This is a genomic window from Paenibacillus sp. J31R120 (genome assembly GCF_056269225.1).
In genome coordinates this window covers 805,379-1,266,751 of sequence record NZ_JBWDNN010000002.1, presented here as the reverse complement: position 1 = coordinate 1,266,751, position 461,373 = coordinate 805,379, and the positions used below count along the sequence as shown (strand labels likewise).

Annotated in this window: 350 protein-coding genes, 6 pseudogenes and 2 riboswitches (2 of these 358 only partly in view); of the genes and pseudogenes, 85 read left to right on the top strand and 271 right to left on the bottom strand. The window is 50.4% G+C overall.

The features are described 5' to 3' along the window. From AC0YNW_RS11925 to AC0YNW_RS11915, 3 genes are all read left to right on the top strand, one after another. On the top strand, positions 1–197 hold the 3' portion of the coding sequence (locus tag AC0YNW_RS11925) for a LytTR family transcriptional regulator DNA-binding domain-containing protein (RefSeq protein WP_387469176.1). It extends 136 nt beyond the left edge of the window; only the last 197 of its 333 coding nucleotides appear in the window; its start codon lies beyond the left edge, outside the window; the stop codon is at positions 195–197. A gap of 125 nt (positions 198–322) precedes the next feature. Further along, positions 323–1,330, top strand: a complete 1,008-nt coding sequence (locus AC0YNW_RS11920) for an aldose epimerase family protein (RefSeq protein ID WP_475832128.1) — start codon at positions 323–325, stop codon at positions 1,328–1,330. Positions 1,331–1,529: 199 nt separating this feature from the next. Beyond that, complete coding sequence (locus AC0YNW_RS11915) at positions 1,530–2,057, top strand: NAD(P)H-dependent oxidoreductase (RefSeq protein WP_475832127.1); 528 nt, start codon at positions 1,530–1,532, stop codon at positions 2,055–2,057. Here AC0YNW_RS11915 and AC0YNW_RS11910 read toward each other — a convergent pair. The 17 genes from AC0YNW_RS11910 to AC0YNW_RS11830 form a co-directional block, all read right to left on the bottom strand. Beyond that, on the bottom strand, positions 2,048–2,407 hold the full coding sequence (locus AC0YNW_RS11910; protein ID WP_475832126.1) for a winged helix-turn-helix transcriptional regulator: 360 nt from the start codon (positions 2,405–2,407) through the stop codon (positions 2,048–2,050). The genes AC0YNW_RS11915 and AC0YNW_RS11910 overlap by 10 nt on opposite strands. A gap of 255 nt (positions 2,408–2,662) precedes the next feature. Beyond that, entirely contained in the window at positions 2,663–4,462 is a 1,800-nt protein-coding gene (locus AC0YNW_RS11905) for an ABC transporter ATP-binding protein (protein ID WP_475832125.1), read from the bottom strand. A gap of 134 nt (positions 4,463–4,596) precedes the next feature. Then, positions 4,597–5,703 carry a substrate-binding domain-containing protein gene (locus AC0YNW_RS11900; protein WP_475832124.1) on the bottom strand — a complete coding sequence of 369 codons (1,107 nt, stop codon included), beginning with the start codon at positions 5,701–5,703 and terminating at the stop codon, positions 4,597–4,599. Positions 5,704–5,773: 70 nt separating this feature from the next. Beyond that, positions 5,774–6,535, bottom strand: coding sequence for an SDR family NAD(P)-dependent oxidoreductase (locus tag AC0YNW_RS11895; protein ID WP_475832123.1), 762 nt, complete (start codon positions 6,533–6,535; stop codon positions 5,774–5,776). Between the two features lie 180 nt (positions 6,536–6,715). Next, positions 6,716–7,588, bottom strand: a complete 873-nt coding sequence (locus AC0YNW_RS11890) for an ABC transporter ATP-binding protein (RefSeq protein ID WP_120108980.1) — start codon at positions 7,586–7,588, stop codon at positions 6,716–6,718. A gap of 3 nt (positions 7,589–7,591) precedes the next feature. Further along, positions 7,592–10,465: an ABC transporter permease gene (locus tag AC0YNW_RS11885; protein ID WP_475832122.1), complete on the bottom strand. Its 2,874-nt coding sequence runs from the start codon at positions 10,463–10,465 to the stop codon at positions 7,592–7,594. Between the two features lie 78 nt (positions 10,466–10,543). Next, the gene (locus tag AC0YNW_RS11880) at positions 10,544–11,572 is read right to left on the bottom strand and encodes an efflux RND transporter periplasmic adaptor subunit (RefSeq protein ID WP_387469195.1); all 1,029 of its coding nucleotides are present in this window, start codon (positions 11,570–11,572) and stop codon (positions 10,544–10,546) included. Continuing rightward, on the bottom strand, positions 11,547–12,239 hold the full coding sequence (locus AC0YNW_RS11875) for an ABC transporter ATP-binding protein (RefSeq protein ID WP_475832121.1): 693 nt from the start codon (positions 12,237–12,239) through the stop codon (positions 11,547–11,549). Before AC0YNW_RS11875 ends, AC0YNW_RS11880 begins: the two co-directional genes overlap by 26 nt. Before the next feature lie 400 nt (positions 12,240–12,639). Next, on the bottom strand, positions 12,640–14,472 hold the full coding sequence (locus AC0YNW_RS11870; RefSeq protein ID WP_475832120.1) for an ABC transporter ATP-binding protein: 1,833 nt from the start codon (positions 14,470–14,472) through the stop codon (positions 12,640–12,642). Positions 14,473–14,474: 2 nt separating this feature from the next. Next, positions 14,475–15,266, bottom strand: a complete 792-nt coding sequence (locus tag AC0YNW_RS11865) for a PadR family transcriptional regulator (protein WP_475832119.1) — start codon at positions 15,264–15,266, stop codon at positions 14,475–14,477. Positions 15,267–15,679: 413 nt separating this feature from the next. After that, complete coding sequence (locus AC0YNW_RS11860; RefSeq protein WP_475832118.1) at positions 15,680–16,612, bottom strand: AEC family transporter; 933 nt, start codon at positions 16,610–16,612, stop codon at positions 15,680–15,682. Positions 16,613–16,801: 189 nt separating this feature from the next. Beyond that, positions 16,802–16,984 (bottom strand): YezD family protein, encoded by a 183-nt coding sequence (locus tag AC0YNW_RS11855; protein WP_475832117.1) that lies wholly within the window; start codon positions 16,982–16,984, stop codon positions 16,802–16,804. Between the two features lie 332 nt (positions 16,985–17,316). Further along, positions 17,317–18,807 carry a methyl-accepting chemotaxis protein gene (locus tag AC0YNW_RS11850; RefSeq protein WP_475832116.1) on the bottom strand — a complete coding sequence of 497 codons (1,491 nt, stop codon included), beginning with the start codon at positions 18,805–18,807 and terminating at the stop codon, positions 17,317–17,319. Beyond that, complete coding sequence (locus AC0YNW_RS11845; protein ID WP_475832115.1) at positions 18,804–19,376, bottom strand: GNAT family N-acetyltransferase; 573 nt, start codon at positions 19,374–19,376, stop codon at positions 18,804–18,806. Before AC0YNW_RS11845 ends, AC0YNW_RS11850 begins: the two co-directional genes overlap by 4 nt. A gap of 573 nt (positions 19,377–19,949) precedes the next feature. Continuing rightward, a complete protein-coding gene (locus AC0YNW_RS11840; RefSeq protein ID WP_475832114.1) occupies positions 19,950–21,836 on the bottom strand; it encodes an ABC transporter ATP-binding protein in 1,887 nt (628 codons plus the stop codon). Further along, on the bottom strand, positions 21,833–23,563 hold the full coding sequence (locus AC0YNW_RS11835) for an ABC transporter ATP-binding protein (RefSeq protein WP_475832113.1): 1,731 nt from the start codon (positions 23,561–23,563) through the stop codon (positions 21,833–21,835). Before AC0YNW_RS11835 ends, AC0YNW_RS11840 begins: the two co-directional genes overlap by 4 nt. A gap of 101 nt (positions 23,564–23,664) precedes the next feature. Next, on the bottom strand, positions 23,665–24,597 hold the full coding sequence (locus tag AC0YNW_RS11830; protein WP_475832112.1) for an EamA family transporter: 933 nt from the start codon (positions 24,595–24,597) through the stop codon (positions 23,665–23,667). Positions 24,598–24,795: 198 nt separating this feature from the next. Between AC0YNW_RS11830 and AC0YNW_RS11825 the strand changes: the two genes are divergently transcribed. Both AC0YNW_RS11825 and AC0YNW_RS11820 read left to right on the top strand, forming a co-directional pair. Continuing rightward, positions 24,796–25,752, top strand: a complete 957-nt coding sequence (locus AC0YNW_RS11825; RefSeq protein WP_475832111.1) for an ABC transporter ATP-binding protein — start codon at positions 24,796–24,798, stop codon at positions 25,750–25,752. 4 nt (positions 25,753–25,756) lie between these two features. Continuing rightward, a complete protein-coding gene (locus AC0YNW_RS11820; RefSeq protein ID WP_475832110.1) occupies positions 25,757–26,878 on the top strand; it encodes an ABC transporter permease in 1,122 nt (373 codons plus the stop codon). Between the two features lie 365 nt (positions 26,879–27,243). Here the strand turns inward: AC0YNW_RS11820 and AC0YNW_RS11815 are convergent, their stop codons facing one another. Continuing rightward, entirely contained in the window at positions 27,244–28,320 is a 1,077-nt protein-coding gene (locus AC0YNW_RS11815; protein WP_475832109.1) for a cation diffusion facilitator family transporter, read from the bottom strand. Between the two features lie 290 nt (positions 28,321–28,610). Then, on the bottom strand, positions 28,611–28,979 hold the full coding sequence (locus tag AC0YNW_RS11810) for an ArsR/SmtB family transcription factor (protein WP_475832108.1): 369 nt from the start codon (positions 28,977–28,979) through the stop codon (positions 28,611–28,613). A 194-nt stretch (positions 28,980–29,173) separates the two neighbouring features. Here AC0YNW_RS11810 and AC0YNW_RS11805 point away from each other — a divergent pair, with 194 nt between their 5' ends. Further along, complete coding sequence (locus AC0YNW_RS11805) at positions 29,174–29,335, top strand: hypothetical protein (RefSeq protein ID WP_475832107.1); 162 nt, start codon at positions 29,174–29,176, stop codon at positions 29,333–29,335. Positions 29,336–29,476: 141 nt separating this feature from the next. After that, on the top strand, positions 29,477–30,121 hold the full coding sequence (locus tag AC0YNW_RS11800; RefSeq protein WP_475832106.1) for a metal-dependent hydrolase: 645 nt from the start codon (positions 29,477–29,479) through the stop codon (positions 30,119–30,121). Here the strand turns inward: AC0YNW_RS11800 and pruA are convergent. The 7 genes from pruA to AC0YNW_RS11765 all read right to left on the bottom strand — a co-directional run bounded on the left by pruA (position 30,118) and on the right by AC0YNW_RS11765 (position 38,079). Further along, a complete protein-coding gene (gene pruA / locus AC0YNW_RS11795) occupies positions 30,118–31,665 on the bottom strand; it encodes an L-glutamate gamma-semialdehyde dehydrogenase (protein WP_475832105.1) in 1,548 nt (515 codons plus the stop codon). The genes AC0YNW_RS11800 and pruA overlap by 4 nt on opposite strands. Before the next feature lie 106 nt (positions 31,666–31,771). After that, positions 31,772–32,071, bottom strand: a complete 300-nt coding sequence (locus tag AC0YNW_RS11790) for a DUF6509 family protein (RefSeq protein WP_475832104.1) — start codon at positions 32,069–32,071, stop codon at positions 31,772–31,774. A gap of 124 nt (positions 32,072–32,195) precedes the next feature. Continuing rightward, complete coding sequence (locus AC0YNW_RS11785; RefSeq protein WP_475832103.1) at positions 32,196–33,128, bottom strand: manganese-dependent inorganic pyrophosphatase; 933 nt, start codon at positions 33,126–33,128, stop codon at positions 32,196–32,198. Positions 33,129–33,318: 190 nt separating this feature from the next. Further along, a complete protein-coding gene (locus AC0YNW_RS11780; protein ID WP_475832102.1) occupies positions 33,319–35,040 on the bottom strand; it encodes a methyl-accepting chemotaxis protein in 1,722 nt (573 codons plus the stop codon). 115 nt (positions 35,041–35,155) lie between these two features. After that, positions 35,156–36,046 carry a sugar phosphate isomerase/epimerase family protein gene (locus tag AC0YNW_RS11775; protein WP_387469241.1) on the bottom strand — a complete coding sequence of 297 codons (891 nt, stop codon included), beginning with the start codon at positions 36,044–36,046 and terminating at the stop codon, positions 35,156–35,158. Between the two features lie 120 nt (positions 36,047–36,166). Then, positions 36,167–37,024: a sugar phosphate isomerase/epimerase family protein gene (locus AC0YNW_RS11770; protein WP_475832101.1), complete on the bottom strand. Its 858-nt coding sequence runs from the start codon at positions 37,022–37,024 to the stop codon at positions 36,167–36,169. Next, positions 37,021–38,079: a Gfo/Idh/MocA family protein gene (locus AC0YNW_RS11765; RefSeq protein WP_475832100.1), complete on the bottom strand. Its 1,059-nt coding sequence runs from the start codon at positions 38,077–38,079 to the stop codon at positions 37,021–37,023. The genes AC0YNW_RS11770 and AC0YNW_RS11765 overlap by 4 nt, the downstream gene beginning before the upstream one ends. 154 nt (positions 38,080–38,233) lie before the next feature. Here AC0YNW_RS11765 and AC0YNW_RS11760 point away from each other — a divergent pair, with 154 nt between their 5' ends. Continuing rightward, entirely contained in the window at positions 38,234–39,106 is an 873-nt protein-coding gene (locus AC0YNW_RS11760; protein WP_387469249.1) for an AraC family transcriptional regulator, read from the top strand. Further along, entirely contained in the window at positions 39,106–39,471 is a 366-nt protein-coding gene (locus AC0YNW_RS11755) for a hypothetical protein (protein ID WP_475832099.1), read from the top strand. Before AC0YNW_RS11760 ends, AC0YNW_RS11755 begins: the two co-directional genes overlap by 1 nt. 50 nt (positions 39,472–39,521) lie before the next feature. Here the strand turns inward: AC0YNW_RS11755 and thrC are convergent, their stop codons facing one another. Continuing rightward, positions 39,522–40,922 (bottom strand): threonine synthase, encoded by a 1,401-nt coding sequence (thrC, locus tag AC0YNW_RS11750; RefSeq protein WP_475832098.1) that lies wholly within the window; start codon positions 40,920–40,922, stop codon positions 39,522–39,524. 264 nt (positions 40,923–41,186) lie between these two features. Here thrC and AC0YNW_RS11745 point away from each other — a divergent pair, with 264 nt between their 5' ends. Genes AC0YNW_RS11745 through AC0YNW_RS11735 form a run of 3 tightly spaced genes read left to right on the top strand, consistent with a single transcriptional unit; the run spans position 41,187 to position 44,384 of the window. Next, positions 41,187–41,798 (top strand): DUF4358 domain-containing protein, encoded by a 612-nt coding sequence (locus tag AC0YNW_RS11745; RefSeq protein WP_475832097.1) that lies wholly within the window; start codon positions 41,187–41,189, stop codon positions 41,796–41,798. Between the two features lie 15 nt (positions 41,799–41,813). Further along, positions 41,814–43,208 (top strand): MBOAT family O-acyltransferase, encoded by a 1,395-nt coding sequence (locus AC0YNW_RS11740; RefSeq protein WP_475832096.1) that lies wholly within the window; start codon positions 41,814–41,816, stop codon positions 43,206–43,208. A 21-nt stretch (positions 43,209–43,229) separates the two neighbouring features. Next, positions 43,230–44,384, top strand: coding sequence for a DHHW family protein (locus AC0YNW_RS11735; protein ID WP_475832095.1), 1,155 nt, complete (start codon positions 43,230–43,232; stop codon positions 44,382–44,384). A 644-nt stretch (positions 44,385–45,028) separates the two neighbouring features. Here AC0YNW_RS11735 and AC0YNW_RS11730 read toward each other — a convergent pair. The 10 genes from AC0YNW_RS11730 to AC0YNW_RS11685 form a co-directional block, all read right to left on the bottom strand. Next, a complete protein-coding gene (locus tag AC0YNW_RS11730) occupies positions 45,029–45,907 on the bottom strand; it encodes a DUF72 domain-containing protein (RefSeq protein ID WP_475832094.1) in 879 nt (292 codons plus the stop codon). Positions 45,908–45,916: 9 nt separating this feature from the next. Beyond that, positions 45,917–46,378: an MEKHLA domain-containing protein gene (locus tag AC0YNW_RS11725; protein WP_387469266.1), complete on the bottom strand. Its 462-nt coding sequence runs from the start codon at positions 46,376–46,378 to the stop codon at positions 45,917–45,919. Positions 46,379–46,437: 59 nt separating this feature from the next. Further along, positions 46,438–48,195: a sensor histidine kinase gene (locus AC0YNW_RS11720; protein ID WP_475832093.1), complete on the bottom strand. Its 1,758-nt coding sequence runs from the start codon at positions 48,193–48,195 to the stop codon at positions 46,438–46,440. A gap of 26 nt (positions 48,196–48,221) precedes the next feature. After that, complete coding sequence (locus AC0YNW_RS11715; RefSeq protein ID WP_475832092.1) at positions 48,222–49,781, bottom strand: response regulator; 1,560 nt, start codon at positions 49,779–49,781, stop codon at positions 48,222–48,224. A gap of 93 nt (positions 49,782–49,874) precedes the next feature. Then, on the bottom strand, positions 49,875–51,533 hold the full coding sequence (locus AC0YNW_RS11710; RefSeq protein WP_387469273.1) for an extracellular solute-binding protein: 1,659 nt from the start codon (positions 51,531–51,533) through the stop codon (positions 49,875–49,877). A gap of 76 nt (positions 51,534–51,609) precedes the next feature. Then, on the bottom strand, positions 51,610–52,512 hold the full coding sequence (locus AC0YNW_RS11705) for a carbohydrate ABC transporter permease (protein ID WP_387469275.1): 903 nt from the start codon (positions 52,510–52,512) through the stop codon (positions 51,610–51,612). Positions 52,513–52,549: 37 nt separating this feature from the next. Beyond that, positions 52,550–53,515 (bottom strand): ABC transporter permease, encoded by a 966-nt coding sequence (locus AC0YNW_RS11700; RefSeq protein ID WP_475832091.1) that lies wholly within the window; start codon positions 53,513–53,515, stop codon positions 52,550–52,552. A 215-nt stretch (positions 53,516–53,730) separates the two neighbouring features. Beyond that, entirely contained in the window at positions 53,731–54,549 is an 819-nt protein-coding gene (locus AC0YNW_RS11695) for a carbohydrate ABC transporter permease (protein WP_387469279.1), read from the bottom strand. Positions 54,550–54,566: 17 nt separating this feature from the next. Then, positions 54,567–55,451 (bottom strand): carbohydrate ABC transporter permease, encoded by an 885-nt coding sequence (locus AC0YNW_RS11690; protein ID WP_387469281.1) that lies wholly within the window; start codon positions 55,449–55,451, stop codon positions 54,567–54,569. Positions 55,452–55,554: 103 nt separating this feature from the next. After that, complete coding sequence (locus tag AC0YNW_RS11685; protein ID WP_475832090.1) at positions 55,555–56,910, bottom strand: extracellular solute-binding protein; 1,356 nt, start codon at positions 56,908–56,910, stop codon at positions 55,555–55,557. A 248-nt stretch (positions 56,911–57,158) separates the two neighbouring features. On the opposite strand from AC0YNW_RS11685, the gene AC0YNW_RS11680 reads away from it, so the two are divergent. Both AC0YNW_RS11680 and AC0YNW_RS11675 read left to right on the top strand, forming a co-directional pair. After that, a complete protein-coding gene (locus tag AC0YNW_RS11680) occupies positions 57,159–58,976 on the top strand; it encodes a sensor histidine kinase (protein ID WP_475832089.1) in 1,818 nt (605 codons plus the stop codon). Continuing rightward, entirely contained in the window at positions 58,966–60,603 is a 1,638-nt protein-coding gene (locus tag AC0YNW_RS11675) for a helix-turn-helix domain-containing protein (RefSeq protein ID WP_475832088.1), read from the top strand. Before AC0YNW_RS11680 ends, AC0YNW_RS11675 begins: the two co-directional genes overlap by 11 nt. A gap of 69 nt (positions 60,604–60,672) precedes the next feature. Here the strand turns inward: AC0YNW_RS11675 and AC0YNW_RS11670 are convergent, their stop codons facing one another. The 9 genes from AC0YNW_RS11670 to AC0YNW_RS11630 form a co-directional block, all read right to left on the bottom strand. Then, positions 60,673–62,364, bottom strand: a complete 1,692-nt coding sequence (locus AC0YNW_RS11670) for a glycoside hydrolase family 5 protein (RefSeq protein ID WP_475832087.1) — start codon at positions 62,362–62,364, stop codon at positions 60,673–60,675. Positions 62,365–62,439: 75 nt separating this feature from the next. Next, entirely contained in the window at positions 62,440–63,267 is an 828-nt protein-coding gene (locus AC0YNW_RS11665) for a carbohydrate ABC transporter permease (protein WP_475832217.1), read from the bottom strand. Positions 63,268–63,374: 107 nt separating this feature from the next. After that, on the bottom strand, positions 63,375–64,256 hold the full coding sequence (locus AC0YNW_RS11660; RefSeq protein WP_475832086.1) for a carbohydrate ABC transporter permease: 882 nt from the start codon (positions 64,254–64,256) through the stop codon (positions 63,375–63,377). Positions 64,257–64,299: 43 nt separating this feature from the next. Continuing rightward, positions 64,300–65,604, bottom strand: a complete 1,305-nt coding sequence (locus AC0YNW_RS11655) for an ABC transporter substrate-binding protein (protein ID WP_475832085.1) — start codon at positions 65,602–65,604, stop codon at positions 64,300–64,302. 110 nt (positions 65,605–65,714) lie between these two features. Then, on the bottom strand, positions 65,715–66,788 hold the full coding sequence (locus AC0YNW_RS11650) for a response regulator (protein ID WP_475832084.1): 1,074 nt from the start codon (positions 66,786–66,788) through the stop codon (positions 65,715–65,717). Between the two features lie 15 nt (positions 66,789–66,803). Continuing rightward, entirely contained in the window at positions 66,804–68,585 is a 1,782-nt protein-coding gene (locus AC0YNW_RS11645) for a sensor histidine kinase (protein ID WP_475832083.1), read from the bottom strand. A 304-nt stretch (positions 68,586–68,889) separates the two neighbouring features. After that, on the bottom strand, positions 68,890–76,344 hold the full coding sequence (locus tag AC0YNW_RS11640) for a glycoside hydrolase family 3 N-terminal domain-containing protein (protein ID WP_475832082.1): 7,455 nt from the start codon (positions 76,342–76,344) through the stop codon (positions 68,890–68,892). Positions 76,345–76,499: 155 nt separating this feature from the next. Beyond that, entirely contained in the window at positions 76,500–77,090 is a 591-nt protein-coding gene (locus AC0YNW_RS11635) for a thymidine kinase (RefSeq protein WP_475832081.1), read from the bottom strand. A 36-nt stretch (positions 77,091–77,126) separates the two neighbouring features. Next, the gene (locus AC0YNW_RS11630) at positions 77,127–77,909 is read right to left on the bottom strand and encodes a TerC family protein (RefSeq protein ID WP_387469305.1); all 783 of its coding nucleotides are present in this window, start codon (positions 77,907–77,909) and stop codon (positions 77,127–77,129) included. A 288-nt stretch (positions 77,910–78,197) separates the two neighbouring features. Here AC0YNW_RS11630 and AC0YNW_RS11625 point away from each other — a divergent pair, with 288 nt between their 5' ends. Beyond that, positions 78,198–78,554 carry a thioredoxin family protein gene (locus tag AC0YNW_RS11625; protein ID WP_475832080.1) on the top strand — a complete coding sequence of 119 codons (357 nt, stop codon included), beginning with the start codon at positions 78,198–78,200 and terminating at the stop codon, positions 78,552–78,554. 20 nt (positions 78,555–78,574) lie between these two features. Here the strand turns inward: AC0YNW_RS11625 and abc-f are convergent, their stop codons facing one another. The 3 genes from abc-f to AC0YNW_RS11610 form a co-directional block, all read right to left on the bottom strand. After that, positions 78,575–80,404: a ribosomal protection-like ABC-F family protein gene (gene abc-f, locus AC0YNW_RS11620; RefSeq protein WP_475832079.1), complete on the bottom strand. Its 1,830-nt coding sequence runs from the start codon at positions 80,402–80,404 to the stop codon at positions 78,575–78,577. 794 nt (positions 80,405–81,198) lie between these two features. Beyond that, positions 81,199–82,191, bottom strand: a complete 993-nt coding sequence (locus AC0YNW_RS11615) for a ring-cleaving dioxygenase (RefSeq protein ID WP_475832078.1) — start codon at positions 82,189–82,191, stop codon at positions 81,199–81,201. A gap of 10 nt (positions 82,192–82,201) precedes the next feature. Further along, the gene (locus AC0YNW_RS11610; RefSeq protein WP_475832077.1) at positions 82,202–82,654 is read right to left on the bottom strand and encodes a MarR family winged helix-turn-helix transcriptional regulator; all 453 of its coding nucleotides are present in this window, start codon (positions 82,652–82,654) and stop codon (positions 82,202–82,204) included. Between the two features lie 252 nt (positions 82,655–82,906). Here AC0YNW_RS11610 and AC0YNW_RS11605 point away from each other — a divergent pair, with 252 nt between their 5' ends. Further along, positions 82,907–83,437, top strand: a complete 531-nt coding sequence (locus AC0YNW_RS11605; RefSeq protein WP_475832216.1) for a M15 family metallopeptidase — start codon at positions 82,907–82,909, stop codon at positions 83,435–83,437. A 584-nt stretch (positions 83,438–84,021) separates the two neighbouring features. Here the strand turns inward: AC0YNW_RS11605 and AC0YNW_RS11600 are convergent. The 5 genes from AC0YNW_RS11600 to AC0YNW_RS11580 form a co-directional block, all read right to left on the bottom strand. Next, positions 84,022–85,053 (bottom strand): LLM class flavin-dependent oxidoreductase, encoded by a 1,032-nt coding sequence (locus AC0YNW_RS11600; protein ID WP_475832076.1) that lies wholly within the window; start codon positions 85,051–85,053, stop codon positions 84,022–84,024. Continuing rightward, on the bottom strand, positions 85,040–85,495 hold the full coding sequence (locus tag AC0YNW_RS11595; protein ID WP_475832075.1) for an RrF2 family transcriptional regulator: 456 nt from the start codon (positions 85,493–85,495) through the stop codon (positions 85,040–85,042). Before AC0YNW_RS11595 ends, AC0YNW_RS11600 begins: the two co-directional genes overlap by 14 nt. A gap of 148 nt (positions 85,496–85,643) precedes the next feature. Then, complete coding sequence (locus AC0YNW_RS11590) at positions 85,644–86,396, bottom strand: DUF4184 family protein (RefSeq protein ID WP_475832074.1); 753 nt, start codon at positions 86,394–86,396, stop codon at positions 85,644–85,646. Between the two features lie 103 nt (positions 86,397–86,499). After that, positions 86,500–86,826, bottom strand: a complete 327-nt coding sequence (locus tag AC0YNW_RS11585; protein WP_475832073.1) for a hypothetical protein — start codon at positions 86,824–86,826, stop codon at positions 86,500–86,502. Continuing rightward, positions 86,817–86,957 carry a hypothetical protein gene (locus AC0YNW_RS11580; protein WP_475832072.1) on the bottom strand — a complete coding sequence of 47 codons (141 nt, stop codon included), beginning with the start codon at positions 86,955–86,957 and terminating at the stop codon, positions 86,817–86,819. Before AC0YNW_RS11580 ends, AC0YNW_RS11585 begins: the two co-directional genes overlap by 10 nt. A gap of 223 nt (positions 86,958–87,180) precedes the next feature. Here AC0YNW_RS11580 and AC0YNW_RS11575 point away from each other — a divergent pair, with 223 nt between their 5' ends. From AC0YNW_RS11575 to AC0YNW_RS11565, 3 genes are all read left to right on the top strand, one after another. Continuing rightward, complete coding sequence (locus AC0YNW_RS11575; RefSeq protein ID WP_475832071.1) at positions 87,181–90,540, top strand: DEAD/DEAH box helicase; 3,360 nt, start codon at positions 87,181–87,183, stop codon at positions 90,538–90,540. Positions 90,541–90,604: 64 nt separating this feature from the next. Further along, positions 90,605–92,146, top strand: a complete 1,542-nt coding sequence (gene gntK, locus AC0YNW_RS11570) for a gluconokinase (RefSeq protein ID WP_475832070.1) — start codon at positions 90,605–90,607, stop codon at positions 92,144–92,146. A 50-nt stretch (positions 92,147–92,196) separates the two neighbouring features. Next, a complete protein-coding gene (locus AC0YNW_RS11565) occupies positions 92,197–93,114 on the top strand; it encodes a helix-turn-helix transcriptional regulator (protein ID WP_475832069.1) in 918 nt (305 codons plus the stop codon). Positions 93,115–93,182: 68 nt separating this feature from the next. Here AC0YNW_RS11565 and AC0YNW_RS11560 read toward each other — a convergent pair whose 3' ends face one another. Continuing rightward, complete coding sequence (locus AC0YNW_RS11560; RefSeq protein WP_387469329.1) at positions 93,183–93,905, bottom strand: RNA polymerase sigma factor; 723 nt, start codon at positions 93,903–93,905, stop codon at positions 93,183–93,185. A gap of 176 nt (positions 93,906–94,081) precedes the next feature. Between AC0YNW_RS11560 and clpP the strand changes: the two genes are divergently transcribed. Then, the gene (gene clpP, locus AC0YNW_RS11555; protein WP_475832068.1) at positions 94,082–94,666 is read left to right on the top strand and encodes an ATP-dependent Clp endopeptidase proteolytic subunit ClpP; all 585 of its coding nucleotides are present in this window, start codon (positions 94,082–94,084) and stop codon (positions 94,664–94,666) included. A gap of 110 nt (positions 94,667–94,776) precedes the next feature. Continuing rightward, positions 94,777–95,364 (top strand): hypothetical protein, encoded by a 588-nt coding sequence (locus tag AC0YNW_RS11550; RefSeq protein WP_475832067.1) that lies wholly within the window; start codon positions 94,777–94,779, stop codon positions 95,362–95,364. 123 nt (positions 95,365–95,487) lie between these two features. Here the strand turns inward: AC0YNW_RS11550 and AC0YNW_RS11545 are convergent, their stop codons facing one another. From AC0YNW_RS11545 to htpG, 8 genes and pseudogenes are all read right to left on the bottom strand, one after another. Beyond that, positions 95,488–96,312 (bottom strand): cupin-like domain-containing protein, encoded by an 825-nt coding sequence (locus AC0YNW_RS11545; protein WP_475832066.1) that lies wholly within the window; start codon positions 96,310–96,312, stop codon positions 95,488–95,490. 4 nt (positions 96,313–96,316) lie between these two features. Then, the gene (locus AC0YNW_RS11540; RefSeq protein ID WP_475832215.1) at positions 96,317–104,515 is read right to left on the bottom strand and encodes an amino acid adenylation domain-containing protein; all 8,199 of its coding nucleotides are present in this window, start codon (positions 104,513–104,515) and stop codon (positions 96,317–96,319) included. Then, positions 104,504–105,682: pseudogene (locus AC0YNW_RS11535) on the bottom strand (amino acid adenylation domain-containing protein); the annotation flags it as partial. The pseudogene AC0YNW_RS11535 and the gene AC0YNW_RS11540, both read right to left, overlap by 12 nt. Before the next feature lie 144 nt (positions 105,683–105,826). Beyond that, positions 105,827–108,172 (bottom strand): annotated as a pseudogene (locus tag AC0YNW_RS11530) (condensation domain-containing protein); the annotation flags it as partial. Positions 108,173–108,193: 21 nt separating this feature from the next. After that, positions 108,194–119,278, bottom strand: coding sequence for a non-ribosomal peptide synthetase (locus AC0YNW_RS11525; RefSeq protein WP_475832065.1), 11,085 nt, complete (start codon positions 119,276–119,278; stop codon positions 108,194–108,196). Between the two features lie 16 nt (positions 119,279–119,294). Continuing rightward, complete coding sequence (locus AC0YNW_RS11520) at positions 119,295–123,824, bottom strand: amino acid adenylation domain-containing protein (protein WP_475832214.1); 4,530 nt, start codon at positions 123,822–123,824, stop codon at positions 119,295–119,297. 193 nt (positions 123,825–124,017) lie between these two features. Then, positions 124,018–125,085, bottom strand: a complete 1,068-nt coding sequence (locus AC0YNW_RS11515; protein ID WP_475832064.1) for a hypothetical protein — start codon at positions 125,083–125,085, stop codon at positions 124,018–124,020. Positions 125,086–125,331: 246 nt separating this feature from the next. Continuing rightward, entirely contained in the window at positions 125,332–127,212 is a 1,881-nt protein-coding gene (gene htpG / locus AC0YNW_RS11510) for a molecular chaperone HtpG (protein WP_475832063.1), read from the bottom strand. 237 nt (positions 127,213–127,449) lie between these two features. Between htpG and AC0YNW_RS11505 the strand changes: the two genes are divergently transcribed. Further along, a complete protein-coding gene (locus tag AC0YNW_RS11505; RefSeq protein ID WP_475832062.1) occupies positions 127,450–129,036 on the top strand; it encodes a histidine kinase N-terminal 7TM domain-containing diguanylate cyclase in 1,587 nt (528 codons plus the stop codon). A gap of 18 nt (positions 129,037–129,054) precedes the next feature. Here AC0YNW_RS11505 and AC0YNW_RS11500 read toward each other — a convergent pair whose 3' ends face one another. The 4 genes from AC0YNW_RS11500 to AC0YNW_RS11485 form a co-directional block, all read right to left on the bottom strand. After that, on the bottom strand, positions 129,055–129,984 hold the full coding sequence (locus tag AC0YNW_RS11500; protein ID WP_475832061.1) for an alpha/beta hydrolase: 930 nt from the start codon (positions 129,982–129,984) through the stop codon (positions 129,055–129,057). Positions 129,985–130,112: 128 nt separating this feature from the next. After that, a complete protein-coding gene (locus tag AC0YNW_RS11495; protein WP_475832060.1) occupies positions 130,113–130,898 on the bottom strand; it encodes a sporulation protein in 786 nt (261 codons plus the stop codon). Positions 130,899–131,014: 116 nt separating this feature from the next. After that, complete coding sequence (locus AC0YNW_RS11490) at positions 131,015–131,269, bottom strand: DUF7667 family protein (RefSeq protein ID WP_387469352.1); 255 nt, start codon at positions 131,267–131,269, stop codon at positions 131,015–131,017. A 128-nt stretch (positions 131,270–131,397) separates the two neighbouring features. Beyond that, positions 131,398–132,582 carry a bis-aminopropyl spermidine synthase family protein gene (locus AC0YNW_RS11485; protein WP_475832059.1) on the bottom strand — a complete coding sequence of 395 codons (1,185 nt, stop codon included), beginning with the start codon at positions 132,580–132,582 and terminating at the stop codon, positions 131,398–131,400. Positions 132,583–133,168: 586 nt separating this feature from the next. Between AC0YNW_RS11485 and AC0YNW_RS11480 the strand changes: the two genes are divergently transcribed. After that, positions 133,169–133,621: a hypothetical protein gene (locus AC0YNW_RS11480; protein ID WP_475832058.1), complete on the top strand. Its 453-nt coding sequence runs from the start codon at positions 133,169–133,171 to the stop codon at positions 133,619–133,621. Positions 133,622–133,723: 102 nt separating this feature from the next. On the opposite strand, the gene AC0YNW_RS11475 is transcribed toward AC0YNW_RS11480, so the two are convergent. The 13 genes from AC0YNW_RS11475 to AC0YNW_RS11415 all read right to left on the bottom strand — a co-directional run bounded on the left by AC0YNW_RS11475 (position 133,724) and on the right by AC0YNW_RS11415 (position 149,902). Beyond that, the gene (locus tag AC0YNW_RS11475; RefSeq protein ID WP_475832057.1) at positions 133,724–134,170 is read right to left on the bottom strand and encodes a hypothetical protein; all 447 of its coding nucleotides are present in this window, start codon (positions 134,168–134,170) and stop codon (positions 133,724–133,726) included. 135 nt (positions 134,171–134,305) lie between these two features. Next, positions 134,306–135,466, bottom strand: coding sequence for a leucine-rich repeat domain-containing protein (locus AC0YNW_RS11470; RefSeq protein ID WP_475832056.1), 1,161 nt, complete (start codon positions 135,464–135,466; stop codon positions 134,306–134,308). Between the two features lie 113 nt (positions 135,467–135,579). Beyond that, the gene (locus AC0YNW_RS11465; RefSeq protein ID WP_475832213.1) at positions 135,580–136,389 is read right to left on the bottom strand and encodes a DNA alkylation repair protein; all 810 of its coding nucleotides are present in this window, start codon (positions 136,387–136,389) and stop codon (positions 135,580–135,582) included. Positions 136,390–136,504: 115 nt separating this feature from the next. After that, positions 136,505–137,179: a Crp/Fnr family transcriptional regulator gene (locus tag AC0YNW_RS11460; protein ID WP_475832212.1), complete on the bottom strand. Its 675-nt coding sequence runs from the start codon at positions 137,177–137,179 to the stop codon at positions 136,505–136,507. 513 nt (positions 137,180–137,692) lie between these two features. Then, complete coding sequence (locus AC0YNW_RS11455; protein ID WP_475832055.1) at positions 137,693–139,267, bottom strand: FAD-dependent oxidoreductase; 1,575 nt, start codon at positions 139,265–139,267, stop codon at positions 137,693–137,695. A gap of 23 nt (positions 139,268–139,290) precedes the next feature. Continuing rightward, positions 139,291–140,148, bottom strand: coding sequence for a Gfo/Idh/MocA family oxidoreductase (locus AC0YNW_RS11450; protein ID WP_475832054.1), 858 nt, complete (start codon positions 140,146–140,148; stop codon positions 139,291–139,293). Between the two features lie 17 nt (positions 140,149–140,165). Continuing rightward, on the bottom strand, positions 140,166–141,224 hold the full coding sequence (locus AC0YNW_RS11445; protein WP_475832053.1) for a Gfo/Idh/MocA family protein: 1,059 nt from the start codon (positions 141,222–141,224) through the stop codon (positions 140,166–140,168). 16 nt (positions 141,225–141,240) lie between these two features. Further along, positions 141,241–142,845, bottom strand: a complete 1,605-nt coding sequence (locus tag AC0YNW_RS11440; RefSeq protein WP_475832052.1) for a response regulator — start codon at positions 142,843–142,845, stop codon at positions 141,241–141,243. A 140-nt stretch (positions 142,846–142,985) separates the two neighbouring features. Next, entirely contained in the window at positions 142,986–144,530 is a 1,545-nt protein-coding gene (locus AC0YNW_RS11435; protein ID WP_475832051.1) for an extracellular solute-binding protein, read from the bottom strand. Positions 144,531–144,594: 64 nt separating this feature from the next. Then, positions 144,595–145,479, bottom strand: a complete 885-nt coding sequence (locus AC0YNW_RS11430) for a carbohydrate ABC transporter permease (protein WP_387469375.1) — start codon at positions 145,477–145,479, stop codon at positions 144,595–144,597. A gap of 14 nt (positions 145,480–145,493) precedes the next feature. Continuing rightward, the gene (locus AC0YNW_RS11425) at positions 145,494–146,414 is read right to left on the bottom strand and encodes an ABC transporter permease (RefSeq protein ID WP_387469377.1); all 921 of its coding nucleotides are present in this window, start codon (positions 146,412–146,414) and stop codon (positions 145,494–145,496) included. Between the two features lie 142 nt (positions 146,415–146,556). Continuing rightward, a complete protein-coding gene (locus tag AC0YNW_RS11420) occupies positions 146,557–148,353 on the bottom strand; it encodes a cache domain-containing sensor histidine kinase (protein WP_475832050.1) in 1,797 nt (598 codons plus the stop codon). A gap of 4 nt (positions 148,354–148,357) precedes the next feature. Further along, positions 148,358–149,902 carry an extracellular solute-binding protein gene (locus AC0YNW_RS11415; protein ID WP_475832049.1) on the bottom strand — a complete coding sequence of 515 codons (1,545 nt, stop codon included), beginning with the start codon at positions 149,900–149,902 and terminating at the stop codon, positions 148,358–148,360. A 258-nt stretch (positions 149,903–150,160) separates the two neighbouring features. Here AC0YNW_RS11415 and AC0YNW_RS11410 point away from each other — a divergent pair, with 258 nt between their 5' ends. Beyond that, on the top strand, positions 150,161–154,558 hold the full coding sequence (locus tag AC0YNW_RS11410) for an S-layer homology domain-containing protein (protein WP_475832048.1): 4,398 nt from the start codon (positions 150,161–150,163) through the stop codon (positions 154,556–154,558). Positions 154,559–154,646: 88 nt separating this feature from the next. Here the strand turns inward: AC0YNW_RS11410 and AC0YNW_RS11405 are convergent, their stop codons facing one another. The 5 genes from AC0YNW_RS11405 to lpdA form a co-directional block, all read right to left on the bottom strand. Then, positions 154,647–155,444 (bottom strand): TatD family hydrolase, encoded by a 798-nt coding sequence (locus tag AC0YNW_RS11405; RefSeq protein ID WP_475832047.1) that lies wholly within the window; start codon positions 155,442–155,444, stop codon positions 154,647–154,649. 4 nt (positions 155,445–155,448) lie between these two features. Further along, entirely contained in the window at positions 155,449–156,018 is a 570-nt protein-coding gene (locus AC0YNW_RS11400; RefSeq protein ID WP_475832046.1) for an RNA 2'-phosphotransferase, read from the bottom strand. A 186-nt stretch (positions 156,019–156,204) separates the two neighbouring features. Further along, positions 156,205–157,377, bottom strand: coding sequence for an ABC transporter permease (locus AC0YNW_RS11395; protein ID WP_475832045.1), 1,173 nt, complete (start codon positions 157,375–157,377; stop codon positions 156,205–156,207). After that, complete coding sequence (locus tag AC0YNW_RS11390) at positions 157,361–157,993, bottom strand: HlyD family efflux transporter periplasmic adaptor subunit (protein ID WP_475832044.1); 633 nt, start codon at positions 157,991–157,993, stop codon at positions 157,361–157,363. The genes AC0YNW_RS11395 and AC0YNW_RS11390 overlap by 17 nt, the downstream gene beginning before the upstream one ends. Positions 157,994–158,032: 39 nt before the next feature. Beyond that, positions 158,033–159,424 (bottom strand): dihydrolipoyl dehydrogenase, encoded by a 1,392-nt coding sequence (lpdA, locus tag AC0YNW_RS11385; RefSeq protein WP_475832043.1) that lies wholly within the window; start codon positions 159,422–159,424, stop codon positions 158,033–158,035. Between the two features lie 170 nt (positions 159,425–159,594). Between lpdA and AC0YNW_RS11380 the strand changes: the two genes are divergently transcribed. Beyond that, a complete protein-coding gene (locus tag AC0YNW_RS11380; RefSeq protein WP_475832042.1) occupies positions 159,595–160,173 on the top strand; it encodes a TetR/AcrR family transcriptional regulator in 579 nt (192 codons plus the stop codon). 96 nt (positions 160,174–160,269) lie between these two features. Here AC0YNW_RS11380 and AC0YNW_RS11375 read toward each other — a convergent pair whose 3' ends face one another. Then, on the bottom strand, positions 160,270–161,367 hold the full coding sequence (locus tag AC0YNW_RS11375; protein WP_475832041.1) for an MBL fold metallo-hydrolase: 1,098 nt from the start codon (positions 161,365–161,367) through the stop codon (positions 160,270–160,272). Positions 161,368–161,633: 266 nt separating this feature from the next. On the opposite strand from AC0YNW_RS11375, the gene AC0YNW_RS11370 reads away from it, so the two are divergent. Further along, positions 161,634–162,668, top strand: a complete 1,035-nt coding sequence (locus AC0YNW_RS11370; RefSeq protein WP_475832040.1) for an ABC transporter substrate-binding protein — start codon at positions 161,634–161,636, stop codon at positions 162,666–162,668. A gap of 12 nt (positions 162,669–162,680) precedes the next feature. Continuing rightward, on the top strand, positions 162,681–164,342 hold the full coding sequence (locus AC0YNW_RS11365; protein WP_475832039.1) for a helix-turn-helix domain-containing protein: 1,662 nt from the start codon (positions 162,681–162,683) through the stop codon (positions 164,340–164,342). 188 nt (positions 164,343–164,530) lie between these two features. On the opposite strand, the gene AC0YNW_RS11360 is transcribed toward AC0YNW_RS11365, so the two are convergent. From AC0YNW_RS11360 to AC0YNW_RS11225, 28 genes are all read right to left on the bottom strand, one after another. Continuing rightward, positions 164,531–164,947, bottom strand: a complete 417-nt coding sequence (locus AC0YNW_RS11360; RefSeq protein ID WP_475832038.1) for a hypothetical protein — start codon at positions 164,945–164,947, stop codon at positions 164,531–164,533. Positions 164,948–165,183: 236 nt separating this feature from the next. Next, positions 165,184–166,491, bottom strand: coding sequence for an NtaA/DmoA family FMN-dependent monooxygenase (locus tag AC0YNW_RS11355; protein WP_475832211.1), 1,308 nt, complete (start codon positions 166,489–166,491; stop codon positions 165,184–165,186). A 266-nt stretch (positions 166,492–166,757) separates the two neighbouring features. Next, a complete protein-coding gene (locus AC0YNW_RS11350) occupies positions 166,758–167,588 on the bottom strand; it encodes a helix-turn-helix domain-containing protein (protein ID WP_475832210.1) in 831 nt (276 codons plus the stop codon). A gap of 47 nt (positions 167,589–167,635) precedes the next feature. Further along, complete coding sequence (locus tag AC0YNW_RS11345) at positions 167,636–168,625, bottom strand: FecCD family ABC transporter permease (RefSeq protein WP_475832037.1); 990 nt, start codon at positions 168,623–168,625, stop codon at positions 167,636–167,638. After that, the gene (locus tag AC0YNW_RS11340) at positions 168,622–169,656 is read right to left on the bottom strand and encodes a FecCD family ABC transporter permease (RefSeq protein ID WP_475832209.1); all 1,035 of its coding nucleotides are present in this window, start codon (positions 169,654–169,656) and stop codon (positions 168,622–168,624) included. The genes AC0YNW_RS11345 and AC0YNW_RS11340 overlap by 4 nt, the downstream gene beginning before the upstream one ends. 76 nt (positions 169,657–169,732) lie before the next feature. Next, positions 169,733–170,554, bottom strand: coding sequence for an alpha/beta hydrolase (locus AC0YNW_RS11335; protein WP_475832036.1), 822 nt, complete (start codon positions 170,552–170,554; stop codon positions 169,733–169,735). Then, positions 170,551–171,561 carry an ABC transporter substrate-binding protein gene (locus tag AC0YNW_RS11330; protein WP_475832035.1) on the bottom strand — a complete coding sequence of 337 codons (1,011 nt, stop codon included), beginning with the start codon at positions 171,559–171,561 and terminating at the stop codon, positions 170,551–170,553. The genes AC0YNW_RS11335 and AC0YNW_RS11330 overlap by 4 nt, the downstream gene beginning before the upstream one ends. A 112-nt stretch (positions 171,562–171,673) precedes the next feature. Then, positions 171,674–172,786 (bottom strand): helix-turn-helix domain-containing protein, encoded by a 1,113-nt coding sequence (locus tag AC0YNW_RS11325; RefSeq protein ID WP_475832034.1) that lies wholly within the window; start codon positions 172,784–172,786, stop codon positions 171,674–171,676. Positions 172,787–173,030: 244 nt separating this feature from the next. After that, positions 173,031–174,038 carry an ABC transporter substrate-binding protein gene (locus AC0YNW_RS11320; RefSeq protein ID WP_475832033.1) on the bottom strand — a complete coding sequence of 336 codons (1,008 nt, stop codon included), beginning with the start codon at positions 174,036–174,038 and terminating at the stop codon, positions 173,031–173,033. Continuing rightward, entirely contained in the window at positions 174,035–177,751 is a 3,717-nt protein-coding gene (locus AC0YNW_RS11315; RefSeq protein ID WP_475832032.1) for an ABC transporter ATP-binding protein, read from the bottom strand. Before AC0YNW_RS11315 ends, AC0YNW_RS11320 begins: the two co-directional genes overlap by 4 nt. A gap of 68 nt (positions 177,752–177,819) precedes the next feature. Further along, complete coding sequence (locus AC0YNW_RS11310) at positions 177,820–179,205, bottom strand: helix-turn-helix domain-containing protein (RefSeq protein WP_475832031.1); 1,386 nt, start codon at positions 179,203–179,205, stop codon at positions 177,820–177,822. Between the two features lie 240 nt (positions 179,206–179,445). Continuing rightward, on the bottom strand, positions 179,446–180,342 hold the full coding sequence (locus AC0YNW_RS11305; RefSeq protein WP_475832030.1) for a nicotianamine synthase family protein: 897 nt from the start codon (positions 180,340–180,342) through the stop codon (positions 179,446–179,448). A 144-nt stretch (positions 180,343–180,486) separates the two neighbouring features. Then, positions 180,487–184,215, bottom strand: a complete 3,729-nt coding sequence (locus AC0YNW_RS11300; protein WP_475832029.1) for an ABC transporter ATP-binding protein — start codon at positions 184,213–184,215, stop codon at positions 180,487–180,489. Between the two features lie 82 nt (positions 184,216–184,297). Beyond that, positions 184,298–185,176, bottom strand: a complete 879-nt coding sequence (locus AC0YNW_RS11295; protein WP_475832028.1) for a haloalkane dehalogenase — start codon at positions 185,174–185,176, stop codon at positions 184,298–184,300. 202 nt (positions 185,177–185,378) lie between these two features. Beyond that, positions 185,379–185,846 (bottom strand): MarR family winged helix-turn-helix transcriptional regulator, encoded by a 468-nt coding sequence (locus AC0YNW_RS11290; protein ID WP_475832027.1) that lies wholly within the window; start codon positions 185,844–185,846, stop codon positions 185,379–185,381. A 192-nt stretch (positions 185,847–186,038) separates the two neighbouring features. Beyond that, positions 186,039–186,662 carry a hypothetical protein gene (locus AC0YNW_RS11285; protein ID WP_475832026.1) on the bottom strand — a complete coding sequence of 208 codons (624 nt, stop codon included), beginning with the start codon at positions 186,660–186,662 and terminating at the stop codon, positions 186,039–186,041. A 51-nt stretch (positions 186,663–186,713) separates the two neighbouring features. Further along, the gene (locus AC0YNW_RS11280; protein ID WP_475832208.1) at positions 186,714–187,667 is read right to left on the bottom strand and encodes a tRNA dihydrouridine synthase; all 954 of its coding nucleotides are present in this window, start codon (positions 187,665–187,667) and stop codon (positions 186,714–186,716) included. 274 nt (positions 187,668–187,941) lie between these two features. Beyond that, a complete protein-coding gene (locus tag AC0YNW_RS11275) occupies positions 187,942–188,796 on the bottom strand; it encodes a VOC family protein (protein WP_475832025.1) in 855 nt (284 codons plus the stop codon). Beyond that, on the bottom strand, positions 188,774–189,430 hold the full coding sequence (locus tag AC0YNW_RS11270) for a TetR/AcrR family transcriptional regulator (protein WP_475832024.1): 657 nt from the start codon (positions 189,428–189,430) through the stop codon (positions 188,774–188,776). The genes AC0YNW_RS11275 and AC0YNW_RS11270 overlap by 23 nt, the downstream gene beginning before the upstream one ends. A gap of 217 nt (positions 189,431–189,647) precedes the next feature. Further along, positions 189,648–190,709, bottom strand: a complete 1,062-nt coding sequence (locus AC0YNW_RS11265; RefSeq protein ID WP_475832023.1) for a suppressor of fused domain protein — start codon at positions 190,707–190,709, stop codon at positions 189,648–189,650. Positions 190,710–190,908: 199 nt separating this feature from the next. Next, a complete protein-coding gene (locus AC0YNW_RS11260; RefSeq protein ID WP_387469432.1) occupies positions 190,909–191,160 on the bottom strand; it encodes a hypothetical protein in 252 nt (83 codons plus the stop codon). 200 nt (positions 191,161–191,360) lie between these two features. After that, a complete protein-coding gene (locus AC0YNW_RS11255) occupies positions 191,361–192,590 on the bottom strand; it encodes a hypothetical protein (protein ID WP_475832022.1) in 1,230 nt (409 codons plus the stop codon). Positions 192,591–192,618: 28 nt separating this feature from the next. Further along, the gene (locus AC0YNW_RS11250; RefSeq protein ID WP_475832021.1) at positions 192,619–193,236 is read right to left on the bottom strand and encodes a hypothetical protein; all 618 of its coding nucleotides are present in this window, start codon (positions 193,234–193,236) and stop codon (positions 192,619–192,621) included. Positions 193,237–193,708: 472 nt separating this feature from the next. Beyond that, a complete protein-coding gene (locus AC0YNW_RS11245; protein ID WP_475832020.1) occupies positions 193,709–194,767 on the bottom strand; it encodes an AI-2E family transporter in 1,059 nt (352 codons plus the stop codon). A gap of 173 nt (positions 194,768–194,940) precedes the next feature. After that, the gene (locus AC0YNW_RS11240; protein ID WP_475832019.1) at positions 194,941–195,657 is read right to left on the bottom strand and encodes a M24 family metallopeptidase; all 717 of its coding nucleotides are present in this window, start codon (positions 195,655–195,657) and stop codon (positions 194,941–194,943) included. Positions 195,658–195,945: 288 nt separating this feature from the next. Further along, the gene (locus AC0YNW_RS11235; RefSeq protein WP_475832018.1) at positions 195,946–197,997 is read right to left on the bottom strand and encodes a serine hydrolase domain-containing protein; all 2,052 of its coding nucleotides are present in this window, start codon (positions 197,995–197,997) and stop codon (positions 195,946–195,948) included. Positions 197,998–198,308: 311 nt separating this feature from the next. Further along, positions 198,309–198,608 (bottom strand): hypothetical protein, encoded by a 300-nt coding sequence (locus AC0YNW_RS11230; RefSeq protein WP_387469439.1) that lies wholly within the window; start codon positions 198,606–198,608, stop codon positions 198,309–198,311. A gap of 167 nt (positions 198,609–198,775) precedes the next feature. Next, on the bottom strand, positions 198,776–199,291 hold the full coding sequence (locus tag AC0YNW_RS11225; protein WP_475832017.1) for a hypothetical protein: 516 nt from the start codon (positions 199,289–199,291) through the stop codon (positions 198,776–198,778). 296 nt (positions 199,292–199,587) lie between these two features. Here AC0YNW_RS11225 and AC0YNW_RS11220 point away from each other — a divergent pair, with 296 nt between their 5' ends. Further along, positions 199,588–201,036: a serine hydrolase domain-containing protein gene (locus AC0YNW_RS11220; RefSeq protein WP_475832016.1), complete on the top strand. Its 1,449-nt coding sequence runs from the start codon at positions 199,588–199,590 to the stop codon at positions 201,034–201,036. Positions 201,037–201,237: 201 nt separating this feature from the next. On the opposite strand, the gene trxA is transcribed toward AC0YNW_RS11220, so the two are convergent. From trxA to AC0YNW_RS11195, 5 genes are all read right to left on the bottom strand, one after another. Further along, positions 201,238–201,555 carry a thioredoxin gene (trxA, locus tag AC0YNW_RS11215; RefSeq protein WP_475832015.1) on the bottom strand — a complete coding sequence of 106 codons (318 nt, stop codon included), beginning with the start codon at positions 201,553–201,555 and terminating at the stop codon, positions 201,238–201,240. Positions 201,556–201,557: 2 nt separating this feature from the next. Beyond that, a complete protein-coding gene (locus AC0YNW_RS11210) occupies positions 201,558–201,929 on the bottom strand; it encodes a MerR family DNA-binding transcriptional regulator (protein ID WP_475832014.1) in 372 nt (123 codons plus the stop codon). A gap of 94 nt (positions 201,930–202,023) precedes the next feature. After that, positions 202,024–204,333 carry a glycoside hydrolase family 95 protein gene (locus tag AC0YNW_RS11205; protein ID WP_475832013.1) on the bottom strand — a complete coding sequence of 770 codons (2,310 nt, stop codon included), beginning with the start codon at positions 204,331–204,333 and terminating at the stop codon, positions 202,024–202,026. Beyond that, on the bottom strand, positions 204,330–205,301 hold the full coding sequence (locus AC0YNW_RS11200) for an aldose epimerase family protein (RefSeq protein ID WP_475832012.1): 972 nt from the start codon (positions 205,299–205,301) through the stop codon (positions 204,330–204,332). Before AC0YNW_RS11200 ends, AC0YNW_RS11205 begins: the two co-directional genes overlap by 4 nt. A gap of 271 nt (positions 205,302–205,572) precedes the next feature. Continuing rightward, positions 205,573–208,923, bottom strand: a complete 3,351-nt coding sequence (locus AC0YNW_RS11195) for a tetratricopeptide repeat protein (protein WP_475832011.1) — start codon at positions 208,921–208,923, stop codon at positions 205,573–205,575. 184 nt (positions 208,924–209,107) lie between these two features. On the opposite strand from AC0YNW_RS11195, the gene AC0YNW_RS11190 reads away from it, so the two are divergent. After that, complete coding sequence (locus AC0YNW_RS11190; protein ID WP_475832010.1) at positions 209,108–209,971, top strand: AraC family transcriptional regulator; 864 nt, start codon at positions 209,108–209,110, stop codon at positions 209,969–209,971. Between the two features lie 36 nt (positions 209,972–210,007). On the opposite strand, the gene AC0YNW_RS11185 is transcribed toward AC0YNW_RS11190, so the two are convergent. The 5 genes from AC0YNW_RS11185 to AC0YNW_RS11165 all read right to left on the bottom strand — a co-directional run bounded on the left by AC0YNW_RS11185 (position 210,008) and on the right by AC0YNW_RS11165 (position 218,522). Then, a complete protein-coding gene (locus tag AC0YNW_RS11185) occupies positions 210,008–212,560 on the bottom strand; it encodes a glycoside hydrolase family 97 N-terminal domain-containing protein (RefSeq protein WP_475832009.1) in 2,553 nt (850 codons plus the stop codon). Positions 212,561–212,590: 30 nt separating this feature from the next. Beyond that, positions 212,591–214,687, bottom strand: a complete 2,097-nt coding sequence (locus tag AC0YNW_RS11180) for an alpha-galactosidase (RefSeq protein ID WP_475832008.1) — start codon at positions 214,685–214,687, stop codon at positions 212,591–212,593. A gap of 139 nt (positions 214,688–214,826) precedes the next feature. Next, entirely contained in the window at positions 214,827–216,440 is a 1,614-nt protein-coding gene (locus AC0YNW_RS11175; protein WP_475832007.1) for an extracellular solute-binding protein, read from the bottom strand. Positions 216,441–216,585: 145 nt separating this feature from the next. Continuing rightward, positions 216,586–217,518, bottom strand: coding sequence for a carbohydrate ABC transporter permease (locus AC0YNW_RS11170; protein WP_120109180.1), 933 nt, complete (start codon positions 217,516–217,518; stop codon positions 216,586–216,588). Between the two features lie 35 nt (positions 217,519–217,553). After that, a complete protein-coding gene (locus tag AC0YNW_RS11165) occupies positions 217,554–218,522 on the bottom strand; it encodes an ABC transporter permease (RefSeq protein WP_475832006.1) in 969 nt (322 codons plus the stop codon). A 240-nt stretch (positions 218,523–218,762) separates the two neighbouring features. Between AC0YNW_RS11165 and AC0YNW_RS11160 the strand changes: the two genes are divergently transcribed. The 3 genes from AC0YNW_RS11160 to AC0YNW_RS11150 all read left to right on the top strand — a co-directional run bounded on the left by AC0YNW_RS11160 (position 218,763) and on the right by AC0YNW_RS11150 (position 222,667). Further along, positions 218,763–220,346 carry a response regulator gene (locus AC0YNW_RS11160; RefSeq protein WP_475832005.1) on the top strand — a complete coding sequence of 528 codons (1,584 nt, stop codon included), beginning with the start codon at positions 218,763–218,765 and terminating at the stop codon, positions 220,344–220,346. Next, positions 220,343–222,085, top strand: a complete 1,743-nt coding sequence (locus AC0YNW_RS11155) for a sensor histidine kinase (RefSeq protein WP_475832004.1) — start codon at positions 220,343–220,345, stop codon at positions 222,083–222,085. The genes AC0YNW_RS11160 and AC0YNW_RS11155 overlap by 4 nt, the downstream gene beginning before the upstream one ends. A 129-nt stretch (positions 222,086–222,214) precedes the next feature. Next, positions 222,215–222,667: a HEAT repeat domain-containing protein gene (locus AC0YNW_RS11150; protein WP_475832003.1), complete on the top strand. Its 453-nt coding sequence runs from the start codon at positions 222,215–222,217 to the stop codon at positions 222,665–222,667. Positions 222,668–222,737: 70 nt separating this feature from the next. Here AC0YNW_RS11150 and AC0YNW_RS11145 read toward each other — a convergent pair whose 3' ends face one another. The 11 genes from AC0YNW_RS11145 to AC0YNW_RS11095 all read right to left on the bottom strand — a co-directional run bounded on the left by AC0YNW_RS11145 (position 222,738) and on the right by AC0YNW_RS11095 (position 235,236). After that, positions 222,738–225,038: a glycoside hydrolase family 97 N-terminal domain-containing protein gene (locus tag AC0YNW_RS11145; RefSeq protein ID WP_475832002.1), complete on the bottom strand. Its 2,301-nt coding sequence runs from the start codon at positions 225,036–225,038 to the stop codon at positions 222,738–222,740. Positions 225,039–226,111: 1,073 nt separating this feature from the next. Then, on the bottom strand, positions 226,112–226,759 hold the full coding sequence (locus tag AC0YNW_RS11140) for an alpha/beta fold hydrolase (protein ID WP_475832001.1): 648 nt from the start codon (positions 226,757–226,759) through the stop codon (positions 226,112–226,114). A gap of 145 nt (positions 226,760–226,904) precedes the next feature. Then, positions 226,905–227,303 (bottom strand): alpha/beta fold hydrolase, encoded by a 399-nt coding sequence (locus AC0YNW_RS11135; RefSeq protein WP_475832000.1) that lies wholly within the window; start codon positions 227,301–227,303, stop codon positions 226,905–226,907. After that, positions 227,275–227,661, bottom strand: coding sequence for an alpha/beta fold hydrolase (locus tag AC0YNW_RS11130; protein WP_475831999.1), 387 nt, complete (start codon positions 227,659–227,661; stop codon positions 227,275–227,277). Before AC0YNW_RS11130 ends, AC0YNW_RS11135 begins: the two co-directional genes overlap by 29 nt. Before the next feature lie 16 nt (positions 227,662–227,677). Continuing rightward, a complete protein-coding gene (locus AC0YNW_RS11125; RefSeq protein ID WP_475831998.1) occupies positions 227,678–228,697 on the bottom strand; it encodes a hypothetical protein in 1,020 nt (339 codons plus the stop codon). Positions 228,698–228,750: 53 nt separating this feature from the next. Next, on the bottom strand, positions 228,751–229,221 hold the full coding sequence (locus AC0YNW_RS11120) for a pyridoxamine 5'-phosphate oxidase family protein (RefSeq protein WP_475831997.1): 471 nt from the start codon (positions 229,219–229,221) through the stop codon (positions 228,751–228,753). Positions 229,222–229,231: 10 nt separating this feature from the next. Then, complete coding sequence (locus tag AC0YNW_RS11115) at positions 229,232–229,672, bottom strand: MarR family transcriptional regulator (RefSeq protein WP_475831996.1); 441 nt, start codon at positions 229,670–229,672, stop codon at positions 229,232–229,234. 263 nt (positions 229,673–229,935) lie between these two features. Then, entirely contained in the window at positions 229,936–230,562 is a 627-nt protein-coding gene (locus AC0YNW_RS11110) for a type 1 glutamine amidotransferase family protein (protein ID WP_475831995.1), read from the bottom strand. A gap of 109 nt (positions 230,563–230,671) precedes the next feature. Next, on the bottom strand, positions 230,672–231,634 hold the full coding sequence (locus tag AC0YNW_RS11105) for a helix-turn-helix transcriptional regulator (RefSeq protein ID WP_475831994.1): 963 nt from the start codon (positions 231,632–231,634) through the stop codon (positions 230,672–230,674). Positions 231,635–231,984: 350 nt separating this feature from the next. After that, on the bottom strand, positions 231,985–232,476 hold the full coding sequence (locus AC0YNW_RS11100; RefSeq protein WP_475831993.1) for a DUF6985 domain-containing protein: 492 nt from the start codon (positions 232,474–232,476) through the stop codon (positions 231,985–231,987). A 159-nt stretch (positions 232,477–232,635) separates the two neighbouring features. Then, a complete protein-coding gene (locus AC0YNW_RS11095; RefSeq protein ID WP_475831992.1) occupies positions 232,636–235,236 on the bottom strand; it encodes an outer membrane protein assembly factor BamB family protein in 2,601 nt (866 codons plus the stop codon). A 426-nt stretch (positions 235,237–235,662) separates the two neighbouring features. On the opposite strand from AC0YNW_RS11095, the gene AC0YNW_RS11090 reads away from it, so the two are divergent. Continuing rightward, positions 235,663–235,842 carry a S26 family signal peptidase gene (locus AC0YNW_RS11090; RefSeq protein WP_475831991.1) on the top strand — a complete coding sequence of 60 codons (180 nt, stop codon included), beginning with the start codon at positions 235,663–235,665 and terminating at the stop codon, positions 235,840–235,842. 126 nt (positions 235,843–235,968) lie between these two features. Here AC0YNW_RS11090 and AC0YNW_RS11085 read toward each other — a convergent pair. From AC0YNW_RS11085 to AC0YNW_RS11075, 3 genes and pseudogenes are all read right to left on the bottom strand, one after another. Beyond that, a pseudogene (locus tag AC0YNW_RS11085) lies at positions 235,969–236,122 on the bottom strand (23S rRNA (uracil(1939)-C(5))-methyltransferase RlmD); the annotation flags it as partial. A gap of 285 nt (positions 236,123–236,407) precedes the next feature. Continuing rightward, a complete protein-coding gene (locus tag AC0YNW_RS11080; protein ID WP_475831990.1) occupies positions 236,408–236,710 on the bottom strand; it encodes a hypothetical protein in 303 nt (100 codons plus the stop codon). After that, positions 236,707–236,910, bottom strand: coding sequence for a hypothetical protein (locus AC0YNW_RS11075; RefSeq protein ID WP_475831989.1), 204 nt, complete (start codon positions 236,908–236,910; stop codon positions 236,707–236,709). Before AC0YNW_RS11075 ends, AC0YNW_RS11080 begins: the two co-directional genes overlap by 4 nt. A 166-nt stretch (positions 236,911–237,076) precedes the next feature. Here AC0YNW_RS11075 and AC0YNW_RS11070 point away from each other — a divergent pair, with 166 nt between their 5' ends. After that, entirely contained in the window at positions 237,077–237,328 is a 252-nt protein-coding gene (locus AC0YNW_RS11070) for a helix-turn-helix domain-containing protein (protein WP_475831988.1), read from the top strand. A gap of 615 nt (positions 237,329–237,943) precedes the next feature. On the opposite strand, the gene AC0YNW_RS11065 is transcribed toward AC0YNW_RS11070, so the two are convergent. The 3 genes from AC0YNW_RS11065 to AC0YNW_RS11055 all read right to left on the bottom strand — a co-directional run bounded on the left by AC0YNW_RS11065 (position 237,944) and on the right by AC0YNW_RS11055 (position 241,810). Continuing rightward, the gene (locus tag AC0YNW_RS11065; RefSeq protein WP_475831987.1) at positions 237,944–239,077 is read right to left on the bottom strand and encodes an HNH endonuclease; all 1,134 of its coding nucleotides are present in this window, start codon (positions 239,075–239,077) and stop codon (positions 237,944–237,946) included. A gap of 307 nt (positions 239,078–239,384) precedes the next feature. After that, complete coding sequence (locus tag AC0YNW_RS11060) at positions 239,385–240,326, bottom strand: BsuBI/PstI family type II restriction endonuclease (RefSeq protein ID WP_475831986.1); 942 nt, start codon at positions 240,324–240,326, stop codon at positions 239,385–239,387. Further along, a complete protein-coding gene (locus tag AC0YNW_RS11055; protein WP_475831985.1) occupies positions 240,323–241,810 on the bottom strand; it encodes an Eco57I restriction-modification methylase domain-containing protein in 1,488 nt (495 codons plus the stop codon). Before AC0YNW_RS11055 ends, AC0YNW_RS11060 begins: the two co-directional genes overlap by 4 nt. Before the next feature lie 722 nt (positions 241,811–242,532). Here AC0YNW_RS11055 and AC0YNW_RS11050 point away from each other — a divergent pair. Together AC0YNW_RS11050 and AC0YNW_RS11045 are read left to right on the top strand one after the other, a co-directional pair. Beyond that, entirely contained in the window at positions 242,533–242,832 is a 300-nt protein-coding gene (locus AC0YNW_RS11050; protein ID WP_475831984.1) for a MazG-like family protein, read from the top strand. Positions 242,833–242,916: 84 nt separating this feature from the next. Continuing rightward, complete coding sequence (locus tag AC0YNW_RS11045; RefSeq protein WP_475831983.1) at positions 242,917–243,855, top strand: BsuBI/PstI family type II restriction endonuclease; 939 nt, start codon at positions 242,917–242,919, stop codon at positions 243,853–243,855. Between the two features lie 1,796 nt (positions 243,856–245,651). Here the strand turns inward: AC0YNW_RS11045 and AC0YNW_RS11040 are convergent. The 6 genes from AC0YNW_RS11040 to AC0YNW_RS11015 form a co-directional block, all read right to left on the bottom strand. Continuing rightward, a complete protein-coding gene (locus AC0YNW_RS11040; protein WP_475831982.1) occupies positions 245,652–246,203 on the bottom strand; it encodes a hypothetical protein in 552 nt (183 codons plus the stop codon). Positions 246,204–246,218: 15 nt separating this feature from the next. Then, positions 246,219–248,780, bottom strand: coding sequence for a lipase/acyltransferase domain-containing protein (locus tag AC0YNW_RS11035; protein WP_475831981.1), 2,562 nt, complete (start codon positions 248,778–248,780; stop codon positions 246,219–246,221). A 606-nt stretch (positions 248,781–249,386) separates the two neighbouring features. Continuing rightward, entirely contained in the window at positions 249,387–250,847 is a 1,461-nt protein-coding gene (rlmD, locus tag AC0YNW_RS11030; RefSeq protein WP_475831980.1) for a 23S rRNA (uracil(1939)-C(5))-methyltransferase RlmD, read from the bottom strand. A gap of 40 nt (positions 250,848–250,887) precedes the next feature. After that, complete coding sequence (locus AC0YNW_RS11025; protein WP_387469510.1) at positions 250,888–251,796, bottom strand: diacylglycerol kinase; 909 nt, start codon at positions 251,794–251,796, stop codon at positions 250,888–250,890. Between the two features lie 30 nt (positions 251,797–251,826). Continuing rightward, positions 251,827–252,600 carry a sirohydrochlorin chelatase gene (locus AC0YNW_RS11020; protein WP_475831979.1) on the bottom strand — a complete coding sequence of 258 codons (774 nt, stop codon included), beginning with the start codon at positions 252,598–252,600 and terminating at the stop codon, positions 251,827–251,829. A gap of 15 nt (positions 252,601–252,615) precedes the next feature. Then, entirely contained in the window at positions 252,616–252,906 is a 291-nt protein-coding gene (locus tag AC0YNW_RS11015) for a YerC/YecD family TrpR-related protein (RefSeq protein ID WP_116046509.1), read from the bottom strand. A gap of 230 nt (positions 252,907–253,136) precedes the next feature. On the opposite strand from AC0YNW_RS11015, the gene AC0YNW_RS11010 reads away from it, so the two are divergent. Beyond that, positions 253,137–253,700 (top strand): tyrosine protein kinase, encoded by a 564-nt coding sequence (locus AC0YNW_RS11010; RefSeq protein WP_387469515.1) that lies wholly within the window; start codon positions 253,137–253,139, stop codon positions 253,698–253,700. Between the two features lie 82 nt (positions 253,701–253,782). Here the strand turns inward: AC0YNW_RS11010 and AC0YNW_RS11005 are convergent, their stop codons facing one another. From AC0YNW_RS11005 to AC0YNW_RS10995, 3 genes are all read right to left on the bottom strand, one after another. Then, positions 253,783–254,778: an inorganic phosphate transporter gene (locus AC0YNW_RS11005; protein ID WP_475831978.1), complete on the bottom strand. Its 996-nt coding sequence runs from the start codon at positions 254,776–254,778 to the stop codon at positions 253,783–253,785. A 24-nt stretch (positions 254,779–254,802) separates the two neighbouring features. Next, positions 254,803–255,414, bottom strand: coding sequence for a DUF47 domain-containing protein (locus AC0YNW_RS11000; RefSeq protein WP_387469519.1), 612 nt, complete (start codon positions 255,412–255,414; stop codon positions 254,803–254,805). 261 nt (positions 255,415–255,675) lie between these two features. Continuing rightward, positions 255,676–256,755 (bottom strand): DUF3048 domain-containing protein, encoded by a 1,080-nt coding sequence (locus tag AC0YNW_RS10995; protein WP_475831977.1) that lies wholly within the window; start codon positions 256,753–256,755, stop codon positions 255,676–255,678. A gap of 183 nt (positions 256,756–256,938) precedes the next feature. Between AC0YNW_RS10995 and AC0YNW_RS10990 the strand changes: the two genes are divergently transcribed. The 3 genes from AC0YNW_RS10990 to AC0YNW_RS10980 are packed head-to-tail and all read left to right on the top strand — an operon-like array spanning position 256,939 to position 260,745. Beyond that, positions 256,939–258,054: a GerAB/ArcD/ProY family transporter gene (locus AC0YNW_RS10990; RefSeq protein ID WP_475831976.1), complete on the top strand. Its 1,116-nt coding sequence runs from the start codon at positions 256,939–256,941 to the stop codon at positions 258,052–258,054. Beyond that, positions 258,029–259,534: a spore germination protein gene (locus AC0YNW_RS10985; RefSeq protein ID WP_475831975.1), complete on the top strand. Its 1,506-nt coding sequence runs from the start codon at positions 258,029–258,031 to the stop codon at positions 259,532–259,534. Before AC0YNW_RS10990 ends, AC0YNW_RS10985 begins: the two co-directional genes overlap by 26 nt. Continuing rightward, the gene (locus AC0YNW_RS10980) at positions 259,531–260,745 is read left to right on the top strand and encodes a Ger(x)C family spore germination protein (RefSeq protein ID WP_475831974.1); all 1,215 of its coding nucleotides are present in this window, start codon (positions 259,531–259,533) and stop codon (positions 260,743–260,745) included. The genes AC0YNW_RS10985 and AC0YNW_RS10980 overlap by 4 nt, the downstream gene beginning before the upstream one ends. 7 nt (positions 260,746–260,752) lie before the next feature. On the opposite strand, the gene AC0YNW_RS10975 is transcribed toward AC0YNW_RS10980, so the two are convergent. The 17 genes from AC0YNW_RS10975 to purE form a co-directional block, all read right to left on the bottom strand. Next, entirely contained in the window at positions 260,753–261,586 is an 834-nt protein-coding gene (locus AC0YNW_RS10975; RefSeq protein ID WP_387469530.1) for an alpha/beta hydrolase, read from the bottom strand. A 490-nt stretch (positions 261,587–262,076) separates the two neighbouring features. Continuing rightward, positions 262,077–263,480 (bottom strand): sensor histidine kinase, encoded by a 1,404-nt coding sequence (locus tag AC0YNW_RS10970; protein ID WP_475831973.1) that lies wholly within the window; start codon positions 263,478–263,480, stop codon positions 262,077–262,079. Beyond that, positions 263,477–264,286 (bottom strand): response regulator transcription factor, encoded by an 810-nt coding sequence (locus AC0YNW_RS10965; protein WP_475832207.1) that lies wholly within the window; start codon positions 264,284–264,286, stop codon positions 263,477–263,479. The genes AC0YNW_RS10970 and AC0YNW_RS10965 overlap by 4 nt, the downstream gene beginning before the upstream one ends. 4 nt (positions 264,287–264,290) lie before the next feature. Next, positions 264,291–265,760: a hypothetical protein gene (locus AC0YNW_RS10960; protein ID WP_475831972.1), complete on the bottom strand. Its 1,470-nt coding sequence runs from the start codon at positions 265,758–265,760 to the stop codon at positions 264,291–264,293. Positions 265,761–265,783: 23 nt separating this feature from the next. Further along, positions 265,784–266,869 (bottom strand): polysaccharide deacetylase family protein, encoded by a 1,086-nt coding sequence (locus AC0YNW_RS10955; RefSeq protein WP_475831971.1) that lies wholly within the window; start codon positions 266,867–266,869, stop codon positions 265,784–265,786. Positions 266,870–267,068: 199 nt separating this feature from the next. Next, entirely contained in the window at positions 267,069–268,334 is a 1,266-nt protein-coding gene (gene purD, locus AC0YNW_RS10950; RefSeq protein WP_475831970.1) for a phosphoribosylamine--glycine ligase, read from the bottom strand. 144 nt (positions 268,335–268,478) lie between these two features. After that, the gene (purH, locus tag AC0YNW_RS10945) at positions 268,479–270,026 is read right to left on the bottom strand and encodes a bifunctional phosphoribosylaminoimidazolecarboxamide formyltransferase/IMP cyclohydrolase (protein WP_475831969.1); all 1,548 of its coding nucleotides are present in this window, start codon (positions 270,024–270,026) and stop codon (positions 268,479–268,481) included. Between the two features lie 190 nt (positions 270,027–270,216). Continuing rightward, complete coding sequence (gene purN / locus AC0YNW_RS10940; RefSeq protein ID WP_475831968.1) at positions 270,217–270,834, bottom strand: phosphoribosylglycinamide formyltransferase; 618 nt, start codon at positions 270,832–270,834, stop codon at positions 270,217–270,219. Beyond that, a complete protein-coding gene (gene purM / locus AC0YNW_RS10935; RefSeq protein WP_475831967.1) occupies positions 270,834–271,877 on the bottom strand; it encodes a phosphoribosylformylglycinamidine cyclo-ligase in 1,044 nt (347 codons plus the stop codon). Before purM ends, purN begins: the two co-directional genes overlap by 1 nt. 612 nt (positions 271,878–272,489) lie before the next feature. Further along, a complete protein-coding gene (gene purF / locus AC0YNW_RS10930; protein ID WP_387469547.1) occupies positions 272,490–273,971 on the bottom strand; it encodes an amidophosphoribosyltransferase in 1,482 nt (493 codons plus the stop codon). Beyond that, positions 273,956–276,199 carry a phosphoribosylformylglycinamidine synthase subunit PurL gene (purL, locus tag AC0YNW_RS10925; RefSeq protein WP_387469549.1) on the bottom strand — a complete coding sequence of 748 codons (2,244 nt, stop codon included), beginning with the start codon at positions 276,197–276,199 and terminating at the stop codon, positions 273,956–273,958. Before purL ends, purF begins: the two co-directional genes overlap by 16 nt. After that, positions 276,177–276,872, bottom strand: coding sequence for a phosphoribosylformylglycinamidine synthase subunit PurQ (gene purQ / locus AC0YNW_RS10920; protein WP_475831966.1), 696 nt, complete (start codon positions 276,870–276,872; stop codon positions 276,177–276,179). Before purQ ends, purL begins: the two co-directional genes overlap by 23 nt. 5 nt (positions 276,873–276,877) lie before the next feature. Continuing rightward, the gene (purS, locus tag AC0YNW_RS10915) at positions 276,878–277,123 is read right to left on the bottom strand and encodes a phosphoribosylformylglycinamidine synthase subunit PurS (RefSeq protein ID WP_206098834.1); all 246 of its coding nucleotides are present in this window, start codon (positions 277,121–277,123) and stop codon (positions 276,878–276,880) included. Between the two features lie 823 nt (positions 277,124–277,946). Beyond that, positions 277,947–278,846 (bottom strand): phosphoribosylaminoimidazolesuccinocarboxamide synthase, encoded by a 900-nt coding sequence (locus AC0YNW_RS10910; protein ID WP_475831965.1) that lies wholly within the window; start codon positions 278,844–278,846, stop codon positions 277,947–277,949. A 16-nt stretch (positions 278,847–278,862) separates the two neighbouring features. Further along, entirely contained in the window at positions 278,863–280,158 is a 1,296-nt protein-coding gene (gene purB / locus AC0YNW_RS10905) for an adenylosuccinate lyase (RefSeq protein WP_119800434.1), read from the bottom strand. 6 nt (positions 280,159–280,164) lie between these two features. Next, entirely contained in the window at positions 280,165–281,358 is a 1,194-nt protein-coding gene (purK, locus tag AC0YNW_RS10900) for a 5-(carboxyamino)imidazole ribonucleotide synthase (RefSeq protein WP_475831964.1), read from the bottom strand. Continuing rightward, positions 281,355–281,840 carry a 5-(carboxyamino)imidazole ribonucleotide mutase gene (gene purE / locus AC0YNW_RS10895; RefSeq protein WP_475831963.1) on the bottom strand — a complete coding sequence of 162 codons (486 nt, stop codon included), beginning with the start codon at positions 281,838–281,840 and terminating at the stop codon, positions 281,355–281,357. Before purE ends, purK begins: the two co-directional genes overlap by 4 nt. Before the next feature lie 290 nt (positions 281,841–282,130). Then, a riboswitch (purine riboswitch) is annotated at positions 282,131–282,229 on the bottom strand. A gap of 246 nt (positions 282,230–282,475) precedes the next feature. On the opposite strand from purE, the gene AC0YNW_RS10890 reads away from it, so the two are divergent. Next, positions 282,476–283,759: a glycoside hydrolase family 18 protein gene (locus tag AC0YNW_RS10890; protein ID WP_475831962.1), complete on the top strand. Its 1,284-nt coding sequence runs from the start codon at positions 282,476–282,478 to the stop codon at positions 283,757–283,759. Positions 283,760–283,906: 147 nt separating this feature from the next. Here the strand turns inward: AC0YNW_RS10890 and AC0YNW_RS10885 are convergent, their stop codons facing one another. From AC0YNW_RS10885 to AC0YNW_RS10870, 4 genes are all read right to left on the bottom strand, one after another. After that, positions 283,907–285,154, bottom strand: coding sequence for a TraB/GumN family protein (locus AC0YNW_RS10885; RefSeq protein ID WP_475831961.1), 1,248 nt, complete (start codon positions 285,152–285,154; stop codon positions 283,907–283,909). A 173-nt stretch (positions 285,155–285,327) separates the two neighbouring features. Continuing rightward, entirely contained in the window at positions 285,328–285,948 is a 621-nt protein-coding gene (locus tag AC0YNW_RS10880) for a nitroreductase family protein (protein WP_475831960.1), read from the bottom strand. 14 nt (positions 285,949–285,962) lie between these two features. Continuing rightward, positions 285,963–286,922: a peptide-methionine (S)-S-oxide reductase MsrA gene (msrA, locus tag AC0YNW_RS10875; protein WP_387469565.1), complete on the bottom strand. Its 960-nt coding sequence runs from the start codon at positions 286,920–286,922 to the stop codon at positions 285,963–285,965. Positions 286,923–287,069: 147 nt separating this feature from the next. Beyond that, on the bottom strand, positions 287,070–287,195 hold the full coding sequence (locus tag AC0YNW_RS10870; RefSeq protein ID WP_475831959.1) for a hypothetical protein: 126 nt from the start codon (positions 287,193–287,195) through the stop codon (positions 287,070–287,072). 58 nt (positions 287,196–287,253) lie between these two features. Here AC0YNW_RS10870 and AC0YNW_RS10865 point away from each other — a divergent pair, with 58 nt between their 5' ends. Together AC0YNW_RS10865 and AC0YNW_RS10860 are read left to right on the top strand one after the other, a co-directional pair. Continuing rightward, positions 287,254–287,685, top strand: coding sequence for a hypothetical protein (locus tag AC0YNW_RS10865; RefSeq protein WP_475831958.1), 432 nt, complete (start codon positions 287,254–287,256; stop codon positions 287,683–287,685). Next, the gene (locus tag AC0YNW_RS10860; RefSeq protein ID WP_475831957.1) at positions 287,682–288,758 is read left to right on the top strand and encodes a phosphodiester glycosidase family protein; all 1,077 of its coding nucleotides are present in this window, start codon (positions 287,682–287,684) and stop codon (positions 288,756–288,758) included. The genes AC0YNW_RS10865 and AC0YNW_RS10860 overlap by 4 nt, the downstream gene beginning before the upstream one ends. A 58-nt stretch (positions 288,759–288,816) precedes the next feature. Here AC0YNW_RS10860 and AC0YNW_RS10855 read toward each other — a convergent pair whose 3' ends face one another. The 21 genes and pseudogenes from AC0YNW_RS10855 to AC0YNW_RS10755 form a co-directional block, all read right to left on the bottom strand. After that, positions 288,817–289,830 carry a 5-oxoprolinase subunit C family protein gene (locus tag AC0YNW_RS10855; protein ID WP_475831956.1) on the bottom strand — a complete coding sequence of 338 codons (1,014 nt, stop codon included), beginning with the start codon at positions 289,828–289,830 and terminating at the stop codon, positions 288,817–288,819. After that, entirely contained in the window at positions 289,827–290,609 is a 783-nt protein-coding gene (gene pxpB / locus AC0YNW_RS10850; protein WP_475831955.1) for a 5-oxoprolinase subunit PxpB, read from the bottom strand. The genes AC0YNW_RS10855 and pxpB overlap by 4 nt, the downstream gene beginning before the upstream one ends. Positions 290,610–290,624: 15 nt before the next feature. Next, positions 290,625–291,392 (bottom strand): LamB/YcsF family protein, encoded by a 768-nt coding sequence (locus tag AC0YNW_RS10845; protein WP_475832206.1) that lies wholly within the window; start codon positions 291,390–291,392, stop codon positions 290,625–290,627. Positions 291,393–291,764: 372 nt separating this feature from the next. Further along, positions 291,765–293,111: an NCS2 family permease gene (locus AC0YNW_RS10840; RefSeq protein ID WP_475831954.1), complete on the bottom strand. Its 1,347-nt coding sequence runs from the start codon at positions 293,109–293,111 to the stop codon at positions 291,765–291,767. A gap of 118 nt (positions 293,112–293,229) precedes the next feature. Beyond that, a riboswitch (purine riboswitch) is annotated at positions 293,230–293,330 on the bottom strand. Positions 293,331–293,439: 109 nt separating this feature from the next. Continuing rightward, positions 293,440–294,267 carry a PIG-L deacetylase family protein gene (locus tag AC0YNW_RS10835; protein ID WP_475831953.1) on the bottom strand — a complete coding sequence of 276 codons (828 nt, stop codon included), beginning with the start codon at positions 294,265–294,267 and terminating at the stop codon, positions 293,440–293,442. 41 nt (positions 294,268–294,308) lie between these two features. Beyond that, on the bottom strand, positions 294,309–295,154 hold the full coding sequence (locus tag AC0YNW_RS10830; protein ID WP_475831952.1) for a carbohydrate ABC transporter permease: 846 nt from the start codon (positions 295,152–295,154) through the stop codon (positions 294,309–294,311). 39 nt (positions 295,155–295,193) lie between these two features. Continuing rightward, positions 295,194–296,063, bottom strand: coding sequence for a carbohydrate ABC transporter permease (locus AC0YNW_RS10825; protein WP_475831951.1), 870 nt, complete (start codon positions 296,061–296,063; stop codon positions 295,194–295,196). 81 nt (positions 296,064–296,144) lie between these two features. Next, positions 296,145–297,419, bottom strand: a complete 1,275-nt coding sequence (locus AC0YNW_RS10820) for an ABC transporter substrate-binding protein (RefSeq protein WP_475831950.1) — start codon at positions 297,417–297,419, stop codon at positions 296,145–296,147. 153 nt (positions 297,420–297,572) lie between these two features. After that, positions 297,573–298,763, bottom strand: coding sequence for an ROK family transcriptional regulator (locus AC0YNW_RS10815; RefSeq protein WP_475831949.1), 1,191 nt, complete (start codon positions 298,761–298,763; stop codon positions 297,573–297,575). A 269-nt stretch (positions 298,764–299,032) separates the two neighbouring features. Next, complete coding sequence (locus AC0YNW_RS10810) at positions 299,033–300,142, bottom strand: DUF1648 domain-containing protein (RefSeq protein ID WP_475831948.1); 1,110 nt, start codon at positions 300,140–300,142, stop codon at positions 299,033–299,035. Positions 300,143–300,144: 2 nt separating this feature from the next. Further along, positions 300,145–300,543 (bottom strand): GntR family transcriptional regulator, encoded by a 399-nt coding sequence (locus AC0YNW_RS10805; protein ID WP_475831947.1) that lies wholly within the window; start codon positions 300,541–300,543, stop codon positions 300,145–300,147. 150 nt (positions 300,544–300,693) lie between these two features. Beyond that, complete coding sequence (locus AC0YNW_RS10800) at positions 300,694–302,001, bottom strand: 6-phospho-beta-glucosidase (protein WP_475831946.1); 1,308 nt, start codon at positions 301,999–302,001, stop codon at positions 300,694–300,696. 63 nt (positions 302,002–302,064) lie between these two features. Beyond that, positions 302,065–303,036 (bottom strand): N-acetylglucosamine kinase, encoded by a 972-nt coding sequence (locus AC0YNW_RS10795; RefSeq protein ID WP_475831945.1) that lies wholly within the window; start codon positions 303,034–303,036, stop codon positions 302,065–302,067. A gap of 121 nt (positions 303,037–303,157) precedes the next feature. Continuing rightward, a complete protein-coding gene (locus AC0YNW_RS10790; RefSeq protein ID WP_387469598.1) occupies positions 303,158–304,009 on the bottom strand; it encodes a helix-turn-helix transcriptional regulator in 852 nt (283 codons plus the stop codon). 233 nt (positions 304,010–304,242) lie between these two features. Further along, the gene (locus AC0YNW_RS10785) at positions 304,243–304,524 is read right to left on the bottom strand and encodes a hypothetical protein (RefSeq protein WP_475831944.1); all 282 of its coding nucleotides are present in this window, start codon (positions 304,522–304,524) and stop codon (positions 304,243–304,245) included. 219 nt (positions 304,525–304,743) lie between these two features. Next, positions 304,744–304,848 (bottom strand): annotated as a pseudogene (locus AC0YNW_RS10780) (GMP synthase (glutamine-hydrolyzing)); the annotation flags it as partial. Between the two features lie 507 nt (positions 304,849–305,355). After that, on the bottom strand, positions 305,356–312,021 hold the full coding sequence (locus AC0YNW_RS10775) for a polysaccharide lyase family 8 super-sandwich domain-containing protein (RefSeq protein ID WP_475831943.1): 6,666 nt from the start codon (positions 312,019–312,021) through the stop codon (positions 305,356–305,358). A 201-nt stretch (positions 312,022–312,222) separates the two neighbouring features. Then, positions 312,223–313,659: a sulfatase family protein gene (locus AC0YNW_RS10770; RefSeq protein WP_475831942.1), complete on the bottom strand. Its 1,437-nt coding sequence runs from the start codon at positions 313,657–313,659 to the stop codon at positions 312,223–312,225. 11 nt (positions 313,660–313,670) lie between these two features. Beyond that, positions 313,671–314,531, bottom strand: coding sequence for a carbohydrate ABC transporter permease (locus tag AC0YNW_RS10765; RefSeq protein WP_475831941.1), 861 nt, complete (start codon positions 314,529–314,531; stop codon positions 313,671–313,673). 36 nt (positions 314,532–314,567) lie between these two features. Further along, complete coding sequence (locus tag AC0YNW_RS10760; protein ID WP_475831940.1) at positions 314,568–315,461, bottom strand: carbohydrate ABC transporter permease; 894 nt, start codon at positions 315,459–315,461, stop codon at positions 314,568–314,570. Positions 315,462–315,569: 108 nt separating this feature from the next. Then, entirely contained in the window at positions 315,570–316,901 is a 1,332-nt protein-coding gene (locus AC0YNW_RS10755; RefSeq protein ID WP_475831939.1) for an ABC transporter substrate-binding protein, read from the bottom strand. A 291-nt stretch (positions 316,902–317,192) separates the two neighbouring features. On the opposite strand from AC0YNW_RS10755, the gene AC0YNW_RS10750 reads away from it, so the two are divergent. Next, positions 317,193–318,695 (top strand): ATP-binding protein, encoded by a 1,503-nt coding sequence (locus AC0YNW_RS10750; protein ID WP_475831938.1) that lies wholly within the window; start codon positions 317,193–317,195, stop codon positions 318,693–318,695. A 22-nt stretch (positions 318,696–318,717) separates the two neighbouring features. Further along, complete coding sequence (locus AC0YNW_RS10745; RefSeq protein WP_387469617.1) at positions 318,718–319,401, top strand: response regulator; 684 nt, start codon at positions 318,718–318,720, stop codon at positions 319,399–319,401. Positions 319,402–319,461: 60 nt separating this feature from the next. On the opposite strand, the gene AC0YNW_RS10740 is transcribed toward AC0YNW_RS10745, so the two are convergent. The 5 genes and pseudogenes from AC0YNW_RS10740 to AC0YNW_RS10720 all read right to left on the bottom strand — a co-directional run. Continuing rightward, complete coding sequence (locus AC0YNW_RS10740) at positions 319,462–320,673, bottom strand: glycoside hydrolase family 88 protein (RefSeq protein WP_475831937.1); 1,212 nt, start codon at positions 320,671–320,673, stop codon at positions 319,462–319,464. Between the two features lie 200 nt (positions 320,674–320,873). Further along, the gene (gene kduD / locus AC0YNW_RS10735; protein WP_475831936.1) at positions 320,874–321,629 is read right to left on the bottom strand and encodes a 2-dehydro-3-deoxy-D-gluconate 5-dehydrogenase KduD; all 756 of its coding nucleotides are present in this window, start codon (positions 321,627–321,629) and stop codon (positions 320,874–320,876) included. A 22-nt stretch (positions 321,630–321,651) separates the two neighbouring features. After that, positions 321,652–322,407 (bottom strand): DeoR/GlpR family DNA-binding transcription regulator, encoded by a 756-nt coding sequence (locus tag AC0YNW_RS10730; protein ID WP_475831935.1) that lies wholly within the window; start codon positions 322,405–322,407, stop codon positions 321,652–321,654. Between the two features lie 6 nt (positions 322,408–322,413). Then, positions 322,414–323,247, bottom strand: coding sequence for a 5-dehydro-4-deoxy-D-glucuronate isomerase (gene kduI / locus AC0YNW_RS10725; RefSeq protein ID WP_475831934.1), 834 nt, complete (start codon positions 323,245–323,247; stop codon positions 322,414–322,416). Positions 323,248–323,599: 352 nt separating this feature from the next. Further along, positions 323,600–323,671 (bottom strand): annotated as a pseudogene (locus AC0YNW_RS10720) (GMP synthase (glutamine-hydrolyzing)); the annotation flags it as partial. A 170-nt stretch (positions 323,672–323,841) separates the two neighbouring features. On the opposite strand from AC0YNW_RS10720, the gene AC0YNW_RS10715 reads away from it, so the two are divergent. Next, a complete protein-coding gene (locus AC0YNW_RS10715) occupies positions 323,842–324,270 on the top strand; it encodes a hypothetical protein (protein WP_475831933.1) in 429 nt (142 codons plus the stop codon). A gap of 697 nt (positions 324,271–324,967) precedes the next feature. Here AC0YNW_RS10715 and guaA read toward each other — a convergent pair. The 10 genes and pseudogenes from guaA to AC0YNW_RS10665 form a co-directional block, all read right to left on the bottom strand. Then, entirely contained in the window at positions 324,968–326,506 is a 1,539-nt protein-coding gene (gene guaA / locus AC0YNW_RS10710; protein WP_387469630.1) for a glutamine-hydrolyzing GMP synthase, read from the bottom strand. Between the two features lie 378 nt (positions 326,507–326,884). After that, positions 326,885–328,074: pseudogene (locus AC0YNW_RS10705) on the bottom strand (IS256 family transposase). 412 nt (positions 328,075–328,486) lie between these two features. Beyond that, on the bottom strand, positions 328,487–331,300 hold the full coding sequence (locus tag AC0YNW_RS10700; protein WP_475831932.1) for a transglutaminase-like domain-containing protein: 2,814 nt from the start codon (positions 331,298–331,300) through the stop codon (positions 328,487–328,489). After that, positions 331,287–332,606: a DUF58 domain-containing protein gene (locus AC0YNW_RS10695; RefSeq protein ID WP_475831931.1), complete on the bottom strand. Its 1,320-nt coding sequence runs from the start codon at positions 332,604–332,606 to the stop codon at positions 331,287–331,289. Before AC0YNW_RS10695 ends, AC0YNW_RS10700 begins: the two co-directional genes overlap by 14 nt. Then, the gene (locus AC0YNW_RS10690) at positions 332,603–333,643 is read right to left on the bottom strand and encodes an AAA family ATPase (protein WP_475831930.1); all 1,041 of its coding nucleotides are present in this window, start codon (positions 333,641–333,643) and stop codon (positions 332,603–332,605) included. The genes AC0YNW_RS10695 and AC0YNW_RS10690 overlap by 4 nt, the downstream gene beginning before the upstream one ends. A 118-nt stretch (positions 333,644–333,761) precedes the next feature. Next, positions 333,762–335,366 carry a polysaccharide deacetylase family protein gene (locus AC0YNW_RS10685; RefSeq protein WP_475831929.1) on the bottom strand — a complete coding sequence of 535 codons (1,605 nt, stop codon included), beginning with the start codon at positions 335,364–335,366 and terminating at the stop codon, positions 333,762–333,764. Between the two features lie 884 nt (positions 335,367–336,250). Continuing rightward, the gene (gene bcp, locus AC0YNW_RS10680) at positions 336,251–336,721 is read right to left on the bottom strand and encodes a thioredoxin-dependent thiol peroxidase (RefSeq protein WP_475831928.1); all 471 of its coding nucleotides are present in this window, start codon (positions 336,719–336,721) and stop codon (positions 336,251–336,253) included. Between the two features lie 22 nt (positions 336,722–336,743). Then, positions 336,744–337,535, bottom strand: coding sequence for an ABC transporter permease (locus AC0YNW_RS10675; RefSeq protein ID WP_475831927.1), 792 nt, complete (start codon positions 337,533–337,535; stop codon positions 336,744–336,746). An 8-nt stretch (positions 337,536–337,543) separates the two neighbouring features. Beyond that, the gene (locus tag AC0YNW_RS10670) at positions 337,544–338,338 is read right to left on the bottom strand and encodes an ABC transporter permease (protein ID WP_475831926.1); all 795 of its coding nucleotides are present in this window, start codon (positions 338,336–338,338) and stop codon (positions 337,544–337,546) included. Then, positions 338,335–339,363 (bottom strand): ABC transporter ATP-binding protein, encoded by a 1,029-nt coding sequence (locus AC0YNW_RS10665; RefSeq protein ID WP_475831925.1) that lies wholly within the window; start codon positions 339,361–339,363, stop codon positions 338,335–338,337. The genes AC0YNW_RS10670 and AC0YNW_RS10665 overlap by 4 nt, the downstream gene beginning before the upstream one ends. A 267-nt stretch (positions 339,364–339,630) precedes the next feature. On the opposite strand from AC0YNW_RS10665, the gene AC0YNW_RS10660 reads away from it, so the two are divergent. The 3 genes from AC0YNW_RS10660 (at position 339,631) to AC0YNW_RS10650 (ending at position 342,739) form a co-directional block, all read left to right on the top strand. Then, complete coding sequence (locus AC0YNW_RS10660) at positions 339,631–340,713, top strand: LCP family protein (RefSeq protein WP_475831924.1); 1,083 nt, start codon at positions 339,631–339,633, stop codon at positions 340,711–340,713. A 186-nt stretch (positions 340,714–340,899) separates the two neighbouring features. Next, entirely contained in the window at positions 340,900–342,210 is a 1,311-nt protein-coding gene (locus tag AC0YNW_RS10655) for a glutamate-1-semialdehyde 2,1-aminomutase (RefSeq protein WP_475831923.1), read from the top strand. 43 nt (positions 342,211–342,253) lie between these two features. Then, positions 342,254–342,739, top strand: a complete 486-nt coding sequence (locus tag AC0YNW_RS10650) for an N-acetyltransferase family protein (RefSeq protein ID WP_475831922.1) — start codon at positions 342,254–342,256, stop codon at positions 342,737–342,739. 72 nt (positions 342,740–342,811) lie between these two features. Here AC0YNW_RS10650 and AC0YNW_RS10645 read toward each other — a convergent pair whose 3' ends face one another. From AC0YNW_RS10645 to AC0YNW_RS10615, 7 genes are all read right to left on the bottom strand, one after another. Next, positions 342,812–343,978: a PQQ-dependent sugar dehydrogenase gene (locus tag AC0YNW_RS10645; RefSeq protein ID WP_475831921.1), complete on the bottom strand. Its 1,167-nt coding sequence runs from the start codon at positions 343,976–343,978 to the stop codon at positions 342,812–342,814. Between the two features lie 34 nt (positions 343,979–344,012). Then, a complete protein-coding gene (locus AC0YNW_RS10640) occupies positions 344,013–344,867 on the bottom strand; it encodes an inositol monophosphatase family protein (protein ID WP_387469664.1) in 855 nt (284 codons plus the stop codon). A 129-nt stretch (positions 344,868–344,996) separates the two neighbouring features. Continuing rightward, entirely contained in the window at positions 344,997–345,815 is an 819-nt protein-coding gene (locus AC0YNW_RS10635) for a sulfite exporter TauE/SafE family protein (RefSeq protein WP_475831920.1), read from the bottom strand. Between the two features lie 2 nt (positions 345,816–345,817). Further along, positions 345,818–346,840, bottom strand: coding sequence for a UV DNA damage repair endonuclease UvsE (uvsE, locus tag AC0YNW_RS10630; RefSeq protein WP_475831919.1), 1,023 nt, complete (start codon positions 346,838–346,840; stop codon positions 345,818–345,820). Between the two features lie 3 nt (positions 346,841–346,843). After that, the gene (locus tag AC0YNW_RS10625) at positions 346,844–347,161 is read right to left on the bottom strand and encodes a hypothetical protein (protein WP_387469671.1); all 318 of its coding nucleotides are present in this window, start codon (positions 347,159–347,161) and stop codon (positions 346,844–346,846) included. Positions 347,162–347,258: 97 nt separating this feature from the next. Continuing rightward, entirely contained in the window at positions 347,259–348,428 is a 1,170-nt protein-coding gene (locus AC0YNW_RS10620) for a D-alanine--D-alanine ligase (RefSeq protein WP_475831918.1), read from the bottom strand. 48 nt (positions 348,429–348,476) lie between these two features. Next, the gene (locus AC0YNW_RS10615) at positions 348,477–349,520 is read right to left on the bottom strand and encodes an amidase domain-containing protein (RefSeq protein WP_387470533.1); all 1,044 of its coding nucleotides are present in this window, start codon (positions 349,518–349,520) and stop codon (positions 348,477–348,479) included. Between the two features lie 495 nt (positions 349,521–350,015). On the opposite strand from AC0YNW_RS10615, the gene acnA reads away from it, so the two are divergent. After that, positions 350,016–352,733, top strand: a complete 2,718-nt coding sequence (acnA, locus tag AC0YNW_RS10610; RefSeq protein WP_387469676.1) for an aconitate hydratase AcnA — start codon at positions 350,016–350,018, stop codon at positions 352,731–352,733. 119 nt (positions 352,734–352,852) lie between these two features. On the opposite strand, the gene AC0YNW_RS10605 is transcribed toward acnA, so the two are convergent. Beyond that, on the bottom strand, positions 352,853–353,596 hold the full coding sequence (locus AC0YNW_RS10605) for an IclR family transcriptional regulator (protein WP_387469678.1): 744 nt from the start codon (positions 353,594–353,596) through the stop codon (positions 352,853–352,855). A gap of 300 nt (positions 353,597–353,896) precedes the next feature. Here AC0YNW_RS10605 and AC0YNW_RS10600 point away from each other — a divergent pair, with 300 nt between their 5' ends. Next, positions 353,897–354,955 carry an alpha/beta hydrolase gene (locus AC0YNW_RS10600; RefSeq protein WP_475831917.1) on the top strand — a complete coding sequence of 353 codons (1,059 nt, stop codon included), beginning with the start codon at positions 353,897–353,899 and terminating at the stop codon, positions 354,953–354,955. Positions 354,956–355,041: 86 nt separating this feature from the next. On the opposite strand, the gene folE is transcribed toward AC0YNW_RS10600, so the two are convergent. From folE to AC0YNW_RS10565, 7 genes are all read right to left on the bottom strand, one after another. Then, positions 355,042–355,635 (bottom strand): GTP cyclohydrolase I FolE, encoded by a 594-nt coding sequence (gene folE / locus AC0YNW_RS10595; protein ID WP_387469682.1) that lies wholly within the window; start codon positions 355,633–355,635, stop codon positions 355,042–355,044. Positions 355,636–355,671: 36 nt separating this feature from the next. After that, positions 355,672–355,893 (bottom strand): YneF family protein, encoded by a 222-nt coding sequence (locus tag AC0YNW_RS10590; protein ID WP_387469684.1) that lies wholly within the window; start codon positions 355,891–355,893, stop codon positions 355,672–355,674. Between the two features lie 177 nt (positions 355,894–356,070). Beyond that, complete coding sequence (gene queG, locus AC0YNW_RS10585; RefSeq protein ID WP_475831916.1) at positions 356,071–357,219, bottom strand: tRNA epoxyqueuosine(34) reductase QueG; 1,149 nt, start codon at positions 357,217–357,219, stop codon at positions 356,071–356,073. A 3-nt stretch (positions 357,220–357,222) separates the two neighbouring features. Beyond that, the gene (rnhA, locus tag AC0YNW_RS10580) at positions 357,223–357,657 is read right to left on the bottom strand and encodes a ribonuclease HI (RefSeq protein ID WP_387469688.1); all 435 of its coding nucleotides are present in this window, start codon (positions 357,655–357,657) and stop codon (positions 357,223–357,225) included. A gap of 15 nt (positions 357,658–357,672) precedes the next feature. Next, positions 357,673–358,200, bottom strand: coding sequence for a signal peptidase I (lepB, locus tag AC0YNW_RS10575; protein WP_475831915.1), 528 nt, complete (start codon positions 358,198–358,200; stop codon positions 357,673–357,675). Beyond that, positions 358,197–358,754 carry a DUF402 domain-containing protein gene (locus AC0YNW_RS10570; protein ID WP_475831914.1) on the bottom strand — a complete coding sequence of 186 codons (558 nt, stop codon included), beginning with the start codon at positions 358,752–358,754 and terminating at the stop codon, positions 358,197–358,199. The genes lepB and AC0YNW_RS10570 overlap by 4 nt, the downstream gene beginning before the upstream one ends. A 139-nt stretch (positions 358,755–358,893) precedes the next feature. Further along, the gene (locus AC0YNW_RS10565; RefSeq protein ID WP_387469694.1) at positions 358,894–359,316 is read right to left on the bottom strand and encodes a GNAT family N-acetyltransferase; all 423 of its coding nucleotides are present in this window, start codon (positions 359,314–359,316) and stop codon (positions 358,894–358,896) included. Between the two features lie 439 nt (positions 359,317–359,755). Here AC0YNW_RS10565 and AC0YNW_RS10560 point away from each other — a divergent pair, with 439 nt between their 5' ends. Further along, positions 359,756–360,367 (top strand): superoxide dismutase, encoded by a 612-nt coding sequence (locus AC0YNW_RS10560; RefSeq protein ID WP_475831913.1) that lies wholly within the window; start codon positions 359,756–359,758, stop codon positions 360,365–360,367. Positions 360,368–360,437: 70 nt separating this feature from the next. On the opposite strand, the gene AC0YNW_RS10555 is transcribed toward AC0YNW_RS10560, so the two are convergent. The 5 genes from AC0YNW_RS10555 to AC0YNW_RS10535 all read right to left on the bottom strand — a co-directional run bounded on the left by AC0YNW_RS10555 (position 360,438) and on the right by AC0YNW_RS10535 (position 366,647). Further along, complete coding sequence (locus tag AC0YNW_RS10555; RefSeq protein WP_475831912.1) at positions 360,438–361,613, bottom strand: response regulator transcription factor; 1,176 nt, start codon at positions 361,611–361,613, stop codon at positions 360,438–360,440. Between the two features lie 31 nt (positions 361,614–361,644). Then, on the bottom strand, positions 361,645–363,486 hold the full coding sequence (locus AC0YNW_RS10550; RefSeq protein WP_475831911.1) for a cache domain-containing sensor histidine kinase: 1,842 nt from the start codon (positions 363,484–363,486) through the stop codon (positions 361,645–361,647). Positions 363,487–363,513: 27 nt separating this feature from the next. Then, entirely contained in the window at positions 363,514–364,344 is an 831-nt protein-coding gene (locus AC0YNW_RS10545) for a carbohydrate ABC transporter permease (protein ID WP_475831910.1), read from the bottom strand. Between the two features lie 19 nt (positions 364,345–364,363). Then, positions 364,364–365,257, bottom strand: coding sequence for a carbohydrate ABC transporter permease (locus tag AC0YNW_RS10540; RefSeq protein WP_475831909.1), 894 nt, complete (start codon positions 365,255–365,257; stop codon positions 364,364–364,366). 67 nt (positions 365,258–365,324) lie between these two features. Further along, positions 365,325–366,647 (bottom strand): extracellular solute-binding protein, encoded by a 1,323-nt coding sequence (locus AC0YNW_RS10535; RefSeq protein ID WP_475831908.1) that lies wholly within the window; start codon positions 366,645–366,647, stop codon positions 365,325–365,327. A 211-nt stretch (positions 366,648–366,858) separates the two neighbouring features. On the opposite strand from AC0YNW_RS10535, the gene AC0YNW_RS10530 reads away from it, so the two are divergent. Beyond that, positions 366,859–367,914 (top strand): hypothetical protein, encoded by a 1,056-nt coding sequence (locus AC0YNW_RS10530; protein WP_475831907.1) that lies wholly within the window; start codon positions 366,859–366,861, stop codon positions 367,912–367,914. Between the two features lie 50 nt (positions 367,915–367,964). Here AC0YNW_RS10530 and AC0YNW_RS10525 read toward each other — a convergent pair whose 3' ends face one another. The 3 genes from AC0YNW_RS10525 to galU all read right to left on the bottom strand — a co-directional run bounded on the left by AC0YNW_RS10525 (position 367,965) and on the right by galU (position 371,376). Beyond that, positions 367,965–369,077 (bottom strand): S1C family serine protease, encoded by a 1,113-nt coding sequence (locus tag AC0YNW_RS10525; RefSeq protein ID WP_475831906.1) that lies wholly within the window; start codon positions 369,075–369,077, stop codon positions 367,965–367,967. Between the two features lie 16 nt (positions 369,078–369,093). Beyond that, positions 369,094–370,341 carry an FxLYD domain-containing protein gene (locus AC0YNW_RS10520; protein WP_475831905.1) on the bottom strand — a complete coding sequence of 416 codons (1,248 nt, stop codon included), beginning with the start codon at positions 370,339–370,341 and terminating at the stop codon, positions 369,094–369,096. Between the two features lie 150 nt (positions 370,342–370,491). Beyond that, a complete protein-coding gene (gene galU, locus AC0YNW_RS10515; RefSeq protein WP_475831904.1) occupies positions 370,492–371,376 on the bottom strand; it encodes a UTP--glucose-1-phosphate uridylyltransferase GalU in 885 nt (294 codons plus the stop codon). A gap of 246 nt (positions 371,377–371,622) precedes the next feature. Here galU and trxB point away from each other — a divergent pair, with 246 nt between their 5' ends. From trxB to AC0YNW_RS10495, 4 genes are all read left to right on the top strand, one after another. Continuing rightward, positions 371,623–372,564, top strand: a complete 942-nt coding sequence (gene trxB / locus AC0YNW_RS10510; protein ID WP_475831903.1) for a thioredoxin-disulfide reductase — start codon at positions 371,623–371,625, stop codon at positions 372,562–372,564. 223 nt (positions 372,565–372,787) lie between these two features. Beyond that, on the top strand, positions 372,788–374,716 hold the full coding sequence (locus tag AC0YNW_RS10505; protein ID WP_475831902.1) for a glycoside hydrolase family 13 protein: 1,929 nt from the start codon (positions 372,788–372,790) through the stop codon (positions 374,714–374,716). Positions 374,717–374,808: 92 nt separating this feature from the next. After that, complete coding sequence (locus AC0YNW_RS10500) at positions 374,809–375,741, top strand: LacI family DNA-binding transcriptional regulator (RefSeq protein ID WP_475831901.1); 933 nt, start codon at positions 374,809–374,811, stop codon at positions 375,739–375,741. 186 nt (positions 375,742–375,927) lie between these two features. Beyond that, a complete protein-coding gene (locus AC0YNW_RS10495; protein ID WP_475831900.1) occupies positions 375,928–377,199 on the top strand; it encodes an MFS transporter in 1,272 nt (423 codons plus the stop codon). 225 nt (positions 377,200–377,424) lie between these two features. On the opposite strand, the gene AC0YNW_RS10490 is transcribed toward AC0YNW_RS10495, so the two are convergent. From AC0YNW_RS10490 to AC0YNW_RS10475, 4 genes are all read right to left on the bottom strand, one after another. After that, positions 377,425–379,080 carry an alpha-amylase family glycosyl hydrolase gene (locus tag AC0YNW_RS10490; RefSeq protein WP_475831899.1) on the bottom strand — a complete coding sequence of 552 codons (1,656 nt, stop codon included), beginning with the start codon at positions 379,078–379,080 and terminating at the stop codon, positions 377,425–377,427. Further along, positions 379,077–379,913, bottom strand: coding sequence for a sugar ABC transporter permease (locus AC0YNW_RS10485; RefSeq protein ID WP_475831898.1), 837 nt, complete (start codon positions 379,911–379,913; stop codon positions 379,077–379,079). The genes AC0YNW_RS10490 and AC0YNW_RS10485 overlap by 4 nt, the downstream gene beginning before the upstream one ends. Next, positions 379,910–381,223, bottom strand: a complete 1,314-nt coding sequence (locus tag AC0YNW_RS10480) for a sugar ABC transporter permease (RefSeq protein WP_475832205.1) — start codon at positions 381,221–381,223, stop codon at positions 379,910–379,912. Before AC0YNW_RS10480 ends, AC0YNW_RS10485 begins: the two co-directional genes overlap by 4 nt. Before the next feature lie 95 nt (positions 381,224–381,318). Then, on the bottom strand, positions 381,319–382,623 hold the full coding sequence (locus AC0YNW_RS10475) for a sugar ABC transporter substrate-binding protein (protein ID WP_475831897.1): 1,305 nt from the start codon (positions 382,621–382,623) through the stop codon (positions 381,319–381,321). A 526-nt stretch (positions 382,624–383,149) separates the two neighbouring features. Between AC0YNW_RS10475 and AC0YNW_RS10470 the strand changes: the two genes are divergently transcribed. The 3 genes from AC0YNW_RS10470 (at position 383,150) to AC0YNW_RS10460 (ending at position 387,493) form a co-directional block, all read left to right on the top strand. Then, positions 383,150–384,181 (top strand): LacI family DNA-binding transcriptional regulator, encoded by a 1,032-nt coding sequence (locus tag AC0YNW_RS10470; protein ID WP_387469733.1) that lies wholly within the window; start codon positions 383,150–383,152, stop codon positions 384,179–384,181. Between the two features lie 4 nt (positions 384,182–384,185). After that, the gene (locus AC0YNW_RS10465; protein WP_475831896.1) at positions 384,186–386,150 is read left to right on the top strand and encodes a glycoside hydrolase family 15 protein; all 1,965 of its coding nucleotides are present in this window, start codon (positions 384,186–384,188) and stop codon (positions 386,148–386,150) included. Positions 386,151–387,055: 905 nt separating this feature from the next. After that, positions 387,056–387,493, top strand: a complete 438-nt coding sequence (locus tag AC0YNW_RS10460; protein WP_475831895.1) for a Dps family protein — start codon at positions 387,056–387,058, stop codon at positions 387,491–387,493. 125 nt (positions 387,494–387,618) lie between these two features. Here the strand turns inward: AC0YNW_RS10460 and AC0YNW_RS10455 are convergent, their stop codons facing one another. The 4 genes from AC0YNW_RS10455 to AC0YNW_RS10440 form a co-directional block, all read right to left on the bottom strand. Then, positions 387,619–388,254, bottom strand: coding sequence for a fumarylacetoacetate hydrolase family protein (locus AC0YNW_RS10455; RefSeq protein WP_475831894.1), 636 nt, complete (start codon positions 388,252–388,254; stop codon positions 387,619–387,621). Positions 388,255–388,341: 87 nt separating this feature from the next. Further along, positions 388,342–390,276, bottom strand: a complete 1,935-nt coding sequence (locus AC0YNW_RS10450) for an ABC-F family ATP-binding cassette domain-containing protein (protein ID WP_475831893.1) — start codon at positions 390,274–390,276, stop codon at positions 388,342–388,344. 185 nt (positions 390,277–390,461) lie between these two features. Continuing rightward, entirely contained in the window at positions 390,462–391,847 is a 1,386-nt protein-coding gene (gene fumC / locus AC0YNW_RS10445) for a class II fumarate hydratase (RefSeq protein WP_387469745.1), read from the bottom strand. Positions 391,848–391,965: 118 nt separating this feature from the next. After that, positions 391,966–392,634 (bottom strand): bifunctional 2-keto-4-hydroxyglutarate aldolase/2-keto-3-deoxy-6-phosphogluconate aldolase, encoded by a 669-nt coding sequence (locus AC0YNW_RS10440; RefSeq protein WP_475831892.1) that lies wholly within the window; start codon positions 392,632–392,634, stop codon positions 391,966–391,968. A gap of 148 nt (positions 392,635–392,782) precedes the next feature. On the opposite strand from AC0YNW_RS10440, the gene AC0YNW_RS10435 reads away from it, so the two are divergent. Both AC0YNW_RS10435 and AC0YNW_RS10430 read left to right on the top strand, forming a co-directional pair. After that, positions 392,783–393,985, top strand: a complete 1,203-nt coding sequence (locus AC0YNW_RS10435) for a winged helix DNA-binding domain-containing protein (RefSeq protein WP_475831891.1) — start codon at positions 392,783–392,785, stop codon at positions 393,983–393,985. Positions 393,986–394,257: 272 nt separating this feature from the next. Then, positions 394,258–394,932: a class I SAM-dependent methyltransferase gene (locus AC0YNW_RS10430; RefSeq protein ID WP_475831890.1), complete on the top strand. Its 675-nt coding sequence runs from the start codon at positions 394,258–394,260 to the stop codon at positions 394,930–394,932. A gap of 876 nt (positions 394,933–395,808) precedes the next feature. Here the strand turns inward: AC0YNW_RS10430 and AC0YNW_RS10425 are convergent. Beyond that, positions 395,809–397,032 (bottom strand): multidrug effflux MFS transporter, encoded by a 1,224-nt coding sequence (locus AC0YNW_RS10425; protein WP_475831889.1) that lies wholly within the window; start codon positions 397,030–397,032, stop codon positions 395,809–395,811. A gap of 122 nt (positions 397,033–397,154) precedes the next feature. On the opposite strand from AC0YNW_RS10425, the gene AC0YNW_RS10420 reads away from it, so the two are divergent. Next, the gene (locus AC0YNW_RS10420; protein ID WP_475831888.1) at positions 397,155–397,646 is read left to right on the top strand and encodes a DUF1648 domain-containing protein; all 492 of its coding nucleotides are present in this window, start codon (positions 397,155–397,157) and stop codon (positions 397,644–397,646) included. 118 nt (positions 397,647–397,764) lie between these two features. On the opposite strand, the gene AC0YNW_RS10415 is transcribed toward AC0YNW_RS10420, so the two are convergent. Both AC0YNW_RS10415 and AC0YNW_RS10410 read right to left on the bottom strand, forming a co-directional pair. Next, positions 397,765–398,946 carry an MFS transporter gene (locus AC0YNW_RS10415; protein ID WP_475831887.1) on the bottom strand — a complete coding sequence of 394 codons (1,182 nt, stop codon included), beginning with the start codon at positions 398,944–398,946 and terminating at the stop codon, positions 397,765–397,767. Next, the gene (locus AC0YNW_RS10410) at positions 398,946–399,758 is read right to left on the bottom strand and encodes an undecaprenyl-diphosphate phosphatase (RefSeq protein WP_387470537.1); all 813 of its coding nucleotides are present in this window, start codon (positions 399,756–399,758) and stop codon (positions 398,946–398,948) included. The genes AC0YNW_RS10415 and AC0YNW_RS10410 overlap by 1 nt, the downstream gene beginning before the upstream one ends. A 175-nt stretch (positions 399,759–399,933) precedes the next feature. On the opposite strand from AC0YNW_RS10410, the gene AC0YNW_RS10405 reads away from it, so the two are divergent. From AC0YNW_RS10405 to AC0YNW_RS10375, 7 genes are all read left to right on the top strand, one after another. Next, a complete protein-coding gene (locus AC0YNW_RS10405) occupies positions 399,934–400,845 on the top strand; it encodes a 3'-5' exonuclease (RefSeq protein WP_475831886.1) in 912 nt (303 codons plus the stop codon). A gap of 363 nt (positions 400,846–401,208) precedes the next feature. After that, the gene (locus tag AC0YNW_RS10400; protein WP_475831885.1) at positions 401,209–402,129 is read left to right on the top strand and encodes a DMT family transporter; all 921 of its coding nucleotides are present in this window, start codon (positions 401,209–401,211) and stop codon (positions 402,127–402,129) included. A 145-nt stretch (positions 402,130–402,274) separates the two neighbouring features. Continuing rightward, positions 402,275–403,807 carry a PTS transporter subunit EIIC gene (locus tag AC0YNW_RS10395; RefSeq protein WP_475831884.1) on the top strand — a complete coding sequence of 511 codons (1,533 nt, stop codon included), beginning with the start codon at positions 402,275–402,277 and terminating at the stop codon, positions 403,805–403,807. A 17-nt stretch (positions 403,808–403,824) separates the two neighbouring features. After that, positions 403,825–404,664 carry a PRD domain-containing protein gene (locus AC0YNW_RS10390; protein ID WP_475831883.1) on the top strand — a complete coding sequence of 280 codons (840 nt, stop codon included), beginning with the start codon at positions 403,825–403,827 and terminating at the stop codon, positions 404,662–404,664. Between the two features lie 254 nt (positions 404,665–404,918). Continuing rightward, complete coding sequence (locus tag AC0YNW_RS10385; protein WP_475831882.1) at positions 404,919–406,280, top strand: extracellular solute-binding protein; 1,362 nt, start codon at positions 404,919–404,921, stop codon at positions 406,278–406,280. Positions 406,281–406,357: 77 nt separating this feature from the next. After that, complete coding sequence (locus AC0YNW_RS10380) at positions 406,358–407,266, top strand: carbohydrate ABC transporter permease (protein ID WP_387469771.1); 909 nt, start codon at positions 406,358–406,360, stop codon at positions 407,264–407,266. Positions 407,267–407,278: 12 nt separating this feature from the next. Continuing rightward, positions 407,279–408,130, top strand: a complete 852-nt coding sequence (locus AC0YNW_RS10375) for a carbohydrate ABC transporter permease (protein ID WP_387469773.1) — start codon at positions 407,279–407,281, stop codon at positions 408,128–408,130. Positions 408,131–408,210: 80 nt separating this feature from the next. On the opposite strand, the gene AC0YNW_RS10370 is transcribed toward AC0YNW_RS10375, so the two are convergent. The 10 genes from AC0YNW_RS10370 to AC0YNW_RS10325 form a co-directional block, all read right to left on the bottom strand. After that, complete coding sequence (locus tag AC0YNW_RS10370; RefSeq protein WP_475831881.1) at positions 408,211–409,983, bottom strand: sensor histidine kinase; 1,773 nt, start codon at positions 409,981–409,983, stop codon at positions 408,211–408,213. Continuing rightward, positions 409,980–411,548 carry a response regulator gene (locus AC0YNW_RS10365; protein ID WP_475831880.1) on the bottom strand — a complete coding sequence of 523 codons (1,569 nt, stop codon included), beginning with the start codon at positions 411,546–411,548 and terminating at the stop codon, positions 409,980–409,982. Before AC0YNW_RS10365 ends, AC0YNW_RS10370 begins: the two co-directional genes overlap by 4 nt. Positions 411,549–411,665: 117 nt before the next feature. Continuing rightward, on the bottom strand, positions 411,666–413,342 hold the full coding sequence (locus AC0YNW_RS10360) for an extracellular solute-binding protein (RefSeq protein WP_475831879.1): 1,677 nt from the start codon (positions 413,340–413,342) through the stop codon (positions 411,666–411,668). Between the two features lie 68 nt (positions 413,343–413,410). Beyond that, positions 413,411–414,307 (bottom strand): carbohydrate ABC transporter permease, encoded by an 897-nt coding sequence (locus AC0YNW_RS10355; protein WP_475831878.1) that lies wholly within the window; start codon positions 414,305–414,307, stop codon positions 413,411–413,413. A gap of 32 nt (positions 414,308–414,339) precedes the next feature. Beyond that, on the bottom strand, positions 414,340–415,311 hold the full coding sequence (locus tag AC0YNW_RS10350) for an ABC transporter permease (protein ID WP_475831877.1): 972 nt from the start codon (positions 415,309–415,311) through the stop codon (positions 414,340–414,342). 283 nt (positions 415,312–415,594) lie between these two features. Then, positions 415,595–416,515 carry a proline dehydrogenase family protein gene (locus tag AC0YNW_RS10345; RefSeq protein WP_475831876.1) on the bottom strand — a complete coding sequence of 307 codons (921 nt, stop codon included), beginning with the start codon at positions 416,513–416,515 and terminating at the stop codon, positions 415,595–415,597. Between the two features lie 611 nt (positions 416,516–417,126). After that, positions 417,127–417,786, bottom strand: a complete 660-nt coding sequence (locus AC0YNW_RS10340; protein WP_475831875.1) for a hypothetical protein — start codon at positions 417,784–417,786, stop codon at positions 417,127–417,129. Between the two features lie 301 nt (positions 417,787–418,087). After that, complete coding sequence (locus tag AC0YNW_RS10335) at positions 418,088–419,488, bottom strand: aldehyde dehydrogenase (protein ID WP_475831874.1); 1,401 nt, start codon at positions 419,486–419,488, stop codon at positions 418,088–418,090. Between the two features lie 89 nt (positions 419,489–419,577). Further along, positions 419,578–420,939 (bottom strand): MATE family efflux transporter, encoded by a 1,362-nt coding sequence (locus AC0YNW_RS10330; RefSeq protein ID WP_475831873.1) that lies wholly within the window; start codon positions 420,937–420,939, stop codon positions 419,578–419,580. A gap of 205 nt (positions 420,940–421,144) precedes the next feature. Continuing rightward, entirely contained in the window at positions 421,145–423,028 is a 1,884-nt protein-coding gene (locus AC0YNW_RS10325) for an LTA synthase family protein (protein WP_475831872.1), read from the bottom strand. Positions 423,029–423,153: 125 nt separating this feature from the next. Here AC0YNW_RS10325 and AC0YNW_RS10320 point away from each other — a divergent pair, with 125 nt between their 5' ends. The 4 genes from AC0YNW_RS10320 to AC0YNW_RS10305 all read left to right on the top strand — a co-directional run bounded on the left by AC0YNW_RS10320 (position 423,154) and on the right by AC0YNW_RS10305 (position 427,985). Next, positions 423,154–423,834, top strand: coding sequence for a response regulator transcription factor (locus AC0YNW_RS10320; protein ID WP_475831871.1), 681 nt, complete (start codon positions 423,154–423,156; stop codon positions 423,832–423,834). Beyond that, on the top strand, positions 423,831–425,207 hold the full coding sequence (locus AC0YNW_RS10315; protein WP_475831870.1) for a sensor histidine kinase: 1,377 nt from the start codon (positions 423,831–423,833) through the stop codon (positions 425,205–425,207). The genes AC0YNW_RS10320 and AC0YNW_RS10315 overlap by 4 nt, the downstream gene beginning before the upstream one ends. A gap of 77 nt (positions 425,208–425,284) precedes the next feature. Next, a complete protein-coding gene (locus AC0YNW_RS10310) occupies positions 425,285–427,522 on the top strand; it encodes an MMPL family transporter (RefSeq protein ID WP_475831869.1) in 2,238 nt (745 codons plus the stop codon). A gap of 25 nt (positions 427,523–427,547) precedes the next feature. Continuing rightward, entirely contained in the window at positions 427,548–427,985 is a 438-nt protein-coding gene (locus AC0YNW_RS10305; RefSeq protein ID WP_475831868.1) for a hypothetical protein, read from the top strand. Positions 427,986–428,218: 233 nt separating this feature from the next. Here AC0YNW_RS10305 and AC0YNW_RS10300 read toward each other — a convergent pair whose 3' ends face one another. After that, positions 428,219–429,988 (bottom strand): ABC transporter ATP-binding protein, encoded by a 1,770-nt coding sequence (locus tag AC0YNW_RS10300; RefSeq protein ID WP_475831867.1) that lies wholly within the window; start codon positions 429,986–429,988, stop codon positions 428,219–428,221. Then, positions 429,985–431,742, bottom strand: a complete 1,758-nt coding sequence (locus tag AC0YNW_RS10295) for an ABC transporter ATP-binding protein (RefSeq protein ID WP_475831866.1) — start codon at positions 431,740–431,742, stop codon at positions 429,985–429,987. Before AC0YNW_RS10295 ends, AC0YNW_RS10300 begins: the two co-directional genes overlap by 4 nt. 119 nt (positions 431,743–431,861) lie before the next feature. On the opposite strand from AC0YNW_RS10295, the gene AC0YNW_RS10290 reads away from it, so the two are divergent. Both AC0YNW_RS10290 and AC0YNW_RS10285 read left to right on the top strand, forming a co-directional pair. Further along, positions 431,862–432,257, top strand: coding sequence for a DUF4190 domain-containing protein (locus AC0YNW_RS10290; protein ID WP_387469807.1), 396 nt, complete (start codon positions 431,862–431,864; stop codon positions 432,255–432,257). Positions 432,258–432,285: 28 nt separating this feature from the next. Next, on the top strand, positions 432,286–433,041 hold the full coding sequence (locus AC0YNW_RS10285) for an exodeoxyribonuclease III (RefSeq protein ID WP_475831865.1): 756 nt from the start codon (positions 432,286–432,288) through the stop codon (positions 433,039–433,041). A 74-nt stretch (positions 433,042–433,115) separates the two neighbouring features. Here the strand turns inward: AC0YNW_RS10285 and AC0YNW_RS10280 are convergent, their stop codons facing one another. Then, complete coding sequence (locus AC0YNW_RS10280; RefSeq protein ID WP_475831864.1) at positions 433,116–433,799, bottom strand: TIGR00266 family protein; 684 nt, start codon at positions 433,797–433,799, stop codon at positions 433,116–433,118. Between the two features lie 252 nt (positions 433,800–434,051). On the opposite strand from AC0YNW_RS10280, the gene AC0YNW_RS10275 reads away from it, so the two are divergent. From AC0YNW_RS10275 to AC0YNW_RS10265, 3 genes are all read left to right on the top strand, one after another. Beyond that, positions 434,052–434,885, top strand: a complete 834-nt coding sequence (locus AC0YNW_RS10275) for an aminoglycoside adenylyltransferase domain-containing protein (protein ID WP_475831863.1) — start codon at positions 434,052–434,054, stop codon at positions 434,883–434,885. 476 nt (positions 434,886–435,361) lie between these two features. Continuing rightward, positions 435,362–437,143: an ABC transporter ATP-binding protein gene (locus tag AC0YNW_RS10270; RefSeq protein ID WP_475831862.1), complete on the top strand. Its 1,782-nt coding sequence runs from the start codon at positions 435,362–435,364 to the stop codon at positions 437,141–437,143. Continuing rightward, the gene (locus AC0YNW_RS10265; RefSeq protein ID WP_475831861.1) at positions 437,143–438,984 is read left to right on the top strand and encodes an ABC transporter ATP-binding protein; all 1,842 of its coding nucleotides are present in this window, start codon (positions 437,143–437,145) and stop codon (positions 438,982–438,984) included. The genes AC0YNW_RS10270 and AC0YNW_RS10265 overlap by 1 nt, the downstream gene beginning before the upstream one ends. An 85-nt stretch (positions 438,985–439,069) precedes the next feature. On the opposite strand, the gene AC0YNW_RS10260 is transcribed toward AC0YNW_RS10265, so the two are convergent. Beyond that, complete coding sequence (locus tag AC0YNW_RS10260) at positions 439,070–440,218, bottom strand: saccharopine dehydrogenase family protein (RefSeq protein ID WP_475831860.1); 1,149 nt, start codon at positions 440,216–440,218, stop codon at positions 439,070–439,072. Between the two features lie 133 nt (positions 440,219–440,351). Here AC0YNW_RS10260 and AC0YNW_RS10255 point away from each other — a divergent pair, with 133 nt between their 5' ends. Then, a complete protein-coding gene (locus AC0YNW_RS10255) occupies positions 440,352–441,410 on the top strand; it encodes a helix-turn-helix transcriptional regulator (RefSeq protein ID WP_475831859.1) in 1,059 nt (352 codons plus the stop codon). Between the two features lie 84 nt (positions 441,411–441,494). Here the strand turns inward: AC0YNW_RS10255 and AC0YNW_RS10250 are convergent, their stop codons facing one another. From AC0YNW_RS10250 to AC0YNW_RS10225, 6 genes are all read right to left on the bottom strand, one after another. Further along, the gene (locus tag AC0YNW_RS10250) at positions 441,495–443,069 is read right to left on the bottom strand and encodes an alpha/beta hydrolase (protein WP_475831858.1); all 1,575 of its coding nucleotides are present in this window, start codon (positions 443,067–443,069) and stop codon (positions 441,495–441,497) included. A 21-nt stretch (positions 443,070–443,090) separates the two neighbouring features. Next, positions 443,091–444,119 carry a FecCD family ABC transporter permease gene (locus AC0YNW_RS10245; RefSeq protein WP_475831857.1) on the bottom strand — a complete coding sequence of 343 codons (1,029 nt, stop codon included), beginning with the start codon at positions 444,117–444,119 and terminating at the stop codon, positions 443,091–443,093. Further along, entirely contained in the window at positions 444,112–445,119 is a 1,008-nt protein-coding gene (locus tag AC0YNW_RS10240; protein ID WP_475831856.1) for a FecCD family ABC transporter permease, read from the bottom strand. The genes AC0YNW_RS10245 and AC0YNW_RS10240 overlap by 8 nt, the downstream gene beginning before the upstream one ends. Positions 445,120–445,156: 37 nt before the next feature. Further along, entirely contained in the window at positions 445,157–446,185 is a 1,029-nt protein-coding gene (locus AC0YNW_RS10235) for an ABC transporter substrate-binding protein (protein WP_475831855.1), read from the bottom strand. Between the two features lie 103 nt (positions 446,186–446,288). Then, positions 446,289–447,950: a helix-turn-helix domain-containing protein gene (locus tag AC0YNW_RS10230; protein WP_475831854.1), complete on the bottom strand. Its 1,662-nt coding sequence runs from the start codon at positions 447,948–447,950 to the stop codon at positions 446,289–446,291. Between the two features lie 254 nt (positions 447,951–448,204). After that, positions 448,205–450,136, bottom strand: coding sequence for an FAD-dependent oxidoreductase (locus tag AC0YNW_RS10225; protein WP_475831853.1), 1,932 nt, complete (start codon positions 450,134–450,136; stop codon positions 448,205–448,207). Between the two features lie 102 nt (positions 450,137–450,238). Between AC0YNW_RS10225 and AC0YNW_RS10220 the strand changes: the two genes are divergently transcribed. Beyond that, the gene (locus AC0YNW_RS10220) at positions 450,239–451,435 is read left to right on the top strand and encodes an acyltransferase (RefSeq protein ID WP_475831852.1); all 1,197 of its coding nucleotides are present in this window, start codon (positions 450,239–450,241) and stop codon (positions 451,433–451,435) included. Between the two features lie 70 nt (positions 451,436–451,505). On the opposite strand, the gene AC0YNW_RS10215 is transcribed toward AC0YNW_RS10220, so the two are convergent. The 3 genes from AC0YNW_RS10215 to AC0YNW_RS10205 form a co-directional block, all read right to left on the bottom strand. After that, positions 451,506–451,634, bottom strand: coding sequence for a hypothetical protein (locus AC0YNW_RS10215; protein ID WP_475831851.1), 129 nt, complete (start codon positions 451,632–451,634; stop codon positions 451,506–451,508). Between the two features lie 111 nt (positions 451,635–451,745). Continuing rightward, positions 451,746–452,105 carry a Lin0512 family protein gene (locus AC0YNW_RS10210; RefSeq protein ID WP_475832204.1) on the bottom strand — a complete coding sequence of 120 codons (360 nt, stop codon included), beginning with the start codon at positions 452,103–452,105 and terminating at the stop codon, positions 451,746–451,748. 19 nt (positions 452,106–452,124) lie between these two features. Further along, on the bottom strand, positions 452,125–452,889 hold the full coding sequence (locus AC0YNW_RS10205; protein ID WP_475831850.1) for an SDR family NAD(P)-dependent oxidoreductase: 765 nt from the start codon (positions 452,887–452,889) through the stop codon (positions 452,125–452,127). A gap of 188 nt (positions 452,890–453,077) precedes the next feature. Between AC0YNW_RS10205 and AC0YNW_RS10200 the strand changes: the two genes are divergently transcribed. The 3 genes from AC0YNW_RS10200 to AC0YNW_RS10190 are packed head-to-tail and all read left to right on the top strand — an operon-like array spanning position 453,078 to position 455,194. Next, the gene (locus tag AC0YNW_RS10200) at positions 453,078–453,602 is read left to right on the top strand and encodes a PadR family transcriptional regulator (RefSeq protein ID WP_475831849.1); all 525 of its coding nucleotides are present in this window, start codon (positions 453,078–453,080) and stop codon (positions 453,600–453,602) included. Next, positions 453,602–454,369 carry a lysostaphin resistance A-like protein gene (locus tag AC0YNW_RS10195; protein WP_475831848.1) on the top strand — a complete coding sequence of 256 codons (768 nt, stop codon included), beginning with the start codon at positions 453,602–453,604 and terminating at the stop codon, positions 454,367–454,369. The genes AC0YNW_RS10200 and AC0YNW_RS10195 overlap by 1 nt, the downstream gene beginning before the upstream one ends. Before the next feature lie 51 nt (positions 454,370–454,420). Continuing rightward, entirely contained in the window at positions 454,421–455,194 is a 774-nt protein-coding gene (locus tag AC0YNW_RS10190; protein ID WP_475831847.1) for a MerR family transcriptional regulator, read from the top strand. 136 nt (positions 455,195–455,330) lie between these two features. Here AC0YNW_RS10190 and AC0YNW_RS10185 read toward each other — a convergent pair whose 3' ends face one another. Further along, positions 455,331–455,798: a hypothetical protein gene (locus tag AC0YNW_RS10185; RefSeq protein ID WP_387469845.1), complete on the bottom strand. Its 468-nt coding sequence runs from the start codon at positions 455,796–455,798 to the stop codon at positions 455,331–455,333. A 587-nt stretch (positions 455,799–456,385) separates the two neighbouring features. Here AC0YNW_RS10185 and tlp point away from each other — a divergent pair. Continuing rightward, positions 456,386–456,601 (top strand): small acid-soluble spore protein Tlp, encoded by a 216-nt coding sequence (gene tlp / locus AC0YNW_RS10180; protein WP_387469847.1) that lies wholly within the window; start codon positions 456,386–456,388, stop codon positions 456,599–456,601. Positions 456,602–456,685: 84 nt separating this feature from the next. Here tlp and AC0YNW_RS10175 read toward each other — a convergent pair whose 3' ends face one another. The 6 genes from AC0YNW_RS10175 to AC0YNW_RS10150 form a co-directional block, all read right to left on the bottom strand. Beyond that, on the bottom strand, positions 456,686–457,240 hold the full coding sequence (locus AC0YNW_RS10175) for an NADPH-dependent FMN reductase (protein WP_475831846.1): 555 nt from the start codon (positions 457,238–457,240) through the stop codon (positions 456,686–456,688). Positions 457,241–457,298: 58 nt separating this feature from the next. Then, positions 457,299–457,748, bottom strand: coding sequence for a MarR family winged helix-turn-helix transcriptional regulator (locus AC0YNW_RS10170; protein WP_387469851.1), 450 nt, complete (start codon positions 457,746–457,748; stop codon positions 457,299–457,301). 92 nt (positions 457,749–457,840) lie between these two features. After that, positions 457,841–458,110: a hypothetical protein gene (locus tag AC0YNW_RS10165; protein ID WP_475831845.1), complete on the bottom strand. Its 270-nt coding sequence runs from the start codon at positions 458,108–458,110 to the stop codon at positions 457,841–457,843. A gap of 56 nt (positions 458,111–458,166) precedes the next feature. Then, positions 458,167–459,237 carry a hypothetical protein gene (locus AC0YNW_RS10160; RefSeq protein WP_475831844.1) on the bottom strand — a complete coding sequence of 357 codons (1,071 nt, stop codon included), beginning with the start codon at positions 459,235–459,237 and terminating at the stop codon, positions 458,167–458,169. A 12-nt stretch (positions 459,238–459,249) separates the two neighbouring features. Continuing rightward, positions 459,250–460,746: an ABC transporter permease gene (locus tag AC0YNW_RS10155; protein WP_475831843.1), complete on the bottom strand. Its 1,497-nt coding sequence runs from the start codon at positions 460,744–460,746 to the stop codon at positions 459,250–459,252. Continuing rightward, positions 460,743–461,373 carry the 3' portion of an ABC transporter ATP-binding protein gene (locus AC0YNW_RS10150; RefSeq protein ID WP_475831842.1) on the bottom strand. It continues 107 nt past the right edge of the window, so 631 of the gene's 738 nt are visible here — the last part of the coding sequence; the start codon falls outside the window, past its right edge — the gene reads right to left on this strand; the stop codon is at positions 460,743–460,745. Before AC0YNW_RS10150 ends, AC0YNW_RS10155 begins: the two co-directional genes overlap by 4 nt.

Below are 461,373 nucleotides of genomic sequence, written 5' to 3'. Positions count from 1 at the left end.
CCGACGAATTGAAGAATCTGATTTCCAAACAGAACTTTGTGCAAATCAGCTCTTCCTGCTACATAAACACCGTAAAGATTGCCTCGGTGGTCAGCGGGACGGTCTACTTCGGCCCGGAGCATTCCGACGCGAAGCAACTGCCGGTCAACCGCAGGAAGCAGCAAGAAATTAAACAGCTCATCTCCAAGCGTCAATAGCAGAAGGCCAATTGAATTCGTGCGACAGCCAACCGTCCGATTCCTCTGAATCGGACGGTTGTTCAATTTCCCGGCTCCTGCTATTCTAGCAATAACCGCTACTTAATCGAGGAGGACTACTGACCATGACAGCACATAGCAAAGCCTACGAGCAATCCTACTACGACGAACCCGCCGTTTGGCTGGAATGGGGGCCTTACCAGGCGGCCGTACTGCCGCGCATGGGCGCTAATCTGATCGCCTTCCGCGATACGGAGAGACACTACACCGTCTTAAGAGAACCGGCCGCTAATGAGATGGACCTCTTCCGGTCCAATCCCGTCATTTACGGCATACCGGTATTATTTCCTCCCAACCGTTATAAGGATGGTACATTCACATGGAATGGCCGCACCTATACTTTTCCTATCAATGAAGAGCGTACTGGCAACCATCTCCATGGCTTCTTCCTGGATTCCGTCTGGAACGTAGACAGCTACGGCACGACCGATCAAGAGAGCTTCGTGAGCCTCAGCATTACGGTTGAAGAAGGCCACCCGATCTATGCCTACCTCCCTCACCGGTTCACCATTTCGCTGCGTTATTCGCTTAGCGAACACGGCTTGCTGCAGCATGTTATCGTCAACAATAACGGTGAAGAGGCCATGCCATGCATGCTCGCTTTCCATACGACGATCAATGCGCCTTTCGCGCCAGAGAGCGCGCCGGAAGATTATCGCTACACGATGACGATAGACAAGCGCTGGGAGCTGGATGATCGTATGCTTCCTACAGGCAAGCACCAGCCGCTTCTTCCGGAAGAGGAGCTCATGAAGACAACCGGTCTGTCTCCGTTCTGGGAGCCTATGGACAATCATTATACAAGCACCGCGAACGCAAGCGGCCGCCATGCAATGGAGCTGACCGATACGCGCGAAGGCGTCACGCTTGTCTATGACGTTGGGGCTGCGTACAAGCATTGGATGATTTGGAACAACAAAGCAACCCCGGGCTTCTTCTGTCCCGAGCCGCAAATTAATCTGGTCAATGCGCCTAATGTCGATCTGCCGCCTGAGCAGACGGCGCTCCTGGCGCTTGAGCCGGGGGGCATATGGGAAGCGACCAGCCGCTTTTATTTCCGATCCGCTAAGTAATTTATAGTTAGAATGGTTCATCCGAATCCAACAAAGCGCCCTTTTCCGGGGCGTTTTTTTGTGCAGAAATATAGAGATCAAGATGAAAACCATCTAACACTAACCTTTAGGTAAGTAGATGAAAAAAATGTGCGTACTTACGAAGCTATCATGGAAGCTATATACTCATCATGCACGAACCAATTAGGAGGAACACGTTATGAAAACACTCGTAATCGTCACACATCCGCATATGGAAAACTCGGCCATTAACAAGAAATGGGTAGAGGAGCTTACTAAATATCCAGACAAGTACACAGTTCATGAGCTTTACAAGGTGTACCCGGATGGAGATATAGATGTGGAGCAGGAACAGAAACAGATTGAAGAACATGGCAACCTCATTTTACAATTCCCTGTTTACTGGTTTAACTGTCCGCCTCTTCTGAAAAAGTGGCTGGATGAAGTATTTCTCTACGGGTGGGCATATGGTTCGAAGGGTGACAAGCTTAAGAACCGAAAAATAGCCCTTGCTGTCTCTGCCGGGATCAAACAAGAAGATTACAGCAAGAGCGGAAAATATAAATTTACACTAGAAGAAGTTTTGGTGCCCTTCGAAACAACCGCAATGTATTGCGAGGCCGACTATCGTTCGTTCTTTGCCATATATGGTACTGAACACGGAACTTCCCCCGAAGATCTGGCAAGAAGCGCACGAGATTACCTGAGCTTTATTGATCAATTGTAAGTTGCAGCAACTTCCAGCAATTTGTTGTTTTCTCCCCACTCGCACATCAGATTAAGCAAAGGAATAAGGGAGAGACCGCGATCAGACAAAGAATACTCCACCTTCGGCGGCACCTGAGGATATTCTTTTCTAATAATAAGCTTATCCGCCTCAAGTTCCTTCAGCATCAGGCTTAGCGTCTTAAATGAAATGGTGCCTATGCTCCGTTTTAGTTCGTTATGCCGCATGACCTTATTTTCAGCTAACCAGTACAAAATAATCATTTTATATTTGCCGCCAATCAGGGACAGCGTATGCCCAAAGCCGGTCGCTTTCATATCGATACCTGTTGGTACGCAGGTTTTATCCATTATTGCACTCTCCTTTTTTTCTATATACGTACTTTGTAATCATACGATATATGATAACACTTAAGCCTCCTTTTTGAGATGGATTCTATGAAATACCAAGTCGGCTTCTATCAGAGTGTCATTCGGTTTCTGAACGACATCGATCGCGGACTCCTGGCTGATTGATGGCGGAAGAAGCTTATGCAGTCCCCATAATAAAAGGACGGGCCAATGCCCCGTCCTTTCCCCGTTTATTATGCTTCAGGTTAATAATAGCTATAGCTGAAGCTTCTTCAATTGATAGAATTCGCCTTCCGCCGCCATCAGCTCTTCGAATGTCCCCACTTCCGCAATCCGCCCTTGCTTCATCACTACGATGCGATCGGCATCGCGGATTGTAGAGAGACGGTGAGCCACGATAAATGTCGTCCTGCCTTTGATCAATTGCTGCATGGCCTTCTGGACATGGAATTCGGATTCATTGTCGAGAGCGGAGGTCGCCTCGTCGAGTATGATCACCTGCGGATCACGGATAAGCGCCCGCGCGATCGCAATACGCTGCCGCTGGCCGCCGGACAGCTTGCCGCCATGCTCGCCGACAAGCGTATCCAGACCATCCGGCAGACGGTCGATGAAATCTCTCAAATTCGCCATCTCGACAACGCGCTGAATCTGTTCCTCTGTAATCTCGTTCAGGCCATATGTAATGTTGTCGCGGATCGTACCTGAGAACAAGATGTTCGTCTGCGGAACGACGGCAAGATGCTTCCGGTAGCTCCGCAAATCAATGGAGGACAGATCGATGCCGTCGACGAGCACCCTTCCCGCTGTTGGCTGCAGAAAACCGATAACCAGATTGAGAATCGTCGATTTCCCTGCGCCCGAAGCGCCTACGAATGCGATGCACTCGCCGGGCTTAACAACAAGCGAAACCTGCTCCAGCACATGATGCTCGCTGCCAGGATACGACAGCTCCACATCCTCGAACCGGAACTCGCCCCGCACATCAGACAGCTTCATCTTGCCTTTATTGTCCTCAATATCCTGTGACATCAGAATTTCGCGTATCGATGAGATCGATTCCAATCCCTTCGCGAGCTGCGGGTAAATCGTAATAAGGCCCGTAATGGATGTCAGAATCATGCCGAAGTAGCCTTGATAGAGCACGACATCGCCGACAGGAATTTGTCCCGAATAGGCCAAATACGCGGTGAACATTAAGCAGAATACCTGAAAGATTTGGAACGATACCCAGTTCGACGCGCCGAAGTACGCTTCCACGATATCCAGCTGATAGCCTTTGCCTTGAATGACGCGCAGCGTGGAATCAATCTTGCGGATTTCGACCTTTTCAAGTCCATGCGCCTTCGTAACGGGAATCATCTCAACCATCTCCGATACGCGCGAGGACATTTGCTCGATCTCTTGCCGGAATTCCTTGTTCTTTTGCTTGATCTTGCGTCTGAATATCGTAACAAGAAACACAGACATCGGAATCGTCAATATAAAAAATGCCGATACAAGCCAGCTGTATGTTGCCGTAATTGCAAAAGCGATTATGATATTAAGAATCGCGGGCATCAGCGCGATCATAATTTGCTTCGACATCATCTCGACTGCCTCTACGTCGCGTAGCACCTTCGATTGAAGCTTGCCCGCCGGCAGCTCTCGGTGCGAGTTGATGGACAGCTGCTGCAGCTTGCGCACCAATGCGCTTCGCAGTCCCGCTTCCACGAATCGGATGGCCCGGCTGAGAAATGAAATATATGCCGCATGGGTAGGTATATTTTGCAAAATAACGACCATCACAACCGCAAAGTTGATCCATAATCCGCTAACGGGATGATTCACAGGATCCGTCGCGATATTGATAATATTGGCCGTAACGATGGGCAACACATAGACCGGCGAACTCTTGATCACAAGGAATAAGAGCGATATCGCCAAATTTAAAAAATTCCCCTTGTAAATGGACAGCAAAAACTTGAGGGGAGTGGCTTCCCTCTCGAGCGCCGCCTGCTCCAGCGTGCTTCCCAGTGAAGCGCCCGGCCTTGTTCCGGCTATGCTTTCAGCCATACATCTCATCCTTCCGCAGCTTGCCTATTCCGTCAATCGCTCTTAACAGTAGGCTACGGCAACCATCATACGCCCAAAAGGATGAGGTGTAAATGTGTGATTGTGCGATGCTTTTATTCAATTGTGCTCTATTGTTATGGCTTGCCCGGCAAGCGGTGTCGTTCGGCAGTCTTATCCTCGTTCACTGGATAAGTCGTCCCGCGGTACAGCAAATCGCAGGTTAGCATAATTTTTTCCAGTGGTTCGTTTTTGTTTGCAATTCGGCCGAACAGCCGCTCTACCGCTTTTTTCCCCAACGCTTCCTTGGGCACATGCGCAGTCGTCAGCGGCGGATCGCTACGATAGGCATCCTCAATATTATCGTAGCCTGTGACCGAGATGTTCTCTGGCACAGATAGACCAAGCTCCGCAAGCGCTTGTATCGCCCCGATGGCAATCCGGTCATTAGCGCATACCAGTGCTGTCGGCAAGTCATTCCGGCTCATGCTTTCAATAGCCCATTGCTTGATGGCTTCTACCAATTCAGCTTGCTCCAGCCCATCTAGAGACAGCAACAGATCATCCTTGGCCAGCTTCCTCGCCTCTGGCAGACGTTCCTCCAGCGCGGAGCGGAAGCCAAGGAAGCGATCCAGAAAGCTGCGTGAATACGTCACGTTTCCAATGAAGATCATTCTCCGATGTCCCATGCCAATTAGATGCTTCGTAAGCCGGTAGACGCTTTCGTAGTTGTTGGCAAACACCGTATCCGTCGGAATTAGCGCATCTTCATGATCCACCAGCACCATCGGCAGGCCGATCCGATGCACTTCCAGCAGCAGGGAGGTCGATATCTCGCCTACGCCGATTAAGCCCAAGATTCCGCTTGGATTGAGTATATCGACGAAATGCTCCACGCTCTGCTCCGACACGATAATCATACCGTAACCGTCCTGTTCCAGTCTGGACGAGATACCATCCATGACTCGTCCCCAATATAGCGATTCTTTCGTCTGGAACCGGATATTCGGCATCAGCAGCAGTACCGACTGGCGGTTTTTGGACGGATCTGCTGTCGGCTCCGTCTTCGCAGCAAGCATATACGCATGCTTCTGTGTGAAATATCCCAGTTGGGCAGCCGCCGCAATAACGCGCTCTCTCGTAGCCTCGCTTACGCCTCCCTTGCCAGAAAGCGTCTTCGATACGACGAATTTCGATACGCCCACCGAATCGGCAATCTGCTGCATCGTAATTTTGTTGGACACGGCTTGTTCACCCCACTTTCGACTTTGTTACGCTTTGTTCAAGTGCCGTAATTCGACTTCTCATCAAAGATTAGATCGCAGGCATCACATTGCCGCCATTTACTGGAATGTACGCCCCTGTAATAAAACTGGACAAGTCCGATGCCAGGAAGGCTACTGCATTCGCAATTTCCTGATCTGTCCCTCTCCGCTTCAGCGGCACGCTGCTGCTGTACGCCTCGTTAATCTCGCTATGGTTATCCCTGTCCCGATCGCTAATCGTCCAGCCGGGCGCAATTTGGTTAACAGTAATTTGGTGCTCTCCTACTTCCTTCGCAAGTACTCGATAAAGTCCGTCCATTCCCCGCTTGCCGGCTGTGTACGCGGACTGTGTCGCGAAGTTCTGCATCGCACATTCGGTATTGATGCCGATCAGCCTACCATATCCGGATTCCTTCATCGCCGGGAGGAATGCTTTTGCCAGAAAGACGCTTTGGAGCACGCAGGATTCGAATTGGCTGATGTAATCGGCAGCAGGCTGCTCCAGAACGGTCGTCCATTGATATTGAACAACTGCATTGGCTACTACAATATCGATTGCGCCAAGGTTTGCGGTTATGTCTTCTTTCATACGGAGCACATCGTCTTCACGAGTGACGTCCGCTTGCACCGCAATCGCGCGTCTGCCCTTTATCTCGATCTCTGCCTTTAGCTCGACAGCTTTCCGTTCATTCGAGTGGTAATGAATGGCGATATTCGCTCCGCAGTCAGCCAGCGTGCGAGCCATAACTCGCCCAAGATCCCCCGTTGCACCTGTTATCAGCACATTTTTGCCGCCCAATTCGATCTTCATATCCGATGCTCTCCTCGTCTTAACGTATTGGTTAGATTTGTTATATAGCTTATTATCGATCACACTAACAAATTGTCAATAAGTTATCACCGAAGGAACGGAGAAAAAAAAGCTTATTCGCCGCAGAATGCCAGCTCTGCATGCAGCCTGACTTCTAATGTCGAATAAGCTTCGTTGATATTACTCCTTGTCTTCAGGAGGAAGAATGACGATCTTGCCTTCATTCATCTCCACTCTTACTTTATTGCTATTCTTCAGACCGATCGTCTCCAGATAAGCTGCCGGTACCTGAAGTCTTCCCGCCTTGTCCAGAATCGCATATTCGACATGCGAGCTTCCTTCCAGCTCCAGCTCTGCAAGCTCCTCCGCATATGATCGCTTGCGCAGCATTTCCGAGGAAATCTTCCCGTCCCGAATCGCAGCTACCCGATCTACCTTCTTCGCCAGCTCCGGATCATGCGTGACAATAACAATCGTAATGCCGATGGACCGGTTCAACTCACGGAACAAATCCAGAATTTGATTCGACATCTTCGAATCGACGGAGCCCGTCGGCTCATCCGCAAGCAGCAGCTTGGGATGATTCGCAAGAGCGATCGCAATCGCTACGCGCTGCTGCTCGCCGCCGGAGAGCTGGTACAGCTTGTTGTTCGCCCGATGGCTCAGCCCTACCGCCTCCAGCAGCTCCTTCGCCCGATAGCGCTTGCGGCTGCCTGTCAGAAGAATGGGCAGCTCGACATTCTCTTGCGCGGTCAGATACGGAATCAGGTTGCGCGCGTTATTCTGCCAGACGAACCCTACGCTCTGGCGCTTGTAGCGCACCAAATCCCGCTCCTTGAACTTCAGCATATCCTTGCCGTCGACAATCAGCTTGCCTGCGGTCGGCCGGTCCAAGCCTCCAAGCATATTCAGCAGCGTCGACTTGCCGCTTCCGCTATTGCCGATAATCGCCATCAGCTCGCCGGATTCGATCTGGAGATCCAGGCCCTGCAGCGCAAACACTTCCAGGTCCGCCGTTTTATATATTTTCACAAGTCCTTCGCAATGGATCATCGCTTAATCCTCCCCGAGTTTCAGAGCCTGATGGATGCGGAGTCTGGACAGCATGTATGCCAGAATGCCGATGCCTATAGTGAGCATCATGCCTACCATCCAATAGATGCGCACCATGTCGCCCGGATCAATCTGCACGAGGAACGGCGGCACGAGGCTGCTTGGATTAAATACGATCTGGAAGTTCGGCACATATAGCATGCTCGCCAGGTTGCCGACGACGATGCCGAGCAAGACGGCAACGCCGGATGTAAGCACCTGCTCGACTGCCAGCATAGCGATCAGATTGCCTACCGATAATCCAATGGCTCTCAATATGCCGTTCTGCAGCGTCCGGCCGCGCAGCGACAATACCCAGTAAAGCAGGAAGCCGATAAAGCTGACCAGCAAAGAAATGACGAAGCCAAGCGTCAGAATACCGTTAAGCGCCAGCAGGAACGGATCATTTTTGGCAAGAATCAAATCCTCTTTTGTATTGGTAATTTTGCTGACTGCCAGCTTGCTCTCTTCAATGCCCTTGTACAGCTCCGCAGTCGTAGCGTCAGGCTTCAGCTTAAGCCATACTTGATACGGCTCCATTGCCAGCTGCAGCTGAATGCGGGACAGGTGGCCGACAATCAGCATCGGAGCTCTATTCGTGCCTACAGGAACAATGCTTGCTGTCGGCATAGGATTAAAGGTCGGGAAGTAATCGATGACTCCGAATACACGGAAAGGCTGCTGGGTTACGCCCTCCCAGCCAATCCAGATCGTATCCCCCGCCTTGACTTTCTTCTGCTCGGCAAGCGTGCTTGAAATGAGGACCGCGTCCGATTCAGCCGCCATCAGATTCAAATAATCATTAAGCGGATAATCCATCAGTGAGTCACGGAACCAGGTGGTCATGCCGAATTGATCCGTCTCGATTCCCATTAGCGTCACTTCAGCCGTATCTTTGTTGAACGTATAAAAAGCCTTTTCTTTTGTAAATACCTTCGCTCCATTCTCCACGCCAGGCAAATTCAGGAACGGCTCGAATGGCGGCTCCAGGTAGTTGACGCGCTTAGGCACCGAGGTGGTGTCTCCGCCGCCACCCGGACCGCCGCCAATCGTCGGAGGAGGCGGCGCGTCATTGATCCAGTTCACGTTCAGTATCATATCTGCCCCGTTGCCATATTGAATCCGATCCTCGGAGTTCAAGTTGATTGTTCTTGCCGCTGAAGCGCTGAATACGCCCGTTGCAATCGTCATGATCAAGAAGATCATCAGAAATTGATATTGGCTGCTGGAGCGGCCTACCTGAATCAAAGTGGCATAGATCGACGGAGGCCACCATTTCTTGCCGATCCAGTAAACCAGCCTAAGCACCCATGGGTACAGTCGCAATAGCAGTAAGCCGCTGCCCATTATGAACAAGGCAGGCACAATGAATTGAAGCGGATCAATATTCAGATCCGTGGTGCTGAGTCCCAGCGATTGCAAGTCCTTCAACCGGGTCTTGAAGGTATACAGACCATATATCGCAAGTCCCAGTGCGATCACATCCAGAAACAGCTTATGCCAGATCGGCGTCTTCACAAGCCTTGCCATCTGCTGCTTATGATCGACAATGGAGACCCGTGTCGCAAGAATAATGGGAATAAGGATAATAATCAGACATGCCCCTGCTGCAATAGCGCCGTACAAGTAGGATTGTTCCGTAATCCGGATCGGCAGATTGACACGCTGAACAAATTCCATAAAGCCGTTGGACGCCCCCAATATTCGGGTGAGCCCTCCTCCCAGGAACGGGCCGACCAGAAGCGCAATGCCGCATAACATAAGCCCCTCTACGAAGTAAGCCGCAATGACCTGCCATCTTGCTGCGCCCCGGCTTCGCAGGACGGCGATTTCGCTCTTCTGCCTGCTCGCGATCAGGTTGGATACCATGAACATATAGAATGCTAGCATGATAAGTACAGGGACGTTCAGCGCCCACATGAGCAAATTCAAATTAGCAGCCCGGTACAGGTAATAATCGATCGTATCATGCGCGACCGCGTCCACCTTCATCTGATAAAGCGAGACGTTTCGCAGAAGCGCCTGACGCATCTTTTCATACGTGTCCAGATAGGCGTTTACATGCATAAACTCCATTTTGGTATAATCCATAACGAGATACCAGCCGGCGCTCGTAATCGGTATGCTCTGGTCACGCAGCATAAGCTGCTTGCCCGTCTCGAACGGTAGAATCAAGCTGGTGCTCATATCGCTCAGGTTGCCGTAGCGGAAGTAAGGATCATCGTCCTCCAGCTTCTCGAAGACGCCAACGGGCTTGAACTTGATAGGAGCCGGCATCTTGTCGCTATGTACCATGAACTCGGTATTCAGCACCGTCTTGAACTGAACGAGCGCGCGCTCGGTTACCAGCACCTCGTATACGCCGTCAACGGGGGTTGCCGAAGGCATCTTGCCGTCCTTCAGCTTAATATGCTTCTCCAGATCGCTGAATCCTTTGACCGTGACCGCCTGCGAATTCCGGTCGGTGATCTCCTCGGGATCATCCGCCCGCTTCATTCGGAGCGAGGTAGACGCCACATCGTTCACCAATTCCTGCACAGGGAGCTGGAAGCCAGGCGCTCCTTCCGTCTTGATGAAGGTGTCGTAGCGCTCGAACATCCCGTTGAAGCGATCCGGCTTGTCTGTGAAGCTCATCGTGGAATAGACGGCGCCCGGGTATTGATTGGACACTTCCTGCCAGCGCTCCAAATCCTTCTTAAGCATGCGAGACAATATGCCTTCCGAATAGATCGGCATGCTGCTGACAAGCGCCACGGACATGAGAATGCCGATGAGCAAGCTGAAAACAAGCCATTTGTTCTGTACCATTTTGCGGATAATCATAACAAACAAAGCCATGCAACTAACCTCCCAGGTCCAAAGGCATTACAACAAACAGCTGAACGAGTCCGTCGTCCCGCGCATCATTCCTATCTATTACTGGAGCACGATCAACTGGCCTTCCTCAAGACCCTTCGTAATTTCTACTTCGGTCGAACCCACAATTCCCTGCTCGACATCGACCTCGCGTATTTTGTCCCCTTCTTCCAGAATGCGCACGAAGGTTCGGCCCAAGTAATTGCGCAAGCCGCTGCGAGGGATAAGCAGCACGCCCTCCTTCTCCTGAAGACGAATCGTCACATCCGATTTCGTGCCGATTGTAGCCGACTCCGGAAGCGCGTCTGTCTCGACGTACACATGCGTGCTATAACGGGATCGCAGAATCTCATCATCCGTCTGCGGTGCGCTGCTTGGCGTCTGCGTAACTTTGCCCTCAACAAGCTCCGTTCCGAATTTCAACGAAGCATTGAAGCCCACGGTAACCTTCATCGCATCGGAAGACGTATCGATCTGGAATGATACGCGGAGCTTGGAAGGATCGGATATCATGACGATGGTCTCGTAAGGCTTGACGACATCGCCTTCCACGATCGGCGCGACAAATGTAACCCTTCCGTTCATTGTCGCAACCAATTGCTTGTTGCTATACGACTCTTGCAGCCGGTTGTATTTGATCTGGTCAATCTCGTATTGAAGCTGCGCAATGCGCAGTCCTTCTTCGTCCTCCGCAAGCTTGGCTTCCCGAAGCTTCTTCCGGGATACGAGCATATTCATCTCAAGCGTACGCAAATTGACATCCATATCGCCCACGTCCAACTGGACAAGCGGATCGCCCTTCTTCACATCGTCCCCGGCCCTGACGAACACTTCCTTGACGCGGCCGCCTTCGGCTGTAAATTCAACGGCGTCGGAGAAATAAGATTCCAGCGTGCCGTTGCCCTTCACTTCTTGAGCGATCGCTCCCTTTACGACAGGCGTCGTACGGTAGTTCTCTTGCGGCGGTTTAACAAGCGGCGGCTTAAGCGGCTCCTCCTCCGCAGGAAGCAACGAACAGCCGGATAACGCGATTACGATTATAAGTGCCAGGAATGCTTTGGATTTAAGTCGGAACCACAATTTGTCCATCCTCCAATTCATACACATGATCAACAATCTCCATAATAGCAGGATCGTGGGTGGTCATGATGATCGTCATCCCCGCTGTCTCCACCAGGTTGCGGAATACTTTCATAATTTGCAGCCCTGTTCGGCTGTCGAGCTCGGCAGTCGGCTCATCTGCCAGAAGCAGGCTTGGCTTATGCGCAATAGCCCGGGCAATAGCTGTCCGCTGCTGCTCGCCCCCCGACATCTCGAATGGGCGATGGTGCATCCGTGGAGTCAGTCCCACATGGTCTAGCGCCGCTATGGCAGCCGACTTCCTCTCCGAGGCGGGATAACCCGATACCCGGAGGACAAATTCTACGTTTTCATAAGCCGACATTAAGGGAATTAATGCAAAGGATTGAAAGATTAGCCCCATTCTCGTACGCCTAATAGTATCCCGTTCCCGATTCGATAGAGAAGACAGCTCCTTTCCCTCGAACAATATGGAGCCGTCGCTTGGACGGTCCAGTGCGCTTAGCAGATTAATCAGCGTTGTTTTGCCAGAGCCCGATCTCCCTTTAAATGCGATAAGACTCCCTGAGGGAATCTGCAGATTGACACCCTTTAGCACATGAACAGCTCCTGAGCCTCTCCCGAAAGTTCGTTTGATACCGCTAGCTGCAATGATGTCCGATGATGCTGGCTCCATCGCTTTCGCCTCCATCTCTCGTTAAAAACGTTTACATTAACCTTTTCCTACCATTCTACCTTTCCATACTTGGGAGTACAAGTGATTTTATAGCAACTTATTAGCATAAATACACTAACAGGAAAACCTCCATAAGTATAAAAAATCGTCCAAAATTATCAATTTCCAATCCCTTCTTTTTCGCTTTTTGAACGCCGCTTTTATATTCGTCTACCCTGCGCCATATTTGTGTGTCATTTTCCTTCTTTCAGGAGCTAATCACAATACGTTCGTTATTGCCTGAGAGCTAACAGGCTAACGGTTTTGATCCTACGATACTGTCATTGCATAAAAAAGAGACTCCCAGCCTGCCTGTTCGCATGGTCTGAAAGCCTCTATTTCCTACATTAAAGAGAAATGATTATGGCATATTCGCTACCGGAAACTGCATGTCATAGAGCTCGCTGTATCTGCCGCCTCTCTCCAGCAGAGAGGCATGGGTGCCATGCTCCTCGATGCGACCATTCTCCAGCACATAGATCCTGTCGGCTTGTTGAATGGTGGACAGACGATGGGCAATGACGAGGCATGTTCGATCTCGGAGCAGCTCCGCCAGCGCGGTCTGGATCATTTGCTCCGATTCCGTATCCAGGGAGGCTGTTGCTTCGTCTAAAATAATCATTTTCGGATTTTTTAGCAGAGCTCTCGCAATAGACAATCGCTGCTTCTGGCCGCCGGACAGCTTCACGCCTCGTTCGCCTATTTGCGTATCGTAGCCATCCTTGAAGCTCTCGATAAATTCAGCAGCATGGGCAGCCCTGGCAGCAGCCATTACCGCTTCTTCCGTCGCATTCTGATTGCCGTAGCGGATATTTTCTCCTATCGATCCGTTGAACAGTACGATATCCTGCGTGACGATACCGATCTGCTCCCTTAAGGAGTCCAGCGACACATCGCGTACATCGTGTCCGTCGATCGTAATACTCCCCTCGCCTACCTCATAGAATCTGGTGATCAGATGAGCGATCGTCGTTTTGCCCGAACCGGATGAGCCTACCAGTGCTGTCACTTCGCCCGGCTTCAGCTCCAAATCGAAGCCGCTCAGTACCTCGTCCTCCTGGTTGCCCGAATAGGAAAAGGTCACATCATGGAACTGAATATGGCCTTTCATGGAAGGCAGCACGACTGCGCCGGGTTTGTCTGTAATCTCCGGCTCCGTGTTCATAACTTCAACGATACGTTCATATGCGGCAGCCGCTTGCTGAATGGAATTGAGAATACGGCTGAAATGGCGAATAGGGTTTTGCAGCAGACGAAGATACGCAATAAAAGCAACGATCGTACCGACAGTCATCGATCCTCTCATCGCCAGCCACGCGCCGAATACGAGCACGATAGCGAGGCCTACAAAATTAATAAAATCAATGATAGGCTCATATGCCGCACGCAAGCGGGTCACTTGCACGTTCGCATCCATATTGCGCTTTGTCCGCTCGGAGAAACGCTCCGACTCATAGTCTTCGGCCGTGAAGGATTTGATCATGCGAATGCCCGTCAGCGTATTTTGGAGATGATCGCTTACATCCGCGAGCGACTCCTGAACCTTGCGGAACGACGAACGGATGCGCTTGCCGAATACGCGGGTCGTCAAAATCATGAATGGAAACGTCGCAAGCAGCATTAAGGTTAGCTTCCAATCGATCAACATCATATAGACGGCAATAGCGGTAAAGGTAAACACGTCTGTAAACAATTGCATCATGCTAGATGAAATCAGCTGCTGCAGCACGCTGACATCATTCGTTACTCTCGACATAAGATCGCCGGTCCGATTACGGTCATAGTAGGCCACATCCAGCTTCTGCAAATGCCGATACAGATCGTTGCGCAGACGGTACAGCACTTTTTGACCAATTGCAGCCATAACCGATGTGCTCAAGTAACGCAGAATGCCGAGCGAGATCGCCGCTACGATAATACCGGCACCGATATAAAACAATTGGCTGAACAGCTTCTGATCAATGACTGTATCAATCGTATATTTGGTCAGCTGCGGCACGACGAACTCAAGCAGCGATATGAGTATGATGCATGTCAGTGCGGTAACTAGCGCCTTCCATTCGGTGCGGGCATGCTCGAAAACCCGCATAAACATCGCAAAAATGCTCGCCGGTTTCACCTTTTCCCCAGTGCCGAACTTACGAGCCACCATGCCTCCTCTGGCAGGACTTTGGTAACCTTTTTCTCCCATCATGCTCACTTGCCCTCCGTCAGTCCGCGTAAAGCGTCCCTTAATTCGCTCAATATCTCGCGAAGCCGTTCCGCTTTAGCCTGATCGCCCATCGCCGCCCGCTCTGCCGCCTTCAGCTGATGAAACAGCTCTTTCCCGGCGGGAGTCAGCCTGCGATTGCGGCCTTTGCCTTGCTCCACATCATGCTCACCCCGCGAAAATTCCGAAGCCGCGTAACCGCGATCTCCCCGCTCGAATCCGCGCCTGTCGTGCCTGCCGTGTCCGGCATAATCATGGTGCCTTCCCCGCGGATGATATACGTCCCCGCCACGGTTATAGCGACCACCCCCTCGGCCACGCCTGGACCATTCATCTTCTGTGGATGCAGGGCTGGTTGTTGTTTCTGAACATTGCTCATCATCCGATGAGGGATGAGGGAACGTTCTTAGGCGATGATCGTTGTCCGCAGATGCGTCCATACGTTCTTCACGTTCCTGTTGCAGGAACGATCTTCCGTCTTCCGTTATTTCAAATATCTTTTTCCCCGCCTCCTTCTTGGAGGAGACAAGTCCTTGATCGCTTAACAGTTGGAGCGTTGGATATATGGTGCCTGCTGACGGTTTATACGTGCCCGCTGATTGCTCCTCCAAATGTTTGATCATTTGATAACCATGCATAGGCTCAATCATCAACAGTTCCAGCAGCGCGTATTTCACACCGCCTCTCGAAAAAAACCTTCTGCCGGATGAGCTCCACTCTCTACCTTCTTCACGGTGTAAAAACAGTTGCTCGTTTTCGTTCCATCCCTTTTCCGTCACGTACATCATCCTTTTACGATATATCGTATTGTCTTATCGATATTCTATACGATATATCGTTAACTAGCAATATTACAGTTGAACGACACATTTGATGGTACGACTGCCCTTTCAAGAAGGCGAAAAAAAGAGCACGTATCCGGTAAGATACGCGCTGTTTGGGTGTGTCTATAAGAGAAGCTCTTAAGCCGAGTTTCTCGGCTTAGAGCTTCGTTTCGGACGCAGCAGGCTCTTCCAAGCCGATTTTCTCGGCTTAGAGCTTCATTGCGGACGCCGCAGGCTCTTCCAAGCCGAGTTTCTCGGCTTAGAGCTTCGTTTCGGACGACGCGGGCTCTTCCAAGCCGATTTTCTCGGCTTAGAGCTTCATTTCGGACGACGCGGGCTCTTCTAAGCCGAGTTTCTCGGCTTAGAAACTACACCTCAATCCGCAGGAAGAAGATGACCGCTGTAACCGTGAAGATGCTGATGAGGGTGGAGACAAATATCGTTTGGGAAGCAAATTCCTTCTCATTGTCGAACTCCACCGCGAGCAGTACGCTGCTAAGTGAGGTCGGCACTGCAGAGGAGACGATTAGAGCGGCAGCCGTCAGCTTGTCCAATCCCATGAGCCATACGATCAGCCACGCAAGGGCCGGCCCCGCGATAAGCCTGAGAAAACCGGACAAGCCGACATCGATCATATGCGGGCGGCTAATTCGCCACTTCATGCTGCCAAGCTGAACGCCAAGCGTAATGAGTGCCGTTCCGATAAAGGCATCTGCCAAGTAACCGATTGGCGTCGCAATCGGCTGCGGAATAGGTACGTCAAAGCCGCGCAGCAGAAAGGCGAGCGGTATGACGTAAATGACTGGCATCGACAGAATGGTCTTCCATACCTGCCGAATATCCATCTTATGAGCATTGACGCTGTATACGCCATATGTATTAGGTACCAGCGATTGCGTCATCATGATCAGCACTTGGATCGCCAGCGTCTCCTTGCTGCCCGCGAAAGCCAATTGGTTCAGCGGCACACCATAGTTGGCGCTATTATAGAACAATACGCTGTTGCGCATCGCACTCTTCATACTCGGCTCATATCTCCTCGCCCGAACAACCGTCTCTACCAATAGGTATTGCCCAGCCATAAAGATGACGAAAAACAGCATCACCTGGCCAATTACACTAACCGAAATAGACGTCCGATAGATAAGATCGAACATAATAGCAGGTGAAAACAAATAGAAATTAAGCTTCGAAAGCGTCTTGATATCCAATGAAAAAGCCCGCTGCAACACCATACCAAGCGCGACCATGATCCCCATTGGCAACACGTTTGTCACTAAGATGTGTAAAAAAATGCTCATGGCTGAATCCTGCTACTTTCCGATTGAAGTTACGCAAATAATACGCTGGTTCTTATTCTAAACCCGACCAGCTCTCTCGTAAAGGAGCAGATGTCTCACATGCAGACATGATCCTGCCTATCAAACCTTGATTCGCCTATGTCCTCAGCACGAATAACCTATATTCCTTAACAGTCGTTCCCCTCCTGTCTACCTCTTCCTCTGAGCGCCCTCTCTCGATTTCAGAACATCGAATCGACTCCGCTCTGTCCGGTCAATTTGTACGATCTGTCCGTCATGAACCGTAATCTGCACCGTGCCATAAGCCAGCCCTTGCACCTGTCCGATAATTCGTTTCAACCATATGTCATTCACTTCCACCGTACGTCCCATCCCCATCATCCTCTCACAACATGTATACTTACTTGAAACTAAATGACTGTACCGTGAGCCCAACCTCCTGCTAGCTCGATAAATGCAATATCCGATGGCGCTCTTACTCTGCAAATGAACCAGTCGCTGCCACAACAAAAAAGATGCATATCCTCCTTGCCAGATGATGCGCGCTGCACATTCATCTAAGCAAAAAAAACATACATCTCCATTGGAATGGTCAACGCTTTTATATAACCCATAAAACCAAGTGTTTTAGTTCGATTTATTGGCTTTATCTTAGCATCGCCACTATTCATTGTCAACAAATTGGTCAGGAACTGGTCCTTCGTTTAACGCGATGGATTACCTTCAGACAGATGCTTCAGGCCGGACACCAGCTCGTCCAACCGGATATATTCCTGCACCATCTTGGCAATCTTGATATGCTGTGTCTCCATACTCGCCATCACTTCTTCGACCGAAGCCATGTTCTGCTGCGTCGTCGCCGCGATGCTGTTGATTTCCTGCGCCATCGTTCCGTACCGCTCGTTCAGCTTTTCGGCAAATTCACCGACATGCATCGCCTGCTCGCCCGTACGTTTCGCATTATCGTTCATGCCTTCGAACAGCTCGCGCGCCTGACGCGTCACTTCACTGCTCTTGATGACTGTCGTCTGTTCCTGCTCCACATGCATATACACATCATTGATCTGCTTGCGGATAGAGGAGAGAATGCCGCTGATTTCATTGGTCGATCTTCGGGAATGATCCGCCAGCTTGCGCACCTCACCGGAAACGACCGCAAAACCTCTGCCGTGCTCTCCCGCTCTGGCCGCCTCAATTGCAGCATTCAGCGCCAGCAAATTCGTCTGCTCCGCAATATCGCTGATCGTGTCTACGATGCTTGTGACCTGCTCGTTCTGGTGCTGGAGCGATTGCATCATGGCGACGGTTCCCGCAATCATGTTGCGAAGCTCTTCCATCTCCGTTGCCAGGACATCCATCTGCTCCTTATTTTCTTCTGCAAGATGAACATTTTCCTTCGAATAAGTGCGAAGAAGAGTCGCGCCTTCCAGCATACGCCGTATACCTTGTTCGATCTGCTGCGCGGAGTCATTAATCGTAAGCACGCTTCCGGTCTGCTTTTCGATAGCCGTCGTCATTTCACCGAAGGTGCCTGTTACTTCGCGGGAAATCACACCGGTAGAATGAGCATGCTCCTGCTGCTCGCGGCTGAATTCCGTAAGCACACCGATAGAATTGCGCAGCTGTACAAGAAGTTCCTCGGCAAGCTCCTTCGACGTCAGCGCTTCACGCTGGCGCTCCGTCACTTCCCGTTGCAGACGCTGGCTGAAGTGTGCAGAGAAAGCAAGGCCGATCGTTGCGAAAGCCAAATACAAATAGAGATAAGCCAGCGACTCTCCCGGGAATAGACGCTCCTGATATTCAGGAACGATGAACAAATATGTACTTAACCCCGCCCCTAGAATTCCGGTGAAAATAATCGGTTTATAATCCGAATAAAGTGTCATAATCGCCAAGTTGACGTATACAAGAAAATACGTGCTCACGATCGGTGCAGGATCGGATACGATAAGCAGCGTTACGATGATTGTCAAATTACAAGGCACTAAATATTTTACATACTGGCTGCCAATCTTCTTATAAGTCATAAGCGTAGCCGCGCCGCACAGCACTGCGCCTACACCTGCAAGCAACAAAATTAGCTCCAAGCTCAAACCTATGACGATGTCGGTCAATATGCCAAGTCCGAGCAATCCCCATACGACTTTGACCAGGAGCCTGTTCCTCTTGTCCAACTCCGTTAACCCCTCAATCATCTAACATTCACCCGTTCCTCAAAAGTTAATAGCGTAGGATAACTTAGCCAATCATAATTTTCCTTATGGCGGTATATTTCCTCCATATGAAACAATACAGGAATGACATGGTCGCCTTTATAAAATACTTTCTCTCCTACTTTCTCTAGCGGCACCTTAAATGTAATTCTAAGCGCACGAAGAAAAACCGGCTCCAGCAAGGAGACGAAATATTTCATCCCTCTCTTCTCTGCACAGTATACGGCGGCCGACAGGATGTCCGACAGCATCGTTCCTTTGCTTCTGCACATCTTCAGCAATGCGATCTTGTCAATCTCCGCCACTGCTCCAGCTGCTGATTGCACCTTTGGATGGTCATGGAAAGGCGCGACTTCATTAATGGGACTTAGAGTGATGTCGTACGGTTTAATTTCAGCCGTACCTCCTCCGTATCCTTCTGTTGTCAGAATCAGATACCTGTCCAGAACGTGATCCGCAAATTCCAAATCATAGCCTTTTTCTCTCCATACGGTTGTCCATATGCCGTTAAACATAGCCAGTTCCAGCTCATTCTCCACTTCCTTAAACATGAATCCCTTAACATGCTCCTTTCCTTATTAATTCATAAATTATTGATGTAAAACAGGAATGATCTGTATATTTATCGGATTTATAGCTCCTGTTTTGAATAATTTAAAAATTAATGTTAGTAAATTCTCCAATTTCGACTTATTTACTCCCCATTGTTTTTACAGGTTCTTAATATCGGATATGACCATCCATATTGTGCGTTCGCCAGATTGCGATTAACAGGAGGCTCGGGTTGTACATAACGATAACAATCTCGTGATTTTGTGGTCAATTGTTATTTTCCGAAAGTCCGCTTGCGGGCCGCAAATATAAACGAACCAACCGAATCAGCTTCTCCTCTTAAAACCAACCTGCTTATCAGACGTATGGGTGATGCAAGGGCATTATCGCCGCTCTGGATCAATTAACGTAACGTCAATCATGACGGATGGAGTACGACTCATCATGTGAAATATCTGCTCTGGCTTGTAGTGCAATAGCAAAAGCTGCGCCGCTACGATTAGACGCAAAGAGGCCATCTTAAGCAAGCGGCATCATGCCGACAGCCAAGATGGCCTCCCGTTTCTATTCAATTAACCTGCGGTTAACTTGTTTGTCGCTGTGAACTGACTGTTGTACAGGTCGGCATAAAAGCCGCCTTGCGACAGCAGCGATTCATGCGTGCCCTGTTCGATGACAGAACCTTTGTTCATCACCAGGATGAGATCGGCGTCACGAATGGTCGACAGCCTATGCGCAATGACGAAGCTGGTCCGTCCCGCCATCAGATGCTGCATCGCTTGCTGGATTTGCAGCTCTGTACGCGTATCAACGCTGCTGGTCGCCTCATCCAGAATGAGAATCGGAGGATCTGCCAGGATTGCCCGCGCAATCGTCAGAAGCTGCTTCTGCCCTTGTGATATATTGGAGGCTTCCTCATTCAGCACGGTATCGTAACCGTCCGGCAGCGTACGGATGAAGTGGTCGGCATGGGCGGCCATTGCCGCATCGACAACCTCGGATTCCGTAGCCGAAGCGCGTCCGTACGCAATGTTGTCCCTAATCGTGCCGTTGAACAACCACGTATCCTGAAGCACCATCCCGAACAAGCTGCGGAGACTGCCCCGCTCCATCTCGCGTATATTCCGCCCATCGATCGTGATCTCGCCGCCATTCAATTCATAGAAGCGCATCAGCAGGTTGACAAGCGTCGTCTTGCCGGCGCCAGTCGGCCCCACAATAGCGACCGTCTGTCCGCTCTTAACGGCAATATCCATGTTCTCGATTAGCAAAGCGTCTTCCTTGTAGCCGAACTGAACGCCTCGGAATGCTACATCGCCTTTTGGAGAAGACAATACGACAGGTTTGGCCGGCTCCGGCAACTCCTCCTCTTCGTCGAGGAGCTCGAAGACGCGCTCAGCGGAAGCGATCGTCGATTGAATGATGTTCGCGATATTCGCCGTCTGCGTAATCGGCATCGTGAACTGGCGGGCATACTGGATGAACGCCTGAATATCGCCGACCGTAATCGTCTGGCGCGTCACCAGAATACCGCCGACTACACAGATGAACACATAACCGATATTGCCGATCAGATTCATAAGCGGCATAATGATGCCGGATATGAACTGCGCGCGCCAGCTTGATTGATAGAGACGATCATTAATGCTTTCAAATTGCTCGATCGATTGGCGCTCGCGGCCGAACGCTTTCACGATCGTATGGCCCGTATACATTTCTTCTACGTGACCGTTAAGCTCGCCCAGCTCAGCCTGCTGGCTCTTGAAATAGACCTGCGAGCGCTTGGCTACCATCGCAATCACGATAAAACTGAGCGGCAGGGTCAGCACCAGAATGAGCGTCAGCAGGGGACTGATCGTCAGCATCATAATGATGACGCCGACCAGCGTCACGACAGAAGTAATGATTTGCGTCAAGCTCTGCTGAAGAGTGTTGCTAATGTTGTCTACGTCATTGACGACGCGGCTTAATATATCTCCGTTCGACCGGGCATCAAAAAACTTGAGCGGAAGCCTTCCCAGCTTCTCGTTCACTTCATTCCGCAGCCGGTATACCACCTTTTGAGCCACGCCAGCCATCAGATATTGCTGGAAAAAAGCAAAGATCGCGCTGACGACGTAAAGTCCCGCCAATAGAGCCAGGATGAAGGCGATGGTCTCAAAATTAATCTCCGCTCCCGGAACCCCTTTCATCTTGTCCATTAGCCCGTTGAACAGCTCATCGGTCGCTTGACCCAATATTTTCGGACTGAATATCGAGAAGACCGTACTGAGGATAGCGGCGGACAAAACGAGAATCAGCTGCATCCGGAAAGGCTTCAGATATCCCGCCAGCCGCTTGAATGACGTCTTGAACTGCTTGGGCTTCTGGCCGGGCATCATACCGGGGCCGCCGGGACCGAATCCCATCGGCTTCGGTCCGCCACCGGAGCCGCCTTTGTTCTGCTTATGCTCGCTCATGCGCTCTCCTCCTCTGACAGCTGCGATGCCACGATCTCGCGGTATACCTCGCTGCTCTCCATCAGCTCCCGGTGAGTGCCGCTGCCTGTAATCCGGCCTTCGTCAAGGACGATAATCCGGTCGGCATCCATGACAGTGCTGACCCGCTGGGCGACGATCAGGACAGCCGCATCTGTCGTGACTTCCTTAAGCGCCGCCCGCAGCTTGGCATCGGTCTTGTAATCAAGCGCGGAGAAGCTGTCATCGAACAGATAGATGCTTGGCTTGCGCACCAGAGCACGAGCGATGGACAAGCGCTGTTTTTGCCCGCCGGACAGATTCGTCCCGCCCTGCGAGAGGATGGATTCGAAGCCCTCTGGCATCGACTCCACAAATTCAAGCGCCTGCGCCGTCTCCGCAGCTTGGCGGATTTCCTCATCCGTTGCATCCTCTTTGCCGTAGCGAATATTGTCCTGCACCGAACCGGAGAACAAGACTGCCTTCTGCGGTACGAGAGCGATATGCTTCCTTAACTGGTCCTGAGACAAGCTCTTAACGTCCGTTCCCCCAATTCGAACCGAACCCGCTGCCGCATCAAAAAATCTCGGAATGAGATGAATCAGCGTGCTCTTGCCCGAGCCCGTCCCGCCAATAATGGCCGTTACTTCCCCTGGCAATGCGCGAAAGCTGATATCCGACAGCGCCGAACGCTCCGCTCCCGGGTAGCTGAACGAGACGTTGTCGAATTCCACTACGCCCGAAGAATGACGAAGGGCTGTTACAGCTCCGCTTGCGTCAGTCACGGACGGCTGTAAGTCTAGCACTTCACCGATCCGGACAGCGGATGCGGATGCTCTCGGCACCATAACGAACATCATGGAGAACATCAGAAGGGAGAACATGATTTGCATCGCATATTGAATGAATGCCATAAGATCGCCCACACCCATGGCGCCGCTATCGATACGCCAGCCGCCGAACCAGACGATCGCAATCGTCGACAGATTCATAATGAGCATCATGACCGGCATCATAACCGCCATAATCTGATTCACCTTTACTGCGGTATTCATCAGATCGCGGTTCGCGTCCTCGAATCGGCCTCTTTCATGCTCCGTACGGTTGAAGGAACGGATAACGCGAATGCCCGTCAAGCCTTCGCGCAGCACCAGATTAAGCCGATCGAGCTTCTTCTGGATCGCCTTGAAATACGGCAGGCCCTTAGCCACAATGAGCCAGATTGCCCCTGCCAGCACCGGCAGGGCGACGAGCAGCACCAGCGTCAGCTGTGCATCCTTGTACAGTGCCATAATAATGCCGCCAATACACATCATTGGAGCCATGACCATCAAGCGGAGCATCATCATCAACACTTGCTGCACCTGATTAATGTCATTGGTCGTGCGCGTAATAAGCGACGCCGTCCCGATCTTGTCAAACTCATGCATAGAGAACTTCTCGACATGGGAGAACACTTTCCCCCTGACAATACGGCCAAATCCCGATGAAATGCGCGATGCATAAAGGCTCGCCAACACCGAGACGACCGTACCGATGATCGTCACTCCCATCATATAGCCGCCCATACGCCAGATGTAGGCGGTATCCCCTTCCACCACGCCGAGATTGACGATATCCGCCATCAAGGTTGGCAGGTACAGCTCCGCAAGCGACTGCAGCAGGATGAGCGCCATGACCAGTACAATGACCATGCGATAGGGCTTTAGAAAACGAAACAGCTTCAACATGCTTCCGGCTCATCTCCCTACAAAACTTTAGTTGTAAACTATTCAATAGTTTAATTATACAGATTAAGAGACCGGTTTCAATTTTTCAGCTTTGGCTTAAATCAAGCACCAAATAATCGCATCAGAAGAATGCCGAGGAATGACAACACAATGCCAGCAACTTCGGTGCGTGTAAACTTATCTTTGACGATAAATCGGGTATATAAAAGCACAATGAGCACATTTAGCGCCACAACAGCCGATACCAGGCCCGCCTTGCCTAATCCGAATGCCGTAATAATGAGCATCATGCCAAGCGTATTCGTCGTGCCGACCGCCATGCCGATCAGGAACGTCCGTCTATCGCTCCAACGATTGACTTTGGTCGGAGCAGCCATGCCGGCATTCGCTTGAACAACGGGCATGGCGGACGCTGCAGCAATCTGTGCTTTCGCCGCCGTCGCTTCCGTCCGGCGGTCCTTCAGCCACCACAGGCCGAAGCAGATCGCTCCCGTGGTGAACAGCATGAACATGCTGGGATACAGCTCCGCTCCCATCATCGTCGACCATTTGCCGGACAGGTCGTTGCACGCGAATAGAAGCGTCGCCAATATGCCCCACTGCGCCCCCTTCAAATCTTTAAACGACAAATCATTGGAATACCGGACAAGCAGCACACCGCCTACAATAATGAGAAAGGCGATCAGTTGCATGAGGTGAAGCCTTTCATTCCATAGGAAAAAAGCCACAATGACGACAACAACTGAAGGAAGCGAAGTCAACACCGCCACCAATGAGGCTTTCCCTACTGCAAAACCTTTGAACATACTGGCATTGCCGCCAAAAGAGAACAGTCCCATTTGGATACCGATCAGACAGGCCAGCGACCATGTTGAGGAGATAGCAAGCGAGATAACGAGATTAACCAGCGCCCCCATTGCGAACGTACCGCATAGCAGGGCATTGCGATTAAGCGACTTCTGGCTGGTCCAGTGATAGAGAATGCCTCGAAGACCAAAGCTGATTGCCGCGAAGATGGAAAAGGTGATCCACATAGATGATTGCTGCTCCTTCCACTAAGAAGACCATGAAATTGTAATATGTATGACAGAACACTCCTAATCATAGCATTGATACGAGCAGGATTCCTACTGTCTCGCATGCCGTATCCGTCTAGAGACCGAGAGAAAAGCAGGCTCTGGACGCTAGGCGCAAGCTTTATGACAGCCCTACAATAAAGAGAAGTACACAATATGCTGAACAAAGGAGCGATTGAAGACATGCCCGTATTGGAAGTCCAGAACCTGCGCAAGTCATTTGGTGACGCCAGGGCCGTGGAGAGCATCAGCTTCTCCGTCCAGCCCGGAGAGATTTTCACCATTATCGGACCGAACGGCGCTGGCAAAACGACCACTTTGGAAATGATTGAAGGCTTGCTGCCTCCAGATGCCGGCGTAATCAAATTCGGAGACAAGAACTGGGATAGAGATGCCGAGCAAATTAAATACAACATCGGTGTTCAGCCGCAATCCAGCGCCATATTCGACTTGCTTACCGTTGAGGAAAACCTGGAGCTGTTCGCCACTTTCTACCCGAAATCCCGTTCTGCCGCTGAAGTCATGGAAATGATTAACCTGACCGACCAACGGAACCGGCACGTCAAGAAGCTGTCCGGCGGCCAACAGCAGCGGCTGGCAATCGGGCTCGCTATGGTGAACGACCCGCAGATTATATTTCTTGATGAACCGACAACCGGGCTTGATCCTCAGGCGCGTCGCAACATTTGGGATATTATCCTCAAGCTGAAGAAGCTCGGCAAAACGACGATTCTTACCACCCATTATATGGAGGAAGCCGAAAAGCTAAGCGATCGAGTCTGTATCGTCGATCAGGGCAAAATTGTGGCGCTCGACACGCCTTCCGCCTTAATCGACAGTCTGACCAAGGAACGCGAAGTGCGGCTGTCCTTTCTGGACGGCGCTGCAGCGGCTGCCGCTGCAGATGAAGTAGCGCGCACGCAAGATGCAGTCGTTCGCACTCAGTTGGAGGGCGACTCCCTGCAAATATGGACTACCAAGCCGGAAGAAACACTATATGAATTGTTCGGGTTTACAAAAGACCGCGGTTACCGCGTCGAGCAAATCTCAATCCGGGAAATGAGCCTGGAGGATGTATTCATCGCCTTCACCGGCAAGGAATGGAGGGATTAAGGCTATGGCTGCCAAGCAATTCGCCAGTATGTTCACCGCACAGTTGAAAATGATGTTCAGGGAGAAGCAGGTATGGTTTTGGAATATCTTTTTCCCCATTATCCTAATGGTCTTATTCATGATTATATTCGGAGGCAGCGGCTCCAGCAGCAGCTTCAAGGCTACGATTGCCGTCGCCGATCCCGTACCTAATGCCTCTTCGGGCATGCTGCTCTCTCAATTACAGCAAATCCCGGTATTTGAGATGAAAGAAGAAACTCCCATTACGCTGGAGCAAGGCCGAGAATGGGTCGAAAACAAAGATATTGACGCCTTAATCGTTCTCCCGGAGACAGAAGGAGTGTCCGAGGTCGGACTCATCGTCAACCGCGAGCGTGAAGGCAGCGCAACGACACAAGCGATATCCGGTATTCTGGACCGGTTCATCCAGCAGGCGAATCTTGCCGCTGTCGGCGCTACAGCTACATATACGATCAGCATGGACTCCATCACCTCGGCATCCGACGATACAAATTATCAAGACTTTCTAATGACAGGCATGATCGGCTTGTCCCTTGCTCAAGGCGGCCTATTCGGCATGGTCGAGCTGGTCGATATGCGCAAGCGCGGTCTGCTGAAGCGTCTGCGGATGACGCCTGCCAAGATGGGACTGTTCGGGCTTGCGGGAATGATTGTCCGATTAATGCTGGGCATTATACAGGTAGTCATTCTAGGTCTGATCGGCGTGTTCGCCTTTGGCGCGAATCTGCATATTAATTTCGCCAGCCTGGCAATCGCCTTTTTCGTCGGCGCGCTCGTCTTCAATGCGATGGGCTACCTGTTCTCATCTTTCAGCAAAACGATGGAGGCTTACATGGGCGTCGCCAATATTTCCAGTATGCTGATGATGTTCTTAAGCGGCGTCTTCTTCCCTCTGGAGTCGTTGCCGGAATGGCTGCAGCCCGTTCCAAAGATGCTGCCGCTCACCTACTTTGTAGACGGTCTGCGCGACGGACTCATCTATGCGAACGGTGTATTATCCAGCAGCTTCTGGCTGGGCATGGGCATCATGGCCATCTGGGGAGTCGTCTGCTTCCTCCTCGGCTCGCAAATCTACCGCTCCAAATCGATTGCGGCTACAAGGTAGCCGTATAATGACTGATGATTGTCTGACGAGTGCAGCCGGTTGGCTGGTGAAATGAACAAAGGGCAGTTCCAAGTCGCTAACGACTTGGAACTGCCCTTTTCTCTTTGTTCATTACTCCGCATGTGCTCTCTGATGCGCGCCCCTGTTGTTGCGTTTAGTGGTGTGTGGCAACACTAGTTCTCCTTTTCGTGTACTTTCGTACTTTTAACGTTTCTCGGCAACACTATTTCCGGGTTTCCGTCCGCATGGCGCGATTAGTGGTGTATGGCAACGCTATACCGGGTCATCAGAAATGCCATACCATCAGGTTGCTTTTATGCAATTTTCATCTCTATTTTCTGTCCCCTCGATCAGCTCACAAGCAGCTATACTTTTAACTCAGCATGCTGGAGATGTGATTTTTCTACCTGGATGGTTGTGTGTTGAATTTGGAATTCCTGCTCGATACGCCGGACAGCTTCTTGCAATACCAATTGGCTGCTTGCGCTATCCTCAATCAGCACATGGCAGGAGAGTGAATCCAGTCCGGATGTAATGGTCCAGATATGGAGATCATGAACATCCTTAACCCCGCTGATGCCAAGGAGCACTTCCTTCACTCTCTCCGCATCAATCGTAATCGGCGTTCCCTCCATAAGAATATGGATGGTGGATTTGATGATACCCCAAGCACTCTTCAGAATGAGCAAAGCGACAATGACGCTGATGATTGGATCAGCGATATACCAATTGAACAGCATCATCAGCAACCCTGCTATAATCGCGCCTACCGAACCAAGCGCGTCACCCAATACATGCAAATATGCGCTTCTTACGTTCAAATTGCCGTGTACGTCGCCTTTGCGCATCAAGGTCCATGCGCTGGCCAGGTTGGCGAGCAATCCAATACTCGCAATAATCATCATGGAGCCGCTGGCGACAGTCGGCGGGTCCTGGAACCGCTCGATCGCTTCCGCTACGATAAATCCGGCTATAACGAACAAGGTTACGCCATTCAACAAAGCAGCGAGTATCTCAAACCGGTAAAAGCCGTATGTTTTGTTGGGCGAAGCAGGCTTGGCCGCAAACCACATGGCGATCAGACTAAGCGCAAGCGCTCCTGCATCGCTCAGCATATGGCCCGAATCCGAAAGCAGCGCCAAGGAATTGGTAACAAGGCCGCCGACAAATTCCAGAACCATTATGGTACTTGTAATGATAAGCGCAATCAGCAATCCCGCTTTATTGTTCGGGCCATGATGATGGTGGCCGTGCCCATGGGAATGGCTGTGCGAATGCGAATGATTGTGAGAATGAGCATGCTTCTGCGAATGTGAATCCTTAGGTGCATGTGATTGATCGTGCGTATGGTTATGCGAATGACCCTCGTGATGGTTGTGCTTCGAATGGGCAGCTCCCCCTTTGCCCTTTCTGGAGCCGCCCCTTGAGTTTGTCGTGCTCATACCGAATTCCTCCCCTGTGACCGTACATTAAGTTAATATATGAACATATGCTCATATGTATTATATGTTACACATTTCCTCTTGGCAACTGTTGTTTTAAAGCTCCTGGTTCGAGTCTAATGCTAAGCATGTATACAGATTTTTTCACTATTCACCTAAGAGCACCCTACTATCAGCTTTGCCATCAGGCATACAAAAAACCACGCGCCGCCGTTTCCTTGGAAGGAACGGGCGAAACGCGTGGTATTCATACTTCAACCAGAACGCTTTTCATTGCATATCAATCTCACTTACCCATGCTTCAAGTGCTGAAGCGTTAGTACAATCAATTGCTCCACATGATCGTCATCGAGTGAATAGAAGACCGTCTTGCCGACCTTGCGGCGCTTCACGATGCGCATATTGCGCAGGAGCCGCAGCTGATGGGAGATAGCGGATTGCCCCATCCCGAGCACCTCTGTCAAATCATGCACGCATAGCTCTGACTGAAGCAGCGCATGAATAATCCGTATTCGCGTCGGATCGCCGAGCGCCTTGAATAGATCGGCCAATTCTATCGCCGTCGAATCGTCAACCAGCTTCTCCTTGACGATACCAATATCCGCTTCCGTGCCAGCGCATGTATCATCGCATGCTGCTGACGCAATTCCATTTTCCATCCGGCATCCCACCACATCTGATCTAAATGATGCCCCCATTATAGCATTAGGTTTTCAAGACTGCCACTATAAGCGCAACCAGAACGCTGCTTGAACAGCTCGAACATTTCATCGGAGGCCGGAATCAACTATAATAAAGCAAGGTTAACCTGTGAGCGAACATACAGATACGACGAGAGGAGGCTGGCCTTATTATGTTCACGCTTAAGGAAAAACAGTATTTGCTAACACTGCTGCAAGCAGAGAAACGAAAATCATTTTGGGGCATTCGCAAAAGAGATCCCCTCCACGACAAGCTCGTCGAGAAGCTTGAGCAGATGGTCCGCAACGAGCAGGTGAATAAGGAGCATCTCTAACGGGCTGTAAAACCCCGGAACTCTATTGTTTCAGCATACCGGCAGGAATCATTCAATCTATCCCTGTCCACTGGATGCACATCCAACCCGCTTAAGACATCATTTTTGCCTATCATCAAGAAAGCAACTACTGGAGGTTTCATGAGAGGAAAAACCCATCTGGCAATCGGAGCGGTTGTCGGCGCAGGAGCCGCGGCCTTCTATTCGTCCGACCTGTCGGAAAGTCATATGTATATCGGCATTGCGGCATTCTCCGCGCTTTGTCCCGACCTTGACGGACCGAGCATCCTAAGCAGCAAAATTACGAAAGCTAGCAAAAAGATCAGGGAACTCGCGCTTTGGGGCGGTGTTCTGTATATGGGCATCATTCTTTACCTATGGTTGACCGGCAAGCCTATCTCGCCTTTGGCAGCAGGCGGCAGCCTCGCCGCCGTGCTTATCGGACTGACGATGAAGCAAGGCGCGATTCGTAACGCGCTCGTCAGCGCCGTCGGTCTGTATCTTATATCGCTTGGCACCACAATGGAAGAACTATGGCTGATTGGACTTGGCGTATTTGTCATTATCGCGCCATGGCTGAAGCACCGCGGCATGACTCATACGATCTGGATGCTGCCCATATGGTGGTGGCTTGGCCTCGGTCTCGAGCAATACTTGCGCTTGGACGGGATAGCTGTCACTGCCATGCTGGGCTACTTGTCCCATCTTGCAGCGGACACCCTCACGCCAAGCGGCGTGAAGTGGCTGTATCCGCTGATGAAGAAATCCATCAAGCTGAAGCTTTAGAATCGTTCTGCTATGACCTTGGCTTGCGTCAGCAGCAGCAAGTAATCCCTTCCGCCTGCTTTGGAATCGGTACCCGACATATTGAAGCCGCCGAAGGGATGAACGCCAACAAGGGCGCCTGTACATTTGCGGTTGAAGTACAGGTTGCCGACATGGAATTGCTCCCGGGCCTGCTCCAGCTTGGCTCGGTCCCGTGCGATGACCGCACCTGTCAGACCATATTCCGTATTGTTCGCAATATCAAGCGCCGCATCGAAATTCGCGGCCTTGATGAAGGCGAGCACCGGTCCGAATATCTCCTCCTGCGCAATCTGCGCATAAGGCATAACATCCCTAATGATGGTCGGCTCAATATAATAACCGGAGCTGCTTCCCTTTTGCCCGCCAAGCACGAGCGTCCCTTCCGATTTTCCGATACTAATGTATTTCAATATATTCATATAGGCCCTCTCGTCGATGACAGGCCCGATCATCGTAGACAACTCTGCCGGATTCCCCATGACAAGCGCTTGCGTGCGCTCCACCACTTTTTCCAAAACCGCCTCATAGACCGATTCCTCCACGACAGCTCGCGAGCATGCGGAGCACTTCTGCCCGGAGTAGCCGAAGGCAGATGCCGTGATCGCTTCCGCAGCCAGATCCAGATCCGCATCTTCGGAGACGATAATCGTGTCCTTGCCGCCCATCTCCGCTATGACACGCTTGATCCATCGCTGGTCTCCTTTGGCAGCGGCCGCTCGCTCATTGATGCGGACTCCGACCTCCCTGGAGCCGGTGAAACAGATAAATCTCGTTAACGAATGCTCCACCAGAAAGTCACCGATCTCTCCTCCCGCACCAGGCAAATAATTCACCACGCCATCGGGCAAGCCTGCCTCCTCCAGCAGCCCCACGAACTTCGCCGCAATAACAGCGGTAGGACTTGCCGGCTTCAGCACCACTGTATTGCCAGCTGCCACAGCAGCCATCGTCATGCCGGCCATAATGGCCAGCGGGAAATTCCATGGCGGTATGACAATGCCCACCCCAAGCGGAATATAGAGGAGCTCGTTATCCTCACCCGAAAGCGGAATAAGCGGTTGCCGCTCGGACAATCGCTCCATCTCTCTCCCGTAATATTCCATGAAATCGATCGCTTCCGCCGTGTCTCCGTCCGCCTCCGCCCAGGTCTTGCCTGCCTCAAAGACAAGCCAAGCAGAAAACTCGTGTTTTCTGCGTCTTAGAATGGCTGCAGCCTTGTACAGCACGCGCGCCCTTGCCGACGGATCAACCCGTTTCCATTGTTCGAATGCGGCAGCGGCAGCCAGCATAGCTCGATGCGCATGCTCCGCGTCGGCTTGCGAGACCGTCCCGATCGTCTGTTTAATTTCAGCAGGGTTGATCGACTTCCGTTTCGTCGTAGTTTCCACGAAATCGGAGCCAATCTTCAGATGATATTCACGGCCAAGCTGGGATTCAACAGTCCGCAGCGCAGCCTGAAACTCGGCAATGGCATCGCTTTGGGTGAAATCGGTAAACGGCTCGTTCCGAAACGGCTCCCGCACAGTCATCTCCCCCTATGCATCAGGTTCACTTCACACCCGGTGTAAAGTTGCTCTTCTTGAACTTTATGCAGGAGAGACGCGGCTCATAACAAACTCCGGCGCAATCCTAGTCCTCGATCGGTAGAGCAACCTGCTCCTTGCAGAATGCATCGACGAATTGTTCTTCTTCCTCCGTCATTTCCATATCGATATACGAGCCTTTAGCCCCATTCAGAAATTCATATTTGACGATACGCGAAGCCTCGTTATCTTTCACATAGACAACCCGCAGCCTTACGCCCTCTTCCGAATACAGCTCGTCCTCTTCATCAACGTCAAGCTCCAGCAGCAGCTCATAGCGCTCCCCGGACAAGATGCCGAACGGGTCTTTCATCCGTTCAATTGTATATTCTCTAATTTCAAACATATCATATCCTCCTGATCTTGCCTCTGCATCAACTGGCACATACCAGTATAACGCAAAAGGCAGTCCAAAGCTTCATAAAAGAAGCTCTGGACTGCCTCGTATAATCGAAGAATGCGCGTAAAATTTACAGCGCGCTCAGCGTTTCCGTCAGAACCGGAACGATCTGCGATTTGCGCGATACAACGCCTTTCAGCAGCGCTTTATTGTTTTCGAGCGATACGTTATAGGCTTTCTCTACCGCATCCGCTTTGCTTCCAAGCGCCAGCGCGATGGAGTCATTGTTCAGGATGTCCGTTACGACCAGCACGAACAGGTCAAGGCCTTTCGCCGCGATGATGCCGTTCAGCGCGCTCTCAAGCTCCGCTTGGCGATTCAGCACATCGTTCGTGTCCACCGCATTTACTTGAGCGATTTCAACTTTGTAGCTGCCCATGGAGAATTCCTTCGCATCCAGGGAGATCAATTGCTCGATTGTTTTGTCGCTAAGATCAGCGCCTGCCTTAAGCATGTCCAATCCGTAAGCATCCGCATCCACGCCAGCGATCTCTGCCAGCTCACGAGCTGCCGCAACATCTTGCTCCGTGCAAGTCGGGGATTTGAACAAAAGGGAATCCGAGATAATAGCAGAAAGCATCAGGCCTGCGATTTCCTTGCGGATCGCTACGCCGTTTTCTTTGTACAGCTTGTTCAGGATGGTAGCTGTGCAGCCCACAGGCTCAGCGCGGAAGTAAAGCGGGCCTGCCGTCTCAAAGTTCGCGATGCGGTGATGGTCGATGACTTCAACCACACGTACTTTATCGATGTCGTTCGCGCTCTGCTGGCGCTCGTTATGATCGACAAGAATAACGTCCTTCACTTCGTCCGCTACGTTCTCTACCAGGCGCGGTGCCGCAATGCCGAAATAGTTCAGCGCATATTGCGTCTCGCCGTTCACTTCGCCGAGGCGAACCGCTTCAACGTCCGCGCCAAGCTTGCTCTTCAGCTCCGCGTAAGCGATTGCCGAAGTAATTGTGTCGGTGTCCGGGTTTTTGTGCCCGAAAATAAGCGTTTTTGCCATGATCCATACTCCTTAACGAATAGATTTGGCCCCTCGCGACCATTCGCTCGCGTCAGCCCATTTGATTTGATTATACACTATTACCGATTATAACCTTAAGTCCACCTTATTCCTATACCTTTACACCGAATTAAATGCAAAAAAATTGCAGCGGCCTCCAAGAGGCCACCGCATGGCATTATTTTTCAGCCTACACAATAAATCGCTTATTCAAAGAAGTCAGCTCATTAGACATCAGCTTGAGCGATTCTGCCGAAGCGGCCACTTCGTCCATCGATACAATCTGCGTAGTGGAATTGCTCGCAATGCCCTGGAAGTGCTGCGCCGCTTGCCGCGAGATTTGCTCCATCTCCTCCACGGATGCCGCAACCTCCTCCGATTCCGCCGACACTTCCTGCGACGCCGATGATACCTCCAGCAGCTGTGCATGAACCTGCTCCAATCCATATACGATGGAGCCGAACGTTTTGCCCGCCTCCTGCACGCTGATCATTCCCGTATGCACCTTATCCGCATTGCTCTCCATACCGGAGGAGAGACGTGCTGTCTGCTCCTGCGTCTTCGAGATCAGCTCTGCGATTTGAACCGCGAACGCTTGGGACTGCGACGCAAGCTTGCGCACCTGCTCTGCCACCACCGCAAAGCCTCGCCCATTCTCTCCGGCATGTGCAGCCTCAATCGCCGCATTCAGCGCAAGCAGATTCGTCTGCTCCGCAATATCGGACATCATCGTCGTAATCTCGCCGATCTCATCCGACCGGCTCTCCAGCTCCTTCGTCGCGGCCAGCATCGCTTCCGCCGCTTCACCGATCGCCTCCATCTCCGACATCGCTTGACCAATAAGCGCATGACCTCTGTCAGAGTGGTCCTTCGTCTCCTGAGCCACATCCGACACGATGGAAGCCGACTCGGTAATGCGAAGCATGCTTCGGGTCATTCCTTCGACCGCCTTGGTCATATCAGCCGCACGGTTCACCTGAATATGAGCACCGCCGGACGCCTCCTGAATGCTCACAGCAATATGACGGCTCGCCTCCGTCGTGGACCGGGCGTGCTGCGAGACATCCTCCGACGCGGAGAGCAGTCGCTCCGAATTGTCTCTCATGCTTCGGATAACAGACCTCGTATTGGAGACAAGCTGCTGGAACGTATGCGCCAGATTCCCGATCTCATCCTTGCGATGAATCGCAATGTCTACCGTCATATCGCCTTCCCGCACTTTGGCCACCTGATTCGTCAGTTGATTCAGCGGTCTGGTCAAATAACTGGCCAATGCAACCACTAGCGCGATTCCGGCTAGTACGATGCCAAGCGCTACCCATAGCGTTGTTTTCGTATTCTGGGACATAAGCGCATAGACATTAGTTGCGTCAAAGTCCGCTCCCATGACACCTATCATGTCGCCAGCGCTATTCTTAAGCGGCACATATGCTGTAATTGTGGCCCCGTATTCGGAATCATTCGTCAACTCGCCTACGACTGACTTGCCCTCTGCGAAAGCCTGGATCATTCCTTCGTAGCCATTCTCCTCCCGCGTACCCAAGGGAGAGAAGTCATCCTCTGCTACATCCTGGGGAGCCCCGTCTACCATATAGTAATAATAAGTCTCACCGTTCTCCTCGCCCTGTGCAAGCGTATACAAATATTTCAAACCATTCGTTTCTCTGAGCCCATTCATCTCTGCCCGAAGCTCCTGATAATAGGGCGTCTCTCCTGCCTCGACGGTTAATTCCGCATATCTCTCTCTATCAATAAGCGACGCAGCGCTCTCCGCCACGATCTGTGCCTGTGCGCCAAGCGAATTCTCCACAAGGCTCATCGACGAGCGGTAAATGGTAATGCCCAGCACCGCGACCGCCGCGATAATCAAGCACGAGAAAAACAACACCATTCTGGTCAACAATCGATTCAAGCGAAATACCCCTTCCCGAAAATGGAAAAAATCACATGACACTATCTTACAGGATTCGAGCTGTTTCGCGCTATAGCAAATAATAAAGGAGCGCCTGTAAGACGCTCCTCCTCTATTACCCTCTGAACTTCTTCAAAAAATCAACGGCCAGCTGGATATCAACCTCCGGATTGGTGCCTACCTCGCGCTCGATTGTAAGATAGCCTTTGTAGCCGATATCGTTCAGCGCCTGCAAATATCCGTTCCAATCAACGCCGCCTTCGCCTAGCGGCACTTCGCGGAAGGCCGATCCCGTCTCCGCCATCTGGGCAATCTTCTCATGGTCGAGCTCTACCTCGTAGCCATAATCGCCATAGACATCGCGCGGGTCGATATGGCCGAGCTTAATGCCGTCTTTCGCATGCGTATGCACAATATAATCCTTCAGATTGTGGACGCCTTGCACAGGATCGTCACCCGTCACCATGACCATGTTCGCCGGGTCGAAGTTGACAGATACACCCTTCGTGCCAAGGCCGTCCAGGAACGACTTCAGGTGAGCGGATGTCTCCGGCCCTGTCTCAATCGCGAAGAAGGCGTTGTTCTCGCTGGCAAAGCGGCTGAGCTCCTCGCATGCCACATGCATCGTCTCGTACACGCGGCTGTTGCGGTCAGCCGGCACAATGCCGATATGCGTCGTCACGATGTTAGTGCCAAGCTCCAGACCAAGCTCCATAATGCGCTTGGACTTCTCGATCTTCTCCCGGTTTTGCGCTGGGTCCTGGAAGCCATGTCCGCCCAGATCGCCTACAAGGGCCGATATCTCCAACCCTAGTGATTCGATATAAGACTTCCATTCCTTCCTCGCCGCCGGAGAGAGGTTCGCCGGGTCCATCTCGCCTTTCACCGCGTAGATCTGCACGCCGTCCGCACCGACCTTGCTCGCCTTTACCAGACCTTCCTTCACGCCTACATGAAAGCTGTCCACGATAACACCGATTTTATTCGTTATGATTGGCGCTGCCACATCTATCAACTCCTCACAATTTAATGGATCCCAGTTCACTTCATGGATGCCAAATCCAACATGCTGCTCCAAAATGCTATTCCATTCAGCTATGCGCCTTAGAGAACCCGCTTAGCTATGCTAAATTTCAGCCCAAAGCTTCTTTACATAGTTAAAGCCCAACTTCGTGCCTTCGAAGCAGTCTTCCATGCCTTCAAATTCGATCGAAATGTAGCCGTCGTAGCCGCTTTCCTTCACGATGCGCAGCACATGCGGCATGTCGATATCTCCTTGGCCGACGATCGCGCCGCGCAGCCAATTGCCCGAGGAGGACTTGAACCAGCCCTCGCCCGGATAACGGTAGGAAGGGCGCTTATAGAAGTCCTTCACATGCACCATGGAAGCCAGCTTCACATTATTGGCGACCGCCGTTGCCGAATCCTCATCCGCGCACAGGAAGTTGCCGACGTCCAGCGTCGTACGGTAGTTGTCGCGTCCGACCGCTTGTACAAGAGCTTGTACACGGTCGCTGTGTTGGATGAAAAAGCCGTGATTTTCTACGCTTGTCGTAATGCCATGCGGCTTAGCATAATCCGCAATCTCACGGCATGCATCCGCCAAGCGCGGCAGTTGAGACAGGAAGTTGCCGATGGACAGATCCTGGGAGGAGGCCACATCGTGACGCATCAGCTTGATGCCAAGCGCTGCGCAGACGTCCACCTCGCGCTTCACGCGTTCAATCTCCTTCTCATAGGCTTCGCCTTCAAGGCCGGCGAAGTTCGCCCCGATTGCATAATTGGACAATTCGACGCCATGTTGTTTCGCGGCATTGCGAATATCGTCAATTAACTCCGGATTCTCAATCATGGAGAAGCCCAGCGGCACAATCTCCGCATGCTCCGCGCCGATGCTAGCAATATGCTCGATCATGCCGGTCAGGCTAATCTTTCCTGCTGCGAATGCCTTATACAAGCTGTATGTGCTGATGCCGAGTTTCATAGCTTCACCTCTTGGCCGCTAGCCGCGGACTCGTAGATGCCGCACAGAATCTTCATGATCTCGACGCCGTCCTCTACAGGACTGAGCGGCTTCGTGCCGTTTTGCACATTTTCGATGAAGTGGTTGATCTCGTTTTGGAACGCGCTTTGGAAGTGGAAGCCCGCATGATCCGTCTGCGGCAGTATGTTCACAATGGTGTTGTTCTTCTCCGTGACAATCACCGTCTCCGGATCAATCTCCATACCGCCCTTGTCGCCGTACAGGCGAACGAACATCTCATCCTTCTTGGCATGCAGCGTGAAGCTCGCATCGACCAGCAGGGATGCTCCGTTCTCGAAGCGAATCATCGCATTGGCCATATCTTCAATCGTATTTTTGGCAGCGTCGTAATCCGCCGCTTGGTAGAAGGACAGATGCTCCACGTTGGAGCGGTTGCCGAGCTTGCGGTACGTATTGGCGCTGACGGAAACCGGCTTCGGACGGCCCATCATGTACCAGCACAGGTCGATCACATGGACGCCGATATCGATCAGCGGACCGCCGCCGGAGCGCTCGATATCCGCGAACCATCCGCCCGGGTTGCCGAGGCGGCGAATCGCCGTTGCTTTCGCATAATAGATTTCGCCGAACTCGCCTTCGTTCGCAAGCGATTTCAAGAGTTGTGCATTTGTGTCATAGCGGCGAACAAAGCCGACTTGCAGAATCTTGCCCGACGCTTCCACCGCGCGTTGTACGTTAAGCGCTTCCTCAACGGTCCGGCAAAGCGGCTTCTCGACCAGCACATGCTTGCCCGCTTCCACAGCTGCGATGCTGATCTCCGCATGCGTATTGTTCCACGTACAGATGCTTACCGCCTGAACGACAAGATCAGCCAGCAGCTCCCTGTAATCCGTATATACTTTCTCTGCGCCGTACTTCTCCGCGGCTGCCCGCGCGCGTTCCTCGTTCAGATCGCATACAGCGTAAATATTGGCTTCCTTGTTGTTTTTGTAAGCATCAAGATGCAGTGACGAGATTGAACCGGTACCGATGACTCCGATTTGGACAGTAGACATGACCCATCTCTCCTTTAGTAGAATAATAGCGAACACGATGCTGCAACCTTTGTAAGGTATATACTTTCGTATTATAATGAATAAAGGTTCGAAGGCCATGCAAAGGCGTGCGGTTTGTTTGTACAAATGTGCTATTTGGAGGGAATCATCACCTATGAAGCTCAATAAAAATGAATCGCTGCGAGAGCAGATGAGCATGCCCAATCCGCATTTTCCAATTAAAATGCATCGCTCCCGCTATAGCCAAGGAGGAATGGTACTATTCCACCATCATTGGCACAAGCATCTGGAATTCCTTTACTTCGAGTCGGGCGAGGCCTTAATTGAATGCGGCTCGACAACGATTCACGCGAAGCCTGGCGACTTGATTGTCGTGAACAGCAACGAGCTTCACTACGGATTCAGTCTAGCGCCGAATCTGGTCTATTACGTACTCATTGCTGATATATCGCTGCTCCAGAGCGGCTCAGTAGACGCGGCGGAAACCAAATTCATCGCCCCTATCTCCCAGAACCAGCTGCTGCTGCGCAATCATATTCGAGGGGATCAAGTGACCATTGCCTGCATGCATAATCTCATCCGGGAGCTGGAGAACCGTGAGTTCGGCTACGAACTGGCCATCAAGTCCGAGCTGTACCGCTTGTTGGCGCTGCTGCTGCGGGGGCATGTCACCACCGTGCTGACGAAGGATGAATATGCCGAGCGGATGAAAAATGTAGAGCGCTTCGAGCCCGTCTTCCGCTTTATCGCCGAGCATTACCGGGAAGAGCTGACGGTGGAGGAATTGTCCGGCATCGCAGGATTAAGCCGCTACCACTTCAGCCGGCTGTTCAAGGAGCTTACCGGGCGCACCGTTACGGAATACGTCACTGCAGCGCGTCTCGACAAGGCGGATTATCTGCTGCGCAATACGCCCCTTACTGTATCAGAGGTTGCCGCGGCTTCCGGCTTTAACGATATCTATTATTTCAGCCGTACGTTCAAGAAACATAAGAAAGTGTCCCCCTCCAAAATACGGGAGGATTGATGGGAGCTGTCTTGCGAATCGCAGGGCAGCTTCTTCGTTTACATACAAGCTTCTGCCCGCCACCCCCCTCTCCGCATTTTATCCATCCGCTTCCAGAATTCATGAAGCTGACCGTCTGCCTGTATGCATGCTCCGAGCTCGTATCCCATACGTTGGGCATCAGCACGATCCGGACAGCAACCTTCCCCGTTGGCATTGCAGCAGTCATACTATCCATCTCCGTATATGAAAGCGCGGCGGAATTTGTAGAGTTTACACCAAAGACAAGGTCCGTCTTCTCCTTCATCTTCACCATCATCCCAATAGCCATCGCGCTTATCTGTCTGATGCGGCCGTCCAAATCGGCGATCAGGACGTCAGCATAAAGAGCCGCCGACCAGCACAGGTCGACGGCTCTTCATTGAGTTTGTTGCGATTATGCGTTATAGAACTTCTCCAATTGCTCCACGATTTCTTCCAGCTTGCCGTCCACCTGAATTTGCTTCTGCGGCTTGTCGAACAACGAAGAAATCTCTTGCGGGAAGGATTGCTCGATGCCGCACAGTCGGATCGCTTCATCGAACTTTGCCGGGTGAGCTGTCGCAAGCGAGATGCTGATCTCGCCTTCCTCCGCGCATTTCTGAACGGCTGCGACGCCGCAAGCGGAATGCGGATCAAGCAGATAGTCGTATTTGGTCTTGTAATCGGTAATCGTGTCCAGACACTCCTGGCCCAGTACGCCATGCGCGGCGAACTCGGACTGCACCTTGCGCAGCGCTTCTTCGGAGATGGAGATTTCTCCTTCCGCCTTGAATTGCGCCATCAGTCGCTCGATTTGCTCCGGATCTTCGCCAAGCACATAATACAAGTAACGCTCAAAGTTGCTTGCTACTTGAATATCCATAGACGGGCTATATGTCACACGGAAATCGCCTGGCATATAGACGCCTTCCTGAATGAAGCGCTCCAGAATGTTGTTTTCGTTGGTCGCCAGAATCAGCTTGCCGACCGGCAGGCCCATACGCTTCGCAAGATAACCAGCGAAGATGTCGCCGAAGTTGCCTGTCGGTACGCTGAAGTTTACCTTGCCAATTTCTCCGTCTTGCGCCTTCGCCACTTGGAAGTACGCATAGAAGTAATATACGGTCTGCGCCATAATGCGCACAAAGTTGATGGAGTTGATCGCTGCCAGATGGTTGGCCGACTTGTAGTCCAGATCGGCGAACAGCTCCTTAATCATCCGCTGGCAGTCGTCGAAGTTGCCTTCAACCGACAGGTTAAGCACATTGTCGTCCTGAACCGTCGTCATCTGAAGCTCCTGCACCTTGCTCACTTTGCCGTTCGGATGCAGGATGCAGATCTTGATGCCTTCCTTGCCGCGCACCCCTTGGATCGCTGAAGCCCCGGTATCTCCGGAGGTTGCGCCCAGAATATGAATTTTCTTGCCTTGCTTCGCTGCGACATAGGAATAGAACTGGCCCATAAATTGCAGCGCGATATCTTTGAACGCGAAGGTCGGACCGTGGAACAGCTCCAGCAGGTACAAGCCGTCATGAAGGCGGCGCACCGGCGTTACTTCAGGATCGCGAAACGTAGAGTAGCTTGCCTCTACCATCGCCTTCAGGTCCGCTTCCGGAATTTCGTTGTTCGTGTAATACGAGAAAATCTCCAGGACAAGCTCCTGATAGCTCAGCTCCTGCCATGCCTTCAGCGTCTCCGCAGAAATCTGCGGGATTTCGCTTGGCACCAGCAAGCCTCCGTCATCAGCAAGTCCCATCATAAAAGCATCAATGAATCCGATTTTGCCTACCTTGCCTCTTGTACTGATGTACTCCATTTGTCGTTCCTCCTACATGCCGTCGCTTTAACGCGTGGAATAGCTCTTTTATGCATTTTATCATCGTTTGCTCTGAAAATCGAATACCTATTTTCATTTGGGCGAATTTTTTTGCCGCTGGCTGCCGGATGCGCCATTACTATGAAGCGGCATTCAGCAGTTATTCCCAAGCAGCATACGGAGTGCAACATTATTATGACGCCTACCGTTTGTACCAATGTGAGTTCACAAACAAACGAGATACACACCAAGGAGATGGATAACATGAAAAAAAGAGTACTTCAACTATTGATGGTCGTAGCTATGGGCGTTGCCCTGACTGCATGCAGCGGAAACAATACCGATAAAAACGTCAATGCCGGCAACGGATCAAATACGTCGCAAGACGGCAGCAACGCAGGTTCCAATTCGGGCGGAGAGACCGATCCGGGAGACGATGCGGATAAAGGCAAGGAAGAAGGAGACGGCACTGGCGCGGGCAGCGCGGAAGCGGATTCCGCCAAAGGAATCGTAGATGCGATCTTGAACAAAGTGGAACAGCCTGCTCTGGCCCCAATCGAAGGCGACATGGTGAAGGATCTGTATCACCTGGACCCGTCGATCCTTGCGGATTATGCCATTATGTCGCCGCTTATGAACGTGAAGACGAATGAGGTAGCCGTACTGAAAGTAAAGGATGCCAAAGATGTCGCGACAGTGGAAGAAGCGGTTAAGAAGCGTGCTGCCGACGTGCAGAAGCAATTCGAGACGTACCTGCAGGACCAATACGAGAACGCCAAGAACTTTCAAGTTGTGAAAAAAGGCGACTACGTGCTGTTCGTCATTTCGGAATCGGCTGATGATATCGTATCCGAATTCAATTCACTCGTGAAGTAATAACCGGACAAGAAGATGGTATTCAGCAGCCTGTTATTTCTATTTATCTTTTTGCCAGCTGTATTGCTCGTCTATCATCTCTCCCCTAAGCGAATCCGCAATGTCATTCTGCTCGTCGCAAGCCTGATCTTCTACGCTTGGGGCGAGCCGATCTACATTGCGCTCATGCTGTTCTCGACATGTACGGATTATATCTTCGGCTTGTTGCTGGACGGAGAGAAGAAGAGCGAAGCGGCAAGAAAGTGGATTCTGACGGCATCCATTATTGTGAACCTGGGCGTACTCGGATTTTTCAAATATGCCGATTTCCTGATCGGGAACGTGAACGCACTTCTCGGCACAAGCATCCCGCCGACCGATCTTCCGCTTCCGATCGGCATCTCGTTCTATACGTTCCAGTCTATGTCCTACATCATTGACGTTTATCGACGCACCTCGAAGGCGCAGCGCAACTGGCTGGACTTCGCCACCTTCGTCGCCCTGTTCCCGCAGCTGGTAGCCGGACCGATCGTCCGCTACAACACCATTGCGGAGCAGCTGCGCGAGCGGTTCGTGAACAACGAGATGTTCGCGGAGGGCGTGCGCCGGTTCACGATCGGCCTGGCGAAGAAGGTGCTGCTGGCGAACAATATCGGCATGCTGTGGAATGAGATTTCGGCCGGACATCTGAATACGATGCCCGTGCTCACGGCATGGCTTGGCATGATCGCCTTTGCATTCCAGATCTATTTCGACTTTAGCGGTTATTCCGATATGGCGATCGGCCTTGGACTGATGTTCGGCTTTCGGTTCAACGAAAACTTCAACAAGCCGTACACAGCGCAAAGCATTACGGATTTCTGGCGGAGATGGCATATCTCGCTCGGCACCTGGTTCCGGGAATATGTCTATATTCCGCTCGGCGGCAACAGGCGCGGCCTGTCGATCCAGCTTCGCAACATCCTGATCGTATGGGCGCTGACAGGCATCTGGCATGGCGCCAGCTGGAACTTCCTGTTCTGGGGATTGTATTTCGGCTTGGTGCTGATGATCGAGAAATGGTTTGCGCTGGAGCTGCTGTCGAAGCTGCCTCGTTGGATACGTCACAGTTACGCGCTGTTTTTGATTTTGATCGGCTGGGTATTTTTCGCCTTTGACAAGCTGCCGGACATGACCGCTTACTTCGGCGCGATGTTTGGTGCGAATGGCAGTCCGCTCTGGGACCAGCAAACGATCTATTTGTTCTACACAAACGCTATTCTGCTGCTATTGCTAATCGTGGCATCGATGCAGAGGCCGCGAGGCATCCGGGCAGGCGGTACGCTGCTTCATCCCGCAGTTGCACTGGTCTGGCATGGCATATTGTTCCTGATATCAGTCGCTTATTTGGTAGACGCAACCTTTAACCCGTTTCTGTATTTCCGGTTCTAACCGAGAGGGAGTTCGCTGTTTATGAAGAAAGTTATGGACCGGGTTTATACCTGGGGATTTGTATCGCTGCTGGGCATCATGTCCGCGTTATTTTTCCTTCTGCCGAAGTCGGTGTTCTCCGAGACGGAGAACCGGAATTTGCAGGAAGCGCCGAAGCTGAATTGGGAGCGGCTCTGGTCGAAGCAATTCGCGGATGACGCCGAGCTGTTCGTGACCGACCACTTCCCGTTCCGCTCCGACTGGGTAAAGACCAAGTCGATGATGGAGCAGCTGAGGCTTCAGAAAGAAAACAACGGTATTTACTTGGGAAAAGACGGTTATTTGTTCGAAAAATTTGGCGAGCCGGACTTCGAGATGCTTGGCGACTATGCCGACGCAATCAAGCAGTTCGCAGCCAATCATCCCGATGCCGCCGTGAAGCTGTTGCTGTCGCCGAACTCAGTAGGCGTATACCCGGAGCGCTTGCCGTGGCAGGCTGCCGCATACCCGCAAGGCATTGTGCATGACTTTATTGCGGACCGGATCGGGAATGGGGTGACGTTCCTGAATGGATTCGACTTCTTTAAGGGGGAGAATCGTTCGGAGGATAGCCGCGAGCTCTTTTATAAAACGGATCATCACTGGACTTCGTACGGCGCCTATCTGGCTTACAAAGCGTATGCCTCAGACATGGGCTGGACGCCTATGACGGAAGACGAGTTCCATATTCGCACGGTGACGGATTCGTTCCTCGGCAGCTATCACACGCGCGGGCAATTCGGATCGGCCAAGCCGGACTCTATTGAGGTGTACGAACCGAAAAACAAGGTGCATTCGGAGATGTATATTGCCGATACGGACACGACGAAGGACAGCCTTTACGATGAGAGCTACCTGGCGAAGAAAGACAAATACGGCTACTTCCAAGGCGGCGTTCATGCCCTCATAACCGTAACTTCTGACCTCGCACCTGAGCAGGTCGATCTGGATAAGCTGCTGATCGTGAAAGACTCTTATGCGCACAGCATGCTGCCGTTCCTGACGAACCATGTGAAGGAAATCCATATGATCGATATCCGGTTCTACAACGGCAATATTGGCGACTATATGGAGCAAAACGGAATCGACGATGCGCTGATGTTGTTTAATACCTCTACCTTTGTAGGAGAGAGAGGATTGCTGAAGCTGAAGTATTGATTGCTAGACTGCTAAATTGATAGATTGCTGATCGCTATGGCCGCTGCGCGCGGGATTGTTCTTCCGATCGCTGTTGTAGACGGATTCTTTTGATTTCCTTAACCCTCATAGGGTAAGAATCCGTCTACAAAGGCGAACACTCCGTTTCTCCAGAACATTCCCGCGCTCCGCTAGTCTTCGACAGTACAGATTAGTAACAGATACGCTAGGTCAAGCTCTGATGTGACATTTCAAGCCAATTCATTCAAACAGCTACTGCGTCAGAACAGTTTCAACTGCTCGCGACCGGGCGAAGGGGAGTCATATGGCTCACTTCCGCCCGGTTTTTTTGGTCCAACAGCGCCATCATCGTCTTGGAGTGGACTGCAGCCTGGCTGCCCAACGTATGAATGGATGGCTAGTCGCCACAGCCGCTGCGCGCGGGAATGTTCTTCCGATCGCTGTTGTAGACGGGTTCTTTTGATTTCCTTAACCCTCACAGGGTAAGAATCCGTCTACAAAGGCGAACACTCCATTTCTCCAGAACATTCCCGCGCTCCGCTTGTCTGCGACTGCACAGTTCAGTAACAAGATACGCTACAGTTACGATAATTCAAGCTCTGATGCAATATTTCAAAAACCATTTCATTTAAACAGATATTGCGTCAAAAAAGTTCCAACTGCTCCGGCCCGGGCGGAGGGGAGTAGAATGGCTCCCTTCCGTCCGGTCTCTTCTGTCCCAGCATGGTCATCATGGTTTTGGCGTTGCCTGCGGCATGTCCGCCGGAGTTGTTGTTGAAGATGACCGCGATGTCACGGCTCTGCGCAAGCAGGCTCTCCAGCTTGTCCCGCCACTCCGACAGCTCCGCGTCAGAATAGTTGTACAGATAGCGCACTTCCCGCCAGTTGGGGCCGCCGCCATTGTTCCAGTTCGCCGCGTTGCGGCCATGGAATCGGACGATAGACGTGTCCTTATCCGTCGCCTCCAGTATGGTCGGGATGCTGCCAATGCCTGCCTGAGGCTCGTCGCAGATGCTGTGAATCCAGCCTTCCTCCCGCATGAATTCAAGCGTCCGCTCCTTAATCCCCGCCTCGAACCAGCTCTGATGCCGAAACTCCAGCGCACATGGAATGCCCTCCATTCTGCGCTTCATCTCCCTTAATTGCTTCACGTTAGCGCTGATGCAATCGAACCAAGGCGGATACTGGAACAGCGCCGCTGTCAGCCTGCCACTATCCAGCGCCGGCACAAGCATCCGGCGGAAGGCTTCGGCCATCTCGTCGGGATCATCCTTCGCAGCCGCCGGCCCGCGCTGATGGCCTGTCATGCCTTGGTACGCCTTGACCACGAACCGAAGAGTCTCGGGCGTCCCGTTTACCCATGCAGTGAAGCGCTCCTGCGGCTGTATGGCATAGAAGGTGCTGTCTACCTCTACAACCGGAAAGTGGCTGCCGTATACATTCAGCTTCTCACCCGGCTTCGTGCCTTCCGGGTACAGGGAGTCATGATCTCCCCAGCCTGCAAGTCCAATCTGTATGCTCATCGCAGCCTCCTACAACCGCCGGTAATCGGAGAATGCGGCAGCTTGTCCTCTATATGTACCGTCTCCGTCTATCAAGTTCCATACGGTAGCACTCACGATATAGAACCGCTTGCCGGTGCTGGATATCCGAACGCCCGTGTATTCGTCTACATAACCATCAGCCGTCACCCGACTCATGAACCGCGCCCGCTCTTCCCGCTCCAACGGCTCGGCGGTCAAGCGGGACGGCGTGCTGGTGAACGTCTCCCAATCCATCTCCCATAGCTGCAAGGCCATGCAGTTGCCATAGTTCAGCACAGGGTCCGCCTCCGTACCATGGGACAGAATAACGATCGACGATTCCTCGATGGCTTTCGCCTCATCTTCTCCCGGACTAAGCTGAAGCAGCTCTTTCCCCGTCATGCGCCAATAACTGTCCAGAATTAACCGCGCATGCTCTTCCCGCGTGCCCAATCCTCTAATTTCATCCATTGCGCCTTCCTCCATTTCCCGATATCTTTCTTTCATCATGAAGGAAGGTCGGACGTATTTCAAGCCGTCTCGTCTTGCCTGCTCAGCGGAACCGTAATACGGACCGACGTGCCTCCGCCGTATACACTTCCAATCGTAACGCCGTATTGCTGTCCGTAATGCAGCTTGATCCGGTCGTCGACGTTGCGGATGCCGTATCCAATACGGGTATCGTCATCGGACCAAATGCTGCTTACCTTCTCCGGCTTCATTCCGATGCCATCATCGACGACCAGGAATACCAGACGGCCCTGCTCCACATAGGCGCATACCTTGATATGGATACGAGGCTGGTAGAGAGCGTGCTCCAACACATTTTCGATAAAGGGCTGCAAGATCAGCTTCACGGTTCGATAGCCGTACACTTCAGCGCTAATGTCGAACAACACGTCCAGACGGCTGCCATATTTGATCTGCTGGATCGCAATATAAGCTTGTGCCTGCTCAATCTCCAGCTGAGCCGGAATAATAAATTTGCCGTTATTCAGTGTCAGTCGATAGAACTTCGCAAGACCCATCACCATCTGGTCAAGCTTGCCGATCTCGCCTAACTTGCCTAGCCTGCTGATGGAGGACAACGTGTTGTACAGGAAGTGCGGATTAATCTGCGCCTGAAGCGCCTTCAGCTCCGCACCTTTCTTTTCCATTTGCACCACATACACTTCCTTAATCAGCGTATTGATATAACCGCCCATCTCGTTGAATGCCTCGGCGATATAATAGAATTCGTCGTTGCCGCTATATTGGATCCGCTTGTTGAAGCGGCCTTCCCGGAACGCGTTAAGCGATTGAATGATTTTGGATATGCGCACGGTGAGAAACTTCGACACTACCAGACTGATCACCGCTAACATGATGAAACTGCCAATGCAGATCAGAATCGTCATCAGCTTTACTTTGCCGATCTGCTTCTCCAATTGCTCGTCCGGGACGAGAGCGACCAGCGTCCATTCAATATCCGGGAGCTGCTGGCGGATGGACAGGTTGCCTCTCTCCCAATCCGAGTTCCACTTATTCAGTAGCGGATAGTCTTGCTTGGTAGGCGCCGAGGCATAGATCACTTCGTTCCACTCGTCGAGCACAATGACGGCGCTATTCTCGCCAAGCTTCTCGTAATGGACGCCGCTCAGCAGCTGATTGATTTTGGTCACTACCCGGATGAAGCCAATCTGATTGCGATTTTGATAGTCATATACGCGTCTCATCAACGATAGATTGCCTACGATGCGATCCTCTTCTACCTGCATCCAATATTGGGACTGATCAATCTCTCCATCATCTACGCTTGGCAGCGTCTTGTACCAATATTTGTCCTTAATCCGGTTCAAATGGAGCAGCTCGAACGTTTCCATACGTTGCAGCGGATCGGCGCCCGGCATATGCAGCGCATACATTTCCGGGAACTCTTCATTGCTGATATAGAACCGCAGCAGCGCTTGATGCGGCGTCAGATTGACCGCATTTTGCAGCTTTGGCTCGATGGATTTAATCGTCGTGTTGTAGATGGCCCAGCCATTGTTTCTTAATCTCAAATCCTCTTGCAGCGCGTAGTCCCAATAGATTTGATCCGATGTGCGGCTGAGCAGCTGGAACCGATACAGCACATTTTCCTTTGTCTGCTGCAGCGTGCCCTCTATGGAGGAAGCCGCCTGCTCCCTAATCGACTTCACTGAAGTCGTATAGGCATAATACCCGATGATCATGACGGGGATCAGCGCCATCATCAAGTAGGAGACCATTAGTTTATATCCGAACGGCAGCATCGGCTTCTTCTTCACGGCATATGCCTCCTCGCGCATAGATGTTAGAGATGCTTCCGGTATTCGCCTGGCGTCATGCCGGTATAGTCCTTGAATTGCTTGCCGAAGTGGGCCAACGTGCCGGAGCCTACCTGGTCGGCCACTTCATACACCTTCATCCCGGTATCAGCCAGCAGCCGCTTGGCAAGCTCCATGCGTCCCCGCATCAAATAATCGCTGAACAGCTCTCCAGTCTCCTCCTTGAATAAGTGGCCCAAATAATTCGGAGAAAACGAAAAGGCCTGCGCGACCTCCTTTAGCGAGATGCTCTCTCCTAGCCGCTGGTCGATATAGCTCTGGATTTGACCGATCAGCTTGACGTTTTTTCGCTGCCTTTTATTGTGAAGCTGCTCCGACAGCTCGAAGATTTTGCGCCGCAGCCAGGAGTGGATATCATCGATTGTCTCGAAGTCGAACAGCTTGTCGAGCGCAAAGCCGTTTTGTCCGGTCATGGATAATAAGCTTTCATTCAAGCTGTTCAAATAAGCATCCAGACGGCTGATGACAAAAAAGGAATAGTTGCGGACTGCCGACGGGTTTTTAATATTTTTGACCTGCTGGAACAGCTCTTCCATGCAATCGACGATCCGGACCAGCTCATATTGCGTCATCGCGGCGAACAAGTCGTCCACCGTCGCCTCAATATTGAGCGCGCTATCCTGCGCTTCTTCCTTGGTCGAAGAATACGCAATGATCTTCCCTTTCCCCTGGAACATCTTCATGGCAAGCGCCTTGCTTGCTTCTTCATAAGACAGATGAAGCCGCTCCAGCTCGTCTACTGCCTGGCCTAATCCAATCGTCAAGGTCGCATGGTGACTGGCTGACAGCTCCTCCATCATCCGTTCCAAGGTAGCGAAGGTATGCGACTCCTCCATCACGACAGCAAGCCGCCGCGAAGACAGGCGGCAGAACATCTCCATCCCGTTCCTTGAGCATAGCGAGGTGAGCGCGCCCAGCAGCTCCCCATGAGCCGCTTCCGAAGATTGTCTCTCCGTACGCCAATCCATATCCTCAATCTCAATAATCGCCGCTCTCAGAGGCCCAACCTGCACGCCGAGACGGAACTGGGCCATCAGCTCAATGACTGCGTCCCGGTCCGGCGTCCCTTCCAGGCATCGCTCCAGCAGCTCGTTTTTCAAATACACCATTGACTGCTGAATGGACTGCTCCCGCTGCTGCTGCCGATTCGCCCCGTCCAGATCGGAGCGGACCGATTGGAGCGCACCCATCAGCTCGTCATCATTTATCGGCTTGAGGACATAACCGCTCGCCTTCATCGATAACGCTTGCTTGGCGTACTGAAAGTCTTCGTATCCGCTGATGAACAGAATCCTCAGATGGGGATGCAGCCGCTGAGCCTTGCTCGCCAGCTCCAGGCCCGACATGATCGGCATACGAATATCCGACACCAGAATATCGGCTTCGTTCTCCTCCAAGTAATGCAAAGCGGAGAAGCCGTCCGGACAGGCCGCTTTCACTTCCATATGGAGCTCCTTCCACGGCACCAGCTTCTGAATGCCGGTCAGCTCCAGCTCCTCATCATCTACCAGCACAACTCTGTACATGCACGCCCCCCCTTTCGGTCTGAAATGGGACAGAAAAGCCCAAGAAGAGGATATACGTCGCCGTATATCCTCTTGCTATGGGCCGAACTGTCTTTATTTGCCGCTCATCTTGGCAAGGTTCTCTTGCCATACGTTCGTTCTGAAGTCGAGCACCTTGTCGTAGCCAAGGCTGTTCGTTTCCTTCTTCGCGGATTCAATCAGGCTCAGCACCTCGCTGTCGTTTTTGGCGAACAGCATCTTGCCGAAGTATTCCTTCGCAATATCGTTGACCTGCTGCAGGATAACGCCTTCATCCGTATCCGGAGCCGGATCAATATTGTTGAATTGCGTATTGTTATGCGATGTCTTCCAAGCGACGTTGAGCTGGGCAACCGCACCCCAGTTGCGCTGCTCTTCCGGCAGGTTCGCTTCGATCTTGGACTTGGTCGTATCGACATATGTCGCATTGCCAGCCCATACGTAAGCTTCCAGCTTCTCCTTGTCCTTCTCTTCCTGCGGCGTGGAGAACCACTTATCGTTCGGAACCGGCGCGCCTTCTCCATCCACTTCATCCCAGTACGATCCCGGAGGTCCAAAGAACATGATTCGCTGTCCTTCTTCACCCGTCATCCAATCCAGATAAGCGAAGATCGCCTCCGGATTTTCTGCGTTTGTCGTGATAACGTTGACGTTCCAGCCGAGCGCATTATAACCGTTCGGATAGATTTTGTTTTTGTCTACGCCCGGCTTCGCCAGCGGCCAGATAAACTCATAGCCTGCTGTCGGATCGGAGCTTCTAAGCGCATTATGGCCTTCACGCCCGAGATTCGTTGCGTTGCCGCCGACAAATACGGCCACTCTGCCTGTTGCCAGCTTTTCCTTGACTTGATCTTCCTTCTGCGTAAGCGCATCTTGCGTAATTAATCCCTCGCGGAACAGCTGGCTTGCGAAGGTCATTGTTTCCTTGTAAGCATCATTGTCGTAGATTGTGACCAGCTTATCGCCTTGTGTAAAAGCTTTCATATAACTGAATTGGCTTGGGTGGTCATTCGCGAACCCGGCGAACATGACCTCAACGCCTTGGCCTTCTCGTCCGACTTCCAACGGAATCAAATCAGGATGCGTCTCCTGGACTTTTTTCAGATAGGCATGGAGATCGTCGAACGTCTCCAGCTTCGGTCTGCCAAGCTCCTCGTAAATCTTCTTATTGACGAACCAGCCGTCATTGCCTGTCGGCGCAGCTGTAAACCAATTCGGGAACTGATAGATTTTGCCGTCTGGCGATCTCAGCATGTTCAATGTCTCTTCGCCAGCCCATTTCTTCAAATTCGGGTACTTGTCGATAAAGTCATCAAGCGGCACAAGCGCGCCTGCCTGGCGAAGCCGCTCCACATCGGGACCGCGGTCCATCATCATAGCGTCAGGCAATTCTTTGGATGCGATCATCGTGCTAAGCTTCTGGGCAGCAGCTCCGCCGGACTGAATTGGCTCGACCGTCACATGCAGATTATCCTGCACCCACTTGCTGTTCGGGCTGGCGCCCCAAGGCTCAGTTGTCCACCAATCGTAATTGACATAATACGTAAAGTTGAATGGTGTGTCGCCGAATTGGAAGCCGTCGCTCTTCTGATCTGTTTGATTCCCTTTATCCCCGCCCGTGTTGGTTCCGGGTGTCGCAGCCGGCGCATTCTTACCCGCGCAGCCGCTCAGGGCTAACGCTCCTGCCAGCGCCAGCGTGAATACGCCGGACAGCAGTTTCTTTGACTTCTTCATCCAGATAAGCCTCCCCTAATGATTTTCAATCTATATTCATCTCCGCCTCGCGGCTGAGTCGAATAACGCTCTCAGGCTATTCTTTCAACGAACCGATCAGCACACCTTTGACGAAGAAGCGCTGGACGAAAGGATACACCAGGATGATCGGCAGCGTCGCTACCATCATCGTCGCCATCGTAAGCGACTTGGTCGTTACGCTCTGCATACGGCTCATGGCATCCGCCGCTGCAGCATTGCCTTTGGTTGCCATCGACAACTGCTCCGTCATAATGTTGGAGTTCAATATCTGCTGAAGCATCGTCTGGATCGGGAACAGCTCCGTCTTGTTAATAAAGATCGTAGCCGTAAACCAATCGTTCCAATGATAGACCGCTGTGAACAAGGATAGCGTTGCGATAACAGGCCCTGAGAGCGGCAATACGATTCGGAAGTAAACCCCAAAGGTGCTGCAGCCGTCTATGCGAGCCGACTCTTCGAGTCCGTTCGGCAATCCCATAAAGAACGTTCTGAAGATGATCATGTTATACACGCTGATGACCGTTGGAATGACCATGACCCAGAAGGTATTCATCAGCCCCAGCTCGCGATTGACGAGATAGAAGGGAATGAGCCCTCCGCTGAAGTACATCGTAATGACGGCGAACACCATATAGAACTTTTTGAACACGATGCCCTTGATCGACATGCCGTACGCGAACACCGATGTGAACAGGATGGACAGGAAGGTGCCTGCCAGCGTCCTTAGGACCGATACGTAGAAGGCTTGCACGATCCGCGTGTCCTGGAAGACGATCAAGTAGTTATCGAACGTAAATTGTCTCGGCCAGAACGTAATGCCGCCCTTGGCTGTATCCAGCCCCAGATTGAAGGAGATAACTGCCGAGTTCCAGAACGGATACAGCGTCAGAAAACCCAGAATGACCAGAAAGATATAGATCCCGACATGCAGCGTCTTGTCCCCTGCGCTAAGCTTCATGCTGTCTTCACCGCTTTCCCTCTAAGTGTCGCCCGCATTACCATAAGCTTGTGCCCGCCCTTCTGGCTAGGAAATTGGCTAAGGTCAGAAGCCCTACGCTAATGACGGCCTTGAACAATCCGACCGCTGCCGCATAAGAGAAGCGGTTATTGATGATGCCGACCCGGTACGCGTAGGTGTCGATAACATCCGCGACATCCCTAAGCATCGCACTGTTGCCTAGCAGGAGCAGGTCATCGAATCCCGCATTCAGCAGGCTGCCGATATTCAAGATCAAGAAGATGATAATGACCGGCATGATCGATGGAAAAGTGATCAGAAAGATTTGCTTCAGCTTGCTTGCGCCGTCGATTGAAGCGGCCTCGTACATGCTTTGATCAACGCCGGCGATCGCCGCCAGATAGACGATGGTCGCAAAGCCAACTTCCTTCCACACATTCGTCGTAACGATGATCGCCCAGAAGTATTCCGGCAAGGAGAGAAAATTGATCGGCTTGTCTATCAATCCAAGCTTGCCAAGCAGCATATTCAGGCTTCCGTTATCAACCGACAGCAACGAAATAACGAACCCGGAGACAATGACCCATGACAGAAAGTGGGGCAAATAACTGATCGTCTGGATCACCCGCTTGAACACCATATTCCTGACCTCATTGAGCATAAGGGCGAGGAGAATAGGAGCAGGAAATCCGATACATAGCTTGAGCAAGCTGATAACAATCGTATTGCGCATAACCCGGAAGAAATCCGGCGAGTTGAAGAAGGCTTCAAAATGCTTCATCCCCGCCCACTTGCTGCCGAAAAATCCTCCGAACAGGTTGTAATCCTGGAAAGCCATAAGCACGCCGTACATCGGAAAATAGTTGAAAATCAATATAAGGATTAACGCCGGAAAAATCATGACATGCACTTGCCACTGCATAATGAAGCGCTTCCATAAAGGCTTCTCCTTGTGGGAGACGGCAGCGCTTGTCGCCGCCGAAGCTATCGTCTCTCTTTGCATCCTGCACTTCCTCCCGCCAGCTAAGTTACCTTTATTGTAAAAGGATGAAATAGGCGAAACTACTCCCGGTTTCAACGAAAAGTATCGTAAATCAACGCTCTTGTTCACCCTGATTTTTTAGATAAAAAATGGCATTAAATTGTCGGTTAACAATTTAATGCCATAGATTTATGAGTTCGATATACAAGCACTTTTTATTGCTTGCAAAGCAGCTATTAGCCCTTCACCGCGCCTGCCGTAATGCCGCGCGACATTTGTTCTGTGAACATCAGGTAGATAATGACAGTAGGCAAAGCAATCATCGTCATAACGGCGAACTGCGCGCCGTAGTTGGATGAATATTGCCCGGCAAACTTCATGATGGAGAACGGCAGCGTCTTGAACTTCTCTGAAGTCAGGAACGTGTTCGCCATAATGAATTCATTCCACCAGCTGATGAAGTTCATAATGCAGGCAGTTGCCAGCGCAGGCTTCGTCATCGGCATAATAATGCGGAAGATGACGCCGTAGACGGAACAGCCGTCCATCACCGCCGATTCCTCGATGCTCTTCGGAATCGTCTCCAGGAAGCCCGAAATAATCAGCATGCTGATCGGCAAGGAGAATGCGATATATGGCAGGATGAGCGACAGCGGATTGTCGAGCAGATCGATCCAGTTGAACAGGATAAAGTTAGGCAGCAGCGTCGCATGAATCGGTACGATCATGCCCAGCATGATGAACGCCATCGTGACTCCCCGCAGCTTCCACTCCATGCGCGTGAACGCATAGCTGAGCATCAGGGACAATACGGCAGCCACAAGGATAGCCGCTGTCGTAATAAACGCGCTGTTCCACAGAAACTTCGGTACGCTTCCGTATGTGAACGCATTGATATAATTGGACCATTCCAGCTTCTCCGGCCACTTCAGAATGCTGCTGCCGAAGAAGTCTCCGCTTTTCAGAAACGAATAGTTAATAAGCCAGATGAGCGGGAATAGCTGGAGCAGCGCAACGACCCACAACAGCGTATGCAGAGTTATTTTTCTTACCATGGTTACGATCTCCTCCCTTAAAATTCGCCTACGTCTTTTTTGAATGCGCGGTTCATAACGACAGTAATGATCAGACAGACGATGACGAAGATAACCGAGATCGCATTGCCATAGCCGTACAGGGAAGATGTAAACGCCGTTTTATAGAGATAGTTGCCGACGAATTGCGTCGTATTGATCGGTCCGCCGTTCGTCATGAGGAAGATGGTCTCCATCTGCTTAAGACAGGCCGTCACCGCAATAACGACTGCTACGCGAACCATTGGTCTCAGAAGCGGAATGACTACCTTCGTATACAGCTTGAACCGGCCAGCGCCGTCCAGCTCCGCGGCTTCATAGAGATCCTTCGGAATACCTTGAAGACCGGCATAGTAGAGCAGAAGCGCATAACCGAAGCCTTGCCACATAATGACGAAGATCACGCACCAAATCGCAATGTTGGGATCGCCAAGCCAATCCTGCTTCCAGCTTTCAAGTCCGACGGCAGTCAGTAATTTATTCAGCACGCCATAGTTGGGATGGAATACACTGACCCACATCTTGGACGTAACGACGATGGAGATAACCGCTGGAATAAAGAAGATCGTGCGGAACAGCTTCTCGTACCTGCCCGCATTCGTGACGAATATCGAGAATAACAGAGCAATCGGATGTTGCAGCAGCAGCGTCGCCGCGAGCAGCAGCAGCGCATTCATGAGCGACCGCCAGAATACGGGGTCATCGAACAGAATCTTCATATAATTATCAAGGCCTACGAATTGGTAAGAGCCAATCCCCCGCCAATCCGTCATGCCGTAATAGGCACTCATTATAATAGGAAAGCACACCATGAATAAAAACAGGAATAATCCCGGCGCAACCAGCGCGAAGATCGTTCTTCGATTACTTAACAGCTTATGCATGTTCTCTCCGCCTCCCGGCTTCGCTTTTTCTTTACTTGACCCTTGTGTTTGAAAAACGGGAGCAGCGAAAGAATTCCACTGCTCCCGGTTGCTTCATTGAACGTTATGGCAATAGCGCAACCGCTGCATCAAGCTCTTTCAAGAAGTCTTCTGGAGAAATCGACTTGCCGAACAGCTTCTGATGAGCTTCCATCACCTTTGTTTTGTATTCGTCCGTGCCAAGATCATGGAACGGCGTATTGGATGCGGAGGTTGTCGAGCCGAATACGTCTACCAGACCTTTTTGGAGTGCAGACTCTTCGCCAGTCAGGAACTCATCGAATTTCTGTGCAGGCGTGCCGGAGCCAGTCTGCCACAGCTGCTTCGCCCAGTTCTCAGGCTTGAAGAAGTATTGCATGAACTTAACCGCTTCCTCCGGATGCTTCGTGCTCTTCGAGATCGAATAACCGCCGCCGAACCATGCTGCCAGATCGCTGGCTTTGCCTTTGTCGGATGTCGGGTAGGAGATCGCGCCTACATTGTCGCGGAATTCAGCAGGGAAGTTCTCGTCTGTCGCCAAACCTGCTTCCCAGTTGCCCATCACATACATAGCCGCTTGGCCTTGGCCGAACAGGTTGCGGGAAGTGCCGTAGTCAGCTGTCAGGAAGCCGTCTGCGAATGCTTTCGCATCAGCCAGATCAAGGATGGACTGCGTCGCAGCCAGGAAGTCTGCATCGCCAGAGAATGTGCCTTCGCCGTTCAGAACTGCGTCAATTTTGTTGAAGTCGCCGCTAGTACGCTGTTGAGCGTATTCGAACCAGATTGGAAGGGACCAGCCCTCCATCGCATTCGTCGTAATCGGGTTAATGCCTTTCGCGCGGAATTGCTTGGATACTTCTACGAGATCGGTTACCGTAGTCGGTACGGCAATGCCGTTGTCATCGAACATTTTTTTGTTGTAGTAAAGCACCAGGAAGTCGGTATTGCGCGGCAGGCCATACAGCTTGCCGTCTTGCGAGAAGCCGTCCGTCGAGCCGGCGATGAAGCCGCTGGATTCGAAGTCAGCCGGGTTCAGCTCAAGCAGCATTCCGCTGTCGATCAGCGGTTTGATGAAGGAAGGCTGTCCCCATGCCTGAATGATGTCAGGCAGCGACTCTGTGGACGCGTATACTTTCGCCTTTGCTTTGTAAGGCTCGTCTTGGAGCGCTTCTACTTCGATCTTCACATTCGGATTTTCTTGCATATAAGAATCAATGATCGCTTGCTCGATTTTGCCCATGCCGTTGGAACGGTCAGCAAGCGCCGAGAAGAACTTCAGCGTAATAGGCTCCGTAGTCCCGTTATCTGCGGACGGAGTCGTCTCAGGCGCATTCGAAGGCGAATTCGTCGGGTTATTCCCGTTATTCGTATTTTTGTTGCCGCATGCCGCCATCGTGAAGACTAGAATGATAGCCGCACAAATCGTAAGCCATTTTTTCATGGATACCCCACCTTTTCTATTGTTGAACAAGCTGTTGTCCTGTTCTGCACTCATTATAGCCCGAATGAATTCGACAAAAATATGCTTCATATTTTAGAAGAACTGCGTCATTTTTTTGATCATAAGTGAAAACATGCCTCTGGTCACCCAATTCTTGCTATACTGATTGTACGAATTATCCAATCGATTGCGCGATCTACACAAAGCCACTTTCTATTCCTAATTATGATGACAGCAGGTGATCCCGGTTGAGCAAGCTCGCCCCTTTCTTTCGCCATATGCCCCTGCAGCGGAAGCTGCTGGCGCTCGTCGTTCCGCTGCTGATTGTAACGGTCGGCGTGACGGGTTATTATTCGTATTCCATTGCTTCCCGAGAGGTTGTCGACAAGATTCGCCAAGCCCAGCTGAACATGGCGGTGAAGACAAAGGATCAACTGGACCATTTTGCCCAAAATTCCGTCAGCTTCACGAACTATCTCTTCCTGAACGCATCCGTGCAGGAGATGGTCTTGAATGGAGACACGCCTTACCGGCGCGATCTGGTGTTCAAGAGCCTGCTCCCGCTTATGGTAACGGGCGAGACGATTCAGTCGCTCATCCTGTATGCGGTGAAGAACGACAGCTCGGCAAGCAGCCCCTTCGTCATTACACAGACGGGAATTGCAAGCGCTATCAGTTATGACCGGTTCAAAGAAACGCCTTATTATGAGAGGCTGCGTTCCTCCCCCGGCAACCAGCTCTGGGATATGCTTCGCCCCGAGGATAACGTATTGCCTGGCGATTATCATCATAAGCTTGTCTACATTAAACCGTACAAAAACTATCGCTATCAGCCTAGCGGCTTGCTGGTCGTCGGCATGGACGCCGACAAGCTCAGCCGCAGCCTGTTCCACGAGGCCAAGGATGCGACCCAGTTCATCATGAATGACGACGGCACCGTGCTCGCCGCCACCAATGTAGCGTGGATCGGCTTATCTGTCAACGAACTTCCGATCTATGCGCTGGAGGGTACGATCGAATTGTCCACCCCCGCGGAGACGCTGGATAAGCTGAAGCAAAGGGAGGATCTGATCGTCTCGGATGCCGTCTCCAGCATCACCGGCTGGCATTCCGTGGTTATACAGGACCGCAGCAAGCTGGTCGCAGAATTGAAAAACATCGGTTCCGCAACGATTTCCATCACGATTGCCGTCTGCCTTATCGCCATCTTAATGTCATGGATCATCGCCAAAATCATTACGAATCCGATGAAAAAACTGATGCACTCCATGAAGGCCCTCCAGATTGGCGACTTCTCGCAGCGGGTCGACATCGAGGGCAACGACGAATTCGGAAGGCTCGGCTACTTGTATAACTCCATGGTCGGGCGGATCAAAGTACTCATTGACGATGTCTATGCATCCAGCCTGAAGCAGCGGGAAGCAGAGCTGAAGGCGCTGCAATCCCAAATCAATCCGCATTTCTTGTACAACACCTTGAATATGATCAACTGGAGCGCCTTGCAGAAGGGCGATAAGGAAATATCCGAGATGGTCGTCTCGCTCTCCCAGGTATTCCGCCTCAGCCTGAACAGCGGCAATGAATTTGTCGAGCTGGAGCAAGAGGTAGAGCTCGTGCGTCATTACCTGTATCTCCAGAAAAAACGCTACCCGACCAGACTGTACTTCGAGATTGAGATGGAGCCGTCGCTGAGGCATTTCCGCATGCCGAAGCTGCTGCTACAGCCGCTGGTGGAAAATGCGATCATCTATTCCATCGAACAGGCGGAGGGTACGGGCAATATCTTCATTCGGGCCAGCCGGGAGGAAGGCTGGATCGTGCTGGAGGTAACGGACAACGGTCCAGGCATGCCAAGCGAGCTGGTTCAGCGGCTGAACGCCTCCGGCGCTCCTCTGTCTGCCAAGCTGCCAAGCGAAGGATCAAGGTCCGGCATGGCAATCGCCAATATCCGGGAGAGGCTGGCCTTGTTCTATAAGGAAGCCATCTTCGAGATCGAGAGCAGGGAAGGCATCGGCACTCGCATCCAAGTTCGAATCAAAGAGGGGGATTCTGGCCATGACGCTTAAAATGATCGTTGCCGAGGATGAGCAGTTTTTCCGCGAGGGCATTGTCGGATCTATTGATTGGAAATTATATGATATTGAAATTGTCGGCGAAGCCGAAAACGGCCGGCAGGCGCTTGACTTGATGCACGAGGCAGGAGCAGACCTGCTGCTGACCGATATCCGCATGCCGTTCATGAACGGGCTTGACCTCATACGCGCAGCCAAGGATGCGGGCATGTCCTTCCACTCCATTCTGCTGACCGGCTACAACGAATTCGACTACGCGAAGGAGGCGATCACTCTCGGCGTATCCGATTATTTGGTAAAGCCCTGCATGCCGCATGACATCCTGCGCGTCGTTCTGGACGTGAAAAAGAAGATCGAGACGGCTGAACATAGAGGCCGCAAGTTCTCTGAGCTCAGCCGTACCTGGAACCGCAGTATCCAGCTGCTGAAGAACGGGATCCTGTCTCAATGGATTCAGCAGCCGCTCATGCCGCTGGAGGAGCGTGGTGTGTCCATGCGCGAGCTTAATCTGTCGCTTCAGCCCGAGCCGATCATCGTCGGGCGTATTGAGATTGACGCGGGCGAGAGAGGTACGGGTATTCGAAGCAACCGGGATCTGGAGCTGATGCGCTACGCCATTCTAAATATTACCGACGAGACGCTTCGTCCCCACTTTGACGGCAAGCTTGAAGTGTTTCGTCACGGCGATGAGCTGCTCTGGATGGCGAACGGCTCCGGCAATCATACGGATGCCTCCCATATGGAGGGATTACGGCTGCTGAAGCAAAATCTGGAGAGCTATCTCAGCCTGACAGTCAGCCTCTCGCTCAGCTCCGTCCAGCCCTCCGTCAACGATGCCAAATCAGCCTACGAGGAAGCAAGCAAAGCGATGGAGGCAAGATTTTATCAGGGCAAGGGCGGCATCTTCCTCTTCAATGATCTGAAGGGCGAGCGCTCCGGCGAGATATCCATTATGGAAGATCCATTCCTGGAGCGAATTCAGAGAGAGCTGCTTTCCCATCTTCAGGTTAGCCAGTACGGAGGCGCTGTTGACGCCATTGACGCGGCAATCGCTTATCTCAAGGAAAGAACAACCTACTCCCGTCCGGAAATTATATGGCGCGTCAGCGGCATCGTCATGGACTTGCAGCGCATCGCGAAGGAACGTCTTGCCGGAACGATCGAGTGGCATAATCATCCCATCAATTGGATCGAAAGCGTACCGAATATGGAGACACTGGATGACTGCTCCGTTATTTTACAAAAAATCGTACAGAATATCGCTCAGACATCATCGAACCAGAAGCAGCTTCACCGTACCGTCCAAGCAACGCTGGAGCTGATAAAAGCCAAATACGATACGAACCTGACCCTGGAGCTGGCCGCGAAGGAAACGTTCGTCAGCAACTCCTACTTAAGCTCCCTGTTCAAGCAGGAGCTTGGCGTCAACTTCCTCGATTACCTGCATCAGTACAGAGTAGAGCGGGCTAAGGAGCTGCTTCGCGAGCATTACAAGATTTATGCGGTCGCCAAGCTGGTCGGCTACGGGGAGGAGCGGCACTTCAGCTCCACCTTTAAGAAGTGGACCGGCATGACGCCAAGCCAATATCAGAAAGGGAACGCACAAGAGGGCAGCCAATAGGCTGCCCTCTTGTATCGTGTCGTCATAAGCCGGACGTTGCATCCTGGCTGCAATGCTTCATACCCGCTCTTATTGCCCCTTCTTCTCCAGCAGCAGCCACTTCACCCGCAGCGATCCGCCAATGCATCGCAACGTGATCGTATGCTCGCCGGGCCTTACAGCGCCCAAAGCGTTTAGGTCCGAAGCATGCCAGTCACCCGCCGTCACCTTCAGATGACCAGCCGGCTGACCATCCAGTGCTAGCTCCAGCTCCCCGTCTTCGCCCGCTGCCTGCAGCTTCAACAGCAGGGTCAACTCAGCGCCCGGATCGTTGTCATCGCCGATGAAGTCATAGCTGAACCAATCGCCCTCCGCGAGCTCCAGGCATAACCACTGATCCGGCTCCCATTCCTCGCCGCCTCCATGCGCGAAGGTAGCGGCCTTACGCGCGCTGTCTACAAACCGGATATTCGTACGGTCTCCCGCACGGAACCCTGTAGGAGATGCAGTATCCTGCGCCCTGTTCGTACCGGGATGACCGAATCCATAGCTGACGCCTTCGCCCTTGTAGCCGTAGAAAACAGCCGGAATTCGAACCGGAGCGCGGCGCAAGAGCGCCTGGACCACTTCCGGAAGATAATCGCAATGGACCAGCTTCATCAAATTCAGATAGTCCCATAAGATGCGTTCCGCCGTAATCGCATCCGGCTGCTTGCCACCCTGCAAATAATCGACCAGCAGCTCCCAGCCCTCCGGCTTGGGGATGGAGCAAGGCGAGTTCGTCGTGTCCAGCTTCTTCCATGTCCAGAAATTCCATGAGATATGGTGATCCTCGAACAGTTGGAACGCGCCTGTATACCAATCCTTGTTGTTCTCGCCGCCTTCGCCCATGAAGATCGGCACATTCCACTTGCTGCGAAGCTCCAGGTACTGGGCGATGCTCTCCGTATCGGGATTGTTCCAATACTTGTGGAATTGCAGAAGTACATTGTCGTCAATCGGGTTATCCCCGAACGCATCCTCGAAGATGGACCAATCCGTCGACCAATGCACGCCCTCCAATATAATCATATGCCGCTGGTCCACCTCGCGGATCGCCCGTACAATCTCACGGTAGAGCGGCATTACTTTATCGTTGTAAGTAGAGAACCATTCCGGAAGCGGCTCATTGAGCAGATCGTAGCCGGCAATGATCCAGTCGTCCCGATACCTGCTTGCCAGCATGCGCCACATATCTACCGTTTGCCGCCAATGACGCTCATCTGTGAACAGATCAGGACGGTCAAATTCTGAATCATCGATATTAGCCCCGGTCTGTCCGCCGGGAGCGCCGTGCAGATCCAAGATGACATACAAGCCGTACATTCTGCACCAGTCGATCATACGATCCAACAGAACCAGCCGATCCTCCCGGTAAGCGGTCAAGCCGCCAGACGTTACCACCGAATCGTCAGCCAATAGGAACCGGCTATTGATCGGAAGCCGAACGGAGTTAAAGCCTTCGTCCGCAATTCTCGCAATATCCTCTTCGGCGATATAGCGATAATAGTAGGAAGACCAGAACTGCTCCGCCTTCTCCTTGCCTACCAGCCGCTCGATCATGCCTTCAATCCGGCGGGGACGATCCCACTCCTTAGGGAACTTCCACATATACCCCTCCGGCAGCAGCCAGCTGCCGAATCCAACACCGCGAAAAATAAACTCTTCCCCAGCCCCGTTGCGAAGCACCTGTCCGTCAGCTCGCACAAATCCCGTTACTTCCCGAGTTTGATTACGTGTCAATCTGTTTCCCTCCTGTCGTCATGAGCCCTCTTGAAGCTTCTCTATCTATCTTTGCGAATCGATTCCTATGACCAACTAAGCTTTGATCGCCCCTTCGGCAATGCCGTGCAAGATATACTTCTGGAGCGCAAGATATAAGACAATGACCGGCAGCATAGCCAGCACCAGCGACGCTAATATTGCGGACCAGTCATTATTGTACTCGCCGAACAGCATGTTCGTAGACAGCAGCAGCGTATAGCTCTTGTAATCTGTCAGCACCAACAGCGGAAGCAGAAAGTCGTTCCACATCCATAGCGTGTTGAGTATCGCAATCGTCGCCGTAATCGGCATAAGCAGAGGCAGAATGACGGTGAAAAACAGCCGAAACTCCCCGCAGCCGTCCATAACGGCCGCTTCATCCAGCTCTCTAGGCACCGACTTGACGAAGCCGTGGTACAGAAAGATAGCCATCGCAACGCCAAGGCCGATGTACAACAGGCCGAGACCCGCTGTCGAGCCTTGGAGACGAAGCTCCTTGCTGATCGTCACAAGCGTGATCATAATGGAGTGAAACGGAATTAAGGTCGACATAATGAACAACCCGAACAGAAAGCCGCTCAGCTTCCCCGGCGTCCGCGACAGCTTGTAGCCCGCCATTGAGGAGAACAGCACGATGCCCGTCAGCCCTACTACTACGACCACGAAGGTATTACCCAAACTGCGCCAATAACGGGTTTTATGAAAAGCGTCTGCGTAGTTGCCGAACTCCGGCAGCGCGGGCCAGGCCAATATATTCGTCAGCATCTCTCCTTGCGTCTTCACCGAATTCAGCAGCGCCATATAGATCGGAAACAACGTAATCACGGAGGCAACTATGAGAAACAACCACACCGTTGCTTTACCCAGCCGTCGTCTGCCAATTTGCCGAGTATCCTCCGTTCCGGGAGACGTTGACGGCTTGCTGCCATGCAGCGCTCCCATCGCTTCCCCGCTCCTCTTAACGGCTGCCGCATGAGATTGACCACTCTTCATGCTCTCACCTCCCGCCGCTTCATAATTGCAAGCTGAGTAATGGTGATAACAAGTACAATGCCGAACAGAATCATCGCCTTGGCGCTGGCATAGCCGTAGCGATTGCTGAAGCTGAAGGCTTCCTCATATATATTGATGGCGATAACCTGTGTAGTACGTCCAGGGCCGCCGCCCGTCAATGCATATACCGAATCGAACACCTTGAACGAGTTGTTCAGCGTCAGGAAGACGCCGATCGTCAGCGCCGGGTAGATCATCGGCAGCGTCACATGGCGAAAGATATGAAAAGCGCCCGCTCCGTCGATCGAAGCCGCTTCCTTGAGCGGCTTCGGCACGCCCTGAAGCGCCGCAATATAGATGACCATCAAGTAGCCGACGCCGCCCCATAGGGATAAGGCCAGTATCGCAAAGAAGGAATACTGAGGATCGCCGATCCACGACTGATCCAGCAGCATCCACCCCGACTTTTCCGCCAAATAGGGAAAGACTCTTGTGAAGATGAACATCCACATAAATCCGCCAATAATGAGGCTAAGCATGTTCGGCATAAAAAAGATCGTACGGAACCACACTTTGCCTCTGCCCAGCGACTCCACCAGCACAGCAAGCAATATAGCCAGCAGGTTCTGAAGCACGAGCATATACACGACGAATTTCACCGTAAACCAAAGCGATTTCAAAAAATACCGGTCGCCCATCGCCTCTTCATAATTGGACAAGCCGACGAACTCATAGGACGGATTCAGCCCGTTCCAATCCGTCAAGCTGTACCACAGGCCCCCGAATGCGGGGGCAAGGGTAAAGGCAGCATAGAAAACAAGCGCCGGCAGCACGAATACGAGCAGCATCACGTGTTTCTTCCATATTCTTGATGTCATAAGGCTCTCTCCAATCTGGCCACTCTGCTTAGCGATTCATTCATCACTTGGTCTTCACGGCCGTCTGCCACACTTTGTCGAGCGCAGCTATGACATCATCCTGCGTAGCATCCTTCACATAATAGCTTTGCAGCTGCTTCGCCGTCTCGTCCGTCACGCCATTAGGCAGCTTGAGATCGAGATAAGCTTTGCCTTGGGAGACATATTCGCTTGCTTCGTTCACCCACGGGAACACCTCGTACGTATGAACCGTTGAGATCGGATTGAACTTGAGCTCCTCGAACAGTGCCGAGGAATCCTTGTCGTCAAGCATGTAGTTCAGCAGGTCCTGTGCGACCTCTTTGTTCGCGCTTGTCGGAGACAAGGCAAGAGAAGTCGAAGTCGCCAAATTAATCATTGTATCAGAAGCTTCGTTGCTGACCGGCAGAGGAGCTACCCCAAATTCCATATCCGGATTCACTTTCAGAATAGTCTCTGCATTCCATGGCCCTTGCACCCACATCGCCGCCTTGCCATTCGCAAAATCAGCGGAGCCCGCTTCATTACCCGTCTCGAAGGGCTTGTCGGAGCCGTTCGCCATGATAAGATCGATGATATCGAATACCGAGCGGACATCGGCATAGGATGCTTCGCCCCCATTCATCTTCTCAATCCAGTCAGGATGTGACGCGGACACCGTGCCGCCAAGGGAGAGCGCCATCATCAGCTGCGGAATCCAGGATTCCTGGAACGCCAGCAGGAATGGCTTGACGCCTGCCGCTTGCAGCTTCTCGGCAGCAGCCTTCATCTCATCCAGCGTCTGCGGAGGTGTAATTCCGTTGTCTCTGAAGATCGTCTTATTATACAAATACCCCCACGACAGGCTTTCCATCGGAAGCGCTGCGACCTTGCCGTCATACTTCACCGTCTCGGCAACTGCTTCATACAGCTTGCCCACGAACGGCTGCCCCGTCAAATCTGCAATATAGCCGGCATCATAATACGTCGGAATGTCGTTGGCATGGAGCGTGAACAAATCCGGCGCATCGCCTGAGGACAACCGGGATTGCAGGATTTGCTTCGCCTGATCGGCGTTCGGCATCTCCAATTGAATTGTGACGTCGATATTTTTTTCCGCCAGCTGCTTCTCCTTGAACTGGTCGAAATATTGTTCGAATTGATCCTTGAACCGCGGAAAGGTCATAAATACTTTCAGCTCCACCTTTTTCGGAGCCGCAGTCACTTCATCATTGCCGGCGGTTTGGGTCGGCGCAGGCTTCTCGCCAATTCCTTTATTCCCCGAGCTGCAAGCGGAGATCAGTGTGATGACCATGGTTAGCGCAAGCAGCAAGAAAAGCGCTCTTTTCATTGTTCATTCCCCCTATTGGTAAGTTGCAGCTTCAGTATAACGAAGGAATAAAGCGCTTTCTTTTGAGGAAATTAACGTTTGCTTTTGTACGATATTGATTCGGTCTCTCGCTAGTCCCGGCGAAGCTGTCCGGGGGGCATGCCAAAATGCTTCTTGAATACCCGGTAGAAATAGGAGATATCCTCGTAGCCGGCCAGCTGTGCAGCGTGCTTGATCGACATGCCCTCATCGGCAATCAGACCTCTAGCCTTCTCCATTCGCCGCCGGACGATATAGTCTGTCAGATTCTCTCCAACGGATGTCTTAAACATCCGGCTGAGATGCTCCTTGCTGACCAGAAACTGTCCGGCAACGGATTCCAGCGAGATCGGGTTCGGGTAATGGGCATCGACATATTGCTTCACATCGGCCATGTCCAGCCGATTCCGCGATTGTCTGAGCTGAAGCAGCGCAGCGATCGCCTTCCCGTACAACACGCCAACCTCCTTCAGCGCTCCTCCGGGCTCCTGATCTTGGCCGATACGCGCGTCCTCCCCTGGCAGCAGCGCCGCAAGCGACAGCTCCTGCTCCGACAGAAATTGCTCCAGCATCAGCATAAGATCGTTGGCAATGCGAAGCACGCTGCCCGCTCCCAGCTCTGTGCCATTCTCGCCTATGTCCTTAAGCAGCTTGTCGCAAGTCGCCGCAGCCGCTTCTTTATTCAGCTCCATCAGATACGTATAGATACGCTCCCGCATATCCCCGTATCGCTGCATGTCGGCACCGCTTGCGAATAAGGGCGCAAGCTCCCTCCACACAGGCTTCTCTGACCGCACAAGCTCCGCCTTGCTCTGCGCAAGAGCAGCGTCCAGCTCCTCCGGCTTGATCGGCTTCAGCAAATATTCCACCGCTTTGGAGCGGATCGCTTGCTTCAAGTAGACAAAGTCATCATATCCGCTCATGACGATGATTTTCAGCTTCGGATAACGTTCATGCATCGCCTGAAGCAGCTCCGCCCCGTCCGTACCGGGCATGCGCATGTCCGTTATGACAATGTCGGGCTGAAGCTCCGCAATCTTGCGCAGCCCTTCGTTGCCATCCTCCGCCTCGCCGATGATGCGAAGCTCCAGACGGGACCACTGGCCGAGCGCCTTCACCACTTCTCTGGACCATGGCTCGTCATCGATGATTAGCACCTTATGCATGTCTCTTCCCCCTTTCTATGGATTGTTCCGCATCCGGCTGCTTCGGGTGACGGGCATGGTCAGCACAACCATCGTCCCTTGTCCGCTGTGACTGAACAACCGTACGCCGTAGGGCTTGCCATACCGCAGCTGCAGGCGTGCATGAACATTCTGAAGGCCGATTCCTTTCCTCTCTGCCGGATCTCCTGCCGGTGAATATGGCTCACGCTCCCTTCCATCCAGCTCTGCTCTCAGCTCCGCCAGCTTGGTTGGGCTCATGCCGAGTCCCTCATCCTTCACGATGATCATGAGCCGTTCTCCAATTATGCGAATACGCACATCCAGACGCCACTTCCCTTCTTTTCGCTGAAGCCCGTGCTCAAATGCATTTTCTACTATCGGCTGCAGCGTGAACTTGGGGATACGCACATCTCCGGCTTCCTCCTGGGCAGCCAGCTCAACCGTACACCGGCCGATAAACCGCTGTTCCTGAATGAACAAGTAGTTGGCGGTATGCGCAAGCTCCTCGCTAAGGTTCACCGTCTGGTCGTCATCTGAGCGGATGGAGTAACGAAGCAGGTCGCCGATTACATGCGTAATGCGATATATCTCCGGCGCTCCCTTGGCAAGCGCCATTCCTCCAATCATATGAAGCGTATTGTTCAGGAAATGAGGATTGATCTGGGCTTGCAGAGCAATCAATTGCGCATTTTTCACTTCGATTTCATGCTGGTATTCATTTTCGATCAGCGCCTTGATGCGGCCCATCATAAAGTTGTACCCCGCCTCAAGCAAGCCGATTTCATCCTTGCTTTGCACGGATTTCATCTCGAAATCGTGAATATGCGACTTGCGCATCGTCTTGGCGAGACTCACGATCGGCCTGCTGATCCGCAGCGATACAATAATAGACAATAGAATCGATACGGCTGTGAACAAAGCTCCTGTCCATAGACCGACTGTCATCGTTTTTTGAGCGCTTTGGTTCACGGTCGCTGCCGGAATCGCTTTGATCACATCCAGTTGGCCGTTACCGACACGTTTGGCAAATAAATAATAGTTCGCCGTCCTTGTGAAGGACACAGAAGCCGGCTCGATCTCCATCGCAAGCAGGCTTTCTTTCAGTTCCTCCGTTAAAGCAGTCATAGAGGACCCGGGCAGCAGCTCCCCTTCGTCATTGATGAGATAGATTAAGCTTTCGGGCTCCGATTGCAAAATGATAGACGCCTGCTCCCACACCCGGTCGTTGATTCGTACAGCTATCCCCCCTACAAGCGCTTGCCCCAAAAATTCATTCATAGAATGATAGGCGCTGAGTGAATCGCCTGATGACTTGAAATAAATGCCGACCGGCTCTGTCAGCATCCGGCTCCAAGGCCCCTGCCCGATATCGAGCGAATGAACCATTCCACTGGTAGCGAAGTGAACCGTATAGGCTCTCCCCGTAGCATGGAGGTATAAGGTCAGTTGATCGATTTTGCGGGAAAACGAATAAAAGGCGGTATTCAAGGTGCCGAACAGCCCATTCTGCAGCTGATACCGCTCCCCTGCCTCCAGCTCGTCTGCGGCGGACAAGCCCTCGATTAATTCCGTCTGAATATGAAGGGAATAGAACAGCGTATCCACCTGCTGAATGAGCTCGGTCAAGTATTGGCTGGCCCACATCATGCGGGATTCGTTGGCGTCGAGCATCTCCTTCTCTACCGAATCTCTTGTATTGTTCGTCGCTTGCCATGTGACCGTTATGACAGGCAGCGTCGTCAAGCAAATCATCAGCAGCATGAGACGGAAGCGAATGCTGATTCCTTTGAGCGGCATAGTCTCCTCCTGCTCCCGGTTCGCGGGTATAATCGGTTGCCTCTTTCTTCGACTGGAAGAAAGCGTTTTCCTGCTGATGCAAGGCGGACCGTGTCATGTACTTTCTGACAATCATTCGTTCAGCAGCGTTTTCGATCTGAGATACTATACCCGATCTGGACGCGGAGTGCATTGCACTTTATTAACCCCCTTTTTGCATCCTATTGATGTTGATTGATGAGAGTGTCCCTATCAGAAACCGTACCTAATGAAAAGCCGCCGCGGAGGTTGTCCTCACACGGCGGATGTTCATGATAAAAGAAGCTTATTTGTTATAAATGCGGTACACGATGACAGCGGCTTCGGCGCGGGTCGTATGGCCCAGCGGATTCAGCTTGCCATCGCTGCCCTTTACAATATCATTCGCCAGCAGGATCGATGCGCTTTCCTTCGCATACGAGGCCAACTTGCCCAGGTCGGAGAAGCCCTCCAGCAGGGAAGCATCCCCGCCCTTAAGCGACTTGCCGGATACTGCAAGCGCTCTGGCTGTCATCGCCATCATCTCTTGTCTCGTAATGGACGCGCCCGGATCGAACGTCCCGTCCGCACGGCCGGTTACGATGCCAAGAGCCCTGGCAGCAAGCACAGCATCATAGTAGTAATCTTCTTCGGAAACGTCGGAGAAGCCGATCATTCCCTCCACATTGGCTTTCGCTTCCCATCCAAGCGCTCTGGCAAGCAGCAGCAGGAAGTCTGCGCGCTTCACTTGGCGTTCAGGTGCATAAGCTTGCTCCGAGATGCCGTTAATGACGCCCTTGGCCGCCATCACTTCGATCTCATGCTTCGCCCATACATAACGCTGCAGATCGCTGAAGCTCTTCTCGACATAGACAACTCCGAATGAGCTGAAATGCGATGTTGTGAATGTGACTGCCTTCGAGGCGGCCGCGTATTTGCCGCTTGGGACGGCATGCGCTGCGCTCTCGTTGTCGATGTACCAGACCGTCAGCCATTCGCTATTTCCGCTCTCTTGCTCGGTCAGCTGATAAGGTACCGATACATAAACCGGTGCATCCGGGTTGCTCCAAGGAACCGGAACGCCATCGATAGCCAGATGCAGCTCTACGACTGGACGCGAGCCGATTTGCGCTTTCAACTCGTCACTCAAGCCTGTTCTATCAGCTTCCCGAATAATAATAGATAGCTTCTTCGCTTCGGCAACGGCAGCTTGGCCCACCATATGGCTAGGCAATTCAATCGTTCCCGTCGGCGTCACGATAATCAGATAGTAATTCAGTCCGCTGTGCGAGATGCTGTCCTTCGGCAATTCCACTTCATAGCCCTTCGCTCCATCGGCCTCTGGCACACGAATCGTAATGCGCTGTACAATGCCGGATGTTCCGTCAGACAAAGCGTCTTCCAGCGCCGCTGCTGTAATTGCAGTCGTCGCGATGCCGGTAGCCTCATCCACTACAGGCGCAGGAGCTGTAATTTCTTTGCCGTCCACCACTTCCGGCTCTTCCGTTACGGGCGGCGTGATAACTTCTCCACCGCTTGTACTTGGCGATATTTGATACGTGAACGGTGCGATAAAGCTGTCTTGCATGCCATCCTTCACCGCGATTGCGCGGATAACGGTTAGCCCGCTCATCGCGATCGCTCTGCTGTATTTCTCGCCATTGTCCTTGCTTGGCAGGCTGCCATCCAGCGTGTAGTAGATCGCAGCTCCTTCAGTGGCGGAGCTCAGCGTTACGCTGCGCGAACCGTTGTAGGCGCCAACCTTAAGCGATGCTTTCGGCAAGGCAACGGTGCCGCCGATTTCCTGGACCGGCTCAGACGGCTCAAGGGAGAACCAATCCAGGTTCGCTCCTTCACCGACAAAGTTCAGTCTAAGCGTCTGCACGCCTGAAGGAAGCTGTACCACATGGGAGACTTCCTGATAGCTGTCCCATCCGCCCGTTCCTCCGAACGGTACGGTTCCGTACGATGCACCCCCCGCGTTGCCGATCGTCATTCTGACGCCCGACTGCGGAGTGGCGTAACGGTAGACGACTTTGTAGTAGCCGCCTTCTCCAATATTTACAGCATAATCGACATGGCCGCCAGCTACGGTAAAGCCGATATTCCGGAATTCGTTCGCCTCTCCGGCATTATTCGTCTGAACCGCTGCGCTGCTTGCGCTTATATACGTCTCTGCTTCTACCTTCAACGTTCCGTTCTCTGCATCTGTCACCGGCACGGCAAGCTTCTCGAACTTGATGCCTCTCAGCTCATAGTTTCCTGCTCCCGCAGCCAGTCGGATGCGCTGCTCACCTTTCGTCAGCTGCAGCTCCGTACGCATTTGCACAACCTGGTTGTACAGATTCGGCACAGTTACAGCGGTTTTGTCCGCTCCGCCATTCGTCTGCCATACGATTCCGTTATAGGCTTGGGAGTTGGACGTTACAGTCAGTTCCGCAATGTAGCGGCCGCTCTCAGGCACGTCAACCAGATACTCCGCGTAGTCTCCTCCATCAATGCCGGTGAATCGGCTCGTTGCTCCGGAACCGGATACCGTAAGTCCCTTCATGCTATGGAAGTGATCAAGCGCGTTCAGATCAAGCAAGCCGATCGGATCTGTCACGTTGACCGTTCCTGTTAGAACAGTGCGGGCAGTCAGTTCGCTGCCTCCCGAAGAATCGCCATACGCCAAGACCGGAACATGAACGTTCAACTGAAGATCATCATAATAAGTCGTGCCGTTCCATGCCAGCTTCAGCTTCACCTGCGTTGCCGATACCCACTCGGCGGAAGCAAGGGATACGCCGCCGCGGTCAACAGCAGGGCCCGATACGGTGATCGCATCTACATGATCGGCCAGCAGCTTGCCGCCGCTAATCGTTAGTACGATTTCTTTGCCGTCCGCATCATAACCCACTTGTGCAGGAGTTACGGAGATGGACTCCGGATCATTCACAGCTGTGAACAGAATGGACGCTGTTAGCGATGTTCCCGCTGCTCCGTCCACTTCATCCGAAGCTGCGGAAAGCAAGGCCGTACGGTCGGAATCGTAATCTTCTACGGCTGCGCCTGCAAACCTAACGACCGCAGTCGTATCATCCTCTCTCTCTACACTCGCTACTGTAATGCCATCCAGGCCGATGATGGACCAGTTGTCTTTATTCAAATCTGCCGCATAGACACCGTTAAGCAGATGTACGGTAATTTTACCCCCCGCTTCGCTGCCTTCTGTGATCGGCTGCTGCTCTGGTACAAGTGCCGCTCCGATTGCCACGAAGTCAAGGCGGCTAACCGTACCCGAGACATCCAGGCGAATCTTGTTGATTCCATCTTCAAGCGTAACCGTGCCTGCAGCCCGGCCAGAAGCGCCGGTTGTCGCTGGCAGCGCAACAACAGATTGCTCTTCCTCATTGACGGTAACCTTAAGCTCGCCCCCATCCTCTGGAGCAGCGTACTGATAGGTTACGCCATAGTCGCCTGCACCCGAAGCGAAGACAGTGTATTCCACCCAGTCGTCCTGGTCGGCGCCTGCTAACGAAGTTCCTTGCGTGACTACTCCGCAAGCATGGCTATAGCGGCTGCCTTCGATCAATCCTGGCAGCGTAGTCATGCCTGAATCCGCTCCGCTCAACGAGATGCTGCGGATGATGTAGCCGCTGCCTCCGGCATTCAGCGTCAGCAACTGCTTGCCAGCCTGAAGATCGATCAGACTGCGAACCTTCGCGGGATTGCCGCCTGTATCCTGCACAAGCGCAATCGCTTCGCCCGTGCCGATCTGAAGCCCCGCTTCTTTCGGCGAGCCGATATATTCAATATCCGCGTAGTATGTTCCGCCTTCCTTCACTTCCGTTACATAATGGAAAGCTGCTTGATCCGTCTCGGAGAAGCCGCCGATGGCATCCTCTTGAACGACGTATTGGCCTTCTGCCGATGCGAATGCGCTGGCCGCAACTTCAGTCTTCGGCTGAAGCCCTTGAGCGCGGTCGAAGCGGTATGTGGCCACGGACTTAGCCGGAAGCGTCGCGTTCATCTGCAGACCATCCACCAGAATCTTGAACGGCTGCGGATCGGCCGTACGGTTGATGACTACCGTTACGATCTCCTTGCCGTCCGGACTTGCAAAAGCCACGTTCGTCACCGTCGATGCGGAGCCGTAGTTGCTGTCAATACGGACGTAACCCGGCTTCACGAACTTGGTGTAGTGACCCATCAGATAGTACTCCGGCAAGATCCAGTAATGATCCGGATTCGAGGAATCCTGAATGACTGGCGTCGGATCAGGGATGCCTACCCACTGGTGGGTCGCGATATCGCTGTCGAGCATCGTTACCCAGCTGTTATAGCTTCTTGCATAGTTGCGGAAGTATTGCGCGATCCGGTCTGCGCCTGTTGTTCCCCATACCGCTCTCTCTGTCAGGTATACGCTTTTCTCAGGGAACATCTCTTGCAGCACGCTCATCATGGACAGCTCGCCGCCATAGTCATGGAACGCCGTTCCTTCCACTGCGTCGTACGCGCCTTCCAGCTCGTCACCAAGCACCAGCGCAGGGAATGCCATTGTGTCGCCCGGGTTGTGATCGAACATCCAGAGCTTCACGGATTGAATGCGCGGATTGCTGTTCGCATCCAGTCTCTCTCTCAGCAGCTTGGCGAGTCTGGACGTCTGCTGCCAGGACATCGCCGTACTTGGATAATCAATTTCCAGCAGCGGCTCGTTCTGAAGCGTCATGCCTTCGAAGTAAATGCCTTGCTCCGCGTAAGCCACCAGGAACTTCTCATAGTATTTGGCTACAAGCGGCAAGTACTCTTCCTTCACTTGACCTCTGATCATGCTGTCCGTCGTCTTCATCCAGCCTGGCGGACTCCATGGAGACGCAAAAAATTTGATATCCGGATTAATCTGCTGAATCTTCTTAACCGTCGGGATAATACCCAAATCGATATCCTTCTGAATCGAGAAATGTTCCAGATCCTCATCCGTTTGTCCCGGCGGCATATCATTGTAGGAATAGAACTTCTGCGCCGTAAAGTCGGATGTGCCGATCGTCAGACGGATCAGGCTCATGCCGATGCCTTCCTCTGGATGCACAAGCTTTCTGAGCAGCTCATCTTGCTTGCTCGGGGACATTTTCATCAAATTATAAATGGTCGACTCTTCCATGGACGATCCGATGCCCATCATCGATTGATACGTCTTATCCGGGTTAAGAGCAATCTCTGTCACAGCTCCGCCATCCGGCAGTCTAAGATCCAGATTAGCACCCGGCTCCAGCTTCTTGTCGCCCGGCTGGTAGCGGTCACCGTAATACCATTTCCGGTCCGCAGCATCGCGCTCTGTGGAGATCCACGACTCCACGCCGTTAGCGACGATAAGGTCGCCAGTTCCTTCGTTGCCTACCGGATCGGTTCCGCCGCCACCGCCAGCAGGAACATCTCCTGTACGTGTGAACTCTACCCAGTTGAAGTTGATATCGCCTGCGACGAACTCCAGACGCAGCGTCTGCACGCCGCCCTTCGGCAGCACGATATCCTGCACTTCAGTCGTTGCCCAGTTCTGCCAGCCGCCTGTTGAACCGACATTCAGCGTACCTGCTGTCGCGCCATCTTCTGTCTTGACGCGGATGCCCGTTGCGCCGCCATTGCCCGCATAGCGGAATGCCGCCTTGTACGTGCCCGGCTCCTCGACGTTCACCCGGTAATCCAGCCAAGCGCCTGCGGATGTCCAGCCGACATTCAGTCCGCCGCCTTCATCCTGCGTCGTCTCGGTATTCAGCCCGTTGCTCTTCGCCGAGAAAGCTTCCGCTTCGATCTTGCCCGGAATGCTCTCCGATTGCGGCATAGGCAATGCAGGCGCCTCCGGCAGCTCCGGCGTTTCTTCACCGCGCTTAAGACCGTATCCGACATCGAACAGCAAGTTGTCGCTGTCCTTAGTAAGCGGATAGCTCGCGCTTACGTAGAATGGCCATTCAATCGGATTCGTTCCCTTGAAGTCCTTGCTGCCAAGCAGCACATCCGCTACGCCGCGGCCTTCCGTACCCGGAAGCCATGCCGCCACAAGGCCTTGCCAATCGCCAAGCTGCTCGCTGATCGTCATCGGACGACCGCTTACGAGCACAACGACAATCGGAATGTTCGGATCGGATTCGCGAATGTTGCGCAGCGTCTCTCGATCAACTTCATCCAGATCCAGCGCTGTACGGTCGCCGTCAGATTCCGCATACGGCGTCTCGCCAATGACGACAATCGCGACGTCATGGCCTGCTGCGCCGCGTCCGTGCTTGTTGTACGTCACCGTCTTCGAAGTGCCAGCCGCATCGCGGATGCCTTTCAGAATCGTCGTGCCTTCTGTAATCTTGCCCGGCGCGCCCTGCCATGTAATCGACCAGCCGCCAGACTGAATGCCGATGTCATCCGCGCTCTTGCCCGCAACATAAAGCTTGTTCATGTTCGGTAGCTGCGCCAGTATCGGCGTTCCGTTCACCTTGTCGTTTTTCAGCAGAACCAGCGATTCTGCAACAGCCTGACGCGCGATGTTGCGATGCGCCGCTGCCCCCACACTGCCTGCCAAATCCTTGTCCGCCTTCGGATACTCGAACAGACCCGAAGCCATCTTAACCTTCAGAATGCGAAGGACGGCATCGTCCAGCCGTTCCTCCGTGATAGCGCCTTCATTCACCAGCGCGATCAGATGATTCAACGCGTTCTTCCAGTCACCCGTCAGCATGAACATATCCACGCCCGCGTTCACAGACACGCGAACCTGATTTTTGAGACCGCTTACAGCATTGCCATCCTGATCTCTGGAAATTTGCTGAATAGCGTTGTAATCAGATATGACAAACCCTTTGAAGCCGAGCTCGCCCTTCAGCACATCCGTCAGCAATCGCTGGTTGGCATGCATCTTGAGTCCTGCAATGCTGTGGTAGGAAGCCATGACCGTCTGTACGCCAGCCGCAATGGCTTCTTTGTACATGTTCAGATCATGGGCCAAAATTTCTTCCTCTGTATATTTCGTTGTGTCGCCTTGGTTTTTGCCGTTATCCGTGAAGCCCTCGCCGATAAAATGTTTCGCCGTGCCCACGGCTCTAAGAGGGTTTCGTCTCTCGGCATCTGTCTTGCCCTGAAGCCCCTCAATAAACGCCGCGCCAAGCGCGCCTGTTCTGTCCGGGTCCGAGCTGAAGCCTTCATACGTTCTGCCCCAGCGAATGTCTTGCGGCGCTGCGATTGTCGGCGCAAAATCCCAGTTCGTGCCTGTCGCGCGCATCTCCTTCGCGGTAGCCTGTCCGATTTGCTGCATCAAAGCAGGATTGTTGGCCGCTCCGAGGCCAATATTGTGCGGGAACAGCGTTGCGCCCAGCACATTGTTATGCCCGTGGACCGCATCCACGCCATACAACAGCGGAATGCCAAGTCTTGTCGACAGCGCTCCGTCCTGAAGGCTGTCTGTCAGCTCACGCCACTTTGCCTCCGTGCTGTCAGCTTGTCTTCCGTTCGGGAACGATCCGCCGCCGCTTAGCACCGAACCGATAAAATATTGCTTAACCTCTTGCGGAGTAATATTTGATTTCTCCGGCTGGATCATTTGACCCGCCTTTTCTTCCATTGTCATCCTGCCGAGCAGATCCGCCGCTCTCTCATCCACGCTCTTCGCCGGATTCAGATAAACAGGCAGACCAGCTGCAGCCGCTTCCGCAGATGGTGCTCCTGCGGCGGCGAACAGCCCCGTTACCAGCGTGAGTGCCAGAAAGGATGATAGCAGTCTCCTAACCTTTCTTCCCATTGCAAAAACCCTCCTCAACCCTTGTAGGTTCTCCCAAGCTTGTCCAGTTGTAGATGGGCAAGGACAAAATTCGGGATTCTCTACAAGTATAAAATTGAAAGGAGGGTGTTTATAGGCTTCATTTTTATGATGACCTGTGCCATTTTTGCGAAATGCTATTGATTTGGATTTTGGAATGCCTGATTATAGCATCTTCGGCAAACCGGCTTATAATCCTCGTTCCCGCCGATCTGAATCTGCTCGCCGGAATTGACGGGCTGTCCGTCGCGGAACCGGATCACCATTGTCGCCTTGCGGTCGCAATACCAGCAGATCGTCTTGATCTCCTCGATTTTGTCCGCATGAACCAGCAGATTGTAGCTGCCTTCAAACAGCTCGTTCCGGAAGTCATTCTTGAGGCCAAAGGCCATCACCGGAATGTTGAGCTCATCGACAACGCGCGTCAGCTCCAAAATATGATGCCGCATCAGAAATTGCGCTTCGTCGATCAGTATGCAATAAATCCTTCCGGAAGCGGCAACTTGCTCCTTCACATTGTCGAACAGATTGGTCGACTCCCCTACAGGAATCGCCTCACGCTCGAAGCCGACTCGCGAGCCGACGCGATAGACGCTTTCTCTGGCACCGACAGCGGGCGAATAAATAAGCACCGGCTTGCCCTGCTCCTCGTAGTTATGCGCTACCTTAATAATCTCGAACGATTTGCCGCTGTTCATCGTCCCGTATTTGTAATATAACTGTGCCAACCGAAATCTCCTCCACTAACCTTTAAGTGGATACCATTATACCGCTTTGACCGATTCCTTGTCTTTACTTCCGGACAAAAACCAGCCCACAACTGCGATTAGAATCAGAACCGCATAGAACGTCAGCTTCCAGCCCGTAGACTCTGCGAAGTCATGTGAGATCACATGGATGGACGGATGCGCGAGCGTGTGGACTGCCAGCTTGACACCAACCCAGCCGACAATACAGAATGCCGCGATCTCGAGTCCAGGTCTGCTTTCCAGGAGCTTGACGAACAAGGTTGCCGCAAAACGCATAATAAGAAGTCCGATAAACCCGCCAAGGAAGATGACGATGAAATGTCCGCCGTCCATGCCGCCGATCTTCGGCAAATTCGTCGTAGGCAATGCAACTGCCAGCGCAACGGCTGCCAGAATAGAGTCAATCGCAAATGCGATATCCGCAACCTCGACCTTGAATACGGTCATCCAAAAACCGCTTTTCTTCGTTTCCTTGCCCGCATTCTTATCCGCTGAATCTTCGCCTTTCTTGACAATAAGCTTTCGGAAAATATGATTGAGTGCAATAAATAACAGGTACAACGCGCCAATCGCTTGCACTTGCCATACGTCTACGAGGAACGAAATGGCGAACAACGAGGCGAATCGGAATACAAAGGCGCCCGCGAGTCCGTAGAACAGAGCTTTCTTCCGCTCCTTCTCCGGCAAGTGCTTCACCATAATCGCCAGCACCAGCGCATTATCCGCTGCAAGCAAGCCTTCCAGCGCGATGAGTACGAGCAGCACCCATCCATACTCCAATAATAATCCTAAATCCATTACCATTCCTCCTACAATTAGTTATTCCCTAACCTCACGAGTCCATGAACACAAAAAGACCTTTGCCTAAGTGTAAATAAACACTAGACAAAGGTCTCGCAAACAGCGCATGCTTCGCGCGCTGCCAATAAAGCCGGAGAAGGTTATTCTCGTCATGACGACTTTACTGTATGAGCTACTCCCCTTTGGAGTATAAAGTTCATGGATATTCGGTTTACATGTGATCTATACGGGACAGCGTTTCAAAAGGTTCCACTTTTTTTTTCGAAAAAAAATAAAAAATTTGTTATGATGGGAAAACATGAACCGCATGACGGAAAGGAGCAGAATGAATTGCCTCTTCAAGAGCTTGCCGAAAAAGAACTGCTACTATTGAATCACGCCGATATCGCTCGCGCAGCTATTCTGTTCACAACACCAATGTGCGGCACCTGCAAGGTCGCGGAACGTATGCTGGAGATTGCCGAGGCGGTCGGCCTAGACTACCCGCTCTATAAAACCAACATCAACTTTACGCCGCGCTTAAGAGAAGAATGGCGTATCAGCAGCGTTCCTTGCCTAATCGTGCTTCGCAACGGCAAACTGGTCAGACAGGAATATGCTATGCGCTCTGTGGACCATTTATACCGTCTGTTGAAGGATTAGATCGTTCGCCGCCATACCGATTAGTTATCCAATTGCTCCAATTGCAGCTTGACGCTGCGAATCTCCTGCATAAGTGCGCGATCTTCTTCCTCCGACTCCAGACGCTCCATCCCCATCAGCTGCGCGAGCCGCAGCTTCAGCCTGTCGCATTCATACTCCCTCTGCAATTGCTCGGCGGACATGGCTCTGAGCCGCTGACTTGCCTCATATTCATCGAAGGTCCCGGCGAATACATAGGGCAGGGCGTTACCCTCCATCACAACGAGCGATGTGGCCAGCCTTTTCGTCAAATACCGGTCATGCGTAATGAGCAGCACCGTGCCCGGATATTGCTCCAGCGCTTCCTCTACCCTCTCCCTTGTGTCAATGTCCAAATAGTTCGTTGGCTCATCCAGCACCAGCAAATTGCATTTGCCGAAAAACAATCGCAGAAATGCGACTCGGCATTTCTCACCCATACTCAAATCGCCAATACGTTTGAATACTTCCTCCTTACGGAATAGGAAGCATGCCAATATCGTTCGCGCATGCGACTGGGTCATGCCTGGCAGCTCCAGCAGACTGCCGAGCAGCGTCTGATCGGCATTCATTCGGCTAAGCTCCTGCTCGAAATAGCCGATCTGCGCCTGAGGATGTCGGGTTACCGAACCTTCGGAAGGACTCAGGGTACCGATCGCCAGCTTGGCAAGCGTAGACTTGCCAGCTCCATTCGGGCCAATGACCGCTACACGCTCGCCTCTTCCTACATTCATATTGAACTGCTTCAGGAGTGGCTTGCGCTCCGCATAAGCGAAGCTGACCCCTTCCATACGGATCAGATGGGATGCTTCGAACGCTTCGGCTTCCAGCTTCATATGGAGCTGCGCTTCCTCGCGCGGCAAATGAACGCCTTTCTCCTCCAGCCGGTGAAGAGCCGACTCCTTGGCATGGAGCCTGGAGACGTTCTTTTTGGATTTGGATCGCAGGAAGTCGTTTTGTCCCGCCGATTTGTGCGCTTGCTGGAACCACTGCGCGTACATGCGAATGCTCTCCAGCAGCTTCTCCCGCTCCAGCTCTTGCTTTCTGTGCTGTGCCTCAATCGTTCGCAGCTCCACATCTTTGGCACTTCGATAATCCGAATAGCCGCCCTCATATTTCTTGGCGCCTTCTCTAGTCAATTCGATCACCGCAGTAGCGGTACGATCTATGAACATCCGGTCATGCGACACGTAGAGAATCGTCCCTTTATACGAGACGATCCATTCCTCCAGCCATAGCAGAGATGCTGAATCCAAATGGTTGGTCGGCTCATCGAGCAGCAGCAGCTTCGGCTCCCTTAGCAGCAGGGCGGCAAGCTGAGCTTTCGTCTTCTGCCCTCCGCTCAGGCTGGCATACGGCTGAGTCCACAGCTCCGGTCCGAGCTGAAGCTGTCGAAGCGCAAGCTCCGCACCCCGCTCCCACTCATAGCCGTTGCATACTGTATACCGATCCATCAGCAAGCTGTAAGTGGCAAGCTCCTCAGCATTCGACTCGCTCACCCCCATCCTGTTCATGGACGCTTCAAGCTCTTGCTTAAGCTGGTAGCGCTCCGGATAGGAGCAGTAGAGCACTGTGCCTAGAAGAGATAGATGGTTTGCTTGCTCCTGCTGCTGATCCAGCCATCCCCATTGCTCTAGGGGAAGGGGCCGCTGAATCTGTCCTTCATCCAGAGCGATTCGTCCTGTGATGGCTTGCAATAAGGTCGTTTTGCCGACACCGTTCCTGCCGAATAAGGCAAGTCGTTCTCCCTGTCGTATATCAAAGCTGACGTTTTTGAACACCGTCTCGCCGTTCCAATCCTTTGCTGCTTGCTGTATTTTAACCAATAGCATATATACATCCCTCCGCATCTGCAAAAACATAAAAAAAACCGTGGCTCGCGGCACACGGTCTGAAATACGCGGGGGATATCAGGCTCGCACAAAACAACCGTTCAACACTTATCTGCATTTCTGCTCAAATAAATGTTCGCGATTAATTCATACAGCCCATCTAACTCGCAGCTCCCCAAAATGACACACGTATCCCCTGACCGACTCTCGCCTATATGCGAGCTAGCCGCTTGTTGACTTCAACAAGTTGTTCTTCAGGTTATCACGTGTCATTACTTCATCGGCGGAGGTCCTCCTGCAGTCGTTAGAATTAGGTTCCATTATATAGGGGAGCTGCGATAGAAGCAATGGGCGAATTCTTTTTAAATGAATTATTACATCACTTTGCGGCTAGACGTTAAGACGAAATGTCGACCGATTATCAGATTATAATTAGGTAGAGCTGCTCCGCAAACTTTCGCTGCATCTAAGTCGGTTTAATCGATCTATTGAGCTGTTACACACACTTTCGCTGCATCTAAGTCGGTTTAATCGACCTATTGAGCTGCTACACTCACTTTCGCTGCATTTAAGTCGGTTTAACCGACCTATTGAGCTGCTACACTCACTTTCGCTGCATCTAAGTCGGTTTAATCGACCTATTGAGCTGCTACACACACTTTCGCTGCATCTAAGTCGGTTTAATCGACCTATTGAGCTGCTACACTCACTTTCGCTGCATTTAAGTCGGTTTAACCGATCCCCTGATCTCTAATCAAGAAAATGTACATTAATCACAAAAATAACCTATTCACTTATCTACTCGCAGTATCAATCGGCTTAAGCCCCGCTTCAATCCGTTCGCGATTCGGCTCCAGGAACGGCGGGAGCGACAGCGATTCGCCCAGATGCTCCAGTTCCTCATCCGTGGCGAAGCCAGGGCCGTCAGTGGCAAGCTCGAACAGGATGCCGTTCGGCTCGCGGAAGTAGAGGGACTGGAAGTAGTAGCGTTCCACAAAGCCTGAGTTGCCAATGCGGGTCTTGTTCAAATGCTCCGTCCATTCGCGAAGCTCCTTCTCGTCCGCTACCCGGAATGCAACATGGTGGACGCCTCCGCTGCCCTGACGCTCACGAGGCAGATCCGTTCTCGTCTCCAGATGAATCTCTGCTCCCGTACCGCCTTCACCCGTCTCATAAACGAGAATGTCCGGCTGTCCTGCCACATGCGCCGGATAACGTCCTCTTCTTCGGAAACCGAGTACGCTCGTCAGGATCAGATCGGTCGGTTCCGGGTTCGCAACTGTCAGATGAACGGGACCAAGACCGATAATCGCGTGTCCCGCTGGCACAGGGCTCTTCGCCCATGGCGTTCCTCCCGCCACACCGCTATTCCGCTCATCCGAGACGAGAATGAACCGTTGTCCCTCTTTATCCCGGAATGCTAGTGTGTGACGTCCGGCTCTAACCAAAATGTCGTCATGCTCTACTCCAAAGGTAACCAGCCTTTCCTTCCAGTAATGGATCGATTGATCCGAAGGGACCCGAAGAGAAATAGCTGATATACTGCTTACTCCTTCGCGGTTCGGTGCCGCCATCGGAATTTCGAAGAAGGTAAGCTCCGTGCCCGGGCTTCCTGACTCATCACCATAAAACAAGTGATACATCGACGTATCATCCTGATTCACCGTTTTCTTCACCAATCGAAGGCCTAGCACTTCAGTATAAAATTTGTAGTTTTCCGGACCGCTTGCCGTAATGGCCGAGACATGATGAATGCCTTTTAACACATTCCTTTGCTCTTGCATCATAATTCCTCCCTTATTCTATTGTTTTAGCACTTAGCTTCTTAAGCAAATGAAGGAACTGCTCCTTTTCCTCCTGATCGAGCGCTTCAAAATGCGAAGCCTGAAACCTTTCCTGTACCGGCACCACCTGCTCATATATGGCCTTGCCTTTATCCGTTAACGACACATGCTTAACCTTCCACTCTTGCTCCCGCTGAATGTATCCTGCCTGTTCAAGCCTGGATAGCAGCTGTGTAATGTTCCCTTTTGTTACGAGAAGCTTCTCCGCCAGCTGGCCTTGCGTCAGCCGTTTGTTCAATCCAATCTGTGCGATGACATCGAATTGCGCCACCGTCAAATCCCAGCGCTTCAAATGCTGCTCCGATTCGCGAACGCTTTGATTATAAATGCGAGAGAAGCGGTACCATATGAGGAGCGCCAGCCGCTCATCGCGTTTGTCCGTTCTTGCTTCAAGCTCATGCTCCATAGGTTCACCTCGATTGTATTTGATATCATCAGTTTATACCTAAACTGATGATTCGTCAATCCCCGACCTCCGTACGTTGCGTTCGGCTCCGGCGTCCATTACGATAGAATCAACTATACTTTTAAAAGGAGACCGTGAATGGCTCATATGCAACAAGGCCCGCCTCCTCCTCTGCAGCCACATTGGCAGCAGCAGCGCATTCCTTCGCGCGGGAAGCGGCTTCGAAACTGGATTCTTCTATTGTTTCTTCTGATGCTCGTCGTCTCCATATTCAAGAGTTGGAACGACCGTGTCGAGCGCACTATTCCGTTCATCACCAAAGAAGCGCCGCCCATTACAGCGCTACACCCCTATGTCTTGTTGAAAAAAGACGAGCTGGTGGCCGAAGCAGCCAAGCTTGGCATCTCCATACTCATAACCGACGACCATCGCAGCCATGAGGAGCAGGACGCCCTCTACGAGCAAGGCCGTTCGACCAAAGGACCAATCGTCACTCATGTGAAGGGTGGGGGCTCATACCATAACTACGGGCTGGCGATCGATTTCGCGTTGCTAACGCCAAAAGGAAAAGCCATATGGGACCTGGAATACGACGGGAACCGTAACGGAAAAGCCGATTGGATGGAGGTTGTAGCCATTGCCAAAGGACTCGGCTTTAGCTGGGGAGGCGACTGGGAGGGCTTCAAGGACTATCCGCATCTGCAGATGGATTTTGGATTTACGATATCTGAATTAAGAAGGGGCTTTCGCCCGCCGGAGGAACCCGCTATCGAAGCGGATTAACTTAAGCTAGGAACAATAATCGGTTACCACGGGGTTTCGTAAGGTTAGTATGTGATTTGGATTCGATTGGAACGGGATAATTGTGCTTGGCAATGCTAAATGAGCTAACTCGTGCGGATGGAATGAAATAGTGGTATGGGGCACAACTAATGGTGCTGAATCAGCGAATTGAGCGATTTAGTGGTGTGTGACACAACTAAAGGTGCTGAGTCGGCGAATTGAGCGATTTAGTGGTGTGTGGCACGACTAAATGCGCGAAATCGGTAGATAGAACGAAAGAGTGGTGTGTGACACAACAAATGGTGCTGAATCAGCGAATTGATCGATTTAGTGGTGTGTGACACAACTAAATGCGCGAAATCAGCGGATGGAACGAAATAGTAGTGCGTGATACAACTAAAGATGCTGAAGCGGCGAATAGAGCGAAATAGTGGTATCGGCACAACTAAAGATTCAATGTGATACGAATGGAGCAATTTGCATTATGTAGCCGACACAACAAACCTTCAACTCAAAGAGGCTGTCACAGGAGGTCAATTCCATTGACCAATGAGACAGCCTCTTTTATTTAAATGTCTCTGCCGTTACAATCCCGCAATAATCTCATACGAGCGCCGACGCGCTGCGTGGTTATGGATATGTGCGGCAATCATAATTTCGTCGGCGCCGGTCGCTTCCATATATTGCTCAAGCTTCGCCTTTACTGTCTCTGGACCGCCAGCAATGGAGGAGCCAAGCTGCTGCTGCAGCATGTATTTCTCTTGCGCAGTCCAGATCTGGTCCATATCCCGCACTGGAGGCGGCAGCGGACCCGGACGATTGCGGATGAAGCCAAGGAACAACTGCTGCATCGATGTAGCCAGATATGTCGCTTCTTCGTCGCTATCGGCAGCTACCACATTAACGGCAACCATGCCGTACGGTTTGTCCAGCACGCCCGGCTGGAAGTTGTTGCGGTACAGATTCATGGCAGGAACCGTATACGTAGGCGAGAAGTGGCCCGCGAAAGCAAACGGCAGACCGAGCTGTGCCGCCAGCATGGCGCTGAAGTCGCTGGAGCCCAGCAGCCAGATCGGCAGGTTCGCTCCTTCGCCTGGAATCGCTCTGACCGGCATCGCCACTTCAGCTCCGCTCGGATCAAGATAGGCCCGAAGCTGCTCCAACTGCTCAGGGAAATTGCCTCCGTTGCTGCCCCTTACGCCACGCAGCGCTGTAGCCGTCAATTGATCTGTGCCCGGCGCGCGGCCCAGCCCCAGATCGATCCGGCCCGGGAACAGCGCTTCAAGCGTACCGAATTGCTCCGCAATGACAAGCGGTGAATGGTTCGGCAGCATAATGCCGCCCGATCCGACCCGAATGCTCGAAGTGCCCGCAGCGACATGGCCGATCACGACCGATGTCGCCGAGCTTGCGATGCTCGGAGAGTTGTGATGCTCGGCTAACCAGTAGCGGTTATAATTCCAGCGCTCTGCATGCTGCGCCAGATCCAGTGTATTGCGCAACGATTCCGCGACCGTGCCGCCTTGAACGATTGGCGATACGTCAAGGACGGACAACGGTATACGGAAGGACGGACCTGCTTTAGCGCCATCCTTGATTTCATTATTCATGGACATGGGTCTCACCCCTTGCTGTTTTCTGTTGGCATTGTCTGAGGCGTTCCAATACCGTCTGAAGCGTATTGCGCTCCAGATATTCCTCATAATGAAGCTCTGCTTCCCGGAAAAAACCGTCCATCACCAGCGACATGTTGGCGGATACGAGACACTTTTCCTCCGGGTTGCCTGACGACCAATGCGGCTTCAAGGTGCCTCCGCAAATCGCCCGATAGACCTCAGCCAGCGTCACCTCAGCCGGCTGACAATTTAACTCGTAGCCCCCGCCGATCCCTTCTTTGGTTTTCACAAAGCTGGACTTTTTGAGCGTGCTCATAATTTTCCGAATACGCGTCGGATTCGTGGACACATTATGGGCAAGAAGCTCGCTGCTGGCCCGATGATCTGGCAAATAAGCAAGCAGCGCCAGACAATGGACCGCCACCGTAAATTCGCTTCGCATCGTACCGCGGCCTCCTTTCGAACTATACTGTAATAATATTTCATACAGTTAACAAAGTCAAACCCGCGAATGGCACCATCCTGCCCATGAGGCGATCTTGCGGATGGAGCGCGCGGATTTTTCATCTAATCTGATTCATAACATCCCGTTATCTTCTCAATACGCGGGAACCGATGGATGCCAAAGCCAGTCCCAGCAAGAAGCCGCTTATGGGTGACACCACAAGTATGCCAATATAATTGCCGGAGGTAGAAAACAGCAGCTTGCAAGCAACGGTTACCGCGGCAGTAATCCCGACGATCGACCAGTAAAGCCATTTGGCCCAAATAGATACTGTGCTTTTGTTCCGAGCAGCTTCGGATGCCGGCCATCTCAGCCAGATCAGCGCCATGATGCCGAACACCGCCAAGCCCGTCAACGATAAACCATGCTGCAGCAGCTTATAAACTGGAAAGCCGAATACCTTCTCATTTAACGCCGCCCATCGTACAACAAAGTATCCGCTTAAGTGGGTAAAGGCGTCCAAAAACACATGAGACGAAAAGCCAATCACAACTGATACAAGGAAGACCAGCCAGTCTCTCCATCCCCTCATGCGCCACGGATAACGATCCATTAGTCCTTTTGCTTTTCCCGAAATTCCGAAAATGCCGGGAAGATGTTCAGCTAACGGTAATTTGATCACATAATGGAACAGAAATGCAAATAACAAGCTTAACGGGATAGCTTGCAGAAGCAAGCCAAGCCCGCTATGACCGAATGTCTGATAGGGCTCCAGCGCGATGAAATATTCAAAGTCAGGCGACATGCTGCCCAAGATCAGCCCCGTCAGGCTGAACCAGCCGGGCTTCGCCAGCTTAAGAGGCGCGGCATACAACGGATGTGCGAATGTAAAAGGCATAACGACGCCTCCCTTTATTTCTTTACTTGTCTACTGCCGATGAATGATCCTATCGATGTCTAGCTCCTCTATTAATTGATCCACGTCTCGGAATAATATTCTTTCATAAAATAGAACAGGGCTTCGAGTGCTCCACGCCTTTCGTCTCCGCAGCTTTTACTTCCTGCAGCAGCTTGATCGCGCGATCCGCAGCTTCCGAATCCTTCGGCGTTCCGCCATGCGGGAATGGGAACATCTCTCTTAATTGACCAAGAGCAATCGCGGCAATCTCATAATGCTTGGCCGCTTCGCCCATCCGGGAGCGTACGGTGCGCTCCACGATGTTGCTGCCGTCCCAGCGGAAGGCCTGCTCCTTCAAGAAACGGACAGCGAATTCCCTCGCAATCCGCCACAACCTCCATATTAAAGCCGTCGCCACCTTCATCCGCATTGTGGCGCTCTATGACGAGCCAGATGAGCCTCCTTCGTCATTGAGCCGGCAATGCCAAGCGCCTTCGCCCGATGCATGCGCACCAGCTCGCCGAACGCTTCCTGATCCCCTTCCCGGGCGCGGGTACCCATTACCGCTCAAGCTCCGCTCGTCCTCTTTTCCTTCCATCCACGTTGCCTTCACCGCTGCAAGAAGATCCACTTCCATCCCTCCATATGACATAGATGCCGTGGCATGCTGAAATCTATCGCTTCACATTCGAAATTTTTTTCAAAAATGATTTATAATGAAGATTGATTGTATTGTATCCTGACTAAGGACTCTGTTCAAACATTTTCCATAAAGGAGATCGCAATGGGTTTTCATATCAATCAAGCTCTCATTTTGCAGCTATGCGGTCCCGATCATTACGCGGTCGGAGCCGCGATAGAGCGGAACGGCCAAGTCATCTCCATGCGCCAGGAGGGCAAGGATCGTTATCTTGCCGTTGTCTCAAGCGGCAAACGCAATTATGAAGTAAGCATATGGCAGAGGGCTGATTCCACTATTCAGGCGGAGTGCACATGTCTCGCCTTTTATACCGATGATGATTACTGCAAGCATACAGCTGCAGCTTTCATCCATCTCTCGGAATCTATGACAGCAAACCGGCCAAATACAAGACGCCTGAACGAGCCAAAGGGGAAAGTATATCTAAGCAGCGATTCCGATCATGACGTCGTTGAAAATTTGCTGGGACTGTTCCAGGAGGAGCGCATCTCGCGGACAGCTGCGGCAGGCAAGCTTCGCGATGACCGCGATCTATTGACGGTCGAATTCGTCTGCAGGCTTGTGCCCATAGGCAACGGAAAGCACCGGATTGGCATCGAAGTGAAAATGGGCGCCGGACGCCTCTATGTCGTTCAGCGCGTTGAGGAGCTGCTGGAGCGGATACGCGACGGCCAATCCTATTCGTTCACCAAGCTGTTCGCGTATAATCCGCAGATCCATCGCTTCACAGCCGAGGATCATGCCGTGCTGGACAAGCTGCTTCGACTTATCGAGCAGGAGAAGCAAGATGCGAGTGCAGGAACGTCTCCAAGGAGAACAGCTGACAGCGAGCGGCTGCTGTATATCCCTCCTTTTGCCTGGAATGAGCTGATGAACGCGCTTATGCGGGTCAGCCATATCCGAATCAGTCTGCCGTCGGACCGGAGCGGCGGTCATCGAGAGTATTCAGGCCTGACGCTAGCCGGGGAGCAGGAGAAGGCGCCGCTGCGCTTTCATCTGGGGCTAGCCTCTGATGAAGAAGGCTATGAGCTTGCCGCCGAGGGGCTAAGCGAGCTCACTGTGCTGGACGCTTATGGCATGCTGTTCGCCGATGGCATCTTCTATCGCGTGCGGCATCAGCAGTTGGTTCAGCTTGCCAGACTGAACGCCATTATTTACTCCGACACACGTGAATCGGAGAAGATGAACCGAGTCACGATCGAGCATAGACAAATTGAGCCCTTCATGCAGCGTGTATTGCCCGGACTTAGAAAGCTGGGCTACGTTCAAGTATCCGAATCGATTGCCAATCTGATTCTGTATCAGCCTCTTCAAGCACGCATGTACCTGGACCGGCTGCGCGGCAAGCTTCTTGCGGGGCTGGAGTTTCAATACGGCGATATCATGCTGAATCCGCTGGAGCCCGACAAGCCAAGAGGAGCCGACCGCATCCTCATGCGGGAGCAAGAGAAGGAACATGACATTCTTGCCTTAATGGAGGATGAACGCTTCGGGAAGACGGAAGGCGGATATTTGATCGAGGGGGACGATGCGGAGTTTCACTTTCTGCATGAGATAGTGCCGCTGCTGGAGCAGCATCTGGCTGTATACGCCACCTCCGCTGTCAGACTGCGGCTTGCCACGGATGTTCCGCCGCCCAAGCTGCATATTACATGGCAAGAACGCACCGACTGGCTTCACTTCCGTTTCCAAATGGACGGCATCAGCGAACAGGAGATCAAGGCGATCGTACGTGCCGTGGAAGAGAAGAAGCCTTACTACAAACTGGCGCGCGGAGCACTCCTGCCCTTAAACAACGGACAATTCGATGCGCTCCTGCGGGTGATGAACGGAGTAGGCTTGCATCACCCGACGCTGTTCGGCGAAGGTACAGGCATTCCTGTGGGTCGTGCAATGGCGCTGCTGGATACGCCGATCGAGCATGCCTCCATCAAGCTAGGACGTTCGCTTCGCGAGCTGCTGGATGATATGCGCCATCCGGATCAGCTCGACTTCCCGATCCCGGAGAAGCTGGAGCCGGTTCTGCGCGACTACCAGCGATACGGCTATCAGTGGATGAGGACGCTCGCGCATTACCGTTTCGGCGGCATATTAGCCGACGAGATGGGACTAGGCAAGACCGTTCAAAGCATTGCCTATCTGCTCTCTGTTGCGCCAGCCATCCGGGCATCCGGTCAGCCTGCATTAATCGCTGCTCCAGCGTCGCTCATCTACAATTGGCGCAATGAGCTGGAGCGATTCGCACCGGAGCTGCATGTCATCGTAGCCGACGGCAGCAGAGAAGAACGTCATGATGCGTTGAATGATAGGCATGCCGTCAGCCTTGCGAACGGCCATGGCAATCTTGGGCATGTATCAGCGACTAAGCCCGATATTATTATTACCTCCTATCCATTGCTGCGAAGGGATATCGAGCAATATGCCAAACATCCTTTCCATACGGTGATCTTCGATGAAGCTCAAGCGTTCAAGAACGACACTACCCAAACCGCAAGCGCCGTTAGAGCGATTAAGGCAACCTATCGCTTTGCGCTGACCGGCACGCCGATCGAGAACAGACTGGACGAGCTATGGTCCATCTTCCGCGTCGTCTTCCCGGAACTGTTCCCATCCAAAAAGGCGTTCGGCGAGCTGACAAGGGAGATAGTGGCGAAACGCAGCAAGCCCTTCCTTCTGCGCAGGCTGAAGGCCGATGTGCTGAAGGAGCTGCCGGAGAAGATCGAGACGCGAATATCGTCAGAGCTGCTGCCGGAGCAGAAGAAGCTCTACACCGCTTATCTGGCGAAGCTGCGCCAGGACTCGCTGAAGCATCTGGACAGCGGAGATTACGGGCGAAATCGCATTCGAATATTGGCCGGCATTACGAGACTGCGCCAGCTATGCTGCCACCCTGCCTTGTTCGTAGAAGGGTACAATGGCAGCTCGGCCAAGTTCGAGCAATTAATGGAGCTGGTGGAGGAATGCCGCAATTCCGGCAAGCGGGCGCTGATCTTCTCCCAATTCACCGAGATGCTGGACATCATCAAGCGCGAGCTCGGTTATCGGGGCATCAACTTCTTCTATCTGGACGGAAGCACGCCGGCCAAGGAGCGTGTAGAGCTATGCACCAGATTTAACGAAGGCGAGCGCGAGCTGTTCCTGCTGTCGCTTAAAGCAGGAGGTACCGGGCTTAATCTGACAGGCGCGGATACCGTCATTCTGTACGATCTATGGTGGAATCCCGCCGTTGAGCAGCAAGCCGCCGACCGGGCCCACCGCATCGGGCAGAAGAACGTCGTCCAGATCATCCGTCTGGTCGCAGAAGGAACCGTAGAAGACAAAATGGTTGAGCTGCAGCTGCGCAAGAAAGGGCTCATCGACGATGTCCTTGAAGCCGGCAATGAATCTATCTCTTCCTTATCCGAACAGGATCTCCGCGAGATTCTGTCGTTGCAAGAATCATAGACCCGTCACACCAAGACAACAAAATGCTGCTACTCATTCTTTGCTCCAACATGCAGGAGGTATAATGACGATGAAACCCTATCGGATGGGCGTCGATATAGGCACAACAAGCACCAAAGCGGTATTGTTCGATATGAAAGGCAACGCATTAAGCCGCCACGGCATAGAGTATCCGCTTCTGACTCCTGCGCCGGGAGTCGCCGAACAAGACCCCGAGCTCATCTTCCAATCCGTGCTCCTCTCGATTCGCGGCTGTCTGGAACAAGCGGGAGCATCCGGCGAGGAAGTGGGCTTCGTCGCATTCAGCTCCGCCATGCACAGCCTGATTGTGGTGGATGGAAGCGGACGTCCACTCACGCCATCCATTACATGGGCGGATAACCGCAGTGCGGCCTATGCCGAAATGATCAAGACCAATCATAACGGTCATGAGATTTATAGACGAACAGGCACACCGATTCATCCCATGTCGCCGCTCGTCAAGCTTGTATGGCTGCGGAACGAACGTCCGGAACTGTTCATACCGAACCATAAGTTTATCTCCATTAAGGAATATGTCTTCTATCGCCTCCTTGGTCAATATGTAATCGATCACTCTATTGCATCCGCAACTGGTTTGTTGAATCTGGAGACCTTGGACTGGGATGAAGAAGCACTACAGCTTGCCGGCATTACCCGAGGGCAATTGTCCACGCCCGTTGCAACTACGTGTGCTCTGACGGGCTTGAAGCCGGAATATGCAGAAGCATCGGGTCTGCCTGCCGACATGACTTTTATAATAGGAGCCAATGACGGCGTCCTCTCTAATCTTGGAGTAGCCGCTATCGATCCCGGTGTCGTGGCGGTTACCATCGGCACAAGCGGCGCGGTCAGGACTGTAACGGATAAGCCAGTAACCGATCCGGAGGGCCGTGTCTTCTGTTATGCGCTAACCGAGAACCATTGGGTCATCGGCGGCCCCGTGAACAATGGAGGCATGATCCTGCGCTGGGTCCGGGATGAGCTGGCGAGCACCGAGGTTGAGACGGCGAATCGGCTAGGCATTGATGCGTACGAGCTGCTGACCGGCATCGCGGCTAAGGTGCCGCCTGGATCAAACGGCCTTCTCTTCCATCCCTATCTGGCAGGCGAGCGTGCGCCGATCTGGAATTCGAACGCACGCGGCTCTTACTTCGGACTTGGTATGCACCATAAGAAGGAGCATATGATTCGTGCGGCTATGGAAGGCGTCATTATGAATTTATATACGGTATTATCGGCACTGCAAGAGCTGATCGGTCCGCCCGCCCATGTGCTCGCAACAGGCGGCTTTGCCCGCTCGGAGCTATGGCGGCAGATACTGGCGGATGTGTTCGGCCAGGAGGTCACCGTACCGGAAAGCTTCGAAAGCTCCTGTCTTGGCGCTGTTGTGCTTGGGATGTACGGACAAGGTGAAATCGCTTCGCTAAGCGAAGTAAAGAATATGGTCGGCGGCATTCATACGCATAAGCCGGATGAAGCCGCGTCAGAGGCGTACCGCAAGCTGCTTCCTCTCTTCGCACAGCTGCCCCGGTTGCTGGAAGAGCCCTATGCTGCCATCACGGCCTTTCAGAAGGAGCATGGATAACACTACTATCCTCATTCCCAAGTTATCCCTATACGAATGGAGCGATTCCCGTGAAGCTGGAGAGACTGATCTCCATGGTCTACATGCTGCTGAATAATGAAATTCTGTCCGCATCCGAGCTGGCAGACAAGTACAACGTATCGCAGCGAACCATCTACCGCGATATTGAGACCATCTGCGCGGCTGGCATTCCTGTCGTGTCCTATCAGGGCGTCAATGGCGGCTACGGCATTATGGAGGAATACAAGATGGACCGCAGCCTCCTTGGCAGCTATGACGTAGACTCGCTTGTGACTGTGCTCCAATCGATGTCGACCGTATTCCAGGATGAGCGCGCCGCCGAGACGATTCGCAGGCTCAAGACGATACAGAACGGACAGCAAAGCTCCTCCCTGTCCCTGGATATCGGCGGACGAACCATCTACCGCAAATCACTCCAATTGCTTCGCGACAGCATCGCCGAGCTTAGAGTCGTCCGCTTTCAATACATCAGCTTGAAAAACGAGCGGCTGGTGCGGACGGTGGAGCCGGTGCAGCTGCTATACCGCAACGATTCCTGGTATCTGTACGGCTATTGCCGAAGCCGGCTGGATTACCGCGAGTTCAAGCTGTCCCGGATGGAAGAGCTGAAGTCAATCGGCCAGCACTTCACAGATCGGCATCAGCCGCAAGCTAATCGAGATGAATGGAATGGTTACCAATTGCAGGAAAGCAATGTTGTAACGGTCGTAATCCATTTCTCCGCCACATCTCTGGCAAGAGCGCTCGACCGCCTTCATCTGGCGGAAAAGGAGTATCATGAAGACGGCTCCTTGACCGTTCGCTTCCAATCGGATGAGCGATCGCTGACAGGATGGCTGCCGCATCTCATACTTGGCTTCGGCGAAGACGCGGAAGTCATCGAGCCGCCGGCGCTTAGGGTACATCTGGCACAGAAGCTGCACCAAATGCTGGGCAAATATCAATAAATAAGACTAGATGCGGGGCTGCTATCTTCACATTAGCCCAAGCATCTAGTCTTTTTTGTTCGATCAGCTTACGCGCACATCCGCATGGATGTTGTAGAATACGAATGGCTCGACGTATGACTCGCACGGAATTGACCTTGGTTGCCCTGCACAGCATGCACCGTCCAATAAGGCTCTCCATAAAGCAGGTAGACCAGATCAGCCACTCGCCCTTCTTCCAGCGCTTCGACCGAACGGTTCGCCGCCTCTCGTTCCTCCGCGTCCAGCGGTACGTCAGACTCTTCTCTCTCGATCTCTTCCCGGACGGCTCCAAGCGATTGCCGCGCGCGATAGAGCGCCGCCTTAACTGCGCCTTCCGTAGTATCCAGCCAGCCGGCCGTTTCCGCGATGGAATAACCAAGCGCTTCTCTTAATACAAAGACTGTCCGCTGGATCGGAGAGAGATGCCGGAAGAGCGCCTGCATCGCCAAATCAGAATTCTGTGATTTCGGCATGGGGACGTCCTGCCGATACGTATGCACCATTCCGCCCAGCAGCTCCTTGAACGCCGCTTTCCTGCGGCAATCGTCAATCCAGCTGTTTTTGGCCGTGCGCAGCAAGAAAGCTTCCGGGTTGTCATGTCCCTGCTCCTGCAGGCGGCGAATGGCCTTGTTCCAGGTCGTCTGCGACAAATCCGCCGCATCCCACTCCGAGCCTGTCAGCACTAGACAGTAGCGGTATAAGGAGGTTTGCAAGCTCTCCCAATCCGCGTCCTGCCGCTCCGTCCTATCCTTCGTGATCATCTTCCTCATTGCATAGCCTCCTCGCGCGAAGATACGCCTCTCCTTTATGTGATAAACGAATGAAGCATCCCAAAAGATACGCCGTTTCTTCTTTTATTTTAATTAATTTACCGCGTATCTTTCAAGCACCCTGAATCGTTTACCAATCGCTTTAACACTTTCACCATTCGAACGGAGGACCAATCATGAACATTCCTATTCCTTATGTCGTGGAGCAAACCAATCGCGGAGAGCGTTCCTACGACATCTATTCCCGTCTGCTCAAGGACCGGATCGTATTCATCGGCTCGGAGATTAACGATGCTGTCGCCAACAGCATCATTGCCCAGCTCCTGTTCCTGACCGCTGATGATCCCGAGAAGGACATTCACATGTACATTAACAGTCCGGGAGGCTCCGTGACAGCAGGTCTAGCCATCTATGACACGATGCAATATATTCAGCCTCAAATCCAAACGATCTGCACTGGCTTCGCTGCTTCCTTCGGAGCGATTCTGCTCCTGGCCGGAGAAAAGGGCAAGCGATTCGCGCTGCCAAACAGCGAAATTATGATCCATCAGCCGCATGGCGGCGCTCAAGGCCAGGCTGCCGATATCGCAATCAGCGCGAAGCGAATACTTGCTAATCGGGAGAAACTGAACCGAATTACAGCCGAACGCACCGGGCAGCCGCTGGTGCGGGTAGAGAAAGATATGGACCGCGACTATTTCATGACGGCGGAGGAAGCGCAGGCTTACGGAATCATCGATAAGGTGATTGCCAGAAGCTAGCTAACGGGACGATCCTTCTAAGGTTGTGACATTCACCTTTAGTCAAGAGTACAAGCAATTGCTAAGGCGCGCTCATAGCATGTAGTACTTTAGAAGAAGAAGGTGTATAAATGTCAAATAACAGATTATTGTTCACAACCCCCCGAAGAGGAGTTTTCCTGCGTCCTGGCCAAACCAGATTGTTGACTCGCCGCCGCCGTCATGACCATGACCATGACCATCACGACCATGATCATCATGACCATGATCACCATCATCACCATCACCACCATCATCACCGTGACCGCGATAGAGATCGTGATAGAGATCGTGACCGTGACAGAGACCGTGACAGAGATCGTGACCGTGACCGTGACCGTGACAGAGATCGCGACAGAGACCGCGATAGAGACCGCGACCGTAATCGCCGCCGTCGTCGTGAAGGCATTGATGTCCGCAACTTCGAGACAATTCGGGTTAATGCGGACAATCGCTTTGAGTCCGATTCCTGCGTAATCATCACAATCTTCTCCAGCTCGGAGCGCGGCCGCGCTATTGGGCGTCTGAGAAGAATCAAGCTGGCTCCAGGCGAATCGTTCTCCGAGACATTCCGCGTGCCTGGCGAAGTGCTTCACATCACAGCGCGTGCGCTGTGCAAACGGAACCGCAGACTGAGAGGCTTCGACGTAATCGACGTTTCCGTATTCGGACACCGTTAAGATGTAAAGGAAAGCAAGAAGCTATCTCCGAGCCATTATTCCGGCCTGGAGATAGCTTCTATTTATATCTTTATCCTAAAAGATAACTTCGTATGGGCAGAAAGACATAATTTTCGCTCCGGCTCATTTCGCCCTCAGCAGCATCCTCGTATGGTAATACAGGATCGTCATTTTTGTTCTGAGTCCAAGCGGTGTCATGTATTGTTTCTTTGGCGGGTCCCACCAGAAATTCACCGATATGGTATAGTCCATCGTAACCGTCTCCACCGAATGCCACCAGAATGCCGGAAGGAACAGCATCTCTCCTGCCTTAAGCGTACATTCAATGGCCCTCGCATTCTTGTACTTCGGGTACTTGCCCAAATCCGGGTTCAATACATCGACGCGGCTAAGATTTCCGTTAGAGGAATGGAACGGGAACGGGTATAGCCTGGACGTCTGACTCGGCGCATACAGCATCAGTTTTTTCTCGCCCTTGACCTGTGCCAGAAAGTTCGAAGCAGGGTCAAAGTGCGTCGGCGTAATATTCCCTCCCGATCCAAGCCAAAGGTTAACCTTTATCTCCTTCCCGCGAATGAATTCAGGCACATGGAAATCCCCTTCAAGCTCCGGGAACGTGGAGATCGGAATTTGCTGCAAATAATAGAATACATCCGGTTCACGTTCGCTTGCCGTAATCGTATCCATAAAGGAGTGAAAATCCATTTGATTAACTTTGATCGTCTGGTACCCTTTCTCCAAATCGCCGAGCGTCAGCCTCTTCTCCGATCTGGCTACAGGCAGCATCTTATTTCCGATCCTCTCTTTCAGATAGTCCGGGTTGCTCCATTTGCTCACCGCCTCCCATTCGTCCATCCAATCTGTAATGACTACAGGATGATAGGGAGAATAGTAGTTTTGAAAAAAAGCCTCGGCAGACAACCTCTGAACACGCGTAATCTCTTCCATATCGTCACTCCTCCTCTAATTGCGGTTCTTCAATCGAATGATGAATAGAAACGGCATATGTGTTTTCTTGCCCGTCATGAACCTTGTACAGAAACCTTGCCATTTCCCTAATTGTGCGATGCTTGTAAATATTCAGTCCTTCAGTATCGAAGCCTTCCTTCTCCAATTCAATCTCCAGCCTTATCGCGAGTAGCGAATGCCCGCCTAAGTCGAAGAAATCTTCGGAAGTTCCAATTCCTTCTCTCTTCAGCACTTTCTCCCATAGATCCAGAATCCGGATTTCCTCTGCCGTTGCGTCCGTTTTGTCCATTGTTCCCGTTTCATTCTTCTGCATGGCAAGCGGATCTGGCAGTGCTTGACGGTCCACCTTCCCATTTCTGGTCAAAGGAAGTTGATCTAGCTGTATATAATGGGCAGGCACCATGTAGTCCGGGAGCAAGTCCTTCAGCCCTTCTCTGACCCCAGAGGCATCAGACGGCGACTCCGCAGCATAATAAGCAGCAAGCTGCCGGTCGCCATCGCCTTCCCCGGTGATAAGAATGAAAGCTTCAGATACGCCCGGCAAGCTCATGAGCGCCGCTTCCACTTCGCCAAGCTCCACGCGATAGCCGCGGATTTTCACCTGATCATCTCTTCGTCCCAGAAATTCAAGCGTTCCATCATTCAGCCAGCGCGCCACATCTCCCGTCCGGTATAGACGCTCACCCGGAACGGAATCGGTCAATGCAAACCGCTCTTCCGTAAGCTCTGGCAGCCGGTGATAGCCGCGAGCCACACCCGGTCCGGAGACATACAGCTCTCCGGGAACCCCCACAGGCTGCCACTGACCGCCTCGGCTCAGCAAGTGGATACGCGTATTCGCAATCGGCCTTCCGATGCCCGGGGTTGCGGTCAATGCATCTCCTTGCTTCACTGTCAGATTGGTAATGACATGCGACTCCGTTGGCCCATATTGATTATGCAGACGAACATCGCTGCGCTGCAGCGCCTCGATAAAGGAAGGAGCAAGCGCAAGCTGCTCGCCCGCAACCCCAATATGCCTTACCGTTGCCAGCAGCGGTTCATAGAAGGAAGCTGGCATGGTCTTGAATAATGCCGTCGGGAAAAACACAGTCTGCAAGCCGTGTCTCTCTATAAAAGAAAGGATGGCAGGCCATTTCTTCTTCTTGTCCTCCTCCAGCATATACAGCGTGCCTCCGGAGCCTAACGTATGGAAGATTTCCAGATAACACATATCAAAGCTTAATGAAGCGTATTGCATCACTCTGGCAGCGTCCACCTTCAATGTATCACGGTGGTAGCGCATCAAATTAACGAGCGAACGATGCTCCTGCTGGACTCCCTTCGGCTTGCCGGTCGTGCCGGATGTGTACAGAACATGCTGCAAGTGATCCGCTCTCGCGGCGCTCTGCGGATTCATTGCCGATGACAACCCAAGCGTTTCTTCTGAATTGACTACATCAGCCACATAAGAAGTACCCCAGCTCTTGGCCCGCTCAGCCTGATCGTGCTCGATAATTCGAATGCGGGCCCCGCTATCCTCCAGCATGTAGCGGATGCGCTCATCCGGGTAAGCGGGATCGATTGGCACGTAGGCGCCTCCCGCCTTCAATACGCCCAGAAGGCTAATGATGAACTCAGCCGACCGTGTCATGACAATTGCAACAAGATCATCCGGCTGGACGCCCCGGTCTTGCAGGAAATAAGCAAGACCGTTGGCCCGCACATTCAGCTCATGGTAGGTCATCCGTTTCCCATCGAAGACTACAGCCTCTCTGTCCGGATGTTCCGCAGCCTGCATCTCAAACCATTCATGCACGGTCTGCCTCTCCGGTTCGCTCAGACAGCTCGTATCGTTAAAGGCCTGGATTTGCTTGCGCTCTGCAAAGGTTAGCAGGCTGACTGCATCCAGCAACATAGTCGGCTGGCTTGCAAATTGCTCCAAAACCTCGATGTAATGCCCCATCATCCGCTCAATCATCGCTTCGTTAAAAACCTGGCCGTTGTAATCCATCTGTACGCGGTACACCGAATCCGGAATGATCATAACGTTCAGATCATAATGGGTCGGTTGGTAGAGCTCGGCCTCTTGAATACGGAATCCAAGCCCTTCATGGAACTCCTCCGCCGACTGATCGACGGGATAATTCTCGAAGATGAACAAATGGCTGATCAGGTTTTCCTTCAGCGCCGTCATGGACTGAATCGTATACAGCGGGCACTGGTCATAGGGTTGGGAGGCTGCGTTGCTCTGCTGCATCCCCATAATAGCCTCCCTTACCGTCTGATTCGGCCAGCCCTTCATTCTGACTGGTATTGTATTAATGAATAATCCAGCCATATTCTCTACGCCTATCAAATCGGCAGGACGCCCCGATACGACACTGCCGAATACGATGTCGCGCGAATCGTTATACCGTTGCAAGACCGTGCCCCAAGCCGCTTGCATCAAGCTGTTCACGGTCACGCCCAGCTTTCTTGCCGTCTTGTCGATTCTCTCCGTTAAGGATTGGCTGAGAGAGCAGCCCGATTGCTGCGGCATAGCCTTCCGCTCCATGCGGTCCTGGGTGGTCTGAGGAAATACGGTTGCCTGCTCCAATCCCTGCAGATAGTCCGACCAATAAGCGGTTGATTCGGGAAGCCCATCCGATGCGAATCGGTTAAGATAGCCAGTATACCGCTCTGGATGCGGAAGGCGCGGCTGTTCTTTTTTCAGCAAAGAGCGATACATATGCAGCCATTCCCTGAGCACGAGATGCATACTCCAGCCGTCCATCATGATGTGATGGAAGCTCCATATGACGCGATGCTCGTTCCAGCTTGTCTGGATGAGCGTCACCCTCATCAGGTCGCCAGACTCCAGATGGAAGCCCTCCGCCCGGTCTGCCTGCTTGTACTGCTCCAGTCGTTCCCGTACGACCGCTTCCTCCTCACCACACCAATCCAAGCGGCGAATACCCATCTCCCTATCCCGGAATATGAGCTGGTAGGGACGATGTCCATCGCCCTTGCAATAGCTCACTCGAAGCGCCTGGTGCCTGCGAATTACTTCGTTCAAGCTTGCTTCCAATAAATGCGGATCCAGAGTGCCTTTCAGTACAAAAGAGCTTTGCACAAAATAAGCTTCGGACTGGGGATGGTTGGCGCTATGGAATAACAAGCCCTCCTGCATGGGAGACAGCAGACTAATATCCTCCAGCTCTCCCTGATGCTCGCAGCGATCCGCCAGCTCCCTCAATTGTTCAATCGACCACTGGCTATACGACAAGTCGCTTGGCGTCAGCTCCGGCTTCGACTTGGTATGGCAATGGCGAATGATGTTCATCAGGCTGCTTTGCAAGGCCTCGCATAAACGCTTGATCGTATCCGGTGCATACTGAGCACGGCTATAGCCGATTGTCATCGCTAATCTTCCATCACGAACCGCACCATTAAGCTCCAGCTTATACATCCTTCTCTCCTCTGACGCCAGGGAAGGGCCGCTGGAATACGGCGACCAGACGAATGCAGAATCGTTCTGACTCCGGCTGTCATCGAACTGTCCCAGATAGTTGAAGCAAATGTCCGCATGTACCGGCTCCGTCCCGTCATCCGTCAAATAGTGCAGAACGCCGTAGCCTATCCCCTTATTCGGGACGGCTCTAAGCCGCTCTTTGGTCTCCTTAATTAAGGAAGACAAGTCTGCATGCCGTGGGAGGACTAACTCGAATGGGAATACACTCGTAAACCAGCCGACCGTTCGCGTCACATTCACATCCGCCAGCACTTCCTCACGTCCATGGCCTTCCAGATGAACGAGGAATCGTTCTCCGCCTGACCATTCAGACAACGCGACTGTCAAAGCCGCAAGCAAAATATCATTCGCTTCCGTACGATAAGCTTGATGCGTGCCTGTCAGCAGCAGCTTCGTATCTTCCTCGCTCCAAAGTACAATCTGCTGATCGCTTTCCATATGACTTTCATCAAGCGAATCGAAGTCCACTGGCAATCCTTGAACCTGCTGATCTTGAAGACTACGCCAATAGTCTCGTTCCGAGGCAAGCCGATCGCTATGGGCATAGTCGGATAGAGAGCGGGCCCACTTCAAATACGAATCCGCTTTGGCGTCAAAGCAAACCTCTTCCTGCCCCAGCAACTGAGCATAACCGCGATTGAAATCTTCAAGCAGGATGCGCCACGACACTCCATCCACAACAGCATGATGGATCGAAATCATCAGATGATCGCCGGATGGAGACTGGAACAGTCCTGCGCTAAGCAGCGGACCATCCTCCAGCCGCAGCCGTCCGTGGATATCGGGCGCCTTCCGCTCGATCGTTTGCTCAACATCGGAATCGTCCATGCAGCTATAGGTCTCCAGGACAACCGGCGCAGTCTCCTCTATGCTCCGATTCCAAGCATACATCGCTCCGTTGGCATCTTTCAGGAAGATTATGCGCAATGCGTCGTGATGTTCGAGAAGCTTCTGCAACACCCCTCCCGTTATCGCAGGGTCGAACCCTTCTGAACGAAACAAGACAACTGCTTGATGGAAATAATCGGGCTGTACCAGTGTCATATCGAAAAACCGGTGCAGAATAGGCGTCAGCTTCGCCTTTCCGACAATCTCGCCTTGGGACTCCTGAACGCGAAGCGGCTTCACACGAGGTCCAAGCTGCTCAATGGTGGCATAAGCGAATAAATCGCGAATTTCCAGCTTATATCCGGCCTGATAAAGCCGTGACGAAACCTGAATCGCTTTGATGGAGTCTCCGCCCCTATCGAAGAACTTGTCTGTTCTGCCCACCTTGGACACACCCAATACCGCTTGCCAGACCTCCGCCAGCTTCTCCTCCAGCTCATTTTCTGGCGGCATGTAGGTATGAGCGCTCTCCCCTCCATCCTCCGGCTTCGGCAGCGCTTTCCGGTCAAGCTTGCCGTTCGCTGTGAGCGGAAGGGTCTCTACCCGTATAAAGTATTGGGGAATCATGTAATCCGGCAGTCTGCGCGCCAGACTTATGCGCCATTCGGACTGCGGTCTGGCTTCTTCTGATTCATAATAAACGGCGAGCGATTGTTGTCCCGATGCATCCAGGATCGCGATAACTACCGCTCCGCGAATGCCCGGCTCTTGCTGTACATGCGCCGCCACCTCGCTCAGTTCAATCCGGTGTCCCCGGATTTTCACCTGGTCGTCTATCCGTCCTCCGTATTCCAATGTTCCGTCCGCCAGCCATCTTGCCAGATCGCCTGTCCGGTACATCCGCTCGCCGGGCCTGTGTGGATCAGGCAGGAAACGCTCTGCTGTCAGCTCCGGCCGATTCAGATATCCTCTCGCGACTCCTTCACCCGCGACGTACAGCTCGCCTGTGACTCCGATCGGAGCCAGCTGTCCCGCCTCCGACGACCAGACATAAGCGCGCAGCGTCGGCAGCGGCTTGCCGATCAGGCTGGCCGTTCCTTCCAGATCCGCTCCCTTCAGCTCACAATACGTCACATGGACCGTCGTCTCCGTAATGCCGTACATGTTCACCAGCTTGACGTCTGGATAGCTTGACCGCCACGGCTTCAGCCTGGATGGCGCAAGCGCTTCGCCGCCGAAGATGACGTATCTGAGCGATAGGTTCCTGTGCGCAAGCCCGCTTATCGCCCCAGCAAGGGGATAGAACGCGGTCGGTGTCTGGTTCAGCACCGTGATGCCCTCTCGCACCAGCAGCTCCGTCATCGCTTGCGGGTCTTGCGCCACCTGCTTCGGCACGATATGCAGGCTGCCTCCGTAGAGTAACGCCCCGTACATCTCCCAGACGGAGAAGTCAAAGCAATACGAATGGAACATCGTCCAGCGGTCGGTATCGCGGAAGTCAAAGCGATTCTCGCTGTTCATGAGCAAGCGCACCACGTTCCGGTGCTCGATCATGACGCCCTTCGGCTTGCCGGTCGTACCCGATGTATAGATCACATAAGCGACATCATGAGGCCCGGAGGAGTCGGATAAGTCCTCTTGCAGCTGTATGTTCACATCGTCAGCTACTGATTCTATTGCAGCGGCTTGCAGCAGTATGGTTTCATCAGCACAGAGGGACTTCGATCCCCAAACCAATTCCCCGCTCCGACCATCTTCGCCAAGCTCTAGCGCTTTGCAGCCGGCCGGCAATACATGTTGCAGATCATATCCGCTGCTCGCCAGCAATAAGCCAGCCCCGCTGTCCTCCAGCATGTAATGAACCCGCTCTTCGGGATAATCCGGGTCGATCGGCACGTAGGCGCCTCCCGCCTTCAGGATCGCTAGCAGCCCGACGATCATCCCGAACGATCGGTCAGCCAGCACGCCCACAAGCGTTCCGCGCGTGACTCCGCACTTTCGGAGCTCCGCCGCCAGGCTCATGACACGAGCATGCAATTCCGCGTAGCGCAGCTTCTCCTCACCGTGTACGACCGCGATATGGTCTGGCGTTCGCATTGCCTGTTCCTCGAATAACGCATGCAGCGTCTTCTCCTGTGGGTACGAAGCCTCCGTCTCGTTGAACGTCTCCAACAATTGCCTTCTCTCATCCTCGCCAAGCATTTCAAGATCAGCCAGCTTGATGTCAGGATTCTGTACCGCCGACTCCAGCAGCCTCATGAGATGACCGCTCCATCGTTCCATCGTCGTCCGCTCGAACAGCGACGTGCTGTATTCCAGCGTAAACCGGATTTCTCCCTCCGACTCCCATGCCTCAAGCGTGAGGTCCGCTTTCGCTATGTTCATCTCGACGGGGTACGGCGAGACCTTCAAACCTTCAAGACGGAATGGCGGCAGCGTCATGTTCTGCACGACCAGCATGACATCATACAGCGCATGACGGCTCATATCCCGTTGGGGCTGCACCCTCTCGACCAACTTCTCGAACGGGTAGTGCTGATGCTCGTACGCTTCCAGCGCATGTCGCTTTACTTTCTCCACGAAGGCGCGGAACGTCTGGTCAGGCTCCGGTGCGTTGCGCAGCGCCAGCGTATTGACGAACATCCCGATCAGCCCTTCCGTCTCCGGCGCATCCCTGCCCGCGACGGGCGTCCCGACGACAATGTCCGTCTGGCCTGTGTAGCGCGACAACTGCACGTTATACGCCGCGAGCAGCAGCATATGCAGCGTCGCTCCGGTCTCCTCCGCCATCCGCTTCACCCGGCTAGCCAGCACCGTACCTGAGCCAAACGTGATTCGGTCGCCCGCGAAGCTGCGAACAGGCGGCCGAGGCTTGTCTGTCGGCAGTTGCAGCACCGGCAGCTCCCCGGCGAATTGTGACAGCCAATACGTCTCCTGCGCCTGCATCGCTTCGCTGCCGAGCTGCTCCTGCTGCCATACGGCATAATCCTTGTACTGAATGCGCGGCTTTGCCCGCTCCGGCCCGCGGTCGTATAGCCGCATCAGTTCCTCGGCCCATATGCCCATGGAGACCCCGTCCGCAATGCTGTGGTGCATATCCATCAAGAGCAAACTTCGATTACGACCGAGATGAACGAGAGCTGCCCGTGCAAGTGGTGCCTTCGACAGATCGAACGGCCGCAGGAAATGCCGGATATGATCCGCCTCGCTCTGCCCTTCACCAGCTATTTCCTCCAGTACCAGCTCTGCATCATCTTGAATGACCTGCACAAGCTCCCCCTCGTGCATGACAAACGCCGTACGCAATATGTCATGACGCCGAACAAGCGACGCCAGCGCCTCCTTCAGCCGCTCGCTCTCCACTGGTCCTTCAAGGGAAAGAGCGTTCGGGATGTTGTAGACTGTTGAGCTTCCTTCCAGCCCGCTCAGCACATAAAGCCGCTTTTGGGCGGAAGTAACCGGATAATACGCCAGTTCCCTCGCCAGTGGTATAGGCTGACTCTTCCACACTGACTGCTGCTCATGCCCGGCTGCTGATAGCCGATGTTGCTCCCTCTCCTCCATATGCTTGGCCAGCCTGCGAATTGTACTGTGCTCGAATAGGGCCGAGATCGGAAGTGAACAATTCATGGCCTGATGAATGCGGCTGACGACACGCATAGCCTTCAGCGAATGTCCGCCACAATCGAAGAAATTATGATCGATGCCCAGCGGCCACACTTGCAGCACTTGTTGCCAAATAGATGCAAGCTGCTCTTCCGTCTCCGTCTGCGGCGCAGCATAGTCTACAGCTTGTTGACCGTTGCCGTCCGGACCGGGCAGCGCCTTCCGGTCCAGCTTGCCGCTTACGGTTGTAGGCATGGCATCCAGCCTGACAAAGTGAGCCGGAATCATATAGTCCGGCAGCTCCTTCCGCAGCTTCTCACGCCAATCTGACGGTTGCCAATCTCCCTTTGCTACTACATAAGCGTACAGCTCCGTCTCGCCCGCTTCATCCTTCCGCCCAAGCACTGCAGCCTCTTGCAGCTCGGCAAGCTTTCTCAGCTTGGCCTCAATCTCGTCAAGCTCGATCCGGTATCCGCGCACCTTGACCTGATGATCCTTCCTCCCTAGACATTCCAGCAGCCCGTCCTCGCGCCAGCGTGCAAGATCTCCTGTTGCATATACCCGCTCGCCTGCGGCGGGAAGCCAAATAAATTTGTCGGCAGTCAGCTCAGGCAAATGGACATAACCCCGGGCAAGCCCCGCTCCTCCTATATAGAGCTCGCCGATTATGCCAGGCGGCTGCAGATTACCGTTTGAATCCACGATATAAGCGGTCTCTCCCGCAAGCGGACGTCCGATGCTTATATATCTTTGTTCCGTCTCCTCATCAAGCAAGTGGAAGGTCGACCATATGGTCGTCTCCGTAGGGCCATACATGTTGTAGACGATCGCCCTCGTATGCTGGCGAATGGCTTGGAGAAGCGAAGGCGGGAACGACTCGCCGCCGATGCACAGCAGCTTAAGATTAGTCATCCACTCATTAGCCCCCTCCTGCAATAAAGCATGAATGCGCGTAGGGGTCATTTGAGCCATCGTGACCGGATGTGCTTGCAGCAGCCGATTAAGCGCATGGGCATCATACCGTTCCTCCTGATTCGCTATTAGGACCGTCATGCCAAGCGACAGCGGAAGCAGCGACTCCACGGTGAAAATATCGAATGCAGGCGTCGTCAGGCATAAGACGACTTCCTGTTCGCGGAGCGGCATCGCTTGCACCATGCCTCCAAGAAATTGGCTCAGCGACTGCTGCTCGATCATTACCCCTTTCGGCTTGCCGGTAGAGCCTGATGTATAGATGATATAGGCTAGCCGGTCTGATGTAATAGAACGGTTCACCCTCTCGGATGAATAGGAAGCGAGTGCATGACGATCATACTGCCGCTTATGCCTGATTCCGCTAACATGCGTGTTCGTCTTGCGGCGGTCGATTTCCAGCACAGCGTCATATCGGAATCGGGTCAGCTCGTTTTCAATTGAATACATTTTGTTCGAAAAGCGCACGGAGCGGATATCGGCTACGCTATGGGCCAAATCCTCGAAATAGGCGCGCGGGAGGAATAGCTCCTCGTTATATTCGAGCTTCGTACGGGCCTCAGGATGCTTTTGCTTGTAATCGCGTAAAGAAGCAAGCAGCTCTGGCTTTATGTCCAAATCCATGACGTCGCCAACGAGAATAACGCCTTCTTCCTTCATGAATCCGATCGCCTGCTCCAGTACTTGCCTGAAGTATTGGTGGCCATGGAAATATTGAATCACGCTATTTAATATGACTATGTCGAAGCGGCGCCCTTCCAATTGGCTGAGCTCGTGAGCCGGCAGAGCATGCAGCTCAATTTGAGATAGATTTAGGCCATTTGCCTTGCGCCGCGTTCTCTCGATTGTCGCGTGAGACATGTCCGTTCCTACATAGAGACCGACTTGAGGGGCAATCCGGAACATCGTCAGTCCCGTCGCACAGCCGATCTCCAGCACGCAAGAGTCCTTGTTCAAGTACGGCTGCAGCTTCTGAAAGGCGTTGTCTGCAAACTCCGCCATCTCCGCCTCTTCAAGCGGCTCGCCCGTATAGCTACTCAGCCAGCCTCCGCCCGCAATCTCGTCGGCAGCCTCAGCCCCGACATGCTCCCATAGCTCCTGATCCATCAGTTCGTTGCGCTCCCGTTCCTGTTCCCCATAGATATCATAGGAATCCAGACACAGATAGCTATGTAAGGAAGGACATTGCCATTGGAGCCGGTTCAACGATCGGATATTGGACTTGCCCGACAGCAGCACACCCATTCCGGAGTCATCGACAATAGCAGCTACTCTCTCCTCCGGGAACAAAGGATCGATCGGAATATAAGGGACGCCTGCCTTCAGGCAGCCAAGCATCGCAGTCAGCACATGAGCCGAGCCCTCCAGCCATAGGCCGACCGGCCTCTCCTCGCCCTCTCTCCTCTGTTCCATCAGAAAAGCCGCGAGTCGATTAGACTCCTCGTCAAGCTGCCGGTAGGTCACGCGATTTCCTTCATATATAATCGCCGTTTTGTCCGGGTCCCGATCTGCAGCAGCTTCGAATTGCTCATGCATGAGAGTGGTCAGCCTTATATCTGTCAGCGCACCAGTCTTCCAGCCATTCAGCATTTCGCTGTCTTCTGTGGTCAACAGCCCCATTCGCTCCACGGCGATAGTCGGATTGGCAATAACCTGTTTCATGATAGTTGTCATATGATCTTCAATCGCCTTCATCTGGCGCTCTTCATAGACGTTCTGATTATAAATAAGCCTAATTGTAATTTCTTTATGAAGTGCAATCATCATGTTGAGGTTGTAGTTGGTTTGCTCGTAGGTTTGAATATCGTCTATGGTGAAGGGAAGTCCGGAGAAGGCAGATTGCTCTGCCGTGTCCAGCTCTAGCGGATAGTTTTGAAAGATATAAATATGATCCATCAGTTGCTGCTTGAGTGCTGACAAGTCCTGAATCTCTGCTAGCGAAGCGTAGTCGTAGCGTTCCGAAGCGACACCGCCCTCCCGTACCCGGCTTAACAGCTCCAGAAAAGTCATTCCTGGATCGGTGGTTACCCGTACAGGAATCGTATTAATGAATAAGCCGACCATGTTCTCAATGCCCGGTATATCGGTTGGACGTCCCGATACGACAGAGCCGAATACCACGTCGCCGGTATCGTTGTACTTTTGAAGCAGCACCCCCCATATCGCTTGAAGGACATGGTTGACCGTGATCTGATGGTCTTTTGCCAGCTGCGCCAATCCTTCGCGATATTGCTCGATCCAAGTAAATTGCCAATGCCGCTGCTCATACTCACGGTGATGAAGCGGGCGGAGCTCCAGCTTCGGGATACCGGACGACTGGTCGTATCCGCTCAGATAGCCGTCCCAGTAATCGAGCGCCTCATCCATCGGCCTTGCGCCCAGCCAATGAATATACTCGCTGAAAGGAACCGATGGAGCGATCGCAACCGGCCTGCCCGCTGCAAGCTCCCGGTAGAAGCCGAATAGATCGTCCAGAATCAACTGGATACACCAGCCATCCATGACAATATGGTGATGAGTAAGAACGATTCGGTAACGACCCGCTTCCAGCCGCAGCAGCGCGGCGCGGATCAGTATATCCTTTGCCAGGTCAAAGCCGCGTTCCCGGTCCTCGTGTGCGTATTGCTCAGCTTGCGCTTCGGCGATTTCGGAAGGAAGCGAGTGCAAATCCATAAACGGGACGACAGCTGTCCTCTCCTTGAGCAATACTTGCCTTGGCTTTTGCACGCGATCATGAACAAACGAGGTCCTCAAAATATCATGCTTCCTGACGAGCAGATGGAGACTTTCCTCCAGCAGGCGGCTATCGCATTCGCCTTTTATATGGAAGATCATTTGCTGGATGTAGACTTGGGAGTCCGGCTCCATGACCGCATGGAACAACATGCCTTCCTGAGTTGGGGTCAGGGAATAAATGCTCTCTATCGCATTTGTCTTCATCATCTTTCACCTCACGGTTCGTTAGTCCAACACATCCAGAATGGCCGCCAGATCATCCATAGACAGCTCTTCGTCACTTATTGGCCTGATGGCAGTGTCTGCCTGCTGCATGCAATGTTCGATGATCTTAAGCAGCGCCGACCTGTAGCAGGCGGCAAGACGCTGCATCGACTCTTCCGAATGCTGACTGAAATCGCAGCCGATATGGAATTGAAGCTGCTTGTTCAGGACTGCTCCGTTCAGGTCGATCTCATGCGTCCGCTTATTGAGAGGCCCAATCATATGCCCCATCGGGAGTGCGGAGGGCTCGAACCATTCCGAACGCATATCCTGATCCAGCTGTCCGAGATAATTAAAGCTGATAGGCGGCACACGGCTTCCCATAACTATCTCATCCGATGCACGCTCCCCTCTGACAGCCAAATATTTCAGTATGCCGTAACCGATGCCCTTGTAGGGCACCTGCCTCAGCATCTCCTTCGTTCCCGGAACGGATTTCTGCGGCTTCCCTGCCTGCAAGACGACTGGGTAAGACGCCGTAAACCATCCAACTGTACGCGATACATCAACATCAGGTATCCCAAGCTCGCGCCCATGGCCCTCAAGTTCAATGGCTACCGTCTCCACGCCCGACCAATCTGCTATTGCCGTACCTAATGCGGCCAGCAGCAAATCTTGAATGACAGTACCATAGGCATGATGAGCCTTCCTGAGCAGCATGTCGGTCTCCTCTGGGGAGAAAACAATCGATACGCGCTCCGCTTCCCTAGATTGTGACTGACTCTGATCAATCGCCGTTCTCGGCAAGCGCGGCGTCCCTCTCACCAAGCGATCAACCTGCTCCCAATAATACGTCTCTCTAGCAAGCCGTCTGCCAGCTCCCATATGTTGAAGCTGTCTTGCCCAATACAGGTATGAATGCGTCTTGGCGGGAAGGCGGATGCTCTGCCCGCTCATTGCCTGTCCATAGCCAGTGGCGAAATCCTCCAATAGAATTTGCCATGACACAAGGTCGACGACCAAATGATGAATAACGATAAGCAGATGATCTCCTTCATCCGTCTGAAATAATGCCAATCTGACAAGTGGCCCCCTTGCCAGGTCGAAGCTTGCTTGCCATACATTGACGTCCGCTTCCATTCGCTCAGCCTGCCAGCCCAGTCCCTTATAATCATAGACAGCCAGCGTATGCCCCTGCTCATCGGCAGCGCGGTTCCATTGCGTTCTTCTTCCCTCCGTCCACGGATAAGTCATGCGCAGCGCGTCATGATGCTCAGTGAGCAGGCGGAACACGGCATCCACCTGATCTGGATCGAAGCCTTCTCTGCTGCGCAGTGCCATCGACTGATTCCAATGCTCTTCCCGCGCGAAGCCATGCCGGAAAAACCAATGTTGAATCGGAGTCAGCGGAACTTCGCCTGTGACAGCCTGTTGATCAATATCTGCTTGTGCGGTTGTAAGATGGTTCACCAGATCACGAATGACAGGACGAAGGAAGAGATCCCTGACTTCCAGCTTGAAGCCTTTTGTTTTTAAGCGTGACGAGATTTGAATGGCCTTAATGGAGTCTCCTCCAAGCTCAAAGAAGTTTTCGTCCGCATGAATGTCCTCGTGACCAAGCACATCCTCCCACACGGAGGCCAATAAGCGCTCCTGTTCATTCATGTCCTCCGATGATCGTGCAACTGGCCGGCCAGCGTCTGGCCTTGGCAACGCCTGATGATCAAGCTTGCCATTCGGCGTTAACGGAATCCGATCCAGCTTCATCAGATGAGCAGGAATCATGTAGAATGGCAGCCTGCTGGTCAGATGATGCTTCACTTCCTCGACGGCCAGTGTTTCCTCGGACACATAATACGCGCATAACATTCCCTTATCCGCTTCTTCCACCACGGTCACTGCCGCGTTCTGAATGGGCGGGCAGCTCAGCAAAGCCTGTACAATCTCAGCCGTTTCAATCCGATAGCCCCGTACCTTGACCTGTTCATCCAACCGGGCGATAAATTCCAGTTCACCCTTGGCGTTCCACCTGCCGAGGTCGCCCGTTCGATATAACCGATCCCCTTCCGAATAGAGATGAGGACCGAATTTCTCTTCCGTAATCCCGGGAAGATGATGATATCCTCTTGCAAGCCCTACACCGCTTATGCACAGCTGCCCAATGACGCCGATGGGCGCAAGTCTGTCGCCTGCATCCAAAATATAGACGCGCGTATTGGCAATCGGCTTGCCGATCGTCATCTTCTCCGCAGACGGGTCAATCGGCGCACAAGTTGTGACGGCGCTGTTTTCCGTAGGTCCGTATTCGTTGTAGCATTTGATCCCTGTTCTAGCCAAACGGGCAACCCGCTCCGGTCGAATCGCTTCGCCGCCCAGCACAATGGTATCCAGAGAGGTATCGCTGACGTCGAGATCACGCAGCATGGCATCGAACAGGCTTGGCGTCGCGGTCATATGGGTGATCGCTTCCTGTTGGATGTGTGATGCAATGGCATTCTGATCCCGCGATTGCTCTTGCGACAGTAGCACCACCTTCCCTCCCGATAGCAGAGGGGCGAACAGCTCTGCGGCAAAGGCATCGAATGCAACAGACAACAGCGGCATCACCGCGCTGTCCACACCGAATGTGTAGCGGCTTATTCGCCACCAAACCGTATTGACGATGCCTCGGTGCTCGATCATGACACCTTTTGGCTTTCCTGTCGTACCCGACGTATAAATGACATAGGCAAGGTCGTTTCCTTCGAAAGCGACAGACGGTACCAATTGTATGGCCGTATCTGCATCTGCCTCAGCGTCTATGGCATCCCGTGCAGCCGCTTGCAGGCTGACCACATCATCCCAAATAGGCGCGTTTTCCAACAATAGCTCCCCGCCTTGTCCATCCTCTTGCAGCTCGAGCATCCTGCAGCCAGAGGGCAGCGCATCCTTCAGATGATGCCCGCTTCGCGCAAGCAACAGGCTAGTTCCGCTATCCTCCAGCATGTATCGAATCCGCTCCGCCGGATAATCGGGATCAATAGGCACGTAAGCGGCTCCCGCCTTCAAGATCGCCAGGAATGCGACGATCAGGCCTGCCGAGCGCTCCGCGAGCACACCAACCATTGCACCCCGACTTACGCCCTGCCGCCTCAGCTCCCAAGAGAGCCGGCTGGATCTCGCATTCAGCTCCGCATAGTTGATCCGATCCGACTCGAAGACCACTGCCGTACGTAAAGGCGTTCGCATCGCCTGTTCCTCGAACAGAGCATGCAGCGTCTTCTCCTTCGGAAACGACGCCTCCGTCTCGTTGAATGTCTCCAACAATTTCCTTCTCTCGTCCTCGCCGAGCATTTCAAGATCGGCAAGCTTGGTGTCAGGATTCTGTACCGCAGACTCCAGCAGCCTCAAGAGATGACCGCTCCATCGTTCCATCGTCGCCTGCTCGAATAGTGCCGTGCTGTATTCCAGCGCAAACCGGATTTCTCCGTCCGACTCCCATGCCTCCAGCGTGAGATCCGCTTTCGCCACGTTCATCTCGACCGGATACGGCGAGACCTTAAGGCCTTCAAGACGGATTGGCGGCAGCGTCATGTTCTGCACGACCAGCATGACATCATACAGCGCATGGCGGCTCATATCCCTCTGCGGTTGAACTCTCTCCACCAGCTTCTCGAACGGGTAATGCTGATGCTCGTACGCTTCCAGCGCATGGCGCTTCACCTTCTCCACAAAGGCGCGGAACGTCTGGTTCGGCTCCGGTGCGTTGCGCAGCGCCAGCGTATTGACGAACATCCCGATCAGCCCTTCGATCTCCGGCGCATCCCTGCCCGCGACCGGCGTGCCGACGACGATATCCGTCTGGCCTGTGTAGCGCGACAGCTGGACGTTGTACGCCGCGAGCAGCAGCATATGCAGCGTCGCTCCGGTCGCCTCCGCCAGCCGCTTCACCTGTCCCGCCAGCTCTGTGCCCGAGCCGAACATAATCCGGTCGCCTGCGAAGCTGCGAACTGGCGGCCTTGGCTTGTCCGTCGGCAATTGCAGCACCGGCAGCTCTCCGGCGAACTGCGACAGCCAATACGTCTCCTGCGCCTGCATCGCTTCGCTGCCGAGCTGCTCCTGCTGCCAGACGGCATAATCCTTGTACTGGATGCGCGGCTTTGCCCGCTCCGGCCCGCCGTCGTACAGCTGCATCAGCTCCTCGGCCCAAATACCCATGGAGACGCCATCGGCAATGCTATGATGCATGTCCGTCAGGAGCAGGCTCCGCGCATCACCCATACGGACAAGGGCCACCCGCACAAGCGGCGCCTTCGACAGATCGAACGGTTGCAGGAATTGCTGGATATGTTCCGCCTCGCTCCGTCCTTCTCCGGTTATTTCCTCCAACGCCAGCTCTACGTCATCATGAATGAACTGCACCGGCTCCCCTTCATGCATGACAAGTGCCGTACGCAAACTATCATGGCGCCGAACGAGCGCATGCAATGCCTTCGACAGCCGCCCGCTCTCTACTTCCCCTTCGAGCAGCAGAGCGCCGGGAATGTTGTACAAGATGCTGTCCTTCTCCAACTGGCTAAGCACGAATATGCGTTTCTGTGCGGATGACTGCGGATAATACGCCAGCGATGGCGCTAATGGAATCGGCTTCCTCTCCCTGCTCTCCACTTCCTCCAAATAACCGGCCAGTTCCCTGATCGTAGGCATCCTGAACAGTTGCTGTAAGGGAATCGTTTTGCCGAAAATATCCTGTATCCGGGAGACAGCTCCCATGGCTTTCAGCGAATGGCCTCCTAGCTCGAAGAAATGATCATCCATGCCAATTCGGTTCATGCCCAAAACATCCTGCCAAATAAGCGTCAACTGCTTCTCCGTCTCATTGCCAGGCGGCGCATAGCCCCCTTCCTGATCGGCTGCATCCTCCGGCTTTGGCAGCGCCTTTTGATCTACCTTTCCATTAGAGGTCAGAGGAATACAGTCTATTCGCACAAAGTAGCTCGGGATCAAATGCTCCGGCAATTTCCGTGATAAGCTCTGCCGCCATTCGCCTTTGGGCTTCGTCTGCTCCGCCTCGTAATAGACACACAGGGACTGCTGGCCCGTTGCATCCGAGATGGCGATTACTGCCGCACCGCGAATGCCTGGCTCCCGCTGCACATGCAGCGCCACCTCGCCCAGTTCAATCCGGTGTCCCCGGATTTTCACCTGGTCGTCTATCCGTCCCCCGTATTCCAATGTCCCGTCTGCCAGCCATCTCGCCAAATCGCCCGTCCGGTACATCCGCTCGCCGGTCCTGTACGGATCGTGCAGGAAGCGCTCCGCTGTCAGCTCCGGCCGATTCAGATATCCTCTCGCGACTCCTTCTCCCGCGACGTATAGTTCGCCTGCGACTCCGATCGGAGCCAGTTGACCCGCTTCCGACGACCAGACATAAGCTCGTAGCGTTGGCAGCGGCTTGCCAATCGGGCTTACCGTTCCCTCCATATCGGCTTCATCCAGTTCACGGTACGTAACATGGACCGTCGTCTCCGTTATGCCATACATGTTCACCAGCTTGACGTCTGGATAGCTTGTCCGCCACGGCTTCAACCTGGATGGCGCAAGCGCTTCGCCGCCGAAGATAACGTATCTCAGCGACAGATTCCTGGCCGCAGGCCCGCTTATCGCCCCAGCGAGGGGATAGAACGCGGTCGGTGTCTGGTTCAGCACCGTGATGCCCTCTCGGACCAGCAGCTCCGTCATCGCTTGCGGGTCTTGCGCCACCGGCTTCGGCACGATATGCAGGCTGCCTCCGTAGAGCAACGCCCCGTACATCTCCCAGACGGAGAAGTCAAAGCAATACGAATGGAACATCGTCCAGCGGTCGGTGTCGCGGAAGTCAAAGCGATTCTCGCTATTCATGAGCAGGCGCACCACGTTCCGGTGCTCGATCATGACGCCCTTCGGTTTGCCTGTCGTACCCGATGTATAGATCACATAAGCGAGATCGTATGGACAAGACAGCACATCAACTTCACTACTTACGCTGAATCCATCCCCTTGATTGGAATGCAGATTTTTCCCGCTATCCGAATTCCTTCCCTGCCTAACACCATCAGGCCAAGGGGCATTCCCATCGTCTTTTATTCCTTCCGCCCTATCATCCCACTCAACCGTTCGGCCATCTTCTCGCAGCTCCAGCATTTTAATGCTGATAGGTAGTTCATTCTTCAAATCATGTTCTTGTCCGCTTTGTGCCAGCAGTACACAAGCCCCGCTGTCTTCCAGCAAGTAGCGAATCCGATCAGCGGGATACTCAGGATCAATAGGCACATAAGCGCCTCCCGCCTTCAATATCGCCAGCAGCCCGACGATCATCCCAATGGACCGGTCTGCCAGTACGCCCACAAGCGTTCCGCGTGTGACTCCACACTTTCGGAGCTCCGCCGCCAGACCAATAACACGAGCATGCAATTCCGCATAGCGCAGCTTCTCCTCGCCGTGTACGACCGCAATATGGTCTGGCGTCCGCATCGCCTGTTCCTCGAACAACGCATGCAGCGTCTTCTCCTGCGGATACGTCGCCTCTGTCTCGTTGAACGTCTCCAGCAGCAGCCTTCTCTCGTCCTCGCCGAGCATCTCCAGATCTGCCAGCTTAGTGTCAGGACTCTGTGCCGCCGACTCCAGCAGCTGCAAGAGATGACCGCTCCAGCGTTCCATTGTCGTCCGCTCGAACAACGCCGTGCTGTATTCCAGCGTAAACCGGATTTCTCCATCCGACTCCCATGCCTCCAGCGTGAGGTCCGCTTTCGCCATATTCATCTCGACCGGATACGGCGAGACCTTGAGACCTTCAAGTCGGAATGGCGGCAGCGTCATGTTCTGCACGACCAGCATGACATCATACAGCGCATGACGGCTCATATCCCGCTGCGGTTGAACCCTCTCGACCAGCTTCTCGAACGGGTAGTGCTGATGCTCGTACGCCTCCAGCGCATGACGTTTCACCTTCTCCACGAAGGCACGGAACGTCTGGTTCGGCTCCGGCGCGTTGCGCAGCGCCAGCGTATTGACGAACATTCCGATCAGCCCTTCCGTCTCCGGCGCATCCCTGCCCGCGACCGGCGTGCCGACGACAATGTCCGTCTGGCCTGTGTAGCGCGACAGCTGCACGTTATACGCCGCGAGCAGCAGCATATGCAGCGTCGCACCGGTCTCCTCCGCCAGCCGCTTCACCCGGCTGGCCAGCTCGACGCCCGAGCCAAACGTAATCCGGTCGCCTGCGAAGCTGCGGATTGGCGGCCTTGGCTTATCCGTCGGCAGCTGCAGTACCGGCAGCTCTCCGGCGAACTGTGACAGCCAATACGTCTCCTGTGCCTTCAGCGCCTCGCTGTCGAGCTGCTCCTGCTGCCATACGGCATAATCCTTGTACTGAATGCGCGGTCTTGCCCGCTCCGGCCCGCCGTCGTACAGCCGCATCAGCTCCTCGGCCCATATGCCCATCGAGACGCCATCGGCAATGCTATGGTGCATGTCCGTCAGAAGCAGGCTTCTCTCATCCCTCAGACGGACGAGCGCTACCCGCGCAAGCGGCGCCTTCGACAAATCAAACGGTCGAAGGAAATCTCGAATATGCTCCCCTTCACTCTGTCCTTCTCCGACTATTTCCTCCAGCACCAGCTCCGCATCATCCTGGATAACCTGCACAAGCTCCCCCTCGTGCATGACAAGCGCCGTGCGCAAAATATCATGACGACGGACAAGCGACGCCAGCGCCTTCGTAAGCCGCCCAATCTCTATCTCCCCTTCGAGCAGCAGAGCGCTGGGGATGTTGTACAACGTTGAATGTTCTTCCATCCCGCTCAGCACATAAAGCCGTTGCTGACCTGAGGCAGCGGGATAATGGTCACGCTCCGGCACTTCCCGGATCGGTTGACTGGACGGCTTCTGACCCTCTTCAGTATCTGTAATCGCTTGCAAGGAAGAAGCCCTCTCTCCCCTTACCTTATCCATGTAAGAGGCGAGCTTCCGAATGGTCGCATACTCGAACACGGCGGAGATCGGAATCGAACCATTCATCGATTGCTGGATTCGGCTGACGACACGCATTGCTTTCAGTGAATGTCCTCCGCAGTCAAAGAAATGATCGTCAATGCCAATGGTTTCAATCCCCAGTACATGCTGCCAGATCTGAACAAGGCTCCTCTCCGTTTCATTCGACGGAGGGATATAGGCGATCGAACGCTCCGCCTGTTCCTCCGGCTTCGGTAGCGCCTTGCGGTCGATTTTGCCATTCAGCGTAACCGGAATGCTCTCCACCTTTAAGAAATAAGCCGGAATCATATAGTCGGGCAAGGTTAGGGATAGACTGGCTCTCCAATCGCTGACCGAAATCGCGGACTCTGACAGGTAATAGGCGCAAAGAGAGCGCTCACCTGACGCATCTGGACTCATATGCACAGTAGCGGCGCTGACACCCTCTACGCTCAGCACCGCGCGCTCAACCTCGCTCAGCTCTACACGGAATCCCCGGATTTTAACTTGATCATCCCTCCGCCCCATATACTCCAGCGTACCATCGGGCAACCAGCGGGCAAGGTCCCCCGTCCGGTACATGCGAGTGCCTGGCGCGAATGGATCGGGAAAAAAGCGCAGACTGGTCAAATCCGGACGATTCATATAACCTCTGGCTACACTATCGCCCGCAATCCACAGCTCCCCGGGCACACCGACTGGCCGCAGCTTATAATCCGAATCCATAATATAGATTCTCGTATTATGGATTGGCTTGCCTATCGGCGGCAATTCGGCCATATCCTGCTTCGGATCAAGCGTGAACATCGTGACCACATGCGTCTCCGAGGGACCATAATGGTTGTGCAGCCGCGCGTCATTGCGCCCAAGCCACTGCTGAAGCAGCTTTCCTGCCATAAGCTGCTCTCCGGCAGCCACAATATGATTGATGCAAGCTGGCAGCAGCTCCAGCGCTGCGCTGTCCTGACCTAGAAACTTCACAAGAGACGAAGGAAGAAACAGGGTTTCAATCTCTTCCCGCGCCACCATTGCGAATAAGCGAGGCAGATCCTTCTTCATATCATCCGGCACGATATGCAGTTCGCCGCCTGCCGTAAGCGTCGAAAATAGTTCCTGATAGCATACATCAAAGCTGCCGGCCGCATATTGCGCCACTTTGGCGCTAAAATCGATTCCGGCAATGTCATTCTGAGACTGCAACAAATTAAGCATCGTGCGATGCTCCAGCATAACGCCCTTCGGCTGCCCCGTTGTGCCTGATGTATAGATCACATTGAACAAATTGGAGGCTGAATGCTCAGAGACCTCCCGCTCGGCCCATGAGCAGTCCTCGATCAAGCCGGGACTATGCTTCTGAACGAGCAGTACGCTGCGATCGTCCAGAATCGACAACCCTTCTGCCGGAGGATTCGATAGAAGCACGAGTCCGCAAGCGGAATCCTCCAGCATATGGCGAATTCGCTCATGGGGAAGATTAACGTCAATGGGAAGAAAAGCGCCTCCGGTCTTCAGCGCAGCCATAATGCCGATAACAAATTCAATGGACCGATCCATCATAATGCCCACTACACTGCCGGTTTGTATACCTTGACGACGCAGCTCGGTAGCCAATGAAGAGGCGCGCCTGTTCAGTTCGCCGTAAGTTATGCGGCGTTCGTCCTGGACGACTGCGGTTCGTTCAGGAGCAAGCTGAGCCTGAATCTCCACTTGACCGTGTACGGAACTGCCCGATTCTACTGGCGACCGCAAGCCTTGAAAGCCGTCCAGCCGTTGCTTGTCGGTCATAGATAACAAATCCAGCTCTTCTATCCCAATAGCCGGATCGGCTATAATCCGCTTGGCCGTATGAAGCCAGTGCTCGCCTATCCATGCCATCATTGCAGGATCATAGACATTGGCGTTATAGGTCATTTGAATCGCTGTCTCTTCCTCCGCCCGCACCATGACATGCAAGTCGTAATTCGTCTGCTCGAACACTTCCATACCGGTGATTCGGAAGCCCGTCTCATTCGGATCTCCAGATAATCCGGCCATATCGAGCGGATAGTTTTGAAATATAAATAGATGGTCAATCAAGCTCTGTCTGGAGCCCGTACGCTGCTGAATATCCGCCAGAGAAACGTGATGATGGCGTTGCGATCCGCTAAGCTGTTGATGGACGGCAGCAGCCAGTTCGGAGAACCGCATACCAGGCTCGTTATGTACCCGAACGGGAATCGTATTAATAAAAAGTCCGACCATCCTCTCGATGCCTTCGATCTCCGGCGGTCTGCCGGAGACGACCGTGCCGAACACAACATCGTCCGTACCGGCATACCGCTGCAGCAGCACTCCCCATAACGCTTGCATGATATGATTGACCGTCACGCGATGCCGCATCGCCGTTTCCTTAAGTCCGGCTGTGACTTCCCGATCCCATGTTAGATCCAGTCGTTCCTGCCGATATGCCCCGTCCCGCTTCAACCGTCTAGGGAGCGTTGCATGTTGCCCGTAACCGCTTAAGAACCGTTCCCAGTAGTCCAGCGATTCCTCCACTGGCTGCTTGCCGAGCCACTTCATATAATCGCTAAAAGGATACGACCTCTCGTCTGACTGGGGCTGTCCCAGACGCAGCTTGCGGTAATAACCGAACAGATCACCAAGTACAAGCTGGATGCACCAGCCGTCCATCAAGATATGATGATGGCTTAGAAGAAGTTGGTAGGCTCTATCCCCTGTACGAATCAATGCGGCCCGAAGCAGCATATCGCTGGACAGGTCGAAACCTCGAAGCCGGTCACGCTCCTGAACATGCTTCACATGCTCATCCGCTTCTTCGGGAGATAGATGCGACACGTCCTCATAGACTACTGAGCCATTCCTCTTATGGAGCACTACCTGCAAGGGCTGCTCGATCCCCTCATGCAGGAATACGGTGCGGAACATATCATATTTCTCTATCAATGCCTGAAAACTTAGTTGAAGCCTATCCAAATTTATCGTGCCTTCCAGTGCTATCGTCATTTGCTCAAAATAAGCAAGCGACTGCCTGTCCCTTAAGTAATGATAAAAAATTCCTTTCTGCATCGGTGTCAAATGGTACATGTCCTTCACATTGCCTCGACTCAGTTCCATCGTTTCACATCACATCCTATTTCCAGATTCCGCCTTGCTCCAGCATAAGAAATACATGCTCCATGTCGCTTGTGGACAAGCCTTCCGCCGAAAAATCGCTTGGCGTATGCACGGCTTCCTTCAAGCTCAGACAATGATTCAGAACATGCCTCAGCATCCTTTCGAAGCTCTCCGCCAATCTCTCCATCTCTTCCGCATCATGCAGCTTGCGATTGTAGCCAATATGGAAGGTCAGCTTCTCATCCGCGACCATCCCGATCACTTCAACAGGCTCAGTGCGCCTGTTGCCGCCCCCTATTGCAGCACCCGCTCCATACGGAGAAGGCCCCAATATTCCATTGCTGAACTCCTGATCGAATTGTCCCAAATAGTTAAAGCCGATCGCCGGTTGAACCGTCAGCGCGCTCTTCATAGCAGCATCCTTTGCCAAATAACATAATGCGCTGTACCCGATGCCTTTGTTAGGCACGCTGCGCAGCATCTCCTTGGTTGCCCGAATTTGGCGCGATACTTCATCCTTCGCGTGGGCTTCAAGCCTAATCGGATAGATGGAGGTAAACCAGCCTACCGTTCGCGACACATCCGCATGGCGGCCTATATGCTCCCTTCCATGTCCCTCCATCAGAACGATGCGCTCCTGAATTCCCTTCCATTCTCTCAGCGCCAGACCAAGCGCTGACAGCATCAGCTCTACAGCTTCTGTCCGGTATGCCTGATTCGCCCTCCGCAGCAGCAGACTGGTCTCTTCTTCCGACAGACGCACTGCAATTGTGCTTGCATCCTGCTGCAAATCGTCTGCCAGCGGCTGAACGAGCGGCTTTTCTTCCTTGCAGATGCTGCTTAATTCCTCCCAATAAGGCAGTTGCATATGAAGCTCGCTGCTATCGGCATATTGCTGCAGCCAGGATGTCCATTGACTGAACGATAGCGTCTTGGCTGGCAGCTCTATGGTCCTTTGCTGAAGAGCATGCTCATATCCCTCGAAGAAATCCTCCATAAGAATGCGCCATGATACCCCGTCAATGAGCAGATGGTGAACCACCAGCAGCAGATGGTCCCCATCGTCTGTCTGGAAGATCGCGGCGCGGGCAAGCGGTCCTTTGGCAATATCCAATGATCCTTGCAGGTTGCCTGCTTCTTGCTCAATTAACGCCGGAATGTTCTGCCTTCCCCTCAGATTCATAATTGCAAGCTCAATCGCTTCACTATCGGGACTTCGGCTAATTTGCCGCCTAATAGGATCGCCACTGTCCGGATAGACCATTCTTAACGAATCATGATGTTCGGCTAGCTTCCTCAAGACCCTTCCTACAAGCTCCGGCTGCAGAGCTTCCTTGCTATGGAACATAAAGGACTGGTTCCAATGATGACGGTCGCGAAATGGCTTCTCAAAAAACCATCTCTGAATCGGCGACAATGCAACCTCCCCGACAACGGGCTCTTGATCGGCCCATGCGTCCATCGGCTTGGCGTAAGGGGCTGCGGCTGCAATCGTCGGGTATTGGAGCAGATCCTTCATCTCCAATTTGTAGCCGGTTCTGTACAAGCGAGACGCGATCTGCATTCCCTTGATGGAATCCCCGCCCCACTCAAAGAAGTGATGATCCGTACCGATTCCCTCAATCCCCAGCACTTCGCTCCAGATTCGAGCAAGCTGCTTCTCCACCTCCGTTACCGGCTCCCGGTACATATGGCCGCTCTCCCGGTTGTCCTTGGATGGCACGGGCAGCTGCTTCTGAGCGACCTTTCCGTTAGGGGACAGCGGGAACTGCTCCATGATCATGATGAATGACGGCAGCATATAACCGGGAAGCACCTTCGCAAGGCGACTTCTGATGTCTTGCTCATCAAGCGGTTCTGCCAATCTCACATAGGCGCATATCTGACGCTGACCGCCTGTTTCGGGCGCTGTCACAATCGCATCCCGAATCTCTGTCATGTCCAGCAGCTTGCTCTGGATCGCCTGCAGCTCGATGCGGTAACCTCTCACTTTCACTTGATCGTCTTCTCTTCCGATATATTCGAGGTTGCCATCAGACAGCCATCTGGCCAGGTCCCCTGTCCTGTACATTCTCTCTCCGGGGCGAAACGGCGAGGGAATAAACTTCTCCTCCGTCAGGTCAGGGCGGGCCTGATAGCCTCGTGCCAGCCCCGGACCCTCCAGAGCGATCTCGCCAACGGCGCCGACCGGAAGCAAGCGGCAATCCTGATCAATAATGCGTACAATGGAGCCAGTAATCGGCTTGCCAATCGGCAGCATGCCGCCGGACTTCAACTGTCGGTAACACGTAGTAACAACACTATTCTCTGTTGGACCATATTCATTGGTCAGCTCGATCATAGAATTTATTTGCTGGCTTTTGGCGATAAGGGCGGCCGTAGTCTTCTCACCTGCCAAGGTAATAACCTGCAAGGTTGCCATATCTTCTGGCGAGCAGTCTTCTAGCAAAGTAAGGTATAAGGAGGGAGTCGTGATGAGGTGCGTGATAGTATCCGCTCGTATCGATTCGCGTATGGACAGTACATCCTTGGCAGCATCCTGCTGCAATATAACTGCAGCTGCGCCCGACAGAAGCGGTGTCCATAAGCTGGCGACAAAACCGTCAAAGGCATATGAAAACAATTGAAGCGCTCTGGCTTCGGAAGACAACTTGTATTCTTCCACTCGCCATGTCAAAGCGTTGCAGATCGAGCCATGCTCGATCATGACCCCTTTGGGCTGTCCGGTAGAGCCCGAGGTATAGATGATATATGCCAAATGCCCGGGAGTGGCCCACTGTGGCAGTTCCGAGGCGTCACGATCATACGTGTAAGGCTCCTCCACATTAAGGCAGGACGGGTATTCGTCTGTTATGGAACCGATATTCGCTTTGTCCGTGATGAGCACTTGCGGCTCACATTCCCTCAATATAAAACGGATATGCTCGTCCGGATATTCAGGATCAATTGGTACGTAGCAGCCCCCCGCTTTCATGACAGCCAGCAAAGCGGCGATCATGAGGGGAGACCGGTTCATCAGCACTGCCGCGCTCCGGTCGGGAGTCATGGCATAATGTTTCCGCAGCGTCCTGGCCAATCGATTCGCCGTTTCGTTTAATTCCCTGAATGTCCATCGCTCGTTGCCACAGATAACCGCTTCGTATTCCGGCGTCAATGCCGCTTGCTTCTCGAACAGCCCGTGGAGCGTTGCCGATTGGATGCCCGGTTGGGAGATATGATGAAATTCCGCGATCTTCGCCTCGTCTTGAGGCAGACCTATGCTCATGGCTTCTAGGGGCTGATTCGGGTTATTGAAGGTCTGGTCCACCAGATACAAGAGCTGATCGTGCAGGCGTTCGATGTCACTCTCGGTGAATAGTCCGGTTTTATAATCCACATCCATGCATAACCGATTTTTGTCCCGATGATGATTTACCCGAACAAGCAGGTCATTCTCTTCTTCGTCTGGGAAAATATGCGTCAGCTCGTACTTAATGCTATCCGTTTGATAGACACTGCTGGCGCGGTATTCCATGGACACCCGAAACATCGGATCAGGATTAGCGGTTACCCCTCTGACTTCCTGATAGAGAAGATTAAACGGATACCTTTGATGCTTCGCGATGGTTTTCTTTTTCTCGTCGACCTGCTGCATGAATGAAAGAATCGGCATATGGCGGTCTAAGCGCATACGAAACGGAATGGTGCCTACGAGCATGCCAATAACCGATTTGTCTTCATCGCGCGTGCGATTGGCATATGGCGTTCCGATTACGAGGTCATTTGTTCTCCATAATTTGGACTGCAATAGAAATAGGAGTGAGATAAACATGGTATAGGGGGTAATCTTATGGTTGCTGCAAAACGCCAATATCTCGTTGCTTCTCTCGCTCGACAGCAGTCTGGTGAATCGTGTGCCTGCCGTTGCACCGGAGGATGGCCAATAATGCGGAACTTGCGGAAGGTCCGCGCATTCCTCCAGCCAAAACTGTCGATCCTGCTGAAACGTGTCCGATTGCTCATACTGGGCTTCCGCTTCCAGAAACTCGCTGTAGGAAGCTCCGCCGTCCGATATTGCTCTCCCTTCGGTTAATGCCAGATAAATCTCAATCCAGCGCCTGGCCAACAAGTCAAGGGTGTAACCGTCGCATAGCAAGTGATGCAAGAGCATAAAGACGATGCATTCCCGCTCGCTCAGCTTAATGAGTGTGAATGCGTACAGGTCGGCATGCTCGGCATATAGACGCTTGCGCGATTGCTCTTGCATCCAGGCCTCCATATCAAGCTGTGCTCCATCCAGCACAGCCAGTGTCGAACCATTGAACGGAACCGCATACTGCTCCGGCTCGTCCTCTCCGTGCTCCGCAATACGAATGCGCAAGCTCGGCGTTTGCTCCATCAGCAGCCGGTACGTCTCTTCCATTCGCGAATAATCAATGTCGCAATCGTTCCATTTCAATTTGATAATGGCGGGCACCGTGCAGATCGGCGTGCCAGGGTGGAGCTTCTCGGTGTACCATACTCTCTTCTGCGCATGCGACAAAGGGTATCGTTTCCATTCCAGCATCGAATTCAAGTCCTCGCTTCCTGTTCTTGAATATTCGTCTGTCAGCTCATGGGGAGGAGCGTGTTGAGGATAAAAAAATAGCAAAGCAAACATTCCAATAATGTTTACTTTGCTAATGCCTCCTGACGGAGTAACACGCAGATTATTATCTTGTATAATTTAGTATACAATTGCCAATTATCGGAATCAATCCTTAAGTTGCCAGACTGCTGACCGAATACTCGTTCAATTCCTGGAGCAGCCGTTCCATTGCATGGCCCTCCCGCTCCTCAATCTCAGCCATCAGCGGGTCGAACTTCTTCTCGATGAGTGTGAAGTCCTCCAGCATAAGCGATTTCAATTGGGCTTGCTTAAGCAGCTCGGAGAGGTGCTTGATGTCCTCGTATTCTTTTTTGCACCATTCATAGCCTTGGCCGCTCAAATACCCTCTCTCATGCAACACCTCCATTCGCTGAAGCATGCATTTCTTATGCTCCCAGAGCGCGTACATCGGCCGGATATCACCCCAATACTCCCCGGTTCCATAGTTCTTTCTCAAATACGAGTAAGTTTCCATGCCATAGACGAGGTCCCTGTGCTCGAACTCTACCATTGCGAACTGCCTGCTGATATTCCGGCTGCCCAGGTAGCTCTCCAGCGAATCTCTGATCAAGGGCACATCCAGCCCCTCACGGCTTCTTCTTGCATCCGGCATCGGCTTGTAGGAATACAAGTAGAACACGGAGTACCAGCGCTCAACAGGACAATTCCGGTACGCCTGATCCAATTGTTCGAATGATACGGTCTCTGCCCTGAAGAAAGGAGTATAGCCAAGAATATCAAATGTTCTTTGCTCCCTGTCATAACCGAAAATCAAGGTGTCGTGGTAAAAGTGTACCGGTTCGGCGCCGTATTCATCATCTTTCGGCAAGTAGTATTGGTCCAGATGAATGTCGACGTAGTATCCCAAATCAATGCATTGAATGATAAACTCCGTTATGTTGTTCGTCATGCCATTAATCAGATCTTTCTTGATCACCTGCGAGAAGAGCCAAGGATGGATCGGATAAAACGTAAAATCTTTGGCCGGACCCATATAAAAATCGAGGTGGATGCCATTGCCAGACTTGAAATCCTTCGGACAGCACATATGGATGTAATTGCTGTGAAACCAGCCTTTGAAGCAATTATCGGTAGCAAGGATGGACAATATTTTGGCATGCGAGGAGTAGCTGACGATATCAGGCTTGAGGTGGATAGGCAGTTGTTTTTTCATAGACAAGCAATTCCCTCCTATTCGCGAATGACGGATGCTAGGACTGAGCTGTCTGGCTGAAGCCGCATATTTCGGTCAGAACAAAAAGGGCATCAGAAATGAAACCCCGTTTCATCACTGATGCCCTTTCGGTAACACGTTTAAAAGCAAGCGGTGTGCAAACTATTCAATTTACTTATCTTTACCATAACTAACAAACATAGAGCGCGTCAACCTTGATTTTTAGTAGCACTCTGTTACTGCAGGTTGTTTTTATACCATCACTTTGCAAATATCGTTCGTAAATTCAACCGGATCCTGAATCGGCAGTCCTTCGATCAGCAGGGCCTGGTTATACAGCAGCTGAGTGTACAGATTGAACTTCTCCGTGTCCGTTCCGTATGCATTTTTCAGGGATTGGAACACTTCGTGGTTCACATTGATCTCCAGCACTTTGTCGGCCTTCATGTTGCCGCTGTCCGGCATTGCCTTCAGGATCTTCTCCATCTCGATAGACAGCTCGCCTTCGGAGGACAAGCATACCGGATGGCTCTTCAGACGCTTCGATGCCTTGACGGAGACAACCTTACCGCCAAGCTGCGCCAGCATGCCTTCGAACAGCTCTTTGTTATCGTTCTGTTCCGCTTCGGATTTGTCTTCCTCCGACTCCGAATCGATACCTAAGTCGCCGCTGGATACCGACTTGAATTCCTTCTCCTTATAATTCGCAATGATCTTAATTGCGAACTCGTCGATATCGTCCGTGAAATACAGAATTTCATAGCCTTTATCCAGTACAAGCTCGATTTGCGGAAGTTTCTCAATCCGATCAATGGAATCCCCTGCTGCATAATAAATGTACTTCTGATCTTCCGGCATGCGAGAGATGTATTCGTCCAGGCTAACCAGCTTCTTCTCCTTCGAGGAGGTGAAGAGCAGCAGGTCCTGCAGATCGCCTTTGTTCATACCATAATCGTTGTACACGCCGAACTTCAATTGGCGGCCGAACGCCTGGTAGAACTTCTCGTAGTTGTCGCGCTCATCCTTCAGCATGCTTTGGAGCATACCTTTAATTTTGTTTTTGATGTTCTTCGCAATCAGCTTAAGCTGTCGGTCATGCTGGAGCAGCTCTCTGGAGATGTTCAGCGAGAGATCCTCGGAATCGACCATCCCTTTCACAAAGCTGAAGTAATCCGGCAGCAGGTCCGCACACTTGTCCATAATGAGCACGCCGTTGGAGTACAGCTCCAGACCCTTCGCATATTCCTTCGTGTAATAATCAAAAGGCGTGTTCTCCGGAATGTAGAGGATTGCGTTGTAGACAACCGCTCCGTCCGCGCTAATATGAATATGCTTTAGCGGCTTGTCGAAGCCGTAACGCTTCTCGTTGTAGAAAGCGGAGTAGTCTTCCTCTGTCAGCTCGTTTTTGTTGCGGCGCCAGATTGGCACCATGCTGTTCAGCGTCTGCTCCTCAATCACTTCCTCCAGCTCGTCCTCGCTGCCTTCCTTCGGACGCTGGTTCGTAATGTCCATCTTAATTGGATAACGGATAAAGTCAGAGTATTTCTTGATAATCGCGCGCAGGCGATAAGGCTCAAGATACTCGTCATACTGCTCATCTTCCGTATTCTCCTTGATCTTCAGTACGATTTCGGTGCCGACGCTATCCTTCTCTGCTGGGACGATGGTATAGCCGTCTGCTCCCTTCGACGTCCAGCGGTACGCTTCCTCGCTGCCAAGCGCCTTGGACGTAACGATCACCTCGTCGGCGACCATGAACGCGGAATAAAACCCGACTCCGAACTGGCCAATAATGTTATGGCCTTCCTTCGCTTCGTTCTCCTGCTTGAATGCCAGAGATCCGCTCTTGGCGATAACGCCCAGATTGTTCTCCAGATCGGCCTGCGTCATGCCGATGCCTGTGTCGGTAAGCGTCAGGGTGCGGTTCGACGAATCGACCGCGACCTTGATGTAGTAATCTTCCTTGTTGAATACGAGGCTGTCATCGGACAACGCCTTGTAATATATTTTGTCGATCGCATCGCTGGCGTTGGAGATCAACTCCCGCATGAAAATTTCCTTTTGCGTATAAATCGAATTGATCATCATTTCCAACAAGCGTTTGGATTCCGCTTTGAATTGCTTTTTAGCCATAGATAACTTGCTCCTTTCAATCTGTTTGTTAGCACTCCTAATGTCAGAGTGCTAATTCTACCTTTTTATATACCATAACCGGAAAAAAGATGTCAACTTCTCCTACGTTATTCGTGTTATTTCCTGCAAGCTTTGACAGCCTGTACATAGCATATGATACGATAGAGAAGCCGACAAATTGCAACTCGGTTCGACAATCACTAGGCGGCGATCCTACCAAAGACATGGAGTCCGATCATGATAGAATCTTCTATTACCGTTTATATTACGCTCGTCGCCATATCCGGAGTGCTCAGCATCTTTCTATGCCTATATTCGGTGTATAAAAGAAAGGACATCCCGGGCTCCCATTATCTGATTCTGCTGACTGCTTTGCAAGCGGTTTATATTTTCGCCTTTGCCTTCGAGCTTGCCAGCGATACGCTTGAGGAGATCAAGCGCTGGATCATGTTCGAATATATCGGCATCGGCTTTGCCCCCGTTCTTGGGCTGCTGCTCGTATTCCGTTATATCGGTGCGGTGCTGCCCCGTCTTCTGACCTATTCCTTGTTCGTCATACCTGCTGTCACGCTATTCATGATTCCAACCAATGACCGTCACCATCTCTTCTACAAGCTCATCTACCTTCGCGAAAATACGCCAACTCCGATGGCCGATGTTGTAATTGGCGAATGGTATATCGTTCAAGGCGCCTACACCTTCGGCTGCTTGCTTGCAGGCGGACTGCTGCTAATCCGGCAATGGAGGAAAACAAACCGGGCTTATCGCCTTCAGCTCTTCACGCTAATCAGCGGACAATTCGTGCCGATGATAGCTTCTTTCTTGTATTTGATGGGCGTCACGCCGAATGGGATGGACCCTGTTCCGTTCGTGCTTTGCATCACCTCCACCATGTATATCTGGGCGATGATGTCCACCCATATGCTCCGTATCACCCCCATTGCAAAGGAAAGCTTGTTCGAAAGCATGGCGGAAGGCGTTCTTGTGCTTGACCTGTCGGAAAAGCTGATCGATTACAACGGTGCGGCGCAGCGGATGCTGCCTCAATTGAAAGCCTCGATGATCGGGGATACCCTAGATGCACTGTGGGAGAAAATGTGCGGGAACAAATTCCCGGTTGCACGGGAAGGCGGCGGCATCCAGGGGCATGTGAAATGGCAGCTCCAGCATGCCAGCTCAGACTACGAGGTTCGCTCATCCGTGATCAAAGGGAAACGGGGCGATAGCGTCGGCAGCCTGCTGATGCTAATCGACGCCACTGAACGATACCGGCTGCAAGAGCAGCTCAAGCAACAAGCTTATTATGACGGACTAACGGGTATCTATAATCGTGCTCAGTTCATTCGGCGCGCAAGAACAATGCTGGAAACGGCCTATTCTGGGCAACAGCCCATGTCGCTGATCTTGTTCGATATCGATCATTTCAAGCAATTCAACGATACGTACGGACACGATACCGGTGATGCCGTCCTGATCCATGCGGTTACGGCATGCCGCAGCCTGCTGCCCGGGGATGCCTTATTCGGCCGGTACGGCGGAGAAGAATTTGTAGTGGCCGTGCCGGGGTATAAAGGTGAAGCAGCGGCACAGCTGGCAAATCAACTGCGAGAAGCGTTGCCGGCTGCGCCGCTAGCCTCTGTACATGGGCCACTGACCGTTACGGCCAGCTTCGGCGTCACATCGGCGGGTCACGGCCAATACGTCCTGGAGGCGATGCTCAGAGAAGCGGATGAAGCGTTGTATGAAGCCAAGCGGAGCGGCAGAAATACAGTTCGTACAGCCATTCGCTCCCTTGCGCCTAAATCCCGGCCTATCTCTTCTTAAAGGCAGCACGGTCTCGCTTTAATGAATATGCTTCTGTATAAAACCAATTACCGTGCGGTCATAGGTTTCTGGATCGGTATGTCTCGCCAGCCCATGACCTGCTCCCGGAATAATAAGCAGCTCCTTCTGCTCCGGGCCTTGTTCGTACAGCTCATTCACCATAGCTGTCGGTACGAACAGGTCCGTATCTCCGTGGATGAACAGAATGGGGGTCTTCGACTTCTTCACTTGCATGAGCGCAGACGCTTCGCTGAAGCTGTAGCCTGCTCTCCATTTGGTCACCAGACTCGTCGTCTGAAGCAGCGGGAAGGACGGGAGCTTGTACATTCTTTTTAGCTGATAGGCGAGCTGCTCCTTCGCTGATGTATACCCGCAATCCTCAATAATCGCTTTCACCTGGGGAGGCAAAGACTCGCCGCTTGTCATCATGACCGTCGCCCCTCCCATGGACACGCCATGCAAAATGATCTGCGATTGCCCGCCGTTCTTCTCGATAACCTTCCTGATCCAGCCCACATAATCCCTGCGCTCCGGCCAGCCAAAGCCGATATACCGGCCACCGCTGCGCCCATGCCCTCTGGCATCCGGCAACAATACATTGTAGCCCAGCTTCTCGCTGTACATTTGCGCAAAATTGGTCATCAAAGCCGCATGACCCGAATAGCCGTGAGCGATAATGACCGTTATGTCTGAGGGCTGATTCGCCTCCAAATAATAGGCATGCAAGCGCAGGCCATCCTCCGAGTCCATGCTCCAGTCTTCGAACGGTTGAGCTTCCCACCATTGATCGTTGCGTTCGTAAGGATTCTCAGTGCTTGCCCCGACTTCGAGATCAGGATTGCCGTTCAAGAAGCTTTTGTCGGCACGCGCGATGGCTACGTTATAGAAATAAAAGCTGGCCCCAATGATGCCAGCAGCCAATACAAATAAGATAATTGTGATGAACATCTGCAACACCTTTCTGGACAAGGTAGTCGATATGCTTGCCAACATTATCATAAAGAAAAAACGGACCGCATAGCAAGCTGAGTAAGCATGCCATACAGTCCGACGAAAGGTACCTGTCGTGTGCTGCGTTAGTGTGAGTATCTGGAAATGACTTGATCCAGCAGCGATGCGACATACTGCGGACCGCGCTGAGCATCAGCATTCGTAACGGTTACCCGCACGAAGCTTTCATCCCTGTCCATAGCTTCTGCGAACATGCCGAACAAGCTTGTCGCTCTCCGGTCGATCTGAAGCAGCAGCTCCAGCTCTGACGGCTGATTGCGCAGGAATACGACTTCCAGCTCATCCAACCTACCCCGATAAGCGCCGGAATAAGGCACCCATTCGAACTCTTGAACGAACGGCGAATGTGGGCCGCCAAGCCGAGGGGCATACAGTGTCTCCGCTTCACGCATACGGAATCCGAGCAGCTCAATCGCCTGCATGACCGCACGCATAGCGGGAGTAGGCACGACCTCAATCCGGTCATTGTCCGTCGGATCTACCGACGAGCGGATATCCGCCGTGGTCTTGATCCACACCGACGATCTGCCGATCGTAAGCGGCGTATTCGGGGCCAGATAAAATGAAAACGGCAGCTCAAGCGCCGCGTTCGGCTGCACATCAATCGGCGGCGTCACACGCACCGTTCCGAGCTGAACGTTTTGCGGAATCTTGCTGTCGTTTACTTCTTTTAAATACGTGGTCATAATGGTCAAGTCGATGCCTTCGATCCGTTGTACCACTGCGCCTCCCTGAATTCGAACAACTCCCCGGATTTCTTCTCCAGGATAATAAGCCGTCTTCTCCAGAAGCGTATCCAGCTTTGCAGAACCGATCCCTAAACTTGCCATCATTCGATTAAACAACGACATTCCGCACACCCCATCATTCATCATTATGATATCGATGTCAGAGCTTCCCCCAACTTCTCTATCATAGCAAATTTTATGAGGAATGGAATGCTTTGAGACTACTGGATTGGAGTCCGTTAGAGCAAGCCCGCTTCCATCTCGTCAAGCTTCTCGCATATTTCGTTATGCCATACCATATCGCCTTGCTCATACGCTACGAATGCCAGTGATTTCAAGGAATCGAGCTTCCGTACCAGCTCCAGATTGACCGTTAGACAATGGGCTAATTCCTGCTTCTCCACAGCTGAAAGCCGATCATAATTTCCCCCTATCGACTTCGCCTTCATGGTTAATTCCGCAAGCCTGCGGTGTGCCGAGTGAATACCAATCATATTTCACACCCTACCTTCATACCGGATTACCTGCCAATACTATCAGGATAGCCCGTCTTGCGATGTTCATTCATGGTTAGGCATATATTCTGGAACATTTTTATAGAATCTAGCATCATCGCCGGACACTAGCCGGGATCGCCCGAGCCGGAAACCGCCCTCTTCTCCACCATATTAAACGTATCGTTCGCACAAGAAGGGCAGCCCTCATTCTTCAACTGCTCAATCGTCGCGATCTCTCCTTTGATGCCTACGAAGATATGCCGCGAGCATTGCTTGCATCGATAGGTGCGCAGTGTCTGCCTGACTTCACCAGTATATAAGGCATCGGTGAAAGCCCCGCTATGCTCCGGCTCCGTCTGGTCTGTCGTGCGAAGTATGAACATTTGGCTGCGATTCGCAATCATCTCAGCAGCTTCATATTCGTTGAAGTGAGGAAAGCTCGCGCTTACCGTCAGTCCCATCCGGACAAATTCCCGCTGCATCGCCAGCATGAAAGCAGGTGATTTATGCGCAAAAGACAGGAAGATCGGCAGCCCCTTCAATCGCTTCATCGCTTGAATACCGCGCGATACGAACAAGCTCATGCCCTGCAATGTATAGGGAGGATCAGTAAAGAATCCGTCGTATTGACCGCATAGCGTGAGCGGAAGCGGCTCCCTGAAATCGATGCGATGACAGCGAATGGGCAAATCATATTCCTTCGCTATATCTTCAATATATCGGATAAATCGCTCATCGATGTCCATCACATCTATTCGCGTCGCCGTATGCCCGCCGTACGGAAACAGCTTCTTAAGCAGCAAACCGATCGACACACTCACCAGATCATCATCCCCCACGCATAGTATCCGCTTGCCGATCAGCGCATGCTGCTGGAGACAAAGAATGGCCCGGCGCAGACTGGTCTCCGGCGTACACTTGGACTGATCAATGCGCACATCAACGGACGGACGCAGCGGGAACAGGGTCTTCAGCTTGTTCAGAATAACGTTCAGATCCTCATCCCATTCGTTGGATTGAAACAAAGCTTGATGGAATGAGCGGTCGAGACCGCGGTATCCCCACTCTTCCTCGATCCAAGCAGCACCCTCAGACGTACATCGAACGCCCCGCTCCTGAATCAGCGCTCCCGCTTTGATCAGCTCCCGCTTAACGGCGGCAGCAACCGGGACGGGAAGCAGCGTCCTTCTCGCCAGCTCCTTGGTCGATATACCGGGCTGCAAATAGGATTCAAGCAGCAACTGTTCAATAACCTGCATCCCTTCTTGCAATGTCATCTGCTCGTTCACTTGTTCCACGTAGTTCTTCAATCACTTCATCCTCCTGACTCGTATATAAAGATGGTTGTTCTCCGCTTCGGTCTTATCCGCACAATTAACACTGACATGTCATCACTCCTAATTTTTTTGTGTGAAACGCAAAAAGGGCAGAGATGAACATACGTCATCCCTGCCCTATCTTGCAGATGCCTAATAACTCGCCATAGACGCAAAAAATCCGCACTGAACACAGTACGGATAAAGGCGCAATGGTATAGGCGTCCCCTAAGGTTAGATTAATCCGTTGTTCTTAACTAATTCCGAAGCATCCGATTGGCCATCAAGAAACAAACCACCCTCAACTGAGCGCATGGTCTATAGCCTGCCGAATACCTCTAATATGGAATTTGATTAGTTAAGAACGACCTGATTCATAAACTCTCTCCTTAATGGGAATTAGCTTCATGTTATCTTATTTGGGTTGGCGGAGTCAAATTCGAACAAATGAGGTTAACCAATTTGATTCTGACGAATGTTGTCATTTTTTGTTCGAAAATATCAAATATTCTATTTCAACCATCTAGGCACTTACTTGGTTCTATGGTACTATATAGAAAAATATTGAGGAGGATTACAAATGTTGATAGCTATTATTATTTTGGCAGCTATTATTTTCCTTATTGTTTCACTAGTCAATACGAGGAAAAAGGCAAAAAAACGCAGCGAAGAACTCGGAGTAAAGGTCTCCGTAGCACTTCAGCATGTTGAGGGACTTCCCATTGCACTTGGAACACTATCCAATTTGCTTGCTTGCCAAGATAAATTGGTTATCGACTCCAAGAAGCTATCGTTCGATGTACCTTACGATAGAGTCATTAAGTACAGCACCCAGAATGTTTCCGGTGGTGCCTCAAAAATTAAGTCTCCTCTGTTTGTCGTTCACTATTATGATAAGAGCGGCGCACAACAGTCAATTACATTCACAAGTACCATGTTTGATTTGAATAAATTCGTCATTGATTTTACAAAAGCATTGAATCGCCCGGAGAATAGCCTTGAGGTAGGAGAGAGCGGAACCGTTTCTTTGTAAGACGACATCACTAATTCTACATAAATATAGAAGTAAGCCTCCTATAATCAGGGGGCTTACTTTCTTTAGTAATAGAATATTGGTGTTGTTTCAATCATTAAATTAAGGCATTATGACATCGCGTGGTCTTTTGCTGTATGAGATGTAGGCCAGCCCTAACACTTGGGCAAAGAATACGTAGATCGAAGCATCTATCCGATTAATAACAAATATAAGTACAGGTGAAAAAACAATAAGTGCAATGGCAGACCAGCGTATCGCTCCTTGCTTGCCTAACTCTCGTTTTACCATAAAGGACACTATACTTACAGCAATCGTTGCAGCAATAAATATCGTAACGCCCAATAACACCAAATTCAACTTAAGCCATAGAGTTGATCCCATTTGTACAAGGCTGAAGACCATAAAGATGAACATAATCATTATAGCTAACAAAATGATGGGCCAGATTGGCGCATACAATCTCTGAATATAATGCAGCCATTCGCTATTGTCCTTGTTCTCATTAAATTTCTCCAGTTGCCTCGTCAGCTTATCTACCTCAGTCATGACTAAAGCGTGCAAGGAATATAGCTTTGTTAATATTCTCCTCCTTTAGCCATCTCAATAGCTTATTTACTCGCATAAAAAACCTCCCTTGTTAAGAGAGGTTCATCCGTTTACCTTATCATGTCACCGAAATAACTAATACGTCTCATACACAAGAGTACTGTCTAATTCCAACGCCGCTGAAAAAAGCGCGTATATATAAAGCTGACCAGCTGGCGTCTCTCCCGCATCGTAACCTAACCGAAAGGCTCCGTCCCTATCAAATTCGAGTGCCGACAGCACCAGCTCATTCACATCCTCGTCCGGATGCGTTCGGGCAATCAGTTCCAATGCTTGCTCGATCAGTTCGTCCTTGCGCTCCCATGCCTCCCTAATCATCTGCGACAGCTGCTCCATATCAGCGTGGGTTGAAGCATCGACAGAGGCGGCAAGCTCGTTGTCCCTGTATACCAATGTGGCAGAATAAGAGGAGAAGGAGTTGTTGTAGATAAACATCCCCACTTCCTCTATCGAATAGTCCGGTTCGATCATCAAATTATTAGAGGAATCCACTTTCACAAGCTTAGCGTTATCACTCGTATCCAGCATCGATAATTTATTTTCTGAGCAATACAGCTCTATTAACTGGGTATTCTGGCTGATGTCCAGGCTCGCAATATGATTGTTGAAGCATCTAAGACTCTCTAATGCGATAAGCAGCGCAACATCTAATTGTGCGAGATGATTGTGGTTGCATCGTAACTCCCTCAGAACCTGGCAATTCCCTATATTCAATGTGCTCAAATAATTATTTCCGCAATCGAGTCGGGCAAGCCCTTTGTTCTGATCCAGATCCAGCGCGAACAAAGAATTATAGCCGCAATTAAGCTCCTTCAACTGTTCGTTCCGGTCTAGCTTCAGCTCCGACAGGATGTTCCAGTAGCAATGCAGCTTCGTAAGCTTGGGATTATCGCTGACATTCAATTCACGAATTCGGTTAAAGCCGCAATCCAGCACTTCCAGCTCTGGAAGATTGGTGAGATCCAATTCATGAATTTCATTGTTGTTGCAATTGAGTTCCTTCAGCAATCCATTATGGCTTAGATCAAGTTCCCTCAGCAGATTATATGAACAATCCAATTGCTCCAGCGACACAAAATGCTCGATCCCTCGTAAACTGGAGAACTTGTGATTCTGAATCTGGAGCGACAAGATATCCTCTACATCTCCACGGTCAATGCGACCTCGACCTCCCGAGAAATTGTCCAGGACGTAGCTTCTAAACCCTTCATCTATGAAATCCTGCGTAATGTCCATTTCCACGCCTCCCTTAGCAAGCAGTTGCTATGTTAGGCTTATTATAGCTTCCATCCCCGTCAGGGTCAGCGGTCTTATGACCTTATTGCATGGTGAAAGATGGGAAAATAGACTTAGTTTTCACGTTTTATGCTTCTTTGCGCCCGCGCTGCAATTCGCTTGGTCGATGTCCCATCAGATATCGTCAGCCATGTCTCGCATAGGCCAGCCACCCATTCTGGTCTGGACTTCGCGGCATCATTCAACCAATTGGCAACGGAATCCTGAACATACTTGGACGGGTCAGATTTCAGCGGTTCAAGCAAGGGCAGCCCCAATTCAGGATTCTCCTTCAGCTTCGTAATATGCTTGGCCCACACACCTCGCGGTCTAGTCGCTTCCACAGCAAAACGTCGCACATTGGCATCTTCTTCATCGACCCATTCACTCAATACTTGTATAGACAGCAACAGTTCTTGCGAGACATCTTCTCGGATCGCCATCCATGCTATTTCGCGCACGCCAAAATGGCCGTCGGCAGCAAAGCGGCGAATAAGCGCCAGCTTTTGTTCCAGCCCCAGTTCCTCTAGTCCAATGATGTATGCTGCCCAGCAACGCACACTGTCTGACGGATGCGCAGCCAATCGTTCGAATATCTCATTTTGCCCATATCCCTTCTGCTGACGGACCATACCAAGCCATTCGCCCGCTACTGCGGGGATAACTTTCATAATAGGCTGTCCCTCTATTCGTTCAAGAGCGGATATCATGTCATCTGTATGTTGTTGTAAACCAAGCTCCACCAAAACGGCTCTTAGCAGCTTTATATGATCAACAGCCAGCCATTCGGTCAAATTAACAGTTTCGATTCGTCCGCTGTCCAATAAATCGCGCACCTCAGGCATAATTTCACTGACTCTGCGCGGCCCTTTTCGGTTGGCAATAGCCTCCGGTATTAAGTTTGCTTTCACCTATTCGCAACCTCCATTATGACTTTCCTTCATCATAGGGTCTGTGCGAAGAGAAAAGCTGTAATGCAGGTTACAAATCGAATCCATTCTATTCTGTGAGAATATCGCGGTGAACGGCTATCGACCGGAATCCAACTTGCAGCATACCGGAATCAGCAAGCTCCTTTAATGCGACAGAAACGGCTTCTCTGGATGCCCCCACAAGCTGGGCAATCTCCGCATGCGAAAGAGGCATATCAATCTTGCCGTACTCGCAGCCCTTATTCCAAACGCCAAAACGCCCGAACAGCTCGTTTAGGACATGAATGATTTTATCGTGCAGCTTGCCAAGCGCCAGATTTTGCGCGAGACTGCTCATATTGGACAAGCGCTCACTGATGGCTTTCATCATGTTCATTATGAATTTCGGATGCTGAATCAGATAGTTTTGGAATCGTTCCTTGTCCATCATACAAATATCGCTCTCCACGACCGTCTCGATAAACAGCCCTTGCGTGCCTAACGAGATCTCATCCATCTCGCCAAATACATTCCCTGCACCCAATATGTCCAGCGTAAATTGTTTCCCTTCCTCACTGAGCCGATAGAGGCGCACCTTTCCCCTCTTTATAAAATACAACGTTTCAACAAAGGTATCGGGTGTTTGAATAAATGTGCGCTTTGGGATGGTTGTAATGATGGTCAGCTTATCCATCTCGACCAAATCATTCTCCGAAAGTGAGCGCATCAAATGAAATTGTGATAAAAACTGAATACGATCCATCGTTCTCCTCCCCTGCTTATAGAGATCATCGCTTATTTTGGCGGACAATGCAAAGAGATTGGCAAGGGCAAGTGCTCCTTTCACTACTGGCCATACTCCCCTTCAAAATGAAGAGAAGGGGTTGTCCGAATGACTAAAAAATACAAAATACGCTCAGGATTCTATCGACTTATACGAGACGGTCGATACAGATTCGCCGATTTGGTCGATCTAATCGACTTATTCAGGTCAGACGAGGCTGCTTCGGGCATATAAGTCGATTCTATCGACTTATTCAGGTCAGACGAGGCTGCTACGAGTATTTAAGTCGATCTGATCGACTTATACGAGACGGTCGAGGCGGGGGCGCGGGTCATGAGCGAGCAATGCTCCACAGTTCGTACGCACAATAACAATAACTACAACAATTACGAGATTTTCGACTCAAAAAGAGAGCTGCCCCTATGTCACTTCAGACATTCGGGACAGCTCCTTCTCAACAATCGGAGTCTCGCTATAAGATTCTTATTGCATCTATACCGAATGAATAGATGGCCAATCCAGCTCAATGCCCTCCGCTACTAGCAGCTTTTGGAATTGCGCAAGCTGCGCAGCATTGTTGCGAACATCACGCGGCTTGAGGCCATTCTCTACGCAGTAAGCAGCTAAGTAACCTGCCGCTTCCCCTATATTCCACTCCACAGGATGCAGCCGGTAGCATCCATTGGTAATATGGGTCGTTCCGATATTTTTGCAGGCTGCCAGCAAATTGTCCATACGTACAGGAATCAATGCGCCTAACGGGATATAGAACGGCAAAGAAGGTACATCTATATAAGTGCGAAGCGATGTGCTTGGATGCAGGTCAATCCGGTAAGACCCAATCCCTACGCTGTCCGGATAACGCTCCGCCTTCCCATCCTCCCGGCAATCCGGGCTCAAATGCTGCTCAAGCACCGTACATTCCGCTTTGATCCGGCGCGATTCACGAATATACGGCATCTTCGCCAAACCATCTATCGTACCGGTTGCATCGCCGCGAAGACGAAGTCCAGGATAACCGTTGCCTCCATCATGACGCGGAGCCTCTGTCTGCATCCAGTAAAGCAGTGACAAGCTCAGCTCCCTCGCATTGTTCAGATGCTTCGCTCTCTCCTCGGCGCTTACATCAATGATCGGCCCCAGCCAGTAATCATTTTGCGGCCAGTTGACAACCGTCAGGTCGCTTTCAAAAGTACCCGGCGAGAACTGCTGACGATCGATCAAGCGTCTATATTGCCATAAGGAGAAGTGCTTTCCATCCGGGAATAAGCTGTACGTTGTCGGCTCAAGAGTAGACGGCACCACTCCCGCCCAACTCAGCTGCTTATCAGGCCAGAAGTCCGCGCGATAGCTTCGCCAGAAGTCATACTGGTCCGGCTTCTTTATCGTAAAGTCCTCGCCCTCGATATGGTCCATGGCGAAGCACCATGTCAGGGCTTGCATATCCATAGGATCAGCCTTGCCCGGCAGCGCATGAGGCTCACCCGTATCCTCCACCGACTCTGCCCCTGTTACGTACTCTACGTTCGCTAGAGGCAATACATCTCCTTCATCGGTTGCATCCAGGAAATAAGCTCCGGTCAACACCACTTTTTCACCCGTCAGCACATGCCGCAATTTCGCCGAAAGGATCCGATCGCCATCCGTCTCTACCTGCTGCACCTTGAAATATTCTAAAACCGTCAGGCGGCCGCTGTGCACATAAGGAGCAAGCATATCGCGCAACACTGCAAGAGCTGTTCTTGGCTCATGCGATATTTTGCTGACGGATGCATTTCCGGGATTAAAGACCAGTCGCATACGAGCTTCCGGCGTTACAGGAAAGTTGTTCATGTAATAATTCCGCACTCTATTCCGAAATTGCCGATAGCTTGCCGTACAGCCAAATTGCTCAATCCATTTATTCTCGTCCGGGGGAACGGCCTGGCTGGTCAGTTGCCCGCCAATCCAATCGCTTTCCTCTGTCATAATAACGCGCTTGCCCGCTTTGGCTGCTGCTAATGCTGCTGCAACTCCGCCGGTACTGCCTCCGATAATGATGATGTCTGCATTCAAGTGTTGTACCATAGTAAAAAGCCACACCTCTTCCGCTAATGTCTACTCCCATCAATTGAAGGCAATTGCACCCATTGATGAGGCTTCTCCATAGCCTTGATTCCATATTCAATAATCGTAATGACGGACAGCGTCTCAGACGACGCTACTGCAGGGATAGATGTTCTAAAAAAGGACACCATGCTTTCGATAAACAGCTCAAAAAATGGGGACTCGACCTTCTTCACGACAGTGGGGCCTTCTTTATATTTTACGGCCATCATAAACGGGCACTCCCAGCCCAATTGATTCAATGAGGCTTGTCTTCCGTTGCCAAAATCAATCAGCAATGCGGGCGACTCAGCTGTACCCGTATACATTAATCTACTCGCTCCAATTCCCATTAATGACACAATTGGTTCAATTTGGTGAATGGCGTAAGAATGAAAGAGGCCTGGTCCCCAGCTGCTAATCGTCTCCGTCTCTAATTGTGAATCTGCCGTATATTCAGCCGCATAACGAAGCGCAGACGTAGAGTACATCGGCGTTCCATATTGCTCGGCAAGCTGGAACATTCTCTCTGCCGCTGCCCGGTCTGGAGCGAAGGTCTTATCAATGTAAGTCGGCTTGCCAGACCGCAGCGGAAGATCGGACAGCTCCTCATGAAATTCTGGGTTATCTGGCGACAATACGATCAAATAATCGCTGCGCTTCACCACATCTTCTATCGTGTCCAGCAACTCTACTCCATGGTTGCGGCACCACTCCGCATTGCTGATGCCGTTTGGGCTGTCTATTTTCCCATAAGCATAAGCAACCTTCATGGTCTCGCCCGACGCCTCTTCAATCCATTTCGGATACTTGTTCGCATGGAATTCATCCAAGTAATAATCGATGAAGCCTATCTTTTTCATATCGCGCTCTCCTCTCGCTAGAAAGAGATTTCCCGGCTGTTGTCAGATGAATCATAAATCGCTTGAATAATTTTAGAAGAAAGAATGACTGTATCAATATGAGACGGCAGCTTTTCGCCCGTTTGAATACACTGGATGAAGCTGTCGATTTCATTCTGAAAATGATTGCCTTCCTTAAATTGAGGGATGGTCTCCAGCAAAGCGCCATTCTGAGCGCTGTAAAGTTTAAAGTCGGCGCCATACTGCAAGCGAATACCCGCTTTATCGCCTAGAAAATCGATATACGTCTCGCCAACCCCAATATTTTGTGCCCAAGCGCCGTTCAGGGAAATCGTTGGGCCGGAGGTACGGATCAGCCCGGTAACAAAATCGTCAACATCATACGTGCCTTCAAGTTTCGGCGGACCAGCCCACATGCTTAGATACGAGTAATTTTTCATATCCTTGCCCAGCTTGGAGAATGCTTGACCGGACACGGTGTGCGGCTCCGGATCGCCGGCGCAATACATCACAATATCCAGATAGTGTACTCCCCAGTCGATAAGAACGCCGCCGCCCGACACCGCTTTCGTTGTGAAGTCCCCGCCCAGACCTGGAATGCTGCGCTGCGCGCGGAAGCTGACATAGACATGATACAGCTCGCCCAGCTCACCGTTTTGGATCATATCTTTAATCCTATTTACGCTTGTATTGAACCGGTTGACGACGCCGATATTTAAGGTCACTCCTGTATCATGCTGAACCTTTTGCATCTCCAGCGCTTCCGCATAGGTTCTTGCCGCAGGCTTCTCGCACAGCACATGCTTGCCTGCTTTCATACACTCTATGGCAATGGATGCATGGACATTATTCGGCGTACAGATCGATACCGCATCGACTTCAGGATCATTTAATAGTTCGCGATAATCCGTAATGGCCGTTCCACAACCGTATTCCTTCACCGCTTTTTCGGCTCGCTCCCCGTCAATATCGCAAAAATATTTAATTTCCGCAGCCTCATTTTTCATATAAGACGGAATATGAGCATGATTGGCAATGGTACCGCAACCGATAATCGCAACTATTATTTTAGACATCTCCTATATTCCTCCCTTAATTCGCTTCTAGTTTTGAAAACTCGCCAGGTGTAACTCCCCAATACTTACGAAATACCTTTGTAAAATAGCTTAAATCCCGATAACCTACTGCGCTTGCCGTATCGTACACCTTCGCTCCCTTTAGCAGGATCGATTTGGCGCGCTCCATCTTATGCTCCAATACGTAGGCTGAAAAGGATTTGCCCGTCTCTTGCTTGAACAGCCGGCTCAAATACGAGGAATTGATAAATAGCCGCTCCGCCACATTGTATAGCGTCAAATCCTCTTGAATGCCGTCATCGATAATTTGAAGTGCCGCCTCTACCATGCGATGCCCTGCGCTTCCTCTTCTCGCATGCTGATAGGCTATGAAACTATGGATAATCCGCTGCAAGCATTCATAGACCTGTTCCTTGGTGGCAAAGGACTGCAAATGAAGCAAATAAGGAAAATCGCTTCCCGCTACCTCCTTCACCGAGCAGCCGCGCTGCTGAATCAGCCGTACGATCAAGCTGCCGAAGTAAAGGATAATCTCGTTGACCTTATCCATTGTATCCGCTGTAAGCATCGACGAATTCCACTGTTTATCAAAAGCTTCCAGTGCCTTGGCCAAATTCCCTGTTTCAATTCCAATCTCAAGCTCACGCTCGCTATTCGGCTGGCCAAGGTCCAGCATATCCTGCTCGAACCTTGCTTGATACGAAATCGCGATATGCTTCCCATAAACAATGCGCCGCTGCAGAGCTTGACGCGCTTGCTCATAAAGCTTGTTCATGTCGATCACTTGATCGGTATATTCACTAATTCCCGCGCTAGCGGTTAGTTTTAGACTTTCCTTGACAATGTTAAGCAGCTTGCCTACCGTCGCATTCACATAAAGAATAAAGGGTTCCGGGTCTTCAACGGAACAGGTATGAAAGACAATGACCGTCGAACCGTTCGAATCCAGAAACATCCATTCCGGCTCCAGATCTTGGCTTGCAATATACTTTAACGAAACTTGCAGCAGCGAGGTGTCGTCTGCTCGGAATCTGGTTTCAGCCGCTTGCAAGGGGTCCATATCTACAATAGCTACGCAATAAAGTCTTGGCGTGTCCAAGTCCATCATCATATCCGAGCTATGCTTTTCAATCTCCCAAAGCGAATATTTGCCTTGCAGCCAGTTCATCAGAAACAGCTCGCGAAGATGCGGAAGATGCTGCGTCCACTTTTGAGTTAATAGAGTCTGATTATGCAGCGTATCGAGCTGTTCACGCAATTCGGCGGCGCTCTCCAGAACAGCATTCAAAATCTCACTGTCTCCAGCAGGCTTCAATAAATATTTACTGATCCCGGTCTCCATGGCAATCTGGGCAAATTCAAAGTTGTCATGGCCGCTTAAGACGATCATTTTGATATAAGGATTTTTGAGACGCACAAGCTTGGCAAGCTCAAGCCCGCTCATACCAGGCATCTGCACGTCCAGCAGCATGATATCTGGCTTCTTGCGGTCGAACAGCTTAAGCGCTTCCTCGCCGCTCTCCGCCAGCCCGATGACCTCAATCCCATGATCCTCCCAGGGAATCTCTAGCGCCAAATTGTTGCGTAGCCTTGGTTCATCCTCGACGATCATTAAATACATAAGCAGCCCTCCCAAGCGAAATGGCATGCGACATGGATGTCCGCATTTCCTTCATCATACCAGAAGAATCTTTGCCAACCATCCCTAAAGCGATGGCAAAGATCCTTCTTCGATTGCTAAAAGAGGTTGTTCAAAATGAATTACTTTTGCGTACTAAACCATGCATTGGCATCCTTATTCATAGCTTCGCCGCCGTCTGCTTTCCACTTCGCCAAGTAACTATCAAATGTATCCAGTGACGCTGTGCCGGCGATGAATTGCAAATACGTATCGTTCGAGAACTTGGTCAGCTTCTGCGAATGCTCGGAGATGCTCGCAATCGGCGGCGCATTGGACAAACGATCAATGACAAACAGTCCGTCTGCCAGCTGCTGCAACTCTTCAAAATAGTTGAACAAGATTGGATCCTTTCTTACCCTTGCCTGCCAATAAGTCGAATAGACGCTTTCATCAACGCCAGTCAGATAGTAGCTTGCATTATTCAGATCATCGAAAGCCGGAAGAATAGGGAAGTATTTGCCGTCTTCGAATTTGTGATGAACGCCTTCTTGGCCGATAACAATCTCTTTGAATAGATCCTTTTCCAATTTAATATTCATATAATTCATTGCATGCTCTTTATTTTCGGACCATTTCGGAATGGCCATAAAGTACGTAATGCCCGTGTTGACGCCAATCGTCGATAAGCCTTGCTCATCCTTCAAGAATGGCAGCGTGACGAAGTCCGCATCTGGGAAGTTCTTCTTCAAAGCGTTAACGACCGATGGCGCGCTCCACCAAGCTAAGCTCATCATGGCAGACTGGCCGCTTGTGAATCTCTCGATTGCGACAGAGCTTGTATTAATAGGCCACTCCGAGTCAAGGAGTCCTTCTTTGTATAATTTATTCATAAAGGACAAATATTCTTTCATCCTTGGATGCTCGGCCTGATGAATCACCCCTCCGTCCACTTCCAGCCAGGCATTGTTCGTAAGGGTGTTGGCAATGCCAAATGTGGAGGCAATCTCCGGAATGACGCTCACTTGCCCCGTTCCAGTAAAGGGAATAACCCCCTTCTTATCTTTGATAGCCTTCAGCACATTGTACAGCTCGTCACGATTCGTAGGCACTTCCAATTGAAGCTCTTCGAGCCAATCCTTGCGAATGACAAGGCTGGAGCTGGCATAGATACCGGTTCCGCCTTGCGGAATGGCGTAAATTTTTCCATCTATCGTAGCAGCCGACCATGTCGTATCTTCAATGCCTGCTTTCAGATTTGAACCATATTTATCAATCAAATCGTTCAAAGGCTCCAAAGCGCCCGCTTCTGCCAAAGTGAAAAATTGTTCTTTGGTCAGCCGCATAATGTCGTACTTTTCACGATTGGACATCAGCAGATTTAATTTTTCATTGGGGAGCTCTTCTGGCAGCATATCGTAGGTCGTCTTATAGCCCGTTTTCTCTTCTAGGAACCCTGCAGTAAAGTAGGCATTAGGATCGAATCGGTCGAACGGCTGAAGCTGTCTGAGCTGCGGCTTTGTGCCGCTCAGGACATCCTCTATGGCTTCTGGCGTATTCGTTGTGTTTCCAGCGCTAGTCGGCGATGCCGTTTCCTTATTCGTGTTCTTTCCTCCATCGCCTGAGCTAGAGCATGCAGATACAATCATAACTGCGATCAACATCAGCAGAGTAATCGTTTTTTTCATATGGTCGTAACCTCCCTTTGAATTGAACCAGCCTTCGTGCAATACCGTTGCCAATTAGATCCTTTTATCCTTTTACAGAGCCAAGCATGACCCCCTTTACAAAATACTTTTGCAAGAAAGGATAAACTAGCAATATGGGTATGGTCGCGACGATGATGGACGCCGATTGAATCGCCTGCGGCGAAACATTCATCGCCATATTGACGTCGATCGTATCCAGCTTCAAAAAGATATTGTTAGCGGAAGCCAGCAGTTCCTTTAGATAAAGCTGCAACGGTTTAAGATCGGGACTATTGATGTAAATCATTGCGGTAAAAAAGTCATTCCAGAAGGCTACCGCATAGAACAAGGAAATCGTCGCAAGGACAGGCATCGATAGGGGCAGCACGACCTGGAAAAGCGTTCGAATATTGCTGGCTCCGTCAATCTTGGCCGATTCTTCTAATGCTTCCGGTATGTTCTCAAAGTAGCTTTTAATAACCAGCATATTGAAAACACTGATCATGCCCGGCAGGAATAGCACCGGCAGCGTATTCACGAGACCTAATTCTCTTATTAACAAGTACGTCGGGATTAACCCTCCGCTGAACAGCATCGTGAACACGAACATGAGAATAAAAATTTTGCGTCCGCGCAGCTTCGGCTTTGACAACGGATAAGCAGACAGCGATGTCATAATGAGACTGAGCAGCGTGCCGACTACCGTTACGATAATCGAATTAATGAAAGCGCTTTGAAACAATTTGTCGCTCATAACATAGACGTACGTTCCGAACTGCAAATCGACAGGAAGCAGATTGACTTGCCCCGATATAACCGCAGCCTCGCTGCTCAGGGACTTGGCTATCAAATTAAGAAACGGGAATATGGTGATAACGCCCATAAGGATAAAGAATGTATAGTTTGAAGCCACAAATACCTTGTCTAGAATCGATGTTTTTTGCCGCATAAGAAGCCCCCTTTCTACCAAATGCCCCGTTTAAGAAACTTCCGGCTTAAATAATTTCCTGTAATGATTAGAATAAAGCCGATTACGGAATCAAATAGTCCGACCGCTGTCGAAAAGCTGTAATCCTGCTGGCCAAGACCGATTCGATAGACGTAAGTGCCAATGACATCCGCAACCTCGTATACAATAGAGTTGTACATGACGAGAATTTGCTCTGTGCCTGCCTCCAATATGTTACCGAGGCGAAGGATAAACATAAGGATAATGATCGGCACCAAGCCGGGGAGTGTAATATGCCAGATCTGTCTGAATCTGCTGGCTCCATCGATTTTGGCCGCTTCATACAACTGAGGATCGATGGTGGCAATAGATGCCAGATAAATGATCATCCCCCAGCCTACTTCCTTCCAGCCCGCGGAAGAGATAAGCACCGATCGGAATACCTCCGTATTCATGAAGAACGCTATGGAATCTCCGCCTAATCCGACAATCATCTTATTAATCAATCCGCCATTAGTGGACAGGAGCTGCAGGAATAAACCGCTTACAATTACCCATGATAAAAAATGAGGCAAGTATACAATCGTTTGGATTCCGCGTTTAAAAACCATATTTTTAATCTCATTCATAAGAACAGCCAATATAATCGGCAAAGGAAATAAAAAGAAGATCTTGTAGATGCTAATAATCAATGTGTTTCGGAACACTCTCGCAAAATCCTCGGATAAGAACAGTTTCTCAAAATGCTCCAAGCCGACCCATGGACTTGCCGCCAATCCGTCATAAATGTTGAAGTCCTTGAACGCAATAACAATCCCATACATCGGCGTGTACTTGAACAGAAGTAAAAAGAGTATTCCTGGAATGAGCATTAGATACAAATCCCATTCTTTCACTACATCAAGCCGAAGCCTTTTAAAGTAGGATGGGGTCATTGAATCCCTCCTTTGCCTGTTGTTATCCCTCATTTTAGGGAGTAAAGGCATGAATGAATAGGGGAGGATGTTGCGGTGTTTTGGTAATTTGATGACTATGAGACAAAAAGAAAGACCTGGACAGAGCGTATATTCGCTCCGTTCAGGCCGGCTTCTCCATCAATCTTTCAAGTGGGATTTGTAAGGTTATCGTCGTTCCTTCCTGCCAGACGCTATCCATGAACAGTATCGCGTCTATGCCATAATAAAGCTTCATTCGTCCAACTACGTTTCGGATGCCGAATAAATCCTTCACTGAATTTTCCGTAATCGTCACTAAATTTTCCTGGCGGTTAAGCTTTTCAATTTCGCTTCGAATAAAGTCGAGCCGCTCCTCGCTGATGCCCATTCCATTATCCTTAACCGTCAGACAGAGGTTACCCTCCTTCAAGCTGCTCGAAATGACTAATTCCCCGCCCGCTCCTCGCTTCTCGAGGCCATGCAATATCGCATTTTCTACAATGGGCTGAAGGAGCAGCTTTAAGACTCTCAGCTCTTTCGTGTCCTCAGCTATATCAAAAGTGACCGTGAACTGGTCCATAAAGCGGAACTGCTGCACCCGCAAATAGTATTCAAGATGCGTAACCGTCTCCGCTACTGTAAATACCTCCCGTCCCTTGCTTAAGCTTAAACGGAAAAACTTCGATAGATTCAGCACCATCTCGCTAATTTCATTCACATCATAGTTTTTGGCGGTCCAGTAGATGGAGTCCAGCGTATTGTATAGAAAATGAGGATTAATTTGCGAATGCAGAAATTTCAATTCGGTTTTGCTTGATTGCAGCTGATGCTCATAGACATCACGAATAAGCAGCTGCTGCTCGGCGATCATCTGATTGAACGCATCCGTCAGCGCGCCGAATTCATCGGTTCGTTTACGAGTTAGCCGGATGTTCAGCTTCCCCATCCTCATTTGCTTCATTCCGAAGATTAGCTCTCTTAGTGGCGATGAAATCCACTTGTAGACCCCGTAAGAAATAAACAGGGCAAGCATGATGCTTATTCCAATAATAAGCATCGTAATTTGCGAGAGCTGCCTCGATTTCTGATACACCTCCTGCTCGGGCTGGATCATCACGATCGACCATCCGGAGCTCTCGGACTGCATCCGCCATACAAGCATTTCTTGCTCTTGGCCTGCTCGCCTTTCTTCGCCGCCGGGCCCCGCCCACTCATCCTTCAGATGATTCTGGTCGGTTCCCGCAACGAGATCACCATCAGCTGAATATAAGTAGATGGAAGAGCCTGCCGATGGCTGCACGCTTTGAATCCTCTCCTGAAGCAGCCCTCTATCAACCGTCAGCACCAGAACATTAGAACCGTCCTCTTTATTTTGCAAATCCATCAATCTCATAAATGAAATCGTCTCGGGGCCGAAAATGTTCTCTTCACCCGGGAGGGGGTTGTACAGCACCGTCTTGCCATTGGCCTCCGTGACGGCTTGATACCACGATTCGTTCTCGTGCTGGAGCATTCTCGCGCCATATTGCGTAGAGATCAGCATGCCCGATTCGGAATGCAGGATCGAAACCTCCCGGATATGTCCATTAATGGCTACCACATTCGTGAGGCGATCCATGATCGAATATAAGCCGTACAGGTCTGATGTTAAAAGAATAGCGTTCGCTTCATGCAAGGTCAGCTTTATACTATAATCCACCGACAACAGCACTAATAAATTTTCCAGATCCTGAAGAGAGATATCGATATTGTCGAGCACTGACTGCAACCCCGTCTCTGTCCGCTCATCCGTCTGCTTCTTTAAAATATCCATCGAACTAATGTTTGAAAACAAGCTGATGCCCACCAAAGGGATCAATATGAGCAAAAAATAAAGGGTTAGCCGGATTTGGATTCGCTGGCGGTAAGCATTCGAAAGGGTAGTCCATACGTTTTGCAAGCTCTTAATCCGCCCCTTTCGTCTGAAGTCTATACCAAGCATTCACTTCATTTGTAATTTCCCAGCCGCCATTCGTATTCCACTGCTTCGCAAACCTTTCGAACTCCTGATCAACGCTTAAGCCCATAATGATTTTCAAATAAGTTTCCTCTTCCAGCTTCAGAAGCTGTGAACCGTATTTTCTCATGGAGACGGTTTGGGGTCCGCGATAATCGCTGTGAAGCACATTTTGGACGATAAACTCCACATTTTCATTCAAATCATATTGCTCACCGAGAGAGTTCAGCCGATCCCTGCGAACAGCCCCATCGTTCGGATCAGCCAATGCATGCAACGTGCCTCGATAGATATGCTTTTCGTGCTCCTCGAAATGGGTCACCATGATACCATTCTGCTTCGTCCATACTTCACCCTCGAACCCCAGCTTTAATTCTCTATATCCTTCGCCTGCAATGAAATGGAGCACTTCAATCACTTCCTTCGCATGAAGGCTCCCCTTCGGAATGACACTATAGGTTTGAATCAGGTCATACTGGGCGGTCCCGTATTGTCCATCGTAGCCGACCGGGTATTCCAATCGAATCCACTCCGCCTTCGGATCCTTTTTCATATTTTCAAGAATAGGACCCCGCGTATCATACCAGGCAGCCGAAAACAATCCAACTCTGCCCTCAATAATTTTGTCCTTGAAGCTGCTCAATTTGTTCAGAATAAACTCCCGATCGAGTATCCCGTCACCGTACAGCTTCGCCAAATAAGCAAGCGCGCTCTTCGCTTCCGGTAAAATCCCGCTGTATACAAGCTTTCCGTCCTTTTCCTTCCACATGCTTATTTGACTTAGCCCGCGCGGAACTCCGAAAGCGCCGAAGAATGGAGCTGTCCGCGATAACCCCGATGGAATAATGGTGAGCCCATAGGTATCATTCACACCGTTTTGATCAGGATCTCCATATGTAAACGCATACATCACATCGTAATATTGCTCCAATGTGCGCGGCGGCTCTAAGCCTAACGCATCCAGCCAGTCTTTGCGCGCATAGATCACTTCATTGCCGGATACTTCATTCAGGCTGGGGATCGCATAGATTTGTCCGTTAAAGGTAACAGCCTCCCACGCTTCCTTGGGGAAGATCTGGAACAGCTCTGGAGCATGGGCCTCAATAAGATCATCAAGCGGCAGCAGCGCTTGTTCGGTCACATATTTGTATACCCACATCGGATCTGCTGTCTGGATGAGATCCGGCTGATCCGATGAATTCATGATCGTATTTAATGTTTCTTGATAACCATTGAACTGCGGAACCATCAAAGAAAGGTTAACTCCAGTGGCATTCTCAATGTAACTCAAGTAGGGATTATGATTTTCATCCATTCCTTCTGGAAATTTACGATCTGAATTATTGACAACCATTCTGATTGCTGGCCTGTTGCTTTCGGATAATCCCTCCCCGCTTTCGTCTGCAGATAGGGAATGAGAATCACAACCAGCCAAGAGACTAATGGCCATGATAACGCTTAGCTTGATGATCGTCATCGGATGAATACTCACAGCGATGCCTCCTTCCATTCTGTTGTATATGGAGTATAGCAGTTTTCTTAGTCATTTTGACATCGCTTTCACATTCTCATCTTTTAGAGATTGTATCTCGTTGTTGAAAACCGGACTTTTTGAACACGTCCTTTTGGGTGCCTCCATTACAAATGTCATCGATGTTCTATAAGTTGTCATCATCGCCCCTATAATCCGGAAAGCGCCCGCACCTATAATGAAAGCGTATCCAAACAACTGCAAAGGGAAGGTGGATTTATGAGAAAGTATGGTAGAAATGCAATTACTTTTCTTATCGTCTGCTTGATTGCTTCGGTTTTTTCGAACGGGGCGGCCATGGCGCAAGCTGAAGATGAAGCCGCTTCTGTCGACGATTCGGTGTATGCCGTCACTGCGGACGGCAGCACAAAGCTGGAGCTCAGTTACATCAATACGAATGTGGATAGCCCGCAGCGGCAGGATTACTTAGCCTTGTTCACAAGCGGGACGAGTGTTACCAATGTCACTGGCAATAGCAACGAGGTTTTCGTCAAAAGCACCAATGTTGCCATCCAAGTCGATGCGAATGGCTCCATTCTTAAGTGGATCGGCCCGCAAGGAGGCATTGATCCCGTGACGAATAAACCAATAGCTTGGGATGCTGCACAGCAAGTCACGATTCCGCCCGGCGGCTACGTAATTCTTGCCAACGACAACAATTGGCTGGACAAAGACTTTCGCAAGGGATTATATAATACCTTTCATGCAGAAGACACCATTAGTCTCGAAAAAGGCGGTGCCATCGTGACAGCGGAGGATTTCATACAGAAGGAGGAAAACGGCGGTGATCTGATCGAGATTGAAGCGCCTCCTGCGGATGTAACCGTCATTGTGGAGGGGCCAAAGAAACCCATTGATTATATCGACACCGATGTCTCATCCATTCCTAATATCATTGCATTATTTACGACCGAATACGGAACAAAGGTCTCCGTCAGAAATACCAATGTCGCGATTCAAGTTGATGCTACTGGCAAAGTGACAGCGATGTTCAACGCGGCAAGCGGCAACTCCGCTCCATCATGGACGCAGGGCGGCGACCTCGACATTCCGCCAGGCGGATATGTCGTCATGGCACAAGACAATAGTTATACGACCTATGATATCAAAAAGTATCTGGCGACCAAGTTTAAGGTTGGCGATACGGTTAAGCTGCGGAAGAACGGGAATGTCGTAGCGGTAACGGAATTGATGAAAGGCACTGGCGCTCTTCCGCGTATGGAGCTTGATGGAATGAACATGTATACAACTCCAGAGGCAACCGCGACCGTATCCGGCAAAGTGACCAATCAGACCGGCGCATCCGTTGCGATCGGTGAACAATCGGCTGTGCTGCAAGAAGACGGCACTTTCAGCCTGCAAATTCCGCTTGCCGAAGGACCGAACTATCTCGATGTCGTGTTGTCCAAGGATGGCTCCGCCCTGGACACAAAATCTATCATTGTGTATAGCAGGCCTTCCCTGAATGATGACAAACAAATCATGCTTTGGGTGGATCAAGCATCGAACGCCAAGAAGCTCCAATCAAGTGAGAGCGTCCTTCAATTTCTGAACAAAGCGAAAGACGCCGGGGTCACAGACGTTATGTTTGACGTTAAAGGGGTGGAAGGCTACGTTTCCTACAAGAAAAATGACTTGACGGGCCGTCCGTATGTCAGTGAGATGGTTGCCGGCGACCGAAAAGGCTCCAATCCCGATCTGGACTTGCTTGAATTGTTTCTGGAACACGGCCATGCGCTTGGACTGAAGGTTCATGCTGCCTTTAATGTATTCGCAGAAGGTTCTATTGCCGTGAACGACTTCGCTATCATTGATGAGCATCCGGAGTGGGAGGAGCATGTATTCCGTCCGGAAGACAACGGGCAAATATTAGCATTAAGAGAAAGCGAATATGGCAAAAAAGGCTTGTCGGGCGCTTCTGGAGGTGCCGCTGTACTCTTCGTTAATCCAGCGAACGATGATACGCGCCAGTTCCAATTGAAGACCTTCGAGGAAGTGCTGAAGAACTATGACGTAGACGGCATTGTCCTTGACCGGGCACGCTACGATAACGAAACAGCCGATTTCAGCGATGTTACGAAGGCCAAATTCGAGGCGTTTTTGGAACAGCGCGAGAAATCATTAGTCAACTGGCCGAATGATATTTTCCAATATGTGAATGGCAGTCGGGTTAATGGTCCGCTTATTCAAGACTGGTGGGAGTTCCGGTCTGCTACGATTACAAGCTTTGTAGAGGAGACGAGAGCGCTTGTTGACCGCTACTCTGCAGAGAAAGAGAGGAAGATTGAAACCTCCGCCTATGTTGGCGCATGGTTCGAATCCTATTATTTGAATGGCGTCCACTGGGGAAGCAAAGACTTCCGCTATGACGACCGTCTCAAATTCCCGAACGATACGATTTATACTGAGGAGTATTACAATACCGGTTATATTAGCCAACTGGACTTTCTAATGGTGGGAACCTACTATAGCACGACGCAAGAAATTCAACGTTATATTACACTGGATTCGATTGTAACTAATGGCGAGGTCCCGCTTTATTCGGGGATGGCCTTGTCTAATCTGCAGGACCCTGCTCTTCAGCGGCAAATCTTCCAAGCTGCGCTTGGCAGCTCGAATGGCTTAATGTTGTTCGATGCATCTCTTGCCAATTGGCCGATCATTAAAGCCTCCATTCAGGACAAGGAATACGTAAAGGACTACCAGCTGGGAATGAGTGTTCCGGGTGCTCCTTCATCCTTTATCGAGGGCAGCTTCTACAATACAAGCCGTAATCTTGGCGACCTGAACGTAATGGATGAAGAATTCGGGACCTCAACCGGCACCAACAAGTTTGGCGTTGAGGTTGTCGTGGATGACTCCGGTAAGGTTACGAAGGTAGTCAACAAAAAGCAAGCCATCGACTGGAATTGGGGCGTGCCTGAGGACAACAACAGTGCTATTCCGTCTGGGGGCATGGTCATATCGGCACTCGACGAGAACGGTGTTCGTACAAAGCGGCAGCTTGTCGCTAACACCTATAATATAGGTGACAATATCAGAGCAGCTGCGCTTACGGGCTACATGGACTATGACGGTAAGACTGTGTCGACCGCAAATGCCACGCTGAAAGGAAATGTTAAGGTATTAGGCCCAGGCTCGAAGGTTGAGGTCTTCTTAAATGATAAAAAGGCGACGGTTGCTTCCGGCGGGGACTTCACAGGCATCGTTAATCTGAAGCAGGGCGCCAATACCGTAACCATTTCTGTTTATGTGGATGAATTAAAGACGAATGAGCTATCGATACAAATGACGTATACCCCTTCTGTTACACCTCCCGGCGGCGGGAGTGACGGCGGCACGGTAACAGAGCCGGAACCAACAATGACGAATACTGGCGTAGTGATTACGGCTGACGAAGTCCAAACAACGGACGAAAACGGTAATCCTGCTGCAGGAGTTACTCTGAATCAAGCTATGATCAACAAAGCCATTACGGCGCTTCAAAAGGATGGAGGGAATAAGAAAGAACTGATTGTCGATTTTACGACAGATGGGCCTATCTCCATCGTTAATGTTCCTGTGCAATCGCTGCTGCAAGCTGCCGATTCAGTCGAAGGCGCTATTCTGACCATCAAGTCAGGCGGGGCTTCCTACTGGCTACCGGCGAATTTGATTGACACTGCTACGTTATCGGCTCTGCTAGGCAACCAGGCGAGCAATGCTCAAGCGATCATCACAGTAGAAAGGAAATCTGGAGCTGACGCCAAAGGCGTGTCAGACGCCATTGAAGCTCAAGGCGGCTTATTAATCGGCGATGCTTACGATTTCCGCATCTCATTGAAAGCTGGAGATACATCGGTATCCTTCAATGATTTCGGCAACCGTTATGTTGAACGCTCCTTTACGCTGCCAAGCAACTTGGTAAGCAAAGTAACTGCGGTTGCGATTGATCCAACAACTGGGGAACTGTCCTTTATTCCTGCCCGCTTCACTACGGCAGACGGAGTGACGGCCGTAACGATCAAGCATGCTGGCAACGGCGTATATGCGGTCATCTCCTATTCCAAATCTTTTAATGATTTAGAGAATCATTGGGCTAGAGCCGATGTCGAATGGCTTGCATCGAAGCTGCTTGTGAAAGGGATGTCCGAGAGCCATTTCGCGCCGGATGCATCCATTACCCGCGCTGAGTTTGTGGCCTTGCTCATTCGTGCGCTTGGACTGAAGGAACTGGCCAGTTCATCGTTCAGCGATGTTGATACGTCTAATTGGTTTGCCGGCTATGCTGCAGCGGCAGCTGAGGCTGGGCTAATCGAGGGCTACGAGGATGGCACATTCCGTCCGTCACAAACGATAAGCCGCGAAGAGATGGCTGTTCTTGCCTTGCGTGCAGCTAACTTCGTAGAGAAACAAAATGATTCCACATCTTTATCTGCCTTGGAGGCATTCTCCGATGGCGGTGCAATCAGCAACTGGGCGCGCCGTGCGGCGGCATTTGCTGTACACGAAGGCCTAATGAATGGCGTAACGAGCACCTCCTTCGCTCCGAAGGAGCAAACGACCAGGGCGCAAGCTGTTGTCATCCTGAAACGGCTCTTAATCCAGCTTGGCTTGATCGACAACAATTCACACTAGCTTAAAAAGAGTAATGGCGGTGCTCAGGGGTTCATTCCTGGCACCGCCATTTTATGTTTAGTCGTTACAGAAGGGCAAAAATCAGATATTAGATACGGAAAAACGCCTTGGCCGTCTCTGTCGTTGCTTTCGCAACTTCTTCTGCTGATTTCCCGATGCAACGGGCGACAGTATGGAGGACATGAGGTAGAATCGAAGGTTCGTTCCGTCCATCCGCTACCTTCTCTTTCAAGTCGCGCGGTGTCAGGAACGGCGCATCCGTCTCAATCATGAGACGATCCAGCGGAATCGTACGGACAAGCTCCTTCAGATGCTTGCCTCTTCTCTCGTCGCAGATCCAGCCGGTAATTCCGATATGAAAGCCCATATCGAGATAGGTTCTGAGCTCGTAAGCCGTACCTGTAAAACAATGAACAACCGCTCTGGAGACGGCATGTTCTTTCAGAATGGCTACAAAGTCGGGGAACGCTTCCCGGTCATGCAGGAACAGCGGCATATCCAGCTCCTGCGCCAGCCCAATCTGTTCTTCGAACCACTTGCGCTGGACATCCCTCGGCGAGAAATCCCGGTTGTAGTCCAGGCCGCATTCTCCAATTGCTACAACCTGAGGCGACGACGCTAGTTCTCTTAGCTTCGCAATCGTCTCGCTTGTGCAGCTCTTGGCATCATGGGGATGTACGCCTGCTGTGGCATACAGCTTTCCAGGGTATTGTGCCGCATAGCGCGATGCCTCTATACTGCTTCTTACGCTCGTACCTGTAATAATGAGCGGCGAAACTTGCGCATCTATCGCTCTCTGTACAACTTGTTCGCGATCCTGATGAAACGATCGGTGCATCAGGTTTACGCCGATATCTATGATGGGATATGGGTTGGATTGATTCATTTATCTATTTCTCCTTATTTTCCGGATTCGTTAGTTTAATGCTGGCTGCCGGAACATGATCCGCTAACCACACTTCATTCCCGGCATAGTAGAACGTTACTCCCGATTGCTTGGCGCTGCATGAATCCACCTCAAGAATAACAAGCTCTCCCCGCCTGCTCCCTGCCAAGGCTGCAAAGTCTGTCCCTTCGGACAAATGGACGTATTGCCTGCTCATCGGTTTCAAGCCATCGTTCATAATTAACGTTAGTGCTTTCTTATTGGTGCCGTGATATAGGATGGCTGGAGGCTCTGCCGGTAAATAACTGACCCGATCATGGCTATGTCCGTATCTGGCTCGTATACGTGCATTTATGATTTCAAAGCGCTGCTTCTCCGACTGGCGCACGACTAGCTCAATATGCTCCTTTGCAATCCATCTCCACTTAGGCTGGGCTTGTATCGATGCCAGCAGCGCGTCTAGCGTACACGATCCATCCTCGGGAGCTAATACAAGTCTGAACGCCTCTGGCGTATGCCGCAGCATTTTGCTTATCAGCTTGCTTAGCGATTTTTCTTTGGCTTGATCTAACATGTCATCACTTCACTTTCTAACCTTATTCCGATTTGCTGTTAATTGCATTATAGCCTCTCGTAACGGAGAAGGAACGGGAATGTTTGGTTAGATATAAATAATACACCCCCAAGTTTATATCCCTGCAATAGGGAGACTTCACTTGAAGGTGATTGATTTAATCGTATTATATGGATTTCCTTATCCTTAACGAATAACCGGCAAAGCTCCTGAATCGGCATGCTGCTCGGCCACCGAATGGAATGTTCTCGCTTCCTTCATGACCATAAGCCCGATGAGCAACGTTGCGGCACCAATAATAATAAGCAATGCTCCGAGCTCCAAGCTATAGGCCGTTAAGTCTCCATTCCTGAACGCCATGCCGCGAATCAGTCGGTTCAGCCAGTTCATCGGCAATGCCCATGCCGTAACTTGAAAGAAAGCCGGTAGCGCAAGCGGAGTCAGCTGAATACCGGTAATAAGGAACGACGGGTACAATAGAATACTCATCCGTGAGCCGACTTTGGACACCTCCTTAGCTGAGTATCCCAGCAGCATCGCCAGCAGACACAAGGCAAAGGAGTACAGCAGCAAAGGGATAATAAAGAGATACGGCTCTGCCTCAAATCGCATGCCTCCTACTTGCTTCAGTAGTCCATAGCTTAAGAGCAAGGATACCGTACTGAGCAAAGCATAGGGAACAACGCGAATCCACAGCTGGGCAGGCGATGTGCCCTTCGCAAACAGCCTTCCTTCCTTACGAAGCCTAGGCGCTATGGCCCCGGCAGCGCCAGTCGTGATCATCAATACGACGATATTAACAAATCCAATGACCATCGAGCCGATAAAGGATGTCGTCGGGTTATACAGCATTCGCTGAACGAGGGTTAGGGGAGAGATTATCCCCTTAGCCGTTTCTGCATCTATCCCTTGCCCAGCTAACCCGGTCATGGATAATGTCATATTTTCGGTCGTCATAATCTCCTGAATAGCGGTTCGGATACCGGTTAGCCCTGAGGGCATCGTATTGTCCATTAAAACTCCGATAGTCGTGGATTTCCCTTGTTCTCTTCTCAGCTCTAATTCAGCAGGAAGGATAATGACAGCTACAGCCTGCTCATTAGCCAGCAATGTATCTGGATTCATCCGACTAGGAAACACCTCAGTGACCTTCATGTATGGGGACGCATTTATTTTCGTGATTAACTGCCGAGAATAAGAGCTATGATCCTCATCTACGACAACAACGGGAGATTCATTAATTTGATTCTTCGAAAACATCAATCCAAAGAATAAGGCCGCAATTAACGGGGCGACAAAAATAACGATCAAAAACTTGCTGCCCGCTACGTACTTCCACTCCTCAGTCAGCGATTTCATTAAAGTCCACCTCCGCCGTCATACCCGGAAGCAGTCCGGCTTTCGAAGGCACGGATAGACGTACTGCAAACATGCTCACATCCGCTTGGCCTTTCTCTCTCGTCATGCGCATGCTCGCAAACTGAGGGGCGGCTGCAATCGAAGTGACAATGCCATCCACCTCAATTGGCTGGTCCAAATACGGAAAACGGACCTTTACACTCTGATTCAGCTTAAGTTTATGAATTTGCCCTTCCTGTACGAAGAGGTCCGTAAAGTATTCGTTCTTTTGCACAACGGCTGCCGGCATTCCTGGCATAATCTCTTCTCCCAGCTTTACAGCGATTCGCTTAACCAGCCCGTCTTCTGGTGCAAATACCTCCTCCTCGCTTCCTTCCTCCAACTTGATTTTGAATAGCAGATCTCCCTTTTGGACGAAATCGCCTAGCCCCGCATTTATCTGATAAATGGTGCCTGGCTTCTTGTCATATAGGATCGTTTTCGACTCGGCGTCAAGCACGCCTTGCTTTCGATTCTCGGCCTGACTCACTGCATCTGTCCCTTTTGCCGCGAGAAGTGATCCTCCTACTATCAGCACAAGCGCAATTCCCATATACAATACCCATCTCTGCTTCATGTTTAATATCTCTCCCTATCCTGTTTCGATCTTCTTTGTTTAGTTTTTCTTGCCCATTATCATTTTTCTAACTGCATTTTCGGCGGCCTCCATGATCACTTCACCCAAAGTGGGATGAGGATGAATGGTCATCGCCAGATCCTCGACTGTCGCTCCCATCTCGATAGCCAAAGCCAGCTCCGATATAAGCGTTGACGCTTCTACGCCAACGATTTGCGCACCCCATATCATTCCTGATGTCTGATCCACTACAATTTTTACAAATCCGTCTATTTCTTTCAGCGCAAGCGCTCTTCCGTTAATGCCGAATGTAGATTTACCCGTTATCACGGAATAACCTTTTTCCTTGCTCTCTGTCTCCGTCAGGCCGACACTCGCAAGCTCTGGTTCGGAGAAAACAACAAGCGGCATAGCTTTATAGTCAATAATGGAAGGCTTTCCTGCTATAGCCTCCGCTACAACTTTCGCTTCATAGGAAGCTTTATGGGCAAGGGCCGGACCCGTTCGAATATCCCCGATCGCATACACATGCGGAACCTTCGTTCTGCACTGTTCATCCGTCTCAATGAGTCCTCTGGCTCCTGCCTGCAGGCCGATACGTTCAAGCCCTAACTTCCCATCTGTATTCGGTCTTCTCCCCACCGTCACTAGCACATATTCGGCTCGAACAAGATGCTGTTCGCTCCCTTTCATGTAATGGAGAGTCAGCCCATCCGCATCCTCTTGGGCTTTTACTGCCTTTGCATCCGTAATGATGGTTACACCGTCGTTATTCAACTGCCGGACTACAGGCGCAACCAAATCCGCCTCAAACCCAGGAAGCACTCCTCCGCCCCCTTCGAGAATCGTTACGTTGGTGCCGAATTTGGCATACATCTGCCCTAATTCCACGCCGATATAACCGCCGCCGATCACTACCAGACTTGCCGGGAGCGTGGAAAGCGATAAAGCCTCCGTGGATGACAAGATGCGCCCGCCATACGGAAGGGCCTCCAGCTCAATGGGACGGGAGCCCGTGGCCAAAACGACGTTTTTGAACGATATCTGTTGCTCTGTTCCCTCGCTCCTAATGGCAACCTTATGCTCATCCATGAAGCTTGCTTCTCCTTGGAGGAATGCAACTCCAGCTGTTTTCAACAGAAACTGAACCCCGCCAGCCTGCTTATTCACAACCGCTTGTTTGAATGACTGTGCCCCCTCAAATGAAGCTGTCCCAATATCGCTACTCCGCTCGCTGTGCAGCTGAAAGCGATGGCTTTCCGCAATCAAAGCTTTGGAAGGAATGCAGCCTACATGGGTACACACGCCGCCGACCTTGCCGCGCTCCACAACCGCTGTCTTCATGCCAAGCTGTGCGGATCGCAACGCCGCCGCATATCCCCCCGGTCCTGAACCTATCACTAAAGTATCTACTGCCTCTAAGTGGAACATGTTTGTACCTCCTGATTTAAAATATGATGATCGTAATATATTATAATCATCATATTTTAAAAGCGTCAATCCCCCTCTCTTGTACCTTGCAGGCTGCTTAACAAATTGACACTATTATTTATGATGACTATAATATTTTAAGGCTAGAGTTGTATAAAGGAGTGTTGAAGGTGCCTTATCCTGAAGGACATAAGTTAAAGGTGCGCGGCCGAATTATTGAAAGTGCCGCCAAAGCTTTTCGCACGAACGGCATTCGCGAGATTAGCGTCCCGGTCATCATGAAGGGCGCGGGCCTTACGCATGGAGGATTCTATTCACACTTTGACAATAAAGAGCAGCTGGTCTTGGAAACTTGCCAGTATGCCATTGGTGATACGATAGCATTGCTGCAAAAGGCAGCAGATCAAGCGGGTGAAGATGCGAGGATTGAAGCCGTTATTGATTTTTACCTAAGCTCGTATCATCGCGATCAGAAGGAGCTCGGCTGTATTCTCCCTGCCCTCTCCGCTGAAATTTCCCAGTCTTCAGAAGAAGTGGGACAAGTCTTTACCCAAGAGCTGCAACGAATGATTGGTTTTATCTCCAATCTGGCGAAAATCGATCCTTCTACGGGTAATGCCATCATGAGCCTCATGGTCGGCACCATTGTACTGGCGAGGTCGGTGAGCGACTCCAAGCTGAGTGACCAGCTGCTATCAGCGGGCAAGCAGAACGCAAAAGAGCTTATTAGGACTAGCATGCACGTCTAATCAAGTGTCGTTGGCATGACGGCGTTCGAGCATACAAAAAGGCAGCATAGAACTCATTAATTGAATTCTGTGCTGCCTCTTCTGTACGTTATGACTTTATTCCCACCAGCTATCAGATGGGTATTCCGATGCTCCTATGGTTACGGTTTCGCCTATTTTAGGTGCCACCAAAACCGTGTTCTGAAGCTGGGCTGCCCGTGTTGCCCGCTCTATAGGGTCTGTCCAGCTATGCAGAGCTAATGTAAAAGCTCCCCAATGTATAGGAATCATTAATTTGCCTTGCACATCCTGATGAGCTTGCAATGACTCTTCAGGAGACATATGAATATTCCCCCACTTCTCATCATATTGCCCCGTCTCGATGAGAGTAAGGTCAAACGGTCCGTATTTATCTCCAATCTCCTTGAAATGCGGTCCGTATCCGCTGTCCCCGCTGTAGTATATTCTCGTTTGATCACTAACAATAACCCAGGAGCTCCACAGGGTAGACCCAGCGCCGCCGCCCCGGCCTGAGAAATGTCTTGCCGGTGTGCTGGTTAACGTCAGTCCATGAAGCTGCAGCTCCTCCCACCAATCCAGCTCTACAATTCGATCAGGATCGACTCCCCACTTCGTCAGATGCCCCGCAACTCCTAACGGAACAATAAATTTCTTCACTTTCCCCCTCAGCTTGCGAATCGACGCATAGTCCAGATGATCATAATGATCATGCGATATCACTACGGCGTCCAGTTCAGGCAGGTCCTCTATCTCTGCCGGCAGCTTGTCGCTGTAACGCTTGGGACCGAAGAAGCGGACAGGGGAAGCATAGCCACTGAACACGGGGTCTATCAATAGCTTCACCCCATCAACTTTCAGCAGCAGCGTGGAATGTCCGAACCAGATCACTTGATCTTCCTTATTCTCCATGAAAGCCTTCGAATCAAACGGCTCGACCGGTATGCTCCCTTTCGGCCTGCTGTTTGGAGTTCCCTTAATCATTCTGACTAAAGCATCGGTGCTATCTCTTAGGCTATAATTCATTGGCGTTGATGTTTGATTGCGGAACTTCCCGTCGCTAAATTGCGGGGAGGCTTGAATTCGTTTTTGACTTTCTGCCGAACTTTTGCCGCCAAGCGGAGGATAATATTTCAGGATCAAAAAAATGACCCATGCGACAAAAGCGATTACAGCGAGTAGAATTATTAATTTCATTCCCTTGACCCCAACTTTCTATGTGCATCCACCTGAACACCATCAGCGTCATTCACTTTTAGATTTTGCAATTATATCATACGCATACTTCTAGCTGTTACCTTAATAAAAATACGCTTTTTACACCACTGAACTGTCCCTTCTGTGCAAAAAGTCGTTACTTCCATCCATTGCTGCTCCTGATCGTACAGTGTAATCTATTTATAGAGAATGATAATCATCCTCAAATCATGTATAATACAGATTGAATAGGAGAATGACACACCATGAACAGATTATTGTCCCGTTTATCCCAGACCACCTTATTCCTCTCATTGCTCATTTTGCTCGCGGCCTGCAGCTCTTCAAGCACGCCAACGCCAGCAAAAACGCCTGAGGAAAGTACGAATACAAGCATCGAATGGGAAGCGCCAGCGACGACCAAAATGTACAAAGATTATGAAGGCAGGGAGACAGAAATTCCGGTTAATCCGCAAAAAATTGCTGTGGTTGCCGGATCGGGAGCTATTATCGACGTCAAAGAATTAGGATTCGAGCCTATTGCCTACCCGCACCGCTATATGAGCAACTCTAATATTTTGAAATCCACACACGAAAGCTTAAGCGCCAAGGCTCCTGACATCGGAATGCCTACTAACTTGGAAGTATTGGTCGATCTCAATCCCGATCTCATGATTATGGGCTATGAAACTCAAGATAATGAGTATGCTATGCTGCAAAAAATTGGACCCATCGCCGGCTTCGATGAATCGGTCACGCTGCCGCAGCGACTCACTGCTATTGGTGAAATCTTAGGCAAGCCGGATGAGGCTAAGGTAATTCTCTCTGATCTGGAACAAAAAACCCAATCGATGTGGCAGCAACTGCGCGATCAAGGAAAAATAGCCGAGGGAGAGACTGCCGCAGTTATCGTCTATTATTGGAACAAGAAAATGTATCTCATGAAAAACTTCGGCGTATTTGACCTGATCAACCACCCAATGGGATTTAAAATGTCGGACAAGGTGGCTGGTCTAGCGTCCTCATCCCCTTCCCCGTATATCGAAGTTACGGAAGAGGCACTGCATGACACATTAATCGCCGACCGTCTGTTCCTGCTGTATGATAATAATGCGGAAGCCAAAGAAGGCTTCAAACAATTGAAGGAAAGCAAGGTATTCCAGAGCCTTCCTCCAGTCAAAAATGGAAAGACTCACTATATTCCGCTCGAGTATAACGATAACGATCTGATTACTACACGCAAACTCATCGACGTCTTCCCGCAAATTATAGAAAGCGAGATGTTCGAAGAAGCCAAATAGGAGTAAATGCCAATGTTTCAGCCTTCTATCGGTGGCAAGTCAGCACTTCCACTCACGTTCGCCCTGACTTCCACCCAGCGTATAACCTGCGACAACCAAGAATACTGCCCTATTGGGTTCGCTGACGAATATCGCCTCCTTCTGGTGCTTCAGGGAAAACTGGAGGTGAAGGATATACACCGCAAGCAATCCGCTGTACCGGGAGCCTGTCTCTTGATTACTCCCGGCAGTGAGGTCTTGCTAACCAGCCAAGGAGCTGAATCTCTCTTCTATCTGCTCTCCTTTACCGCTGTGAATGCCTATGCCAACGGGCCAGCGCTGAAGCGCATCTTAAAGCTGCTGGCTGACGGGATGAAGCTCCCGGCAGCGGTCCTTCATACATTTGCGGCTAACTTTGAGGACGATGGGTTTCAGGATGAGCTGCTCCAAATCGGTAAGCAAAGCTCTTTCCTCTCCCTGCTTTCTATGCTCCTGGAGCAGGGCGTTAAAGAGGAGAATCGCATACGCGAACCGAGGAACGCTGTATGTCGAACTATCGAATTTGTGCAGAGCAATTATCAACTTAATCTCACGGTGCAGCAACTGGCTGATATGGCGCAGCTCCCGCGTTGGCAATACCTCCGGGTGTTCAAAAAAATGACCGGAAGCAATCCAAGCAACTATATCACCCAGTTAAGAATCGAGCAGGCCAAAGCCTTACTGAGTCACTCCGATGAACAAGTATGGAAGGTTGCGCATCAGGTAGGTTATAACGACGAGCACTATTTCAATCGCAGATTTAAGCTCGAAACAGGGATATCTCCGGGCCAATATGCGCGAATCTATAGTCGTAAGACGAATATGAGCGAACAGCATGAGGCTGTTCAATATCCCCCTGTATCGGCTGAGCGTATTATATACGATGATGCCGGCACTTTAGGCGATTTGCTCGCACTGGACATTGAGCCAGTGGGAGCAAATTTGCGCTTTTGCAACAGCGACTCGTTTGCAGACAAAATCCAGTACACACAAGAAATCGGCTTTCCGCTTATTCCAGACAAGATCCGTACGCTCAACCCTGATCTCGTATTGCTCAGCCGCCATGGAAGTGAGCGTCATCCGGAGCTGTCCGCTATCGCACCAACTGTCGGAGTGAACGAATATGCCTCCATGCACCGTCGAATACAGAGGCTAGGGGAAGTGCTTGGCATTCGCGAGCGGACCAAGCAATGGCTCGATGCTTACGACATCCGATGTGAGGAAATGTGGCAGCGGCTCCAATCCTGCAAATCTTCGGACGAATCAGCTACGGTCCTGTACTATCATCATGATGGACAGCTTTACTTGCTTCATCGACTTCGCGGCTTAGCCAAACTGCTGTATCATCCTCTTGGGTTCCGCATGGATGAGCGCATTCAACAAATGCGTCCAGCCCGCGGCCATTACTATATCTCCATTGCCCCAGATCGCCTGCGTGAATTTGCAGTGGGAGACCGGCTGTTCGTTTTTATTCATTCGAATCAGCACATCTCAGCCGCAATGTCAGAGCTTAACCGATGGCCGGACTGGGCTCGGCTTCCCGCCGTCCAGTCCGGCAAAGTGCATGTTTTGGACTCGTTCTGGAATTCTGACGACGCTCTAACGAGCCGGTTGGCGCTGGAACAGTTCCCTGCTCTGTGGGCAGGCTCTATATAGTTGGAGTTCAAGATGAGAGGATAGTTTTTCTTTGAAGGTTTATGTATCAAACAAAAAGACATCCGTTCCCTTTTGGGGAGAGATGTCTTCTTTTTTGGTCCACTAGGGCCGCATCATTCGATCATTCTTATTCCACTTTAACAGTATTGCTTGAAGTCACTGTTTAATATTTTCTTCCATTTAATATCTCATTCTACAAGAGATTTCATATCCTCAAAAACCATTTCAATTCGTTCATCTTCAGGATCACCCCTGGAACTATAGAACATCAAGACATTTGCCACTTCATATCTTCTATGTGGTACCACATTCGCTGTCGCTGTTTTATACTCAAAATCCTTTATTCCTTCCTTAACTCCTTCACTGGACGCATATACATATATACTGATTATTTCTTTATCATTAATCATATAAGATTCAGGCTCGACACCATTTAAAGTCATTTGAAATACACTATTCTTATTTATATCTACTTGTTCTCCTAAAAGAAATCCGCGCTTCTCAAACGATTCTTTTATCTGTACTAAGTTGATTACTTTCCCGTTAGTTGTACACCCTGTCATCATAGAGCACAGCACGAACAGTATCATAATTGTCTTTTTCATGGTTTATCCCCTTTACAACTGTTCTGAAATGAAGAGATTTCGTCATTGCATTCTTTGTTGTAAAAAAGATAACTACGAATTGACTAACCCTTATACGGATAGTCTAACACAGAATAGCTCAAATTCCATAAATCCCATAAATATCCTGTGTAGTAATATGCATGAGTTCCCTGTCGAGTGGAGCCTACTTTGCAGCCTTTTCGATCACGCGGAACTTGAAGCTCATGGATAACGGATTACGTAATCTCTAAATGTTCACGCAAAGTGCTCCCGCTATATTCGCTTCTGAACAAGCCTCTTTCAACCAGCTCCGGCATCAGCTTTTCAAAAAATATTGCCATCGATTTTTCTGATCCGCCTGGGAGGGCTATAAATCCGTCCATAGCTCCAGCCTCAAACCGCTCCATAATATCATTCAGCACATCCTCCACCGTCCCAACCGATACCCAGTGGGCAGATCCGACAACCTCCGGTCTTGCCAGCACCTCTTTCACTGTAGGCTGAGCCTTTGTAATATACCGGCGCAGCAGCTCGGCATGAGTCCGGCTGCGAACAGGCTGATTGGAATCAGGGATCATATCGGCAGTTACGCGTTGATCCAGAGAAAAGCCGCTTAAATCAAGACCCAGCACCGATATGAGAGAGCTAAGTCGTCGCTCCGTACTTAAATGTGCATGCGCAGCCTTATGCAATTCAAGCGCTTCTTCCCGTGTATCGGCCAGGAAAAAATATAAGCCCGGCAACACTCTGATGGTGTTCGGATCACGTCCCTGCTCTGCGGCTCTTCTTCTCAAATCACTTCGTAATTCCACTCCCGATTCCATATCCGGCATTGCCGCAAATATAGCATCCGCGACGGAAGAGGCAAAATTGCGGCCAACATCCGAAGCGCCGGCTTGAAACAAAGGAATAGGTCCCGATGGATGAGAAGGGATAGAAAGAGGCCCCTTCACACTGAAATATTCACCGGAATGATGAATTGCTGTCACTTTATCCTTATCAGCAAATATGCCCGACTCGCGGTCAATAACAATGGCTTCATTCGGAAAGCTCTCCCACAGCTTACGTACAACATCTGTAAATTCCATTGCCTTTGCGTATCTTTCTTCCGGTGAAGGCATCGGGGAATCACTGAAATTTTCTGCGCCTTCAATAGAGGTGACAATATTCCAGCCTGCCCGTCCATTACTTAGCCAATGCAAAGACTGAAGCTGCCTTGCTACTACATACGGCGGATTAAAAGTCGTAGATACGGTCGTAACCAGTCCGATTCGCTCGGTTTCACGGGCAATTGCAGCAAATATCATCGTTGGGTCAGGACTGCCGAAGCTAGCAGAATCACCAATCATCTGCGAGCTAACATACAGATAATCCGCCATGAACAGAAAATCGAGCTTTGACTTCTCCGCCATCTTTGCCCATTCAATGTAATAATGAATGGAACCCGTTTTTTCTACTTCACTATCTGGCCGCCGCCAGCTATTTCCTTTCATCCAGGTTTTATTTAAGGACAACCCAATACATAATTGTCTATCTACTGTCAATTCCATCAACCTTTCTTATCCTTATAGATTTGCCTCTAGAAAAACGCTCTGAGCAAGCACAAGCTCTAGTAGACGATTTAGTGATAATGATTCTCATTATTAAGGTATAGTTTAGCAGGGACTTAAGCAAATTCAAATACACAAATCACAAATGGGATATGCATCATTATCTAATCCGGGCTTAATGATTAGTCAAAAAGCAAAAAAGCCTGCACCACCTCAGGCTCATCACCAGTCGTTGCAAGCGTCATTCACCTATCCGTAACTCAATAGATATGATGATCTAATTGGTCTGTGTATGCGGAAGGAGACACACCGAATTTCCTCTTAAATAGTCTGCTGAAATAGAGCGGATTGGCATAACCGACACTGACCGCAATATCGCGGATCGGGAAATTGCCTGCTTTCAGCAAGTCAATGGCTCTTTCCATACGATAATGAATCACATAGTCGATTGGACGGAACCCCGTATGCTTGTGAAACAAGTAAGAGAAGCGTTTGGCACTCATGGCATGCAGACCAGCTAACTCGTCGAGAGTAAGAGGATTCATATAATGCCCGTGAATATAGGCAATAGCTTCCTCTATGACCCTTTCGCTTGGAGAAAGGCCGCTCTCTCGGTGGCTGCAGCCAATCAGAACTTGATACATAATGCTTAAAAATAATTCCTTAACCCGCAGCTTTCCAATTCCTTCAGATGTATAGGCATTCTGATGGAGCATGGTCAATAATTCGATTACTCTCGGATTTGCACCCGGTTCCAGCTTAAAATGCGAGTCGCATTCATGCGTACAATTGACGTCGTCTACCTTGTCCAATCTATAGAAAAGAGAATAATACTCGAGCTCAGATTGTCCTATCACTTGCGAGCCCAACTGCATGCCTGGAGCCGCGTGAAATACGGCCCCTGGATTTAACTCGTAGACTGTTCCATTCACATCTATTCGAGCTTCTCCGCGAATAATAAATAGAAATCCATGCTTTAAGGTCGTAAATTCACGCCATATACTTTTCGGCTGGATGACTAAGCGGTAGACATCTTCAATTTCATAACTGCCGCCAGCAAACACCTCTGCTAATCTATCCAAATGTATCAATATTCCACACTCGCTCCCTGTTGTAAAAGCTGGTTTAGTTGGGATGGTCATCTATCGCTCTTAATTAATAGGTATAAAAAGTAAGGAGCGCCAATCAAGGCGACGATCACGCCTGCCGGTATTTCCGTATTGGCTACGGCCATCTTGCCAAGAGCGTCCGCGATTACTACTAATCCGCCTCCGATTAATAAGCATCCGGGAATCATTAATTTATGCCCGCGAAATAGCCGTCTGACCAAATGAGGGACGACTAGTCCTACAAATCCAATGCTTCCACTGACCGCAACCGCTGGCGCTGCCAATAATACACTGCATACTAAAAACCAAACGCGATATTTGTTTACAGACACGCCTACACTGATGGCTACCGGATCGTGGAACTTCAGCACATCTAATATACGATGATGACGATAAATTAAAGGGACAATAATAAGGAGCCAAGGCAGCATAGCATAGACATGATTCCAATTACTATTCCCTATATTCCCTGCCAGCCACACCTTAATCATTTGATATTGCGAAGGGTCCAGCACATAGGTCAGCACAATCATACATGCGCTAATCGCAGCCGCAATAGCAACGCCTGTGTAAATGAGTCGAATGGGAATAATCCCATGATGGCGATCATAAGAAAGCAAAAATAATAAGGCTACCACGATAAAACCGCCAATAAGAGCATAGAACGGCTGAACATTCGTATGCAAGCCGGTAGAGCTATTTTGCAGGAGTAAAAATAGCATCATTGATAGTCCCGCTCCAGCATTGATCCCCAATATTCCGGGGTCCGCCAATGCATTGCGGCTTATGGCTTGCAGCAGCATGCCTGCCAGCGCCAACGCTCCGCCAACTAGAAAAGCTAGCAACATACGAGGAATTCGGAACTGAAAGAGGACAAGCTCCTGCCTTGAAGTGCCATTCCCCCATATGGTCTGCCATAGATCAGGCAAGCTTAAGCTGCTTTGACCGGTAGATATGCTAAAGATAAAACCCAGAAGTATGAATACGGCAATAATGATAAACTTCCATCTTAACTTCACGATAGCTCCCGCCTTTCTTTGCGTGCCAAAAAAAGAAAGAACGGAATGCCGATAACCGCAATGACAGCACCGACTGGAATTTCATAAGGGGCATTGACGATTCGGGCTGCCAAATCAGCAAGCACAACAAGGATAGCTCCCATAATGGCGGATAGCGGAATGATATAGCGATAATCCACGCCGACGAAGTAACGCACCAAGTGAGGGGCCATTAACCCGATAAAGCTTACCGATCCGGCTAGCGCACATGAAATCCCGGCCAACAGGAAGGCGGCTACCAGGGAGAGATTCTTTATCAGCTTAGTACGAACACCAAGTCCTTCCGCTGTCTCGTCTCCTACGGAAAGGATAGTAATCGATCTTGAAATGACGATGGCAAGCAGTAGAGCCAGGAGCATCCATGGCAGCATTTGCTGTAAATGCGCCATCTTAATGCCGCTTAACCCTCCTCCGTACCAAAAAGCCACCTGCTGCGCCACTGAAAAGAAGATGCTTATTCCTTCACTTAAGGCAGTCAGCATGGCTGATATTGCAGCGCCAGCCAATACAAGCCGAATAGGCGTCAACCCCCGTCTGCTTAATAAGCCGACACTAAATACTAAACCTGCGCCTAATGCTGCCCCTAAAACACAGAGCCAAAGCGTGCCGGTAAATGAAATCGCCGGCAGGAAAACCATGGCAATGACGAGCATGACGCCTGCCCCGGCATTTAATCCCAGAATACCCGAATCCGCTAATGGATTGCGGCTAATGCCTTGCATAATAGCCCCGCTAACGGCGAATCCGGCTCCTGTAGCCATAGCCGCAAGCACACGAGGCAAGCGAATGGTCTGGATCACATGGTGGGTAGTGGACGTATGATCATAAGCAAAGATCGACGTGAGCACATCTGAGAATGGGATTCTTTTTGCGCCTAACGCCATAGCAAGGACTAATGCTCCCATTAATAGCAAAAGCATGAATAGAAGCAATAGTATAAAGGAGAGCTTTTTTGTGCTTGTTATTGATGATTCTTGAACATTTGAGGCCAATGTTTCCAACCCTTCCCCTCCGCTTTGCAAAAAGAGCCAGCCAAGGGCCAGCTCCAATGCAGAACGAATATGCTGTCTAACTCATTTCCGATGTTGTGGCGAGCAAAAATTTCACAGCACGGCTAATCGCACCGGGTATGACGCTCACATGCTCCTCTTGCTCAAGCAGCGCCCAGCTAGCTTCAAAGCCTGGAACGCGCAGCGACATCATATCAGCGCATAAATCCAGACTATCCTTGACCATATGATCAAGCTCATCTCCACCGGCAATCATAAGCGCCTTGGGCAATTGGTTTAGCGCATTGCTTTTCATAGCTGCTTGGAACGCTTCATACTCGTCTAATACTGCGCAATCATTCCACCAGATGGAAGCACTGCTCGCGATGTAATGAGAGAACAATGCGGGTTGTGTGAATAAAGCATGCAGAACGAACAAACCTCCGAAGGAATGACCAAACAATGCCTGCTTCCGCTTATTGATGGCGAACCGCTGTGCCATAGCCGGCATTAACTCCTTTTCAAAAAAGGCAAGCAGCTCATCTGCCCCGCCAAATTTAGGCCAAGGCTCCCCATTCGGACGCTGAGGTAAATTGGCTGGATCGGCCGGCATTGTTAAATCATAGGTTCGACGCACGGTATCAAAGGCTTCGCCGCCAGGGTATCCGATGCCGACTACAATAGCGGGCTGGTATCCTTTGGGCTTGCGCGTCAACAATCGCGTGATTTCGGCAGCGGTTTCGAATAGTCCATTGCCATCTAGTACATAGATGACCCCGTATCCGCCCTCTGCAGGCTCATCAAAAGGTTTTGCGATAAAAATTTCATAGTCCAAATGATTGCTTGTACTCGTCATCAACATCGTTTCATAATTGCGCTTGACGTACGGCTGAATCATCATGGCTGCAAGAACGCCACAATATCATCCATCGTTTTCTGGTAAGCAATTAATCCGCTTGATCTCCAGTGATCGCCTTTGACGTCGAACACTTGACCAGCTTGAACAGCTGGCAGCGCAGTCCATAACGGGCTTGCTTTAATGTCTGCCAGGAATGCATCTCCCAGACCGTCATTGTTGTTAATAAATATATAATCAGCGTCTATGTCAGACAGCATCTCAAGCGAAATATCCGCAGACATTTCTCCTTCTACAAGAGCACTCTGAGCAAATCCCAGCTCACTGAGCACATAACCCCCGTAATGGAAGTTGCCGACCAAGAAGATCGCACGGGCATTCGCATTAATATAAATCGCTTTTTTACCGGCGGAAAGGCCGGCCAGCTGCGCTTTCGTTTCTTCCAGCTTAGTATTATAAGCAGCAATAGCTTCTGTCGCTTTATCCTCTAGCCCCAGCAGCTTCGCAATCGTTTCCGTTGCTTCCACTACATTGCCAAGCGCATTCTTGAACACGTAAGTTGGAGCGATTTGCGAATAGTTTTCATGAACGCCATTTTGCGCATAGAAAGCGGTTGGGAATATAATTAATTCCGGCTCCAAATCTACAACAGATTCCGGAGATGGAACGCCATTGGCAAAGCTGATTTCTTTCACGCCGCTAAGCGTATCCTGCAAGTATTGCTGCGGCTTCTCGCCTGTGGACCATTGGGCGACTGGAGTTACGCCGAGTGTAACCAAGTAATCCTCCAAACCAGGCGCGTACACCTTTTGTACCGTTCCAGGAATGTTTACGGTATTGCCTACCTGGTCCGTTACGTCAAACGCTTCTCTGGCTGCCGAATTCGATCCGTTTGCACCTGATTCATCCGTTGAGCTGGATTCGCTTGTTGGTGTAGGATCAGCCGGGGACCCAGGATCAGCTTCCTTATTGCTGCCGCAAGCTGCTAGTGCTACGGATAATAGACCCGCCATCACAACATAACTTATTTTTTTTGCATGAAACCACTTCATAATTGACTTTCCCTCTCTCCTAAATTCTCAATAATAATCATTCTCATTATTGAGTATATAAGAGATAAAGCATGTTGACCATGCAACATATTACGATCGGCCATGTACATTTTCAAGGTAGCATCATCACGGCCACTTCCTCTAGCATTCGCCTTAAAGCAACTGGAGAATATTCAAACCACGGATCGGAATGAATGACATAGATTTGTTGATGCTTCATAGCCCCTAGTTGTTTGAATCCAGCATCTCTTTGCAAATAATGCCAGGTTGCTCGAGACTCATCATCAGGGCATATAATGGTAAATAGCTTATCTACCTTCAATTGGGCTAGCTGCTCAAACGTAATTTCGGTGTTATATAGGCCAGCATACTCATAGCTGGGGACCGCTCCCAGGTCATGAAATAAAAGATGTTGAATACCTGAATTGCAATAGGCAAATATTCGCTGCTGATAGATACGGATAACCATAATCTTAGGCGGTTGAGCCGCCCAGTCTAACCCTTGACGAATTTCACTCAATCTTGCCTGATACTGCGTAATCCACTGATTCGCTTCTTCTCGTTTGTTCAACCGGGCAGCAAGCTCCGTTAAGGCGATGAAGCAATCTTGTCTATCATCCAGCCAATAGACTGGAAAATGATCCTCCATCCGTGTGACCAGCTCTGGCGGCATATCCTTGGGAGAGATGAGAAGATCCATTTGCAAATGGTATAGCTCACTCGGAATGCAATAATTTTTGTTTTTGGTTAAGGATACCTTATGCTCGATTTGATCCGGCCACAGATTATAGTAATAGGGAGTCCATTTTGCGCTTAACGGTGCAGCAAAAGGCACGATGCCTGCTGCGTGTAAATAACCCATCATATTACCGGTTACCACGCCGATATGGGATTTCTGCTGGCTGGTGTACATCGTCGGCGATATACCTTCAACCTTTTTGAACACTCGGCTAAAATAAAATTCATCGCTATACCCAACAGCCTCCGCTATTGGCTTCAATCGGGCGTCTTCCTGTTGCAAGAGCTGTTTAGCCTTTTGAATACGCAGCTGTGTCACAAACTCCATGGGACTTTGGATGAATTGCTGTTTGAACGCCGAGGAAAAGTAGCTGGGACTAAGACCCGTAAGACCCGCCAGATGGTCTAAAGTGAGCTGCTTCGTGAAATTCTCTTCTATATAAAGCCTGACCTCGCTTAAATCTGTTTTTTGCATTGGTTTTTGCATGCTTTCACCTTTACCTATCCATGAACTGATAATTATTATCAATTATACTTTGCTTTCATGAACCAAGCAATGAAGGAACAGATTATCCAGGCAATATTTATTCTGTAATTCTTCTAGAACAAAAGTAAAATCATTCATTTGACATTACAGAACACCTTTCCACGAAAAATAGTGTAAAGGTGTCCTGTTTATAAGATAAAGACTTTTTCAATAGCCTCGTTCAGTACGAAGTCATCTTTATCGCTTATTTGTTCATCGCTTTGTCGATGACATCGATTCCGTACAAAATATTGACAGGAGACATAATGGCCATGGAGAAGTTTGCTAGAAAAACACGGTCGTTTTGGACAGCATCCAGCTGATTCCAAATGACATCATTTTCTATCTCCCCAAGCTCTTTAGCAACCGTGCCATCCGTTTCAAAAATAAAAATATAATCAGGGTTTAACTCTATCAAGCCCTCCATGGATATGGTTTGAACCTCCTCATTCTGAAGGGCCGGCGTCAAGCCAAGCTCTTCATAATAAACTTTAAGCGCCGTGTAGGACTGCGACGTAAAGCCGCTGCGGCTCTTCGAGTACAGGAAGAAGGCAACTGTCTTGTCTTTGTGTGCGGCGAAATCCGCTTTCTTCTCTGCCATAATCCGCTCGGTCGAAGCGATTACTTCCTCCGCCTTGTCCTCCTGCGCGATCACCTTGGCAATCTCCCGCACTCCCCACTTCCAGTCCGTTTCCGAATTGCCCATTTTGACCGGATCGTAAAACAGAACCGGAGCGATTGCGTTCAACTGCTCGTATACTTTGTCTGCGTCGGAGCTGCTCGACAAGATCAGATCCGGCTGCAGCGATACCACTTTTTCCAGATTGATGGCATCCCATTCTCCCAGGTCTTCAATCTGTTTGTCTGCCAACGCGGGCTTCATCGACTCCATGATTGAAATATAAGAATCATACATATTTGCCGCGAAGGCAAAGTAATCAAGCGATACCAAATGGCTGAATATGACGTAGTCAGTTACAGCTATGCGCTCTGGCTCCGCCTTCAGCTCGACGCTCTTATTTTTGAAGTCCGTAATTGTTCTTGGATACAAGCCGCCCTCCGACGGTTGTTCAGCTGCTGCACTTTTCTCCGGCTGTGTGGTCGCAGCGCTCTCTGACGGGGAGACGTTATTCCCGTTATTTCCGCAAGCGGCGGCGAAAGCCGCCAATAGTAGGATGACTAGCGCGACCGAAAGAAATTTCATTGCTCTCATGATGGTATGGACTCCTTAGTCAATTTTGTTTTTTCTTGTTCGTTCCAGACCCGTGTCTCGGCCTGTAATCGTTCATTCCAGAATCGAAGATATAGACTGCAGCGCTGCATCAGTTCCTCATGATTTCCCGTATCGACTATTCGTCCCTGTTCCATCACGACAATCTGATCCGAATTGCGAATGGTATGAAGCCGATGAGCAATGACAACCACCGTCTTGCCCAGCGCAAGCTGCTGCAAAGCCTGGGTTACCATCAGTTCGTTGTCCGGGTCCATGCTTGCTGTTGCTTCGTCCAGAAGCAGAATCGGGGCGTCCTTCAGCAGTGCGCGTGCAATGGCGATTCTCTGTTTCTCCCCACCCGAAAGCCTTCCGCCGCCTTCACCGGCCATAGTATCGTAGCCATCCGGAAGCTTTTGAATAAATTCGTCGCACCTCGCTGCCCGGGCAGCGGCTCGGACCTGATCTTCCGTTGCATCGGGACATCCGAACCGGATATTATTCATTAGAGTATCGTCAAATAAATATACGTCTTGGAACACCATAGACATCTGTGACATCAGAACATCCGAACGCATTCGACGCACATCGGCGCCGCCAACGGTCACGCTGCCATGCTGTACGTCCCAGAAACGGGCGATCAAATTAAGCAGCGTCGTCTTGCCGCTTCCTGAAGGACCGACCAGCGCCGTCGTCTTCCGTTCGGGAATATGCAAGGAAACATCTTGCAGAATCTGCCGCTCCTCCACGTACGAGAACGAGACACGCTCGAATCCAATCTCGCAACCGCGTGGAGAGAGTTCCTCCTCTGGCGTCGGCTCCATAAGCGGCTCCTTGCCGAATATTTCACGCAAATTCCATAAGGCGCGCTGGAGCAAGCGTCTAAAGCCTGCCAACTCTAGCAAAGGCAACGGCTCGTACAGCCCAAGAGTAAGCAGAAGCACGAGTCCGAGCGTAACGGGATCGACAGCCCCCTGTACATACAAGCCCGTCCCCGCCGCCAGCACCGCAGCGAATCCCAGTTCGAATACGACACTGTCCAGCGCAATATAGCCAGCCAGCTTTCGATTATAGATAATGCTCCGGTCACGGTAAGCTCCCATCGCCTCCATGAAAGGATTAAGCTGGGCGCTCTTCAGTCCGAATGCCTGAATAAGTGGAACGCCGCGAATATATTCCGTAATTCGTCTGTTTGCTTCCTTACGCGGCTCATCCTGACTTTCCAGTAAGTCCGCAAATTTGTGATTGGCCGCGGCTGTCACTGCCAGTGAGAGAGGAACCCCGGCTAGTGCGATGCATGCGAGCCGCCAATCCAATGCGAATAGCAGCCCGGATGTCAGCAGAGCGGCAATCAGTCCGCGAACGGATGAAATGGCAATCGTATGGAATAACGCGCTGTTGTGTATATCTACACGCATCCGACTTTCAATAGTCGAAGCCGGGTATCCGTCGTGAAAGCCAAGCGGCAGCTTACGCAAATGAATGCCGAGCATCCTGCGCAACCTGATGCGAATACTGCCTTCAAGCTTCAATGCATGTCGTTGACCGAGAAAAAATAGTACGCCTTGCCCTATCAATGCTGCAAGAAGCAGACCGATACCCAGCCAGGCAAGCGGGTTGTTCCCCGACCACAGGCCATAGACAGCCAAGGCAGCGGATAACGGAGCCGCCGCAATAAAGGGGCTTTCCAGCACAGCGCATCCTACACTCCTGAGAAATTGCGGAAATGAGTCGGCTGTAAGCTGCTTTATAGCTCTCCATAGCATACCTGGACGCCATCCGATCAGAAGATCGCCAGGGTCCAAGTTGTCTTCCGGGTCGGCAAGCTTTGCCCTGACAGACGGCTCAGGAGCTTTATGAACTGACCGAGACGCAGACGCAGGTCCCGTAGGTTCTTCTTTCAAACTAGATGAACTGATCGCCGGACTCGTATTGTACGCCTGCCACATCTGCCGGTACAACTCGCAGCCATGCAGCAGCTGTGCATGAGTACCGGACGCACAGACCGTTCCTTCGTTCATGACGATAATCTGATCGGCATGAACGATGCTTGAGAGCCGGTGTGCGATCATCAGCATCGTCTTGCCGGAGCCGTCCCGTTTGTTCATCAGTGCGGATAAGCCAAAGCGAAGTCTTCCTTCGTTTTCTGGATCGATATAGGCGGTCGCCTCGTCCATGATCACGATAGGGGCATCCTTGACCATCGCACGTGCGATCGCAATCATTTGCCGCTGCCCGCCGCTAAGCGTACTCCCCTGTTGCTTGACTACGGTGTCGTACCGTTCGGGCAGCTGCATAATAAATTCGTGACACCCGGCTTGTTTCGACGATTCAATCACATCGGCATCACTAGCGCCCTCACGGCCCTTGCGAATATTTTCCATGATCGATTCCTCGAATAGAAATTCATCCTGGAGCACAAAAGAAAGCTTGGCCATTCGCATGTCTGCTGTCATTTCCCTGACATCCGTTCCTCCAATGGCGACCGTCCCCTCGTCTACATCCCAGAAGCGTGCGATTAGCTTGGCAACCGTTGTTTTGCCCGCTCCGGAAGGACCGACTAACGCGGTCAGCTTCCCCTCCGGCACATGAAGACGCACATTCTTCAGCACCTCCCTGTCGCCGTAGCTGAACGACACCCCGTCCAATTGGATGGAGTAGCCGTCTGGAGACTTCGGATTCAGCGGTTCAGGCAATTCCTCCTCCTCCAACAGTTCGCTGACCTCGCGAACGGCGGCTGCTATACGGAAGGAAACCATTCCGCCCATTCCCATTAGCTTGAGCAACGGCCTTCCAATCCCCATTGTGACGAACGTGAAGAACATAAGCGTTGCCAGAGAAAGCGTTCCTTCTGCATATAGCAGAGCACCAAGCGGAAGGATCAGCAACAACGGAGCACGTGACAGAATAATCGTTGCCGACTTTAGAGGCAAACTGCGCAGATGCAGCTCTGCCGTCATCCTTTCGCTTTGTGCCACCGCTTCGGCGAATTGCTCGTAGGCGCGCTCTGAGCGGGCGAAGGCTTTAATAACCTTCATGCCGTGCACGTAACGAAGCAAAGACGATGAAAGCTGCGCCTGCGCTTCTCCATACTGATGGCGATAGCCGCCCACCTTGCGCTGCACAGTCCGATACATCACAAACAAGAGAGGTGCTGCGGCCAACGCAGCCAACGCCAATCGCCAATCCAGCGCAAACATAACCACGTATGCAACAAGAGGGACTGCCAACGAAGACGCGATATCGGGAATCAGGTGAGCGACACCCTCCTCAATCCGCTCTACCTGCTCATGCATCGTATGCTTCAACTTTCCTGTATCCCGCTTCTGAGAATAACCGAGCGGCAGCCGGGCGAGCTTGCGGGCCAGCGCCAGTCTGAGATCATACAATAGCTCGTATGCCGTGCGGTGCGCCAAATTATGTGCGCCCATCATCGTCAACGCCTTAAGCAAAATAGCAGCTACTGCAGCTCCGCCGAGCCATGCAACCGTGGCAGCTCCGCTGGATGCAGGCTGCTCCAACATCATGCGAACCAATGCGTAGACCAGTAGAAACGGCGCCACACCAAGCGCAGCAGACATTGTGGCGAGCGCTGCCGAGCCTGCGATCAGAAACCGTCTGTGCTGTAGAAACTTCGAGATCTGCCGAACCGCATAAAGCCCGCCGCTATACGGATCAGTCGGAGGGCGGGATTTGTTGTCAAGAATATGTGCCACCTCCTTAGAAAATGAGATTCATTCTCAGTAGAAGTGTAACAAAGTTTTACCTCAATAGGAGTACACAATTATTCAATAAAAGGTGGACGATTATCTACATCGGCGATCGCTCTTGACAGCAAGCGCGCTTCACTTGGCGACATGCCTGTATGCCGCCTAAAGACGCGGCTGAAATATTGGGGATCGTCATAGCCTACGAGCATGGCGATTTCTCCAATCGGGCTTTCGCTCATCCCGAGCATCTCGCGCGCCCGGCTGATGCGGTATTGAAGCACATAATCAATAGGCCTTATTCCGATATTTTTATAAAACAGGTAAGAGAACTGCCTGGTGCTCATTCCCTGTAATTGGGCGAGATGTTCAAGCGTCAGCGGTTCTGCATAGTGAGCATGAATGTATTGGATCGTACGCTCAATTGCCTCCAAATGGCGCGGATTAAGCTCTGCGAGGTGACAGGCGGTGAATACTTCGCCGAGAATGGACATGAACAGCTCCTTCTTGCGAAAATTCGTCAGTTTCCCAGGGATAACCGCCGTTTGATGCAGTCGCTCAAGCAGTTCTACGATGCGCGGCTGCAAGCCGGGCCTCAAGGCAAAGTCCTTGGGAATCCCTTCTGCATACACCTCATCCTGCCCGCAGAGTCGATAATGGATCAGATAATATTCGAATTCCTCCCCATTGCACGGCGACAAACTCATTTGCTCCCCTTCAGAACCATGGCAGACGACACCTGGCATCAGCATATATTCCTTCCCGTAGAAGGACATTATGGCTTGTCCCTGAACTGCGAACAGAAAACCATTTTTCGGCAACGAATAGCCTTCAAGCTTTTGGCCTGGCGTTATTGCCATACGTATAACGTCTTCCACCAAAAAAGCCATTCTGTTAAATCTGTCGGCAAGCTCTTCGATCAATGCGTTCGCATGATGCCCCTTCTCGTTCCTCCTTGAATCCGGCCTCTGCTCCATCCGAGACAGTCGGAGAGTTTCCTTCAGTATGCGCTCATATAGTTTTTTGATCTTGATTGTGGAAGTAGGCATCGGTTGTCTGGAGATAAGGCACAGCTTCCGCAGAAGCTCGAACAGCCCTTCGTCCTCGCCTGTCTCCAATTCGAAAGCGGTCGACAAATACCGCAGATTGGACAGTGCTTGTACCCCTTTGTCCGGGAGGTACTGTACAAGCACCCCTTCAAACTCTTCCGCACCTACAATGATCTCCAAGTTTTGTCCATATGCGCAATGTATCGCCTTCCCGGGCTTCAGCTCATACCAGGCGTCATCGATCCGAATTTGCGCTTCTCCCCGCAACCCATAGAGCAGACCGCAGTGCTGAGTCGGCCGCTCCCTATGCTCTTTCGTCACGATTCCAGCTTGCAGAATCAGCAGGTGCACACCATATATCGTCATCGGAACCCGGTTAAATTCCTCCGCAATTCCGCTCACATCCGTCCTCAAATCTATCCCTCTCCTTGATTTCCGTCGGCGTTATCCGGATCCATTCTCATTTCATATCGAACATTTTCCAAACGATAACACTTCTCATTTAGCCTGTCAACGTAATACTCGAGCTTCAAATCCGCAGGCGTGAACGACTACTTCAAGTTGCCGATTCGTTCTGTCAAGCATCACCTTACCGGGATACATAACGTTGCTTGTGTCATCACAAAATAAAAACAGTCTTGCGACAAAATACATCTATCGTATACTGCAAGAACAATTTCTCATACGTTCAAGAAACAAAGTCGAATTGATGACCAGATTTTCTTGTGGACATGTTCGTCCCAGAATAAGCCACCCCTGCTTGTTCAACTGCGCTTCATCAATCGCTTCATACATAATTTGCCTCATCCCCTCTGCTGTGCGAACAGCTACTAGAGGATCAGAAGCAGTTTGATTAATTCGTTCAAGCACTTCCATCTTATTGCGAACAAGACTAGCGACAAAGATTTGGCTATAGGAGCTGTAGTCGAATTCTGATCCATTCCCCATCACAACCGTAACTTTATCCGCTAAGCCGAGGCGCTCAAGTAATAAACATGATGCCTCATAGGCAACAGAATCCATTTCCAGACAGATCACATTGGCATCACTTAATTGGTGTAGAATAATCGCACTTAGCGGCATCGGCCCACTGCCTACAAAGATCATTGGCAACTTCTCTGCGTGACCTTCCTGGCGAATGAACGGTCGAAGCGTGGACAGTTCCTGACTTACTAGAGCCCTGTAAATAGTCCAGGCAGATAGCCTTGTTAAGGGATCTAAGTCAGAACTCTCAGAATGGCAAATAGCGCGAGAATCATTCAGCTCTGCCAGAAATTCGGCTTCTGACAGCTTATCCTGCAATTTACGGTGGTTGCTTTGAATATACTCGTTGCTTAGAACGGATTGTATCTCCTCAGGTGAATAGCGGGGGCGTAACTGAAGGGAAAGATGACTCATGATGTTCTTGACTACATGATTAGCAGGAGACAGATCTAATTCCTTCTGAAGAAGCTCATTGGCTACACGGATAAAATCGATAAAATGGTCAACCATTTGTGTTCTTGGGACGTTAACTGTATGTATTGTAGAACTAGTTGAATAACCTTTCATTTCCCCAGTTCCTCCCTCACTCTACAACCTTTCTTACTACCAGCTATATTCATATGGTCAAAGATTTAGAAGAATATTGGGGAGATATACAGTCACCGGCGGGGATCACCAAAAAGCGGAAATCCCGAGCCGGATTTGCAAAAATTAAGCTTTCACTTCTTCAATCGTTCTGCGCATCACCCAGCCTTGGGCACGGCGGCGCTCCTCCCAGAAGCGGCGGTAAATGCCGCCGTTCGCGAGCAGTTCCTTATGCGTGCCCGACTGCGCAACCCTGCCGTCGTCGATTACGACGATATGGTCGGCACGGCGAACGGTATGCAGTCGATGGGCAATAATGACGACCGTTTTGTCGCGGGCCAGCTCCTCGAACGCCTCCTGAATATAACGTTCGTTGTCCGGATCGACGCTAGCCGTCGCTTCATCCAACAATATAATCGGTGCGTCCTTCAATATCGCCCTCGCAATCGAGATGCGCTGCCGCTGGCCGCCCGACAGCAGCCCGCCGCCTTCGCCCACAGCCGTATCGTAACCGTCCGGCAGCTTCATAATAAAATCGTGACAGCGGGCTTTCCTGGCCGCTTCCTCCACCTGCTCCATACTAGCGTCCGGGTTGCCGTATCGGATATTGTTCGCCACCGTGTCATTGAACAGATACACGTCTTGGAACACAAAGGCCAGCTGCCGCATCAATTCATCAGAGCTCATGCTGCGCACATCCGCGCCGCCGATCGTCACCGCGCCCCCTTGAACATCCCAGAAGCGCGCAATCAAATGCAGCATCGTCGTCTTGCCTCCGCCCGAAGGGCCGACAATCGCCGTCGTCCCCTTCTCCGGGATGACCAGATTGAGGCCGTTCAGCACCCGCTTATCTCCGTAGCCGAAGGTGACGTCGCGGAACGCAATCTCGGCGCCTTGTATCGGTCGGCGTTCCGATGTCAGAACTGGCATGTCCCTGGCCTGGATAATATCGTTCATATGATGTACCGTTGTCGCGAACATGCGCTTGAACAGGGCATAATCCATCAGCGGCAGCGGCTCATAGAAACAAATTGCCAAGACAAGAAACACCATGAAGGTTGCCGGTTCCAGCGTTCCTTGCCCGACGAACACACCGCCAACGATCAAGACTAGCGCCAAGCCCAGCTCGAAGGAAATATGATAGACGGCCGTATACGGCGTTAGCCTCCGATTGATCGCAATACTGGCATCTCTATAGTTGTCGATCGTTTCCTCATAGCTTTGCATCCGGCTGCCCGTCAGTCCGAAGGAACGGATGACAGCTATGCCGCGAATATATTCCAAAATTCGGCTGTTGGCTGCCTGCCGTGCAGCCGACAGCTTCTGCATAATCTCCTTCAGCTTCCGTTCCGCAAGCCATGCCGAGACAACGCTGAGCGGGACGCCTGCCAACGACACGAGCGCTAGCCGCCAATCCAGCCACATCATCGCTATCAGAATCAATGGCGGAATGACGCATGCTTTAATAAGACCGATGACGATGGAAGGCACATAGATGTAGGTGGACGCGTCCGTTTTCACCCGCGATTCCAGGACAGAGGCATCCTTTTGAAGGAAAAAGCCGTACGGAACCTTGCGCAGCCGGTCGCCCAAATACAGACGAATATGCGTCAGGAAATGGCCGAACAATGGAAACGACCATTTATTCGTCAGGAAATAAAACACCGATTGGCCAGCAAACATCAACGCCATCCAACCGGCCGCTTGCCACGCCTCGTCGGGTCGACCGGCAAGTAATTGATACAAGACGGCGACCACGGCAATGGAACCAAGCGCAGTAAACACGTTTTCCATAAAGCTGAAGATGAGTGCGCCTCGCAGCCGATTAGCCTTCTCGCCCGCCAGCAGCAGCGACTGCCGAAACTCCGACATCTCCGCCAAATGCCGGTGAGGATCGTCCGGCACCGGAGTGCCTCCACCCAGCTTGCCGAACGCCTGTGAATCCTCTGTGAACGGTTCGCCTGCCTGCGTCTCTAACGACAAATCCGGGGCCGCCACCGCCGCAGTCACCGAGTCCAGAACGGGCTGATCCCCTTCCAAATCCTCCGTCCCGGCCTCATACGCCTCCCACAGGCGGCGATATAGTTCGCTCTTCTGCAGCAGTTCTCCATGCGTCCCGACAGCTGCGACGCTCCCCTCGTCAATGACGGCAATCTGGTCGGCGTATACCACAGTGCCAAGCCGATGGGCGATTGCCACAATCGTTTTGGGCTCGCCATTGGCAGGATGAAGCAACCCCGCGATCGCATCCTGAATGTGGGCTTCGTTCTCCGGATCGACAAGCGACGTCGCCTCGTCCAGCATGATAATAGGCGCATCCTTCAATATGGCGCGAACGAGACTGATCCGCTGCCGCTGACCGCCGCTAAGTGTCATACCGCCTTCACCGACAGCGGTATGATAGCCATGCGGTAACTGTTCAATGAATGTATGACAGCCAGCCCGGAGAGCGGCAGCCATAACCTCCTCATCCGTAGCACCAGGCTTGCCTAGCCGGATATTGTCCATGACGGTTCCCTGGAACAAGTAAGCATCCTGGAAAACAAACGACACGAGCGACATCAACCGCTCCTCGCTCATCTCTCGTACATCGACACCGCCAATCGTCACACTGCCGCCATCCGTATCCCAGAAACGAGGCAGCAGGCGAGCTATTGTCGTTTTCCCAGCTCCTGACGGTCCTACCAGCGCAGTCATCGTTCCTGCGGGAATCGTAAGCGATACATCACGGAGCACAGCTTGCTTGTTATAAGCAAAGGTCACGTGTTGGAATTGGATGGTCGCATCCTTTGGCTTCTGCGGCTGATCTGCCGATGCCATTTCCTGTTCCTCCAGCATCTTGCTTACATTCTTGAGTGATGCAGCCAAACGAAAGGCCGTCATGCCGCTTGAGCGGAGCATTTTGAATAAAGCCGCCCCTACCCCTAATGACATCAGAATGAAAAAGATAAGCACGGGAACGGTAAGCTGCTCCTGAGCGATCAACCAGATCCCTGCCGGGATAACAATCAGCAGCGCTGACCGGGAGAGCAGCACGGCAATCGTTTTGGCTGGCATGCCTTTGCGCTCGATTAAGGAGGAAGTCTCCGAAAAATCACGAACCGCTTTGGAATACGTCTCGAACGCCAGCTCCGTGCGGGAGAAGACGCGAATGACCTTCATTCCGTATACATAATTAAGAATAGCGCTGCTGACCGCCGCCCCCGCTTTGCCGTACCCGGCTTGAAGCGGTTTTAGATAGGTCATAACTAGTGCGTAGCCACCCACCGTCACACCTATGAAAGCAAGCACCGCCAGCCCCATCCGCCAATCCATGGTGAACATGATGGCAAAGGAGAGAATCGGCAAAGCTGTGCTTGCTGTAATATCCGGCAGCAGATGGGCAATGCCTTCCTCCAGCTGCTCTACGTCCTCATTCAAGGTGTGCTTGATCTTGCCGCTGTCCGTCCGGTCGAAGTAGCCGAGCGGCAGCTTCGCCAGCTTATCCGCCAAGGCCATGCGAACCTCGTACACCACGTCATAGGCGACGCGGTGCGTCCAATTCGTCGATAATGACGTCAGCAGCCCTTTGAGTGCAATCGCAAGCAAAGCTGTCCCGGCAAGCGCGAGCAGCTGCGCTTGATCGCCAAGCAGCCCGCCGTCCGTCAAGCCCTTGCAGATCTGATAGATAACCCAGTAAGGAATAAGCCCCATCAGGGTAGCAACAACGCCCGTTGCAATCGAGCCGGTGAGCGCCGCCTTCCGCTTAAGCAGGAACGGCTTTAAACGAGATACGGGGGAAGGCGGCTTCGTTTTTTGTCCTTTCGGCGCTGCTGTTGGTTTAGTTTGTATCGCTTTGGATTCCGTATGAATCACCCCTTGATATTTCGATAATGATAATCATTTTCAATTATAACAAGGAGATATTGGGATTTCAATACGAAATAATAGCGCGTTCTTACGCCAATTTTTCCAACCATACGGCAAGCGCTTCGCCGACTGCTTCGGGCGCGTCTTCTTGCGGATAGTGAAGACCCGGTACCGTAACTTCCGTCTGCGATGGCCAAGTACGGCAGAAATGGACGTGGGCTTGCTGCAATCTGCCGGGTTCGCAATGAACGAACAGCTTGGGAACGGAACTCTTCGCCAGAAATTCGCCGTATTCAGTGACAATCGCGATTACATCGGCCGGATCGCCGCCGATCGGAAGCTGGCGTGCCCAGCTGAGCATAGGACGGCGGCTTTCACCCGGCTCCAAGAATGGACGGCGGTACTGGGCGATCTCTTCATCCGTCAACTTGCGCAGGATGTTAACCGGCAGATTGAACTCGATGAACGAATTTTGCTCCAGCACCATTCGTTCCCCTTCTGGCGACCGAAGTGCTTGGAACACCTGGCGCCCTTCCTTCGACATATCATTCCAGTTGCCGGGCATAATGATCGCCTCCATATAAGCGATGCCTTTGACCGCACCGGGATGACGCTTCGCCCAATCAAATCCCAGTGCCGATCCCCAGTCGTGCACGACGAACGTCACACGCTCGCTGACTCCCAGCTGTTCAAGCAGCTTGTCGAGATAGCGGCGGTGTTCGACGAAGGTATATGCGTGAGGACCGCCGTTCGGGAGTTTATCGGAATCGCCCATGCCGACGAGATCAGGCGCGATACAGCGGCCAAGCTTCCCGGCGTAGGGCATAATGTTGCGCCACAGATAGGAGGATGCCGGATTCCCATGCAAGAAGACGATCGGGTCGCCGCTTCCCTCCTCTACATAAGCCATCTCCACTCCGAATACTTGCATGCACTTTTTCTCGTACGGAAATGTTGTATTCATCATTGCACATCTCACCCTCCATTTTTTTGTCTCTCTTGCATACGCTCAAATTGATATCGTACGATCTAGACGGCATGCGTTAGCAGCCTGCTCGAAGTTCAAATAAACGGATACCCAATTCGAATCGGGGACATATGATGCGGGTGCTTCGTTACACCGTTCCACGTCAACAGCACTTCCGCGAGAGTCGCTCCTCCACTTCCTGTCATCCTTCTGTCTCTTCCTTCTCGGTCAAATTGCGAAGCACGGTTTTCAGCATGCACAGCAACTGGTCATACTCCTCGTCGCCGATGCCCTTCCGTGTCTTGTTCTTCACACGGGCTAGCGCTTCTTGAACCTTCGGCACGACATCCTGCCCTGCATCGGTCAAATAAAGCAGCTGATAGCGATTGTCGGCGGGATTGGCTTCTCTCCGCACATACCCTTCCGCTTCCAGCTTCGCAATCGCCTTGGCGGTCGTCGTCTTGTCGATGAGCAGCGTCTCGCTTAGCTCTTTCTGTGTGACGGGCTGCCGAAACGCAACAGCCATCAGAAAAATATACTGCCCGCTTCCGATTCGGAATGGTGCCAATTCCGCCGAGATCAATACTTGCATGTGACGGTATATGGCCGAGATATATGGACCATGCGATTCCCCTCCGCCTTTGTCATGTTGCCGCCAATTTTCGTTCAAAACTTCACCACCTCAAATAGGATGTTATTGCAACTAATTTCAATATATGCGATATAGGATGGTATTGCAACTATTATTTATGTGGCTCGTCACAAAAATACACCCCCTAGAATTTCATTGGAGGTTCCAATGTGTATTCTAAGGGGTGCACTTCTTCTTATTTGTGAGTATGCTAGCTCCGGTTCGATTTAATCAACTGCATTTCTTTATCACTTTCTCCACTCGTTTTCGTTTTGTTTCTTTTTCAATATCGCCGAGTCGTGAGAAAAGCGTCTTAATGAAAAGGGTTTTGTTTTGATCGTTGACGATGGAAACGGCATTCTCCGCATACATGGGAAGTTGATTTGTGGGACATCTCTTAAGCTGTTCGATGAGTAAGGTGAATGCATGATTCGCATAGGGTTCCACAGAACAAAGTTTAATCAGGATATTTACTCCGTGATCCTTGGTGATGACTGATCCTTTGTCCGTACTGTCAACAATTTTTTCAAGCGATGCATAGATGACTTCCGGATTTTCCAGAGTTATCGCGTCTAGCGCTGTCATAGCTCCCCAAACCAATCGATTGTTCCTATGATCAAGCAAGGTTAAGAACTCTTTGCTGTATTCAGCGATCAAAGCCGGCTTAAGATACCCAATCTCATAGAGAACTTTCATACAATCGCTTTGAATGTTCTTGTCTTTGTTAGATAAGTTAGCAATAAGCTCTTTCACAGCTTCGCAATCTTCTCTTTCGGCAATATCTCGCGCCAGTTCCTGGTTAGGACCTTCGTCTTTGCGGTTGAGTGACGTTGCTAATTTGTCGATTATGGTCATCTGTTTATCTCCTGGTCTAGGTATCTCACTTTATTGGAAGCGTACCTATAGTTAACTATTCCTATCCTCATGACTATTCTCTTCAATCACAGCATCCACATTCTTTTCAAAGGTATGAAGAAGCTCACGCACTTCATCCGTTGACTTCGTGCTCATCAATTGATTTCGCAGTTCACTTGCCCCTCGAAATCCTTTGACATAGATCTTAAAAAATCTTAAAAGTGTTTTAAATGGACGTAGCGTTAATTCTGTTGCATATTGATCATGAAGATCAAGATGCAATCTTAACAGATCCAGCAATTCGTCACTGCTATGTTCTCTCGGCTCTTTTTCAAAGGCAAAAGGATTATGGAAGATACCTCTCCCAATCATGATCCCATCCACACCATATTGCTCAGCAAGCTCCAGGCCCTTTTGCCGATCAGGAATATCTCCATTGATGGTCAACAGAGTATCTGGTGCTATACGATCACGAAGCTGCTTAATTGCCGGAATCAGTTCCCAATGGGCATCTACCAGGCTCATTTCCTTTCTTGTACGGAGATGAATAGAGAGGTTGGCAATATCTTGTTTCAAAATATGGGTTAGCCAATCCTGCCATTCCTCTATATCGTTGTAGCCAAGCCTCGTTTTCACACTAACCGGTAATCCTCCCGCTTTTGCTGCTTGAATAATATCTGCCGCAAGCTCTGGATGCAGAATAAGGCCGCTTCCCTTACCTTTCGTTGCAACATTGTGTACGGGACATCCCATATTGAGATCCACACCTTTGAAGCCAAGCTTAGCCATTCCCATACTCATTTCCTTAAAATATTCAGGCTTATCCCCCCAAATATGGGCAACCATCGGTTGTTCATCCTCAGTGAACGTTAAACGTCCCCGTACGCCATAAGTCCCCACAGGATGACAATAGCTCTCCGTGTTTGTAAACTCTGTAAAAAACACATCGGGTCTGCCTGCTTTACTTACGACATGACGAAAAACAACATCCGTCACATCTTCCATTGGTGCTAGTATAAAAAACGGGCGAGGTAAATCACGCCAAAAATTATTATTCACTACGTGCTCAAATCCTCTCACTATAGATACAACGCGATTAGCATTGACGCTTCAACTACAACTAGTCGTAGAGACATAGTATCACATCTTAGCTATTTTAACCCGGTTGTTGTAGCCATAACACGATCAAATTCCCTGGTAAATTTCTCACCGTACGAAAAAAGAAGAGCGCTTTGCCGCTCTCGACAGCACTCTTCTTTGAATCAAATGTATGGACTGCTTAAGTAAGTTTACATGATGGCTGTTGCTTTAGGACAAGGGTCGCTCCATGGCTCTCGTGAGGTTGAATGGCCAAGTCTTCGTCAAGCGAAGCCGACGTTAGCAAATGAATTTCCGCCAATCGGTATTCATCTGACTTGCGAAGTATGATTTTATGTTGTTTTTCAAATATCAGCTCGCATTGTTTTCCTTGTTGGGAGTAATTGACCCTGGGCCCAAGCGGTTCATATTTCAATATCCATGCCTCAAGATCCGGCACATCGATCACTAGACAGTCGATGCCCAGAACACCATTGCGATGATCAAGCTCATGCTCGAGGCAAGCAATCGGAGGATGGTAGGCGCTCATCAAAAAGGGCATCGTATATTCTTCGAACACCGCAATCCACCACGTTTGCTTGATGCCATCGGGCAGCTTTTTGCTTAACTTGATTTTATTGCCCACACGCGCACCGGCTTGCTTCATTCCTTCGAGATTAGCCTCTGCCTGTTCAACGGGTACGCTATCCATGGCATAGTCCGTAATCCCTTCCTTGCTTGCGATGTAGTGCATATATCGCTTAATCATAGCCGGATTAATAGGTCGAAGAAGCTTAAGCAGCGCGAGAATCAGCTTGTCGGCCACATTCATCGGCTTTGGATTAAACAATTCAAGAAAAGAGCCGTCCCGAAAATAAATAAACGCATTGTGAGCTTTCTCGGGCGACACTCGATAAGTTACCGTAAAACCCAGTTCTTCATAACGGCTTGCGGTTTGCTTTAAGCGGTTGGTTTTAATTAATACATGCCCTATTGCAAAGGTGCTCATGTTGTATTCTCCCTTCGGTTTTTGCTCATTGGCGCAATTCCCTTTCATTCTGGGCTGTTCCTCCCCCTTCTTCCAGCAAGGTTTTCCAGCCCGCTTGCATAAAGGGAATAAGATAGCGCATATAGTCCATCGCTTCCTCGTAGGTCATCCTGGACGCAACGGCTTCCAATATGCCCCAATAGCCCTGTTTGACAAAAATAGCGATAACACGCATAGAAGGATAATTTCGCAGCTGTCCCATAGCCACGAGTTTGTCCATATAAAGCCGCGTTGCTTCAATGTCGGCTTCGATCCATTTATCCGCGAAATTCTCCAAGGACGAACCTGCCGAGCCGTTCACCAGCATATTGAATTCATCAAACCATCGGTACATATATTCGACGAATCCCAGCAGCATACGCGATGCAACAGGCATTCTCGACTCCAGCTCGTTGTGGTCCAATAACTCGGATTGAACGCTTGAGGTGTGCTGGATCACAACATTGAATTCATCCAGCACGGGCTTCGTTATGGCTTCGAACATCGCGTTTTTATCCTCGTAATAACGATAAATGGCGCCTGTCGTCATTCCGGCCCTTTGGGCTATGGACCGCATATTCGCCCCCAAGAAGCCTTTTTCCAGAAACTCGTCTTTTGCGCATTGCAGCAGCTTTTTTTCCGTCTGTTCGGCTTTCTTGCTCATAGTTCGCAGCTCCATTCAAAAAATAACAATGTTATTTTATCATACCATACTAACCTGTCGATATTCCAATCTGTTTACAAACAGCTCTTCTCGCGATCATCCTTGCGGGTCCAGAAAATGACAAAAGAGTCTTCGTTCCGCTAAACAGGCGGCTCAAAGACTCTTCATTTCGCTGGAGGTCTACTTCTCTGTGAAGGTTACTGCATAACACTTTCCTCTAGCCAATCGCGGATACGATTTGGCCGTCTTGATCTCTAATGTAGGTTTTCACAATTTGCACGTTCAGCCCTTTGAAGGAGGACAATGCCAGCACGCCTTCCTTGGGCTGAAGCTTACGGGATAATTCGGCGGCACTCGCCTCGTCGAGTCGGACGCGAACCTCATCCTCGCCTTCCTCGTAGCCCACGGCCTCTCCAGGCTCCAAGACGATCTGAATATCAGGGCCTGACAACCGGAGCGATTTCCCTTTCATAATACGTCCTGAAAGCATCTTTCCTACAACTTCGGCTTGCTTGGCCCCTAGACTAAGCACGGCCGGCGTTTTGCCAAATAGACGCTTCTTGGCCGATTCCCAATCCAATTGATCCACATATAAAAAGCCCGTGTTGGACCCATCCCGTTCAATCCCTCTCTGCACCGCTTCGGCTATCTCAGATATCTGCATGAAAGAATCACGTGCTAGATCCGTGATATAACCCGGCATAAGCTCCTCACAAGCTCTCAGCAGGCCCAGCGTATTCCAAGTCTGCATCGCTTCAAGCTCGCTGCCCGTGATACCTACCATTTGCAAAAACTGTACCCGTCCGTTCGGCGTGTCTGCTTCGGGAAGCTCAGAGTCCGCGATAAAAGCCAGCGCCGTCAGCTGTGTATCTGCCCCCTCACAGATCGGACCGTTGGCATCCAAGTAATCGCCCGACCGAAAGATATTGCCACTGTTGAACACATATCTGGCCATATTTTGCAGCAGGTTGAGCGCCCAGGCTGGAGGCTCCTCCTCTGTGTCCTCCCGTACCAGCCGAAAGGTCAGCTCAAATCCGTAACCGCTGTGCTCGGCATCATCTGATTCCTTGTCGTACAGCTCTGAAAACCCAAACGTCACAATATGCCAATGCGGCAAGGGATGCTCCGCCTTGTATGCGCTTAGACCGTCAAGCGGATCTGGACCTCCCAGCATGTAAGAAATTAGCGTGCCGTAATGCTTTGGCTCCTGATCTCCGTAGAGCTTGGACATCGCTTGTTCAATGGCGTCCCATCCGACTGTAGTTGCTTCTTCGTTCATTATCTTTCCTCCACATACAGGACTTTATTTCCAGAAAAAAGGATGTTATATATATCGTCCGTCGCGGCTTCAATTTCAATAGGACGTTGAGCGGAGTTCAAGCTAGCTTTAAAATCAATCAAAAAAAGTCTATGCAATATAACTGCGTAGACTTTTTTCAGAAGGAAATCAGCATAGTAAGTGAATCTCTTAGTGCTGCTTAAATGTCCTTGGCAATATGCGGTTTACTATAATGGCTAGTTCCTCCAGAGCCAACTAGTACGGTACCGCCTTTTTTGAAGATGAGCAATTTACTTGCCCCGGTGGTAAGCAGAGCCGTTACTTTGGCATGATTGCTGGTTGCGGTGTAGATGACATAGCCGCTCTTACTCACCTTAGTTTTCCAGTTCTCATCAAACTCAGACCTCGCGACCCGATTCGAATAGACTTGGTTTTCAACTCTTTTGGCCATAATCCTCGCCCCTTCCCCCATCACCTCGATTTGTTCCATATATCTTATGCGAGAATGGTCATTTGGAATGGACAGGTCCCTGCCAATCGCAACAACAAAACAAAAAAGCCGTTGTTTTGTTGCACGAAGCAACAGAACAACGGCTATTTCGGTGTGCACTCCTTTAAGGAAAAACCTGATTTCCCTTTTTAAAAATTTGATTACTTCAAGCTTGATAATGATGATCGGATTTCATTGAGTTCTATAAGGTTTTTCTCATCTGCCTGATTCGCACTTTCTAGAATGTCTCGCAAAATGTTGATTTGATTTTCATGTTTTTCGATCATTTTTTGTTCTTCTGCTGTCTTTTCGTCATATCTCAAGTATGCATCACTGATGATTTCACTTCTTTCCAGTTTTCCTTCGATATCCTGAATTAAACTTTCTTTGAGGGACAGATTTTCGGGCTCAGGAATATAAGATACCGTTACTGGAAATTTGGTTGCATGATAGAATACTTCCTCGTTCGATTCTTTTAAACTCTCAACAACAAATGGAGCAATATTGAGCTCACTTGCTCGTTTATCTATTTCATCTCTTGGTATTTCTATGATTCCATATTTCGTTTTCTCCTCAGGACTCATCATTCCCGGGTTCCAGTCTTTGTCCAATGTTGCTGCATTTTTAGAAGCACTACCTGCTGCTCCTGTTGTAAGAGTATAAATACATTTCCCCGATGATACCAATTCATATCCCGTTCCTAGAAGAAAATATTCAGTAGAAAATTTGGTCGATGCTACATTCGCAGGGACATTCGCATTAAACCAAAAAAATTGACCGGTGTCAGAAATATTAGATGTCCAGTTCCATTGGCGAGTCATGGATGAAGCAGTAGTGGTGTTGCTATCAACCACTGGTCTAAGAGACGCTAGTAAAGTTGCTGTAGTATAAACATAAGAAGATATGAGTTTAAGGTGAAGGGAAGCATAATTAACAACTGCCCATGCCCAGGTGGTATAACCGGGGTTAGTTCCTGTTGTTTCAGGAGCGGAGCCTATAGCTGCGGTGTGTGAATAATCATTCAGCGACATTTTGGATGGATTTTCTGTATTTCTGACTTCCATTCTCGCTATTTGTATCCTATTAGACGTAGTGTCTGTGGAAGTTCTGCTGGAGCCTGTACCTGCGAGCCTGAAAACGAATGACCACTGATTAACTCCAGGAAGCCAAGATGAGCCGAAATATCCAATGGATTGAGCAGCAGCGATTTTATCTTTACCCGTTGAACCCGTATAAGGCCATAAAACAGATCCATTATTCTCCAGGTGGCTGACAGGCGTGTCATTCGCGTAGGCACTACCAGCGAATAGTGATGTTACCATAGTTAAAATAAGCAATATACTAATAGATTTGCGCATGGACGGAAATTTTTTAAATGATTCTATTTTCATTTTTCAAACTCCTTCTATGTGTTTTAACCTAGCTCTCAGCGTTCACACGGATTGGAATTTTAATCCAGTCTACGCCTACTGACCTCACGCCTTCTTTCGTATCGGAGCCTATCGTAACCATAACGTTGAAAGCTTCCGATGGCACAATATCTTTTTGATCAGAAACCAAATCAATCATTATCGTTCCAGTTCCTCCACCGGAGGGTGTTCCTAATAAATTTTCACCAACCACAACGATATTTCTCCATTCATCACCCAGGCTTTTATCTCCTTCGGAAACATAAGGCTGCAATGATGTCTGTTGATTCTCGGGTTGACTGCTTAGAATGTTGGAAATATACCATTTCTTTGGAATGTAAACAGACATTCCTCCGAAATCTAGTGGATCAATCTCAAAAGATGCAACAATGCGCATACGCTCAGCTAATCCCTTATCGCCCCATACAAAGATTGTTCCTTCTACCGATGAGTTTTGATCTGCTGTATTGGACTCAACGTTAAATTCCTTGGTGAGCATAATACGATCATTAACTACTGTGTAATCAGAAAGCTTCTCCTGAAAATAATAGCGTTGCGCGATTAGAACAGTCACTGCAACTAGAACAACAGCACAAGCAGACAAGATGTATTTGACAGACGGCTTCATATTCATTCCTCCAATAAATTTTCCGCATTTTCACCACCTCAATTATATCAAATATATGAAATAAAAGTAATTATTTGATCAGAAGGGAGATCTTGATCAAAGGACGGCCCTTCCTTTCACATGTAATTATTACATATTATTGGAAATTTATATATGGTGCTAACCTCCCATTAGTTTTACATTAAATCCTAAATTAAGACATATTTCATATTATTGGTTCACTCTCTTATATAGACTCTGAACTTCTCACTGTATCTATGTCACTAGCGTTCCCAATGTGGGTGGCAGTACAACAAAGGACGACTGTCTTTAGCCGCCCCTAATCAAACTTATGGTCAAAAAAAAGCAGGATTTTACCCGCTCGGTTGTTGTATCCCCCAGTACACCTCAACTATTAGTCTATTCATTAATAAGTGAGTTCGACAATTATAGAAAACCTGCTCCCTATTGGAGAGCAGGCCTGTTCCATATTTTATTTGGAGCTTGAGTTCTCTCCTGATAGCTGTGCCGCTTCTTTTTCTGAACCTTTACTGTTGCTTTGATCCACTTCAAAAATATCAAGCAGGAACATAAAAATCGGAATCCCAATAATAAGTCCCCAGATCCCCATGAAATGCTGGGAGAAAATAAGAATAATAAAGGTGTAGAACATCGGCAGCTTTGTTTTGTGAGCGTACAACCTAGGATTTAAGAAGTATGTCTCCACTGCATGGATAAGCAAAATCATAATAGTCGCCCAAATGACAGTTGTGATACCGCCTATCTGGTAACCGATAATACTGATCGGAATGAAGGAGATCATAACACCGACTACCGGCACAAGGCTCAGTAAAAATACCGTAATCATGAGAGCGAACAAGTATGGGTAGCCCATAATCCACAACCCGGCAATCGTTAGAATCGTGTTGAATACGGCAATCATCAGTTGAACCTCAATCACTTTACCGAAAGAAGAGGTGAATTTTTGGCCAAAGTATTTAAACTCATTGTAAGCCCAACTAATTTTGCTTTTGCTCAACTTTTCCGTAAAATGATTGACGGTATGCTTCTGGATTAAGTAGAAGTAGCTCAATACGATAACAAAAACGATAACCTCTGCCCATTTGCCGAGTTTCACAATATAATTTAACGCATAGCCCCCGTATTGCTCTAATTCCAGTTTGTTAAGCGTGGAGGAGACAAACTCAGCAAATTCATCCGACTGAGGTGTGTCCAGGAATTTGATCATGGATACATATAATTCGGAAATTTGACTAATGAGCTTCGGAATATAATTGATAATTCCATATACGAGCCCAAATATTAATACAGCGTACAATACCGTATTAACGACAATGGGCGATATGGGGAACAGCTTAGATATTTTCTTCGTAATAAAGCCCTCTAGGCGTCCCATGACGAAGGTAACAAGAAACAGCAGCAACATCAAATTGAGCATATCTCTCAAGCTGTACAGCAACAAAACGACCAGTAAGAGGAACAGGATTCTTCTTACTATACTATTGGCAAAAAACTCCCGCAAAAAATTCATTCGCTTCCCTCAATTTTAGTTTAGTCATTTGAAGCTTTATGGATGAGCGGAGCGTCACAATACAAAAGCTCGACTTCTGGCCCGTTGCCAACATAATAATACTTCAATATTAAGTTATTATATATGAAAATTACTGCATTTAAAACTTTTACCGTAGTCCTTAGCCCGACAAGCTATAAAACAAGTAATTCTCCATTACGGAAGTAATAAATATTCTCCCGTTTAAAGCCATACTCTCCATAGCTGCACTTTATATGTGGCTCAAATGTAAACAGTGATCCTTCACTAAGCTTCATCTTATTCCCTGACTCAAAATATCTTCTTTGATCTTTATTGAATTCGATTGTGTGCCCCAAGTTCCCAGCAAAATCAAGATTCATGTAACCAAGTTGTTGTATAACCTCATTCATATGTAAGTAAACTTCTTCAAAAGTCAGGTCAGGTCTTACAAAATCAATAAATTTTTTATGGAGTTCCTTTTCGGCGTTAATTCCATGTGAGAATTCTACTGCAGATTCATTTTGGGTATTTGCGAGTGCGTCTTCGGCAATAACATTTCCATCGATCACGATTAGTGTTCGTGCATAGTCTCCCCAATAGGTGTTAATCTCTGGACTAAGATCGATGGTCACGATATCATTTCTGCCGACAAATGTATCTGAAGGCTTATATTCCTTACCCGACTCAGAAATGATTGTTCTCTTGCCAACGTGAACAAATGCCCCTATACCGTGATACCAAAAACTTTGAATTCCCTTATTTCTCATGATCTCTTCGGCTCTAATCACGATTTCCTTTTCCGTTATGCCCTCTTTAATGATCTCCTGTAATTCGCTTATGGTAGCTTTAGCAATAGATTGGACGTAAGTATACTGTGACAAATGTTCCATAATAAAACCTCTTTTCTGCATTCATCATAATAAAAATTCTTCCTTTTGCTTAAAATATCCTCCCCGTTTCTCTCAAACAGATAAGCGATCTGATTGTTCAAATCTAAAGCCTCGGTATAGAAAGCCGGTTGCGCTGCGACTAATGGCTAGAAGCTCTTCATGTTCAGACAGTGGAAAATGGTAATTTGGAATAGACAAGTCTCTTTATAGCAAGAAACAAAGATCTAGCAAAAAAGCCAGCTATAATAGCTGGCCAATTTGGAATCTAGTCTAAGTTTTATTTACTCTCTATTTCACTAGCGTAATACCAAAGGAAGATCCGGCATTTCCAGCAAATACGATATATCCATTCGCAGGCAGCACGACTTCGTTCTTACCGCTAATGACCGTATTATTCACCAGTGCTCCCATTTCATCGTAGACCATAAAAGCACCTATAGCTGGCATCGTGACTACCATTTTCTTGCCAGCCACTGTTTCTGGAATGCTGAACCATCTAGCATAACCATCAGCTTGTACCGTAGCTTTCGACGATTTGCCTGTATAGAGCGGCTTTACTCCGTCCTCGCTCATATACAAGGCTCCAGCCGCCTTCAAGTACTCTATACCGTCTTTTTCATAGAAGAGAATACTCAGTGTATCTCGTCCTGCCATGCCAGGAATGTGGTGCTGGCTCTCAGCTGTATGGGGACCTGTAATCTTCAAATCATTGAAATAACCACCGCTTGTCTGTATCGTTGGACGAATCAAGCTCATATAGGCGATGGCACTGAATTTCTCGCTAATGGAATAGAAGGACTTGCCTTCTCTTGCTGCCCACGTATCTGCTGTTTCTTTATTCAGTGCTGCACCTTCCAATTTCTCCGCCTTGTATTCGGAAAAAGCAAGCTGGCCTAATCCAGGAACCGAAATATACTGGCTCATCCACAAATAAGTACGTCCGTTGCTCTCCTTTACAAAACTAACCTTTGTACTGCCATCCTCATCGACAAAGGTTCCATCCGTGGTGTACATCAATTGCTGTTCCGGGGCAGTCAATCCTGTTAAAACAAGTTCCCCGTCTTCGATAGCTGCATTCCACTGATCGCCTTGAGTAGTGTAATCACCCTCGTACTTCTCAATATCTTGGGGCATATCAGCCTTAACCGGCTTGCCGAATGATTTTTCCGGTTTAATCTCTTTAATGGCGCCCTTCTCTTCCATCGCCTGAAGGAGCAGCTCACTCGCCAGCAGTTGATTAATAGACGAGCTCCCGCCTGAGGTAATGACTGCTGCAGCCATGTTCTGTTCTGGAAGCACGATAAGGGAGGAATGATACATCTGTGTGTCTCCTCCTTTGACAAGGGCTTTCATACCATAGTCGTTAAACGGGAATAATCGTACGCTGTCCCAGCCAAGTCCGTAGTCAATCGAACTATCCGCATCTTTGGGCCATAATCCCCTTTTATACTCTTCTTGCTCCATGGCCTTTGCTGATTCAACAGAAAGTACATCTGGTCTCTGCCCCGTAAAGAGTTGCGAGAATCGGACCAAATCCTCCGCAGTAGAATAAATTCCGCCTGTTCCAATCGCATTGGTCGTTTCAATTGGGAGCTGACCTTCGTATGCGTAAGAGTAAAGTCCAGCAAATTGGCTTGATTCTACTTTATTTTGTGGCGTCATGGTATGTTTCATACCCAAAGGTGCAGCAAAATTGTCATGAATGAATGCCGTGAATGTCTTATTGCTGACTCTCTCAACAAGTATCTCCGCCAGCGTGAATCCATCGTTGCTATAAACCGAGAAAGCTCCAGGCTCTGCCTTTAATTTCTGTGTAGACAATTGCTCAAGCAGCGTATCATGTACGTATGTATCTGGATCATTGAATAGAAATGCATTACTTAAACTCGAACCAAGAAAACCTGATGAATGATTCAACAACATACGAGGGGTAATCTGTTTATATCGATCATCTTCCATCTTGAAATCCGTAATATATTGTACAACCGGAGTATCTAGATTGATCTTGCCTTCATCCACTAATTTCATGACTGCTGCCGCAGTAAACACTTTGCTCGTTGAGCCAATACCATAAATGGTTTCCTTCGTTAAAGGGAATCTTCCTTCTATATCGTTAAATCCTGATTGTCCCGATACTTTGATCACTCCATTGTCGATCAAGGCATACTGCACGCTGGGTATCCCATATTGTTCAGTTAGAAGCGCTGCTTTCTCGGAAGCGAACTGCTCTAGTGTCTTTACAGAAACCGAAGCTGTACTGCTGGAGGCCATTGCTCCTGTAGGAATAAGCGGGGTCAGAGCTAAAGCTGCTGCGAGTGTCCATATGATTCGTTTTTTCATGTCATACACATCCTTCTGTCTCTTATTTTGAATGATTACGAATGTTCATGATTCATTGCCAGCCTGTACGGTTTCTCCTCTCCTACCGTCATTCTAGCATTCCAGTCTTACGTGCTATTAAACTTAATCTTAATTCCATCTGCCATGTGGATAAGACAGTTAAGCTTCTGTTAAGACTGCTCCATACACATCCATAAACAGCTCTACAATGAATTTTTCGTGTACGCTGGCATTCCGAGTGTATACAAATAAGACCCCTGCCAACAGCAGGAGCCTGATCAATCCATTGATGAAATAGACAGCAGTGACGATTATTCCACGCCGTCCTTGAAGTTATTATGGTAGTGCTTGTCACCTTTATGCTCGAGATCATCAAGCGTTTTTTCAAGTGTTGCAACGATCGTTTCCTTGACTTGTGTCAGTGTCTCATAAAATAATGCCTCTTCTGAGCCTACAATTTTCACGCCGCTGATCGCTTGCATGGACTGAAAACGACGGTGTTCATCAGCAAGGACATCAATCGCAGCCAAAGTATGTTTCGTTTGCAGGAACAAATCCTTATGATGTTGTTCGACCAGCCTACGTTCCAGTTGTTCCATTCTTAAGTTCATAGGTATTATCTCCTTCATAATGAGATTTTTGCAAGCAACATCTTGGATTCAATTGTACAATTATTTGCTCCCGAAAAACAACTGAGGTAAAAGCTGCTCAAACGTGGCTTATCAATCAATTCCGCCATTATTTCAAGATCTCTAGTTCCATATTCTCGATCTGCTAGTTACCAGATGTACACGGCAAGGATCGGATACCGAACAACACCGTGTACAGCCCTGTCTTTGCGTCGAAACCCGAATAACAGCAGATGATACACGCCAATCACCAGCAAGCTTGCGGTTATGAACATTTCAGCGGCGATTCTCAGATTGGTCTTGACCGCTAACACATCATTGCCGCCCCAACTCGATATACTTGGTGATGCCGCCTCGCTTATGATGGAGTTGGCTACTTGCATAACCAGCTCCACCCTGTCATTCTCAGGCTGAAAGAACACCAGCTTCGTTGCCAGATGCGGGGTCATGCCACTCTTGTCCTGACCAACTACACCAACTTCTGCCAACAGCTCACCATTAACCCATAATTTCGAACGAATCTGTATGCCTTCAGGCGATAGCAGCTCTTGCCAGTAGAACGCCCACTCCCCTTGTAACTTTAGCGGATTCTTACTGACATGAACCTGCGTTGTATCCAGATAAAGCAAGATAGTACGAGAACTGAATCGGAGAATCCCCCTCATATAAAAAAACGTCCCCTCTATAAAGCGAACTTAACTCCTATTAAAAAAACTCGTCCAGTCAACATCAACACAATTGGAATCTTCTGAGCTATTCAAGTTTGACTAAATGCAGTGTTTCTATCTGACTGTAGCAGTAAATAAGTGCATCGCAAAGAGATCGAACTAACCTTTGATGAGAAGATTCAGGATAGTTCGTAGTAAGTAGAAGATTATGGTAGCAATCAAATTTTTTATAGCGTATGATTCTTCACATACAATAAGATTTGCAATAATAAGCTTCATGGAATGGAGAGACTATGAAAAAAATTATTGTCTTTATGATTGCATTCCTTATACTGTTCACTGGATTCGCAACACCAAGGTATGCATTATCAGATTCGCAATCTGATTCAATACAAACATTGTTGGATGATGCAAGCCGTATATCAGGTGTACCCGGAATATCAATCTCAATACTTGCGAACAATGAAGTGCTCTACTTTTCTTCCGGGTACGCAGATCGCGAAAAGGGACTGTCGGCAAGTGAAAATACGCTATATGAGCTGGCTTCGGTAAGTAAAGCCTTTACCGGCATGGGTATTCTGCTGATGGAAGAACAAGGACTGCTGTCAATGTCAGACTCTATTCAGAAATATTTGCCTTGGTTTACGTTAAAGTATCAGGGGAAGCACGTTGATATGCAAAGTATGACACTCCATAACTTTTTATACCATACTAGCGGCTTAACAAATGGCCGTCACAGTCAAAACATTCCACAAGGCAATACACCGGATATGTTGCAAAAAACCGTAGAAATGCTTGTAGATTCTGAATTGTCGTTCTATCCTGGTGAGCAGTATCATTACGGAACTGTTAATTATGACGTATTAGGTCTGGTTATGGAGATTGTGTCGGGACAAAGCTATGAAGACTTTATGAGGGAACAGATATTTCAGCCGCTTAGTCTTCACCAGACGTATGTTTATAAAGAAGATGCTCAAGCCACCGGACAGTTGGCACAGGGCTACCGTTCTTCCTTTTTCATGACAACTCCATATAACGCGCCGGATTATTCCGGGAATAAACCCGCAGCCTACATCATTTCTAGTACAAAAGATATGGCGCGTTGGATGGGCATACAGATGGGTATTGTGCAGGACATACCCGAAATATTCCATACGGTTATCGAAAAATCACATCAGGGTGATAGGTCTGTTCCGGCTGTCAACGAAATGTATTATGCGGCGGGCTGGTCGGTAAACGCCAACCAAACGATTATAGAGCACCCAGGGGGCAATCCCAATTTCGGAACCGAAATGGTCATACTGCTAAATGAACGAACAGCCATCTGCTTGCTGACCAACGGCGCAAATATCAATAGAAGCATGGTACTAAAAGTTAAAGATATATTAGACGGCAATCTGACGCAGTCATATGGAATAAGCAGCACACAGCTTTTGGACATCATTTTGTCGTCTACCACAATTATTCTTTGCCTATTGGCTGTTCTGTTCTTTCTCTTAGGATTACGCAGAAGGAAAACGAATGAGCGGCAGCCAATGACAAAAAAGCGAATAATCGTAACAGCTATTTTGCTGATTGCTACGATTGCCCAGTGTATAATATGCTTTGCATTAGATTGGTCAGCGATACTTATTTGGCAAACATATAGTGTTCTTACAGCTTTGATTTCGTCGGCATTATTAACAGCAAGCATTACATGGTTTGTATACACTCACCGATATAATGCCTCGCTCCGAAAATAAGCATTTCATTCGTTCGCCTTATTGAAAATACGCGAAGATTTCTTTTAATGAGAAAACAATATCAGCAAAAAGGGAGTGCCTGGCACTCCCTTTTTTTCGCCCAGATCCGTCTCCTTTCATGATTTTATGCATTGTCGTCCCACCACCACAAACTGAACAACGCGATGCTTGATAGACAAAGTAAGTACAATTCTTTACGTGTTACACATACCGCTCAAGTGCTGCTTGATACACTCCCTTGGGCCTGAGTCCAATAAATTTATCTACCGGTTCACCGTTATGAAACACGATAACGGTCGGCATGGACATGACGCCGTATTCAGTCGCAATCTCTGGTGATTCATCGCAATCTACTTGCAAGATCGACAGGCGACTCCTTTCCTCACGTTCCAACTCTTCCAGAATTGGAAGCAGCACTTTGCAGGGCGGGCACCATTTCGCACCGAAATCGACAAACGTCACTTCATTCTGGCTAATCGCGCTCCGAAAATTCGTTGAGTTGATGGTTTGTAAGCTCATTTTCATTCCTCCGCTTCACTAGTTTGCCGTTCATCTAAAATCGAACTTATGCGTTCCTCCAGATTCAACTTGATGTTTTGCAGCAGATGTATTTGTGCCTCGATCTCCGTGAGTTTTTGGCGGTAAATCGGGAGCACTTCTTGGCAGAATGCTTCTTTATTTTTCAAGACGCAGTGCAGAAAACCGGCGATTTGCTCCGTCGACAATCCGAGATTGAGGTACAACTGTATTGTCCGCACTTGCTCTTCCGCAAGCGGTGAATATTCTCGGTAGCCATTCTCGCGCCGAATCGGCGTGAGCAATCCTAACTGGTCGTAATAACGCAGCGAACGGATGCTGACCCCTGTACGGGCTGCAATTTCTCCAATTTTCAAGCTTCAACGCCTCCTGAATGATTGATTCGATTTCATTATAAACCCTGACATTAATGTCAGGGTCAAGAGTTAATTTCACTTTTCACTTAAATCTCTAGACCATATCCAATTGGTTATTGAAGCGATACGTACCACCCGCTTCCAGATCGACAAATATCCTATCCTTCCCAAAACGTACGAATATACTGCCTTTGGTATGCGAATAAATAGTCGCTTCTACCAATTGGCGATTCTCCCAAGACATATCCACTTCCATATTGCCTTTCGCTCGCAATCCCTTGATGGACCCCCTCGACCAAGCCTCTGGCAGTGCAGGCAATAAATGAATTTCTCCATTATGACTCTGCAGCAACATCTCTGCGATCGCCGCAGTCCCGCCATAGTTGCCATCAATAACAAAGATGTTCGTCTCCGCACCTGCGATTCCAGGTTTGGAGTAAGTGAATAAATTATCAAAACATAATTCACCGATTAAATGTCCAATATGCTTGTGCGCACGATCCCCGTCATGCAATCTGGCAAAATTAAGACCAAATAGAGCGGCTGTAAATTCAATATCCTCCAGTTCATCTTGAAGCATTCTGTTCTCTAACGTAACTCTTGAGGCAGCGCTTAATTCCGGCGTCCCTTGTGGAGTGATTTGATTACTAGGGTATAATGCGAACAAATGCGACAAATGCCTGTGCTCTGGCTGTGCTTCCTCATAATCCTCCAACCACTCTTGCAGCTGACCCTTCTTGCCTATTTGTAATGGAGGCAAAATCGCTATGGCATCCGTTAACTGCTTCTGCAGCTCCACATCTCTGTCTAATAATTGTGCCGATCGCAAACAAAAGGTAAACAAATCACGAACCAGCACTTGATCCAGGGTAGATCCCATCGATAATTGCTGAGCGCCCTGACTCTTATGACTTGGATAGAAATGATTTTCAGGCGAAGTTGATGGCCCTGTAACCAACCAGCCGCAGGACGGATGAATCGTCATATAATCCAGGAAGAAAGCAGCTGCCTCTTTTAACACCGGGTAAGCTTGCCCTTCCAAAAATGTACGATCTAGCGTATAGTCGTAATGCTCCATCAGATGTGTAGCAATCCATAGCCCGCCAGTCACATTAAGTCCCCAGGACGTGTCCCAGCCTGGCGCTGTGAATCCCCATGCATTCGAGAATACATGCGCTACCCAGCCCTCGCTGCCATAGAAGTCACGCGCAGTAGAACGTCCTGCATGCGAAAGCTCCCTAATGTAACGCATTAATGGCAAATGACACTCGCTCAAATTGGCTATTTCGGTCGGATAATAATTCATTTCCGTATTCACATCCAAATGATAATCACAGCTCCACCCCATACGGCAAGCTTCACCATCATTCCATATTCCCTGTAAGTTCAACGGCAATGGAGAGTCCACTCGCGAGCCTGCAATCGTCAAATATCTGCCATATTGAAAAAATAATGCAAACAGTTCAGGATCATCGACTTGCCCCTTTTTAAACAACTGTATCCTTTCATTCGTAGGCAGAGCGGATGGTGCGGACGTACCTAAATCCAGATCAACTCGTGCAAAAAGTCTACTATAGTCCAATATATGATCCTCTCTAAGCTGCGAATATCCCTTGGCAAGCGCTCCTTCTACTTGGCGCTTGGCATCCTCTTCCCAACCATCTTCTCTTCGGTAATCCGTATTTACTGCAAAATACACCCAGGCTTCATCGGCTCCCGATACAACCAGCTTACCCGCTTCACTGTGGAGAGTACCGCCGGACACCGCCACCTTCATAAGACCTTCACTCCATACGCCGCATGTACCATCACTGTGTACTTGCTCCGTAGCCTGGCCTCTGAATGTTAGGGTGTCGTTGTTCAATGTCTCGGTTTGGAAGGTTTCTGTACGCCCCTCGATACCCAGCGTGAAGGAAACCGAACCCGGAATATCCCCCCATAAACGGGAAGCAACGAGATCATCCGCATGTGTAGCGAAGACTTCACGTCGGATGGTATGGCCATTCACCATGTAGGATGTATGTGAAATAGCCTCATCCAGATCCAGCTCGCGAATGAAGCTATCGGAATCAACAACGGTTTCGAAATGAAACTTTACATCACATAGGGGCAGGTTGGATCCAAAATTCACTTTTTGCGGCTGCAACACTTGTTTGGCAAGTCTATCTCCTGTTGGATAGTCTCCTGCAAAAAAATGCTTTCTCATCTCTTCAAGGTCAGCCTTCCCCTTAGACGGGGTATCTGTTACTTCCGATTTTCCCGACCAGTAGGTTACTTCAGTCATGCTCCATGTCTCTGAATCTGCACCCCCATAAATGACAGCACCTATTCTTCCATTTCCAAGAGGAAGTCCCTCTGACCATTTGGAGGCGGGTTGTCTATACCATAGTTTATATTTACTCATAGTGCACCCTCCTTATTATCTATACTTTGATTCGTTAACTCGATTTCTAAGAACCATTCATAAGTACCGTGTGCTTCCACAGCGGCAACAGACTTGTGCTCCATTGCATAAGATAGATCGTCCAGAAAGCCGGTAGCCGGCTCGATCGCCACATGATACTGTCCCTGATATCCGCCGGCATTCGTCCAGATGGACAGGTAAGGAACCTTATCCTTTGGGAATAGCATCGTTAATTGTTCTCCTGTAACCGGGTCGAAGAGGGAGGCCTTCCCTTCGGGTAGCTCACCTAGAAAATAATACTTCTCTGCCGTGCGAGCCGCGGCCGCTACCACCACGTTCAATCGCATCTGTTCTTGATCAGCATAGGGAATTGGCCACTTCTGGAGGTCTCCCCTCTGGCCCAACCGACCATCTTGGGAATAGGAGACAACAATTGTATTCATTTCGTGGGGCACTATCATTTCCATACCTTCTTCAACTTGAAACAGCGGATGGGCTGCCCATAAGAAAGAGAAGGGAAATGGGCTAAGATTCTGAACAGAATAATCAATCCGTAATCGCTGTTCTTTCGTGAATGAATAGGTTTTCTTCAGATGATACGGCATCCTCACCCCATATACCTCGCAACTGAGTTTTCCTTCATGTGCGATGACATGCCAAGGAATCGACCACACCTCTCCATGATCAGGCAATTGTACCTCCTGCCAAGGAAATTCCGGATAACGGCATACATTAATCGTGGGGAACATCTCATCCCAGCCGCTGCCGTCACTATCTGCGAATGAACTCGCATACCCATTGTTGCCAAGCCGGTTATCCGTTCTCGATAACCATTCTCTCCCGGTCTTCAAATTTTTCAATGAAATGACTTTGCTCCCCAGATTCGCAGCAATCGTGAGTTCGATGATCGAGTTCGTACCTGTCCATACCACCTGGTCATCCATCTGTTGTTGCTTCCACTGCAACATGGTCGCTTTCCCCTTTCTCCTCTGATAAATATGAGAAAACCTCTATCGAGGCCTTTCGAAGATGAGCGACCGCGAGTAGAGGTAGGTTTTATCGCCAATAAGAATTTTATGTTTCGTCACCCCGAAACTTATAAATTCTTATGTGGTGAGAAAACCTCTATAGAGGCCATTTTTGAGGAACGACCGTATGTAGAGGCAGCTTTGAATATTTTCGATTATAGTTAAAATCACTCAAGAACGCGGTTAACAGCGTTCTTGAGCATAAATTCATTTATGATACGCCCTGAAGCGCAAGCTCCATATGGATAGCAGCACCTTGATGGTTCGGCTCGAGTTCAAGTGCCAGCTTAAAGTTCTTCACCGCTTCTACTTGGTTTCCAAGACCTAAATGACCTAGCCCCATCATGTAGTAACAATGGATATGATTCCTCTTATTCAGATCCTCATCAAATACCAGGAAGTCTGGCAAAGATACTGCGAAATAATCAATCTTTTGATTGATGAAGATATGTTGTTCTCCATAGTCCACTAGCTTGTTGAATCGGCTGCGAGCCGCTTTCTCATGACCCAATTGACGTAAAGCAACACCTTGATAGAAAATCATGTGCGGCGGCTGGTCATTATAGTACATCGCGCTTGTCGGTTCATCCAGCCCTTGGGAAGCTGCAGCAAAATACTGCATAGCTTGCTCCTCTTCTCCAAGCTGTTGATGAGAGAGACCTAAGTAATAATGGATGTTATTCTCTTGGGCCCCTTCTAATTTCCCCTCATTCACATTCAACGGGTACTGCTTCGCTGCGAGTAATTGCTCTATCGCTTCCTTCGCCTGGCCTGCTTCTAGCAGCTTCTTAGCCCACTCTACCCGCGCTAATACGTATTGTGTCGGCACTTTGCCTTCGCCGCCTTCCCACGGGTGGAAGTTGCGATTCATAATCAACGCAATCGCTTCCTCATGACGGCTCAAGGCGTTGTGCAAGGTAATATACTCCAGGTACAAATCATCACGGATGATCACTAATTCCTTGTATTGCTCCAATTGGGCCAATCGTTTCTCCGATGAATAATTAAGCTTCTTATATAACTGATCCAGCTCGTAAAACACTCGAGCGTCGGATGTATTTAGAGCAAATGCTTTCTCTAAGGCAGTAAGCGCTGCATCTGGGTTATGCTTTTTATTGAAATACGCCAAAGCCAGGTTACGGTGTACGGTTGCAAATGTATCATTCAACGCTGCGGATTTCTCCCAGCAGGATACAGCTTCATCATGTCGCTTCTTATCAAACAACAAGTTGCCCATATAGAACGGTGCCTTTGAATCATTCTCGCGCAAGGCTGTCACATGCTTCAATACGACATAATCCTGAATCGAGTTGGGGAAGCAATAAGCAGGATTCGCTTCCTCCGCAAGGCCATAATAGGCATCACATGCAGCGGGATCGTTACACTTCATGTTAAAGTACCCTTGATAGTAACGAACCATCGGATACACGTTGCCGCTTGTACGTTCAGCAATGCGGCCTAATACATCCAGCGCCTCTGCATATTGCCCAGCATCCGCATAATCCTGTGCAAGCGCAATATAGTTATGCGCGTCGTCTCGCATCAGCTTCACTAATGTTTGCTTCGCTTGATCAGCTTGCTCTTGATTGCCGGATTGCTCATAGATGTAGATCAACTCATTTCTTGAACCGAATTCCATCGGATCTAGACGAATTGTCTCATCTGTTAGCTGCTTTGCTTCAGCCACACGATTGAGTTTTCTCAGAATAACGCTCTTCAGATTACGAGCTTTGTAATTGCGTTGCTGCATCGTAAAAGAACGGTCAATCAGTTCAAGCGCTTCTTCATATTGCTGCTTCTCACTAGCAATTTGCGCCAGAGCATAATACCCGGTTGCTTGCCATGCAGCGGACCAGACTGCCTTGTAGAATGTCGTGAACGCTTCCTCCAAGCGGCCTTGCCATTTCAATGTTTTGCCTAAGTTGTAGAACGGCTCACTGTCATAGGGTCTTGCATTATGGCGAGTCAACGTCTCAATCGCTTTTCTAAAGTACGCTTCACTCTCTTCCAGCAACCCTCTGCGCAGCAGCAATAATCCGTATGCGTTATTCAGGCGAATATCTTCTGGATCACGTTTTAATCCTTCCAAATAATAAGCATCAGGCTCATACGTTGCATGACGATACTGCTCTAAGTGAAGACCTGCCAAATATAAAGCCTCTGTATTCTTCAATTCTTCCGGTGCGCCGATCGCTTTCGCCGGAGCTGGCGTTTGCTCGATTCCCTTTGGTTTCGGCTGATAGGAGATCAGTTCTCTGCCGCTTGCAGTTAAGACGACAAGGATTAAATCTTCTTCCCGATCATTCTTATCGATCTCCATTTCTGTCGAGAACGTATCCACGGGTGAAAGCTTAAGTGTCTTGTCCAAGTACGTTCGACGAGCACTTTTGAGAATGACATGCGCATCCTCGAATACCGAAGTTGCATAGACATGTACGGTCGCTTGTTGACCGGTCACTTCCAGATTCACAGCCGCATCAATAGAAGCGTTTTTCACCATGCCGACTTGTTTGTATGGCATAAAATATTGCTTAAAGCTCTTCTCTTCATACGGTTGAAGCCATGTGAAGTCTGGTTGGTTGTCTGTGTAGACACCGGTCATTAGCTCAATGTAAGGACCATCTTCATCTGTTAGATTACGATCCCAAGCTTGACCAAATTCTCCATGTCCCCATGTCCATTGCTTCTTGCCTGGCGAGACATGTTTATTCGCAATATGCAGCAGCCCTGCCTGGACTTTATGATCATAGCCGCCAATAAAGTTATAATCTGACTGATAAGCCATATAGGATGTCGGTACGGGAATATTGGTGTATTTGGAAATATCAACGCCTTCTGAATAATCCATCTTGTAGTACGTTCCGGTTGCAATTGGAAATTTGGATACATCACGTTTCCCATGATCGAATACGGCATGCACATCGGGAGGAAATACCGATTGACTATGATCATTGGCAGCCAATGCCGGATTCGCCCACCATAAGAACGTCTGAGGCTCCGATGTGCGGTTGTACATTTGCGCATGGACCTCCAAGTAAGCTTTGCCAGGATACAGCGTGAAGCCTGTTGTTACTTTCGTACCGTACATCCGGTCAATCTCGCCTACCCATACCGTTTTACTGCCATCCTCATTTGCTTCAATGCTGCACTCAACAGGTCCATACGTATTCGGACGGTGATGCTGCGGCCAGTTAAATTCAATACCGCCTGAGATCCATGGTCCAATCAGACCGACTAATGCAGGCTTGATCACTTGATTATGATAGACAAAATCATAGTTATTCGTCTTATCGATCGCTCTATAAATTCGTCCGCCGATTTGAGGCATCATCTGAATTTGTACGTATTCGTTTTCCAAGTACACCATTTGATAGGGCTTCATAACCTTATCATCATAGATTTTGTCAATAACCGGATGAGGATAGACACGGCCCGAACTGCCTTGGTAGACGCGTTTTTCCAGGAACATCGGATTTTTATCCGGCTCACCTACTTCATACGTAGGAATTTCAATCATTTCTTCCCATACCTTAACTTCAGCTTGTTTTGTCAATTCGCTCATCCCTTCGTATACAAGATGTACTTTCGTTACCCTTATCCTACGAGGTTTCATCCCTAAAGACCATTCACTATCAAATGAAGATGATGGATTATATGATGATTTCAGTTGCGTTTAAGAGTTGACAAGCGTTTCTGGAAAAAGCATAGTGTATATTATGGATACTATAAAAAAACAAGACGGATTCATGTCCCAAAAGTTGATTGTGCTACCTGATGATATTATTGCCGAATACGCGACTCACCCGCTCATCCGTCCACTGTATATAACCGATATAGGCTACTTTCCGCAGGCACTGTATCACTATCGCGAACGTCCTGCGGGCAGCGCTGCTTATATCGTTATGTATTGTATGGCTGGTGAGGGTTGGGTTAGCCTGAGCGGTCAGAAGAAACAGCTCCTGCATAAAGGCTCCGTTATGGTCATCCCTGCCAATATGCCCCATGAATACGGCTCCTCAGAAACCAATCCATGGACTATTTATTGGTTTCATATGAAAGGAGAGAATGCCGGTTCCTTCTTTGAAGGCATAGATCAATATACGACACCAACACTGGTATCCGTTGAAAATTCCGCCAAAATCATCGAGTTATTTCACCAATGTTATGATCTTCTGCAGAAAGGCTACTCCCTCAACCGCATTATTTATGTCTCGCAACTGGCATGCCATCTCGCGGCGCTCATACGATTCTCGCAGCAACAACCCAATGTGCCAGGGAAGCAGAAGAAGAAGCATGATCTTGAGCTCTCGCTCCAATTCATGAGCGATCACTTGGAGCAGAATATATCCCTGCAGGAATTAGCGGATCAAGCCAATTTGTCGGTTCCGCACTATACGCATGTGTTCAAAAAAACGACAGGCTACTCCCCCATCGATTACTATTTGCGACTTAAGATTCAACTCGCATGCCAGTATCTGGACCTCACCGAGCAGAGTATTAAGGAAATTAGCATTCGCCTCGGGTTTCAAGACCCCTACTACTTCTCTCGACTCTTCAAAAAAATAATGGGGAAGGCCCCCCTCGTGTATCGAAATACACGAAAGGGGTGACTTCCCCCATTCTTTTCCCGCTTACGTCAAAGCCTTCTACTCATCTGCAATAATAGCAAAACCGTAAATATGAACGGCTCGGCCTTTATCATTGTATAGACGGAATGTATTGTTGCCCGCTTGCATCCAGATGCGAATTTCACGCTGATCTTTGATATCCCATACCGGGAAGCCCCAGCCGGCTGTGTTGTGTAAATTCGTTCTATACGTGTGCGCTCCTCCGTTAAGCTCTATGCTGAGGTCTCTGCTTTCCCCTGCACAGTAGTCAAAGCGCATCAAATAATAGCCATCCTTAGGCACCGTGATATGGTCGAACTTAAGCTCGCCGCCATTACCAAGACCTGTAGCCTTCTCCGCGCCTGCTGCATCTAAAACAAATTCTGCGCCACCGCTCAGGCAGCCTTTTCCAACAGGAACATACAATTCTCTTGGCGGTTTGTTATCAATAATATGGATTCTTTCCAGCGCCGGCACAGCTCCTGCAATACGCTCGAAGAACAACGCGCTCTCGCCGCCAGCGAAAGGAAATACCACATCCTTGGTCATGAATATTTTATTAGAGCCGCTTTGCGGCATGGCCATGTCCACTTTGTTGATCCCGTCACTTACACGCAGTGTCCAAGGCTCTGTCGCTGCATAGAACAGTCTTATTGTCTGAGGCGTATCCGTTGTTTTCACTGAAAACACAACACTGCCATTCAGCAATACCGCTTCCTGTCCATTATCATATACGACAGGCTCACTGCCTTGCCGCGTTTGTCCCGCTGTTGCCAAGTACTCAGTTCTTGCATCACTCATGTAACCGGAACAAATTCCTGTTGGCAGCTCCGTGATTTCTTTGGTGATATAGATGCCGGCACCGCCGCCTTTCAGCAGGGGAAGCTCTATGACATCGGCAGAAGTCACCTTGATGCGCTTCACCTTCATCAATTCGCCGCTGTAGTCATCCTCATAAATATCAGCCTCAAACTCACCTTCAGGCAGGAAATCCATACTCAGACGCAGAATCATCGCTTCGTCTGTTATGCAGCCAATCAGCCACTCTTCTTGGGAACGGCGCATAATGGCTGCATGATGACCTGGAAAACCAGACAACACCTTGATCTCATCGTAAACAGGCTTCATGCGGCGTAAAAAATCGGTCCCTTTCCATGCCTCCAAATAATAAATGGATGCTGCAATATGGGCAGCGCCTGATTCATAAACGACGGAAAGAGCCATTTGATGCCCTAGCGTCGTGTTGCGGTTTTTGTTGGAGAACCCGGTCGGCGTATAATCCATCGGACCGATTACATTGCGTGTGAACGGAACCGTACAATTGTGTCTCGCGTCCGGCAAGCCGCTCCACATATAATGTTCAATTCCCAGAATCCCTTCTGCCGTCATAAAGTTCGGCCATGTGCGTCCTTCGCCCATACATTTGGTTGCCCCATGGAAATTAATCATCAACCGATGTTCCGTCATTAAGTTTGCAATCATTTCATATTGCCACATCGTATGCTGAGAATCGTTCTGGAAGAAATCGACCTTAAGCCCGTCTACCCCGCAGCTTGCCCACAACGGAATTTTCTCTTGTGCCTTCTCAGGGGTGTCGATATACTGCATGGCGCTCCACAGCCATACGACAATCCCTTTCGAGTGGGCATAATCGCACAGCTCTTTCAGCCACGTAATATCCCAGTCCGCGTCCACGGTGAGTCCTTCAAATCCGACCGCTGCCGCAAAATCCACAAAACGCTTTTGCTCTGTATATAGCTGTGCACTGTTCATATATTCCCACCAACCCCACAAACAACGCCCCGGCTTGATCCAGCTTGTATCTTCCATCACAGAAGGCGGATTCAAGTTATAGTTGATGGTTGTATTCACCAATTCGTTCAAATCGTCTGTCACCACAATGACGCGCCAAGGAGAGGCGAACGGCAATTTACAGGAGAGCGGTCGCCCCATTTCTTCCGGAGCGAATTCCAAGGACATGCTTCGCTGTCCGGCTCCCCGCAAATGACAAGAGCAATAGCTGCCATCCGTGTTGTATACCTCTGCTTCTGTAATCATAACCCAGCCGCCATTGTCAGCGTGGAACAAGCTTGGCATCCCGTAATCTCTGCCTTCTTTGTCTTCCCAGCCGGTACGGTCATAGGTGCCCTCATAGCTGTTCACCCAATGCTGCAGCCACAATTCATTGTAGGCCTCTGCCAAATTAAAGTTTGTTGCTTCACGTAATACTTTCATCGGTTTTTCTTCATTAGACAGTACTTGATAGCGGAAAGCAGCCCCATCATCATAAGCACGCGCGCACAGTACGAACGTATAAGCGCCACACTGGAACTCTAGCGTCAGCTCATTCGCATGATTCTCGTAAACTGCTTTTTTACCCGCTGGTATGGAATAGTTCTCGTCAACAACAGCACGAGCTTCCTTTACAAAACGAAAGCCTTTTGTGAAATCCTCCAAATCACTTTCAAAGCCAAGCTTGCTTTGCTCGATGGCCGCTTTGCCATTGCGCTCAACCGCGTACCATAATTCCTTCTCGGCATTCTCAAACACTGTGAAACTAACAGCATGATTAGGCGAATACAGTTTCCACATAGATGCAATCCCCTGTCCATTCGTATTTTTTTATTCCGGCAACAAGCGCACCATGCAACTTGCATAATCATGGTTAAGGGTAATCGTGAGTCCATTGTTCATCAAAAACGCACCTGAATAGCTCTGCTGCTGCTGCCCTTCAATCTCTACCCGATAGCTTGTTCTCGCATCCAGCCCTCTTGGACGAATCGTAAATGCTGTACGCCAGCGAGAAGGATGATCCAAGAATGCAAACAATACGCTTTCTTCTCCATTCTCGTACTGCACGGCCTGCAATCCGTCTACCGGTAACGAAGACAACCGGTGTAATTGCCCAAACTGTATAATGGAACGGACTTCTTTATAAAGCGCTACATATTTGTTCAGAAGCTCCATATCCTCTTCCGTACTCTCATTCAAATTAAGTCCAATGCCAAGCGCCCCGCACATGGAGATATGCAATCGGAACAACAGCGGCATGGCACGTTTGCCATTATTTCCTGAATCCGTCACCCAGGCACGCATATATTTGATTGGATATAGATAGCTATACCCTTCCTGAATAGACAATCGGTCCAGAGGGTCCGTGTTATCGCTTGGCCAGAATTCGTCAAAGTATGGCATAGCGCCATAATCCACGCGGCCGCCGCCGCTTGCACAAGCTTCCCACTCTACCTCGGGATGCAGCGCCCTCAACGATTGGATAATATGGTAGAACCCTTTCGTATGCCGGTACCAAATCGTTTTAAATTCACTGCGATCCAATACAGCAGAAGCAACCTCGCTCATCCCTCTGTTCATATCCCATTTGATATAGGAGATATCATTCTCCGTAAGCAACCGATCAATCTCTGCAATGATATAATCCTGTACATCTTGCCTGGTCAGATCCAGCATATACTGGTAACGCCCTTCCATCACCGGACGACAAGCGTAATGATACACCCAGTCCGGATGAGCACGATACAAGTCACTGTCAGGATTCACCATCTCGGGCTCAATCCACAAACCAAATTGCATGCCGTAGCTCTTCAGCTTTTGGGTCAGCGGTGCCAGTCCGTTTGGAAACTTTGTTGTGTTTATCCGCCAATCTCCCAAACCCGCATGATCATCGCTGCGCTGTCCGAACCATCCATCATCCATAACAAACAGCTCCACACCTATCTGTGCGGCCTTCTCTATAAGCTGAAGCTGCCCCTGCTCGTTCACATCAAAATAGGTGGCTTCCCAGGAGTTATATAAAACGGAAAGAGGCTTATCTGCCATAGGCTTTGGCATGACATATCGTCGGGAGAACTCGCCCATTGCATTCGACATTCTGTCAAACCCATCCGGTGAATACCCCAGATACAGAGCCGGTGTTTCCAGAGCTTCCCCGCCTGCCAATCGCCATTCAAAGTCGGTATCATTCATCCCTGCCAAAATATTTAAATACTCATAGGGCGTTTGCTCCAATACGATTTTGAAATTTCCTGACCATGCCAGTGCGCCATAATAGACCTCTCCGTATGTTTCTCCCGCATTTTGATGCAGAACAAAGCTCGGATTCGCTACATGACCCGTTGCGCCGCGCAGACTTTCCAACACCGTTTTTCCGCCCATTATTTTTTGCTCGTAAGCATCAAAGTCAGAATTCCACATGCCGTTAAAGTTTTTCAGATTCCAGCCTGCTCCCGGCAACGAACATTCTCCCGAATGCAGACGCTCCACGGTAACGACTTCGGTGCCACTGTTTTGTACTGTGCGACGCTTTTCAATGATATCTACATCTTCATACACCTTGTAATGCAAGGACATTTGAAGCGGATATACCGTGTCTTCCAGGATCACGGTGAGCTCGTCATTATCAATCGTATGCCCCGCATAACGATACCGGAAATCTCTGACACCATCGGCGAACGTTACTTTGAAAGAAGTTTCTTTGAACCGCATGGTTCCAAAAGAGGAGCATTCTTCTCGCTTGACATCATTGAGGGGATGAAAGCCCTGCTCCCATACATAGGGCTCATTCTTGAAATCCTCAATCGCATCTATGCGTGCGCCCCAATATAGATGCCGCAAGAGCCCTTCCTGATCTACACTAAAGCTATACGAGCAGTTTCTTGTGTTTAACAAAAAAACATTGTTTTTTCCTATGATGATTGCCATCTTGTATGTCTCCTTAGAAAGCGAATTCATATTCTCAAGCGTGAAATTTATACTCCCAGATTAAAATACACGGGGCAGGGTACAACTTGTCGCACTCCGCCCCGTAATCATAGCGAAACTTTCTTGGATTGCTACATGCTTAGTTCTTTTCGGCAGCGTTGTACAAATCCATACGAACCTTGTAGTTAGCTGTATAAATATCTTCAATCTTCACTGCATTATTGGCTTCTAACTCAGCAATCATTTTTGCATACATACCGTCAATTTCACCCTGTGAGTTTGCATAGACCATAGAGGAGAAGCTATTGTCGATAATATCCTTGATTTTTTGCTCACTCAATGCGTCGGGTGAGCCTCCCTTTGGACCTAGATCATCATAAAGCGCGGTATCCCAAGTGGAGCCTTCCATTGCTTTCAGCGCATGTTCATTCACATTATCTCTGTTGTAACGGAACATTAAGTCATAAGGAGTGCCGTCTTCGCCCAATCCATTCCGAACCATCCATGTCCATTTGCGCGCGCCTGTTGTTTTTGAGAATTCTTGCCAATCAGCTCTAATGGAGTCGAGCGCTTCTTGCGTCGGTACATGAACGCCGTTCTCCATATTCCAGTTCATGCCTTCCTTACCCCACATCAGCAAATACTGACCTTCTTCGCTTGCGAGGAAGTCTAGAAATTTGATCGTTTCTACCGGATTCTCATTCGCCACGGTAATACCAATCCCGTCCCAACCCAAGGAGCTGCGAGGGCCAAATGTTGTTTCTGCTGGATCAACGCCAGGGGCCGTTACTTTAAACCCGTAGAACAGTTGATTGGTATCCTCGCCGTGCTGAGCGCGGAATGCCGTGTTGGCATCATTGACGATACCGCCCGCCGTCGCAAACACACGTCCGCTGACCGTTTTCTGCTCATAGTTTTGAGACTTATTGATGCCCCATTCACGGTCTAGCAAGCCTTCTGAATAAAGAGTGTTGATGAACTTTATCATCTCTAAGTAACGCGGATCTCTGACTATAAACTCAAGACGGCCATCTTTCTCATAATAAGTTTTCATCCCATACATCGCCTTGAATGAACCAATGATAGTAGGCATGTGATCTGCGTTCACGGTCATCGGTATAGAAGGATTTCCGTCTACAGTTGGATATTTCGCTTTAAATTTTCTCAGCAAGTCCAAAAATTCATCTTGTGTAAAGGAATCTCCGGCCAATGCGCGCTCGCCATATCCGAACTCTTCAAGGATATCCATACGCATATTGATTGCCCAGTTTGGATCTGGATCCAGGCCGTACCAGTTGTTCAAATAATAATTTTTGCCATCCTCATACACGCTTTTGGAAAGCACGTCACCATAACGCGCCTTGATGTTCGGAGCATGCTCCTCAATCAAATCATTCAGCGGAATCAATGCTTTACCTGCAATGTATTTGTTCATGGTTGCTTCACGTCTGTCAATGACAGCAATATCAGGCAAATCTCCGCTGACTAGCATCAAATTCAGTTTCTCATCCGGATTACCGGTCGGCTGCTGAATCTCAATAAAAACACCTGTACGTTCTGTAATTTCTTTTGCAACAGGGTTAGTAAACGGATCACCCACATTTTTGTCAAACAACGTTAAGGTAATAGGCTTCTTCGTTGTACCGTTTTCTTCTCCCCCTTTGGGAACGTTCTCATTTTTGCCTCCGGTACTGCATGCGCTCATAAGCATAGTGCATGCAAGGAGCGCTGCCATGATCATTCTTTTTCTCATTCTGATACCCTCCTATGAATGAAATAGCTTCTTGGCTTCCAACTTGCTTCCTCCTGCTTATGCAGGGGACTTATATTTCAACCATAACCTGAACCGGATGTCAGATTCGGAATATGGGCGAAAACAAGACTTCGATTGGTAACGTTTAGCCTTTTACTGCCCCAATAAGCATTCCTTTTAGGAGATACTTTTGCAGTAAGGGATACATAAGAATGATGGGCAATGTCGCTACCATAGTCACTGTCATACGGATACTCTCGCTGGATACCGGCATCTTACGCTGTTCATTGGCAAGCTGCTGTGCCGCACTTAACATGTCATTGGTCTGGAATTGATTCAGAATTTTCACCAACACAGCTGATAACGTTTTCAAATCAGGATTATACGTATAAATGTAAGAATCATACCACGCATTCCAATGAACAATGGCTGAAAACAAGGTGATCGTAGCCAGTACCGGAGTACACACAGGAATAATGACTTTAAGAAAAATCTGAATGTCATTGGCACCTTCTATTTGTGCCGCTTCCTCCATTTCTTTGGGCAAGCCCTCCATGTAGGTGCGAACTAATATCATCCAAAATATACTCATAATCCCGGGGAAGATAAAAACCCAGAAGCTGTCGATCAGATTCAAGCTGCGAATGACCATGTAAGTGGGAATCAATCCGCCGCTGAAATACATCGTAAATACAAAAAACAAATTAATGCCACGCCAGCCTACCAATTCTCTTTTACTTAGCGAGTAAGCCAGCATTGAAATGCAAGCCAGCGTAAGAGGCACCCCAATTACCGTTCGAGCGACCGTCACTCCGATGGAATTCAAAATTTCTGCATCCTTCAAAACCGTTTTGTAACTGTCCAGGCTGAATTCGGTTGGCCACAGCATAAATTGTCCATAAGTCGGGTCAGAAGCATCATTCAGGGACAATATGAAAATATGCCAGAACGGAAAGAAGGTAACGATGAACAATAACAATAAAAATCCGTAAATGATCATATTCCCAGTAATGGTTGCCAGCGTATAGCGCTGTGACCACTTGCTTCTAGCGACTGTGGGTGCAACTTCATTATTCATTTTTTCATTCCTCTCCCAGCCGTATGCACAAATGGTTAGAACAGATGCGTTTGGCCCATTTTTTTGGATATTTGGTTTACCGTTATCACCAGAATAAAAGCGATTACTGATTTGAACATACTTACAGCAGCTGCATAGGAGAACATGCCATTCTGAATGCCATATCGGAACGCATAGGTGTCAATGACATCCGAATAGGATCTGTTCAGTGAATTACCTAGTAAGAAATATTGATCAAACCCCGTATTCATCAAGTTGCCGATGTTCAAAATCAACAGAATAATAATGGTAGGCCGCAGCATCGGCAATAAAATATGCCAGATTTGCTTCAAACGATTGGCGCCGTCCACTTTCGCAGCTTCGAACAACTCCGTTGGAATGGCAGCGATGGCAGCCATATACATGATGGAATTGTAGCCCATATCCTTCCAAGCATTCGAAAGCGCTATAATGATCCAGAACATCTTGCCTTCCTGCATAAACAAAATGCCTTGTTCTATAAATCCGATTTTCATCAGCAGCTGATTGACAGGTCCCTCAGCGGATAACAATGTAATCACAATACTTGCAGCAACAACCCATGAAATAAAAAATGGTAAATAGGAGGCTGTTTGGACCGTCCGTTTGAACCAGGCTATTCTTGCTTCATTCAGCATGATTGCGATGATGATAGGAAGAATAAACCCTATCGACAGTGTTAACACACTCGATACCAGAGTATTGCGCATCACGATCCAAAAATCTTGCCCTGAGAAGAAGTATTGGAACCACTGCAATCCCACAAAGTCCGCTTTAAAAAGCGAGCCCCAGAAATCCCCTAAGGTCGGCTGATAATCTACAAATGCCATGTACAGACCAACCATAGGAGCGTAAGCGAACAATGCTGCCCATACAACTCCCGGAATTAGAAGTAAATAAAAATAGCGCTGTCGGACCATTTTTTTAATTGTAGGATGTTTAAGAAACGGAATTTTCTTGTTGCTTCTATCCATCTCAACTTCCATTCTCCCGCCTCCTTATCTCCAATTTAAGCTTATGAATTTATCATATAGAATCTTGAATTGTATCGCTATATCACGATTTTCCGATTTCTATCACAAAAAAACGACCTTTCACCATATCATGTGTTTTGGTCGAATCAGGGGTCCGACTTCCTACGCTTTCATGGAGCCCCGATCAATTGACATTACCTACATTCAAACTTATACTCTGTTCTATCATCTAAAGATATGCAAGGAGGATCTATGTACACTATCATTTTAGTCGATGACGAACGGCTCACTTTAGACACTCTTGCAAATTATATAGATTGGGAACAAATGTCCTGCCGTGTCATTGCCACTGCCAGCAACGGACGGGATGCATTGAAAAAAATAGAAGACCTGCAACCGGATATTCTCATTACCGACGTTAAAATGCCTTTCATGGACGGCATTGAGCTCTGTAAGCAAGTTCATACTCGCTTCCCTAGAATTCAAATTGTTTTTCTAAGCGGATACAATGAATTTGATTATGCTTGTGCCGCACTGCAGCATGGTGCCTGCGGGTATTTGCTGAAGCCCGTTGACCATGAAGAACTGGCTGCCACGATGAGGATGGTTCGTCAACGTTGTGAAGAGCAGAAGAATCGATTCAATTCCACCTTATTAACGTCGGGAGAATACCTGCGTGAGCTTCTTCAAATCGGGGGTAATCTGCTCTCCGGCTTGGCAGATGAAGTGACTACTGTATACAACCACCATTTGCATCTTCCTGCGGAAAACAAAACATTTTATTTTGTATTTATCAGTATCGATGAATATAGCCTGCTCGCAGAGAACCCGCTTGTATTCGATGCGCCTTCCGGTGATTTCTCCACTGTGGAAAGATTAGAATTTTTCATCGCGGGATTGCCAAGCTTTGCTCCCGGTGTATTGACCAAATTGCGCGATGGCCAATGGATTTTTGTCACCAAGGAATCAGAGGGTACCGTGTTTGCGAATTGGCGTAATCAGTCCCCGAATGCGCAGCGTTGGATATCCCTGTTCCTGACAGACCACCCGCAATCCCTGCTAGACTTTACCAAACAATGGCCAAAGATGCTGCAAACACGCAATCAACTGGTTGCTGTTCATGGCACAGGACTGATCCATGACGACTGGGAGAACATGCATGCTGCATGGCGCAAGGAACCATTTCCCAAGATAGAGCACTTGATTGCCGCCGTGCAACAAAAGCGCAGAGACCAGGTTGAAGAATGGCTCCATGACTATTACGATGGTGGTCTGCCGCCAGGAAATATTAGTCAGGTTTTTGTAGAAAGCGTTTCCGTCTTTAATGCGGTGCTGTCTGCGGTTGCGGCTAATAACCGTCAATTGCAGGAGATATTTGAAAAGGATGCCAAATTCTTCGAGCGACTTTCCCTGATGGAATGCATGCAATCGATGAAGACACACATGCGGCAATTACTGAGCATTATGATGGACGAGCTGGAAGCATCCCCCGTCGATCGCCATATCGAGATTGTCAACGAAGTATGCAATATCATACAACAAAATTATGGAGGGGTAATTTCGATTGATGTGCTTGCTGAGCTCATCTTCCTTTCACCCAACTATCTGCGAACGATATTCAAAGATGTTACCGGGAAAACATTACTCGAATATGTAACTCAGATCCGTATGGAGCATGCTTGTCTCATGCTGCAGGAAACCAATATTAGAATTCATGAGATTGCCAAGCAAGTCGGCTATGAGAGCCCCTCTTATTTCGGCTCTGTCTTTTTCAAACGCACGGGGCTCACCCCTAACCAATACCGTACACACGCGAAAAAGAGACCACGAACATGAAGACATTGAAAAAGCTGTTCAACAATTCGTCTTTGCTGCAGAAGCTGCTGGTCATCTTTCTTACCGTCACGATCATTCCTCTTATCTTTATTACGGTGTTCTTCTATGAACGCACGGAGCAACGGCTGCTCGAATTGACTTATGAGAATATGTCTAGCAGCAACCAACAAATCAGCAGTAATGTCAACGCTCACTTGAATAATCTTCGCCAGATTTCATCTCTGATCTATACAGATGAAAACTTACAAGCCTATCTTACGCAAAATTACACAAGAGACTATTCTTTTGTCGAAGCCTATCGGTATATCGATGGACTCTTATACAGCTTGCTTACTGCGAACAACAACATTGCCAGCATCAACCTTTATGTAGACAACAAGTCGCTTCCGGAGGATGGTCTGTTTCTCAAACATATCACGCTTGAGAATTTACCGCTTGAGTACTTAACTCAATTACAACAAACCTACGGCAACAATATATTCAGCAACGTGATTCAAGACAAAAACGGGAACAACGTGATCTATCTTGGACGTATTCTCAACTTTAACGCACAAAGCCATTTTTACGGAATGGTGACGATCGGTCTTAATGAAGAGTTACTCTACAAGTTAATCGAAAAAGAAGAGCAGAACAAAAGTGTCTATTTGCTCAATGAAAAAAATCAAATCATCTCAGCATCTGATAAATCGCTTCTAAACCTGTCATTCAGCGAGGCCATCGGCCCTGAGTTGTCCATCAATCAAGAAGTCGTCACCATAGACGGACATCCCCATTTGCTGGTGTATAACACCATGCCTCATGGCTGGAAGACCGTTTCTCTCACACCCATTGACGAAATCATGAGTTCATCTCGTCAGACAGCTATGCAAATTGTTGTCATTGCGCTCTTTAGTATTGTCTTATCCGTCTTAATGATCATCGTCATTGCCAAATACCTGTCGCTCCGCCTGCGGAAGTTAAACCGTCAAGCCGCACAGGTAGAGAAAGGGAATTTCACCGTCATGCTTACGGATTCCAGCAAGGATGAAATTGGGCAATTAAATGCGGCTTTCAACAAGATGAGCACACGTCTCAAAGATATGATTGATAAGCTGTATGTCAAGGAAATTGCCAAGCGCGATGCGGAGCTTTATGCCTTGCAAAGCCAGATCAACCCACATTTTCTGTATAATACGCTGTCGGGCATTTCCTCTCTGGCCATCCAAAACGATGATATGGAAGTAAGCAAAATGTTGAACCATCTCGCAAGATTCTATCAAACCTCACTAAATATGGGGCATCAATATATTACGCTGGAAAAAGAAATCGCCCTTACCAAACACTATCTTGCCATCCAGCATATGCGCTTTGAGGATAGCTTTATTGAACGCTGGGAAGTGGACGAGAGCTTGTCTACACACGAAACGCTAAAATTGTTATTGCAGCCTTTTGTCGAAAATGTTATTAATCATGCCATCTATGATGATCAACAATGTCTGGAAATCTTCATCCGTATTTACCCATCCATGCACGCTGGTGCTCCAGCGCTCATCCTTGAAGTAGAGGATGACGGCTGCGGTATGTCTGCTGAACAAGTGGACACACTGTTATCCACTGAATCGAAAGCAGGATATGGAATCAAAAATGTTCATGAACGTGTGCAGCTTGCTTACGGACCAAGCTACGGTGTAACCATTCATAGTCAAGCTGGATTAGGCACAAAAATTACCATCATGCTGCCTTTGCAACAACATGATTAAGTAAATGCGATTTGCAGGCTGGTCAATCGGCCTCATAGGAGTAGGATAGTCAGGTTCGTGCTATAATGGTGTTCATACCAATTACATTCATCATTCTGCCGAGATGGCGATGATTAAGGAGATTGAACTTTGACAAACAACCATGATATTGGAGCAGTTAGCGAACTTCCAGAAAACTTTGAGGAGCTCAAACGAGCGGCCAATCGGACGGGAAGCTGGAGAGATAGACTGAATGCGGTGAACGAATTGGGGAACTGGGATACAGCCCCTACCATTAAGTTGCTGCAGCATGTTTTGACAGGTGATCAAGTGTTCCAGGTGCGCGAAGCCGCATACCGCAAGCTGAAGCAGCTGGGTGAAGATGTGCAAATGCCTGCCAAGAATAAGGGCGAGCTGTTTAAAGGCCTTAACAAAGTTTTGCTGCGGATTAAGAAAAGCCTTCCTGAAGGTCACACCTTCGAGCAATTTAAGGAAAAACTGCAAAAGACACGTCTAGATATTTATGATACTTACGAGGGCGACAAAGGTACTGAGTTCGACTCCTGGCTTCGTGCAATTTGGGAGGCGCCAGCTAGAAGATAATCGCCACATGCCGAGCGCACGACAAAAAATGATTCCTGTTTCGTACAGGAATCATTTTTTTGTCGGTTGCCTACGGTATTAGAATTCCGATGTTATCGATATCAGGCGCATAACTGGAATAAGAGAACTTAATCGTATTGGTGCCCGCGTTCAAATTCATGGATGTAATATAGCTTCGAACAACATTCCAGCTCCCTGAATCCAGCCTTAACTTCAGCAATGTGTTAGGACCGCCATTGAGACTGTAGTTGATCCATCTCTCGTCGGCTGCCAGAAAATTCAACTTGACATCGTAAGTACCCGCTGTTGGTACGGTCACATTGAATTCCACAGTGCCTGAATTATTGCCCAGGTTGCCCACTTTATTGCCGTTCGAGCAGTTGACACAGCTTACAACAGAAGCAGAGCCGGCAAGAGCAGCGCTTTCCGCTTCATAGTAAGTATAAGGATCATCCGGCATACTAGGCACGGTATTCTTTGAAATCAGTACCGCGGCTCCTCCGGTTGCTAGAAGAGGAATCGTCAGCGTTGAAGAAGCTGTCACTGTACTTATTTCTTTACTTATGGATTCTCCTGTCGCTCCGTCCTTATATACATAGGCCGTGTAGTCGCCCGGCTCAAGGTTCAAGCTTGAAAGGGGAATCGTGATGGTCCTCGCGCCAACGGTCATCGCCCCGATGTACCAATCCGAACCACTTTTCCTTGCCATAACAGCGTGACTCCCCGGGAAACCGTCAAGGAGCTTTGTCTCATCCCATGAGGCAGGCACAACCCGCAGAAGCTCCGTACCTTTCCAGTTGGCGTATATGTCTATGGAGTCGGCATAGTTTTGAATCTTGGATTCATACACAACAGCCATCGCCAATTGGTGGCCCTGTGTTGTATTTTTGTTCGTGTTGCTAAGAGCAACAGGCGTGTAGTCCATTGAACCAAGCACGTTTCTTGTGAACGGAAGCGTAGTATTGTGAACAGCGGTTGGAGCCGGCGGCCAATACAATTTATAGCGTTCGGAGCCAAGCACCCCTTCCGAGCTTATGACATTAGGCCAAGTACGTTCTTCTCCGCCCGGTTTGGTGGAGTTATGAAAATTCACCATGAGCTTAAGCTCGGCAGCATAATCGGCTACCGACTCCAGGAAGCTCATCCCGACCTGCGACTCATTGGCCGTCATGTCCACTTTTACTCCTTTAATGCCCCAGCTCGCCCATTTGCGCAGATTCATCCTGCTCGCGCCATATGGGGTATGGACATACGGACTTGCCCATATGAATATGCCCACATCCTTTGTCTCAGCGTATTGGACTAGATCCTCGATCGTACCGTCGGTCCACTTCACCCATCCGGCATCAACGGTGACATATTCCCATCCCATGGAAGCTGCGAAATCCACATAATCCTTTTGGCGCTCGAGGGAAAAAGGCACTTCACGATAGCCCTCAGGAACATTCGGGTCGCCGTAATAGTCCTCGCTCCACCACGACCATGCTGAGATACCCGGTTTGATCCAGCTAGTGTCCGCGATTTTCGACTCCGGATTCAGGTTTTGCACCAAAGTTGAATTGACTAGATCATTCAGATTGTCCGTGACGATCACTGCCCGGTAAGGACTCTGGAATGGCAGAGCAACCTGCATCTGAGTTCCATACATAGCTTGGTCGGCTCCGCATGAAAACCTCATGTTCTGCCCTGAGCTGCCGGTAAGAACCGAAGGGCAATAAGTTCCATCAGCGTTATATACATTCGCTTCAGTAAATAAAGCCCAATAAGAGTTGCTGTTAATCGACGCCAAGAAAGGCATTGAAATCGTACTGGTATCTAACGTTGTGGGACTGTAATACTGCCAAGTCCCCTCGTAAGTATTGACTGGCGGGTGTCCCCATCCGCCTGTTCCGTTAGGGAAATTGTATTCAGTATATTCCTTCTCGATGAAGGCCTCTCCCATCCCCGGAATAGCGTATCTGAAGCCGAATCCATCATCATAAACCGTCATGTATAAGATAAGCTGAGCTGAGCCCTTCGCAACGGTGTATTCCCTTTGTACCGCGTTATCTTGGTTTACACTTTTTTTGCCGCCCGGTATGGAATAGGTATTGTTCCACGATGTTGTGCTGGTGGATACGAATGACATTCCCGAGTAGAAATCCGTATCGGTGGTCTTTAAGCCCAACCGTGATTTATCAACGATTGTCGCCCCATTTTTTGTAACGCTGTAGTACAATTGCCCGCCTTCCAAGTACATTGTCGCCGTGAGTGTGCCATCAGGCGAGGATGTGGCGTACTGCGTTCCGGTATCAATGGCAAAGGCTGAAGGAGCAAACGTAAAAATCATAGTCAATACCAATATGAGACTTACTGCTTTCTTAAATGACATTCTTTTTCCTCCTCTATTAATCGCTCAAAGCTAAAGAAGTACAAAAACCAATCGAATCCTGCAAGCTTGCTGCTAAGAAAGACCAGCATTTTCGGAAGCTTGGCTGATCATCTACGAATGCCCTATAGAGTCAAAGCATCGGTCCGTAGGAAAGTAATTTGTTAGCTTGTTTTGCAAGGGCTAGTTGGGCAAGCGCTTTCATTTTACCTCCTCCTTTTCAACCTAAGACCGATCTCCTGACTCTATTATCGGTGGAACAAAGAGAGAGATTCCATAATAATTTCCTCTGAATCCTATCGGAAACTAACAATCTTACATGGGGGTTAGATGTTAATTGACATGCGAATCGTCTATGCGTCAATGGTTAACCGTATATTCCCTGCGCAGCAATGCTGTGATTTTCCGGTTTCCAAAGCGGAACTTATGCTGCATACAGGGCTCCCTAACTTTTTGGACTAGGTCATCTAATGGCTGCAGCTTTGCCGTTCTCCAGCGATAGTACTTTTGCACGAGAGGTGCTAAGCCATGTGCAAACTTGAGCAACACTCACAACGCCCGAAGCGTTTCGACTAGTTCCACTACGATCTTTACAGACACCGCCTCTCTAACTCCTGGTATTTTTTTAGCATGTCTATCTGTTTTTTTAAGAAACGCTTCTCCGCCTTAACTGTTCCAACTCCGTGCTATAATCAGGCCCTTTCCCATCACTGTATGGTTTGCCCACTGGCTGCTTTAACCGATTCAACTCACTATTGCGATCCCATCTCATCCGTGTTTTCACTTATGTCTTATTTCGAATATGAAGGCGTTTCATGATATGTTCTTGAAGGTGTTTTGATTTGTCTCACGTTATGGGGTCAGTCCCGTTGACAAACCAAACAGCCCCTTACTACTTTAATGAAGTAGTAAGGAGCTATGTGCTGTGCACGTTATAATCATCGGTTATGCATCACAATTAATGATCAATTCAATACATTGATACTACTGCTTCAACATGTGTTGCGTGCCGACTGTTGGAGATTTTCAAAAAAATAAAAACGCCCGACAGCCAGCACATTTTACAAAACCTTACATTAGCCAATTAATTCGTTCAAAACCGTGGACGAGCCAGCAAACCGATAATACAATTTTACCGTACCGTCCGCCTTAACTTCAATCTTCTCGATAAAACGGCTGATCACTTGGCGGGTTACTTCACTGAATTTCAAAGCGGCGTCAATTACTTCCTTGATTTTTGCCAAAATATCTACATCGACAGTTGTGGAAAGCGTGGTCTCTAGCTTTACCTTATTGAGCAAAAGCTCGCTCATTTCTCCATCCTTCGATGAAACGAACATATCATAATCCGCTTTGGTAATGGCATCCTCGAGAAACTTAGAAAGTGCCTTGCTTTTCAATTGGTTAATCGCTTCGAGCTTCTCGTGCTCAATAAGCCATTCTGGCTCAAACTCTTCTACACCAGTCGGATCACAAACACCGCCGGAGCCTATCGTAGTAAGTGTAGCAACTCTCTCAGGATTATTTACAGCAATATATAATCCAACACTTGCCCCTAAGCTGTAACCGATCAAATGTGCCTTGGGAATATTCAAACGATCCATAAATTCAACAATGTCATCTGCGATTTGGGGGGTACTCCATTCAAGACTCTCGCATCTGGTCCTACCATGCCCTCTGAAGTCAGGAAAATAGCATGTATATTTTCTTTGAAAATCAAGCATCTGACTTGCAAAAGCCAGTATACCTCAAGAATAACCACTATGTAAAAAGATAACAGTATCTCCGACACCCATTTTCTCATAAAACATCTCTAAGTCTTTCACCTGAACATACGGCATACCTTCTCCTCCTCAGATCGAATAAAACTCAAAACAAAGGATACGTTTCAAGGAACTTTAAGATGGCATCGTTAACAAATACCGGATTTTCCCTGCTCATGTGAGGTCTTTGACTACACCCCGGCACAATCACATAACGAGAGTTAGGAATTAGCTCAGTCGCTCGCTTAAGGTCTTCCAAAGGTGTAAGTTCGTCATACTGTCCAGCAATAAACAGAGTAGGGCAAGTGATTTTGCTAAGTTGGTCATCGTTAAGCTGCGGTTGTGAACGCCAATCCTTTAACTTTTGCCGCAGAAATTCTTTCCAGTTTCCTTTATGTGCCTCCATATGCCTTTCAATCATCGAATTGATAAAATCCATGCGACCATTTTGTAAAAGCCATTCCGGTTCAAATTCCTCAGATCCAATTGGAAGCAACAAAGCCACATTGACCAATTGAAGTTAATGAAGCAACTCTTTCAGGATGATGGACAGCACAATGAATCGCAACTCCTCCGCCCATCCCATATCCAATAACATGTGCTTTTGAAATGTGATGATGATCCATAAAGCAAATAATGTCTTCAGCATGTTTGGGGGTACTCCATTCTAAGCTGCTACAAATGGTACGACCGTGTCCCCTGAAATCAGGGAAATAACAAGTATTCTTTTTTTGAAAATCAAGCACCTGACTGGCGAAAGCTAATATTCCCCGCGAAAAGCCACTATGTAAAAATAAAACCTGGTCACCGAAGCCCATTTTTTCATAGTACATTTCCACGCTTCCCAATTGCTGATACGGCACCTTTCATACAACTCCTTTAAATTCCTGTTTTAAGACAAAATCCCCATCCGAATACAGTTTCCTTACTTGTAATTTCTGCTCGAATTGTATTAACGCCGGGTCTCCAAGTAACTGGGATCGTTATATGATCCGGGCGAATCCGACCGTCGTGTTCAGGCGGGTTCCACATCCAGATCCCTTTGTATATTTCCTCCTCGTTTATCCATAGCCGTAAAGCATCGCTAAAACCGAAAGAAATTGAAGATTTAGCTTCCTCAGCTACGGTAACGGTACACTTTACTTGTACTGATTTATCATTCTCCGATGTGTACAGCCTATTAATGTTTAATGTACCGTTTTCTTCGGTTGATGCTTTGGTCCAACTAAGTTCATCGGGCTGTGAATTAGAGAAGTATGGCTCCGAAACTAGCCATTCATTGATAAACTCGTCTTTATTTTTTTGATTTATAGTTGGTAGAGAGCTAGGTATTTCCTCAATAGACAGATCTCGTATGTATCCTGGTTTGTATCCCCAAACTCCAATTTTACCGAAAACGTTTCCATGCTGAAGTTCGGAAATCATTAATTGAGGAATAGAGCTATTATCACCAATATAAACTTTTGCAGAATGCCTTTGCACATCAATAGTAAATTTAACCCAGTCCCCGACAGTATATGGTGTATAGGATAAATAGTCTGGTCCATTATAAATTTGCCACGTTGTTGATCCATTCATTACGGGATCATACTGAATTTGCCCGATTCCATTATTATCACCGGGAGATAAATAAACTAACTCGTAATTTTCGGAATCGCGTGCTCCAAAAACAAGTCCAATAAAGCCTGGCTCCGGCAAAGCCACTGAAGCTTGCAAGCGGAACGATTCGAACTGAAAATCACTGTTTATGAATGCTGCCGCTCCTTTCTTATTAAGATGTAATGCTTTGATATTTTGCCATTCGCCTATAATGGCATCCGAATCTCCGAGATCAAGCTGCTGTAAATTCTCTACCAAGCTCCAAGACTGCTTCTTTAATTTTTGATTTCCTTCGCTCATTTGTGCTTCCTCCGTTTACTTTCAAATAATCATCCAAGTTTTTAAAAATGCTATCAATGTGTTATAACGGTGCTTTGCGACCGTAACCCCTCAATATTCTGAACATCAAAGGTAAACTTAGTGAGATTCTTGTAATAGTTACCTGTTTTTGCAGTGAATTTTAAAACACAGTAGTCCGGGTCATCAATGCCAAGTGGATAGTATTTTAGGCTTGTCTCATCATCCCAGAGGTCTTGTCTGCGCTCTCTATCTATACAAATTTCCATATCTCCAACAAGCATTAGCCCATTTTTCTTCCCAACAAAATAAAGGCTAGCTTTTGAGTTATTCTTAAACTGCTCAACACGCATGGATGATGTATTGGTTGAAAACCAAAAAGACTGCAGCCCATCATGCTTCGTTTTGAACATCTGCTTTGAGTTTGGGTAACCATTCTCATCAACGGAACTGACAATGATGGCAGTTACTTCGTTCACCAAATCAAAAATTCCATTTACCGTCTCATTTATCAATATTGTTTGCAAGGTTGTGTATTCACTCCTCGTGTTCCTTTAGATTTTTCAAAACCCGTTCAAGCATACGGTCAAATTGGATAATTTCATCATCCGAAAAACCTGTATAAAAAAGTTCGTTCATTTGTGCAGAAACAGCCTTATAGCTCACATCCAGTGCCTTTGCTTTTTCCGTAAGAGTAATTCTTATCTGTCTCCTGTCATTCAAGTCGAAATTACGCTTGATATTCCCTTTTTCCTCCATGCGGTCAAGCATACTTGTAAGAGTTGTTTTGGCTAAGGATGTTCTTTCTCCAAGTTGGCTGATTGTTAAATTATCTTCTTGCCAGAGTACAAACAATATTCGTCCATGAGCACCATTAAAATCGTCAATACCATTGTCCTTTAAAAGTTTTTCAAATATCCTACCTTGAACTTGTTTGATCTGGGATATTAAAAATCCCCCTCTTGTATCTCCAATCATCACCAACACCTCATTATATAGTATAGTCCTATATAGGACTATCAGTCAATTTTTTCGTGCTTTATTCTCCCAACTGAGCTAATTTCCTTGGTTAATTATTCATTTCTTTGAGTTGTAAAACAGGTATTGACGCACGTCCAAGCCCACAAAAAGCCCAAGCGCTAACTACGCCTGAGCTTCAACAGCTAGGTAAATGTGGCTTCAATATACTATTTCCTGATAAGCAACACACAGCACTCCACATGTGTTGTATCCCTATACTATCATTGGATTGAGCTCATTAGCTCGTAGAAGTATTCAGGTTCATGAGTTTTGTTAAGACGATACCAAGCGTCTAATGTTTTGGGAGAAAATACATCTAGCACTTTTAAAACATGAACAGAAAATTCTAATGGAGCTACTCCGGATGCAGTGACCAATCTCTCATCGGTGACAGCAGATTCCACCTTGTAATATTCTTCGCCCGTGTAAGAATGACAAATCATTTTAAGGTAGGCCAAATCATTGCTTGTGTGCCAACGTGAATCTAACAATCCTGCTTGAGCAAGTCCTATGGTAGCACCGCAAATTGCTCCAACTACTATCCCTTCCTTTAAACACATCTCGGCAATTTTTAATATGGGTGCGTGAACAGCTTCTGTCCATGTATTCCCACCAGGTAAAATTAGTGCATCTATGCTTTTAATGCTGCACTCATCCACTTTAACATCAGGCATTATTTTCAATCCGCCCATTGTAGTTACTGGAGTCTTTTCTAATCCAACGGTGACTATTTTTACTGGAGCCACCCCTTGTCTGAAGTATCTTCCAGAGTTCAGTTCGGCGGCTAAATAACCGATTTCCCAATCGGACATGGTATCAAACACATAAAGATATACTGTACTTTTCATTTTTAGCTCTCCTCATAAAGTTCATTAGGTAACAGCAACCTTTCATCTATAATGAGTGGTTATCTTTATAATAAAACAACTTCACTGACAGCTACTGTCAGTGAAGTTGTTAAGCTTGATAATATTCCATCATCTCTGAAGCAACAGCTACAAGTTTATCCTTTAGATTTTGTGGTTCAATTACTTTAATGGATTTCCCGTAAGATAAAATGATGTAAGGTATATGTGCATACATTATGTCTTCCTCTAGTAAAAAGTTTGCTTGCGTTGAAGTTCGCTCTTGCAAATGATGCTCTAAAAACCAATGCATGCATAAATCATCTAACGCCTCTGCCCTGCCACTTATAATTACAGAAATTAATCCCGATTTACCTAGTGCATCTGGCAACAGATTTTTCATAAAAAAAGTACGCGCTGAAAATTCATTGGGACGCCTAAATGAGAATGGCGTGCGTGTGATGTGTAGAATTCGTTCTGCCCTAAAGCTGCGAATCTCATTCCGTAGGTGGCAAAATGCAACTGTGTACCACTTATTGTTCCAGTTAACCACACCATAGGGGTCTATTACCCTATTTTGAGATTGCTTTTCACGACTGTTGCGATAAGAAATTTCTACAGACCATTCATTTGCTACAGCTTGCTCCAATTCCAATAATACCGTCTGCACCGCAGGATATCCCCTGCGGTTTATGACTTCAAATCCAGCTATGTGATGGCTTAATATACTTTCCTGCTCCTGATTCGAATACATTTTTAACTTGGATGTTGCATTCTCTAATGTCGCACTCAAAGGATATCCAGCTTCTTTTGCAAATATTGCAGCATGAAGCAGTGTCTTTTTTTCATCCATACTAAATAGCAGAGGAGATTTGATAAATTTGTGCAGTAAGCTATATCCGCCATTGTGACCTGCGTCAGATATGATAGGGACACCACTGGCACATAGAGCATCAATATAACGATAAACTGTCCTTATATTTATCTCTAACTTTTCGGATATTTGTTTTGCAGTCAATTTCTCTCCTGAATTCAACATCCATAGAATAGTTAGCATATTATCGTTTTTTGGCATAACATAACCCTCACCTTTGATTAACACTATTCTTAAATTCTAACAAATACTTTAACGCACGGAACGCCCCAATTTTGAAAAACGCAGCCCCGACGGACTGCGGCGTTTATCGTGTATGGTGGACCTTAGCGGGATCGAACCCCTGACCTCATCGCTGCCAGCGAAGCGCTCTCTAAGCTGGGGTAAGTCTTCTAAACCTTCATCAACATTACATTTGAGCGAACCTGTTACATCTCATTTTCGAACCATTAATACGACCGACTCCATAATTTATTTTCTCAAAGAATATAAGAGTGGAAAGTCCTTGTCTGTAATTAGTCCTTCATTCAACGCATGATTATGGTCTGCAACTAGTCGTTTTCTTTCCAAATTGCATGTTCCCCATAACCTAGAAACTCACGTACTTCAAGAACTTCCTTGGCTTTGATAATAATTTCAATACCATCTTCAAATTCCCATTCCATACCAGCCGAAATGCTTGCGCCAAATAGGGTATCATTTTTATCATAAGGATTTCTGTAGATATAAATATCGCTTACTGAAATAAAACGTAAGATATCCCTGCCCTGAGCATCCGCCAAACCATCTAGACATTTCATATCTGGATAACAATCTGTCAGTATATTATCTTTCCAAACGCACATTTTTTCACATAATTCGTCGACAGTTTCATCGGGTAGATTATTCAAAAAATTTTCGATATAAGACTCCGCTTCGTCTAAACTTATGTCTTCCTCTCTAAAATGGTATTCAATGCGTTCATTAGACAAAACAAACAAGCCGAATCCTGAAGTAGCTTCTCCGTTTGATGCGTAAATGTCATCCTCTTTTCCAACATTCACTAAATGAAATTTTCTATTAATCGGATATTCCCTCCAAAAATATAGTAGCGGTAAAACGATGACTGATGGAAACTATATCGAATTCATATGCAAGGAAATCAATGGATAGGTATCTGAAAGCTACTATGCGATATAATCCGTTTGATCTGAGCGAATCCATCACTCAGCGTCAAAATTCTTAACCTTCGTAAAGTAACCATTGCTTGAACCCAGATATAATGCGCCGTCCAGTCCGGTGATCATCCCGTACTCGAAATACGGATAAGGCGAATCAATCCCGCCTGCTCTGGCATCGCTCAGTCTCCAGGCAATCGACCCGTCGGCCTTGTTCAAGGCGACTACATCGCCGGCATGATTGTTGACAAGCAAATAGTCCCGATAAGGCACAAAAGCACTGCTGTTTACATCCGTCTCCCAGATGACTTTGCCTGTGGCAAGCTGCGCCATTCGAACGTGTTCGTTTATCGAATAATAGATATAGCCGCCGTCCACTTTTCCGCGCCACCCGCTGCCGTTAACCGTCCAGATCGCGTCGCCGCTCTTGGTTTCAATTAGGGACGTAGCGGTGTCCCCGCTCAAGTGCAAGGGCTTGCCGTCCCGCGACTTCACCTGAAGGATATACCGGTCATTGATATGGGAGTAAATATAATGGCCTTCTTCGTAAGGCAAACTCAGCTTCGCCTTGCCTGTTGCGATTTCGGTCAGCACCCACGCGTCTCCAGAAAACGTCCATACTTCTCCGGCGCTCGGCTTAAAGTTCCGCCCGTCACCGCCAAGACCGTGTGATGTTCTGAGTTCCCTCTTCCTGTTCGTCCATGCGGTCTTGCCACTGATCGGGTCAAGCCCGATCACACCCGCGCTGATGCCGCCATCGAGTCCGTACGGCCCGATCTGAGCCAGCAAGCGCGACTCGGCAAAGTAGCCGGTATGCAGATAGACGGCCTGATCGAAGGATCGCTCCCACATCGGTTCACCGCTATCCATCTCCCACGTCTCAATTTTCCCTCGCCTGCCGCCTGAGTCATCGCCAAGCTCCACGCCTACAGCCAGCGTCTGCCCGGCTGCGGCGATCCCGATGCCCCAAACATGGTCTTTATCGGTCGCATATCGCAGTTCTTTCTCCCAGCGTTTCTCCCCGGTCTGCGTGTCGATCACATGGACTCTGTAGATCGTCTTCCCCTCATATTCAGGATTGGAATCATAGCTCATGAAGGCGATATACTTTTCATTCTCAGACATCACATAGCCGATGAGACTGAAATCCAGATCGACCTGCCATACCTTCGCGCCCGAGTGACGATTAACCGCATACAAGTTGGAGTCGTAATGCATCCCGCTGAATCCGCCGTCATGACCGGCGATGAGCAGCAAATTTTCCGCCTGCCCAATCAGGAAATTGTACGCCATATCGCTTTGAACGCGCCATTGCCAATCGAGTCTACGCGATGCGATGGATGGATGCTCGGCATCCTCTGCTTCAAAGACGTATTCGCGAAGTCCCCCGTCTTCATCCCACGTCACGACAAGCAGCGTTTCTGCATGTTCATACCGCCATTGTTCCAGCGTCTTCATCGGCTCGCCAGTAGGCATCACATTATTAGAAGTCTCGATAAAATGGGGCTCGCCGAACACTTCACGAATGCGCTTCTTGGACTCCCCAAGCCGCAACAGGCTGTTCACGGCTATTTCGAGCAAGGTGGAATCAAGCTCTGTGTCTGCGGACAAGAGCGGCGTATATCGGCTGCCCGCCTCATCATCTGAACGCAAGAGTGACTTCTTGATCCATACCAATCCGGGAGATTGGCCGGCTTTCTTCGACAACGGCGCGACGGCACCATAATAATCGCCGTACTCTTCAAAGATATAGATGGAATCCCCCTGCACCAGTTCTGCCACGGACAACCCCGAATTCGGGTACCATTCCGCCGTGCCCGATCCGGTCATAATCATTCGTTTCGGTTTGATCTCTCTGATTTCCATCGCTTTCTCGGTCAGATACCATAAAGGCACCCAACCGCGGCTACCCTCTAGGTCCAACTCGGCGAAGTGCGCCATCAACGATTTGATTTGATACGATTCCGACATGCTTGTCAAGAATGCAAACTGCGGCGTTGGCGCGGATTTCAGGTCGAACGCCGCTCCATTGCGCTTCACGCCGACTGTTTGTCCGATCTTGATCCCGTTCTTGGCGGCCAGCCGGCTGTCCTCCGACGATGACCCGGGTAAATTTCCGAAGGCCGGAATATAGTTATGTACATTGCCGTCCGCGTCTTCATAATATAAGACCGCATAGATCAGCTTGCCTTCTTTGGACCATTCAAGGAACAATTGCGCCTGCAGCACATCATTCTGAAATGCGGTTAAATCCGGCGTAATCAGGCCCTCACCCTCCCGAAAAACAAAACGGTAATCCTTATTCGCGTAATCATAGCGCCATATATCGACTTCGATCCATTGTCCGTTCAGGTAATCGCTCAACGTATAGACATCATAAGCCGGGCCCAATTGTCGCGTGGCTTCCTGCTGCGTCATCCCAGCATGGAGAAGACGGCTGATTTGGGCTGTCGTTCGCAGCGCACTGCCCTCTACTGCCGAAGACTGCAACGGTTGCTCCCAATCCGCCTGACCATCCCGCAATGCCATATCCGGCCGGACGCCAATCGGGTCGTCCGCCGCAGGTCGCTTGTCCTCGCATCCTCCGGCTAAGGCCGCTGCCGTCAACCCTATCATTAGAACCGCAATCCACCTGATATGTACCATCACCGCGCCTCCGTCCAACGTTATATTTGATACTTAGAGCTTGCTAAGAAACGCCCTCTTTCATATGCAATCCATTCGCTCGAACGTAATTTGCCAATCCGATGAACCAATTTCCGGCTAGGAGTCAACCATAGGGGGTTCCCGCTCTCTTTTCTGTACGGTTTTTCCTTTTTTCTGTTCAGCTTCGAGCCGTTAATTCGCTCTTTTTCTCGCTTAAGTAAGTCGGAAATCCGTTTTGCTTCGTCGTTATCACCTATTCAATAGACGCGTCAGAATGAAGATATGTTGCCTGTTTGCTTGTGTGCGAAGAGGGCTTTGCTCGTTAAGCCGGGAAGAAAGTCGTCAAGCCTAACGGAAACAGGTTTACACGGAAACTGGCACTGTAAAAAATAATATACTTTATTGTTGAGAAAATAATATGGATGGATGATTATCAGTTTGGTGATTGGAAAGTTACTTAAACGAGCCAATTCGGTCCGATTACAGTCCCGAAAACAAATACTTTTTTTAGGTGACAACCGTAATGAAAGTTCGGACTCTCATTTGTGGGCTAACCCTTTCGTGCATAAAGAAAAGTTGATAGGGAAGGTAGTTTTAAAAATTTGAACGCATTTAATTGATAAAAGGGATCTAAGGTAAACTTTTTACTATCTTAGCTTCGCTCTGTTAACGAGATGAGTCAATGATTTCGTGAAATAGAACTTCAACGAGTAGGTTAAATGTGGCTCTACATCACTGCGTTCTTACTAGAGATACATAGCACTCCATGAACCGTCCAAGGAAACATATCCACCGGAGTTACTTCCACCGTCTTATACCCGCCATCCTCCAGGATGCGCTGATCACGCGCGAGTGTGGACGGGTTGCAGCGGACGTAGGCGCTTCGGCTGGAGCTCGAGATTGTCTTCTGCGGCGTCGAGGTGTAGCGCTTAAGTGACGCATTAAGGATTTTATTCAATTGCTTCTGAGCCTACAATTTTCACGCCGTTGATCGCTTGCATGGACTGAAAACGACGGTGTTCATCAGTAAGGATATCAATCACCGGTATTATCTCCTTCATAATGAGATTTTTGCAAGCAACACCTTGGATTTCATTGTAAAATTATTTACTCCCCAAAAACAACTGATGTACAAGCTGCTCAGATGTGGGCAGTTCCTTCATTTATACTTTTATTCTCCCGTCTCCTGTTCATCATCAATTATTAACGCCATTATGACATATGCAAGCTGTGCTCCGTCCTGCATCCCCTGCCAGTACAAGTATTCATTCTCCATTTCTTGCTTATAATGACTTATATCTTCCCATTCAGAGAATTCCGGTTTATTTATAATAGTTGGATCTGAAAATAGCCTTTGAAAAGCCAAGTCCTTTTCTTCCCGTATTCTCTTAAACTCAGGATCGAGTGCTACGCGTGCAAAAACATCATCCAATCTGCTTTGTAGGACACTTTTAAACCATGTCGGAAGCTTCAAGGCATGTTCCTCCTCGCATAGTGTCCTCCTGATTTTTTGAGCTTTGTTAGATGTAGTCGCAACATTAACTTATCTACTTCCCGGCTAATGGCTAGAAGCTCTTCATGTTCAGACAGTGGAATAACTTGTTCAATCAACGTTTCGCCAATTGTATTCATCTTGCGCCTTTCCTGCTCTATTCTTTCATGCAAGTAAAGCATTTGTTTAGCCTCCTTTTTCTCATCTGATCAACGTAGGCACACTATTCCCGAAATTGTATTTTTGGATTTAATGCGATATTCGGTTTATTTCATTTTAATGCGATATTCGCATTAAAACAATAGTGTCTTTTCGTACAATTTGAGTAAAATGAGAGGAGACACATAAATGAAGCATCGAAAAGAACCTCCTGGCGACAAAAATATTATCGGTCTACGAGTCCTCAAGATGCGTAAAGCAAAAGGGATGAAGCAGAAGGAATTCTTGGCCAGATTGCAAACACTCGGGCTAGATATCAGTCCAACCAGCCTTTCACGTTTGGAAGGTCAGCATCGACTTGTCCAAGATTATGAAATATTAATCATCGCCAGGGCTTTAGAAATTTCTGTTGGTGAATTGCTGGGTGAGGAAACCGAGTAATGACAGTAGACTCTATAACCCTTCGCAGCGCAATACTATCTGCCATTACAGGTATTATCCGTACTTACAAGATAATGTCTCTCCTCATGATCAACGGAGCCAGTCTTCTGCCGATTTCTCCTCGAATGGGCCGCAAATAATCATAATCTATTTTTCTGAACAACTATAGACAAGAACCTTTGCATCACTTACAAGCTCTAAGCATGTCCAGCATATATTCCATATCTGCATTGCTGTTCAAGTTATCCTAATAATGAATCATAAAAAGCCTATGCAATAGTTGCATAGACTTTTTCCATAAGTAATTGGCATAGATAGTGAATTTCTAAATTCTGCTTAAAGGCTCTTGTCAATATGCGGTTTCTATAATGACTAGTTCCTCCAGAGCAAACTAGAACTGTAACTCACTTGTTGAAGATTAGTAATTTGCTCGCCACAGTGCTACGCAATACCGTTACTTCTGTTCTGACCAACAGTGAGCATTCTCCACAGTGTTGAGTTTACAGAGTGAACAAGTTTTTTTTTAATGAAACAGCATTTGCTTCTCTAACATTCTCGGGATATACAGATTGCTCACACCTACTCAACTATTTTTTATAAGTTATAGAATTTAATTCAAATCGATAGCCTAAAGTCTTCTATTTTCTGCCTTAAAACAGCTTCAGGCTCTCTATTGCTAAGCTTCTCAAGTAACATTTGTTCTATGTCATTATCATTTAGTACAATGATAAGTTTTTTCTCCAAAGCCCAAACTTCCCGTAAGGTATATATTGTATTTTCACTTGTACCATAACGAGTGATAATGATACCGAATAATCCAGTTCCATGTGGTTTTAGATAGTTTGCCATCTGTAAAACTTCTTTTTTCGTTATACCTTTATTGTAATTCTTAGCATCAATCACTATGTAGTCGGCAAGATATCTATTACTGAGATATGACCAAAAACCAGTTTCAGAATAGTTAGGAAGTATGAAGTCTCGTCTATTCACAGAAAAAAAATCAGAGTTTTCTTGAAGTGGACTTCTTAGAGGTGGGCAAATAAGATACTCTAATATTTCTCCGATCAGTCTCTGGTATACACTCCATTGGTCTCTTCCTGGATTGCAATTCCTTAATCTTTCAATGAACTCGTATTCAACTTTTTTTCGTTCTTGTGATGACAAAATTAATTTTTGGAAATATGGATGTTCCAGTGCCTTGATTTGTTGTGAAAACTCTTTGCGTAAATATTCCGCGTCCCAGATTTCTATATTTTGCTCCTTTAACAAATTGACACTTTCTTCAGATAATATTCCCGGAATAAGTAGCGTAAACGCACTATTTCTCTTCAATTCCCTAATTTTATTAAATCTTTCAATAATACGATTAATTCTATCAAGCGTAAAAGAAGTATGGAATTTGACCTCAATAATCGTTTCAACTATTTTATCATTATCTAGCTGTTGCACCATTATATCAGCTATAAAGTGGTCTCCAATTTTATAGTCTCTAAGAACTCTTGTAAACTTCTCACTTTTTATAAAAATATTGAACATATATTGTTCAAATTCGAAGCCTTTAATATTATTACTTAAGAAATAGTTGCATTCTCGACAAGTTAATACTAGATTTTCAATACTGTTATTTCTGCCCGCAGCCTTAGGCAGAATATGTTCGATTGTTACCATTTCAAGATCACTTATTAGTTTTCCGCAATTTGCACATTTTCCATTTTGAAGATCAAATAAACTACTTTTTATACCCTTCATTCTATTATCCCCCTTTTCAAATACCTCATTAGGTACCGTAACCCACTGGTGAAACAGATGAACGAAACTTCTTGATGGATAAGCATCGCAAGGATCAAAACTGGTCTCGTGAAGTTCAGAATCGAAATAGTCATTTGTTTGATCTTGATGAATTACTCACTCCCTATGTTTTGAATAGTTAGAGTCAAAACATATTACAATAATTTTGGATCAGCCTACTCTTTGGAAGTCTAGCATTTCCCTATACATACTAGAGGATAAAAGAAAAAAAGCCAAGCTCTCGCTACGGCTCATTCATAAAATAAAATCAGTATGGTCCTAAAAACCTTATTCCATTAAAGTGAATTAGATGGGACGGGGCATCCGCAACCCATACTTCGGTTTCCCATGCAATGTCACTCAGATATCTTGCCATAACAGATCTGTTTGGAAAGGCTGTAACATATACAATCCCTGCTGAAGAACTTTCAAATAACTTAGCTAGCTCATCATGTCGTTTTCCATTAACAGGTCCGTGACTTGTTACTGATTCGACCAGTAACAGCCAGTCCTTCTCAGGATAATAAATGACGACATCTGGCATCTTTCCATGGGAGTCAAGCGTAACTCCAAGTTTACTTAACAAATCTTCATCGAAATATTTCCCACCAGTATCCCCAGCATATATCAGAATCCCCCCTGGTGCATAACGTGCGGCAAAATCTTCAATGATTGCTTTTATTAACTCACTATGTTCACCTTGGCTCAACATAATTTGCTTTCCAGGAGCAACCTGTACAGGTATTCTGTTTTGCTCCCGTTCTTTGGCATACCGTTCCACGAGCGTTTGTCTTGTCGCAAGATATGATTCTAAAGAAGCATCCCATTCATGAGTACCAAACTTCCTGACAAGCTTTAATGCCTCAGGTTCAATTTGATAAACGGCTTTGGGACTGTTGACTGCTCTGGTTGGCTTGTCAGGGTTATATAAAGAAATACCTGCAAAGATAAATTGGTGCATCGTTTGGCGTCTAAATGTTTCTCGAGTATTGGGAGCATACTCTCTGCCATAATTCGTCCGACTGAAGTCCATCATTGGAGTAATACCGATTAATGGATTTTCTGCATCTGGCCAAGACTTATCAGGTGTAATATTCAAAATGGCTAATAAGCAAAGAGCAGATCGATCATTAAGCTGTGCTCTAGGTAAACCAAGAGCTTTGAGTATATCTAATGCCTGTTCAATATTAGGATGGTTGCCATCTGTCATAAAATATCCTCCAACTTTTGATTAAGTTCCTCTTGCTCTATCTTACCAGAGTAGGACATAACCCATCTACCAAGTTTTTCAAGTTTTTCACGACTTGGAAACTTCATGGTTCTAAGATCAGTTGCATTCACCTGTGTATGTCCATTAAAAACCCTGAAGTATTTATCGACAGCGGTAGAATTCAGGTATGCATACAGTCCGAAAGCCAATTCTCCCGGAATACCTTTCTTTTGGAAATGGAGAACATTCAGTCCGTTTTCGAAGCCAACTACGGGATAATCAACACTTTGAGGACTTAATACCCCCGCAACTACTCTACGCCTTTCCTCTTTCGAGGAGAAACGTTTTACAACTGTATAATAACCATTAGGATATAACCACTTTTCAATAACATCGTCTCTAACTATTGCATTTGACTTTTTCATAACCTTTGGGTATTCCGTCTGGGAACCAACAAAGTGATTGGGATAAAATAAAGGCACTGTACCTTCTTCCGGCATATCCCTCAAATAGCTTTTTACTCGGAAATCGACTATTGGTCCTGTAGAAACTTCCACACCGATTTCTTTAAGCGAAAAACAAACAGACGGATACTTTTCTATAATACTTTCCTCATTTGAGGTTGGGATATGAATAAACACCTCCGAATCCATAGGCTGGACAATTTTCTTAAAAGGATAACTATTCTCTACATAATCAGTAAAACTATCATCCCTTGAAGTTGAAATTGTAACATCACCTTGAACCCTTCCACGCTCCAGCATCATAATAACATTTTCTTGTAATACTTCATCGTCCTTAAATGCCTTATCCCGCGAATCAAACAAGTGCATGTGTATTATCGCCGTCTTATCTAAGAGAAGTTGACGAAAAGGACGAAAATATGGTCCGTTACAGAAGCTTCTCGGAATTATTGCAACAATCTGTCCATTTTTTTCCATTAACTCAATTGCAAGACCAACAAAGGCAGAATATAAATTGACAGTTTCAATACCAACATTTCGTAAAAGCATGCGATGCCGAGATGAACTCATAATTTTCTTATATGGTGGATTCAAAATTGCATGAGTAAAGCGAGTTTTTTCACCTTCAAGTAAACTATTTTCATCAAGTAGAATATTGGTCGCCCATTCTATAAAATCTTTATCAATTACATTGCTGCTAAGTTTTATTTTTCCATCAAATAAAGATAATGATGATAAGAGTCGCGTTCTTAAAATCTCATCTATTTCAACAACATTGACATTAGCAGTATCACTCAATTTTTCAGTTACAAGACGATCTAAAAATGCACTAGTTAAAACCCCAATTCCTGCTCCCGCGTCTAATATTTTTGGACTAGTCATTGTTTGTTTATCAAAAAGGGATGCCATAAATTGGGCAACACTTGATGGAGTCAAATATTGACCCAACTCGGATTTACGTTTGAGTAATGGATTAACAGCCACCCGTTCTTTATCTAAAGTCTCAAGTATTTTCATCATGATTGCACCTCTTGATTACGCAAATTTACGTATTTCATCTTAATTTAGTATCAAGCCTTACTCCATTCAAATCATTCTGCATAGTAGCCTACATCAATATACAATAAAAATCCCCGAGGGTGTTCCCCATCGAGGATTTTGCCGATGCTTTCGGACAAATATAATAATACTACAATGCCTAGATCTAGGCAATTATGCTGTCCTATAAAGAGATCATAAAAGTTATTACTGCTTGTCGGAATATTCCCTTAATGCATTTATATTAAAGTTCACATAGATGACATTTCTGAGTGCTACCCTAAATATTCGGCTTAATCAACAAATCAGTATAGCCACATTAAATTATCTAAGAAGGTTAGGTTTACTTCAGATTCCTCAGCAATGCACTAAGAATTTTGACTATTTTAAATTTCGAACGGATATCCATTATGAAAATACAATCATTCATTAACTAATAATCGCCTTATATGCAAATCGGGCTTAATTACTTTTACCCCAACATTGCGTAGATATCAAGAACAAGTGTATAGCCCATTCGCTTAAGCTTGTGCTTTCATCCCTGAACTAGTTCTTATACAATACTGTCAGGTGGAAAGTTATCTAGACCTACCATAGATAAACTCAATCTGTTCAGCATTCTGAGTAGACAATTTACTATGTCTATATAATAATCAACATGAAGTATCGTAATCACAATAAATAATAAAGGACGACGATAAAAGATGCAAATATCAGAATTGCAAAAGCAAATTAATGAGTTCAGTATTGCCAAGGGATTTGATAAGTCAACAATTGAACAAAGAGCACTTTTTCTCGTTACTGAAGTTGGTGAGATGGTTAGGGAACTACTACATATATCTTACCATCCTGATCGTGATAACATTGATGAAATTAAAAAATATCTTGGACTAGAAATGTACGATATAGTTTGGAATATATGTGACCTTGCTAATAAATTGGATATTAGCCTTGAAAGATCATTCTTGGAGAAGACTGAAATTAACAAAACTAGAACATGGTAAGATACACTAGGAAACAATAAAAATTCTATTTTCTGCACTCCATTGTCATTTGAATTGCGGCATTATAAAAGAAGGGGTATCAAGATGGGGAAATTAATTGAAGCAAAAGAGATATTAAAAGCATTGGGAATGCCTAAGCCACAACAAAATTCTAGAAGTGCATACGTACTGCTTTCTTTAGCAGGACTGAAAGAAGAAGATAACTGGTCAGATGCTTCCATTAACTCTTTGCGAATTGTAGACATGATGAAATTCATGGCTGAACACTATGGGAAGATTTATGCGGCAAATTCACGAGAAGACATAAGAAAAAAGTCAGTTCATCAATTTTGTGATGGTGCGATTGCTTTTAATAACGAAGACGATGACGAGAGAGCTACCAATAGTCCTAAATATTCCTATCGCTTGACAGATGAAGTTCTCGAAGTAATTCAATCTTACAATACGGTTGAATGGGAACAAACTTTAAAAGAATGGCGGCAGAATAACAAAACATTAATCCAACAATATAGCCAGCGTCGAGAAATGAAGATGATGCCCGTAAAAATCAATGGTGAAGAACTTCAATTTAGTCCAGGGAAACATAATCAACTACAAAAGGCTATTATTGAAGATTTCGCTCCACGGTTCGCCAAGGGAGCCGAAGTATTGTATGTGGGTGACTCTGTGAAGAAGGATTTAATCAAGAACAGAGAGAAACTTCGAAGACTGGGTGTCCGAATTACTGATCATGATAAATTACCGGATGTTGTATTGTATGTTGCCGAAAAAAATTGGCTTTATTTCGTTGAGGCCGTCACAAGCGTTGGCCCTGTATCAGTAAAAAGGATGAACGAGATTAAGAAAATGCTGGAAAACTGTAACTGTGGAATTATCTATGTAACTACTTTCTTGGATATGAGTTCTGAAAATGGCTTCAAAAAGTTCATTGATCAAATTGCTTGGGAAACAGAAATTTGGGTTGCAGGCAATCCTGACCACATGATACATCTAAATGGCGATAGATTTATGGGGCCTCGCTAAAGAATTTAGGGCTATATTCGCTCCATTATGAAGAAAGTGTAAGTGCAATAGAATGTCTAATATCATATTGACGAATATGTAATCCCTAATTGCTTTCTATATAATTCAAGACTGCCTCCCCGTAGTCCTCTGTTTCATCAGTTGCTTTAAAGCAGTACAATACACTCAGTTCAGGCACGCAGTTCCCCTGCATGGTTTATCATTGGCTTTGAATAATTGGAATAAAACCTCTTATCAAGAAGCTTAACTATAAAACATAAAGAGCACCATCTCCGCTGAGGGATAGGTGCTCAGTTTTATTTACAAAAATGCAAAGAAACTAACATCTAATAACATATATCTTGCTGTTCCTGAAGTCGTTCTGAATTAACCTTTTCAAAGACGAGGCAGTGTTAAGCTATTCCTTAACGTTAATAAAATGATTCGTTCAAAGATTATCCACGTGCCTTAACATCTGTTACAAATACCGCCGGCCTCCCATAAACTCGATGTAGAATGCATGACGCATCGTAATAACCTGGCGTAGTAATGTAGAGCGCTGCGTCGTCTACTAGAAGAGACATAATCATTGAAAGATGAAATTAATTCACTCTAGTATTTTATTAACGTTTTTGGCATGAATGGACACCGATGGCTAGGATTGAGCGGAGAGGGAAATATTCTTTTAGACTCGTCGTAGAGTCAGGATATAACTAGTTTATCAAGTGAGTGAAACGTTATAAAACGGTAATGGTCTCCGGTATTCAAGAATCCGAAAAAGAACTCATCAAATTTCAATCAGAAGTCGAAACAGGACATATCTTTTCTCTGAAAAGTTATCATTTTGGCATTTTTTTAAAAATGGCGTGAAGTGTACGGAGAAAAGAATCTTGAATTAAAAACGTTGGAAACTATGATTATTTGCTCAAAAATCATATTCTACCGACATTTGCGTAGTTGAAGATTGCGGATGTAAACCCATGCACATCCTTAGTTTTCTTGACTCGCTTAACGTAATGGATCACGGTGATGGAAAGTTGGTGGAATATCTACAACCACGACTCATTTCATTCATTGAGTTCTTAAAGATACTTTGAAAAGCTCAGTGGAATGGCAACTGATCTCAAACAATCCCTGTCAAACGTCCAAAGATTGTCAAGCGTGAATCTAAAGTTTATAACGAACACGAGGCATCGAAGCTATTTCGAGCTCTTGAGAATGAGCCAATTCACTGGAGGATCAGATACCCTTGCTTTGACAACCGGTCTCCGTAGAGGCGAGCTACATACCTTAGAATGGAATCATATTAATCTCGTCTCTTCCGTACATCCAGGTAGCCCAGTCGCTTAGCCACAGCAGAGGAAATACGAATATTAAACGTAAACTCACGATACCAGATTCCTTAATCAAAGAACTAAAGAATTACTATGAGACATCGATGTTACAAAAGCATCAAATTAGAGATACGTAGCAAGGAGGAGATGAGTTTTTTGTATTCTTTTCGGAGGCAAGCACGCCATTCTATCACAATGTGCCGGGTAATTGTTATCACGTTTTATAAAACGAAATGAACTAAAGTCCATAAGAGATTCTACAACTTGCGCCATACATCAGCAACTCTGCTTATCAATCAAGATGTAAATGCGAAGATATCTCACGCCGACATCCAGACGACAATGAAATAACGACATGCTCTTTAAAGTGTCGATCAAGCTGCCGATAACACTTTCAATTTATTATTGAAATCCAGAGAGAAGAATTAATTACTTATTCACTTTTGTTAACATGAAGCATATTAACCGTCTCAATACAATAAATCACTTATAATTAAATGATTTTTTCTTATGAGTATTCGGAATCTCCCTGAAATGAAGATGGATATTAAAATTTTTCAACTCTTTTTTTATCTCTTCGATAAGAATCTTATTAATTTCTAAAGAAATGTATATAATAACTTCACCTTGAATTCTCCCATTAAATAGATATAGATCTGTCCTATATTCAGCTCTATGTCCATTTGCAACTCTCTTTATCCATGGTTCAACTATGTTATTGTTAATTTGTTTTTTTATCTTTTTTATTTTTCTTTTTTTCAAACGTCCATGATTTAACGAAACTAACATAATAGATATGTAAATAACGCATAGAATCTGAATTAATTTAGTAAGTGTACCATTAGTATTTGATATCAAAGTAATTACTGAAAATGACACTAAAAAGGAAGGTAACATTATTTGAAAAATGTTATATCTGGAAAAGATGTATTCATCGTCCTTTAAGAAACCTAAGCCACGATTAACTATATTTACAACTATTATTAGTGATATAAGGGATATGATTATCGAGATTATCACTGCAATAATTATCATATCCCAAATCCCCTCCTACATAATTTTAAAAATCAACTCACGGTGTACCTTTTTGTTAATTAATATTTGTACTTTTCCTTCTCGTACTGATCGAGGAACCATATCAGCTGAAAAACTTCCTTCGTATTCCTGATTCACTTCATTATATTTCACATTTTCTAATGTTACTGATGTATCCCTAGCCCCTTTTGGGACAAGCTTAACACTTACATTCTCTCCTTTAACAAATCCGTTTTCAGTAACAAGCTTAAATTTAAATGGATGTGACTTCTTAATTTCCTTCTCTTGTAATATTTCATTTGGGTGTAGAGTCCAAAGTACATCCGTACTTTGTGACAGTACTATAGAATAAATATCACCACTTTGAGTGGTTATTAAAACATTACTGATATTCTTTCTTATTTTGTGGTCTGGATTAACGTTCTTATTGTTAGCTGTGAAATCAACTTTTTCAATGTCTAATCCTAGTTTATCAGCAATATCCTTGTATCTTTCAGGTCTAGATTCAAATATTTTTTGTCGGACCGAAGCATCAGGAAGCTTAATAATTCTCGGTTTCTCCTTATGACCGACCAAATCAATCGAGTAGAAATTAACTTCTGAATCATTAGAATAATTGAAGTTTATTCCATCCTTATTATAATCATGCATGGTTTCTTGCTGCTCTTGTTGAACTTGTTGTTCTTGTTTTTTACTTATTAAGTACTTAGTGAGAACTTCACCTTTAGAATCATCTTCGGCACGAAGGTACATTTGGACCTTATCTTGAAAAAGTACTAACGTATATTTTGTTACTGGCGCTTCAACATCTAAAATAAATCTCAACTTTGTAGGTGTTTTCTCAATAAGACCACTTTTGGCAAGCGAGTAAATAATAATATCATTAGGCCCTGGAACTGGTTTTCTGAAAATAAACTCTTTATTCAGACTGACATACTTTTCACCATTTACAATTACGATTGTCTCAAGATAATCTTCTTCAGATATTCCTTCTATATTAAATGTAAATTTAACCGGGGCTTGAATTATTATTCCTGATTCAGTTATTATCTCCTTATTCATGCCTTGAACTACATAATCAATTTTCGTGATTGGATTAATGGCTTTCTTAAAATTTTGCTTGCTGACCAATTTAGGTGGAATTGTTTTACCATCACTTAAGCTTAGTGTGATTTGTTCTAATGAATTAACATTGAGTGTTGATATATCTCCCTCTTTCACTTCGATTGAAGGAAATACTTTACGCTCCAGTATTTCCCCTTCCTTATATTTTGTTATTTCAATTGAAGCTACTCCTTGTTCCTTTCCTTCAATTTTATATTTGTAATTGCTCTGACCTTCAGAAAATACGTACGTTGTATCTCCAAATACCTTAATTTCATCAATTACATCATTATCTTCTTCATCTTCTTCTTCAATGTCACTTTGTGATGTAATATATTCAATTTGGTTTTTTAATTCTTCGAGATCATTTGCTTCACCAGCAATAAAACCTTCCCCGTCCTTATATACTGAAACTTTTACTGGACATGCAATGCGAATTATATCACCAGAATACATTTTTGATGAAACTGTATCAAAAATGTACTCATTTATATTGTCCTCGTCATTAATAACTGCTCTGAGCCAACTTAAAACTTCATTATTTTTAACAATCCCTTGGTGAGTAGAACGGACATACCTGCATTGAGTCTTTACATCGTATGGTTGTGCATAGCCAACTGGTACAGTAATATCACCTGCACCCATATACATACTTTCCTTACTATATACAATGTTATTTTCATCTATTATTGCTTTAGTTATTGTTTTTATTGTACTGTGCCCTTGACCAATCATTGCATAAGTTGAAATATTTTCGGGCCAATTACTAGACACCTTACCGATAAATCCTTTTGCGTAAATATTAAAATATTCTTTCTGTGGTCTAGTCAACATAGTATCGTAAATCTCGTTGTAATGTAGATTTCTCCCAATACTTGCATCGTAAACTAAGTCATTTTCTGGAACAGCGTCCATACGAGGAAGTAGTTGGTAAACAGATGGGAAACTACTTGAAACCTGTTTCATTATTTCCGCTGATGTTAAAGGCATTTCAGGAAAAGGATGTGGTTCGCCATAATATAATTTCCATAGTGCATCAGGGGAACCTCTCCAAGGGGTAGCTAAAGTTACTACTCTGCGGATTTTATTAACAACTGGATGTCCCTCCGCTTCACACCAAAGACAAAATTGATGTGCCAAAATCCCCCCCATACTATGGGCGACGAGTACAATCTCATCTTTATCTTCGAGTTGATTTAATAATCTATTAAAAGTATCTTCACTTAGCAAATCATGTCGCCAATCATACGAGAAGAAATTATAAGACTCATAATTCTTGTTCAAATAACTATTAATCTTCTTATATATTTTCTTTTTGAAGTATGTGAGTAACGGTCTGGTTGAATAAAAGTCTTTCTTATCTCTTAGTTGAATTGCCTTTAGAGGTCCAGGCATAATTGCCGGCCATTTCTTAGAATCATTTATGTATAGCTCAGAGCCCATTATTCCTGGAATAAATTCTACATGCGTCACAATAATACCCCCAAAATGATCAAACTTTTTTCTAATATATGCTCACATTGTAACAGCAAATTCTAAATTCTACCACTGTAGATCTACTGCATCTTTTATAATTCGACAAGAATTAATTTTTCTATGAGCCCACAAATGTCAAATGGGGTTGCTCTAAACTGATCGTTGAAAAAGGGGAGCTTCCTTCCTCTCGACCCTAGGTAACTAGAAGAAAAAAGTCTATATCCAGAAGAGTACTGGGTACTAACTAACATGCATTTCCATTTACCTTTTAGGATCGCCTCAATTTATTGAAGAAGAATAGACTGAGCAAAAAAAATTCAAGGAACGAAACTACAATTCCTAAAGTTATGCAAGTTTGCGGTAAAACTGTTCCCTGAGCAAGATAACTTATCCGTTCGTTACTGTTTATGTCACCTATGTGTACCGTTATTAAAGTTAAATCAAATATCAAAAAACCCTTGCGTAGCAAGGGTTTTTTGGATATTTGTGGAGCTATCACTTGTAAGTATTGGAGATTACGATATGGCCAATATTCAAAAACGCGTAGAACATTCTTGGTATTTAACTGTAAATGCTGGAAAACTAATAATTATAAGGGGCTCGCTACACTGTTTTATCCCGTTCCAACCAGGCCACACTCTCCACATGAACCGTCCAAGGGAACATATCCACCGGAGTCACTTCCACGGTCCTATACCCGCCATCCTCCAGGATGCGCAGGTCACGCGCTAGCGTGGATGGATTACAACTCACGTAGACGACGCGCTTCGGCTGAAGCGCGAGGATCGTCTCCAGCAGCGCCGGGTCGCAGCCCTTGCGCGGCGGGTCGACGACGACGACGTCGGCTTCTACGCCTTCCTGGCGCCAGCGAGGCATGACGACCTCGGCGGGGCCGGCTTCGAAGCTGGCGTTGTCGATGCCGTTCAGCGCTGCGTTGCGCTTCGCGTCTTCGATCGCCTCCGGCACAATCTCGACGCCGTATACATGGCCGGCTTGTCTCGCCAAGAACAGCGAGATCGTACCAATGCCGCAATACGCGTCAATGACCCGCTCCTTGCCGCTCAGCGCCGCATACTCCACCGCCTTGCGGTACAGAGCCACCGTCTGCGCCGGATTGATCTGATAGAACGAGCGCGCCGAGATCGCGAAGCGAATCCCGTCCAGCTCATCATAGATGAACTCGCTTCCCCATAGGACGCGTGTCTCATCGCCGAAGATTGCGTTCGTATGCTCTTCATTCACGTTCTGCACAATACTCTTCAACCCAGGCAGCGAAGCGCGCAGATGCTCGATCCACTCCGGCTGACGAGGCAGCCGCTTGCCGTTGGTCACCAGCACGACCATGATCTCGCCCGTAACAACGCCGGTCCGGGACATAATATGGCGCAGGACGCCCTTGCCCGTCGATTCATCATACGGTTGGATACGCAGCTCGCGCGCCACCTTCTTCACGACGCGGACGACCTCGTCGTTATGCTCGTGCTGAATCAAGCAATCATCCATATCGATAATGCGGTGTGTGCCGCGCGCATAGAAGCCGGCAACCAGCTCGCCATTCTCCCCTGCCGCACCGACAGGCACAGCCGCCTTATTGCGGTAACGCCACGGATCTTCCATGCCGATGGTCGGATGTACGATAACGCCGTCCTGTGCGTCTCTCTCGCCAGCTACGTTCAGCTTACCAATACGCGTCAAATTATCGACGACATGCTGCCGCTTCCAAGCGAGCTGCGCTTCATAGTCGAGGTGCTGCAGCTGGCAGCCGCCGCATTCCTTGTAGATATCGCATGGCGGGTTAATCCGGTCTGGGCTAGCCTTGACCAGCTCCTGCAAGCGGGCATACCCGTATTGCTTCTTCAGCTTCATGACGCGCACGCGCGCCTGCTCCCCGGGAAGCCCGCCTTGAACAAACAGGGTAAAGCCGTTCGCCCGGCCTACCCCGTCACCGTCATGCGTCAGGCCGACCAGGTCGACCGTGACTTCTTCATTTTTTTGAAACGGAGTGTCGTAGCTCGGCTTGGCCGGTCTCGCGCTCCTCGCGTTTCTTCCAGATTTTCTAGTCATATAATCTCCGTTCTCTCATGCTTGCAGTTTGACTGTCCCCTTACCGATACGTCGATTCGCCTGTCTCGTCCGCGAAGATGCGCAGATGCGAAGGAAGCACCGAGAAGTGGGCAGGCAGCACGCCGCCGTATTCGCCGTCCAGATTAATCTGCACATAATCCGGTGTCGTTACCTTCAGGCTATTCGTGCGCAAATGAATGACATGCGGATCAGACAAGTGCTCGCCCCGAAGAGCCAGCGTGACAAGCCGAATAAATTCCGCCAGATTCATCTTACGGATCAGGAGCACATCCAGCAAGCCGTCATCTATCTTGGAATCTGGCGCAAGCCGCTCGAAGCCTCCTACGGAGTTGCTGTTGCAGATCAGGAACAACATGAACTCGTCATGGAATTCTCCGACGCCCTCTGCTACAAACTTCAGCTCCGTCGGACGAAGGCGTGTCATCTTCTCCAGACCCTTCATATAATAAGCCAATTGCCCAACCATCGTCTTCAGCTTGCTCGGCACGTCGTAGGTCAGCTCTGTCAGTGACCCGCCGCCGGCTATATTAATGAAATAACGCTCATTCGCCACGCCTACATCGACAGGTCTTGTATACTGGCCGATGATCAGATCACAAGCATATTCCCAGTGCTTCGGGATGCCCGTCGCGCGTGCGAAGTCATTCGTCGTCCCCACAGGCAATATGCCCAGCGGCGGACGATTCGGCTTATTCGCAAGTCCGTTGATGACTTCGTAGAGCGTGCCGTCACCTCCCGCTGCAATGATCATGTCATAGCCTCGATCTGCCGCATCAGCGGCGGCAAGCGTCGCATCTCCTTCGCCAATTGTCGCATGACAAGTGGCCTCGATGCCGCCTTGATCCAGTCGCTGCAAAATATCCGGGAGCCGTCGTTTCATCTCTTCTCGGCCCGACGTCGGATTATAGATAAGCCTCGCGCGTTTCATTGCAACTCGCTCCTCCTTAATGGAACAACACTAACCATAACCGTTACGGGACAACCAGCCTGCCATCTGCCGGTGAAGCCATCTCTCGATTGCGGGATGAGGCAGCATAGCGCGGCCATTGTACCGGTAGGTCAATCCTTCAAGTCTTGCGGGTATTACTTTATTCGTGAAATAGCCTTGGCTTAGGAACACAGGCACAACAAGGACATCATCCACATCATCCTGCCCCTGAAGAGCCTCCAGCTTGCCCGCTGCCTGATCGGGGAGCAGCATGGCATAATCAGCCCTGCCGAATCCGCCGCGCCTTCGTACACGCTCTGCAAGTCCGGACAATCCGTCCTGCCAGCGTTCATGGAAGACTGGCTCCTTGCTGCCATGGCCGATCAACAGCACAGCCTCTCGCTCTGGGCAGGTCGACAGATTCGAAATATGCGCATATAACATCTCTGCAATGTCTTCGTCATCATCAATGGGAGAGCCGTAATGCACATTCGCCTCCACACGAAACAAACCCAAGTCTCCTTCAAAATCAGTCAGCGGCGTAAGTCCGAACGCCTGACCGATCTCATCGACATGGGTACTGCCAGAAGAAACGAATAACGGGAGCACGAACATGTCCGTCACTCCCTGTCTCTCCAGCTCGTCTATACCATCCTGAATAAGTCTGCCCTCAACGATCTCCAAAAACGCAGAAACAACGGGCACATGAATGCTGCCCGATGCTTGGCGTACGGCTTCGTCTATAAGGTCGACCCAACTTTTTTCCCTGGAACCGTGACTAACGACCAGAATGCCGGGATTCATGTGGAGCCCTTCCTTCTAGCGGCCCAATCTCTCTAGTGTCATTTTATATCCATCGTTGCCGTAATTCAAACAACGCTTGACCCTGGAGATCGTCGCTGTGCTGGCACCTGTCTCCGCTTCAATCTGATTATAGGTGCTGCCTTTGCCAAGCATACGGGCTACTTCCAGACGCTGCGACAAAGATTGTATCTCGTTAACCGTACACAAATCATCAAAGAAAACATAACATTCCTCAACCGATTTCAATGTAAGGATCGCTTCAAATAGTTGGTCTATTGCTTTATCATTCAGCTTCTTCAGCTGCATTCGCATTCACTCCCATGAGTACTATTGCTATCATTGTAAAGGTTTAAGGATTTTTTTTCAAACGTTACCGTATTCACGCTTTACAGGATGTAAGAAGAAAGGCCCGTCCGATGCGGCATTGTCATCTTGCGACAGGGCATATATCACTAATTTTATTCCATAACCGGGCATTCGTCCAATCCACCTCATAGCCTATTCCATAGACTAATAAAAAAAGGGTTGTGATCTCCTTGAATCATCATCAATATCCCGGCGTCGGCAACCGTGGAGGCGCTGGGCGTGACCAGGATTATGCGCATCGGCAAGGGCAGAATCCACTCAGCCGACCTTATAACGGGCAGCAAGGCGCCTTTCCTTATAACGGCGATGCCGCGCCGCCGCAGAACGTCCATATCTCGCAGACGCAGGCAAGCCCAAGCCTGCTGCCGGCCGTTATACCGCCCAGCCAGCCGCCCGAGGTGCAGCCGAAGAAGGGCTTCTCGCTTTCTAATCTGACCAGTATGGCCAATCTGAATGAAATCAAAGGCTTTGTCGACCGGATGGGCGGCCTGGATGGCATATTAACAACCATTACCAAGGTCCAAAAGGTCTTCGGCAGCATCACGCAGATGGCACCGCTTGCGAAATTATTGATACCCTCATTCGGCAAAAAAGGCTCAAAGGAAAGCAGCGGAGGAAGCTCAAGCAGCGACCGCAGACCATCCAGGCGCAAGAGCCGCCGGACCGGAACAGGCAGCGGCAGATCCAAGAGCGGGACGGCAAACAGACGACGAAATACAAAAAGAAGACGTTAATCCCATCTAGAGCAAGCAAGAAGGACAGCTATCGCCCTTAACCGGGCGCCAGCTGTCCTTCGTCTTCGTACGAAGTCCGATATTACAGGAATAACGCTTTAATGATCCAGAAGAAAATCATAGCAAGGAAAACAGTAATCGGGATCGTAATGACCCATGCGATCAGAATTCTGCCCGCAACACCCCAGCGTACAGCGGAGAAGCGCTTAGCGCTGCCCACACCTAGAATCGACGAGGTAATGACATGCGTTGTACTTACGGGCAAGTGAAGCATTGTTGCAGTCAGAATAACCGCTGCAGAGCCCATATCCGCAGCAAAGCCGTTGATCGGTTCGATCTTGAATATTTTCGTTCCCATCGTCTTGATGATTTTCCATCCGCCTACAGAGGTTCCGAGCGCCATCGCTGTCGCTGCGGAGATCTTAACCCATAACGGAACGTCCATATTGTCCTGGATGCCGGCTGCGACCAAGGCAAATACGATAATTCCCATCGCTTTCTGCGCATCGTTCGTACCATGCGAGAAGGATTGGAACATGGCCGTAATGACCTGCCCAGAACGGAAGCCTTTGTTCACGCTATGCGGACTTGCATTGGCAAATATCTTCTTAAGCAGCCACATCAGAATAAAGCCAGCTGTAAAAGCAATCAGCGGTGAAATCAGCAGAGCTTTCAAGATATCGGTAAATCCCGATGCATTAATCGAGCCCATCCCTGCACCCGCAATAACCGCTCCGGCAAGGGAGCCGATCAGCGCATGGGAAGAGGACGAAGGAATGCCAAACCACCAGGTGATCAAATTCCAGGCTATTGCGGCAAGAAGCGCGGCAATAACAATTTCGACCCCGAACTCCAAGTCAGCGGGATTGGCGACGCCACCCCCGATCGTCTTGGCTACTCCTGTAAAGGTGAGCGCGCCGAGGAAGTTCATAACAGCGGCCATCAATACCGCAACTCTAGGTTTCAGCGCACGAGTAGATACGGATGTCGCAATCGCGTTAGCCGTGTCGTGAAAACCGTTAATAAAATCAAAAGAAAGCGCCAAAAAAACAACGATCCATAACACATACAATTCCATAATGACGACCCCTACTCCCTAAAGTTAGCTATTGCGCATGATGATCGATTCCAGCGTATTGGCTACATCCTCGCAGTAGTCGGTCGTCTGCTCAAGTCTTTCGTAGATTTCCTTGCGCTTGATCAGCTCAATTGGGTCCTTCACGTTAGCGAACAAAGTTGTAATCGATACACGAAGCACGTCATCGCCTTGATTCTCGAGCTCATTGATAGCGATGCAATGCTCGCGGATCGCGAGTAGTTTTTTCTGTGTCAACAGGTAGATTGCGCTCTTGATCTGATGCGTAGAACGTACGAGAACGTCTGCGAACAGCGTAATGTACTCGTCTTTCTCGCGAATATGGTACATTTCGAAACGGGAGGCGCAAGCCTCGATGCCATCCAGCACGTCGTCAAGGGAAGTCGTGAGTGCCATAATGTCCTCACGTTCGATTGGCGTAATGAACGTTTTGTTCAATTCCTTCAGTATCGTATGCGTGTACTGGTCGCATTGGCTCTCGAATTCCTTCATTCTTTTGGCGAAGGCCGTTACGTCAGATAAATCGGATACACCTTTCGCAAAGTATTCCGTCGCCTCAACGATTGTGTCTGCCATTTCCTCGAGCGTTTTAAAGAAAATATCCTTCTTCTTGAACATGTCAATCCCCTTATCGACTTAGAATGTTAAGCTGTCTGTGACACATACCTGAATCAGTTTACTACCGAATTGTTAACGGAGTGTAAACATTCATGAAAAATTTAATCATATTTCTTGAACCTTAACAATAAAAATATATAGTTTTGTCCAAAAATGACGAAAAAAGATGCGAACCCGTCCGGGATCGCATCTTCTCGCCGATCTTCAGAACGCTGGCGAGGCAGGCTCGCTACGTTCTTAGTATTGCCCATTGCAACCTTTTTATTGCTGATTTAGAACCACATGGTCGGCCAGCGCCGGCTTGTTCGGAACAATGTGAATGTACGTCTTGCCCGGCAGGAACGACACCTCGCTGCCGTCCTTGCTGAACCGGATCATGCCGTCCGGACTGCGAACCCACTCGATATCGATCCGCTTGCCCTTCTGGAACAGATAGCCCGCTCCGCCCGCTTGCAGATCGACCGACAGCCTGCCGACATTATCCAGCGTTTTGTGCCCCGTCTCGAACACAACCAGATTCGTCGCGCTGAGCTGCTCCTGGTTGTTCAAATCAATATGCGGCTCGTCGTTAATGCTTCTTTTGTACAAGCCGCTTGCTTCATCATATATGTATCCGACCTTATAGCTTTGCATTAAGAACGTGATGTCGATTTTTGTCGCGGATTCAGCGCCTGCTTCTACACTCCCTGTAATGGTGCCCTCTGCCGTGAAGGGGTAAGTGGCTACCGGCAAGTCGTTCTTGTAGCCTTTCTTGTCCGCACCCTGATGCATCTTCTCCAAGTTCGAGTACAGATTATGCGGAGCCTTGCGTTCCTTGCTTCTCCAATAATAAGGACCTGCATTCGTAATCTCGTCCAGGTACGGCTTGCCTTGCTTTTGCAGAATGCCATAGGCTTCCGGGCTGCCGCCTGCATGAACCATAATGGCCCCGTAAGTATCCGCAATATCGATCAGGTACGCCCGATTGCTTCGGATCGGACCAATCGTATCCTCCATCGCATCGGTGCTCTGGTAGACCGCAACAAGTCTCGTTATCCCGCCCTCCGCCAGCACTTCCCACACGACATCCGCATTCGTCAAGCCAGACTGCGGACGGGCTGCCGAGAAGTTGTTAATCAACACCGCAATGGGGCGATCCTTGGCTTCATCATCCCGTTCGACACCGGTTAGCGGAGCCGAGAACGGCTTCGGCGTTGGATCAGGGGTCGGCGTATCTGTCACGATAGGGGCAGGCGATTCGGTCGGATCGGTAATAGCGGCTTTATCCCCGCCGCATGCCGCCAAGAGTAGGAATAGACTGGCCAGAAGGGCAGCCGTCGAAGTTCGCAATCCGAATTTCATTCTAAAACCCGCCTTTACTAGATTAATAGGAGATCATCCGTATACCTGTTGGAATCCGCTTACACCTCATTTTTATTTAATCACAGATGCTCCGGCTTGTCTCGACAAAATTACGGATTAATTGATTAAAATCCCATTAATTGAGCAAATTATCTCCATCTCCCATCGAAACGAGGTACGTACATGAGCAGCGGAAGAGGTCAAATCTCGACCTGGCTTTCATTCTCCATTCTCATCTTAAGCGCCGGCCTCGTCTCTCATGTGATGGCGATACCCGTCATACTTGGCGTGTCCGGGCGGGACTCATGGGTGGCCGTACTGGTCGCTGCGCCCATATTCCTGATATGGATATTTCTCATCTTCGGTATTGTGAGAGCCCTCAAGGGACAACGCCTCCCCGACTGGATCGATAGACAATTCGGCATTGTACCGGCATGGATGTTCCGTATATCCGCCGTTGTGGTCCTCTTTATATCGGGGTCTTACACCCTTCATGACACCTCGATGTGGACAGTTACCACCTATATGCAGCAGACCCCGCTTCCTGTCATTATCGTTGCCGCAGCCCTTATCTCGATGATGGCGGCTTATGGCGGCATTAAGTCGATTGCGATGACGGCAAGCATCCTGCTGCCGCTCGTTCTGCTGCTAGGCTATTTCGTCATGAGCTCGAACATGAAGTTCAAGGATTACAGCAGGCTCTTGCCTGCCTTCGAGAACGGATGGCAGCCGGTCGGCAGCGGTCTGATCTATGTCCTTGCCGCGCTATTGGAAGCGTGGATCTTGCTGTTGTATCAGCATGAGCTGAAGTCGAAGCTCCGATGGTGGCATGTCCTCCTGCTTGGTTTGTTTCTCGTCAGCATGACGCTGGGACCTACGATTGGCGCGATAGCCGAGTTCGGTCCGGCGGAGGCTGCCAAGCAGAGGCATACGGCCTTCGAGCAATGGAAGCTTCTTACTCTCGGCACGTTATTCCAGCATGTCGACTTTATGTCCATCTACCAATGGCTGTGCGGCGCATTCGCCAGAGTGTCCATTACTCTTTATTTGATCGTCGACATGCTGGATGTGCGCAGGCCAAGGAAACGCCTTGTCGTTCTCTCTATAGTCACGCTGGCTATGATCGTGCTGTCCATGCTCCCATGGCGGGACGATGAGACGCTGGCTTACTTGCAGTACATTCATTTTCCAGCGCTGCTGATCTATGTCGTTGGCATTACGTTATTGCTGGGGATCGCTTCCCTCATTAGCAGAAGGAAGGAGAGCAGACGCCATGATCTCGACCGATCACAATCATGATGGAGAAGATATTCCGAAACCGTTCGACGAGCACATTCTGCGCAGCTGGTTCCAGCTTAGCAATGATGTCATCATCTTCAACCATTCGTTCGGCACTCCTCCTGCTACGGTAACTGGCCTGTTCATCTATTGCAGCGGCATGATCGAGACGAACTTGATTAACGATATCGTCTTGCCTGAGCTTAGACGGGTTTATGCCAAGACCGAGTTCATACGCAGTGAAGCGATTAACATGGCTGCGGATCTTCAGTGGAATTCGCTTGATTACGTCCGCGACCGCCTGGACCGGCTCAAGCTGGCTTCGTACGTCTTCGAGGGCCATCTGGTGTTCTGTCTGCCCAGCCTTCAAGCGATATGGACGATCGATATCGCGAACGTTCCTTCCCGTCCCCCGGAGGAGTCCTCGACCGAGGTGTCTATTCGCGGACCGAAGGATGGCTTTACGGAGCAGCTGTCCGCCAATGTCGCACTTATTCGCAAGCGGCTGCGTACGAATACGCTGGCGTGCGAGTACTATGTGCTGGGTACGCGAACGCTGACCAAGACAGCCTTGCTCTACATCAGCGATATCGCCAATATCGAGACGATTGACAACATCCGCCGCAAGCTCAGCAAGATCGATGTCGAACAGATTATCTCCACTGGCAACCTGGAAGAGCTATTGGCATCAAGCCCGATTACGCTGTTTCCGCCGACGCATTATACAGGCCGTCCGGACTTCGCTGTGGAATGCTTGCTGAACGGGCGATTCATCATTATTGTAGACGGCAATCCGACCGCCATCATCGCTCCCATCAATTTGTTCCTGCTGATGAAATCGCCGGAGGATTCCTACTTTCCGTTCATGTCCGCCAATATCGGCCGCATGCTTCGTTTCTTTGGGCTGCTCACGACCATTTTCCTGCCCGGCTTCTACATCGCGCTAACGACGTTTCATTCCGATCAAGTGCCTTTCCCGCTGCTGGCCACCATTGCGATGGGCAGGCATGGATTGCCGATGGAGTCCGCGCTGGAGATGTTCTTTATCATGGTCCTGATGGAGCTGTTCCGCGAAGCCGGGGTCAGGCTGCCAAGCTCCATCGGCCAGACCTTGACCGTTGTAGGCGGACTTATTATCGGCGATGCGGCCATTCGGGCGGGGCTGGTCTCCCCCATGATGATCGTCATTACCGCCATTACGGTCGTCTCGGGGTCAACCCTTGTCAATCAATCGCTGACCAGCACGACGATTCTGCTCCGATTTTTCTCTTTTCTCATGGGTGCGACGCTGGGCATGTACGGATTCATTCTGTCCGTCATCGCCTTCGTCCTCTACTTGTCCAATGTGTACTCCTTTGGCGTCCCTTACCTGGCCCCAGCCGCACCGCTGAAGCTGAGGGAGATGATGGCCGCATTATTCAGGCTGCCTTACCAATGGAGAAAGAAAAGACCGGAATATCTGAACACCTCACAACCTGACAAGAGAGGGAACAAGCCTTGAGAAGACCGATAGCCATTGCGATTCTGCTGATCTTCTGCTCCACAACGCTATGCGGCTGCTGGAGCGCTTCTGATGTAGAGAGCAAGTCGTACGTAAAGGCGCTGGGCATTGATTATCATGACCATCAGTTTATCGTCTACGCCCAGATGCTCGACTTCTCCAATATTGCCAAAAGCGAGACCGGCGGCAAGAACAGCTCGACACCCACCACCTACATCGGTCGCGGCAAAGGCTCCACACTCAACAATGCAGTCAACGACCTGTACCGCTCCGCGCAAATTCCGATTACCTGGGGGCATATATCCGCCATCATTTTATCCGAGCGAGCGTTGAAAACGAAAGGCATCAAGATGATCGATATGCTGAACCGCTATCCCGAGGTCCGTTACAATCTGTGGATTTATGCTACCAAAGACTCGATGGAGGATCTGCTCGCAGCCTTTTCACTGTTCAATATGTCATCGCTGTATACGATCCTTCATAACCCTCTGCCTAATTACAACCAGCACTCCGTCATCCCGCCAATTGAGATGTTCCGTTACATCGCCGATTATAATGAACCTGCCATGACGGCAAGTCTCCCGATTATCGGAATCAATCGCGTCATGTGGAAGGATACCGGCAAGCCCTTGGAGATGCTGACGATGGCCGGCATTTATTTTATCGCCACGAACGGAGATATGTCCTTCTTCAGCCATACCAAGCTGAGCGGCTATCAATGGATGCAGAAGGGAACGAACCGCGCGCCGTTAACTGTCGAGAAGGATGGCATCGAATATGCGAACCTGAGCATCGGCAGGCCGAAAATCAAGATCAAGCCCATCGTCGAGGGTGACGAGGTCTATTTTGATATTAATCTCAAGCTGATCGGAGCTATGTACGAATACAATGAACCGCTTAACTACAATGAGATGGTAGAGCTGGCGGAGCAGAAGGTATCGAGACAGATTCGGGATGTCTTGCTGGAGGGCGTGAAGAATGGCGTCGACATCTTCAGTCTGGGGAAGAGCCTATGGCATGAGGATGTGAAGGAGTGGAAGCGCATCTCGCAAAACGGCAACAAAATCGTGGTGAAGGATAACTCCATACGACACTTGAATGTGGACATCGAAATTCCCTACAACGGGAAATACAAACGAATCTCCACGCCTCTGCCCAAAGAAGAACGCGCTCTCCAGAAGGAGAACGCGTCAGGGGACAGCACTGATTAATCGGCAGCTAGATGGACCAGTGATGCCATTCTTGCTGCTGGCGGTCAAGCCGCTCCAGCCACTCTGAGGTTACGCGAATCGCTTCCTCCTGATGCGGGCGGCTGGAGTACGTATGATTGGCTTGAAATATAATTTCCTTGTCGCACAGCCCCTCGCTGCGGGTCCAGAACACCTTCTGATACAGGAAGCTGTAATCGACCGGAATCAGGTCATCGCTGGTGCCATGCACCAGCAGGACCTCGCCGCCGAAGCGCGTCGCAGATTGAAATGGCTGATGCTGCATGAGGGAGTCGAAGAACACCGGCTGCAGCGTATAGCCCGCATGATCGGTGCTTCCCGATTGGATCGCATCATCATAGCTGTCGCGGCCCACGATGCGCACGATATCATTGAACGGATACGCGACAGGAGACCATAACACAAGCCGTTTGACCCGTTTGTCCTTCACAGCGGTCATAATGGATATCGCCCCGCCCAGACTGTGGCCAAGCAATACGATGCGGCGGGGATCTACACAATCCATCCCGGCAATATAATCAATAGCTGTTCGCGTCTGATCAACCATAGAGTCGAAGCCCAGCGATCCATAATCTCCGTTGCTCTCGCCACAGCCGCCATAATCGAATCGAAGCACGAACGAGCCTTGCGCAGCCAGCGCTCTGGCGGTCTTCACGAATAGACGATCTACACCAACACGGCTCCCGATGAAACCGTGGCAGATGATGATCGCTTGCCGCTTGCCCGAATCCTTGCCTGCGTTATTAGGCTCAATCTCAGTCGGATAGTGAAGCGTTGCCGTAAGCTCCAATCCCTCATGTCGTAATATCAACTGCTTCTCCATGTCCGTACCTCCGCTTTTATATACAATAATTCCTACCCGTATACTATGAATTAATTAAATCTATACTAGCACCGATCCCTTCGGCTGTCAACGCCAAGATTCGTATCTGCATATCACGCTGGCACTAAGGGGCAACCTAGAGAAGATTTCTCCGGCTTATGAGAAAACTTCTATCGAGGCCTTACAAAGATGAGCCACCTACAGGTTTGCATAGCAAACCCGCCTCGAAAGTATAAGCTGGGTCTTATCGCCAAATCGAATTTATAGGTCCGATACACCCGCGGAAATCTTATCAATTCTATTGTGGTAACAAATAAACAAGACCTCCGACTGGAGGTCCCATCTTGTATATGGAGGTGCCATATGCCTGCCTGGATTGCTTGGCTCAAAGAAAATTGGCTGTCTATCATGTTAGGCGCGGGAGCCTTGCTTGCCGTGATCTACGTCATTGCGAACCGCAAGCTGCTGTTCTACAAAGAATAATTCACCCTTAACCGTCAGCTTTCTGAAGGAGTGGCAGATGAATCGTCACAATCGTTCCGGCTCCACGCTCACTGTCGATGGCCATCCTGCCGCCGTGGAGCTCGACGATCTCCTTCGAGATGGCAAGCCCCAGACCGGAGCCGCCATGGCTGTTGCTCGCCTTATAGAACTTCTCCATCACATGCGGGAGGTCTTCCCGGGCAATCCCGCTCCCCGTATCGCTGACCGTCACGACGGCAAACGTCTCTTCGACGGTAGTCGATACGCGAATCGTCCCCTCTGCCGGCGTGAACTTGAACGCATTGTCGATCAGATTGATAATAACCTGCTTGAGCCGGTTCGCATCCCCATTCACCACTAGAGGACTGCCCGCATAGGTAGCAATCAGCTTCACCTTCGTCCCTTCCTCGCGAACCGCGAGCTGGCGTACCGTCTCCTTCACCGGACTGTTCAAATCCAGCGTCTCCGTATGCAGCTCCATCGTACTTGCAGACAGCTTCGAGAAGTCCAGCAAGTCCTCCACCAGTCCCGCAAGCCGCTCTGTCTCCTTGCTAATGATCGAGAGCCCCATCTTGACCTCCTCGTCATCCTCCTTCGGCTCACTCTCCTTCAACGTCTCGCTCCAGCCCTTTATGGAGGTCAAAGGCGTACGGAGCTCATGGGAGATGGAGGAGATAAAGTCGTTTTTGAGCTTCTCCCTCTTGTTGAGCTCGCTCACCATCGTATTGAACGTCTCCGCAAGCTGGCCGATTTCGTCATGGCTTCGCTTCGAGGCACGCTTCGACCAATCCCCTTCCGCCATATAGCGGGCGGCTCTGGTCAGCTCCCGGATCGGCATGACAATACGCTGAGCCAGGAACAGACTCAGCCCAAGAAACAACAGGACCACCGCAACGCCTACAATAAAGGTCATTCGGATGAGCTGGGCGACCATATCATCCACTTGCTGTAGCGAAGACGTATAGCGGATCATTGATACCACTCTCGCTTCGTTCCAGAGTGGCGCCGTCACCGATATGACACGTTCGCCGAAGTAGGGATCAACGCCGGTCCAACTCCCCGTCTCGCCGGTAGACGCCGTCTTCACATCGCCTGTCGCATACCGGATATTCGGCGAGAAGCCGTCCGAATCAATGCGCAGTTCGCCTGCGCTGTTCAGCAGTTGAATGCGGGTCGGCCCTCCCTCTGACATGTACTGGAGCAAATAATCCGCCTGATCCTGCAAGGTCAGCGAAGACAGCGATCGGCTGTGAAGCGCCATCGCAGACTCCACCCGCTGCTTGACGGAGCTCTGTGCGCTGCCGTAATAGTAATTCCACATCAACGCGGCGAAGGCTGCGCCAAGGACGGTAACGACTAGCACGATCAGCAGCAGATAGCTCCATACCATCCGGGTCTGAACGCTTCTCATTGCGGCACGCTCCGTTTCCACCGATAGCCATAACCCCATACCGTCTCGATGACGGATGGCTCAGAAGGATTGGATTCAATTTTTTGCCGGATTCGGCGTATGTTGACATCTACAACCTTGAGATCGCCCACATAATATCTGCCCCACACTTCAGTCAGAATGTGATCGCGGCTGACGCTCTCCCCTTCCCGCTCCATAAGCAGCCGCACCAGCGTCCATTCGGTAGGCGTCAAAATAATCTCTTCGTCGTCCTTCCATAATCTTCTTTCTGATACCGACAGCCGGAAGCGCCCGCTGACAAGCTCCCGCTCTACATAGTGCTTCTTGATATCGTCAGTATGACCCGCAGGCTCGCCGGTACCGCCGCCTTGCTGTTCAGATAATCCGTTGCCTCTCTCTTCTCCCTCGCTACCATGCTCATCGGCTTCTGGAGAGGATGATGGCTGCATACGACGATGGAGCGACTTGATTCTGGCGATCAGCTCCCCCGGACTGAACGGCTTCTGCACATAATCGTCAGCGCCAAGCTCCAGTCCGCGAATCTTGTCCTCTTCCTGCGACTTGGCCGTCAGCATAATGATCCCGATGCGGGGATACTTCGCCCGCAGCCGCTCGCATACCTCGAAGCCGTCAATCGTCGGAAGCATGACATCCAGCAGCGCGATATCGAATGGCCCTTCCGAGTCGGCAAGCGCAAGCGCATCCTCCCCGTTCTCAGCCTCTGTTACTTCCATCTCGTTTCTTTTCAAGTTGATTCGAACAAATCCGCGTATGGACTCTTCGTCCTCCAATAACAAGATACGCATCGATTCACCGCCACTCATCTCTGTCATCGTGTACTATCTTCAAATAGGAAGCGAACTGCGCCTCCGCCTTTTTCATATTCGTAAAAATCTCTTTGTCTTCCTCCGGAAGCGTATCCGGCACGTCAGCTACGAATGAAACCAGATACACATTGCCGCTGTCCTGTGCAAGCTGCCGGTAAGGCCGGTGCTCTTCCTTCCAGGCCGCTTCAACATTGCCCCATTGCTTAATGGGAACGACATACAGCGTCGCCAGCTCCGCCTTCAGCTCCTTGGCTTCGTTCCAGTAGTCGAAGGTTACAATGCCATAAGAAGCGGCTGGAGGCCTCCCCATCGTATACGCACCCGTCCACTCCTCCGGGATATCCAGCTTCACGCCGTACGTATAATCAAGGAATTGCTCCGCGATGAGATGAAATTCATCCTTCCCGTCCCACTGCATCCACTCGTTCATCCAGATACTCTCTGCATAAGGAACGCCCTCATAGCCGGGCGACTCCTTCGACCATTGCAGCTCAATGATGGAATCACCGTTGATGTCCCCGCTGACGGTGGGCCTTCCGCTAAAGCCTTCGAGGCCAAGCCTTTCATTCGGGTATACCAGCTTCAGCTCCTGATTCTCCCAGGCATACATATAAGTCAACATACTGTGGGCGCCTGTGCCCCCTTCCAGCAAGAGGCCGTTATGATTCTTCGATACTTTGCCGACAAGCAACCGCTCAAATGCGTTCGTACCTTGCGGCAACGACATGTTCAGCACGCGGTTCAACGCGTTTTTTTGCCACGAATAGATGCTGAGGTAATGTGACGGCATCTCCAGCTCGCCGCTTGTCCCAAGCGAATCAATGACGACTAGCTCCTGCCTGCCGTTGCCCATTAAGTCGCCGACCTCCGCCTGGCTGTACGGCAGCGATTGAAGCGGCTTCAGCGTCAGCCTGCCCTTATCGTTGCGCACAGCCTTGGAATTGAAGGAATACAGCTCCAGCACATTGGGGCTGTCGAATGCGCCAATCCAGCCCACGAGCAGCTCGTACTCTCCGTCGCCGTCCATATCCACCAGCTTGAGCCAGGCGATATCCCTGGCCAGCGGCTGCTCCACAAGAACGGACTGGCGCCAGCCGTATTCGGTCTGGCGAAGTACGACAATCTCCGGCGTGCTGTATTCATTGTAGTAGGTGACGACCGCTTCTTCGACGCCGTCGCCGTTCAGATCGAGGAGCCGAATTGCTTCCCTGTAATCATCGCGATGAGGAATCATCAGCATGCTGAACCGGGGCAGCGCCTTCTCGATCGCAGCGGACAGCTCCTCCTTGTCCTTGGCGATAGCCGGCTTCTGCAGCAGGTCAGCCGGGGCTGCCGTATATCTGCAGCCAGCGGCGACAACCGCAAGCGCCAGCAACGAGAAGAGGAGCAGGGATGCACGGCTCCCGCTCCTGATAAGTGAATATGTGTTTTGATCCCGGAAGCGCTTCTCCATGGGGTCTCCTTTTCGGTTTGCGGTTATTCAGGTATCTCGTCTACGGTGACCATCGTGTAGCCCATCTTCCGAAGATCGTCAATCACGTACGGAAGCATGTTTACCGTATTGCGTATATGTTTCCCGCCGAATGAATGCATCAATATTATACCATTAGGCTTCGTTTCTTTTCGAATCATGTCTCTCATGTCGGCGACCGACGTTCCAGCCCAGTCCCGGGTGTCCACCGTCCAGCCGACCATGCGGCGATTTTGCTCCTTCATCACTTTTTTCAGCGTATCCGATAGAGCGCCGTACGGCGCACGGAATAGGGTCGGCGTCCAGCCCAAAGCATCGTTAAGCGCTTTGTCAGCGTCATTGATTTGAGACAGGATACCCGATTTGTCCAGCTTGCTTAGATCCTTATGAGATTGGGTATGATTGCCGATCGCATGGCCTTCCTCTTCGATGCGTTTCATAATTTCCGGATATTTCTCCACTTGTGTGCCGACAACGAAGAATGTCGCCTTGACACCCTTCTCCTTCAATGTATCCAATATTGCCGTTGTGTACTTCAAGTCCGGCCCGTCGTCGAACGTAAGCGCGACGCGTTTCTCATCCTTTCCAGGCGGTGTGACGACCGGCTTCTCGACATCCTTGCCGCCCTCTTGGCCCTTCCCGGCTTCATTGCCAGCGGTATTGCCGTTATGTTCATTTCCCTTCGATCCAGAGCCGGTTGTTCCGCCCTTGTCATCCGGGTTCGTATTTTCATGGTTAGTGTTACCTTGCCCATCCTTGCTTCCGTTGCCTTGCTCTCCTGTATGACCATTACTGCCGCCATTTCCAGGTTTTACGTTATTGCCTTCCTGCCCACCTGACTGTCCATTGCTGCCGTTTCCACTTTCCTCGCTGTCTCCAGGCACATAACCGGTGGTTGTGCCTCCTTTGTCAACGTTATTCCCCCCTCCCGAAGCATGCTCTCCGATGATTTGCGAACCATTTTCCTTCGACGGAATGATAGCCGATAAGCCAAATGAGCTTCCAGCAGTACATCCTCCTACCCATGCGACAATTGCGACCAAAATGATGAAAGCTGCCAGTCTGCGATGTTGTTTTTTTCTTGTTTTCATCTTATTCACCTTCTATTCCGCTGATATCTCTATGATAGTAGATTAGAAGAATGAGAGAGTTACAAATTAGTAACACCATTCGAGCCGAGCAGACAAAAAAGGAATCGGTTCCCAATAAAAAGACGCCCAGGTTCTGTCGAACTTGAGCGTCTTGTAGCCATAACTATCCGTGCAGCCTCAACTATGTTGCATTTAAAAATTATACAAGTGCCTTCGCCGCAATATCCGTGCGGTTCTGCTTGCCCTCGAACTGGATGACGCTAGCCGCCTCATAAGCTCTTGCGCGAGCCTCCGCGATATCGCGGCCGCGGCCGACGATGCCAAGCACGCGTCCGCCGCTTGTGACCAGCTCTCCATCCTTCATTGCCGTACCGGCATGGAACACAAGCGCTCCCTGCGCTTCCGCTTCCGCAATGCCTGTAATCACGCGTCCCTTCGGATAAGAAGCCGGGTAACCTTCGGATGCAGCCACTACGCACACTGCCGCCTCGTCGCTCCACTGGATGTCCAAATCAGCCAAGCGGCCATTCATCGCTGCGAGCACGATGTCAACGAGATCGGTCTCCAGCCTTGGCAATACAACCTGAGTCTCCGGATCGCCCATGCGCGCATTGAACTCAATCGTCTTCGGACCGTCCTTCGTAATCATCAGACCTGCGAACAATACGCCGCGGAACGGACGTCCCTCGCTCACCATTGCTTTCGCCGTCGGATTAATGATGTTGACGATTGCTTCGTCGATAATGCTTTGCTCAATATGCGGCAGCGGCGTATATGTACCCATGCCGCCTGTGTTCGGACCTTTGTCGCCGTCGAAGATCGGCTTATGGTCTTGCGCCGGTACCATCGGCTTCACCGTCTCGCCGTCCACGAACGCCAAGATGGACATCTCCTGTCCCTCCAGGAACTCCTCGATGACGATCTGGTTGCCCGCGTCGCCGAACACCTTGTCCACCATCGCTTCACGCAGAGCCTTCTCAGCTTCCTCCAGCGTGGCTGCGACCGTTACCCCTTTGCCTGCCGCAAGTCCGTCCGCTTTGATTACAATCGGTGTCGATTGCTCTTTCAAATAAGCAAGTGCCGCTTCATAATCCGTGAACGTCTCGTATTTGGCCGTTGGGATATCATATTTTTTGAGCAGATTTTTCATAAAAATTTTGCTGCCCTCAATCTCAGCTGCCGCCTTGTTCGGACCAAAGGCCGGAATGCCAGCCGCTTCGAAAGCGTCTACGATGCCGTCTGCCAGCGGATCATCCGGACCTACGAATACGAGATTAATGGCCGCATCCTTTGCAAATTGGGTCAGTTCGTCGAATTGAGATACCGCAAGCGGCACGCATTCCGCAATTTGCGCGATACCGGCATTGCCCGGCGCGCAGTACAGCTCCTTCACCTTTTCGCTTTTCTTCAGTGCCCAACAGATCGCATGCTCGCGTCCGCCGCCGCCAATAACCAAAATACGCATTTTCGCAAACCTCCCAAAAAGTTTAAACGGAACTTTTCTTCCGGAGAAAAAGGATCGAGCGCTGCTCAGGGACCTACAGCGCTCATCCAGTTCTACCTTATCCATCGTCCCTTAGCTTGCTAAATTGATGCTGATACCCGCATCTTAGTGCTTGAAGTGTCTTACGCTTGTGAACACCATGGCAATATTGTTGGCGTTAGCCGCTGCGATGGATTCCTCGTCCTTAATGGAGCCGCCTGGCTGAATGATCGCTGTGATGCCTGCTTTGGCTGCCAGTTCCACCGTGTCTCCCATCGGGAAGAACGCGTCGGATGCCAGTGCGGAACCCGCAGCTTTCTCGCCAGCCTGCTCGATCGCGATGCGAGCTGCGCCTACACGGTTCATTTGGCCTGCGCCTACACCAACGGTCATGTCGTCCTTCGCCAGCAGAATCGCATTGGACTTCACATGCTTAACGACTTTCCAGCCGAATAGCAGCTGCTTCATTTCTTCTTCCGTCGGCTTGCGGTTCGTGACCACCTTCAGATCCGCTTCTGTCAGACTGTGAACGTCGCTCTCCTGTACGAGCATGCCGCCGTCCACCGAGGTTACGAGCCATTCCGGCTTGCGCTCAGCAGCTGCCTTCAGCTCACCCAGCTTCATCAGACGGATGTTCTTTTTCTTCGTCAAAATCTCCAGCGCTTCCGGCGTGAAGTCCGGCGCGATAATGATCTCCAGGAAGATGCTGCCCAGCAGCTCAGCCGTATCTGCGCCAATTGTACGGTTCGCCGCTACGATGCCGCCGAAGATGGACGTCGGGTCTGCTTCATACGCTTTTTGGTAGGCTTCATGGATCGTTGCTCCGATGCCCACACCGCAAGGATTCATATGCTTAACCGCTACAACAGCCGGCTCGTCGAATTCCTTCAGAATCGCAAGCGCTGCGTTCGCATCATTGATATTGTTGTAGGACAATTCTTTGCCGTGAAGCTGCTCCGCTGTCGTCACATTGCCGGAAGCGGCAAGCGGCTTGCGGTAGAAAGCAGCCTTCTGATGCGGGTTCTCTCCATAACGAAGCTCCTGCACCTTCTCGTAGGTTACCGTATACGATTCAGGCAGCGGCTCGCCTGTCTGCTTCGACAGGTAGTCGGAGATAAGCGCATCGTAAGATGCCGTATGACGGAATACTTTTGCCGCGAGGCGCTTGCGCGTCTCAAGCGTCGTGTCGCCCTGCGCCTTCACTTCTTCCAGAACGGAAGCATAGTCGGAAGCGTCTACGACCACGGTTACGAAAGCGTGGTTTTTCGCAGCGGAACGGAGCATTGTCGGACCGCCGATATCGATGTTCTCGATGGCATCCTCATAGGTAACATCCGGCTTGGCGATGGTTTCTTTGAACGGATACAGATTAACGATAACAAGGTCAATGTAATCCAGACCAAGCTCCTTCATCGCCTTCTGATGCTCTTCATCATCACGAACAGCCAGCAGACCGCTGTGGACAGCCGGGTGAAGCGTCTTGACGCGTCCGTCGAGAATTTCCGGGAAGCCCGTCACGTCGGATATGCCGATGACCGGTACGCCTTCCTTTTGCAACAGGTTGAACGTGCCCCCTGTCGAAATAATTTGTACGCCTTGGTTCGCAAGTTCTCTGGAAAACTCTACAATGCCCGTTTTGTCGGAAACGCTAATTAACGCTCTGCGAATAGCCACGCCAATGTCCTCCTCTTATTTGATCAATTGGAAATGATGTTGCCTTGTCTTTCTATACATTCTGAGTGAGCTTATAACAACTTGTTCTATTGAATAACAAGTTGTTGTATCGAATAAAAACTTGTTGTATCGAATAGCTTCGCTTTAAAGCTTTGCTTCCGGAATTCATGTTGAACCAGATCCATGCATGCTACTGGCTCTTGCCAACAGCCACCCTGCGACCCTCGATCGTGATAGCGCCTTGCGCGATCAGTCTGATAGCTTCCGGATACAGCTCCCGCTCCGCCTGCTGAATGCGGACGGTAAGCGAAGCCTCGTCATCCTCTTCCGTAACCGCGACAGCCGTCTGTGCAAGGATCGGACCGCTATCCAGACCGCCATCCACATAATGAACAGTAACGCCTGTAACCTTCACGCCATGCTCCAGCGCTTGTCCAATGGCATTAATGCCCGGGAACGATGGCAGGAGCGAAGGGTGAATATTAATCATGCGGCCCATGAAAGGCTCGACCAGCGTAGGAGTCAGAATGCGCATATAGCCGGCCAGGACGACCAGATCCACCTGGCGTGCCCGCAGCTCCTCCAGGATCTCGCTCTCGTAAGCCTCGCGTGACGGGTAATCCTTGGGTTTGAATACAAAGGCGTCTACTCCCGCTTGCGACGCCCGCTGGATGACGGGAGCAGACGGCTTGTCACAAACAAGAAGCTCGATTGAAACATCGAGCTTCCCCTCCCGCACCGCATCGGCAATCGTCTGGAAGTTCGTCCCCTGTCCCGACGCGAATATCGCGATGCGAAGCGCCGCCATTATACGTCAGCTCCTTGGAACGTTACGATCCGGCTGCCTTCCGTTACCGTACCGATACGGTACGCTTTTTCGCCAAGCTCGGCAGCGACGCTAAGCGCCTGCTCCGCTTGCTCTTCCGGAACGACAATGACCAGGCCAATGCCCATATTGAATGTTGTGAACATATCGCGGTTGCTGATGCTGCCTTTTTCCTGCATCAGGCCGAAGATCGGCAGAATCGGCCATGAACCGTAATTGATTTCCACATTTACGCCTTCAGGCAATACACGCGGAATGTTCTCGATGAAGCCGCCGCCCGTAATATGTGCCATGCCTTTGACGTTGACTTTCTCGATCAGCGCCAAAGCTTGCTTCACATAGATGCGCGTTGGCTCAAGCAGCACGTCGCCAAGCTTCGCTCCGCCAAGCTCATGGAGCTGCTGCTCCAGCGAGTAACCCGCTTCTTCCAGCAGCAGACGGCGAACGAGCGAGAAGCCGTTGCTGTGAATGCCGCTCGACGCAAAGCCCAGAACAACATCGCCCGGCTTGATGGTGGAGCCGTCGATCATTTTTTTCTTGTCGACGATGCCGACCGTGAACCCTGCCATATCATATTCGTCTACGGAATACATGCCCGGCATTTCCGCCGTCTCTCCGCCGATCAGCGCACAACCGGCTTGCACGCAGCCTTCGGAGATGCCTTTGACGATCGCTTCGATCTTCTCCGGCACAACTTTGCCGCATGCGAGATAGTCGAGGAAGAAGAGCGGCTCTGCGCCTTGTACGATAATATCATTGACGCACATCGCGACCGCATCGATGCCGATCGTATCATGCTTATCCATCGCAAAAGCCAGCATCAGCTTCGTACCGACGCCATCCGTACCCGATACGAGTACTGGCTCATCATATTTGTCCTTGTTCAGACCGAACAGGCCGCCGAAGCCGCCCAGCTCTGCCATGACTTCAGGACGATATGTTCTCTTCACATGCTTCTTCATCCGTTCGACGGCTTCGTTGCCTGCCGCAATGTCAACGCCGGCCTTTTTGTACGCTTCTGACAAATGGGTCCACTCCTTTAATATCTAGTTCAACCGTTTAAACGTATGTTGCGTGCGCTCTAAGCCGAGTTTCTCTCGGCTTAGAAGCTGCTTTTGGCGCACCAGTGAGTGCTGCAAGCCAAGTTTATCGGCTTGGAGCTCACTTTTGTGCGTAGGCGAGCTCTGTAAGCCGAGTTTCTCGGCTTAGAAGCTGCTTTTGCGCACGAGCGAGTGCTGTAAGCCGAATTTTTCGGCTTACAAGTCACTTTTGCGCGTCAGTGAGTGCTGTAAGCCGAATTTTTCGGCTTAGAAGCTGCTTTTGTGCACCAGTGAGTGCTGTAAGCCGAGTTTCTCGGCTTAGAAGCTGCTTTTGTGCACCAGTGAGCGCTGTAAGCCGAGTTTTTCGGCTTAGAAGCTGATTTTGTGCACCAGTGAGCGCTGTAAGCCGAGTTTTTCGGCTTAGAAGCTGATTTTGCGCCCCAGTGAGTGCTGTAAGCCGAGTTTCTCGGCTTGGAAGCTGCTTTTGTGCACCAATGAGTGCTTGTAAGCCGAGTTTCTCGGCTTACAAGCCGCTTATGCGCACCAGTAAGCGCTGTAAGCCGAGTTTCTCGGCTTACAAGTCGCTCACTCTGCCAGTTAGCAGCTGCAGCTTTTGTCCGACTCTTCGTTCACTGGTGTCGGGTAGTCGTTGTCGAAGCAAGCTAGGCACATGCCGCGATTGTACGCGCCTTCGTTGCCGCCGACGGAATCGACAAATCCATCATCGCTGAGGAACGCCAGCGAGTCTGCATTGATCTCTCGGCAAATCTCCTCAACGGTGCGGAATGATGCAATCAGTTCCTTGCGGTCCGGCGTGTCGATGCCGTAGTAGCAAGGGTTTTTGAATGGCGGCGATGTAATCCGCACATGCACTTCAGTCGCTCCCGCTTCGCGAAGCAGATTGACTATGCGGCGGGAAGTCGTGCCGCGCACGATGGAATCATCGATCATGACGACGCGTTTGCCTTCCACGACTTTGCGGACGGCAGACAGCTTCATCTTAACGCCCTTCTCGCGCAGCTCCTGGGACGGCTGGATAAACGTGCGTCCCGTATATTTGTTTTTGATAAGGCCAAGCTCATAAGGAATACCCGTCTGCTCGGCATAGCCGATTGCGGCGGAAATACTGGAATCCGGCACGCCCGTCACGATATCCGCGTCCATAAAGGACTCGATAGCGAGCTGCTGTCCCATCCGCTTGCGTGCGGAATGAATATTGATGCCGTTAATATCGCTGTCCGGGCGGGCAAAATAAATATATTCCATCGCGCAAGTTGCGCGACGCTCAATCGTTGCATAGCGATCGATTTGAAGGCCGCTGTCATCCAAAATCAACAGCTCGCCAGGCTGAACGTCACGCACATACTCTGCGCCGATCGTCTCGAATGCACAAGTCTCGGAAGAGAATACATAGCTTTCTCCCAGACGACCCATCGCAAGCGGGCGCAAGCCATGGGGGTCTGAAGCAACGAGCAGCTTGTCGTTCGTCATGATGAGGAATGCGAATCCTCCAACGATGCGCTGCAGTGCTTCCTTCGCCGCCGTCACAAAATCTTTGGACGAACGAGCGATCAAATGCGCGATTACTTCCGTGTCGCTGGATGTTTGGAAGATGGAGCCGCTCATCTCCAGCTCTCGGCGAATTTCCGGCGCATTGACGATGTTGCCATTCGTCGCAACCGCAAGATCGCCGTCACGATAGCGAAAGATCAGCGGCTGAGCATTGCCCAGCTGGCTTTCACCGGAAGTGGAATAGCGGACATGTCCAATGGAGCGGTCGCCGGAGAGCAAGTCCAGCCGGTCCTTCGTGAATACTTCCTTCACCAGTCCCATGTCGCGGAAATAATTGAACTTGCCGCCATCCTTCGAATCCGCGGTGCAGATGCCTGCGCTCTCCTCGCCCCGATGCTGCAGAGCGTGAAGTCCATAATAAGATAAGCCTGCCGCGTCAGGATGTCCGAATACGCCGAACACCCCGCACTCCTCACGCAGCTTGTCAAAAATATCGTCACGGCCGATGCCCTCGTTATAATGATCGCCTGTCCATAACCATGGAACAGACTTTATTTCATCAGACATGGAATCGCATCCTTCCAAACCTTCTCCAGTTGTTGTACCGGCGCATTGATGCCGGCTTTGCCATTGACGTTAATGGTCAGGCTGCTGCCTGTTACGGTTCCGATTGTCGCATGCGCCACGCCTTGCTCCGACAGCCAAGCCGTCAAAGCGTCTGCTTGATCCGGTTTAGCCGACAGCAGGATACGGGATTGCGATTCGCTGAATAGCAAATGGTCAGGACGCAGGTCGCTTGTCAGCGATACGCTTGCGCCGATGCGGCCGCTAATGCAGGACTCAGCCAGCGCGACAGCGATGCCGCCCTCGGACAAGTCATGCGCTGACGCGACCAGACCCTTTTGAATAGCGCCAAGGACAGTGCCCTGTACGTTCTTCTCAACAGCCAGATCGATCATTGGTGGTCTGCCGGAAGCAGCGCCGTTCAGCACGTATTGCAGCTCGCTGCCGCCGAACTCTGCTTTTGTCTCGCCGACGAGGATGATGACATCGCCTTCAGCTTTGAATTTTTGCGTCGTAATATGGTCATGATCATGCACAAGGCCTACCATGCCGATAACCGGCGTCGGGTAGATCGCACCTTTGGCATTCTCGTTGTACAAGCTGACGTTGCCGCCGATAACCGGCGTATCCAGCACCACGCAAGCCTCGGACATGCCGTCTGCGGATTTCTCCAGCTGCCAGAATACTTCCGGCTTCTCCGGGCTGCCGAAGTTCAGGTTGTCCGTAACCGCGAGCGGCTCAGCGCCGGAGCAGACAATGTTGCGCGCTGCTTCCGCAACTGCAATGCGTCCGCCCATTTCCGGATCAAGGAATACGTAACGTCCGTTGCAATCCGTTGTCATTGCCAGCGCTTTGCGCGTGCCGTCGATCGTGACGACAGCTGCGTCGGAGCCTGGCTGAACAGCCGTTGCCGTACGAACCATGTAATCATATTGGTTGTAAACCCACTCTTTGCTCGCGACCGTCGGAGAAGCCAGCACTTTCTCAAGGGCACCGTTCAGGTCAGTAATTTCTGCAAAAGCGGCTGTGTCGACCGATGCGCTTTCGCGGAAGTAAGCAGGTTCAGCAGAAGGCTTGTTATATACCGGGCACTCGTCTACGAGAGCTTTGACCGGCATATCCGCCACTTCTTGGCCTTGATGGAACAAACGAAGACGTCCGTCGTCCGTTACTTTGCCTACTTTGGCACAAATAATGCCCCAACGGTCAAAAATCTCTCTCGCTTGCTCTTCATGCTGCGGCTCGATAACGAACAGCATTCTTTCTTGCGATTCAGACAGCATCATCTCGTAAGGTGTCATGCCAGTCTCGCGTTGAGGAACTTCATCCAGGTACAGCTCAAGGCCGTTGCCCGCCTTGGAAGCCATCTCTGCACTGGAGCATGTCAGGCCTGCTGCGCCCATATCCTGAATGCCAAGCACGATGCCGGAGTTGATCAGCTCAAGCGTCGCTTCCATAACCAGCTTCTCCATGAATGGATCGCCGACTTGAACAGCTGTACGCTTTTCTTCCGATTCTTCAGACAGTTCAACCGATGCGAATGTCGCGCCGTGAATGCCATCGCGGCCCGTAGCCGGTCCCACGTAGAATACAGGGTTGCCGACGCCTTTTGCCACGCCGCGCTGGATTTTATCATGATCGATCAAGCCTACGCACATCGCGTTAACGAGCGGATTGCCCTCGTAGCTCTCGTCGAACATGACCTCGCCCGCAACCGTCGGGATGCCGATACAGTTGCCGTAGCCTGCGATGCCGCTGACTACATTTTCGAACAGGTATTTCACCCGGTCATTGTTCAGGTTGCCAAAGCGCAAGCTGTTCAGCAAAGCGACTGGACGCGCACCCATGGAGAAGATATCGCGAATAATGCCGCCGACACCCGTAGCAGCGCCTTGGTAAGGCTCAACCGCCGATGGATGGTTATGCGATTCGATTTTGAACACGACCGCTTGGTTGTCGCCGATGTCAACGATGCCCGCGCCTTCGCCAGGTCCCATCAGGACGCGCGGTCCGGTGATCGGGAATTTTTTCAAAATAGGCTTGGAGTTCTTATAGGAGCAGTGCTCCGACCACATGACGCTGAACACGCCAATCTCCGTGTAGTTCGGCTTGCGGCCCAAAAATCCGCAAATCAGGTCATACTCATGGTCTGTCACGCCGAATTGCGTGTAAATGCGTTGATCCGCGATTTGTTCCGCTGTCGGCTCCTTAGCCGTTAACTGCTGCGCCATGTTGTTCCCTCCATGCATTCAAAATCGATGTAAACATCCGTTTGCCGTCTTCCGAGCCGAGCAGTTGGTCAACCGCACGCTCCGGATGCGGCATCATACCGACTACGTTGCCTGCTTTGTTGCTAATACCTGCGATGTTGTCGACGGAACCGTTCGGATTCGTGTCGCCTGCGTAACGGAAAATGATCTGATTGTTCGCTTTCAGCTCAGCCAGTGTTGCGTCGTCGCAATAGTAGTTGCCTTCGCCGTGAGCGATAGGAATATCGATAATCTCGCCTTGCGAGAATTGGTTCGTGAATGGGTTAGTATTGTTTACCACTTCAAGAGGCGTGCCATGGCAACGGAATTTCAAGCCCGTGTTGCGAATGAGAGCGCCAGGCAGCAAGCCTGCTTCCGTCAGGATCTGGAACCCGTTGCAAATGCCAAGAATGAACTTGCCTTGCTCGGCTGCTTTCTTCACTTCGCTCATAACGTCCGCAAAACGTGCGATTGCGCCGCAACGAAGGTAGTCGCCATAGGAGAAGCCGCCCGGCACCAGAATGGCGTCATATGCGGACAGATCAGTCGCAGTATGCCACACATAATCGACCTGTTGGCCGACCGTGGACTCTACCGCCTTATAGCAATCAATGTCACAGTTGGAGCCTGGAAATACGATTACGGCAAACTTCATGTCTCTTATCCCTCCAGTTCAAAGCGGTAATCTTCTACAACCGTATTCGCCAGCAGCTTCTCGCACATTTCTTTCAAACGCGCTTCCGCTTCAGCACGGTCGTTCGTGTCCAGCTCAACCTCGAGATACTTGCCGATACGTACTTTGCCTACTTCTGCAAAGCCCATGGAATGAAGCGCGCCTTGTACAGCTGTTCCTTGCGGGTCCAAAACGTTTTCCTTGATCGTGACGTAGACGGTTGCCTTCATAATTGCCTCCTGAATATGGTTGAATTTTGGATAAGTATAGTCGTATGGCTTGCGATTCGACGGCAGTGTGGTAAGTTGCATGGTTCGTGCTTTGCGCGTCAGTGTATTTAAGTCGGTGAGACCGACTTGAAAACTAGTTAGTGTGGCTCGCGGACCGACTAAATCGGTTGGAGCGACTTATTGGATCATCGAGCTGATGCGGTATGGATTAAGTCGGTTGGGCCGACTTGATTTACCACCGTTGCTCGTTCTGAGTCAAATAAGTCGGTTTTATCGACCTATTTGAACGTTTGTGGTGCATCTGGAGCTTTTAAGTCGGTTGGGCCGACTTAATTGAACTAACAGTAACTGAAGTAGCAATTGCAAGCCGAGTTTCTCGGTTTAGAGCGCCTATCGCGCGGCCGGGCCTGCAAGCCGAGTTTCTCGGCTTAGAGCACCTCCCGCGCGGCTGACGAGGCCTGCAAGCCGAGTTTCTCGGCTTAGAGCGCCCCAGGTGCCGCTGGCGGGGCCTGCAAGCCGAGTTTCTCGGCTTAGAGCGCCTCATGCGCGGCTGACGGGACATGCAAGCCGAGTTTCTCGGCTTAGAGCGCCTCCAGCACGGCTGACGGGACATGCAAGCCGAATTTCTCGGCTTAGAGCGCCTCACGCGCGGCTAGCGCGGCCTGCAAGCCGACTTTCTCGGCTTAGAGCGCCTCCAGCGCGGCTGACGGGGCCTGCAAGCCGACTTTCTCGGCTTAGAGCGCTTCCGGTGCCGCTGTCGGGGCCTGCAAGCCGAGTTTCTCGGCTTAGAGCGCCCCAGCGCAGCTTGCAGCGCCATCCGCGCTGGCTACTTCAGCTCGCCGCCGGTCAGGCGGCGGTAGATCTCGCGATAGCGGGCTGTCGTCGCGATGACGACCGTCGCCGGCAGCGGGTCCGGCATGCTGTTGCGATCCCAATCAGAGCCGAGCAGATACGTGCGGACCGGCTCCTTGTCCATGCTGTCGATCTCCACGTCATACGCGTAGTTCCCCTCGGACCAGAAGCGCGAGGAATCCGGCGTGAAAATCTCGTCAATCAGAATCACTTTGCCATCGATAAGTCCGAATTCGAATTTGCAATCTGCGAGAATGATGCCGCGTTCCTTGCAATACTCATGCGCGAAGCGGTACAGCTCCAGGCTGCGATCGCGAAGCTCGGCAGCCAGCTCGGCTCCGACGAGCTCGCTCATGCGCTCGAACGAGATGTCCTCGTCGTGGCCGACATCATTTTTTGCGGCCGGAGTGAAGATCGGCTCCGGAAAACGCTCGTTTTTGCGCAGACCTTCCGGCAGCTCAATGCCGTTGATTGCGGATGTCGACTGGTATTGTCTCCAGCCGCCCCCCGTAATGTAGCCGCGCACCACACATTCGATATCGATGCGCTCGGCCTTGCGCGTCACCATAATCCGGTTTTTCAACAGCTCCGGCTCAGTAATGACATCGCCGAGCAGCGCTACATCCGTATGCACAACGTGATTCGGCTGCATTTCCTTCGTCACGTCGAACCAGAAAGCGGACAGGCGGTTAAGCACATTGCCCTTATCCGGAACAGCCGGGTCCAGCACATAATCGAATGCCGAGATGCGGTCTGTAACGACGATCAGGAAGTGCTCTCCCAGATCATACAGCTCGCGTACCTTGCCTTTGTAGACAAGCGGAGCTTTCACATAATCCACAGCGGTGGACAAAGCTTGCGATTGAACAGCCATGAACGCCAACTCCCCCTTAGTTCAAGCCCAAACGTGCAAATATCGTATCGACATGCTTCAGATGCCATGCCGGGTTAAAGCAATCGTCAATCTCTTCGGCGCTAAGCACCGATGTAATTTCAGTCGTTTCTTCGATGATGGAGCGGAACTGGCGCTGCTCCTCCCAAGCTTGCATCGCACGCGGCTGAACCGTGTCGTATGCCTGCTCGCGGCTGAAGCCTTTGTCGATGAGCTTCGTCAGTACGCGGCCGGAGAACGGTACGCCGTACGTCGCGCTCATGTTGCGCTTCATATTTTCCGGGAATACGGTCAAATTATTAATAATGTTGCCCAGACGGTTCAGCATGTAGTTCAGCAGCATCGTGGAATCCGGCAGGATGACGCGCTCAGCGGACGAATGGCTGATGTCGCGCTCATGCCACAGCGGCACGTTCTCGTATGCAGTCAGCATATGGCCGCGGATAACGCGGGACAGGCCGGACATATTCTCGGCGCCAATCGGGTTGCGCTTGTGCGGCATAGCCGACGAACCTTTTTGTCCCTTCGCGAACGGCTCCTCCACCTCGCGGAATTCGCTCTTCTGCAAAGCGCGAATTTCAGTAGCGAATTTGTCCAGTGATGTTGCGATCAAAGCGATAGTCGCCATATATTCCGCATGACGGTCGCGCTGAAGCGTCTGTGTCGAGATCGGAGCTGCCGTAATGCCCAGCTTCTGGCATACGAATTGCTCAACGAACGGATCAATGTTGGCATAAGTGCCGACAGCGCCGGACATTTTGCCGAACTGTACGCCGTTCGCCGCATGCTTGAAGCGCTCCAGGTTCCGTTTCATTTCTTCATACCACAGCGCCATCTTCAGGCCAAAGGTCGTCGGCTCGGCATGAACGCCATGCGTACGTCCCATCATCGGGGTATCTTTATACTGGATAGCCTTCTCGCGAAGGATCGAGATGAAGCGCTCAATGTCCTTCAGCAAAATCTCGTTTGCCTGGAGAAGCAAGTAGCCCGTCGCCGTATCAACGACATCCGTCGAAGTCAGTCCATAGTGAACCCATTTGCGCTCCGGACCTACTGTCTCCGATACAGCACGCGTGAACGCAATTACATCGTGGCGTGTCTCTTGCTCAATCTCATAGATGCGATCAATCTCGAAGCTTGCGGATTTGCGCAGCGCTTCTACATCTTCCTTCGGAATAATACCTAGCTCCGACCATGCTTCACATGCGCATAGCTCAACTTCCAGCCAAGCCTTGAATTTGTTCTCCTCGGTCCAGATGGCTCTCATTTCCGGTCTGCTGTAACGATCTAACATGAACCCTCACACCTTCCAAATCTTAGTTTCATTTATCCAATCAAGCGCTGCTTCCGTTGATTCTGCGAGCACATTGACATGCCCCATCTTCCGTTTGTAGACAGCGTCTTTTTTTCCATACAAATGCACCTTCGGCATGGCGTTCAGCCGCTCTGCCGCTTCATCCTTCACAGCCAGCCTCTCAAGCAGCGGCTCGACATGCTGGCCCAGCACGTTCACCATAACGACGGGAGTCAACAGCCCCGTATCTCCTAGCGGCAATCCGCATACCGCGCGGATATGCTGCTCGAACTGCGATGTACGACAAGCTTCCATCGTATAATGGCCGCTGTTATGCGGGCGCGGCGCAAGCTCGTTCACATAGAGCTCGCCGCCTTGCGTAACGAACATCTCGACCGCGATCAGGCCCACGACGCCAAGTCCTTCAGCCAGCCTTACCGCAAGCCGCTCCGCTTCGCGAAGCACCTTGTCCTCCAATCGAGCCGGTACGATCGACAGATGCAAAATATTTTCCACATGAATATTTTCCGCAGGCGGGAAAGCTTTTATTTCTCCATTCGCGCTGCGAGCTGCGATAACCGAAATTTCCATCGCAAAATCGATGAATTGCTCCAGCACCAGCTGCGTGCCCGCCTTGGACAAGGCAGCAAATGCTTCGTCCGTCTCCGACAGATCGCGAATGACCCATTGACCTTTTCCGTCGTAGCCGCCGGTCGCCGTCTTCAGCACACATGGCGTTCCGAAGCGCCCTACCGCTTCGCGAAGCTCTTCGCTGCTGCGAATCTCGCTGTAGGGAGCTACGCGGACACCCGCCGCTTCGATGGCGCGTTTCTCGCGCAGGCGATGCTGTGTCGTATAGAGCAGCTCGCTGCCTTGCGGCACATACGATTCCGACATCAGCATTGCCGCCACATCGGCGTCTACATTCTCGAACTCATACGTAATAACGTCTGAGCGGGCCGCCAGTTCGCGAGCAGCATCACGATCGTCATACGCAGCGACGATCTGCTCCGCAACTTGTCCCATCGGAGAGTCCGGCGTCGGATCGAGCGCTACGAACCGATAGCCCATGGCGCTTCCTGCGTTCGCCAGCATGCGTCCCAGCTGTCCGCCGCCAAGAATGCCCACCGTCGCTCCAGGTAGAATCGTTTTGTCATGAAGTGAAGCAGCACGGCTCGCCTTATCCGTTCCTTCAATCATAACGTCTCACTGCTTTCCAGCACTTCCGCCTTGATCCGGTCACGGCGAGCTTGGACACGGGTTTGAACGTCCGGGTCGAATGCGCCCAGTATCTGAGCCGCCAGCAAGCCGGCGTTCGTGCCGCCAGCATTGCCGATCGCAACAGTCGCTACCGGAATGCCTCCCGGCATTTGAACGATCGACAGCAAGGAATCCAGGCCGTTCAAATTCGAAGACTTGACGGGAACGCCAATAACCGGCAAAGTCGTTTTTGATGCGACCATGCCGGGCAAGTGTGCGGCGCCGCCCGCTCCCGCGATAATAACCTTAAGTCCGCGCTCAGCGGCAGATTCCGCGTATTCGAACATCAGATCCGGCGTACGATGCGCCGAGACGACCTTTTTCTCATACGGAATATTCAGTTCCTCCAGAACGTCGCAGGCTAATTTCATTGTGTCCCAATCCGACTTGCTGCCCATGATGACGCCCACCTTAGCAGACATGTGTTCAAACCCACTTTCTTTATCCAGATTGTTGTTTTATAAGCAAATAAAAAAGACCCGCAGCAATCTTCAAGTACGATATGCCAAGGACCTCTCGAGGAAGCCGTCCGCGATGGAAAGCTTCAATGAATGTTGCTGCATAAGCGATGTGCGTAACCACCAGAGACAACACAAGGCTGCTCTTGATAAGAACAACCCTTCATCTGCTCGCGGACCGTCACGCAATGATTGAGCCTAAGGCCTACGCCCCCGCAAACCGGGTTCACAGACGTCTCACACCACTGCTTTTCATGCAGCTTATTCAAACTCGTAGTCCAGAAATAACGGGTTCCGGGTAGAGACATTCGGGCCTACCCCGAATATATACGAGAATGCGATGGGATGGGCGGCATGTTCCGCCTCAAGCCTATTCTAGTTTATCCAATCGCCACTAGCATGTCAACAAAATACGAACATTAAATGACATGCAATTGTAAAAGTTCGTTTTTTAGTCGTATTAAAGCCAAGATAACTGTCATCCGTTGCCAATAACCGTGCCAGCTTGCCCAAATTGGCTCTTTTCCATCTTATATGACTACAAGCCTATAACGCTGAATATAGATGAAGATAGAGAGTACATCGTGGGAGGGTGTTGCATGCAAATCCATACGGTCAAAAAGGGAGACTCGTTGTGGGAGCTGTCACAAAAGTATAGCGTACCGCTGGAGCATATTTATTCCGCCAACAGCTTTACGGCGCAAAGCCCGCTTGTCATCGGTCAGGCTGTTATCATTCCGACCCCTGGCGACGGACTAACACATAAAGTGCTGGTTGGCGAATCATTGTGGAAGATCGGACAACGTTACGGCGTATCGATTCAGCAGCTCGTGGAAGCCAATCGTCTGACGAATCCAGCCCTGATTATGCCCGGACAGATGCTTACGATTCCGAAGGCGGCCAAACCCGTCATCGAGGTGAATGCTTTTACGGAGAAGCTAGGCAGCAATGGTATTGAGCTTGTGGGCCAGATCGGCGATTATTTGACGTTTCTCAGCCCCTTCAGCTATCGCGTACAAATGAACGGCTCGTTGACCCCGCTTGATGATTCTGCGATTATTAACGCGGCTTACAGCAAACGGGTGGCTCCGATGATGGTCATTACCAATTTCGAAAGTGGCACCTTCAATCCGGATATCGCCCATTCCGTTCTGGCTGATCAAGACAACCAGTCCGCATTAATTGCCAACATCATGGATGTAATGAGAGAGAAAGGGTATCTGGCCCTCAATGTTGATTTCGAATATGTGCCACCTGCGGACCGCGAGCTGTACAACGCATTTTTGGAACGGCTGGTTGAAACCCTGCACCCCTACAATCTGCAAGTCTCCACCGCACTTGCGCCCAAAATATCGGCGGGCCAGACCGGAACCTTATATGAAGCGCATGACTACGCAGCGCATGGACGAATCGTTGACTTCGTCATTCTCATGACGTATGAATGGGGCTGGTCAGGAGGCCCGCCAAGAGCCGTCGCTCCGCTAAACGAGGTGGTCAAGGTGCTGAACTTCGCCCTTTCCGTCATGCCTTCGAAAAAAATCGTCATGGGCATGCCCCTGTACGGCTATGACTGGACGCTGCCGTATGTACAAGGCGGCCGATGGGCTCCGACAGTCAGTCCATACGAGGCCGTCAACCGGGCAGCCAAATATGGCGCTACCATTCGCTATGACGAAGAGTCCCAATCCCCTTACTATCATTATTATGACGAGGAAGGCAAGGAGCATGTCGTCTGGTACGAGGATGCCCGCAGCGTGCAAGCCAAGTTCGATATTGTCAAAGCCTTTAAATTACGCGGCGTAAGCTACTGGGTGCTTGGCGTGTCGTTCCCGCAGAACTGGTTCGTTCTTGGTGAGAACTTCACCATTAAGAAGCTGGTGTGATACAAGTAGGCGTATTAAGGCATGACACATGTTCAAAAGCTCTTGTCCACAAATCCAGATATATAACCCCATCAATTCCCCATCCATTTCAGCTTGTCTTGCAACATTAAAAAAGGGCCGCGGCATCATCAGCCGTCGGCCCTTCTATTATACTCGTGTTACAGTATAGCCTTTCTGTTCAAGCAGAGTAACCAGTCCATGCTCTCCTGCCATATGAAGCGCTCCAACTACGACAAAATAAGTTTCGTTTTTGCCGTCCTTCAGGAATGCGTCAATCTTCTCCGCCATCAGCACGTTGCGGTCCTGCAGCATCGCTTTGTAATATTCTGCATCGGCCTTCTGCGTTTGTGCAGCCATTGCGGTAAGCGTATCGAGATCACCATTAATCCACATATCAGACAAGTCCCTTACTGGCTCATCTTCAACATAGAAGCTTACAATGGAACCAACTAACATCTCTTCTTGAATACGATCCGAGAAATTATTGAACATATTCAATTGGGATTGCGAATTCTCCAGGCCGATAATCGGAAGCTTCGACTTCTCCGCCAGATTCATGAAGAATTCATCGATGCCCAGCTCAGCCTTGTATTCGCTCTCTTCGCGTCTGAGGCTGTCCAGAACAATGGAAGCGAACCAAGGCTTGTATTGGTCAAGCGCATAGGTCGGGTATTCCAAATCCGTCAGCAGCTCAGTGACATACTGATACGTCTCGGTTGAAACATGATGTGCCAGCGATGTACCATCTTGATACTTGCTAATGCTGTCGATAAAAGCAGTCATATCTTCTTCTTTTGTAAAATCAATCTCTAGAGCTAGATGATCCGCTTCCATAAATGCATCCATAATTTCATCTCTCAGAGGATACATGGCTTCGTTCGCCACATGAATGGAACCGAGCATGTAGACGGTATTACCGTCCTTCTCGACCTTCCACATGAAGCCGCGGCTTTCCTGTACGGTATCAATGGAGATTGTACGCTCTGCTTCATTCCAATCGATCTCATAGCCAGTCGCTTCTACAATGAAGCGAAGCGGCACATAAGTAGCCTTGTTTTGGATCTTAGGCGCTACTGTTAGTTGTTGAGGCTTGCTGTTGACGTACGCCGTTGTATGATCAATTTGAAGGCTGATAATCGCTTCATTTCTAGGATTAGTGCTTGTCGCCGTTACGACGCGGTTCTCTTCATCCCAGTCAATCTTAAAGCTCAGCTTTTCCAGCAGCATTCTGACTGGTACTAGCGTAGTGCCTTTCTCTACAATCGGCGCATTAGAGCCGAACTGCACTTGCTCGCCATCAACCCAGATGGATAACGGCTTGGAAGCGGCCCCAGCACCCGTCGCAAAGCTGAGTGCCATGACGAGGGCAATAAGGAGACTCAAAAACTTTTTCATCTCTGTTGCCTACTTTCTCTATAATAGGATATTAGTCTTGCTCAATAAGTAGCAATACCACATTTAAGAATACCTAGGAATCATTTGGAAAGGTAGCTATAGTTTTCTATAGTTGCGCGCACAAAAAAAGAGCCCCGCACATGCGGAGCCCTTCGACTTAACTATACATTGCTTTACCCTTGCATCCAGATCGTCTTCTCCGAAATCGGCGTACGCTTCGGCTCAGGCGGAGTCATATCGGGATAGCCCAGATAGATAAACGCGACAAGCTCTTCATCCTCGCGAAGCTCGAATGCTTCCTTCATGCGCGGATCGAACATCGGCGCGCCCGAGCGCCAGATTGCGCCAAGCCCATAGGCATGCGCCGCAAGCAGCAAATTTTGCACGGCAACCTGTGCCGCCGCAAGCTCTTCCTCGCGAACAGCTCTCGGATCGTCCCCCGGCGAGCAGATCGCCGCAATGACGACAGGTGAGCGGTATGCCTTCAAGCGCTCCTTGCGCAGTCGTTCTTCCAGCTCCTCGCCTTTAAGCTCAGGCGCATTCGCTGCTCCGATTCTGGCATATCCCTCGCCTAACGTCGATCTTCCTTCGCCCGTCATCACGACGAAGCGCCATGGCTGTGTATTGTGATGGCTCGGCGCCCACGACGCCGCTTCCAATAGTGCTTCTAACACTTCACGCTCTACGGCATCCTGCTTAAGCCGGCCGATGGAACGGCGGCCGCGGATGGCGTCCAGCACGCCTACGGCGTTTGCCTTGGCATGAAGCTCCCCCAAATTTTGAACTGTGGTCATCCCCATCTCTCCCTTTACTCAAATAATGAACGGTATTGTCCGTACCCTTCTTCCTCCAGCTTATCCTTTGGCACGAACCGCAAGGAAGCGGAATTGATGCAATAGCGCAGTCCCGTCGGGTCTGGACCGTCTTCGAATACATGGCCAAGATGAGAGTCGCCCTCCTGGCTGCGTACCTCTACCCTAACCATGAAATGGCTGTTATCCATATGCTCCGTTACAGCCGACTTCTGAAGCGGCTTTGTGAAGCTGGGCCAGCCGCAGCCTGCGTCATACTTGTCCTTGGAGCTGAATAACGGCTCTCCCGACACGATGTCGACATAGATGCCATCTTCCGTATGATCCCAATACTCGCCAGTGAACGGACGCTCCGTGCCGCTGTTTTGCGTCACCTCGTATTGAATCGGTGTCAGATGTTTCTTCAGCTCGCCGAGATCCTTCTTCATCTTCCAATGGCTTGAGATAAAGGAATCGCGCCCGGAGCCTTTGCGGTACATTTTATAACGATACGGATTTTTCTTATGGTAGTCCTGATGGTAATCTTCCGCGGGGTAAAAATCTCCGGCAGGCTCGATCTCCGTCACAATCGGCTTATCGAAACGGCCGCTGGTCTGGAGCGCCTCCTTTGAAGCTTCTGCTTGCTGGCGCTGCTCTTCCGTATAATAGTAGATTCCCGGCCGGTAAGAAGAACCCCGATCGTGGAATTGGCCTCCAGCATCCGTCGGATCGATCTGACGCCAGAAGATGTCGAGCAGCCGCTCATATGAGAATAGAGAAGGATCATAAGCAATTTGCACGGCTTCCGTATGCCCGGTCGTGTCAGAGCATACTTCCTCGTAGGTCGGATTGACGGTATGTCCGCCCGTGTAGCCCGATACAACGGATAAAATGCCCGGCATTTCCTCGAACGGCGTAACCATGCACCAGAAGCAGCCTCCCGCGAACATGGCCAACTCTTTATTATGTTGTCCCATGAGGATCATCCTTTCCAATTGACGTTTCTTCCTAACTATTTCATTATACATCACGAACATCTGTCCGACAAAAAAGCGGAAAGCTGCTACCAATAATTGTCTATAGCGAAGTTGGCGAATAATGGCGACAAGCCGCTCTGGCGTTTGTTACAATAGGATGACATTCGCAACCTTTATGCCGCTATTGGTCGTTAGTAGTATAGACGGACAAGCCGCGACTGGCGCATGCCATGCAAGCAGCGGCCGCAATTCGCACAGGACATCCCTTTTCACGTTCGTTCATCCATCGCACATTTCCAGAATCAACAGACTAAAGAGGTGAATGAACACAATGAATGATTTGCAATTAGAGCATGCATCCTCAAGCCGCAAGGAGACGGGTACGCGCAAGAAGAAAAACAGTGCGTCGTTCCTGATTTTCATCGGAATATGGATTCTATTAATTGGAGGCGGCCTGTTCGGCGCCAAGCTCTACAGCGACAAGATGCAGCGGGATATCACCGCCGATATCGAACGGCAGACCTCCGCGCAGATCGCCGATATGCAGAAGGCGTATGACAGCCGCTTAGCCGCGCTGGAGACCACGTATGCAGGCGAGATCACGCTGCTGAAAGAAAAGATAGATGCGCTTAACGAGCTTCTAACCTTCACGAAAGATAATGCCGACAGCAAGACGGACAACAGCAACAAGCTGTATACGCAGCTGAATGAAGTGAAGAAACAGTTGAACGAACTGAAGAAAAGCTTGGATGTCCTCAAATGAACATAACCGTAAAAACATTGAATCGTACGGCGCTGCTGGCGCTCTCTCCTTTTATTGGCATTCTGCTATGGCTCCTCTTCTCTACGGCAGCAATTGAGCTGTCGCAAGACAGCCTCACCGAGTCGGGCATGGAGGAGCAGACCTCAGACCGCGTTTATATGAAAGAAGCAGCAACTGGCCTCGACCAGGCACGAGACATTGCCGTACATACAAGCCAATCGATTAAGACGGAGATCGAGCTGTACAACAAAACCAATGCGGAAATGAATGCGATCGCCAAGACGGCAACCGCCCAGGCCAAACGTCCTCTTCAAATCTATGACAGCAATATTACAGCCAAGCTCGGCAAGCCTGCAGCCACCATCAATACCGACAAGCTGAGAGCCCAGCTCTTCTATCTGAAGAATGACAGCTTCCGAAGCTATGCGGTCAAGATCCAGCTGAAATCGAATGACGCGATGAAAATGGTGATGGGCGGCTCCGAGCTGGGAAAATCCATTACGACACTGGAAGCAGTCAAACAGCATAAAGCAGCTGTTGGCATTAATGCCGGCGGCTTCGCGGACGGCGGCGGCAAGCGATACCCGCTGAGCACCACCATTGCGGATGGCGAATACGTATCCGGCTTTCAGGCTTCCTATTCCGATCTCTTCTTCGTTGGATTGAGTGACAAGAATAAGCTGATCGGAGGCAAGTTCACAAGCAAGGAACAATTGGATGCCAAAAAACCGAAGTTCGGCGCTTCCTTTGTACCGGTTCTTCTGAAAAGCGGCGTGCCGCAGCAGATTCCAGCCAAGTGGCAGACGAGCCCTAAGCGTGCGCCGCGGACGGTCATCGCCAATTATAAGGATGACCAGCTTCTGCTGCTTGTCACGGATGGCTACAACGAAGCCGGAAGCTCCGGCGCAACGCTTGCAGAATTGCAGACGCTGCTACGGGGTTACGGCACAATCGATGCCTACAACCTCGACGGCGGCGGCTCCTCATCGCTTATTTTCAATGGCAAAGTCATTAACAAGCCATCAGACGGCAATCTGCGCAAGCTGCCGACACATTTCTTATTCTTCAAATAAGGGCGGAACGCCTTGGTCCGGAGAGAATCGATATTCTCCCCGGCCAGGCACTCCGCCCTTATGTTTTGCGACGCAGCTTCAGGCCGATAATCGTCCGCAGCTGATCCATATCAAGCTCCGATTCCAGCTTGAGCCGCTCTGCTTCCAGCGGCGTAACCGGATAGAATCGAATCCCGTCCCCTGGCTTCAACTGGGCAAATACCGGAATATCAACGGAGGCGACTTGTCCAATACGCGGATATCCGCCTGTCGTCTGCCGATCCGCCAGCAGCACGATCGGATTCCCGTCCGGTGGCAGCTGAATCGTGCCATGGACGACAGGCTCGGATATAAGCTCCGTCATGCCCTCGACCAGCTTCAGACTGCGTTCGCTTTGTAGACGGTATCCCATCCGATCTGAGGATGAACCGATACGGAACAACGCATGGTACAGATTCCGCTGCCCTTCAGCCGACATCAGATGCTGATGCTCGCCCGGCATAATTCGGACGGCATGGACGTCTCTCGACGCAACGGCAAAACCGCCGCCATGCCATAACGGCCACATCAGCCCGCCCGAAGGCGACGCCTTTATCTTGTCGATGACTAAGGCTTGTCTATTCTGCAGCCTTGCCTCCAGCCGATCCCCCGCGCGCAGCGTTCTGCCACCCAATCCACCGATGCCCCCGCGCAAGTACGTGCTGCGGCTGCCCATGCTCACAGTCGCCTCCAGCCCGCCGGCAATCGCTACATACGTACGACAGCCGGACTGGTAATGGCGGAACGATAGAACCGTTCCCTCGGATACCCAGACTGGACGCCATAGCGGCACTTCATCCCCTACGTCTGTCTGGACTCCCATATCGCCGCCGCATATCGCGATCCACAGATCACGCTCCGCCCTCAGCTCCGTGCCGGTCAAGGTCAGCTCCAATACAGCCTCCGTATCCTCATTGCCGACCAGCCAGTTCGCGACGCGCGCCGCCGGCTCATCCATTGCGCCGCCAATGACAACGCCATACTGCTGATAGCCGTAACGTCCAAGGTCTTGAATCGTCGCAAGCAGCCCGGGTTTCAGTACTGTCAAGCTCATCTTCCGCCTGCCTCCTGTCCGTGATGAGAGCCACTCCTGTACAGGGCTTCCCATTCTATGAATTGACGCTCGCTGATCGCCTCGAATTTCACTTCATCGCCTGCCCTTAACAAGCTCGGAATGGGCTGATCCGGCAGGAAGAGTGGCAGCGGCGTTCTGCCGATTAGCTGCCAGCCGCCCGGCGTTGCCAGCGGATAAACGCCTGTCTGAGCCCCCGCAATGCCGACGCTTCCGGCTGGTATCGCCATTCTTGGCGTCTTCCGCCGAGGCGCGGCAATGCGCGATGACATGCCGCCCATATAAGGAAAACCCGGAGCAAAACCAATCATATACACGAGGTACAAGCCGCTCGTATGAATGGAAACGACCTCTTCCTCCGGCAATCCGCAATGATGGGCCACCTCTAGCAAGTCCGGTCCGTAATTCCCGCCATAGCAGACGGGAATCGTCACTACACGCTGCTGCTGCAGGCTGCTCTCCACTTTCTCCGGCAACTGAGACAAGAGCTCCTTCACTCGCGCGCATACCGTGTGGAATACCGATTCATGCCCCCGCTCCTGCGGAGACCGGCTGCGCCATATCGTAAGCGGATCATAATGAACGGCAATTGCTGCGAACGATGGCACGCATTCGATCATACCTTCGAAGCGCTTCGACTCCAGAAGCTGCATCACGGCCATTATCCAACGATGCATGCTCTCGTCGATCGCTTCTCCCGCACGGACCAGCACGCTTGAGTCTCCCAGCGGCACGAACTGAACATTACGCCATTCCTTCATAGAAGCTCCCCCTTATCACATCCGGCTGCCAGGCGCCCCAACCTCAATATTCGCCGCTGCCAGCGCCGACCTCAAAGCTATTACATGCTTATACGCATCCGGCGTGTCCCCGTGCACACATACGGTATCCGCTTGTATCGCAAGCGGCGTTCCTTGCCTGGACATGACCTCGCCGCTCAGAATCATATCGACTACTCGGACGGCCGCCGCCTCCGAATCATGAATGACGGCGCCGGGCAGGGAACGGCCCGTCAAGGAGCCGTCTGATTCGTAGGAACGATCTGCGAATACTTCCTGAACGACACGAACTCCAATTCTCTCGGCGGCGCGTATAAGCGCACTTCCTGCAAGCCCATACAGCAGCAAGCTTCCATCCACCTTGTATACCGCTTCGGCAATTGCCTCCGCCAACGACTCGTCTTGGGCCGCCATATTATACAACGCGCCATGAGGCTTGACATGCGCCAGACTAGCTCCCTCCGACCTTACAAATGCTTGCACGGCCCCGATCTGGTACACCGTCATTTCATAGGCTTCACGAGGCGAAATGTCCATCCGTCTTCTCCCAAAGCCCGCCAAATCAGGCAGCCCGGGATGCGCGCCAATGGACGTGCCGCAGTCTATGGCCAGCTTGACTGTGCTTCTGATCGTGCCCGGATCGCCTGCGTGGAAGCCGCAAGCTATATTGGCAGATGATATATGTCTCATGATCGCCTCGTCTTGTCCCAATGAATAGGCGCCAAAGCCCTCGCCCATATCGCAATTCAGATCTATACGGCGCATGCTCTCCCAACACTCCGTTCCATCGTTTTCCTTCATTATACCGCATGACCTCTCTATGCAGAACGAACTCTCTCCGCTGATGATTGAAGGTCACAAGTGTTCGATCCTGATCCTGCCTCCTAACGGAACGGAGAGACTCTATGCTTCGTTTTTTATTTGTTTATAAGTTCTAACGGAACTAGGATGCCTTATTTGTCCCATCCGACCCATATTTTGTTTCATTGAGAGCAAATAAGGGCTCTCTGTTCCTTTACGTTTAAAATGGGTAGAAAAACGGGCAAATAACGTCTCGTAGTTCCCTTACGAATTTCAAAAAATAAACAATAAAAAAAGAAGCAGCGCCGGCCCAGCGCTGCCTCTTCAAAAAACGGATTATTCGCCGCCCATAAAGGCATAGCGGGCAATAATGAGAATAGCTAGTATCCACATCAGGATGTGGATTTTGTATTTGCCTTTGCCAGCGATATTCGCAACAGCTGCCAGCAGTACGTACGATACGATACCGAAGGAAATACCGTTTGCGATGCTGTATGTGAAAGGCATCATGGCGAATGTCAGGAATGCCGGAATCGCATATACCATGTCAGAGAAATCAATATCCTTCACAGATTGCACCATTAATACGCCAACGATGATCAATGCCGCGGAAGTTGCTGCGCCTGGCACAAGAGCTACGAGCGGAGCAAGGAAGATCGCAAGCAGGAAGCAGATGCCTGTCGTAACCGCAGTCAGACCGGAACGGCCGCCTTGCGCGATGCCTGCGGAGCTCTCGACAAAAGCAGTTACTGTGCTTGTACCGAGAATCGCGCCGCCGCCAACGCCGATGGCATCGACCATCATCGCTTTGCCGACGCGCTTCTTGCCCTCTTCAGGATTTTTCATAATGCCTGCACGGTTGGCCGTACCAACAAGCGTACCGAATGTATCGAACAATTCAACGAATGTGAATGTCAAAATAACCGTAATGAGACCCACTTCAAAAACGCCTGCAAAATCAAAATGCCATACGTTCATTTCGGAGAAGTTAGGAATCCATGTTTTTCCTTCGAGCGCATCGCTAAAGTTCACATGACCCGTAAGCAGCGCAATTACTGTTGTACCCAAAATACCGAACAGAATCGCGCCAGGAACGCGGAGTACCATCAGAATAGCGATCAGCGCTACAGCAATCAGCGTGAAAATAACGGTCTCATCTTGGAAGCTGCCCAGGCCGATCAATGTCGAACCATCTTCAAACGTCGTGATGTGCATAAGACCGCTGCCTTTAAGGCCGATCACGGCGATGAACAAGCCGATACCAACAGTAATGGCATGCTTCAAGCTGTCTGGAACAGCCGTAACCAGCATCTGGCGAACTTGCGTAACCGTAAGAATAATGAAAATAATACCGGAAATAAAGACGGCTGTAAGTCCCATAGCCGGCGTAATCTCTTTGCCTGTTGCAGCAGATGAGATGACGACAGCAGCAAAGTATGCATTAAGACCCATGCCTGGCGCTAGTGCGACAGGGAAGTTGACGAATATGCCCATTGCGATGGTGAAAATACCCGCTGCAAGCGCAGTAGCCAGGAAAACAGCATCCCAGCTAAGACCTGTCGGCGTCAGAATTGCCGGATTGACAGCCAGTATGTAGGCCATCGTCATGAAAGTCGTCAGCCCCGCCATAATTTCAGTTCTGACATTTGTTCCCAGTTCCTTCAATCGAAAGAAACGTTCCATTTTGATAAATACCCTCCCAAAATTGTGTTGGAACAAACAAAGAAGCCTAGTTAAAAATGCTGGAGTGCATTTTGACTAGGCTCTGCAAAAAGGGGAAGCGCCATGCAGGGCCGCTGCGATGGGCTTCCACTCTCTTCGTAGCCTGATCATTTACGGTGATCGAGTAGAGACTCTCAAGCCGATTCTTGAGATTATACGAAAAGTTCTATGCATTTGTTATTATTCGTCTCTCATCATAAAAGGGAACAACACTTTTGTCAATAACTTTCACGAACAATTACTCGTTTTTTCTCCAAATCATTCGTGTTCATCCAATATATTTCCGTTATTAATCATTTAGCATCGGAAATAGCAGCTTCAACTCGTCATCGGCAGGCCGTCTGCCATAATCGGCAATTTCGAACGGCTCCGCGTAGACGGTGGACCCGGATTTATTATCGCCGTACAGCCGGTCCAGTGTCGGCAGCATTTCCGAAGATACGTTGATAAAGCTGCTCCAATAATGCAGAATGTATTCGCGCCGCTCCTCCCAAGTGCTTGGAACCTCGCTCAGCAAATTGCGCTGCCAAGGCGCAAATTCATAGAATTGCGAGGCGTGGGCGTCACAGCTCAGCAGCTTTTTCTCGATCGTCCCTCCGATATCGACGACGATATCAGGCGAATAGCTCGCCCGTCTGCCGTAATCCGGCATCAGCAGGAAAAGCGGCGATTGTTCGAGGCTTTTGGCATCCGGCACCGCATTCGGCACCTTCGCAATGAAGTCCGCAGCGTCGCGTACGATTTTCCCCGCGTTCCGGTTGTCGACGTGGCCTGGTCCGTCCGGATGGAAGGTAATGACGATATCCGCCTCCCATTTCCGAATTTGCCGGATAACTTCCTCCCTTACCTCATAGCTATTGGACAATCTGCCGTCCGATATGTTCAAAATGCTATATTCAAGAACGCCTAGCCGCTTCGCCGCCTCATGTGCTTCTTCGGTTCTTCTGTCGACAAGCTCCTGGCCGCTAAGCGAATAGTGTCCGCAATCTCCGTTCGTCAAGGATACGAATTTCACCCGATGGCCCAGCTCTGCAAACAAAGCGGAAGTGCCTCCCGCATAAATTTCCGCTTCGTCCGGATGCGCAGCAATTACAATCATATTTAATGTTTTAGTCATTTCTCTTTTCTCCTCCCAGATGTCAACCCAATCTCCGGCTTCTATCCTTTTACTGCGCCGGCCGTAAGTCCTTTAATAACGGTTTCTTGCGAAAAAACGTACAGCACTAGCAGCGGTACGATGGAAATCGTAATCGCCGCCATCATCGCCCCGTAATCGGTGCCATAGGCGTTGGATACAAGAGACAGCAGCACCGAGATCGGCTGCATGTCCCGGATCGGCAAATAGACGAGCGGCAAGAGCAGCTCATTGTACGACCACAGGAACACCATAATCGAAACGGTAGCAAATATTGGCATGCAAAGCGGAATCGTGATCCGATAAAAGATTGTCCAGATCGACGCGCCGTCCATGACGGCCGCTTCCTCCAGCTCGCCCGGCAGGGAAGCCATAAAGGCTGTCATCATAATAATCGCAAAGCTGAGATTGCCCGCCACCTGCGGCAATATAACCGACAGATACGTCCCGTTAAGGCCAATCTTTTCGATAATAATGAAGTTTGGAATAATAACGGCGAACTGCGGCAGCAGCATGCATATGACAAAAAGAAACGTAAAGTATTTTTTGCCCCTGAACGAAAAGCGGGCCAAAATAAATGAGGCCAAGCCTCCAAACAGCGCGACGCCGAACACGACAGAACCAGATATGATCATACTGTTCATAAAGCCTTTTACGATATTGATATTGCCGTATTCGTTCAGCTTCAAGTAGTTCGAGAAAGCAAAGCTTTCGGGCCATGCAAACGATTGGGTCAAAATTTCTTCCGACGATTTGAAGCTGTTCAGCAATACCCATAGCAAGGGTACAATCGTCGTGCTTGCCCACAATATAAGCAGCGTGTATATGACGATTTGGGGCAAGCCTGGCCTTACCATTTTATTAACCATCCACCTATCACCTTCTTTAACGGGCTGCTCGGCATGTTTTTAATAGCTGACAGCCTCTTTTTTCACCAGTCTGTTGAGCAGCACCGTAATGACGATGCCAAGCACCATCATTGCAATGACAATCGTACTTGCGTAGCCCGCGTTTTGGCCGTTGAAGGCCTTGGCGTACATATAGGTGCTGAGCAGCTCGCTGGAATTGAGCGGTCCGCCCTTGGTCACAATGTACACGACGTCGAACACTTTGAGCGCCCCCGCAGTAGCAAGCGTCAGACACGAGGCGATCACGTCGCGAAGCAACGGAATCGTAATGTATACCGATTTGCGCCAGCCCGTAATGCCGTCAAGCACAGCCGACTCGTAGATGTCTTCCGGAATTTTGGACATGCCTGTCAGAAAAATAACGAAATAAAAACCGACATATTGCCACAAAATCGGAACGAGCACCAAATAGATCGCGCTGTTCTCCGTCAGCCACACTTGCTCGGACCAGCCGAGAGCCTTCACGATCGCGTTCAACAAGCCGTAGTCGTAGTTGTAAATCAGCGAAAACATGAGGCCGATAGCGGTTCCCGAGATCACGATCGGAAAGAAAAACACCGTTCGGAAAAACTTAAAGCCGCGTTTGATGCTATCCGTCAACAGCGCCAGCAACAGACCGCCGCCCGCTTGCAGAAATACGGCGCCTAATACGAGGATCAGCGTATTTTTCAAAGCAATGCCGACAATGGGGTCATTGGCCAACTGTTTGTAATTATCAAACCCGATAAAGGTTTTGGTGTTCGAAAAGTTATACCATTCGGTAAAGCTGTAGTAGACCGATTGGATGAGCGGGTAAAGCAAAAACGCAAACAGCAACAGCATCGTTGGCGCCAGGAAAAGCACAATGTATCTCTTGTCCCTGAAGATCACGACTGAACGCCTCCTCTTTCCTTGAGCATAGGAGAGCGCCGGAACCTGTCGTCCCGTTGTCCGGCGCTAATGGATTATGAATTATTGGATTTTATCGTTAAGCTTTTTGGCTTCGGCCAGCACTTCCTCAGCCGTCTTTCTCCCGGCGCTTACGTAGCCGATGCCATTCAGAAATTGGGTATACGATTCGCGGGAAACATTAGAGTCAATCGGCATGACAAAGTCTTTGGCCGCGCTAACCATCGCGTTGCCGTCAACAAGCAGCTGCGCCGTATTCTCAGACGCATTCGTTTGTACCGCATAGGTGCCGCCAATCGCAGCAAATTCACCCGCAATATCCGGCGACGTCATAAATTTGATAAATTTCAGAGCCATATCGTATTTCGCCTGGTCCTTGCTGTTTTTCATATACCAGCCGGACCCGAAGCCCGATACGATCACGCCATCACCCTTGCCGCCCGGCACGAGCGGGAACGGGGAAATTTGGATATCCGGATCTTGAGAAAGGCCAGCCGCAGTCCACGAGCCGTTGAACATCATAGCCGCTTTACCGCTTGCGAACAGCGACTGCGCCTTATCATCATCCAGCGTCAGGGCATCCTTAGGGAACGCATTTTTCTCATGAAGCTCCTTGAAGATGTTAACCGCCGGCGCCCAGGACGGATCGTACGCTTGTTGCTGCCCTTCCGGACCTACTTGCGACAGAATTAGCGCCTCTTGCAGGTAAGGGGTTGTCAGAGAAGTCGCAAATGGAATAATATCGGTCGACGCAAACGTATCCACAGCCTTAATGAATGCTTCGTAGGTCGACGGCGCCTCCAGATTGTGCTGGTCAAACAGCGCTTTGTTCCAGAACAATCCTTCGTAGAAGCCAATGTACGGAAGCGCATACAACTTGCCGTCGTATTTCACTTTATCTACAATGCCGGCGTTGAACTGCTTCGCCCACTCCGGATCCTTCGCAAACTCATCTTCCCACGAAACGATATTGTCCGATTCGGCAAGAATAGCCGTTTCACTGCCGTTGAAGTAAAACAGCACATCTGCCAGGTTGCCGGTCGCTGCATCCGCTTTCACCTTCGTGCGCAGTGCCTCCTGATTGACCGGCGTCGACTCGTCAACGATTTTTACGCCCGGGTTCTCGTCCTGGAATTGCTTAATCGCTTTCGTCCATACCTGAACCCAAGGATCTGAACCTGCAAAGGATGTCGCCACGCGGAGCGATATCTCTTTGTTGCCGCTCTTCTCAGGCTCCTTTTCCGCCTTGTCGCTTCCGCCGCATGCCGCAAGCAGCGTCGACAACAGCGCCATTACTACCAACAGTCCAACCGTTTTGTTAACCGCCTTTTTCATCATTACTCAACTCTCCTTCTGACTAAGTTCTTTTATTGAAACTTGCCTGCCGGCTGTGCGGCAATCAAGCAGCAATCAAAAATAAAGCGCTTTAAGTTACTTAAGTTTATTAATTAATTAGGCGAAAAGAAACGCTATAAAGCGCTTGCTTTCCTCCTACTCCTTCAGCAGGTCGCGGAATATAGTCTCCAAGCCAATCGACAGGCCTCCGAGAAGCACCGCTTTCGTTTTGAGCCCCGTATTCACAATATTGGCAGTCGTTCCCGGACGCAGACGCTGCACTTCCGCTTGTACGGTGCCGGTATATTCGGAACCCAGCGTTACAAAGCCGCCGCCCAATATGACGGTCTCCAAATCAAGCAAATACAGCATATTCGCCACAAACACCGCTATCGCCCGCGCCGCTTGGCGAACATGCTTGACGCACAGTTCGTCCCCCGCCTGCGTAGCTTGAATAATAGCGTTGAAATCAGCCTTGCCGTTAATGCTGCACGTTACGCCGGCATCGATATCGGCTTGCACGGCGTCAACCAGCGCCTTTACGGAGGTCCATTGCTGCAGCCGCATCTTCTCCCCCTCCGCTTCGGGAGCGCTTCCGGAAGCATTCATGACATAACCTTCGATCTCGCCCGCAGCGTGGCTGCTGCCCGAATGGAGCTTGCCGTTCAATACGATGCCCAGACCGACGCCGACATCCGCGCTGACAAACACCGCGTTGTCCTTGCCTTGCGCGGCGCCGAAGCTGATTTCTCCAATGACCGCCGCGTTGATATCCTTTTGAAGCTGAACCTTGGCGCCGAATTTCTCCTCAAGCGGTGTTCTGAAATCGACGTTCCCGAGTGCCTGCAAATACGATCCGCACTGGACCATGCCGGCTTCGTTATTGACCCGGCCCGGCACAGAGATCGAGATGACAAGCAACCGGCTGGCGTCAAGTTCGTTTTTGTTCAGCAGCTCTTCGATCTTTTCCTGCAGAAGCCCAAACAATTGCTCTGTCTCAAACTGCTCCAGATCGAACTTGACCTCGGAGATGACTTCCGGCTTCAAATCAGATAACGCAACGGTAATGCAAGGATTGCTCAAATCAATGGAGATGATATAGCCATATCTCATATTCAGACGAAGACGGCTTGCCTTCCGGCCGACTCCCGTGGAATCATCCTCGGTTTCCCTCACTATTCCGAGCTCCACCAACTGATCCACGTTTGTACATACGCTCGGAACGCTCAGCTTCAACAGCTTGGACAGCTCGCTTCTCGTGGCGTTGTCATGTCTGCGGATCGTATCGATTATTAAGTTTTGATTGGTGATTCGGACATGCTTTTGCTTTGCGGATACCTTAGACATTTATAGCCTCATTTCATATTGCATATTAATTAATTAACTTAATTAAACAATGTGAATGGTCCATCTGTCAATACCATTTTTCTGTACTCCTGAACGGCTACGCGAAATGACGTAAGCGAGATTAATGGTTTATTGTACCATATTCCCGAACGAAACGTTTTCATCACATTTTAGATACGTTGTCTGCGCATATCGAGGCGCCAATTGCCGCATCCTGTCCGCCGCAACTCTTATGAGTTGCCGCTTGCAGGATGCGGCTCATCTATTCGTTACTCCACTATGAACGGCAGCAATACCGCCAGCGCTATAATGACGATGATAAACAGCCAACCCAGCTTATTGCCAAAGTTGAGCGTCCAGCCAATGCCAAACCTTTTTTCGACGAAGATAGCCGGGTCCTTGGGATTAAAATAAATCTGCCCCATCTTCCAATACTGGTCCAAATCCTGTGTTGGCACCGTCTGGCTTTGATTATCCGAAGCATGCTTCAGCCTGCTGCCGCCCTGGCCAGTGACGAAGGAGAGAATAATGGACGAGATCGTGATGACGCCGACAATGCTGAATGTCGCAATCATCGTTCCGTTAATGCCCCATTCCTGCAGTTGTCCGATCGGGAACAGCGCAAGCAGAGCCATCACCGCAAAGCCCGTAAAGATGAGATAACCCGACCAAATTCTGCGGAATTTGATATTGCGGGCTAGTGAGCCTTCCGGATCGCTTCCTTCTACAATCTGCTTGCTAAGCCCGATCGCATAGTTGCAAAACAGAAATACGATAAGCAGGAAGGCTTGCACAATGCCAGGCCACATGACAGCCATATAGCTTTTCTCCACGCTTCGCGTCACTTCGCCATCCATGCTGTACTGCATCGCAATTTGTGACGGGAACTGATCATAATACAATACACCGATCAGGACAGTAGCCAGAATAAGCAGGACATGCGGAATGAACCAAAAGTTAGATAACGTAAGCTTCGCGTTTCTGAACTTGGTGCTGACGACGACGCGCTGCACACTCTCGGTGTTCCAACCTTTGACCGATTTCAGGCGTTTCACGGCATAATGGTTTTTCAAATACATCATGAAAGATAGGATCAAATAGCCGAACACGTGGGCCATCAGCAGAATGCTCCAGCTCTTGTCGTCCGTTGTTCCCCGGGAGAAGAAGAGCAGAGAAGCCGTCAAAAGGACGCCAGCGCCTCCGTTCACCCATATAAACTGATTACGCAACCCCTTAATATCCGCGTCCTGCTGCGCCGCCTCTGGCACCGTCACGCCGAAGCTCTCGATGCGCCGTGTCAAAAATGGAATTATCGTCGAAATAAACACAATAGGCACCATCAAAGTTAGTACCAGTATCATCATCCAAGTATCATTCATCCTTATCCGCCTCCCAGTTCATTGGATCTCATATCCTCGTATACAGCCGAGCATACTGCATCGAGCTCTTCCTTCGACATCCCTCTGCAGATCGCCTCTGCGAGCAGCGGCCGAAGCTGCTTCGCCAGCCGTTCCTTGAACGCTGCGTCTGCTGGCGGGAAAGCATCCGGCTCGATGACGACGCCTTGCTTCCGATTGATCTGTACGTAGCCGTCTTGCTTCAGCAAATGATAGGCTTTGTTCACGGTATGCAGGTTAATGCCAAGATCTGCAGCCAGCGATCGCACCGAGGGCAGCGCTTCACCGGGCAGCAGCTGTCCTCTTGCTATGCCTTCAATAATGCCGTTTACCAGCTGAGTATAGATTGGCGTCTCCGATTGGAGATCGATATCGAGCAACAATGTCTCATCACCTCAATCGTTTGTCTGTTATATATCAAGTATAACAACTATAACGAGTATACGCAATACTCATTTTCCACAATAAACTCGTGAATAACACAAAGAGGCATAACCCCGCGGGGTTATGCCTCTTTGGTGGAAGGCCTGATCTTATTTGAAGAAGTTAGGCAAGTATTCTTTATTAGCTTCAAGCATCTCTTCCAGCAGCGTTTTCGCTACGGATACGCTTGGTACAAGCGGATGGTGAACCAGTGCTTGCAGCGCAATGCCTTTGTCGCCGGAAATAGCCGCTTCTATGGTCAGGGACTCATACGTTTTCACAGCATGCAGCAGTCCTGTTACATGCGCAGGCACGTTTTGCAGCGGAATCGGGATAGGTCCTTGCGCCGTTACAACACAGTTAACCTCAATGCTTGCATCCTCAGGCAGGAAGTCGATAATGTTGCCGTTGCGAACGTTCAGCGTCTGGATGTCGCGTCTGTCCGTGTAGAGGGAATACATCAGGTTAACCGCTGCTTCGGAGTAGTAAGCGCCGCCGCGTTGCTCCAGCTGCTTCGGCTTTTCTTTCAGATTAACGTCCTTGTACAGCTCGAACAGCTCGGCTTCGACACGGCTTACCACATCAGCACGTGTACCGTTTTTCTCCAGCGATGCTTTCATGTCCTCCAGCATTTTGTCGGTCATGTAGAAGTAACGCAGGTAGTACGTCGGAATCGCGCCAAGCGAGCTCAGGAAGTCTGCATCCCAGTCAAACGCTGTAACGTTGGAAGCGGTGTACTCGCGGCCTTTGCCGATCAGCTCAGGCAGCTTGTCTTCGCCATTCACATAGGCAGCCGTTACCCAGTGCAAGTGGTTGATGCCTACGAATTCCGGCAATACGTCGCGCTCGGTAACACCGTATTCCTTCGCCAGGAACTTGTAGAAGTTGATTGGCGAGTTGCACAGACCGACTGTTTTGACTTTGCTGTATTTCTGAACGGCTTCGGTTACGATACCCGCAGGGTTCGTGAAGTTAAACAGCCATGCGTCCGGAGCCAGCTCTTCGATGTCCTTACAGATATCGAGAATAACCGGAACGGTACGAAGCGCTTTGAACATTCCGCCCGGGCCAGTCGTTTCTTGGCCGATTACGCCATGCGAGATTGGGATATGCTCATCGCGTTTTCTTGCTTCCAGCAAGCCGACACGCATTTGTGTTGTTACGAAGTCTGCGCCAGCAATCGCTTCGCGGCGATCCAGCGTCAGATGTACTTCCATCGGCAGGCCAGCTTGCTTAACCATACGTTTTGCCAGCTCGCCTACGATTTCCAGCTTATGCTTGCCTGCTTCAATATCGACGAGCCACAGCTCGCGGATTGGCATCTCATCGTAACGCTTGATAAAGCCCTCTACGATTTCCGGTGTGTAAGAAGAACCGCCGCCGATAACGGCGATTTTCAACGCTTTTTTGTTAGACATAGCAGGTATTGCCTCCCTTAAGTGTTATGGTTTGTGTTCATGACTTCTATGGGTACACTTGAATTAAAAAGTAATGCTTCTTAATGCTGCATCTGTTGCGGCGTCAATCTCAATTCCGCTGTTGTCCATTGCGCTCATGACTGCCCCGATAACAGGGTCAACAGCCAGCCTTACTACACTTGCATTCGGAGCCGTCTTGGCTAGCGCTTCCTTGATCGCGTCAACCATATGCGGCGAGCTGCCGCGCGACATAACGCTGCCTATCAGCACAACATCGAACGTATCCTCCTGCATGCCGAGACGTTTGATTAACGCATTGACCGCATTGGCGTGCTCGAAACCAGCTTCGCGCAATATGCGAATCGCCACCGCGTCGCCTTGGCCTGCCGCTTCAAACATCAGCTTCCCCAGATCCTTCGGCGGGCGCTTGCCATTGTCAAGCGCATCGTCATACATCTCCTGCACCGAAGCGTAGCCGAGCTTCTCTGGCACCAGCTTCGTCAGGATGGAATATTCTTCGCGTCCTTCCCAGCTTCTAATCGCCGTGCGGAATGCATGTACAGCCAGATCGGAGCCCGAGCCATGTCCGTCGCCGAACAAGTATCCAAAGCCGCCGTATTGCAGTTCCTCACCCTTCGTGTTGCGCGCTGCGGAGTTGAAGCCTGTCCCGCTAATAATAACCGCACCGTACGAGCGGCGTGTGCCGGCTCTCATGCCGATCATCGTATCACAAGCAATTGCATGTCTATCATACCCGAGTGAAGCAATCATCGGTCTTAAAATCGCGTAATCCGGTTCACGGTCCGCACCGGCAAGGCCGAAATACGCGTACGTTACTTGCTCCTTCGTAATACCGGCTTCATTCAATGCTGCATTGCAGGCAGATTCGATATTGGTGCGAGCCTGTTCGAACGCTGTCTGGTGGTTGCCGTTGCCGCTCAGGCCCTGGCCCAGCACCTTCCCCTTCTCGTCTACCAGCAAGGCATGCGTCTTGGTGCCTCCTGCGTCTATACCAAGAAAAATGATATGTTCCACGCTCCTTAGCTATTCCATAACTTGGACTTCGTAACTTTCTTGTCTTGATGTATCCATCATAAAACAAAAAACACCGTCTCTCTAATAAGAAAGAACGATGTTCTAATACTATTTTACTGTTTTATGACCGAAGCTCGGACGGAAGCTTGCCGATATGCTGCTTGAACAGCCGGTTGAAATTCGACAAATTGCGGAATCCGCATTCCGATGCAATATCAATAATCTTCCCGTCGGTAGTCTCGATCAGCTCTACCGCTTTCGATAACCTCAGCTGGATCAAATAGTCCATAGGCGATGTACCGACGACTTGAGTAAATAACGAGCTGAACCTTGAGCTGCTCAAGTGCGCACGATCGGACAGCTCCTTCAGCGTCCACGGATGCTCCATCCGCTCCTCCATTTCATGCAGTACGTTCCGAATGGTCTCCGTGCCCCTGGCATGAAGCGAGCCATTGCCTGAATCCTTGGAGAAATACCGGTTCACATACGCAAGAAATCGAACCAGCTGAGCCCGAACGACCGCTTCGTAATGCGGCTCCTTGCGCAAATATTCCTCTCTCATCTCTGCCAGCAGCGACCACAGCTTTAAGAGCTGGGGATGATCCCTGTCGAGCACATTATCGAACCGGAAGCCCATCTCACGGAATGGAACCAGCAGCTCAGTATCGTACCTCTGCTCCAATGCCAGGTAAGAAGGATCGAACATGACGATGCCCATCACCAGCGATTCCGTCTCCACTGCCCGGTGCAGATCATTGGAATTGATGAGAACAATATCTCCCTCCCGGAAGTCATATCGGGCGCCATTGATCAGATAATATCCGCTCCCCCTATAGATGAAATTAATCTCTAGCGGAGTATGCCAATGCAGCCGCTGGAACGGCGGGCTAACGCCTTCGGTCTGCGATACAAGTATCGGAAAGCCTTGCGGCAAATCTATATGATCCCGGACTACGGGTGGTGACAGCTTCATGGATGGGTCCTCCTGTTAGTATGCCTGCAATTATTGTACATTATAGCAGAGGTGGCATAATACGATCTATCGGTCAGAAGAATTGTAACTGTTAGAAAATTTCATCGAACATCTTCACCATCTTTTTGAAAGTTGCCTTGGTCGAAATCCATCATTTCCAGTCCTACGAACGAAAAAAACTTCTTTCCTTGCTAATCAAAGCAAGAAAAGAAGCTTTCGTATTTTAAGACAGATCAATAAAATATGTACTGATTTAAAAATCCGATACTTTTTAATTTATATAAGTCCGTCACTTTGGTTTCACAAGTCCTGACGACCACATATGAGTCGCAGCTGCTTGTCGTTTTTATTAACTTATCTCCTAATAAATCTACCCCAAGGTTAACCCAAATATTATTTTCAGTCTCTTTTTTTATTTTATTCTTAAGAGCCTCATTATAATCTTCCGTTGAGGGAACCGTAATAACCAGAATAACAAAAACAATGATTAACGCTGCCGGCAACCATTTTTTCATGTCTAGATCCTCCAATATCTGCAGTCAACTTTTAATAAGCCCTATACCGATCAAAGACCATTAATAATTCGGAGTTTGTTACCGCATGGACTTTAGACCCATCTAGTTCAATGCTCCTACTCTACCATATTTTATATAATCCGGCTATTATAGAGATTGAATTGTTATCTTCTTAAAAATACTCCCTTCTATCTGCGGCATAACACAGATAAAAGAGAGTCATTTTTTACACGAATGCCACCATATCCACGCGATCGTTGCCGTCGGCTTGGAGGTTATGTCGTAGACAATACAGTTGACATTGTCGACTTTGCTGACTGTTCTCTATTTGCAATAACTCCCGTGAAATCAGTTTTAATAATCTGATCTTATTATTAACTCACTTCTTAGGCCTATTTTTGATAAGCACAATAATTCCTCCTATACAAATTCCAACAATAGCCCAACCTGCAATAAATAATATCGAATTCATAATACACACTCCTTAGCTGTTACTCTTTTAGTGATTTTATTTTAGCTAACACAAATAGTAATGATATGCTATTTATTCGTTCATTAGCGAATTGTGAGAAGAGCTCACCCGCAAGTCTTCTTTTATATCCGATCAATAATTATAGTTTAACACTCTTTAATCCTTCATTATAGTGATCAGTTTGTAACTATTGATCGTATTATTTCTCCAGAACCCTCTTAGAGACGTTTCACATAACGGTTCTCGAGGTAGCGCGGCACTTATAAGTGCGATTGATACTCATACAAAGTAGGGCTATCCCGCAAGATCAATTTAATGACCTTATGGGATAGCCCCTTGTTTCCATACGAATGAATGCGTTAGAGGAAACGAATGGCTGCGAGCATTCGTCCCAGAACGATTGCGGCTTGTGCCCTCGTCATGCTAACTTTGGGAGCAAACCGCTCGCCGTCCATTCCTCTCAAGATACCGATACGCGTTAATCCGGCTGTTTGACTCCTCGCCCATGATGCGATAAAGTCACCGTCCGAGAAGCCGTCTAGCAAAAGTGTATCTTCGTCAGTCGCGCTCACAGTGAAACCGGCGTAGGACATCGCCCTGGCGAGCAGCACACTCATCTCTTCTCGGCTCACTGTGGCATCCGGTCGGAAGCTCCCGTCCGCATAACCCTCTGCCAGACCCGCAGCAACTGCAGCGCCTAACCAGCCCTCGTACCAGGCGCCTGCCGACACATCTGCGAATGACGTTGCTCCCACGTTTTCCTTGAGTCCCAGCGATCGAACAAGCAACGTCATAAATTCGGCTCGGGTTATGGCGACCTCCGGCTGAAAGAACGACTCCGACTTGCCTTGTATGAGCAGCCGCGAAGCAAGCCTGTCGATATCGGATTTCGCCCAATGCCCTTTAATATCTTCAAAGGTTTTTTCCTGTTCCCCCACAATCGCGAACAGGCCGGTATAGACGCTGCTGATCATCGCTCTCTTCACGCCGTCTTTCTCCTCGAATCGGGCCGGAACAAACCGGATATCGCCCGACTGCGAATCGTACATGACGGCCATTGCCTTCGACAAATCCACCGAATCATTTAGTTCGAGCGTTATGGCGGCATAGGTATTGCCGAACTCGCTTAGCTCAAAATTTTTGTTTCCTGCCCGGATCATGAGCTGAAAGTCTGCCACTTCCGTTAACGTCCTCAATCCTGCCGAACCGATCCGGTTGGCGAAATCGATAGCTTCGCGGCTGTCTTCACGGTTCATGCTCACGCTGAAGGATATATCCGCCAGCTCGAAGTTCAGCCCCTCGGCCAACTGAGCGAATTTAATCCGCAAAGCGCTGATCGGCACCTCGAACGAAACGCCTTCCGCCTTCACCGTCCAGATCGACGTATCGGCTTGAAGCAGCTCCAGCAGCTGTTCGGCGGTTATCGTTCCGCCATCAGCACCCGCTTCCCCTCCGCTCTCCTCCGGCGGCAATGAAGGAGAAGGCGTTGGTGTTGGCGTTAATGTCGGTGTTGCCGTTGACGTCGGTGTTATCGTTGGCCTCGGTGTTGCCGTTGGTGTTGACGTTGGTGTTGACGTCGGTGTTGGTGTTGACGTTGGTGTTGACGTTGACGTCGGTGTCGGTGTTACCGTTGGTGTCGCTGTTGACGTCGGCGTCGGCGTCGGTGTTGACGTCGGCGTCGGTGTTGACGTCGATGTCGGTGTTGGTGTCGGCGTCGGTGTTGACGTCGGTGTTGGCGTCGACGTCGGTGTTGACGTCGGTGTCGGTGTTACCGTTGGTGTCGGTGTTGGCGTTGACGTCGGTGTTGACGTCGGTGTCGGTGTTACCGTTGGTGTCGGTGTTGGCGTCGGTGTCGGTGTTGACGTCGGTGTCGGTGTTACCGTTGGTGTCGGCGTTGGTGTTGACGTCGGTGTTGGCGTTGGAGACGGCTCTTGTCCGCCTTCGCCACCGCCATTATCCCAAGCGGGCACATCTCCCGCCAGATGATATACCTTCACATTATCGACGAACAGCTTCGCGTCCGCCGCGCCATAACCGGAACCGAATAGAATCGTATCTATACTGCCCACTTCCGTAAAGAACGGCACTCCCGCTTCCGCCAACACGCCGTCGAAATAAATATCGTACGAATGATTCGGAATATCGATGTCGAGCTTGACGACATGCCACTTTTTCAGCTTCGTCGGAGCATTGGCAATAATCGTATTAGCCGACGCATTCGTCCCGAAGTAACGCAAATAATTGTTGGAGCTTGACGTCAAGCGCACAGCTCTCGTGCTGCCGGACAGCAGCTGGAACTCCGGGTATTTGCCTCCGGCTAGCTCTTTGTATGACCATTCCGCTATAAGACGGCCCGATTGGGGCTCGAAGGTGCGTGATATAGTGGCTCTGAATGTAGAATCGTTGTCGTCGAGAAGCACGCTGCGATTCCGTTCTTTTTGGTCATACCAAACGTATACAGGCGCACTTTGCTCACGCTGAGTGATGACCCAGTCGCCAGGAAGCGCACCAGCTTCATACGACTCGAAACCATCGACAACGAGTGGCGCTGCCCCCGTGACGTATACCGTTATATCGTCCACATAAGCGACCGCATTCTCATTGTGCCATCCCGACTGAAATTGAATGCCGTCCACCACGTCGACATCGTTGATAAAAAGGTATATGCCTGGAACCCGCTCACCATTGACGTAGAGCATCCATTCCTGCCGTTCGGCATGAAGACGAATATGGATCGTATACCAGTGAGCCGGCTCCGTTACAAAGAGCAGTTGCTCTCCCCCACTGGAGTCTACACGATACAAACCATCCGGCTTTGCCACTAACTCCGCCGCGATCTGATCCTCTCCGATCATGCGGAAACGCAGTCCGCTGTTCCCTCTCGGATCGGCGTATGCCCAGGAGAGATCGAGAATTCCCGCCTGCTCTTCAAACCGTCCGGTCACCGTAACCGCTCCGTCCGGATTCCGGTCCATCAATTGCAGAACATGATCGGTGTCACTGTCACTGTCAATTGCGGATACGATGCCAAGCGTAAGAGGATCCTCTTCGATACTTAACCCTGCTGGCCGATTACCCGGCTGCTCTTGATCGAAAAACGAATGCACATGCGCGATCGGCTGTTCCGCTCCTGTCGATTCCTTAACATTCTCGATAGCTGGAACGTCCTCTTCCGCATCCGGCCTCTCTTTCGCAGGATCGAGATCGAACGACGCATGGAACGAACGGCTGAAGGAGCCTTCTACGCTCACGAGCAGCTTGATCGTCGGATGAAGCTGCGTCACGATCACTTCCTCGTCCGCGGACAATACGGAAGCAGCCGAACGGTCAATTTCGAGCTCAATGACACCCGAATTGACGAAGCTCGAATCGGACAGGGCTAAGTCGAGCGTAGCGTCCTCATTTTCTTTCAGCATAACCGATGCTTGCCTGCTCGAGGTCACGCCGGCCGCCGTTGTTGTCCGGTTCTGCCAAAAGTTAATGCCGATCTGATTGCGGGATAGATCCCTCACCGCATGAGCCGCATCGGAATTTTCGATAATGCTTATTGTTGGTGACTCGGCGAATGACGCCGTTTCCGCCGCTGTCCGGTTCGGAAGCAGGACGTAGCTGTATGTCTCATTCGTCGGATTCGTCCCGTGATCGAACCAGAACGATACGTAATTGCGGGTTCGAATATCGGTAGACGTACTATCGTTCCGGTTAATATCGTACCAGGAACCGCTGTTCGCCGTTCGGGAGGCGTGAAGCGTCGCCGAGTCCGGGAAATAGTAACCGATGTCGGAGCCAGGCATATTCCCCTCCAGATTCGCCCAGTCTACGCCGGTTAATGTATTAGTCCAGCCTAGATTGGCAGGCGCAGCAACTCCGTCGACGATAAGCGCGTTCGTGCCGTCATCGCCGATCTTGCGCTGCTCCACAATCGTTTCGATCACCCTTCCGTCGCTGCTGGTTATGCCCGATCCCAGCGCCACGATTACATCATCGAACATAAACCATGATTTGTTCGCTCTTAGTGTCGTGCCCACTTGCTGCAAGTTCATCCCCGACACGCCGTCGGTTCCGAGCGTCGCGCCTCCCGCCCATGTGTTGTCCGGCGTTGTCTCTCCATCTCCATACTGATAATGATTATTTGTTCTCGGCCGGGTATCCACGGTAGTCCCCGGAAGACGATAACGATTGACGGTCGGCCAATAATCGTCCGAGTATTGTTTGGCATCGCCGTTGTACAAATACGTCATGCCATCTCCGGTATACCAGCCTTCACCGTTCTCTCCATTCGTCAACTCGTAGGTCGCGATACGGTTAGAGCTTTTGCTGATTCCAAAGGCGAAACCGTCCGCAACGTGAACCGTCCGGTTCATCGCCCCGAACTCCTTATGAAAAGGCGAATCGCCTTGCGGAACGATCGACGCGTCTTCCATAATAGTCTCGAGCGGAGACATCAAGTCGAGCTTTAAGGCGGAGTAGACGTCCAAGTCCGGATCGGTGGACTGCACCCAATGCTTGATCAAGCCTCGGATGCGAAGCGCCTCGTTCTCTGGAGCGGACATCGCGAGTCGGAGCATCCCGGATATCATGCCGACCGTCGCAACGTGACCGCTGAGCGCTTCCCTTGCGATCGCCCTGCCGCGCACCATATCCATCATCTCGCCACGATATACGACCGGTGCGACCGAATCAATTAACCAGCTATACACATTCGCCACACCCGCATTCGTCACTTCCCACGGGGACTCGTCCAGCAAATAAAGCAGCTGCCCTAATCCCCGAATCAACACTTCTCCGTAGCTTCCGGTATACGGAATCGTATTGTGCTGAATGAACGAACCGTCTTCATAGAATCCATCGCCCTCCGCCACGTAGTCAAACAACGGACTGATCTGGACCAACACGTCATTCAGGCGGTCTGAATCCTTGGTGAGTATGCCCATCAGCGTCTCGATCGTCATAATATCGGATCGGTTGGCGCCAATCTGCACGAATTCCGGGCCCATAATATCCCCGATGAACTTATCTGCCGTCCGAACATACCGATCAATCTGCTCTGCGGACAAGTCGTCGTACAATATCACCATGATATCCATAACGCGAAGGGGAACGCCAATGTCGAAATTCCACCAGTTGCCGTATTCCTCGATATGTTCGTTGTATTCGTGTTCATATATCCAATCCAGCGCAGAGATGATGTCCTGCTTCATTGTAATATTGTGGTATAGGCTGCCTCCTTTCATGGAATACGCATAGGCCATATCTCTCAACCGTGTCATGTATGTGTTGATAAAAGAGGAATCCGTCACCGACGGCGGCACATCCCTCCAAAGCGATGTCCGTCCTTCGCCTCTTAGCATCGTCTCCCACCTCGTACGGGCCAAGTCGTTGATCGAGGCGATCTGCGCCACGATTACAGGTTCATCAACATCCAGATCATGCCCGCCGTCGAGCACCGCCTTCCACTTGAGCCTCAGTTCATCGAACGCGTCAACAGGCTCAGCAGCCTCTGTCACTTCAACCTCGATCTCTGCCGTGACCGTCCCGGCTAGGCCGGTTATAGAAGCCGTTATGATCGCGGAGCCCGGGGCAAGTCCAGTTATGTTCCCGTTCGAATCGACGCTGGCTGATTCCTCATTGTCGGAAGTCCACTGAAAGAGCGGGTTCGTCGCATCTTCCGGCAAGTAACGGGGAGTGACGGTTATCGTATCTCCGACGTCGACGCGGGCCGAAGGGGGGAGCGTAATGGACTCAATCGGCGTATTCCTTTCGACGACGGTGACAACGCTTTGCGCCGACGGCCCGTCCGCGCTTGTCGCCGTAATAACAGCCGTGCCTGTACTGACAGCGGTTACAATACCGGTCATATCGACATCAGCGACCGCCTTGTTGTCGCTGGACCATATCATCTCCTGATTCGTTGCCTGGGCCGGAATAATCGTTGCAGCCAGCGCTGCCGTCCTTTCGGTTTCCAATTGCAACGAAGCTGGCACGACCGCAACGGATTCCACGGCCGTATATTCGCTGACGGTCACAACGCTTGCGGCCGCAATCGCACCATTTTCTTTGCTTCTTGCGGTTATCACTGCTGTGCCTGCGGCGACGGCGCTGACCACACCCTGTTCATCAACCGTCGCGATCTCAGGATGATCCGACTCCCAAGTTGTATAGCGGTTCGTGCTATCCGCAGGCGAGTATGTCACCTTAAGCTCCGCCCTATCGCCCGGCACCATATTTAGTGCGCTCCGATCCACGGACAGAGCTTCAACCGGAATCCAGTCGTACACCTTGATATCGTCCATCGTCATAACGCCTTCCGTATCCGCCGAACCAAGCTGGGTGAAACGGAAGGAACGGAAGTTGTCCCAGACGGAGGATGCTGCAACCGCTGCTCGAAGCTCACCGTTCACATAAGCCTTTAACTCCCGTGAAGCCATGTCCGCATACAACTGAATATGGTACCATACGCCGCCTTCATACAGCCCCAGTTGTTCCGTAGCGTTGGCACCGCTTGCGGACGGATAAAGCAAAAGAATCTTTCCGGTCTTGTCCATCGTGACGCGGATTTCACCGACGGTTGTTGTGTTCGGAGATTGGGTCAGCGTTGCCGTGAACAACCTTCTCTCGAGCGCCGTATTATCGAACTTAAATCTGCCTTCCATCACGATAACCGAATTTGCGCCTCCGCTTCCCGGAATCGTCAAGTTGTTTTTCTGTATATTCGGATTGTTAACGCTTTGATTCGGAGGTATGTTCGAGACGATGCTCATGCTCCTGCCTTCGACACCAGACACAGTTTCGCCAATGCCATATACGGAGCCCGCTACCGTACCGAAGAAGCTCCAGCTCCCGCCTCCGTCCGAAGTGCTCGTCGGATTCATCAGCGATGGCTCTGCCGGATAATCGTCAAAATTCAGATGAAGATATTTGTTCGATGCGGCTTCGATCGTGCCGACCCAACCTCCTCCCGCAGGAGCAAGCAGCGAACAAATCAATGTAATGACCACCAATAATGCCGTTTTTCTACGAAACATACATCATCCTCCTCTTATGCATTCATAATCTTGCCGGTGGAACGATTCAGCTCGCGGAACAGGTCAACAATTTGATTCGACATCTTTGAATCGACGGAGTCAGTCGGCTCGCCAGCATTCCCCTTTCTTATTTCAGCTAGACTATGAAACAGATATAGCCCGTATATGTACAATGGAGTAGACATAATCGGGCTATCTATTTTAAGCTTGGGGATCAAACTCATCATTTGTCATTTTTAAATAGGCTATCAGGTACTGCTCCAGCTTCTCAGATATAGGATGCTGCTTGGCATGGTCCAATTGAAGTGGGGAGCATTGCAAGGGATCCGATCTCAAATCATACAGTAATCTTTGTACTGGGGAATCAGGCGTATATCCCTTATCTACAACATAGGTAAAGCTTCTGGATCGTACCCCTCGCCATCCATAGTGCAAGTGATTTAATCCATGCTGTTGAAATCGTTCTATGGCAGCCATTCGACCTGGGAACGCACTTATATAGGCTACCTCGGCCCACTCATCATCAGATTTTCCTTGCTGCTCATCAAGAATATGGGATATCATGGATTGTCCTTGTACAGAGCTTGGTATGTCCAATCCAATTAAATCCAATAGAGTTGGCATAATGTCGACCGTATTCAACACACATCGCGTACGCGCTGGCATTATTTGCTGTGGGTAGCGAATCATAAACGGTACACCAATTGATTCCTCATGCCAGGAATGCTTGGCAACTAAGCCATGCGCCCCCATTAGCTCACCATGATCAGCAGTAAGCACGACTATCGTATTGTCTGTCAAATGTAATTGCTCCAGCTTATCCAGCACTCTCCCGAATTGCTCATCGATTCCTGTAATGGCTGCATAATAATCTGCAATCATCTGCTTCCAGACACTAGCTCCACCAGGTACTTCTTCACCGGTATGCACTAGAAACGGGTCCCGGATCACAACATTTGGCAATGGTTCAATAGACTGGCTCTCATACAGCTTCTTATACGAATCTGGAACAAGATCAAATGGAGAATGTGGCGGATTCCAAGATATGAATAAGGCGAACGGCTCGTTGCTCTCCTGTACGCTGTCCAAATATTGCAGGGCCATATCCGTCTCATGTTTGACTGACCATTCATCAATCTGTATCATTTCCTCAGAATCCTGCCAATAGTGTGGAGTTAAATGCTCATCATACGTTCCATAAGAATACCAGTAGTCGAATTGATGACGCTTTGCTCCCGGTGGCGTATAAGCATCCCAATCCCTCGCCCCAGACCTCGGAAGCAGCTCGAAGTTTTGCTCCGGGCAATCCAGATGCCATTTGCCAATATAAGCCGTAGCATAATCCGCTTGCTTCAGAGCATCACTTATGGTTACTTCTGATTGCTCCAGCCCTATTGTTAACCCAAGCTTGCAGTTCGTGTATACACCTGTACTTAATGCGTATTTCCCTGTCATTAAGGAAGCGCGATGCGGCGAACAAATTGGCGTGCATGTAATGGACTGTTCAAAGCATAATGATTGCTCAGCGAACTGGTCAATACGGGGCGTAAGGACAGGCTCTTTTCCCATAAACCCTACTGCATCCCTTCGCCACTGATCTGCAAATATATAGACGACATTAGGAAGACTCTTCTTCATAGGATCACCTCTTACCCTTTTACTCCTGAACTCACTACTCCCTTAACAAAGTAATCCTGAGCCAACATATATACTAGGACCGTAGGTACAATAGAAGAGACTGCTGCAGCCATGAGCAACGAATATTCTGTATTGTATTGACCAATAAAATGCTGCATCCCCAGCTGCAAAGTGAATAATTCATCCTTCGTCAAATAGATTAACGGTCCCAAGAAGTCATTCCACGTATGCATAAAGGAGAAAATAACTAGCGTTGCAATGGCTGGCTTCATTAAAGGAAGAACGATTCTGGCATATATGCCAATCTCGGAAAGCCCATCAATCTTGGCTGCTTCCAGTAATTCATCTGGAATGGAAGAGAAGAACTGCCGGAATAGAAATACACCAAATGGATTAACTATACCTAGCAATACTAGGGCCGCATGCGTATCGATTAGTCCGAGATTCTTCATTAATATAAATTGTGGAATCATGATGACCTGATAAGGAATCATCATCGTGCATAGGTATAAGAAGAATAGGCCATCTCGTTCGGGAAACTTTATTTTTGAAAAGGCATATCCCGCCAAAGAACAAGTAACTAATAAAATAGCAATCGTGATCACAACGAGCTTAATCGTATTCCAGTAGTACAAGTGAAAAGGAATTTCCGTCCAGACTTTATAATAATTTTCCCAGTACACGGTTTCTGGAATCCATTTGATTGGGAATGTAAATATTTCATTATCCGCCTTAAGCGATGATGACATCATCCACAGAAACGGAAACACCATCGTGATCGACGTAATAATTAACGCAACATATAGAAAGCCCTTCTTGAACAGGTTAGATCTTCGTACAGATGGTTGTGTGCCTGCTGCAGCTTGACTCATTACTCTCAATCTCCCTCCACCATCGTGGTACTCTTATTAGTAGTTAACCCATTTTTTTTGTGCTCTGAATTGAATGAAAGTGATGACAAGAATGACTAAGAACAAGACATAGGCCATGGCTGATGCATAGCCAAAGTCAAACTGCTTAAATGCGGTATTGTAAATCGTGTATACGAGCACCTGTGTCGAGCGCCCTGGCCCGCCTTGTGTCAATACATAGATCATGTCGAACACTTTGAAGGAATTAATAACGCCCATAATAACGGTGAAGAAAATAACCGGAGATAAGGAAGGAAGCGTAATATGGAAAAACTTATGAATGATTCCTGCCCCATCCAGATCAGCAGCCTCATACAAATGATCAGGTATGCCTTGTAGGCCTGCCAAATACAAAACCATATAGTAGCCGATATGATTCCAGATATATACGATAGATACCGCAATTAATGCCCAGCTGGTTGAAGAGAACCACCCCGGAGGATTATCCATGCCTAGATTCATCAGAATCGTATTAACGGGACCTTTTGTAGGATTGAAAATTAATTGCCACACCACTGCTACTGCTATCGTCGATGTCACATAGGGTAAAAAAACGGCTGTCCTAAACAGCTTCAGCCATTTGATGCCTGAGTTTAACCACACAGAGACAATTAGAGCCAGGAATAGCGTAATTGGCACCGTGATAAGCATGAAGACCATGCTATTCCTGAATGAAATGATAAAATTATCATCATGGAATAGCTTGGTGTAATTATCAAAACCGATAAATTTAAAAGCACCAAATCCATTCCATTCCACGAAGCTCATTCCGAATGAGAAGAAGACTGGAATAAGAATAAAGGCTAGAAAACCTATAATATTGGGCAATAAGAACATGTATCCATTGATTCGATTGCGCTGTGTCATCGTTAAAGGCTTCTTACCGAACAAGTCTACCCTCTCCTTTAGAAGAAAAGAGCCTTGTCTAGAAGACAAGGCTCTTCATATAATCTAAGCCCTTCTATCGATGCATGACATCATTGTAGTTATGCTCGCTTATTATTTAATGGAGAATTGCTCCTCATAGATGCTTGCCCATTCCTTCTGAACGCGCTCTTCCATTGCCGCTACAGCTTCTTGCGGCGTTTTGTCACCGATGAATACTAGCTCGCCTTCTTGCAGGAAGATACCGTCGACGACAATCGTTTTCACACCTGGCAGCATAGGATATTCCGCATATTCGCTTGTTTCGTAGAAGTAGTTCAAATGCTCAGGCTGTCTACTTCCGTCGCCATAGAATGCTTGTTTCACAGCATCGTCTGTGTAGCCGGTAACGAAGCCTTTGGCAGCGAATACTTGCGCACCTTTGCTGCCTGTAAAGAATTCAACCACTTTATAGGCTTCTTCTTTATGCTTAGAATTTTTATTGATCATTAGGGCTACAGGTGTAGCTAAGCTTGTATTGCTCTCAACGCCCTTTGGATGAGGAATAGGTACTACATCCCACTTAAAGTTCATTTTCCCTTCATCTTCAGCTTTTCTCAGCTGGGCTACATGCCAATCCCCAATAATGCTCATTGCAACCGTTCCACTTTGGAAAATTGCATTATAATGAGCTCCAGTAGATTTCGACTCCGCCCACGGCATAATAGAGCCATCCGCTTCCATATCTAACCTTAATTGCAAGGCATCAACGAATGGAGATAGATCCTTGTCGATGACAGTTGCACCTGCTTGAACGGCAGACATATACCAGGTCTGGGCCCAAGTGTGCAGGAATGCGCCATAGGTTTTATCAGCGCCCGAGCCAGATGTAACCTTAGCTGCTAGTGCGCGGAATTCATCCCAAGTCATATCAGCGCTTGGATACTCGACGCCTGCCGCATCAAAAATATCTTTGTTATAGAACAACATCCAAGGAGATTTACGAAATGGCAATCCATAAATATTACCGTTAATGGTCATTTCTTTATACAGCTCACCATAGCCGGATACATCCGTATTATTGGATTTAATATAATCATTAAGAGGCTCAATAATTCCTGTGTCCACCATCTTGTCTAGTATCCCGCCGAATAAGTCATACTCTACTCCGCCGGATAATTGAGTTCTTAATTTTTCATAATATTGATTGGCTGGAAAGCTAATGAACTTGATTTGAATGTTAGGATGTTCTTTTTGGAACTCCGCATAAGTAGCTTCAAAGGCTGGCAAATCATCAGGTAAAACGGGTATTGTAAAATTCACGTTTTTGTCTGTACTTTCTCCCGTATTAGAGGATGAATCCGCATTCTGATTATTACTCTCATTCGTTTTAGAATTACTACTACATGCAATCAAAGCGCTTACAATTAGCAACAAAAGCATCCCTGTAACAAGCTTTCTTTTCAATTTACATTCCCCTCTCGCCCATGCTATACTTGCTCACAACAAAATTATAGTTTAATTCACAATTTGTTTTAAGTTGAAAAAAATATACCCCTTTTTAAACTAAAATGAATAAGAGGATGATTACTTATCCATCACAAAAGTATTCCTATAAGATGTTTTTTTCAATTTACATTCCCCTTTTGACCATGTTATACTTGCTCACAATAAAATTATTGATTAATTTACAATTTGTTATAAGTCGAAAGAAATATACCCCTTTATAAATTAAAATTACTAAAAGGATGATGACATATGATCTATTTATCCTTATTTTTTTTAATTTATACCATTGCATTAACGTATAATAAATCTAAAAACATGATAACCATTAGCTTAATCGGCATCATCATTGGTTGGTTAATTTCCATTTTCTCGTATTTGTTTTATTTAAGTAAATTCAACGTATACTGGGCGGTTATCAATGATTTCTACAATTTCAGCAAGGGCACTTGGAATCGCATTGTATTAGAAAACGTTGATGCCCTCCTATTCATTCGTTTACTTAATTTTGGTATTTTACTTTTTCTTTTTAGCTTTCTACTCTTTTCAATCTCCTTCACCCATAGCAGAAGCAGAATCAATAAGCTTTACTATTACATACCATTAGCGATCTTATTTATCGTTCAACTCTGCTACTATGATCCTTTCATACAACTAAAGCTTCAGAATCATTTCTTCTCGTATGACCACGCGTCAGGCATGAATTATAAACGTGTAGCTAACATCATTGATATCATTTTTCAATGTACCAAATTTGCACTAATTATGATTACCTTCAGCTTGCTTATTCATTATTTAATCAAAAATTTTAGAATTCATTTTATTAGGCAATATACGATTTTTAATATTATGTGTTTATTTCCAATCACAATCATTCATATCATGATGTTCTGGTGGGCACCTGCCGTTCTCATCCGAGCAACCCATATTGACAGCTTTCATAATTATTTGAAGCCTCCCATGAATGCTGTTTTATTCAAATATAATATTTTCACCATTATTTCTCTGATCGCCTTTGCTGCCATGGTTTTTGCCTTTTCCAGATATCAAACCAAGCAAAAGCAGCATCATGTAGAAGCCGACGAGATTAACAAAAGGATCAATACCGCTTCCTTAGGCGTCAAAGCATTTACCCATTCGATTAAAAATCATTTATTAGCTATACGCTCTGAAACGGAATATTTAAAGGAAAAATTCAAGGATGATGCCGACACGCTATACAGCCTTGAGCTCATATTCAAATCGTGCTACTACTCGTATGACATGATTAACAATGCATCTAGCAAGCTGGAATCGATTGATATTGTGTTAAAGCCGGTAAAGCTGCATATTCCAGTCGAGCTGGCTCTTCAGAAGCTGTCATCAAAGGATCAAGCGGTGAATATTGAAGTTATTCGCTTATCGCATGGAAGCAAAGCTTTGCTCGACTCTGCTCACATGACTGAGGTTTGCTTCAATATCATTAAAAATGCTCTAGAGGCCATGCATCAGACGAGCGATAAGCAGCTTACGATTACCATTGAGGATCAGGACAAATGGGGTTGTATTTCAATAGAGGACAACGGACCGGGGATTCCGCCGGAAAATATGAATGAAATTTTCTCCCCTTTCTTTTCCACCAAATCATCCGTTAGCAATTGGGGAGTAGGTTTATCCTACTGTCATAAAATAGTTACATCTCATCAAGGAAAAATCGAAGTTCACAGTACGGTCAACAAAGGTACGAGCTTCAAAATACTTCTCCCTTTACATTAAATTGGCTGGAGGCTGAGACTTTATGGAGAATATTAAATTAATTATTTCTGATGATATGGATGCGCATCGCAGAAGGCTTGAAAGAATTATTACGAAGCAGCCTAATATGACTTTACTTGCTTCCGTAGACAGCGGTGCAGCCACGATTGCTAAGGTGGAACAGGAAGTTCCCGACATTATATTGATGGATATAGAAATGGAAAGTAAATATGCGGGCATCGAAGCGGCCAATAAAATTCATATCAGCTATCCTCATACGAAAATCATCTTATTAACGGTTCATGAGGACGATAATATTGTATTCGCAGCCTTTAAGACAGGCATCGTGGATTATATTATCAAATCCTTTCCTGAGGAGGAGATTGTCGAGGGGATTATTGCAGCCTATCGAGATGATTCACCCATACGTCCCATGATTGCCAAAAAGCTCCGTAACGAGCTAGTACGGTCTAAAAATCATGAATCCTTGCTGATGAATACCTTGAATATCATCTCCACTCTCACAGCTAGTGAGCTAGAGGTACTGAAGCTGCTGTGCCAGAACAGAAACCGCCGGCAGATTGCTCTGCTCAGATCTGTTGAAGAGGAAACCATCAAAAAGCAAGTAAATAGTATTTTGCGTAAATTTAATAAGAATCGTACCAAGGAAATTGTAAAATTAGTTAACGAGCTGCAAATTTTTAATTCCATATCTTATTTCAACTAAATACCGCTATAAGGAAGGACATTCCTTACTCCAGGAATTGTCCTTCCTCTAGCTGCTTGTTTACCAGTATGGATTCCAATCCTTCTGCACCCTGATTAAAGCCTCCATATAGAAGTAATCTCCCCAAATCGTACATTCATCCACACCAAGATCAATAGGCAGGCTATATACGCCATGTGCCAATATCCCTGTGCCCTCTTGTCTTTCCTTGATCACATAGTTCTCTGTTAATGATGTCAATATAGCTAATGCCGCTTCTTCATACAAATGACGATCACTATCCAAGACTGGCAAATGATACGCTAATTCTAGCAAGCCGCATGCAGCAATAGCTGCGGCGGAAGTGTCACGCTGCCCGTCCTGTTGTAAAAACACTAGATCCCAGTTGCAGATTAAATCCTCTGGCAAATGATTCAGGAAGTAATTGGCTGCTGCTTTGGCTTGCTCGATGTATGCCATATCCTTCGTATAACGATAAGCTAATGGCAAACCATACATCGCCCAGGCTTGGCCTCTGGACCAGCAAGCTTCATCCGCATAGCCTTGTCCAGTCCAGCCTCCTAATGCTTCACCTGTATCAATATCGAGTCTAAACATCTGATAGATGGCTCCATCCTCACGGATCATATGTCGGGCTACGTTATCCATATGCCGTTTGGCTTTCACATAATAGGTTTGATCACCTGTTACTTCTGCAGCCCAGAACAGCAACGGAACATTCATGGCGCAATCGACAATAAATACACCCTTTTCCTTATGCGTATCATCTTCTAAATAACCGCGCACCTGTATAATGCCTGATTTCTCTCTAAATCTCATCGCCAGCAGCTTCGCCGCATCAAGAGCAATATACTTAGACTTTTCATCCTTTGCTAATTTATAGCCAGCCACACAGGATAAGCTATATAAAAAACCAATATCATGATGATTCAATATATCTCTAGTGACTAAACGCTCTTGGAAGCTATCCACATGCTTCTGTGCCACCTCTGCGTATTTATCCTCGGCTGTAAGCTCATAGGCCAACCAAACCATGCCGGTCCAGAAGGAAGAGGTCCAATCCGAATAATAGGCCAAATCCGCATTCTTGACAGGCTGATACTGAAGGTCGACAGAGTGTGCTGACGGAAATTGATCTGTGAATAAGGCTAGATTACGCTCCACTTGCTGAATAACATCCTGCAATGCCTTCTCATAGAATGATTTATTGTGGTTGCCTTGAAAACGCTCCTGCTTCTCAACCTTTGCTGTCTTTGGTAGGTTAGCTGTCATTTAATGATTCCTCCCACAATGAAATAACAAAAAGTTAAGATGATTATAGCTTCTCTATCTCATTGAGATAAGGAGTAAATATTATGCCCCCCCTTATCGCGCCAACCGAAACAGGCTGCTTCATCACGATCCGAAATCGCGATGAAGCAGCCTTTGATTGACAGAGCCGGCCTACATACCGGCTACTCTGATTATAAAAATTATCGGTTCATCCAGCCGCCGTCTACGCAAAGCACATGGCCGCTCATGTAGTCGGATGCGGAGGAAGCAAGGAAAATAGCCGCGCCCGCCAAATCTTCGCCGGTTCCCCAGCGTCCGGCAGGAATGCGGTCCAAAATTTGAGTGCTGCGAACCGGATCATCGCGCAGCGCTTCCGTATTGTCCGTGGCCATATAGCCCGGAGCAATCGCATTCACCTGTACGCCTTTCGACGCCCATTCGTTGCCCATCTGCTTCGTAAGGCCGACAACCGCGTGTTTGCTCGCCGTGTAGCCCGGCACGTTGATGCCGCCTTGGAACGAAAGCATGGATGCGATATTGATGATTTTGCCGGAGCCTTGCGCGATCATCCGCTTTCCTGCTTCCTGGCTTAAGACGAAGACAGAGTTCAGATTGACGTTCAGAACATCCTCCCAATCCTTGTAGCTGTGCTCGGCGGCAGGCGTACGGCGAATGATGCCTGCATTGTTCACCAGAATATCGATACGGCCGAATTCCTCAACCGTCTTGTCGATAATGCCCGACAGCTGGCTGCGGTCCGATACGTCAGCTTGGATCGTAATCGCTTTGCGTCCAAGCTCATGCACCTTGCTGGCCGTCCCTTCGGCCGGCGTGCTGTTCGTTACAAGCGCAAGTTCCGCGCCCGCTTGCGCAAGCCCGACCGCAATCGCTTGGCCTAGCCCGCGGCCCGAGCCCGTTACGACGGCAACTTTGCCCGTCAGGTCAAAATAATTCATGAATCTAGTCCTCCCTCATTTGCTACGCACGCACCATGCGGACGCCTGCATTCTCGTATTTAAGCGCAACAGACTCGTCAATCGCCGCATCCGTAATGATCGTATCGATATCGCTCAATTCGGCGAACGTAATAAGCGCTCCCCGGTCGAACTTGCTATGGTCGGCCAGGCAATACACGGTCTTCGCACATTCCATGTACACCTTTTTCAAAGCGGCCAGTTCTTCCGTAAAAATCGTCAAGCCGTACTCCAAGTGGATTCCGGTCGCTGACAGAAACAGCTTGTGAACGTTCAGCTTGCGAATCCATTCATTCGCCTCCGTCCCGATCAGCAGATTATTCTGGCGGTAGCCGCCGGGAACGATAAGCCGGACCTGGTCTTTAACCGTCAGCTCGCGGATAATAAGCAGATCGTTCGTCAGTACCGTAAGCGGCATATTGCCAAGGCGCTTAGCAATCTCAAGCGTGGTGCTGCCGGCATCGAGGGCGATGATATCGCCCGTCTTGATCTCCGCGATCGCCTTGTCTGCAATCGCCGCCTTCTCCTTCTGGTACTTCACGTTCGGAATTTGGAGCGGGAGAAGGCTGTCTTCCCCTCCCGATTCCAAGACTGCCCCGCCGTGAATCCGGCGAAGCAGTCCCTTTTCTTCCAGTTTCTCAAGGTCCTCTCGGACCGTCTTTTCCGTAACGTTGAATTGCTCACTAAGCTTGGACACCTTGACGCTGCCCAGCTGCTCCAACTGCTCGATAATATGCCGATGGCGTTCCGCTGCAAGCATCGGCGCTTATTTCAAGTCTTTCATCGAGATGAATTCTTGATCCGAGAACGTGTAGTTCTCACCGGCCATCGCCCAGCAGAACGCGTAGTTGCTCGTACCTGCGCCGGAGTGGATCGACCAAGGAGGAGAAATGATCGCTTGCTCGTTCGCTACGACCAAATGTCTCGTTTCGCTAGGCTCGCCCATCATATGGAATATGCGAGCTTCTTCACTCAGGTCGAAATATAGGTATGCTTCCATGCGGCGGTCATGCACGTGAGTCGGCATCGTGTTCCAGATGCTTCCCGGCTTCAACGTCGTCACGCCAAGCATCAGCTGGCAGCTTTGGATGCCGTCGGCATGAATGTATTTGTTCAGGACGCGCTCGTTGGACGTTTCCAGCGAGCCCAGATGCGTAGGATTCGCTTCTTCTGCCGTCATTTTGCGGGTCGGATACTCGGCATGAGCATTGGCGGATACGATATACACTTTCGCTGGATCGTTTTTGTCCTTGCTGGCGATCTGCACGTCTTGCTTGCCTTTGCCGACATAAAGCACGTCAAGCTTCGAAAGCTCATAAGCTTCGCCGTCTACGGTAATAACCGCAACGCCGCCGCCAATGTGCAGCAATCCGACTTCACGGCGCTCCAGGAAATATTCGGTCTTCAGCGTTTCCTGATCTTCCAGCCTCAGCGCTTCCCCAACCGGGGACGCGCCGCCGACGATCAGGCGATCGTAGTGGGAATAAACCATATTGATTTTATTAGGCTCAAACAGCCCTTCGACAAGAAACTCTTGGCGCAAGCGTTCGGTTGTGTACGGTTTGACGTCAGTAGGATTAGTAGTATGACGGACTTCCATTCGGAATAGCCTCCTTAGATTCATACCGGTGCGGTTGAACGATAAGCGAACCGGTACGGTTTGTTTTTGTTCGTTTTCACCATAACACACTTTTTCGAACATAAAAAGACATTTTATTACTGCGAACAATCAAATTCTGGATGGCTATTCCTCGATTGAGCTTGAAATCCTGAAGCAATTCCTTCATTTTGGCCATAAAAAAACTCCCTTCTATCTGGTAAAAAACACAGATAAAAGAGAGTCATTTTGCACTTTATTGTTGCAGGTGAACTCGAAATTTCAACACCATCATCGCTTAGAAGCCTTATGTATCAAGGCTTCTAAGCGATTAATGATATTAAATATTCCCAATCTATTCCCACTCGATTGTTGCTGGTGGTTTGGAAGTTACGTCGTAGACGATACGGTTGACTTTGTCAATCTGACCTGAATTTATCAATTCTTTTTTGGATTGATTTCAAAGATATTTGGATTGAACCACAAGATAAATAGTTCTATAATTTCAGATTAATACATAAATTAGCCATAATTGCCATGTTGGTTTATTGCGCAAGAATATTACGTGTAAACAAAAACTAAGGAGGGTTAATGATTATGAAAAGGAAAGTTACTGTTTCAGCACTTATCACTGCTTTATTATTTAGTATTCTGTTTTCAGCTGGGGTCATCAATGCTTATACTACTACTACATATAATCAGATATCGGATTATAATCCAAGTTCAATGATACTACCGGGTACGTTATCGGATCATACTTATACTAACTATCATGAATTTTATGCCCCTAAGTCAGGATACGTAGAATTTATGGTATACTATGGGCCAGGTATTAATTCCATCGGATTGAATACGCAATTACTAGACAGTAGCTATAACGTTTTATATTCAGGTTTGCACACTTCGAGATACGTGAATGCTGGAGAAAGATATTACTTGAAAGTAACTAGTCAAGGAAAAATTTACAAACCCTATGATTCTTCCTTTTCCCAAAATTATATTTACAGTGCTTTTTATACACCTTAGTGATGGGAATACTTTCTATCTTTAATAACATAAAGTTATAAGTAGGTGGGGATAAGCTTAAATAGCTTGTCCTCTTTTGTTTGGATTAATGAGATTAGCTGGGCAAAATATAGACTAGCCTAGGAATCAATATCTAATCCTTTGTCTGATACAGAAAATTTTTCTTCTGTGTTGCTTCAAAGCAAACTCAAAAAAAATGAGAAACCCGCGTTTAAAAAACAACACGTGGATTCCTCTTCCATCTTAGCCACCTATACAGGTGGCTAATCTTTAAATATACGATCTAAAGCTTTTTGTCTATCTTCCTCACTTGGCATACTATACCTTGAAATCATCTCAGCACTCGCATGTCCGCTTAGAAATGTACTTCATAATATGCATTGAAGTCACTTCTTCCGCTTCCTCAATATCTAGCTCCTCCTTAGTAAACTCCATCCAACGATGAAATCTATACATGCAACCTGAGATATCTTCCTTTTCTTCTGCCTTGGATTTCTTGATTCATCTTAAATCATCAATCAACTCATTGATTATCGACATAAAAAACTCCCTTTCATTTGTTAAATAACACAAATAAAAGAGAGTAATTTTTGAAGACCAATAGTTGCAGGCGAATGAAATAAGATTTTCAATCGTTGACTGAGACCCCTTATACAGCAAGGATTCTCAGTCAATAATCAATTGAAAAACTCCCAAATCACTCCCACTCGATTGTTGCTGGCGGCTTCGATGTTACGTCGTACACGATGCGGTTGACGTTGTCGACTTCATTGACGATACGTACGGAGATTTTCTCCAGCACGTCCCAAGGAATACGAGCCCAGTCCGCTGTCATGCCATCGATGGATGTTACGGCGCGGATACCGACCGTATAGGAATACGTACGCGCATCACCCATAACGCCTACGCTCTTCATGTTCGGCAGAGCCGTGAAGTATTGCCAGATCTCGCGGTCAAGTCCCGCTTTGGCAATCTCGTCACGCAGAATCGCATCGGATTCGCGTACGATGAGCAGCTTCTCTTCCGTCACTTCACCAAGTACGCGAATCGCCAGACCCGGACCTGGGAACGGCTGACGCCATACGATAGCTTCAGGCAATCCGCACTCTTCGCCAACTTTGCGAACCTCGTCCTTGAACAGAGCCTTCAAAGGCTCAACCAGCTTGAACTTGATATCTTCAGGCAATCCGCCTACGTTGTGATGCGATTTGATCGTTTGTGCCGTTGCTGTGCCGCTCTCTACGATATCCGTATACAGCGTACCTTGCGCCAAGAATTCGAAATCGTCCAGCTTGTCCGATTCTTCTTGGAATACATAGATAAACTCGTTGCCAATAATTTTACGTTTTTGCTCTGGATCGTCGACGCCTTTCAGCTTGCCGAGGAAGCGTTCTTGGGCATCGATTTTCAGTACCTTCATATCGAACTTGCCAACGAACGTTTCCATTACGCCCTCAGCCTCGCCTTTGCGGAGAAGGCCATGGTCAATGAACATGCAAGTAAGCTGATCGCCGATTGCTTTATGAAGCAAGATCGCCACAACCGAAGAGTCTACGCCGCCGGAAAGCGCGCAAAGCACTTTTTTGTCGCCAACTTGGTTACGAATGTCTTGGATCGTGTCTTCGATGAAGGATTCCATCGTCCAGTTGCCGTCGCAATCGCAAACGTTATAAAGAAAGTTGCGGATCATCTCATTGCCGAATTGGGAGTGACGCACTTCCGGATGGAATTGCACCGCGTACAGCTTGCGGTCCGCGTTGCTCATGCCTGCAATCGGAGCGTGCTCCGTGCTGGCATCTATGTTGAAGCCTGCAGGCGGCTCGATAACCAAATCGCTATGGCTCATCCATACCGTTTGAACACGGTCAAGACCATGAGCGATGTGGCTGCCCTCTACAAATTCCACTTCCGCTTTGCCGTATTCACGCTTGCCAGCGCGCTCGACTTTGCCGTTCAGCTGATGGGACATCATTTGCATGCCGTAGCAGATTCCGAAGATCGGAATGTTCAGATCATAAATCGCCGGATCGACGAGTGGAGAATTTTCTTCGTATACGCTTGCCGGTCCTCCCGAGAACACAATGCCTTTGGGCTGCAATTCACGGATCCGTTCTACCGACGTGTTGTAAGGCAGCAGCTCGCTATATACGCCCAAATCGCGAATACGGCGTGCAATCAGCTGGTTGTATTGTCCTCCAAAATCAAGGACAACGATCATTTCATTTTGCTTCGTCATTACCGAGCCTCCCTCAATTGATGTAGTAATTATATATAAGGCCCTTCAAGGGAGTCAAGGCGATAAAGCCTGCCATCTCGGTTCGCACACCAGATTGCGTAGAATGAGATTCCCATTTCAAGGGATTCATCCTTAATTTGTGAATCCAGTAGTATCGGAGATTGGTGGAATACGCCCTTTTTCACGCGGGCTAGCTGCTGTTAAAAGGGGCTTTTTTCGGTCATTTGGTCAGGTTTGGTTATGTAGTGGTTTGTGGTACTGCTATTTCTGCCTTTTCGTCTCTTTTGGGCATTTAGTGGTTTGTGGCACGGCTACTCCGGTTTTTTCGGTCAAGTCCATAATTATGTGTAAAATCCCATCTAGGTTAGCGGAATGAAACTATCGGTTGTTACTCCATTCATGGTAAGCAGTCATATCCATGAATTTTCGGTTTGACTCCCAGTGCGCCTCCATCTCCATCAGTACGGAGCCAATCATACGAATGACAGCATCACGGTTGGGGAAGATGCGAATGACACGCTCACGCCGACGAATCTCGCCATTCACTCGTTCAATCCCATTAGAGGTGCGTAATCGCACGCGGTATTCCTCCGGATAAACGAGAATGGCTGTGGCATCGTCAAAGCCATTTTCGAGCGTGTCCATCGCTTTAGGTGCTTTTTCCTGAAACGCTTCTAACGTGTCTTTCAGACATTTTCTCGCAATATCTAAATCCGGCGCTTCAAAGATGGTGCGCACCATGCCTTTTATGCTTGCTTAAAGGGGCTTTGGAGCAGCATCCAAAATGTTTCGCATAAAATGGGTTTGGCATCGTTGCCAGGTTACCCCTTGAAAGTGTTGACGAATCGCTTTGACGAGACCACCATGTGTATCGCTCGTGATGCAATCGACGCCGTTCAAACCGCGTGCTTTCAACTTGCTAAAGAAAGCCCCCCAGCTTGCTTCGGACTCCGTGTCACCTACAGCAAGTCCAAGGATCTCCCGGTTGCCGTCCGTGTTTACGCCATATCCAATAAAGACTCCTCTGGAGCGGATTCGGCCGTTCTCACGTACTTTTACATACATGGCATCCACGGTCATAAAGGGGTAGGCTACTTCACTCAGATCGCGGTATTCCAAGCAGACACGATGGGATCGAGTTGTTTGCATAGCTCACTTACGGTAGATTTGGAAAACTCTTTTCCGCATAGTTCTTCCGTGACACGGGCCACTTTGCGTGTAGAAACGCCATTGATCACTAATTCCATTAACGTCAACACAAGAGCTTGTTCGCTGCGCTGGTAGCGTTTAAAGAGTTCGGTTGAAAACGCACCATCTCGGAATCGGGGGATTTGTAGCGTAATGCTGCCTACCCGCGTCGTCAGTCCGCGATTGTAGCTACCATTGCGCTGACCAAGTCGATTTGGTGTTCGTTCGTATTCTGCAGCAGCTAACTGTTCCGTTGCTTGTGCCTTTAACACCTGGTTTAAGACGGTTTCCAATAAAGCCGCTACCCCAGCATCTCGATCTTCTCCGATAAACAGTTGGTTTAATAACTCGTGATTTAGTGTAACCTGATACTGAGCCATGAATAAATACTCTCCTCTGGAATGGTCTAGGAAGCTCTTCTAGATGAGTATTTACTTCATGGCTTACTTTTTATGAAGTTCATCATTTTACACAATTATATGGACTCAACTGTTTTTTCGTCTCTTTTGATCATTTAGTGGTTTGTGGCAAGGCTATTTCGGGCTTTGCGTCTCTTTTGATCATTTAGTGGTTTTTGGCACAGTTATTTCTACCTTTTCGCCTGTTTTGGTCATTTAGCATTTTCTAGAAACCCTACTCCTTACTATAAGCTCTTTCTCTCCAAATTATAGCGGCACTCAGATACAATCGATACAAAGCACACAGCTTGAGCTAGTCAACTACTCACCTCCTTCCCCTTCTCAAAAAAGACTGTCCCCTCAAATCCAACTTGAGGGGACAGTCATTGAATGCCTATGGCTGAGCATCACCGGGGAGCAGAGGCGCAGCTTGCTTCTTGCTATGCCTGGAATCCTTCCACGCGGAGAGCTTCGTACAGACGCTTCGTAATTCCTCATTACTCGGCATATCGGCTAGCTGTCCAGGGGCTCCGAAGCTTGCTGCTTCCAACCACTTTGATAATTTGTCCAGCTCACGGCCCAACTCCGCATCCATCCGCGAGCTAAAAAATCGAACAAGCTCCCGAATCGTGATTGCTTCCGTAATCTGTTCCAGCTCTTCCCTATACTTAGGAGAAGACTTTCGCTTCTGCCACAGCAGCTCTAGCACAGCTTCCGCTACGTCGATCAAGCTGCTGCGCTGCCACTCCACGGCTGCCATGGCCGCGATGGCCGTTTTTGGACGACGCGGTCCGAGGACGGGTTGATCCTCTGGTGTATCTACAACTGCTTTTTTAGTTGCTGAAAAGCCTGCGCCAGAATCTTTCCGTGATGAACCTTGCTCGGATTCGAAATCATGCCTTGTCGCAGCGGCGATGCCCGCGCCAGCGTCTTTCATTGTTGCCGTTGAATCTGCAACGGCAACATCCCGAGGCGTCGCGCTGGTGAGCGCCGCAACCTGGGCGCTTGCCGCGCGATAGCGCCTAAGCGCCAGCAGCAGGCGCAGCCGCTGGCGCTGCGCGCCAACGAGCACGGCGGCGGCTAGCGCCAGTGCCGCCAACACCGCAGCGGCGGCCGCAAGCGGCGCCTCCGCTGCGCGGGTCCAAGCTTGCGCCGCCGCATCCATGGCGGCGCGCGCTCCGCGGGAGACGGCTGCGGCGGCTCTCTCCGCAGCCGTCTCCAGGCGCTCGGCCAGCGAGGCGTTGCCCGCGCCTGCCGCAGCGCTTCCGCCAGCGGCGCCATGACCCGCCGCCGCTGACAGAACATCGCCGCCGACAACTCCGGCGGCGGAAGCCAGCCCGGCGACGCCGTCATAACCCGGCGTCGGATCGAACGGCACCCAGCCCGCTCCGGGGAAGTATACTTCCACCCAGGCGTGGGCGTCCGTGCTCCGCACTTCATAGAGCTGGGTCGCGTGCTTGGCAGCGCTGCTGTTTGCTTTGCGGACATTCTCTTCGCTCACCGGCGTGCCCGGAGCAAAGCCTTTGACCCATCTCGCCGGTATCCCCTCCGAGCGCAGCATTACGACCATCGCCGTAGAGAAATGTACGCAATACCCGCTCTTCTGCTCGAACAGAAAATGATCCACAAAATCCGCACCGGCAGGCGGAATTTGGCTTTCTGATTTGGAATAACGGTACGTATCCTTCAAATACTGCTCGATCGCCTTCACCCGATCGTATCGGCTTGTCACGCCGCCACCCGCGATTTCCGCAGCCAGAGCGCGGACGCGGCCCGGAAGCGCATCCGGCAGCTGCAGGAATGGAGCTAGCTCCTCCTCCGTCCAGCCCTTCGCATCGCCCGCTTGTCCTTGCGCCACCTCGGAGTCGGGCTCCAGCGACCTTAATGTTGCCGCATCCGTTACCGGCAAGCGGCTTTGTACCGTATATTGCTCCAGCCTTATCATGTCGGACTGTGCATATAGCGCATCCAGCTTTTCGTTAAATGCATAGCTTCCCAATTTGCGGCGCGGGTCGGAAGCAATAAGCTCCGTCACACGTCCATTCGTCCCCGACATGAAGATCGGCATCGCTGGAATTGGTCGCTCCCAGATGATGGTTTGCGAGATGATGACGTCATCCGTCTTGCTCGAATCAGAGTCTGTTTGGCTGTCAGTGGTCGCGTTAACGCCCAATCCGTGTTCTTGCATACGGACAGGCAGCAGTCCGAGCTCGGTATCGGCATTGCTCCAGCCTCTGCCGTCATAGACCGCCTTCGCCTCGCCTCTCCAATAGGTGCTAAGAGGCGAATAGCCCCAGAATACAACAGCCGTATGATCGCTGATCGCTCCGCCAAGCGTAGTATCGTCAAAGCCGTAGCCGGTAAGGCCGCTGCCCAGCGCAGAAGCATTCATCCCCCGCAACGTTGTAACGCTTCCCCCTTCACGGCTCAGCGAAGCGATTCCGCGCTCCAGCCGTTCCGTCACCGAGGATGTCCAGCGCGCCGGTTCCATCGTCCGCTCCTTGCCCCCAGCGGCTAATAGGGCAATCCCTACAAGAATAAGCAGTGTGAACAAGGAGCCCGCAAGCCACTTGCCCTCCACCTGCTTCAAACGATCCAGGCCTGCGTCCAGAATCCGTCTTGCCCGCGGCACCGATACGATGGCTGCCAGCAGCAGCCCTTCAACCGCTACGCGGATTAAACCGTCCAGCACATCCATGCCAAGCCATGCATACAGCGCCAGTAAATAAAGCATCGAGAGCGCAGCGATGCCGAGCGCAGCCTGCCGCAGCCAGATTAATGCCTGAAGCGCGGGCGCAAGCATCGCCCAGCCTACGAACAACATCAATGTCCGAAGCTCTCCCGACATGGTCCACAATCCGCTTTTGACAATCATCGTAATCTGCTCGGCGATCAGGACGGGGAATCCAAGCAACCATTGCACCGTTGTCTGACTATCACCTTTGAACAGCCACATCAAAGTAAGGAGAATCAATATCGCATGCACCACTACCGACCAAATGCCCCTAGTACGGAAAATACCTGCCGCCAATATACATCCAATCACCGCAAGCAAAGGCACAGGTTGATAGAGCACCGGCCACTCTCCCGCGCTCGTCCACGGCAGCAGCCATTCCGCCAGCAAGCCGAACAGCAACAAACTCGTAATCATTCGGTAGAACAGCGAATCCTCGGCTGTCATACGGCCGTCTTCCTTATCCCAAAGCATAGGCGTCCTCCCCCTTACCGGCGGAAGCCCATGCTTCCTTGCTTTGCGCCGCATGCAGCCAATAGCAGCGGATGCCGCCAGCCTCCAGCAATCGACCAGTCTCCCGCATCGCAAACGAAGGAACGGCGCTTCTCGTTACCCCATACAGCTCGAGCTTGAATCCGTATCCACCAGCCTGTTCCGCAAGCTTCAACCAGCGACCCGCATTTTGCCAGTCAGCAGAATAGACGGTGAGCATCCGTTCACCCTTATATCGTTCATCCTCAAGCTCAGCCAGACCCGACCATTCCTGTTGCGTATCTGAAGGGGTCAATCGGGCAAGCATATGTCTCAGCTCCGACATTCGCATCCATTGCTCCGAGCCAGAGGCTCCCGTTAGAGAATAGGTCCATTCATTCGCATAAAGCATGACGGAACCGCCCGCTTCCGAGCTCCGCTGAACATCCAGCAGCGTCCAACTGATGCAGGCATCGAACAGCCGGCTGTCTTTGCCATAAGGCGCGGCAAATTGATCCATCCACACAAACCGCTCTGTCCTGCTCTCGTCGCCATCATGCAGCTTCGTATACAGGCCGCGGCCTCGCGCGGCAGCTCTGAAGTCCAGATGCCGAAGTGAATCCCCTTCGCGGTACGGACGGCTGTCCGGTCCAAGCCCAGCTTTGCCGAGCAGCTCCGCATACGCATCTGTCCCCTCGCTGCCGAGGCTTGCGGACAAGGCATAAGCAGATGAGTCTGGCTGCCGACGACCCGGTGGCTGAAATGGACTTGATCCATCGTTTTCCGGGAGCGTTGGCAGCACCACCAATTCCGTCTCCCATTCTATTTCTTTGCGGATTGCAGTCAGTCCGAACAGGTCTCCGCATGTTACCGTCACAGTTCCGAAACGGTGGACACCACGAGCCAGTTCTTCAAGCGAGTAGTGTATCACAGACGATTTGCCAAGCATTGGCGACAACACGGTTGTATACGGAATGGAGCGATTATTAAGCGCGCTCGTATTGCTGACCGTCTCTTCAATTGCGATCCACACCATCGGTACGCGCCACTTGCTCTCGAGGCTGAGCGTGACTTGAACGAATTCACCAGCTTCTATCTCTGTCTCCGATACCGTGCGCTTCAGTACTACACTTTTAGCTGCCGCTATCGGCAGACCGGCGCTAATAGCTCCTATGCCAGCCAGCAAAGCGAACATAAACCATTCCACTGCTCCGCCTCTTGCGACAACTGCAACTCCTGCGCCTAACAGCCCGGTGAACAGGACCGACCATGCCACCCATCTCGTGCGATAGCGACTCCGGCCTGTCATACCCGTCTCCCTCTTCCGGAACCGGCTGTCGCTTCCTTCGGAAATGGCGTCTCTCTCGTCACACGGCGGATCAGCGCAGCAGCGCTTCCTCCTTGGCGCGGGGAACCTGTCCGCAATGCGATGCGATGAGCCAGCACCGGCTCTGACACGGTCAGTACATCATCAGGAATGACATACCCTCTTCCCTCTACATAGGCATGCGCCTGCGATGCACGCAGCCAATCCCTGAGCGCTCGCGGACTTAGCCCGAGCAGGACATCCGGCGATCTTCTTGTCGCCTCGCCAATCGCAACCATATAACGCATAAGCGCTGGATGCACATGGACTTGCCTTGCTTCCGCCTGCATTTGCAGCCACTCCTGGACGGCAACGACCGGGCGCAGCCTCTCCGGCTCCAGTCTTTTGCCATCGGCATACTGCTCCAACATAAGCTGCTCATGCTCCACACCGGGATAACCAATCGATAATCTCATCATAAAACGGTCAAGCTGCGCTTCAGGCAGACTGCTCGTACCTTCGAAGCTAAGCGGATTTTGGGTGGCAATGAGCATGAAGGGTACAGGAAGTCTTCTTGTTTTCCCTTCAATCGTCACTCTGCGTTCCTCCATTGCCTCCAGCAGCGCCGATTGCGTACGTGAAGAAGCGCGGTTGATCTCGTCAATCAACACCACATTGGCCATAATGGGCCCCGGTCTGTAGACCAAGTCCTGGGTTCGCGCATCCAGCACCACCCCGCCGATGACATCCGCAGGCAGCATATCGGATGTGAACTGTATCCGTTTGAATTCACCGCCAACCGCACGAGCAAAAGCTCCCGCCAGCATCGTTTTGCCCACACCCGGCACATCCTCCAGCAGCACATGCCCGCCTGCCAGCAATGCCGTCAGCGTATGCTTAATCGTATCCTGCTTGCCCAGCAGCACCGAATCTACCTTGAGAAGCAGCCTGCGCAGCAGCGTCTGCGGCGGCTCAGCCCAATGGCTGGCATGCTCCGATTGCGGACCCTCGTGACCTTCATATAAATGGGAAGTGATCATACACTCTCGCCTCCTGAAAAATAAATCTATCTATTTTTCAGTGTCGCCAGCTTTATCACCCTTTAGACCTGCTAGATTCCCACTTTGCCCGTTAAATAGCCAGCTTTCCCCTCTATCTCTACTCTTTGATCCAAACCTCACGGCGATCCTTCGTCATCGTATAGTCTTCGATATCAATGCCGAATTCGCCAAGCGTGGCACGCAGAGGCACATCGAGATGAGCGTCCGCATCTTCAGACGGCGGCCATGTATCCATCATCCAGAACAGCGATTTCCCCGACAGGCTCGCTTCTACAACACCGGATTGCTCATCCCGCTCCGCAGCGCCTCCCATCCATTCCACCAATTCTTTCAGCGGCACATGGATAGAACCTGCTACAAGACGATATTGCCCTGCCTTCAAAACAAGCGAAGCCTCACCGCGATGTACAACTAGTGCAGGCTCTCTATCAACTGACTGCTGGCGCGCTCCACTAGCATCCAGCGATTTGCCGAACTGGATAATGGCCGCTTTCTCCCCTTCCGACACTTTCCCTCTTGACCACTTCGACTTGCTAGCCAGCTGGAATTGGATCGGCTTCACGCTATCATCGAGGGGCTCGAATGTGTACCCCAAATTTTTATAGTAATGAATAATGGCAGGCAGCGCTTTGACGGACGCTTCATGTCCCGCACTGTCATGGATGAGGACATTCAGCGTGTCGGCCAGCTTGGATTTTTTAATGTTGGCAATAATCTCCGCAGCCGGAACACCCCTGCGCTTGGAGTCTCCGCTGTCCACATTCCAGTCATGCACGCGGTATCCCGCCGCCCCCAGCGCATCAAAGTAACCTTGATCAAAATTCGAATAGGTTCCTCCAGGCGCCCGCACCAAAGTCGTCCGCACACCTGTCGCCGCATAGATTGCATCGTCGGTACGCATGATTTGTTTCGCAAATTCAGCAAAGCTGCCGTACAGCTTCTCATATTTATGATTGTAAGTATGATTGCCGATCGCATGACCTTCGTCTACGATTCGTTTGGCAATATCGGGATTGCGCTCCACCTGCTCACCAAGGGCAAAAAACGTCGCTTTCACCCCTTCGCGCTGCAAAATATCCAGCACCTCCGGTGTATACTTGCTCGGCCCGTCATCAATCGTTAGATAGACAACCTTATTCTTCGATGGGCTCAGCGGCTCTGACGGCTGACCGGCCGTTTGAGAGACAAGCTTGATGCCTTCTCCCTCACCTGCCATGCCATTGGTGCTTTGACTCATCTTTTCACCGTTGCTGACCCCCGGATTCTCACTGTTGCTGTGCCCCGCATTCCCCGAGTTTGCTTCCGCCGAATTGCCAGAGCTGACTTCCGCTGATTTGCCGACGTTGTCGTCTCGCTTATCTTCGTTATTGTTCTGTGTCGACTTATCATCATTCCCTTTTCCAGTAGAACCTTTCTCTTGTGCGTTGTTTTGGTTATTCTGCTTCTTCCCCGCTTGTACCGCAGCCTGTTCTAGTTCTTCCCCGTTTTTAGCCGCAGTTGGCCCCGGATTCTCTTTAGCTCCACCTTCTGCTGGTTCTCCTAGCAACGGACGGGCTTCATATTGATGGGACACGGTCTGAACATAGCTTGTCTGCTCCAGGCTGCGCGCCGCTTCACCTTTGTACAGTAGACCGCCTCCAAACTCCATCACGCCAAACCAAAATACCGCCGCACAAATAGATGCCTTCACTACTCGCCGCATCGTCATTTCCACCCTTCTCTATCATCAAAATGGTTCTTATTCGAATTGATAGAGTATATGAAACAAGCCTCTAGTAAATGCCACTAAATATTAATTTCATACCAACGCCAAAAGCCTCTTCCGAGGCTCATTCTTCAGCGCTTATGCGCCGTTGTTAGACTTGTTTCAAAAGTCACTTCACCCTACTCATTCGTCTAATCCACTCTCGATGACTTATTTCCTCTCTCTATTATTTAGTTGGTTAAATAAGTCGGTCCCACCGACTTATTCCACACTCTACCGCTTCACCGGAGCATCCAAGTCGGTCCTACCGACTTACTCCACACTCTACCGCTCCACCGGAGCATCTAAGTCGGTCCCACCGACTTACTCCCCACTCTACCGCGCCACCGGAGCATCTAAGTCGGTCCCACCGACCTAGTCCACACTCTGCCGCTTCATCGGAGCATCTAAGTCGGTCACACCGACTTACTCCCCACTCTGCCGCTCCACCGGAGCATCTAAGTCGGTCACATCGACTTACTCCCCACTCTACCGCTTCACCGGAGCATCTAAGTCGGTCCTACCGACTTACTCCCCACTCTACCGCGCCACCGGAGCATCTAAGTCGGTCTCACCGACTTACTCCCCACTCTACCGCGCCACCGGAGCATCTAAGTCGCTCTCACCGACTTACTCCACAACCATGCCCAACCGCCGCATTCAACAATCATTCGTCCCCTACTCCAAACGTGTTCACCCTCATACTACTTACTAAACAAAAAGAGCGAGATTCGACGCTTATTCAACGTCGATCTCGCTCTTTTTTCACTCTCTTGCTGCCAGCTGTCGTTAAGAATTACTACAGCAGGCTTACTCGTTCAAGCTCCGTGCGGCTTACCGGCCTACTTGTTCAAGCTCCGCGCCGCCTCCAGCACTTCCTGCGCATGCCCCTTCACTTTGACCTTGCGCCACTCGCGGACGAGGTTGCCTTTGGCGTCGATCAGGAATGTGGAGCGGACGATGCCCATATACTCTCTGCCGTACAGCTTCTTCAACTGCCATACGTCGTATTTCTCGCAAACCTTGTGGTCCTCATCAGCTAGCAGCAAATAAGGCAGCTCTTTCTTGGCAACAAAGTTTTGATGAGACTTGATGCTGTCCCCGCTTATGCCAAGCACCACCGTATTGGCATCCACGAACTCGGAATAGACATCCCTCATATCGCATGCCTGTACCGTACAAGTCGCCGTCATATCCTTCGGGTAGAAAAAGATCACCACATTGCGCCCTCTCAGCTCCATCAGGGATACAGTCTCTCCGTTCGAAGCCTGCAGCTTGAACTTTGGCGCTTTTTTCCCCACTTCAAGTGTCATTGCATGCTCTCCTTCCTTATTCTTATGAACCCGCTCCGCGATACCGCTTCACGCCATGATTCCAGAAGGTCAGTCCCAATCCGAATACGATCAGACCCATCACCGGCGTAAGCAGTGCCAGCTGGGAGATATCGTCGCTCTTCTGCTCCAGGAAGTAGGAAGCCGGAATGACGCCGACGAAAGCGAATGGCAGCAGCCAGGTCAGCATAAAGCGGATGATTTTATTATAAATGTTAACGGGATAGCGGCCATAATTCTGAATGTTGTACATCAGCGGAACGATGCCTGTCGGTGCGTCGCTATAGAATGAGATCGCGTTCAGCGCCGTGTACAAGCCTGCGTAGATCAAAACCGCGCCAATGATGAACAAGAACAGCATGACCAAATCCATTATGCTGAACGGCAGCCCCATCTGTGACCAGCAATACGCCATAATTCCCGCTCCAACGAAGGAGCCGATCAGTGAAGGCGGATCGACATTCTCGAACAGCACCTGGAACAGGCTATGCGCCGGCCGGGTGAGTACCCTGTCCATCTCTCCCTTTACGATATAGCGCTCACTGAAGTTCCAGATGCTGAACAGCGTGCCGAAGATGCCATACGGGATCATGAAGAAGCCGTAGACGAAGACCACCTCCAGCTCCGACCATCCGCCGAGCGATGCCGTATGCTGGAACACGATTAGAATAAAGATCAGATTCATCCCCTGAAACAGCAGGTCGGAGATAACCTCAATCCAGAAGTCGGCCCGGTAGGTAAGCCGGGTTTTGGCGTAGTTTTTAATATATTCCCAAAATAACGATGCGTATCTCACGTTTTAAGTTACCCTCCTTGCACGAACAGCCGCTTGCGCGCCGCACGCCATGTCAGCCAGATCGGAATAAGCAGCAGCAGGAACCAGAACAGCTGCAGCAGCATGACGCTTCCCGCCTCCTCAAGCGGCGTTCTGCCTGTGAAGAAGGAGCTTGGCAAATACGTGATCGCCTGGAAGGGCAGCCATTCCATAATGCCGGAAAGCCAGCCGGGGAAAAACGCAATCGGCACCACTACGCCGGAGAACAGATCAACCATAACGCGCTTCATCCGCATCATGCCTTCGTTATTTTCCACGAAGAAAGCGAACAGGCCGGTCATGATGTTGATCTGGGAGTTAATCAGAAAGCTGAAGAACAGCATGACGAGATAGATCAGCCATACCTTCGGATCAGTCGGCAGTGACACCGGAAAGATCAGACAGACGATGAAGAGGCCCGGCACCATAAAGAGCAGCAGCCGGAACAGCCCTTCTCCGAAGCCCTGCATCATTTTCACAAACAAATAGTTATAGGGACGGATCAACTGCACGGCTACGCTGCCATCCCTGATCTCATTGGCAATCTCGCGATCCAGGTTGTTGAAGTAAAATGCCCGCGCCATCCACGATACCGCAATATAAGTCGTCATCTGCGGCACGGTGAACCCCGCCAACGTCTCCTGGCTTCCATAGATCGCCTGCCACAGGAAGTAGTACGCGCCAATATTAATGGCATAAATAATAATGCCGCTATAATAATTAACCCGGTAGGCTAGCATCATCAGGAACCGGATTCGGATAAAATCGACGTACGCGCTCATCATGATGTAGCGACTTCCTTCTTGGCGACATCCGCCGAGCCCGATTGATAGATGCCCCTGACAATTTCATCCGTGTTCGTCTCGAAAATTTTAATATCGCGAATATCCGCTCCGCCAACAACTCTTGCCATCGCATCCGATACGCTTACTTCATGCGGTACGAACAGCTTGGCCGTTACGTCGTTCTCGATCGTCCAGCCCACGTTGATGCCTTCCGTCAATTGCTTCAGCTTCGCGACCGGCGTATGTTTGGCGAATTGGAACTGGATTTCCCGTCCTTTGCTCCACTTTGTCTTCAGCTCGTCCAACCCGCCGTCATAGATAACCCGGCCGTCATCCAGCATAATAACCCGTGAGCATAACGCTTCAATATCCTGCAAATCATGGGTGGTAAGCAGAATGGTCGTGCCTTCCTCTTTGTTCATCTGCATCAGGAAGTCCCGAATTTCCGTCTTCACTACGATGTCGAGACCGATTGTCGGCTCGTCCAGAAACAGGATAGACGGATTATGCAGCAGCGATGCCACTAGCTCACAGCGCATCCGCTGTCCGAGGCTCAGCTTCCGGACAGGACGATTGAGCAGATCGCCCAATTGCAGGCGTTCCACCAAATTGTCAAGCCGCTTGCGGAAGTCGGCTTCCGGCACTCTGTACACCTTGCGAAGCAGCCGGAACGATTCGATCACGCCAATATCCCACCATAACTGCGAACGTTGGCCGAATACGACGCCGATGCCGTTCACGAACTTTTCTCGATCCCTATAGGGAACGAAGCCGTTCACCTTCAACTCGCCTGCTGTCGGGACCAGAATCCCGGTAAGCATCTTGATCGTTGTCGACTTGCCCGCTCCGTTCTCCCCTATGTAGCCGCAGATCTCGCCTTGCGGAATCTGGAATGAAATATCCTTTACGGCCCTTACTTCTCTATACTCACGTTTAAACAGATCTTTGAGCGCGCCAGACAAGCCTTCGCGGTTTTTTTGCACCTGAAAATCTTTGCGCAGATCCTTGACGTCTATCGCCAGCATACTGTTAACAGCTCCTCTCGGCTCGACATTTCCTGGGAAATAGCGACTATATTGTTCCCTATTTGATAAAACTTGCATCAGGTTGGTCCTGAGCTTTATAATTTTATGATATGTAATCATACATCAGTTATCTCGATGCGTAAACTGTGCTGAACCGATCCATCAATTCCATTCAAGGGTGCGGATATGTTCCATTCATACAGTCGGACAACATCGGATAAGGAACAATTCTAATCGGCGTAGAGTGAAAGGAGACCAACGAACGCAATGCGTACACGGTCAAGCAACAAAGGCAAAAAGAAATGGAAATGGGTTTGGATAACTCTCTCGGTCGTTGTGCTGCTTATAATTGCCGCCGCTGCCGTATGGGGTGCCGGTATTATCAAGGAGCTGGACAACTTCCAGAAGAAACCTGAAGACTCGATATTCAAGGGCATAGAGCCGGACAAAACAGTCGAGATTCCCAAATGGGAAGGCAAAGAGCGTGTAAACATCATGCTTCTCGGAGGCGATGCTCGCGACGCTGAGGAAGGCGAAATTGCCCGCTCCGATTCCATACTGGTCGCATCCTTTGATCCGGTTACGAAAAAAGCCCATCTGTTCTCCGTCCTGCGGGATACCTACGGCGAGATTGAGGGCTACAGAGGCCGCATCAACTCTGCTATTACGGTCGGCGGACCATCGCTGGCGATGAAGACTGTCGGCGAACTGCTCGGCCTGGAAATTCAATATTATGTCTACACCGACTTTGAAGGGTTCAAGTCTCTCATCGATACGATCGGAGGCATCTACTTCGAGGTTGAGAAGGACATGCGCTACACAGACAATGCGGACAAAAACCGCTACGATATCAATCTGAAAAAAGGATACCAGCTGCTGGACGGCGACAAAGCGCTCCAATACGTCCGCTTCCGTCATGACGCCATGAGCGACTATACGCGGACCGAGCGTCAGCGCAACTTCCTGAAGGCAGTCGCCAAGGAGCTTCAATCCACCTGGAACCTGATTCGGATGAAAGACATACTGGAGAGCGTCTCCCCTTACATCGAGACGAACCTGAGCGTCTCCGATATGCTCAAGCTGGGCCAGCTTGGTGTCGACAGCCACGTCGGCGGCACGGCGCAAATCCCGCCAATGGAGCTGGTGCAAGAGATGAACGTCGGCGGAGCATCCGTCATCGGCGTTCGCGACAAGGATGCGCTGCTCGGGTACGTTCAAGAGATTCTCTCCACTGATGAGACGATTCCGGTTCCATCGGAGTCGCCTGACCCGAACACCAGCAATTCTAGCGGCTCGTCAAGCGGCGGAGGCGTGTCGGGAAGCACTGGCAGCACGGGAAGCCGCAGCTAACGCATAACTCCATGGAGAAAGAGCACATAGGGTGCTCTTTTTCTCTTTCCCCGATTCGGTTACACTAATAAGGTTGGACAAGCGGACACGGAGACGGATTGTTGCACCATGCAGGTACGCGATGCCCGTAATTCACCTTTATGAAGATAACTAAGCAAGCTTGTATGACAGAAAGGAATGATAGACATGTCGAAGCATAGACCAACTTCTGAGACTCTCTATGAAGAGGCTCTGCAGCATATTGTAGGAGGCGTGAACAGCCCTTCCCGTTCATTCAAGGCCGTAGGCGGAGGCGCTCCCGTCTTCATGAAGCGTGCCGAAGGCGCTTATTTCTGGGATGTGGACGATAACCGCTATATTGATTATTTGGCAGCATACGGCCCTATCATTACCGGCCATGCCCATCCCCATATTACAGAAGCTATCGTACGCGCCGCGCAGAACGGTACGCTGTACGGCACGCCGACGGAGCTGGAGATCAAGCTCGCCCGCATGCTGAAGGAAGCCATCCCGTCGATGGACAAGGTCCGCTTCGTGAACTCCGGCACAGAGGCCGTCATGACAACGATTCGCGTAGCCAGAGCTTATACCAAACGCAACAAAATCATTAAATTCGCGGGCTGCTACCACGGCCATAGCGACCTCGTATTGGTAGCCGCAGGCTCGGGGCCTTCCACGCTTGGCATTCCGGACAGCGCAGGCATCCCGGCCAGCATCGCCCATGAGGTCATTACGGTGCCGTTCAACGATCTGACAGCGCTTGAAGAGGCGCTCCAGCGCTGGGGCGACGACACGGCAGCCGTTATGGTGGAGCCGATTGTCGGCAACTTCGGCATGGTCATGCCGCATGAAGGCTTTCTGGAGGGTCTGTGCAAGCTGACTCGTGAAGCTGGAGCGCTGGTCATCTATGACGAAGTCATCAGCGCATTCCGCTTCCACTATGGTTCATCACAGACCTATCAGGCATTTCCCGACCATGCAGCGATTGAGCCGGACTTGACGGCACTGGGCAAAATCATTGGAGGCGGCCTGCCAATTGGCGCTTACGGCGGACGCCGCCACATTATGGAGCAGGTTGCTCCGCTCGGCCCTGCATATCAAGCGGGCACGATGGCGGGCAATCCCGCGTCCATCGCAGCGGGCATCGCCTGCCTGGAGGTACTGCAAGAGCCGGGCATCTACGACCGGATGGAGGGACTCGCCTCGAAGCTGGCCGAAGGCCTTCATGCCGCAGCCAAGAAGAACGGCATCCCGCTTACCGTCAATCAAATTAGAGGCTCCTTCTCCGCCCACTTCTGCGATCATCCCGTTACGAATTACGACGAAGCGCAGGATACCGACGGCGAGAGATTCGGCAAGTTCTTCCGCCTCATGCTGGATCAGGGCATTAATCTCGCCCCTTCCAAATACGAGGCCTGGTTCCTGACGACCGCTCATACGGAAGCGGACATTGAAGCTACAATTGAAGCGGCGAATCACGCCATGGCATCCCTGTAAGAGGTTGTTCAACTCACACTATGAGAAAGGAGCAGCATGCATCATGAATGTCATCACCCGCTTATCGGAAGCCGGCGATTTCGCTGCACTGGCGGAACTGAACAATGGGCTCTGGAACGACGACACGTCCCCTGCCCCGATTCACTGGGACAGCGCGGAGGAATACGCACAATATCATACGCCAGGCTCCGAGATTGTCGCGATATGCGCTGGCGAGCTGTGCGGCTATGTGAGTCTGAAGACGCCGACCAAGATGGAGTCGAACAAGCATGTCGTCGAGCTGGCTATTGGTGTCGATTCCCGGTTCCGAGGTATCGGCGCCGGGAGAGTGCTGCTCGATGCTGCCTATAATTGGGCGAAGCAACACGGCAAGCGCAAGCTGTCGCTTCGCGTACTCTCGACGAATACGTCCGCTATTGCCTTTTATGAGAAATGTGGATTTCAAGTACAGGGCAGATTGGTTGAGGAATTTTATATGAACGGCCGTTACGTTGACGACATCTTCATGTATAAAATGATTGAGTCGTAACACGCTTAAATCCAATACAAAAGGGAGGCAATGCTGCTTTAAGCGGCATTGCCTCCCTTTCCTATATCGAAGCTATTCATTGGGTATTGCGATCAAGCGGTCATCCGTGCTGCCAGGCGAACCGCGTCCGTCGCGGTTATTTGTAATAAAATAAAGAGTCCCGTCCTTCAGCACCAGGTCGCGTATCCGGCCTTCACCCTTATGAATGATTTCCATCTCGCCGCTCTGGGGCGTATAGCGATAAATCGCCTCGCCGCGAAGGCCTGCTATGAGCAGCCTTCCTTGATCATCAATGATTGTGCCAGACGGCGCGATCGCCTCGTCTCCTGTATGGTAGAGCGGTGCAATCATGCCTTCCCGATTGTCATCGCCAATGACGACAGGCCAGCCGTAGTTGCCAATCGGCTCAATCCGGTTAATCTCGTCATGTCCGCCGGGTCGTCCCGACGGCCCATGCTCTGTGCTGTACATAACGCCATCCTTTGTCCACGCCAATCCTTGCGGATTGCGATGGCCGTATGAATACACGTATGAGCCTGGAATCGGATTATCGTCAGGCACACTGCTATCTGGCGCCAAGCGGAGGATTTTCCCTGCCAGGCTATCCTTGTCCTGAGACAGCGCCTGCTCCTGCGCGTCGCCCGTCGTTACGTACAGCATGCCGTCGGGACCAAAGGCCATCCGTCCGCCATTATGATACAGATCGCCCGGAATGCCTTCCAGCAGCGCTCTCTCCTCGGCCCACTCCGAACCTTCCTTCTTCAGCAGAACGACACGGTTCAGCGTCCCCTCCGGTCCGCGATACGTATGGTAGGCATAGGCTAGTCCGGACTCTTGAAAATCCGGTGCCAGCAACAAGCCCAGAAATCCGCCCTCGCCCTCGTGGTGGACAGCCTTGCCCAGGCGGACCGTCTGACGGTCAATATCGCCGTCCTTCACTTGGACGATGTTGCCTTCCCGCTCGCTCATATAGATTTCATTCCCATGGAAGGCAATCGACCATGGAATACGCAAGCCGGCGCTGACCGTGCCATTGTGGGCTGCTGGGGGCGAAGGTTCTCCTGCCGGCTCGGATGGCGCAGGTTGTTCACCGTTGGAATTGCCTGATGAGGGTTGCTCCGCAGCAGTTGATGGCGATGGACCGTTCTCCTCAGACGGCGCGTCCGTCCGGCTGCATCCCGCTATCACAATCGCCAGCGTCATCGCTGCAGCCCCAAGCTTGATCCATTGTGTGTTCATCTCTCCTGCCTCCTATCCGGTCCTTGAATCATCCTTACCCTGTCGCTCCTGCTCTGTCCAACGCCGTCAGCAGCTCTTCATGGAAGTGGCCGTTGCTCGCTGCCACGTTGCGCACGGCAAGCGAATAGGAATCGCCCTTCGTATTGGTCACAATCCCGCCTGACTCCTGAATAAGCAGCACGCCGGCTGCCATATCCCAGCTGTTCAGTCCAATCTCCCAAAATCCGCTTAGCCGCCCAGCAGCAACATAAGCAAGATGCAACGCAGCCGATCCGGCGAGTCTCAGATTGCGCACTTGCGGAGCAAGCTCGTTGATTCCCCGCAAATTAATGGGCAGCGCGTCATTCCGATCCGCAGGGAATCCCGTTGCAATCAAGCTCTCCTTTAGTGTCCGATCCGTCGATACCTGCATGCGTCTGCCATGCACGTAGGCTCCCTTGCCCTTCTCGGCGACAAACAGCTCATCCCTCACGGGATCGTAGACGACGCCGACGATAATGTCCCCGCGATAGGCAAGCGCGATGGACACGCAGAAGAACGGAAACCCGTGCACGAAATTCGTTGTACCGTCAATGGGATCTACGATCCATAAGTACTCCGAGTCGCTGGCTTCCTCCAGCGCCTTGGCGGAGGCTTCCGGCCCTGGCTCGCAGCCTTCCTCCCCCAGAAACGAATGATGGGGGAAGTGCGTGCCGATCAGCTTCCGAATGAGCCGCTCCGAACCCTTGTCCACTTCGGTGACAAGGTCATGCTCTGAATATTTTATTTCAAGGCTGGCGTAATTGCCCAGCTTGGTCATGATCCATTCCCCGGCCTTCGCCGCACAGTTAATGGCGACAGCCGTGAAGCTTTTACCGCCAACTACGAAGGCATTGTTCCCTTCTGTCACTTCGTATCACACTCCTCGCCGATTATTGGTCATCCCCTGGTGCGTTATAAATTTTCAGCAACACATCTATCATATTTAATACGTATGAAGCCCGTGCCGGGTTTCGCCTGCAAGTGTGCACATCGGGCTTCATACATGAGCTACCCCTTCCCAAATAAGCTGAATCGATAACGCAATTAACGTGATCCGAAGGAGCCACAATAACCCCTTTCCGCTCATTCGCATAGCAATGTACGCGCCTAGCTTGCCTCCAATCCATGCCCCCGGTACAAGTGCCAGAACGAGCAGCCAATTCATCTCGCCTAGCGCAACATGCATCCCGCTTCCTAATATTGACGAGAGAAAGATGACAAACATGGAAGTGGCCGTTGCAACATGCGCCGGGAATCGGAACAAGAGCACCATGAGCGGCACGAACAGCGAGCCGCCCCCAATTCCGAACAGCCCGGATATAAGCCCGACGCCAAATCCGATCGCCAGCGCAGGTAGCACAGCATAGCTGTAGCTGTGATGTACGCCCGAGGCGTCGACCAGCTCACGCTTGATCGGCCACGCTTTCGTAAACGGTTTCATATAATCACGGGCAATCAGCAGTCCCGCCATGCCAAGCATGAACAGTCCGAATCCAAGCTGGAACACACCCATCGGCAGCTTGCCGGTAATGGCAGCCCCGAGCAAAGCGCCTGGTCCGCTCGTTGCAAAGAACAGCCATGCGCTTCGCTTATCGACCAGCCCTCGCTTGGCATAGGATAGCGTTGATGCAAGCGCTGTCACAATGAGCACCGACAGCGATACTCCTACCGCAACCGCATGGTCGATAGGAGCTCCTATAAGAGACGGGGCCGTATACAGCAGAGCCGGGACAATGATGATGCCGCCCCCCAGCCCCACAATGCTGCCGAACATAGCTGCGACGACGCCCAGCAATACAAGTAAAATCCATTCCATAGCTAATCAGGAGAAATCTCGACGCTTGCTCCGTCCAAGACCTTAACTCCTACACCTCTTTTCTCAAGGTCCTTCATATCCTCCATCAGCCGAAGCAGCGCAGCGTCCTTGCTCTTCGCCTCCAGCATACAATCAACCGCCGGACACTCACGCGCAGCAGCCTTCAGAAACTGGAGCAATGGCTCGGACTCCACATAATCGGCATGGCCTCTTGGATCGGACAAGCTCTTCGGGCTGGATGCATGAATTTTTGGCGGCAGATCGCTATGCTTGGCAAGACCGAGGCGCCCCCGCTCCAGTTCCCAGGTACGCATAATGCGGGGCCATAGGCCGTTATAAAGCTCGTCCTCCTGAATGCCGCCCGTATTGACAGCATGATGATGGATATCTAACACCATAGGGACGCCGACCGTCTCGGCGGTTGCCAGCGTTTCCGATACGTTGAACGTCTTGTCGTCATTCTCCAGCGTCATCCGATGTTTAATGCGCTCGGACAATGCGCCGAATTGCTCGATGAACCTTGCTCCCGAGACCGCCTTGTCGCCATAAGCTCCTCCGATGTGGATATTGCATTTGCTCCTCTCATCCAGCTCCATCAGCTCCAGCATCCGGACATGATGCTCCAGATCCTGCTCCGACTTCGCCAGCACCTCCGGCCTCGGCGTGCTGAATACACAGAAGTGGTCAGGGTGGAACGACACTCTCATGCCGGTCTTCTTCACGTACTCGCCTATATCCCGAAAAGACGAAACCAACGGAGAATATGCATCCCAATCCGCCACGCCCTCATGTGTGGCAAGCGGAATCAACTTGGACGAAAACCGGTACATCGCAATATCATGGGCATGGCTATGCTTCAGGATGCGCAGCGTGCTCGTCAGGTTCTCCTCCGCAATGCGCTCAAGCCGCCTCAGGCCAGCTTCCCGGTCATCCAGGTTGGACAACGTTTTGTACGTCATCGTTCGGGACGGGGAGGCATTCTCCAGCAGCGTGCTCATGGCTACGAAGCCGAATCTGACAATCATACGTTACCCCCGCTCTCCAAAAAACATCTCATACGCCAGCGCCGTCTGGACGCGCGCTTCCTCATCCGTCAGCTTGCGCACCAGCTCCATCTCCACCTGCGTCACTTCTTCGCCTTGAAAATTAATTTCCGCAATCGATGCCGAGATGCGCACAATCGCAATCGCCTCGTTATTCGGCGTATAAGCAATGACCTTCTGTCCCGTCGGATAGACGCGGAACCCGCTCTTTACCATTTTGCCCTTGCCGTATTCCAACAATTCATATAGTTCCTGCTCCGACTTGAATTTGCATACCGAATTGAATTCCGTCTGAAATCCCATCGCAACCTCATCCTCTCTTCACTCTATAATGGCATAGCCGCGCAACAGGCTCCTTGATGGGAGCATTGCGCGGCTTCATTCGAAACCAACCTGCATCTTAGCCTTTAAGCGACTCTCCCGTAAAATCGATTCTCTGCTTGTCCCTGTGCCGGTCAAGCGCCAATTGGATCAACGTGCTCAGAAGCTCTTTATAAGGAACCCCTGTCTCGCGCCACAGCAGCGGATACATGCTGAACGGCGTGAAGCCAGGCAGCGTATTCACTTCATTAATCAACAGCTGGTTGTCTTCCTTCCGCAGGAAGAAGTCAACGCGGGACAGGCCCGATCCGTCGATCGCCTGGAAGGCGCGGACAGCCATCTCGCGGATGGATTCCGTTAATTCGGGCGACAGCTCCGCCGGAATGATCATCGTGGACTTGCCATCGATATATTTTGCCTTATAATCGTAAAATTCATTGGATGGGGCAATCTCGCCCGGGACTGACGCTTTCGCATCGTCGTTGCCCAGTACGCTGACTTCAATCTCACGGGCATCGATAAATTCCTCTACGATCACCTTGCGGTCGAAGCGGAATGCATAATTGACGGCGGCGATCAATTCCTCACGGTTCTTCGCCTTCGATACGCCGACGCTGGACCCCAGATTGGCTGGCTTGATAAAGCACGGATAACCAAGGGAGATTTCGCATTCCATCACAAAGAAAGAAGCATCCTTCTCCCATTGGGTCCGGTTGAAATGACGGTAGATGCATTGCGGCAAGCCATCCTGCGCAAAAACCTTCTTCATCATAATCTTGTCCATCCCAACTGCGGATGCCAAGACGCCTGCTCCCACATAAGGTACATTGGCCATCTCGAATAAGCCTTGAATGGTGCCGTCTTCCCCGAACGTGCCGTGCAGCAGCGGGAACATGACGTCTACCGTCTCCTCGGCTTGTTCGGATAGCGATGGGTGTCCGCTGATCTTCGCTTCGCCTGCCGATGCAAGCGCAGTGCCTGCTTGGTCGAGCGTGCTGAAAAGCGGCGCAAGCGAATGGCTGGACGTTACGCCCTGCTCACCGCCGAAGCGCAGCGATTCCACGGAATCCGGCGCTGACAGCATCGTCGCTCCGCTTTTCCATTCGCCACGCTTCGTAATATAGAAAGGTTTGATTTCGTATTGGTTATAATCAAATTCACGCATAACGGCAAATGCCGTCTGCAGCGAAACCTCGTGCTCTCCTGATTTCCCTCCGTACACGAGTCCGATTCTTACTTTGCTCCCCATAGACTATCCTCCGGTATGATATAATTTCCATTACAAGCTTTTGCATGCTCAAAGAAGATCGGGTATATGAAAAAAACGGTAACGGGTTCCTTTGGTCCAAGCGTAAGAGTCCCGGTAATCCCAATAACGATGCCTGCTGGCGACCGTATTGGCATTTACTAAGGGTTGGCCGGCTGCATCGAAGGCCGTCACAATCGTACTGTGCTGATACCTTCCATCACCGGTCCAGTCATATGTAATGACATCGCCAAGCTGTAATTGGTCGGCCGATTGCACTTGCTCAGCCCGAAGACCTGACTTGCGCGCAGTCGACAGATACTGGGTGAGCGAATTGGAGACTGCCCAGCTGTAGCTCCACCACTCCTGGCCTTTGCTCCGTCCCTTGTACCACCATCCGCTTCCCCTTTTACCAGTATAGTTCATAGGGGCATTGCCTGCAAAGATGCACTGGGAGACATAATTCGTGCAATTCACGTCGAACAACTCGTAAGAAGGGTTCCCTTCATTCCACCACCGATCGGCATAAGCCGCAGCCAAATCTCTCCTGTAGCGAATACCGGTAATCCGGTTTTTGAATTGAGGCATTAGGTCATAATTTAAGTAGGGTAAAGACGGCATGACATATACCTCGTCGTGTGAAATCGCTTCCGGCTCTTCATGCCATTCCAGCGACGATGCGCCATAGCGGGGCCTGCGCTCCGCTATGAGCGGCTCCACCTGCAGCACTTCCCAGCGGCTGCCCGCCGCCGAGAGCCACAGCCGTTCGTATTCATAGCGCTCTTCCATATAATAGCTGCCGCCCTGTTCCATCCTGCGCCTGATATGAAGCCGCAGCAGCACGGATACTTCGCTTGCGGATTCGTTCACGCGCACCAGCTCCGCCTTCGTCTCGCTCCCTGCCGGAAGGGCGCCGCGCAGCAAATCCCGCTCCCGCATTCGCGCAAGGCGGCCGGAGAGCCTCTCGCCATGGACAAGATCAGCCATATAATCGGTAAGCACGCGTGGATGCTGCTCCGTCTCGGCCTGATTATAGAGATTCACGTAACGGTGAATGGACGCCTTCCATTCCTCACGGTCTCCCGCCTGAAACACGCGCGGCGGCGCGGAGCTCTGTATGAGGGATGTCGGCTTGGGCTTCGTCTCAAGAAGATCGCGCCTGTCGCTCTGCTTGATTCGGACAGCTGCGGCAGGTTCCGCCTGCTGCAATCCACGGTCAAGCGCAGCAGCAGACGCGACGGCGCGGCTTTTGGGCTTGCGATCCGCACGCTTCTTCCGTCCGCCTGCGGATGGGCGGTTACCTGATTTGGACAATCGCGTTCCCTCCCGATTCTGCCTGGCGTAGGCGCTTCCTGCTCGAACGCCCCTGCGGCAGGGATTAACTGCTTCATTATATGAAGGCATTCGGTCATTCATGTACCTTTTCTGTAAGCGGCGAGGCATCCATTCAGGCCAGACAGGATGGGAAAAAGGCTAACATTGGACTTTACGTACCCCCACTTTTAACGTTATACTAGACACATAGGGTTTTTGAAATTGTGTTTCGTCTAATGAAACTACAAAATTTACTACATGAAAAGGAGAATAGCGATGTCTAAACAAAATGAGTATTCTGTTCGCACAACGCTGGAGTCGGGCGGCAAATCGTACGCCTACTACCGTCTGGGCGGATTGGAAGAGCAAGGCCTTGGCGACATTTCCAAGCTTCCTTTCTCGATCAAAGTATTGCTGGAAGCAGCGGTGCGTCAATTCGACGGTCGCGCCATTACGCCTGAGCATGTGAAGCAGCTTGCCAACTGGGCTAACGGCCGCGAAGACAAAGAAATTCCTTTCATTCCTGCACGTATCGTGCTTCAAGACTTTACGGGCGTTCCGGTTGTCGTTGACCTTGCCGCTATGCGCGACACGGTGAAGAAAGCCGGCGGAGATCCGAAGAAAATCAACCCGCTCGTTCCTGTCGATCTGGTTATCGACCACTCGATCATGGTTGACGCATTCGGTACACCAGAAGCTCTGGAATACAACACTAAAGTAGAATTCGAGCGCAACGAAGAACGTTACCGTTTCCTTCGCTGGGCACAAACGGCATTCGATAACTTCCGCGCTGTTCCTCCTGGAACAGGTATCGTTCACCAGGTTAACCTGGAGTATCTGGCATCCGTGGCAGCTACGAAGACGATTGACGGCGAAACGGTCGTATATCCGGACTCCCTGGTAGGTACGGACTCCCATACTACAATGATCAACGGTCTTGGCGTTGTTGGCTGGGGCGTAGGCGGCATCGAGGCGGAGGCCGGCATGCTTGGCCAGCCGCTATACTTCGTTATGCCTGAGGTTATCGGCTTCAAGCTGACAGGCAGCCTGGCAGAAGGCTCCACAGCGACTGACCTGGCACTGACCGTTACAGAAACGCTTCGTAAAAAAGGCGTTGTAGGCAAGTTCGTCGAATTCTTCGGCCCAGGCTTGTCCAACATTAGCCTGGCTGACCGTGCTACGGTTGCCAATATGGCTCCAGAGTACGGCGCTACAGTCGGCTTCTTCCCGGTTGACAGCGAGACACTTGACTTCATGCGCCAAACGGGCCGCCAAGAAGATCAAATCCAGCTCGTTGAAGCTTACTACAAAGCGCAAGACATGTTCCGCACCGATGCTACGCCGGACCCGGTATTCTCCGATGTGATCGAGCTTGACCTGTCGACGATCGTGCCTTCCCTGGCAGGACCGAAGCGCCCGCAGGACCGCGTAGAGCTGACTTCGATGAAGGAAGCCTTTAACAGCATCATCCGCACGCCGATCGACAAAGGCGGCTATGGCCTGTCCGATGAGAAGATCGAGCAAGTGGTTCCAGTACAGCACAATGACGGCGTTCAGACCAAGATGGGCACTGGCGCAGTCGTGATCGCGGCGATCACTAGCTGTACGAACACATCCAACCCAAGCGTTATGCTGGGCGCAGGCCTCGTGGCGAAAAAAGCCGTTGAGCGCGGTCTGACTAAGCCAGCTTACGTGAAGAGCTCCCTGACGCCAGGTTCCCTGGTCGTTACGGAATATTTGAAAAAAGCAAACCTGCTTGAATCGCTTGAAGCGCTGGGCTTCCACCTTGCAGGCTACGGTTGCGCAACTTGTATCGGCAACTCCGGCCCGCTTCCTGACGAAGTAAGCAAAGCGATCGCAGACAACGATATGACGGTAGCGGCTGTATTGTCCGGTAACCGTAACTTCGAAGGCCGCGTTCACGCTCAAGTGAAAGCGAACTACCTGGCTTCTCCTCCGCTTGTTGTCGCTTATGCGCTGGCAGGAACAGTGAATATCGACTTGGCTAATGATCCAATCGGACATGACCAAGACGGTCAGCCTGTATACCTGAAAGACATCTGGCCAACAAACGCTGAGATCAAGGAAGCTGTAGCCAAATCCTTGAACCCAGAAATGTTTAACGAGAAGTACGAGAACGTCTTTACGCAAAACGAGCGTTGGAACGCGATCGATGTACCGGAAGGCGAAAGCTACGAGTGGGACGCGAAGTCCACTTATATCCAAAACCCTCCGTTCTTCGAGAACCTGGGCTCCGATCTGTCTGACATTGCTGACATTCCTGCAGCTAACGTACTGGCGCTGATGGGCGATTCCGTTACGACGGACCATATCTCCCCTGCCGGCAACATTACAGTTAACAGCCCAGGCGGCAAATACCTGATCGACAACGGCGTAGAGCGCAAAGACTTCAACTCCTACGGCTCCCGTCGTGGTAACCATGAAGTAATGATGCGCGGCACATTCGCGAACATCCGTATCCGTAACCAAGTGGCTCCGGGCACAGAAGGCGGCGTAACGACTTACCTGCCTACTGGCGAAGTGATGTCCATCTACGATGCTTCCATGAAGTATCAGGCTGAAGGCAAAAACCTTGTCGTTATTGCCGGCAAAGAATACGGTACAGGAAGCTCGCGCGACTGGGCTGCCAAAGGTACGTACCTCCTGGGCGTAAAAGCGGTCATCGCTGAAAGCTTCGAGCGTATTCACCGCTCCAACCTGGTAGGCATGGGCGTGCTTCCGCTTCAGTTCCAGGAAGGCCAAAGCTGGAAGACGCTTAACATTACAGGAACGGAAAAGTTCGATATCTCCGGACTTTCCAACGATGTTCAGCCTGGTCAGACGGTAACCGTTAAGGCTACACGCGAAGACGGCTCGACCTTCGAATTCCTGGCGATCGTTCGTCTGGACTCCCTCGTTGACGTAGACTACTACCGCAACGGCGGCATCCTGCAAACGGTGCTTCGCCAAATGATCGCCAACATGCAATCATAATCGCGGACCTGCGGCACGGCTAAGCCAAGCCGCTTCCACGGTGATACAAACACTCCGTTCTCTCGCTTCTGCGAAGAACGGAGTGTTTTTTGTACCTGGGTCATCCTCCGAACGACCGATTAACGTGTCATCGTCCCCATACGTCTCGACGACTCCATCATAACGGGCGCATAATCACGCATCGTAGCCAGCTTCAGTCGGCTGGCAGGCCCCGACACGGACAAGGCCGCCACCATCGCTCCCGACCGGTCGAAGATCGGCGAGGACAGCGCTGCCGCCCCCTCCTCCCGCTCCTCGAAACTGGTCGCATACCCTTGAGACAGAACCTCCTGCAATTGCAGCTTATATTGCTGGATATCGATAGCCGAAGGCCATGTCGGATCATGCAGGATGCTCTCTTGCGTCGCAGGATCGGAGTAAGCGATAAGCACCTTGCTGGAGGCGCCAGCGTACAGCGGCAATCTGACGCCTACAGGAGCAACTCTGCGTACAGCCTGGTTGCTCTGAACGGCCTGCCTTCTGATCCGCTCCGTGCCGTCCCGCACATAGATGCTGACCGTCTCGCCCAATTGATCACGAAGCCTGACCATCTCGGGAAGCCAGATGGTCGCCAGATCATCCGAACGCGACAGGTTGGCGGACAACTCCCATACTTTAAGGCCCAAGTGATAGCGATCCGTCTCCCGGTCACGCTCGATGAATCCCTTCTCCTCCAGCGTAGCCAGCATTCGGTGCACGGTGCTCTTATGAAGGCCTACATGCTCCGCAATTTCCGTCATCGCCCAATCCGTCTTTGATGTAAAGCAAAGCAATATGTCAAGCGCGCGGTCCACTGCCCGGACCGTAGATTTCCCCTCTTCCAACTTCCAGCACCTCCTCGTTCTTATTGTTTGAGCCCTCATTGGCATCTGATTTGAATCTATACCTAAACGATTCGAGTTTCATCGGCTGAAACCCTCTTTCAAAATGATTGAAATTGATTCTCAATTAGTATACCTCATTCACCCGACAATCGTAAAGCATTCCGCAACATTACAGATTGATTACAAGCCCCTAACAATCGCACGACACGAATTGACAGGCTGCTAGGACTTTACTACCATTAGTATTAAACGATACGATAACGCTTTCATCATAGATTCCAACAAAGGGGGATGCTAGGTATGAACACCACGATTACGACAACACGCCCTCTGGAGAGCTTCGCTCCTGCGCTGCCCGCTCCCGCCATTCAGACGGAACTCGCTGTCCTTCCGCGAGCAAGAACAAGCGGACGGCGCAAGCATCTTCTATTCGCTTCTATTGCCGCCTTGCTCGCAACCGTCCTGATCGCCATCATCGTCTTCCACGGTTATGTCGCCTGGATGCTCGCTTATCCTTACGTTGCACCGTTGTCTTCCAATCCGCAGCATGCGATTGGAACAGCATATGAGGACGTTGTATTTCCAAGCCATAGCGGAGAGACGACCGTCAGCGGCTGGTATGTGCCTGCCGCCTCCGATAACGAGGACAGCGCTGCTTCCACCCGGACCGTCGTATTCAGCCATGGCTACGGCGCCAATCGCGAGGAAGACTGGGTTCCCATGTATGATTTGACAAAGCTTCTGCATGATTTGAGATATAATGTGCTTCTTTTTGACTACGGCTATGCTTCCACGCAATACAAGGCTCCGGCAACCGGCGGACGCGAGGAGTCCCAGCAGCTGCTCGCAGCTGTCGAATACGCCAAGTCCCGCGGAGCCGAGGACATTGTCGTATGGGGCTTCTCCATGGGCGCCGGAACGGCGCTGCAGACGGCCCTGCAGACGGACGAGATCGATGCAATGATTCTTGACAGTCTCTTTATTCCAAGCTCGGAAGCTTTGTTCGACAATCTCAATCAATTCGTTCCGCTGCCGAGATTTCCGTCGCTGCCCCTCATTGAAACCATGATCCCGCTCTGGACGGGAAGCAGCTTCGGCTTCGTTCCAGCTGACGAAGTAATCGCGACGCCTTTCGATATGCCGATCTACATTATTCACGGCACCAAAGACGTCAAGGCTCCTTTCGGCACAGCCGAGGCGATTGCCGCCAACCAGATCAATGCTCTGTCCCGTTCCTGGATCGTCCAGGACGGACAGCATGAGCTGCTGTTCCGCGCTCATCCTCGCGAATATGTGCAGCGCACGGCACTCTTCCTGAGCCAGGTCGACGGTCAGATCCAAGCCAAACGCGAAGGTTGATCGATAGACGTAAAAACGAGCATGCCCTCCATCCCACTGATGCGGATAGAGAGCATGCTCGTTTATTCGTTAAAGCGATATGGCCATTATTGCTTAAGCAAAGCCAGAAACTCGGAACGAAGCGCCGAGCTTGTCCGGAATTCGCCGCGAACCGCCGATGTGACCGTCTTGCTGCCCGGCTTCTTCACGCCGCGCGCACACATGCAGAGATGCTCGCCTTCTACGACGACCATGACGCCATGAGGCGACAGCTCTTCATCCAGAATGTCGGCGATCTGCGATGTTATGCGCTCCTGCACTTGCAGCTTGCGTGTAACAGCTTCTACTAGCCTTGCCAGCTTGCTTAGTCCAGCAATCTTGCCGCTTGGAAGATAGCCGATATGGGCTTTGCCGAAGAACGGAGCCATATGATGCTCGCACTGGCTATAGTAGACGATATCCCGTACAATGACGAGCTCTTCATGCTGTTCGTCAAACGTAACGCCGAGCACTTCGCGCGGGTCTACCTCGTAGCCTGCGAATATTTCCTCGTACATGCGCGTGACCCGGGCAGGCGTCTCCAGCAGCCCTTCACGCTCCACGTCTTCCCCAATCAGCTTCAAAATTTCCTTCACATGAAACTCGATTTGCTCCCGGTTGTCCGATACCTTCGCATTGACGTAGTCTTTTCTTCCCGCCATTCGTCCTTCGCTCCTTCCGGCTCCTCGCTATAATCGCTATTTGCGAGGAAGCTTTTGGTTTTTCATCATATTTTGGGCGCGTGACATCTGTTGTTTATTCAGGTTGTATCCCATCTGCTTCGCCATGCGCTGAATCATCTCAGGATCGTTCTGCATCTTCTCGAGCTGCTTCCGCAAGTAGAAGACGCCCGCGATAAAGCCGCCTACGGCTCCGACGATCAGCGTTGCGATAGGAATTACGATATTATACCATTCCATCTATGTCACCTAACCCTTTCAATAATGGTTGATTAAATTTACTATTGAACCCTAACATCCCTGTATCATAGCATGTTCGTGCTTGTTCCGCAACGAATCGAACACGACATTTTGCATAAAAAATCGAGCCCTCGCCCGCGATTAACGCTAAGGCCAAGCGGCTCGATTCAAAGTGTATTATTCTTGCTCCGCAGCCAGCATATGAATGGCGGAAGCAATCGCGTCGCGCGCCTCGGCATCGCTCTCTTCGCGCATCGCCTCATGCAGCGCTTCAGCGGCCTCTTCCCCTCCAATTCTGCCTAGCGACCATGCAGCCGTCCCTCGCAACACAGGCCTCGGGTCAAGCTTTAGCACGCCGATCAGATCGGGAACAGCCGTCTTCTCCTTGAAATTGCCGAGCGCGATGACCGCATTCCGCTGGATCGGCTTCTTCCCCCTCCAGGCAGAGGAAGTGAATCCGTACTGCTCTTTGAACTCGCGGTTGCCGATCGTCAGCATCGGAACCAATAATGGCTTCGCCAGCTCGTTATCGGGCTGCAGCTCCGGCTGATGCGTCCAGTTTTTGCCCCGGTTCACGGGACATACGACCTGGCAAGTATCGCAGCCGTACAGCCGGTTGCCAATCTTGCGCATATATTCGTCAGATACCATGCCTTTGGTCTGGGTCAGGAAGGATATGCATTTCTGTGCATCCAGCTGGCCCGGGCCGACCAGCGCACCCGTTGGGCAGGCGTCGATGCATTTGGTGCAAGTTCCGCAGCCTTCCGTCACAGGCGTATCCGGCGGCATTGGCAAATTCGTAATCATCTCGCCGAGATAAATCCATGATCCGAATTCAGGCGAGATGATCGCGCAGTTCTTCGCGCTCCAGCCAAGCCCTGCACGCTCCGCTACGGCGCGGTCGGACAGTGCGCCCGTATCAACCATGCTCTCCACTCTGGTCTCCGGTACGCGCTCCTTCAGCCATACTTCCAGCCGCTCCAGACGGTTGCGAAGCACCTTATGGTAATCTTCTCCCCATGCCGACCTCGCCATAATGCCTCTTCTCGCTCCCGGCTCGGATTTCGGAGGATCGATCAGCTTCGAGGGATAAGCGATCGCAATCGCAATAATGCTCTGCGGATTGTCGAACAGAAGCGACGGATCGGTGCGCTTATCCAGATCCGGCTCTTCAAAGCCCGACTCTCTTCCCAGCTCCCGGTGACGGATCAGCCGGGCCTTCAGCGTCGTGAACACTTCAGCCGACGCTACGCCGACCGCATCGATGCCAAGCTCCTTCGCCGCATCCTTCATCTCTTGCTTCAATGTAACCCAATCGTATTTCATAGCCTACAACCGCTTTATCGCTTCACGGGCGAGCTCATCGCACCGATTGTTATATTCATTGTCGCTATGGCCTTTTACCTTTACATACTCCACCGTGTGCAGCTTCATCAGCTCCCATAGCTGCTTCCACAAATCCTGGTTCTCCACGGGCTCCTTTTTGCTGTTCTTCCAGCCGTTGCGCAGCCAGCCGTGAATCCAGCCCTTCTGGAAGCAATTCACAACATAAGCGGAATCGCTGTATACATGCACTCGGCAGGGCTCCTTAAGCAGATTGAGCCCTTCGATAACCGCCTGAATCTCCATCCGGTTATTCGTCGTCGCTCTCTCTCCGCCCGATATCTCCTTCTTATGCGCGCCGTAGAACAGAATCGCTCCCCACCCGCCGGGACCGGGATTGCCTGAGCAGGCGCCGTCCGTATAGATCATCACTTCTTTCAACTTCCGCACCTCCTGCTACAGCGTCTTTATTTCTTTGAGCGGCCATACGATAAAATCAGCCCTGCCTGTTATCCAGTCGCTCTGTACGGGACCGAAGCTTCTGCTGTCCAGGCTCGCCCGTTCATGCCGATTGTCTCCCATTACAAAGTACAGCCCTTCCCCAATCACAACGGGTCCGTAGCTTTCTCCCTCTATGATGGAATCGGTATAGCCCTCATCCACAAGCTCTCCGTTCCGGTACAACTGTCCGCCGGCAATCTCGATACGGTCGCCCGGCTTGCCTACGACACGCTTCACCAGCAGCCGCTTCCCGTCTTCCGCTTCATAAGGGTCCTTCAGAACGACGACATCGCCGATATCGGGGCTTCCGAACAAAAAGACAAACTTATTGACGTAAAGCCACTCCTTCTCCTGCAGCGTCGGCTCCATGGAATGCCCTTCGACCGTAGACAGATGGAAGACAAAGTAATGAAGGAACAGAACGATAGCGATTGCAATAGCAGCCGTCTTCAACCAGTCCAGCAACAAAGCCTTCGGATTCATTCTTTCACCTCATTGCAGCTCGAGAGCCATTGCTCGTAATAAGCGAGAGCCGTCTTGTCCGAAAAGGGAGAAGCGCCGCGCTCAACGCGCCCCAGCAACTCGTTCATGCCCTCGCGTACTTTAACTAGAACGGACTGCGGATAATGATATTGATGCCTATGCTGCTCGAATTCGTCCCGATCGACAATATACCGGTTGCCGTCAGCCGTCCGGATGACATCCAGATCATAATCGATATAGGTCAAGATGCCATCATGAAGATACGGCGGCGAGGCGATGTTGCAATAATAACGGATGCCTCCCGCCTCCAGCAGCGCAACGACATTAAACCACTGCCCCGGTATAAAATAAGAAACCGCCGGCACTCGGCTTACCCATTGCTTGCCATCGGATTCCTGTATCGGCGTCTGCCGGTTAATGAGGACGATGACCGACTCCTCTTGATGTTCCTCTATGAGCAAATGGCTCGGCACAATCCAATTCTGCTGCCAAAGCCGATGCATATGACCGTCATGCTTGAAACTTTTTATAATACAAGGTTCGAATGTGTTCATGCCTTTCGTGCTCCTCAAGTTCCTTATCATGCACTTTTTGAACAACCTCTTATAGTAATAAGAAAAGCATATCCGCAAGCCAATTGCAATGGCCTTACAGATATGCCCATGTCAAACACGAATAAATAACAATCTCTATCTAACCTGTTACGATACTAAGCTTTTGGAACGACCGGAAAAAATCCGAGGTTGCAAATCCCAATGATTCGTAGAGCGGGAGAACGGGTTCGTTATGCTCGTCCGCTGTAATTAGAATCTTGGATACATTGCGTTGCACAAAGCGCTGGCGCAAAGCCGTTACCAATCCTTTGCCGACGCCGCTGCGCTGATGCCCGGGCGATACCGCAATTCGGTAATAATAGCCTTTGTTGTTATCGATCGTGCCGATAATCATGCCGACGATTTCTGATTCTTTGACAGCGACTAGAACGAGATCGCTATCCCATGATAATTGACGAGCAAATGCTTCCATCGTTTGCTCATAACATTCCGTTGTCAGAACTTCTTCTAGCAGTTCCGTAAGCGGTTTGTAGTCGGACAACTGGAAGGAACGAACATTCATTCAATTAACACCTTCTACCATGTCATAGTCTCGTACCCGTATATAATACGACGAAATCATTTGTATTCCTTCTTTTTTCTTTAAATTTCTTTAAAAAATGTTTAAAATCGCCCATTTTCTCATGAAAACGCTTTATTATAAGCGCTTACATTAAATATTGCTCCATTATTTCATGATATATTTTTCCATTCCCTATCTAGCTGTGAGTGAGTATTTCCTTACGTTCTTACCAACCAGCCGTCAATCGTTCCCATTTGGCGTTCCCTGTTTCATTCTACGCATAATTGTCTAAGGATAGGGAGACGCTACTTTGCGTGCTTCAACGATGCCTGTATGCCCGTCTGCAACGGCCAGCGACTTTTTCAACATAAATGTTGATTTATTCGCTCCGATAGGGGATAATGAAGTGGATCAACTACATATTCAGGAGGTAATAATCATGGCACATCAACTACCTGCTTTGCCTTATGCGCACAATGCGCTTGAGCCGCACATCGATGCGACTACTATGGAAATTCACCACGGCCGTCACCACAACACGTACGTGACGAACCTGAACGCTGCTCTGGAATCCGCTCCTGAGCTGCAAAACAAATCGATCGAAGAGCTGATCGGCGATCTGGCTAGCGTGCCTGAATCCATCCGTACAGCTGTACGCAACAATGGCGGCGGCCATGCGAACCACAGCCTGTTCTGGGAAACAATCGCACCTAACGCTGGCGGCGCTCCTACTGGCGCTCTGGCAGCGGCAATCGACAGCGAGCTGGGCGGCTTCGAAGCGTTCAAAGCTGACTTTGCAAAAGCGGCTACAACTCGTTTCGGCAGCGGCTGGGCATTCCTGGCTGTAGCGAACGGTAAGCTGAAAGTATACAGCCTGCCTAACCAAGACAGCCCGATCATGGAAGGCGAAACGCCAATCCTTGGCCTGGACGTATGGGAGCATGCTTACTACCTGAACTACCAAAACAAACGCCCTGACTACATTGCAGCTTTCTGGAACGTAGTAAACTGGGACGAAGTCGGCAAGCGTTACGAAGCTGCCGTTAAATAATAACCAAGCACTGAAGAAGCCTCCTCCCGCATTGGCCGGAAGGAGGCTTCTTTCTTGCCGAGGCAGCCCGTTAGACTTTCGCTTGCTCCACGCGAAAGTGGCTAGGCGTGCAGTCGTAATGCTTGCGGAACACCTGCGTGAAATGGCGAACGTCGGGATAGCCGACAAGCTCGGCGATTCGGGTAATCGACAAGTGGGGATCGGCGAGCAGCTCTTCCGCCCGCTCCATCCGCAGCTTCGTCACATACTCCTTGTAGCCGGTTCCTGTCTTTTGCTTGAACAGCTTGCTGAAGTATACCGGATTCAGATAAACAACTGAAGAGACAATCTCCAGCGACAAGTTCTCCTGAAAGTTGCTTTTCATATATTGAATGGCGATGTCGATGACGTCGTTTTTGCCCGCCGCCGCAGGATCGTCTCCGGTATGGGCTTCCTTGTCCGTCGTGTGGAACTTCTGAATTTCATCCGGTATGTTATAGAAATTGTATAGCAATTCGCTCATATAGAACTGATAAGGGACTTGCAGGCATCGCTCTAGCTGCTTAACTGCCTCTTGCTTGAATGCAGCACTTCTCATATCCTCCTGCAGCGTCAGTACCCCTACAAGAAAATCGCCGTCCAGATTGACGATAAAGCCCCTCCCGTGCCGCTCGATCAGCTCCGTCATCACATTCTCCACAATGAAATTGCCTAGCGTCAGCTCCGGATCATTGTCCAGCTTAATCGCCAGCAGATGAAACTGCTCATGCTCATCCCGTATGGAACGAAGGTCAAAATTGCCGATATCAAGCCCCTGCACCCATCTGCGGAATACCGCCTCGCGCAGATAGTTCAGATTCTGCTCCAGCAAGCCGATTCCAGTCGGGCGGGCCGACTCCAGCCTCCACTCCTCCAGCAGTGACGTAACGGAATGAACCACTTGATCCTTGCCGAACGGCTTCAGAATATAATCCTTCGCGCCAAGGCGCAGCGCTTCCTGCGCATAGGCAAACTCGGAATAGGCCGATACGACAATCCACTTGATTCCTTTATGCGTATGTCTTGCCTCTGCAAGCAGCTCCAGACCGTTCATGCCCGGCATCATAATATCCAGAAAGACGACATGAATGCGCTCGCCATGAAGCAATGCGAGCGCATCATCCGCCGATGCAGCCGTGCTGACCGTTACGTCATCGAACACGCTGCTTATCGTTCGTTTCAATCCTTCCCGGATCGTCCTTTCATCGTCAACGATGAGTATGTGCATGTCTCTCCCCCCTTGACGAACTTCAGTCCTGTTATGCTCTAGGCATGATGGCAGGCACCATGACGGTTACCGTTGTGCCGGCATTCTCTTCGCTGTCGATACGAAGGCCATAGCCGGCGCCGTACTCCAGCACGAGCCTCCTATGCACATTAAGGAATCCCGCGCCGGAGCCCTGCGATTCACCATAGATGGCAGGCTCCACTGTCAGACTCTGACGCTCCTCCTCCTTCAGCTGGCTCCATTCCAGGCGTTCTGCGCGTTTCAGCGACAGCTGCAGCTCCTGAAGCTTCTTGGGAGGAATGCCTACGCCATCGTCGTGAATATGGATGAATACCGTCTGGCCTTCTCCCTTTGCCGTGATGGTGATCGTCCCTTCCACAGACTTGATCGACAGTCCGTGAATGACTGCGTTCTCGATAAGCGGCTGCAGCGTCATCTTGGGCAGCAGGGTATCCATCAATTCCTCGTCTACTCTATGCTCGATATGGATTCGTCCGTCGGAACGAGCCCCGATTATGGTCATGTAATAGTGGATCTGATCCAGTTCTTCCTTCAGCATCGCCGTCGAGCTGCGCCAGTCGCTGCTGTAGCGGAACATGCGCGAAAGCGAATTAACCAGATTGGCCAGCTTCTCATTCTCCTGTTCGTCGAGCAGCCAATAGATCATCTCTAACGTATTGTAGAGAAAATGCGGATTAACCTGCGACTGCAGCGCATGAATCTGGGCGTTCTTCTCACTCGCCGTCGCGATTTTGTTGCGTTCTACCAGACCGTTGATTTCGCTGACCATCCGGTTGAAGTGCTCATTCATATAATTGATCTCATCATACGAAGCCCGGGTGTGCAATTGGGGGCTCAGGTCGCCTCTCTCTACCCGCCTCATCTCCTGCACAATCGACTTGATCGGCTTGGATACCGAGCGGGACAGCAGAAATGCGATCACAATGGCGGCAAGCACAATCGCCACAGACACAATGACAAAGTACCGGTTCGCAGCAGCCTGCTCTACCCTTGCTACAGGCTTCGGCGTAACCGACAGCAGCTTCCAGCCCAGCTTGGGGTCCATTGCGGTCACAATAAGACGTTCATTATCGCTGGCATCTGTCGCATCCTCCATGAACGGATAACGATCCAGCTCCATGAACTCCGGAGGCGCCGGCTCATCATCCGGATGCGAGGTGACGAGCAGAGAACCCGACGACGAGTAGACGTAGGAGCGGCTCTCCGGCTTGATCATCAGATTGTTCATCGAGGAGATGAAGGTGCGCGGGTCCGCCTCGATGACGAGAATGCCTAGCGGCCTCGTCGTATAGAGATTGGTCATGACCCGGCCGAAGGTGAAGACCGGCTCCTCCTGCTCCTCGCGAATCGTAAGCGAGTTCTCGCCCAGCATCCCGCCCCATACGAGCGAACCGTCCGACTCGCGCAGCTCCTTCATCCATTCGCTCTTCATAAAGCCATGATTGATCTTATGTGTCGTCGACTCGTAGCTGTAGACGTTGCCGACTGGCGATATAATGTGGATGCTCTTCACATCGTTGTAGCTGTAGTAGATCGTGCCAAGCGCGCCCATCATAAGCAGCTGCTTGTTGAACTCATCCATCACTGTCGGTTCTTCGCGGGACAGCAAGCGCTGAATCTCCGCATTGCTCATAATCGATTTGGTCAGACTGTCATAACCTCTGGCAAGCAACGAGAAGTTATCCATCGCTTGAGACACGTTGCGCTGCGCGGCTTCGCCGACTCGCATGTCGATCTGTTGTGCGGTGTATTGATAGAAGATGCCGGTCAGAACGATCAGCAAAGCGAGCGTGGACAACAAGATCCACAACAAGAGACGCGCGCGAAACGTATTCAGCCGAATTCCAAACAATGCGTTGCCTCCTAGCATGCAAGCCGCTTATCCTTTGACGGCCCCCGCCACCATGCCTTTCGTAATTTTGTCCGAAAGGATGAAGTAGAACGTGATGACAGGCAGCGCTCCAAGCACCAGATATGCCCCGATGGAGCCATAATTCGCTGTGTACTGCCCGACAAAGCTGTTCACGCCGAACGGCAGTGTCTTGAGCGAATCTGCCGACAAGAAGGTAGCAGCGATAATATATTCATTCCAGATGGAGATGAAAGTCAGTATGGTAACGGTCATGATTGGCGGCACTGTAATCGGAAGCACAATGCTAAAAAAGATCCGATAGATAGAAGCGCCGTCGATCATGGCGGATTCTTCGATTTCATGCGGTATTCCTCTCAGGAAGCCCGACAGGATAAACACCGCCAGCGGTATTGAAAAAGCAACATACGGGATGATGATGGAAGCATGCGTGTTCAGAATGCTCATGTTTTTGAATATGACCATCAATGGCAGCAAAGTCGATTGAATCGGAATCATGATGCCGACCAAGAACACCAGCATCACGATATTGCCGTAACGCCATTTGAACCGGGTGATGGCATAGGACACCATCCCGCTAAGCACAATTGTAAGCACAAGTGTAATGCCCGTAACCCATATACTATTGCCAATATACTTCAAGTAATTGCCCGAAGTAAATGCGTCTATATAGTTCTCCCACATAAACTTCTTCGGCAAGGCAAAAAATTGCCCCGATACAATCTCACTGCTCGTCTTGAACGAATACAATAACAGCCATACCAGCGGATATAGCTGAGTGACGACCAATATGCTCATAAAAACCCATGCGCCCGCGCGCCTTACTATCCGGAAATCCATCTTCGTCATTCTCCTTTCTCTAAGAGGCGGCTTCTTCCGCGCGCTTGAACGCCAGATTCAACAATACCGTCATCACGAGACAGAAGACGACCAGGAATGTGGAAATTGCGCTTCCGTATCCGTATTTGAAGGAATTGAACGTCATGTAGTACATATGTGTCGAGATTACCTCTGTCGTATTGGCTGGTCCCCCGCCCGTCATAACAACGATAAGGTCAAAGGCTTTCAGCGAGCCGATGACGGCCAGTACAACCGAGATTTTAATAACAGGCGACAGCAGCGGGAGCGTAATGTAACGGTCTGCCTTGAAGCCTTCCGCCCCGTCGATGCTGGCAGCCTCGTAGATGTCGCTCGAAATATTTTGCACACCGGTAAACTGAATAAGCACATGGTACCCGATGTATTGCCAGAAGATAACGAAGCAGAGCGCGAAGATTGCCCAATCGGTATCGGCAAGCCATGTTTTGGTCCATGACTCCAGACCGAACTTCACGAGCATCTGATTCAGCATGCCCCCAAGCGATGCAGGGTTGTAGATCGACTTCCACAATTGGCCGATGACAACAACGGACAGAATGACGGGAAGAAAATAGCTGGAAATGAGGAAATTCGGACGTCTGACATAACGGCTGACCAGAATGGCGATGACGATTGCAATCGGCACCTGCAGCAAGGATGCGGCCGAGATGTACAAGGTCCGCAAGACAGACGGCCAGAAGATCGGGTCCTGTGTGAACAACACTTTGTAGTTGTTCAGACCGACGAATACCTGATCGCCCATGCCTGCCCATTCCACTAATGAATAATAGACCGATACCAGAATCGGCGCGAACACAAACGCCATGTAAAACAACAGACAGGGAAGGACGAACACCGCTAAAGTCCATTTGCCTACTCTCAATACTCCGTTCACTAGCTTACCCTCCCATACGCTTGGAGCCACAAAGGGAACCTCACGGCTCCCTTTGCGTCACGCCTCTTTATTTTTTGTTCAATTCCCATGTTTTCTGATGCTCAGCTGCCAATTCCTCAACGTTCACGTCTTTAATGAGCAAGCTTTGCAGACCAGTCAGGTGAGTTTGCGTGGTTGCCGGCTCGATCACGTTGTCAAAGTTCATGTCGCCGCCTTGAACTTCATTGAAACGCTGCATCGCGTCAACAGCCAGATCGGAGTAGCCAGCAGCCTTGAAGTCGCCTTCAACCTTTTGAGCCAGACCTACAGCAGCTTTATGCTCGAATGCCACTTTCGGGTAGTTCACCAGCAGGTATTTCAGGAATTTCTTGCTCTCATCCAGATGATCGCTGTTCGCGCCCAGCGCGTAAGCTGTGCCTGGTGCGATCACATAGTCTTTCGAATCGCCTTTTCCGCCTACAGTCGGGAATGGCAGGAAGCCTACTTTGCCGCTAACCGTCTCGGATGCGTCAATAGAGGAGATCTCCCATGTACCCATGAAGTACATTGCTGCCTTGCCGTCACGGAACTGTTGGGAAGCCGTATTGTTGTCGTACGTAGCTGCGCCTTCTTGGTAAGCGCCTGCGTCGATCAGCTCTTTTGTTTTTTGCAGAGCTTCAACGAATATCGGATCTGTAAATTGCTTGTTGCCTGCTACTACGTCATCCAGGAATTTCGGTCCGCCGTTCACACGCTGCAATACGTTCGTGAACATAAAGGACAGCGGCCATTTATCTTTGCCGCCCAGCATCATCGCTGGAATGCCGGCTTCTTTGAACTTAGGAATCGAAGCGATAATGTCTTCGAATGTGGTTGGCGCTTCTACGCCAGCTTTCTCGAACAGCTCTTTATTATAGAAAATGCCTGCAAGATTCATGTTGTAAGGAAGTGCGAATACATTGTCGTCGAAGGAGTAGTATTCCAGTACGCCTTCCAGGAATGTGCCCTTCAGCTCGTCATCCAGCATGTCGTTCAGCGGAGCAAGCACTTTGCCGTTCGCGAACGGCTGCAGCTGAGCGCCCGGGTTAACCATCGTAATGTCGGCTACTTCGCCGGATGCCGCTTGTGTTTTCAGCTTAACCTTCTGCTGCTCGGTATCCAGGCGATCCCATTCGATTTTGACGTTCGGATTTTCTTTCATGTAGTTATTTACGATTGCTTCTTCCACCTGATATTGAGGAGTCGACTTGTCTGTTTGCAAGGTTTGGAGAGTCAACGTTATTTTTTTGCCTTCAGGCTTCCCGTCAGCCGGTTTATTCGTGGAGCCTGGCTCTTTGTCGCCTCCACAAGCGGCAAGCGTCAAGGTCAGTGCTGCCGCGAGCACCAAGCTAATCGCGCGTCTTTTTTTCATTCTTAAAATCCCCCTCGAGTTGATATCGCTTACAACTATTACTCTACCCTTTTAGACCCGCTCTTCGAAATACAAAAAATCAACTTCTTGTGTTGAATTTTTCTACATTATTGGCTTTCTTGCGAAAGGTGAAGCACACCGTATAGGCAGATGCCGCATAAGATGCAGGAGGAAAATGCCTAATGATTGATGAAGGAGATGGAAGGATCTCATGACGAATACTTACGACGCTATCCAGGAATTGCCCGTACCGCCGCAACAAGCGCGGCCTTATGCCGTGAAGAGCGGCTGCGGTTGCGGAGGGGAACGCGCGCTGCTGTCTATACCCGGCGTTCTGCCGGGACCTTATTTCCCGGGACCTTGGGGACCCGGATCTTGGGGGCCGGGCGGACCTCACGGCCACGGGCCTTGGGGACCCGGAGGACCGGGCGGACCTCATGGACACGGACCTTGGGGACCCGGGGGGCCGGGCGGACCTCATGGACACGGACCTTGGGGACATGGAGGACCGGGCGGACCTCATGGACACGGACCATGGGGACATGGAGGACCGGGCGGACCTCATGGACACGGACCATGGGGACATGGAGGACCGGGCGGACCTCATGGACACGGACCATGGGGACCAGGAGGGCAAGGCGGACCTCATGGCCATGGGCCCGAATCTGGCGGTCACCACGGCCACGAACCGCGACCGCTAGAGCTGTCTGACTTCCGGCCGCCTGCTCATCCTCCCGGACAGCACGGCTCGGGTCAGCATGGATCAGGGCAGCATGGATCAGGACAACATGGACAGCATGGTTCAGGGCAGCATGGACAGCACGGTTCAGGGCATCATGGTTCAGGACAACATGGGCATCATGGCTCAGGGCATCATCCGCATCACCATGGGCCATGGCCTGGTCCGGGACCCTGGGGAGGACCATTTGCGCTGCCGCTGGCAATTCCCGTCCCTGTACCCGTTCCGATTGGACCAGGACAACAAGGATTCATATCGGTTGTCGTGAACGGAGGGAATATTTATCCTGCCATCTCCAATAGCTATACCATCGTCTTCCGTCCAGGCCTTACGATTGGCGGCGCACTGGCCGAATCCGGCGTGATCGCATTCGCTGCCGACGGTACGATCGTCACAATCAGCGGGTACCCGATTTCCGGCAATATCGGCTATCAGCTGCGGCTGAACGGACGTATCATTCCGGCTGCCAGCATCCATCTTCCAATCCAGCCATCCGATACCGTTACGGTAGATATTGTATACAGATAAGTGCTATCCATGAAAAACGCCGAGAGCCTCTTGCGCTCTCGGCGTTTCTATTATTTGCGAATCGCTTTTCCTTTGCCGGACAACAGCTTCAGCTGATCGTTCTCGTATCCGACCTTATACGTAACCTGATATTTGCTAAGCACATTCTCGCTGTTTTTGCGTTCATCGACCGACAGCACTGCTGTAACCGTCGCCTCTTCTCCGCTGCTCGATACATGCAAATTATCGATGACGACATTGCGGGTCGTCAGATAGCCCTCGCGGAACTTGATATAGCTTGTCCCTTCCTTCCAATTGCCGCCAAGCAGGGAATAAGCGTACACATAGTCCCGGCTGTTCAAGCTGTCGTAGAAATGCCGGACCAAGTAATCCGCCAGCTGATCCAGCGTCGCCTCCTGCTGATGATCCTCTCTGTCTTCGGCAAGTGACAGATTGGGCAGCATCTCCATCGGCTCCCGTGACCAGCCCTCCACCATCGCCAGCACATTTGAGATCGGTATGCTGAAGCCGATCGTGCCCTCTTCCAGACCGGCGGAATTAATGCCCAGCACGGCGCCTGTCTTCATATCGACAAGCGGTCCGCCGCTATTGCCCGGCGCGATCGGCGCGGAAATCTGATACAGATCATTGTACGTATAAGGCTCAATGTGGAAGCTGCGGCCGACCCCGCTAATGATGCCAGTCGTTACCGTATTCTGAAAGCCGAGCGGACTACCGACAGCCAGCACGTCATCCCCCACTTCTCCCCGCTCGTACTTGACAAGCGTGAGCGGCTCTAAGCCCGCCAGCTCCGGCACGCGCACGACAGCAATATCCGTGTCTGTGCTAATCCCGATAACCTCTCCTTCAAGCTCGCGCGCATCCGAGGTTTTCACTCTTACATGCCGCACGCCTGAGACGACATGAGCGTTCGTAATCAGATCGCCTTCATGATTGTAGAGAAACCCCGAGCCTTGTGAGCCCGTATCCGTCTCGATCATAACGACGAGCTTCTGCGTCTCGAATATGACATCCTTCAGCAGCTTCTTCACTTCGCCCACAGCGAGCAAGGGAGCCCCCTCCAGTTGCTTCGGCATCTCCGCCCGTACGGCGTATCCGGCAGCTGTACCAGCGCCTATGATCAGGAAGGAGCCCAGAATGCCGATCCATATGCGTTTGTTCATTCTGCTACTCCCCCCTTTAATCCAGGTACCACTCTGCTTTATCCACCACAACGGTCGTATCTTCGGAATAAATGCCGTAGACGGTTGTCGTGAATGTCATCTGCTCGCCAGCTTCGATATACTCCGGCGTTACGGTTGCTTTTCCCCGGCTTAACACAGCACCGTCCTTGGACTGAACAATCACCTCAACAACGACGGAATAGATCGCTCTTGTGGCTATGTTCTTGAGCGTTCCTTCGATCGTCAGATCGCCGAATTCATCCAGCGTTTTCTCCACGCTTACGACTTCGACAGCAGACGTGCGGTTGATCAGATCCTCTTCCGCGGCCCGCTGCATCGCTTGCTCGATCCGCTGCTGCTCCAGCCGCTCGTATCTGGTCTGCTCGTCCTTGATCTTATTGAGCAGCGCAAGCAGCTCCTTGTCCTCTCTAGCCCATGCCAGAGAACGGTTCACAGCAGCGGTTGCTCCTGTGAAGTTTTTGCGGGCAAGCAATTGCTCGACCTCTCTGGCGGTAATATCTTGTATGGAGACGATGATCTGTCCACGAAGCTCAGCGGCTTCCTCGCCTATTAACCCATTCACAACGTTGAGCATCTCGCCCAGCTCTTTGACTGTCGTCAAAGCCTCATACTCTTTCGTAAGCTTCTGAAGCGTCAGCTTCATATTAAGCTCGTCCAGCTTCTCCCTGAGCTTGTCGTAGATCGGCTCCTTATGACCGCCAAACTCGGTTTTCAGCCGGTTCAGCCCCGTCTCCGCTTCATCGATCATGCCGATGGATAGCCTCGTCTCGATCTGCCCCGTCATCCGCTCAAGCTCCAGCACATGCTGAATAATCTCCACATCGGCGGCAAGCGCCTTGAAAGCAGGACGAGCCTCCAAGGCATCCTCCAGCTTCTCAAGCGCTACGATGTATTCGCCGCTCAGGGCAGCCGTCCTGGCTTCCGACTGAAGCCGAAGCACGGTCTCGTTCACGCCTTTTTCATATTGATAATATAGGATGACAGCCATAATGACGACAAAAGCAAGCCCCGCAAGCGCAAGCGGAACTGTCCATCCGAGGCCTTGCTTGCCCTGCACCGCACTTGGCGTCGTACGTCCCGCAATGACGGCTTTCTCCGCCAGCTCAAGCGACGCCGCTCCTTCGGAGAGCGCCTCTTCCCAGTCGGCTGTCTCAATTATTCTATGGGAATGCAGCCTTCTTCCGCATTGACTGCAATATCTGGCATCCTCCGCATAGCTTCTTACGCAATGATGGCAATACACCTGCGTTCAACTCCCAGCCCTATCTACTTCTCTCTATGAATCCAGACTCTATTCTATAACAAATAGTAAATAATCTCCATTTTAAAATAGTGGAAGATATAAAAAAACGCCGCCCCCCGATCAGGAGACCGAGGTCGACGCCCCCTATCATCAGCCTTGGCTCATAAGGCCAAGACGCTCCAGCATATATTTTCGCACATCCGCAGCCAAATCTTCCCGTTCCAGGGCGAAATCGATCGTTGCCTGCACGAAGCCCAGCTTATCTCCTACGTCATGACGGCGCCCTCCGAATCGGAAGGCGTCCAGCCCGATCGTACGGTTCAGCTCCTGCAAACTGTCAGTCAGCTGAATTTCCCCTGCCTTGCCCGGCTTCGCCTGCTCCAGCAACGCAAAGATCGCGGGATGAAGCACATAACGGCCGACGACCGCATAATTGGAAGGAGCGAGGCCAGGACCGGGCTTCTCCACAATATCCCGGACGGGCGCAAAGGGACTGTTTCCATGATCAATATCGACGATACCGTATTTATGAGTCTGATCCCACGGCACTTCCATGACCGCTACGACCGAAGTTTGCGATTGCTCATACGCATCCATCATTTCTTTCAGGCAGGGCTTCTGGGATGTCAGAATATCATCTCCAAGCAGCACGGCGAACGGCTCGTCTCCGATGAACCGCCTTGCGCACAACACGGCATGACCAAGGCCAAGCGGCTCTTTCTGCCGAACATAATAGATATCCGCTAATTGGGAGATCGCCCTCACAGTGGACAGCATCTCTTCGTTATGCCTTGCTTCTAGCTCCGCCTCCAGCTCCACCGACTTGTCAAAGTGGTCTTCAATCGCCCGCTTATGTCTGCCGCTTATGATGACGATGCTCTCAATGCCTGACTCGACGGCTTCCTCTACAATATATTGAATGGCCGGCTTGTCGATGAGAGGCAGCATCTCCTTCGGCTGCGCCTTCGTCGCGGGTAGAAACCTTGTGCCGAGACCGCCTGCAGGAATGACCGCCTTTCTGATTTTGTTTGCCATGACTACGTATGCCCCTCTCTCTTCGCTTAGGAGTAGCGCCTTTCAACTATCATATCATTTCCAGGGGCCGGGAGCCATTGGAAGACGCCTATCTTATAGAATGACAGACGCTCATTTCCGCATATCTCCAGCTCTTGCATGAAGGTTCGATGAACTGTATTGACATTCGTTACAGTTTATAATAGCTTTGAATTATACAATGATGTTAAGACTCATGATTTCATATCATATTGGGGGGATTATCCTATGCACAAGACGATTATCATCGGAACCGGCCCTGCCGGATTGACAGCCGCAATCTACCTGGCCCGCGCGAATATGGAGCCGCTTGTCATCGAAGGCTGGCAGCCTGGCGGACAATTGACCACTACAACGGAAGTCGAGAACTTCCCCGGCTTCCCTGACGGCATTCTGGGCAGCGAGCTCATGTCCAATATGCGCAAGCAAGCGCAGCGCTTCGGTGCCACGTTCAAGACTGGCTCTGTGAAGAGCGTTGATTTCAGCAAGCGCCCGTATACGCTGGAGGTTGAGGGGCTTGGCCAGCTGCAAGCCGACTCCATTATTATATCCACTGGCGCTTCGGCCAAATATTTGGGTATCCCGGGCGAACAAGACAATCTGGGACGCGGCGTCAGCACTTGCGCGACCTGCGACGGCTTCTTCTTCCGCGGCAAACAGCTGATTGTGATCGGCGGCGGCGACTCCGCAATGGAGGAAGCAAGCTTCTTGACCCGCTTCGCGACAGACGTGCGTCTTGTCAATCGCCGCGAAGAGCTGCGAGCATCCAAGATCATGCAGGATCGCGCTCGCGACAACGAGAAAATCTCCTGGAGCCTGAACCGCACGCCGCTTGAGGTGGTTGGCGGCGAGATCGGCCTGAAAGGCCTGCGCGTTCTCAACAACGATACGGGCGAAGAGGAATGGCTGGAGGCGGACGGTGTGTTCGTCGCGATCGGACATACGCCGAATACCGGATTCCTCGGCGGACAGATCACAACGGACGAACAAGGCTATATCATCGTAAAGCCCGGTACGACAGAGACGAACATCCCTGGCGTATTCGCATGCGGCGACGTACAGGATAAGATCTACCGCCAAGCGATTACAGCAGCCGGCAGCGGCTGCATGGCGGCTCTCGACTGCGAGAGATATCTGGAGGCACTGGCGCATGAAATGATAAATTCCTAATTTTTTTCGCCCAAGCTACTGGCGTAAAATGTACAATTAATGTATAATTATACCCGTTGAGAGTTCAAAATATAAAGGCACTGCTACCGCATACCTATTGTTCGATATACGCTTCGCGAGAGCGGCGCTGAACATTTTTAGGAAAAGGTACAACCTCGGCTGAGCAAGCGGAGGTTGTGCCTTTTTTCGTTTTTTCATCACACTTTTGGAAGGGGAAATCACCATGTTATTAGAAGCCATGTATCATCGTCCCAAGCAAAACTGGGCATACGCCTACGACGGACAAACCATCCACCTGCGCGTTCGTTCCAAACGCAATGATGTCACTCGCGTCCAAGCCATCGTCGGCGACAAATACGCCTGGAATCAAACGGTCATCTCCGTCAATATGCGTCTGCTCAGCTCCGACGAGCGATTCGATTATTGGGAGACATCGGTCAAGCCGCCATTCCGACGACTGCGCTATGCCTTCCGCTTCCATAGCGGCGAAGAAACGATCATCATGACGGAGAAAGAATTCACGCGCGAGCTTCCAGACAATCCGAACACGTTTTTCGACTTTCCGTTTATCAATCCGGTCGATGTCTTCGAGCCGCCGGCTTGGGTGAAGGATGCGGTCTTCTATCAAATCTTCCCGGAGCGCTTCGCGAACGGCGATCCTTCGCTTGACCCAGACACCGTCGAGCCATGGGGCGGCAAGCCGACTCCGAGCAACTTCTTCGGCGGGGATCTGCAAGGCGTTATCGATCATTTGGACCATTTGGGCGGCCTTGGCATCAATGCGATCTACTTTACGCCACTGTTCGAAGCGACCACCAACCATAAATACGATACGCAAGACTACTTGAAGGTCGATCCTCAATTCGGAAGCAATAAGAAATTGAAAGAACTGGTGCACGCCTGCCACAAGCGCGGCATTCGCGTGCTCCTTGATGCGGTGTTCAATCATTCCGGCCGGACGTTCGCTCCGTTCGTAGACGCGCAGAAGAACGGCCAAGAGTCCAAGTACGCGGACTGGTTCCACGTCAGAGAGTGGCCGCTGCAAGTCGTGGACGGCGTGCCTAGCTACGACACCTTCGCATTCGAGCCGCTTATGCCGAAGCTCAACACAGAGAATCCGGAAGTGAAAGCTTACCTCTTCGAGGTAGCCCGTTACTGGATCGAAGAGATCGGCATCGATGGCTGGCGCCTGGATGTTGCCAATGAAGTCGACCACCAGTTCTGGCGCGAGTTCCGCCAGATCGTCAAGTCGGTTAATCCGGAAGCCTACATTCTCGGCGAGATCTGGCATGACTCCATGGCGTGGCTGCAAGGCGACCAATTCGATGCGGTCATGAATTATCCGTTCACGAATGCGGTGCTGGACTTCTTCGCTTACGGCACAATTGACGCCTCGACCTTCGCACATGCGATCGGCACACAGCTTGCCGCTTACCCGCAGCAAGTAACGGAAGCGGCGTTCAACCTGCTGGACAGCCACGATACGCCGAGATTGCTAACAATCTGCGAGGACAATGTCGACAAGCTGAAGCTGGCCGCCCTGTTCCAATTCACGTACCCTGGCACGCCTTGCGTCTATTACGGGGACGAAGTCGGCATGAACGGCGGAGGCGACCCGGACTGCCGCAAGTGCATGGTATGGGAAAAGGAAGATCAGGACCGGGAGCTGCTTCGCTTCTATCAGGATACGATCAGCTTGCGCCATAATCACGAGGCGCTTCGCTCGACTGAGCTGGCTTTCGCTTATGCGGGACAAGAAGACGGGCTGCTCGCTTATGAGCGCCGCTCGGACGGCGAGCGTATCATTATTGCCCTTAACGCGCGCGAAGGAGCGGCAACACTCGCTCTCTCCCTCCCTTCTGCTGTAACGGCAGACGCCCTGCCGCTTGACATTCCGTTCCGCGGCTTTGCAGCCGCTGCTGAAGCGGCCGCAGATGCAGCTTCTACTGTAGCGGTTGAAGCGGCTGCTGTTGTAGTCGAAGCTGCATCCAAAGCGTCGAGCGTGCCTGCAAGCCTGGGCTCCTCGAAGTGGACCGTCCTGCACTCCAATGCGGGAGCCATTGCAAAAGGCTCCGAGCTTAAGACAGGTGAAGACGGTCAGCTTCAGTTGCAGCTTGACGGCTACGGCTTTGTTGTTCTGAAGCAAAAATAATGGCTGTGCAAAGCCGTCTTGTCATAGACAGACAAGACGGCTTTATGCCATAATCAACTTAAACGATTAAGTCAGTGAATGGAGCTATGTTCATGAACAAATTCGGCGGCAAAAAAGCAACCATGAAGGATATCGCCAAAGCGGCTCAGGTATCGGTCGCTACGGTTAGCTACGTATTGAACAACGTATCGGGCCAAACGATCCCCGGTGAGACCAGGCAACGCGTGCTGGATGCTGCTAGCGAGCTGAATTATGTGCCGAATCTGGCCGCCCGCTCTCTGATTAAGCGGCAATCCGGGCTGGCAGGTATTCTCGTCAACCGCCAACCTGACGAGCAATGGTGGGAGCGCGCTGCTTATACTCCGTTCATCGATGCGATGGAACGAGAGTTGACCTCGCTCGGCTATCACGTCGTCTTATCCAGTTTGGATGCCAAGGCACCGAATATGGATATCATCGCGGAGAGAAAGCTGGATGCTGTCTTTGTGCTGGGAGCGCTGCAGGATACCTTCCATCAAATCTCCCGTCACTTTCCTACCGGAGTGCCGCTTGTCGCCATTGACAGCCCTATCGAAGATCCGTTGTTCTATCGCGTTCAATATGATTATGAACGAGCAGCATTAGCCGCAACCGAACAGAACAGCAAGCCTTGCAGCTTCCTTGTCGCTGACCGCGGTTCCATGGACGCAGCCGCTCAGTTAGGGGCGCTGCTCTCCCTGCCTCCATCCCAAGTGCTGGTGTTGGAGACGGAGGATCAATTGCAGCCCTTTCTCGCCAGGCAGACAGGAGATGGAATCATCCTGAATGAATATGTCGGTCTGCTCGCTTCCCGGTGGATGAATCCAATCCGTTATACCGTTCTCTGCACAGCGGGAACTCCGGAATTGCTTCATTCGCTCCCCCGCTCTTCCTCTGTCTTATTCGAGGATCGGAAGCACCTTGCGGCGCTGGAGCTTATGCAGTCGCTGCGGAATGACAGTTATTCCGGTCCGCCGGACAAATGCGTTCTGATAAAGCCGCGTTAACACTTGTAATCTGGTAGCATACCTAGCTGCTGCTAACTATGTTGTACTTGTTCGCGCCATACCTCACACATCGACTCATGCAGAGCAGTCCGCTCTGCCTATTTCTTCAATCACTTAAACGTTTAAGTCTAAAATAGTTTTACATTTTCCCTTATCTAAAATTGAGCCATTAGAGGAGGAGCTTCAATGACCGAATTAGCAAGAAGTATGCCGGACCATCATCCTGTTCAATCGGCGCCGGAAGCATCAAGCATCTGGCGCAATCGGACCTTTCGAACGGTATTCGCCAGCTATAGTCTGTCGCTGCTAGGCAATACCTTTCACAGCATTGCGCTGAACCTGTGGGTGCTCCAGACGACTGGCAGCGCCAAGTTAATGTCGCTTGTCCTCATCACGCATCTGGTTATTAGCATGCTCTTCGGCTCTATAGCAGGAACGGTGGCTGACCGTGTTAATCGCCGCCGACTGATGGTTGCTACTGACTTATTCCGCTTCGTCATCGTCGGAGGGATCGCACTGTGTATGGCGCTCCCGGAAATCCCGTTTTTTCTTATCCTGCTCCTGACCGCTATTGTTGCCTTGGCCGGGGCGTTCCGAGGCCCTGCCTTCCAAGCCTCCTTGATTGAGATTGTTGGGAAAAACGGCGTTTCGCAAGCGGTAGCCGCTATCAGCGTATCCGACAACCTGATCCGCATTGCCGGATTTGCCGCCGGAGGAACCGCAGTTGCCATGTTCGGTGGCGTATTTGCCGTGGCGATTGACGCCTCCACCTTCCTCCTGTCCGGCATGCTGCTTTTATTCGCGGGGCGCTTCCCTTATGCGGCGCCAGATCGGCAGGATAAGATTAAAACCTCCTTCCGCACCGATTTTATGGAAGGCTTCCGCGTTGTCTGGAACAATCGTTTTGTGCGGGGGGCCGTCATGCTGCTGCCGCTCGTTATGTTTTTCTTTTTGTCCACGTTTATGCTGATTCAGGTCATGGCTGTGCAAGTATGGCAAGCTTCCCCGTTTATATTCGGGCTGCTCGAAGCCTGCATCCCTCTTGGTTATGTGATCGGCTCTATCATTATTATGAAATTCGACAAGCGGATGCGTCATCGCGGCAAGCTTGCGCTTATTAGCATTGCGCTTATGGGGCCGCTCTTCGTAGCGATATCTCTGCTTCAATCCGCAGCTGCCGCGCTCCCTTTCATCGGGCTGGTTGGCGTGCTGTTCTCGTTTAGCACAACGATTATTTTCATTTTGCTCAGAGTCGCTGTCGATCCGTCCCTTCAAGGACGCGTATTCGGCCTGCTTGGCACGCTGACGAGCATAGCCCCGCCTATCGGGCTAGCCGTATTCTCCGCTTTGTCCGATCACTACGGTCCGGCTATCATTATGACGTACAGCGGCATTGCCATGCTAATCGCAGGGCTCGCAGCCTATATCGGCTTGCGATCGATGCGGGAATACAGCTAGTTATTGATTGATTCTACTAGTATCATGAATCGGATCAAATCAATGAACATGCCAAGCTTAGGCGGGTCTGCATTGATGATCAAGGCGACAATCAGCGGCAACCAGCGCACTATTCACATTTCTCACAAACATGATCATGATCAATTGACAATCAATGGCCGCAGCTATCTATAAGCTGCTTCATGACAAAAGGGCATTCCCGCATAACCGGGAATGCCCTTTTCCTTATTTCAACACCGCCGTGCTGTATGGAGGAAGCGTCAGCGTCGTACCTTCAAGCTTGGCATCGTCCGCTGAGCTTCGGGCAAGTTGCGTAAACTCGCCGTACACATCGGAGGCAGCCAGCTCTGCTGTCTGCGCTTCGCCCGACAGATTATGAACGACGAGCACACGCTCCGTCTTCGTAACGCGAACGAAAGCGCTCAGCTTGCCGCCCACAGTCTCCAGCTTATACTCCCCGATTGTACCGTTGCGAAGAGCCGCCTCTTCATTCCGCCAGCCGATCAACGTCCGGTAATGCTCCAGAAGCGAACCGTCCTGCCCAAGCTGCGCCTCGACAGATACTTCTCCCGCTTCCTTATTATGTTTCGAGGCGATCCAGGACGTCTGTCCTTCTCCGCCTGCGGGATCGCGATGCCATAGCATCGGCTCGCGGATATATTCATCCGGCTTCACGCCTTGCATGCCAATCTCTTCTCCGTAGTAGAGGTATGGCGTGCCAGGCAGCGTGAGCAGCAAAGCCGCCGCCATCTTCGCATGGTCGGTATTGCCGCGAAGCTCGCTCATGACCCGGTTCTGGTCATGATTGCTCAGGAACGGCGCATCGACGAATGTGCCGCCCGAAGACTTCTCATAGACTTTGTATGCGCGCTCCAGCGAAAAGGCAAGATCAGGGTCTCTTTCGTTCCTCGCCCCCCCGATCAGCTTGTCGGCCAGATCGAAGTGAAACGCAGAGTCGAGCGCTTGATCGAAGTATGGCGCGATAATCGCCAGCGAGTCCCACACTTCTCCTATTAAATAGGCGTCGGGATTGGCTTCATTCATGCCTGTCCGGAACTCCTGCCACCACTTCTTGTTGGCAGCCTGCACCTCTGGCGAGCTGATTGTCGACTTAAAGTCGCCGTAGATATGCTTGGCCGCATCCAGCCGGAAGCCGTCAAGCCCTTGCTCCAGCCAGTACTGTCCGATCTTGATCATTTCTTCGCGCACCTTCGGTTCATCGAAGTTCAGGTCCGGCATGCCGCCCCAGAAGATGCCCAGGTAGCGCAAGCTTCCGTAGCTGTGCCAAGGATTGCCGTCCACCGCACCATTCGTCTGCAGCTTATCGCCGGCTTCGGCGAACGAATACCAGCTGCGATACGGGCTGCTCGCATCCGCAAGCGCCTCCTTGAACCAGGGATGCTCGCTGCTCGTATGGTTCACGACGAGGTCCATAATGACCTCTATATCCCGTTTATGCGCCTCGTCCAGCAATCGCTTCAGATCGTCCAACGTGCCGTATTCCGGATTGATCGCATAATAATCGGTTACGTCATAGCCATGATAGCTTGGCGACGCGTTAATCGGCATCAGCCAGATGCCTCCAATGCCAAGCTCCTTCAAATAATCAAGCTTTGCCGTTACACCATTCAAATCTCCGATTCCGTCTCCGTCGCTGTCGTAGAACGAACGGACAAATATTTCGTAATAGACCGTGCCCGGCTGCTCGTCGGCTTCGTAGGTAGCCTGCACCGCCGCATCTCCGCCCGCGCCGCCGTCATCCGGCAACGGCGAAGAATCGCTGCTGCTCGAACCGGCTGTACAAGCTCCAAGCGTCAGCAGTAGAACCAGTGCCGTCGCCAGCAAAGCCGAAACCGCACTGCTTCTGCTTACGACGGTCATCCTTTCATCGCTCCGGCCGTCAGACCTTGCACGAGGAAGCGCTGCAGAATGAGGAACAGAATCGTAATCGGGATGGCGATAATGACGCTGCCAGCAGCAAACAGCGTAAAGTAGCTATTGGTCTGCGAGGCAATCAATTCGTACATGCCGACGGCCACCGTATAGTTGTCCTTTGATCGAAGCACGAGACGGGCGAATATAAAGTCACCCCATACGCCCGTAAAAGACGTCAACGCCACGAACGTCAAAATCGGCTTCGACAGAGGCATCATAATTTTCAAAAACACCTGCAGATGGCTGGCCCCGTCGATACGCGCCGCTTCGTCCAGGCTGCGGGGAATCGTATCAAAGTATCCTTTGACGATAAAACCTCCGAGTGCAGCCCCCGCCGAATACACAAGAATCATCGCGATATGGGTATCCAGCAAATTAAGCTGCAGCAATATGATGTATATCGCGATCATGCTCATAAAGCCCGGGAACATGCCAAGAATGAGCATAGCGCTGAGCATCGTCTTGCGTCCGCGGAACCGGAATCGTGACAACGCGTACATACTGAGCGTCATTAGAAATACGGAGCAAATCATAGTAAAAAAGGCGATTTTGAGCGTATTCAAATACCAGATGTCGAACGTGTACTGTGTACCGGTAAATAGCGTTACGTAATGATCCAGCGTCCATTTTTCCGGGAAAAAGCTTTTGCTGTACAGGGACCCTCCTGGACGGAAAGAAGAGACGACAACCCATATCGACGGATAAAGGGCGCACACCGACAAGATGATCAAAATCAAATAGCTGAGCGACAACCGCACGAAGCTGTTTTTTTGACTCATGACAGCATATCCTCCTCTTTGAATGATTTGGTCCGGCGGAAGCTCCAGATCGAGATCGTCGCGATCATAATGAAGATCAGAATGCCGATAGCTGCGGACATGTTGTATTTGTTATTGACGATCGTCAGATTGAACAGCCAGGTGACAAGCAAATCGGTCGAACCCGCAAATTGATAATCCCCGTTGGCGGGACCACCTCCGGTCATCAGGTAGATGACGTTAAAGTTGTTGATGTTGCCTGCGAATTGCGTAATGAGAATCGGAGCCGTCGCAAACAGCAAATATGGCATCGTAATAATTTTGAACTTCTGAAAATTTGACGCTCCGTCCACTTCGGCGGCCTCGTACAGATCGCGCGGTATGGCCGTCAGGACGCCAAGCGCCAGCAGCATACTGACCGGAATGCCGATCCACATGTTGACGAGTATCAAGGTAACTTTGGCCCAAAACGGATCCGTCAGCCACGGCAGCCCTTCCAGACCGAAATAGGCAAAATATTGGTTAATGGGACCGAATTTGGCGTTAAACAGGTTGCGCATGACGAGCAGTGATATGAGCTGCGGGATTGCATACGGAATGATGAAAATCGTCTGCCACATTTTTTTGAATCGAATGCCCCTCGATTGAATGAGCAGCGCGACAAAAATGCCGCCAAAGTAACAAGTGACGGTGGCAAGCACCGCCCAAATGATTGTCCAGACGAGCAGGCCGTAAAACGTCTTGCTCCACGACTTCATTTGCAGCAAATCAATAAACGATTGGAAACCGACCCAGTCGACGAGCTTGGCCGGTGGTATATGGTTAGGCGCCGAGTAATTCGTAAACGCCAGCATAATCGAGAATAAGATCGGCATGATTGTAAAAAACAATACGCCGAGCACTGGGAGAGCCAGCATAAAATAAGGAAAATGGTTAACCGTTACATGATTCCACGAATTCGCAAAATCGCGTACCCCCTTGCCTTCGTCCCGCTTTTTTCCATTTTGATATGCATCATAAATATTCAACGCATAAATCAGCAAAAATACGAGGAACACCAGAATGACGATAATGCCCTCCAGCATCAAAAAAATGGAATGGTCGCCCTTGACCAGTTCGGTGGTCTTTCCTACCTTCACAAATTTCTGCGTCGTTTCTCCAAGCGTTACCAATCCCCAGATGGCGTGCCCTAGACGGGGAACCAGATAATAAAGCCCTAATGCTTGAACACAAAGGAAAAAAATACCCTTCAGCCACTGCCGGTTGTACAGTTGGCCAAGCCCTTGCAGCGCTACCGAAAGTATGGCCGCGGTATTACGATGCCGCTTCATCATTGTCCGGCTCCTCTCTTTCATGAACGGAATGAACGGCTTCCCCGCTAAAGGCGGGGAAACCGTGAAGCATTCCATGTTTGCATGTGCTGCTCTTAGTTCGTTCCAATGCTGTCTTTAATTTGAGCGACGGCATTATCGAGCGCTGTTTTTGGATCTTTGCCCTCATTCCATATTTCGGAAATTGCCGAAGTGATCGGATTCCATACGCTGCCCATTTCCGGAATGGAAGGCATTGGAGTCGAGTTCTCAAATTGTTGAAGGAACGCTTTGACGATTTCGTCATTGGCAACCGCCGGATCACTAGCGGCTTCTTCATTCGATGGAAGCAAGCTGTTCATTTCAAAGTTTTTCATTTGCATTTCCTTTGTCGATAGGAAGCGCGCCAGCAATTGCGCCGCTTGCGGATACTTCGAGTTGGCATTGACGTAATAGGCTTGAACGCCGGAGAACGACGTCATCTGATTGTCGCCGATTCTCGGCAGCGGAGCTACACCGAAGTTAATGCCAGCATTCTTGTAATCGGCTAGCGCCCAAGGGCCATTGAGCTCCATCGCGAGCGATCCGTCGAGGAACAAGCCTTTTTTGATATCGAAGTCAATATCGCCAGTATTCAACGGAAGAAGCTTTTCTTTGATTTCCGCCATCAGCTTTGCGCCAGCAATCGCACCATCGTTATTTAAGCCGATGTCCGCGCTATTGGTATTGTCGTCTCCGAACATGTATCCTCCTTGCGAAGCCAGGAATGCAAAATTATAGAAGAATTGCTGCAATTCCCAAGCAAACGCAAATTTGTTCTTGGCCGGATCATTGAATGTTTCCGCAAAGGTGAAGATATCGTCAAACGTCGCGGGTGCTTCCGGGATCAAGTCTTTATTGTAGAACATGGCATACGTTTCAACTGAACGGGGATAACCGTACAAAATACCGTCGTAGGTAATCGCTTTGACCGTTTTTTCGGCGTTTTCGCTAACAACCTCTTCCTCGAATGCCGTATTCGGCAGCAGAAGTCCGGCGGAGGCGGCGCTGCCGATATGGTCGTGCGGGAACAGAAGCACGTCGGCCGCGAGACCTGCAGGTCCGTCAGTCATCAGCTTGGCCACTTGGTCCGTATTGCCCACTTCTTCGAATTTGACCGGCACACCGTATTCCTTTTCGAACTCGGCGCCCATTTCCTGAAGGAATGCCGCTTGGTTGTTGGCGTCCCAAATAACCAGGCTCGCTCCGGCTTCAGGCGTCAAATTCGTATCATCGCCTCCCGAATTGCCGGGATCCTCCGTCGGCGTGTTGTTGCTGCCGTTTGCGGTCGGACTTGCGTTGCCGCCACCTCCGTTGTTACCGCTGCATGCGGCTACGACAAACAAAGAAACGATCAGTGTCATGACAAACCATTTTTTCATTCTAATGATCCCCTTCCCCAGTACGTGGATATGTTCGAATGAATTCGCTTTCTTTTTTGTTATCCTTCAAACGTTCATATCCATAAAATGCAATATTCCCCCGCATCTTATGCGATTCGCCATGCCACTCAGCATGAGAAGCTCCGCTATGCGGCAATACCTTGCTTCTCTTATCGGGCCAATGCGCAAACGTTTGTACACTTTTCTCAAAAAATGGCGAGCTTCAATACATTTCTGGATTGAATTCGCTTGTTTTTCGAAAATAGCACTTTTTGAAAGCGTTCTATTCGTGTAATCAATATACAACATGCCCTGTCATTTGTTAAAACGTTTGCACAGTTCATTTTGATCAATCTTCTCAGGGAACGCTTCGTTTTCCTTTCTTATTCTCCCTCTTGCTCAGTTTTTCGTCATTTGTGAAAGCGGGCGCCAAGATATATATTTACATATGAGCAAAAGTTGCATTAGGATGAACATAATATTCATTATTAGCGCAGTCAATTCAGGTTGCTCATTGGGGGCTCGCATGATGGTTACAATAAAAGACATAGCAAAGGCCGCGGGAGTATCGCCTTCCACGGTGTCCAGGGTGGTCTCGAACCATCCGCGAATCAGTAAAGCAACATCTATGAAAGTAAAAAAAATTATGGATGAGATGGGCTACCATCCGAATCTCATGGCGAAGAGCCTTGTGTCCAAGACGACAAGGACGCTTGCCATCATGCTTCCGCGCCCTGCCGAGGAGCTGTTCCAGGACTTCTTCTTCGGGGAGTTGTTGCGTGGCATTCTGACGCAATCCACGAGAGCGGGATATGACATGCTGCTTGCAGCCGCCACTTCTCCGCAGGATGAGAACGAAACGATCTCCCGTCTTGTTCTTGGCCGCAGAGTCGATGGCGTTATTTTGCTATCGGCGAGAACGAATGACCCGCTCATCGATATCTTAAACAATCATAACTTCCCTACTGTCCTCATCGGACGTTCGGAAGGCCATCAGAATATTCTTTCGGTGGACAATGACAATGAACAAGCAGCCTACGACGCAACCCAACATTTGATTATCCAAGGGCATGAGAGAATTGGCTTCGTCAGCGGACCGCCGAATTTGACGGTATCCCATGACCGGATGTCCGGCTACCGGAGAGCCATGCGCGAAGCCGGGCTGTCGATGCGCTCTGAATGGATTGTGGAAGGCGAATTTCTGCAGCAAAGCGGATACCGCGCCATGTCCTTCATGATGAGCTTGCCCGAGCGTCCAAGCGGACTTGTCGTCATCGACGATGTGGTCGGCTTCGGCGTGCTGAGAGGGCTTAATGAGCTTGGCTATACCGTTCCGGATGACATCAGCCTGGTAAGCTTTAACAATATTGCCTTATCCGAGCTTGCCACACCGCCAATCAGCTCCATTGACATTGGAACCTATCAATTGGGATACACTGCCTCTCAACTGCTTATCCGTCGCATCATGGAAGAAGATATTCATCAACCTCGCATGATCATTCCGCATAGACTGATCGTACGCGATTCCTCCATACAAGCCGTAAATAAAAGGAGCTAAACACATGAACAACAACAAGCCATATTTAGTAGACGCCATTATCGGCAATTCTTCTTTCCTGGCATCGCTGGGCCGGACTGGACGCCTGTACCGGCTATGGTGGCCGAATATCGATACGCCGCAGCATGTCGATGCCATGCGTACCGGCCTGCAAGTCGAAGGTAAAGCGCCAACATGGTTCGACGGCGAGCAAGACGGCTGGCAGCATGAAACGGCTTATGTCAAGCGCAGCAATGTGCTTCGTGTAGACGCTCGTTCTTCCGAGCAGCCGATTTCGGTGGAAAGCCTGCATTTTGCCGTGCCGGAGAGCAATGTCATCGTACGCCAGTACACGTTCAAAAATGACAGTTCTGTTGCCCAAAGCTTCCGCTTTCTGCTTCACTCTTGCTTCCTGATTAGTGAGAACGGACTGTACAACACAACAATGTTCCAGCCTTCAGCCGATGCCTTGATTCATTTCCGCAACGGGTATTTTTTTGCGCTTTCAAGTGCAAACGTATGCGCAAAGTTCCAGGCCGGATTGTCCTGGGATGCGGTGCAAAACAGCGAGCTGAACGGCAATATGATCGATATGCGTCCTGATGGCGCAATGTCGTGGGATGTACGCGACTTGCAGCCGGGTACGAGCGTTACGATACCTGTATACATTGCAGCGGGACACAATGAGGAGCAGGCGCTTGAAGAGCTTGCGACAGTGAAAGGGAAAACAAGCGAGGAGCTTGCTAGTCTTACAAATGCATACTGGAACGCCTATGTTGATGCAGCTGAGCCTTGCCCAATCGAAGGTGAGGATGTGAAAGAGCTGTATGAGCGCTCCGTGTTGATGTTCAAGCTCATGTCCGACGAGAAGACTGGCAGCATCATCGCCGCTCCCGAGTTTGACGAGAACTTCTCCCGCTGCGGCGGCTACTCCTTCTGCTGGGGCCGGGACGCTGCCTTCATTACGACCGCGCTGGATAAAGCCGGCCTGAATGAGCTGTCCGACCGCTTCTATGCATGGACGCTGACTGCTCAGTCTCCTGACGGCTCCTGGCAGCAGCGCCACTATCACGATGGCGGCCTTGCGCCTTCATGGGGCTTGCAGATCGATGAAGGCTCCTCCATCCTATGGGGCATGTGGCAGCACTATCTGGAGAAGCAGGATATGGCATTCGCGAGTCAGGTATGGCCTGCTGTCGAGAGAGGCGCAGGCTTCTTGATGACTTTCATCGATCAAGAAAGCGGCTTGCCGAAGCCAAGCATTGATCTGTGGGAAGAGCGCGAGGCATCCCATACGTACTCCTCTGCTGCCGTATACGGCGGCCTGACGTCCGCAGCAAGCTTCGCCGAGCTGCTGGGCCATGGAGCGCTTGCGAAGGACTGGAGAAGTGCTGCAGCCCGCATTGCGTATGTGATCATGGACGAATGCTGGAACGAGGAAGGCAGCAGCTTCTACCGCGGCCTTAACCTGAAAGTAAGCAAAGAGAAGTATGATGCAGCTGTCTCCGCTGGCTTCAACGGCCATATTGAGCAGCTCGACAAAGGCTACGAGAAGCACGTGCTGAAGCATGATCCGATCGTTGACATTAGCTTGCTCGGCATCGCGGTGCCATTCGGGGCAGTAGCGCCTGAGCATGATCGCATGCGCCGCACGGCTGACACGATCGAAGCGGCTCTGAGCGTGCCGGGCGTAGGCGGCATCAAGCGCTATGAGGACGATATCTACATTGGCGGCAATCCTTGGATTCTGACGACGCTGTGGCTTGCCCACTACCGCGTAGCGACAGGCGACCTGGCCGCTGCCCGCAAGCTGCTGGGCTGGGCGATTGCTCATCGCACCGAGACAGGCTTGCTGCCGGAACAAGTCGACAAAGTAACCGGAGAAACCGCATGGGTGGTGCCGCTGACATGGTCGCATGCCATGTTCGTACTCACCATCTTCATGCTCGCTGAAGCGGAGCAGAAAGCTGCTGTCGCAGCTTCTAACTAAGGTGAGGTGAGGGATTAAGTCGATCCCATCGACTTAATTACGCTAGCTGGGCGGTGGCACACCATTTAAGTCGGTCTCACCGATCTAATTCCCTCAGTTGGACGTGTGCGCACCATATAAGTCGGTCTGACCGACCTAATTCCTTCAGTTAAGCGTTCGCGCACCATTAAGTCGATCCGATCGACTTAATTCCGCCCGCTGGGCGATCGTACCATTTAAGTCGGTCTCACCGACTTAATTCCCACAGTTAGACGTTTGCGCACTATTAAGTCGGTCTCACCGATCTAATTCCCTCAGTTGGACGTATGCGCACCATTAAGTCGGTCTGACCGATCTAATTCCTTCAGTTAGGCGTTTACTCACCATTAAGTCGATCCGATCGACTTAATTCCGCCAGCTGGGCGATCGCACACCATTTAAGTCAGTCTCATCGACTCCCTCTCTTCCAAGAGACCTTTAAATGTGTAACCATTATCTATCGATACTAAATTACGAAGCTGCATCTCTGCTTTCCCAAAAGCGAGAATGCGGCTCTTTTTATTTTGATAAAACAATCCCACCAGCAACCATTCGCATCAACTGGCTAATACCGATATACTGCTTCCGTTTCAAGCCCACCTTATTCGGGTAAATGATAAGAGCGGCCTTATCCAATCGATCGACGACAATTGAGCTCTTGAAAGATGTCAGATGGAGCACATCCTTGACAAATGACTATTACTTTGTAATAATTATAAACAGGGAATTGATCTAAATTTATATCGAGCTATTCCATTCAGTCGTTTCGTTCAGCAGGCTCGTATTGCCCTTCCCCATTTGGCACAAACTAGCGGGAGAACGGAATACGGAACGCGTTGACCGGCCGAAGTAAACTACGTATTTTAACAACCGAAAGGATGATCATTATGCATACTGTACAACAACATCTGAACCGTCAAATTGCCAACTGGAGCGTGCTTTATATTAAGCTCCACAACTACCATTGGTACGTGAAAGGCTCGCAATTCTTTACGCTGCATGAAAAGTTCCAGGAGTTTTACGAAGAAGCAGCCCTCCATGTCGATGAGATTGCCGAACGCCTCCTTGCGGTAAAAGGCCAGCCAATCGCCAAAATGAGCGACTACCTAGAAGAGTCCAGCATTAAGGAAGCGGAAGGCAATGAGACAGCCGTCGAGATGGTAGACCATTTGATCCATGACTTCACCGTCATTATCGACGAGTTGAAGCAAGGTATGGAAGTCGCGCAGAAATCCGGTGACGAGACGACAGCCGACATGCTGCTCGCGATTCATACCTCGCTGGAGAAACATGTCTGGATGCTGAGCGCATTCAACGGCAGATAAACGCGGGGGATGCCCTGTATACAAACAGTTCCCCCAAAAAAAGCGGACCAGTTCACACTGGCCCGCTTTTTTCAGTAAATTAAATGGTTACTCTGAACTGCTTTGGATATTGTGATATTCCGTCATTACCGCATCACAATTCGGCAATCGCCCAGCTTCTCTCCTGCCCATACCGCTTCAAGCACATCGCCGTCATGAAGCGCCGCTACGCCGGCAGGCGTGCCTGTATAGATCAGGTCTCCGGCGCCTAGTCCGTAATGCTCCTCGATATAGCGCACGAGCTCTGTAATGCCGAACAGCATGTCTTTGGAGCATCCGACTTGGGCTTCTTCTCCGTTGCGCACGAGCTTGAAGGTACTCTCTGTAAGTGCAGCTTCACCCGGATACGGAATCCAGCGGCCAAGCGGAGCCGAGTTTCTGAAGCCTTTGGCCGCAAGCCAAGGCTGGCCCTTCGCCTTCAGCTTGGATTGCACGTCGCGCAGCGTCATATCCAGTCCAAGCGTCATCGCATCGAAGCATTCGCTATCCGCCGCTCCCGGGCGATAGGATTCGCTTACGCGCAGTACGATCTCCAGCTCAAAATGCACCTCGCCGACATGAGCGGGCATTACAACTTCGTTGCCATCCATAGCCGCCACCGCATGGGACGGCTTCGTGAAGACGAGCGGCTCCGACGGCACCTCGTTGCCTAATTCGAGCGCATGCAGCCGATAATTGCGGCCGATGCAATAGATGTTCCGAATGCTTGTGTTGTTTGCCATGTTCGTATGACCACCTTGTCGTCTATATTGTGAACATCCCATTTCTTGATGAACAAACGTAATAACGGGTATACTTCCGAACTCCAACTAGCCGCGCTTCTGCGCTTCGATCTTCTCTGCGAGCTCATTCAGCTCCGTCCAGCGGTCCATCAGCGCCTCCAGCTTCTCTTCCGCTTGCTGTTGCTCAGCCGTCAGTTCTTGGAGCCTCGCGGAGTCGCTGCTGGCTGCCTCCATCGCCGCGGCAATCCGGGTCAGCTCTCCCTCGGCCTCTTCAATCCAGCCATCAATTGCTTCGAAGTCCTTCTGATCCTTGTACGACATTTTTAGGGCGCGTTCCCTTGGCTGCTGCTTGGACACTTCTGTCTGGCCGGCCGCCGCTGCACCTTTGCCAGCCCCCGCCTTGTCTACCGCTGGTTCTGCTTGCTCCCGCTTCGCCGCGCTGGACTGATAATCCGAATAATTGCCTGTATGATGCGTAATAACGCCGTCTTCAAACGCAATGATCTTCTCCACCGTACGGTCCAGGAAGTAACGGTCATGAGAAACCACGAAGACAACGCCCGGGAAATCGTCCAAATAATCTTCCAGCACGGTCAGCGTCGCAATATCCAGATCATTCGTCGGCTCATCGAGCAGCAGCACGTTAGGCGCGCTCATCAGAACCCGCAGAAGCTGAAGCCTCCGCTTCTCACCGCCCGACAGCTTGGCAATCGGCGTCCACTGCATCGTCGGCGAGAACAGGAACCGCTCCAGCATCTGGCCGGCAGGAATGGCTGTACCGTCCGCCGTCTTCACCTGATCTGCTTCCTCGCGGATATATTCGATCACCCGCAGCGTCTCATCCATCTCTTCACGCTCCTGGGAGAACCAGCCCAGCTTAACTGTCGGCCCCAGATCTACCGTACCGGAGTCCGGCGCGAGCTTGCCCGCAATGAGCCTTAGCAGCGTCGACTTGCCGCTTCCGTTCCGGCCTACGATGCCAACCCTGTCCTCAGGTACCGCTATGTAGCTGAAATCCGAAATAAGCGTGCGGTCCCCATAGCTCTTGGAGATTGCTTCGACTTCTACGATTTTTTTGCCCAGGCGTGAAGAAGCGACGGACAGGTCAAGCTTGCCGTCGGATGCCTTCGGCCCTGCCGCTTTCAAAGTCTCGAACCGATCGATGCGCGCCTTCTGCTTCGTCGTCCGCGCTTTGGCGCCGCGGCGAATCCAGGCCAGCTCGTTGCGCAGCAAATTTTGTCGTTTTGACTCGGAAGCAGCTTCGCGCTCCTCCCGCTCCAGCTTCAGCTCCAGAAAGCGGCTGTAGTTCGCTTGATAGAAATACGCTTCGCCGCGATCAAGCTCGATGACCCGATTGCTGACCCGGTCGAGGAAATACCGGTCATGCGTAATCATAAGCAGCGCGCCTCTGCGCTTCTGAAGCATCCCCTCCAGCCATGCGACAGAATCATTGTCGATATGGTTGGTCGGCTCATCCAGAATGAGCACATCGGACGGCAGCAGCAAGGCAGCCGCCATCGCAACACGCTTCCGCTGACCGCCGGACAGCGTCTCTACTTTGGCCTCATATTGCTGAATGCCCAGCTTCGAGAGAGCCGTCTTCGCTTCGTTCTCAAGCTGCCATGCGTCCAGCTCATCCATACGCTGGTTCGCGGCAATAAGCGCGGACTGAAGCTCCTCGCTCTCAGGCTTCAGCGCAATGGCCTCCATCGCTGCGGCATACCCCTGAACAGCTCTGAGCTGGGGCGAATCGCCGCCCAGCACATGCTCCAGCGCCGTCTCTCCGGGCTGAAATACCGGGTCCTGCGCCAGCATCCGCACGACAACCCGGTTGCCGATGGAGATGGAGCCGGAATCCGCTTGCTCGACGCCAGCGATCACTTTCAGAAAGGTCGATTTTCCCGTTCCGTTGACGCCGATGATGCCAATCTTGTCGCCATCCTCTACGCCGAACGTCACATCCCTGAACAGTACTTTTTCGCCATACGTTTTCGTTATATGTTCAACTGATAATAAATGCATGTCGCTACCCTACTTTGTCCACATGATAGAGCCGCAAGAAACGGCTATCTGTATCATAGCACAGATCGACTTTCTTCCGCACCGAAACTGCCCTCTAAGAACGTCTAACACCCGTATCGAAAAAAAGACCATCCCCTGAGACGCGTACGCTTCAGGAGATGGCCACTATCTATTCTATCGTTTAATTAACGCTTGCCGATCATGTTCTCAGGACGAACATACTCATCGAATTGCTCCGAAGTGAGAAGGCCGCTGGCAATCGCCGATTCCTTCAGCGTCAGGCCTTGCTTATGTGCATTCTTCGCAATTGCCGCCGCATTCTCATAGCCGATATACGGGTTCAGCGCCGTAACCAGCATCAACGATTGATCCAGGTTGCGTTTGATCACCGCTTCATTCGGCTCGATGCCTACTGCGCAGTTGTCGTTGAAGGAAATCATCGAGTCCGCCATCAGCGCAACGGATTGAATGAAGTTGTACAGAATAACCGGCTTGAAGACGTTCAGCTCGAAGTTGCCTTGGCTTGCCGCCATGCCGATTGCCGCGTCGTTGCCGATTACCTGGCATACCGCCATCGTCATCGCTTCGCTTTGGGTCGGATTGACTTTGCCCGGCATAATGGAGCTGCCCGGCTCGTTCTCCGGAATCGACAGCTCACCGATGCCGCAGCGCGGACCGCTTGCCAGCCATCTGACGTCGTTGGCGATTTTCATCAGGTTCGCTGCAAGCGCCTTGATTGCGCCGTGCGTGTAGACCATTTGGTCATGACTCGTCAAGGAATGGAACTTGTTTCTCGCCGTAATGAACGTTTTGCCAGTCAGCGCCGTTACTTCCTCAGCTACTGCAACCGCATAGTCCGGGTGCGCGTTAAGCCCCGTGCCTACCGCTGTTCCGCCCAGAGCCAGCTCACGCATCGTATCTACGCTTTGAACCAGCATCGCGCGCGTATTGTCCAGCATGGAGTACCAGCCGCTAATTTCTTGGCCAAGCGTAATAGGAGTCGCATCTTGAAGATGGGTACGGCCGATTTTAACCAGATCGTTGAACTTCTCTGCCTTCGCATACAGCGTGCCGTTCAGCAAGTCCAGTGCCGGAAGCAGCCGGTCCTCTACTGCGATAACGCCTGCGATATGCATAGCCGCCGGGAACGTATCATTGGAGCTTTGGGAACGGTTCACATCATCGTTCGGGTGGATGCGTGTCGCGCTGCCTCTTGCTTCAAGCAATTGGTTTGCACGGCGTGCCACCACTTCGTTCACGTTCATGTTCGTCTGCGTGCCGCTGCCTGTCTGCCATACCACAAGCGGGAATTCATCATCCCACTTGCCGCTCAAAATCTCGTCTACCGCTTCGCCGATCACAACAGCCTTCTCTTCATCCAATACGCCCAGCTTGTGGTTGGCAAAAGCGGATGCTTTTTTCACGATGGCCATTCCGTATACGACTTCGATCGGCATACGTTCGCCGCTAATTTTGAAGTTTTGCAAGCTGCGCTGCGTTTGCGCGCCCCATAGCTTATCCGCAGGAACTTTGATTTCGCCCATTGTGTCCTTTTCAATCCGGTAATCCATTCAACAAACGACTCCTTTACCTAAGTAATATTAGTCCATGCTTGTACATCCTGTTTCTTTTATAACCCGAATCGCCACTCGAAGCAAGCGCTCCCAGACTCATCCGCGCCGGGAAGGACTAGACGCCCTTCGCATCCCGGTATGCCGCGATATAAGCGGCAGCTTTCTGTTCAATAATGGAGAAGTCTCCTGTCTTCACGGCTTCCTTCGTCAGATCGGAACCGATACCGACCGCAACCGCGCCGGCCTTGATCCAATCCTTCAGGTTGTCCAATGATACGCCGCCAGTCGGCATAATGTTCGCTTGCGGCAGCGGTCCTTTGATGGACGGGATGACGCTTGGCGAATACAGGTTGCCCGGGAACAGCTTAACGACGTCAACGCCAAGCTCAAGTGCCGTCTGGATTTCCTGAATCGTCATCGTACCCGGCATAACCGGAATCGCATAACGGTTGCACATCTTGATGGTATCGGCACTCAGCGAAGGAGCGACCACATATTCTGCTCCTGCCAGGATGGCAGCGCGAGCCGTCTCCGGATCAAGCACGGTACCCACGCCGATAATCGCGTAATTATCAGCATCCGGCGAGACATCGCTGGAGTATTCTTTGGACAATTGCTCGATCGCTCTAAGCGCGAACGGTACCGTCATCGTAATTTCAATCGCCTTAATTCCGCCTTTGATGGCGCGGCGGGCCATCTCCGCTACTTCTTCCGCCGAATCGGCGCGCAAAACCGCAACAACTCCCGCTTTCGTCAGCTGTTGCAGCACTCTAAGCTTTTTCATGATCCAATCCCTCTTCCCTTTATGTGGTTCTATGTTCGATAATAGACTTAACCTACGGCCCATTATAGACCTTTTCGGGAAGCGCATCAATCCGAAGACGTGCGCAACTTGTCATGCCGTGGAAAAACGATAGGTAAGGATGCGAGGAATGATGGGCGATATACTTCCGACTAACCGTACGCTTTCATTAAAAAGGCTGAACCGTGCGCTGCTGGAACGTCAGCTGCTGCTGCGTCGAAGCCGAATTTCTCCGCTTGAAGCGATCGAGCGTCTGGCCGGCATTCAAGCTCAAGCCCCGATGCCGCCTTATTACGCTTTATGGAGCCGATTGGACAATTTCGAACCGGAGTCGCTTGCGAATTTGCTGAGTAACAGGCAGGCAGTTCGTATTGCCCTTATGCGCTCTACGATTCATTTGGTAACCGCACGGGATGCCCGATTATTCCGGGCTGCGCTTGCCCCGATGTTGGAACGTACCATCATTAGCTATAACGGCAAAAAGCTTGGCGGGGTAGATCTGGCTCAACTAGCCCTGGCGACAGTCAAGCTTGCCACAGAGCAACCTATTACATTTGAAGAGCTGGGCAAGCAGCTGCAACAGGATTGGCCGGGGCATGAGCCTTCCGTGCTCTCTTCGACCGCACGCAACCTCGTTCCACTCGCTCAAATTCCGCCCCGAGGGCTCTGGGGGCAAGGCGGCGCTGCCAGACATGTGCCTTTGGAGCATTGGCTCGCGACCGGCCCTGACCGTCAGAGAATTGGCGGCATCGGCGACTTACAAGAAAATGCGAATGGCGGAATTAACAGCTCAGGCAAAGCTGAGGACGATATTGATGCAGCTATCAAGTCGATACTGTTCCGATATTTAGGTGCATTCGGTCCCGCTTCTGTTAAGGACATGCAGGCATGGTCGGGTATGACCCGCTTAAAGCCGTATATCCAGGAATGGGCATCGGAGCTTGAATGCTTCAAGGATGAAGCAGGCAATGAGCTTTATGATCTGCCCGGCGCTCCGCTTCCGCCAGAAGATATGCCTGCTCCCGTGCGTTACCTGTCCGAATTTGACAACATGCTGATTTCCTACAGCGACCGTACACGGATTATGCCTGCGGTGTACAAGTCAAGAATCATCACGATCAACGGTCTTGTCCGATCGACGTTTTTGACAGATGGCTTCGTTCGCGGCACTTGGACGATTGAGGAGAACAAAGAATCGGCGAACTTGCGGCTTCAGCCGTTCGAGCCCATTAGGGATGAAGATATGGAATCGCTCCGGGATGAAGGAGCTCGATTGCTCCATTTCGCCGCACCGGACAAGCAGCATCGCTTTTTAGTTGACCCTGTAAGTTGATCAGCGAAATGAATTAGAGTCCTCTATGTCACTTTGTAAAATGCGAAGCTCCTGCTCGATTCGCAGCCTGGATATGGCATGGATTTCATAATTCCATGCGATATAGAGGCTGCTACTCCTCTATTTATAGGTATAAACTATATAGATTATTTGTTTTATATATTTCAACTATGGCGATTAGACCGTTAAGATGAAGGTATCGAATCGATTCGACATCCAAAGGGCTAGTCTTTAGAAAAAATACGACTGTCAGATGACGAGGAGGGTTTCACATGGAGAACAATGTAAAAAAGCAATTTGATCAAGCCGCGCCAAGCTATGATGACAAACATGGTAAGCTGATCCCCTGCTATGAGGATTTCTACGGAGCTGCGGTAACTTGGGCAGATGTGGCTAATGATGCGCCTTATATTCTGGATTTGGGTGCTGGTACCGGCAGGCTCTCCGCCATGATGCTGGAGAAATATCCCGGCGCTCATGTAACAATGGTCGATTTCAGCGAGGATATGCTGGAGAAGGCCAAGGCCCGTTTTGCAGACCATCCCAATCTGGAATACATTGCTGCAGACTATTTGACCTATGAGTTTGAACGTTCTTATTGCGCTATCGTCTCATCACTCTCCATCCACCATCTGACTCATGAGGACAAACAGGTTCTATTCCGCAAAATCCATTCCATGCTGAAGCCGGGCGGCGTATTCGTCAATGCCGACCAGGCAGCGGGCTCCTCTCCCGCTTTCGTCGCCGAGTTCAAGCAGTTATGGCTTGAGGCGGTAACCGCCACCGATCTGGAGCCGGAAGATATTGAGGCTTCGAAGAAGCGCAGATTGCTGGACATTGACGCCACACTCACCGACCAGCTGCAATGGCTGCGCGACGCTGGCTTCGCCGAGGTCGATTGCGTATACCGAAACCGCGAGTTCACTGTGTTTGTGGCCAGAGCTTGATGATGGTTGTGCTGGGATTTAGCTGTGTGTCACAACGGTAATGTGTCATTTGGAGCGCCGAGGGACGTTTAACGGTTTCTTACAACACTAATGTGCCATTTGGGAGCGTTGAAGGACGTTTAACGGTTTCTCACAATACTAATGTGCCATTTAGAGCGCTGACGGGCGTTTAATGGTATCTCACAACACTAATGTGCCATTTGGAGCTGACGGACGTTTAATGGTATCTCACAACACTAATGTGCCATTTGGAGCGCTGAGGGACGTTTAACGGTTTCTCACAACACTAATTTGTCTTTTGGAGCGCTGACGAACGTTTAATGGTTTCTCGCAACATTAATGTGCCATTTGGAGCGCTGAGGGACGTTTAACGGTTTCTCACAACACTAATGTGCCATTTGGACCACTGACGAATGTTTAATGGATTCTCACAACACTAATGTGTCATTTGGAGCGCTGAGGCACGTTTAACGGTTTCTCGCAACACTAATGTGTCATTTGGAGCGCTGACGGGCGCTTAATGGTATCTCACAACACTAATGTGTCATTTGGAGCGCTGAGGGACGTTTAACGGTTTCTCACAACACTAATTTGTCTTTTGGAGCGCTGACGAACGTTTAATGGTTTCTCGCAACACTAATTCGCCAATTGGAGCTCTACCGAACAATAAAGCGTTTCTCACAACGCTATTTCGCCGACCCATCGCAATCCGTAACCGAGTCAGCGCCAATCTCCTGTAATAGTGGAACAAGCCGCGCCATTCCGGCGCGGCTTGTTCTACATACATACTAATTAGTCCATTCGACTTCCGACCGCATTCCTGCGTACATCTTCCACCCGGCGATGGTGCAACTTCGGGTGGCAACCCTACACACATTACTTCCGCTTCGTCAGCAACATGTTGCTGATGAAGGCTGCAAGCACGAGCGACGAGATGACGATAGCAAGCGGTACCGCCGTACCCTCGCCGCCAAGTCCGACGAGCGGCGCGGCAAGGCCGCCGAAGATAAAGGACAGCATGCCAAGCATAGCTGACGCGCTGCCAGCAGTTTGCCCTTGATCCTGCAAAGCCAGCGAAGTAGTGGTGGCGGATGTGATGCCCAAGCTGGACACGACCAGGAAGAACCCTGCGACGATCATCGGCAAATCCAGCTTCAAGAAAGCCGTCGCAAGCAGCAGCACAGAGCCGCATCCCGCCATCATAAGTCCGCTTATGAGCAGCTTGCGCGCTTCCACCTTGCCTGCCAGGCGCCCAGCGATTTGGCTGGCAATAATAATGCCGATCCCGTTCAGGCCAAAGATATAGCTGTACGTTCTTGGCGTGACGTTGTAGATTTCTTGCAAAACAAAGGACGAGCCCGAGATGTAAGCGAACATCGCAGCCATCATAAAGCCCTGCGTCATGGCATATCCCATGAAGACGCGATCGCCCGCCAGCCTGCGGAAGATCCGAAGCGTGTTGCTGAGGCCCCCGGATTGGCGGCGCTCCATCGGAAGCGTCTCCTTCAAGCCGAAGTAGATCGCGGCCATCATCAGCAGCCCAGACACGCTAAGAACCGCGAATACGCCTCTCCACGAAGTGAAGTTCAATATTTCCGCTCCGATCATTGGAGCGAGAATCGGGGCAGCCCCGTTAATGAGCATCAATAAGGCAAAAAACTTCGTCAGTTCTACGCCGGAATACAAGTCCCGCACGCTTGCACGGGCAATAACGATACCCGCCGCCCCGGCAAGACCTTGCACAAACCGAAGTGCGATAAATGTCCATATATTCGGAGAGATGACACATAGCAACGATACAACTGCATAGACGGCTATACCAATTAGAAGCGGCTTCCTTCTCCCTGTCACATCGCTTATGGGACCAACGATCAGCTGACCAAGTGCGATGCCGAGCAAGCAAGCAGTAAGACTGAGCTGCGCCACTGAAGCCGAAGCTCCAAGCTCTCCTGCAAGCGTAGGCAATGCAGGCAAATACATATCAATAGATAGTGGTCCAATCCCGGATAGCGCTCCTAATATTAACGCAATCCATAACCGCTTGGATCGACCGACTGGTGTAGTTGTCGCCTGGTTAACGGCGGACTTAGCGGTATTCATGATGGCAACCCTTCTCTCTTCTCTATAGCAGCACAAAAAACATAAGTCCAATTGTACTCCCGAAACTTTATTCTGACAACCGCGTAAAGGGATTAAACCCATTCCAGAAAGAGGTGATTTTCATGACCAATCGACCAATCATACCCATTTCTAGGACGAAGCTCGAATGGCTGCTCGACGGATTATCTCTGCTGGCTTTGGCAGTGCCTACTATCAATCTGTTTCTGGTGTGGGGAGATCTTCCGGCAAAGGTACCTATCCATTTCAACGCGGCTGGCGAAGCGGACGGCTGGGGTGGTAAAGGCACTTCTCTGATCCTGCCGATCATCGGATTGCTCTTGTTCCTCGGGCTTTCGCTGCTGCGCAAAATCCCCCATCAATTTAACTATCCTACTACGCTGACAAAGGAGAATGCAGAGAAAAAATACCGTCTCTCCATTCAAATGCTCAGCTGGATGAAATTCGAAATTTCACTGCTGTTCGGCATCATCCTGTGGAATCTCGTCCGTTCCGCGCAAGACCACACCAATGGCATGGGCTGGCTGATGCCAGTCGCTCTTGCTGCTATAATAGGCACCACAATCTACTTCACCATACAACTCGCCAAAAAGTAAGCCGATGCCGAGAAGCATTCCCCCATGAAGTTCGCGTCATCCTCAACGCAGCAATAAGCCACAACAAAAGAAGCTCGCCTCTCCCATTCCAGGAGAGTCGAGCTTTTTGCATGCAGGATTAACCTGCCGACACTCCGTCCGCAGCAACACCTGAACGGCGCACCATGCCGTACAGAGCAACAAAGCCGGCTACGCCGACCAAAGCCATGATGGCTCCGGAGATGTACATCGACTGCGCGCCCAGGTTCTGGAACAGCCAGCCCCCGATGACGCCTGCCGCCATGCCAGACACACCACCATAGATTAGCGCGTACACAGCTTGTCCCGAGGCGCGGTATTGCGCCGGCACTAGCAGCGCCGTAAGCTGCGTGCCGATATAATAGAAGCCGCCGAACGTGACACAGTGGAGCAATTGCACGAATATAATTTGCAAGCCGCTATCCGCGCCCGCCATAAGCGCCCATCTCAGCGTGAATAACAGGCTGACGAAGATCATGCAGTACATCATCGTTTTGGTATTGCGCTTCAAGTAGCGGTCCAGCAGCAAAAATACCGGAATTTCAAAGATGGATGAGAAAAACGCCGCCCATCCGATCATATCTGCTTGTCCGCCAAGCTCGGCGATATACAGCGCAATAAAGGTCTGGTTCATCGAATTGGGAATCGATAATACCAGGCCGAGCAGCAAGAAAAGCAGAAACGCCCTGTTGGCAAAGATGGAGCGATAATTCGTCTTCTCCGCCTTGACCGCAACCTTGGATTCTCCCTTCGGCAAACCCAGCGCGAACAGAATCGACATCAGCATCATCGCCGTATACAAAATCCATAACCGCTCGATGCCAATGTGTCCGATGACCGGACCGGATGCAGCCGCCAGAACGGCCCAGCCCATCGACCCCCATAGCCGGAACGAGCCGAATTTGTATTTCGTACCCTCAATCGCATTCAGAATCAAGCTGTTGCTTTGCGAGAACATCGGCATTTGGAAAAAGAAGAAAAACAGCATCGCCGTATAAATAACCGTATCAGACTGTGCCAGAAAAACGATTTGCATAATGACCGTTGCGCCAGCCATCATAATAAGAATGACGAGCCGGATATTGCGGAATCGGTCACTTAAGTATCCCCATAACGGGTTGGCAACAATCGATACGATAGGGCCGCCTGCCAGCAGCGTGCCGATTTCCAGCGTCGACCATCCAATCTTTTGCAGATAGAGGGCAAAAAACGTGCTGTACACTGACAGAGCGCCATAGATAAAAAAGTTGAACGCCTTAATGACGTTGTAAGAACCTTTCATTAGAGGAATAGAAGCAACAAAATACCTGCCGCGAAGCAATAGTAAGCGAAATATTTCAGGTTGCCTTTCTCCATGATGTTCATGAGCCATTTCATTGCAAAATAAGTAAGTACGAGCGTAGCCAAGAAGGCAATCGCATAAGGGCCGACCAAGGATGACGAGATCGGATCACTGGAGAAGTCTTTCAGCCCCAATACGACACCGCCAAGGCTAATCGGAATATACAGCATGAAGGAGAATCTGAGTGCCGTCTCCTGTCTCATGCCTACTGCAATGGATGCGATAACAGTCGAACCCGATCTGCTGATACCCGGGATAAGCGCCACAGCCTGAGCCAACCCAACGATTAAAGCGTCCTTCGCGCTCAGATCGCCATCACGTTTTTTCCCTCTAAGGTTACGGATCAGCCATAAGGCAATACCCGTCACAAGCAGCGATATCGCTACCATCTTGGCATGCGAGAAGAGTCGCTCGATGTCCTCTTGAAACAAGAAGCCGATCAGGCCTGCCGGGATGGTGCCCAGCACAACATAAACAATAAACATAAAGTCCGATTTGTACTCCGCCTTGCGGGTACGGATAAAGCGGTATCCGTTCACGATCAACCGCCCGATCATCGCCCTGTAGATGAATAAAATCGCGATTAACGATGCCGTGTTCAGGAATACTTCGAATGAAAGTCCTTCTTGTTCCATTCCCATTAACTCACGGGCAATGATGACATGGCCGCTCGACGAGACCGGAATCGGCTCCGTGAAGCCTTGCACCGCGCCCAGCACCAAATACTTCAGCCACAAAATAAACTGTTCCATATGCTTTTTCGCTGCCTCCACTCTCTGTCTCTTAAGCTTTCTACCGTTCTTAGTATATACGATTTCCATAGTCATTGAAATTACAATACTGTCACATTGCTATCCGTGAGCTACGCATTCACGGCGCAAATCTGCTAGAATGAATAATGCATGCCATTAACCGGAGGTCATCGAATTGGATTACATCGTGTTGGACATTGAATTTAACGGGCGCAAATTCGCCAGCGATCTGCCCATGGAAGTTATCGAGATCGGGGCTGTGCGTCTCGACGCCTCGCTTCAACCTATAGACGAATTTACCGCATTTATTAAGCCGGTCTACTTTCCGAAGCTGAATTCCTTTATTCAGAAAAAGACAGGCATTCCGCAGGAATCCATTAATACCGCAGCCGGATTTCCGAAGGTCATTCGTGAATTCCTGGCATGGCTCGGCAAAAGCGAGCAGCCCGTGCTTGTTACGTGGGGCGGCGAAGACTTGAAGCGGATTGTGCTTGATACGCGCATGCATAAGATGGATGATGCCTACTGGCTAGCCATGCCTTATTATGATTTGTTGAAAGGCTATATCCGTGTAAAAGGCCTGACCAACGATGTCAGTGTGGAAGCCGCCTTGACCGAGCTGGGATTGTCTTCGGACGGTTCCGCGCACCGGGCGCTGGATGATGCCCGCATGACGGCCGATATCTTCCGCAGCGTATATGGTCAGCTGGACTTCAGTTATACGCAGCATTATAAGGATTTGTTCACAAACGCCAAGGAACGCAGGCTGGTGAAAAACGCAATCCGGCTGCTCCGCTCCCAGAAGCTGGAGCCGACATGGGAGTCATTTGTCCTGCATGTGCTGAAGGACAAGGTGAAGCTGGATGATCCGCGCAAGGAAGCGGAGATGAAGAGCTACTTCCAGGCAGAGCTGGAGAAGCAAGCGAGCAAGCCCATACCTGCAGCCAAGCCGGCGAAAGCCATATCTTCTTCGCCAACCGATGCTCCTTCAGAAGATAAAGCTACCGACTCTAACCATTCTTCGCCACAGGACATACCCGCACAAGCAACTGCCGAGACGGAGACATCAGATACAGAGCATCAATAGCAGCAATGGTCGCTTATAGATGAAAAAAGATCGCAGATCACGCCTCTTATCGGCGCATCTGCGATCTTTTTTGATATAGCATACCTAGTCGTTAAAGCTTTAATCAGAAGATAACATGAGCTCCATTTCATCGGCAGGTTTTTAACTCGATTCAGCATTTGTTGGCGCATACTTTGTGCAATCCGCACAATGCTCAGATTTGAATGGCATCCCTGCCCTTTTCCCCAAAAATGCCTTTGACAGCGGGTGGCGGCGGGAGTATGATCTTCGTTGTATTCATGTTAACTTGGGGCCTTTATTAACCCTTCCTACATCCTCTTAATAAACGAATTTATTGTGAAACGACTGGAGAGAGCATCACCTATGACACGCAGCATGAAAGGCTTTACCGGTATTGAGCTTCTATATCTGATCGGTATTGTCGCCATATCTTTTTCGTCGATCTTTGTCCGGTGGTCTGAAGCCGATGTAGCGGTGATCGCCATGTACCGGCTTTATCTAACGAATATACTGCTGCTTCCTTTTGTATGGAAGTACCGTTCATCGCTGTTCCGGCTGAGCAAGCGGCAATGGGGCTGGCTCGCTGCTTCCGGCGCGATGCTGGCTCTTCATTTTCTGTTATGGATGGCATCGCTTCGCTATACGACCGTAGCCAGCTCGACCGTCATCTTGACGCTTGAGCCGCTTATGGTCATGCTGGGCTCGTACTGGCTGTTCCGCACGAAGGCCAACAGCATGATGTTATGGGGAATGGGCATCGCCATTGCCGGTTCGTTCGTGATTGGCGCTGGTGATTTCCGGTTGTCCGGCACCGCTCTGTATGGAGACGCCTTGTCCTTCTTCGGCACCGTCGCAGTCGCGCTTCATATGCTCATTGGCAAGAAGCTGCGCGATGACATGGATGCTTTTCCGTATAACTTCTGGGTATTCGCCTTCGCCGCATCCTTCCTCGCCGTCTATAACGTCGTTCAAGGGCACGCTTTCACGGGCTACGAAGCCCGCGAGTGGGGCATCTTCCTGCTTCTTGCAATTGTCCCTACGCTCTTCGGACATTACTTGTTCAACTGGCTGCTGAAGTATATGAACGCAACCGCCGTCTCCATGTCGGTGCTTGGCGAGCCTGTCATTGCCTCCCTGCTGGCATGGGTGCTGCTGAAGGAAGCACTGACCGCGTATCAGCTCGGAGCCGGCATCTTTATTTTGTTTGGCGTATGGCTGTTTCTTCGTTACGGAGACAAGGCCGAACCGCCTAAAGCCACACCTGTTAAGCAAAGTTTGCTTTGACAGGAACTAGGACAAAATAGTATAATTTTTGTGAATAATCGTATAAAATTCGAACGTGTTACCGCGAGGGCATTAGTTCAAGAAGAGATAGCGTTCTTGAGCTATGCCCTTTTTCTTTTCCATAAAATGGGGTGTATGACAACAAATGAGTTACATTCAGCGTATTGGTCGTTCATTTATGATTCCCATTGCTGTCATGCCTGCTGCTGCCATTCTGTACCGGTTCGGCAAGATCGAGTTCGACCATCCTTTTCTGATCAAGCTTGCAGCGATCTGCGAAGCCGCCGGCGGAGCGATCTTCGACCATCTTCCCCTGCTTTTTGCCATCGGCATTGCGATTGGCTTAACGCAGGGAAAAGGCGTTGCTGCTCTGTCCGCAGCCGTAGGCTACATGGTGTTCCAGGAAGTGATGCGCACGTTCGAAGTGATGCAATCCAGCGATCTGGCGGGGACGAATATGCAGATGGGCGTCCTTGGCGGTCTGATTACAGGGGGCATTACCGCCTACCTCTACAACCGGTTCAAGGATATCCAATTGCCCCAGGCATTAGGTTTCTTTGCAGGCAGGCGATTCGTACCGATCATTACCGCTCTTACCATGACGGTGCTGGGAGGACTGCTCGGCTTCATCTGGATGCCGATTCAGGATGTCATCCAAGGCTTCGGACTATGGCTGGAATCAACGGGCGGCATCGGAACGTTCCTGTACGGTACGATTAACCGGCTGCTTATCCCTACCGGCCTCCATCATATCGTGAACCATATCTTATGGTTCCAGATCGGCGAGTTCGCGGAAGCCGGCGGGAAGATCGCACAGGGCGACCTGACACGGTTTTATGCGGGAGATCCTACGGCGGGCACTTATATGACGGGCTTCTTCCCGATCATGATGTTCGGCTTGCCGGGCGCCGCTATTGCCATGGCAAGATGCGCGAAACCGGAGAACCGCAAAGTCATTATGTCCATTATGCTAAGCGCCGCCTTCACCTCATTCTTAACAGGCATTACAGAGCCGATCGAATTTGCCTTTATGCTGGTTGCTCCCGCATTGTTCATCGTTCATGCCTTTCTGACGGGTTTGTCGATGATGATTATGCATCTGCTCGAGGTGAAAGTCGGGTTTGGGTTTTCTGCAGGCTTCATCGACCTTGCCATCAATTGGAGCCAATCAACTAACCCTTGGCTGGTATTCCCTGTTGGCGCCGCTTACTTTATCGTCTATTATTTTGTATTCTATATCCTGATCCGTGCGTTCAACTTCGCAACGCCAGGCAGGGCAGACGATAAAACGGAAGCGCTTGCGGAAGTGGGGCCGTCACCGGATGCCCCTACTCCCGAGCCTATTCACGAGGCCGTCTCCGAGGCTTCGGCTACCGTATCCGCACCTGCGGTCACGGCGCTTAGAACACCCAATATCAAGCTGATTGCGTACAAAGCGTCCGAAGTAACCGAGCTTATCGGTGGGTACAAGAATATGGTCGATATCGACGCGTGTATTACCCGGCTGCGTCTGACGCTGCATGATTCCGGTCTTGTCCAGGAGCAGAAGCTGCGTGAGCTGGGTGCTGCAGGTATCATCCGCATCGGAAAAAATGGCGTTCATATCGTCTTCGGGACGGACTCCGAGCTGATCAAGGAAGAGATTCTGAAGGCGCAAACCAACCAAAACGCTGATTGAATGGAGGGTAAGTGAAGATGGCCGCAATTGAAAGAAAGATCATTCATGTGCTTTCGAACAATGTCGTGATGACTAAGCTATCCTCCGGTAAAAATTCCATTGCATTCGGCAAAGGAATCGGCTTCAAACGGCAGCCTGGCATGGCCATTGGCGAATCCGAAATTACACAGGAGTTTTTATTGCATACCATGGAAACCATTGAACACTATGAACAAATCCTAAACAATGTCGATACGCGCATCGTAGGCGTGACGGAGGAAGTCATCGCTATGGCCCAGCAGCGGCTGGAGGGCGAGTTCTCCGAGCGGATTCACGCTGCGCTTGTCGATCATATCAACTTTGCCATCGAGCGCTGCCGTCAAGGCGTGCTGATTACCAATCCGTTCTCGTATGAGATCAGGCTCATGTACAAGGATGAATACGACGTAGCCTCCGAGGCAGTCAGCTACTTGAACGAGAAGCTGGATGCAGGGCTTCCCGAGGATGAAATTGCGTTTTTGGCCATGCACTTTCATGGCGCGCGCAACCGCGAGCGCGGTACGGAGACGCTTGCCGTCGTCAGGCTTGTCGCCAAAATTATGGACGAAGCGAAGGAACTCGGACTTAACTTCAGCGACTCCTTCTCCTCCCTCCGTTTTATCTCGCATCTCAAGGGATTGATTGACCGCGTCCGCAAGGAGGCGCATATCAAAAACCCGTTGCTGCACAAAATCAAGGTCGAATATCCGCTGTCGTACAGCCGCTCGCTCACGCTTAGCGCCATTCTGGAGGAACAGCTCAAAAAGCCCGTTCCAGACGATGAAATCGGCTTTCTGACCTTGCATATTGAACGTCTGAACCAGCGTGAGCAAACCTGATTAAAAATAAAAGATTGACAGATCAGTAATTATTTATTAGTATTTGACACGTAAAACAAACCTCATACATTTCACGATAATGTGTTACCGAAAGGGCATTAGTTATCGAAGCAGGCAAGACGCGCTTCGTTTCTAATGTCCTTTTTTGGCATAAGGAAAGGAGGATCGTGAAATGACAGGCATTTCTGCAGCATGATTAACCCGCACTGCAAGCGCTTTCTACCACAAACATATTTTAAGGGGAGATTGAATCTATGAACACTTGGAAAAACAAGTCTTTGCTGGTCGCTTTGATTCTCGCGCTTACATTCAGCATGCTGGCAGCCTGCTCCGGCGCAAACAACGAAAAACCTGCACCTAGCAGTACAAACCAAGGAAGCGGCAGCGGCGGCAATAGCGGCAATGGAGACGGCGGCAGCGAAGGTCTGACTGGCGACTTCGAAATTCAGTACTTCGTAGGCGGCTACGGCGACACTTGGTGGAAGCATGTCATTGGCGAATTCCAAAAGCAAAACCCGAACCTGAACATTAAGCAAACGGCAGGCTCCCAAATTAACGACCAAATGAGACCGCGCTGGATTCAAGGCAACCCGCCGGATTTCGTCTACATCGACGGCGCAGGCTCCAACGAAGCGCAAATGGTAACTGATGCGCAGCTGCTGGACCTGACCGACTTCCTGAAAGGCGCAACGAACGGCGACGGCGAGAAGATTCTCGACATTGCGATTGCACAGCCAACTGATTACAACGGCAAAAACTTTACAATGCCGCTCGTATTCGGCTCATGGGGAACGTTCTACGACAAAGCTTGGTTCACACAGCAAGGCTGGGAAACACCGACCGACTTCGAAAGCTTCATGGCAGTGAGCGAGAAGATCAAAGCGTCCGGCGTATCCCCGTATATCCATACAGGCGTATACCCTTACTACATCAACGGCGGTCTGGTCAACTCCGCTATCGTATCGGCTAACGGCGGAGACGCCTCCATCATCTCCAGAATGGCAAGCTTGGAGGAAGGCATCTTCAAGAGCGAGCCGGTCATGAAGGCACTGGACAAAATCGTCCAAATCCGCGACGCTGGCCTGATCGATCCAGGCGCGATCGCACTGAACCATACCGATTCCCAAATGTCATTCCTCCAGCATAAAGCGGCGTTCATCCCGAACGGGCTGTGGCTGGAGAACGAAATGAGCAAAGACGTGCCGGAAGGCTTCGAGTTCGACTTCATCCCATCCGTCATGCAAGACAAAGGTGAGAAGTTCGTTGCAATTCCTTACACAGCATCTGTAGCCATCTCAGAGAAAGCGAAAAATCCGGAAGCGGCAAAAGCATTCCTTCAGTTCATTTTCACGAAGCAATTCGCTGTTGACTGGGCAGAGATGACTGGCGCCATCATGAACGTAAAAGCGGATCTGGAGAACTCTACGGCTGGACCGGTCGTGAAGACGGCTATGAACTACTTCAACAGTGACAACCTGGTTGTAGCACCAGCACTAATCGTTAATGCAGACGTAGAAACGGCTCTGCAAGACAGCATCATCGCCTTGCTGGACAAACGCATCACGACTGCAGAGTGGGGCGAGCGCCTGGAGAAGGCAGCAGCGGCAGCTAGATAAGCTTTGAATGCACGGCGGGCAGCGGCAGGTTCTCTCCTCCCTGCCCGCATAATGATTTCACAAGGGGCGTGTAAGCCATGACAGCCAAACCAACATCCCATCGACTGAGACGTTCCCTGTTCATTCTGGGATTTATATTGCCAACCTTCATCCTGTTCAGCGTTATTACCGCTTATCCGATGCTTAGAGGCCTTTATATTAGCTTTTTCAAATGGTCCGGTTATTCGGGCAACATGTCATTTATCGGTATAGACAATTATAAGAGGATGTTTAAAGACGAGATTATCGGCACAGCCATCTTCAATGACTACTTCCTTGTATTCTGGAAAGTCGTTCTTATCCTGGCAATCGCAACGTTCCTGGCCGTGGCGCTGACGCGTATGAGCATTAAGCGAACCGGTCTGTTCCGAGTCATCCTGTTCTTCCCGAACCTGATCTCCGTCGTCGTCATCGGCGTCCTGTGGAGATATATCTACAACCCGTCCGATATCGGATTTCTGAATGCTTTTCTGTCCTTGTTCACCAGTGAACCTGTGACGACGGTATGGCTGGGTCAAACCAATACAGCCATGTGGTCGATTCTCGCTCCTGCCGTATGGGCCGGCATCGGCTTCTATATGATTCTGCTAATGGCTGCAATTATGAACATTCCTGAGTCGCTGTACGAGGCATCGGGTATCGACGGCGCCTCCAGATGGCATCAGTTCAAGCATATTACCATTCCCCTTATCTGGGAGCAGATGAAAGTATCCATCATTCATATTGTCATCACAACGCTCAATGGCTCGTTTATAATCATCTTCCTGATGACCGAGGGCGGTCCCGATAACTCGACGCAAGTCATGGGCTCCTATCTGTACCAGATTGGCTTCCAGCAATACCATATGGGTTATGCCTCCGCAATCGGTGTACTCATTCTGACGCTGACGCTGATTACGTCCCTCATACTGAACCGCTTGCTCAAGCGGGAAACGATCGAAATGTAGGAGGCCTTGCACATGAAATTGACTAAAAAAGAATGGCTCGTCACATGGGTCGTCCGGCTGCTGCTCCTGGTATGGACGGTCGCGGTCGTATATCCCCTTATCTGGACGCTGCTCTCATCGCTTAAGGACAACAAACAGTTCTACGGCAATAAGCCTTGGGTGCTGCCGGAGTTCCCGCTTCAATGGTCGAACTTCTCCTACGTATGGACAGAGTACAAGTTCGGTGTGTATTTCCTCAATTCCGTTGGTGTCACCTTTGCGGCTACAGCGCTTGCGGTCCTGCTCGCCGCCATGACTGCTTACGTCATCGCCCGTTATCCGTTCAAGGGCAGCGGCGTGCTCTACTTCATCTACGTTTCGGCGATGATGATTCCGCTTATCCTGAGCTTAATCCCGCTATTCTTCCTGCTGGATGGCATCGGGCTTACGAATAACCTGATCGGCCTCATACTCGTCTACAGCGCAGGCGCCCTGCCATTCGGCATCTTCGTGCTTGTTGCCTTCTACAAGTCACTGCCGAAGGAAATGGAAGAGGCTGCCGCTATTGACGGAAGCTCCGAGGCAGGCACGTTCTTCCGGATCATGCTTCCGCTCTCCAAGCCGGGACTTATTACGGTAGCTATCATGAACATCCTGACCATCTGGAACGAATACATCTTGGGTACGGTCATCATGAATGATCCGCTGAAGAAAATCTATACCCTCCCTGTCGGTATCGCCGTTATGCAAGGCGAGATGCAATACCGCACGGAATGGGGCCCTCTCTTCGCCGGACTGGTCATCTCCATGATCCCAATCATCATTTTGTATTCCCTCTTCCAACGTCAAATTACGGGCGGCATTACAGCTGGCGCCGTGAAATAACGATTAGCCAACCAAAAAACGTCAAGCGCAAGGCATGCTGCATGAGCAGCTTCCTGCGTTTGACGTTTTTTCATATCTTGCTATTCGAGTTTGGAATTGGCCGGCTTCTCTGTCGGAATCCGAATCAGAACTGTCGTACCGATGCCGAGTCTGCTGTAGATGCTGACGCCGAAGGCCTGGCCATAATACAGCTTGATTCGTTGATGGACGTTGCGGATGCCATAACCTACGCTGGTGCTCTCTTCCGGATCATTCATCTGCTCCAGCAGCTCTGCGCTGATACCGACGCCATCGTCGATGATCTTGAACACGATATGATTATCCTCCAGCTCACCTACGATGCGCATATGAATGCGGTCTCCGCACCATGCATGCTCCAGCACATTCTCGATAAACGGCTGAATAATTAGCTTGATCGTGGAGTACGAAAGAATCTGCGGATCGATATCGAACGTGACGCCCATTCGTTCTTCATATTTGATCTTTTGAATATTAATGTAGGCTTTCGCTTGATCTAATTCCTCTTTGATGGACAACAGAATGCGCCCTTCATTCAACGACAGACGATAGAATTTCGCCAGATCGATTACCATCCGCTGCAGCTTGTCCAGCTCGCCGAATTTGGCCAGACGGCTAATTGAGGACAACGTATTGTACAAGAAATGCGGGTTGATCTGGGCCTGCAGCATATCCAGCTCCGCTTCTTTCTTATCCAGATCCGCCACGTAGACCTTATGAATGAGCTCACCAATATTTTGGCCCATTTCGTTCAAGGCCCGGGAGATTTGGCTGAACTCGTCATTGCCTTTGAAGTTCGTCCGCTTATGGAAGTTGCCTTCCTGGAAGGAATCCAGGACAGACACAATCTTGTTCACTTTTCTGGAGAAATAATTAGATAAGAGCGCTCCCGATACGAAATAAACGACTGTAAAGATCAAGCAAATAATGAAAGTCATGAGCCGGACTTCCTTGATCTTCTCCTCGAAGATCGTATTCGGGATGACGGCGGCAACGTTCCAATTCAAGGATGGGATCACATTTTCAATGACCATATAATCCTTGAATTCTGCCGCATTCCATGCATCGCCCGAACGATAGGTGGACAATCCAGATATCGTCTTGATTTTTTCATTCTCATCAATGACATAAATCGTCGCATCACTGCCAATTTTCGTATAATCAACCGCTTGGAACAAATCGGACAAATACACGCTCTGACGCATGAACCCTACTTCTTGCACCCTGCCTGCAATTTGCATATTTACGAGTCTGCGGAGCAGCGAGATACGGCCGAACTTCGCATCGTCCTCGATTTCCTTCCATACCATCGTCTCGCCGTAGACTTCCTCCGGATGGTTCAAGTACCATATTTTCGTATGAATACGGTCGATTTGATAAATATCATAAGGATTTTCCGAATTGCTTTTAAGCGGATCATCGCCTCGGTAATTTTTATACATCTCCGGGAACAATTTGTTATGCAAATAAATCGACAGCCACGTATTCACGCTCGACGCCTGCTTATATGCTTCAATTTTGGGTACGAAAAAGTTAATCGTAGCCTCATAGCCAACCCAGCCCTCTTCAAAGTTCCGAAGCTGTCTGGCGATCGTATAGTCAAAGTAGAAAAAATCGGATACGCGAGTTACGTCTCCCGCTTTATAGGATACGTTATCGATCATTTGGCTGACTGTACCGTGCACGCTGCTTTCGAGCTGTTCTCGAATTGACTTTACATAGACGGAGTTAGCGAAAAAACTGATTACAATTACCGGAATAATAATAAATACGCAATAGGACAGCATCAGCTTGTAGCCGAACGGCAAGTAGCGGTATTTGCGAATCATTTTCATAGTTTTCTTCTATACTCTAACGGCGTTTTGCCATGATAGTCCTTAAATTGGCGGCTGAAGTAAGGCAAGTAGCGATAGCCGATCAGGTTCGCAATCTCATATACTTTCAGGTTTGTATTGACCAAGAGATCACCGGCCTTCTCCATTCTGAGCATGGACACATAATCGCTGAAGTTCGTTTTCATTTCTTCCTTAAAGATCTGTCCCAAATAGTTGGGCGAGAACGAATATTTCTCGGCTACATCTTTAAGTGTAATATTTTCATGCAGCCGTTGTTTGACATCGTCAATAATATCTTGAACTAGCTTCCAATTCTTCTTATGCTTCTTCGATTGCAGAATCTCCGACAGCTCGTACACTCTGTAGCGGAGCCACGAATGAATTTCATCAATCGTCTCGTAACGAAGTAAAATATCCAAGCTTCCGAAATCCAGATTCAGCATGCGGAACAGGTCTTCGTTCATCTTCTGCAGATAGGCATCAAGCTTCATAAGCAGGAACATCGTGAAGTTCTGGATCGTAAACTTGGATCGCATGTTATTCGCCAGACTGTAGAGCAACTCCAGCTCATCATGCACCTTAACCAATTCGTAGTTCGTCATCGCTTCGAACAAAGCGTCAAGCTGAATATCCAAACTCTGCACATCTTTCATCTGCGTAGACTGTACCGCATCATGATAGATCATCTTTCCTTTGCCGTAAAACACCTTGTAATCTAGCGCCGTCTGCGCCTTACGGTAGGAATCCTTCAGTTCTGTAATTTGTATAACCGCATCACCTACGCCTGTCGTCACGGAAATCGGTGTTTGTCCTGACACCTCATTGAACTTGTCTCTAAGCTTAGCCAGTTCCATGCCGTTTTCTATCAGAAGCGCCATACGTTTATCCGTTACTCTGCAAGAGTGCCGGATATCCAAGTCCTTGCATAAAGAAAAAAGGCCATTCCAAAAAGCATTCGATAATTCCGTCTCATCGAAGTTTTCTTCAACATTACGCTTGCGCATCCAATCGTCACGTTCGACCACGACCACTTGAACAGGCCATTTCAATTGATTAAATTGATAGTTTTCCAGGAGCGTATTCAAAGCGTCCTCACTCCAAGTGCCTTCCAGCAGCTGCAGCAAATACTCTGTCTTCACAATAGGGAACATCCGCTTATAGAGCTGTTCTGTCTCCAATTGCTTACGTTCCTCGTCCAGATCTGCCTGGAGCTTGCGCAACGATTCAATCAATTCATTATCATCCATCGGCTTGACGACATAGCTGCATGCATTGAGCGACAGCGCTTGCTTGACATAGTGAAAGTCCTGATAACCGCTTACAAAAATAATCTTAATCGTGGGATACAGATCAAGCGCTTTCCGCGCCAGTTCCAGACCTGACATATTCGGCATTCGAATATCTGTGATAAGAATATCAATCTTCTCTTTCTCTATCACTTCGCTTGCCGCAAATCCATTCGTCACGGCTGCGACGATTTCCATGCCAAGCTCCTGCCAAGGAATAAATGCCTGCATTCCTTTCAAATCCAAAATTTCATCATCGACCAGCAGCACCTTGTACATTTGCATCATCTCCAGATCCTCGGCTTATATCCGAATAGTAGTGGATTCGGACAAAGCCATAATCCAAAAAGGGTATACTATAATAGTATACCCTTTCGGACAACATTTTTTAATTATTTACTGAGAAAGAATTTCCAAGTTTTTCTTCCACTCAACTGTACGCCATTCTAGCAACTCACTGTAGCCTGCTGCTTGAGCGTCTTTTTCCGCTTTGTCGAGGATGCTATCAACTTCAGCATCGTCTTTTGCCATTACGGATTGAGCGTAAGCTTGTGTATAGATATCATCTACACGTTGTTTCACGATACCCAACTCGCTGTCCGGTTGTGGTACCAAGTTAATGAACTCAGTAGCATTGGATTGAGTAGGCCATGTGATTTCGCTTTGGTAACGAGCTGCCCAGTTTTGCTCAGCAGCTGGAAGCTTGCTTTCGAATTTCATTTTCGCTGGATCGATGTAACCAGTGTTACCATTCCACATGATAGGGTCATGCGCTTTTTGAAGCTCTAGAACTTCTTCAGCATCGTAGTCTTCCGTGAAGACCGGGTGACCGTCAGCGTCGAAGCCTTTCCAGTTCTTGCCTTCAGGACCGAAGAACAACAGGGATTGACCTTCTGGACCAGTATACCAGTCAAGGAATGCGAAGATTTTTTCTGGATCTTTAGCATTCTTCGTAATTACGTTTACGTTCCAACCAAGTGCTGTGTAAGTACCTGGGAAGATTTTGTTTTTGTCCAAACCTTCTTTGTGGATCGGCCAGATCATGAAGTAACCGGAGTTAGGATCTTGCTTCACCATTTCTTGGTGCGCGTTCATTGCAGTAACTGTTGGGTTTGCACCAGCAAATACTGCAACGCGGCCTTGCATGATTCTCTCTTCAATTTGGTCACGAGTTTGCGTGAACGCATCTTGAGTGATCAGTTTCTCTCTGTAAAGCTTAGCGATATACTTCTGTGCTTCACGGAACGTAGGATCAGTGAACAGCGAAGTCAATTTGTCGCCTTGTGGTACAGCACGTACGTTTGCATGAAGATGCGTGTACGAAGCATTTTCTTTAAATGCTGTATACAGTACGCCAAGTCCTTGGCTATCTTTTGCAAGGTCTGGATCAAACGGAACTACAGTGTCGCCGTATTTAGCTTTTACAGCTACCAGGTAGTTGTACAGGTCGTCCGTTGTTTCCAACTTAGGTTGACCCAGCTCATCGTAGATCTTTTTGTTGATTACATAACCAGCGTTGCCATTCGCGCGGCCAGTGTACCAGTTAGGGAACTGGTAGAGCTTGCCGTCTTCAGAACGAAGCAGGTTAAGGTCTTTACCCATCCAAGTTTTCAGGTTAGGGTATTTGTCCAGGTAATCGTCGAATGCAACCAGTTGGCCGGCTACGCGAAGTCTCTCAACGTCAGCGCCGCGGTCCATCCACATTACGTCAGGAAGGGATTTGGAAGCGATCATTGTGCTCAATTTTTGCTCTGGGTTACCACCAGCAGAAATTGGAACGATGTTCAATTGTTTGTTTTCTTTCAGCCATCTGCCAGCAACTGTGCTGTCCCATGCAGGAACGTCATACCAGTTGTAGTGGCCGTACATGGAGAACTCAAGCGGTTCAGAACCGAACTCCCATACATCGGAAGGAGGCTCATCAGAAGGCGTGTTTCCTGGCGTGTTAGTAGCATTGCTCGACGGCGAAGGACTTGGTTGGTTCTTCTTGTCGGAGCTGCATCCAGCTAGTACTGTTGCCAATACAAGAATTGTGGATACGATAAGCAGCGTTGTCTTTCTAACTTTCGTCATGCTTGTACTACCCCTCTCATAGCTTTTTTTATGTCCAAAGCGGTTAGCCGCCTTAAACCAAAGGTATACTACTCTTTCAGCGAGCCGATAAGCACGCCTTTTACGAAGTACTTCTGAACGAATGGATACACCATTACGATTGGCAGCGTCGCAACCATCATCGTGGCCATTGTCAGAGACTTAGTCGTAATCGTTCTCATGTTGTCCAGACGAGCGATAGACGCTGTATCCATATTGCTGGACATATCCGTTACGATATTCGCATTCAAAATCTGTCGCAACATCGTCTGGATCGGAATCAATTTCTCATTGGTAATGTAGATAGTGGCTACAAACCAGTCATTCCAGTGTGAGACTGCTGTGAACAGCGATAATGTTGCGATAACAGGCCCAGAGAGCGGCAATATGATTCGGAAGAATATCCCCCAGTTCGTCGCACCGTCAATTTGAGCCGATTCTTCAAGGCCGCCCGGAAGGCCCTTGAAGAAGGTTCTGAATATGATCATATTCCACACGCTAAATAGCGCCGGGATAATGTAAACCGCGAATTTGTTCATCAGACCCAAGGAGCTGGTAAGCAAGTATGACGGAATGAGACCGCCGCTGAAATACATCGTGAATATAAAGAAGACCATAAAGAAGTTTCTGCCAATCAACTCTCGTTTTGTCATGCCGTAAGCCAGAATTGCAGTCATAAGGATGCCCGTAATTGTACCTATAACTGTACGCGATACGGATATGAAGAAACCGTTAAGGAGTCGGTTATCTTTTAATACGATCTCGTAGTTCTCCCAAGTAAATACTCTTGGCCAGAATGTAATGCCGCCTTTTGCAGTATCGATACCCAAGTTAAGGGATACGACAATCGCGTTCCAAAACGGATAGAATGCGCTGAATGAAAGTACAATCAAGAATACGTAGATGAAAATCATCATGAGTTTATCGCTAAATCCCAATCGTGCCAAAGTTGTTCGCCTCCCTGTTCATCAAATTCCTTCTACCACAAGCTGTTGCCTGATCTGCGAGCCAGATAATTCGCCATCGTGAGCAATCCAATACTGATAACAGCCTTGAACAGCCCCACCGCTGCAGCATAGGAATAGCGGAAGTTGGACAAACCTACGCGATAGACATACGTATCGATAACGTCTGAGACGGGTCTTAGCACCGGGTTGTTCGCGAGCAAGAGGATATCCTCAAAGCCTGCACTCAGAAGGCTACCAATCTGTAGAATCATGAAGATAATAATAACCGGCATGATTGTCGGAATTGTGATGAGATAGATTTGTTTGAATTTGCTTGCACCGTCGATATCAGCCGCTTCATAGAGATGCGGATCGACGCCCGAGATCGCTGCCAGGTATACGATGGATCCGAAACCGATTTCCTTCCACACGTTAGCCGAGATCAGAATCGACCAGAAGTATTCGGACATGGAGAGGAAGTTGACAGGCTCGTCGATCAAGTTGATCGATTTGAGCAGCATGTTCACGCTGCCGTTCTCCGTGGATAGCATCGACATAACAAGGCCTGCTACGATTACCCACGACATAAAGTGTGGAAGGTACGTAATCGTCTGTACGATACGCTTGAACATCATATGTCTGATTTCATTCAGCATAAGCGCCAAGATAATCGGTGCAGGGAAGCCAATTACAAATTTCAATAAACTGATTACAATGGTGTTGCGCATAACATTATAGAACTCGGGGGAATCAAAAAACATTTGGAAATGCTTGAATCCAACCCAAGGATTAGCCCATATGTTGCCACCTGTGAAAATGTTGTAATCCATAAAAGCGATTAGAATTCCGTACATCGGCAAATACGCGAAGACGAAAATGAGCAAAATACCCGGCCAGACCATAAGCTGAATATCCAATTGCTTAAAAATGCGCATGAAAATATTCTTCTTTGGCTTTGGTTGCTGATTCAACCGCGTCTGTTGCTCTGTTGTTGCTTGCGCCATTTGTATCCTCCTTGCTGCATAGTTGATAGTTTTATTGTAACGGACAGCTTCGGAGGGATACTATTTGCCTGATCAACAAAAAATGATACTTTACAACGATAATATATAAAACATGGTTGCGAGGGCCCAGAAAAGTATAAGTTCTTCCCAGGTTTTCAAGACAGGGGCCGTTTTTTGACATATACAGCTATGAAAAAATAAAAAACCGCAAAATCCGAAACGGACTGCGGTCCATCCTATCGTTGAATAGTATCATAACTTTGCTTTACCCACGCAATGTTAATCATTTCCTCCACCAATTTCGGAGCACAAACCATACATTGGCCGGCCTTTCTGCAAGCCTTCTCATGAAATAACCGAACCAGTCCTCGCCGAACGGCACATACACCCTGACTTTATACCCTTGACCGGCAAGACTGTCTTGCAGATCTGCTCTTATGCCGTACAGCATCTGAAATTCAAAACGGTCACGCGCGATGTTCCGGCTTCGTATCCACTCCAGCAGACGATGAATCAGCGCCTCGTCATGCGTCGCAATTGCGGCGTAGCCGCCGTTCTCCAGATGGTTCTGTACCAACGTCTCGAACGAAGCGTCTACATCGGTTTTTTTAGCATAAGCCACCGCTTCCGATTCCTTATATGCGCCTTTTACAAGACGGATATTCGCCCCGCCTGCTCCCAGCCGCCTCAGATCGTCTGTTGTACGATAGAGATAAGCCTGCAGAACAATGCCGACATGTTCATAGTCCGCTTTCAATCTCTTATAGATATCAACGGTCTGCTGACAATGAGCATAATCCTCCATGTCGATGCGTACGAATCGATTCAGGTGAAGTGCGGAATCCAATATGGCTCTCATATGGCGTTCGCATTGCTCTTGGTCAAGATCCAGTCCCAGGCTAGTCAGCTTGAGCGACAGATTGGACTGCAGTCCCGCTGTATGCATCGCCTCAAGCGCCTGAAGACAATACGAGACAGCGCGTTTCGCTTCACCGATATTCCGAGCGTATTCGCCTAGATGGTCGATGGTCACTTCTTTCCCCTCTTGATTAAGCTTCCGCACTGCTGCTATCGCATCGTCCAGCTTCTCTCCCGCCACAAATCTGCGCGCTCCGAAAAACTGCATGCCATATCGCCGCATCAGTCTTGCTGCGCCTTTATTCTTGCCAATTGCCAGCAATAAGTGGCGAAGCAGCTTCTCCATTCTGATCCACCTTCCTTCTTACTAAATAGTTCTTCACAGCAGCTTCTTGCCAAAATGCGTCTCCGTCAGCTCCATCGTCAACCGCACAGTTCTGCCGCTTACATCTAGTCACATTCAGATGCATCCACACGCATTCAGACGCTTTCAGGCGCATTCAGCCGCAGAAAAAATTTGAAGAGATCAAGGTATTGGAGCAAGCCTGATCCCAAGCATATCCGTATACCGGTTGCCCTCTATATCCGTTATCCGCATGCCTTCTCCTCATGAGATCACAACCGGCAACGAGTCATAATTGCTTGGGCTGAAGCGTTCAGCCAACTCTAACTGCAACTCCAACGGCACTCCAACTGCGACTCGACTGCACCAAGCTGCAACTTTATCGACAATCCAACTCCAACTCCAACTCCTGCTTACCCTCCTCCATTTCGCTCACCTCCACCAGCCTCCTTCATGCTGTTATAGTTCATCCTATTCAACAACGGCCCAGTCGGAAACTATGCGCTGGCGAATGACATCGGCAGCCGTGTTACGACTACTGGCGACTTTCGTACACTCTAAGCCGAGTTTCTCGGCTTACGATAACTTGCTTCATGCGAATGCATCGCTTGCTCTCAAATCTGATTCCGTACCAGCTTAATTGCGCGTTCATCCAGTTGGTACTCGTGATGCCGAATACGGTCATCTCTCATTGGTTTCAGTAAGCTTTTTTCAGTCATAGATTTTAGAACGCCTCTACTCACATCAGCACTTCTTCCTATCCACTCGCACACATCTGCAACCCGTACCGTTCGTTCGAGCAGAAGCGCATTCCGAACAATCTCGCGTTCATAAATCGTAAGTCCTTCGTCAGCTAAGTTTCTGTTTTTGCCCAGGAACTCATAAAGCGCACTTCTGCAGACTTCCGGCTTTTTGTTCATTTCATCCCATGTATAGGGATAATAAGTAATGCCTTTTGAAGCCATTGACCTTACCCGATTGCGTTCAAAATCAAAGCGATTGCGCGTGATGTTTTCTGCATGTGCCACAAAGCCCTCGCTTTCAAACGCGATGCGATTCGGCTCATAGTAAGCATCCACATACATCGTCACACCCGTAAAAGTTAGAAGCTCATACTGCATAATAAAGCCTTTAAATGAACCAAAGACCGGCCAAAGAACCTCCTTAAACATCTTCTCTTCGCCAATCATTTCCTTCTCAAGCATCTCCAAACGCCTCCCAACTGCACCCTGCTTCTGTGCCTCAACAAAATTCCGAAACTCTTTTTCGAACATCGTAATCCCTCCTCTAAAATTCAATAAAAAAGCCGCCTACCTCCATCAAGGAGATAAGCGGCGTGTTCCTCACGCACATAGACCTGTATTTGCTGCAAAATAACACTAGTAATCATCTGTTACTGAAATCCAATCAATTTTGACTATAATAGCGAAAATGCACTTCAATGACAAATCACTATAAATGCCACGCCCATGCAGTCGTTCTATCTGTATCCTAACATCTCTAATGTCCCAGCATCAAGCCAGATCGCCAGAATATTGAATAGTACGAACATGTTAAAACATTCCCGAAATACAGCTACTTCAACACCTTGCGGAACAGCTTCAGCTTGCCTTCGTATGGGGGGAACAGGATGCCCGGCTCGAACTTGGTGCTGCGCTTCAGCACGCTTTTGTGATGCGAGAACAAGTCAAAGCTATGCTTGCCATGGTAGCCGCCGATGCCGCTATGGCCAACTCCACCGAAAGGAAGGTGGTGATTAATAATATGCGAAAGCGTATCGTTCACGCATCCGCCCCCAAAGGAGAGCGTCCCCATCACGCGGTCCTGCACGCCGCGATCCTCCGAGAACACATAGAGCGCCAGCGGCTTAGTTCTGCTCCGCACCTGAGCTATCGCGTCTTCTAGGTCCGAATAAGTGAGCATAGGCAGCAGCGGGCCAAATAATTCATCCTCCATCGAAGCCGCGTCGATCCTGCTGTCCGCCGCATTCCCCGCATCAAGCAAGGTGGGCTCGATGTACAGATCATTCCGATCGATCCGTCCGCCATGCGCAATACGATTCTGGTCATGCTGCAGGATGGTTGCAAGCCGGTCGAATTGCCGATCATTGATGATTCGGCCGTAATCGGCGCTTGCTTGCGGATTGTCCCCATAGAAGGAGCGGATAATCTCCTGCAGCTTGCGAACAAATGGCTCCTTCACCGACTCATGGACGATCAAATAGTCCGGGGCGATACAAGTCTGGCCTGCATTCATCCATTTGCCCCAAGCGATCCGCTTGGCTGCCAGCTCCAGGTTGGCAGTCCGGTCGATAATAGCCGGGCTTTTTCCCCCTAGCTCCAGCGTGACCGGTACCAGATTGCGAGCGGCCGCTTCCATGACGATCTTCCCGACGGCGACACTGCCTGTGAAGAATATATAATCAAAAGGCGCATGAATCAGCGCCGACGTAATCTCCTTATCCCCTTCTACTACCCGAACATACGACGAATCGAAGGTGTCGCCAATCATGCGCGCAATTACCGCCGACACATGAGGCGAGCTTTCGGATGGTTTGATAACCGCGCAATTACCGGCAGCGATAGCGCCAAGCAGCGGCTCCAGCACGAGCTGCACCGGATAATTGAACGGACCGACAATCAGCACCGTTCCATATGGCTCAGGAATAATCCGGCTTTTTGTGCCGAATAAATGTAGCGGAGCCCTGACCTTCTTCGGCTTCATCCATTTGCGCAGATTTTTGATCATATAAGAGATGCTGCCGAGCACAAGCCCTATCTCCGAACCGTACGCTTCCGTCTCGCTTTTGCGCAAATCCTTGTACAAGGCATCCAGCAAATCCCGTTCATAATGTACAATGGCCGATTTCAGCTTCTTTAATTGCTCAATCCGAAAAGCCGCATCTGCAGTCGCACCTGACCGAAAAAAACGATGGTGCTCCTCAAGCATCTCCGTTACGCCTAGACTAGCCGCCATATCGCTCCGCCCCCTTATTTGCATCCGTCGCATGCGCTTCTACACTACTTAGTTGCATTCTCCACTAGGCGTTGCAATTCCTTCCTTGCCTAGCAACCACTTACCCCTTGAACACGCTTCTGGATACGCATAAGCCGCAGCAAGAAGCCGATTGCAGCGAAGGTGAGACCGAATATGATGCCTACCCAAAATCCGTAAGCGCCCATGTCTGTGTAAGCAGACAGCAAATAGCCGGAAGGCAAGCCGACGACCCAATAAGAGACAAAGGCAATCAGGAACGGCTTCTGCACATCCTTATAGCCGCGAAGGACGCCAAGCAGCGAAGCTTGAGCCGCATCCGAGATTTGATAAAAGATGGCGAAAATCAGAAACTGGGCAGCCAGCACAGCTACATCCGAATCCTGTGTATACAGGTAAGCGATCGGCTCGCGCAGGAAAAATAATACAATGGCAGATACGCCCATCAGTCCTACCCCGCCTCCTACACCCAGCAGGCTGTACTGCCTGGCAGCCTTCATCTTCCCGCTTCCCACAGAGTAACCGACCACGATCGTAAGCGCCATAGAAATGCTGAGCGGCACCATAAAGATGAGCGACGAGAAGCTAAGTGCAATCTGATGCGAGGCAATCGTGCCCGTATCAAAGAGCAGTCCCATCAGCAGGGTCACGACAGAAAAAATGCTCACTTCGAAAAATATACTGAGCCCAATCGGTATGCCGATTGTAAAAATCTCTTTCCACGCTTTCAGCGAAGGCGCAGCCCATTCAATAAACAGTCGATACGAACGTACAGCAGGCACTTTGAACGTCATTGTGATGCTAATGAGCAGAATCAACCAATACGTAATCGCCGTTGCATATCCCGAGCCAATACCGCCGAAGGCAGGCACACCGAACTTTCCGAAGATGAACACATAGTTAAGCAGGATGTTAAACGGTACCGCAATTAGCGTGATGAACATCGAAATTCGTGTAAACCCTTGCGCATCAAAAAAGTACCGCAGCACATTGGAAGCAAAAAGCGGCACAATGCCGAACAGCAGCGCAACCAAATAATAATACGAAATATGGGCGACCTTATCATCCAAATTCATCAGTCCAATGACTGGCTTGAATAGGAAGCAGCCAGCTATCGCAACAACCAACGCTACCATAATCGAGACATATAGGGCTTGGCTAATAAACCTGGCAATACCATTCTGCTTGCCGCTGCCGACCATCTGGGACACAATCGGCGTTACGGCCAGCAGGATGCCGTTAATTCCCGTAATAATAGGCATCCACAAGCTAGACCCAATTGCCACGCCGGCCAGATCCTCCGTACTGACCCAGCCCGACATAATCGTATCGGTCAGATTCATGGCATACAGTCCTAGCTGAGTGACCATAATCGGCCATAGTATTTTTAATAAGAGCTTTGTTTTTTCGCCCCATGTTTCTGCGTGATACATCTCTATTCCCCTTTATGACTGTATATTGCCTTATGCTTAATGGCTTCTTTCTTTTTGATGCATGCTTGTTGACAGATTGTTTTACCTTCTTGCTGATCGACCGTTCGCAAATCAATTTATATACTCTATCACGCGCTGTTATGAAAGACAATAACCAAAGGCACCCTCCGTAACCGGAGGGTGCCTGGCTTCCATTCGAGCTGTGCTAACGTTTAGGCAGCAGCTTCATATATTCATCCGAGAGCTTCATCAGCTCAAGCACATAATCGTAGTCTGATCGGTACTTGCTGAAGTCTTTGACCGGCTCAAGCGTCTTCAGGTCAATTGCCGTGCCGTCCTCAAAGCCCGTGCCCGGAACAAACATAATTTCATCGTTGAAGAACGTGCCCGTCGGCATGTAATATCTCATGCCTATCACATTTTTCTTCGCGTTCAGCAAGTCCTTGCCAAAGACGGTATGGCGTTCCTCCTTCAAGGAAATGCCAAGCAGATTCGCAACCGTCGGCATCATGTCGACCTGTCCTGCCACATTCTCCATCGTCTTGCCTTCGACGCCGGGAACATGCACAAGGAGTGGAATATTGAACCGGCTTACCTGGTCGTGATAATTCACACCCAGCACTTCTTCTACCCAAGCGGGATCATTTTCCTTGGGTTGCAGGCCAAAGTGATCGCCATACGCAACGAGAATTGTATCTTCCCAGATGCCTTTTTCCTTCAGGTTTTCAATAAAATCGCCAAGCGCTTTGTCCGTGTAGTTGATCGCCGTCACATAATGGCCCATCTGCGTACCGCTTAATTCAGGCGGCAGCTTGATGTTCAGAAACTCTGATTTCACCCAGAACGGATGATGGCTGGACGTCGTTACGAATTGCGCGTAGAATGGCTTGCCTTGATCATGAAGCTCGGTCAGCCGCTCCAGACCAACACGGTACATCTCGCCGTCAGAGGCGCCAAAGCCGTTAAACTTGTCGTCCTTGAAGAACGGTCTATCGTAATATTTGTCAAATCCAAGGGCAGGATATAGCATATTGCGGTCCCAGAACGTTACGTCATTGACGTGGAACGTATTTGTAACGTAATTTTGTTCTTCAAGCAGCCTTGGCATGCTTGGAATTTCCCGATCGCCGTAGCCTTTGGACATCGCAATCGCTCCGGTCGGATAGACACCGGTGTTGGAAATAAACTCCGCATCGGATGTATTGCCTTGTCCGATTTGCTGGAAGGTGTGCGGGAAGTAGAAGCTTCCATTTGCAATCAGATCATTAAGAACCGGCGTTACTTCCTGCCCGTTTACTTTCAGACCGATCATCAGATTCTGGAATGACTCGAGCTGAATGACAATGACGTTTTTGCCCTTGGCTACCCCATAAAAGTTCGGAGTTCCAGCTTCAACTGACCCGCCGTAGAAGCCCTCTTCCAACTGCTCCAGCGCTTGTCTCGTCTCTTCGGTCGAACCGTTTTTAATGGCAGTGTTTTCTTTATTTTCCTTCACGGCTGTTGCAATCTGATAGTTCAATACACCCAGTCGCTCCGCCTGCACAAGCTCATTGGATATATCCAGATCCGAGCGGATATAGAAGAACGATGCGCCAATCGCGATGATAAGCGCAACACCTACATACACCGGTTTGGCTGCCGGACGGCTTGCCGATTTATCGCCTTTGCTTCTAAGAGATAGGATAAACAGGACGAGCAGAATCGCCAAATCCAGGAACAACAGATAAAACTTCAATTCAATCGCCGATTCTACACTTTCCTTAACTTGCCCAACCTGGCCAAGTCCATGCAAGGCCGTATAGGTCGGGATGCTGCCGAAAAAGGAATAATACACCGAGCATGCAAAGAGCAGCAGTGAAATGACGGCGTTGCAGACGCCCATGACCGCCGTCTTCCATCTTGAAGTCGTAATCAGCTCCAGGACGCACAGCAGCACCAGCACCGCTGCCGCATCAGACAACAGCCTGTCTACTTGTACGCCTTCAAACGTAAATTGACGAAATAACGCCATTTTCAACATAATAAGAATAAAGGTTGCCCAGAACGGTGCTTTACGGTAAACGTTCAATATTGTGTTTATTGTTCTCACTTCCTCATGCTCCCTTTCCAAAAAGAAAAACCGTCCCAATTGACGGTTTCACGTATCATAAATGTTAACACTATATTAACGTATTTCAGTAGAGAAATAAATAGGGAATGATAGGAGGCGCCACCATGAAAGTACATATCCTAACGGCAGACGATGATCCGCATATCCGGGAGCTGCTGGGGTTCTACCTGCGCAAGGAAGGCTACGCGGTATTCGAAGCGGAGGATGGTTCCGCCGCGGCCAGCCTGCTGGAGCATACACCGGTACATCTGGCCATCGTGGATGTGATGATGCCGCTTAAGAACGGTCTGGAGCTATGCGAAGAAATTCGCCGCTACTATGATATCCCCGTTATTATGCTTACTGCCAAGGGCGAGCAGCGAGATAAAGCGAAAGGCTTCCTGTCTGGTACAGACGATTATATGGTAAAGCCGTTCGAGCCGGAGGAGCTGCTCTTCCGGGTGAAGGCGCTGCTGCGCCGCTATCAAATGGTATCTTCCGATATCATTACGCTGCAAGACACCGTTATTGACCGCAGAAGCTACGAAATTACGGTAAAAGGCGAGCAGATGCAACTGCCGCTTAAGGAGTTCGATCTGCTGGCCCAGCTAGCCGCGCATCCGGGGCAGCTGTTTACTCGCGAGCAGCTGTTGCGGCAAGTATGGGGCGACGATTATAGCGGCGACAGCCGCACCATAGATGTGCATATTAAGCGGCTGCGTGAGCGGTTTGCCGGGATAAGCAACGATTTTGTCATTACGACTGTAAGAGGCATCGGCTACAAACTGGAGGCTCTATCCAGATGAAGACTCTATACGTTCGCATCGTGGCCATCTTCATTCTTATCACAGTTATCAGCTCTATTCTGGCGTTATTCATTGCGAACGCCTATTATAACAACCGAATGAGGACGTACACTCAGGATCAAGTGCTGCCTGTCGCCGAGCAGGTTCGGCATCTATACGAAGGGTCTACGGATCAAGATATCGGGTCCTTCATGCAGCGCATAGGAACGATGGGCTACCAAATTTATCTGGTTGATAAAAGCGGGAACGGACGAGTCTATGGCTCTCCCTTCAAGCATCCCCAATTCGATCCCAGCATTGCGGAAGCCGTTCTGGCAGGCACACCTTACCTTGGAATGCATGAAGAGCGGCGGTTTTTGGAGATTATGGGCTACTTCGAGAACAGCATTCGCAATACAGTGGGCCTCCCTCTCCAGTCGGGCGATGAGACCTATGCGATGTTCCTGCGTCCCGATCTGAAGCAGCAGCTTGGCGAGATCCGCATCCTGCTTGCTATTCTTCTCGGCCATGCTTTTATTCTTATTCTAGCCCTTATCGTCATATTGACCCGTACGATCGTCGAACCGCTGAAAGCATTAAAAGCCGCCACCCGCAACATCGTCGGCGGCGACTATAAGATCGGTCTGGATGTGAAGCGCCGCGACGAGATCGGTGACCTGGCAAGAGACTTCTCGCACATGGCCCATAGCCTGGAGCGGCTGGATGACATGCGAAACGAGTTTGTCGCGAATGTCTCTCATGAATTTCAAACCCCTGTTACATCGATTCAAGGCTTTACCCAAGCGATCCTGGATAAGAAAACGACAGAAGAAGAGGAACGGCAATATTTGACGATCATTCATGAAGAGTCGCGGCGCTTATCCTCCCTCAGCAAGCAGCTTCTTACCCTTGCGGCGCTTGACAAAGAAACAACGCTGGCCCAAAGAGAGTCCTTTCGTCTTGACGAACAAATTCGGCAAGTGCTTATTGTCACCGAATGGCAATGGTCGAAGAAGGAGCTGGAGCTGGTTCCCGAGCTCCCTGAAGTGATGATTACCGCTGACGAGGGATTGCTGTATCAAGTATGGATGAATCTGATTGCCAACAGTATCAAATTCACACATCCCAGAGACCGTATATCCATAGCTATCCGCATTGACCGCCATATTGTCGTCACCATCTCCGATACCGGAGTCGGTATATCTGCCCAAGAGCTCCCCCATATTTTCGACCGATTCTACAAAGCCGACCAAGCAAGAGGACGTGCGCTGGCAGGGAGTGGTCTTGGTCTCTCCATCTGCCGCAAAATCGTCGAACTTCACGGCGGCACTATTGAAGCTGCCAGCGAGCCCGGCGAAGGGACTCGATTTATCGTTACACTCCCCTATTTGTAATACTCCGTTCATCATTCGTTCATATTCCTGTTCTACGATTAGCCATATCGCTAGAACAGGAGGTGTAACGAACACTCATGCATTCATTCCTTTATGGACTGGCCCGTTTTGTCAGCAGTCGAAAAGGCAGTGCTTGGATTATTATTCTTTGGCTTGTGCTTGCCATAGCATTGTCTTCCCTTGCGCCCGGTGCCAAGGAGCACGCCATCAGCAGCAGCGAAGACAGCATCCGGCACAATACTCCCTCGGCCATAGCGCGTGAGCTGACAGCGAAGCATTTCCCTTCGAATGACGGGCTTGTCGCCCTGCTTGTATTCCACTCGGATACCGCTATTACAGATGAACAGCGGGCATCTATTGCCGCGATCAGCGTATGGCTGTCTTCCGAACAGAAGCCGCAGTATCTGTCCGGCGCTATGCCGTATCATCTCTTCCCGCCGGATAAACAGGATCGCCTGTATTCACAAGACGGCAGTACCGTGCTGCTGAATGCTGCTCTTGTGAAAGGAGCTGACTCCAAGGCAATCAGCGCTACGCTGGACGAGATACACAGCTATGCGGATACGGTCGGACTTCATGGAATGCGACTGGAGACGACCGGGCCCGCCGGAATCGCTTCAGATACGACCAAGCTGTTCCAAGACGCCGATATGATGCTGCTCTTCGGAACGGTCGCCCTTATTCTCGTTATTCTCGTCGTCATCTACCGCTCGCCCCTGCTTGCCCTGCTTCCGCTTATCATCGCAGGCGTCGTATATGCTGTCGTTGATCGGGTGATTGGAATAGCCGCATTGAATGGATGGATTGTTGTTGACAAGCAAGCGATCTCGATCATGATGATTCTTCTATTCGCCGTTCTGACCGATTATTGCTTATTTGTGGTCTCCCGTTACCGGGAGGAACTGGCGCGGCTTGGCTCCAAGCATGATGCGATGAAAGCAGCCATGATTGGTATCGGCGAGCCTATTCTATTCAGCGGCGGTACCGTTCTGCTTGCCGTTATTACCCTATTCGCCGCTGTCTTCCAGCCTTATCATTACTTCGCGCCTGTATTCGCTATTGCGATGGTCATTATGCTGCTGGGAGGACTGACGCTTATTCCCGCCGTATTCACGCTGGCAGGCAGAGCAGCATTCTGGCCGTTCAAGCCGAAGCTCGCGACTGTGCAGAAAGAGCGGGAAGGGTTATGGACGAAGATCGGCCGCTTGGTCACAAAACGGCCCGCGGTTGTATCGATTGGCGTAGCCGGAATAATGCTTCTTTCAGCCGCCAACATGACCGGCATTTCATTTTCCTTTAACGTAATGAAGTCATTCCCGGAGGAGCTTTCCTCCAGGCAAGGCTTTGAGCTGCTCGAAGAGCATTTTCCCAAAGGCCAGCTTGCGCCTGTAACCGTGCTGCTCGAAAGCGGCAGCGGACTGGAGCTGACGGAGACGTTCAGGAACAGCCTGAGCCAACTGGCGGAGCGACTGAAATCGATGGACGGCGTCGAGAATATCACGCCTGACCCTGCAACCCTAGCAGCGGCGGGAGTATCCTCTTCCGTACCGCGCGATTTTCTAGCTGCTGACGGCCAAGCGATCAAGCTGGAACTGACGCTAACGGAGCATCCCTATGAAGCAGAAGCGCTTGCGGCGGTAAAGCAACTGCGCGACTCAAGCGATCTTCTCCTTCAGGACAGCGGCTTTAGTCCGGGAAGCACTCAGCTTCATTTTGCTGGGGGAACTGCACAGCAGCTTGATGTTCGAGATATGAATCAGCGGGATATTCTTGTTGTGTTTTCCCTTGTAATCGGACTGATTTTCATTATGCTCATCTTCCAGGCCAGATCGATCCTCATTGCCCTGACAATGATGCTCACGATGCTTCTCTCCTACGCCGCAGCATTCGGCATCGGCTGGGCTCTGTTGCACAACGTGCTGGGGTATGAAGCCATTAGCTACCGCCTTCCGCTCTATGCCTTTGTATTCTCCATCGCGCTGGGCGTTGACTACAACATTATGCTGGTATCCCGAATTACGGAGGAGGCGCGCAAGCGCAGTTGGAAGGAAGCCGTCAAGATCGGCGTGTCGCGCACGGGCAGCGTCATCTCCTCTGCCGGCATCATACTGGCCGCAACCTTCTGCGTGCTGATGACACAGCCTTTGCAAGAGCTGTTCCTGTTTGGACTGATTATGGCAATCGGCATATTGCTGGATACGTTCATCGTTCGGGGCATGCTGCTCCCGGCATTGCTCGTGCTTCTGGAGAGATGGCTGCCCGCCCATCGCCCGCTTATTCATAAAGGGCAAGATTCCTATTCGAACCAAACTTAATTCATGGACATGGAGGTTATTCTATATGTACGGATATTTATTATTTTCTCATTTGGCAGGTCTCATGGTATGGGTAGGCGCCATTCTAGCTGTCATTGTCATGCTGTTCATGCTGAGGAGCCAGCTCGGCAAGCCGGAGGCCAATGCACTGTCCAAACGCATTATCAGTGTATTCAGCCGATTCGCCCACCCTTCAGCATTTGTCGTGCTTGTCAGCGGCGTTATTATGATTATTCAGCTCAATATGGGCTCGGACAAGCCATTTTGGCTCGATATGATGGAAAAGGCTGGCGGTACAATTATTTTGCTGTTCCTGATCGTTGTAGGCATCATGGGCGGCAAGCTTAAGAAACGTCTGCAAGCAGCCTCGGGCAGCGTCTCCGTCTCATCCTATGTTACGTCGCTTGCGGTTTCCCTGATCGCTATTTTGGCTGTCGTTCTGATCGTGAGCTTGAAGCTGTAAGTCTGGGATACGACATGAATACAGAGAACCCTAATCATACAAAAGAACTGGTTTTTAGCGTGTTCTAGACTAAGCTCTGCAAAAAAACGATCGCTCAAAGAATCTCTATCTACTATATAAATAGTACTTGTTGTGGACATTACGAAAAAAGCGCTATAGCAATACACCAAAAACGCCGCTTGGAGCGGACGGCCAGACCGTCTGCCCAAAGCGGCGTTCTTTTGACTGAAGGATTAGTGGCTCTCATCGCCTTTCCATAATCGGCGGAACGATTCACTGGATGCCAGAAGCTCCTCCAGCTTTCCTTCGGCTTCTACTTCTCCGTCCTTCATGACTATAATATGATCGGCCTGCGCAAGTGCAGCCTTCCGATGCGAGACAACAAGGCAGGTCGCATCGCCGCGTTCTTGAAACAATCGTGTCCAGAGCTTCTGCTCCGTCTCGACATCCAGCGCGCTGGACAAATCATCGAATACATACAGCTCCGCTTCCCTGACAAGCATTCTTGCGGCAGCGGTGCGCTGTGCCTGACCCCCCGACAGCTTGACGCCGCGCGGGCCGATAACCGTCTCAAGCCCAAGCGGCAAGCCTGCCAGATCTTCCGTCATGACAGCCGTATGGATGGCCCGCGGCAACTCGTCGCCCTCGTCTGCTTGGCCGAGAAGGATGTTCTCCTTTAGCGTATCGCTGTACAGCCTTGGCACCTGTGCGGTGTAGGCGCTGCGGGGAGGGATGAAGAAAGAGCCGGGGTCCTCCACCAGCTGGCCGTTCCAGCGGACATCCCCGCTATCCTTCGGCAGCAAGCCCAGAAGTGTCCGAACTAATGTTGTCTTGCCCGACCCGATTGGTCCGGTCACGACGGTAAAGGCTCCTCTTTTCAGCTTCAAATCAATGTGCTCGATACCCCGTCCTGTCTCGGGATACCGGTACGTTAATCCCTTCGCGGTGAGCTGCTGCAACTTGTCGCCAGACGACAGCGGCTCTGTGTTGGCCGAAGTCCCGCTGTCCTCCTTGCGGAGATGCAGCGGCTTGAACGCCGTCAGCAGCTTGGCCGGAGCGCCCTGCAAGATCCATGTCAATCGAGTCAAGGCTACGCCCATCTGCTTGAAGTAGGTTAGGAACTTGCCGAAGTTGGAGATGAATTGCGTGACGAAGGTCAAGTAATAGATAAATAACGCAAAGTCGCCTACCGCAAAGTCCCCGCCCCGCATCTTGCTCCCTGCCAGCAGCAGAATCAAGCCCGTCCCCAGATTGACCGTATTGGAGAAGATCGAATCCAGTCCCTCCGTCATCAGTTTATCCTTCAGCATCGTTTTGCGGCGGGTATCATTCAGCGAGCGGAAGCGGTCCACGACCCGCTTCTCCGCTCCGGCAACCTGAATGGCCTGCACGTTGCCGAACATATCGCTGATCGCGCCTGTCACCTGGGAGGTCGCTTCACGGCTCGCGGAGCGGTACTTCTGCAGCCTCGTCGTCGCCAGTTGTGCGGCAATGACGACCAGCACCAGCGGCAGAAATACAAGCATCGTCATCTGTGCGTCAATCCGAACGAGGATAAAGCAGGCAACCACCGCAAAGCAAGTCATGCCGAATACGTCGACCGACCAGCTTACCGCTTCTTCCGACTGATCCACGTCATCCCGGAAGTGGCTGATCGCCTCGCCAGGCGAGCAAGGAATTGCTTTAGCCCCCGGCTCCTTCAGCACATGCTCCAGCAGGTTGCGGCGGAGCAGCATGCCCATACGGAAACGAAAGTTCACATCTGTAATAAAGCCAATCCAGATACTTGCGCTTCTGGCGATCGCCGCGCCTAGCAGCAGCGCGATAATGGTACCTGTTCCGATTGCAACGGCGCCGCTCAGTTCGAGGGAATCGAAAAACATCTTCATTATGAGACCTGGGAAGATCGGCATCAGATAGATGATCGTCCACATCAAGGCATTGGCGATATACCAGCCCTTGCGGTAACCGATCAGCCGCATCATATATTGAAATGAACTCATACTGTCGCCTCCTCCAATCCCGCTGCGAGCATGCGGCTGAATCTCGAAGAAGGATCACTCGCCAGCTTGGTCCGCTCGCCGTGTTCCACCATACGCCCTTGCTCCAGAATCACGATGCGATCCGCCCGCTGAATCGTGGCAAGACGATGCGCGATAATGACACAAGTTCGCTCGCGCAGCAGCTTGTCAATCGCCTTCTCCAGACGATGCTCCGTAATGGGGTCAAGCCGCGAAGACGCCTCGTCCAGAATGACCAGTCCCGGGTTGTTCAGGAATACCCTGGCAAAGGCAAGCAATTGCGCTTCGCCTGCCGACAGGCTTCCGCCTCCCGAATCCAGCCTTGTATCGAGGCCGTCCGGCAACGAGCCGTACCAGGAGGCCAAGCCCAAATCATGGAGCACTTCGATAATGGCCATATCCTCAATGGCTTCATTATAGAAAGTCAGATTGTCCCGTACGCTGCCCTGTATAATCTCGATATTCTGCGTAACCAGCCCCACCTTGTCCCTGACTTCCGACAATCGGCAATCTCTGATGTCAATCCCGCTTAACTTAATGCTGCCTTGCTGCGGGTCGTAGAACCGCAGCAGCAGACGGCCGATCGTCGTCTTGCCGCTGCCTGTCCTGCCCAGCAAGCCGAGCACTTCGCCAGGTTTCAGCTGAATATCCAGATCGGATAGCGTAGGCTGGTCATCATATCCGAATGTGACGCGCTCGATATGTACGGCCAGCGGTCCGTCTGGCAGCGCATCTCCGCGTCCGTCCTGTACCTTGGGCTGAAGCGCGAACAGCGCCTTTATTCGCTGCAGACTTGCATCCGCCTTCTGCAAATCCTCGATCTGTGTTCGGATCTTCTCAATCGGCTTCGCCAGCAATTCCGTGTAGAAGAAGATCAGATAGACGGTGCCTATTGTAATGCTTCCCGCCTTCCATAATACGGCGCTAATGGCAAAAGCCATCGCATTGCCGAGCGCAAACACAATAATGGTCGTAATCCACATCGACGCAAATCCGAGGAACGCCTTTCTGCGCAGCGGAAGCATTCGTCGAAGCAGCGAGTAGAATCGGCGCATGACGAAACCGGAAGCTCCGTTCGCGCGCGTATCCTCCGTTCCTTCCAGATGCTCGCCAATAAAGCCGTAGAACTCCGCGTTGACTCCCCGCCAACTCTGCCAGACTGGAGCTGCATACTTGCGAATCCACTGGATAATGAACATCGCGAATACGACGAATAGAAGCATGCCCGCTCCGATCCACAGATTTTCGCGGAACAGCAGCACAATAATCCCAATCATCAGAATCAGGTTGCCAGCCAGATGAATAATAAAACTGGAGAAAAAATTGGCTAGGGCATTTACATCCCCATCTACCCGCTCAATCAGCGAGCCCGATGTGTTGGACTTGTGGAAAGACATATCCAGCCTAAGGCAATGCTCTGCGAGATCGCCTCTCAACTTATTGGTCGTACGCCATGCCAAGTTCTCGCTTACATAAGTCGCAATGACGCTAATGATCTGTCCGACCAAAGAAAAGCCGATAAAAATAAGTGCCGCATACATAAGCAGCTCCAGCGGTTGGTCTGACTGGGCCGTATCGATAAAGTAACGGATAATTTGGGGGCTGATAAGCTGTATGCCTATCGAAATAAACAACAATAGGGCAAGGCCGATCAATGTTGACTTCTGAGGAAGCAAGTAACGGCGTAACATACTGTAATAATGACTTACGGATTCAGGCCCGGCTTTCTTCTTCATGATGGTTCCTTTCCTCTCTTGCTTGACAATCTTTTGTTGTATGCAAAAGACATGTTTGATATGATTTTTACAGATCAGGCACGCACGAATCGCCTGGTTAGACAAAAGGAGGAACCGCGTTGAGTCACTATCAGAATGACGACCAGCAGCAACAACAAAACTATCAATCGGGCGGCTATTCGCAGCAGCAACAGCACTATCAGCAGCCCCCGCATTTTCAACCTTATTATCAACCGCCCAAAACGAACGGAAAATCGATTGCCACTTTGGTACTAGGCATCTGTTCGATCATTATTCCTTATATCGGCTTTCTTCCCGGCATCGTAGGCATCATCCTCGGCGCATTGTCGCTCAAGGAGATCAAGCTATCCGGGGATCAAGAACAAGGACGCGGTCTTGCGATCGGCGGCCTAGTCTGCAGCATTATCGGCACGATACTTTGGGGGATTATCTCGTTGATCGTCTTGTTGGCGGTCGTGTTCATCGCTTCGGAAAGCAACAGCTATTATTACTAACGTTATACACGTAAGAAGGAGCCTTACCATGACCACATTCATATCCTGGAACGTGAACGGTCTTCGAGCTTGCGTCAAAAAAGGGTTTCTGGATTATTTCGCTTCTACCGGCGCAGACTTCTTCTGTCTGCAAGAGACGAAGCTCCAGCTCGGACAGATTGACCTTCCGCTCGGAGACCAATACCGCCAATATTGGAATTATGCTGAGAAAAAAGGCTATTCCGGTACGGCGATCTTTACCAAAATAGAGCCCTTGTCGGTCTGGTATGGCCTGGAGGATAACGAAGAGTTCGAAGGCAGAGTCATCACGCTCGAATTCGAACACTATTATCTGGTTAATGTCTATACGCCTAATGCGAGACGGGATCTCTCTCGCCTCGACTATCGGCTGGAATGGGAGAATCGGTTCCTCGGGTACATCAAGGGACTCGACAGCCGCAAGCCTGTTATCATATGCGGTGACCTGAATGTCGCCCATCAGGAGATTGATCTGAAAAACGCCAAGTCCAATCATGGCAATTCCGGCTTTACTACGGAGGAACGCTCCTGCATGACACGGCTTCTTGAATCCGGCTTTGTCGATTCGTTCCGCTATCTCTACCCCGATCGCACGGATGCCTACACCTGGTGGTCGTTCATGCCAAAGGTGCGGGAGAGAAACGTGGGTTGGCGCATCGACTACTTCCTTGTATCTGAGCGGCTTGCCCCAACAATTGCAGATGTCCGTATCGACGCGGCCGTCATGGGCAGCGATCATTGCCCGATCGGTCTTACCCTCGAATAAACAGGTCCTTCTTCATGAGTACGGTACTCCCGTCTGGATGAAGAGGGACCTTCTTTATTCGCGTTATATCTCGGTTATTTTGATGACGTCGGTATGTATCGCTGTATCCAATTGCCGAATGCGCCAGGATTCCGGCTCTGAATAAGAACAGTCCCTTCCCCGCGGAACCGGCAAACGAGCATCTCTCCGCTCTTCCAACTAGACACCCAGCCCTTCGAAGACTTCTCGATGCTGTAGGCCATCGTACTTGGCCATGCGACCACATGTCCGTTATCAATGACTATCTCTTCACCCGGCCCCAGCTTGACTTCATGAATGGCGCCGAAGGAGGATAAAAACACCATGCCCCGACCTCTCACCTCAACCACGAAGAAGCCCTCGCCTGAGAACAAGCCCCTGCTCAAATTTTGCATTTTGGTACTCACTTCAATTCCGTCTGTCCCCGCCAGAAATCCGTCCTTCTGTACAAGCAGCGTATACGTTCCGTCCAGTTCTACGGCTTCTATATCGCCAAGCGTCTTGGGAGCCAGCGTCAGCTCGCCTCCGCCCCGGGCGGCGTTCACTTCCTGGAAGAAAAAGCTCTCTCCGCTAAGCATTCTGCCGAGTCCCCGCATAATACCGCCGTCCGTCGTGCCTCTTAGCTCAAGCGTTGAAGACATGGATACCATAGCGCCGGATTCTGCCTTCACGCGTTCGCCTTGATCAAGCTTCAGGCGAAGCATAGCGAAGGCGCCTTTGTTCAGTACCTCATATTGCAAGCCTTCTCACTCCTTTGAATGAATCTATTGTTAGTTCCCTGTTGTTGTTCTTATGCCTTTTCAGTATACCGGATAAACACGAACATGTGTATTTATTTCCATTGTATGCTCTTCTCGAAATCCAGACAAGGTAGAGATTGACTATAGCCTTTGTTTTACCTTGCGCGGCCAAGCCGGATTGCTTTAAAGTTCAGAATATGAAACGCATACGGCAGCTTGAATACGCCAGCCGTAAGGAAAAGGAGAACCACAATGAATGGTTTACATTGGGAGGACTGTCCGCCGGACATCAGGCGCCAAGCTCTCCTCATTAACAATTATATGTATGATTTCTTAGGGGATGCACTGATTGGCCTCTACGTTCACGGCTCCATATGCCTGGGCGCTTATCACCCCGGACGCAGCGATCTGGATATGCTGGTGGTCATCAATCGGCCGCTGACACCAGACGAGAGACATCAGCTCATGCTGGCCTTTCTTATGTTTCATCGTACGCCAGCGCCGGTCGAAGTGAGCATTATGCTGCATGATGATCTCAAGCTATGGAAGCATCCCGCTCCCTACCAATTTCACTTTAGCGATTATTGGAGAAAACAGTATGCGGAGATGGCCTACTGGGACGACCGCGGCTTCTGGTATAAGGATGAGCTCACCGATCCTGATTTGGCTTGCCATGTAACACTTACCCGGCAGCTTGGCATTGCCTTGTACGGTTCGCCCCTTGCCGTTATCTCCTCAGCCGTGCCGGAGGCGCACTTTTGGGATTCACTGCGCAGCGATGCCGAGTGTCTGATGATTCCATCCGCGACTGAGGATACGGAGATGCGAACGGTTGACGCTGCGGAGGCGATGGGCGCCCTGACATTGGCGCGCATCTGGTCCTACCGCGAGACAGGCCTGATTTATTCCAAGCTGGAGGCTGCCGAATGGGCGATGGCTCGTCTCCCGGAGAAGCAGCGTCCTATTATTAACGGAGCCATCGACTTGTATTTGGGAATCATCCGCTCCTACTCATGTCCGATTCAGCATTGGAACGAGCTGCGCACCCTGCTTCTTGCCTCTTGCCCGCTTTCGTATGCCGTCTAGGATCACGGGGCCTCCTGCCAGCTCGAGGTCCGTTGACGACACTTCTCGGCTTCTGTCATTCGAGTCATACGCCCAATCCCCCGTTGCAATACTATAGCTACCGCCCAATTCTGCAATTGTCATGTTCATACATGGATACACGTATCTCCTTTCCTAGTCCCATCCCGCACGTCAGTATCTGGGCTGTGGAAGGAAGCTTGCAGAACTGGGCGGCGCAAGTCAGAAACGGCTTCTTTATCCAGACCGAGCCAGAGTGCAAATATACTTGCTAGTAAAAGATGCGCACAATCCGAGAGACTGCTGAATGAGATAACCCCTCAAATCAGCAGCTCTCTTTTTTATTCATCCCATGCAAGTCAGAAACGGCTTCGTTCGCATCTCCGTCTGAAGATGTATCACCATTCATTCCGTAGGGGCTATTAAGTTCTGCCCATTTATGACATTATTGGTTATAGAACACTTTCGGAGGTGCGGGTTTGAATACTTCATCGAAGCAGGGATCCCTGTCTATCATTATTCTTATGCTGAGACGCGCTAAGAAGCAATGGCTCTCCTATGCCGGCGTCAGCATGATCGCCATTGTCGCATCACTGCTTCCGGTCGGCTGGGCCGAAGCGATGCGGCGGCTCTTCGATGCGGCATATGCGCTGGACGGCAATGCCTTGTCGATAGCGGCACTCTGGTTCGGGGCCATATTCGCCTCCGAGCTTCTCATTTCGTTCGTGCAAGCCTTCCTGATGCAGCGCTTATCCAACCGGACAACGCTCAACCTGCAACGCGATATCTTGAACGGGTTATTCATCATGCGGCTGGTGAAATATAACAGCTGGCATACCGGCGACAAGCTTCAGCGGATGAACCAGTCAGCAGTCAGCGCACAAGCCGGACTGAATGAGAAGCTGCCTGAGCTCGTGCAGAACGTTCTGTCCATCGTGTTTTTGTTTGCGTATCTGACTGTGCTGTCCTGGCAGCTTATGGCGGGCGCGCTTGTCGCCGCACTGCTCATACCGCTGTTAAGCAACATGCTCGGTAAGCCTATCCGCATTAATCAAGAGCGGACGAACACGGCTCAAGCCGAGACGGATGCCGCCTTGCTGGACCAATTGCAAGGTGCGGAGGTCACCCGCAGTTTCAATAGACGTAAGGATTTTAATCAGAAATGGGTACAGCAAGTGGAGATAACAAGGCGCCGCTGGCTTCGAACGGATATGTACCGCGCCGTCACCAATTCTGCCATTATGATTGGATTTCTCTTCGGACAAACCTATATTTTCGGCATGGGCGCCTGGATGGTCGTCCAAGGCACACTAGGCATCGGAGCAATAGCGGCCTTCATTCTCTCCTATGAGCGAATCATCTTCCCGCTTGCACACATTGCCAATACATGGGCAGCGGTACAGGATGCCATCGCCCATGCGAGCCGTGCGCTGGAACTGGCGGAACAACCGGCCGACTCCAAAGCCAAGCAATCCGGCAATGGCGATGAACCGCCGGAATGGGCCCAGGATGCGGACATCAGCCTTGAGGACTGTACGTTCCGTTATGGCGACAACCCTGTGCTTCAGAGCTTCTCTGCGACCTTCCGCCACGGACAGAAGACGGCGATCGTAGGCCCAAGCGGAAGCGGCAAGAGCACGCTCCTTAAGCTGCTGCTTGGACTGTACCCCCCAGATGAAGGCATCATCCGGCATGGCGCAACCCCGCTTCATGAAGGCAATTGGAAGCAGTGGCGCGACCATGCGGCTTATTTGCCGCAGGACTCTGTAATTCTCGATGCTACCGTCGCTGACAATATCCGTATCGGCAAGCTGAATGCCACGGACGAGGAGATCCGGCAGGCCGCCCTGCTCGCCAATGCGCATTCATTCATCAAAGACTTGCCCGGTGGATATGAGCATCGTCTGGGCGAAGGCGGCGGGCGACTCTCCGGCGGACAAAAGCAACGGCTCGCGTTAGCCCGGGCCTATATCCGCAATCCGCGCGTGCTGCTGCTCGACGAACCGACAAGCGCGCTCGATGCCGCCAATGAAGCGGCCATGCAGGAAGCGCTGCGTACCATCGCCAAGGGCCGCACCGTCATTGTGGTTGCCCATCGTCTCTCCACCGTGCGGGATGCGGATTGCATCTTATATGTGGAAGACGGGCAGTGTATGGAATCTGGTACGCATCATGAGCTGATGCAGATGCAAGGCCGCTACGCTGCACTCGTTCAAGCGGGCGACTGGCAGGACAACGATACCGAAGGGAGGACGGCTTGATGAAACAAGCGCCGCAGCTAAGCGCCACTCCGCGCCTCCGGGAGCTTATTCCGCTGCTATGGAGCCGGCTCGGCAGCAGCCGAACGTTATTCGTACTCGCGATTTTTCTCTGCCTGACCGATCTGGTCATTCACCTCCTTATTCCGATGATGATGGAATTTTACTTTAATTTCTTGGAGACGGGTGAGCTGGACAAAGTAAGAAACTTGCTCATCGGCTTTAACATCGGCCTGCTTGTGCTGACTGTGCTTGGACTGATCGGGCATTATCTCAAGCAAAACAATATGAGTATCCTTCACCGCAATGTTGCGCTTGATCTGGCCGATCATGCGCAGCGGCTGCCGCTGGAGAAAGCGCAAGCTTCACATTCCGCCGATCTGCAGCAGCGAATTTACTGGGATTCGAATAAAGTTACTCTCCTGCCGGTCACGATCTTCAACAATATGGGTACCCAGGTTCTCATGCTTATCTTTGCTTGCATCTATATGTTCACGCTGCAATGGCAGGTAGCACTCGGTGTCATACTGCTCATGCCCCTATGCCTGCTGGGGAGCCATCTGCTGCGCCATCGGCTGATGAATATCGGCAAGCGGGTAGCGGATCAAGAAAGCGTGCTGAAGCAATGCCAGCAGGATGCCCTTCAAAGCATGGATATGCTGAGGGCCTTCGATGCCCAGGAATGGATGACGGAGCGATTCGTTCATGAACGCCAGAAGCTTAACGACCTGTATATGCGCAGAATGTGGTGGCAAGCGCTTGTCCAAACACTGTCCGTTACGTCCGCATTGCTGATCGCATGGGGTACCATTCTTGTCGTCGCCTGGCTTGCCGTAGAGGGCAAAATTCATATCGGAGCACTAATGGCATTCTTCATTCTCATCTGGAGAGTTTATAATCCGCTGCTCGCACTGGGGCAGCTATGGGGACAAATCCAGGAATCCAAAGGCGCCGCCATTCGAATCGCCAGCATATGGAATGCAGAGAAAGAACCGGAGCATAACGGGGAAATCAATAGTTCAGCAGACGATCAGGAAGCCAGTCTAACTTGGCACAACGTGCAGTTCGGCTACGATGAGCATGCCGGAATTCAGGAGGCCGAGAAGCAGGCACATTCGGACGAAAGGGCGTCAAGCCCTCCTCTGCTTGACGAGTTCAAGCTTGCGCTTAGACCAGCTTCGTTCATGGCAATCGTGGGATCAAGCGGCTCAGGCAAATCTACAGTCGCCAAGCTTGGTGCCGGTCTCCTCTTCCCTACCGCCGGCACTGTAAAGGTATGCGGAGCCGCTACTATAGAGAGCGCGGAGCAAGCCAGGCAATTTGTCTCCTATGTGCCGCAGCGTCCTTATCTCTATGCCGGGTCGATCCGCGACAATCTGCTTATGGCGAAGCCGGAGGCAACCGAGGAGGAGCTGATCGAAGCGGCGATGATCGCGGAAGCCCATGGTTTCATTCAAGCCCTGCCGGAAGGCTATGATACCGTCATGAGCGAGCATGGCAATTCGCTAAGCGGAGGACAGAAGCAGCGGCTGGCTATTGCGAGAGCGGTCCTCGCTGATCGGCCTGTCTGGATCTTCGACGAGGCGACCTCCGCGCTGGACCTCGAGACGGAACGCAAAGTGATGGAGGCCATTCTCAAGCGTTCCAAGGAACGCGGAAGCTCCGTGCTCGTCATCGCCCACAGGCTGACAACCGTTCAAGAAGCCGATACCATTGTCGCCATGGAGAACGGCGCGATCGTCGAAGCCGGAACACATGCCGAGCTGTTGCACCGGGAAGAGGGCCTCTATCGCAGCCTATGGCGGCAGATGGATGGCAGCCGCGCCGCCCTGCATACCGCATAACGCATAATCCATCAGACAGCATAACCGCGCAGCATGACGTCGAGGGACGTCCTGCTGCGGGGTTTTTTTGAATGGATGCAAACCGCTATGTGTCTGACTGCCGAAGGACTTTCCAATCTCGCTTTAGCTCAGCCCCGTCAATCTCCGACCTGAGCCGATGTGCTCCGTGTCTCCATGCGTCTTGCGTAGCCAGTCGCAGCAAGCCGCTCTCTTCCTCGAGATGGAAGATTTCCTCGGAATGATAGACGCCCGAGGGCGGTTCGCCTGTGTATAATAATTGCGCCGTTGCCGCTGCGGCGGCGGAGGTGGCCGCCCCTTCCTCCCGCCCTATCAGTAGCGCGCTGGAGCAGACCCTTTCGCCTCCTTTCGTCCCGAGCGTATCTACGCGTACGGCATATCGATCTGAACCGAAGCTGAACCGATCGAAGCTATCCGCCAAAGCTGCTTTGATACCGTCCTTGGCCAGCAGACCTGGAAGCCCGATTGCCGCCATCGCGCCAAGGCTGCTCGTTACGACCCGGGAATCAAAGCACAGCCTTGTCGACACATTCACCGTCCCAAGCGTATCCCCTAGCGTCAGTTGATCAGAGAAGGGAAATCGGTAAGCCGTTCGTCTGCCGCTAATTCCGAAGTCCGCCTTCCTTCCCTCGGTGAAGGGCCGTTTCTTAACAACTCGGCCATTCTCTCTAATCTCGAAGGGCGCGCCCACGAAGCTGTCGATCGTCCATTCAATTGCGGCCCTGCCATGCTTCTCTCCAAGGCCAAGCATGATGGAGATTGCGATATCCATCACCTCGTCCAGTTCAACTGCCGTCTCCATCGCAAGCAAATTAGTCATCCCCGGAGCAAGTCCGACGCTGCATACAGCGGTGGAGCCCGCCTCCCGGGCTATGGCGTCCAGCTTCTTCAACTGCCGCAAGAATGGCGCCTTCGCCGATATATCTACATAATGCGTTCCGCTTCGCAAGCATGCTTCTGTCCATGCCGTATCTTGCTGATCCAGGCACATGATGACTAGCTTGACCGAATCGAACCAGTCTTGGCTTGGCCTCTCGTTCACATTTAGCGCCAGAGGTCTTATTCTCCCCCCAGTCTGATCGCAATAGGCTTGCGCTTTCTTCAAGCTTCGGCCTGCCGCTATTACTCTGCCGGGAAATAAACGGCCCAGTCTCATGCAAATACCGCTCCCTACATGTCCGTAACCGCCTACCACTACAATATCCGTCTTCTTCATATTTACAACCTCGCTTTCCTTTCCAACGATGCTCCCTTACAATGTAGTAAGAATTATTCTCAATTATAAGGCTATGCCCTTATATCGCTATCCCATATTCATGGGATTGTTGGTTTGGCAGAAAGGAACCGATATGGCCTCTTACTCAAAACGCATAGAAGCGCTGCGCATCCATTCGCCGCTGGCCCGCAGCTTCCGTGAGGGCTTGCTGCCGCTGCTGCGTGAGCTCCTGCCCTTCGATGCGGCGTGCTGCACCTCCGTCGATCCCATTACGCTGCTGTCTACAGGAGCTATGACCGAAGAAGGCATAGAGCCTATTCACAGCAAGCTGTTCGAGCTGGAGTACGGAGCGGATGACATCCATGCCTATCATCTGCTAGCGAGCACCCAGCCGTCCATCGCCTCCCTGCAGCTCGCTACAGAAGGACAGCCTGAGCAAAGCATCCGGTATCGCACCATCCTGGAACCGGCAGGCTTCATCGACGAACTCCGGGCCGCGCTAACCGACGACGGGGCATGCTGGGGCTTCTTGACGTTGTTCCGCTCCGCTCATGCCCCTCCCTTCGAGCAGCATGAACTGGATAGAATAGCGGATATTGCCCCTGTGATTGCCCGCGCGCTGCGGACCTATACGCTGACTGTACCGGAAGCCGCATCGCATAAGTTAGCTCAGCAAGAGCCTGCGCTCTTGGTTCTCGACGATGCTCTGGCTCCCCACTATGTCAATGGGATCGCGGATGAATGGCTGGCTTACTTACGCGAGTGGGAGCAGCTGCCGGAATCCGCCATGCCGAGGCCACTGCAAGCTGTATGCGCCAAAGCGGCAGCCGTCTCCGGCAGTGAAGCCCGCACTACCGTCCGTATTCCGGACGGCACCTATCTGACTCTGCGAGCAATTCGGCTGGACGATCGGCGCGGTGAGGCCGGTCGCTACGGCATCGCCGTGCAATTCGAGCTTGCGAAGCCTTCCGAAATTCTCCCCTTGCTCGCCAAGGCGTATGCGCTGACCTCCAGGGAGATGGAAGTTGCGGAGCTCATTTTCCGCGGCTCCTCGACCAAAGAAATTGCCGCCAAGCTGCATATCTCCGCCTATACTGTCCAGGATCACTTAAAATCGATCTTTGACAAAACAAACGTGAACAGCCGGCGCGAGCTGCTCTGGCAGCTATTCACCCGGTTCGCACTCGATTAGCGCTCAGGCGAAGAATCTGCTGTCCGGCTAGTTGAAAGCAAACGATAAAATGGAACAAGCGGCCATCATGACCGCTTGCTCCTTTTATTTGATAAACCTTAGCAGCTCGCTTACCAGCGGGGGCAATACGGATACATGCCCTTCGTTGTCGAACTTCCGGTAGCAAAGCTTGAACCGCTCTCCTGCATACGGAAGCATCAGCTCATACAGCCGCTCCGCATCAGCGACCATCGACGGTTTCTCGTCCGACCCGATGCCAATAAGAAGCGATGCCTCGATTTCTCCGCTGCGCAGCTTGTCCTCTACTTCCGGCCATCGCTTCAGCAGATCATGCCCCTTCCACCAGATGGAGGGACTGCCCGCAATATAGCCCTGATAGGAACCGGGGCGGCTGAAAAGCATATGCAGGGCGAAGAATCCGCCCAAGGAATGGCCGAACAGCGTCTGCCGCTTCCGGTTAATCCGCACCATGCCTTCAATGACAGGCTTTAGCTCATCCTCGATGAAAGCAGCGAATGCTTCCGCACCGCCGACTTCCGGCCAAGTGGAGCCATCCGGCCTGGCAGGCAGCTCGGACAAGCTTGCAGGAATCGTATAGTCGTAGAATCGCGGCCCCGATACAATCGGATCCTCCGAATCATAACCGATCGCTACAATAACTTGAGGCTCCATCCCATGCGGCTTGCGGCCTTGCAGCCTCATCGCTTCCGCCAGCGTACCGAATGTAGCGTTGCCGTCCAGCGAGTACAGAACGGAATAGCCCTCCTCCGGGGGAGCAGTCTTGGGCTGCCATAGAAAGATATGGTATTCCCTTCCTGTCTTCCGGGAGCGGATCGCGAAGCGGCGAGTGCCCGGAATGCTGTACTCCTCTGTGCTCTCTTCCGATTCGAACGCAACAGGCGGCTTGGCAGCTTGTTCCACATGAACGGGGAACAGCCATGACAGCGATCGGAGCAGATGCTCCCCCATGTAGAGGCTGTCATGCGTCCCGCCCTCCCGCAGCTCGAAGCGCAGCTGTTCGGCAGGGAAGCCCTTTTGCAGGAACAGCTCTGACGCTGCTACGGAATAAGGAACCATATTCCTTTGAATGTTGGATTTATAGATGCCTTCGCAATCGCCCACCGACATATAAACCCGCAGGGAATCCGGCAGCGCAGACTGCTCCTTCACGAAGGACATCACGCCCTCAAACCAGAATGAAGCCGACAGAATTCCCAGACGCCCGAAGACATCGGGCCGCCAATAACCCGCGAACAGCGAGATGAGTCCACCGAAGGAGCCGCCGATAATGGCTGTATGCTCCGCTTCCGGCTTGGTTCGATACCTCTCGTCAATATAAGGCTTTAACCGGTCCGCAAGCTCATCTACATACTGGCGCCCCTTGCCGCCGAAGGGAGGATAGCTGTCCAGCAGAGGCGGGGCCGGCCAAGGCGTATATTCCTCATTCCGGTTATGCGGCTTCACACCGACGAACAGGATTTCTTCCAGCTTCCCCTGAGCGGCCAGATGGTCCAACTGATTGGACACCATCTCGAACAGCTCGCCGCCGTCCTGGACGTAAGCGACAGGAAATCTTCTGTTCGGCTCCCGATGATACGAAGGCGGAAGATAGATGAGCAGCTCACGGCCCAATGCCTCCATACGTTGAAAATGAATCATGCTGGTCCTCTCCTTTTCTCTCTAGCTCCTTGATCGGATTAACAAGTAGACAAAATACGGCACCCCGATCACCGAGATGACGATACCGACCGCAAGCTCGGCAGGAGCGAATACCGTCTTTCCGATAAAGTCGCCGACAACCACCATAGCCGCTCCGATCAGCCCGCTGATTGGAACGATAGAACGATGCCGCAAGCCGACCAGACGTCTGGCGATATGAGGCGCGATCAAGCCTACAAAACCGACGCTGCCCGATACTGCAACGCTTGCGCTGACCAGACCGATACTGCAAGCAAGCAGCACATTCTTCTCCCGCTCGACAGGAACGCCGAGGCCAGTTGCATTATATTCGCCTAGCTGGAGCATATCAAGCGTTCGCGCTCTCCACCACAGAACAGGCGGAATCAGGATAAGCCAAGGCAGCATAGTTGCGACGAACTTCCAATTCGCGCTGTAGATGCTGCCTGCCAGCCATACGGTGGCCATCTCAAAATCATTCGGATTCATCTTGAGCGATACGTACATCGTAATCGCACCGAACCCTGATGCAATAGCGATGCCGACCAGAATGAACCGTTGCGGGTCCAGCCTGCCCTGTTCCCGGGCGAACATATAGATTAGTGTGGTCGCTAGAAGACCGCCTATCAATCCGAACATAGGCATCATCATAACTGCAGCCCAACCTGTTGCATTGACCGTGCCTTGGAAAAAGAACATGAACAGCACCACGGCCATGCCCGCGCCCGCATTAATGCCTAGAATACCGGGATCGGCCAGCCCGTTGCGCATGACACCTTGTATGACTGACCCGGCCATGCCAAGGGCAAAGCCTACCAAAATTGCAAGAACGATTCTGGGCAGCCTGAACGTAAAGATGACCAGATCATGCTCCCGGCTAGACTCCCCGATACGCAGCAGCGTCTTCAACACGTCCGCAACCGACATGTCGAACATGCCGTTCGTAAGGCTCAAGTAAGCCCCGAACACCATAATTGCGACCGTTGATGCCGCGACGAGCCAGAACCTTGCAGGCGATTGCCGCTCAAACATGCTTGCCGCCCCCTCTCGTCTTGATCAGATAGAGAAAGAACGGTACACCAAATAGCGCCGTCACTACGCCGATCGGCGTCTCGAAGGGCTGGTTGATAAATCGGGACAGGACATCGCATAGCGCCAGGAACATTGCGCCAAGCACGCCCGATACCGGTATAATCCAGCGGTAATCGACGCCTGTCAGGAATCTTGCAATATGCGGAATAATAAGACCGACGAACGCAATCTTCCCTGCCAGCGCAACGGCTACACCTGTGAGGATGACCACCGATAAGATGGCAAGTCCTTTGACAAGTACCGTTCGCTGCCCAAGTCCGGCTGATACGTCATCTCCGAGCGACATCACTGTAATCGAACGGGACAAGCCAACCGCCAGTGCCAGACCGACAACCGCAAACGGAATCGCCAGCTTGATCAGCTCCGGGTCCATCTGATGGAGCCGGGCATTGTACCAGAAGCTAAGCCCCTGCGAAATTTGAAAGTAGCTTGACATGACGGCCGACAGCCCGCTCAAAAAGGTTCCGATTATCGTACCCAATATAGCCAGCTTAACAGGAGACATTCCGCCTGGAATAAGCGAGGCGATACCAAAGACAATGCCCGCTCCAATCGCCGAGCCGATCATCGAGAAAGCAATTAAGCTTACAGACCCACCGCTCGGCACAAAAATCATGGCGATTGTGACCAGGAACACCGAACCGTCCGAGACACCCATAATAGCAGGCGAAGCCAAGTAATTCCGTGTCATGCCTTGCATCAAAGCGCCCGACACCGCGAGAAATGCTCCAATAAGCAGAGCTCCGATCACTCTCGGTAACCGGGATACATGAATAATTTGATGATCGACATTGTCTGGATCAAAGTGAAAGACTGCATCCCATACCATCTCCGCAGAGATGCTTTTTGCCCCGAATGATATGGATAACCAGATCATGAATATAGCGGCTGCCGGCGCCATCACGAGGATGACAACCGGCAGCGAACGTTTGTGTCGCATAATAACAACGCCTTATAGATTTTTGATGGAGAGTGTCTTAGTTTTTCAGTTTCTCAACTGCAGCTTTCAAAAACTCGATCTTGCTGTACGCCGTACCGCCTTGTGCGAGCGGATCAATTACGTTGACAAAAGCCTTGCCGTTCTTGAATGCAGCAGCGCTCTTCATAATGGGGTTGGCTTGCAGCTCTTCAAGCGCATTCGGCGTATCTTTGTTCTCATCCGGTGAGAATTGAAGGAACAGATAATCCGGATTCATCTCGGCAAATTTCTCGACAGACAGCGCTTCTTGCGCTTTCGCAGCCGCAATCTCAGCCGGAACCGTCAGACCTAGCTCTTCATACAAGATTGGGTTGAAATACACATTCGCCGGGTACACATACATTTGACCGCCGCGGAGACGGACAACTACAACCTTCTTATCCTTCAGGCTATCGCCCACTTCAAGCTTGGCCGCTTCAAGGTCCGCTTTGTATTTGCTAATCTCCGCTTCCGCCTGCTCTTGCTTGCCGCTAAGCTCGCCCAGCAGCTTCAGGTTGGCTTCCCAATTCGTCGAGACGTGGGAATAGAGGATTGTCGGTGCAATCGCCGACAGCTTCTCTGCCGCTTCTGGAGGGAATTTCGTCGAGCCGAGAATGACATCCGGCTTCAGGGACAGAATCGCTTCATAGTTAGGCTCTGTTTTCTCTCCAACAGAAACCGCATTTTTTGTAATCGATTCGAACAGCGGCGGGAATACGCCAGAGAAGCTATTGGCACCGACCGGGTTCACATCCAGCACGATGGAATCCTCCATCGCTTCTACCGCACCGGCAATGACGATGCGCTCTACCTTAGCCGGCAATTCATATTCCTGGTCCAGATACGTTATCTTCTGAGTGCCAGACTCCGCTTCCTTGGCAGCCTCTTCGCCACCCGTTCCGTTATTGCCTGCTGCCGCGTTCTGGTCTGTCTGGGCAGCTCCCCCTTGTCCGTTCGCCGGCACATTACCCTCTTTATTACCTCCGCATGCTGTCATAATCGCCGCCATAGCTACGATCAGCAGAATGCTCCATATCGCTTTTTTCATCGTACTGTATTGCTCCTCTCTTCTCCTCCGTAATTGATAATGAATATCATTAGCAATTATAGTGGAAGAGTTTTTTCATGGCCATGGACATTTTCCTGTTCCGTTATGGACGATTTCCTGTTAGCAATGAAGCCATGTCCTCCAGCATGCGCACTATCGCAAGCGGGCTATATTCCCGCCATGGGTCGGATTCAATCAGATGCAGCTTCCGGTTAACCACATGCGGCAGCGACATCCATTCTGTGGACTGCTTGACGGCAGCCCAGTGCTCCAGCGTCTCCGACTCCTGGCAGACGAGCAGCAGCACCAGGTCCGCCTTCAATCTCGACAGCTGTTGCAGCGTTACCAGCTGATTCTCTTCGGGCTCTAAGCTTGATTCAGCAGGCTGCAATCCAAGTTCGTCATACAACGCATCCTGAAGACAGAAGCTATTGTGAACATAGAGCTTATCCTTCAGCAGCTTCAGCGTAAGCACTTGACAGGGGTAAGGCTTGGCTTGAGCCCTTATGCAGGCCTGCAGAGTCAATGATTTCTCCTCGAATTGCTGAAGCCATCTGTGAGCCTCCTGCTCCTCGCCAAGCCATTCTGCCAACCGTATCAGCTTTTCGCGCCAGCCGAATCCGTCCTCCGGCATCTCGAATACAGGTGCAATCGCGGACAGCCTGTCCTTCTCCCACTGCTCCAGGTTATAGTTGCTTACGATGAGCTCTGGTCGTGCGCTCTCCAGCTTGGCGATATTGGATTCCTTATAGTGGTTCTGGCGGTACGCATCCAGATGAACGGGAATATCGGCTCCGTAGCGGTCGTAATAACCTCGGCTCCACTTCAGATGAAGAGGCGCAGCGAATGGAACGATGCCAAGCGCAAGCAGATATCCCGTCAGCGACGTCGAACCATATGCGGCAACCTTGCGGCCGCGCTTCTTCATATAAGCAGATGGAGACATACCAGCAATTTGCTTGAACTTGCGGCTAAAATAAAATTCATCCGCATAGCCGACCTCATGCGCGATGTCGCGGAGCAACCGGTCGGAACGCAGCATCAGCATCTTGGCTCGGTTAATTCGTACACCCGCCAAATAATCCATCGCGCTCACGGCATACGTTTTTTTGAAGATGTCGACAAAATATTTGGGACTTAGCTCCGCAATCCCGGCTAGACGCTCAATTACAATTTCTTCGTAGTAATGCTCGTCAATATAGGCCCGTACACGCTCCAGCGCTCCCCGTGTGCCCGACTGCCGATCCTTTCTGCCCGTAGCGATCAGCTCGTACAATAATTCTTCACAATCCAGACGAGCCCGCCATCTCTTCATCGCTTCCCCGCTTGCAAAGTGATCCAGAATCGACCTGCTAAGCGCAGCGGCATGGCCTGGCGGACCGATCATTCGTCCGTCCAATTGCTCGAAGAGTCTTGTGGCAAGGCGCTGTTCATCCTGTTCGGCATCCGGATGCGAGCGCTCCTCACATGCCATCGCAATGTCCAGTCTGATCAAGCAGACAGAGAGTTCCCCCTTCTCTTCCGCCTCCAGGCCAAAGGTACTCTCCGGCGCGCATGCGTAGACATGATCCGGCTCCAGCTCCACGCTGCCATGCTCTCGTCTCAGCTTGCCATGTCCGCCTAGCGGTATGATGAACGTCCCGTGTACAGTCAGATGCTGCTTGATCAGCTCATCTGTAGCCCCGGTCAACAGCTCTACCGCCCTCAGCTTGACGTTTAATCGGCTTACATCTATGTCCCATTTCGAATCAAATGTCGAACTCAAAAAGACCACCCCAATAAACGATAATGATTATCATTGTCGTCATTGAGTATATCAAACCTGGGGCTATATGAGAACCTTATCTGCTGAAAATAGGGCATCCCAATCTTTCCATCCCATTGCGAGAAAACCAACTCATCCTCTCTTGCTCTTTACGCCATCCAGCAAACCCATGCACTCAGGAGCAGCATGGGCCGTCGTACATGCGCATCGGCATAATAAAAAGCCTTGGACCAACTAGGCCCAAGGCTCTTCTCTTATTCATATACGACTCCGACATAATGCTGCACAAGATCACGTACGAGTGAGAATGTCTCCCCATTCGTCAGCTTATTCTGGTCGGCAATCGATTCGATCGTCTCCGACGTCAGCCAGCCCCGCCTCTTCAATTCATCCAGCGCGGATTCGCGACTTGCTTCCACACCCGCCGTAACGGCAGCCGCGTAGGCCAGCTGATCCAAGGTGAGCGGAAGCTGGCCCGGCTCCTCCAGTCCCTCTAACGCTGCATACGGATTGCCCTTGAAGAAATCCGGATGAACCGTCTTCACCATCATCATGCTATTGGAGAAATGTCCGGCCATCGCCCCGGCGTCAAGCTGGAACGCTTCGTTAAAGTCGCCGCCGAATGTGAGAAGCATGCTAACCGCCGCGAGCAATCCCTTGTAGTGCTTATGCTTCATATAGTCGGGCTCCTTGAAGCTCGTACGCGTCAGGTCCATCCCCTGCTCGGTCAGCCGACCGCGCAGCTCAGCGATCGCTTCCTCGGACTTCGACAGCTCGCGGAAGGTCATGCTTCTCTCCGCCGCCAGCTTCGCTGCAGCGCCTGCTGCTTGACCGGTTGCCATGCCCAGCGGAATAACGCGTGCGCTGCCATGCGGGATGCTGTCGAAGCTGGCTGCGCGTCCTACAACGAGCAATTGGTCCACCTCCAGCGGGACCAGCGAGCGGAACGGAACGCCGTACTGCTTGGGCGCTACGATAATGGCTCCCCTGTCGACAGAGTTAATCCGCTGAATGTCCACTTTATAAGAGCCGTAGGCTATAGCGTCCCAGAAATCCCGATTGTCGACCACATCCACGGCAGTCAGCCGGTATTCTCCCTGCATATGCCGCGTCTCCCGAACGTACAGCTCCGGCGCTGTACCGGCAAACTCGATGTTCTCCAGCTGCTTGTACGTCTTGCGGAGATACTCCGTAATAAGCGGCGCTTCCTTGCTGCCGATCTCCAGCGCTTCTTGTACAGATGCAGGGTCGAGCGGATCGATATCAAAAATATGCATCGCATTGATGAGCACCGTCTCATCGTTCTCCCTGCCGACGTTAAGCGCCCGGATGCCTACGCGATCCGGATTGGACGAGACGTAATCCCGTGCCGCCTTGAAGCCCCATGCGCTCATCTTGTCGATGCCCGTGCCGTCGCCGATCGTGGCGAAGGAATCCCATACTTCCTGCGTAACCCCGCTCAGTCGGAAGACGAGCGTAACAGCCATCTGATCTTCCGGTCTGCCGACATCGGCTCGCCCGATCGTATAAGGCACGCCCGCCGCAGCCGCAATATCTCCATCCTGCGTCGCATCAATCACGGCCGCAGCTCCAATCTGCTTGGCGTCTCCCTCTTCAGTGACGATATTTAGGCCGGTTACCCGCTTCGCCTCTCCGGAATTGAGCACGATCGGCTCCATAGAGCGAACCTTCATCAGCAGATCGATATTCGGCTCCGCCAAGACCATCCGATAGAAGACATTGGCTGCCGTATGCGTATCGAACGAGGTACCCTCGATCTGGTCATACCACTCCTGGAAGATGCCCTTGTTCAGAAAATGATGTTTGTCAGAGAGCTTCGATTGCTCCGGCGAGTAATTCAGATCAAGCGAATTGAGCCAGCCGATCGTCATGAGCCCGCCCAGTATATCCCGATCGCGTCCGTCTGCAAGCAGAACGGACAGGCCGCTACGCGCAGCAGATAATGCTGCTACAATCCCCTCCGGGTCGGTGCCCGCCACAATGACATCGTAAGCAGGCTGAAGCTCCCCCGCCGACTCCACCTTAATCAGCGCTTGCCTGGGATTGGAATTACTCGTATCGGTCTTCTTCTGGTATAGCATCCACCCCGCCGCCCCTGCTGCCGCCAGCAGGCAGAGGACGAGCACAGCGACAGACACTGTCACTTTCTTGTTTCTTCTCAGCATAAAGCCTCCTTCTATATTATCCCTTGACTAAAGTTGACTTTTCATCCAATAATGGGTCTAGGTTAATCTGGGAAATCTACTAATCGATTAGGAGAATCCGTCATGGAACGTGCGATCGTTGCTCAGCTGAAAGGAAGCCGATTATCCGAAATCGACCTCGTTCGCGCCATTGCGATTATCGGCGTGCTTGCCGTTCACGCCACTTCCTTCTCCACCGTCGAGATGCTCGCCTACCCGAATAGCTATCCCGTCTATAACTTCATCAATATATTTCTGAAATTCGGTACGCCCGTCTTTATCTTCCTCAGCAGCTTCGTGCTGTTTCTGAACTACTACCATCGCCCCTTATCCAAGGACACGATTCTCCTCTTTTACAAAAAGAGATGGATCCACATCATTATACCATATCTTGTATTTTCGACAATCTACTACCTATTAGTCTACTTTACCCGAGTTCCTGCTGATCTTCCTGCCAGCTTTTTGCTGGATTTTGCGCACAAGCTCGTAACGGGAACCGCGTATTCCCATCTCTATTTTGTGTTTATCAGCATTCAATTCTATCTGCTCTTTCCGTTTGCGTTATGGTTGCTTCAGAAATGGCCTAGGTTACTGCCGTGGGTCATTCCGTTCGGTCTGCTTCTACAATGGCTCTTCTTCGGCTTGAACGAGCGGATACCTATTCCCAACGTAGGCAGTTGGGCCTTTTCTTATATCAGCTTCTATCTGTTGGGAGCCTATTGGGGTATTCGCTATCCAGCGATTAAGCAGTGGAGCGTCGACAACCAAGGCCGCATCTCGTCTATGCGCCGATGGGTGATCGCTGCCTTCGGTCTCGTATGGCTATTCACCGGACTGTGGCATGCCAGCGTATGGTTCGATCTTCGAATGGCTGTGATCGTCCGGCCGCTCTATGTATACACCTTGCTGTGGAATGTCTATACGATCCTGTCCGCTCTTCTGTTCCTGTGGGCTGCCGCCAAGCTGTTCAATCGGTTCAACCCGGACCTCATCTGGCTGGCCAGGCTGAGGGAGCTTGGCTCGTTGTCATTCGGCATTTATTTGATCCACCCTCTCATTCTTGCGGCTTACCGCGTGCTTCGCCCGGACGGCGCATCGGAGACGAGCCTGCATCTCTGGTATGGAGGCGGGTTCCTTCTGGCGTTGCTTGGCTCATGGGCAGCAGTATGGTTCGCGCACCGGTATCTGCCTGCAGTGTCTGGTCTCTTCTTCGGCAAAAACGAGCTGCGAACGCTGAGAGACGAAGGTATAAAGACAAATGCCACCTCCACCAGTACATAGCCTGATTCAAAGCAAATAAAAGCCGGTCCGCATCATCAAAGGCGGACCGGCTTGCTTATAGTTACTTTATTTATAGTAAAACGCCTTCTGCGCCTTGCTGCTGTTCCTGTGCGAACTGGGTATTGTTGCGACCGGTAAAGACAATGCTTAACAGGCAGCCCAATAGGATTGCAATACTTCTTACCGTGCGCTTGTCCATGTTGTCATCTCCTTTGTCCTTGGCCTATGAGTCTATCTTATAGGAAGACGAAGATGACAACCATTGATCTAGCTTTCAGTTGCATGACAATATTGTAAGACTGCTTGAGCGCTAGTACCCTACCTCTACAGAGGCAATGACGACATAAGCCAGATCATTCGCATCTTGCTTGTCTGGAAGCACAATGCCGCTTGTCGTCAGCATGCCTCCGTCTACCACTTCGAACGTAACCAGACCATAGGGCAGCTTCTCCTTTATTGCTTCAAGGTCCAGCTTATCCTTATCGGCAGGCACAGCCAGACGAACATTCACTTTCATCCGGTTCAAGTCCCCGTCAGGCAAGACGGTGCGAATGCCCGGCATGGAATTATGATGGATTGCATTCTGCACGGCTCGAATCGCCGCTTTGGTCACATTTTGCCCATGCAGATCAATGCCCATTCCGATCTCAACAAACATAAGTTGCTTCATTGCCATTGTTGTTCTCCTCCTATTGCGATGTCCAGCCGCCGTCTACCAGCAGCAATGTTCCTGTTACCAAATCTGCGGCAGGTGAGGCAAGATAAACAACCGCGCCAGCCACATCATCAATCGATCCGATGCGCCCAGCCGGAATACGGGAGAGCACATTCGCGCGGAAGTCCGGGGTATCGAGCCTCTCTGCTGTTCCCGGCGTATAGATGAATGTCGGCCCAACCGCGTTAATATTGACACCCCGGCTCGACCATTCCAGTGCCAGCACCTTGGTTAGCTGATTCACCCCGCCCTTTGACGCGCAATACGCCACACCTTCCGGAATACCGACGATACTAACCTGGGAGCTGACGTTGACGATCTTGCCATAGCCTTGCTCCAGCATATATTTCCCCGCCGCCTGACAGCAGAAGAAGACGCCCTTCAGATTGACGTCGAGCATATCATCCCAATATTCCTCCGTCACATCCTCAGCCAGCATTCCTTCGCCAAGCCCTGCGTTGTTGACCAAAATATCAATGCGTCCGAAGTCGGCGGCAATCTCTCCGAATACCTCTTTGATTTGAGCCACATTGCGCACATCCAGCGCATAAGCCGCCGCTTCCCCTCCGGCTTCCTTGATCTCATCCATCAATGATGCCAGATCCTCTTTCTTGCGCGCTGTCGCCGCCACCTTTGCTCCGGCAGCCGCCAGCGCTTGCGCCAGCCCGTAACCGATTCCTTTGCTCGCCCCCGTCACAATGGCGATTTTGCCTTCAATACTGAAATTTGGCCCCTTCATCTCACCGCTCCTTTGCCCTCAATTCACCATAGTTTTGTATGTGGTCCCGCTACAGCACATTTTACCATACCCCTCATTCCGTAAGAGCGTTCTTTCCATTTTTCAAATTTGTGATTGACATCCTTTAACATAAGAATTATATTTAATATATCAAATTGATATATCATCACGATATATGGAGGACTTTTATGGTTGAACAAGTGATCCTTGGCATGTTAATGGAAGGCAAGATGAGCGGCTACGAAATTAAGAAAACGACAGAGCAAACCGTCGGACTCTACTTTACTATCAGCTACGGAAGCTTATATCCCGCCCTGAAGCGGCTTGTCGAAGGCGGCATGGTGACTGAGGAAGAAACGAACAACAGCAAAAACAAAAAGCTGTACGAATTAACGGAGGCTGGGCGGCAGAGCTTCCTTAGCTGGCTGCGGGAGCCCCTGCAATCGAACCGGCGCGAATATTTGGTGAAGATTTTTTTCTATGATTATTTGGATCAGGATACGCGGGTGCGAAATCTTGGACTATTCATGCATGAACAAACTGCGGTGCTGTCGCGCATTGAAGCCGTCGAGCGGATCGTCGCACAGGAGCTGACCCAAATACCGAACAAAGACGATTATTATTACCGCATGTCCGTCATGCACTACGGCCTGCAATTTTACCGTATGGAGCTGGATTGGCTCAAGCAACTTATCGAAAAGAGGGAATTCTGATGCAACTGACCAGTACGGAAACACCTATCGCAAAAAGACCTTATCTCATTCTGCTATGGATCGAGCTGGCTCTCATTATCTTTGTCGCAGGCGGCAGCGCATATGTGTCCATTGCCGAGCTTACGCATCCGGCCGCACCTTTCCTTGGATTTATCCCGCTCGCCCTGTTCCTGCTGTTCTTTCTCATTCGCAAGAATCGCGCCCGGACCTATTACCTGACCGGGATATCCGCAATCAAAGGAAGGCAGTGGCTCGATTACGCGCCCCTTTTGCTTATCCTGATTGTGCTGCTCATTTCCAATAACGGCTTTGCGGCAGCGCCAGCTTCAACCTTCGTCTACCTTCTGCTTACCCAACTTCTGCTCGTGGGATTCGTGGAGGAAACGTTGTTCCGCGGCATTCTGATGCGGGTGTTCGCGCATAAGGGCATTATATACGCCGTCATCATCTCCAGTGTATTCTTCGGCATTACGCATGCGCTGCAAGCGCTTGGCGGCCAGTCGCTGGAGGATACGCTGCTCCAAATCGTATACGCATTCGGCATCGGCTTCATGCTGGCGCTGCTCGTCGCGAAGCATAGAGCGGTGCTGCTGACGATTCTCTTTCATGGCTTGCATAATTTTATTAACATGACGGGAAACGAACCAAGCACGCATCTGTATGACTATATCGTGCTGGCGATTATCGCCGTTTATTGCTTATGGCTGCTTCGTTCCGTACGCAAGACTCGCCCCGTAAACCAAAGGGTTGCGCCTTCCGTTACGTGAGGAGATATGATGGGTTCATACCACAATCCCGATAAAGGAAGGCGGATGAACATGACCAAGCAATCCAAACCCTACACGGTTGGAGAGTTTGCGAAGCTGACAGGCCTATCGATTCGGACACTTCACTATTACGACGAGATCGGGCTTCTGAAAGCCTGCAAAGACCCGCATAGCGGACATCGGCATTATGGAGATGACGATATTGTCATACTGCAAAAAATCGTAACGATGAAATTTCTGGGCTACAGTCTGGAGGATATCCAAACCCTGCTCCGGCATCCCCGCTTCGATACCAGCTTGCTGGACTCATTCCTCGCGCAGAAGGAAGCGCTGGAGGCCCGGCGCAAGCGGATCGATGCTGCCATCAAAGCCATTACCAGGGCAACGACCTTGCTCGAGGACAAAAAGGAAGTCGACAGCCCTATTATGATCAGTATCATTCAAAGCATTCAGACTGAAAATGAGCAGCGTGAATGGCTGGAGCAATTTCTGGAGTCTGGTATGGTCAACGGACTATTCGATAGACCTCTCGAGGAGCAGGAGCAGCTCGATAAACAATATGTGGACATTGTTCATGAAGTCAGACGCCTCTTCGGCCGACCGGTCGACGATCCGGAGGTTCAGGCCCTCATGCAAGAACAGCTGAACACCAGCTTGAATTATGTTGGCACCGATAACGTCCAGGATCTGACGGTGCTATCGGAGATTAATAAGGATCAGCTGAAGGAGCTGGAAGCGATGATGCCCTCGCCGTTCACTCCTGAGGAAGATCAATGGCTGCAGCAGGCGATGGACTATTTTATGAGAAAAAACGGGATGGTCTAAGGTACCGATTCACAGCACCTGAATGTGTATAAAAGCAGAACCAAATCGGGTTCTATATTAAAACCCGCGATTCGCTTAACCGAGTCGCGGGTTTGTTCGTTATTTCTATATCGTTGGCCTGTTCGCTCCGTTTAGATCATTCTCTAAACAAATAATAATTCGAGAATTGGATGCCCCGCAGGATCGGATAGCCTTCCGAAATCTCGGCTTTCATCGGGTCGATATCCTTTATCTCCCTGGTGATGTAGTTCAGGAAACTCGGAATGGTCACATGCCTGATGCCGTTGCCGAAATCAATCGTAGATTTGGCGGTGCCGACAATCGCAATTTGTTCCACCGTTGAAACTTCCGTATGGAGATAAAGATTATATTTTTCAATCGGGATCGCAAACTTCCGGGTAAATCTCTCCACGCGTATCGCATTGGAATCGGCATCCATGGAAGCCTCTATATGAATCAGCTTATTGGATTTATAATCAAACGCGACCACGTCCATCTCCCCGCCATATCCTCCGTTTGGACGCTTATCATATTTAATATTGCTTCTGACGAAATATCCCGAATACGAATACCATTCATACGCAAGCTGCTCCAAAAAATTCATGGTTAGTTGCTCCCCTGTTTATTAATGATGACGCCTCATTCGAACGACTTCTATTCCCGAAGGTCTTCTTGGCAATCCTAGCAAACTGATCAATCGATAGTAATGCAATTCCAGCGTGACCCTTGGTATCGTTACTATACACATCAAGCAACGGCCTGTTTATTTTGAGGAAAATGGACTCCTTGCCCTATGTCATAAAATCCCTCTTCTTCTATGTTCGTAATGTTACACCCAAATTCCTCTAAATATATAATCGGCTAAACGAACCGAAAATAAAAACAAACCTCTCCGTGTGGTCTGGTCAGGTTCGTTATGAGTGATGGCAAATATTATTGCTGCAAAATGATGCGCAGCATCCCTCTAGAAATCTAACCTAATAATGACAACTTTACCATTTTCAAAGAAGTTGAGGCAGCTATACTTTTGTACAGGTAGGATGTATGACCGAAAAGGATTCAAGCAAATAGATCCAGAATCTCTTGCCCGTGCGTATGGCATCAGACTAAATTTCAGCCCATCTACGTATAAGAGCAGCGTTTGCAGTTCATTCTAAAGGAGGATTTTGAAACGAATGGGAGGAATTGAACATGGCAAAACCGGACAATCGCTCTGATAATGCAGAGCATCTGCAGCAGCATATCGACAACACGGAGCAAAACGTGCAGGAAACCAACCAGTACTTGGCTGAGCACGCTGAAGAAATTTCAACTGTAGAAAAACAAAACCTGCAGGAGAAAAATGAGCGCCGCCAAAACAGCATCCAGGCTTTCGCTTCCGAACAGCAAGACGAGCAAGGACAGTAGAACGGTTTGAAGCGGTCAAAAAAATCCCCCGCCCACTCTACACAATCCTGTGCGAGTGGGCGGGGGATTTGCTTACTCATGTTATTAGTTGAAGCCTTTCGAATGGCGGTTGTGCCACTCGATGAAGTTGTTCACAACTTGATCAAGGAACGCGATCGTCGGCTCATGTGTCAGTTCGCCTTGAGCGTTGAATTTCTCATGAGCTACGCCTACATACACTTCGTTGCCAGGCAGCAGCGGCGAGTTCACGCCAGGAGCGAACAGGATGTCGCGCAGATGCATTTGCGCCTTTACCGTACCTAGTTGACCCATCGATGCGCCTGCGATCATGGATGGCTTGCCAACTAGCACTTTCTCTCCTCTGGACAGCCAATCGATCATGTTATGCAGAACGCCGGAGATCGAGCCGTTGTATTCAGGCGTTACCCATAACACGGCATCCGCTTGTTTCACTTTATCGATAACCGATTGAGCGCCTGTCGGCGGCACTGCTTCGATATCCTGGTTGTACATTTCTACTTCGTTCAGCGTTACAATTTCAATATCCAGACGGCCTGCGTAGCGTTTTTGCATATGACGCGCCAGGTTCAGGTTGTACGATTCTTTGCGCACGCTACCGATAATTGCTGCTACTTTCATCTTGTTTCCCTCCAAAATAGTTTATCTAGTTGATACATCAACCAAAGGGGTCAGACTGCTAGCCTTGCGGCATCTGAGAGGCAAATTGCACATTCTCGCGAAGCTTCGTAAGCAAGCGAATAAGCTCTTCTTGCTCTTCATTCGTGAAACCCCGTTCGAACAGCTCTCTCGTCGTTTTCGTGATCATATCGATATAACCGCTAAGCGAGCGGCCTTCATCTGTCAAATATACTTTCGTGCATCGACGGTCATTCGGACAGCCTTGCCTCTTGATAAAGCCCTTCTTCTCCAGACTGGCCAGCATACGGGTCATGCCGGACTTGTCTTTGCGAAGCTGGTCCGCAATCTCGATCTGTGTCAAGCCCTCTTGCTTCAGCAGGAGCGCCATCACCAGATGCTGTTCGGGCGCCAGCTGATATTGGCCCAGCCGATGCTTCAAGTAATTCGTAATTTCAAGGTCTATCGTATGAATGATCACGCCGACATGCTCCGTCCCTTGCTCGTTCATCGCATACCGCCTCATTTAGTTGATATATCAATTATCTTTCGCCAGTATGCCAGATTTCATGACTCCCTGTCAACTTTTCGGACCTTCTTATTTCAACCAATCCTGCTAAATGTTCGCAAAGCAGGCGGCTGTGCAGCTCGCTGGCGCACTCCGGCTGAGCGTGTGCAGCCCGGCGAGAGCTGCAAGCCGAATTTTTCGGCTTGCAGCTTGTTCGCGCGGCTCGGCGGCTGCTCTAAGCCGATTTTCTCGGCTTGCAGCATGCTCGCGCGGCTCGGCAGGCGCTCTAAGCCGAGTTTCTCGGCTTGCAGCATGCTCGCGCGGCTCGGCAGGCGCTCCAAACCGACTTCCTCGGCTTGCAGCATGTGCGCGTGGCTCGGAGGGCGCTCTAAGCCGAGTTTCTCGGCTTGCAGCTCGCTCCCTACTCCTTAATCTCTTCGAACTTGGCATCATATAGGCGGAACATCGTTTTGTAGCCGGACTCGTCGACTTTGACGCCGACATCCAAACGGCCCGTCAGCTTGAGCGGCTTGTTCGTGTAACGCAGCTTGGAGCCATCTTTGACGAATACGATCATAATCTTGTTCCAATACGTCTCATCCCCGTTATCGAACGGACACTCCGCGCCTGGCTCCGGTATAAGCAGGAACCAATTCTGGTCGAAGGAAAGCACCTCGCCCATAAAACCTTTAATTTGAACCGTCTTCCGGTCATCAGCCAAATCCCAGAACCGGTCGGAAGGCGTCGTCTGCTCCTCATTATCGAAAAATTCATTCCATCCAATTTGCGGATATTTGCCGGAAGATCCCCCCGCAGACGTTGGCTTTTTGCCTGCGCCTGCATCCAATTTCCCATCTGCTCCAGACTTGGCCGGTTGCTCCTGATTCGAACCATTCGAAGAAGCCGAGCTACCTTGCCCGCTTGCCCCTTTGCCATTTGAACCATCCGATGCACCAGTTGTCCCTTGATTCGTCTTTTGACCAACTGATGTCGTACCTTTATTATCCGAAGCCCCGCTCGGGAGCTCCGGCTTGCCGGAACCCGGCTGTGCTCCAGTCTGAACATTCTCACCCGCTCCAGCAGACATCCCGCTGTTACTCGTAACCTCATTCTTTTCACCAACTTTAGTCCCTGCCTGACTGCTTCCCGTTCCCGTACTATCGTCATCTAGAAGAGTCGCAGTCGTTTCATTTGTTTTCCCCTCATTCTTGACTTGCTCTTTCGCTTCTGTTTGCTTATCTCCGCCAGAAGCAGCCGTCTGAGCATTTTCAATAGAGTTGGACGCATGACGATCTTCGCTGCTCCTGCCATCCTTTTCACCGATAACGAAATTTTCTCTAACAGCATCTCCACCAACCTCAGCAACTACTGCATCACCGAAGGAGCCTGCGTCACCAGACACAGTCTTGGCCGCTCCGCAGCCGCTAAGCATGAGCATTGCAGCCAGTAATCCGATACTGGCACGAACAACACGCCTACGATAACTAATCATCCCATTCCCTCCTTAGTTTCTGAATAGAGTAAGCGCATCTGTCCGGTACACACGGAATGCCGGTCCGATGGATGCAGCGATACCCAGCAGCAAAGCGGCTGCGATCAATTGCCATTCACTCGTTGCCATCTGCAGCGGCTGCAATTGAACCCCCGTCTGCGTGAACATATAATCACCCAGCCACCAGGCTGCCAGCCGGCTTACTAAAAAACCCAGCACAATACCCGCCGCCGTGAGTGCTCCACCTTCCCCAATCAGACAAGAAAGAATATAAGCTCTCGATTTACCGATTAATCGAAGCAAACCCACATCGCGCTTGCGCTCTTGAATAGAAGACATCAGTGCCAATAACAGCGTCGAAGCTGCTAACAGAGCGCAAATCAACATAACGATCATCAAAAGCTGCGAGCCGCTATCCACCACATTCAGCACATCGGCAACTGCCTTGCTGGAATAAACCGCCTGAACGTTGTCGAGAGCGTCATATTGGAGCTTCAGTGTCTGTGCGCTCATCAGTGATTCAGGCTTAATCATGATCGCCGTAATCTCACGCTGAGCTTCATTCGTCTCATGAACAGCCCAGGCATAATCCATGGTCGTGAAGATTGCCCGGTCATCCGCCGTATTCAACTTGGGCAATATGCCGACCACAGTATAAACAAAGCTTGCATGCGCATCCCCATGATGGTCCGAACCAGCGGCAGAATCCCCATGTCCTTCATTGGCATGATCAGCCTCGGAATATCCAGCTTCTGCATGCGCCTCATCCGTATGACCATTCGATCCAGCAGCAGACTCTTCATGCCCTTCACTGGCGTGTTCAGCCTCGGAATGTTCGGTCTCTGCATGCGCATCCCCATGACCATCCGAGCCAGCGGCAGAATCCCCATTTCCTTCATTGGCGTGATCAGCCTCCGAATGTAGGGCTTCCGCATGCTCTTCCTCCGCATGATGCTCATCAACGGATTCCTCATATCCGTCCTCATCAAGGTCGCTCAGATCCACATGGGCGACCAGTCCATGCGCCCCGCTGAATGTGTCTCCGACCTTCAGATTCAGCGCCTTGGCTACAGCAGCCCCGACTGTCACTTCTCCAAGGTCGCCGTACAACTTCCCGGTAGCCAAGCTGCGATCCTCGTAGCGCGTCAGAAAATAAGCGGGATCTATACCCACAATCGGGAATCCATTATGGCTGTCGCCAGTGGTCATACCGAATGCGGCATCAGCTTCCCCGCTCTCGCGAATTTCCTCCAACAACCGATGCGGGATGTTGCCCGTAGGGGCGCCCACCCGGTAGAAGGTGTTCAAGACGAGCTGTGACTCGCTTCCGTCCGCGCCAATAACCAGCTCGAACGGCCCGTACCCTTTTTTCGCTCCTTGCTCGACGCCGTCCTTGCTCATTAGCAGCAGCGAAAACAGGGCTACCGTCACGGTTACCGCAATAACGGTCAATACCGTCAGAAATCCCCGATGCTTCACGTTGCTCCATACATACGTCCATCCGCTCATACCCGCACCCCCTCGGCTCCAACGACGGAACGTCCCGTCGACAGAGGAGGCTGCTGAATACCGCCCAAACATTTATTGATGCTCGCAAAATCAAGTCTCGTCTTGAACAGCTCCGCCAAATGGCGGTCATGCGTCACCGTCACAAGCGTCGAGCCACTCTCCGCGCATACATCCAATAGAAGCCCCATAATGTCAGCAGCCGTCTCCCAATCCAAGCTTCCCGTTGGTTCATCCGCCAATATAAGCGGGGGGCGGTTAATCATCGCCCGGATAATGGCCACCCGCTGTTGCTGGCCTCTAGACAGCTTAGACGGCAGCTGGTTCATCCGCTCTCGGAGCCCTACCCGCTCGAACCATCCCTCCAGCAGTGTCATCCGCTCCGCTTTTCCCATCGAACGAGGCAGCACCAATTCGACGTTCTGCCTCACCGTCAGCGATGGCACCAAATAAAAGTCTTGAAATACATAGCCGACCATTCCGGCCCGATATGCATCCCGCTCCGACTCCTTCATCCCGCTTACGGCATGCCCGCCAACCTCAAGAATCCCTTTGTCCATAGACAGCACGCCTCCTAACAAGTGGAGGAACGTACTTTTTCCACTGCCGCTTGGACCCAGCAATGCAATC

Excerpts from the sequence above, each read along its gene's own strand:
- AC0YNW_RS11920 (WP_475832128.1), top strand. The coding sequence starts at position 323 with ATGACAGCACATAGCAAAGCCTACGAGCAATCCTACTACGACGAACCC.
- AC0YNW_RS11915 (WP_475832127.1), top strand. The coding sequence starts at position 1,530 with ATGAAAACACTCGTAATCGTCACACATCCGCATATGGAAAACTCGGCC.
- AC0YNW_RS11910 (WP_475832126.1), bottom strand. The coding sequence starts at position 2,407 with ATGGATAAAACCTGCGTACCAACAGGTATCGATATGAAAGCGACCGGC.
- AC0YNW_RS11905 (WP_475832125.1), bottom strand. The coding sequence starts at position 4,462 with ATGGCTGAAAGCATAGCCGGAACAAGGCCGGGCGCTTCACTGGGAAGC.
- AC0YNW_RS11895 (WP_475832123.1), bottom strand. The coding sequence starts at position 6,535 with ATGAAGATCGAATTGGGCGGCAAAAATGTGCTGATAACAGGTGCAACG.
- AC0YNW_RS11890 (WP_120108980.1), bottom strand. The coding sequence starts at position 7,588 with ATGATCCATTGCGAAGGACTTGTGAAAATATATAAAACGGCGGACCTG.
- AC0YNW_RS11885 (WP_475832122.1), bottom strand. The coding sequence starts at position 10,465 with ATGGCTTTGTTTGTTATGATTATCCGCAAAATGGTACAGAACAAATGG.
- AC0YNW_RS11880 (WP_387469195.1), bottom strand. The coding sequence starts at position 11,572 with ATGGACAAATTGTGGTTCCGACTTAAATCCAAAGCATTCCTGGCACTT.
- AC0YNW_RS11875 (WP_475832121.1), bottom strand. The coding sequence starts at position 12,239 with ATGGAGCCAGCATCATCGGACATCATTGCAGCTAGCGGTATCAAACGA.
- AC0YNW_RS11870 (WP_475832120.1), bottom strand. The coding sequence starts at position 14,472 with ATGATGGGAGAAAAAGGTTACCAAAGTCCTGCCAGAGGAGGCATGGTG.
- AC0YNW_RS11860 (WP_475832118.1), bottom strand. The coding sequence starts at position 16,612 with ATGAGCATTTTTTTACACATCTTAGTGACAAACGTGTTGCCAATGGGG.
- AC0YNW_RS11855 (WP_475832117.1), bottom strand. The coding sequence starts at position 16,984 with ATGGGACGTACGGTGGAAGTGAATGACATATGGTTGAAACGAATTATC.
- AC0YNW_RS11850 (WP_475832116.1), bottom strand. The coding sequence starts at position 18,807 with ATGATTGAGGGGTTAACGGAGTTGGACAAGAGGAACAGGCTCCTGGTC.
- AC0YNW_RS11845 (WP_475832115.1), bottom strand. The coding sequence starts at position 19,376 with ATGTTTAAGGAAGTGGAGAATGAGCTGGAACTGGCTATGTTTAACGGC.
- AC0YNW_RS11840 (WP_475832114.1), bottom strand. The coding sequence starts at position 21,836 with ATGAGCGAGCATAAGCAGAACAAAGGCGGCTCCGGTGGCGGACCGAAG.
- AC0YNW_RS11835 (WP_475832113.1), bottom strand. The coding sequence starts at position 23,563 with ATGTTGAAGCTGTTTCGTTTTCTAAAGCCCTATCGCATGGTCATTGTA.
- AC0YNW_RS11830 (WP_475832112.1), bottom strand. The coding sequence starts at position 24,597 with ATGTGGATCACCTTTTCCATCTTCGCGGCAATCAGCTTTGGTCTTCGA.
- AC0YNW_RS11825 (WP_475832111.1), top strand. The coding sequence starts at position 24,796 with ATGCTGAACAAAGGAGCGATTGAAGACATGCCCGTATTGGAAGTCCAG.
- AC0YNW_RS11820 (WP_475832110.1), top strand. The coding sequence starts at position 25,757 with ATGGCTGCCAAGCAATTCGCCAGTATGTTCACCGCACAGTTGAAAATG.
- AC0YNW_RS11815 (WP_475832109.1), bottom strand. The coding sequence starts at position 28,320 with ATGAGCACGACAAACTCAAGGGGCGGCTCCAGAAAGGGCAAAGGGGGA.
- AC0YNW_RS11810 (WP_475832108.1), bottom strand. The coding sequence starts at position 28,979 with ATGGAAAATGGAATTGCGTCAGCAGCATGCGATGATACATGCGCTGGC.
- AC0YNW_RS11805 (WP_475832107.1), top strand. The coding sequence starts at position 29,174 with ATGTTCACGCTTAAGGAAAAACAGTATTTGCTAACACTGCTGCAAGCA.
- AC0YNW_RS11800 (WP_475832106.1), top strand. The coding sequence starts at position 29,477 with ATGAGAGGAAAAACCCATCTGGCAATCGGAGCGGTTGTCGGCGCAGGA.
- AC0YNW_RS11790 (WP_475832104.1), bottom strand. The coding sequence starts at position 32,071 with ATGTTTGAAATTAGAGAATATACAATTGAACGGATGAAAGACCCGTTC.
- AC0YNW_RS11785 (WP_475832103.1), bottom strand. The coding sequence starts at position 33,128 with ATGGCAAAAACGCTTATTTTCGGGCACAAAAACCCGGACACCGACACA.
- AC0YNW_RS11770 (WP_475832101.1), bottom strand. The coding sequence starts at position 37,024 with ATGAAACTCGGCATCAGCACATACAGCTTGTATAAGGCATTCGCAGCA.
- AC0YNW_RS11765 (WP_475832100.1), bottom strand. The coding sequence starts at position 38,079 with ATGTCTACTGTCCAAATCGGAGTCATCGGTACCGGTTCAATCTCGTCA.
- AC0YNW_RS11760 (WP_387469249.1), top strand. The coding sequence starts at position 38,234 with ATGAAGCTCAATAAAAATGAATCGCTGCGAGAGCAGATGAGCATGCCC.
- AC0YNW_RS11755 (WP_475832099.1), top strand. The coding sequence starts at position 39,106 with ATGGGAGCTGTCTTGCGAATCGCAGGGCAGCTTCTTCGTTTACATACA.
- thrC (WP_475832098.1), bottom strand. The coding sequence starts at position 40,922 with ATGGAGTACATCAGTACAAGAGGCAAGGTAGGCAAAATCGGATTCATT.
- AC0YNW_RS11745 (WP_475832097.1), top strand. The coding sequence starts at position 41,187 with ATGAAAAAAAGAGTACTTCAACTATTGATGGTCGTAGCTATGGGCGTT.
- AC0YNW_RS11740 (WP_475832096.1), top strand. The coding sequence starts at position 41,814 with ATGGTATTCAGCAGCCTGTTATTTCTATTTATCTTTTTGCCAGCTGTA.
- AC0YNW_RS11735 (WP_475832095.1), top strand. The coding sequence starts at position 43,230 with ATGAAGAAAGTTATGGACCGGGTTTATACCTGGGGATTTGTATCGCTG.
- AC0YNW_RS11730 (WP_475832094.1), bottom strand. The coding sequence starts at position 45,907 with ATGAGCATACAGATTGGACTTGCAGGCTGGGGAGATCATGACTCCCTG.
- AC0YNW_RS11725 (WP_387469266.1), bottom strand. The coding sequence starts at position 46,378 with ATGGATGAAATTAGAGGATTGGGCACGCGGGAAGAGCATGCGCGGTTA.
- AC0YNW_RS11715 (WP_475832092.1), bottom strand. The coding sequence starts at position 49,781 with ATGTACAGAGTTGTGCTGGTAGATGATGAGGAGCTGGAGCTGACCGGC.
- AC0YNW_RS11710 (WP_387469273.1), bottom strand. The coding sequence starts at position 51,533 with ATGAAGAAGTCAAAGAAACTGCTGTCCGGCGTATTCACGCTGGCGCTG.
- AC0YNW_RS11705 (WP_387469275.1), bottom strand. The coding sequence starts at position 52,512 with ATGAAGCTTAGCGCAGGGGACAAGACGCTGCATGTCGGGATCTATATC.
- AC0YNW_RS11700 (WP_475832091.1), bottom strand. The coding sequence starts at position 53,515 with ATGCAAAGAGAGACGATAGCTTCGGCGGCGACAAGCGCTGCCGTCTCC.
- AC0YNW_RS11695 (WP_387469279.1), bottom strand. The coding sequence starts at position 54,549 with ATGGTAAGAAAAATAACTCTGCATACGCTGTTGTGGGTCGTTGCGCTG.
- AC0YNW_RS11690 (WP_387469281.1), bottom strand. The coding sequence starts at position 55,451 with ATGCATAAGCTGTTAAGTAATCGAAGAACGATCTTCGCGCTGGTTGCG.
- AC0YNW_RS11685 (WP_475832090.1), bottom strand. The coding sequence starts at position 56,910 with ATGAAAAAATGGCTTACGATTTGTGCGGCTATCATTCTAGTCTTCACG.
- AC0YNW_RS11675 (WP_475832088.1), top strand. The coding sequence starts at position 58,966 with ATGACGCTTAAAATGATCGTTGCCGAGGATGAGCAGTTTTTCCGCGAG.
- AC0YNW_RS11660 (WP_475832086.1), bottom strand. The coding sequence starts at position 64,256 with ATGACATCAAGAATATGGAAGAAACACGTGATGCTGCTCGTATTCGTG.
- AC0YNW_RS11655 (WP_475832085.1), bottom strand. The coding sequence starts at position 65,604 with ATGAAAAGAGCGCTTTTCTTGCTGCTTGCGCTAACCATGGTCATCACA.
- AC0YNW_RS11650 (WP_475832084.1), bottom strand. The coding sequence starts at position 66,788 with ATGCATAAGGTGCTAATCATCGATGACGAGCCATGGTCCAGAGAAGTG.
- AC0YNW_RS11645 (WP_475832083.1), bottom strand. The coding sequence starts at position 68,585 with ATGCCGCTCAAAGGAATCAGCATTCGCTTCCGTCTCATGCTGCTGATG.
- AC0YNW_RS11640 (WP_475832082.1), bottom strand. The coding sequence starts at position 76,344 with ATGGGAAGAAAGGTTAGGAGACTGCTATCATCCTTTCTGGCACTCACG.
- AC0YNW_RS11630 (WP_387469305.1), bottom strand. The coding sequence starts at position 77,909 with ATGGATTTAGGATTATTATTGGAGTATGGATGGGTGCTGCTCGTACTC.
- AC0YNW_RS11625 (WP_475832080.1), top strand. The coding sequence starts at position 78,198 with ATGATGGGAAAACATGAACCGCATGACGGAAAGGAGCAGAATGAATTG.
- abc-f (WP_475832079.1), bottom strand. The coding sequence starts at position 80,404 with ATGCTATTGGTTAAAATACAGCAAGCAGCAAAGGATTGGAACGGCGAG.
- AC0YNW_RS11615 (WP_475832078.1), bottom strand. The coding sequence starts at position 82,191 with ATGATGCAAGAGCAAAGGAATGTGTTAAAAGGCATTCATCATGTCTCG.
- AC0YNW_RS11610 (WP_475832077.1), bottom strand. The coding sequence starts at position 82,654 with ATGGAGCATGAGCTTGAAGCAAGAACGGACAAACGCGATGAGCGGCTG.
- AC0YNW_RS11605 (WP_475832216.1), top strand. The coding sequence starts at position 82,907 with ATGCTCGTCGTCTCCATATTCAAGAGTTGGAACGACCGTGTCGAGCGC.
- AC0YNW_RS11600 (WP_475832076.1), bottom strand. The coding sequence starts at position 85,053 with ATGTCCATGAATAATGAAATCAAGGATGGCGCTAAAGCAGGTCCGTCC.
- AC0YNW_RS11595 (WP_475832075.1), bottom strand. The coding sequence starts at position 85,495 with ATGCGAAGCGAATTTACGGTGGCGGTCCATTGTCTGGCGCTGCTTGCT.
- AC0YNW_RS11590 (WP_475832074.1), bottom strand. The coding sequence starts at position 86,396 with ATGCCTTTTACATTCGCACATCCGTTGTATGCCGCGCCTCTTAAGCTG.
- AC0YNW_RS11585 (WP_475832073.1), bottom strand. The coding sequence starts at position 86,826 with ATGCGGATGAAGGTGGCGACGGCTTTAATATGGAGGTTGTGGCGGATT.
- AC0YNW_RS11580 (WP_475832072.1), bottom strand. The coding sequence starts at position 86,957 with ATGGGTACCCGCGCCCGGGAAGGGGATCAGGAAGCGTTCGGCGAGCTG.
- AC0YNW_RS11575 (WP_475832071.1), top strand. The coding sequence starts at position 87,181 with ATGGGTTTTCATATCAATCAAGCTCTCATTTTGCAGCTATGCGGTCCC.
- gntK (WP_475832070.1), top strand. The coding sequence starts at position 90,605 with ATGACGATGAAACCCTATCGGATGGGCGTCGATATAGGCACAACAAGC.
- AC0YNW_RS11560 (WP_387469329.1), bottom strand. The coding sequence starts at position 93,905 with ATGAGGAAGATGATCACGAAGGATAGGACGGAGCGGCAGGACGCGGAT.
- clpP (WP_475832068.1), top strand. The coding sequence starts at position 94,082 with ATGAACATTCCTATTCCTTATGTCGTGGAGCAAACCAATCGCGGAGAG.
- AC0YNW_RS11550 (WP_475832067.1), top strand. The coding sequence starts at position 94,777 with ATGTCAAATAACAGATTATTGTTCACAACCCCCCGAAGAGGAGTTTTC.
- AC0YNW_RS11545 (WP_475832066.1), bottom strand. The coding sequence starts at position 96,312 with ATGGAAGAGATTACGCGTGTTCAGAGGTTGTCTGCCGAGGCTTTTTTT.
- AC0YNW_RS11540 (WP_475832215.1), bottom strand. The coding sequence starts at position 104,515 with ATGCCTACAACCGTAAGCGGCAAGCTGGACCGGAAGGCGCTGCCCGGT.
- AC0YNW_RS11525 (WP_475832065.1), bottom strand. The coding sequence starts at position 119,278 with ATGGAACTGAGTCGAGGCAATGTGAAGGACATGTACCATTTGACACCG.
- AC0YNW_RS11520 (WP_475832214.1), bottom strand. The coding sequence starts at position 123,824 with ATGCTGGAATGGAAACGATACCCTTTGTCGCATGCGCAGAAGAGAGTA.
- htpG (WP_475832063.1), bottom strand. The coding sequence starts at position 127,212 with ATGGCTAAAAAGCAATTCAAAGCGGAATCCAAACGCTTGTTGGAAATG.
- AC0YNW_RS11505 (WP_475832062.1), top strand. The coding sequence starts at position 127,450 with ATGATAGAATCTTCTATTACCGTTTATATTACGCTCGTCGCCATATCC.
- AC0YNW_RS11500 (WP_475832061.1), bottom strand. The coding sequence starts at position 129,984 with ATGTTCATCACAATTATCTTATTTGTATTGGCTGCTGGCATCATTGGG.
- AC0YNW_RS11495 (WP_475832060.1), bottom strand. The coding sequence starts at position 130,898 with ATGTCGTTGTTTAATCGAATGATGGCAAGTTTAGGGATCGGTTCTGCA.
- AC0YNW_RS11490 (WP_387469352.1), bottom strand. The coding sequence starts at position 131,269 with ATGATTGGTATTCACTCGGCACACCGCAGGCTTGCGGAATTAACCATG.
- AC0YNW_RS11480 (WP_475832058.1), top strand. The coding sequence starts at position 133,169 with ATGTTGATAGCTATTATTATTTTGGCAGCTATTATTTTCCTTATTGTT.
- AC0YNW_RS11475 (WP_475832057.1), bottom strand. The coding sequence starts at position 134,170 with ATGACTGAGGTAGATAAGCTGACGAGGCAACTGGAGAAATTTAATGAG.
- AC0YNW_RS11470 (WP_475832056.1), bottom strand. The coding sequence starts at position 135,466 with ATGGACATTACGCAGGATTTCATAGATGAAGGGTTTAGAAGCTACGTC.
- AC0YNW_RS11460 (WP_475832212.1), bottom strand. The coding sequence starts at position 137,179 with ATGGATCGTATTCAGTTTTTATCACAATTTCATTTGATGCGCTCACTT.
- AC0YNW_RS11455 (WP_475832055.1), bottom strand. The coding sequence starts at position 139,267 with ATGGTACAACACTTGAATGCAGACATCATCATTATCGGAGGCAGTACC.
- AC0YNW_RS11450 (WP_475832054.1), bottom strand. The coding sequence starts at position 140,148 with ATGAAAAAGATAGGCTTCATCGATTATTACTTGGATGAATTCCATGCG.
- AC0YNW_RS11445 (WP_475832053.1), bottom strand. The coding sequence starts at position 141,224 with ATGTCTAAAATAATAGTTGCGATTATCGGTTGCGGTACCATTGCCAAT.
- AC0YNW_RS11440 (WP_475832052.1), bottom strand. The coding sequence starts at position 142,845 with ATGTATTTAATGATCGTCGAGGATGAACCAAGGCTACGCAACAATTTG.
- AC0YNW_RS11435 (WP_475832051.1), bottom strand. The coding sequence starts at position 144,530 with ATGAAAAAAACGATTACTCTGCTGATGTTGATCGCAGTTATGATTGTA.
- AC0YNW_RS11430 (WP_387469375.1), bottom strand. The coding sequence starts at position 145,479 with ATGCGGCAAAAAACATCGATTCTAGACAAGGTATTTGTGGCTTCAAAC.
- AC0YNW_RS11425 (WP_387469377.1), bottom strand. The coding sequence starts at position 146,414 with ATGACCCCATCCTACTTTAAAAGGCTTCGGCTTGATGTAGTGAAAGAA.
- AC0YNW_RS11410 (WP_475832048.1), top strand. The coding sequence starts at position 150,161 with ATGAGAAAGTATGGTAGAAATGCAATTACTTTTCTTATCGTCTGCTTG.
- AC0YNW_RS11405 (WP_475832047.1), bottom strand. The coding sequence starts at position 155,444 with ATGAATCAATCCAACCCATATCCCATCATAGATATCGGCGTAAACCTG.
- AC0YNW_RS11400 (WP_475832046.1), bottom strand. The coding sequence starts at position 156,018 with ATGTTAGATCAAGCCAAAGAAAAATCGCTAAGCAAGCTGATAAGCAAA.
- AC0YNW_RS11395 (WP_475832045.1), bottom strand. The coding sequence starts at position 157,377 with ATGAAATCGCTGACTGAGGAGTGGAAGTACGTAGCGGGCAGCAAGTTT.
- AC0YNW_RS11390 (WP_475832044.1), bottom strand. The coding sequence starts at position 157,993 with ATGAAGCAGAGATGGGTATTGTATATGGGAATTGCGCTTGTGCTGATA.
- lpdA (WP_475832043.1), bottom strand. The coding sequence starts at position 159,424 with ATGTTCCACTTAGAGGCAGTAGATACTTTAGTGATAGGTTCAGGACCG.
- AC0YNW_RS11375 (WP_475832041.1), bottom strand. The coding sequence starts at position 161,367 with ATGAAATTAATAATTCTACTCGCTGTAATCGCTTTTGTCGCATGGGTC.
- AC0YNW_RS11370 (WP_475832040.1), top strand. The coding sequence starts at position 161,634 with ATGAACAGATTATTGTCCCGTTTATCCCAGACCACCTTATTCCTCTCA.
- AC0YNW_RS11365 (WP_475832039.1), top strand. The coding sequence starts at position 162,681 with ATGTTTCAGCCTTCTATCGGTGGCAAGTCAGCACTTCCACTCACGTTC.
- AC0YNW_RS11360 (WP_475832038.1), bottom strand. The coding sequence starts at position 164,947 with ATGAAAAAGACAATTATGATACTGTTCGTGCTGTGCTCTATGATGACA.
- AC0YNW_RS11335 (WP_475832036.1), bottom strand. The coding sequence starts at position 170,554 with ATGATGATTCAGCCGTACGTCAAGCGCAATTATGAAACGATGTTGATG.
- AC0YNW_RS11330 (WP_475832035.1), bottom strand. The coding sequence starts at position 171,561 with ATGAAGTGGTTTCATGCAAAAAAAATAAGTTATGTTGTGATGGCGGGT.
- AC0YNW_RS11325 (WP_475832034.1), bottom strand. The coding sequence starts at position 172,786 with ATGCAAAAACCAATGCAAAAAACAGATTTAAGCGAGGTCAGGCTTTAT.
- AC0YNW_RS11320 (WP_475832033.1), bottom strand. The coding sequence starts at position 174,038 with ATGAGAGCAATGAAATTTCTTTCGGTCGCGCTAGTCATCCTACTATTG.
- AC0YNW_RS11305 (WP_475832030.1), bottom strand. The coding sequence starts at position 180,342 with ATGAAAGGTTATTCAACTAGTTCTACAATACATACAGTTAACGTCCCA.
- AC0YNW_RS11295 (WP_475832028.1), bottom strand. The coding sequence starts at position 185,176 with ATGATGAATACAACATTTCCGTACGAGAAAAAGTGCATGCAAGTATTC.
- AC0YNW_RS11285 (WP_475832026.1), bottom strand. The coding sequence starts at position 186,662 with ATGACCATAATCGACAAATTAGCAACGTCACTCAACCGCAAAGACGAA.
- AC0YNW_RS11280 (WP_475832208.1), bottom strand. The coding sequence starts at position 187,667 with ATGGAAGATGTGACGGATGTTGTTTTTCGTCATGTCGTAAGTAAAGCA.
- AC0YNW_RS11275 (WP_475832025.1), bottom strand. The coding sequence starts at position 188,796 with ATGAAAGGGAATTGCGCCAATGAGCAAAAACCGAAGGGAGAATACAAC.
- AC0YNW_RS11270 (WP_475832024.1), bottom strand. The coding sequence starts at position 189,430 with ATGAGCAAGAAAGCCGAACAGACGGAAAAAAAGCTGCTGCAATGCGCA.
- AC0YNW_RS11265 (WP_475832023.1), bottom strand. The coding sequence starts at position 190,709 with ATGAACGAAGAAGCAACTACAGTCGGATGGGACGCCATTGAACAAGCG.
- AC0YNW_RS11260 (WP_387469432.1), bottom strand. The coding sequence starts at position 191,160 with ATGGCCAAAAGAGTTGAAAACCAAGTCTATTCGAATCGGGTCGCGAGG.
- AC0YNW_RS11255 (WP_475832022.1), bottom strand. The coding sequence starts at position 192,590 with ATGAAAATAGAATCATTTAAAAAATTTCCGTCCATGCGCAAATCTATT.
- AC0YNW_RS11250 (WP_475832021.1), bottom strand. The coding sequence starts at position 193,236 with ATGAAGCCGTCTGTCAAATACATCTTGTCTGCTTGTGCTGTTGTTCTA.
- AC0YNW_RS11245 (WP_475832020.1), bottom strand. The coding sequence starts at position 194,767 with ATGAATTTTTTGCGGGAGTTTTTTGCCAATAGTATAGTAAGAAGAATC.
- AC0YNW_RS11240 (WP_475832019.1), bottom strand. The coding sequence starts at position 195,657 with ATGGAACATTTGTCACAGTATACTTACGTCCAATCTATTGCTAAAGCT.
- AC0YNW_RS11235 (WP_475832018.1), bottom strand. The coding sequence starts at position 197,997 with ATGAAAAAACGAATCATATGGACACTCGCAGCAGCTTTAGCTCTGACC.
- AC0YNW_RS11230 (WP_387469439.1), bottom strand. The coding sequence starts at position 198,608 with ATGAACTTAAGAATGGAACAACTGGAACGTAGGCTGGTCGAACAACAT.
- AC0YNW_RS11225 (WP_475832017.1), bottom strand. The coding sequence starts at position 199,291 with ATGAGGGGGATTCTCCGATTCAGTTCTCGTACTATCTTGCTTTATCTG.
- AC0YNW_RS11220 (WP_475832016.1), top strand. The coding sequence starts at position 199,588 with ATGAAAAAAATTATTGTCTTTATGATTGCATTCCTTATACTGTTCACT.
- trxA (WP_475832015.1), bottom strand. The coding sequence starts at position 201,555 with ATGAGCTTACAAACCATCAACTCAACGAATTTTCGGAGCGCGATTAGC.
- AC0YNW_RS11205 (WP_475832013.1), bottom strand. The coding sequence starts at position 204,333 with ATGAGTAAATATAAACTATGGTATAGACAACCCGCCTCCAAATGGTCA.
- AC0YNW_RS11200 (WP_475832012.1), bottom strand. The coding sequence starts at position 205,301 with ATGTTGCAGTGGAAGCAACAACAGATGGATGACCAGGTGGTATGGACA.
- AC0YNW_RS11195 (WP_475832011.1), bottom strand. The coding sequence starts at position 208,923 with ATGAGCGAATTGACAAAACAAGCTGAAGTTAAGGTATGGGAAGAAATG.
- AC0YNW_RS11190 (WP_475832010.1), top strand. The coding sequence starts at position 209,108 with ATGTCCCAAAAGTTGATTGTGCTACCTGATGATATTATTGCCGAATAC.
- AC0YNW_RS11185 (WP_475832009.1), bottom strand. The coding sequence starts at position 212,560 with ATGTGGAAACTGTATTCGCCTAATCATGCTGTTAGTTTCACAGTGTTT.
- AC0YNW_RS11180 (WP_475832008.1), bottom strand. The coding sequence starts at position 214,687 with ATGGCAATCATCATAGGAAAAAACAATGTTTTTTTGTTAAACACAAGA.
- AC0YNW_RS11175 (WP_475832007.1), bottom strand. The coding sequence starts at position 216,440 with ATGAGAAAAAGAATGATCATGGCAGCGCTCCTTGCATGCACTATGCTT.
- AC0YNW_RS11170 (WP_120109180.1), bottom strand. The coding sequence starts at position 217,518 with ATGAATAATGAAGTTGCACCCACAGTCGCTAGAAGCAAGTGGTCACAG.
- AC0YNW_RS11165 (WP_475832006.1), bottom strand. The coding sequence starts at position 218,522 with ATGGAAGTTGAGATGGATAGAAGCAACAAGAAAATTCCGTTTCTTAAA.
- AC0YNW_RS11160 (WP_475832005.1), top strand. The coding sequence starts at position 218,763 with ATGTACACTATCATTTTAGTCGATGACGAACGGCTCACTTTAGACACT.
- AC0YNW_RS11155 (WP_475832004.1), top strand. The coding sequence starts at position 220,343 with ATGAAGACATTGAAAAAGCTGTTCAACAATTCGTCTTTGCTGCAGAAG.
- AC0YNW_RS11145 (WP_475832002.1), bottom strand. The coding sequence starts at position 225,038 with ATGTCATTTAAGAAAGCAGTAAGTCTCATATTGGTATTGACTATGATT.
- AC0YNW_RS11140 (WP_475832001.1), bottom strand. The coding sequence starts at position 226,759 with ATGCTTGATTTTCAAAGAAAATATACATGCTATTTTCCTGACTTCAGA.
- AC0YNW_RS11125 (WP_475831998.1), bottom strand. The coding sequence starts at position 228,697 with ATGAGCGAAGGAAATCAAAAATTAAAGAAGCAGTCTTGGAGCTTGGTA.
- AC0YNW_RS11115 (WP_475831996.1), bottom strand. The coding sequence starts at position 229,672 with ATGATTGGAGATACAAGAGGGGGATTTTTAATATCCCAGATCAAACAA.
- AC0YNW_RS11110 (WP_475831995.1), bottom strand. The coding sequence starts at position 230,562 with ATGAAAAGTACAGTATATCTTTATGTGTTTGATACCATGTCCGATTGG.
- AC0YNW_RS11105 (WP_475831994.1), bottom strand. The coding sequence starts at position 231,634 with ATGCCAAAAAACGATAATATGCTAACTATTCTATGGATGTTGAATTCA.
- AC0YNW_RS11095 (WP_475831992.1), bottom strand. The coding sequence starts at position 235,236 with ATGGTACATATCAGGTGGATTGCGGTTCTAATGATAGGGTTGACGGCA.
- AC0YNW_RS11090 (WP_475831991.1), top strand. The coding sequence starts at position 235,663 with ATGATTATCAGTTTGGTGATTGGAAAGTTACTTAAACGAGCCAATTCG.
- AC0YNW_RS11075 (WP_475831989.1), bottom strand. The coding sequence starts at position 236,910 with ATGCTTTACTTGCATGAAAGAATAGAGCAGGAAAGGCGCAAGATGAAT.
- AC0YNW_RS11070 (WP_475831988.1), top strand. The coding sequence starts at position 237,077 with ATGAAGCATCGAAAAGAACCTCCTGGCGACAAAAATATTATCGGTCTA.
- AC0YNW_RS11065 (WP_475831987.1), bottom strand. The coding sequence starts at position 239,077 with ATGAAGGGTATAAAAAGTAGTTTATTTGATCTTCAAAATGGAAAATGT.
- AC0YNW_RS11060 (WP_475831986.1), bottom strand. The coding sequence starts at position 240,326 with ATGACAGATGGCAACCATCCTAATATTGAACAGGCATTAGATATACTC.
- AC0YNW_RS11055 (WP_475831985.1), bottom strand. The coding sequence starts at position 241,810 with ATGATGAAAATACTTGAGACTTTAGATAAAGAACGGGTGGCTGTTAAT.
- AC0YNW_RS11050 (WP_475831984.1), top strand. The coding sequence starts at position 242,533 with ATGCAAATATCAGAATTGCAAAAGCAAATTAATGAGTTCAGTATTGCC.
- AC0YNW_RS11045 (WP_475831983.1), top strand. The coding sequence starts at position 242,917 with ATGGGGAAATTAATTGAAGCAAAAGAGATATTAAAAGCATTGGGAATG.
- AC0YNW_RS11040 (WP_475831982.1), bottom strand. The coding sequence starts at position 246,203 with ATGATAATTATTGCAGTGATAATCTCGATAATCATATCCCTTATATCA.
- rlmD (WP_475831980.1), bottom strand. The coding sequence starts at position 250,847 with ATGACTAGAAAATCTGGAAGAAACGCGAGGAGCGCGAGACCGGCCAAG.
- AC0YNW_RS11025 (WP_387469510.1), bottom strand. The coding sequence starts at position 251,796 with ATGAAACGCGCGAGGCTTATCTATAATCCGACGTCGGGCCGAGAAGAG.
- AC0YNW_RS11020 (WP_475831979.1), bottom strand. The coding sequence starts at position 252,600 with ATGAATCCCGGCATTCTGGTCGTTAGTCACGGTTCCAGGGAAAAAAGT.
- AC0YNW_RS11015 (WP_116046509.1), bottom strand. The coding sequence starts at position 252,906 with ATGCAGCTGAAGAAGCTGAATGATAAAGCAATAGACCAACTATTTGAA.
- AC0YNW_RS11005 (WP_475831978.1), bottom strand. The coding sequence starts at position 254,778 with ATGGAATTGTATGTGTTATGGATCGTTGTTTTTTTGGCGCTTTCTTTT.
- AC0YNW_RS11000 (WP_387469519.1), bottom strand. The coding sequence starts at position 255,414 with ATGTTCAAGAAGAAGGATATTTTCTTTAAAACGCTCGAGGAAATGGCA.
- AC0YNW_RS10995 (WP_475831977.1), bottom strand. The coding sequence starts at position 256,755 with ATGAAATTCGGATTGCGAACTTCGACGGCTGCCCTTCTGGCCAGTCTA.
- AC0YNW_RS10990 (WP_475831976.1), top strand. The coding sequence starts at position 256,939 with ATGAGCAGCGGAAGAGGTCAAATCTCGACCTGGCTTTCATTCTCCATT.
- AC0YNW_RS10985 (WP_475831975.1), top strand. The coding sequence starts at position 258,029 with ATGATCTCGACCGATCACAATCATGATGGAGAAGATATTCCGAAACCG.
- AC0YNW_RS10975 (WP_387469530.1), bottom strand. The coding sequence starts at position 261,586 with ATGGAGAAGCAGTTGATATTACGACATGAGGGATTGGAGCTTACGGCA.
- AC0YNW_RS10970 (WP_475831973.1), bottom strand. The coding sequence starts at position 263,480 with ATGAGAAGCGTTCAGACCCGGATGGTATGGAGCTATCTGCTGCTGATC.
- AC0YNW_RS10965 (WP_475832207.1), bottom strand. The coding sequence starts at position 264,286 with ATGCGTATCTTGTTATTGGAGGACGAAGAGTCCATACGCGGATTTGTT.
- AC0YNW_RS10960 (WP_475831972.1), bottom strand. The coding sequence starts at position 265,760 with ATGGAGAAGCGCTTCCGGGATCAAAACACATATTCACTTATCAGGAGC.
- AC0YNW_RS10955 (WP_475831971.1), bottom strand. The coding sequence starts at position 266,869 with ATGAAAACAAGAAAAAAACAACATCGCAGACTGGCAGCTTTCATCATT.
- purD (WP_475831970.1), bottom strand. The coding sequence starts at position 268,334 with ATGCGTATTTTGGTTATTGGCGGCGGCGGACGCGAGCATGCGATCTGT.
- purN (WP_475831968.1), bottom strand. The coding sequence starts at position 270,834 with ATGGCGGCGCTTCGCATCGCGATATTCGCGTCGGGACAGGGGACGAAC.
- purF (WP_387469547.1), bottom strand. The coding sequence starts at position 273,971 with ATGTCTGATGAAATAAAGTCTGTTCCATGGTTATGGACAGGCGATCAT.
- purL (WP_387469549.1), bottom strand. The coding sequence starts at position 276,199 with ATGGCGCAGCAGTTAACGGCTAAGGAGCCGACAGCGGAACAAATCGCG.
- purQ (WP_475831966.1), bottom strand. The coding sequence starts at position 276,872 with ATGAAGTTTGCCGTAATCGTATTTCCAGGCTCCAACTGTGACATTGAT.
- AC0YNW_RS10910 (WP_475831965.1), bottom strand. The coding sequence starts at position 278,846 with ATGGCTGTTCAATCGCAAGCTTTGTCCACCGCTGTGGATTATGTGAAA.
- purB (WP_119800434.1), bottom strand. The coding sequence starts at position 280,158 with ATGTTAGATCGTTACAGCAGACCGGAAATGAGAGCCATCTGGACCGAG.
- purK (WP_475831964.1), bottom strand. The coding sequence starts at position 281,358 with ATGATTGAAGGAACGGATAAGGCGAGCCGTGCTGCTTCACTTCATGAC.
- purE (WP_475831963.1), bottom strand. The coding sequence starts at position 281,840 with ATGTCTGCTAAGGTGGGCGTCATCATGGGCAGCAAGTCGGATTGGGAC.
- AC0YNW_RS10890 (WP_475831962.1), top strand. The coding sequence starts at position 282,476 with ATGCAAATCCATACGGTCAAAAAGGGAGACTCGTTGTGGGAGCTGTCA.
- AC0YNW_RS10885 (WP_475831961.1), bottom strand. The coding sequence starts at position 285,154 with ATGAAAAAGTTTTTGAGTCTCCTTATTGCCCTCGTCATGGCACTCAGC.
- AC0YNW_RS10880 (WP_475831960.1), bottom strand. The coding sequence starts at position 285,948 with ATGACCACAGTTCAAAATTTGGGGGAGCTTCATGCCAAGGCAAACGCC.
- msrA (WP_387469565.1), bottom strand. The coding sequence starts at position 286,922 with ATGGGACAACATAATAAAGAGTTGGCCATGTTCGCGGGAGGCTGCTTC.
- AC0YNW_RS10865 (WP_475831958.1), top strand. The coding sequence starts at position 287,254 with ATGAATGATTTGCAATTAGAGCATGCATCCTCAAGCCGCAAGGAGACG.
- AC0YNW_RS10860 (WP_475831957.1), top strand. The coding sequence starts at position 287,682 with ATGAACATAACCGTAAAAACATTGAATCGTACGGCGCTGCTGGCGCTC.
- AC0YNW_RS10855 (WP_475831956.1), bottom strand. The coding sequence starts at position 289,830 with ATGAGCTTGACAGTACTGAAACCCGGGCTGCTTGCGACGATTCAAGAC.
- pxpB (WP_475831955.1), bottom strand. The coding sequence starts at position 290,609 with ATGAAGGAATGGCGTAATGTTCAGTTCGTGCCGCTGGGAGACTCAAGC.
- AC0YNW_RS10845 (WP_475832206.1), bottom strand. The coding sequence starts at position 291,392 with ATGCGCCGTATAGATCTGAATTGCGATATGGGCGAGGGCTTTGGCGCC.
- AC0YNW_RS10840 (WP_475831954.1), bottom strand. The coding sequence starts at position 293,111 with ATGGAACGTTTCTTTCGATTGAAGGAACTGGGAACAAATGTCAGAACT.
- AC0YNW_RS10835 (WP_475831953.1), bottom strand. The coding sequence starts at position 294,267 with ATGACTAAAACATTAAATATGATTGTAATTGCTGCGCATCCGGACGAA.
- AC0YNW_RS10830 (WP_475831952.1), bottom strand. The coding sequence starts at position 295,154 with ATGGTTAATAAAATGGTAAGGCCAGGCTTGCCCCAAATCGTCATATAC.
- AC0YNW_RS10820 (WP_475831950.1), bottom strand. The coding sequence starts at position 297,419 with ATGATGAAAAAGGCGGTTAACAAAACGGTTGGACTGTTGGTAGTAATG.
- AC0YNW_RS10815 (WP_475831949.1), bottom strand. The coding sequence starts at position 298,763 with ATGTCTAAGGTATCCGCAAAGCAAAAGCATGTCCGAATCACCAATCAA.
- AC0YNW_RS10810 (WP_475831948.1), bottom strand. The coding sequence starts at position 300,142 with ATGAATGATACTTGGATGATGATACTGGTACTAACTTTGATGGTGCCT.
- AC0YNW_RS10800 (WP_475831946.1), bottom strand. The coding sequence starts at position 302,001 with ATGTCTAACAAAAAAGCGTTGAAAATCGCCGTTATCGGCGGCGGTTCT.
- AC0YNW_RS10790 (WP_387469598.1), bottom strand. The coding sequence starts at position 304,009 with ATGAAGCTGTCACCACCCGTAGTCCGGGATCATATAGATTTGCCGCAA.
- AC0YNW_RS10785 (WP_475831944.1), bottom strand. The coding sequence starts at position 304,524 with ATGAAAAAATGGTTGCCGGCAGCGTTAATCATTGTTTTTGTTATTCTG.
- AC0YNW_RS10775 (WP_475831943.1), bottom strand. The coding sequence starts at position 312,021 with ATGTTTCGTAGAAAAACGGCATTATTGGTGGTCATTACATTGATTTGT.
- AC0YNW_RS10770 (WP_475831942.1), bottom strand. The coding sequence starts at position 313,659 with ATGAAGAAGAGTCTTCCTAATGTCGTCTATATATTTGCAGATCAGTGG.
- AC0YNW_RS10765 (WP_475831941.1), bottom strand. The coding sequence starts at position 314,531 with ATGAGTCAAGCTGCAGCAGGCACACAACCATCTGTACGAAGATCTAAC.
- AC0YNW_RS10750 (WP_475831938.1), top strand. The coding sequence starts at position 317,193 with ATGATCTATTTATCCTTATTTTTTTTAATTTATACCATTGCATTAACG.
- AC0YNW_RS10745 (WP_387469617.1), top strand. The coding sequence starts at position 318,718 with ATGGAGAATATTAAATTAATTATTTCTGATGATATGGATGCGCATCGC.
- AC0YNW_RS10740 (WP_475831937.1), bottom strand. The coding sequence starts at position 320,673 with ATGACAGCTAACCTACCAAAGACAGCAAAGGTTGAGAAGCAGGAGCGT.
- kduD (WP_475831936.1), bottom strand. The coding sequence starts at position 321,629 with ATGAATTATTTTGACCTGACGGGCAAAGTTGCCGTCGTAACGGGCTCG.
- AC0YNW_RS10730 (WP_475831935.1), bottom strand. The coding sequence starts at position 322,407 with ATGCTTGCAGCGGAACGCCATCGGCATATTATCGAGCAGTTGGAGCAG.
- kduI (WP_475831934.1), bottom strand. The coding sequence starts at position 323,247 with ATGGAAGTCCGTCATACTACTAATCCTACTGACGTCAAACCGTACACA.
- AC0YNW_RS10715 (WP_475831933.1), top strand. The coding sequence starts at position 323,842 with ATGAAAAGGAAAGTTACTGTTTCAGCACTTATCACTGCTTTATTATTT.
- guaA (WP_387469630.1), bottom strand. The coding sequence starts at position 326,506 with ATGACGAAGCAAAATGAAATGATCGTTGTCCTTGATTTTGGAGGACAA.
- AC0YNW_RS10700 (WP_475831932.1), bottom strand. The coding sequence starts at position 331,300 with ATGCTTTGGGATAAGGAAGACGGCCGTATGACAGCCGAGGATTCGCTG.
- AC0YNW_RS10695 (WP_475831931.1), bottom strand. The coding sequence starts at position 332,606 with ATGACAGGCCGGAGTCGCTATCGCACGAGATGGGTGGCATGGTCGGTC.
- AC0YNW_RS10690 (WP_475831930.1), bottom strand. The coding sequence starts at position 333,643 with ATGATCACTTCCCATTTATATGAAGGTCACGAGGGTCCGCAATCGGAG.
- AC0YNW_RS10685 (WP_475831929.1), bottom strand. The coding sequence starts at position 335,366 with ATGCGGCGAGTAGTGAAGGCATCTATTTGTGCGGCGGTATTTTGGTTT.
- bcp (WP_475831928.1), bottom strand. The coding sequence starts at position 336,721 with ATGACACTTGAAGTGGGGAAAAAAGCGCCAAAGTTCAAGCTGCAGGCT.
- AC0YNW_RS10670 (WP_475831926.1), bottom strand. The coding sequence starts at position 338,338 with ATGATGAGCGCGTACGTCGATTTTATCCGAATCCGGTTCCTGATGATG.
- AC0YNW_RS10665 (WP_475831925.1), bottom strand. The coding sequence starts at position 339,363 with ATGCTGGCGATAGACGTCAAGGATCTGCGCAAAGATTTTCAGGTGCAA.
- AC0YNW_RS10660 (WP_475831924.1), top strand. The coding sequence starts at position 339,631 with ATGCGTACACGGTCAAGCAACAAAGGCAAAAAGAAATGGAAATGGGTT.
- AC0YNW_RS10655 (WP_475831923.1), top strand. The coding sequence starts at position 340,900 with ATGTCGAAGCATAGACCAACTTCTGAGACTCTCTATGAAGAGGCTCTG.
- AC0YNW_RS10650 (WP_475831922.1), top strand. The coding sequence starts at position 342,254 with ATGAATGTCATCACCCGCTTATCGGAAGCCGGCGATTTCGCTGCACTG.
- AC0YNW_RS10645 (WP_475831921.1), bottom strand. The coding sequence starts at position 343,978 with ATGAACACACAATGGATCAAGCTTGGGGCTGCAGCGATGACGCTGGCG.
- AC0YNW_RS10635 (WP_475831920.1), bottom strand. The coding sequence starts at position 345,815 with ATGGAATGGATTTTACTTGTATTGCTGGGCGTCGTCGCAGCTATGTTC.
- uvsE (WP_475831919.1), bottom strand. The coding sequence starts at position 346,840 with ATGATTGTCAGATTCGGCTTCGTAGCCATGAGCACGCTGCTGGAGAAT.
- AC0YNW_RS10625 (WP_387469671.1), bottom strand. The coding sequence starts at position 347,161 with ATGGGATTTCAGACGGAATTCAATTCGGTATGCAAATTCAAGTCGGAG.
- AC0YNW_RS10620 (WP_475831918.1), bottom strand. The coding sequence starts at position 348,428 with ATGGGGAGCAAAGTAAGAATCGGACTCGTGTACGGAGGGAAATCAGGA.
- acnA (WP_387469676.1), top strand. The coding sequence starts at position 350,016 with ATGTCTAAACAAAATGAGTATTCTGTTCGCACAACGCTGGAGTCGGGC.
- AC0YNW_RS10600 (WP_475831917.1), top strand. The coding sequence starts at position 353,897 with ATGAACACCACGATTACGACAACACGCCCTCTGGAGAGCTTCGCTCCT.
- folE (WP_387469682.1), bottom strand. The coding sequence starts at position 355,635 with ATGGCGGGAAGAAAAGACTACGTCAATGCGAAGGTATCGGACAACCGG.
- AC0YNW_RS10590 (WP_387469684.1), bottom strand. The coding sequence starts at position 355,893 with ATGGAATGGTATAATATCGTAATTCCTATCGCAACGCTGATCGTCGGA.
- queG (WP_475831916.1), bottom strand. The coding sequence starts at position 357,219 with ATGAAATACGATTGGGTTACATTGAAGCAAGAGATGAAGGATGCGGCG.
- lepB (WP_475831915.1), bottom strand. The coding sequence starts at position 358,200 with ATGAATCCGAAGGCTTTGTTGCTGGACTGGTTGAAGACGGCTGCTATT.
- AC0YNW_RS10570 (WP_475831914.1), bottom strand. The coding sequence starts at position 358,754 with ATGAACACATTCGAACCTTGTATTATAAAAAGTTTCAAGCATGACGGT.
- AC0YNW_RS10565 (WP_387469694.1), bottom strand. The coding sequence starts at position 359,316 with ATGAATGTTCGTTCCTTCCAGTTGTCCGACTACAAACCGCTTACGGAA.
- AC0YNW_RS10560 (WP_475831913.1), top strand. The coding sequence starts at position 359,756 with ATGGCACATCAACTACCTGCTTTGCCTTATGCGCACAATGCGCTTGAG.
- AC0YNW_RS10555 (WP_475831912.1), bottom strand. The coding sequence starts at position 361,613 with ATGCACATACTCATCGTTGACGATGAAAGGACGATCCGGGAAGGATTG.
- AC0YNW_RS10545 (WP_475831910.1), bottom strand. The coding sequence starts at position 364,344 with ATGGATTTCCGGATAGTAAGGCGCGCGGGCGCATGGGTTTTTATGAGC.
- AC0YNW_RS10535 (WP_475831908.1), bottom strand. The coding sequence starts at position 366,647 with ATGAAAAAAAGACGCGCGATTAGCTTGGTGCTCGCGGCAGCACTGACC.
- AC0YNW_RS10530 (WP_475831907.1), top strand. The coding sequence starts at position 366,859 with ATGACGAATACTTACGACGCTATCCAGGAATTGCCCGTACCGCCGCAA.
- AC0YNW_RS10525 (WP_475831906.1), bottom strand. The coding sequence starts at position 369,077 with ATGAACAAACGCATATGGATCGGCATTCTGGGCTCCTTCCTGATCATA.
- galU (WP_475831904.1), bottom strand. The coding sequence starts at position 371,376 with ATGGCAAACAAAATCAGAAAGGCGGTCATTCCTGCAGGCGGTCTCGGC.
- trxB (WP_475831903.1), top strand. The coding sequence starts at position 371,623 with ATGCACAAGACGATTATCATCGGAACCGGCCCTGCCGGATTGACAGCC.
- AC0YNW_RS10505 (WP_475831902.1), top strand. The coding sequence starts at position 372,788 with ATGTTATTAGAAGCCATGTATCATCGTCCCAAGCAAAACTGGGCATAC.
- AC0YNW_RS10500 (WP_475831901.1), top strand. The coding sequence starts at position 374,809 with ATGAACAAATTCGGCGGCAAAAAAGCAACCATGAAGGATATCGCCAAA.
- AC0YNW_RS10495 (WP_475831900.1), top strand. The coding sequence starts at position 375,928 with ATGACCGAATTAGCAAGAAGTATGCCGGACCATCATCCTGTTCAATCG.
- AC0YNW_RS10490 (WP_475831899.1), bottom strand. The coding sequence starts at position 379,080 with ATGACCGTCGTAAGCAGAAGCAGTGCGGTTTCGGCTTTGCTGGCGACG.
- AC0YNW_RS10485 (WP_475831898.1), bottom strand. The coding sequence starts at position 379,913 with ATGAGTCAAAAAAACAGCTTCGTGCGGTTGTCGCTCAGCTATTTGATT.
- AC0YNW_RS10480 (WP_475832205.1), bottom strand. The coding sequence starts at position 381,223 with ATGAAGCGGCATCGTAATACCGCGGCCATACTTTCGGTAGCGCTGCAA.
- AC0YNW_RS10475 (WP_475831897.1), bottom strand. The coding sequence starts at position 382,623 with ATGAAAAAATGGTTTGTCATGACACTGATCGTTTCTTTGTTTGTCGTA.
- AC0YNW_RS10470 (WP_387469733.1), top strand. The coding sequence starts at position 383,150 with ATGATGGTTACAATAAAAGACATAGCAAAGGCCGCGGGAGTATCGCCT.
- AC0YNW_RS10465 (WP_475831896.1), top strand. The coding sequence starts at position 384,186 with ATGAACAACAACAAGCCATATTTAGTAGACGCCATTATCGGCAATTCT.
- AC0YNW_RS10460 (WP_475831895.1), top strand. The coding sequence starts at position 387,056 with ATGCATACTGTACAACAACATCTGAACCGTCAAATTGCCAACTGGAGC.
- AC0YNW_RS10455 (WP_475831894.1), bottom strand. The coding sequence starts at position 388,254 with ATGGCAAACAACACAAGCATTCGGAACATCTATTGCATCGGCCGCAAT.
- AC0YNW_RS10450 (WP_475831893.1), bottom strand. The coding sequence starts at position 390,276 with ATGCATTTATTATCAGTTGAACATATAACGAAAACGTATGGCGAAAAA.
- fumC (WP_387469745.1), bottom strand. The coding sequence starts at position 391,847 with ATGGATTACCGGATTGAAAAGGACACAATGGGCGAAATCAAAGTTCCT.
- AC0YNW_RS10440 (WP_475831892.1), bottom strand. The coding sequence starts at position 392,634 with ATGAAAAAGCTTAGAGTGCTGCAACAGCTGACGAAAGCGGGAGTTGTT.
- AC0YNW_RS10435 (WP_475831891.1), top strand. The coding sequence starts at position 392,783 with ATGATGGGCGATATACTTCCGACTAACCGTACGCTTTCATTAAAAAGG.
- AC0YNW_RS10430 (WP_475831890.1), top strand. The coding sequence starts at position 394,258 with ATGGAGAACAATGTAAAAAAGCAATTTGATCAAGCCGCGCCAAGCTAT.
- AC0YNW_RS10425 (WP_475831889.1), bottom strand. The coding sequence starts at position 397,032 with ATGAATACCGCTAAGTCCGCCGTTAACCAGGCGACAACTACACCAGTC.
- AC0YNW_RS10420 (WP_475831888.1), top strand. The coding sequence starts at position 397,155 with ATGACCAATCGACCAATCATACCCATTTCTAGGACGAAGCTCGAATGG.
- AC0YNW_RS10415 (WP_475831887.1), bottom strand. The coding sequence starts at position 398,946 with ATGAAAGGTTCTTACAACGTCATTAAGGCGTTCAACTTTTTTATCTAT.
- AC0YNW_RS10410 (WP_387470537.1), bottom strand. The coding sequence starts at position 399,758 with ATGGAACAGTTTATTTTGTGGCTGAAGTATTTGGTGCTGGGCGCGGTG.
- AC0YNW_RS10400 (WP_475831885.1), top strand. The coding sequence starts at position 401,209 with ATGACACGCAGCATGAAAGGCTTTACCGGTATTGAGCTTCTATATCTG.
- AC0YNW_RS10395 (WP_475831884.1), top strand. The coding sequence starts at position 402,275 with ATGAGTTACATTCAGCGTATTGGTCGTTCATTTATGATTCCCATTGCT.
- AC0YNW_RS10390 (WP_475831883.1), top strand. The coding sequence starts at position 403,825 with ATGGCCGCAATTGAAAGAAAGATCATTCATGTGCTTTCGAACAATGTC.
- AC0YNW_RS10385 (WP_475831882.1), top strand. The coding sequence starts at position 404,919 with ATGAACACTTGGAAAAACAAGTCTTTGCTGGTCGCTTTGATTCTCGCG.
- AC0YNW_RS10380 (WP_387469771.1), top strand. The coding sequence starts at position 406,358 with ATGACAGCCAAACCAACATCCCATCGACTGAGACGTTCCCTGTTCATT.
- AC0YNW_RS10375 (WP_387469773.1), top strand. The coding sequence starts at position 407,279 with ATGAAATTGACTAAAAAAGAATGGCTCGTCACATGGGTCGTCCGGCTG.
- AC0YNW_RS10370 (WP_475831881.1), bottom strand. The coding sequence starts at position 409,983 with ATGAAAATGATTCGCAAATACCGCTACTTGCCGTTCGGCTACAAGCTG.
- AC0YNW_RS10365 (WP_475831880.1), bottom strand. The coding sequence starts at position 411,548 with ATGTACAAGGTGCTGCTGGTCGATGATGAAATTTTGGATTTGAAAGGA.
- AC0YNW_RS10360 (WP_475831879.1), bottom strand. The coding sequence starts at position 413,342 with ATGACGAAAGTTAGAAAGACAACGCTGCTTATCGTATCCACAATTCTT.
- AC0YNW_RS10350 (WP_475831877.1), bottom strand. The coding sequence starts at position 415,311 with ATGGCGCAAGCAACAACAGAGCAACAGACGCGGTTGAATCAGCAACCA.
- AC0YNW_RS10345 (WP_475831876.1), bottom strand. The coding sequence starts at position 416,515 with ATGGAGAAGCTGCTTCGCCACTTATTGCTGGCAATTGGCAAGAATAAA.
- AC0YNW_RS10340 (WP_475831875.1), bottom strand. The coding sequence starts at position 417,786 with ATGTTCGAAAAAGAGTTTCGGAATTTTGTTGAGGCACAGAAGCAGGGT.
- AC0YNW_RS10335 (WP_475831874.1), bottom strand. The coding sequence starts at position 419,488 with ATGGCGGCTAGTCTAGGCGTAACGGAGATGCTTGAGGAGCACCATCGT.
- AC0YNW_RS10330 (WP_475831873.1), bottom strand. The coding sequence starts at position 420,939 with ATGTATCACGCAGAAACATGGGGCGAAAAAACAAAGCTCTTATTAAAA.
- AC0YNW_RS10320 (WP_475831871.1), top strand. The coding sequence starts at position 423,154 with ATGAAAGTACATATCCTAACGGCAGACGATGATCCGCATATCCGGGAG.
- AC0YNW_RS10315 (WP_475831870.1), top strand. The coding sequence starts at position 423,831 with ATGAAGACTCTATACGTTCGCATCGTGGCCATCTTCATTCTTATCACA.
- AC0YNW_RS10310 (WP_475831869.1), top strand. The coding sequence starts at position 425,285 with ATGCATTCATTCCTTTATGGACTGGCCCGTTTTGTCAGCAGTCGAAAA.
- AC0YNW_RS10305 (WP_475831868.1), top strand. The coding sequence starts at position 427,548 with ATGTACGGATATTTATTATTTTCTCATTTGGCAGGTCTCATGGTATGG.
- AC0YNW_RS10300 (WP_475831867.1), bottom strand. The coding sequence starts at position 429,988 with ATGAGTTCATTTCAATATATGATGCGGCTGATCGGTTACCGCAAGGGC.
- AC0YNW_RS10295 (WP_475831866.1), bottom strand. The coding sequence starts at position 431,742 with ATGAAGAAGAAAGCCGGGCCTGAATCCGTAAGTCATTATTACAGTATG.
- AC0YNW_RS10285 (WP_475831865.1), top strand. The coding sequence starts at position 432,286 with ATGACCACATTCATATCCTGGAACGTGAACGGTCTTCGAGCTTGCGTC.
- AC0YNW_RS10275 (WP_475831863.1), top strand. The coding sequence starts at position 434,052 with ATGAATGGTTTACATTGGGAGGACTGTCCGCCGGACATCAGGCGCCAA.
- AC0YNW_RS10265 (WP_475831861.1), top strand. The coding sequence starts at position 437,143 with ATGAAACAAGCGCCGCAGCTAAGCGCCACTCCGCGCCTCCGGGAGCTT.
- AC0YNW_RS10260 (WP_475831860.1), bottom strand. The coding sequence starts at position 440,218 with ATGAAGAAGACGGATATTGTAGTGGTAGGCGGTTACGGACATGTAGGG.
- AC0YNW_RS10255 (WP_475831859.1), top strand. The coding sequence starts at position 440,352 with ATGGCCTCTTACTCAAAACGCATAGAAGCGCTGCGCATCCATTCGCCG.
- AC0YNW_RS10250 (WP_475831858.1), bottom strand. The coding sequence starts at position 443,069 with ATGATTCATTTTCAACGTATGGAGGCATTGGGCCGTGAGCTGCTCATC.
- AC0YNW_RS10245 (WP_475831857.1), bottom strand. The coding sequence starts at position 444,119 with ATGTTTGAGCGGCAATCGCCTGCAAGGTTCTGGCTCGTCGCGGCATCA.
- AC0YNW_RS10240 (WP_475831856.1), bottom strand. The coding sequence starts at position 445,119 with ATGCGACACAAACGTTCGCTGCCGGTTGTCATCCTCGTGATGGCGCCG.
- AC0YNW_RS10235 (WP_475831855.1), bottom strand. The coding sequence starts at position 446,185 with ATGAAAAAAGCGATATGGAGCATTCTGCTGATCGTAGCTATGGCGGCG.
- AC0YNW_RS10225 (WP_475831853.1), bottom strand. The coding sequence starts at position 450,136 with ATGCTGAGAAGAAACAAGAAAGTGACAGTGTCTGTCGCTGTGCTCGTC.
- AC0YNW_RS10220 (WP_475831852.1), top strand. The coding sequence starts at position 450,239 with ATGGAACGTGCGATCGTTGCTCAGCTGAAAGGAAGCCGATTATCCGAA.
- AC0YNW_RS10215 (WP_475831851.1), bottom strand. The coding sequence starts at position 451,634 with ATGGACAAGCGCACGGTAAGAAGTATTGCAATCCTATTGGGCTGCCTG.
- AC0YNW_RS10210 (WP_475832204.1), bottom strand. The coding sequence starts at position 452,105 with ATGAAGCAACTTATGTTTGTTGAGATCGGAATGGGCATTGATCTGCAT.
- AC0YNW_RS10205 (WP_475831850.1), bottom strand. The coding sequence starts at position 452,889 with ATGAAGGGGCCAAATTTCAGTATTGAAGGCAAAATCGCCATTGTGACG.
- AC0YNW_RS10200 (WP_475831849.1), top strand. The coding sequence starts at position 453,078 with ATGGTTGAACAAGTGATCCTTGGCATGTTAATGGAAGGCAAGATGAGC.
- AC0YNW_RS10195 (WP_475831848.1), top strand. The coding sequence starts at position 453,602 with ATGCAACTGACCAGTACGGAAACACCTATCGCAAAAAGACCTTATCTC.
- AC0YNW_RS10190 (WP_475831847.1), top strand. The coding sequence starts at position 454,421 with ATGACCAAGCAATCCAAACCCTACACGGTTGGAGAGTTTGCGAAGCTG.
- AC0YNW_RS10185 (WP_387469845.1), bottom strand. The coding sequence starts at position 455,798 with ATGAATTTTTTGGAGCAGCTTGCGTATGAATGGTATTCGTATTCGGGA.
- tlp (WP_387469847.1), top strand. The coding sequence starts at position 456,386 with ATGGCAAAACCGGACAATCGCTCTGATAATGCAGAGCATCTGCAGCAG.
- AC0YNW_RS10175 (WP_475831846.1), bottom strand. The coding sequence starts at position 457,240 with ATGAAAGTAGCAGCAATTATCGGTAGCGTGCGCAAAGAATCGTACAAC.
- AC0YNW_RS10170 (WP_387469851.1), bottom strand. The coding sequence starts at position 457,748 with ATGAACGAGCAAGGGACGGAGCATGTCGGCGTGATCATTCATACGATA.
- AC0YNW_RS10165 (WP_475831845.1), bottom strand. The coding sequence starts at position 458,110 with ATGCTGCAAGCCGAGGAAGTCGGTTTGGAGCGCCTGCCGAGCCGCGCG.
- AC0YNW_RS10160 (WP_475831844.1), bottom strand. The coding sequence starts at position 459,237 with ATGATTAGTTATCGTAGGCGTGTTGTTCGTGCCAGTATCGGATTACTG.
- AC0YNW_RS10155 (WP_475831843.1), bottom strand. The coding sequence starts at position 460,746 with ATGAGCGGATGGACGTATGTATGGAGCAACGTGAAGCATCGGGGATTT.